Raw genomic sequence first — 461373 nt, forward strand, 5'->3', positions numbered from 1 at the left:
TGCAGACTTCGTTGTCGTGGATGCATCAGCAGAATGATTTCGTTCAGGGTGCTGCCGAACAGATAGACCGGGAGAGCGTGCGTAACGACAGTATCGTTGCCAAGCTGGACTGGGATCCTGAAAGCGAACTCATAGACTTCAAGTCTTCGCTGTGGCTGAACGACAATATGACGCACGAGTTGCGGTCGGCGCGCAAAGGATATGCTGTTGAAACGAACCTTGATATGGGCCTGCGCAGTTTCGGCGGCAGTATCGAAAACACCAGTCGCCTCGATACGAAGGTGGGCGCGCTCAGCCTGAACTACGGCGCGGAAGCTTTCAGGGACATTTCCTCATCGGTTGCCACGAGCTCTGCCATTGCGAACAATCCCGCCTTTGCCAGCAGCTACACCGCTTTCAGCCCGCCCGGGCGGCGTGATGTGGCGAGCCTGTTTTTGAACGGTGAACTTGAGCCTGCGAACTGGATAGTGATAAGCGGCGGCGTACGGTACGACTGGTCGCGTCTGAAGGGCAAGTCGACATATTACGATGAAATTTCGTATTTGCGGACGATCACCGTTGCATGTGATCCGATTGGAAACAATTACACAGCATCTCAATATTATTACGCTGTTTTCCTTCCGCAGAATCCCGGCACCAATATTACCGAGGCGAGGTTTCTTAGCCGGGTCTGGAGCACCGTTTCTTCCACCTGTATGCCGGGAACCGGGCCATCGGCTACGCGATACGATCCCGTCGTCGAGAATCCCGCCTATGAGATGGATATCGACCGTACCTACAGTGCGTGGCTGCCCTCCGCCACGATAGAACTCAAGCCGTTCGACTGGTTCCGCCCCTATGTGAGCTATTCCCAGAGCCTGCGTCCGCCAACAACTCTTGAGGCTTTTTTCGCCGGTGCGCGTCCAGGGGATTCCGTTGGCTACGAGTATGCGCCGAACCAATTTCTGAGAGCCGAAAAAGCCACAACCTATGAAATCGGCGCGAATATGAGTTTCGACGGTGTGCTACTGGACCACGATTCCGTGCGCATCAAAATGGCCGCCTTTCGCCGTGAGGTTAAGGACTATATCGCTCTCGGTTATCTCGTCACGGATCAGGTGGCGAACCGTACCTATACCAGCTTCGTCAATCTCGACGGCACGACCTACATGCGTGGGCTCGAATTCGAGGGCAATTATGATGCGCGGAGCTTCTGGCTCGGCGGTTCGGCGACGCTGCTCAAGACCGACTGGCCGGACAAAACGCAGGTTTTTTCCAACGGCACCACCACGACAAGCGGCGAGATCGTCGCATGGCCAGGCGATGTTGCGCCCAAGGTGAAGCTGACACTCGATGGCGGCATGCGTTTCTTCGAGGAAAAATTCTCTTTGGGCGCACGGCTGAACCACGTCACGCCGACCCAGTCCCGTTCGCTCGATACGGAGGGTAATCTGCGGGAGGTAACCGATCCCTACACGACGGTCGACCTATACGGCTCCTATGCCCTCAACGAAAAGGCGACGCTTCGTTTCGCGGTCAACAACCTGACCGACCGCAAATACATCCCGGCAGCCAGTGCCTATACCGCACCGGGCCGCACTTTTATCGCGACGATGAACGTGAAGTTTTGATGCGCGGAAGAAATTCTCCGGGCTGGGGTTGCAGCCCTTCCCGGAGATGAAACGCCTTCGTCACATGACCAAGGTATCCCTATTGGCCAGCAAAGGAGTACACCTATGGCTACCACAATTCAACTGACGCAGTCTTCCTCCGACCTGATCGGTTACCTCAACGGTTGGACGAGCGGTTTCGGTTCGACCTATGGTGCGTTCTACGACGCTCAGACCAGCTCTCTCGCCACCACCACTATCGATCCGAACACGACCTATGAGGCGTGGGGCGATGGCAGCAACGGTGGCAAGGGCATCGTCATGAGCGGTGCCCTGCAATACTCCCAGGGCAACCTGACGGGTTCGGTCGACAGCATCGTTCTCGGCACCGGCTACAGCCAGTCCACCAGCGGCATCGCCGTCAGCCAGCAGGAACTGCTGATCGATCCTGATAGCTCCTATTCGCTTGCAGGTGCGCGCGATCTGCTTGACCTCGCCGTTTACCAGCTTGCGCGCTTCGGCTCGCTGGCCGGTTTCTATGACTACTTCGCTGCCACTGGCACTGTGATCGAGGATACTGCCTCCTCGAACACGCTGACCGGTTTTGGCGGCGCTGATACTTTTGTCTTCTCGGGCGGTAACGATATCGTAACCGCAGGACCAACCGGCACCTATGGTTATCAGGATGGTACTGATAAGCTTGACGTATCTGGTTGGGGTTCGACCTCGGTCGCTGACCTGTTCTGGTATAACCTCAACGGCAATGCGGTGGTAGAATCGGACTCCAGCGCGTCAGTTTCGATCACACTCGTCGGCGTCGATGCAAGCGTACTAGACGCATCGGACTTCATTTTCGCCAGCGCATCGGCGCTTGCCGCTTAAAGGAAAATCAGGCTGTGGGCTTTCAAAACCACCAGCAGACACCGCCGCAGTCCCTCACTGCGGCGGTTGTTTCGCCCCTTAAAAGCACGTTTTTCGGTGTGGCGCTCGTCAGCGGTGTGGTCAACATCCTGGCGCTGACGTCGCCCCTGTTCATGCTTCAGGTTTACGACCGGGTGCTGGCCAGCGGCAGTCTGCCGACACTGGTCGGGATCGCCATTCTTGCGCTCGGCCTCTACGGCTTCCAATGCCTGCTCGACATCATCCGCGCCCGGGTCCTGATCCGTATCGGCGAGGACTTCGACATGCGCTATTCCGGCAAGGTGCATGATGCGGTGGTGCGCCTGCCGCTCGTCAACCGTATGCCGGGGGACGGCCTGCAGCCGCTGCGTGATCTCGACAATGTGCGCGGTTTTCTGTCCGGCACGGGGCCGACCGCCTTTTTCGATCTGCCTTGGATGCCGCTCTATCTCGGCATATGTTTTCTGTTTCATTTCTGGATCGGCGTGACGGCTCTTGCCGGTGCCGTTCTGCTCATATCCCTCACCATCTTGACCAATATGTTCTCGCAGAAGCCGATCCGCGACACCATGGTCGAAAACATGGCGCGCAACCGGCAGCTGGAAGCCTCGCGCCGCAACGCCGAAGTCGTGCAGGCCATGGGGCTCGGCGGCCGGCTTGGAAAACGCTGGCAAATCTCCAACGAGGCTTATCTCGCCGCCAATCGCAAGGCGGGCGACGTGGCCGGCGGCCTAGGCAATATCGCAAAATCCCTGCGGATCGTGCTGCAATCGGCCATTTTGGCGGTCGGCGCATGGCTGGTCATTCAGCAGGAGGCCTCAGGCGGCGTGATGATCGCCAGTTCGATCATGATGGGCCGGGCTTTGGCGCCGGTCGATCTCGCCATATCCAACTGGAAGTCCTTCGTTGCCGCCCGCCAGAGCGGGGCGCGGCTGAGGGAGCTTTTTGCGCAGATGCCGGTAACGGCGACCGCAATGGCACTGCCGAAGCCTGAGAAAGAATTGAAAGTCGAAAACGCCACCATCATTCCACCGGGAGAGAGAAAACCGACCGTCGTGGGCCTTGGTTTCGTTATGACCGCCGGGAACGCGCTCGGTGTCATCGGCCCGTCCGGCTCGGGAAAATCCACTCTTGCGCGCATTCTCACCGGAGCCTGGATGCCCGCCGCCGGCAAGGTGCGGCTTGATGGTGCGAGCTTCGATCAATGGGATCGCGAAGCCCTCGGCCGCCATATCGGTTATCTGCCGCAGGGCGTGGAGCTTTTCGACGGCACGATCGGCGAAAACATTTCCCGTTTCGAGGACAACCCCGATCCCGACGCAATCATTGCCGCTGCGAGAGCCGCCGGTGCGCACGAACTGATCCTGCGCTTCGAAAAGGGTTATGACAGCGATATCGGCGAGGCCGGTTCCGCGCTTTCGGCAGGACAACGCCAGCGTATAGGTCTCGCGCGTGCGCTTTATGGCGATCCCTTCATCGTCGTGCTGGACGAGCCGAATGCCAATCTCGATGCAGAGGGCGAGGCCGCCGTCGTCAGGGCGATCGCGTCGGTCAAGGCGCGCAACGGTATCGCTATCGTCGTCGCGCATCGGCCCAGCGCGATCGGTGCCGTTGATTTCATTCTGATGATGGAGGAAGGGCGGATGAAAGCCTTCGGTCCGCGCGACGAGGTTCTCTCGAAAGTGCTGCGCACTCCGAATGCTCAAGCAGCGAAAGGTTTCACTGCATCCGCGCACACGGTTTCACCATTGCGTGTCGTCGCTAATACCCAACCTAAGACGGTGGCGCTGGAAGAGAGTGCCGAAGCGAACAGGCAGGAAGGAGATACGGATGTCAAAAATTGACCAGCGCACGCAGGTGTCCCGCTCCATCCGCAAACATCTTCTTGCCGGTCTTGCCGCAAGCGTCGCACTGCTGGCCGGCGTCGGCGGATGGGCAGCGACGACAAATCTTGCTGGCGCGGTCGTCGCGTCCGGTCATCTTGTGGTCGATTCCTATACCAAGAAGGTACAGCACCCCAAAGGTGGCGTCGTCGGTGAAATTCTGGTGAGCGAAGGTGGCAGGGTAAAGGCCGGCGACGTCGTCATGCGTCTCGACGCCACCCAGACCCGCGCTAATCTCGCCATAGTGACCAAGCGGCTGGATGAGCTGACCGCGCGCATGGCAAGGCTGGAGGCCGAGCGGGACGATCTGCCGGAACTCGTTTTTCCACAGGCTCTGGTGGCGCGCAAGGACGATCCCGATGTCGCTTCCGCCATGCGCAGCGAAACCAGGCTGTTCGAATTCCGCAAATCCTATCGCGAGGGGCGCAAAGCACAGCTTGTGGAGCGTATCACCCAGTTCGAACATGAAATCGAAGGGTTGAGGGCACAGGAGGTCGCCTACGACAACGGGCTTGCGGTTTTGCAGGCTGAGATCACCTCGCAGAAATCCTTGCGGGAGCAGGGCATCGTGTCCGTGCAGCGGCTGAACAGTCTGCAGACCCAGGCCGCGACATTTGGCGGTGAGCGCGGCGAAAAAATCGCCTATCAGGCGCAGACGGCGGGCCGGATCACCGAAACGAAACTGCAAATCCTGCAGATCGATCAGGAACTGCGCACCGAAGTGGGCCGGGAACTACGCGAGATACAGGCGCAGACGGGCGAATATGTCGAGCGGAAGGTAGCTGCCGAGGACGAGCTGAAGCGTATCGATATCATCGCGCCGCAATCCGGCATGGTGCATGAAATGGCGGTGCATACAGTGGGCGGCGTGGTGACGCCGGCCGACCCGATCATGCTCATCGTGCCTGATGGGGACGAACTGGCGCTAGAGGTGCAGATCGTGCCGAAGGATATAGACCAGTTGCAGGTAGGGCAAAAAGCGATGCTGCGGATGACCGCGTTCAACCAACGCGTCACGCCGGAACTGGAAGGCCATGTCAGTCGCATCGCCGCCGATATCACCACCGACCAGAGGACCGGCCTCTCCTATTATCTGGCGCGGATTTCCATACCGGTTGCCGAGCGGGAAAAGCTGAACAATGCGCCGCTGATGCCAGGCATGCCTGCCGAGGCCTTCATCCAGACCAGCGAGCGCACCGCGCTGTCCTATATCGCCAAGCCGCTGACGGACCAGATCAACCGCGCCTTCCGGGAGGAATAGGTTTGGGACAGGGAGCGGGCTTTTCTGATCGGCAGTCACGACTTGAGATCAAAGCCAGCCCAGCGCTTTCGCTGCGCGGATCGCTTCCGCGCGTCGTTTGCAATCCAGCTTGCGGAACAGGTTTCCGAGATGGAATTTTACCGTCACTTCCGAGATGTTGAGGGTCTGCGCGATCTTCTTGTTCGACATGCCGCTGGCCAGCAATTGCAGCATCTGTGCTTCCCGCTGTGAAAGCCCGCCATGCAGAGCGCGTGCCTGCGGCGAGTTGACCGAGGCGGCGAAAATCGACAGCGCGGTCCGGACATCGGAAGAGGTTTCGATGAAACCGCGGATACGGCGATTGTTCAGAAGCGGCGACAGGAATATGCGCTCCTCCGACAGGACGCCGTTGCAGCCAAGGCGCGTCGCCGATTCAAGTGCGTTGAGGATATGGGCGCGGGCGCCGGCACTGTCGCGACGCTGGTGCGCGGCATAGCTCTGCCATATTCTGAGTGCGACTTTTTCGCGGTTGGTGACCTTGGGGTTGGCGATCATTGCATCCATCTGCCGGGAGAGATAGGCGCGCGGCGTGAAAAGATGTACCGCGTCGCGGAGCCAGGCCATCACATAGGCGATTTCGTCGCGCCGCGTGAGCCGGGCAAGGTCCTCATTCGCGCTCTCCACCCAGTTGCGACCCATCGGCATGCGGATTGCCGATAGCGTCGCTGCCGCATCCGCCCAGCGGTTGGCGTTCTGGTAGGCGATGGCCGTTCTGATCTCCATCATCGCATGGAATTGCAGCCCTTCCGAAAGGTGAATCCACAGGCCGTCGAGAAAGCCCGGACGAACGGTCATCGGAAAATGATCGATCAGCACCTGCGAGGCATAATGCAGGGCAAACTGCATCAGGCTCGGCCATATCTCGGCGGCGGCGAAGTGGTCGAATTCATGCTCGACGAAGTGCAACAGGTCGCGCGGTTTTCCCGCCTCATAGGCAAGGCAGGCTTCCGCCAGCCGCAGCATTCGGAACTCCTGCGCGGCGTCGTGTGGCACCTGTTCCAACCTCGTGCGCGCATCCTGTGCCGCGCGACGGGCCAAGAGCACATCACCGCTCATCAGTCGCAGGACGATCTGGTGCAGATGGATGAAGAATTCGAGCAGCGGCTGCCCGCCCATCTTGCGCAGATAGATAAGCGCGCGGGCGGCGGCGGCCTCGGCCTCGCGAAAATTACGGCGGCGGATTTCGAATTCCAGCAGCGCATTGTAATAGGCCGCCCATTTGCCGTGATCGTCCATGGGGTAATCGGCCATGAATTCCCCGAGGCGCGTTATCACAGCGTCATTGGGGGTCAGGTCCTCGGCAATCATCAGGTTCAGCCGGAAGGTGCGGGCGGCAAAGGAAAAACGCGAACCGCGGGCAAGCACCTTGAGTGGATCGAGATAATCCGAACCGAGGCTCTTGCCAAGCAGATGGCGCACGCGTTGCAATTCGCCCTGTTTCAGCAATGCGCGGGTGACGGCGAAGAGGACTGTTTCATTCGCCGCGATCATGTCCTGCGAAAACCGCATGATGATCTCGCGAAACCTGTCGACGCTGCTTCGGTAGATCAGTTCGCGCCCATGGGCGCGTTCTAGGATTTGCGCGGCGTGGGTCTCATAACTGCGGTCAAGCAACATGGCCATTGCCGCAAGCGCCCGCCCTTCCTTCTCGAATGAGGAAGCGACCTCTACCACTGCCCTGCCAGCCTGTAATATGGCGAGACGTTCTCCCGCTGCCACGGTCAGAAGCCTTATCAGTGTGTCGTGTTTTTCCGGGTTTGCGATCAGGAAGGGCGGCAGAAGTTCTGCCCATTCAGCGTCGGGTTCTGCCGAGGGATTTTCGAGCCAGAGCGAAAGCGCGACCGTCTGGGCCGGTGACAGATGCGGCAGATAATTTTCCCGCAGATAGTCGACGCATAGTTTTTCGTCGGCGAGGCGAGCGAGAGACAGAAAGGCCGGCCACCCCGCATAATCATCGAGCGCCAGACGCTTCTGTTCTGTTGGAAGGCCCGCGGTCTCATCTTGGCCAAAGGCCAGTTCATGCGCTCCTATCGTCACCGAACCACGATGCAATATTTGCCGCGCCAGCCCGCTGATACGTTGATCCGGACGGCAGGCGATGACCACGAAACGCACGGTTTCCAGAATAGGGGCGGGCATGCGGACCGCGCGTGCGAAGACCGGCACATCCCAAAGCAGATAGCCTTTTGCCGCCTCATCACTTCTGGGCTGGTGCGTCCGGCATACCTCGGTCCCCAGCTCTTGTGCCAGCAAGTCCATGAGAACGCTTTTCCCGGCGCCCGCCGGCGCGCGCAGAAAGATCACGCCTGCGGTTTCGCTGGCGATACGGCGGCAGAGTGTGGTGCGCGGCAGAAGCGTCATTCAGACAGGGATAGGAGATCTGAATTCAAAAACCTATACTCATTTATCAAAAAACTATACCTTTCTGCGATTGTTCAAAAGGACATGTGGTGAAAACTTGTGCTCAGGAAACTGATGCACAAGGAACGGTCCACCGATGCAGCAACATCCGCTGGTCGCGATTTTGAACAGGCTAGGCGCTTTCGTGCTGGTCATGATCGCCCTGTCCATCATGATTTTTGCTCTAGCCCGTGTGGTGCCGGGTGATCCCGCCCGCATGGCGCTCGGCCCTGCGGCAACACAGGAACAAGTTGATGCGCTGCGCGGCGAGATGGGTCTCGATAAGCCGCTCGCCGCCCAATACCTCGACTATATCGGCAACGCCCTGCACGGTGACCTGGGCTTCTCGCTGGTTTCCCAGCGCCCCGTCACCACCGATCTGGCCCAGACCGTTCCTGCGACCGTCGAACTGGTTCTGGTCTCAGTCATCTTCATGTTTGCCGTCGCCATCCCGCTCGGCGTCATCACCGCGCATTACCGCGACCGTCCGCTCGACCATATCGGCCGTATCCTCTCGCTCACCGGCGTGACGATCCCGAGCTTTCTGTTTGCCATCACGCTGCAATTGCTGGCCGCTCGCTTTCTCTCCGGCTGGCCGATCATCGGTAGGATCGATCACTCACTTGGCTGGCAGGGTGGCCCGACGGGCTTCATCCTGATCGACGGTACGCTTGCCGGACGGTTCGATGTGGTGCTGGATGCGCTGAAGCACCTTGCGCTGCCGGCCTTTGCGCTCTCCATGGCCGGTATCGGCCAGATCACCCGCATCACGCGTTCCTCGATGATCGAGAACCAGCGCAAGGATCACGTGCTCACCCTGCAAAGCTTCGGCGTGCCGGAGCGGGTCATCATCTTCCGTTATCTGCTGAAGCTTTCCTCCATCGCCCCGCTGACGATCATGGGGCTCGAATTCGCCTCGCTGATCGGCAATGCCTTCGTGATCGAAATGGTCTTCGCCTGGGGCGGATTCGCATCCTACGGGCTGAACGCCATCCTTCAGAAAGACCTCAATGCCGTGACTGCCGTGGTGCTGGTGGCCGGCCTGTTCTTCATCGTTGCGAACCTGATCGTTGATGTCCTGATCTCGATCATCGACCCGCGCCTGCGCCGCAAGGAGGCTCGCTGATGGCTGATATGAAAATGCTCGAACCCACCGATCGGGGCTTAAGCGCCGGTTACATGATGTGGTACCGCTTCAGCCGCAATCCGGCAGCGGTCATCGGTTCGCTGATCCTGTTGTCGGTGCTGGTTCTGGCGATCTTTGCGCCCTGGCTTACACCCTATCCCAAACATATCGGCGCTGTCGTCGATTTCCGTGCCCGCCACATGCCGCCGGATCTGGAGCACTGGTTCGGCACCGACAAGGCCGGACGCGACATCTTTTCCCGCACTGTCTTCGGGCTCAGGGTCTCGCTTCTTCTCGTCATCGGCGTGCTCGGCATCTCGGTCCCGGTCGGCACCGTGCTTGGCCTGGTCGCCGGTTATTTCGGCGGCTGGACTGAAAAAATCATCAGCGGCCTGACGAATGTGATGCTGGCCATGCCGCCGCTCGTCATGGCGCTGGCGGTCTCCAACCTGCTGGAACCCACCTTGATGAACGCCATGATCGCGATCACGCTTCTATGGTGGACCTGGCATGCGCGGCTGATCTATTCGGTGTCGAAATCCATCGCATCCGAGGACTATATCGAAGCGGCACGTCTTGCAGGTGCGGGTCCGCTGCACATTCTCTTTCGCGAAATTCTGCCCAATTGCGTCTCGGTCATATCAGTCAAGACGACGCTGGATGCGGCTTTCGTCATCCTCTTCGGCGCGACGCTCAGTTTCCTCGGTTTCGGCGTCAAGCCGCCAACCCCCGATCTCGGCTCGATGGTTGCCGACGGGCGCCAGTTCATGCCGGATTTCTGGTGGGAAGTCCTCTGCCCCGGCGCGGCCGTGCTTTACGTGACGCTGGGTTTCAATCTGCTGGGCGACGGTCTGCGTGACATGTTCGACGTGGAAAGCTAAAGCCATGACTGAACCGCTTCTCAAAGTCGAAAACCTCAACGTCACCTTCACCAATTACGGTCGCACGCGCCAAGTGCTGCGCGATGTCGCCTTCACAGTCTCAGCCGGCGAGCGGGTGGCGCTGATCGGCGAAACCGGATCGGGTAAATCGGTCACCGCCAAGGCGATCATCGGCACTTTGCCGAAGAATGCCACTATTGCCTCCGGCGCCATTGTCATCGACGGGCGGGATGTGCTCGCCATGCCGCGAAGGGAACGCGAGGCGCTTAAGGGAACGGCGTTTTCGCTGATCATGCAGGACCCGCTGTCTTCCTTCAATCCGGTCTTCAAGATCGGCACGCATCTCGATGATGTCATGCGCTTTGCCGACAAGCGCAACGGCATCAACTCGTCCAAGGCAGAGCGCCGCACCCGTATCGCAGCGGTTCTGCGCCGCGTGCAGCTTGGCGATACCGAGCGGGTGACGAATGCCTATCCGTCCGAGCTTTCGGGCGGCATGCGCCAGCGCGTGTTGATCGGGCTTGCGTTGCTGCATCAGCCGAAGCTCCTCATCGCGGATGAGCCCGGCACCGCGCTCGACGTCACCACGCAGGACGAAATTCTCAATCTCATCAACCAGTTGGTTGCCGAAGAAAATATGGCGCTGCTGATGATCACCCATAATCTCGGTGTCGTACGTAAGGTGGCGGATCGGGTCGTGGTTATGCACCATGGCGATATCGTCGAGACCGGTCCCTGCACGCAAATCCTGCACGCTCCCGCTGCGGATTACACGCGGTCGCTGCTGGATGCGGTGCCGCCGCTCTACGGTCCGCGTGTCGCCGATCTTGCGCAGAGCACACGCTCGCCGATCGTTACCATCGAGGGACTGAACAAGATTTACGGCAGACGCAACGGTTACCACGCCGTGCGCGATGTGAACCTGACGCTGAAGGACGGCGAAATTTTCGGTCTTGCCGGCGAATCCGGTTCTGGAAAAACCTCGGTCGCCCGCATGATCATGGGACTTTCGCGCCCGACCTCCGGCAATCTTGTCATCGACGCCCCATCTCCCGGGCGTGGCAAGCGGCTGACGCAGATCGTCTATCAAAATCCGGGCACTTCCCTTAATCCGAAGCGCACGGTCAGGCAGACGCTTACCCTACCGTTGAAATCCATCGGTATGGACGGTGAGGCGCGCGAACGCCGGATGCAGGAACTGATGGGGCTAGTGCGATTGCCGCAATCCTATCTCGGTAAATACCCGCATGAACTTTCCGGCGGACAGAAGCAGCGTGTCGCCATTGCCCGGGCACTCGCGGCTGAACCGAAGATCCTCATCCTCGACGAGCCGACGGCGGCGCTCGATGTCTCCGTGCAGAAGACCGTTATCGACCTTCTGCTGCAGCTGCGGGAAGAGCTTGGCCTGACCTATCTGATGATCTCGCACGACCTGTCGCTGATGCGCAATTTCTGTTCGCGCATCGCCATCATGCTGCGTGGCGAGATCGTCGAGGAAGGGGTGACGTCTGCGGTTTTCGCTGAGCCGGAGCATCCCTATACCCGCGCCCTTATCGCGGCGATCCCCGTCGTCACCGACGAGGAAGAGCGCCTGAAACCCACCGTGACAGAGGAAGAGCGCATGCGCTTCCTCGTAAAAACGACCGATTGATAAAAGAGGAGCCTGACGTGTATCGCGTTGGAATTGACGTCGGCGGCACGAATACCGATGCCGTTGTGTTACAGGAAAAGACCGTTCTGGCAGGGGTGAAAGCCTCCACCACCGGAGATGTGACGTCCGGTGTCATCGAAGCCCTTGAAAAGGTGATCGAGGCGTCGGGCATCGACAGGGCACGCATCGGCGCCGTGATGATCGGCACCACGCATTTCACTAATGCGGTGATCGAGCGGCGGCATATGGACGAGGTCGCAGCCATCCGGATCGGCCTGCCGTCCGGCGCTGGCCTGCCGCCGATGGTCGACTGGCCGGACGACCTCCGGGAAATCGTTGGTAACCACGGCTACCAGGTCCGCGGTGGATATGAATTCGACGGTCGCGAAATCTCAGCCCTCGATGAGGACGAGATTGTCCGCATCGCCGCCGATATCCGCGCAAAGGGCCTGAAGGCCGCGGCCGTCACCTGCGTCTTCAGCGGCATCAATGATGCGATGGAAGTGCGGGCTAAGGAGATCCTTCAGGAGCGCTGCCCCGGCCTGCCGGTGGTTATGTCCAAGGATATCGGACGGCATGGTCTGCTTGCCCGCGAAAGTGCTGCGATCATGAACGCCAGCCTTCTTTCGCTTGCCGACCGCACCGTTGCCGCTTTCGGCGAGGCGCTGAAGGCAGCGGGCATAACCTGCCCGTTCTACATCACCCAGAACGACGGCACGCTGATGGCGGCGGATGTGGTGCGTGGCTTCCCTGTGCTCACCTTCGCCTCCGGCCCGACGAATTCCATGCGCGGCGCGGCCTTTCTCACCGGCCTTAAGGATGCCGTGGTCGTGGATGTCGGCGGCACCACCTCCGATGTCGGCTCGCTGTCGCACGGCTTTCCGCGCCAGGCGTCCACGACGGTGGATATTGGTGGTGTGCGCACCAATTTCCGCATGCCGGATGTGTTCTCGATCGGTCTCGGTGGCGGCTCGCTGGTGGTCAACGGCGAACATGGCCTCATCGTTGGCCCGAAATCCGTCGGTTACCGCGTCCGCCGCGAGGCGCTCTGCTTCGGCGGCACGACCCTGACTGCAACCGATATTGCTGTCGCCTCCGGCAAGGCGGACGTGGGCGAGAAGGCTCTGGTTTCCACTCTGGACAAGCGGCTGGTGGATGCCGCAGTCAAAAAGATCAACGACATGCTCGAGTCCTGTGTGGAACGCAGCCGCATCTCGTCATCGCCGGTTCCGGTGATCGCCGTTGGCGGCGGCTCCATTCTCATGCCTGACCGTATCGGCGATCTGGAGGTCATCCGCCCCGAGAATTTCGCGGTGGCGAATGCCGTGGGTGCAGCGATCGCGCAGATCAGCGGCGAGACGGACCGCGTCTTCTCGCTGATCGAGGGGCGCACGCGTGAAAGCGCGCTTGCCGAGGCGGAGGCCGAGGCGCGCGAAAAGGCGATTGCGGCAGGCGCAGTGGCGGAAACGCTGGAAGTGATCGAGCGTGAGGATATGCCGCTTGCCTATCTGCCCGGCAATGCCACCCGCATTCATGTGAAAGTCGTTGGAGAAATGGGAGCCAATCATGGCTGAGATGCGCAAGCTGAAATATGACGAAGCGGCATTGCGTACGCTGACGAGGGAAGATCTCGACGCGCTGGAAATCGGTGCGGGCATTCTCGGCACGGGCGGCGGCGGCAACCCCTATCTGGGAAAGCTGCTTGCACTCGAGGCCATGAAGGCCGGTTACGAGATGAAGATCCTTGCGACCGACGCCATCGAGCCGGACGCACTATGCATGTCCATCGGCGGCATTGGCGCCCCCGTTGTCGGCGTGGAACGCATCCGCGAGGGCCGTGAGGGTCTGCGTTGCCTGCGCGCCATGGAAGAGCTGATCCGCACGCCGGTAGACGCCATCGTCTGCGAGGAAATCGGCGGCTCGAACTCCATGAACCCGCTGGTGACGGCGGCGCTTGGTGGGCTGCCGATCCTCGATTGCGACGGCATGGGCCGGGCTTTTCCCGAGATGCAGATGACGACCTTCTCCATCTATGGCCACAGTTCGACGCCATCGGTGATGTGCGACCTGCACGGCAATGCCGTGATCTTCAGCCACGCCGTTTCCGAAGTCTGGCACGAGCGCATGGCCCGCGCCTGCGTCGTTTCTCAGGGCGGCGGCGCGATGCTGGCGACCGCGCCGATGCAGGCCCACTACGTGCACCAGTATGGTATTCCGAAAACCTACACCAAGGCGATCGCGCTCGGCGAGGCGGTGATCCGTGCCCGCAAGCAACAGGAAGACCCGATTGCGGCAGTCTGCGCGCTTGAAGGTGGAAGGCGCATCTTCAACGGCAAGATCACCGATCTGAAACGCCATCTGCGCGGCGGTTTCGCCGTGGGCGATGTCGAGCTTTCCGGCTTCGACGATTGCTCGGGCCAGACGGCGAGCGTGGCGATCCAGAACGAATTCCTGCTGTTCCGCCGTGACGGCAAGGTGGAAGTTACCGTTCCTGATCTGATCGTCTTGCTCGATGTCGATACCGGTTACCCGATCACCACCGAAGTCCTGCGTTACGGCCAGCGCGTGGCCGTTGTCGCGATCCCCTGCCACGATCTGCTGCGCAGCGCCCGCGCGCTCGAAGTCGTTGGACCGGCGGCTTTCGGTTACCCGGACATTCCTTTCTCACCGCTGCCCGTCCCGGTCGGCAAGGCTGCCTAACCATAAGCGGGGCAAATGACCCGCAATAAAGAGGAGAACGACAATGAAAATGCCAGGACTTCCTTCCCGCCTTGCCGTGCTTGCGCTCGGCACGGCAATCGCGTTGCCGCTTGTTTCTTCCGCTGCTTTTGCGGAGGACAAGGTTTCGGTCGCGGTCAACACCATGCAGATATTCAGCTCGCTCGACCCGGCGAAAGTGACTGACTATACCGGCTACATGGCTATCGTGAACATGTATGACGGCCTGACCACGGTGAACGCCAAGGGCGAAATCGTGCCGCATCTGGCAAAGTCCTGGGATATTTCTGAAGACGGCCTGACCTATACCTTCCATCTGCGCGACGATGCGAAGTTCCAGGATGGCACGGCGGTGAAGGCTGCCGATCTCGTCTGGTCGGTGCAGCGCCTGCTCGGCATCAACAAGGGGCCGTCGAACCTCATCGTCGGCGTGCTGAAGCCCGAAAACGTCAGCGCGCCTGATGATGCGACGCTCGTCATGAAGATCGAGCGTCAGTTTTCGCCCTTCATGGCCTCCACGCCCCTGATGATGGCGCTGAACAAGACGTTGATCGAAGCCAATGCCAAGCCCGAAGACAAGTGGGGCGAGGCCTATGTGGGCGAACATTCCGCCGGTTCCGGCCCATACAAGCTCGTCAGCTACAACCGTTCTGCCGATATGGTCATTGCCCGCAATGCGGACTATTTCCTTGGCTGGACCAAGGGCAAGCCGATCGACGAAGTACGCTTCGTCCAGACGAGCGACGACGCCACCGTCAAGGCGCTGGCTGAAAAGGGCGAACTTGGCCTTTCCTCGCACGGCCTTGGCAACGACACCTATGAATCTATCGGCCGCATGAAGGGTTACAAGCTGATCCAGACCCGCACCGCCGGCGGTTTCGTCATCAAGCTCAACACCAAGGTTTACCCGACCGACGACGTTCATGTTCGTCGCGCCATTGCCTATGCGACTGATTACAAGACGATCCAGGAAGTGATCTATCCCGGTTTCGACATGCAGGGGCCGCTATCCGACGCTTTCAAAGAGGCGCATAACGGCGATATTCAGCCCGGCGTGTACGATCTGGAAAAGGCGAAGGAAGAACTGGCGAAGTCGAAATATGCCGGCCAGAAGATCACGCTCGTCAACAGCTATGTCGCTTCGCTGGCCTTCGAGGCGGAAGTGGCGCTGCTTTTGCAATCCAGCCTCGAGCAGATCGGCATCACGCTCGATATCAAGCCCGAGCCATGGAACCGTATCGTCGAGCTTTCCTCCAAGCCTGAAACGACGCCTGCGTCGACGCAGGTGAATATCTCGCCGACCTATCCGTCTCCAGATGCGATGTTCTACAACCAGTACCACTCCAAGGCATCAGGCACATGGATGTCGATGGAATGGCTGCAGAACGCGGAAATCGACGGGCTGATCGACAAGGTCCGTGCCACGACCGATACCAGCGAACAGAACGCCACCTACAAGGACCTTCAGACCAAGATCGCCGATCTTCAACCGGATGTCTGGGCGGTTGCACCTAACCGCCGCTATGCCGCGAACAAGTGCCTTCAGGGTTACGAGTTCATTCCCATGCAGAGTTGGGACCTGAACTTCTCCAACTTCCATTGGGACTGCAAGGCGGAGTGATCTCCGTCCCATGAAAAGCGGTCCCGCCGCAGGGCGGGGCCGATGAGACTTGGAACGATAAAGGGAAGGAGCATCGCTTGCGCCGGAACGGCTGCGGCATGCCCGAGGATGACGCATGATCCAGGAATTTTCCGAAGACGATATCGAACCTCTCGCCACCGGCGCCTGGATTCTGGGAACGGGCGGTGGAGGCAATCCCTATATCTCGACGCTCAATCTGCGCCGTCTTTATGCCGAAGGCAGACGGGTGAAGGTCATGGACCCCATGGCGCTTGCCGATGATGACATGGTTGCGGTCGTCTCCAAGATGGGCGCACCGCTTGTTGGTCAGGAACGGCTGGGAGACCCCGTTCATCTTGCCCGCGCGGTCGAGGTCATGGAGGATTATCTCGGCAAGCCGTTTCGGGCGATCATGAGCGTGGAAATCGGTGGCTCGAACGCGTTATCGTCCTTCCTCGCCGCCGCCATGCTCGACCGTCCCGTCGTCAATTCCGATGCCATGGGACGTGCTTATCCCGAAGCGCAGATGACCTCATTCGCCATCGGCAACCTGCCGATGTTTCCGCTGTCGCTGGTCGATGTACGCGACAATGAGGTGATCGTGACGCGCGCTGCATCGTGGAAATGGATGGAGCGCATCTCGCGCAAGGTCTGCACCGAAGTCGGTTCCACCGCCGCCACCTGCAAGGCGCCGCGCACCGGCAAGGAAGTGAAGGAATGGGGCATTCATTATACCGTCACCAAGGCGACCGAACTCGGGCGCGCGGTGATGGAGGCGCGTGCACGCCATGATGACCCGGTTCAGGCGGTTCTCAACCATGAGGGTGGCAAACAGCTGTTCCGCGGCAAGGTGGTGGATGTCGCCCGCGAGACCACCGGTGGTTTTCTGCGCGGCAGTACGACCATTGAAGGCATCGACGCCGATCGCGGCTCACGCATGGAACTTGCCTTCCAGAACGAGTGGGCGGTCGCCTTCCGCGACGGCCAGCCGGTCGCCATGACGCCGGATCTGATTTGCCTTCTCGACACTGTTTCGGGCAGCGCCATCGGCACGGAATCGGTGCGTTATGGCCAGCGTGTCACGGTTATCGCCCTGCCGGCGCCGGAACTCTTGACGACGCCTGCCGGTATTGCTGCCGTTGGCCCGCGCGCCTTCGGTTATGACATTGACTTCAGATCGGTATTCCCATGAAACGCATCGGTATTGACGTTGGCGGCACCAATACGGATGCCGTTCTGATCGATGGAGACGCCATTGTAGCCTCGATCAAGGTTCCGACCACGCAGGATGTCCTGTCCGGCGTGAAGGCGGCCCTCGCTCACGTGTCTGGCCATGTCGGCGCGGCAGATCGCCCGATCGATGCGGTCATGATCGGCACCACCCATTTCACCAATGCTGTCGTGGAGCGCGCCCGGCTGGAGCGGGTTGCGGCCATCCGCATCGCGCTGCCGACCGGCTCTTCGCTGCCGCCCATGTGCGACTGGCCGAAGGATCTCTACGAGGCCGTCGATCCGCTGATCTTCATGGTTCATGGTGGCCATGAATATGATGGCAGTCCGCTGGTGCCGATGAACCCGGATGAAATCCGTGAAGCGGCGATGAAAATCCGCGATGCAGGCATTACCTCGATCGCCATTTCGGCAACCTTTTCGCCGCTGACCACGGAGTGCGAGGTGAGGGCGGCGGAGATTGTTCGTTCGGTGATCCCCGATGCACGCATCACGCTTTCCCATACGCTGGGTCGTATCGGGCTTCTGGAGCGCGAAAACGTCGCACTTCTGAATGCCGCCTTGCAGACACTTGGCAGGACCACGGTACAGGCATTTTCGGATGCGCTGCGCGAAGCGGGTGTAAAGGCGCCGTTCTATCTTACACAGAACGACGGCACCGTGGCGCTTGCGGATGTGGCTGCCGCAAACCCCGTGCACAGCTTCGCTTCCGGCCCGACCAATTCGATGCGTGGTGCCGCTTTCCTCACCGGGCTTTCCGATGCCATGGTGGTGGATGTCGGCGGCACCACCTCCGATATTGGTTGCCTTGTCGGTGGTTTTCCGCGTGAGGCAAATAATATTGTCCATATTGGCGGGGTCCGCACCCTGTTCCGCATGCCCGATCTTCTACCTGTAGCACTTGGCGGCGGCACCATTGTCGACCCGCAGACAGGCAAGATCGGCCCGCGCTCGGTGGGGTATCGCATCCTGACCGAAGCCCGCGTTTTCGGCGGCGAGACACTGACGACATCGGATATCGCCGTTGCGGCAGGGCTGATCGAGATGGGCGACAGGGATCGTGTGAAGGGCCTCGATCCGGCATTCGTTCAGGCTACACTCGGCCGTATCCGCGACATGGTGGCCGACAGTTTCGACCAGATGAAGACATCAGCCGAAGACGTGCCGTTGGTTGCGGTCGGCGGCGGCGCATTCCTGATACCGGAGCGGGTGCCGGGCGCATCTGAGGTGCTGCGTGTGGAAAATGCAGGCGTTGCCAATGCGCTCGGCGCAGCGATGGCGCAGGTGTCCGGTGAGGTGGATCAGGTCTTTTCCGGGTTGAGCCGCGACGAGGCCCTTGCGAAAGCCGAGACCGAAGCGCAGAACGCGGCGGTCGCTTCGGGAGCGGAGCGCGCGAGCCTCAAGACGCTTGAGGTGGAGGATATTCCCATCGCCTATCTGCCTGGTGGCGCTCGCAGGGTCCGCGTGCGTGTTATCGGCGATATCGCCTTTCATTGATGGTAAGAGGCCCTGCCTGCGGCGGGGCAACAGTGGAGTGAGGATATGACGAAGATCGCACTGGCCATTCACGGTGGTTGCGGGGTTATGCCGGAAGACAGCATGACTCCGGAGGAATGGGAAGCGGCGCGCCAGGATCTGGCAGCGGCACTGCGCGCCGGTTATGGTGTGCTCAAGGCTGGCGGAACTGCGCTGGAAGCGGTTGAGGCGGCGGTCGTCGTCATGGAGGACAGCCCGCATTTCAACGCAGGCCATGGGGCGGCGCTCAACGAGAATGGCATTCACGAACTCGACGCGTCGATCATGGATGGCAAGACCCTTGCGGCAGGTGCAATCAGCGCCTCCCGCGCCATCCGCAACCCGGTGAAGGCGGCCCGGGCGCTCATGGAGGATGAACGCGCAGTCTATCTCACCGGTGAAGCGGCTGACCGGTTTGCGCAGGAGAAAGGGCTTGCCACGGAGCCTCAATCCTATTTCACCACGCTAAAGCGTGTCGAGGCGCTGGCGGCCATGAAGGCCCATGCCACCGCAGGTACGGAAGCGACGGAAAACGAAAAACACGGAACCGTCGGTGCCGTGGCACTCGATGCGGCTGGGCATCTCGCAGCCGCGACATCCACCGGCGGCTACACCAACAAGCCTGACGGCCGGGTGGGTGACAGCCCTGTGATCGGGGCGGGCACCTATGCACGCGACGGCGCCTGCGCCGTTTCCGGCACCGGCAAGGGTGAATTTTTCATCCGTTATGTCGTCGGCCATGAGATCGCGTCCCGTGTCGCCTATCTCGGGCAGGATCTGGAAACCGCCGCCGGCAACCTCGTCCACAAGGATCTGGCGCCCTACGATATCGGTGCGGGTCTTGTCGCCATCGATGCCGAAGGTGGCATTGCCGCACCCTATAATACGCCCGGCATGTTCCGGGGCTGGGTGACTCCATCAGGAGAGGCTCGTGTTGCCACCCACGACAGGGTCTATGAGGTGGAATTGTAACCGGCGACCGACCGGGCCGCATGACAATGCTAAAAAAACCGGTGACATGAAGGCCTATCGGCGGCAAAAGGTCTGAACCGAAACCGGCTCGTCTTTTCATCCATGGTGCTGGCCTCATGAATATCAAGCAGCTCGAAGTCCTTCGCACGCTTCTTTCCACCGGCTCGACCATCGCCACCGCCAAGGCCATGGGGCTCAGCCAGTCCGGTATCAGCCGGCTTCTGGCTCAGCTCGAGGCGGACCTGTCGCTGACGCTGTTTGCCCGTGACAAGGGGCGGCTGATCCCGACGCCGGAGGCAGCGCTTCTCGCGCGTGACGCGGAAAATGTGCTGCTTGCCGTCGACCGCATGTCCGGCCACGCCGAAGATCTGCGCAATGGTGCGGCCGGCCCGGAAATCGTCCGCATCGGCCTGCCGAGCAGCATGTGGGAGAACTTCGCGCCCGCCATGCTGATCGACTATGTCAGGGATTTCCCCGGTGTGCGCATCGAGACTTTTTTCGAGACGACCACCGCCATCAACAGGCTGGTTGGCGAGCGGGTGATCGACCTCGGTTTCCTGCGCATGGAAGGTGAGATCGGACCGGGCATTGATGTCGAGCGTGTCGCCACCGGCAAAAGCGTCTGCGTGGTCCGTCAGGATCACCCTTTAGCCGAGCTTACCGAGATAACGGTGAAGGACCTGCGCAACATTCCGCTCATTCTGATCGGCCGGCAGCGGCCGAACCGCATGGCGCTCGAGCAGGTCTTCAAGAAGGCGGGCGTCAAGCCCATGGTGAAGATCGAGACCCACACCAACAGTTCCGCATGTGCCTATGTCGCGCATGGTCTGGGCGTTACGATCATCAGCAGTTTTTATGCTAACCTCTACAGGCACCTTCCCGTCGTGGCGCTGCCCTTCATTCCGCAATCAACGCAGGAGTTCGGTCTTGCCCGGGCCTCGGGCGCACCGCTGTCCATCGCCGCGCAGGCACTCAGCGACGCCTTGAAGCAACAAATCCAGCTTTCGCAAAAAATCGACTGAAAACAGGGTTTTTCGCGAGAAATCTCATTGTTCCTGTCAGGATGAAACGTGCCACCATTCTGCATAGACATATGACATTTATGCATAATATTGCGCGTTATTTATCAATCCGTCATAGTCATTCGCAACGAAACCGATAGAGGCGGGAGCACGTTCCCGGCCATCAATCGTGGGGAACCGATGATAAGATTCATACTGAGCCGTCTTTTGATGGCGCTGCCGACGATCGCCTTTGTGTCGATCACGGTCTTTGCGCTCATCCGTTTCATTCCGGGTGATCCGGCCGCCCTGATGCTGGGCGACATGGCGCAACCGGAACAGATCGAGGCGATGAGAACAGAGCTTGGTCTCGATAAGTCCATGCCGCAACAGTTCTTTATATGGGCGGGCAATGTGGTGCAGGGCGATTTCGGCCGGTCCATCGTCAACGACGAGGCAGTATTGCCGCTGGTCGTGTCGCGGTTCCTCGTCAGTGCTGAGATCGTCGTCGTCGCCGTTCTTCTCGCCAGCCTGATTGCGGTTCCGGCGGGTGTGATCGCCGCCTGGAAACAGAACAGCCTGACCGATCTTGCACTGGTTGGAACGGCAACCCTGCTTTTGTCCATACCGACATTCTGGCTTGGGCTTCTGCTTCTGTTGTTCTTCGGCCTCAAGCTCGGCTGGCTGCCGGTGCTGGGATACGTGTCGATCAGCGACAATCTCGTTGGCGGCATGCTCTATCTCGTCCTGCCTGTCATGACGCTGGTGATCCACGAAATGGGTGTTCTGATCCGCATGGCCCGCGCCTCCACGCTTGAAGTGCTGCGGTTGGATTACATTACCCATGCCCGCGCCAAGGGACTTTCGGAGAGCGCCGTCCTCTGGCGGCACGCCTTCAAGAATGCCTTTGGTCCGACATGGACGATGATCGGCCTCATCCTCGGCAATCTTCTCGGCGGCATCGCCGTCATCGAGACGGTCTTTACCATTCCGGGGCTCGGGCGGCTGATGGTCGACAGTATCTTTGCGCGTGACTACCCCGTCATACAGGGCTGCCTGCTGTTCGTTTCCCTGTCCTACGTGCTGGTCAATCTCTTCGTCGACCTTCTTTATCCCCTCTTCGATCCGCGTGTGGTTGCCGAATGAAAAAGTTCACACTCAACGGGCTTATCGGCGGCGTTCTCATCGGCCTCCTGCTCATCACTGCCATTACCGGGCCTGTTCTGGACGCCCTATGATCCGATGAAGCTCGGTTTCGCCTCGCGGCTGGCCGCGCCCGGTCCCAGCCATCTTCTCGGCACCGACGAATTCGGGCGCGATGTTCTCAGTCGCCTGATGGTCGGCGCGCGTGCCAGCGTCTGGATCGGCTTCCTGACGGTCAGCTTCGCAACGATCTGCGGCACTCTGATCGGTCTTGTCAGCGGTTATGCGCGCGGCTGGGTTGATGGCGTCATCATGGCCATCAACAATGCGCTTCTCGCTTTTCCAGGCATTCTCCTGGCGCTTGGCCTTCTCGCGGTCTTTGGTGCCAACCAGTACGGCATAATCTTTGCGCTCGGCATCGCCTACACGCCGTCCATGGCCCGCGTGGTGCGTGGCGCCGTATTGTCGCTGCGTGAGCGCGAGTTCATCGAGGCATCGCTGGTGATGGGCAATGGCGAGATCTACACCATGTTCCGCCATATCCTGCCCAATTGCATCGCGCCGATCACGGTGCTTGCCACGTCCATGTTCGGCTGGGCAATCCTCTCGGAAAGCGCACTGTCCTTCCTCGGCCTTGGTGTGCCACCGCCGGCCCCCACCTGGGGCAACATGCTGGCCGCCGGCCGACCCTTTATTCAGCAAGCCGTCTGGCTCGGGCTTTTCCCCGGTCTCTGCATCGCGCTGACACTGCTCGGCATCAATCTTCTGGGCGATGCCCTTCGCGACAGGCTTGACCCGCGCATGAGAGGTCTCAAATGACGGACAATACTCTTCTTACCGTGCGTGGCCTTTCGCTGGAGGTCGCAGGAAGCGGCCACCGGGTCGTCAAGGATGTTTCCTTCGATATTGCGCCTGGCGAAATCTTCGGCATCGTCGGCGAAAGCGGATCGGGAAAGACGCTGGCCACCCGCGCGCTCATCTCGCTTCTGCCCCCGGCAATTGCCGTCACCGGCGGATCGGTCATCTACAAGGGAAGGGACGTGATGTCCCTGCCGGCAAGGGAACTTCGCCGCCTGCGCGGCGCGGAAATCGGCGTCGTTTTCCAGGAGCCGATGACCTCTCTCAATCCGTCGATGACGATTGGCCGGCAGCTTGAAGAAGGCCTGATCCTTCACACCAAGTTATCGCCGGAAGAGCGCCGCGAGAAAATTCTCGAGATGCTGAGACGGGTCGGCATCCGCGATCCCGAAGGGGCGCTTGCTGCCTATCCGCATGAGTTTTCCGGCGGCATGCGCCAGCGCATCATGCTGGCCTCGGTCATGCTCCTGAAACCGGCGCTGCTGATCGCCGACGAGCCGACGACGGCGCTCGATGCCGTCATCCAGCGCGACGTCATGGAACTGATGGTCGAACTGACACGGGCGGAGGGAACAGCCGTCCTTCTCATCAGCCATGACCTGCCGATGGTGGCCCGCTATACGAGCCGTATCGTGGTTATGGAGAAGGGCGTGATCGTCGAACAGGGTCGCACCGAAGACCTGCTAGATGCGCCGCAGCATCCCTATACGAAAAAGCTGCTTTCCTCTTTGCCCTTCCGGGGCGAGCCGCGTGTCGTCGACAGCAGCAAGGCGCCGATGATTTCAGCCCGAAACATCGTTGTCGATTATGCCGGACGCAAGTCACTGCTGAAGAAAGCCAAGCCGAAGCGGGCGCTGCATGGGGTCAGCATCGATATTCACGAAGGTGAGGTCGTGGCGCTGGTCGGTGGCTCCGGCTCCGGCAAGACCACGCTTGGCCGCACCATTGCCGGTCTCGTAAAGGAAAGCGAAGGGCAGATCCAGTTTCAGGGGCGGGAACGCAACGAGGACTGGAACGACTATCGCCTGAATTGCCAGATGGTGTTTCAGGATCCCTATTCATCACTCGATCCGCGCATGACCATTCAGGCGCTGGTGGAGGAGGCGTTGCGTCTCGTCCCCGGTCTCGATCAGGCCGCCAAGCGCAAGCGGGCGCTGGAAACGCTGGAAGAGGTGGGGCTTGGCGCAGACTATGCCAGCCGTTATCCGCACGAGCTTTCCGGCGGCCAACGCCAGCGCGTGGCGATTGCCCGCGCCATTGCCCGCCGTCCGCGGTTCCTGATCGCCGACGAACCGGTTTCCGCCCTTGACGTGACGGTGCGGGCGCAGGTGCTCGCTCTCTTTTCCGATCTGCAGAAACGCTACGGCTTTTCCTGCCTGTTCATCAGCCACGATCTCGGCGTGGTCGAACAGGTGGCCGACCGTGTCGTCGTCATGCAGGACGGCCGTATCATCGAAGAGGGCGACCGCGACACGATTTTCGACAGCCCGAGAGAGGCCTACACACGCCGGCTCCTCTCGGCCATTCCCGCCCTCGACCAGAATGAAAAGGGCGGTGTGACACTCAAATGGCGTCTGGAAGAAGAAGTTTAACAGGAAGATGACAATGACTGTGGCTGCCCAACTGAATGCTATCTGTGATGCACAGCCTTTTGTGACGCGCTTCATGGTGCGCAATCTCCTGACCGGCGAAGAGATCGGACGGGGAGAAAACGAGGAGACCCCATCGGGCAGCACCCGCAAGACGTCGATCATGATGGCCGTGCTCAAGGCCGCCAGCGAAGGGCGGCTCGATCTCGACCAGCCCGTCACCTATGAGAAGAGGCTGGCGGAAGAGGTGGCCAGCGGCATGTTCCGCTATCTGACACCGGGTATCGTTATTTCCCTGCGCGATGCGCTCGCCGGCATGATGGTGCTGAGCGACAATGTCTGCACCAAGATGGTGCTGGAGCGGCTGACGCTTGAGGAAGTGGACAGCTATTGCAAGACGCTCGGTATGACCAATACCCACCACCGTTTCCTCATTCCGCCGTTGGCGCTGGCGGCCGATCATCCGCTGAAGACCGTCACGACCACCTCGGCGGCGGACCAGGTGCTGCTGCTTCAGACCATTCTTGATGCCCAGTCCTCGCCAGAGGCGCAGGCAAAGCTCGGCTGCAGCCCGCAATTGTGCGGCTGGGCAATGCAGACGCTGAAAAAACAGATATTGCGTTATGGAATCCGCTCCCGCCTGCCTTTCGAAGCGATGGTGGCCAGCAAAAGCGGACGCGGCAAGCGCGGACGCATGGATGCCGGCATCGTCTACAGGAACGGCGCGCCGTCTTTCATCATCACCGCCTATACCGATGAAGTGCCGCAGACCCTGCCGGACGGTACGCCGGGATACACCATCGCGCTCGAAACGATCGGCCGGCTGGCACAGGCCTGCTGGGATGGATTTCAACAATGATAATCAACGACAACAAAGAGGGTAGAACAGTGAAAAAACTTCTTCTCGCAGGCGCGGCCCTGCTCGTAACAGCCAATATCGCGGCGGCTCGCGACATCACCATCGCGCAGAGCTCAGATCTGCGCAGCAGTAATCCCGGCGTCAATCGTGACGGCAATACGGACGGGGTGATCCTGCACATCGTCGAAGGCCTCGTCGGTTACAACAATGGCGGCGAAGTAAAGCCGCTGCTTGCCGAGAGCTTCGAGGTTTCGCCAGATGGTCTCACCTATACGTTCAAGCTGCGCGCGGATGTAAAATTCCATAACGGCAAGCCGCTCACCGCAGAGGATGTCGTCTGGAACTGGACGCGCTATCTGAAGCCCGAAACCAAATGGGCCTGCCTGAATGATTTCGTGGAAGGCGGTGCCGCGCATGTCACCGGCGTCAAGGCCACGGACGCCTCCACGGTTCAGATCACGCTTGAAAAGCCGTCAGCCGTTTTCCTCGGCCTGATGTCGCGGCCCGAATGCGGTTACACCGGCATGATCTCGCCGGAATCCGTTGCCGCTGACGGCAGCTTCGTCAAGCCCATCGGCACCGGTCCGTTCCAGTGGAACGAATGGAAAAAGGGTGAATATATCCGCCTCGCCAAATTCGCGGATTATGTTTCGCCTGTAAATGACGGCAAGCCGGATGGCATGGTCGGCTCCAAGCGGCCGCTGGCCGACGGCATCAAGTTCATGGTTATTCCGGACGCCTCGACCGTGAAGGCGGGCCTCGAATCCGGCGTGCTCGACACCGCCGAGATTTCTCCCGATCTCATTCCGGAGTTCAAGACGAATGAGAAGATGCAGCTCATTGTTGCCCGCAACAACGGCAAGAACCTTTTCTATATTCAGACCCGCGACAAGGTGCTGAGCAATCCCGGCGTGCGCCGCGCCATGGCGATGGCGCTTGATCTCGATGAACTGGTCGCCGCCGCGTCGAACGGTACGGGCGAAGCCAACGGCTCGATGGTTTCACAGGACTCGGTCTATTTCGATGGGACCCAGAAGAAGCGTCCGGCCTATGACATTGAGGCAGCCAAGAAGGAACTGGAGGCAGCCGGTTACAAGGGCGAGCCGATCTCTATCATCGCCAACAAGCGCGGCAATGTGCCGAGTTTTCCGGCAGCCGTCATGGCGCAGGCCATGATGCAGCAGGCGGGTCTGAACGTACAGATCGAGGTGCTGGACTATGCCACGCAGGTGGATCGTCGCCGTTCCGGCAATTATCAGGTGATCTCGCAGTCTGTCGCGCCGCGTCTCGATCCGGCCCTGATGTATGCATTCTACGTCGGTAACAAGGACAAGAACGCCTCCCTGATGTGGGATGATCCGAAGGCGATCGAGCTGATGAAGGCCGCCTACGTCGAGGCCGACCAGGCGAAGCGCCAGAAGATTTTCGACGAGTTCCACGAACTGATGCTGAAGGAAATGCCCGGCATCTTCCTTTACGACATGGTCGATGTCTGGGGCGCGACCAAGAAGCTCAAGGGTCAGCCGGTCTGGCAGTCGAACGCCCGCCTCTGGGAAGTCTCGGTCGACAACTGATCCAATATTACCCGCGCCGGAAGCAAAGCCCGGCGCGGGCATTTTCCATCATGACCGTAATGATTTGGCGGCCCCCCGCCGAAGCGTTTGCGTGCGCCCTTAAAGGGCAGGAATGCGAGGACAAGCCATGAACCGTGAAGCCGTGATGTCGATTGCCGCCGAAATCGAGTCAATGAAGCCACATTTCACCACTTTGAGCGACAGCATCTGGGATTTTGCCGAACTCAAATTCGAGGAAAGGCAATCCTCCGGGGTTCTGGCAAACGCGCTTGAGGAAAACGGCTTTGCAGTCCGCCGCGGCGTAGCCGGCATGGACACGGCCTTCATCGGTGAATTCGGTCACGGCAGGCCGGTTATTGCCTTCCTAGGCGAATTTGACGCGCTTGCCGGCATGAGCCAGATGGCCGGCGTGGCTGAGGCAAAACCGCTTGAATCCGATGCCACCGGCCATGGCTGCGGCCACAACCTGCTCGGCGTCGGCTCGCTGATGGCCGCCATCGCACTTGCCCGGCATCTGAAAGCCAACAACCTGCCCGGCACGGTGCGTTATTATGGCTGCCCCGGCGAAGAGGGCGGTTCCGGCAAGACTTTCATGGTGCGTGCCGGTCTGTTTGACGATGTCGATGCGGCTTTGACGTGGCATCCCGCGCCCTTCAACGGCGTGCGCTCCACCAACAATCTCGCGGTGCTGGAATATTTTTACCGCTTCAAAGGTGTTGCTTCCCATGCCTCCAACGCCGCCCATCTTGGTCGCTCGGCGCTCGATGCCGTTGAACTGATGAATGTCGGCGTCAATTTCCTGCGCGAACACATGCCGCAGGATTGCCGGGTGCATTATGCGATCACCGATGCCGGCGGCAAAGCGGCAAATGTGGTGCAGGCAAAGGCCGAAGTGCTCTATCTGATCCGCGCACCTGAAATGCGCCAGGCGCTCGATCTCGCAGCCCGTGTGGACAAGGTCGCGCTTGGTGCGGCCATGATGACCGAAACAGAGGTGGAGATCGTCTTCGATACCGCCTCCACCAATCTCCTGCCCAACATCACGCTCGAAACGGCGATGCATGAAAACATGGTGGCGCTTGGACCCATAGCCTTCGACGAGGCCGATCAGGGCTTCGCCAAGGTCATTCAGGACACGTTCACGGAAGAGGCAATCAAGAGCAGTATCCGGCTCTACCAGATCAAGGGCGACGTCTTTTCCAACGGGAAGATCGACGGGTCGACGCCGCTGCATCTCGGCCTGCGCGATTTCGAGGGGCAGTCGCATTTTCGTGCCGGATCGACCGATGTCGGTGATGTCAGCTGGGTGACGCCGACAGCGCAATGCTGGACGCCCGCATGGGCAATCGGGACCAATCCGCATACATGGCAGGTGGTGGCGCAGGGCAAAAGCCCGGCCGCCCACAAAGCCATGGCACACGCCGCCAAGACGCTCGCATCGACAGGTCTTTCGCTGATGACCTCGCCCGAGCTGCTTGAAAGTGTCAAAAAAGAATGGCTGGAGAAAACCGAGGGCAGTGATTATGTCTGCCCCATTCCGGCGGATGTGATGCCCGGTTTTCACGATTAAGACGTGGCGCGTCTTTCGCGCCCGTCCCACTCTTCCGTTTGTCCGTGACGTTTTATCACAGGCAACCCAGCGACTTCCGTGAAAGTGCTCAGCAAGCGCATGAGCCCCCTCCGCCCACGCTAGGGCGGAGGGGGCTATACCCGTTTTCTCTGAAAACTCCTGGTCATCACCGCCTTGTGTGCCGTCTCGCTCCACGGCCACGAAGAAAGCATTGACGTTCGAACCAAAAATGGAATAAATATATCGAACAACAGAAATTCGGTTTCATTATTCCGTTTTCTGGATGTGAGGAGTTAGCGACGGGCTCTCGGGTCCGTTTCCGGCTGGGAGAGGTGGCGCTGGACACCGAGGAGGAGAAAACAATGAAAAAGCTTATTATCAGTGCGGCTATGTCTGTGCTTTTGGGCACGGCGGCACATGCCGAGACCGTCGGTGTTTCGATGGCCCTGTTCGACGACAACTTCCTGACGGTGCTGCGCAACGGCATGCAGGATTATTCCAAGGAGCTGAAGGGCGTCACCCTGCAAGTTGAGGACGCGCAGAACGACGTTGCCAAGCAGCAGAGCCAGATCCAGAATTTCATCGCCTCCAAGGTCGATGCGATCATCGTCAATCCGGTTGATACGGATGCGACGGCGGCCATGTCGAAACTTGCTGCTGAAGCCAAGATTCCGCTGGTTTACGTCAACCGCCAGCCGGTGAACGTGGATGCCCTGCCGGACGGCCAGGCCTTCGTGGCATCGGAAGAAACCGTGGCCGGCACGCTTGAAACCAAGGAAGTCTGCCGCCTTCTCGGTGGCAAGGGCAAGGCCGTGATCATGATGGGCGAGTTGTCCAATCAGGGCGCGCGCATGCGCACGCAGGCCGTTCACGATGTTCTGAAAACCGATGAATGCAAGGGCATTTCCGTGGTTGAAGAGCAGACGGCCAATTGGCAGCGCACGCAGGGTTCCGACCTCGTCACCAACTGGCTATCCAGCGGTATCGAGTTCAATGCCGTCATCGCCAATAACGATGAAATGGCGATCGGCGCTGTCCAGGCGCTGAAGGCCGCGGGCAAGGACATGAAGGAATATGTCGTTGCCGGTGTGGACGCCACGCAAGACGCTCTTGCCGCCATGCAGGCAGGCGATCTCGATGTGACGGTCTTCCAGGATGCGGCTGGCCAGGGCAAGGGTGCTCTCGATGCCGCACTGAAGCTCGTCAAGGGCGACAAGGTGGATAAGAAGGTCTACATTCCCTTCCAGCTCGTTACCCCGGAAAACGTCAAGGACTACGTAGCCAAGAACTGACGACCCTTTACCGGCATTTGCGACCGTTTCAAGCAATATCGGAAGCAAATGCCGGTTCTGGACGGCAGTCGGCGTCTCAGACGCCGAGCGAAGCAGCCTAGAATAGAATTTCAGTGAATTCAAAGTGTTGCAGCGCTTTTGTGTGTCTTGACCGGCACGGCGCTGTAAGCCTCCCCGGAGGATGGGCGCCTTTTGGCGAAACCTCTTCCCCCGGTCATTTTTGTCTATCGTGGAGGATAAGATGGTCGTCAGCCCATCGACAATGGCCGCCGTGCGCGCCAGCGGCGCCGTGCCCAATGCAGAATATCTTCTCGCAGCGGACGGCATACGCAAGGAATTTCCCGGCGTTGTTGCGCTGGATGACGTTTCGTTCCACCTCAAGCGCGGCACTGTGCATGCGCTGATGGGTGAGAATGGCGCCGGTAAATCGACGCTGATGAAGATTCTGGCAGGTATCTACCAGCCGGATGTCGGAGAAATTCGCCTGAAGGGCGCTGCGATACGCCTCGATTCACCGCTTGATGCGCTCGAAAACGGCATTGCGATGATCCATCAGGAACTTAACCTGATGGCTTATATGACGGTGGCGGAAAATATATGGATTCGCCGCGAGCCGAAAAACCGGCTGGGCTTTATCGACCATGGCGAAATGTATCGCCGCACCCAGACATTGCTCGAAAGGCTCGGTATCGATCTCGATCCGGAAATGCGTGTCGGCGAACTATCGGTTGCAAGCCGGCAGATGGTCGAAATCGCCAAGGCGGTTTCCTACGATTCCGATGTTCTCATCATGGACGAACCGACGTCAGCGTTGACGGAGCGTGAGGTGGAACATCTGTTCCGTATCATCCGCGATCTCAGGGAACGCGGTATCGGCATCGTCTACATCACCCACAAGATGAATGAGCTTTTCGAGATCGCCGATGAGTTTTCCGTCTTTCGCGACGGCAAATATATCGGCACCCACGCGTCCACCGATGTGACGCGTGACGACATCATCCGCATGATGGTGGGGCGCGAAATTACCCAGATGTTTCCGAAGGAAGAGGTTCCGATCGGCGATGTGGTGCTGTCGGTCAAGAATCTGACACTGAACGGCGTCTTCCATGACGTGTCATTTGATGTTCGCGCCGGGGAAATTCTAGGTGTCGCCGGCCTTGTCGGTTCTGGCCGCTCGAACGTTGCGGAAACGGTGTTCGGCGTTACGCAGGCGTCTTCGGGCACTGTGGAAATCAACGGCAAGCCTGTGTCGATCGCAAGTCCGACAGAGGCGATCCGTCACCGCATGGCGTTCCTGACGGAAGACCGCAAGGATACCGGCTGCCTGCTGATCCTCAATATTCTTGAGAATATGCAGATCGCGGTTCTTCAGGACAAATATGTCGCCAACGGCTTCGTGCAGGAAAAGACGCTTTCGGAAGCCTGCGACGACATGTGCCGCAAGCTCAGGGTCAAGACGCCCAATCTTTACGAGCGCATCGAAAACCTGTCGGGCGGCAATCAGCAGAAGGTGCTGATCGGGCGATGGATGCTGACACAGCCACGCATCCTCATTCTGGATGAGCCGACGCGCGGGATCGATGTCGGGGCAAAAGCCGAAATCCACAAGCTGGTTGGCGAGATGGCGCGCAATGGCGTCGCCGTCATCATGATTTCCTCCGAAATGCCGGAGGTTCTGGGCATGAGCGACCGTATCATGGTCATGCATGAAGGTCGCGTGACGGGCTTCCTTGACAGAAGTGAAGCCACACAGGTGAAAGTGATGGATCTCGCATCGCGGTGAGGCGCGCCGGGATTTCTCGAGGAGGAATGACTATGAATACGAACGCCGCCGCCAACGCAGAGTTGGATGCAAAATCCGGGCGCAAGCCGCACAGGCGCATACCGCCGGAAGCAAATATATTTTTCGTGCTGATTGGCATCGCGCTTGTTTATGAAATTCTTGGCTGGATTTTCATCGGCCAGAGCTTTCTGATGAACCAGCAGCGCCTGACGATCATGATCCTGCAGGTGTCGGTCATCGGCATCATCGCCGTCGGCGTCACGCAGGTCATCATCACCGGCGGCATCGATCTTTCCTCCGGTTCGGTCGTCGGTCTGACGGCGATGTTGTCTGCCAGCGTGGGGCAGGCCTCCACATGGCCGCGGGCGCTTTACCCGGGTCTGACCGATCTCCCTTTCTTCATGCCGCTGGCTGTCGGCATTCTGGCTGGCGCTTTGGCCGGTTTCATCAACGGGCAGCTTATAGCGCGCACGAAAATCCCGCCCTTCATCGCAACCCTCGGCATGATGGTGACGGCGCGCGGCCTTTCCAAATGGTACACCAAGGGCCAACCGATTTCCGGTCTGACCGACGGTTTCACCTTCATCGGTACAGGTGTCTGGCCGGTCGTGGTTTTCCTCGTCGTCGCGGTTATTTTCCACGTTGCGTTGCGTTACACCCGTTACGGCAAGTTCACCTATGCCATCGGCGCCAACCAGCAGGCCGCCCGTGTTTCCGGTATCAATATCGAGGCGCATCTGATCAAGGTCTATGCCATTGCCGGCATGCTGGCCGGTCTTGCAGGCGTCGTCACCGCCGCCCGTGCGCAGACGGCGCAGGCCGGCATGGGTGTGATGTATGAACTCGACGCCATCGCCGCGGCCGTTATCGGCGGCACTTCGCTCGCCGGCGGTGCCGGCCGTATTACCGGAACAGTGATCGGCACCATCATTCTCGGTGTCATGACATCCGGTTTCACGTTCCTCAGGGTCGATGCCTATTACCAGGAGATCGTTAAGGGACTGATCATCGTGGCTGCCGTCGTCGCGGACGTCTACCGCCAGAAGAAACGCGCAAAACGCTAAGCACTCCTCCTCCCGGACCTGGGGCAGGCCTTCAAGCTTGCCCCTTTTTTTGTCCTATCGACAAGGGCCTGAGTGGCCTTGGAGGGGAGGGGTCGGTTTCAGGCCTTGCTGTTCCGGTACTCGTGAACTGCCTTGCCGAAAGCTTCGAACAAAGCGCGCGAGGGTGCGTCCGTCTCGGCCCAATATTCCGGATGCCATTGCACACCAACGGCAAAGCCCTTGGCATCGATGACGGAAACGGCCTCGATCGTGCCGTCTGCCGCCGTCGCCTCCACCTGCAGGCGTGGCGCGGTCTCGGCAATTGCCTGCCGGTGCAGCGAATTGATCTGGATTTCTCCCGAGACGCCAAGATGCTGCGCAATGCAGGAGCCTTCGCGCACATGCACCGGCTGGCGGATGGCGAAGGCCACGTCGCGGTCTTCATGTTCCGGCTTGCGGTGGTCCCAGATTCCGGGCTGTTCCTGAATTTCGGAAGCAAGCGTGCCGCCCAGCGCGACATTCAGCTCCTGAATGCCGCGACAGATGGCAAGCATCGGAATGCCGCGTTCCAACGCCCGGCGGATCAGCGGCAGGCTGGTGGCGTCGCGGGCTGGATCGAACGGGCCGTCACTCTCCTGTGCCTCTTTTCCGTAAAGAGAAGGGTGAACATTGGTGGCCGAGCCGGAGACGAGCAAGCCATCGACCCGGTCGAGGATGGCATCGACCTCATTGCCGTCTTCAAAGGCCGGAACGATGAAGGACATGACATCAGCCACCTTCAGCGCTGCGGAAAGATACTGGTTCTGCGCGGCGTGCCAGTCGGCTCCGGTGAAATGCCGGATGTCGGCGGGGACGGCGATAATCGGTTTTGGCATGGTGGCTCCGGGGCGAATCTTCGAAAATTTGTGCGACTGCCAGCGGGCCAAGTCAAGCATGTGTTTCGTCCTCGGAGCGCGATATATGCGGCTAAAGTATAAGGCGGCGTCGCGATATTTCAGTTGCAAATAAAATAGCGAAGAGACCGCTCGAAAATTCCCGATAAGGCTGGTTTTCCGGCAATTAATTCTTGGCGCGGGTGCTTGTCAGCTGGGCTGTAACCGTGCTTACTTTGCTGCGATGCCTGAACAGCACGAGGGGAATTCAAGCTGCGGGCAGCGTTGATATCTGGGAGGATATAGATGGATCGCCGTTCCTTTATGAAAAAAGGTGCGCTGGCGGGGGCTGCTGCGACAGCCTTGGCTGCGCCCGCAATTGCACAACAGAATACCAAGATAACCTGGCGACTGACGTCGTCGTTTCCGAAGTCGCTCGATACGATCTATGGTGGCGCCGAGGATATTGCCAAACACGTGGCGGCCGCTACCGACGGCAATTTCACCATCCAGCCGTTTGCGGCTGGCGAAATCGTGCCCGGCCTGCAGGCGGCCGATGCCGTATCATCGGGTACGGTGGAAATGTGCCATACCTGCTCCTATTATTACGTCGGCAAGGATCCGACCTTCGCCATCGGCACGGCGATACCGTTCGGTCTTAATGCCCGCCTGACCAATTCCTGGTTCTACGAAGGCAACGGCAACAAGCTGCTCAACGAGTTTTACGCCAAGCACAATCTCTACGGCATGATATCAGGCAATACCGGCGCCCAGATGGGCGGCTGGTTCCGCAAGGAAATCAACACCGTCGACGATTTCAAGGGCGTGAAGATGCGCATTGCCGGTCTTGCCGGCAAGGTGGTGGAAAAGCTCGGCGTGGTGCCGCAGCAGATCGCCGGCGGCGACATCTATCCGGCGCTGGAAAAAGGCACAATCGACGCTGCGGAATGGGTTGGTCCGTATGACGACCACAAGCTCGGTTTCCAGAAGGTGGCGAAATACTATTATTACCCGGCCTTCTGGGAAGGCGGCCCGGTCATCCATTCTTTCGTCAATCTGGACAAGTGGAACAGCCTGCCGAAGAACTACCAGACGGTCCTGCAGGATGCCTGTGCCTTCGCAAATACCAGCATGATGGCGAAATACGACGCGAAAAACCCCATCGCCATCAAGCAGCTGGTTTCGGAAGGTGCCGTGCTGCGGCCCTTCAGCCAGGAAATCCTCGAGGCCTGCTATAAGGCGGCGTTGGAAGTCTATGCCAATATTTCAGCAACCAATCCGGATTTCAAGAAGATCTACGAGGATCAGGTCGCCTTCAAGCGTGAGGGTTACCTGTGGATGCAGCTTGCGGAATATACTTTCGATACTTTCATGATGATCCAGCAGCGTAACGGCAAGCTCTGATTATTCGGTGCGGCGGACCGGACAAAAGCCTCGGGGACTTCGGTCTCCGGGGTTTTTGTTGTGCCGTCGCGCCTGCATGCGCCCGACAGGAAAGGGCGATTGACGATCAGGGCTGTCGGAAGCAAAAGCAGCGGGCTCAGTGACTGGCTGCAGTGTCGGCAAGGATTGGCCACGCCGACCTCGGAAAAACCGGACAGGCTGGTCGATGACTGTCAGGTTCAATTTCCATACAGAGTAAATGGAAGGCAGGGTGCAACCCTGTCTTCCACTCAGCAACGATAAGTTCTCCGAAAAATCCTTAAAAGACGCCGGTTAAGGCCCGATCTTCGGTGGTTCACCGAGGTTAGGCATGCCTGGCAACCCACCCGGCTGGCCTCCTGGCAGGCCGAAATTGGGCATGGTGTTGCCGCCCTGATTGCCGAAGGCAGGCACTTCGATCTTGATGGAGTTGAGGTCCACCTGGGGTGCTTTGTCCAACCAGTAGGTGACGGATTCCGGCCAGAAGATCACGATGGCGACGAGGATGAGCTGCATGCCGAGCCAGGGAATGGCACCCATGTAGATATCCGAGGTCTTGACCGTGCGCGGCGCGATTGAGCGCAGGTAGAACAGCGCGAAACCGAAGGGCGGGTGCATGAAGCTGGTCTGCATGTTGATGCAGATCAGCACGCCGAACCAGATCAGGTCGATGCCGAGTGCCTGCGCGATGGGTGCGAGCATCGGGATGACGATGAAGGCGATCTCGAAGAAATCGAGGAAGAAGGCGAGGAAGAAGATGAAGATGTTGACGAAGATCAGGAAGCCAATCGGGCCGCCAGGAATGCCCGACAACATGTGCTCGATCCACAGAGAACCGTCCATGCCCTGAAAGACGAGGGAAAAGCAGGTGGCGCCTACCAGGATGAACACCACCATGGACGTGATGTGCATGGTGGAATGCATGCCCTGCTTGACGAGATCCCAGGTGAGGCGGCGGTGGGCTGCGGCCAGCGCCATGGCGCCGACGACGCCGAGCGCGCCGGCTTCCGTTGGTGTTGCAAGGCCGAGGAAGATGGTGCCGAGCACGAGGAAGATCAGCACGATGGAGGGCACCATGCCCGCCAGCACGCGAAATACCAGTGCACGGTTGAGTTCGCCCCGCGCTTCCGGCGGCAAAGCAGGCAAATCCTTCGGCCGCACGATCGACATGAACAGGATGAAGAGCATGAAGATGGCGACTTGCAGGATCGACGGGCCGATCGCGCCGAGATACATGTCGCCGACGGATTTACCGAGCTGGTCGGCAAGAACGATCAGCACGAGCGAAGGTGGAATGACCTGCGTGATGGTTCCCGACGCGGCGATGACGCCGGTTGCAAGCCGCGGATTGTAACCGTATTTTAGCATGATCGGCAGCGAGATGACGCCCATGGTGATGACGGAGGCCGCAACCGTGCCGGTGATCGCGCCAAGGATTGCGCCGACGATGATGACGGCATAGGCGAGGCCGCCCGGAATGGCGCCGAACAGCTTGCCCGTGCCTTCAAGCAAATCTTCGGCAAGCCCGCATCGCTCCAGGATCGCGCCCATGAAGGTGAAGAAGGGAATGGCGAGCAGCAGGTCGTTCGAGACGATGCCGAAGATGCGCAGCGGCAAGGCCTGAAGGAAGGCCGGCGAAAAATGCTCGGTGAAGATGCCGATGACGCCGAAAACCAGACCGACGGTGGCAAGAGAGAAAGCGACCGGAAATCCGTAGAGCATGAAGATGATCATGCCGAGGAACATCAGTGGCGGAAGAATACCATATTCGAACATGGGAAATATCCTGAAGGTTCAGATCGCGGCGATCATTGCAGGGGTTTTTCGTACTTCGTATCGAGCGCATAAAGCCCGTTGAGGGCGCCGATGCGCTTGATGAGTTCGGAAAATCCCTGAAGAACCAGAAGGGCGAATCCGGCGAAGATGATGAGTTTCACCGGCCAGCGGATGAGCCCGCCGGCATTGGAGGACATTTCGTTCTGATGCCAGGAAAGCATGAACATCGGCCAGGAAAGCCAGGCCAGATAAAAGCAGGCGGGCATAAGAAAAAGTACGATGCCGATGATGTCCACCCACAGGCGCGTGCGAGACGAGATAGCCCCGTAGATGATGTCCACCCGCACATGTTCGTTCATGCGCAGCGTGTAGGAGGCACCCACCAGCACGATGAAGGCAAACATGTACCACTGGATTTCGAGCCAGCCGTTTGAACTATAATTGAAGGTATAACGCACCATGGCGTTTCCGGCGCTGACGAGGCAGCAGACAAGCACCAGATAACCGGCGACCTTGCCCAGAGCTTCGCTGACAAGGTCGATCAGCGCACTTAATTTCAAAAGCGGTTTCATGACTTTCCCCTCTTCCCTTGCCGGGCCCTTTGCGGGTTATGGTGGCAAGCAAGCCGGTCGGCCATCGTGACGGGCACGCCTCCACGCGTATCCGCACAGCCAAATTCCGGCGTTCCTCCCCACAGAATCCCGTGTATGGGCAGGTTGTCCGAAAAGCAACCGAAACCACTGTTAAACCGGCCGCATGGCCGCCGTTTTCAACCGTTTACAAAAGAATGTTGCACGACGGCACGCTTTGCACGGCATACCGTTTGCCCCGCTTGCCATCGATGTTCTTTCGTGTGGAACGCATTGCACTTTTCGTCGACTTCATGTTACCTCTGGCTCCGGAGAATCCGGCATGGGCCCGTTATCGTCCGCGGGGCAAATTGTCTTGTGCGGCGGGTATGGCGGATGGAGCAGAAGGGGAAGCGGAATGAGCGAACACCACACAGGTCCGGTCGAAGTTGGCGCCGAGATGAACTACGCCGAGCATGAAAAGACCTATAACGCTTTTCTTGCCATGACGAAGTACGGCACGATGCTGGTCTGTGTGCTGATGCTGGCCATGGTCGCGGGTTTCTTTACGTCCGTGGGTTTCCTTGGCGGCCTTATCGTTTTCCTCGTGCTTTCGGCTGCGGGTTTCATTCTGCTGCGCTGAGCGACGCTGTTCGCAAGCGTTTCGCGGCGCAGGACGTTGCGATGCCGGGCAACCGGCAGGCCCAAACCCGGAAAGGCGAAGCAATGAAACGCCTGTTTTCCTGGCTGTTATTACTGGCGGTGATGTCGCATCCCGCTTTGTCGCGCGATCTTTTGCCGTCCGAGCAGGACAAGCTGCGAACACAGATAGAGCGGTTCAGCGCCGCCTTGAATGCGCAGGATTTTGATTTTGTCGGCCGGACGGTGCCGCCGAAAATCTTTGAATTCATTGCAAACGACGCGGGTGTTTCCGTCGGGCAGTTGCGTAGCGCTCTGACCACGCAGATGCAAATGGCGCTTGCGGCAGTCAAGATCACCGAATTCACCATGGACACGGCGGCGATCAGTGTGCAGCAGACGCCTGATGGAACGCCCTATGCACTCGTTCCGACGAAAACGGTGATGGAAACCGGCGGCCAGACGATCGAAGCGAAATCCCATACGCTGGCGCTTATCGACGGTACGCAATGGTATTTGCTGCGTGTGAGCGATCAGCAGCAGGTGACGATCCTGCGAAAGGTCTATCCGTCCTTCGCCCCGGTGGAGTTTCCGGAAGATTCCGTACAGCAGGTGAAATAGCGCACAGACGTCCGCTTAAACTGTAAAAACTCTAACCAGCTTGAAACCGGATTCCCGCATTTTCAGGAAAAACGCCCCGGACGGAACGGATCGACCGATATTGCGGTCTCCTCACCGTTTGCCAGTTGCGTCACGAGGCGGGCGGTAGCTGCCGATTGTGTCAGCCCCAGATGACCATGGCCGAAGGCATAGATGACGGAAGGTGTGGTGCGCGCGGTGCCGATGACGGGAAGACAGTCCGGCATCGAAGGGCGGAACCCCATCCATTGCTGGCCGCCTTCAACCTTAAGACCGGGCAGGAAACGCCCGGCTTTCTTGAGCATGGCCTCGGATCGCTTGAAATTCGGCTTCAATTCCAGACCGCCCAACTCGACTGCGCCGCCAACGCGGATACCAGAAGATAGCGGGGTGACGACAAAACCGTGGTCGTTGAAATAAAGCTGGCGCGTGAGGTTGAAGGCGCCGGCGGGCAGGGTGGTGTTATAGCCGCGTTCGGTTTCCAGCGGCACGATGTTGCCAAGTGTTGCGGCAAGCGGCTTGGACCACGCGCCGCAGGCGATCACCACCTTGTCGGCGTCGATCTTGTCGCCGTTTTCCAGGGTCACGATCGTACTTTCGCCGACGGCGTCGATGCGTTCTGCCTCGCCCTTGCGCAGCTTTCCGCCACGGGCGATCACCAGATCGAAAATGGCACGGGTGAAGTCGTAGGGATCGGAGACCTGCAAGCCATCAGGCGAGAACATGGCGTGGCGGAATTGCGGGGCAAGACCCGGCTGCAACTCGTCTATCTCGTTGCGGCCGACACGCTTGGAAGAGAAGCCTGCCTGTTCCTTTTCATCCCAGTCTTTGCGGGCAGCGTTGAGGCTGGCTTCGCTGTCGTAAAGATCGAGCGTGCCGGTTTTCGCGACAAAGTGCGAGAGCTCCGGCATGGCGGCGACATGGGCCATTTCGGTGGCAGACAGCCGGTTGATCTCGCTGAGCGCTCTCAGGCCGTGGCGAAAGTTGCGCTCAGCGCTGGCGCGCCAGAAACGCCACAGCCACGGCGCGATCTTCGGCGCATAGGCAGGCGGCACGCTGAGCGGGCCGAGCGGATCGAAAAGCCAGCGCGGTGCTTTTCTCATGATGCCGGGGGCGGGAATGGGGATGATTTCGGGAAAGGCCAGGATGCCGGCATTACCGGAGCTCGCGCCCCGGGCAACTTCACCGCGCTCCAGAAGAAAGACCTCACGCCCGGCATTTTGCAGGTAAAGCGCCGCCATCGAACCGATAATGCCGGTGCCGATCACCAGCACGTCGCATTTCAGGGTTTTGGTCATCGGCGCTCCTGCAACACAAATCTTTCAAGCCCGCCATAACAATGAATGCCGTACCGATGAAAGCCCGTATCGCTCTGCTGCGGCAGAAATATCAGCACTGTGGCAAATAAGCGGTTCTCATCCGGTGCGGACGGGTTGGTAAAGGGAGCGGGGTCTGAAGTATTCTTGCCAACAGTTTCGGCCATTGGACCAATAGTTATGGGTCATCATTAATTGCTATTTAACGGTGTCCGGCTAGGTTTCGCGTGCACGCAGACCGATCCGTTATTTTCATCTCTTTGGCATCGAGGAGGAAAGGTCCGCATACAGGTTATTGTTGGGAGTTCAAAGACATGTCTCAATTTTTCAAACTCGGTACGGACGCATCTGCGGTACTTGATGCCCTAAGCCGCTCGCAAGCCATCATCGAGTTCGATCTGACTGGAAAAATTCTGAAGGCGAACGACAATTTCTGCAAGGCGGTCGGCTATCAGCAATCAGAAATCATCGGACGCCCTCACAGCATGTTCCTGTCTCCCGAAGATGTAGCGTCACCCGAATACAAGGCCTTCTGGGCGAAACTCTCACGCGGCGAATACGATCAGGGCCAATATCGGCGGCGGTCGAAAACCGGCGACGACATCTGGATTGAAGCCTCCTACAATCCGGTTTTTCGTTTCGGCAAACCTTACAAGGTGGTCAAGATCGCTTCCGATATCACGGCGACGAAGCGCCGAAGCACCGAGGATAACGGCAAGCTGGCGGCGCTTTCGCGGGCGCAGGCGATGATCGAGTTCACGCCCGAGGGGAAAATTCTCTCCGCAAATGAAAACTTCCTGACAGCACTCGGCTACACAGCGGAAGAGATCATCGGCAACCATCATTCGATGTTTTGTGAGCGTGGCTACGTGCAGTCCGAAGAGTACCGGAATTTCTGGAAGGATCTTAGTAAGGGCGAGTTCTCGACCGGTCAGTTCATGCGGCTTGGCAAGAACGAAAAACGCGTCTTCATCCAGGCGTCCTACAACCCGATCATCGACGAGCGGGGAAAAGTCGTCAAGGTGGTGAAATTCGCCTTCGATATAACGGACCGCGTCCATGCGGTGGAAGAACTGGGCGCTGCGCTTGAGCGTCTTTCCCAGTGCAACATCCGCGTCACGCTCGACAAGCCTTTCGTGGGTGAGTTCGAGGGGCTGAGACGGGATTTCAACAAGTCCATCGCCGAATTCCAGAAAACCCTGGAAAATGTTCTTGGGCAGACCGATGACCTGACCAGAAGCAGCCAGGAAGTCAGCGAAGCCTCTGTTCATCTCGCCGAAAGATCGCGTGAGCAGGCCGTGGCGCTGGAGGAAACCTCGGCGGCGCTGGAAGAAATCACCGCGACCGTACGGGCATCGACGGAAAACACCAAGGAGACCCGAAAACTCGTTCAGAGTGCGCGGACGTCAACGGCGGCTTCCACGGAAGTCGTTGGGCGTACCGTCAACGCCATGCAGCGCATCGAGACGGCATCGCGGGAAATCAGCCAGATTATCGGCGTTATCGACGAAATCGCCTTCCAGACCAACCTTCTTGCCCTAAATGCGGGCGTCGAAGCCGCGCGCGCGGGCGACGCGGGCAAGGGTTTTGCGGTCGTGGCACAGGAGGTGCGCGAACTTGCGCAACGCTCCGCCAGTGCCGCCAAGGAAATCAAGGCGCTCATCAACAATTCCGGCACCGAGGTTCTGGAAGGCGTGCGGCTTGTCGGCGAGACAGGTGAGGCGCTGAAGCAGATCGATGCGCTGGTGAAGCACATTGACGGCAATGTCGATATGATCGCCAAGGCCGCCGATGAACAGGCCTTAGGCATCAGCGAAATCAACCGTGCAGTCAACCAGCTCGACCGGATGACGCAGGAAAACGCGGCGATGAGCGCGCGCACGACCGCCATTAGCGCTACCCTTGCCCAGGGTGCGGATGTGCTGGCGCAACTGGTCAGCCTGTTCAAACTGAACCGCCGCGCGACCCAGCGCGACGACGGGGCATCCATTTCATCCAACTCGTCGCGGACGAGCCACAGTGTGAAACTGTCGGGAAGGAAAGCGGCCTGACGGATCGGCGACAGCCTGCTTCCACGTAAGCCTCTTGTCATGCGGATGCCCGTCGCCGGGCATCCGTTTTTTATGCCTGCAGGGCAGGCCTGTTGATGCCGAGATGGTCGCGCAGCGTCGAGCCTTCGTATTCTTTGCGGAACAGGCCACGTTCCTGCAAGAGCGGTACAACTTCGCGGTTGAATTCGTCCAGCCCACCGGGGAAGAAGGGCGGCATGACGTTGAAGCCGTCTGCGGCGCCGTTCTCGAACCACTCCTGCATGCGATCCGCAACGTCCTTGGCCGTGCCCATGACGATATGGTGGCCACGACCAGCTGCAACGCGCAGCGCCAGTTCCCTGATCGTCAACTTTTCGCGGCGCGCCAGTTCGGTCAAAAGTTCGGCGCGGCTGCGCAACTGGTCGGAAATAGGCAGGTCCGGCAGCGGGCCGTCGAGATCGTACTCGGTAAGGCTATGGCCGATGCGTTCCTCAAGCAACGGCATGGCGCTCTTGATGTCGGTCCAGCGGTTCAGCTCCTTCAGCTTTTCGCCGGCCTCTTCGAAGCTCTTGCCTATGATGGGCATGAAACCGGGCATTACGGCGACGCTTGAGGGATCGCGGCCGAATTTCTCCACTCGCGCCTTTAGGCTGGTGTAGAAGGCCTGCGCCTCGGAAATGGCCTGCTGGGCGGTGAAGACGATATCGGCGGTGCGGGCGGCGAGATCCTGTCCCGGGCCGGAGGAGCCGGCCTGAATGAGAACCGGGTGACCCTGTGGCGAACGCGGAATGTTCAGCGGACCCTTCACCGTGAAATATTTGCCTTCGTGATCGAGAATATGGACCTTCTGCGGATCGACGTAACGGCCGCCTTCCTTGTCCTTGACGAAGGCGTCGTCGTCCCAGCTGTCCCACAGGCCACGCACGACGTTCACATATTCTTCCGCAACGGCGTAACGCTCGTCATGCTCGGGATGGCTCTTGGAGAAGTTCGCCGCCGTGCGGGCATAGGAGGTGGTAACGATGTTCCACGCCGCACGCCCGTGGCTGAGATGGTCGATGGAGGCGAAGGCGCGTGCTGTGTGATAGGGCTCACCATAGGTGGTGGAGGCGGTGGCGGCCAGTCCGATCTTGTTTGTCACCATGGCAAGCGCCGCAAGCAGGGTAAGCGGCTCGAAACGGGCGATCATCGAGGGATGGGCGTCGACGCCGCTGGTGAGGCCATCGGCCAGAAAGACCATGTCGAACTTGGCCTCTTCGGCCATTTTCGTGACGCGGGTCAACAGGTCGAAATTCTCGCTGCCGGCCTCCGCATCCGGGTGACGCCAGCCGGAAACGTGGTGGCCGGCTCCTTGCAGGAACAGGCCAAGATGCATCTGTCTTTTGCGGGTAGTGGTGGTCATGGTGATCATGCCTTTATTTCGGTCGTGTTATATTTGCGTTGCCAGAAGCGCTTCTAGCTTCTTGAGGTCGGCTGAGGTTTTCATGGTCCGCACCAGTGCCGGAATTCCGGCGAATTTTTCATTGCCGCCGGTGGCGTCGGCAAATTTTTCCGTGGGGTCATCAATGCCGGGAAGACCGTCAATACGGCGCGACAGCACCGTGCCATCCTTCTTCGTCACGTCGATGACCACGAAACGGGTGGTAGGATCCGGCGAGAGGCGGCGGGCGGTCTCATCGTGCCGGCGCGAGACTTTTGCGGAAAGTGCAAGCAGGTCGGCGCGCGCAGGGCGTTCGTCGAAATGGGTGATGCCGAGTGCGCCATCCGCTAGTGCGGCTGCGAAGACATATTCGGCGCTGAAACGCGCATCGATGCCCGTGGCGGGTGTGGCCGAACCCACAAGAGCGGCATCGCCGCCCGGGGGAAAGGTGATGACTACCGTTTCGATTTCATCTGGTGCCAGATCATTGGCGCTGCGCAGTGCAAGCGCACCGACGGCAACAGGGTGGCTGGCGGTGCAGCAGGGAAATGCCTTGAGCGTCAATCCGGGAGAGACGATCTGCCAGGGTGTGCCCCAGCCGGACAGGAGCCGTTTCGGCTGTTCCGCGCCAAAGGCGAAGGCGGAATAAAAGCCGATAGGGTTTTCCAGAAAATCCGGCGCGCCCTGAAAACCTGATCTTGCCAGCTGCGCGGCGGTGAGGCCAGCGCGTGTCGCAAGCCCGGCATGCAGGGGCTTCGCATCATAACCGAATTGCAGGCGAAGTCCGGCAGATTGCGTGGCGGCAAGGCCGAGTGCGATAGCGGCCGTCTGCGGGGTGAATTTCAGAAGATGGGCGATGGCCGCTGCCGCACCGATGGGGCCGAGGGTCGCGGTGGCGTGGAAGCCATTTTCGTAATGCTTGGTGCCGAGCGACAGGCCAAGCCGCGCCATGGTTTCCAGCCCGACAATATAGGCGGCGATAAATGCGTCCGCCGTAGAGCCTTCCTCGACCGCAACAGCCAATAGAGCGGGAACTATGGCGACGGTGGGGTGGCCGCGTACGCTGCCGTGGACGTCGTCATAATCCAGCACGTGCCCCGCATGACCATTGATGAGGGCGGCGGTGAAAGCATCCGTGCGCAGATCATGGCCGACAATGCCCGCCGTGCCGGATGTGCCTGACGTAAAGCTGTCGATGAGGATTTTCGTGCTTCGGTCGGAAGCGCCACCCAGCATACAGGCAAAAAAGTCGATCAGCGCCGTACGGGCGATCGTCACAGCCTCTTCGTCGCGGAGCGGATCAGAGGCGGCGATGGCTTCTGCCAGATGAAGGGTGAGTTTTTCGTCGGCGGTCATGGCGTCAGATCCCTTCGCCGTCGGCGACCCGTGCCACCTGTCCGCCGAGGCCCTTTACGAAGGCGTTGATACGCGGATTGGTAGACTTGTAGAAGATATGCTCCGGCGTGCCCTGATCGACGATTAGGCCGTTTTCCGTGAAGACGATATTGTCGCTGATTTCCTCGGCGAAGCGCATTTCGTGGGTCACGAGAATGCTGGTCATGCCGTCATTGACGAGATCGCGGATGACGGCGAGCACTTCGCCCACGGTTTCCGGATCGAGTGCGGAGGTAACCTCGTCGAACAGCACCAGTTCAGGCCGCATGGCAAGCGCGCGGGCAATGGCCACACGCTGCTGCTGGCCGCCGGACAGCTGACCGGGATAGGCATCCACTTTCTGCGACAGGCGGACTTTTTCCAGCAATTCGCGGGCATGATGCTCGGCTTCCGCCTTCGGCGTGCCGAGGATTTTGATCGGCGCGATGGTGATGTTTTCCATCACCGTCAGATGCGGGAAGAGGTTGAACTGCTGGAAGACAATGCCGATACGCTTGCGCAGCGTTATGCGCTCAGCTTCCGTTTTCAGCTGATCGACGCGGGTGCCGCCCACGGTGATCTTGCCAGATTGCGGAATGAGCAGGCCGTTGATGCAGCGCAGGATCGTGGATTTGCCCGAGCCGGAAGGGCCGATGATGGAGACGGCGTCGCCCTTGTTGACGGTGAGATCAATGCCTTTGAGCACTTGATTGTCGCCGAAGGACAGGTGCACGCCTTCCAGTTCAACCAGAGCTTTGGCGGCGGTTTGGGGGGCGGATGCGGACATGGTGTATTCCAATCAGCGGGAAGCGAAGCGCCGTTCAAGGCGCTGCGTGAAACGGGACACTGGATAGCAGAACAGGAAGAACGCCATCAGGACGGTGAGATAGACCACGACGGTGAAATCGTTGCGCTGCACGGCGGTGCTGGCATCGGTTGCGGCGTGGAGAAGCTCATGCACGCCGACCAGCGAGGCAAGCGCCGTGCCCATGGTGATGGAGGCGTAAAGGTTCATCCACGGCGGCAGCGAGCGCTTCACGCATTGCGGCAGGATGATCCAGCGCAGCGTCTGGTTGCGCGAAAACCCGAGGCCCTGCGCTGCTTCCCATTGTGCGGTGGGAATGGACTGGATGGCGCCACGGGTGATTTCGGCGATGTGGGCGCTGGCCGGAATCGCAAGGCCGACGACGGCCTTGATCCAGTCTGGAAACGGAATGTAGTTGCCGAAGGCGACGATCTCGAAGGGGAAGATGTAGGTCGCGGCGAAAATCAGCACCAGATGCGGGGCGTTGCGGAAGATTTGCACGTAGGTGAGCGCCGGCGCGCGCACGAGGCGATAGGGCGCAAGCTCCATGATGCCAAGCACGACGCCGATGATGGTGCCGATGGCAATCGCCAGGATGCTGATCAGCACATTCATGGCAAAACCCTTGCCGAGATAGGGCAGCCATTCCAGCAGCACCTGTCCGAGCGAGGGATCGAGAACCAGCCACAGCACGACGGCAACCAGCACGCCGCACAGAAGAATGGTGCCGAAAGGCAGCTTCTTCGCCGCCTGTGTTGGAGAGACCACCGCGCTCATTGACCGAACCCCGGAACCGCAAGACGCCGCTCAAGCCACAGGCCCGCCCTTGCGACGATGAAATTGATGACACTGAAAAAGATGAGGATCACCAGCATCAGTTCGACCACATTGTCGCGCTGCGTCCAGATCAGGATCGAGGCATAGGTGATTTCACCGACCGCAATCGCCGAGCCGACGGTGGTGAGCTTCACCAGATTGATGAGATTGTTGATGATGGAAGGAAGTGCCGTGCGGATTGCCAGCGGAAATTCCACGTAACGTAAAATCTCGAAAGAGCTGAAACCGATGGCGCGTGCCGCCTCGATGGTGGTAGCCGGCACCGCCTCGATACCGCCGCGCAAGGCTTCCGCATGGAAGGCGGCAACGTGCAGGCCGGTGATGGCGACCACCCAGAAGAACGGGGTGAGCGGATTGTTCTGCGCGCCGCCGAGCGCGTTTGAAATCAACATGTTGAGCACAAGGAAACCACACATCAGCTGCACCAGCGTCGGCGTGTTGCGCGTCAATTCCACATAGGCGCGCACCGGACCGGCGAGCCAGCCTTTGCCTGACGTGAGCATGGCGGCGAAAATGAAGCCGAAAACGAGGCTGAGCGGCAGGGTGACGGCGACGAGGATGAGCGTCATCTTCATGCCGTCGAGCCATATCTGAACCTCGTAGCCGCTGTTCAGAAAGTCATAGTTGAGGCCTATATGCGCGGCCAACTCTATGAAACGCGCTGTAAATCCATCCTGCATCGGATATCCATGCTGTTGTCGCGGCTGCCGCCCGGCAGGCGGTGCCAGAATGACCTGTCTTGCTATAAAGCAGAAAAGAACGGCGGGCGAAACCGGCCGTTCTCAGTGGTGAGGGGAAATCTCCGTGATGGCAGATGCCCCTACGACATGCCGGTCCCCCGGACCAGGTCCGGGGTGACGGAGCAAGCGGGAGTGCCCAGCCTTTACTGCGCCGCGGAGAGCTTCGTCTTCTGCTCTTCCATGAAGCCGATGCTCGGCAGGCGGTTGGCCTTGGCGAATTCGATCATTTTGCCGGAAGCGTGCAGCTCCTTGACGATCTTGTCGAGTGCAGCCTGCGTGTCGGCCTCGCCCTTGCGCAGCCAGATGACGGAGTCAGAAGGGATAAGGTCGGTGGGGATCAGGATGCCGTAATCCTTCCACTCATCGGCGCGGTCCTGAAGCATCAGGCTCAGCGTGCCGTTGACGTGCACGGAGACATCGCAATTGCCGCCCTTCAGCGCGAGCAGCGATTCCGGCTGGCTCGGCAACGCCTTTACCTGCGCGCCATATTGCTCGATCAGCGGCTGGGTGTAGTTGGAGCCCTGCGATACGCAGGCAATCTTGCCCTTCAGGTCCGGCCAGTCCTTGATGCCCGAGTCCTTTCGACCGATGGCTGCGCCGCCCTGGCGGTCATAGGGGGTGGGCACGTAATCGAGCGTTTTGGCGCGCTCTTCCGTGTACTGCATGTTGGCGATCAGAATATCGACCTTGCCCTGCTGCAGGAACTGCACGCGGTTGGGCGGGGTCACGGTTTCGGTCACCAACTCCACACCGAGACCGGCGGCCAGCGCCTTGGCGACGTCGATGTTGAGGCCCTTCTGCTCCTGCGTCTTCGGATCGATGAAACCGAAAGGCGCGCCGGACAGGATGACGCCGACGGTGAGCTTGCCGCGACCCTTGATACGGTCGAGCGTCGCATCCGCGTGAGCGGCGGTGGCCATCGAAGCGATGACGACGGTTCCGGCGATGAGTTTTGCGGCAAATCTGGAGAAGGAGAGGGCCATGGGTATTTCCTTTTGGTTGTGGGTGGAAACTACATGAGGCGTCCGTCGAGAGCGAGAATTGGCGTTGCGCAAAAAATCGTATAAATAAAATCGTGTTCCAATAAGTTCTCTGGTGAGAAAAAATAACCTAATAATTTGAAATCGTAGAATCTTGTTCTTACGGCGGCGGGGTTCGGCGCTTTGGCATATCCTCACCACAGGGCGAGGATATGCTGGCTATGCTTGGGCATTTTGAGCGCCCTTCTCCCGAAGAGCGCTCCCACATCGTTACCGACCGGCGTTATAAGCCGCGATCGCCGCCATATTGACGATGTCGCTGTCCTTGGCACCCATCGAGGTGATCTGCACCGATTTGTCGAGGCCGACGAGAAGCGGGCCGATGACGGTCGCGCCGCCCAGTTCCTGTAGCATCTTGGTGGAGATCGAGGCGGAATGGATGGCGGGCATGACCAGCACGTTGGCCGCGCCGGAAAGGCGGGCAAAGGGATACTGGCTCTGCATGCGATGATGGTTCAGCGCCACATCGGCCGACATTTCCCCGTCGACCTCAAAATTGACGTTGCGCTTGTCGAGGATTTTCACCGCTTCGCGCACCTTGTCGGAGCGTTCGCCAACCGGCTGGCCGAAGGTGGAATAGGCGAGCATCGCTACACGCGGTTCGTAGCCGAAACGGCGGGCGAGACCGGCTGCTTCTTCGGCGATATCGGCAAGGTCTTCGGCAGACGGCATGTCGTGCACGGCGGTATCTGCCACGAAGACCGTTCGGTTGCGCGACACGACCAGCGAAACGCCGATGACACGGTGGCCGGGTTTGGTGTTGATGCAGCGGCGGATATCCTCGAGCGCCGTGGAATAGTTGCGGGTAACGCCAGTCACCACGGCGTCCGCATCGCCCATCGCCACCATGCAGGCGGCGAAATGGTTACGGTCGTTGTGGATCAGGCGCTGCACGTCGCGCAGCAGGAAGCCACCGCGCTGCAACCGCGCATAGAGATAATCGACATAGGCATCGACACGGCTGGAAAGGCGGGCATTGGTGATCTCGATATTGGCGCGGTCGAGATCGATGCCGGCACGCTCCGCATTGGCCTTGATGATGTCGTCACGGCCGAGCAGGATGGCGGTGCCAAGCCCCTGCGCGGTAAACGAGATCGCTGCGCGCATCACCTGTTCTTCTTCCGCTTCGGCGAAAACGACCCGCTTCGGAGAGCGGCGCACACGCTCGTAAAGGCGCTGCGTGGTCGACGCCATGGGGTCTCGGCGGGCGGAAAGCTCGCGGGCATATGCATCGAGATCGGGCAATTCGCGGCGAGCGACGCCGGTTTCGATGGCGGCCTTGGCCACGGCCACCGGAATGGCCGAGATCAGTCGCGGATCGAAGGGAACGGGAATGATATATTGCGATCCGAAGCGCGGGCGGTTGCCCTGATAGGCGGCGGCCACATCATCCGGCACATCCTCGCGGGCAAGATCGGCCAGCGCCTGTGCGGCGGCAATCTTCATCGCGTCGTTGATCTGGCTTGCGCGGACATCGAGCGCGCCGCGGAAGATATAGGGAAAGCCGAGGACGTTGTTGACCTGGTTCGGATAATCCGAACGCCCGGTCGCCATGATGGCGTCATCGCGGATGCGGGCGACTTCTTCCGGGGTGATTTCCGGGTCAGGGTTGGCCATCGCGAAAATGATCGGCTTCGGCGCCATGGAGCGGATCATCTCTTCGGTGAAGGCACCCTTCTGCGACAGGCCGAAGACGACATCTGCGCCCTTCATCGCCTCAGTCAGCGTGCGGTTGTTAGTCTTTACCGCATGGGCGGATTTCCACTGGTTCATGCCTTCGGTGCGGCCCTGGTAGATCACGCCCTTGGTGTCGCAAAGCGTGATGTTTTCGGGGTTGAAACCCATGGCCTTGATGAGGTCCATGCAGGCGATGGCAGCAGCACCTGCGCCGTTGCAGACGAGCTTCGTCGTCTTGAAGTCTCGGCCGGTCAGTTCGATGGCGTTGATGAGACCGGCGGCGGCGATGATGGCGGTTCCGTGCTGGTCGTCATGGAAAACGGGAATGTCCATCAGCTCGCGCAGGCGGCTTTCGATGATGAAACATTCCGGCGCCTTGATGTCTTCCAGATTGATGCCGCCGAAGGAGGGGCCAAGGTAACGCACGCAATTGATGAATTCGTCGGCATCTTCGGTATCAACCTCGAGATCGATGGAATCCACATCCGCAAAGCGTTTGAACAGAACGGACTTGCCTTCCATGACAGGCTTGGAGGCGAGCGCGCCGAGATTGCCGAGACCGAGGATCGCCGTGCCGTTGGAGATCACTGCCACCATGTTACCGCGTGTCGTATAATCGTAAGCCGTCGCCGGATTTTCGGCGATGGCTTTCACCGGCACGGCCACTCCCGGCGAATAGGCAAGCGACAGATCCCGCTGAGTCGCCATCGGCTTGGTCGGGGTGATTTCCAGTTTCCCCGGTCTGCCTTGCGCGTGGAAATCCAGTGCTTCCTGATCCGTAACCGATGTTCTGGGGCTGGCGGGCTTCGTCGTGTCGGACATGGGCTGAGTGTGCTTTCGTGTCGATAACAGTGTAAAAATATCCGTCGTTGTTATTGTATTTTTCGCGCGCGTGCCAAGCGTTGAATGTTGTTCAGTGCAGCAAATTTAGCCGTGGCGAAATTTGTGGCCGATTCAATCGATTAAGTGCGTATTGTCGGCGTTATAGGTGGGGCTGGTAAGCCTGCCGTACCATATTCACGAAGGCCTCCACATGGAGGGCAAGCGGACCGCGCCTGACGACCAGCACGCTATCTGACCAGGCATCGGCGCTTTCGAGCGGTACACCCGTGATGCCCCTTGTGGAGCGCACGGTGCTTTCCGGCAGAATGGAAATTCCCGCGCCAGCTTCCACGAGGGCAAGGATGGTGCTGACGTTGGCGATGCGCATGCCGATTTCCGGCTCACAGCCTGCATCCTCGAAAAGGGAAAGCGCGCTGCTGCTGAGCCCCAGGCCGATCTCGTCCACCGGCAGCAGCAGTTTTTCCCGCACGATATCGCCAACCGAAACCCTGGGACGGGAGGTGAGCGGATGGCGCTCCGGCAGGGCGACGCACAGTTTGGAGCGGTCGAAGGGCATGGCCCGCAAGCTCTGCGGCAATTGGGGCAGGGGTGCGCGAATGAAAGCGACGTCTGTCTTGCGCGTCGCCACCTGCTCGATCAACTGTTCCATCGTCATGCCGGGCAGGAGTTCCAGCGTGACCTCCCTGTGGTCGTTGCCATAGCGGGTGATCAGCGCCGGCAATTTGCGTTCCGCCATCACGCTGGTGCCGAAGCCGATTCGCAGCGTGCCGAGCTGGCCGCGCCTGATCTGATGTGCCTTTTCCAGCGCGCCCTTGGTGCGGGCAAGAATTTCCTCCGCATCGAGCAGCATCGACTGCCCAGCCGGCGTAAGTTCCACACCGCGGTTGACACGGAGGAAAAGCTTGAAGCCCAGATTTTCTTCCAGTTGCCGGATACGCTGGGTTACGGCCGGTTGGGCGATGCCCAGTTGCAAAGCGGCCGCGCGGAAATTTTTGGCCCTTGCGGCTTCCACAAAAATGGCGAGCTGGCGAATATCCATCGGCGGAGAGGTCTTTGTGTTGTAGGTGTTGATATGGTATAAGCGCAGCTTATCAAAAATGCCCGTCTTGCGCATTGTCATCTTGTCGCAGGCGACGTTATACCGCACCGAGGTTTCGGTCGCCCAGTGCCTGCATGCGGGCCTCTGCGATACGAACTTGGGAGGATTTGTTCGAGCACATTGTCCGCCGTCCATTGGGGCCGGCGATAAACTGCAGTGAATGGGTCAAAATGACAGTCACCACGGAAGTCTCCCGCACCATTGTTCCCCATTTCGCCTCGTCGCCTTCAGCGCATCTTCGCCCAGCCGTAAGTGCAGCGGACTGTCTGGCCTGGGCCGGGCATTGAAAGATCATCGGGCGTCAGCCTTCGCGGCGGCTCTCCTAACCGGATATCTAATTTCATGAGTAAACCAGCAACCTCAACGTCGCTTGTAGCCAGATTATGGCTCTTCGTGCTCGGCGCTGTCATCGTCGCTGCGGGACTGTTCTTCGCCATTGGCGGCGGGCAGCTCGCAACACTCGGCGGTAGCCTCTATTTCGTCTTGGCGGGTATCGCACTGATCGTCTCCGGCTTGCTTATTCTCCTGCGCAAGCCCGCCGGCGCGCTCCTGTTCGGCCTTGTCTTCATCGTCAGCGGTGTTTGGGCAGTGTGGGAAGCCGGACTGCACTTCTGGCCGCTCATCTCCCGCCTGCTGGCGTTGGGCGTGGGCGCCACGGTGGTTGCGCTCTCCTATCCGCTGCTGCGGCGCGCGGCTGGCAAGACGCCCGCTTACGGCGCTTCCTTTGCCCTGGCTGGCGTTCTGGCCATCGCGTCCGCTGCCGGTTTTGCCGGCATGTTCGTGCCGCATCCGACCGTCGCCTTCAAGGGTGAGGTTGCTGCAATGACGCCGGTAACGCCGGAAAAAGAGCAGAAGAACTGGGAACATTACGGCAATACGGCGGGCGGCAGCCGCTTCGTTGCGCTTGATGAAATCAACCGCGATAACGTCAAGAACCTTGAGGTGGCATGGACCTACCGGACCGGCGACACGCCGATCAGCCCCGGCGCGAACGGTGCGGAAGATCAGGAAACGCCGCTTCAGGTCGGCGACACCGTGTTTGTGTGCACACCGCACAACAATGTCATCGCGCTCGACGCCGATACCGGCGCACAGAAGTGGAAGACCGAAATCAACGCCAAATCCACCGTCTGGATGCGTTGCCGTGGTCTTGCCTATTTCGATGCCAAGGCGCCGCTGAAGCAGCCGACCGCTCCGGGCGCAACGCCTGTCACCCCGGCGATCGTAGCCGACGGCGCGCTTTGCCAGCGCCGCATTCTCATGAACACCATCAACGCGGAACTCATCGCGCTCGACGCCGACACCGGCGCGTTTTGCCCGGATTTCGGCACCAATGGCCGCGTCGATCTGAAGATCGGTCTTGGTGATGCGCCGGACCCACAATATGTGCTGACATCGGCCCCCACACTGGCCGGCACCACCGTCGTGGTCGGCGGACGTATCGCTGACAACGTACAGGTGGATATGCCTGGCGGCGTGATGCGCGGTTTCGACGTGGTGACGGGTGAGCTTCGCTGGGCTTTCGATCCCGGCAACCCTGAAATCACCAAACTACCGCCTGAGGGCCAGACCTATACCCGTTCCACGCCGAACGTATGGGCATCCATGTCCTACGATCCGGAGCTGAACACGGTCTTCATGCCTGTGGGCAGCCCCTCGGTCGATCTTTATGGCGCGACGCGCACACCGCTCGATCATAAATACGGCGCTTCCATGCTGGCGCTCGATGCCACGACCGGCCGCGAAAAGTGGGTCTACCAGACGGTTCATAACGATCTCTGGGACTTCGACGTGCCGATGCAGCCGAGCTTCATCGATTTCCCGAAGGCTGACGGAACGACCGTTCCGGCTCTGGTCTTCGGTACCAAGGCCGGTCAGATCTATGTGCTGGACCGGGCGACTGGCCAGCCGCTGACCAAGGTGGAAGACGTTCCGGTCAAGGCCGGCAACATTCCGAACGAGCCATATGCACCAACGCAGCCGCGTTCGGTGGGCATGCCGCAAATCGGTGCGCAGACGCTGACGGAAGCCGATATGTGGGGTGCCACCCCTTTCGATCAGCTTTTGTGCCGTATCGCTTTCAAGGGCATGCGTTATGAAGGCCTCTATACGGCGCCGGGCACGGACCTCTCCCTCGCCTTCCCGGGTTCGCTTGGCGGCATGAACTGGGGCGGCATCTCGACTGACCCGACGACCAACACAATCTTCATCAACGACATGCGCCTCGGCCTGTGGATTGAGATGAAGGAAGCGGCTCCCACCAAGGCAACGGCAAGCGGCGGCGAAAGCGTCAATACCGGCATGGGCGTTGTTCCCATGAAGGGCACGCCCTATGCGGTGAACAAGAACCGTTTCCTGTCTGCTCTCGGCATTCCCTGCCAGGCTCCGCCCTATGGCTCGATGACTGCGATCGACATGAAGACGCAGCAGATCAAGTGGCAGGTTCCTGTCGGCACCGTTGAGGATACCGGTCCGCTTGGCATTAAGATGGGTCTGCCGATCCCGATCGGCATGCCCACGCTCGGCGGAACGCTTGCCACCCAGGGCGGTCTCGTCTTCATCGCCGGAACCCAGGATTATTATCTGCGCGCCTTCGATACGGCGACCGGAAAGGAAGTCTGGAAGGCGCGCCTTCCGGTCGGCAGCCAGGGCGGCCCGATGAGCTACAAGTCTCCGAAGACAGGCAAGCAATATGTCGTCATCTCGGCCGGCGGTGCACGTCAGTCTCCTGACCGTGGCGACTACGTGATCGCTTACGCGCTGCCGAACTGATCCTGACAGGTCATCGCTCTGAAAACGGAAACCCGGGCCATTCGCCCGGGTTTTTCTTTGCGGCCTGTCAAAGCGACTGATCGCCCTTTGCGCGGAACCTCACCCTGTGCGTTGCGTTAGCAAACGGGTCCGACATTCACCAAGCTTTCACAAGGCGAACTTATGAGCTTGCGCTTATCCGCCCGTGAATCGATGATGGCAGCATTGGTAAATATGTATATTGTCCGGCCCGCCGGAAATTTTTTAAAGTTGGAAAGGTTTTTATTGTGACGGAACAATCTCGAAAGATCACGCCGGTTCTTCTTGCTGGTGGGGCGGGATCACGGCTTTGGCCGGTATCGCGCGATCAGTTGCCCAAGCAATTTCAGCCGCTGGTCGGCAATCTTTCGACCTATCAGCAGACACTGACGCGCGTGGCCGACAAGGCGCTTTATGCCGAGCCGCTGGTGATCACCAACGAGGATTTCCGCTTCTTCGCCCGCCGTCAGGCTGAGGAGATCGATCTTCCGGCTACGGTGGTTCTCGAACCCGCCCGCCGCGACAGTGCCGCCGCCATGGCCGCTGCCGCCGTGCTGGCAGAGCGCCGGGAGCCGGGATGCCTGGTGCTGGCGCTTGCCGCCGACCATGTGGTGCTGGATGCCGACAAATTCTCAGAGTCCGTGAGGCTTGGCGCCAGGGCGGCCGATCAGGGCAATATCGTCGTTTTCGGTCTGGTGCCAACCGAACCGCGCACCTCCTACGGCTACATCAAGCCTGGTGAAGCGATTGATGGTGAAGCTGACCTGAGCATCGTCGAGGCATTCGTGGAAAAGCCGGATGTGAAGACGGCAATCTCCTATCTGGAGAAGGGTTATCTCTGGAACTCCGGCAACTTCCTGTTCCGTTCCGACGTGATGATTGCCGAACTCAAGGCATTCGCGCCCGAAATTCTTGCGGCAGTAACGCAGTCGGTCGAACAATATGAAAGCGACCTTGGCTTCGTGCGCCTGCATCAGGCGAGCTTCGAAGCCTCGCCGAAAAACTCCATCGACTATGCGGTGATCGAAAAGACCAAGCGCATGGCGGTGGTGCATGGCCATTTCCGCTGGTCGGATATCGGCAGCTGGGACGCGATCTGGGAAATCGCCGACAAGCATGGCAACGACAATGCGCTTGAAGGCGACGGCGTCTTCATCGATTCCGAGGGCTGCCTGATCCATTCCACGCAATTGCTGACGACGGTGGTGGGCGCGAAGGATCTAGTGGTGGTGGCCACCAAGGATGCGGTTCTGGTGGTGCCGAAAAACCGGGTGCAGGATGTGAAAAGCCTGGTGGAAACACTGAAGGATGGCGAACACGCGCCGCGGACGCAAGCGCACAGGCGGGTCTATCGTCCGTGGGGTTACATCGAACATATGTATGTGGACGAGCGCTACCGCGTGGGCCACATCACGGTTGATCCTGGCCACCGCATCTCGTTCCAGAAACACTATCACCGCTCGGAGCACTGGATCATCGTCAAGGGCACGGCAACCGTAACGATTGGCGACGAAACCCGGCTGCTGACGGAAAACCAGTCCGTCTATATCCCGATTGGCCAACCGCACCGACTTGCCAATGAGGGGCAGATTCCGCTTGAGTTGGTCGAAATCCAGACCGGCGCCTATCTTGGCGAAGACGACGTTATCCGCATCGAGGATGATTATAAGAGGCAGTAGGACTACTGCCCGCACCGAAGCGGCATTTTATCCCGGCCGGCGGGGCCAGGATGATAAATCCCTAGCTTTTCTGTCGGTTCGACGGATCAGGCGACAGTTGCATTCAGACAATGGGCGAAGGCGTGCGAAAGCATCGCTGCTTCCAGCCCGCGACGCCAGAACAGCCACCCGAACATCAGTCCGGGGATAAAATTGCCGAGCAGGACACTGACAATCAGCAATGGTTGCGGATGAACGGCAATGGCAAACAGAAAGGGCAGGTGGCCCACGGCAAAAAGGGCCGCTGCGATGACAATGGCAGTCCACAGCATGACCGGCTGGACTTGCCCCTTGCCCACTATTCGCCAGAGCACCCATGCGAAGAATGCCATCAGGCCCCATCGGGTCAGAAGCTCCTCCGTTATGCCGCCATAGAGAAGCCGGGTGACGAGTGGGACTTCAAACGCCGCCATTTTTTCCATGGTTGCCGTATCGGTTATGGCAGGCAGGATCACAGACGAATAAGCGATCATCAACAGGCCGACGAGAAGACCCGTCAGCAAAGCTGATGGGGCTTGCCTGCGCAAGACTGGCCCGAACCCGGTTCCTTTCAGCCATGCATCGATCAGCGGAGTGCCCAGCCCGAGTTTGCCGGCGAGCGCTTGACCCGTCGCCACGGCAGCAATGATAAGGACTGCCGGCTGGACGAGCATAACAACCCGTATCGTGAAGGAAAGATCCTGTCCCGACGCCAGCCGTTCGAACGGTGCGAGCAAAAGCGATAACACGCCCGCCAGACCGATCATCAAAAGAATGTTCCAACGTTTCACGATCGCTCACCTTATGTTTGCCCGTCCATGCGGGCTTGGCACTCTGTGCGCGGGAACCGACGCCAAAGTCGGAAGACTATGAAGATACTACGTTGCCTGCAGATTACCGGTGCGCGATCCTTGTCGAACTATTCGGCATCCTTCCAATTTCTCAATCTTCTTTCTCAACAAAATCTAGCCGTTCGGCGCGTTTTGTATCGGCTCGAAACAGCGCGGCGAGCCGCGGCGAGATTCATTTTTTAGGCGGTTGCCTAATCAAAAATCTTCGCTTACGTTCCAACTGCAACGTTTCAGTGAGGGAGGAGACTCATGCGAATGCGCTTTATTTCTGCGGCCTTTTTGGCCAGTGTTATGATTCCGGCGGGTGTCGCTGGGGCTACCGATCTTGAAGTTACCCATTGGTGGACATCGGGCGGTGAAGCCGCTGCCGTTGCCGAACTTGCCAAGGCTTTTGATGCCACCGGCAACAAGTGGGTGGACGGCGCTATTGCCGGTTCGGGCGGCACCGCCCGTCCGATCATGATCAGCCGTATCACCGGCGGCGACCCGATGGCTGCCACCCAGTTCAACCACGGCAGACAGGCGGAAGAGCTGGTGCAGGCCGGCCTGATGCGCGACCTGACCGACGTTGCCGAAAAGGGCAAGTGGAAGGACTTCATAAAACCGGCAAGCCTGCTCGACAGCTGCACCATCGACGGCAAGATCTATTGCGCGCCGGTCAACATCCATTCCTGGCAATGGTTGTGGCTTTCCAACGAAGCGTTCAAGAAAGCGGGCGTCGAAGTTCCCAAGAACTGGACTGAATTTGCTGCCGCAGCACCAGCACTGAAAAAAGCCGGCATCCAGCCGCTCGCGCTCGGCGGTCAGGCATGGCAGGCCAATGGCCTGTTCGACACGCTGACGCTTTCGATCGGCGGCAAGGATCTTTATCAGAAGGTCTATGGCGACAAGGATGCCGAAGCAGCGGCCGGTCCCGACATGGCCAAGATTTTTGCGGCCGCCGTCGAGGCCCGCGACATGGCCAAGGGCACCAATGTTCAGGACTGGAACCAGGCCACCAACATGGTGATAACGGGCAAGGCTGGCGGCCAGATCATGGGCGACTGGGCGCAGGGCGAGTTCCAGCTTGCCAACCAGAAGGCGGGTACGGACTACACTTGCCTGCCGGGTCTCGGCCTTAACGACTATCTCACCACCGGCGGCGACGCCTTTTACTTCCCGCTGCTGAAGGATGAAGCAAAATCCAAGGCGCAGGACGTTCTGGCCGCAACCATCGTCGATCCTAAAACGCAGGTGGCTTTCAACCTTAAGAAAGGCTCGCTGCCGATCCGTGGCGACGTCGACCTCAATGCGGCCAATGACTGCATGAAGAAGGGTCTGGAAATTCTGGCCAAGGGCAATGCGCTGACCAGCACAGACCAGCTGATTTCTGCTGATACGCAGAAGCAGAAAGAAGACCTGATGGCGGAGTTTTTTGCCAGCGCGATGACTGCAGAAGATGCACAAAAGCGCTTCGCCGGCATCATCGGTTCCGCTGACTAACCGCAACCTCTTGTGCGGCGGGTGGCATCCATCCGCCGCAAGCTCCAGCGGGATGCGTAAACACGCAAGCCCGGAGGATTGGGGCGAGGTCTTTGCGACTTTGCCTGGCTATCAACGGCAACGTTACAGGAGGGTCATCCATGGCGGGTCTAGCGCGCTCCGGCCGCCCCAACCAGCTTTTCCGCAATCTCAATTCGAAGATTGCTTCCATTCCCATGATATTGACCGCCGTCGTGATTTTTCTCGGCGGAACGGTCTGGACGGTGATTTACTCATTCACCAATTCCAAGCTTCTGCCACGTGCAAGCTTCATCGGTTTCGACCAGTATGAGCGGTTGTGGGCCGCGCCGCGCTGGATCATTTCCATCCAGAATCTGGCGATCTACGGAATTCTCTCGCTGATCTTCAGTCTGGTGATCGGCTTCGTGCTGGCGGCGCTGATGGATCAAAAGATCCGTTTCGAGAACACCTTCCGCACCATCTTCCTTTATCCCTTTGCTCTGTCGTTCATCGTTACCGGCCTTGTCTGGCAATGGCTGTTGAACCCGGAATTCGGCATTCAGTCCGTGGTCCGCTCGATGGGGTGGGAAAGCTTCACCTTCGATCCGCTTTATAATTCCGAGATCGTTATCTACGGCATCCTGATCGCGGCGCTCTGGCAGGGCACGGGGCTCGTCATGTGCCTCATGCTGGCCGGTCTTCGCGGCATAGACGAGGATATCTGGAAGGCGACGCGCGTCGACGGCATTCCGATGTGGAAGACTTATATCCTCATCATCATTCCCATGATGCGGCCGGTCTTCATCACCACGCTCGTCATTATCGCGAGCGGCATCGTAAAGGTTTACGATCTGGTGGTGGCGCAGACCAGTGGCGGACCGGGCATCGCATCCGAAGTGCCGGCGAAATATGTCTATGACTACATGTTCCAGGCGCAGAACCTGGGGCAGGGCTTCGCCGCATCCACCATGATGCTTCTGACCGTCGCCATCATCGTCGTTCCATGGGCGTACCTCGAATTCGGAGGCAAGAAGCGTGGCTAATATCAGCACATTGAACACGGTCGCCGCCGCAACCGATGCGGTTGCCACCGACCTTTCCGGTCCCCGCGGCAAGAAGCCGAAAAAAACGTTTTCCCGCCGTAACATCATTCTCTATGGCACTCTGTTTGTCGCTGCCGCCTATTACCTGCTGCCGCTTTACGTGATGGTCGTCACCTCTCTGAAGGGCATGCCGGAAATACGGCTCGGCAACATTTTCGCGCCGCCGGTGGAAATCACCTTCGAACCCTGGGTGAAAGCCTGGGCGAATGCCTGCACCGGGCTGAACTGCGACGGGCTTTCACGCGGCTTCTGGAACTCGGTACGCATCCTCATACCGTCGGTCGTTATCTCGATCATCGTGGCTTCCGTCAGCGGTTACGCCATCGCGAACTGGAAGTTCAGGGGTTCGGAACTGTTCTTCTCGATCCTCATCATCGGTGCCTTCATCCCCTATCAGGTGATGATCTACCCGATCGTCATCGTGCTGCGCGAATTGGGCATTTATGGCACGCTGACCGGCCTCGTGATCGTGCACACGATTTTCGGCATGCCGATCCTGACACTACTCTTCCGCAACTATTTTGCGTCGCTGCCGGAGGAATTGTTCAAGGCGGCACGTATTGATGGCGCCAATTTCTGGCAGATCTATTTTCGCATCATGCTGCCCATGTCGCTGCCGATCTTCGTCGTGGCGATGATCCTGCAGGTCACCGGCATCTGGAACGACTTCCTGTTCGGCGTCGTGTTCACGCGGCCGGAATATTACCCGATGACGGTGCAGCTCAATAATATCGTCAACTCCGTGCAGGGCGTGAAGGAATACAACGTCAACATGGCCGCAACCCTTCTCACCGGGGCCGTGCCGTTGATCGTTTATTTCGTGTCCGGCAGGCTTTTCGTCCGTGGCATCGCCGCAGGCGCAGTAAAAGGTTGAGTTATATGAACAAAAGCGTTTCCATTCGCGATCTTTCCCTGTCCTTCGGTGCCGTTACCGTCCTGAAAGACCTCAATCTCGATATTTACGACGGCGAGTTCCTCGTGCTGCTCGGCTCTTCCGGCTGCGGCAAGTCGACACTTCTCAATTGCATTGCGGGTCTTCTGGAGCCAACCGACGGGCAAATCTTCATCAAGGACCGCAACGTTACCTGGGAGGAGCCGAAGGATCGTGGCATCGGCATGGTGTTCCAGTCCTATGCGCTCTATCCGCAGATGACGGTGGAGAAGAATCTCTCCTTCGGCCTTCAGGTCGCCAAGGTTCCGAAAGAGGAAATCGACCGGCGCGTCAAACGGGCGGCGGGCATATTGCAGATCGAACCACTCCTGAAGCGCAAACCCGCCGAGCTTTCCGGCGGCCAGCGCCAGCGCGTGGCGATCGGCCGGGCGCTGGTGCGCGATGTGGATGTGTTCCTGTTCGATGAACCGCTTTCCAACCTTGACGCCAAGCTGCGCTCGGAACTGCGCGTCGAGATCAAGCGGCTGCACCAGGCGCTGAAAAACACCATGATCTACGTGACGCACGACCAGATCGAGGCGCTGACGCTGGCGGATCGTATCGCCATCATGAAAAGCGGCGTCATCCAGCAGCTGGCCGATCCCGTCACCATCTACAACAAGCCAAGGAACCTCTTCGTCGCGGGCTTCATCGGTTCGCCCTCGATGAATTTCCTGCGTGGTGAATTGATCGAGAAGGACGGCAAGGTGGTCTTCACCACCAACAGCGTCACCTTTTCGCTGGACGGTTATCAGCCGGAGACGCCGCTTGTCGCCGGTCGTGCCGTGGTTCTCGGTGTGCGTCCCGAACATGTGCGCGTCGATGCCGACATCGTCAGCGGCGAGGTGCATGAGGCGATCGTTGATATCGAGGAGCCGATGGGCGCCGACAATCTGATCTGGCTCAAACATGCCGGTCATACCCTGTCCGTGCGCGTTGGCGGCCACAGGCGGTTTGCGCCGGGCACCCGGGTTCGCCTCGGCCTGGACCTCACCATGGCCTCGCTGTTCGACGCGCAGAGCGAAGAGCGGCTTTAGGAAGGGCCCCGATTTTACCCCCAACACAATCCCAAGCACCCACATCTCTATGGAGGAGATAATGACAGAACTCGGTTTCCAGCTTTACAGCGCCCGCAATTTCCAGCCGTTTTCCAATATTTTGAAGAAGCTTTCGGCGGCCGGTTACAAACAGGTCGAAGGTTACGGCGCCATGTATGCCTCGCTTGATGACGCCGGGTTGAACAGCCTGCGCTCCGAACTCGATGCCAATGGTCTCGCCATGCCGACCGGCCATTTCGGCCTCGACCTTCTTGAGGGTGATCCGAAAAAGGCCCTGAACATCGCCAAGGTTCTGGGCGTGGAGGCGATTTATTGCCCTTACCTGATGCCCGACCAGCGCCCGGCGGACGCGGCTGGATGGTTCGCCTTCGGCAAGCGCCTGCAGGAAGCGGGTAAACCATTCGTGGATGCCGGGCTGACCTTCGGCTGGCACAACCACGATTTCGAGTTCAAGGTACTCCCGGACGGCTCCACCCCGCAGGAGCAGATTTTTGCCGGCGGACCGGACCTGAAATGGGAGGCGGATATCGCCTGGATTATCAGAGGCAATGCCGATCCGCTCGCCTGGATCGAAAGCTACGGCAAGCGCATCACCGCCGTGCACGTGAAGGACATCGCACCATCAGGCGAAAATACGGATGAGGACGGCTGGGCGGATGTCGGCCACGGCACAGTGGACTGGAAGGCCCTCGTGGCAGCACTGAAGGCAAAATCCGCCACGAAACATTTCGTGGTCGAACACGACAATCCCAAGGACATCGATCGGCTGATCACTCGCTCCATCGCATCCTTCAAAACCTATTGAGCATCAATCCGGAGTTTCATCATGCAAAGGGAACTGGGCGTCGGCATCATCGGGTGCGGCAACATCTCGTCTGCTTACTTTTCGCTGGCACCGCTCTTCAAGGGCATCAAGGTGCTGGCCTGCGCCGACCTTAACCGCAATGCGGCGGAATTGAGGGCAGAAGAATTTGGTGTCACGGCGCAGTCGATCGAGGAACTGCTCGCCAACAAGGACATCGACGTGGTGGTGAACCTCACCATTCCCGCCGCGCATTTTCCCGTGTCGAAAGCGGCACTCGAGGCGGGTAAACACGTCTATTCGGAAAAGCCGCTGGTGCTTTCGCTGGAGGAAGGCGAGGAGTTGCGGCGCATCGCCCGCGAGAAGAACCTTTCCGTCGGCTGCGCGCCTGATACTTTCCTTGGCGGCGCGCACCAGCTTGCCCGGCAATATATCGACGAGGGCAAGGTCGGGCGCATCACCTCCGGCACCTGCCATGTGATGAGCCCCGGCATGGAGATGTGGCACCCCAATCCGGGCTTCTTCTTCCTGAAGGGGGGCGGGCCGATCCTCGATCTTGGCCCCTATTATGTGGCGAACCTCATCAACCTCATCGGCCCGGTCAAGCGCGTTGGCGCACTGACATCAATGGCCAACCCCACCCGAACGGTGACCAGCCAGCCGCTGAACGGCGAGATCATCCCGGTAGAAACGCCTACCAACATCCATGCGCTTCTGGAATTCGTGAACGGAGCAACGATCACACTTTCGGCCAGCTGGGATGTGTGGTCGCATCGCCACGCCAATATGGAACTTTACGGCACGGAAGGATCGATCTACGTGCCGGACCCGAACTTCTTCGGCGGTGTGGTGGAGGCGAGCGGACGCGACAAGAATATCCAGCCGCTGGAAGACTGGGCGCATCCCTTCGGCATTGCCAACCAGGAAAGCCCGAATGGCCCGCGCGCCAATTATCGCACGGCAGGCCTGGCCGATATGGCGATTGCTATCCTTGAAGGCCGCGATGCACGCTGCTCGCTGGATCGCTCCCTGCATGGCATCGACGTGATGACCTCCATCCTCAAATCCGGAGAAGAAGGCCGCTTCATCGAGATGACGACGACCTGTACGCAGCCGGCCGCACTCGGCATCGAGGAGGCGCAGGCGCTGCTGCGCTGAGCCCGGTCTATCGAAAAAAAAGAGCCCGGCGCACTGCCGTTTTGCCGGGCTCTTTCCGCTCCGCCGCATCATGGCGAGCTTCGTGTCTCAAAAGGCGATGAAAAAACCAAGCCAGCGTGCGACGGTCGTAACCATCCAGATCAGGAAAACGAACGGGGCGATCGCTATCGTGGCGACGAGCGTCGCCGAGGCCACGAAAAGTAAGACTGCAAGATTGCGCCTGAGCCCTGGGCGCCTGTTGCCGAGTGCCTTATCCATGACGCACGGTGGCCATCAGCCCACGAATGGTAAGGGTGACATAAAGCGTGCCTGCCAACGCCATCAAAATGCCGGAGCCGATGGAGCTGAGATCGCTTAGCGAAAAGAGGAACATAGAACCGGCCGCCATCGGCAATACCCTTCAAGAACTGCAACGTTCGATCCGTTCTAGATCAAGCCGGTTTCCCGCTTATGTCGCGATTGTTTCGTCTTGTTGCTGCGGCGGGGCAATTTCGTGGATTGCGCGGAATTTCCGCTATTTCCGCAAAGCCCTTCACAATCGCTTCGCTTTGGTTTAAAGCCGCCCCCGTAATCCGGTCGCAGCCCACCCGGTCAAAACAAGGGATCCCAACGTATGAAAACCATCGTCATCTGCTCCGGCGGATTGGACTCCGTTTCGCTTGCGCACAAAATCGCGGCGGAACATGAACTTCTCGCTCTCGTCTCCTTCGATTACGGCCAGCGCCACAAGAAGGAGCTGGATTTCGCAGCCGACTGCGCAAAACGTCTCGGCGTGCCGCATCATCTCATCGACATCACAACCATCGGCGCGCATCTCACCGGTTCCGCGCTGACGGACGATATCGACGTGCCGGACGGACATTATGCGGAAGAGACCATGCGCTCCACGGTGGTGCCGAACCGCAACGCCATTATGCTCACCATCGCCTTCGGCCTTGCCGCCGCCCAGCAGGCGGATGCGGTGGCGATCGCGGTGCATGGCGGCGACCATTTCATCTATCCCGATTGCCGGCCGGGCTTCATCGACAGCTTTAATGCCATGCAGGCGCATGCGCTGGAAGGCTACGCCGACGTCACCTTGTTTGCGCCTTATGTCACCGTCTCCAAAGCGGCGATTGTGACTGACGCGGTGAAATACGGCACTCCATTTGGCGAAACCTGGTCCTGTTACAAGGGCGGTTCTCGCCATTGTGGCCGTTGCGGCACCTGCGTGGAGCGGCGCGAGGCCTTCCATCTGGCAGGTGTTACCGATCCGACGGACTATGAGGACCCCGATTTCTGGGTGGCGGCCACCCATGCCTATGCGGCACAGGAGGTGCGTTGATGTTTCGCATCACCAAGGAGTTCCATTTCTCCGCTTCTCACCAGCTGAAAAGCCTGCCCGACGACCATCAGTGCGCCCGCCTGCACGGGCATAATTACATCGTTGAGGTCGAACTATCAGGCGAAGAGCTGAACGAGCACGGTTTCGTGCGTGATTACCACGAACTCGCGCCGCTGAAGCGCTACATCGACGATCATTTCGATCATCGCCACCTGAACGACGTTCTCGGCCATGACCGGGTGACAGCAGAATATCTGGCGAAGCACTTTTACGATTGGTGCAAAACGAGCCTGCCGGAAACCAGCGCCGTGCGAGTGAGCGAAACCGCCAAGACCTGGGCGGAATACCGGCCATGACGGCGGCTGCACAGAAAGTTGCAGCGAAGGAAACAGCGATCCGCATCAGCGAAATCTTCGGCCCGACCATTCAGGGCGAGGGTTTGCTGATTGGTCTGCCTACCGTTTTCGTTCGCACTGGTGGCTGCGATTACCGCTGCTCCTGGTGCGATACGCTGCATGCCGTCGACAGCGAGTATCGCGACACATGGAAACCAATGTCCGTCGAGGCGATCTGGCAGGAGGTGCGACGGCTTTCCGGCGGTGTGCCGCTGACGGTGTCGCTTTCGGGCGGCAATCCCGCCATCCAGCCCCTTGGGCAACTAATCGCGAAGGGGCAGGGCGAGGGCTATAGGTTCGCGCTGGAAACGCAGGGCAGCATCGCAAAAGACTGGTTTGGCGATCTCGATCATCTGGTGCTGAGCCCAAAGCCACCATCGAGCGGCATGGAAACCGACTGGCAGGCCTTTGAAGACTGTCTTGCCGCCGCCGGCAATCGACCGCAGGTGGCGCTGAAGATCGTGGTGTTTGACGATGCGGACTATGCTTATGCCAAGGCTGCATCAGCCCGTTTCCCGCATTTGCCGATTTACCTCCAGCCAGGCAACCACACGCCGCCGCCGCCTGATGACGACGACGCGCGTGTGGATATCGATGGGATCATGGATCGCATGTTGTGGCTGGTAGACAAGGTCAGCGAAGACCGTTGGTTTTCCGCCCGCGTGCTGCCGCAGTTGCATGTGCTCTTGTGGGGGAATAGGCGAGGCGTTTGAGGTAGTACCTCCGTCATGCCGGGCTAGGTTCGGGATGACGGAAGATAACAGTACACGCTGCAGTATTGGAAGCGGCGGCTTACGCCGCCGCGCCCTTGCAATTCAAGCCGAGACAGCCAGTTCCCGCCGTTCGCGGTCGGCGATGATCGAGAGATCAAGCACCTTCTGCAAATTCGCGGCGTGGCGGAAGTCCGGGTCAGCAATGCCGCCTTCCATGACGGCCTTGGCGAATTTTTCGTAATTCGTCGCCACTGGCTCCACATCGATTGTCTTCCAGATCGCCTTCTCCACATCGTCGCCGATGCAGGCCCGCAGGCTGGAATAGTCAGGCGTGTGGATCACCTCCAGCGCGCCCTTGTCGCCATGAATGCGCAGGCGCAGTTCGTTGAGATGGCCCGTTGCCCAGCGGCTGGCGTGAATGACGCCCATGGCGCCGTTTTCCAACTCGGCGGTCATGGTGAAGCTGTCATTGGCGTCGAGATCGTAGGCGCCGATCTTGTTGCCTTCATATTTGTCGAAGGTCTTCAGGCGCGTGAAGATGCGCTCCACATCGCTGCCCGCGCCATAGGAGGCGAAGTCCAGAATGTGGATGCCGACATCACCCAGAACACCGTTTGAGCCGTGCTTGGTGGAAAGCCGCCACAGCCACTTGCTCTCCGTCATCCAGTCGCCCCAGGCCTTGGAAACGAGCCAGCTCTGGAGATAGGAGGCTTCCAGATGGCGCACCTTGCCGATCTTGCCGGCAAGCACCATTTCGCGTGCCGCCTGCAAGGGGGCGACATTGCGATAGGTGAGGTTGACCATGGCCACGAGGCCCGCTTTTTCTGCGGCATCGGCCATTTCGGCGGCCTTGGCGTAGTTTTCCGCCAGCGGCTTTTCGCAAAAAACATGTTTGCCCGCCGCCAGAAGCTTGAGGCTGGTCGGGTGGTGGATGGCATCCGGCGTGACGTTTGCCGCCGCGTCGAACTCGCCCCAGGCAATCGCGTCATCCAGCGAGGTAAAGGAGAGCGGAATGTTGTGGCGAAGCGCAAAGCCCCGCACCACCACATCGTCCACATCCACCGCAGCCACCAGTTCGACGCCGGGGATTTGCGAGAAATATGTGGCATGGTTGTTGGCCATGCCGCCGGTTCCGAGAATGAGAAGTCTCATGGCTGTTTACCTGTAACCTGCTTCGCCTGCCTTGTGCAGCTTGGGGCCGCGTTCTTCGATCGGCTCCAGCGCCTTGTCGACGGGAACGTTGGGGGCGTCATGAATGCTTTTCAGTGCGCCGACCGGATTATAGGCCCATTTCACCGAATTGCTGATGACCTTCTGTACATTGGCGTCGTGATAGGTCGGATAAGTCTCGTGGCCGGGGCGGAAATAGAAGATGTTGCCAGCGCCGCGGCGCCAGGTGAGGCCTGAACGGAAGACTTCGCCGCCCTGGAACCAGGAGATGAAGACGGTTTCCAGCGGCTCCGGCACGGAGAACTGCTCGCCATACATCTCTTCGTTTTCCAGCTCGAAATGCTCGGGCAGGCCGGCTGCGATCGGGTGGCGCGGATTGATCGTCCACAGGCGTTCGCGTTCGCCCGCCTCACGCCATTTCAGCGCGCAGGGCGTGCCCATCAGTCGCTTGAAAGGCTTGGAGAAGTGGCCGGAATGCAGGACGATGAGGCCCATGCCTTCCCAGACACGCTTGGCAACGCGCTCGACGATCTCATCCTGAACCGCACCGTGGTCCTTGTGGCCCCACCAGACCAGAACGTCGGTCTTGTCCAGACGCTTCTGCGAAAGGCCGTGTTCGGGTTCCTGAAGCGTGGCGGTGGTGGCGCTGATCTCGGGGTTGGTATTCAGCGCATCGGCAATGGTGTTGTGCATGCCATCAGGGTAGAGCGAACGCACCGTTTCGTTGATGTGTTCGTGGATATTTTCGCCCCATACAACGGTGTTGATGGTCATTTTCTTGCTCCTTGGTGAAAGCCGGAAGCTTGGGTGATCCGGCGAAAGTTAACTGTTCAGGCGGCGCCGCGCACGGGATTGCGGGCAAGGGCCTGGCCCTGCGCGTCGAAGCGGTGGATCTGTGCCGCATCCGGCACGAGAACGATTTTTTCTCCCGGCTTGCGGTCGGTCACGCCTTCCTCACGAACGACGATGGGTTCGCCAGCACCAATCTCGACATAGATGTAGCTGTCCGATCCCAGCATTTCCGAATGGATGATTTCGCCGTTCCAGCCGGTCTCACCGGCACCGATCGCAAGGTGTTCGGGGCGGATGCCGATGGTCGCGGCACCTTCGACTTCCGCATATTTGCCGGCGAGGAAGTTCATCTTCGGCGAGCCGATGAAGCCGGCAACGAAGGTGTTGACCGGGCTTTCGTAAAGCTCGAGCGGCGTGCCAATCTGTTCGACGCGGCCATCGCGCAGAACGCAGATGCGGTCGGCAAGCGTCATGGCTTCCACCTGGTCGTGGGTGACGTAGATCATCGTCGTGTCATGCATCTCCCGGTGCAGCTTGGCGATTTCGAGACGGGTTGCGACGCGAAGCGCCGCATCGAGGTTGGAGAGCGGTTCGTCGAACAGGAACACCTTCGGATCACGCACGATGGCACGGCCGATGGCGACACGCTGGCGCTGGCCGCCGGAAAGCTGCTTCGGCAGGCGTTCCAGATAGGGCGTGAGCTGCAGCATTTCCGCTGCCGCCTCTACACGCTTGCGGCGCTGTTCCTTGTCGGCGCCAGAGAGTTTCATGCCGAAGGCCATGTTTTCGAATACGGTCATATGCGGATAAAGCGCATAGGACTGGAAGACCATGGCGACGCCACGCTTGGCGGGTGGCAGACGGTTGACGGCCTCTCCGTCAAAGGAGAGCGTGCCGCCGGTGATTTCCTCCAGCCCGCAGATGAGGCGTAGCAGCGTGGACTTGCCGCAGCCGGAAGGGCCGACGAAAACCATGAACTCGCCGGAGCGGATGTCCATGTCGATGCCCTTGATGACATCGAAGGCGCCGAAGGATTTGCGAAGATTGCGCAGTTGAATGGTGGTCATAAGTTTTCTCCTAGCCTTTGACGCCGCCGGCGGTGAGGCCGGAAATGATGCGTCGCTGGAAGATAAGAACGAGGACGACGAGCGGGGCGGTGACGATGACGGAGGCCGCCATGATCGTTCCCCAGGGGATTTCAAACTGCGAACCGCCCGAAAGAAGTGCGATGGCGACCGGAACCGTGCGCTGTTCGTTCGATGAGGTGAAGGTGAGCGCGAAGAGGAACTCGTTCCAAGCCGCAATGAAGGCGAGAAGCCCTGTGGTGACGAGCGCCGGCCACATCAGCGGCATGAAAACCTGGGTGATGATGACCCATGGCGTTGCGCCATCGACGATTGCCGCTTCCTCGATTTCGATCGGCAGGTCGCGCATGAATGTCGTCAGCACCCAGACAGTGAAGGGCAGGGTAAAGATCATGTAGGAAAAGATCAGCGCGAGCGGCGTGTTGAAGATGCCAGCCCAGCGGATAAGTTCGAACAGGCCCGGCCAGAACGGCGATCTGCGGAAACATCGAAACCGAGAGGATGGTGAGCAGAAGCAGCGAGCGGCCCCGGAAACGGACACGGGCCAGCGCATAGGACGCCGTTACCGCAAGGAACAGCGACAGTACGACGACTGAAGATGCAACGAACAGCGAATTGCCGAGATTGCGCAGGAACGTGCCGTTGCCGATGACGAAGTTGTAATTGGTCAACGAGAATTCACGCGGCCAGTAGTTCACCTGGAACAGCGCCGAGCCGGATTTCAGGCTGGTCAGTATCGCGTAATAGAACGGGAATACCGAAATCACCATGATGACGGCGACCAGCGCATAAAAGGCGGTGGTTTTCAGGATGCTTGGCAGGGTCATCGCGAAGCTCCATCTGTGTTGACGCGCCCGAGCCACATATAAACGACTGTTATCGAGGCGATGATGAGGAACAGCATGGTGGAAGCGGCTGCGCCATAGGCGAACTTGTCGAAATCGAACAGGTTCTCACGCGCCAGCACCGACATCGTGCGGGTCTGGGCGTTATTCGGCGTCAGAATATAGATGAGGTCGAAGACGCGCATCGCATCCAGCATGCGGAAGATGACGGCAACCATGAGCGCTGGCCGGATCATCGGCAGGGTGACGCGGAAGAATACCTTGACGGGGTGGATGCCGTCCACCTTCGCCGCCTCGTACATGTCCTTCGGCACCATTTGCAGGCCGGCGAGAATGAGCAGCGCCATGAAGGGCGTCGTCTTCCAGATATCGACAATCAGCACGGCGACCATTGCAGTGTCCGGATTGGCTGTCCATGCGATCTTGTGGGAGATCAGCCCGAGATTGAGGAACAGGTCGTTCAAGATACCGAACTGGTCGTTCAGCATCCACGCCCACATCTGCGCCGAGACGATGGTGGGAATGGCCCATGGAACGAGGATGGCGGCGCGCACGAGGCCGCGTCCCTTGAATTCCGCGTTCAGCACCAGCGCAACGATAAGGCCGAGAACGGTTTCGAAGCTGACCGAAAGAATGGTGAATTTCAGCGTGTTCAGAACCGCGCCCCACCAGGCGGGATCCGCCAGCAGGCCGCGATAGATGGTGCGGCCGCTGCTGAGCGTGATCCAGGTGAGGTAGTTCTTGAAGCCGACGAATTGTGCGCCGTCGAGATTGGTCAGCGACGCGTCGGTGAGGCTGAACCAGACGGTGCGCACCAGCGGCCAGCCGGCCACCGTCGCAAGCACCAGAAACGTGGGGGCAAGGAACAGCCATGCGGATTTCAGGCGTTCCGACTGAAGATCGGAGCCGGTGCCGGATGCCGCGACCGGTCTTTGAAGGGCGGTATCGTTCATGGGGATATCTCGCAGTTGGGGTGTGGGAAACGCTCAGGCGAGACCGTTTCCCACACAAGCCGGATTACCAGCCGTTGCCTTTGAGATCGGTGAGTTCGACTTCAAGGAGCTCAAGGTTTTCCGCCGCCGTGCCGTTGCCGGAGAGCGTGTTGTGCACGGCACCCCAGAATTTGGCCGAAACCTCGTTGTATTTCACCTTTGCCGAGGCGGAGGGGCGTGGAACGGCGGTCTGGAAAATCGGCTTCCATGTCGGCATGAAAGGCTGTGCGTCCGCGACATCCTTGTCGTCGTAAAGCGAGGCAATCGTAGGCATGTTGGAAAGCTGGATCGCACGCATCTTCTGGGTATCCTTCGATGCGAGGAACTTCACGAGCTGGATGGCAGCTTCCTGATCGTCGGAATATTTCGAAACGGCGAGGTTCCAGCCGCCGAGCGTTGAGGCGGGTGCCGCACCCTCTTCACCGGCCGGCAGCGGCGTGACGCCGAATTTGCCCTTGATGGCGCTGTCGGCACCGTTTCCAAGCGCATAGGCATAGGGCCAGTTGCGCATGAAGACGGAATTGCCGGTCTGCCAGACGCCGCGTGCTTCCTCTTCCTTATAGGCAAGCACGCCCTGCGGCGCGATGGTGCCGACCCAGCCCTTGGCGGCTTCAATCGCGGCTGCGGCTTTCTCGTTGTTGATGGAGATGTCGCCGTTGGTCTCAACGATATGGCCGCCACCGGCAGACGCAATCCATTCCAGAGCGTTGCAGGTCAGGCCCTCATAGGCGCTGCCCTGGAAGACAAAGCCCCACAGGTCTTTCTGCCCGGCTGTGCGCTCCTTGTCCTGAATTTCCTTGGCGGTCTCGCCCAGTTCCTTCCAGGTTTTGGGCGGCTGTTTGCCGTATTTTTCAAGAAGGTCCTTGCGGTAGAATAGTGCGGGCGCGTCGGTGAACATCGGCATGGCGACAAGCTTGCCGTCCACGGTCTGCGACGCCACGATGGAGGGGAAATGATCGCCGATGACATCCTTCGTCGCTTCGGTCAGGTCCACGAATTGGTCGGAGAGCTGCGGTGCCCAGATCACGTCCGTCTGGTAGACGTCGACATCCTTGTTACCCGCGGCAAGCCATAGCCGGTACTGGCTGAACTGCTCACTGGACGATGACGGCATGGTGACGAGATTGACCTTGTGGCCGGTCTCTTTTTCGAAGGCGGCGATCCGCTCCTTGAAAAATGCAATGTTCTTGCCGGTCGAGTTGGCGGCGATGGAAAGTTCGGCCGCCTGCGCGGAAACTGCCGCAGACAGCACGCTGCCACACAGCAACAAAGTCTTCATGGAAATATTCATTGTCAAACTCCTCCGTTGACGCTTCCAATCATCCTCAAAATTGAAAGCGCTTTTGACTGGTGTGAAGTTCGCAAAAGCCGACAAATCTGTCAATACTCTTTCTTATGGCGTGGAAATTAGGCATCTTCGGATGTTGTTACGTAGGGTTTGCCTTTCGAAATGGCGAACTGTAAGGTTTCAGGTGGGAATAAATTGAAAGCGATTTCAATTTTTGTCCGCTTGAAAAATCTGCGGCGGCAACGCATGCAGGAGCAAATTGGCAGAAAACATGAAGCTCAAGGAATTCGCAGAAAAGGTCGGGCTGTCGCCCACAACCGTCAGCCGCGCGCTTGGCGGCTATCCCGAGGTGCGTGAAGAAACGCGCCAGCGGGTGATGGATGCTGCGCTGAAATACGGCTATCGGCCCAATGCCAACGCGGTCAGGCTGGCAACAGGCAGGGCCGGCGCGATCGGTGTCGTGATGGGCCGTTCGGGCGGCGGGCATTTCTTTTCGGAATTCATGGGCGGCATGGCGACGCGGCTTGAAGGCGAAGAGACCGATATTCTCGTCAGCGTCACCGTCGACAATAACATTGAGGAAGAGCTGGCGATTTTCAGCCGGCTGGCCTCGAGCGGACGGGTGGATGGCATAATCGTGCATTCGCCGCGTCCGGAGGACGAGCGCATCGCGCTGCTCAATCGCCTGGGCGTGCCTTTTATCGTGCATGGCCGCTCGAAGACGGCGTTCGAGCACGCCTGGCTCGATATCGACAATCATGATGTGACGTATCGTCCGACAATCCATTTTCTGGAACGTGGCCACCGTCGCATCGCGATGATCAACGGCCCGACAGGCCGTACATTCGTGCAGGACCGCGAACAGGGTTTTCGCGATGCGCTGGCGACCCATGGCATCACGCCTGATCCGCGCCTCATGATGAGCGAGCATTTCAGCGAAGATGCCGCCTTCCGTTTCGCCCGCTCGCTGCTGGAGCAGACGCCGCGCCCGACCGCCTTCGTCGCCGGCGCGATGATGACGGCGCAGGGCGTCTATCGCGCGGCAACCCAGCTGGGATTGGTGATCGGCAAGGACGTATCCGTCATCGCCCATGACGACGTGTTTCCTTACCTCACTCCGGAAAGCATGATGCCGCCGCTTTCCACCACCCGCTCGCCCATGCGCATGGCTGGCATGCGGGTTACGGACCTGCTTCTGCAGATCGTCGGCGGCCGTCCCGTCCGCGAGGTTCAGGAATTGTGGCCGGTCGAACTGATCTTGCGGGAATCGGTCGGTCCAGCCTGAGCTCGTCGCCATAGCTCACTGATTCCATTCCATTTTGTGAACGTCAATTGATTGCCGTTCGTCTTTCATCGCCTATACGGCAGCATCATCTCGTGTATAATCGAAGCTGCACAGGCCTTTTGGAACAGGACCTGGGCCAGCGCGTTGAGGGGACGTGTTGAAGGAGGTGACCGATGTTTGAATTTTTAAAGCCGCAACAACAGACTGTGATCGATGACGTGGAGGCAACCGGTACCTATGCCGATGCGCTGCTCAACGTACCCAGCCCGGAACTGACCCGTTCCACCGCTCGCGAACACGGACATGAGGCCCACTCCCGCGACTATTGCGAAAACCGCGATATTTCCCGCAGCTCGCTCGGTTTCGCCTGAGCCCTCGCAAAAGCTTCCCAAAAAAACGGAACTGACCGGCGTTTTCCTGCGTTTGCCCTGTACAATCCGCAGGGCGGCGCAATGAAACCGAAGGGACCTGACCGGCATTTGACCGATGGGCGAATTGGGTGTTGCGCCGCCTGACGAGGGGCGGCGCTCTCGCGTTGTCCCAGCAAATGAAAACGCATTTCGATTCCGCATTGGACGAAGCGTTTATATCAGGAGTTGCAATGCCAACTGTTCCCGTTGAACCCTATCCAGACCCGCCAATGCCGGTGCCGCCACAGCCGGATATACCGCCGGTCAAAGAGCCAGAGCCCGACAGGCTGCCGGACGAGGCGCCAACCCCCAATCCAGATGAAAACGACGGACCGCCGAAGGTCTTGTAGGTTTCAGGCCTGTTCGAATTTCTTGCTGAGGAAGGCCGAGCCTTCAAGCCCGAAGCGCCACGGATAATCCTGCGCGCGGCTTATGCCGATGCGTCTGCCGCTGGTAACGGCAGCGGCCTCCTTTGGCAGACGGAGGAAAAACGGCGGGCGATCCAGCGGTTCTCCGTCCATTTCTCCGGTGATGGCCAAGGCCTGACAAAGCCTGCCGGGGCCGGAACATAACAGTTTTAGTTTGTCAGTTCCTCGCCGCAGTTTCATCATGTCTATGCCGGTAAGGGGTTCGATGGCGCGCAGAAGCACGGCGGAGCCCGGAGCGCATACGAAATTTGCGCACCAGTGAATGCCATAGGACCGGTAGACATAGAGATGGCCGGCCGGGCCGAACATCGCCTTGGTGCGTGGGGTCTGCCCATTGAAACTATGGGATGCCGGATCATCAGGATGATAGGCTTCGGTTTCCACGATGATGCCGCCGGTATTGCCGACGCGGAATTCCACGCCGATGAGGGCGCGGGCAACGTCAACGGGATCGCGCTGAAAGAAGCGCTCCTGCATTTCCGGGCCCAAGGCCTGATCCATCTGGAACCCCTTCTGCTCTGCCATCGTTGTGAATTCAGGTTTCAGTGTGTTGTCGCATCGGATTACGCCGATGCTTTTTCAAATCGGAGGGCATGTCATGCAACTTTCTACGACCTATGTAAAACGGGATAACGGAGTGATTTCCGTGGAATTTGTCGGCAGCGACGGCGATCAGGTCTCGGTCCGCCTTGCCGACGGTCTTGATGGCGTCGACGATGCGGAGGCCATCAAACGCGCGAGCGCGGTGATGGTTCAGCTGACGGCATTCGGAACGCGTCAAGGTGCCGATGCGCCGTCGCAGTTTTCCGCTCTCGGCACCGCGCAGGATGAAGCCCCGCACGGTCAGGCGAGCGCCCGCACATCGAAGGATCGTGACATTCTTGAAGAGGAACTGGAAGAGGGGCTGGAAGACAGTTTTCCGGCGAGCGACCCCGTCTCGGCAACGGTCACCTCGATCGCGTCGAGAAAAGGAGGGCTGTGACATTGGCCAATGGTAAAGTCGCCCTCGTCACCGGCGCTGGCTCCGGCATCGGCCGGGCTGCTGCCCTTCATCTGGCTGCGGAAGGCTTTTCCGTAGGCCTTCTCGGCCGTACCGAATCTGAACTGCAGGCGGTGGAAAATGAGATATCCGCCTTAGCCGGCGCTTCTAAGGTCCTCGTCGCCGATGTGGCGGAAGAGGCAGCGATGCGACACTCAGTTGCAGAGCTTGCGGATGCTTTCGGCCGTCTGGATGTCGTGGTGGCCAATGCGGGCGTCAACGGCGTCTGGGCGCCGATTGACGAGCTGACGCCTTCGGAGTGGGACGATACGATCCGCATCAACCTGCGAGGCACCTATCTCACTATCCATGCCAGTGTGCCGCATCTGAAGGCGGCGGGTGGCGGCTCCATCGTTATCGTCTCTTCCATCAACGGCACACGCACTTTCAACTCGCCGGGCGCTACTGCCTATTCGGTGACGAAGGCCGGGCAGCTTGCCATGGCCCAGCAACTGGCGCTGGAGCTCGGGCGTCATCGCATCCGTGTCAACGCGGTGTGTCCGGGCGAAATTGAAACGGCGATTGACGAAAATACCGACATACGCGGGCGCGACAGGACCGAAGTGCCAGTCCGTTTTCCGGCGGGTGACATTCCTGTCACCGGCGGGGTTGCAGGGACGAGCGAGGATGTTGCTGCGTTGATCGGTTTTCTGGCATCCGACCAGTCGCGCCATATCACCGGAACGCCGGTATGGATCGATGGCGGGCAGGGGCTTCTTCGGTAGCGGCAGTTCCATCACAGGCTTGTGTGCGTATGATTAACGAATGGGTAACGTCTGTTCACGAGACTTTGTCCTTGCGGGAGGTTGCCGCCATATGGCCACCTTCGCTAGTTAAGCCTCTGCCGCAAAGGCGGGCAAATCGGGCGGGCAGAACGATCCATGGGTATGAATGCATTGCTGAACTTCGCAAGTGCGAGGCTGCTGCGCAAGGTAAAAGCGGGAATGAGAATAGCTGCGGTCGTCGCGATCGGCGGCGGTCTCGCCGCGTGCACCTCCATGGGTCTCGACAGCGTCAAAAAGGACCCGCCGAAGCTGTCATCCAAGATGATGGCGCAGATGTCTGCCAAGAGCATGCGCCCGGAAAGCCCGGTTCTCGTTCGCATTTTCAAGCAGGAAAGCGAGCTTGAGGTCTGGAAGATCGACAAGACCGGTAACTATGCGCTGCTCAAGACCTATCCCATGTGCCGCTGGTCCGGAAAACTTGGCCCGAAGATGAAGACGGGCGACCGGCAGGCGCCGGAAGGATTTTATCATGTCTCTGCAGGCATGCTGAACCCCAATTCGCAATATTACGTCTCCTTCAATCTTGGCTATCCCAACCGGCTGGAATCGGCGCTTGGTTACACCGGCGAAGCGTTGATGGTGCATGGCGCCTGTTCTTCGTCAGGCTGTTACGCGATGACCGATCAACAGGTCGGCGAGATTTATGCGGTGGTGGCGCGCGCTTTGCAGGGCGGGCAGGACCGCTTTCAGGTTCAGGCCTATCCCTTCCGCATGAGCGCGCGGAACATGGTAGCGAATCGGGACGATCCCAATATGCCCTTCTGGAAGACGCTCAAGGAAGGCTATGACTATTTCGAGGTGACGCGCCGCCAGCCAAAGGTTTCCGTTTGCGGCCGGCGATACGTTTTTAACAGCGAATTTGCCGGCGGTGAGCCTGCCGATCCGCTGGCGGTCTGCCCACCTGCGATAAACCAGCCGGATCCGCTGGTGGCGTCGAAACTGGCCGAAGAGCAACAGAAATTTGCCGCCGCGATGAACGAGGGAACTTCTGCCCCGGTCAGCGCGTATGTAGACGGCGGCATGCACCCGAGCTTCCGTGCCATCCTGAAATCCAGTGGCGCAAAGGCCATGGCATCGCAGGTCTCCGGCACGAAGTACCCTATAAGCCGCCCCGAGGCGGCGCTGGCAGATCCCTTTGCCAGCGTAAGATGACGCAAATGAGGTTTTTCAATTGAACGACACGACAACGACCCGGCGAGGTTTCCTGCTTGGAGCGGGCGGATTGGCGCTTGCTGGCCTTGCGGGCTGCAACACCACCGCGCGTGAGGCTACACGGCCAACCGCCCCCGCCGACGACCCGATGTATGCCCTGATGTACGGTCCGAAGCCCGACGAGCAGTTTCCGTTGCCGGAAATTCCCTACAAGCGCATCCCGCGCCAGTTCCTGCGGCAAATGGTGGAAAACCCCACCGGTGAGCGTCCCGGCATCATCGTGGTCGATACCGCCAACCATTTCCTTTATCTCACCTACGAGAACAACCAGGCCATGCGTTACGGCGTCGGTCTCGGCCGCGCGGGCTTCGAATGGGCCGGACGCGGCGTCATCCAGTACAAGCGTCAATGGCCGCGCTGGACCCCTCCCGACGAGATGATTGCCCGCCAGCCTGAGCTGGAACCCTATAGCGGCCGCAACGGCGGCATGGAGCCGGGCCTCAAGAACCCGCTCGGTGCGCGTGCACTTTATATCTTCAAGGACGGCAAGGACACGATCTACCGTCTGCACGGCTCGCCGGAATGGTGGACGATCGGCAAGTCGGTTTCCTCCGGCTGCGTGCGTCTGCTGAACCAGGATATTGTCGACCTCTATAACCGTGTGCCCGATGGTACGCCGATTGTGGTCACGGCGCTCGGGCCGGCACAGCAGGGTGTTCCTATCGGGCAGGCGGGCGTGCCCGTGGCGCAGTATGGCGGCGGCGTGGTCGGCGACGGCCTGTCGCAGCCAATGCAGACCTATTGATAGACAAAATTTCCAGCCGCCTGATAAGGCGGCTGGAAATGGCTGGTGAATGAAGGCGCAATCACAGCGCTTCGATAACTGCTGCTGCCGGCTCGATTTACGGCAGCGACCTCAGGCCACGCGACGGGTAACGTCGCGGCTACCGGCACTCTCCATCTCCAGACGGAACCGCGATACAAGCGAGCGCAGCTTTGCCGTTTCGGCGGCGAGCATTGCAGAAGCCGCAGTGGACTGCTCCACCATGGCCGCATTTTGCTGGGTGGCGTGATCCATGGAGTTTACCGCCGCGTTGATTTCGGCAAGACCGGTCGATTGTTCGGTCGCCGATGTGGCGATGGCGTTCATATGGCGATCGATGCCGGCGATACGCTCGCCGATATCCTTCAGCGCCGTGCCGGTGTCGAGAACCAGTTTCACGCCGCTTTCCACTTCCGCCGAGGATTGCCGGATATGATCGCGGATTTCGCTTGCGGCCTTTGCTGCGCGCTGGGCGAGATCGCGCACTTCCTGCGCGACTACGGCAAATCCCTTGCCGGCTTCACCGGCGCGCGCTGCTTCCACGCCTGCATTCAACGCCAGAAGATTTGTCTGGAAGGCGATCTCGTCTATGGCGCCGACGATGCCGGTGATCTGCCGGGACGAGGTTTCGATACGGCGCATCGCCTCTTCCGCATGGCTGACAACCTCCACAGATTTCAAGGCGCTGTGGTTGGCATCGGTGGCGGCGAGCCGCGCTTCGGCGGCACGCTTGTTGGCGTTTGAAACATTGACCGTGATTTCATCGAGCGCTGCTGCGGTCTGTTCCAGGGACGCTGCCTGATTTTCCGTGCGGCGGGAAAGATCGCCGGCACCTGCGGCGATTTCCCGGCTGCTGCCGTCAATCGTGCTGATGCCATCGGAAATGGCGAACAGCGTTTCGCCGAGTTGACGCACTGAGCTGTTGAAATCGTGACGCAAGGCCTCGAATTGAGGGGCAAAGGCCTGATCGAGCTGAAACGCCAGATCGCCCGATGCCAGCCGCTTCAGTCCTGTCGCAAGACCGGAAGTGGCGATGCGCAGCCGCTCAGACGCATCGTCCTCCGCTTGCTGCCGCGCGGCCGCCTGATCGGCTTCTGCCTGCAGTCTGGCTGCTGCGGCCTGTTCTTCGAGCGCCCGATTGGCAATCGCCGCCTGCCGGAATATTTCGACCGCGCCGGACATGGAGCCGATCTCGTCCTTCCGGTCGATGCCTGAAGGTGGCTGTGACGTGTCGCCGCTGGCAAGGATTTCCATCGTCTTCGACAGGCGCAGGATTGGACCCGTTACCGTTTTGCGGGTGAGGATAAAGAGGCCTACGCAGAAGAGTGTCGCCAGAACCAGCAGCCCTTTTAATACGAGCTCGATTACCGCTTTCGTCTCCTGGCTTTCCGCGACAGTTGCTTCGGAAAGCGCGTCGATCTGTTCGCTCGCCGTTTCCATCGCGGTTTCGAGAGTGGTGAACTGGCGCATGAAGTCCGGAATCATTTTTGTCGCTGCGCCCGGATCGGAGTTGACGAGGCCAACCACCGTCTTGGCGCTTTCAAGATAGGACTGAAGCGGCTTTTCAACGCTATCGATGACGGCCTTGGCGTTCGTGCCTTCGGTAAGCGCCTTGTTTAGCTTCATTGCTTCAAGGAAAGTGGCTTCATGTTCGGCAAGGTCGGCCTTTACCGCGTCGAACGACAGGCCCATCGTATCATTCGTGGAAAGAATGGCTGCCAGCACGTCTGAGCGCAGCGCATCGTGCATCATGTCGGCACGCATATGATTGTGAAGTATCTCCGCGGACCGCGATACATCCGTACTATTGCGATTGAGCGTATTCGTCGCCCAGATACCGACCCCCGCCGCGCTTCCGGTGATGGAAAATATTGCAATGCTTGCCAATATAATCTTTTTCTGAATCGACGCCATGAGGCCATTCCCGCTCGGTTGGTTATACTGCGGGAATTTAATAGAATATGCTTAAGAAATGATCTATTTTTGTTGCGGCCTTGATAAATGCAAAAAGGCTGCAATAGAAATTGCAGCCTTTTATTTATTAGCGATTTATACTTTTAATCCGCTCTTTTCAGCGCGTCGCCCAAGATCGATACGATATCGTCGAAATGGGATTTTTCGGCGATAAGCGGCGGCGAAAGGGCGATGATATCGCCGGTGACGCGAATGAGCAGACCGCGCTCGAAGCAATCCACGAAAACGTCATAGGCGCGCGCGCCGATAGCTCCATCACGCGATTGCAGCTCGATGCCGGCGATGAAGCCGATGGTGCGGATGTCGATGACATTGGGCAGGCCCTTCAGCGAATGGATCGCGTCGTGCCAGACATCCTGCATTTCTGCCGCACGGGTAAAGAGCCCTTCGTCGCGGTAGATGTCGAGCGTGGCGATGCCGGCGGCGCAGGCAACCGGATGTCCGGAATAGGTATAGCCGTGGAACAGCTCGATTTGGTTGTCCGGTCCATGCATCAACGCATCGTGCACCTTGCGGCTGGTGAAAACCGCACCCATCGGGATTGCGCCGTTGGTCAGCCCCTTGGCGGTGGTGACGATGTCAGGCGTCACGCCGAAGTAGTTGCTGGCAAAGGACGAGCCCATACGGCCGAAACCGGTGATGACCTCATCGAAGATCAACAGAATGCCGTGCTTGTCGCAGATGGCCCGCAGGCGCTCCAGATAACCCTTCGGCGGCACCAGCACGCCGGTGGAGCCGGCTACCGGTTCAACGATACAGGCCGCGATGGTTTCGGCCCCATGCAGGGCAACCAGCCGTTCCAGATCGTCTGCCAGTTCAGCACCATGCTCGGGCTGGCCCTTTACGAAGCTGTTTTTCGCCAGATCGTGGGTGTGACGCAGGTGGTCGGCCGAGATTTGCGGGAAAACACGGCGGTTGTTGACAAGGCCACCAACGGAGATGCCGCCGAAACCGACGCCGTGATAACCGCGCTCACGGCCGATCAGGCGGCTGCGGGTGCCCTGACCGATGGCGCGCTGATAGGCGATGGCAATCTTCAGCGCCGTATCGACTGATTCAGAACCCGAGCCGGTGTAGAAAACGCGGTCGAGCTTCGCGCCTTCCGGGCCGGGCGCGATTTCCGCCAGCCGCTCGGCGAATTCGAAGGCGACGGGATGGCCCATCTGAAACGAGGGCGCATAATCCATGGTCGAAAGCTGGTGTTTGACGGCGGATGCAATCTGGTGTCGGCCATGGCCGACATTGACGCACCACAGGCCAGCTGTGCCGTCGAGAACCTGACGACCGTCATTGCTGGTGTAATACATGCCCTCCGCGCTCGTCAGCAGGCGGGGATTGGCCTTGAACTGCCGGTTGGCGGTAAATGGCATCCAGTAGCTGTCGAGTGAGGTGGAGTTGGATCGGTTGGGGTTGTCCATAACGGTTCTCCTGTTCGGTGCCGGTGATTGAAAGCTATTTTCCGGGCTGAACAAGCCCTTTTCTCGCTGTGGCCAAGCCATTGAAAATGTTATAGGCGGGAAAGGTAGTTTTCGATATTTCGAACAACGGCAACGGGGGATCACGCATGTCGGTGGATATAGGCGGGCGTTTGCGCCATTTGCGGCTGCGTCACAATATTTCCCAGCGTGAACTGGCAAGACGCGCCGGCGTTACCAATTCGACGATTTCCCTGATCGAATCCAACACCTCCAACCCGTCCGTCGGCGCGCTGAAGCGCATTCTCGACGGTATACCGATCGGCCTTGCCGAATTTTTCGCCTACGAGCCGGAGACCAGCCGCAAGGCATTTTACCGCGCGGATGAACTGGTCGAAATCGGCAAGGGGCCGATATCCTTCCGGCAGGTGGGCGAAAATGTTTTTGGTCGCAGCCTGCAAATCCTGAAGGAATGTTACCAGCCGGGTGCCGATACCGGCAAGGTGCCACTGGTCCACGATGGAGAAGAGGGGGGTATCATCCTCTCCGGGCGTCTGGAGGTGACGGTCGACGAGGAGCGGCGGGTGCTCGGTCCGGGGGATGCCTATTATTTCGAAAGCCGCAGGCCGCACCGCTTCCGCTGCGTTGGTCCAGTGCCGTGCGAGGTCATCAGTGCCTGCACGCCACCCACCTTCTGATTCCATGGCTTTTCGCGTAAAGTCACGCTGGAATGGTGGTGGGACCGTTGTGGCCGGAGATAATATGGTCCAGCCGGAGAGATTTTCTACGATCCGACCTAACTTTGATACGGGTTCCTGCCATTATTTTGCCGCTTTTGCGCCGCTTTTGCAATTTTTCCATCGCTTTTTCTTGGCGAAGTCGGCGTGCCGGCAAAAAAATCCCGGCTAATATGTCAAATTTTATATGCATTGCCACAATCTTGCTGCGCTGCAAAAAAATTTAATATTCTTCCCGACGCATGGCTGTTCTTGGCGTTCCTGTCTCACCTGATTAAGTCACAAGAAACATATAAGAAAAGACTATCTGTTGTCGAAAACGCAATACATGCGGGAGCGGCACCCATGCTCTCAACACATGGCCGCCGGCACATTTGTTGCTTTTTTATGCAACCGTTAATATTGCCCTGACGTTGATCGGCCGCTCTCGCAAGAAATCGCATAGACGGTCAGGGGCAATGTGCCTTACAAAAAATCCATTAGCATCAAATTCAGAACACAGACTTGTTATCTCTTTTAGACGGAAAGACACGCCTCCGGGCACCGACCAATCGCAAAACATAAATGGAGTTCTCTCTATGAAGTCCGCGACCCAATCGGCTGAACAGACACTCAGCAGTTCCGAAGACTTCGATGTCAGTTTCCCTATCGGGGGCATCGCAAAACGCAGCTTCGATATGACATCGGCCGTGCTTGCGCTGCTCATCTTCAGCCCGATTTTTCTGTTGATCGCCGCACTGGTGAAATTGTCCGATCCCGGCCCGATCTTTTATGGGCATCGGCGTGTGGGACATAATGGCCGCTATTTCCATTGCCTGAAATTCAGGACGATGGCGATGAACGGTGATGAAATGTTGCGGCAATATCTTGCCGCCAATCCGGAAGCCGCCGAGGAATGGCGTGCGACCCGCAAACTCAAGAATGATCCGCGCGTAACCGCAGTTGGTGCCGTGCTGCGCAAGCTCAGCCTTGATGAGCTGCCGCAGCTTCTCAACATCATCCGCGGCGAAATGAGCGTCGTTGGCCCGCGCCCCGTTGTCGACGAGGAGCTGAGCTACTACGAAAGCGATGCCGCCTATTACCTCAGCACCCGTCCGGGCCTGACCGGCCTTTGGCAGATCAGCGGCCGCAATGACGTAAGCTACAAGACCCGCGTGGCTTTCGACACGCAATATGTGCAGAACTGGTCGATGCGACAGGACGTCTTCATCATCGTCAAGACCATTCCCGCCGTGTGCCTTTCACGCGGAAGCTACTGAAAACCGATATTGAGTTTGGCTTTATCGATCTTTGTTTTGCCACGCACCCTGACCGGGATCCCAAGTCCGGTCTTTGGGTGCGTCATTGGTGCAAATCATAATGGCCGCTTTTTGCGGCGCTGTGCAGCCGGCACCGTCCGGCTGCTCTATCGCCTGATCGCCCGCGCGGCGATCCGCAAACAGGGAGTTTCCCGATGAACGGTCCTATTGCCGTCGCCAGCCGTCCGCTTGTAAAAAGAACCGCCGGACGCACTTTCTCCGCCCTTCTGCTTGTCGCATCCGTCGCATTCGGAGCGCCGCTTTCCGCAATGGCTGCGGAAGGCGCTCAATACAAGCTCGGCACCGCCGACAAGCTGCGCATCCGCGTTGCCGAATGGCAGCCGGCCGATGGCAGCATCCGCAACTGGGATGTCATCAACGGCGATTATTCTGTCGGCCCATCCGGCGCGCTGTCGCTGCCCTTCATCGGCCAGCTGGATGTGGCGGGGAAGACGTCCGCGGAAGTCGGTGAGGCGATTGGAGCCCAGCTTCAGAGCAAGTTCGCCCTTCGCAACCTGCCGTCGGCTTCTGTCGAAATCGCCCAGTTCCGGCCGATCTTCCTCAGCGGAGATGTACAGACGCCCGGGGAATATCCCTATGCTGCCAATCTCACGGTGTTGAAGGCCGTAAGCCTTGCCGGTGGGTTGCGGCGCTCCGATGCCGGGCAGCGTTTTGCCCGCGACTTCATCAACGCCCGCGGCGACGCAGCCGTTTACGACAACCAGCGCGCAAGGCTGCTTGCCCGTCAGGCGCGGTTGATCGCCGAGGTCAAGGGTGACACAGTCATCGCCAAGACGCCGGAGATGGAAAAGATTGCCGAGATCGACGCGCTTCTCGCCAGCGAAAGCGCGCTGATGAAATCGCGCACCGAGCGTTACACTTTGCAGCTTAAGGCGTTGACGGATCTGCATGCGCTCCTGGAAAGCGAAGTTGAATCGCTGAAGAAGAAATCGGAAACGCAAAACCGCCAGCTCGAGCTTGCCAATGAGGACCGAGACCGCGTCAACCGGCTGAACGAGCAGGGCCTTGCGCTATCGCAACGGCGTATTTCCGCGGAAGAACGGGCAGCAGAGGTGGAAGCCGCACTGCTCGATATCGACACGCAGTCATTGCGGGCCAAGCAGGATATCAACAAGGCGACCCAGGATGAAATCAACCTGCGCAACGACTGGGTGGCACAGCGCTCCAAGGAATTGCAGGACACGGAAGCGGAACTCGACAAGCTCAATCTGCAACTGGGTACCAGCCGGGAATTGATGTCGGAGGCGCTTGCGCAATCGGCTGAGGCGATCCGTTTCGATCCGTCGGGAAAATCCGCGACAATCAGCTACGTCGTGGTGCGTGAGGAAAACGGCAAGCCGAAGGAAGTGAAGGTGGATGAAAACGCCATGCTCCAGCCAGGCGACGTCATAAAGGTCTCGTCCGAAATCCTGATGCAGTGAGGTTTTCATGCGGATCGCCAAATCGGCACTGATCGATCCCGAACGCAATGAAGTCTACGGAATGGCGGCGATTGCGCTGTCATTCTTCGTTTTCGCCTATTCGTCGCGTTTCGGGCAAATCTCGGTTCTGGCCTATTATGGCATGTGGCTGCCCCTTGTAGTGGTCAATTACCGGCGCGTGCTGGGTAACTATCCGCGCTATCTGTGGATATTCGCCTTCGGCATCCTGACCGTGCTGTCGAGCTTCTGGTCGGAGGCAGCATCGGTCACCATGCGCGCATCGATCCAGTATATGACGCATATCGTCTGTGCACTTATCGCCATGCGGGTGGTCTCCATCCGCACGCTGACGCGTGGGGCGTTGATCGGTATCACCGTCATTCTGCTCTATTCGCTGCTGTTCGGTGTCCACCTTTTCGATGCGCTTGATGGAACCTACAGTTTCGTCGGGGCTTTCTCATCGAAGAACCAGCTTGGCTTTTACGCCTCGCTCGGCGTCATTTTTGCCGTCTCATCCGTGCTGATCCTCAAGCAAAGGGGTATCTGGCTGCCGGTCGCGGGCGTCACCGGGCTCTTATCGGCCTATAGCCTAATTGCTTCGCAATCGGCCACATCCACCATTACCACGGCGGCGGTGGTCGCCCTCATCATCGGTTTCATCCCGATTGGCATGCTTTCACCGGCCAACCGCAAGATGACCTTTTTCGCACTTGGCGGTCTTGGCATATTGCTGGTGGTTGCGTCCCTGCAGTTCGGCTTGCTTGATGCCATTCTCGGCCTTTTCGGCAAGGATTCGACACTGACAGGACGCACCTATCTCTGGCAGCAGGGCATCGAAGCGGCAAAGCAGACACCGATCCTCGGCGTTGGTTACCAGGGGTTCTGGGTGGTGGGTTTTGCCGATGCCGAGCGCCTGTGGAACGACTTCTTCATCACCGGACGCAGCGGCTTCCATTTTCACAACACCTATATCGAGACGGTGGTGGAGAATGGCATCGTCGGCATGGTTCTGCTCGGCATGGTGCTTTACGGAACGCTGCTCGGCCATCTGCGCTCGGTCCTGATGCGCCAGAGCGATCCGCAGGGCGTCATTCTCTTTGCCATCTGCGCGCTGTTCGTCGTCCGCTCCTTCGTGGAGATCGATATCATCTTCCCATTCCAGATCGGTTCGTTCCTGCTGTATTTCGCCGCCGGAAAACTGTGCCTTCCGGCGAAAGCCATGCAGAATAGCGAAACTCATCCCGCGATTGGCGTGCGGTTACAGACGCGAGCCTGAGCGTTCGCTCTGCCCGATCCTAGAGGTAGTCCGATGAGACGTGCGGGCTGGCGTGGATGAAACTCCACATGTCCTTGCTGACGGAGACGATGTCGGCGATGGATTTCTCGAGGTGTTCGATTTCTTTCTCGTCCATGCGTTCTACCTTGCCGTAACGGACCTGGGTTTCGTCCTCCACCAGTCGCATGAGCTGGGTGCTGGCGATTTCGCCCTTCTCGTCGAAGGAGTAGATGCAATGATTGTATTTGTTGCGCGTCTTCGATTCTTTCTTGAGCCGCGCCATGATGGAGAGAATGGTCTTGCGATCCGGCGCTGGCGTTGAGGGAAGCTTTGCCAGACGCTCGATGAGATCCATGCGCGCGCGTGTGGTGTTGAGCGTCAGAAACACAACGATGGCCGCTTCCTTCTCCACTTTCAGGAGATGGACGATCAGATAGATCATCAGGCTTTCGGTGTTGGTCCACACGTAATTCAGCCTGCCGACCATCAGCAATATATCCGACATTGCCGCCATGCTGTTCTCCCGCCCCACCAGACATATACTGGCATTCTATGCCGATCTGGACGGGATTGACAGTGTAGGTCCATTCTGCGTACGGCATTTTCCAGACGCAAAACTGCCGTCCAACCTTGCTGGAAAAGCGGTATTTCTTCATCTTTCCTTGAATGCTCGGGACATGCTGTCGGAGATAGGCTTGGTAAGATATTCGAAGAAGGTTCGCTCCGAAGTCTGGATCAAGACATCCGCCGGCATGCCGGGAACGGGATGGAAATTATGGACCTTCGCGATCTCCTCGTCTGAAACCTGCACGCGCACGATATAGACGTCCTTAACCTGCAGGCCTGCATTCTCCTCAATGCTGTCAGCGGAGACGTAAAAGACCTTGCCGTTCAGAACCGGCGTGGTGCGGCGGTTCAGCGCCGAAAGGCGGATCGCTGCCGTCTGGCCCTCATGCAACTGGTCGATGGACGTTCTGAGAACCTGCGCCTCAAGGATCAGGGGAACGTGGGCGGGCAGGATTTCCATGATCGGCTTGCCGGTGGTGATGACGCCGCCTGCCGTGTGGTAATAGGCGCGCACCACGGTACCGTTGACGGGGGAGCGGATGACGGTGCGTTCCAGCACTTCGGCGGCACCGCGCACCTGCTCGCGCACGCTGTCCAGATCGGCTTCGGCGGTTTCGAGTGCGTCGAGAGCAGCCTGCTTGTTGGCGTTGATGGCAATGACCGCTTCCTGCTTGAACTTAGCGATTTCAGCCTCGCTCTGGTTCATCTCGCCGGTCAGACGGGCGATATCGCCCATGGCATCGGCAATCGCGCGCTCCAGCGCCAGCATGTCGGTCTTGCGGATGACACCGTCCTTGGCAAGCCTTTCCTTGGAATCACGCTCCTGGGTCAAAAGTGCCAGTTGACGGTCGAAGGACTGCTTCTGCCCCTCATAGCCTGTATAACGAAACTCCAGCGACTTGATATTCTTTTCGATGAGATTCAGCTGCTCGTCGAGCTTCACGATCTTGCTGTGGAACACGATGTTCTGGCTCTGGATGATGGATTTGATATCAGGATCGCTGGCTTCCTTCATGACGATGTCAGGCACCTTGAAGCTTTTTTGGCCCTGCGCCTCGGCGCGCAGGCGCGTGACGATGGTTTCGAGGCGAAGGCGTCTCAGCTGGAACATGCGCTCGTTGGCGAGCGCCGTCGTCTTGTCGAGCGTCAGAAGCACGTCGCCTTCCTTGACGGTGTCGCCTTCGCTGACCATCATTTCCTTGATGATGCCGCCTTCCAGATGCTGCACGACCTTGTTGTTGCCGGTGGCTACAAAGCTACCCTGGGCAATGATGGCGGCGGAGAGCGGGGCAGTGCCGGCCCAGTACCCGAAGCCGCCAAAGGAAGCGAGCAGCACGGCAAGACCGATTGAACTGTGGAGGCGAATGGAACGTGGCACTTCGCTGTACCACTCAAGCTGGCCCTGGGGTTTTACCTCTGCGACGGCAACGGCGGTTTTTTTCTTGAACATGACGATCCTCAACCCTCGATCTGCGGAGACTGGCTACTTTGCCGGCCATTGCCGGAAATAGCCTTCAGTACGTCCATCCGTTCGCCGAACATGGCGACCGATCCGTCCTTCAGCACCATTATCTTGTCGACGCACTGAAGAAGTGCGGGTCGCTGGGTGATGGTGACGGTGGTGATGCCCTGTTTCTTGGCGTGCAGAATGGCTTTTGCCAGCGCCTGTTCGCCCTGCGTATCGAGGTTGGAGTTTGGTTCGTCCAGAACCACGAATTTGGGATCACCGAAGAAGGCGCGGGCAAGCGCGATGCGCTGCTTCTGGCCGCCCGAAAGCGGTGCACCATCGGCGGCAACCACGGTTTCGTAACCCTGCGGGAAACCGGCGATCAGTTCGTGCACGTCGGCGAGCACAGCCGCCTCGTAGATCTGCCGGTCTTCGACATCGTCACGCATGCGACAGATATTGGCCTTGATGGTGCCGGGGAACAGCTGCACGTCCTGCGGCAAATAACCGATGCTTTCACCGAATTGCCGCTGGTCCCAGTTGCGCAGGTCCATGAGGTCAAGACGGACATTGCCGGAAGTGGGAAGGATGGAGCCGACCAGCATCTTGCCAAGCGTCGTCTTGCCGGAACCGGAATTGCCGATGATGGCGAGGGATTCACCTTTCTTCAGCGAAAAGGAAATGCCGTTCAAGATCACCTTCTTCTGCGGCGGCGGCACGAAAAGGATACGTTCCACATCCAGACGCCCTTCCGGATTGGGCAGGCGCAGACGCGGGAAATTGAGCGGTGAGGTGATGAGAAGCTGCTTGATACGGCTATAGGAGGCTGCAGATTTGTTGAACTGATGCCAGCCCTCGATCGCTCCTTCGATGGGCGCCAGCGCGCGGCCGGAAATGATGGATGCTGCGATCACCATGCCGCCGGTCAGTTCGCCTGCGAGAGACAGATGCGCGCCCCAACCCAGGAGTGCGACCTGTGTAATCATGCGGGCTGCTTTGGAAACACCTGAGAACATGATGTTACGATCCTGCGCCGCCACATGCGACTTCAGCGATCCGGCTGTTTCACGACCCCACATCTTCACGGCCTCTGGGATCATCGCCATGGCATTGATGATCTGCGAGTTGCGCGACATGGAATCGAGATGGAAATTGGCGCGGCTCAGATAACCCGAGGCTTCGGCGAACTGTCTGGCGGTGAAGCGCTGGTTCAGCCACGCTATGATGAACAGCACCGCGCAGCAGACCATGATGATGATGCCGAGATGCGGATGAACAAGATAGACCACGACAATGAAGAGCGGCATCAACGGCGCATCGAGAAAGGCGATGAGGGTGCCGGAGGTAATGAAGGAACGCAGCTGCTGCAGGTCCTGCAGGATCTGGTAGTCCTTGCCGTTGCCATGCAGGGAGGCGCGGGCCGCTGCCGACAGGATCGGCGCGCCAAGCTGCACTTCAAGCTCGACAGCGGTGCGCATCAGGATGAAGCGCCGGATGGCGTCCAGGAAGGCTTGCAGTAGAACCGCGCCGAGAACGGCGACCGTGAGCATGACGAGCGTATCCATGGACCGGCTTGTCAGGACCCGGTCCGAGATTTGAAACAGATAGAGCGGGATGGCAAGCAGCAGAACGTTGATGGCGACGGTGAACAACATCACGATCACCATGTTGCGCCGCATCGCAGCGATGCCCTTGGCAAGGCTGGCGGCGAAATTGACGGGTTCACTGCGCTTGTGGAAGCCGCTCTGGCTTCCGCCGCCGCCGCCGCCACCACCGCCATTCTCTGTCGGCTCCTTGCCGTTGCCGCCGCCGCCCGTCACCGGACGGCGCTCGTTTTCACGGATAGGCCCGTCATTATTGTCGATGGTCTTGACGAAGGGCAGGTCGGGTGCGCTTTTCAGCTCGGTATTGTCCACCTTTGCTTCCGGCTCCGGCGGCGAGGCGGGGCGGCGGTCTTGCTGCGGCGGCACTGGCCTTTCCTGCGGAACGTCACGCATTTGCGGTTTTTCGGCGTATGGGGAAGGTTGCGGAAGGGGCCGGGGCAGTGTGATCTCAGCGGAGGGCGGGGCTGCTTTCGCCGTCGGTTCCGCGCCGGACAGGTGGCGCAGGTTTTCGACGGCCTCGTTTATGGCCGAAATGCAGGCATCAGTCAGCTTGCTGTCTTCCGCATCCTGATCCAGCGGCAAGTCCAGCGAGCGCCCGACGGCAATGGTTTTTCTTGAAATATGATCCATTTTTTTATTAATCCCCTCGGTGATCTCGCGGTTTTTGCGGCTTTGGCGGCTGGCGTCTCTCCCCGCCTGTCAAAACCTATGCAGTGACCGCCTGCATGACGTCGGATGAATGCGCGCTCGACCACGACATGTCGTGACCGGCGTTGATGACGCCATCGGATTCATTCTGAATGGTGGCGGGATCGTCGTGCAGAAAAGCGATCACTTCGTTTGCCAGCTGCTGGCCTTGGTGACCCGGTTGCGACGCATCGTTTTCGATGATGCCGCCCTGTATCAGGATAGCATCCGAATAAAGCCCGCCTGCGACGTAGGTGGTGGAACCGAAGCTGTCGTAATCGATAATCTGCGCGAGATTGATGACGGCGTTGCTGCCGGTATCGATATGGATCGTGACGTTCTCGTTGTTTTCGAGAATCTTTGCTGCTGCCTGCGTCACATAGTCGGAATCGCCCAGCACGCTCACCTGTTTGATGATGCTGACGTCATAAAGATTGCCAGTGATGTAAAGGACGTTAATCCCCTGATAGCCCGCAAAATTGACATCGTGGGCAAGCGCGTCCGGCATATTCGGATCACGCTCGTTAATCGCTTTCACCGTCTGCGCCATGTAGTCCGGCATGGTTTCGAAACGGTCGTTGCTGCCGACATTGTGTATGCTGGCGTCGTTCCACAACAGGTTGTTGCCGGACTGAACGGTGGCGCCCTCAGGCGCGTCGGGGTTGGCGCGGATCCAGTCATTGTCGTAAAGCACGGCGATCTGGCTGATGAGGTTCATGTCCAGCACATTGCCACCGACGATGACCAGATCGTACTGCATGCCGATGCCGAGGAAATTGGCGATGTTGAGGGCAGCGTTGCCACCGCTCAGCAAGCTGACGCTGGCACCCGAAGAGGTAACCGTCAGTGTGTCGTTGTCGCTGATGAACTGGTACTGCTCGATCCAGTGGACGAAGGACACGTCTCCCTCGAGGACGCTGACACGCCAGGCGGTGGGAAATATTGGCGTTTCACCACTATCGTGGCTGCTGTCGGCGCTTTCCGCGCCCGGATAGACACTGCGTGAGAAGGTCGCAATATTGTAGGCGGCGGTTGCGGCATGGTCTTCGAACTGCGTGAAAACGGAATCGACCTCATCGCGGTCGCTATAGACATAGGCCTGGGTGATTGCGTCGATCTGGTGATAATCGCCCATGACGGTGGTGACGGAGGCCATGACGGCAGTATTGACCAGCGTTGCTATGTTGGCGACGACATTTGCGCCGGCAGCCACATCGAGGCTGTTTCCGGCGGGGCTATCCTCATGCAGCGAAACATCGCTCTTTTCCGGCTCTTCAGCGGGCTTGGCAATGCCACGATCCGGCATGAAGTCGTCGAGCGTTGGCTTTTCACTTGCCATGGAGCCATTGATGTAGAGGCCGTTGATGTCATTGCCGGCGAGAACGAAATCCTGTTCCGCGCCGGTTCCAAGGGACGTCACGTCATTTTCGCGCGCATGGTCGATATAATCATGTGCTGATTTGGCGAGCGCTTGCAACGCGTCGTAGCTGTCGGTGCGCTGGAAAACGGAAAAGGGCGTGAAGACGGCTGCTTCGTTATGGAACTCGACGGTGCGCTGGGTCACGAAACTGGTGTCGCGCGCCACATTGGGGCCGTCCGTCATGTTCAGATAGTCGTCGTCCTGAAGAATATTGACCTGCGTGACATGGGCGATAACCGAGCCGGGGCCGGTGTGCACCACCAGTTCGCGTTCTTGCTCAAAGGAGACACTGCCCGGAAAACGGAAATGCGCGGCTGACATATCGACCGGTATCGCATTTGCAAGCTGCTGCATGTCGTGTTCGACCATGCGGGCGAAATGCGGTTGCAGATAGTCGAGGTCGTAATAGCCGGCGCGATATTTAACGCCGGGATCGTAATCCTGAAGCTGCAAGTCGTAGTTCTTGTCGAGCAGTCTTGCCGCGTCATCATCCGACAACCGGTCTTGGTTCGCGTGTGCCGTGCCTTCGGCATAGTTGCTTCTTAGACGCGCTTCCTCGATCACCGTGTCGAACAGGCCGATGAAATGCGCAATCATGTCTGAAATTCTGTCGATTTGCATTGCAGGTTCCTCCCTGATCATCGCGGCAGAGCCTGGGGCGGCGGGCGGCACACGTCCAAGAGGCGGTGCTTCGTCTTCACGCAAACCCGGTCCTTCAACCGCAAACTGCACCGGCGAATGCCGGTGCAGCTTTTTTCATAGAGAGGTACTCGTCAGGAGCCGCTGTCCTCGCCTGTATCAGAAACATGCGAGTTACCGCCTGTGACCGAGACATCAACGGCATTGGAGAGCATGTTGGCACCCTGCACCAGTTCCAGATGGAAGCCGGAGTTTGCAAGGATAGCCGATGCATCGGCAGTGCTGGTACCCGCAGCGTCGTCGCCGGCCTTGAGGTCCCATCCCTTGCCGTCCATGCCTTCTGCGCCAAAGGCGTCGCCGGCATTCGCGCTCAGGTGGTTCTGGGCACCACCATTGTCCATTCTGACATCCCAGGCCTGATCCTGATCCGCCAGGTGGTTGGCCTGCACAAGGCTGAAGCCCGTGTCGTTGCCTTCGCCGTTGAGCGAGCTGTTGAGGATATTGTCGACATCAAGTGTGAAGGAGAAGTCGTCACCGAGGTTAAAGGTGAGGTCTCCGCCAGCGATGCCTAGATTGCCGACATCCTTGACGCCGGCGATGTTGCCGAAGTCGTCATCCGACTTGTAGAAACTGTCAGCGGAGTTGAAGCTGTCGGAAGTCGTCGTTGTTGTTGTTGTCGTGTCGTCGTCGGAGTAGGAGAAGGTCTTGGTGTCCGTGTCCGTGACCGTCTTCACGTTGGTGTCGTTGTCGCTGTAAGACTTGCTTTCATAGCTCCAGTCGTAATCGGTCTTGATTTCGGTGCTGGTTTCGGTGCTCGTCTTTACGGTCGTATCGTTGTCGCTGTAAGACTTGCTGTCATAGCTCCAGTCATAGTCGTTGTCGCGATTGTCGCCGTTGCCCACTGCAACGTCGATTTTGGCGTCAACATCCACATTGGTGCTGTTGTCGCTGTTGTCGTTGTTGCGGTTTTCACCGTTTGCGGTGCCGACGTTGCTGTCGTCCACCTCTGCGTCATTGGTCGAGGTGTTGGCGAAACCCTCCGAAAGCGCGCCAATCTTGGTGATGTCGTCGCCCGCAGGCTGTGAATTGTAACCCATGTCGATTTCCTCCGAAAAAGCTCGGAGCAGCTTTCGAAATCCCTCTCATCTAAAACGGGATTTTTTCGCGCTTGCTCCGCGTTGCACAAAGATTGATGTTCTGCAGATGCAATCGGTACGTCTCATCTGCGGCTTGGCATCGGCCCGTAACCGGGCTCTTCTCGTTCAGCCCTTGTGCGCTACTCGGTATTAAGGCGCACAAATCCGTTCCTCGCTCCGTTGGGAGCGCGGTGGCTTCGTCTTTTTGCTTTCGTTATGTCTTGAAAAGGAACCGGCGTTTGCAAACACACGTCAAAGCCAGGGTTGTCTTTCCATCGGTCACTGTTTGCAGCGACGGTCAGACTGTGCAGCAGAAAAATCGCGCTTCCTAGCTATCAATTCGGGCTAAACATATCGGCACCCTTACCTCAAATATATATGTTGGAGGGCGGTTGCATGGAGATTTGCCACCGGTTCAGACGCAAATAATTGCGTTCAGGCCGGGAAAAGCTGCTTTTTCGAAAAATATTGTCAATGGCGGTGGAAAGGGTCCCTATCCCGAAATGGCACATTCCGGAAGCTCGTTTGCCGGGCAGGTATGTAAAGGGATATCAACCAAAAGTTATATTTTCCCGGATTGCAAAACCGCAGCGAAAGCTTTTCCGATGTGTTTGTTTTTGCAATGGTTCCGGGTTGAACGATTCATTACGGGCGTAACCAATTTTGTACGTCAATTGCAAGAAATAACCCATTTGGGCCATTTCTTTGCACAGCTTTTCGTATTAGCCTCCTTAATTAACGGGTAATTAATGATAGTTGACATGGCGTGAAGCGGGAGTTGCCCCATTTGTTTCTAGGGGTGTCCCGGCGAATGACAGAGCACACAACCAAAAAGAACGTAATGCGTAGCGCTTTAGGGGAGACGTCGATGTTCATGGGAACTTCAGATTATGCGGCAAAACAAAGTGGAGCCGTTGCGCCTATAAATGGAACTTTATTGATCATCGCGGATCCGGACCTGTTTTCCGAGTGCCTCGTGGAGGCGCTGGGCAAAAAGTTCCCTACATTCGCTGTGATGAGCGTTATGTCATCGGCAACGATTGACGATGACTATGGTGCCGATGTCCGGCTGGTCCTGCCGTACCGCATGTCGGGCGAGCGGCTTCATACCGTTCTTTCGGCAGTCCGCGAAAAGCATCCGGACGCCCCGATCGCACTTGTCGTCGAAAGCATCGACAAGTTTGAGGAGCCGCTGAAGCAACTGGTGGGGATGCGTATCATCGATGGCGTGCTGCCGCTTAATCTGCGGCTCGACGTTTTCATGGCGGCGGTTGATCTCCTCATGAAGGGCGGGGAGCATTTTCCCGCTGCCCTTCTCGGCAAGCTCACCCCCTATTCCCAGGCCGTGAACGGCAAAAGCGTTCAAAGCAACGCCGTGATCGCCAACCGCGCCGATGCTCTTGCCGTCAGCAAGAGTGAAATGGCGGCGCTGACGACGCGCGAAGTGCAGATCCTCGACCTGCTTTGCAAGGGAACGCAAAACAAGATCATTGCCGACCGGCTTCACCTGTCCGAGAATACCGTGAAGGTGCACGTTCGCAACATCTACAAGAAGATGAATGTGCGCAACCGAACGGAGGCAGCGTCGCGCTTCTTTCACAAGGACGACGACGCGGCTATCTCCGGCTGGAGAAACTGAGCATCTGGCGGCCTGATGCCGCAAGGACGCCAGTTTCAAGCAGAGGTTATGCCTGAGGCTCAGGGCCTCAGGAAACAGCGGGACTTCTGACCAAATCCGCTCGGTGAGCAGATATAGGGAGAAGAACCGGAATAGGAATGCCGCGGCGATATCGTCGGTGTGTCGTAAGTATCGGCAACAAGCGTGACGGCTGCGTTGCCTGTCTTGTCATAGCCGTAGGACGCCTTGGCTGGAGCAACCCGGCTCTTGATCGTCGCCGTATTAGCAGATGCGGTCTTGATCAGAACGGCATCTTCAACGACGGAGCACGAGGCCGTTGCGAAAGTGAACGTCGCAAGTGCGGCGGCAACAAGTGCAAAACGACAGCGGCGGGCCGCTTTGCTGTTATGGGAATAAGGCATTTCATTCATGATGTATGTCCCCTGAAATCGACTAGCTGTCGCATCTCGCCGGGTGGTTTTGCCCCGGTGGACCGAGCCTTACAAAACCAGAATAGTCCCGACTGGTTGAGCGAAGCTTGCGCTAATGCTCAATAAGAAAGGCATAATGGAGGCGTAGTTAAAAAGTATTAAATCGAGTGATTAATACGAGTAATTCGGGGTAATCAATTGTAATATTTCGATAAAATAAAGTTGACCTGTTTTATGACGCGCCTATCATAAAAGTTGAAATATACCGAATCCAAATATTAAAACCTCCAGAAGAAATAAAAACCGGAGGTGACATTCGAAATATCCTGCAATCTGGAGTTTGATCTAGTTCAAGTCGAATCAGCCGGGCTGGTTCCTCATTGGGAGGAGTGTGTAATGCGTAATTTCGTTCCCAACGACCATGACAACGGCGCTACAATCTATTCCGAGTGGCGGCCAGGCCAGCGCGTTCTGGTCAACGGCGGGGCTGGTTTCCTTGGCTCCCATCTTTGCGAACGTCTGTTGGCTTGCGGTCATGAGGTGATCTGTCTCGACGATCTTTCGACTGGACGGACCGTGAATGTTGAGCATTTGCAAGCCAACAAGCGGTTTTTGATGGTCGAGCATGATGTCCGCAAGCCCTATGACATCGACGTCTCGCTGATCTTCAACTTCGCGTCGCCGGCCTCGCCGCCGGACTACCAGCGTGATCCAGTCGGCACCCTGCTTACCAATGTGCTCGGCGCGGTCAACGTTCTCGAAGTCGCTCGCAGATGCGGTGCAACCGTGGTGCAATCCTCGACATCGGAAGTCTATGGCGACCCGCTTGTCAATCCGCAGCCGGAAAGCTATTTCGGCAACGTAAATACAATCGGGCCGCGAGCCTGCTACGATGAGGGCAAGCGCAGCGCCGAAACGCTTTTTTTCGATTATCACCGCTTTTATGGCGTCGATATCAAGGTTGGGCGCATCTTCAACACCTATGGGCCGCGCATGCGCCCCGATGATGGGCGGGTGGTTTCCAACTTCATCGTCCAGGCGCTGAAGGGTTCGGACATCACCATTTATGGTGATGGCAGCCAGACGCGCTCCTTCTGCTACGTCGATGATCTGATCGACGGGTTCCTGCGCTTTTCAGCCAAGCCGAAGGATTGCATCGGACCGATCAATCTCGGCAACCCGACTGAAATTCCGGTGCGGCAACTGGCCGATATCGTCATCCGCATGACGAATTCCCGCTCGCGCATCGTTCATCTGCCCGCTGCAATCGATGATCCGCAGCAGCGCCGTCCCGATATTTCGCGTGCCAAGGAAATGCTCAGATGGCAACCGCGCGTACCGCTCGAAACCGGTCTGGAGAAAACCATCGTCTATTTCGATGCGCTGCTGGCCGGCAAGAAGGTTGCGGAGGCCGTATGAGATGTCCCGTACAATCCTCGTCACGGGCGGGGCCGGATTCATAGGCAGCCACATCTGCAAGGCGTTGGCGCATTCCGGCTTCAAGCCCATTGCTTACGATAATCTCTCCACGGGTCACGCGGATTCGGTTCGTTGGGGTCCCCTCATCGAGGGCGACATTCTCGATCGTGGTCTCTTGAAGGCCACGCTCAAGGAGTTCTCGCCAGCCTTCGTCATCCATTGCGCCGCCAATGCCTATGTCGGCGAATCCGTCGAGGATCCGCGCAAATATTACCGCAACAATGTCGGCGGTAGTCTGGCGCTTCTGGATGCCTGTCTCGACCAGAATATCGGCGGGCTGGTATTTTCCTCCAGCTGCGCCACCTATGGCGTGCCGCCGCAATTACCGATCCGTGAGGAAACGGCGCAGATGCCGGTCAATCCCTACGGTCGCACGAAGCTGATTTTTGAAATGGCGCTCGATGATTACGCTGCCGCCTATGGCCTGCGTTTCGTCGCGCTGCGCTACTTCAATGCGGCGGGTGCCGACCCGGATGGCGAACTTTACGAACGCCACGAGCCGGAAACCCATCTGATCCCCCGGGCACTGATGGCTGCCGCCTCGCGGCTGCCGCAACTTGATGTCTTCGGCCAGGATTACGACACCAGCGACGGCACCTGTATCCGCGACTACATCCATGTCAGCGATCTGGCTGATGCCCATGTGGCCGCCGTCAACTATCTTTCCGATGGCGGCGAGACCCTGCGTGTCAATCTCGGCTCCGGCCACGGCACATCGGTCGGGGATATCATCCGCGCGATCCATCGCGTCACGGGACAGGAAGTGCCGGTGCATTTCGGCGCAAGGCGCGCCGGTGATCCGCCCGCCCTGTTCGCCGACATAGAAAGAGCGAGGGCGACCCTCGGCTTTGCGCCGAAGCGCTCCGATATAGACACCATCATCCGCACGGCTGGTCCCGGCTTCGGGCTGGAGGTGCTGTCATGAAAGCTCGCTCTACCCCTTCCGTACCATCATCGCGTCCCGTCGCGGGCCAATTGCGAATGCTGCCCGTCTTCACCGGCTGGAACCGCATGGCCTATCGTCTCGGCATTGGCGGTTGGCTGGTGACGCTTGCCTATTTCTGGATCTGGTGGCTGGACCGGGATCGGGTCATCGACTGGCCGTATTTTACGATCGTTACGGTAACGCTCGCGTGGATCACGCTTCTGCCGTCCTATTTCATCTTCATCTTCCTGAACGCCAGGGTCGTCGACCGGCGCTCGCCTCTGCCGCAGGGTAGGGTGGCGATGGTTGTAACCAAGGCGCCGTCTGAACCTTTTACCGTAGTACAAAAGACGCTGCAGGCCATGCTGGAGCAGAAGGGCCTGGAATTCGATGTGTGGCTTGCGGATGAGGACCCGGATGCGCAAACGCTGAAATGGTGCGGCGCGCACGGCGTTTTCGTTTCGACCCGGAAGGGTGTCGTCGATTATCACCGCAAGACATGGCCTCGCCGCACCCGTTGCAAGGAAGGCAATCTCGCTTATTTTTACGATCATTACGGGTATGAGCGTTATGATTTCGTCGCGCAATTCGACGCCGATCACGTTCCGGAACCGGACTATCTGAGCGAAATCATCCGTCCTTTCGCCGATCCGGCGGTTGGATATGTCTCCGCACCAAGCATCTGCGATGCCAATGCAAAGGAGAGCTGGGCTGCGCGCGGCAGGCTTTATGCCGAAGCAAGCCTGCACGGCGCCCTGCAGCTGGGTTACAACAACAGCTGGGCGCCGCTTTGCATCGGCTCACACTATGCCGTGCGCACCAAAGCCCTGCGTGAGGTGGGCGGTCTGGGACCCGAGCTTGCCGAGGACCATTCCACCACGCTTTTGATGAACGCTGGCGGCTGGCGCGGCGTCCACGCCGTCAACGCAGTCGCGCATGGCGACGGGCCGGTGACTTTTACCGATCTCGTGGTGCAGGAATTCCAGTGGTCACGCAGTCTGATGACCATCCTCTTGCAATATTCGCGGCATTACGTGCCGAAGCTTCCCTTGCGGTTGAAATTCCAGTTCCTGTTTTCACAGCTCTGGTATCCCCTGTTTTCCGGCTTCATGGCACTGATGTTCGTGCTTCCCGCTTTTGCACTGTTGAGCGGCCAGGTACTCGTCAATGCCTCCTATCCGGTGTTTCTGGCGCATTTCCTGCCGATTTCACTCATCATGATCGTGTTCGCCTTTTTCTGGCGGGCCACGGGGGCCTTTCGCCCGCATGATGCGAAACTCTTCGGGTGGGAAGCCATCGTGTTTCTGTTCCTGCGCTGGCCCTGGTCGTTGATGGGTGTGCTTGCGGCGATACGCGATACGATCCGTGGCGATTTCGTCGACTTTCGCATTACACCTAAGGGCACGCAGGCAAAACCGCCGCTGCCGCTGCGCGTAATCGCGCCGTACATGGTTCTGGCGGCACTAAGCCTTCTCGCAATGGTGCTGGCGCCGCGTGAAAACGCTGCGGAAGGTTTCTTCGTCTTCGCCGCGATCAACGTGGCGATCTACGCGGGCCTTTCGGTTTTTCTTCTCGTCCGACACACCATGGAAAACGGCTTGCCACGGCTGCCGGCATTGCGCGGAGGGGCGACGGTCGCCGCCTGTTCGTTGCTGCTTGTGGCAGGTAGTGCCGCGGAACTCAGCTCCCATGCGATTGGTGGGCTGGAGGCCCTGTCGCACGGGCAACCCTATGTCAGCTTCACCGAGACGCGGTTCACCGTGGCCGGTGCTGGCGTGGAGGGAGCGAGATCGGTGCGTCTGAAACTGCGCATCGTACTGCCGGGAATGCCCGGAATTCGAAACATGCAGGCGGAGCCCATGGTGCCGCCACCGGTCATGACAACCGGAGAAATCATGCTGGCCGACAATAGGGTCGGACAATAGAAGGAGGAGGCTGTGATGAGAACAACAATAAGCAAATGCGGGTTCTCCGCTTTCGTACTCTGCCTTGCGGTGATCGCGCCAAGTGCCGTCCACGCCGCGGGCGGCACGAAGACGCCGAAACCGCTCCGGACCAGCGAAGTCGTAGATATGTATTACGACAAGACCTGGAAATGGGAGACTGGCGGCGGACGCTTCATCGCCGATGGCCGCAAGTTCATCGCCCTGACTGAAGAGAAAGGCAAGAAGGCCGTCGGTGAAGGCCGTTGGACCGTCGATGCCAAAGGTACGCTGTGCATGCGCGCTACCTGGAAAACCGATGCCGGAAACGGCAAGGCCGATACGTGTTTCGACCACGGTCGCATCGGTCAGGTGCTTTACCAGCGCAAGCAGGGCGGCCCCTGGTACGTCTTCCGGCATAATCCGCCACGGCCCGGAGATGAATTCCTGAAACTTGTCCGCAAGGACGACGTCACCCCGCAAATCGCCGCCTACGGCAAGGCGATGACTGCGACGAGGTAGGAGGAAAGTGTCATGCAAATAACAAGAAGAAGACTGCTCTTTGCAAGCGGGGCTGCTGTTGCTGCTTCAGCCAGCATGTACCCCATATTCAAACTCGATGCCCAGGGGGTCGCGCCCATGGGCTCCACGGGCATGAAGACGCTTGCCGACAAACGTCCGACATTGCACACGGATGGTATACGCTTCGGCGCCTACGATCCGCACGGCGATTTCACCGGCCAGACCGGGGTGGCGACGGAACATCTGTTCCTGCCCTGGGAGGACGTGGATCTCGACAGCCTCGCGCTCGCAGACGCCTATGCTCTGGAGCGCAAGCGTAATGTGCTGATCACGGTCGAACCCTGGTCATGGGACGTCAACTGGCGGCTCACCTCCGACGAGTTGCGCCGCAAGGTGATGGGAGGCGACTACGACAAGAACATGCAGGCGATCGCCGCACGCATGTCCGCAATGAAGAGCCCGCTGATCCTGCGTTGGGGACAGGAAATGGAAGACACATCCGGCCGCTTCTCGTGGTCGGGCTGGAACCCGCAGGACTATATCACGGCCTACAAACGCATGGTGGACATGACCCGCAAGGCGGTCCCCGGCGTCAAGGTGATGTGGTCGCCGAAAGGTCTCGACGGTCTGCGCGCTTACTATCCTGGTGACAATTACGCGGATCTGGTCGGTCTCTCGGTCTTCGGTCTCGAGGACTATGACAAGATCGAATATGGCGGGCCGCAGAAGTTCACCGATCTCCTGCGCAAGGGCTATGGGCTTGTCGAAACCTTCAATAAACCGGTCTGGGTTGCCGAACTGGGTTATGAAGGCGGCGATTCCTACGTCCGTCCATGGATGAACGACGTGACGCTGAAACAGGCGGATTTCCCCAAGCTGGAAGAGGTCGTCTATTTCAACGACAAGGACGTGCACCCATGGCCGCACAATCTCGGCAAGCCCGACTGGCGCGTTGTGCGCCCGGCGCGGCTTAACTGAGGCTGGAGCGGGTAGAGCGGACGCCCGGCCCGCTCGCCCGCCCGGACTTTTAATAGCTGGAGGCGAGTACGGCCTCAGCCTCATAGATGGCACAGACGATATGGTAGAAAGTGCTTGCCGGTGCCGGTTCGTCCAGCATCGGCTTGTCAGCCGGCCACTTGTCGAACCAAAGCCCTTTGACCGGTGTGTCGAGGAAAGGCTGCAGCGCGCCGATGGCCCTAAGGCCCGAGGCAAGATAACGCTGTCTTTCCTCACCGGTGGTCACGCTGGCAAGGCGCACGGCTGCCTTCAGCCATTCCGTCTGCGGCCAGAGCCGCGCCAGCCCGTCATGTACCGAAAAATCATCATAAAGGCTCATGATCGCGACCTTGCGGCGCGGGCAGATGCCATGCGCTTCGCCGATCTCGAACATGCGCTTGGCCTTGGCGATTGCCTCGCCATTGTTGCGCAGGCTGCCCCAGCGCACCAGAAGCCAGGCCCATTCGAACTGGTGGCCGGGCTCCATGATGCGGCCCTTCTCGCCTTCAAACGGCATCCAGTCATGGCCGAAGAATTCGCGTAGCCCGCCATTGCTGCCATCGATGAAGCGGGTGAGTGCAAGGCCGGCGATCTCGTCGGCCAGCGCGGTCCATGGACCTTCGGGGTCCTGTACCTCCCAGGCAAGCATCGCCTCGAAGAGATGCATATGCGGATTGGAGCAGAGCGGCGTGCGCGGCGGGTTCGCTTCCTCAAAGCCGGCGACGGAGTGTTTGTAGTCGCGATTGAGGATGGCGAGGATATCGAGCGCCCGGCCACGCATCTCGTCCTTGCGGTCGGGAAGGGCTGCGGCCGTCTGTGCTGCGGCGAAAAGCGCAAAAGCCTGATTGTAGAGATCGAAGGACGGATCGATCAGCTTGCCGGTCTGGTCGGCGAGGTTGCCGTAAAGGCCGTTATCGAGGCGATAGACCTTTTCGAACCAGCTCAGCCCATGCTGCAACGCATCCTTCCACGGACCCTGCCAGCCGTTCTGGCCGGCGGCAGCGAAACAATAGGCCTGACGGGGCTGCACGCGGGCGCGGCGGTCATCAGAAAAAACCGGTTTCGCATCCTGGCCGAGGCGCTCGTAAAAACCGCCGTCCGGACGGGCGGAGCCCACCTCCCACCACAGCGGTAGCGCGTCCTCTTCAAGCCATTTCCGTAAGGTTCCGATCTCTTCGGCAAGCGCCTGCGCGATACTCGGAAATTGCACAGTCATGCGTCAACTCTCTGTTTTTACAGTTGAATGGAAAAAGTGATCAATAAAAATACGTCATTATAGACACAAGTAGACCATGGGACATATTGCGCTGCAACCGTAAAAATATCGACCTCACGCCGAGCGAACCCGCACCAGCGCGATTTGGTTCCGTCGTCTCGTAAAGGGTAACGCCCTGCGAGTGATTCGAACGTCACAAATTTCAGAAACCACAACGTAAGTTTGATACTTCTTAAATTTGATATTGCTTATTCGCCTGCCTCCCGTATTTCGTAACAATGGTCTGGTCATTAGTGATTCGGTCTCCTTTTAACCTGTTAGGGCTTGGGGAAATAAAGGGGCACGGGGCAGTGAAATTTTCTGCCTTTACTTCATTGCTATTCTCTATTGCAGTTCTTTCGGGCTGCAATACTCCCTCGGGCGTCAGGTCGTTCGGGGGCGCAAAGATGTTGTCTGCATCCGAAGCGCTGGTTTTCCCACCGCCCGGCGGTCCGGAAATCGTCACCGTCGTCAACCGCACCTATTCCAATGCCGTGGCACAGCAGGTCGTATTGCGCGCCGAAGCCGCTACGCCCGGACAAAACTACATCAAGGCCGAGTTCTTCGGTCCGCAGCAGGCCGGCGACACCGATCGCGATGCTTTGACTTTCTCCGGCTTTAAGGCATCCTCCGTCGCGCGGGAAATCCGCTCGGAGTTTCCGGGTGAGAACATCGTCATGTCGGCGAACTATCTGCAGAACGGTTACGGCGCCTTTTCTTATGCGGCCGGCAAGGGCCGAGGCAGCGATACCTGCCTTTATGGCTGGCAGGACATCCGCTCGCCCGAAAGCATGCGGCAGGATTTCCGCAACCTGGGGCGTATCAAGGTGCGGCTCCGCCTCTGCCAGTCGGGGGCAAGCGTCGAGCAGCTTCTGACGGTCATGTATAATTACACGATCACCGGCACCTATGCCTCGCAAAGCTGGAACCCCTATGGCACGCCGCAGGCGGTGGATCAGAACCTTGGGCGGCCGGGCCATCCGGTCTATCCCATGAAGACCAATGATGTGCCGATGCGGCCCGGCAGTGAAGTGACCGCAAGCATACCATTGCAACCCGTGCGCCGTGCTGCCGTATCCGTCACGCCTGTTCAGCCAACGGCGCAGCCGCTACCGCCGGTGGCGGCAGTCAGTATTCCGTCACCCACATCAGTTGGCGCACCCGCCCAGCCCGCAAGGCCTGCTGTAGTCGGCAGGCGCGCGGCCAGCGTGCAGGTGGAGAGCCAGCAGCCGACGCAGGTTCCGCAGGTGGCCATTCCGTCGCCCACATGTCTGTCCGGTTCGGCAGTGCCTACGGGATGCAGGTGATGGCTGGAGCAGCAGCAGAAGAGGGCATTGTAAAATATCCCGGTAAAAATTCTGGGCGGGGAAGAGAGCGGAAAGTTTCGGGATGAACAAGGCCATCACAATCATTGTCTGGTTTCTTGTGTCGCTTTGCGTTCTGGCCATCGTCACGATGCCGGTCAGCCTGCAGACGCACCTGGTCGCTACGGCGATCTCGCTTGTACTTCTCGCAACAATAAAGAGTTTCAACGGGCAGGGAGCCTGGCGGCTCGTGGCGCTTGGTTTCGGCACGGCCATCGTCCTTCGTTATGTCTATTGGCGCACCACGAGCACGCTGCCGCCCGTCAACCAGCTCGAAAACTTCATTCCCGGCTTTCTGCTTTATCTCGCGGAAATGTACAGCGTCGTGATGCTGGGTCTCAGCCTCGTCATCGTGTCGATGCCGCTGCCTTCCCGCAAGACCCGGCCTGGCTCGCCCGATTACCGGCCGACGGTCGATGTTTTCGTGCCGAGTTACAACGAGGACGCGGAGCTTCTCGCCAATACGCTTGCGGCGGCCAAGAACATGGATTACCAGGCCGACAAGTTCACCGTCTGGCTGTTGGATGACGGCGGCTCGGTGCAGAAGCGCAATGCCAGCAATATCGTCGAGGCGCAGGCGGCACAGCGCCGCCATGAGGAGTTGAAGAAGCTTTGCGAGGACCTCGACGTGCGTTATCTGACGCGCGAGCGCAACGTCCACGCCAAGGCCGGAAATCTCAATAACGGCCTCGCCCACTCGACCGGCGAACTGGTGACGGTGTTTGACGCCGACCATGCGCCGGCGCGCGATTTCCTTCTGGAAACGGTGGGCTATTTCGAGGAAGACCCCCGGCTCTTCCTGGTGCAGACGCCGCACTTCTTCGTCAATCCTGATCCGATCGAGCGCAATCTGCGCACCTTCGAGACGATGCCGAGCGAAAACGAGATGTTTTACGGCATCATCCAGCGCGGTCTCGACAAGTGGAACGGCGCGTTCTTCTGTGGTTCCGCCGCCGTGCTGCGGCGCGAGGCACTGCTGGATACGGAAGGGTTCAGCGGCGTCAGCATCACCGAGGACTGCGAAACGGCGCTGGCGCTGCATTCGCGCGGCTGGAACAGCGTCTATGTCGACAAGCCCCTGATCGCCGGGCTGCAACCGGCCACCTTCGCAAGCTTCATCGGCCAGCGCAGCCGCTGGGCGCAGGGCATGATGCAGATCCTGATCTTTCGCCAGCCTCTGTTCCGCCGTGGTCTCTCCTTCACGCAGCGTCTTTGCTACATGTCGTCGACGCTGTTCTGGCTTTTCCCGTTCCCGCGCACGATCTTCCTGTTTGCGCCGTTGTTCTACCTGTTCTTCGATCTTCAGATTTTCGTGGCCTCCGGCGGCGAGTTTTTGGCTTATACGGCCGCGTATATGCTCGTGAACCTGATGATGCAGAACTATCTCTACGGCAGCTTCCGCTGGCCGTGGATTTCTGAACTCTACGAATATGTGCAGACGGTCCACCTTCTGCCAGCCGTCGTGTCGGTGATCTTCAATCCGGGCAAGCCGACCTTCAAGGTGACGGCGAAGGACGAATCCATCGCCGAGGCGCGGCTTTCGGAAATCAGCCGCCCGTTCTTCGTCATTTTCGCGCTTTTGCTGGTTGCGATGGCCTTTGCCATCTGGCGCATCTATGCCGAGCCATACAAGGCGGACGTCACACTCGTCGTCGGCGGCTGGAACCTGCTCAACCTCATTTTCGCGGGCTGTGCGCTTGGCGTCGTCTCCGAGCGTGGCGAAAAATCGGCGTCGCGGCGCATCACCGTCAAGCGGCGCTGCGAGGTCAAGCTTGAGGGTAGCGACGCATGGGTGCCGGCCTCCATCGACAACGTGTCGGTGCATGGCCTGCTGATCAATCTTTTCGACAGCACCACCGCAATCGAAAAGAACACGACAGCGATCATTAGGGTGAAGCCGCATAGCGAGGGCGTGCCGGAAACCATGACCATCAATGTGGTCCGCACGGTCCGTAGCGACGGTTTCATTTCCATAGGCTGCACATTCTCGCCGCAGCGCGCCATCGATCATCGCCTGATCGCCGACCTGATATTCGCCAATTCCGAACAATGGAGCGAGTTCCAGCGCGTGCGCCGCAAGAACCCCGGCCTCATCAGAGGCACGGCGATCTTTCTCGCGATATCGCTGTTCCAGACGCAGCGCGGCCTGTTTTATCTGGCCAAGGCGCTCCGGCCCGCCTCCAAAACCGTCAAACCTGCCGGAGTTATAAAATGACCGGCGGTAAAACGATCAGGAGTTCACTGACAGCGCTGATGTTGGGTGTAGTCGCAACCGGTGCGATGGCGCAGTCCTCACCCTTCGATATGTCGCCGGAGAAGCCTGCACAGACAGCCCCGGCACCCGTGCCGCCGCCGCTTCCCCCAGCTGTACCGCGCCAGCCGCAGCCAGCCCAGCAATCGACCCAGCCTCCAGTGGGCCAGCCTCCTGTGGTAATGCAGCCCGCACCTGCGCCGCTGCGGCCGCTGACGCCACCCGTATCCATGCCGCCGCAGGGTCAGGCGAGACCCGCACCCGTTCAGGCACCGTCACCCGCGGCGGATAGCCGCCGCCGGTATATCTTGCCGTACGAAAAGCTCAGCCTTTCCGGCGAAATGGATCGGCGGCAGTGGAGCATTTATCTGACGCCCGAACAGGTGAATGCCGCCGTTTCGCTGAATATCGGTTATCAGAACGCCATCGTGGTCGCGCCGGAAGACTCGAATTTCCAGGTCAGCCTCAACAATGTTCCGCTGGATACGGCGCGCATTGAGGCGCCCGACGGCGAGGGCAATGTTTCCTTGAAAATTCCACCCGGTGTCCTGCAGGTGGGCGCGAATGTCGTGACGCTTGGCGTGCAGCAGCGCCACAGAACCGATTGCACGATCCAGTCCACTTATGATCTGTGGACCGATGTTAATCCGGCGAACACCTATATCGGTTTTAACGCCGATGTCGCGGGCAACTTCACCAATATCGACGACATCCAGGCAACCGGTCCGGACGCTAAGGCGGCAACGTCGATCGAGATCGTTGCACCTGCGCTCGGCAATCCGGCATTTGCAGATTCGCTGCTGCGCCTTTCGCAGGCTCTGGCGCTCCGAACCCAGATGCCGAACCAGACGATCCGTTTCGTGGCAGCACCCTCCGCTGAACGCAAGGCGGGAACGCTGGTGGTTCTTGTCGGCACCGCACGCGAGATTGCCGGCTTCACCGGCGCGGTGCCGCCCGAGGCGTCGGCGGGTGCTTTTGCCGGCTTCGATACCACTGCACCGGGTGGCCTCTCGCCGCTCTTCGTCAGCGGTCCCACCCCGCAGGCGGTCCAGGCGGCGATTGAGACGCTGTTTTCCTCGATCTCGCGCACGCCCGGTGCCCAGAGAACGACCTTTTCCACCCGCAGCTGGCATGCGCCGGATGTGCCGCTCGTCATGTCGGACCGTCGCATCGCGCTTTCCGAGCTTGGGCTTGAGAGCAGCGAATTTGGCGGACGACGTTTCCGCAACGAATTCTACGTCGGCATGCCCGCCGATTTTTATGCGTCGGCCTATGGCGAGGCGGCCATGCTGCTCGATGCCGCCTATTCCTCACAGGTGCTGCCCGGTAGCCATATAGACATCTACGTCAATGACGAGATCGCCTCGACCGTGCCGATCTCCAACAATGGTGGCGGCATTTTCCGGCATCTGCCCATCAATGTGACGATGCGCCACTTCAAGCCTGGCCCGAACAAGATCACCATCGAGGCCGTGTTGATGACGGCGCAGGATCAGGTCTGTGCGCCGGGAGCGCCGGCCAGCACGACCCCGCGTTTTGCCCTGTTCGACACATCGGAAATCCATATTCCTGATTACGCGCAGATCGGTCGCAAGCCCGATCTCGCCGCGATGTCCGGTGCCGGGCAGCCCTACAGGTTTGCCGCAAATCCCGTCGCATTGTCGCTTGATCGTTTCGATACCGACACCATGTCGGCGGCGGCGACATTGGTCAGCCGGCTGGCAAGCGCCGCGGGATATCCGATCAATGTCGAGACCGTCGCCTCTCCTCTGGTGATCGGCGACCGTGACGCCCTGTTCGTCGGGACGATTTCGCAATTCCCGCAATCGCTGATCAGCCAGTTCAATCTTGTCCCTTCCAGCCAGATATCCTGGAAAATGGGAACGGGCGTTCAGCCGCCTGCGCAGAACAGCGAAACCCTCTTTAATGACTGGCGGGAGCGGGTGGATGGCGGCATCTGGCAGGGGCAGGTGTCCTCCTTTGAAGAGTGGATGAAGCGGAATTTCGATCTGAGTTCCGATACGCTGCGTTTCCTGCCGGCGGCCGAGCAGCCCTATGCGCCACCCGGCAATGTCTCCTTCATGCTGGTGCAGGGTCTCAGCCCTTCCGGCGAAGGGGTCTGGACGCTGGCTACCGCCCCGACGTCGGCGGAGCTTCGTGATGGCATGTCTTCGATGGTGCGTGAAAACCATTGGCGCGACGTCACCGGGAGGGTCGCAGCTTACGATGCCGGTGCAGAAAAGATCGAAACGGTCGAGGTGGGGCAGCCGTATTTCTATGTCACGCGGGCGTTTTCCCTCTCGAACTGGAGGCTGATCGCTGCTAACTGGCTGTCTTCCAATGTTCTTTCCTATTCGCTGGCATTCATCGGGTTCGTGTCGCTCCTGGGCTTTGCCACCTTCGCGATGCTGCGTATGATGGGGCGACACCGATGAGGCCTGGGATTTTAAGACTTGCCGGCATTTTCTGCTTGTCGCTGATGGCGCTGATCTCAAGCATCTCGATTGCCCGCGCCGCATCTGTCTCGCCTGAGGCATGGTCGGCCTATAAAAGTGCGTTTCTCGATCCCGGCGGGCGCATCATCGATACCGGTAACGGCAATATCAGCCACAGCGAAGGCCAGGGTTACGGCATGTGGCTTGCCGTTCTTTCAGAGAACATTGCCGACTTCGAGCTGATATGGAGTTTTACCCGCACGGAACTCCTGGTGCGCGACGACGGTCTCTCCGCGTGGAAATGGGATCCGCGCACCAGACCACATGTGACTGACATCAACAATGCCACGGATGGCGATATTCTGATTGCCTACGCGCTGGCGCTGGCTGCCGGGCAGTGGAACCGGCAGGACTATGCCGAGGCATCGGCGGCCATCGCATCAGCCGTCCTCAAGAAGACTGTCGTTCAGCGCGGCGGGCGAACGCTGCTTTTGCCCGCCGCCAGCGGCTTTGGCGAGGTTGACCGGGGCGACGGCCCGGTGGTCAATCCTTCCTATCTGATTTTCGAAGCATTTCCGGTCCTCAATCTCGTCGCACCATCACCACTCTGGAAGGCGCTTACCGACGACGGCGTGGCGCAGATCGGTACGTTTGCTTTCAGCGACAGGAAACTGCCCGCCGACTGGGTGTCGATGAAGACGAAACCGCAACCGGCATCGGCGTTTCCACCCGAGTTTGGTTACAATGCGGTGCGGATTCCGCTTTATCTTGCAAGGGCGAAAATGGGCTCGCCGGAGCTGCTTGACCGCCTGAAAAACGGCATGACGCTGGAAAGCGGTGCTGCGGGAACCTTCGATCTCAAGAGCGGCGCGGTCAAGGACGTTCTGTCGGATCCCGGTTATCGCATCATTCCGGCGCTCGCAGCCTGCGCTGGCGGCGGCCCGACTGTGCCTGCCGAACTGAAAGGCTTTCAGCCAACGCTCTATTATCCTTCTACATTGCATCTTCTGGCATTGTCGTTTCTGGCAAGGAATAACGGGGAGTGCCGATGAACAAACCTCTTTCTACCTCGGCTCTCATCCTGCTTCTGATTGCGCTCGCCGCCTTCCACTGGCGCGACACCATTCTCGGACGTGTATCGGACATGCATACTTCGGCGGTTGGCGACAACCGTGCGGCGCAGCGCGTTTCTCCAGCGGCAGCCAATCCGGCCCAGATCAACGCGTTCCTTAAAGATCGCGAGATGGCGCAGCTAACCCAACCCGTGACGCCAGCGGTAACGGTGCCGGCGACTGATCCGCAACCGCCGGTTACGCAGACACAGACGGGTGGACAGATATCGCAGCCCCAAATGGCGCAGGCGCCCGTACCCCGCGAGACCCAGCCGGCGCCATCAGACATGCCCGAGGTCGATCTCAGCGCGCTGCGCTATTTCGCGACCAAGGGCGATACCCAGCGGCTTCAGGCCGAAATCGCGAGGCTGCGCACGCTCTATCCGAACTGGACACCGCCTGCCGATCCGCTCGCTATTCCCGTGAACGGGGATCCCCGGCTCGATGCCATGTGGCAGCTTTATAGCGACGGCCGTTACGCCGAGGTCAGAAAGGCGATCGCCGACCGCCAGCAGGCGGAACCCGGCTGGCAGCCTCCCGACAATCTGACCGGCATGCTTTCCCTCGCCGAGGCCCGCCAGCGGCTCGTCAACGCTTCCGATCTCAAGCAATATTCGACAGTGGTGGACGCGGCCGCCAGCAATCCCGGCCTGCTGACCTGTAGCGAGGTGGATGTCCTGTGGCGGGTTGCCGATGCGTTTGCCAATACCGACCGGATGGGACGGGCGCGCGACGCCTATCTCTACATTCTCAACAATTGCACGACGCCAAGCGACCGGCTCGCCACGGTGCAGAAGGCATCCGCGCTTTTGCCGGCGGAGATGATCGGCGATTTGCTTGCCAAGGAAAAGCCCAACGCCGACGGTCAGCTGGAATTCGAACCGGTCAAGAACGATCTCGCCCGCCAGTTTGTGGCGAAAGCAGGGGAGAAGGAGGGAATTTCCGTTCCTTCCGCCTATCTGATGCGGCTTGAAAGGCTAGCCGAGACCGACAAGCTTGCAAGCGATGCCCTGCTGCTCGGCTGGTACAATATCCGCCAGAAGAACATGGCGGAGGCGGAAAAGTGGTTTCGCAAGGCGCGGGAAGAGGAAGACAGCGCGTCTGCATCGCAGGGGTTGGCGCTGGCGCTTATCGACCGCAACGAGCCGCGTGAAGCCGAGGACGTCATGTATAAGTGGCGCACCGCTTCGGACGACGGGCTTGCGACCTATCTTGCCGCGACAGCCAATCTTCTGGCGCTTGAGCCGCCTGTGGTCCTGCCGCCGGATGTGCTGCAGCGCATCGCCGCTGAAACAATAACCCGGAAGGATGCAGCAACCGCGCAGCAGTTCGGCTGGTATTCGCTTGCTTTCCGGCAGACGCCGCTCGCCTTGCAATGGTTCAGCACTGCGCTTGGCTGGAAAGCCGATGACGAACCATCGGCCTATGGCATGGCAGTCAGCTATCACGATCTGCGCAATCTCGCCGGTCTGCGCGGCATACAGCAGCAATGGGCAAGCCGCTCGCAACGCATCGCTGATGTGGGAACGGCACGCATGGTGGACCAGTCCGCGCAGCAGATAGCGCCGGTCACCGCACCGCCTGTCGCCACAGCTTCCCAGACAACGGCACCCGCGCCCTATGCGCCGCAGCCTGAGACAGTGGTGGCTTATAGCCAGCCGTCTGTCCAGCAGCCGGCTCCGGAGCCTTCGCGCAAGCAGGCGCGTCTGCCAGCGCAGACGCAGAGGACCGTAAGTGCCTCGTCGCGTCCACGCTCCTGCGCGGTCTATCCCGATCCGCAGCGCCTGCCCGCACAGCAGGCGCTTGATCTCGGCTGGTGCCTGATGGAGACCAACCGGCCGGCGGAAGCCCTGAAGGCTTTCGAATCCGCCATTGCCGGCGGCCAGTCGACTGTTAAAAGCGATGCGGCCTATGGCCAGAGCCTTGCCTATCTGCGCATGGGGCTGACGGACCATGCCGCTGTCTCGGCGACGAAATCGCGCATGGACCGCCCGCGCGCGACCGAGTTGCAGGTTTCAATCCTGGCGGACAGGGCGGTTTCCGCCTTCCAGTCGAAACGTTATGCGGAAACGCTTCTGCTGCTTGATCAGCGGGCGCGGCTTGCCGATGAGCGCACCGATCTCATGGTATTGCGCGGTTATTCCTATCTTGCCATGAACCGCTACGCCGATGCTGCGCAGATTTTTGAAAGTCTGACGTCCATTGGCGATAAGGAGGGCATCAGGGGACTGGCAGCGGTCCGTGCCGCCCGGCCGAGCAGAGGGCCCCAAGGCGGCTGATGGCGTTGGGCGGCAATGGGCTGCCGTTGCTTACCCCGCGTCGGTGAGGTTGCGGATGATGCGCATGAAGATGCGTGCGCCGATATCGATCAGCCCATCCGGAAAGTCGTAGTCGGGATTGTGCAGGTTGGGATAGTCCTTGCCTGCGCCCAAAAAGAACATGGCCGATGACGAGACGGCGCGGAACCGTCCGAAATCCTCGGAGGCCCGCATGGGCAAACCTTCCGACCCGTGGGAAATTTTCTCCTCAGTCAGCGCCCGCAGGATATGGTCGACGGCTTCCGGCGCGTTTTCGCAATGCAGGAAAATATCGTCATAGGCGATATCGAGTGTCAATTTCTGTTCTTCCGCCACCTTTTTTGCCAGCGATTCCGCATCCGCGCAGAGTTTTTCCATTCGGTCGTCTGTCAGCGTCCGGAGCGTCGCCCAGATTTCCGCGTCTGCCGGAGAAATGCCGAAGGCCGCTTCACCCATCACGGCATGGGTGATTGTCACCATCGAAAAATCGGGTTGTGGTGGAAAACCGGAGCCGAGATCGGTCAAAGCCGGCATCAACTCAGATATCGCCCGCATCGGCGAGACGCCATGCTCCGGGGAGGAGGCGTGCGCGGTCTTGCCGGAGAAGCGGATTTTGATGCCGCGTGATGCGCAGTTGACCGGCCCTTCCACCACGCTGACATGGCCGAAAGGCAGGCCTGGAAGATTGTGAAGAGAAAAGGAATAATCCGGCTTCATCTCGCCAAAGCGCGGATCGGCGATGACGGCGGCCGCGCCCGCACCTGTCTCTTCCGCCGGTTGGTAGAGCAGTACGACGCTGCCGGTTTCCGGGCGCTTTCTGGAAAGTCCGAGTGCAAGCGCCGTCAGAATGGTGGAATGACCGTCATGGCCGCAAAGATGGCCCTTACCATCTGTGCCGGAGCGGTATTCGGCGTCGGTTTTTTCCTGAATGGGCAGAGCGTCGAGTTCCGAGCGGATGAGGACTACCGGACCGCTTTTGCCGCTGTCGTAGACCGCTGCCACGCCATGACCACCAAGATCGGTGAACATCCGATCCGGTTTTGCCTGCTTGAGGAAATCGCGAATACGCCGCGCTGTTTCCTTCTCCTCGCCGGAAATTTCCGGATGGCGGTGCAGATCATGGCGCAGCTCGATGAGGTCGAGCATATCCTTGTTGGTCAGAAACATAAAAAACCCTTGCAAGTCGTCCGGCCGATTTTGTCTGCCGCAACTTACAGGTCATTACGTTCAATGCAAAACCTTTGGCGGACGCCAGCGCTTGCCCGTCGATTTTGGCCTGGCGCTCAGCGTGATGACATCGGCAGGCAGCGGAATCCTGGCCTTTCCCAGTTCCAGCCGGGCAAGGGCTGCGCGCGCCTTTTCGGCATATTCCAGATGCGCCGCGTCGTCAGAATGGTAATGCTGCAATCTGTCGAGGATTTCGGCGCCTTCCATCGTTCTTTCGGCGGCAATCAGCGCCACGGCGCATTTGTAGAGCGCCTCGCGGTGGAAGGGTGCGCGATTGGTCACCTGACGGAATGCTTCGGACGCCTCGTGATATTGCCGTTGTGCCAACCGCGCTTCGCCTATGCGCATCCAAAGCAGAACTGGGTCCTGACCGCTGCCGAGGAGACCGAGGAAAGCGATTTCCGCTTCGCGGAATTCGCCGCGGTCGAAGGTCAGATTGGCCAGCCCGAATTGTGCGCCAAGGTGATCGGGCGCGGCTGCCAGCACCTGGGAAAAGGCGATGTTGGCGGCCGCCTTCTTGCCCGTCTTGTAAAGTTTGAGACCCTCTTCGTAGACGAAGCGTATGCTGCGCGGGTGGAGCTTGCCGCCGAGATTGTCGCCCGAGCGGGTGCGGAACAGCGTGCAACTGAGCTTGTGCTCCTCCGGGCCGAAGAAATATTTGTACGGCTCGTTGCCTCGCAGGAAATCATAAGTCTTGAAACCCTGTTCGATCGCCCTGCGGATGCAGTGTCCGTGCAGCACGAGGCCGGGTGAGGGGGTCTTCCAGTTCTCGTCACGACCGGTAATGTAGAACAATACCGACTTTTTCTGCCGGTCGATGATATTGGCAAGCGCGCCGAGCGGCTGGTCGCCGAACCATAGGACCGGCACTTCCAGATCGCCGCGGATATAGACATCCATCAGCATTTGCCGTGTTGCGCCGATCAACAGTTCGGTGCGCTCCTTGCCCTTGTGGGGCGCCCAGCGGATGCGCCAGAAATCGAACAGGATGCCCATGTCCCGCTTGATTGTTTCTCTCGTTGCGAAGGTGATACGGTATTCGTCACCGCCTTCCACCTTCCTCATGAAGCGCCGGAGCTTTTGCCGGGACTGGCTGCTCATATGGCTGTCGAGATAGGAGTCGAACGTGTCCGGCAGGGCCACGACCGGGCAGATGCAATTGTTGATGTTGTAGGGGTTGGTCGGCATGTTGTCGCGGAACATGACGAGCGGCCCCTGAAGCGCGCGGATCATCGCGTCGCGCCGCTCCGGCGGGCCGGAAAGATAGTCGAGCTTGAGTTCGGTCCAGTTCTGCTGCCGAATATAGGAACAGAAACCGGCAACCGCGTTATTTTCATACTCCGGCAGGGTAATGAAGCCGGTGTAATCCGCCGCGGCATTGCCAGCCATGACGATGCTGTCGTGGAAGCGGCCGGTTTTCTTGTCCGGTTCGGTGACGATGCGTAGCGGAAAAAATGCCACATAGGGCGAGCCTTCGGGACGTTCCCTGAGCGCCAGGATGAACCAGCGCTTGCGGCGCGGCATGTAATCCCGCAGCCAGCCCCAGGACAGGAAGTGTCGGGAATGGGGATCGGCCATGAACACCGCTTCCCAGTTTTGCCGGATCGCCTCGAAGCCGGCGTCGGTGTCGATGATGTCGATACGCATTCGTCCCCCTCCCAATACGGATCACAGATTCGGGAGATTGCATTTTATGAGCAAATGGCCGGCTTCAAATATTCCCTTCGGGTGAAAGGCCTATATCAAATGGGATTAGCCCGTGACGCGGCTCCCATTCGTGCACCGCGACAAAATAGCCCTTGTCAGCGGGTCGCAGCACTCTAACATGCGGGCTGAATGCGCGGCCGGCTCAACGGTTCGCATGGCAAAGGAGTTCTCTCATGGCTGTTCCTTTTATGCTTTTGACTGGTGCGAGCCGCGGAATAGGGCATGCCACCGTCAAGCTGTTTCAGGAAAAAGGCTGGAGAATCCTGACCGTATCGCGACAACCCTTTTCGGAGGAATGCCGCTGGCCATCTGCGCGCGAAAGCCATATCCAGGCCGATCTGGAGGACCTGTCCCGCATCGACCATCTGGCCGACGAAGTGCGCTCGCGCCTGCCGGAAGGAAAGCTGGCCGCACTCGTCAACAATGCCGGAATCTCGCCGAAGGGCGAAGGCGGTAGCCGCCTTGGCGTTGCTGACACAACGGCGGAGATCTGGACGCGGGTGCTCAACGTCAATCTCGTCTCGACGGCGCTTCTTGCCCGTGCGCTTCTGCCGGAACTGGAGGCGGCAAAAGGCTGCATCGTCAACGTTACCTCCATTGTCGGCTCGCGGGTGCACCCTTTCGCGGGCGTCGCCTATGCGGCATCGAAGGCGGGACTTGCGGCGCTGACACGGGAGCTGGCGCATGAATTCGGCCCGCGCGGCGTGCGCGCCAATGCCATTGCGCCCGGCGAAATCAACACCGCCATCCTTTCACCCGGAACCGCTGAACTCGTGGAGGCGCAGGTCCCGCTCGGGCGGCTCGGCACCACGGCAGAGGTGGCGCAGACCATCTACTTCCTCTGCTCGGAGCAGTCGAGCTACATCAACGGCGCAGAAATTCTCATCAATGGCGGCCAGCACGTCTGACGCTTCAGCCCATCCAACCGAAACGGAGCCTTTATCCCATGACCATTCTGCCGAATTCCGTCGAGGCACGCGATATCGCCTACCAGATGCATCCGAACGTCAATCTGCGTAAATTCGAAAAGACCGGTGGTCTGGTCATCGAAAGTGGTGAAGGCATCTATGTGACCGACAGCAGCGGCAAGCGTTATATCGAGGCGATGGCGGGGCTTTGGTCTGTGGCGCTTGGCTTCGGTGAACAGCGACTGGTGGACGCTGCGACGAAGCAGATGCAGAAGCTGCCCTATTACCACACCTTCTCCTACAAGACGCACGGCCCATCGGTCGATCTTGCCGAGTTGCTGATCGAGCTTGCGCCAGTGCCGATGTCGAAGGTCCATTTCACGTCTTCGGGATCGGAGGCGAACGATCTTGTCGCCAAGATGGTGTGGTATCGCTCCAATGCGCTGGGCAAAAAGGACAAGAAGAAGATCATCGGCCGCATCAAGGGTTATCATGGCGTGACGATTGCCTCGGCCTCGATCACCGGCCTGCCGCGCAACCATGAAAGCTTCGACCTGCCGCTGGACCGCATGCTGCATACGGCCTGCCCCTCCTATGTGCACTTCGGCAAGCAAGGTGAAAGCGAGGCGGATTTTACCGCGCGTATTCTGAAGGAACTCGAAGATCTGATCCTCAGCGAAGGCCCGGAAACCGTCGCCGCCTTCTGGGGTGAGCCGGTGATGGGTGCCGGCGGGGTTCTTCTGCCGCCTGACGGTTATTGGGAAGGTGTGCAGGCGATCCTGAAGAAATACGACATTCTGCTTGTCGTGGACGAGGTCATCTGCGGGTTCGGCCGCACAGGCAGGATGTTCGCCTGCGAGACCTACGGCATCAAGCCGGATGTGCTTGTTGTTTCCAAGCAGATATCCTCATCCTACATGCCGCTTTCGGCGATCATCATGAATGACGGTTTCTACCAGCCGATCGCCGACGAATCCGACAGGATCGGCTCCTTCGGCCATGGTTATACCGCCTCCGGCCACCCGGTCGCGACGGCCGTAGGTCTCGAAAATCTGAAGATCATTCAGGAACGCGATCTGGTCGGCAATGTCGCGAGGCTGGAAGGCAAGTTCCTCGATCATCTGAAAGCGCTTTCCGAGCATCCGCTGGTGCATTCCTCGCGCGGCGTCGGTCTTCTTGGCGCGCTGGAGATAAAGCCGTGGGAAGGTACGAAGCCGGGTGATGCGACGCTCGCCATTGCCGCCGCCATTGAGGATGAGGGCGTGATCACTCGCCCGATCGGCGAATCCATCTGCTTCTGCCCACCGCTGATCATCACGGCCGAGCAGCTTGATGAGCTGTTCGCCGGCGTTAAGCGCGGACTGGACAAGGTTGCGGTCGCACGCGCCTGATGACTTTGCGAATGTTCCGGCCGGTTCGTCCGGCCGGGCACCGCTGTTAGCTCGCCTTATCCCCGGTATGCCACAAGCACCGCGCCGCAGGCGATTAGCACCACACCCAGCCAGTTGGGCAGCGACAGCCGTTCCCCCAGAAACAGAACCGCGAAGACGGCGACGAACACGACACTGAGCTTGTCGATGGGGGCGACGCGGGCGGCATCGCCGATTTTCAGCGCCCGGAAGTAACATATCCAAGATGCGCCGGTCGCCAGCCCCGAAAGCACGAGAAAGGTCCAGGTCCGCGCCGAAATGGTGGAGGGCTGCTGCCAGTTGCCGGTAACATAAACCATTAGGCCAGCGGCGGCGAGAATGACGATGGTTCGTATGAAGGTGGCGAAATCGGAATTGACGTTTTCGATGCCGATTTTCGCAAAAATCGCGGTCAATGCCGCAAAGGCCGCCGATAGCAGTGCCCAGAATTGCCAGGCCAGAAACAGGTTCTTCATAAGGGCCTACTCCGCTTTTCGCATTCGTTCTTGCTCGATCTGGCCTATAACATCCGCACGGCGATAAAAACCGTTTTCGACGGTTGGGAGGGCTTCAAACGATGAAAGGCCGGAGCATCGATCTGATGCGCCGGCCTTCATGCGAGAGCCTGCCCGGACAAACCGGGACAGGCTGGACCTTGGGAGGTCGTGTTACTCGGCGGGTTGAACCGCACCCGGAAGCGAATCCACATCCGCGATGCCGGTGAATTCTTCCTTGCCGCTGAGAACGCGGGCGAGCTGCTCCTGATCCAGTTCACCTTCCCAGCGGGCAACAACGATGGTGGCGACCGCATTGCCGACGAAGTTGGTGAGTGCGCGGCATTCCGACATGAAGCGGTCGATGCCGAGGATGAGCGCCATGCCGGCAACCGGAACCGACGGCACGACGGAGAGCGTTGCGGCCAACGTGATGAAGCCAGCGCCTGTGATGCCGGCAGCACCCTTGGAGGAGAGCATGGCCACGAGCAGCAGCAGGATCTGTTCGCCGAAGGAGAGGTGGATGCCGGTCGCCTGGGCAATGAACAGGGCAGCCAGCGTCATGTAGATGTTGGTGCCGTCGAGGTTGAAGGAGTAACCGGTGGGGATGACGAGACCGACGACGGAGCGCTTGCAGCCCGCCTTTTCCATCTTGCTCATCAGGCCTGGAAGGGCGGCTTCCGAAGACGAGGTGCCGAGAACCAGCAGCAGTTCTTCCTTGATGTAGCGGATAAGCGCGACGATCGAGAAGCCGTTATAGCGGCAGACAGCGCCGAGGACCACGAACACGAACAGTGCTGATGTGACGTAGAATGTGCCGATCAGCATCGCGAGGTTGGTGACGGACGAGATGCCGTATTTCCCGATGGTGAATGCCATGGCGCCGAAGGCACCGATGGGGGCGGCCTTCATCAGGATCGCGACCAGCTTGAAGATCGGATACATCATGGCATGCATGAAATCGGTGACGGGCTTGCCCTTTTCACCGACGATGCCAAGCGCGATGCCGAACAGCACGGAGAAGAACAGCACCTGCAGAATATCACCGCTGGCGAATGCGCCGACGATGGTGGTCGGGATGATGTTCATCAGGAAGCCGGTGATGGTCTGCTCATGGGCCTTGTCGGCGTAGGTCGCGACGGCCTTGGCATCCAGCGTGGCCGGATCGATATTCATGCCGGCGCCCGGCTGCACAGTGTTGGCGACGATGAGGCCGACAATGAGCGCGAGGGTGGAGAACACGAGGAAGTAGATCATGGCCTTGCCGGCCACGCGTCCAACCTTCTTCATATCGTTCATGCCGGCGATGCCGGTTGCGACAGTGAGGAAGATGACGGGAGCGATGATCATCTTGACGAGACGGATAAAGCCGTCGCCGAGCGGCTTCAGCTGTTCGCCGAAGGCCGGATAGAAATGGCCAAGCGCGATACCGGCGATAATGGCGACCAGAACCTGGAAATACAGGTGCTTGTAGAATGGCTGCTTGGCGTGGCCTGCCGCCACGGTTGTTGTATCGATCATGTTTTTTCCTCCTCGGCCTCACCCTGCCTTAATTGGCCTCCCGGGATCGCCGTGTCGTTGACGGCTTCGCGCCGATTGAGGAGTCATGTGCAATACGCATGCCAGACTTGCTTATTTGGTGTAACTGGCTGATTTAAAAAGTACTTTTTATTGACGCCGTATCAGCTCGCCGGCGTATGTGCGGATATCCGGACAAAACCTCTTGCGGTCTGTGTGTAAATCCGCACAATTGTTGCATGACCCAAGAAGATCAGGCCTCTCATTCCCAGGCACGACGGCGCGCTCAATGGCTGGCGTTGGCGGGCTTGTGGGTGCTCGTCAGCCTGGGAGTTCTATTGGTTGCCGATGAGTTTGCGCGAAACCAGGCAATACGCACCGCCGCGTCCGAGGCCTCCACCGATGCCGAACTCAAGATCGCGCTTCTGAATGTCGCTCTGGAGCGGCCACGCGCCATTCCGCTGGTTCTGTCCGGCGATCCCGACCTTGCGACTGCGCTGGATGGCGGTGGCGCGCCTGCCATTGACCGGCTGAACCGCAAGCTGGAGGGGCTGATCGAAGGCACGCAGTCCTCTGTCATCTATGTGACCGGACCGACCGGCTTGACAATTGCCTCCAGTAACTGGCGGCAGGCCGACAGCTTCGTCGGCTCCAATTATGCCTTCCGCGAATATTTTCAGGCGGCGATGAATACCGGCATGTCCGAACATTATGCGCTTGGCAATGTCAGCCGACGGCCGGGCCTTTATATCTCGCGCCGCATCGATGCCGCAGATGGTCGGCCGCTGGGCGTCGTCATCGCCAAGGTGGAGTTCAACCGTCTGGAGGCGGATTGGAACATCGGCGGTAAACCGGTCTATGTGGTTGACAGGAACGGCGTCGTGCTGATGACGAGCGTGCCGGATTGGCGCTTCAAGACCGTAGCGCCGATTGACGAGGCGCGACGCAAAGCCATCTCCGAAAGCCTGCAATTCGGTAACGAGGCGCTGACAACGCTGCCGTTCCGGATGGCGCGACTCTCGAGCGACGGCGTTCCGCTCATCCGTGTCGATGAACCGGCAAGTGAGCGCGGCGATTATCTGCGGTTGGAAACCCCGGTGCCGACGACCTCATGGACCCTGCATTATCTGCAACCGGTGGCACCGGCGCTGAACGCCGCCATTCGCGAGGGCAGGGTGGTGGCGCTGGCGACGCTGATGCCGCTTATGGCTCTTTCGGCTCTGTGGCTGTGGCGCAGGCACAAGGCGCTGAGGGAAAAGGAAGAGGAGCAGCGCGCCCGCACCGAGCTGGAAATGAAGGTGCAGGAGCGCACCCGTGACCTGACAAGGACCCGCGACCATCTTCAGGCGGAAATTACCCTGCACGAAAAGACGACAGGTGAATTGCGCAACGTGCAGCACGAGCTGGTGCAGGCCAACCGTCTCTCCATTCTGGGGCAGGTGGCGGCCGGCGTTGCCCACGAAATCAACCAGCCGGTAGCGACGATCCGCGCCTTTGCTGACAATGCCCGCACCCTGCTGAAACGCGACCGCATGGCGGAGGCCAACGAAAATCTCCAAAACATCGCGGCATTGACCGATCGCATCGGCACGATTACCGGCGACCTGAAGATATTGGCGCGCAAGGGCCGCACCGCTGCCGAACCGGTCAGTCTGAAACTGGTCATCGAAGGCGCGGTGATGCTGTTGCGAAGCCGTTTTTCCGGACAGATGGATGCGCTTGATATCGTGTTGCCGGATCAGGACCTGAAGGTGCTTGGCAGCCGCATCCGGCTCGAGCAAATTCTCATCAACCTTCTGCAAAACGCACTGGAAGCCACTGAAGCGATTGATGCGGCGCGTGTCGAGGTGCGGGTGCGCGAGGAAGGCGACATGGTCTTGCTTTCGGTCAGCGACAATGGGACCGGCATTCCCGAAGCGATCCGCGCGCAGCTTTTTTCGCCCTTTAATACATCCAAGGAAAGCGGCCTCGGCCTTGGTCTCGTTATCTCCAACGATATCGCCTCCGACTATGGCGGGCGTATTGAGGTAACGAGCAGCGAGGCAGGCACGTCTTTTTCCGTATATCTGAAGCGAGCATGACATGATGGCAGTTGGAACCATATTTCTGGTGGATGACGACTCCCAGCTGCGCAAGGCGATGGTGCAGACGTTGGAACTCGACGGATTGCCCGTCACCTCCTTTTCCCGCGCCGAACAGGCACTTGCGGCGCTCAACGAGGATTTCGACGGCGTCGTCATCACCGATGTGCGCATGCCCGGCATGACCGGGCTTGAGTTCTTCGACCATGTCCGCAGGATCGATGTCGATCTGCCTGTTATCCTCATCACCGGCCACGGTGATGTGCCGATGGCGGTCGATGCCCTTCACAACGGCGCGTATGATTTCATCGCCAAACCATTCCCCGCCGAACGCATGGTTGAGAGCGCCCGCCGCGCGCTGGAAAAGCGCCGCCTCGTGCTGGAAAACCGCGCGCTTCGCCGGGCGAGTGCTCAAGCCGAGGATGATTTGCCGCTGATTGGCCAGACGCCCGCCATGGAACGCCTGCGCACCACGCTCCGGCACATTGCTGATACGGACGTGGACGTGCTGGTGGCAGGTGAGACGGGCAGCGGCAAGGAAGTGGTGGCAACGGCGCTGCATCGCTGGAGCAAGAAGCGATCCAGGGGCAATTTTGTGGCGCTGAATTGTGGTGCGCTGCCGGAAACGGTGATCGAAAGCGAGCTTTTCGGCCATGAGCCGGGTGCTTTCACCGGTGCGCAGAAAAAACGCGTTGGTCGCATCGAACATTCAAGCGGCGGCACGCTGTTTCTCGACGAGATCGAAAGCATGCCGCTTGCCGTGCAGGTGAAGATGTTGCGCGTTCTGGAAATGCGCGAGGTCTCGCCACTCGGTTCGAATGAGGAGCGACCGGTCGATATTCGCGTGGTGGCGGCGGCGAAGGTGGATCTCGGCGACCCGGCCGAGCGTGGCACGTTTCGCGAGGATCTCTATTACCGGCTGAATGTGGTGACGCTGTCGATACCGCCGCTGCGCGAACGCAAGGCGGATATTCCGCTGCTGTTTTCGCACTTCGTCACCAAGGCCGCCAACCGGTTCAACATGCCGGTGCCGCAGATCAGCGCCGGCGTTTCCCGCCGCCTTAACGACCACGACTGGCCGGGCAATGTGCGCGAACTCGGGCATTTCGCTGAAAGGGTAGTATTGGGGCTGGAGATGGAAGCGGCCACCACGACTGTTTCGCAATCGACCATCCCCGCTTCCGGCACCCTGCCGGAGCGAATGGATGAAATAGAAGCGCAGATCATTCGCGAAACGCTTGTGCAATCGAATGGCGACGTGGCCGAAACCATTGCGACACTCGGCATTGCCCGCAAGACCTTTTACGACAAGCTGCAACGTCACGGCATCAACCGGGCGGATTATGTGAAGAACGGCGCTGCTTGAGGTGCCGCAGGATCTGGGGTGACGCTTAATGAAAAGCCGCGGACGTTTCCGTCCGCGGCCTGATTATTAACAGCGATAACTGCGCAGACGTTGTCCCCGATCAACCCGCTACGCAGAAATGACGCTGGCCGTCATTGCCGACATAGGTGCCGGAGCGGCCGTTGAAGCTGCGATAACGTTGCGAGCAATAATCGTACCAGGCATTCGTCCACGGCTCGATGGTGCGGTAGGTACGGCGTTGCTGGTAGTAGCCGGAATTATTGTCATAGACCGGTTGGGCACGGTAAACCGGTGCCGGACGATAGACCGGAGCGGGTCGATAAACGGGCTGCGGCTGCGGCTGATAATAGCGGTAGTCCGGCTCTTCGTAGACATAGCTCGGTTCATAGCGACGCGGCGGATCGATATAGACGCGCTCGTCGTCTACCGGTGCCGGGCGGGAAAGGGCTGAGCCAACGGCGACACCGGCGGCAAGGCCAAGCACGCCACCCAGAATGGCGGCATCGCGACGGTCGCGGCGGCCCCAGTCATCGGCGGATGCGCTGTTGAAGGGCACGATGGTGGCGGCGGCGACGGCGATAGCCAGAACGGTTTTAGCTGCAAAGGACGACATGATCTTCTTCCATCCGGATGGCAGGGCGCTGCCAGTTGCAAATTCGATGGTTAAAGAAATATAGCGCGCCTGCTGAACGGGCGCTGAATGAATTGTGGCGGCTGGCGACAGCTCGCAATTCCTGTTTGCGCAAGCCGCGCTTCGCGCTAGAACTCAAGTTCAAACAGGACAATTCCATGAGCCTTGCCCATATAACCGTCAATTCCGATTCATCCCACGAAGACCGTGCCCAGGCTATTCGAGATACGTTGCGCGACGCGATTGTTGACCGACGGCTTGCCCCGGGAACGAAGCTGTCGGAATCGGAAGTGGGAACGCTGTTCGATGTCAGCCGCACGGTGGTGCGGGCGGCTCTTCAGATGCTGGCTTACGAAGGGCTGGTCAAGGCCGAGCGCAACCGCGGCGCTTTCGTCTCCAACCCCACACCGGACGAAGCGCGGCAGGTTTTTGCTTCGCGCCGGTTGATCGAGCCCGGCGTTCTGGACGCCGCAATCGAAAAGATCACGCCTGCGGCGGTGAAGCAGCTGAGAGAGCATCTGGTTCAGGAAAGCCGCCACCAGCATGAGCGCGGCCCGCACGCCAGGCGCGCGGAAATCAAGGCATCAGGCGATTTCCACCTGATGCTGGCCTCGCTTGCCGGCAATGCCATCCTCGAAAAATTCATGGACGAACTGGTCGCCCGCTCGTCGCTGGTTATCGCGCTCTACGGGCGCTCGGGTGTTTCAAGCTGCGGCCACAACGATCATGCCGACCTGCTCGATGCGCTGGAGGCGAAGGATGCGGCAAAGGCCCGTGCCTTGATGCTGCAGCACCTCGATCACATCGAGGCCGATCTCGACCTTCGCATGAAGGAAGGATTGGCGCTGAAGGATGCACTGGCACTTTGAGCGGCCACCATCCCCGCCTTCAGACGGGGATAAGCGCCCTGTCGCACTTCAGGCTGCGTAACGGCTGAGTGCCAGATCGTGCGTGTCTATCTCGGGCTTGTTCCCGCTGATGAGATCGGCAAGCACACGGGCCGAGCCGCAGGACATGGTCCAGCCAAGCGTACCGTGGCCGGTGTTGAGATAAAGATTGCTGTAGCGGGTGGCGCCGATGACAGGCGTGCCATCCGGCGTCATCGGGCGCAGGCCGCACCAGAATTTCGCCTGGCTCTGGTCACCTGCGCCGCCGAACAGGTCTTCCACCGAATGGGCCAGAGTTTCCTGTCTTGCTGCGGGCAGATCCTTGCTGAAACCGGCGATTTCCGCCATGCCACCGGCGCGGATGCGCGAGCCGAGCCGGGTGATCGCCACCTTGAACGTTTCGTCCATCACGGTCGAAACAGGCGCGCGTTCCTCCTTCACGATCGGAACCGTGATGGAGTAGCCCTTGACCGGATAAACCGGCAGGGTAAGGCCGAGCTGGCGGACGAATTGCGGGGAATAGCTGCCCAGTGCGGCGACGAAAATATCGGCTTCCACCAGCCCCTTGGTGGTCTCCACGGCCTTGATACGGCCTGCCTCGACGATGGGGCGCATGATGCCGGTATCGTAGATGAAGGTGACTCCAGCCTGTTCAGCCATGCGCGCAAGTTCGGTGGTGAACATGAAGCAGTCGCCGGTTTCATCACCGGGCAGGCGCAGGCCGCCGACGATCTTTTCCCTGGAAGGAGAAAGGCCGGGCTCGATGGCGGCGCAGCCGTCGCGGTCGAGAATTTCGAAAGGCACGCCACCTGCCGTCAGCACGTCCACATCCTTGCCGATGGCGTCGAACTGCTTCTGGGTGCGGAAAACCTCCAGTGTGCCCTGCATACGCTGGTCGTATTCTATCCCGGTTTCGTCGCGCAGCGCCATCAGGCAATCGCGGCTATATTCGGCAACACGCACCATGCGGCTCTTGTTGATGGCATAACGCGCCGATGTGCAGTTGCGCAGCATCTGGCTCATCCAGCGCCACGCCGCCGGATCGGCAGTCGGGCGGATGATGAGCGGGGCATGTTTCATGAACAGCCACTTCATGGCCTTCATCGGAATGCCGGGCGCGGCCCATGGCGAGGAATAACCGGGGGAAACCTCGCCGGCATTGGCAAAGCTGGTTTCAAGCGCTGCGGCCGGCTGGCGGTCGATCACCGTCACCTTGTGTCCGGCTTTGGCCAGATACCAGGCGGAGGTCACGCCGACGACGCCGGCTCCGAGGATAGTGACGTTCATGATCGTCTCACTTATGGCTGACGGATGTTGAAGCGACGGCCGGGGTTTCGCCCGGCTGAATATAATTGCGGCGGTAACGGCGTCCGAGGCCGGTCAGGATTTCATAGGCGATCGTGCCCGCATCCTCGGCAATGTCTTCCAGCGTCTGGTCAGGCCCGATCATCTGCACGAAGCTCCCTTGCGTCAATGTTCCCAAGGGCAGGGCGGATATGTCGAGAATGATGCTGTCCATTGAAACGCGACCAGCAATGGGCAGGCGAACGCCATTGTACCATGCTGCGCCGCGATTGCTGAGCGATCGCGGCAGGCCATCGGCATAACCAGCCGCGATCGTCGCAAGGCGCGTCGGCCCGGCCGCTTCGAAAGAGCCGCCGTAACCAACCAGCGATCCGGCGGGAACGTCGCGGGTCTGAATGACGGCGACATCAAGCCGGACGACCGGTTTCATCGGATTGGGACGGGTAACGGAGGGCGCGCCGCCATAAAGCGCGATGCCGGGGCGTAGCAGGGAGTTATGATAGTCGTTGCCCAGAAAGATGCCGCCGGAATTGGAAAAACAGACGGATACATCAGGAAAAGCGACAGCGGCTTTTCGCATCACAGAGAGTTGGGCGGCATTGGAGAGGTGATCCGGCTCGTCGGCGCAGGCGAGGTGGCTCATCACGAAGGCGATGTCGATACCATCAAGCAGTTGCGGCCGGGAGACGAGGACTTCAAGCTCCTCGGGAGAGAGGCCGAGACGGCACATGCCGGTATCGATCTGCACTGCGGCGGGTAACGTCTTGCCAAGATTTTTGGCGTGGGCTGCCCATTGGGCGATCTGCTCGAGCGAATTCAGAACCGGTGTGACGGCCATGGCGGCGCAGGAGGTTTCGTTACCGGGCTGAAGCCCGTTGAGGACGAAAATCCGCGCTTCCGCTGAAAGACGCAGCCGGAGCGCCAGCGCTTCATCGATATGGGCGACGAAGAAATTCCGGCAGCCCGCTTCAAACAGCACCTGCGAGACGATATCCGCGCCTAGGCCGTATGCGTCAGCCTTGACGACCGCTGCCGTCTGCGATGTGGGCGCCATTGCCGCAAGCGCGAGATAATTATCGCGTAATGCGCCAAGATCGATGGTCAGATGGCCGCTTGCACCACCCGCTGCCTGCTGGCGGCTGATCTGCATGTCCATAGTCGTTCACCCTCATTTTTATCATATGAGAGTATTGCAACGATTATCGAATTTCTTGGCTATTGTTCGAATAAGATGCGATAAAAATCCAATCTACGCAACTTTCATTGTCATATTGGAATTTTCTATGTCGTCACTCGACGCGACCGACCGCCATATCATCCGCCTGCTCCGGCTCAATGCCCGCATCAGCAATGCGAAACTTGCCGCGGAAGTCGGCCTTTCGGCCTCCGCCTGTCTTCGCCGGGTCGATATTCTGGAACGGGAGGGTATCATCCGAGGCTATACGGCGCTCACCAGCGGCCTTGCCGGCGGCGAGGTGATCTCTGTGATCGTGCAGATCACGCTCGACCGCCAGACGGAGGATTTTCTCAACAGGTTTGAGAACGCGGTGCGGCGTTATCCAGAAATCCGCGAATGTTACCTGATGACGGGCGGGTCGGATTATTTCCTGCGATGTGAGGCGGAAAGTGCGGGCGATTTCGAGCGCATCCATAAGGAGATTCTGTCGAAGCTGCCGGGTGTTTCGCGGATTCATTCGAGTTTTGCGATCAGGAATGTGCTGGCGACGCCGAAGGCGCGGTGATGTAGCCTGTAGCGAACTCTAGCTCACGGCGGAATGTACGGCCACCCCCTTCTGTCCTGCCGGGCATCTCCCCCACAAGGGGAGATCGACAAGCGGCTTACTCACCATCCTGTCAGCGAGTGTCTTTCATTGAGAGGATTGAGTGGGACTGAGGCAGAAGCCCCAGCCAATCTCCCTCCTTGTGGGGGAGGTGTCCAGCAGGACAGAGGGGGTAAGCCCCTTGCTCAGCGCATCGACCTCACCCCCACCAGCGATAAAAATGATGCACCGGCCCGCGACCCTGCCCAATGGCAAGCCCCCGACCAGCGCCAAGCGCCCCATTCAGATACTCCTTCGCAAGCCCCACTGCCTCCGCCAGGTCATGCCCCATGGCCAGATGCGCGGTGATCGCCGCCGCCAGCGTGCAGCCGGTGCCGTGGTCGTTTTTTGTGTCCACCCGCGGTGCGGAAAGCGCCTGCATGGTGCCGTTTGCGAAAAGATAGTCCGTGCTTTCGGGCCCGTCGCCATGGCCGCCTTTGATGAGCACTGCTTTTGCACCCGCCGTCAGGATCATGTCTGCCTGGCGGGTGATGTCCGTCTCCGTGGCTGCAATAGGCAAGCCGGTGAGAAGCGCTGCTTCAGGCAGGTTCGGCGTGACGATGGTGGCGAGCGGCAGCAGGTCGCGCCGCAATGTCTCGATCGCATCCGTATGCAACAGACGGTCGCCGGAGGTCGCAACCATCACGGGGTCGAGCACCACCGGCTGGGGCTGCTGCCGAAGCCTTGCGGCGATGGCCGCGATGGTTTCGATCCGCGATACCATGCCGATCTTCACCGCATTGACGGCAAGATCGGAAAAAACCGCATCCATCTGCGCGACGATGGTGGCGACGGAAATATCCTCCACTGCTGTCACACCTTTGGTGTTCTGTGCGGTAATGGCGGTGATGACGCTGGCGGCATAAGCGCCAAGCGCCGAGAAAGTCTTGATGTCGGCCTGAATGCCCGCGCCGCCGCCGCTGTCTGAGCCGGCAATGGTCAATGCGATTGCTGTCATGGCTGTCTCGCTTTCAGCGCTGCATCGACTGCCGCGCGGAAGTCCCTGGTTGCGCTGGCAATATCGCCTGCGCGGAAGATTGCAGAAATGACGGCGACACCATCCGCACCGGCGGCGATGACGTTCGGCACGCGGGCAAGATCGATACCGGCGATGGCGCCTACCGGCATGCCCGGCCGCAATTCGCGGAGCAGAGTGCGGAGCGTCGTAAAGCCGTCGAGGCCGACAGGCTTGTCTGGATTGACCTTGGAAACCGTTTCGAACACGCCACCAATGCAGGCGTAATCGGCTGGCATGGAGGCCGCCCGCTCGGCATCGGCGCGGTTCTTGACGGTGAGGCCGATGATCGCCTTATCTCCAAGGATGCGTCTGGCGGTTTTGGCATCCATATCATCGGCGCCGAGATGCACCCCGTCCGCGCCAGAGGCGAGCGCCACATCCACCCGGTCGTTGATGACCAGCGGCACGCCGGTGCCGGCAATGGCTTCGCGAATGGCGAGGGCGTTTTCGATCATCTCTCGCGTGGAGGCGTGTTTGTCGCGATATTGCAGGATGGTCGCGCCGTTGAGTGCGGCCGCCAGAGCAAGCTCGCCCAACGGCGCAACATCGCCGAGGCTCGCATCGACCAGCGCGTTGAGACGGTAATCAACCTTGTTCATGCTCAATCCTCGCATGGTTTATTATGTCTTCGCCGGAAATTTCTGAAAGCACATCCAGAAATGCCGGCTCGAATGTGCCGGGACCTTTGGCGTTTTTCGCTGCCAGTTCGGCTGCGACACCCGTGATGGCGAGGGCGGCGGCGGCGGCCGTCAGTGCGTCTTTTTCCACCGCCATGAAGGCGGCGATGACGCCACCCGATAGGCAACCCGTGCCTGTCACCTTCGCCATCCACGGGTGACCGTTGACGATTCTGACGCTGCGTGTGGCATCGCGCAGGTTATCGACAGGTCCGGTCTCTATCCTGATGGCGTTCGGAACAGCACCGATCAGGCTCATCTCAGCGCTGTTGCCGCGCACGATGGTGGGTCCAAGCGAGATCAGGTCACGCGCGAACGCCAGTCGCGATGGCGAATAGTCGCAATGCACGGGGTCCAGAATCCACGGCTTGCTAGCCGCGCGGGCAATCTCGACGGCAAATCGAATGACTTTGCGCCGGTCGGCGTCGAGCGTGCCGAGATTGATCGCCACCGCATCGGCTTTCGTGACGAAAGCACCGATTTCTTCGAGTGAGGTTGTCATCGAGGGGATGCCGCCGACAACGGTAATGCCGTCCGCGGTGAATTTCTGCACCACGGTGTTCATCAGGCAATGCACGCGCGGGCGCGTCTGCCTTACCCTTTCGAGGATCTCCGCGGCCTTCGCCGCAGTCGGAAAACTGTTTGCCATGGTTATTGCAGCTCCACGGCAATGTCTTCCGCCGCCGGCGCCTGCTTGATCAGTTGCATGTCCTGCATGAAGGTGCCGAAGCGCGTGTATCGGGTGCGATCGAGTGCGCCTGGACGTTTGGCAAAACGCGGCAGCGTATCGAAAAACGCCTGTTTGTTCAGCGCGTCGTCAAGGTTCGGATAGGCCTTGATGAAAAGCTGCCAGGATTCTTGCGGGTGGTTGGTGATGAAAATCGCGGCCTGCTCAACGGCCGAGAGAAAACGCGGCAGGCGGCTGTCTTTCACGAGATCACGATGGGTGACGAAGATCAGTTCGTCATAGGCGGGCACGCCATGTTCCTCGGGGAAGAACGAGCGGCCGTCGTGGCCCTCAAGCTTCATCTGCGTCAGTTCGAAATTACGGAAGCCGCCAAGCGTGGCATCGACCTTGCCGGCGATCAGGGACGGCGAGAGTGAGAAATTGACGTTGACCAGTTCCACATCGTCTTTCGTCAGTCCCTCCTTCTCCAGCATGCGCTTCAGCATAGCATCCTCGAAACCGGAAACCGAGAAGCCGACCTTCTTGCCCTTCAGGTCCTTCAGGCTCTTGATCGGACCATCGGCCAGAACGGTGACGGTGTTCAGCGGGGTTTCCACCAGCGTGCCGAAACGGACAAGCGGCAGCCCTGCATCGTGGTCGAGATAGAGGTTCGGCTGGTAGTGTACACCGATATCGGCCTGCTTTGCCGAGACGAGACGCGGTACGGCGGATGGGTCTGCGGGCGGGATCAACTCGACCTCCAGCCCTGCATCGGCGAAAAGGCCGCGTTCCTTGGCAATCACCATCGGTGCATGGTCCGGGTTCACGAACCATTCCAGCAATACGGTAAGCTTGTCTGCCGCCTGCGATTGCACGGGCGAAAGCACGCTTGCTGCCGCAACGATGAGGGAAAGAAGAGTTCGTTTCATGATGCCGAAAGTCTCCGCAAATGTTTGAAAGGAATGACGTGGTCTGTTTCTTTGGCCCAGGGGGCGAGGTTGGCCGTTGCCCGGTCGACGACAAGCCGCAGCAGCACCGCCATGACGGCGAGAATGGTCATGGCGGCGAACATTGTGTCGGTCTGCATGCGGGCATTGGACTGGATCATGACAAAACCGAGCCCGGCGGAGGCGCCCACCCATTCGCCAATGACCGCGCCGAGCGGGGCGAGCGGAGCTGCGACCCTCAGCCCGGAAATGAGTGAGGGAAGCGCCAGCGGCACACGCAACCGGATTAGGATCTGCCAGTGGCTCGCCTCCGTCAGCGAGGCGGCATCGAGGATCGTCCGATCCGTGCGATTGAGGCCATCGGTGAAGGCTGAAGCGACGGGGAAAAAGATGATGATCGCCGTCATGACCACTTTCGAAGCCATGCCGAAACCGAACCAGAGTACGAGAATGGGGGCCAGCACGAAGACCGGAAATGCCTGCAACACGAGAACCATGGGCCAGACGAGGCGGCCAAAACGCGGGACGGCGGCAATCGCAAAGGCAACGAGAATGCCGGCGGCAATGCCAGCCGCAAGCCCGGCGGCCATTTCACCTGATGTCACCATGGCCTGTCCGAACAGGAAGGCAGGCTGGCGCAGGAGTGCTGCGGCAACATCGGCGGGCGAGGGCAGGATATAGCGGGGCGGTGCAAACAGCCAGATGCCCAGCTGCCAGACAATCAGAATGAGAACGACGCCCTTAAGCGCATGGGAGGCACGCATCGGCCGGGCCTCAGACGCAGCCGTACCGTATACGAAGGGAAGGATGTTTCATCATCATCGTTCGGTCTCCAGCTGTGGCGATCACGGAGATCCGGGCAAAGCGGAGAAGAGAAAGGGCAGTACCGCAAATGCGCTACAGTTTCCGTTCCTACGCCGGCATGACCCGGATCAGGTTCAAGGGTCCGGCTCATCGCCATCTCAGCACCGTCAGGTGCTCCCCTCGGAAGAGACTGATTTGCTAGGAGGGTTTTGAAGTAATGTCAACGTTGAAAGTTAACGAGAATATTGGCGAATTTGCCGCGAACACATTAGTTATTGATTATATTAAGTTTATCAAAAATTAGTTATTTATTGAAACCGCTTTTCAATTCCGCTGTATTAGCTTCAGCTCCCAGAATGGTTGGGGGCGAACTTGAAAAACTTCTGGCAAGAGAAATCTGGAAATTTTGGCATTCTGACCGCGCTGCTCATGGTGCCTCTGTGCGGGGCTGCCGGTGTGGCGCTCGATATTACGCGCGGCATGTCGGTCAAAGCCGATCTGCAGCAGGCGGCGGATTCTGCGGCTCTGGCGGCAGTCGCCGATATGTCCGCAAGTGTTCAGGCGGCAAAGAAGATGTCGGGGGACGGTGTCATTCCCGTCGGCAATGACGAAGCCCGGGCATTCTTCGATGGCAATCAGCGCGGCGACGCGGACTACACCATTACCTCTGTCGATGTTTCGGTGATCAAGCACGGCAATGTGGTCGAGTCGTCCGTCAGCTTCAAGGCGTCGGTCAGCACGACGCTCTCAGGGCTTCTGGGGAAAGATTTCGTTTCGGTTGGCGGCACGGCCACGGCCAAATACGAAACGGAAACCTTCAGCGATTTCTATCTTCTGCTTGATAATACGCCCTCCATGGGAGTGGGCGCCACACCCACGGATGTTGCCACCCTGGTTGCGAATACTGGCGATAAATGCGCTTTTGCCTGTCACATCGTGAAGGACGGCGTGGCAGATCCGAACAGCTATTACTTCAAGGCCAAGAAACTCGGGGTTACGACGCGTATCGACGTGGTTGCCAAGGCAACCGCCAGCCTGATGGACACGGCAAAGTCCACGCGCAAAAGCAGCAATCAATATCGCATGGCCGTCTATACCTTCGGGGAACGGGCGGAAGATACCAAGCTGCTTGAGGTCGTTTCGCTAACCTCGGATCTGGACGCAGCAAAGAAAAAAGCTGGTGAAATCAACCTGATGTCGATCCCCTATCAGGGATACAACAACGACCAGCAAACCGATTTCGACCGGGCACTGGTCCAGATTGGAGATAAGGTCGGCAGTTCGGGCACGGGCGCAAGCTCGGCAAACCCGGATAAGGTTATTTTCTTTGTTTCAGACGGGGTGGGCGACAGTTACAAGCCGTCCTCCTGTACGAAAAAACTGACAGGAGGCCGCTGTCAGGAGCCGATCGACATCAAAGACTGTACGAAATTGAAGGAAAAGGGTTTTCGTATCGCGGTGCTTTATACCACCTATCTGCCGCTGCCGACGAATGACTGGTATAATAGCTGGATCAAGCCCTTTCAGGCGGAAATCGGCTCACGCATGCAGAGCTGCGCTTCCCCGGGCCTGTATTTCGAAGTCAGCCCGTCCCAGGGCATCAGCGACGCGATGACGGTGCTGTTCAAGAAAGCCATTACATCACCGCGCCTGACGGGCTGATTGTCGTTTAGCGAGGCCTTTTAGAGCATCGGTTGAACGCCGCAATATTTGCGGCGTTTTTTGGAAATGGCCGGAAGGTGATGCTTCAAGCGATATTCCGAAGCTGTTCAAATAACGCAGTAAAGGGCGTTTCAGCGCGGTAGAACACAGCCGGCTGGCCTATCGGAGCCTCCACGGTGATCTCGTGCCCGCCAAAATACCGCGCGCCGCTCCAAAGATGCACCCATTCACCATCGCCCGGAAGGTAAAGCGTGCGCTGCGTCTCCCCCGCCTTCCACACGGGTGCGACCAGTATGTCGGCTCCGTAGAGATAGCTGTCCTGAATGGCATAGGTCTGCCGGTCGTTCTCGTGATGCAGGAAAAGCGGGCGCTGTACCGGCAGGCCGGTTTTGGCCGCTTCAGTGGAAAGCGATTTCAGATAGGGGGCGAGTGCAACGTAGATCGCCGTCATGCGGGCAAAATGGCCAAGAACCGTCTCGTCCTGATCGATCTGGAGATTGTCGCGCGGGCGATTTCCCTCATGGGTGCGCATGACAGGGGTAAAGGCTGCCATCTCCGTCCAGCGCATAATGAGTTCCGGGGTTCTGACATTGCCGAACAGGCTGGTATAACCGCCAATATCGGAGTGGTGATAGGCGTTGCCAAGAAGACCGGAAGACAATGCGCCACATATGACAGTGACGAGACCGTCATGGCGGGAGAAATCGACGGACTGATCACCGCCCCACAGCAGCGGGCAATGGGCTTGCACACCGGTAAAGCCCGCCCGCATGAAGAACAGCGCTTCGCCGGTTTTGCCGCGGCTTTCAACGGCCTTGGCGTTGACCTCTGCCCAGAGCGTCGGCCAGGCATTGTGCATCAGTTTGGCGTCGATGCCGTTCGACAGCGTGATGTCGATCGGTAGATATTCGCCGAAATCGGCCATCCAGCCGGAAAGGCCGAAATCCAGCATGTTCTTGCCGATGATCTCTTCGGCAAACCACTCGGCTGCGGCCGGATTGGTGAAATCGACCACGCCACAATCGAACTCGCCGAAATCCACGAGCGCCGTCTTGCCGTCCGCACCGGTGGCGAAATAACCGGCCGCCTCCGCCTCCGGAAAAAGCGGGCCGTCGACGCAGAGATAGGGGTTCACGTATCCCAGAAAACGAATGCCCTGATCGGCAAGCTCGGCGATCTTCTGACGCAGATGCGGATAACGCGCCTCATTGGCCTGCCAGTCCCAGAAGAGCCGGGCGCCAAAGGATGTCTGGCGAAGCCCCACCCAGTCCTCGCACCACAGGCCGGAGACCTTGGTTCCGGCAGCGCGGATTTTTTCCAGCCGGGCAAAGGAGTTGGCGCCATCCTTTAACCCGATGATCGCGCCGCTATAGACCCACTCCGGCAGTTCCGGCTGGCGTCCGAACCGCAGCGAGAGGGCGGAAACGATATCAGTGAAACGATCGCCGGTGAAAAACTCGATCCTCTCGGGGATTGCCCAGATCTCGACTTCGTGGAAATCTTCGTTGCGGAAATCGAAGACCGAATAGGCGCTGGTTTCCACATGCAGCGCATATTTGCGCGACGACAGATAGGTCGGCTGCGGGTAATTGGTGTTGTAATAATCGCCACCCGCCTTGCCGCTGACGTCAGCCTTGAAGGTGATTTCAGCGGTCTTGTCGCGGCCGACACCGGGTTCGGAGGTCCAGAGCGGAAAGCGGCGGCCGCGCATGTCGAAATAGGACATCTGTTCGCCACCGCCCCAGACATGTTCGTCCTCATCTGCGACGATCCGCAGCCACAGCCGATTGATGGTTTCATCCAGCGCCGTGACCCTGATGGCATTTCCATCCAGCGCCAGATGAAGGCGCGCGGCCTGCCCGGGTGCGGAAGACAGCGTAGCGCTGTCGCCACTGACTTCGGCGTGGCGGAGCGCAGTTCGTTCGATGACATAGTCCTCGATATCGAAATTGCCGCGATACATATCCATCCGCTCCTTGCCGAAACCGGCGAAGAAAGCCGGGTTCTCAGGCGAATGAGAAAGAATGGTGCGGCCGCCAATCGCAAGCGTGAAGCCGTCTCTGGTCTTTTCGAATTGCATGACTGTACCTGTTTAACCCTTGAGACCGCCGGCGGTGAGACCGGAGACGACGCGTTCCTGAAAGATGACGATCAGGATCGCGACCGGGACGATGCCGACCACTAGCGCCGCCGAGATGACGGGCCAGGGGAAAGCGAACTCACCCTGGTAAAGCTGGATGCCGACCGGCAGCGTGCGCAGTGCTGGATTGGAATTGAAGGAAAGCGCCAGCAGGAATTCGTCCCAGGCGTTCACGAAAGCGAGAATACCGGCGGTGAAGACGCCCGGCGCGCAGAGTGGCACGACAACCTTGAACAGCGCGCCGATGCGGGTGCAGCCATCAATCATGGCGGCGTTTTCCAGATCGCGCGGGATGCTTTCGAAGAAGGACACCAGCATCAGCGTGCAGACCGGCAGGGAGAGCACGGTGTAAGGCAGGATAAGAGCAGTCCAGCTATTGAGCAGGTTGAGCGCACGCATGATTTCGAACAGAGGCACCAGCAGCGTTACCAGCGGGAATGTGGAAACGGCGATGATGAGCGAGAGGATCAGCGCCCGGTATTTGAGATCGAGCCGCGCCAGCGCATAGGCTGCCAGCACCGAAATCAGAATTGTGAGTGCCGTGGAAAGCAGCGCAACCATGAAGCTGTTGAACAGGAAGAGGTGCAACGGCTGGTCGGAAAAGGCCTGCATGTAATTGGCAAGCGTCGGCGCATGCGGAAACCATGTGATCGGTTTCACCGTCAGTTCCGCTTCGGTTTTCAGCGAGGTGAACAGGATCCATATTGCCGGAAACAGGCCGTTGACCAGCAATATGGAGGCCGCGATGAAGCGCAGCGGCTTGCCGGAGAAGAAGGAGGACAGACCGGAGGAGGTTGCAACGGTGCTCATGGGATCAGTCCTTCGTCCTGATAATGCGGAGATAAACGGCGGTGACGCACATGGAGAGCGCAAACATCATGACCGCCAGTGCCGAACCGTAACCGAGATCAAGGAAGGAAACGGTGTTCTGGTGAATGTACATGGCGAGCGTCGTGGTTGATGTGCCGGGTCCGCCGCCGGTCATCATGTATGGAATATCAAAGGTCTGCAGCGCCGTAATCGTGCGGAAGATGAGAGCAACGACGATCGAGGGCTTGAGGAGAGGCAGCGTGATCTCGAAGAACTGCCTGAGCTTGCCGGCGCCATCCACATCTGCGGCTTCATAAAGCGAGCGCGGAATGGTTTGCAGCCCTGCAAGGATCATCAGTGCCATGAAGGAGGAGGTCTTCCAGATGATGGTCAGGCAGATGGCCGCAAAGGCCCAGTTCGGGGAGTTGAACCAGATGATGCCTTCAAAGCCCAGCCGGTTCAGCACATCGTTGACCACGCCGTATTCGTAGTGGAAAAACCACGCGAAGATGAGGCCGGCGAACGACAGCGGCAGCGCCCAGGGGATGAGCAGCGACAGGCGCATCGGCCATTGCATGGAAAACGGCAGGTTGGCGAGGAGCGCAAGGCCCAGGCCCATGAACAGCGCTCCCGGCACAGTTATCAGCGTTATCAGCACCGTATTCCAGGTCGTTTCCCAGAAAATCGGGTCATCGAGCATCGCCGTGTAGTTTTCAAGGCCGATGAATTCCGCCGGCAGGCCTGATGTCAGCGAAAGGCTGAAAAACGAGGTGTAGACGAGACGCGCCACCGGATAGACGATGATGAGCGAAAGAAGAATGGCTGCAGGCGCCAGCAAAAGCACGGCAAGCGACCGGTCACCGAGATCGAGCCACCGCGTCCAGCGCGGCTGCGGTTTCTCGTCCACCCTGACCATTGTTCTCTCCGGCATCGTCACGTCTGCCACTCCCGCAACTGAATTCACGTCATCGTCTCCCGATCAGACCGGTTAAGTTCCGGCCCGTTTATCGCGCCGTTCAGGCGATTTTAACTGGTTCGGCCAAACAGGCCGGCAACGGCATGTCTTGCATGCCGCCCCCGGCCACAAGGCTTAGCGCAACACGCGACGCAGACGGCTTTCCATCTGCTTTGCGCCGTCTTCCGGCGACATCACGCCCGCAAGCACGCCATTGACGGTGGTGCGGATCGTTTCGCTGACCTCGTTGTAACGCGGTGTGACCGGACGGGCCTTTGCCGTTTCAACAACCGGAAGCGCATCCGCAAACCAAGGGATGGACTTGGTCACATCAGCATCCTTGTAGAGCGAGGCATAGGTGGGCAGCAGCGCGGCGTTGATGGCCATGAACTTCGAAACATCCTGGCTGGACAGATATTCCACCAGTTTCTTGGCTTCGTCCTGCTGCTTGGAATAGGCGGAAACGCCGAATTCCCAGCCGCCGAGGCACGTCGTCTGCTCCCCGCCCTTGACAGCCGGCAGACGGGCGACACCAACCTTGTCGTTCACCTGCGATTCCTTGCCCTGAAAATGGGTCCAGGCGTAGGACCAGTTGACGGCGAAGAGAACCTTGCCCGCCTGGAATTCCTTGCGCGTGTCGTCGGTCGCCACTTCGGAAATGTTCTTCTTGGAAACGCCTTCGTCGACGAAGCTCTTCCAGAGCTTCAGCGAATCCACGGCCGCCTGATTGTCGAAATTCAGCTTGCCGTTTTGAACCAGCGACTTGCCTTCGCTCCAGTAGGGCAGCAGGAACGTGCACACCGCACCTTCGATGGCCTTGCCCTGGAAGGAAAGGCCCTGAAGCTCGGGGTTCTTTTCGCCCTCCATAACCTTCTTGGACGCTTCCTTCAGCTCGTCCCAGGTGGTCGGCGGCTGGATGCCGTATTTGTCCAGCAAGTCCTTGCGATAGTAGAGGAACATGGAATCGGCGAACGCCGGCAGCGCCACGATCTTGCCGTTCACGGTGTTTGCCTCGGCATAGGTCGGCAGGTAGGCGGACAAGTCCTTGCCGGAGAAATCGCTGGTCCAGCCAGCGGTTGCGAACTGTGCGGGACGGATGACATCGAGCATCAGCACGTCAAGGCTCGAATCCTTGGCAGACATGACGGTGTTGAGATATTGCGCCTGCATTTCGGAGGTGTTGCCGCCGGTCTCGATCACGACTTTCACGCCGGGCGTCTTCGCCTCATATTGATCGAGCGCCTTGCGCCATACATCGGGTTGATGCTGGCTGGAAACGAAGATTTTTAGTTCGGCGTCGGCAAAGGCCTGTCCCGAAAGGCTGAGCATCGTCGCGCAGAGCGCTGCTCCCGTAAGGGCTTTGAATTTCATGTTTTCCTCCCGTTATTGAAATCTTGAAGCCGGGCCTGCGGCGGCCCGATCCTGTCACTGAATGGAGCGTTCCGTTGTCACGTCGAACAGGTGCACCTTCGATGGGTCGAGGCCGATCTTCAGTTCCTCATTCGGCGCCGGTTTCATTTCTGGCGGCATTCTCGCCGTCAGCGCCGCATCACCGAGGGTGAAATGCACCAGCGTATCCGACCCCAGAGGCTCCACCACCTGCACTTTGACGGAAAGCTGTGTGTCAAATCCCCCGGCAGGACCGAAATGTTCAGGGCGAATGCCGACGATGACCTCCCGTCCATCGAGCGCCGTTTCACGGGACGGCCTGACTGCTGCCAATGGAAGAGAATTGCCGTCCGCAAATGTCAGCCTGTCGCCGGTCACTCTGGCGCGAGCGAAATTCATGGCAGGCGCACCGACGAAACCGCCGACGAACACGCTTTCCGGACGGTTATAGACCTCGTCCGGCGTGCCGACCTGCTCGATATCGCCGCCGCGCAGAATGACGATGCGGTCAGCCAGCGTCATCGCCTCCACCTGATCATGCGTCACGTAGATGATGGTGGTGCCGAGCTGCTGGTGCAGGCGCTTGATTTCCGTGCGAACCTGTCCGCGCAGTTTTGCGTCGAGGTTGGAAAGCGGCTCATCGAACAGGAACACCTGCGGGCGGCGCACGATGGCGCGGCCCATGGCCACGCGCTGGCGCTGGCCGCCGGAAAGCTGGCCCGGACGACGGTCCAGCAGATGGCTGATGCCTAGCATATTCGCTGCCTCATCAATGCTGGCATTGGCCTGCGAGGCGCTGACACCACGTACCTTCAGGCTGAAACCCATGTTTTCACGTACCGTCTTGTGCGGGTAAAGCGCGTAATCCTGAAACACCATGGCGATGTCGCGCTCGCGCGGCGGCAGTTTGTTGACAACACGGTCGCCGATCATCACCTCACCGCCGCTGATGCTTTCCAGCCCGGCGACCATGCGCAGCGTCGTGGATTTTCCGCAGCCGGAGGGGCCGACGAAAACCACGAATTCACCATCGTTGATTTCAAGGTCGATACCCTTGACGATGCGCAGGGCACCGTAACTCTTGTCCAGCTTGCGCAGGCTGACTGAAGCCATCTTTTCCTCCTCACGTCCGGGGCGTCCAAAATCGGATGAACGCAAACCCGGCATCAACCTTCAAATCCACGCATCGCTTTTCGAAAAAATCATCCCGATCGTCCGGCGATATCGTGGGACGGCAAAACGCCTGTCTCCCTAGGTCCGTGATATTACCTTTCGTCAAAAGGAAATCAATAGTGTATCAATTTTATTTCTGACAGAAATCAAAAACCGGCAAAGCTTTGATTTGTAGAAATATTTCAACGAAAACCCCTGCGTGGCAGGTCGCGGCTTCCTTGCCTGCGGTCAATTTTCTCTGTTCATGTGGATCACGCGAATTTCGTGCGTTTTCAACGTATGCGTGAAACGTACCGCGCGACAGTGTGGTCGAACCATGTCCATGAGACTTCAGCCACGGCGCCGTCCTGACCCTGGCTCAGGCGAAGGACACGCGGCACCGACGCGCCGGATTTCTGGCCGAATTGTGCAGGCGCCCACTCTGGCACTTCCCCGAGGTCGATGCGGTCTTCGGCCTTCGATATCCAGAGATTGAGGCGGGTGCGGTAATAGAGATAGAGCGATTCCGACAGGTTCTCGATGGTAATCGTGTCGACATAGGAGCCGTCGAGCCAGATCTCCTCGATCGCCGCCGGTTTCCCTGCGATACGCCTCAGGCGGCGGATGCGGTGGCCTTCCGGCGATGTGCCAAAGGCGGGCAGGGTGGAGGGCTTGGCAAGGCGGGCAACATCCAGCACCTCCGCCGTCGGGAGGCCACCGCCCTCGATCATCTCAAGCCGGAAGAAGGCATAAACGCTTTGCGGATCGCTGACTGCCCGGATGTAATTACCGGAACCCTGCACGCGCTCCAGCAGTCCACGCTCCTGCAACTCCGCAAGCGCCTTGCGAAGCGTGCCGACAGCAATGCCGAGATCGGCTGCCATATCCCGTTCGGGAGCAAGCTTTTCACCATCTGTCAGACGGCCCGCAGCGACTTCGCGCACCAGCATTTCGGCGATCTGCAAATACATAGGCAGGCTGCCGCCCGTGTGTTTCATGATGCCATCCCCTCCGCAAAACAAAAATTGATACATCATTGATTTACATATTTCTTGATGTTATGCAAGAAAAACGAGAGCGGCCTTGAGGAGGAATTGCATGACCGTCGTACCCGTTACATCCGCTGATCTCAATGCTGCCGAGGTCTCCTGGTTTTCTGCCCTTTGTTCCGATGATTACGCCTATCTGGGCGTGCCGGATGGCAGCCTGCGCTCCAGCTTCGAACATTGCTCCGACATCGTCAAAAAGGCCGAGGAACTCGGTTTTCGTAACATTCTCTGCCCCTCTTCCTATCAGGTCGGCCAGGACACGTTGAGCTTCGTAGCGGGTTGCGCTCCGATCAGCGACCGCATCAATTTCCTTGCTGCAATCCGTTGCGGCGAAATGCAGCCGATCATGCTGGCGCGTACGGTGGCGACGCTCGATCACATGCTGAAGGGCCGCCTGACGCTCAACGTCATCAGCTCCGATTTTCCCGGCGAGGTGGCTGACAGCGCGTTTCGCTACAAACGCAGCCATGAAGTCGTGCAGATTTTGCGCCAGGCTTGGACCCGTGACACGATTGACCATGACGGCGAGATCTACCAGTTCAAGGGTGTCTCCACCGAGCCTGCACGTCCGTACCAGCAGAATGGCGGTCCGCTGCTCTATTTCGGCGGTTATTCGCCGGATGCGCTGGAGCTGTGCGGCGCGCAATGCGACGTGTATCTGATGTGGCCCGAAACGAAAGACCAGCTCGCAGATCGCATGCGCGCTGCCCATGAGCGTGCCGCAGCCCATGGCCGCACGCTGGATTACGGCCTGCGCGTCCATATGGTCGTGCGCGATACCGAACAGGAAGCGCGCGAATATGCCGAGCATCTTGTTTCGAAGCTCAATGACGAGTACGGCCAGCTGATCCGCAACCGCGCCCACGACAGCGGCTCACTCGGTGTATCGCATCAGGCGCGTGCCCGGGAACTGGCCGACAAGTTCGGTTATGTCGAACCCAACCTGTGGACCGGCATCGGCCGGGCGCGCTCCGGCTGTGGTGCAGCGCTCGTCGGCTCCACCGACAAGGTTCTTTCGGCGCTGGAGGAATACCAGAAGATGGGTATTCGCGCCTTCATCCTCTCGGGTTACCCGCATCTCGACGAGGCTGGACACTTCGGAACCAAGGTCCTGCCGCAAATGAAAACCTGCTCCCTGCCGCATGCCTACGGCCGGGTGCCTTCTGAAACACCTGCCACGCCGCTCGGCAACGGGGAACGCCACTGATGGAACGTATCGCTCTTTCTGAAAACCTGGAACTTAGCCGCATCGTTTACGGCATGTGGCGCATCGGCGACGATGCTGATACTTCGCCTTTCCATGTACAGGCAAAGATCGAAGCCTGCCTGGCGCAGGGCATCACCACCATGGATCAGGCCGATATATATGGTGGATACACGGCGGAAGCCATTCTGGGTGCCGGCCTCAAGGCAACTCCATCCCTTCGCGACAAGATCGAGATCGTGACGAAATGCGGCATCGTGGCGCCGACCGGGCGTCACTCAGCCGCCCGCGTCAAGCACTACGATACCACGGCTGGCCATATCAACGCTTCGGTTGAGGCCTCCTTGCGTGACATGGGCACGGATCATGTCGATCTGCTGCTGATCCACCGGCCCGATCCGCTGATCGATCCCGAAGAAACCGGCAAGGCGCTCGATGCACTGGTAGCGTCCGGCAAGGTCAAGGCCGTGGGCGTTTCCAATTTCCGCCCGTGGGATTTCGCCCTGCTGCAATCGGCTATGAGCAATCGGCTGGTTACGAACCAGATCGAAATGAGCCTGCTTGCTACCGATAGCTTCACCAATGGCGATCTGGCCTTCCTGCAGGAAAAACGCGTTTCACCGATGGCATGGTCGCCGCTTGGCGGCGGTTCGCTGTTTTCAGGTGCGCATGGTGGAACCATGGCCGCCCTGCAGCGCATCGGCAACGAGCAGGGCGTCGATGCCACTGCCGTTGCCATCGCCTGGCTGCTGCGGCATCCGGCAAAGATCGTGCCCGTGCTCGGCACCAACAATATTCAGCGCATAAAAACGGCGGCCGATGCCCTGCGCGTCACCATCGACCGCCAGACATGGTTTGAGCTTTACACACTTGCAATTGGAAGCGAGGTGCCGTGATGACAGTCGCAGAAGCGATCAAAATGCCCAATGAACATGTATTTGTTCCCGGCGGCGAAAACAGCCGCAGCTTTCGCAACGCGCTCGGCGCTTTCACCACCGGCGTAACGGTGGTGACGGCAACGACGCCCGAAGGGCCGATCGGCATGACGGTCAACAGCTTCGCGTCGGTATCGCTCGATCCGCCGCTGGTGCTGTGGTCGCCCGCTAAAAATTCGTCACGCTATCCGGCCTTCAGCGGCGCAACGCATTTCGCCATCCATGTGCTGAGCGCAGATCAGGACGTGCTGAGCGCCCGCTTCACCCGCAACGGCCGCGCATTCGACGATCTTGACTGGGAAATCAACGACGAGGGCGTTCCGGTCATTCCGGGCACGCTCGCCCGTTTCGAATGCCGGCAGGCGGCAGCTCACGATGCGGGTGATCACACCATCATCGTCGGCGAAGTGCTGCGCGCCGCCCACCGCGATGGCGATCCCCTGTGCTTTTCAGGCGGAGCCTTCGGGCGGTTTTCAAAGCAGTAGGCAGAACGGGATTTTGCCGTTCGATCTCGGTAGAGATTTACTCCAGCCATTTGTTGCTTATTTAACGGAGCACGCCTGTCGTGCTCCGTTTTTGTTTCGTCTGTCAGTAAAAACCACGCTTTGCGCTGTTCATACTGGAAATCATCTTTCAAACTGGCGTAGTTGATCTCATTCACAAAATGATTCGCTCGATCAAAGGAAGACCGCACGTCGCGCGGGTTAGGGAGACTGAATGTCCGCTTGTTTCTGCCATGTTTCGGAAGGGGAAACCTGTCCGACAGCGGAAATGCGTGCCTTGACGCCAAGCAGGCTTTTCGTCTGCGGGACGGCGGGTCTTTTCTTCTTTATATTTTCGCTTGCCGCTGCATCAGAGGCTATCGCCGAAACGTTGCTCTGGACGGGATCCGATGGGGGGGACTGGTTTAACGACGCGGACTGGGGGCCGTCGCGCCGCGTGCCTGATGCCCGCGATGATGTGATGATCGATACCTACGGCCCGGTCATTACGATAGGCACGAGCGCTGAAGCCCGTCAATTGTTGATAGGCACCGCGCCAGGGGCCGGCACGCTGGTGGTGCAGGGCGGCTTGCAGACAGATTCGGTTCTTCTCGGCGCTGTCAGTGGCGCGTCCGGCACCGCAAATTTCATCGGTGCGAACTGGAAGAATGGTGGTGACGTCTCCATCGGAGACAGCGGCGTGGGTAACCTTTCCCTTTTGCACGGCACGACGGCATCGTCGAAGAACGTCCTTATTGGCGGAAGCGGGACCGGAAATGGCTCCCTCAAGCTCGACAATTCATCCACTCTCACGACTTCCGACACCGTTTTTGTGAGTGGGTCGTCTTCCGGAGCTGGCGGCGGTGGAAATCTGGAGGTGCTCGGCGCCAGCGCGCTTTACAGCGCGAGAGGCGTTCTGGCCGAAGACCTCGGCACGACGGGAACCGCGCTGGTTTCCGGTGAAGACAGCCACTGGACCATGTCCGGGGATATGGTCGTTGGCGAAGCAGGCGTTGGTAAGCTCACCGTAACCGGTGGCGGTACGGTTATCAGTCAGACAACGACGGTGATTGCCAATCTGGCTTCTGCGGACGGAAGTTCTGTGACGGTAAGCCGTCTGGGCTCCTCGCTGCAAAGCGGGGGATCGCTCGTCGTCGGAAATTCGGGAGCTGCAACGCTTCTCGTAGAGGCCGCAGGAACCGTAACCAGTGGCGAGGCCATTATCGGCCGCCATTCGGCAAGTGAGGCGACTGTCACCGGCGACGGCTCGAACTGGAAGACCGGCGACCTGCAGGTCGGTGGCGATGTCGCCGATCCGGGCGGTGCCGCCGGCAATGGTAAGCTCAACGTTATGGCGGGTGGCTCCGTTGATAGTACGGCGGCGCGGCTTGGCGTTGTGGCGGGTGCGACGGGCGCTGCCGCCGTGGATGGGCAGGGCTCGGTCTGGGCAGTCAACCGCGGCGACCTCGAGGTGGGGGTGAATGGCACGGGTTCGCTGGCGGTCACGGGCGGCGGCCTTGTCGATGCAGCGAATATCATCATCGGAACAAATGCCGGTGGTACTGGTTCCGCCCGCGTATCCGGCGTCGGCAGCAAATTGCAAAGCCGCGGCGATCTCAATGTCGGCCTTGACGGCAACGGTTCCATGACCGTCGAGGCCGGTGGCACGGTGGAAAGCCGCGACGGCTATGTTGCGGCCCATGGCGGTTCCACTTCCACCGTAACGGTGGCGGGCGACGGATCGAGCTGGGCGATGACTGGAACGTTTTTTGTCGGATACGGAGGCGGGGCTACAGGAAATGTGTCGGTCAGCGCCGGCGGCGGTATCAAAGCTGCCAAGGTGATGCTCGGTGATCTTGCCGGTTCCTCCGGCACGATGACGATCACAGGAGCGGGTTCGAACGTCACCGCTTATATCGACAACGGCGTTGTGAACTCCGGCTCCGTCGATGTGGGTTTTGAAGGTTCCGGAAGCTTGGCCGTTACCAACGGCGGATCGCTTGCTGCCTATGATCTCTATGCGGGCAGTGCGGCGGGATCAAATGGAAACGTTCTGGTCAGCGGTGTGGGATCGCGTGTTGCGGTTGGCAATCTCATGGTCGTCGGCGATGCAGGAAACGGTTCCGTGGAGATAACCGGCGGAGCCTCGCTTGCTGCGCCCACTATTCTCATTGCCGCGTCGGCGGGTTCCACAGGCGTGCTCAACATCGGAGCTGCCGCGGGCCAAACCGCCCGCTCAGCCGGTGCGTTGGAAGCGCGCACGATTGCTTTCGGTGCCGGCAATGGGAGCATCGTCTTCAACCATTCCGAGACCGGCTATATACTCTCAGCCGATATTTCAGGTGCGGGCAAAGTCGTTGCCGAAGCTGGCGTCACAACGCTTGGCGGCAATAACAGCTATTCCGGCGGCACCACGATTTCTTCCGGCACGCTGAAGGGCACCGCAAAAAGTTTCGGCTCGGGCGGCATCGCCAATGATGCGCAACTCGTTGTCGATGGTGCCGGCACGCTTTCCAATGCCATCAGCGGTACTGGTACCTTTGAAAAGACCGGCGATGGTAATCTGGTCTTGACCGGAAATAGTACCTATACGGGCACCACTGCGGTTTCCTCTGGAAAGCTCAGCGTCAATGGCTCGCTTGCAAGCGCTGTTTCGGTCGGTACCGGCGCGACACTTGGCGGCTCCGGCACCATCGGCGGCCTGACCGTCGGCTCGGGTGGCACGCTCGCGCCCGGCAATTCGATCGGCACGCTGGCTTCCACGGGCAGCGCAACATTTGCCAATGGCTCTCGCTATGAGGTTGAAATCGACGCCGCCGGCAATTCCGACAGGCTTGCCGTGACCGGAACCATCACCATCGACAATGATGTCAGTCTTGTCGTTACGTCGCTGGCGAACCAAACCGCCTATAGCCTCGGCACCCGCTACACGATCCTGACGGCAACGGGCGGAATTACCGGCACGTTTTCAACTGTCGGCGAAAATTTCGCCTATCTGACCGCAAGGGTAGCCCAGAGTGTTGACGACCGCACCACCTATCTTTCCTTCGCCCGGGCATCACCGGATGCCGGCTTTCTGGCCGCTGAAACATCGACGGCCAATGCGCGCGGGGCCGCCAACGCCATAGAGGCGCTTGGGGAAAGCTCGCAGCTCTACGAGGCGGCCGTGTTTCTGCAGCAGGGCGAAACCCAATCCGCCTTCGCGCAGCTTGCCGGGGAAATTCATCCCTCGCTTGCCATGGCTTTGATCAACCGCAGCCAACTCACCCGCGATGTCATTCTCAACCGGCTGCGTAGTGCTTTCGAAGGTGTCGATGCGCGCCCGATCCTTCCGGTCGCCTATGCTGAAGGCGGGTCAAACCCGTTTGACATTGACGAGGGTTCCCTCACGTTCTGGTCCAGTGGTTTCGGCTCCCGCGGTCGCATCGATGACGATGGCAACGGCGTATCGGCCGACATGAAGGGCGGTGGCGTCCTCTTTGGTGTTGAGGGAGATTTGGCTGATGGCTGGCGTGCCGGGGTGGCAGCCGGTTACGGCCGAGATGTGATCAGCCAGAGTTCTCCTGCTGCATTTGCTGACGTGGACAGCTACTATGTGGCGGGTTATGCGGGTAAAACAATTGGCCCTGCATCCCTGCGTCTTGGTGCAACCCATGCCTTTCAGGATGTCGAAACCCGCCGGGCGGTTTCTTTTTCAACATTGAAGGAAGACCTCACCGCCGGTTACGACGCTTCCACCACGCAGGTCTTTGCCGAAGCCGCCTGGCGGTTCGATTTCGATCTCACCCATATCGAGCCTTACGCCAATATCGCTTACGTGAATACGCGGACGGATCCTTTCCGGGAGATGGGCGGTATCGCCGCCGTGTCTTCGGGTGCCACCAGCCACGACGAGTTTTATTCGACGCTCGGAGCGCGCATCAGCCGTGACATTGCGCTGGAGGGGATGCTTGGACGCGCGATGCTCGATATCGGGTGGCGTCATGTCTATGGCGATCCGATGATGGAGAGCGCATTGTTCTACGAGGGCGGCAGTGCGTTTTCTGTGACAAGTGCTGCCATGGCGCGCGACGTGGCATTGATCAATCTGGGGCTTAGCTACAATCTCAACCCATCCGCCACGTTGACATTCCGTTACGGCGCGGTTTTTGGCGCGGGTCTGCTGGATCAATCTGCTTCAGCCCAACTTGGAGTTCGTTTCTGATGAAGCGCAGTCAAAACACGCTTTGGAAAACGGCTCTCACGGTGTTCCTGTCCGCCGGTTTGGTGGCAGGCGGTGCTCTCGCGCAAGATGCAGAAAAAAAGGCGGACGCGCCGTTGCGTGAGGTTCACGGGAGTTGGCAGCTTGCTTGCGTCGCGCCTGCGAAAAAAGATGATAATGACGCCAGTACGCCGGTGGCGGAGACGGCAAAACCGCTCTGCGCCATCGCTCAGGTCCAGCTTGAGGAGAAGACACGCAAACTGGTCGTCTCCGTCGAGTTCCGGCTGGACGATGTCGGGACGCCGGGTAAGCTTTCCGGCACCATGGTCATGCCTTTCGGTCTTGCCGTCACAAAGCTGTTTTCGGTAAAATCCGGAAATGTGCGGTTGCAGGAAGTTCAGGTCAGCACGTGTCTGCCCGTGGGCTGCATCGTTTCCTTCACGCCGTTCGTCGAACTTGTAACCGCGCTGAAGGCCGGACAAACCCTGACGATAGAGGCCCCCGATCTGCAGGGCCGAACGGTTTCGTTCCAGTTGCAGGGACAGGGATTTTCCGAGGCACTGGAGCGCCTCGGAAGCTTGCATTAGCGTATTTCCGGTAGAAACCGCATCGCGGTTTGTGTCCGGAAATGCGTATCTACGATCTATGCCGCGACGGAGTCGGGTTCTATGGCACCCTCCGGCTTTTGCGGTTCCGCGTGTTTTTCGGCCGATTTCTTGCGCGAAAACAGCCCGGTGAGATAGGTACCCAACCTGTCCATTTCCACGAAGATGACCGGGGTGATGAATAGCGTCAGCAATTGCGAGACGATGAGACCACCGACCACGGCAACACCAAGTGGCTGGCGCAGTTCCGAGCTGGCGCCTGAGCCGAGGGCAATAGGCAGGGCGCCCAGCAGCGCGCAGAAGGTCGTCATCATGATCGGCCGGAAACGGCGCACGCAGGCTTCGTGGATGGCACGGGTGGGCAGTTCGGCCTTTTCGCGGATCAGTTCCACCGCCACGTCGATCATCATGATCGCGTTTTTCTTGACGATGCCAATCAGCATCAACAGCCCGATCAGCGCGATGATCGAGAAATCCATGCCCATCACCTTCAGCGCCACCAACGCGCCAAAAGCCGCCGCCGGCAGACCGGAAAGGATGGTCAGCGGGTGGATGAAGCTTTCGTAAAGCACACCCAGCACCACATAGATGGTCAACACCGCCGCAAGAATGAGGATGCCGGTATTGCCCTGGCTCTGCTGGAATATCGCCGCCGTGCCGCCATAGCTGGTGAACACGTCCTGCGGCAGGCCTATGGTAGTTTTGATCTGGTCAATGCGGCTCGTCGCATCCGAAAGCGCCACGCCATCCGGCAGGTTGAAGGAGACCGTGGTGGAAACGAGCTGGCCCGTCTGGTTGATGGTCACCGGCGCCTGTGTGCGGGTGAGGGCGGCGAAGTTGGAAAGCGGAACCAGAACACCCGATTTTGCCGAGAGAATGTTGATGTCGCTAAGGAAATCGTCATTCCACTGTTTCGAGCTGTCGAATTCCACGATCACATCATAGCTATCACCGGTCGACTGGATTTGCGCCGCCGTATAACCGCCGAACGACATTTCAAGCGTCTTGCGCAATTGGTCGTTGGTAATGCCGAAGGCGGCTGCCTTTTCCGGGTCGACCGAAATCGTCGCCGCGATTGCACCGTTCTGAGCGTCGGAATTGACGGCGGCGAATGTGCGGTCGCGGCGCATCGCCTCCATCAGCTTGTTCGACCATTCATTGGTCGCGTCGGCATTCAGGCCCTGAATGACGAGCTGGTATTGGCTGGCGGAGCTGCGCCCGCCCAAACGCAAGCTTTGCTGGGGATTGATATAGGTGCGGATGCCCGCCACCTTCGATGTCGCCTGCCCCAGTTCCGCCAATACCTGGCTTAGCGGTGCACGCTCTTCCTTCGGTTTCAGCTCCACGAACATCGAGCCGTTATTCAGCGGGTTGCGGGAGTTGCCGCCGACTGTAGAGGTGACATGCACCACGGCCGGGTTCTTGCGGATCTGATCGGCCACCTGCGCCTGAAGATCACGCATCGCGGTATAGGAAATGTCCTCACGCGCCTGCGTCGACACGGAAAGGCGACCGATATCCTCCTGCGGGAAGAAGCTGGAGGGCAAAGTCTCGAACAGATAAAGCGATGCTGCAACTGATGCCAGGAATGCGCCCAGAACCACGCGGCGATGGGAAAGGCACCAGCCGACGGCCTTGCCATAGAGGCGAAGCGTGCGTTCGAAGCCGGCGTCGAACCAACGGATGATGGCCGGCGGTCTGGAGGAATGACCCGAAAGCCGTGAGGCGAGCATGGGCGTGACAGTCAGCGAAACCAGCGCCGACGCCATGATTGCCAGCGTGACCACCATGCCGAATTCGTTAAACAGCCTGCCGATCACTCCGCCCATCAGCAGAATGGGAATGAACACTGCGACCAGTGAGATGGACATGGACAGAATGGTGCCGCTGACTTCCGCGGCGCCCTGAAGGGCCGCCTCGCGCATCGTCAGGCCTTTTTCCTCGTGCAGTCGCAGGATGTTTTCCAGCATGACGATCGCATCGTCCACCACAAGTCCGACCGACAATGTCAGTCCGAGTAGCGAGATATTGTCGATACTGTATCCCAGAACATACATGGCACCGAAGGCGGTGATCAGTGATAGCGGCACGGCAAGGCCCGGAATAATGGTCGCCGTCAGATGCCCGGTGAAGAGATAGATAACCGCAACCACCAGCCCTATGGTGAGGAGCAGCGTGAACTGCACGTCGGCAATCGCGTCCTTGATCGCGGTCGAGGCGTCATTCATGACGTTGATATTGACCGAGGGCGGCAATTGCTGGCGCAGCGCCGGTAACTTGGCCCGGATGGCATCCACCACATCAACGGTGTTGGCGTCCGGCTGGCGCTGCACGGCAAGAACGATCGCCTGTTCGCCATCGAACCAACTGCCGGCATTGGGGTTGTCGATACTGTCGGTGACATTGGCGATATCGCCGAGATGGATGGACGCACCGTTGCCCGTCGCCACCACCAGCGAGCGGAAGGCCGCCGCATCGGTGCGCTGGGTGTCTGCCTCTATCGTCAGGCGCTGGTTGTCATTCTGCAACGCGCCCACGGGCACCTGATTGTTCGCCTGCGCGATGGCGGTTGTGACGGTATCGACGCCAAGCCCTCTTGCCTGAAGCTGCGAGGGATCGAGGCCAATGCGCACGGCATAGGTCTGCGCGCCGTAGATACTCACCTGCGCGACGCCGGAAATGGTTGAAAGCAGCGGCGAGATGATATTCTCGGCGATTTCGTCCACCTTGCTGGTCGGCATCTCCTTGCTGTTGATGGCAAGCAGCAGTACCGGCGCATCGGCCGGGTTGGTCTTGCGGTAACTCGGCGTTGTCGTCATGTTGCTTGGCAACTGCCGCTGTGCGCGCGAAATCGCCGCCTGAACATCGGCTGCCGCTGCGTCTATGTCACGGTTGAGATCGAATTGCAGCACGATGGAGCTGTTGCCCAGCGTGTTGGTGGCGCTGATTTCGCTGACACCCGGAATGGTCTCGAACTGCTTCACCAGCGGCGTGGTGACTGAGGTGGCCATGGTTTGCGGTGAGGCGCCCGACAGCGACGACGAAACGCTGATCGTCGGAAAATCGACTTTCGGCAGCGCAGCGACGGGCAACAGGCGGAAACCGGCAAGCCCGGCGAGCACGAGGCCGATGGCGAGAAGGGTGGTTGCGACGGGTCGGTTGATGCAGAAATTCGGGATCATGGGTTACCCACCTGTTCCTGCTGCGGAATATTGGCGGCCAGATTGGCGGCCGCGCCGCCCTTGTCCGAGAATTGCTCGACCACCTGTTGACCGTCGGCAAGTCCCGACTGGCCTTCGATGATCACATGCTCGCCGCCGGTGAGGCCGCTTGCAATGGCGGTGAGATCTCCGTTCGAGCGGGCAACTTCCACGGTCGTCATATGAACACGGTGGTTGTCATCGACGGTGTAGACGAAATTGCCCTTCGGCCCCGGCCGCACGGCAACCGTCGGCACGACGATCATCTCCGCGTCGGAGACGAAATGAGCCGTGACGTTGACGGACTGGCCGGGCCACAACAGCCCACGATCGTTCTTGAATTCCGCTTTGGCAAGTACGGTACCGGACGTTTGGTCTACGACGTTGTCGTAAAAACGCAGCATGCCGCTCATGGGCTCGCCGCCGGTTGCCGCCGGGTCTACATCGACCGCCGTGTCCTTCTGAACGCCTTCGCGCAATTGCGGCAGGTAGCGCTGCGACAGGCGAAAACTGACAGAGATGGGATCGTATTTCGTGATCGTCACAATATTGATGCCAGCGCTGAGATAGGCACCGGGGCTGACGGTAACATCGCCAAGTCGCCCATCGAAGGGCGCACGGATCTCCATATGTTCGAGCGTCACCTGGTCGGAAGCGAGCGCCGCCTCGTCGGCATCGATCTTGGCGGCGGCGCTGTCCCGGGCTGCCCGTGCCTGATCCAGTACCTGCTGGGACTCTGCGCTCTGCTTGACCAGATTGGCGGCGCGCTGGAAGGCGGCTTCCGTCTGTTCCAGCGTCGCCTGATCGGCAGCGATATTGGCCTTGTCCTTGTCGACGGCTGCGCGGGCGATACGGTCATCCATCTTGAGGATCAGATCACCCGCCTTGATATGCTGGCCGTCCTTCGCGGAGATTTCCGTGACGAGACCGGCCTGAAGCGGCGCTATATTGGTGATGTCGGCCGCAACCGCCCATCCAGTCGCCGTTGCATCCATTGGCAACGTCGCCTTGTTGACGGCGATGGTGCTGACGGTAGGCGGCCCGCCATTGCGCCGCCCGCCACCTTGCCTCTGGCCTGTCTGCTGGCCGGCTTGACCGTTCTGCGACGTCTGGCCCTTCTTGCCGGCAGATCCATCGGCCGTTGCCGTTTCTGCATGTGGCGAAACGCTGGCGAATTGTTTGAGGTAGCGAATTTGATCAAGGGGCAGGCGATCTTTAAAATACCACGCGCCGGCGGCTGCGATGGCGAGAACGCTGAGGGCGGTCCAGAAACGTTTCATCTGACGGTTCCGCAAAATGAGAGCAATACATGTTTCCCGAACATGTTCGGCAAGCCCTGGGAGCAGCTTTAGCTCCCACAAGACACCCAATGCGCTGCAAAATCACCTTAAACTTTTGTAATGGCGGCGACGATGTCTGCCGTCATGTTGCCTTGCGAAACAAGGGTTGTGGCGGTTTTGGGCATATGCCAGTCGCCGGGTTCGATGCACGACAGTTGACCCCACTCGTGGCCAAAAGAAAAAGCCGCCTCGTTTCCGGGGCGGCTTTGAACAGGAGCGGCGAGTTGCCGAGGATCAGAACGCCCGGATGGCGTTGCGCGTCGCAAGCACATCCTCGGAGACGTTGCCGGCCGTTGCGGGAACGGAGCCGACGAGATCCAGGAACTTGTAGAGTTCGGTCGCCTGCGAGTTGGTGACGTAGATGATATCGCGATCCTGCATCGGGAATTTCGTGGTGGCAAAGAAGGTTGAGGGATCGCGCAGGTTGGCGCGGAAGATTACCGGAACTTCCTGTCCCGGGAACTTGGACATGTCGATGCCAAGCTTCACGAGAAGATCGCGTTTGACGGTACGATAGACATAGACCTGCGCAGGGTCGGCACGGGAATCGAGCAATCCGCCCGCCTTGCCCAGTGCATCCGAGAGCTTGAGCGCGGCGTCCTCAAATTCGAAACGACCATTGAGGCCGGAAGCGCCGAAAGCGAGATAGGTGCGGCGTTCACGCTCCACCATGACCGTGTCGCCCGGAACCACATAGATGTTCTCGGAAGGCGTGCTGACAAGGTGATTGTAGTTGACGCGCGCGGTCTTGCCGCGACGGATCAGCGTGACATAGGATTCGATATTCGGGGCGCTGAGGCCTTTTGCATAGGAGATGACGTCGAGAACGCGGTCACCCGCTTCTGAAAGCTGGACCTTCGTCGGCTCCTTGACGTCGCCAAGCACGGATGCCTGTGCGGAGCGGCTGGAAATCTTGGTGATGAGGACCTGCGGTTCGATCGCCCGGTTGGCCAGACGCTCCTCGATCTCGCTCTGCACATCCTCGACATTGCGGCCGGTTGCGCGGATCTTGCCGGCATAGGGAACGCTGATATTGCCTTCCCGGTCTACCGTCTGGTTCGGCAGGCTGATGAAGTTGCCGGGACGGCTGCCCGCATCGTTTGGAATGAAAAGCCCGCCCGCCTGGCTTTCGAAGATTGCGACCTGCACCACGTCACCAACGCCCATCGGCAACGCCGGAACACCACCCTTGCCACCGCCGAAACTGCCGAGCAGGGTAGCGGTGGTGGTATCGCCGACATAGTTCAGGACGGAACTGTTGATATCGATGAGGGCGTAGTCAACGCCCGCGGTTTTCTTTTTGTCCTTGGAACTGAATTTCACCGAAGCGTTGGATTCGATTGTTGCCGCATCGGGGCCTGATGCCGCGGTGACGGTGCACCCCGCAAGTGCTGCGGAGGCAAGCAGAATCGAAACATTCAATAAACGCATTTGGTCCTCAAAATAAATTTCGTCCGAAAAAAGAAACAAACCGGACATCGTATAGTTTTATAAAAATCGGCACTTCATATTTTTTACACCGGTAAATCAAATCTCTACCGGGCATTACATCCGTTTAGCAGAATCGTGTCACGAAATGTCTACGCTTGCATCAGGCTTATTGCCTAAGTTCAGGCGATGCTTCAAGTTAAGTCGTCGCTCGATTGCGCCGGAAAATCCGTAGCGTGCACAATATTCACGAACCCGAATGGTGTCAGTATCGTCGTTCTTCAATATTCAATCGGACGCCATAATCACTGCGATTACCGCATAGCGCTAGTGCAGTTTTGTCACGCTTGTCCAGTTTCTTGCAGGTTTGACTTAAAAACACGATAATTGGTTGTTTTACATGATGTTTTCCCTGCGTCAGCGGCCGATCCTCAGTCTCCCCGGCTTGTCTGCGGTGCTGGTTTCACGCTTACGGTGGGCGGAGGCTGGCAGCGCCAGCCACTCTTGAATCCCTAAGCGGATAGCGGCCATCTGTACGATGGCCGGTATGGCAACGCCGATAACGGTCGTGATCGCCAGCAAGCTCGCCATATCCGTTACGTGGAAAAGCTTCACCGCGACAGCTCGGCCAAAGCCGATAGCGATGATGTGCATGACATAAACGCCGACGGATAACTGGCCGAGTGTCTTAAACATCAACGAAATCGCGCTTTCGCGAATAACGAGCGCCTGCGAAATTGCGATAATCAGGAATATGCCGAGGATTGCGGATGGGAAAGGAAGCCGTTCAGGAATTTCGGTTTGCCACGAGAAATAGGTGGAAATCGCAAAGGCGACGAGAAGCGCGAGAAATGAGCGTACCGTGTATCGCCTCTGCCGAAAACCATATTTCTTGGCAACAATGCCAAGTGTGAAATAGACGAGCCCATATGCGATATCCAAAGGAACAGACTGGCTGTACAGATAAAAAAGCGTGAAGAGGGCAAGCGCAAATGCCATGCGGACAAGCGAAGGCACCTGAACGAAAACATATGATGCAAGTTGGCAGAAAAACAATGCGTAGAGAAACCAGAAGGGGCTGATCGGGTTCCACAGGATTTCGAGGACACGGGTGAAATCTATGGTCGTGTTAGTGAGACCAAAACGCCCCATAGCCACCATCAGACTGCCATGCAGAATTGACCAAAACAGATAGGGGTAAGCGATATTCTTTCCGAGCTTGGCAAGAAAATCCTTCGGGGCGACATTTTTTTCGGAGAAAAAAAGTCCAGACACGAAGAAAAAAAACGGCATATGGAAGGTGTAAATCGTGTAGTCAATAAAGCCCATAAGGCTGAAGTGCGTCGGCATACCGGAAACACTCAAACCTCTTTCCGTGTGACCAAAGACAACCATAATTATGCCGAGACCCTTGGCTATATCATAGCTGTGATCACGCAACGCCTTATATTCCATAAAAACACCTGATGTAAATTTTAAAATTATTTATAATTTAGTGAGCTATTTAGTTGAGATGGATACGAAATTTATTATGAAATACTAATCATATCTCGGAAGTATTGAATTAGATTGAAAATATGTCTATTATGGCATCTGTATAAATATGCTGACTACTAAAACCTTGAAGATTCGTATTTGCCGAGGCCCAATCCCGCTGTTGTTATACGCTCCCTGAAGCGTAGCAGAAGTACGGGTAAAATTGCCTCTACCATCTGGACGTCGCGAATGTCCGATATGGTTTTGGCCAGTTCGTTATAAATAAGCGCGGCCTCCGTTATTGTAGACCGTGTAGGCGACTTTTGGCTGCACTCCGTGAAGATCGTCTCGACCCGGTCGCTGATTTTTTGCAGCAGGGCAACGTCGTAGGCAAGAGTAGGTGCCGCTGGCGCCGTGTCAAACATGTCGCCCATACCGGCCACGAGCCAACTTATATTTATGCCGAACCGCTCACGATAAAGGGCCAAAACGCCAGCGTCGGGAATACGGTCGCCCCGTTCATAGTAACCAAGCATTGCAACTGTCAGGCCTAGTGCCTCAGCAAATGGCTCACGCTCGTCAAATTTCAGTGCTTCGCGGACCTCGGTCAGCCGTTTTCCCAACGGCGTCTTTGGCTCAACGCGTTTCCTGCTCATAATTCCGCACAAATATCACGATTTGGTATTTACTAGATACCAATTTGTGATATTCCTCTGTTTGTACAAAGACCAAATCACTCATGAGGTAGGCCGGTCAGGGCCGTCTCGCTCACAACGAGGAATCATTATGCACGGCGACTGCATTGCGGACAAGGCGACGGCGAAGCGGCGCTGGATAAGAGAGGGCTCGTCACGCGACTTGTGAGCCTTTCTGTCGACGTCAACAGGTAATATCCAATATGGATATATTCGACCTTGAAAATTGCTTGTCAGGCCCGCTCGGCCAGCGCGAAATTCACGGTATCGGCAAATTCTCGCAGGAAGCGTTCACTTGAAAAGCGGGCGGCGTTGTCGACACAGGCGTTCTTGTCGAAGCTGTCGGAGTTATCGACAAACTCCTGCACCGCAGCGCAGATGGCTTCAGGCGTTTGCTCGCGGAAATAAAGCCCGGTTGGCTGATTGGAAGCGCCGAGAGGAACAACGGTCTCTAGTACGCCGCCTTTTCCATAGGCGATGACGGGTGTTCCTAGCGCTTGCGATTCAACCGGGACGATGCCGAAATCGTCTTCGGCGGCAAAGACGAATGCCTTGGCTTCCGCCATGTATTTGTGAAGCTCGTCATTGCCGACGAAGCCGAGAATCTCGACATTGGGAGTGGCGATTTCCTTGATGCGTTTCATGTCCGGGCCGTCGCCGATGACGACCAGTCGTCTGTCAGGCATTTTTGCAAAGGCTTCCACGATGAGGTGGACCTTCTTGTAAGGCACCAGCCGCGAAGCCGTGACGAAATAATCGCCTTTCAGGTCGGAAGGGGAGAGATGGGAAGTATCCACGGGCGGATAAATAACCGTAGAGTCGCGTCCGTAGCATTTGCGAACCCGGCTGCGAATGAATTTGGAATTGACCGTCATGAGATCGACGCCGTTGGCGGTGCGGATGTCCCACATGCGAATATAGTGAAGAACGGCACGGGCGATCCACGAGGCGAAACCGCGACTAAGCTTCGATTCTTTCAGGTACTGGTGCTGGAGATCCCAGGCGTAACGGATGGGGCTGTGAATATAGGAGACGTGAAACTGGCCGGGTCCGGTGATGACGCCCTTGGCGACGGCGTAGCTTGAGGAAATCACCAGATCGTAGCCGCTGAGATCAAATTGTTCGACGGCCAGCGGCATCAGCGGCAGATAGGAGCGATATTTTTTCCGAGCGAAAGGCAGTTTCTGGATGAAGGAGGTGTTGACCGGCCTGCCGCCGAGAAAGCCCCGGTCTCGATCGCTCATGAAATCGACAAGGCAATAGAGATCCGCGTGAGGATAGATCTCAAGAAGGTTGTGAAGCACTTTTTCGGCCCCACCTCTGTCGGTGAGCCAGTCATGCACGATTGCCGTCTTCATGATTTCCTCAATAATTTCAACGTAATAAAAATTTATAACCCGCCTTGGAATAAAGCTCGGCGGTTTAGAATATCTGGTCTGTCTGCAGCCCTTAAAAACACGGCTGGGGAAGGCGAATAACGTAACGATTAATAAGAATGCGAGATTATGTCTGTCGTAATCTAGTCTTGGTCTGATCCTCAATAGCACTTTGTTCGCAAATGCGAAATATCAAAGCCTCTTAATTCCTCCTCTTCGTTTTCCCGTCGAAAGCCAGCCGTAGTTTCCGCAGTTCCGGCTGGCAGCAGCGGTGTTTGCCGCGCGTCGTGTTTCGGGCGAAATAGCCTGTTTTCCATCGACTTATGTTCCGTTTCCGCCTCTTGCAAAGGCCCGTCTTCCATTTCGCCTGTCTTGGAAACCCTTCCTCGCGCCGCATTGTCATTGACAAGACGCCTTATCGAGTTATTCTGTTATAAAGATTGATATAACATAATAATGGAACTTATAAGGTCGGAACCAAGAGCTGGGAGCTTAACAATGAGACGTAAACTTGCATTTCTCGCCACTGCCGCTTTGATGCTTGCGCCGGGGGTGATGATGGCTGCGGAAAAGGGCGGTGTGATCAATGTCGCCACGATCGGCGAACCGCCGACACTCGATCCCATGGCCTCAACGGCCGATCTCGTCGGCATTGTCACGCAACATATTTTCGAAACGCTCTACACCTTCGACAAGGGGTGGAAGGTGACGCCGCTTCTGGCGGAAAGCCTGCCTGACATCAGTGCGGATGGCAAAGCCTACACGATCAAGCTGCGGAAGGGCATCAAGTTCCATGACGGCAGCGATATGACCTCGGAAGATGTCGTCGCCTCGCTTGGCCGCTGGATGAAGATCGCATCACGCGGAAAACAGGTCGCCGGTTTCATCAACAATATATCCGCGCCTGATGCCGATACGGTGACAATCACCCTCAAGCAGCCCTATGCGCCGCTGACCTCGCTGCTTGCTTTCAACAACTCCGCAGCCATCATTCTGCCCGCTGAAAAGCAGGCTGAGCCGATGACAGAATTTGTCGGCACCGGCCCGTATATGTTGAAGGAACGCAAGGCGGACCAATATATCCAGCTCGTCCGTTTCGACGGCTACAAGTCTCGTGACGGTGAAAGTGACGGATATGGCGGTGCGCGCCATCAGTATCTCGATGAAATCCGTTTCGTTCCGGTTCCCGATCCGAATACCCGTGTCGAGGCCGCCGTTTCCGGCCAGTATGACTACGTCGATTCCATTCCGGTGGAATCCTTCGCCAAGGTGAAGTCCTCCTCGGCCTCGCAGCCGTTGATGCTGAAGCCCTTCGGTTATCCGGTCTTCGTATTCAACACCAAGGAAGGTTTGTCTTCCAAGCTGGAGGTCCGCAAGGCGGTGACCGAAGCGTTGAACATGGAGGACATGCTGGCGGCGGCGTTCGGCAGCACGGATTTCTATGCGCTTGATGGCGCCTATTATCCGTCCAATTTCTCCTGGCATTCGGAAGAGGGCGTCGAAGGCAATTATAATGTCGGCAACCCGGAGGCCGCAGCCGAAAAGCTGAAGGCCGCCGGTTATAATGGCGAGCCGCTGCGCATCCTCACCAGCCGTCAGTATGAGTTCCACTACAAAATGGCGCAGGTGGCAGCGGAGTATCTGAAGCTTGCCGGTTTCAAGGTGGATATGCAGGTGGTGGACTGGGCGACGCTGACGCAGCGTCGTGCCGACCCGAAGCTCTGGGATATCTACATCAGCCACAGCCCCTTCCTGCCGGAGCCGGCGCTGATTGGCGCGCTTTCCACAGGTTCGCCGGGCTGGTGGGATACGCCGACGCGCAAGGCGGCGGTTGACGCTTTCACCTCGGAAGCTGATCCGGAGAAGCGCATTGCTCTCTGGGCCAAGGTGCAGAAGACGATCTATGACGAGCTGCCGCTCATCAAGATCGGCGACTTCAACGCCGTGGCGGCAAAGTCCAACAAGCTTGATGGCGTCGATCCGGCTCCCTGGCCCTATTTCTGGAATGCTTCGGTTACGAAGTAAGACCGCTCCGCACTCCGTGACCCCGGACTGAATCAGGGGGCCAGCGCGATCAAGTCTTTGACCGCAAGAGGACGCCTTCACCACGCAGATGCGCGGTGGCTGGATGCCGGATCAGATCCGGCATGACGGAGGCGGGAGTTTTCCAGCCATGAGCGCCGGGTTTACCGGCACTCGTCGACAACTCTGTTCAACTGTCGCCTGAGAGCGGCCCATCACGCGCTTCGGAGCATTCATACGTGATACGGTATATTTTCCAGAGACTTGCCGGAATGATCGTGGTGATGTTTCTCGTCGTCACCATCGTCTTCATCATCCTGCGCGTCACGCCCGGTGATCCGGCGGCGGTGATGCTCGGGCCGGATGCCTCGGCGCAGGACATTGCGGAATTGCGCACCCGGCTCGGGCTCGATCAGTCACTTGGCGTGCAGTATGTCTACTATATCGGGCAATTGCTGCGCGGTGATCTCGGCCAGTCAATCTTCCTCAACATGCCGGTTGGATCGGCGCTTCTGGATCGGGCGGAACCGACCTTCTTCCTGACGATCTTTTCGCTGTTGATCGCCAGTGCCATCGCGCTTCCCATCGGCATCTATGCCGCTTACCGGCGCGGTTCCTTCGTAGATCAGGCAGCGACAACCATTGCGATGCTGGCGGCGAGTATTCCGAGCTTCTGGCTTGGCCTGATCCTCATGCAGTTCTTCGCAGTCCGGCTCGATATGTTCCCGGTGTCGGGATATGGCGGTCCGGGCGCAAGCTTCCTCGAGCGCATGTATCACCTGACCTTGCCGGCCATCGCACTCGGCCTCGTTTCTTCCGCCCTCATTCTGCGCTTTACCCGCGCCTCGATGCTGGATGTTCTCGGCGACGACTACGTCCGCACCGCCAGAGCCAAGGGCGTCAAAGAACGCCGGGTTGTGATGAAACACGCGCTGAAGAACGCACTCATCCCCATCCTCACCGTGCTTGGTCTCACCGCCGCCGTGCTGATTTCCGGCGCGGTCGTTACGGAAACCGTGTTTGGCCTGCCGGGCGTCGGCAATCTCGTCGTGTCGGCCGTCTTGAGGCGCGATTATCCGGTCATTCAGGGCGCGCTTCTCGTCATCGCCGGGCTTTACGTGCTCATCAATTTTGCCATTGACATGCTGTATCTGCTGGTCGATCCGAGGGTTCGTTACTGATGGCCGATATCACCTCCACCGCCCAGCCGGCGCGCAACCCGACCGTCCTGTTCATTCGGCGTCTGTTGAAGCGCAAGACGGTCGCAGCCGGTTTGATCGTGCTGCTCGTCTTCGTGCTGCTCGCCGTTTTCGCGCCGATGATCGCGCCTTATTCGCCATCGAAACTGTCGATCGTCAACCGTCTGAAACCGCCGAGCGAACTCTACTGGTTCGGCACCGACGAGTTCGGCCGCGACGTTTTTTCCCGTACCATCTTTGCGGGAAGGCTGTCGCTTCTGGTGGGGGCCGCCGTGGTGGCGCTCTCGGCGTTGATCGGCATCACGCTCGGCCTGCTTGCCGGTTTCTTCCAGAAACTGGATACGCCGATCGCGCGACTGATCGATGCCATGATGGCGTTTCCGGATATTTTGCTGGCCATCGCGCTAGTGGCCGCACTCGGGCCGTCGCTGACGACGGTAATCATTGCGCTTGCCGTCGTTTATTCGCCGCGCCTTGCCCGCATCGTGCGCGCCTCGACGCTGGTGATCCGGGAATTGCCCTATGTGGAGGCGGCCAAGGCGCTTGGCATCTCCACCTTCCACATCATGACGCGGCATGTGCTGCGCAATCTGATCTCGCCGATCCTCGTGCAATGCACCTTCCTTTTCGCCAGCGCCATGTTGGCCGAGGCCGGCCTTTCATTTCTGGGGCTGGGTGTCAGCCCCGAAATTCCGACCTGGGGAACCATGATCTCTGCCGGCCGCCAATATATCGGCCAGGCGGACTGGATGACCTATTTCCCCGGCTTTGCCATCATTCTTTCCGTGCTCTCGCTGCAAATGGTCGGCGACGGGCTGCGGGACATGCTCGACCCAAGACTGCGAAGGGATTTGTAATATGACGTCCGGTGAACAGGCAAAAACGCCTTTTCAAGCTCCCATTCTTCTCTCCAATGTGAAACCCGTCGGCTTCGAAAAGGGCGCGCCACAGGCCCAGACCGATATCCTGATCGGCGGCGATGGCAAGGTCGCGGCGGTTGGGCCTGCCCTTCAAGTGCCGGCGGATGCGCAGCGCATCGACGCAAAGGGCGCATTCGTCTCGCCCGGCTGGGTGGATCTGCACGTGCATATCTGGCATGGCGGCACCGATATCTCCATCCGTCCCTCAGAATGCGGAGCGGAGCGCGGCGTGACGACGCTGGTGGATGCCGGTTCGGCGGGGGAAGCAAATTTCCACGGTTTCCGGGAATATATCATTGAACCCTCGAAGGAACGCATCAAGGCCTTCCTCAATCTCGGCTCCATCGGACTTGTCGCCTGCAACCGGGTGCCGGAACTGCGCGATATCAAGGATATCGACCTCGACCGCATCCTTGAATGTTATGCCGAGAACAGCGAGCATATCGTCGGCCTCAAGGTGCGGGCGAGCCATGTCATTACGGGCTCCTGGGGTGTTACGCCGGTCAAACTCGGCAAGAAGATAGCCAAGATCCTGAAAGTGCCGATGATGGTGCATGTGGGTGAACCGCCTGCGCTCTACGATGAGGTGCTGGAAATTCTCGGTCCCGGCGATGTCGTGACCCATTGCTTCAACGGCAAGTCCGGCTCCAGCATCATGGAAGATGAGGACCTGTTCAACCTCGCGGAACGCTGCGCGGGCGAAGGCATCCGGCTGGATATCGGCCACGGCGGTGCATCCTTCTCCTTCAAGGTGGCGGAAGCGGCGATCGCGCGCGGCCTTTTGCCCTTCTCGATCTCCACGGATTTGCATGGCCATTCGATGAATTTCCCCGTCTGGGATCTGGCGACGACCATGTCGAAGCTGCTTTCGGTCGATATGCCCTTCGAAAATGTCGTCGAGGCCGTCACCCGCAATCCGGCCTCCATCATCCGCCTCGACATGGAAAACCGCCTCGATGTTGGCCAGCGCGCGGATTTCACGGTTTTCGATCTTGTCGATGCCGATCTGGAGGCGACCGATTCCAATGGCGATGTTTCGTGTCTCAAGCAGCTTTTCGAGCCGCGCTACGCGGTCATCGGTGCGGAGGCCATTGCCGCCAGCCGTTATGTCCCAAGAGCGCGCAAGCTCGTGCGCCACAGCCATGGCTATTCCTGGCGCTGAACCGACTGGAGCGGCGGGGAGGAATGCTCTCCGCCTTCCGCAGAGAATATGGGATACCCGTCCCGGTATTATGAGGAATTCGCGTGAAACAGTCTTCGCTTGAGGCAGATGGGCGTCATTCGCCCTACGACCGGCTTGCCGCGCTCGGCATCTCGCTGCCGCCACCACCGCCGCCGATCGCCAATTTCGTCACGCATGTGGTGGAAGGCAACATGCTCTATCTTTCGGGGCAGGGCCCGAGGGAGGAGAACGGACACTTGTACGCCGGCAAGGTCGGGGCCGAGATCGGGCTTGACGAGGCGTACCAGCATGCGCGTTTAACCGGCATCAATCTTCTTGCCGTCATGCATGAGGCGCTTGGGGATCTGTCGCGGGTGAAGAAGGTGGTCAAGCTGCTGGGCATGGTCAATGCCGTCAGCGATTTCCGCGATCATCCAAGCGTCATCAACGGTTGTTCGGATCTCTTCATCGATGTATTCGGCGATGCGGGGCAGCACGCCCGCTCCGCCGTGGGGTTCGGTTCGCTGCCGGGCAACATCACCGTCGAGATAGAAGCCATCATCGCCCTTAGGGATTGAGGCCGTTCAATGGTTGCGCCAGCCCATCAGCTTCTCGATCCTTTCGGCCGAAACCCTGACCTGTTCGGTATAGTGGTTTTCGTCCGCCAGCACCTTCTGTTCCGGCAGCACGATGGAGATCGTCGCCACGCATTCTCCATTGGTGTCGCAGATCGGCGAGGCGATGCAGGCAACAGCGTAGTCGGATTCCGCAACCTGTATCGACAGCCGGTCACGGAACGCCGTGCCTGCCGATTGAGAAAGCGCTTCCGGGTTGATTTCCGCACGGCCGGTGGGCGACGTGCGGGCGCAGCGTTTGAAAAGCTCGACGCGCTCCTCTTCCGGCAGATGGCCAACGAGCAGGCGGCCGGATGCCGTCCAGTTCAAGGGAACACGGGTGCCGACGCGCGAGGCAACCTGGAAATGGCTGGGGCCATCCGCCATGGCGAGCACCAGCATATGGTCACCGTCGCGACCGCAAAGCTGCACCGTCTCACCCGCATGGCGGCACAGATCATGCATTTCGTGGGTGGCGACACCCATGAAATCCAGCGAGCGGGCATAGGCAAGGCCGTAGTGATAAAGCCGTGCGCCGAGCCATATGTTACCTTCGGCGCTGCGCGCCAGCATGTTCTTTTCGACCAGATCGTCAACGATCACATAGACGGTGGAAAGTGGCGCCTTGATCGCCTTGGCAATGGCGTAAGCGCCAGCTGGCGATCCGGTTTCGTAAAGGTAATCAATCACCTGAAGAGCGCGATCAATGCCGCTGACACGCGAGCGCTTGGCCACCTTCGCGTCCGGGTTTTCCTCGGTCGGGGACAGGGCGGGTGAAGACAATTCGTCCAGTCTATGGGCGTCCAATTTCGGGCTCCTCATGAATTTTGAGAAGCTATTACATTATTATGGCATATATGTCGATGCCTATCGCATCGCAAAGACAGGAGAAAGACATGACCGAGGATATCAGAAGCAGGATCGGCCTTCGCCCGGTCATCAACGTCTCGGGCACCATGACGTCGCTCGGTGCTTCCATCGTCGTTCCAGAGGCGGTTGAGGCCATGGCGGCGATCCTGCCGCAATTCGTAGAGATCAACGATCTGCAGCGCAAGGCAAGCGCGATCATCGCGAGACTGACGGGCGGCGAGGCTGGTTTCGTCACTGCTTCCTGCTCTTCCGGCATCAGCCTTGCTGTTGCTGGCGCCATCACCGGCAACAATCTCCTGGCCATCGAAAAGCTGCCTGATATCGCACCGGAAAAGAACGAAGTGCTGGTGCAGATGGGGCATGTGGTGAGCTACGGCGCGCCGGTGGATCAGGCGATCCGGCTTGGCGGCGGCAAGGTGGTGCTGGTCGGGCAGGCCACATCAACCCATCGCTTCCACATGGAAAACGCCATCACCGAAAAGACGGCGGCGGCGGTCTATGTCATCTCGCACCATGTCGTGAATTACGGCCTGCTGCATCTTTCCGAATTCGTAGAGATCGCCCATGCCAAGGGTGTTCCGGTTATCGTGGATGCGGCGTCTGAATATGATCTGAAGCTGTTTCTGGCCACCGGCGCAGATATTGTCCTCTATTCCGGCCACAAGTTTCTCGGCGGCCCCACCTCCGGCATCGTGGCCGGAAGTAAGGAACTGGTGCGCAACGCCTTCCTGCAGAATATGGGTATCGGCCGTGGCATGAAGGTCGGCAAGGAAAGCATCTATGGCGTTATGGCGGCACTGGAAGCTTGGGAAAAGCGCGACCATGCCGGCATCCGTGAGCGCGAAACGGGCTATCTCAATCTCTGGAAGGAAACGCTGGATGGCCGCCCGGGCGTGACCGCGCTGATCGAGCCGGATCCGACCAATAACCCGCTCGACAGGCTGCGCGTCATCATCGATGCCGAGGAAACGCATATCACTGCCTGGGACCTGACGACGGCGTTGGCCAGGGGCAATCCTCCCATCATCACCCGCGACCACGAGGTGGAGCATCGCTATTTCTATCTCGACCCATGCAACCTGCATCCCGGACAGGAAACCATCGTTGCTTCCCGGCTGGCGGATGAGCTGGACAAGGCGCGCGCCTCCAACGAGGTGATTGCAACACCTTTCGAAGACCGCAGCCGCCACCGCTTCGACGGCATGCTGCGCTGGCCGGACTAGGCTTGACCGCTTGCGCCGCCAAAACCTAACGACAAGAAGGGAACGACCATGACCATGCCGCAGGAAGCACCCGTTGGTGCCGAAGATGCCGTGCTTTCCGTCCGCAATCTCACCACATCCTTTCACGTGGATGGCGGCTGGAAACCCGTGGTTCGTGATATTTCCTTCGATGTCGGGCCGGGTGAGACGGTCGCGATCGTCGGTGAAAGCGGTTCGGGCAAAAGCGTCACCTCGCTCTCCATCATGCGGCTGCTGGATCGTGAAAGCAGCAGGGTGGAGGGTGAAATCCTGCTTGGCGGGCGCAACGTACTGTCCCTCTCCGAAGATGCCATGCGGCGGGTGCGGGGAAATGAGGTCGCCATGATCTTTCAGGAGCCGATGACCAGCCTCAACCCGCTGTTCACCATCGGTGACCAGATTTCCGAGGCCTTGTTATGCCACCAGCCGATGTCGAAAACAGAGGCAAAAGCGGAGACGGTTCGTCTGCTCGAAAAGGTCCGTATTCCTTCAGCCGCATCGCGTTTCGATGAATATCCGCATCGCTTTTCCGGCGGCATGCGCCAGCGCGTGATGATCGCCATGGCGCTTGCATCCCGGCCGAAGCTGCTGATCGCCGACGAGCCGACGACCGCACTCGATGTGACCATTCAGGGCCAGATCCTTGACCTCATCAAGACGCTTCAGGAGGAGGAAGGCACGTCGGTTCTGTTCATCACCCATGATATGGGCGTGGTGGCGGAGATCGCCGACCGTACCGTTGTCATGTATCGCGGCGAGCAGGTGGAAGTTGGCGCTACTGCCGATATTTTCCATCGCGGCAAGCATCCCTACACCCGCGCGCTTTTGTCCGCCGTTCCGGTTCTGGGTTCTATGACGGGTGAGGAAAGACCGCTCAGATTTCCCATCGTCAACACCACCACAGGCGAAACGCAGCAGCCAGCGCGGCCGGGCGATACCGTTGACGCGAGTGCCCAGCCGGTGCTCAAGGTAGAAGGGCTGACCAAGCGCTTCGATATTCACTCCGGCCTTTTGGGACGGCTCAGCGGCCGCGTGCATGCGGTGGAGAATGTGTCCTTTGATCTCAGGGCCGGCGAGACATTGTCGTTGGTCGGCGAAAGCGGTTGCGGCAAATCGACCACCGGGCGTGCCATCATGCGACTGATCGAGCCGGATGCCGGCTCAGTGGTGGTCAATGGCGAGAATATTCTCGCCCTCGACAAATCAGGCATGCGCGAGATGCGCAAAACGGTGCAGATGATCTTTCAGGACCCCTATGCCTCGCTCAATCCGCGCATGACGGTAGGTGCGGCGATTGCCGAACCGTTTCTGGAACACCGCATGGGAAGCGCCCGCGAGGCGAAGGATGTTGTGGCCGATATGCTGGCGAAGGTCGGTCTTTCGCCCGATATGGCGGCGCGCTACCCTCATGAATTTTCCGGAGGTCAGCGTCAGCGTATCTGTATCGCCCGCGCGCTTGCGCTCCAGCCGAAGGTGATTGTCGCCGATGAGAGCGTTTCGGCGCTTGATGTTTCGATCAAGGCGCAGGTCATCAACCTGATGCTGGATCTGCAGCAAAGCCTCGATCTCGCCTTCCTGTTCATCAGCCATGACATGGCGGTGGTGGAGCGCGTCAGCCACCGGGTAGCGGTGATGTATCTCGGCGAGATCGTTGAAATCGGCCCACGTGCGGCGGTGTTTGACAATCCGCAGCATGATTACACCCGCAAGCTGATGGCCGCCGTGCCGGTGCCTGACCCGGACCGCAGAAACACTCGGCGAAATGCCGCGAATGACGAGCTGAAAAGCCCGATCCGCGCGATCGATTACGTGGTGAAACCGCGTGAGTACCGTGAGGTCTCGCCCGGCCACCTTGTCGCCTGCTAAGGCGGGTTAAAGACCCGGTACATCGGATGTCGCGAAAGGCACGCGGTAACCGCGCCCGAATGTTTCGCGCTGTCCGAGCTGACGATACCATCGCTGTACCGCCGCATAATTGTCGAGTTCGATTTTATGGCGCGCGAAACGCGAGACCCATGGCCAGATGGCGATATCGGCTATGGAAAAATCACCGGCGATGAATTCCCGGCCCGTCAGTCGCTCGTTGAGTGTGCGGTAGAGGCGCTCCGTATCCGAGGCGAAACGCGCCTCCGCAAAGGGTGCCTGTCCGGCATTATAGGTCAGGAAATAATGGGCATAACCGAGTGTCGGGCCAAAATTGGCGGCCTGCCACATCAGCCATTCGGTGACTGCCAGCCGCGCAGCGGGGGAGGCAGGCAGAAGACGCCCGGCCTTTTCGGCGAGATAGATCAGAATCGCATTCGATTCCGTTAGAACTGTGCCGTTATCGCGATCGATGATTGCCGGGATTTTCGAACCGGGATTGATGCGGGTATAGTCGGCTGAGAATTGTTCGCCTTTTTCGATGTCGATGGCGTGGCTGACATAGGGCAGGCCGAGTTCCTCCAGCGCAATCGAGATTTTCAGGCCGTTCGGGGTGATCCAGGTGTAGAGGTCGATCATGCTAATCGAACATCGCCTCATCTAGTGGCAAAGCCCGCCTGCCTTTCTTGCCGGTCACATCAGAAAGATCAGTATAAAGACCGCGCAATGTCTGAACGAGCTGGATGATGCGCGGATCGGTGACGCGATAAATCACCTGTTTGCCTTCCCGCGAGCCTTCGATCACACCGGCATCGCGCAATTCGGCAAGCTGCTGGGAAAGTGTCGGTTGCTGAATGCCGAGTTCATATTCCAGTGCGGAAACGGAAGCCTCCGTTTCCATGAGATAACAGACGATGGCCAGGCGATTGGCGTTGGCGACAAGCTTTAAAAGCTCGCTCGCCTCCACCACGCTGCGGCAGATGAGATTGGAAACCGGTTTCGTCACGACTACAGGTCCATTTTTCAAACTATAAAAAAGTAAATTGTATTGCGATAAATTTCAATGGTTTGATTAGATCGAGTTTGACCACATCAGGATTTTTTAAAATCTACAGGATTGGTAGATTTCTCTTTCGCTTTCCCGCAGAGGATCGCCAAAACGTTCCTCGAAAACATTCTATAAAAAAGTAGATTGATTGAGAAATGAGGTGTCGACATGAAAATCGGGGTCCATCCCAACAATCTGCATTTAAGGCTCGCCCGGCTCTGGCCCGGCGCGTTTGATGAATTCGATCCGGAATTCGTGCCCTACCGCGAGGGGCGCGATACCGCAGCGCTTTTGGAAAAAGGCGAAATTCATTTCGGCGGCACGGGCTCGACGCCGCCAATCGAGGCGGATGCGCGCGGGCTTTCCGCAGCTTATATCGCCGCCTCGTCACCACGCCCCGCAAACGGCGCGATCCTCGTGCGTCGCGACAGCCCCATCCGCTCTGCGGCCGACCTTTCGGGAAAACGCATATCGCTGATTGACGGGTCTTTTCATACCTATCTTCTTGCGCGTAGCCTGGAAGGGGCGGGGCTTGGTCTTGCGGATGTAATACGCATCGAGAGCGGTGACAGCGATAGCCTGCGCGATCTCGTGGAAGGCCGCGTCGATGCCTGGGTGACGATGTCGCCACGGCTCGAAAAAGCCCTGACCCATGAAGGGATCAGTCTTCTGGTCCGTTGCGGCTCCACCATTCCCAACCGTTCGCTGTTCTGGACGCTTGCGCGGCACACTGTGGCGCTGGAACAACGCGAGGCGATTGCCGCCGAACTGGACCGCGTTGGCCGCGCCGTCATGGCGGATATAGACAGAGCCGCGGCCCTTCTTGCCGCCGAGCCGGGCAGCGAAGGCGATGCGCAGTCCTGGGCAAAGGTGCTGCGCTCACGCGATCTTTCGGTGGTGCCCGCCGCCGAAAATATCCTTGCCGAACAGCAGGAGGAGGCCGATACGCTTTACAGGCACGGCCATTTCTCTTTACCGGTTCTGACCGGGCAGAGCCCGGCCCCACAATCAGCCAGCGCGGGAGGCGACAGATGAACGTTTTCTGGTACATGTGCGCGCCCGACGGCGCCTATCCCTGGCAACCGGAAGGATCCCGCAAGGTCGATCTCGGCTATTACAAGCAGCTTGCGCTTGCTTATGATCAGCTTGGTTACACAGGCGCCCTGTTTGCCACCGGCGCGCATGATGTCTGGGTTCTGGCTGGCGCGCTGCTTTCCTATACCGAGCGGCTGAAGTTTCTGGTCGCCATTCATCCGGGCCTTGTCGCGCCAACGCTGCTCGCCAAGATGGCGGCGACGCTTCAGGAATTTTCGCGCGGACGCCTGCTGATCAACGTAGTCTCTGGCGATGCAAAGATGCTCGGTGCATATGGCATGACCATGCCGCATGACGAGCGCTACGATATGGCGGATGAATATCTGCAGATCTGGCATCGTCTTTTTGCCGGTGAGACGGTCGATTTCAAGGGCCGCCATTTCCAGACCGAAGGCGCAAAGTTGGCACTGCCGGTGGGGCAAGGCATAGAGCCACCACCGCTATGGTTCGGCGGCTCTTCGGACAAGGCGATCGACGTTGCCGCCAAACATGTCGAGACCTATCTTTCCTGGGGTGAAACACCTGATCAGATCGGCGCGAAGGTCAATCTCGTCAAGGCGCGTGCGGAGAAACTCGGCCGCGAGCTGGAATACGGCATTCGCCTGTATGTGATTGTCCGCGATACGGATGAAGAGGCATGGACCGCCGCCGCCGATCTTTACGGGCGCATGGACGAGCGTTCCATTGCCGCCAACCAGCGTTTCGTCGGCAAGACGGATTCCGTCGGCCAGCAGCGCATGACGGCGATGCATGGCGGGCAGAAGCCTGAGAACCTGCGTGATCTCGAAATTGCCCCCAATCTCTGGGCCGGCATCGGTCTTGTCCGGCCGGGACCGGGCACCGCAATTGTCGGGTCGCCCGATACGGTCATCCGCACGCTGGAGGCCTATAAAAAGGCGGGCGTGAATACCTTTATTCTGTCCGGCATGCCATTGCTGGAAGAGGCCTTCCGTTTCGGGGAAAAGGTTCTTCCGCGTCTTGATATATCGCGGGAAGTCTCATCAGCCAAACAATTCACCTGGTCGACTTTGTTCGACCGCGACCTCTCGGCAAAGGCATCGTAAGCATGGTCTTCCGGGAGTGGAGAAAAAAGACATGACGGCTGGTCCGGCAACAACGATTGCACAACGGCGCATCGGTCCGCAGCGTGCGGCGGAACGGGCGCTTGCCGTTCTGGACAAGGGGCTCGGCGCGGTCGCCGCCGCAATCCTTGCGACTCTTCTCGTGGTGGTGCTGGTCAATGTCACCCTGCGTTATCTGTTTCACACTGGCTTCATCGGTGCGGAAGACCTTGGCATCTGGCTGCACGTGGCGATGATCGCGGTCGGCGCGCCGCTCAGTCTCAAAAGCGCGCTTGCCATGCGGCTCGATGTTTTCGTGCGGTTTTTGCCTGAGCGGTTCCATGCCGCAAGCGAAGTTCTGGCGGATGCCTTCTCCTTCATCGCAGCATTGATCCTAGCCTTCGGTGGCGTTGAAATCGCGGCGATGCTGGGTGGTACGTCTCCGACGCTCGGTCTGCCGGAATGGGTGCGTTTCGGCTTTCTGGGTGCAGGCGGCGCGTTGATCCTTCTTTACCTGGCGCTTCAGCGTGTCAGTGAGGGCAAGACATTTGCCGTTCTAGCGTCTCTCACCATTGCAATTGTGGCCTATGTCGGCCTGCCGGAAGTCTTCGTTGATACGAGCCTGCCGCCCAGCCTGTTTCTGGCGCTGACGGCGGCGGTGGGGCTGGTGCTGGCAGCACCTCTCGCCCATGCCTTTCTCGCCGCAGCCTATGTAGCGATCGCCTTCGGCAGTACCTTGCCGGAGCCGGCCATCGTTTCCTCAACGGTGACAGGCATGTCGAAATTCCTGCTGCTCGCCATCCCCTTCTTCCTGCTGGCCGGAAGCCTGCTGACGGAATCGGGCGTTGCCAACCAGCTGGTTCGGTTCGCCGCCTCCATGGTTGGACACCGCCGGGCAGGGCTGGCACAGACGACGCTGTTGACCAGCGTGCTGTTTTCCGGCGCATCCGGTTCCTCTGTCGCCAACGCCGCCTTCGGCGCTTCAACCTTCCAGCCGGAACTGGTGAAACACGGCTATCCGCCGGCGCAGGCGGGCGCGATCATTGCTGCCACGTCGGTGCTCGACAATGTCATCCCGCCCTCCATCGCCTTTCTCATCCTCGCAACGGCTACCAACCTGTCGGTGGGCTCGTTGCTGGTCGGCGGCTTTTTTGCCGGCGGGCTGATGGCGATCTGCCTTGCGGTGGCTATCCATTGGAGCGTGCGCAGCGTCGATACCCTGCCGCGCGCCACGGGCACGGAGCGCTGGCGCTCGGCTATCGCCGCCATACCCGCCTTCGGTCTCGGCGTCATCGTGGTGGTCGGCATCCGCATTGGCGTCGTCACCACCACGGAGGCGGCCGCACTTGCCGCACTCTACACCCTGCTTCTCGGCTTCGGGTACCGGCTCGGCGCGGGGCGTATCTTCGCAACTTTCCGGCAATCAGCCGGTGAGGCGGCGGCCATAGGTCTCCTTATCGGCACGGCAGGCCCCTTCGCCTTTCTTCTGGCGGTCGATAATGTTTCCGGCCTCGTCACGGATTTCGTGACATTGCTTGGCGGCAGCAAGATCGCGGTGCTTCTGCTTTCCAACCTCATCCTGCTCGTGGTGGGGCTGGTGCTGGATATCGGTGCGGCCATCCTGCTGTTTGGACCGATCCTGTTGCCCGCGGCCGTTGCGGCCGGCATCGATCCCATCCATTTCGGCGTCATTCTCGTGGTCAACCTGATGATCCATGGCCTCACACCACCGCTCGGCATGCTGATCTTCGTCGTCAGCGGTGTCACCCGCATTCCAGCGACGGCGCTATTCCAGGCCGTCGTTCCCTATCTCCTATCCCTTCTCGTTTCCCTCGCCATTCTGTGCGCCTGGGCCATTGTCTTCTAAATCCGGGGTTTTATTCATGACTATTATCGATCGTCGCAATCTCCTGAAACTCTCCGCTGCGGGTGTGGCAGCACTTGCCACGCCCGCCTTCGTCCGCAACGCAAATGCCAGGACCCGTAACATCACGGTCGCTTCCCTGTTCGCGGACGACAAGCCGGAGACGAAAATCTGGGTGAAGATCAGCGAGCTGGTGGAGGCAAAGCTGCCCGGCCGTTTCCGCTTCAACATCGTCAAGAGCGGTGCGCTGGGCGGCGAAAAGGAAGTGGCGGAAAATATCCGTCTCGGATCGGTTCAGGCGAGCCTTTCCACGGTCTCTTCGCTCTCCGGCTGGGTGCCGGAACTGCAAATCCTCGATCTGCCCTTCCTGTTCCGCGATGCAGACCATGTGCGCAAGGTGGTGACGGGCGAGACCGGCAGCGAGCTGAAGACCAAGCTTGGCGCGCAGCAATTCGTCGCCGTAGACTTCATCAACTACGGTGCGCGCCATCTCCTGACCAAGGAGCCGGTAACCCGACCAGAGCAGCTCAAAGGCAAGAAGATCCGCGTCATCCAGAGCCCGCTGCACACCAAGCTGTGGAGCGCCTTCGGCACCACGCCGGTCGGCATTCCCATCACCGAGACCTATAATGCGCTGTCAACCGGCGTAGCCGACGCCATGGATCTGACGAAGTCCGCCTATGCCGGGTTCAAGCTTTACGAGGTTGTGCCGTACATGACGGAGACCGGCCATATCTGGGCATCGGGCGTGGTTTATTATGGTGCGGCTTTCTGGAACCAGCTCGATGACGAAGAAAAGAAGATTCTTGCCGAGGCTTCCAGCGAAGGCGCGCTCTATTTCAACCAGCTGATCGTTGAGGATGAGGCGAAATCGGTGGAGCTCGCCGTTTCGAAGGGCGGCAAGGTGTTGCAGCCGGAAGCATTGGATGAGTGGCGCAAGGGTGCGCAGGGCGTCTGGCAGGATTTCGCCGGCACTGTCGGCGGCATCGAGAAAATACAGGCGATCCAGTCGGCCTGATACCGATGCACTATTGTAAATGGGGAGGGCGCAGGAGCGCCCTCCCCATTTTTTTGATCAGCGGATATCCTGCGGCAGAACGTCCGAAGGAATATTCTGGTAGGAAACCGGGCGCGTGAAGCGGCGGATCGACATGGTGCCGACCGAGGTCGCACCGAAGTTCGTGGAAGCCGGGTAGGGGCCGCCGTGAACCATGGCTTCGGAGACTTCAACGCCGGTCGGGAAGCCATTGGCGAGAACGCGGCCGGCCTTGCGCTCGAGGATCGGCAGCAGCTTGCGGCCGAGTTCGGCGTCACCTGCGTCAAGATGCATGGTCGCTGTCAGCTGACCTTCGAAGCTCTTTGCCACTTCGATCATTTCTTCAGCGTTGTCGACCGTCACGATGAGGCCGAGCGGTCCGAAGACTTCTTCGGCGAGCGCGTGGTTGGCAACCCAATCCTTGCCCGAAACGCGGAACAGGTAAGGCGTTGCGTTACGCAGGTCGCAGGTGGTGGTCAAAACGTCGCGCACGCCGTTGCCGGCTGCGATGCGGTCGCGACCGTCACGATAGGCAGCGGCGATACCGTCGGTCAGCATGACCTGCGGGCCGACTTCGGAAAGGGCCGCGCGTGCGGTTTCCGACACGGCATCCGCCTGCGAGGCAAGCACCACGGCAATGCCGGGATTGGTGCAGAACTGGCCAGCACCCATGGTGAGCGAACCTGCCCAGCCCTTGGCGATGGCTTCACCGCGCGCGGAAACGGCTTCCGGCAGCAGGAACATCGGGTTGACAGAACCGAGTTCGCCGAAGAACGGGATCGGTTCCGGACGCTGGGCGCAGAGATCGAACAGTGCGCGGCCACCGGCGAGCGAGCCGGTGAAGCCGACTGCCTTGATGCGCGGATGCTGGACGAGCGCGGAACCGACATCGCGGCGGCCGCCCTGGATCAGCGAGAAGACGCCGGGATGCAGATTGTGCTTCTTGACGGCGGCGAGAACGGCCTCGGCAATAATTTCACCGGTGCCGGGATGGGCGGAATGGCCCTTGACCACAACCGGGCAGCCGGCTGCGAGAGCGGCGGCGGTATCACCACCGGCGGTCGAGAAGGCGAGCGGGAAGTTGGAAGCACCGAAGACCGCAACGGGGCCGATCGGACGCTGCATCAGACGGATATCCGGGCGCGGCAGCGGCTGGCGGTCCGGAAGCGCTTCGTCGTGGCGGCGGTCAAGATAGTCACCCTTGCGGATATGCGATGCGAAAAGGCGAAGCTGTCCGGTAGTGCGGCCGCGTTCACCCTGCAGGCGTCCTGCGGGCAGGCCGGTCTCGGACATGCCGATTTCAGTGATGGCGTCGGCGCGGGCCTCGATCTCATCGGCGATGGTGTCGAGGAATGCGGCGCGCTCTTCGCGGGTCGTGTAGCCGTAGCTCCAGAAAGCCTCTTCGGCTGCTTCTGCGGCCGCATTCACCAGATCGACGGTGCCGACCGAAAAATCGAAAGCTTCGCCATGTGCAGGCTCGCTGCGGAATTTCGCTTCCGTGGCGACCCATTCTCCTGCAACCAGATGTTTGCCGTGCGGCTTGAAACTCATTGTGCTCTTCCCTGAAAATCTGATCCTGTGTGGAAAATCCACCCGATACCGTAAAACCGGACCGAAGGGCGACAGCCTGAAAGGCCATCAGCCGCGATCCTTGTCCGGTTGCCCTCTGCCTTAGCCCGAGTAGGGCTTCAGCGAAAGCCGGTTTGTGCAGTATCTGTCCAAAAAGTGTGATTTATTGGGCGGTGGAAGAAAAAGACGATCTTCCGTTTATGCACGCGGCGCTCTATTGTGACGCCATGATGACAAATAGACTTCCGAAATACATCGCCTGGTCGGTTCTGCTGCTGATCGTGATCGTTACAGTTTGCCCGATCGGGCTTCGGCCCCATACGCTGACGACCGTCGGCATCGACCGCGCTGCCGCCTTTGCCTTCTGTTCGGCTGCCTTCGTGCTGGCCTATCCGCGTTACTGGCTTGCCATCATTGTCGCGGGTGTCGTGGCGGCTTTCGGCATCGAGGCGCTGCAATTTCTGTCGCCCACACGGCATCCGCATATGACAGATGCAGTTGTGAAAGCCGTTGGCGCCATTGCCGGTGGGCTTGCCGCTTTTTCGTATCTTCAATTCAGGACGCGATTGACCGCAAGCTAAGAGGCTGCCGGCGGCCAATCGTGTCGGCTCAATTCGCCTGCTTCGCCAATCCGAAACGGCCATGCGACAGCGTGCGCTCGATGCCGCGCAGCTCTGCCAGCCCCTTCAATCGGCCTATGGCGGGATATCCCGGCTGCGCCCCGCGCGTCAGGTCATCAAGGATTTCCTGGCCATGGTCGGGCCGCATCGGAATGGTGTGGTCTGCACGGCCCTCCGCACGACGGCGGGATTCTTCCGTCAGAAGTGATGCGATAACGGCGACCATATCCGTTCCACCTTCCAGATGCTCGTCCTCGAAGAAGGAGCAGGGCACGGTGTCGGTGTCGCGCGTGACGTTGCGCAGATGCACGAAATGGATGCGGTCTGCAAAACGGCTGGCGATGAAAGGCAGGTCGTTATCCGCCCGCGCGCCGAGCGAGCCGGTGCAGAGCGTGACGCCATTGGCGCGGCTGTCGACTTGCGAGAGCATATGGGCGTAGTCGGACTCCGTTGAAAGAATACGCGGCAGGCCGAGCAGCGGCCATGGGGGATCGTCGCCGTGGGCGCAGATGTTGATGCCGACTTCTTCCGCGACCGGCGTCACTTCCGACAGAAAATCAATCAGGTTCTGCTGCAGTTTTTCGCGGTTTATACCGTGATAGGAGCGCAGCTTTTCGAGAAGCTGGCTGAGGGTGTACCCATCCGCCGAACCCGGCAGGCCCGCGCCGATATTACGCCCGAGTGCGGCGATCTTCGTATCCGGCATGTCGGCGAAACGTTTTGCCGCTTCCTCGATCAGCCACTCCGGATAATCGGCCTTCGCGTCGGGGCGTTTGAGAATGTGAATGTCGAAGGCGGCGAAATCGGAAAGGTCAAAACGCATGGCTTTTGCGCCGTGCTTCGTTTCCCAGCGCAGATCGGTGCGGGTCCAGTCCAGCACCGGCATGAAATTGTAGCAGACGGTGCGGATGCCCGTGGCGGAGAGGCGGCGCAGCGTCTCCTGCCAGTTGGCGATATGGTTTTTCCAGTCGCCCGTCTGGGTTTTGATCTCCTCGGAGACCGGCACGCTTTCCACCACGTCCCAATAGAGTCCACCGGCCTTGATCGCCTCATGCCGTTTGGCGATTTCATCCACCGGCCAGACATCGCCGGTGGCGATGTGGTGCAGCGCGCTTACGATGCCTTCCGCCCCTGCCTGAGCCGCATCCTGAACCGTGACCTTGTCCACCGGGCCGAACCAGCGCCATGTATGTCTCATTTTTTATCCTCAAATATCATTCTGCGGAAAATGTCAGCTGCACCTTGCAGGCGGCGGAGCGGTCTCCAGCCTGCTCGAATGCGAATTTCGCCTCTTCAAGCGGGAAGCTGTGGGAAATGATCGGCCGCACATCGATCCCGCGCGTGGAGATCAGGCCGGCGGCAATGGCGAATTCGTCGTGGAAACGCTGCGAGCCGCGCCAGAGGATTTCCTTGCCCACCAGCGCATTGAGCGGAATGGTTATGTCACCGGTGACGCCCACCTGCACGACAGTACCGCGCGGACGTACACAGGCGAAGGCGGCGCGAAGCGCAGGTGCCGCGGCGGAGCAATCGAAAATGACGTCGAAATACCCCTTATTGTCATGATAGGGTAAAAGTGCTTCTGCGTCTTTCGCGACATTGATGGTGCGGTCCGCCCCCATGGCGGGCGCGCGTTCCAGCGCCGCATCGGTCAGGTCGGTGGCGAGAATGATGCCGGCACCGGCATGGCGGGCGGCGGCAATCGTCAAGAGGCCGATCGGCCCGGCGCCCGTTACCAGCACCTTGGCGCCGGTCAGATCGCCCGCTTGTGCGACGGCATGCAGGCAGACCGCAAGCGGTTCGGTGCAGGCGGCTTCAGCGGGCGAAGTGGTGTCTGAAAATGTCGCGCATTGTTTTGCGGGAACCACGAGCCGATCACGGAACATGCCCTGTTCGTGCGGCAGGCGCATGGCGCTGCCCATGAAGCGCATATCGAGGCAATGGATCGGTTGGCCCTTCAGGCAGAAATGGCAATGGCCGCAAGGCTGCGAGGGATTGACGGCGACGAGCTGGCCGAGTGCGAGCCCACTGACGCCTTCGCCCAGCGCCTGCACTCGCCCCGATGCCTCATGGCCGCAGATGATCGGCTCGCGAACCCGCACAGGCCCGAAGCCGCCGTCCTGATAATAATGTAGATCGGAGCCGCAAATGCCGCCCGCCGCCATGGTCAGCAGCACTTCACCGGGGCCCGGCGCCTGCATGTCCTGCGTTTCGACGCGGATATCTTCACGGCCGTATAAACGTGCCACGCGTGTCTGCATCAAGGTGCCTCTCATCGTATGTGTATTGGATGAATCAAACCCGCGCGGCGAACCGCGCGGGCAGGGGATGTGCTGGTCAGCGGATCAGACCCATTTCCGTCGGCAGCCATAGCGTGATCGCCGGAATGAAGGTGATCAGCAACAACGCCACGAACAGCGGCACCAGCCACGGCAGAATGGCGACGGTCGTGCGCTCGACGGAGAGTTTCGCCACGCGTGAGAGCACGAACAACACCATGCCGAGCGGTGGATGCAGAAGTCCTATCATCAGGTTGAGCGTGACGATGAGGCCGAAATGCACCGGGTCGATATTAAACTGCAGCACCAGCGGCAACAGGATCGGCACGAGGATGGTGATTGCCGCAATCGTGTCTAGGAAGCAGCCGACGAACAGCATCAGCAGGTTGACCAGCAGGAGGAAAATCCACTTGCTGTCGGTGATCGTCAGGATCGCCGCCGATAGCAGCTGTGCGGCCTGGCTGACCGTCAGAAGCCATGCGAAGATTGATGCCGCCGCCACGATGAAGAGAACAGATGCCGTGGTCTCTATCGTGTCGAAGGTCGATTTCGCCAGCGACTTGAACGTCATCGTCCGGTAACGGACAAGCCCGAGGAACAGAGACCACAACACGGGCCGCGACAGCCGCCTCCGTCGGCGTGAACCAGCCCATCGTCATGCCGCCGATCAGGATCACCGGCGTCATCAGGGCCATCACGGCAGAAAAGTCGAAATACCAGTCGCACGCGAGCAAGACCACCAGCACGATCAGGATCGACAGGTTGAGCGAAAGGCCAAACAGCGTCAGGAGATAGATGCCGAGCGGCACCATCATGACGACGAGCACTTCAAGCGAAGCGCCGAAGATGGTTCTGAGGTTGAACGGCGTATCGGAACCCCAGCCCTTGACGTAGGCGAAAACGGCAACGGTGATCATCATCAGAAGCGTCATGACGACGCCCGGAACGATGCCGGCCATGAACAGTGCGCCGATCGAGACGTTTGCCATCATGCCGTAGATGACGAAGGGCAACGATGGCGGAAAGATCGGCCCGAGCGTTGCGGAGGCGGCGGTGACGCCGACGGCCGCTTCGACCGGATAACCATGATCCTTCATGGCCTTGATTTCGATGGTGCCGATACCGGCGGCGTCGGCGAGGGCCGTGCCGGACATGCCGGAAAAGATCACCGAGCCGATGATGTTGACCTGTGCCAGACCACCTTTCATCCACCCGACCAGCGCCACGGCGAAGGAATAGATGCGTCCCGTCACCCCCGCCGTGTTCATGAGATTGCCGGCAAGGATGAAGAAGGGAACGGCGAGAAGCGGGAAGCTTTCCACGCCCGCAATCAGACGCTGCGCCGCGATGATATCAGGCGCGACATTGTACGAGACGATGTAGAGAAGCGATGCCGTGGCCATTGAAATGGCGACCGGCAGGCCGATCAGCATCAACAGAAGAAACGAGCCGATAAGAATAAGCATATGTTCAATCCCCCGCGCTCTGGAATTCTTCCGGCCGTTCCAGAACGGAATAGCCACGCTGCATATTGGCGATGAAGACCTGCACCGAACGGAAGAACATCAGGACGAAAGCGGCCAGAACCGTATAGAAAACGATGTTGCGCGGCAGGGCGACGGTGACCATTTCCTCGTCCGCGACGATTTCCAGATACCGCCACATCAGCCACGAGGTGTAGGCGAAGAACAGGATGCGCAGCACGTCGACAAGGATCGACATGACGCGGGCAACCTGCGGCGGAACGTAGTGATAAAGCACATCCACCTGGATGTGGCGTGACATGCGCACGCACATGACCGAACCTAGAAACACCACGCCAATCAGGCAGTTGACGGCGATTTCTTCCGTCCAGGCATAGCTGTCGTTAAGCACGTAACGGGTGAAGAATTGAAGGAACACGCAACCTGTCATCAGCCAGAAAAGGCCAAGCGTAACCCAGTCCTCGAAGGCGTAGACCTTCAGGTCGACTTCGGGCGGCGCCTCGTCAAACGTATGGGCGAGTTCTTCAGGCGTGACCTGAGTATGAATTTCCTGCGACATTGAGATATCCCGTCTGGAGAGAAAGGGCGGTGCGGCAACGGAGGCCGCACCGGATCTTGGCTCACTTGACGGCGCGAATGGCTTCCCAGTCGGCCTTGTCGTAACCGAAGTCCTCGAACTTCACCTTCTCCACGACGTTCTTCTCGAAGTCCGCCTTGTCCACCTCTGCGACGTTCAGGCCACGCTTCTTGAACTCGTCCACGAGGCTTTTTTCGCGTCCTTCGATGGTCTTCGTGGTCCGCACGGCGGCTTCCTGCATGACGTCCGTGAAGATTTTCTTGTCTTCATCGGAAAGCTTGGACCACAGGTTCTTCGAGATCACCGTGTTGAGGTGGTCGACGATGTGGCCTGTCAGCACGATGTTCTTCTGAACTTCGAAGAACTTCTTTGCCTCGATGGTCGTCAGCGGGTTTTCCTGTGCATCGACGGTGCCGTTCTGAAGTGCCAAATAGACTTCTGCGAATGCGATTGGCGTCGTGTTGGCACCGCAGGCGCGTGGCATGGCGAGATAGGCCGGAACGTCGGGAACACGCATCTTCAGCCCCGCCATGTCGGCGCAGTTGGCAATCGGCTTGTTCGACGTGGTGTGGCGCGTGCCGTAATAGCTGACGGCGGCGATGTGGTTGCCGGTCTTGTCCTCGTAACCCTTGGCAAGACGCTTGAAGATATCACTCTTGGTATAGGCGATCAGATGGCTCGGATCGCGGAAGATATAGGGGAAATAGGTAACGCCGATCGGCTTGAAGTCACGTGCGGCAAAACTGGAGCCGGAGATGATGATATCCACCGTGCCGATCTTCAGGCCCTGGTTGATATCCGCTTCCTTGCCGAGCTGCGAGGCGGGGAATACATCCACCTTGTAGCGGCCGTCGGTGCGCTTGGCGATTTCTTCCGCAGCCCAGACCGAATCCGTGTGGAACGGTTCGGAGGTCTCGTAGACATGCGCCCATTTCAGCGTTGTTTGCGCCTGTGCCGCCAAAGCCGAAAGCAAAATGGCAGCGGTTGCACCCATCAAAGTCGACAATCTGATTTTCATTCTTAACTCCTCCCGAATTAAAGCCAGATTTCTGTTTTTCCCATCGCCGGTAGCGGCGCGGTCACTCTTCTCCGATCGTTTCCTCCCCGAAACTTTCGGAAAATCTCTTTTGCGACAGCGTCAGATGCTGCCGCATCGCCTCGCGTGCGCCTTCCGGGTCGTTCGCCGCGATTGCGTCGCGGATCACCCGGTGTTCCTGAACGGCGAGAATCCATGTGTGAGGACCCTCGAAATAGCTGGCGAGCTTCTCGAAATACGGCGAAAGGCTGCGCTCGTCATAGATCAGGCCGGTAAAGCGGTTCAGCGCTGAGTTGCCGATGATGTCGGCAATGGCGGTGTGGAAGGCGCGGTCGAGGTTGAGGGCCTGCGGCGAATTGTCGAGCGCCCCGGCCATGCGTTCGATGATGTCGTCCAGCCTGGCGATGCATTCGGACGTGGCAAGCCTCGCGGCCTCCTCTGCGATAGCGCTTTCAATGATGCAGCGCGCCTGCAGGATTTCGAATGGGCCGTGTGCGTCCGGCACGGGCGACTTTGCCTTGTTAGCCGTGCGGGACGTGTTCACATAGACGCCCGAACCCATGCGGATATGGATATGGCCTTCCACTTCCAGAACGATCAGTGCTTCCCGCACCGTCGGGCGGGAAACGCCAAAACGTTCCGCCAGATCGCGCTCCGCCGGCAGGCGCTGACCGTCCGTCAGTTCCCCACTCTCGATAAGCAAGCGAATTTGTTCCGCGACCAGCCTGTAGAGGCGGCGCGGCTCCAGAGCCACAAACATGATGTCCTCCCAGCGCGAAAGTCTCCCCCCTTCGCGCAAGCGGTAAGATGGTCTTACCAATTTTATTAGGTAGGATTTATGCGGTGCTGTCAATTGGCCGCTAGAGGAAAAGTGCACGGCGAAAGACTGGAGACCGGTGCGGCGGGCTCGGCAGTCGCTTTGATTGGCTGTTTTTTTGCCATTTCCATCATTTCGGCCTGGAGGCGGAATCTAGTCCACCCAAGCCATTGGTCGAAAGTGATGACAAAGTCCGAACACGTCTCCTCCGTCATGCTCGGGCCTATCCTGAGCATCCGCAACGGACTGATTTTACGAAACGTGATTGATCCTCGGGACAGACCCGAGGATGACACCGCATGTTTGGGTTGGCTTTTCAGCCCTTGTTACTTGTGAGCTTCAAGCCGCCGTCGTCGCCGATGGTGACGTCCAGCTCACCGTATCCACCGATGGAAAGGTGCGGCGTTTCGATGGGATGCGAATGAGTGGCGTTAATGACCACGACCGTGGCGCCCATGCTTTCCCCCGCCAAAATGCCGGCGGGCGCATCTTCGAAGACGACGCAGTCTTCAGGTGCGACGCCGAGCTTCGCAGCAGCCTTTCTGTAACCCTCCGGGTCAGGCTTGCCGTTCACAACGTCCTCGGCGCATATCATCACTGGAGGCGGTGTGAGGCCTGCCGCAGCCAAGCGGAGTTCGGCAAGGGCGCGGGCGGCGGAGGTGACGATGGCCCATTTTCCGGCCGGCAATTTCTCAAGAAATGCAGCTGCCTGCGGAATCTGGAGGATGCCGTCAACGTCGTCCATTTCCTTTTGCAAAAGCATATCCGCCTGTTCCTGGATATCGAGACCGGGAACTGCCTCGCGACGCACAACCTCGGATGCGCGCATGCCATGGATGCGCTGCAGGAACGCCTCCGGCTCTATGCCGTTGTCTACGGCCCATTCGCGCCAGACCCGCTCCACCACCGCAATGGAATTCAGCAGCGTTCCATCCATGTCGAACAGGAAGGCGCCATATTCGCGCGAGGAGATCTGGGCGGTCGCCGGGACTTTGCTGTGCATCGCATTCTTCCGTTGGATGTGTCGGGTTGGCCTCGTGTCTATAGCATCGGCAGGCATAACGGAATCGTTTTTCCGCTCCTCAAGCAAATGGCGACCCATCCGCCAGTGGCGGACATCGTGCCGGAATCGGACAGTTTGCACGGGCTGCGACTCGGGACATGGTCAGGTAGGGGAGGCGCCGTCCGCATACGGTCATGCGGGCGTCAGGTTGCAGCAAGGATCAACTGCTATTGTGAGTTTTCGAAAGCAATCAAAGTTCGCAAAATCAAAAGCTAAACGGAGCTTATGAATGTTGTGCATGAGATTTTTCGCAGCGGAATTCTCTTAACGAAACCGTCGTTTAAGGGGTGTTGTTAACCATTTGTTAACCATATTCGAGGTACCTAATTGTCAACGATTTGTTTACCAAGATGACCAAAGTGCTAACAGACCAGCGTTCGATCCGTATCAAAGGCCGCTCCTTCCTCGCGGTCGTTCTGTCCCCTGAAGCTCCGCTCGATCAATGGCTGGAACGGCTGGATGATCTTGCTGCACGTTCGGCCGGGTTCTTCCTGTCGCGTCCGGTGGTTCTGGATGCGTCTGAGCTGTCGCTGGACAAGGCAGGGCTGAAGGCTCTGCTGGCAGCGCTGACGGAACGTAATGTCGGCATCATGGGGATCGAAGGTGTTCGCCCCTCGATGATCGAGCCGGGCATGCCGCCGTCACTGAAGGGCGGAAAGCCCGCTTCAGATGTCGAGGTCGAGCCCGTCGCCATCGCCGCCGAATTGCCGGAAGAAAAGCCGCGTGCTTCGGGCGAGGTCCGGGCCGTGGTGCAGTCGCTGGTCATCAACGAGCCGGTGCGCTCCGGCCAGTCGATCATGTTCCCTGAAGGCGATGTGACCGTCATCGGTTCGGTCGCCTCGGGTGCGGAAATCATCGCGGGCGGGTCGGTGCATATTTACGGGGCGTTGCGCGGTCGCGCCATGGCCGGTTCGCTTGGCAATGTCTCGGCGCGCATCTTCTGCCGCAAGCTGGAGGCGGAGCTACTGGCAATCGACGGCGTCTACAAGGTTGCCGAGGACATTGACGACAAGCTGCGCGGCCAGCCCGTTCAGCTGTGGCTGGAAAACGATACGATAAAGGCCGAAAAACTTGGCTGACGACATAGAGAAAACAACACAGGAACAGGAGAGCCGTATGGGGAAGGTAGTCGTTGTTACTTCCGGCAAGGGCGGGGTTGGCAAGACCACCTCGACCGCAGCGCTTGGCGCCGCACTGGCGCAGAACAAGCAGAAGGTCGTGGTTGTCGATTTTGACGTCGGCTTGCGTAACCTCGATCTCGTCATGGGTGCTGAACGCCGGGTGGTTTACGATCTCGTCAACGTCATCCAGGGCGATGCCAAGCTGACGCAGGCGCTGATCCGCGACAAGCGCCTCGAGACGCTATTCCTGCTGCCCGCCTCGCAGACACGTGACAAGGACAATCTGACGCCGGAAGGCGTGGAATGGGTCATCGCCGAGTTGAAGAAACATTTCGACTGGGTCATCTGCGACAGCCCGGCCGGTATCGAACGCGGCGCGACACTGGCCATGCGCCATGCGGATGTGGCCGTCGTGGTCACCAATCCGGAAGTCTCCTCGGTGCGTGACAGTGACCGCATCATCGGCCTGCTCGATTCCAAGACGCTGAAGGCCGAACGCGGCGAGCGCATGGAAAAGCACCTGCTTCTGACGCGCTACGATTCGGCCCGTGCCGAGCGCGGCGACATGCTGAAGGTCGACGACGTTCTGGAAATCCTCTCCATTCCGCTGCTCGGTATCATTCCCGAAAGCACGGATGTGCTGCGCGCTTCCAACGTCGGTGCACCGGTTACGCTCGCGGATGCCCGTTGCGCACCTGCCATGGCTTACTTCGACGCTGCCCGCCGCCTGTCAGGCGAGGACATTCCGGTGGTCATTCCGGGCGAAAAGCGGGGTATCTTCTCCAAGATCTTTGCTAGGAGGGCTGCATGAGCATTTTCGGCCTGTTCCGTAAACAAAAGTCGGCACCGCTTGCGCGCGAGCGACTGCAGGTGCTGCTTGCCCACGAAAGGGCGTCGTCGGGAACCGATCTCGTCGCCGTCCTCCGGGAAGAAATTCTCGCCGTCATCGCCAAGCATGTGCAGATCGATAACGATCGGGTGCATGTGAAGATGGATCGTGACGAGCACGTCTCCATACTGGAGATCGATGTCGAGATACCGTTGAGCGCCGACCTGCGCGCCGCGTGATGTTTTCTCCGAATACCGCCGCCCCTTGCAGGGCGGCGTTTTTCTTTACTCGGCCGTCGTATCAACCGGCATTCTAAATGCCTCGGCCAGATCGTCGGGAAGCGGGCGCTTGAGGTTTATGCCGTTCGGCGGGATCGGCGCGTTGAACCACTTGTCGTAGATCGCGTTGATTTCGCCGCTCGCATAAATTTTCCCCAGGGCTTCGTTGACGGCGTTCTTGAAGGCGGTGTCGCCCCGTCGGAGCATCAGGCCATATGGCTGTGGTGGGGCGAGATATTCGTTCGAGATGGAATAGTCTTCGGGCTTGCCCGTTTCAGCCACAAAGGACCTCAGAAGAATATCGTCCATGACGAAGGCAGAGGCTCGATCTTCCGTCACCATGTCGAAACTGCCTTCGGTACTGTCATTTTGCAGGACGGCGATGTTCAGTCCCAGTTTGCGGTTAAGCACATTCAGCTGACTGATATTGATCGTTCCCGTCGTCACGACCACGGTTCGACCGGCAAGATCGCTGACGCTTGTCATGTTGCTTGATTTCAGCGCGACATAACGCGTGCCGGTGATGAAGTGGCTGTAGGAAAACCACACGGCCTTGCGTCTTTCCTCCGTATTCGTGCTCGCCACGCATTCCATGTCGATTGTGCCGTCATTGAGAAGCGTGATGCGGTTGCTGGGGGTGCGCTTGACGAAATCGATTTTCAATTCCGGCAGGCCCAACTTCTTCTTGATGGAATCCGCCACCTTCAGGCACAGTTCGATGCTGTAACCGATCGGCTCTGGACCAATTCCCATATAGGAAAAGGGAAGATTTCTGTCGGCAAAGCCGAGCCGGATGGTGCCGGTTCTGGCAATGGTTTCGAGTGTAGGCGGTTGGGTGTCGTCGGCGGCTGCAATGGTGGGTAAAAGACTAAAAACCCCAAGCATGAGCCACAATGTCGATCTCTGCATCGCGCATCTCCAGCCAAAATTATCTGTCAAAACATTTTCATAAAATAGAGGTGGGGTTTTTACACCCTCAGTCCCGGTATTCGCTCGGATTGTCATAGGCTTGTTTCAAGGAGGCGGTCATCGGCAGGTTCAGGTTCATGCCATTGGGCGGAATGGGTTTGGTGAACCATTTTTCGTAAAGGCCGTGAATGGTGGGACCGGTGAATATCTGCCGCAGGCTTTCGTTGACCGCGGCCTTAAAGGCGGGGTCGTTGCGCCGAAACACCAGGCCGTAAGGTTCGGGTGCGCTCAGCGTTTCGTCCGAGAGCGCGTAGAGGTCGGGATTCTCCGATGTTGCCGCCAGCGCCGCCAGCAATATGCCATCCATGACGAAAGCAGAGGCCTTGCCGGCAACGACGAGTTCGAAGGCTTCCTCATTGGTTTTTGTGGGCATCACCGAGATATTGAGGTTCTTTTCGCGGTTCACCGCATTCAGCTGCTCGATGTTGACCGTGCCGGAGGCGGATGTGACGGAGCGTCCGGCCAGATCGGCAAGGCTCTTCAGATTGTCCTGTTTACGGGAGAGAAATTGCGTCGCGGTCATGAAATTCGGATAGGAGAAATCCACCATTTTCCGGCGTTCGCTGTTGTTGGTCGTCGCCGCGCATTCAATATCGATCTTGCCGCTACGGACGAGAATGAACCGGGTTGCGGGCGTGGCCTTTACATATTCAATGTCGAGTTTGTCCAGCTTCAGCTGCGTGCGGATGTCCTCGCTGATCGCGCGGCAAAGATCAGTCGAGAAGCCGGTCACTTCTCCATCCGGCAGCTGATAGGAAAACGGCGGTTCGGCCTCACGATAACCGATGCGGATTTTCGCGGTCTTGGCAATCTGCCGAAGCGTATCGCCTTCGCCGGCGGCCTGCACCGGAGTTATGGGGATAAAGCATGTGAGGAAAAGGCAAAATACTGAAATGCGCATTTTATGTCCTTTTGGCTGTCAGCCGCGTTCTCAAATCGCTTTTTGTGGCGGGTAATAGGTTTCCTGCATCGGTCGCCCGACGTCGCTATATTCGTCGTTTCCGGTTTGGGCGATGACGGCACGGTTCTTGAGTATCCGGGCAAGCGGCGCCGGCTCGGCAAAATAATAGCCCTGCGCCTCGTCGCATCCGGAAAGCTTGAGGGCCTCGACCTGTTTCTTGTCTTCCACGCCCTCGGCTGTGACTTTCAGGCCGATCTGTTCTGCCATGTCGATGATGGTGTTGACGATGGCCGAGCACATTGGATTTTCCGGCAGGCCGGAAACGAATTCGCGGTCGATCTTGATCTTGTCGAAGGCAACATGCGTCAGCGTGCTCAACCCGGCATAACCGGTGCCGAAATCATCAAGCACAAGGCGGACGCCCATTTCCTTCAGCAGCTTTAAAGCCCTGGCGCTGTTGTCGCGCTCCAGCATTGCCGTTTCCGTCACTTCAAGCTCGAGCCGCTCGGCCGGGAAGCCGGAGGCTTTCAGCGCGCTGTCGACGATCGGGACAATATCGTCATTGCAAAGCTGCACGGCGGAAAGATTGACGGCAAGCCGGATATCCCTGGGCCAGGTCATGGCGTCCATGCAGGCCTGCGCCAGAACCCATTCGCCCAGAGGTTTGATGAAATTGTTTTCTTCGGCAAGCGTGATGAAGCGATCCGGCGTGATGATGCCAAGCTTGCTGTGCCGCCATCTGGCAAGGGCCTCGTAGGCGACAATGCGGCCGCTCTCCAGATTGACCACGGGCTGGTAATACAGCTCGAATTCGTGGTTTTCGAGCGCGGATTTCATGTCTATTTCGAGCGCGTGCTTGTGCTGCGCCGCCATGTCCATGCCGGGCTCGTAAAAGACGAAGAAGCCGCATCCCATGGATTTCGCCCGGTAGAGACCAAGGTCCGCATGTTGCAGAAGCTGGGTGGCGGAGTTGCCGTGATCGGGCGCGCAGGCGATGCCGATGCTGGTATCGACGCTTATATGGCTGCCTTCGAGGCTGAAGCTGCGCGAGACCGCGTGCACCACGCGCTTTGCCAGCGCGCCCGCATCCTCGCGACAATTATCGGTCACCGCTTGTATGATCGCAAATTCGTCGCCGCCGAGCCTGCTCACCATGTCGTTTTCACCGAGCACGGAGGAAATCCGCGAGGCCACGGCTACCAGCAGGGCGTCGCCGGCCGCGTGTCCCAACGTATCGTTAACGGCCTTGAAGCGGTCTAGATCGAGCAGCATGACGTTGAACGGCTGGCCGGATGTAGAAAGATGTTCGAGACGGTTCTCCAGCGTCTTCATCAAGAGCACGCGGTTGGGAAGCCCCGTCAGGGCATCATGATGGGCCATATGTTCCAGTTGCTGCGCCATGTCGCGTATTTGCCTGAGCCGTCCACGTTCCAGAACGGCCTCCCGCAGGGTTTCGATGGCGGTGGCCATGTCGCCGATCTCGTCCCGTCGATCCTGAAACGGCGTTACGACATCGGTTTCCTCACGGGCGATCCTGAGTGTCGCCTGCACCAGCGCCGGAACGGGTTTCAGAAAATGCCTGGCAATCAGCGTCACGAGAACGCCGGTGACGGTCAGAACCACGATCAGGGCGACGAGCGAATTGTAGATGAGCTTGCGCTGCGCGCCATAAAGCGCGTCCGAACCGCCGATGCTGACGGCGACCGCGCCAATCGGTTTTTTCGTTTCCGTGCTGATGATCGGCAACAGGCCGATATAATGGCTGGAATCGCCAATCGTCGCAAAGCCGGTGGCAAAACGCGCGGCGACCGCATCTCTGGAGAAGATGGGATCGGTGGCAATCGGTTTTTCGTCGTCGTCGGTGGCGTTGTCGAACGCCGCCGCGATTTGACGGAATCCGGAATCGGCCTCATCGTAGCGGAAAAGCCAGACGGCATTCTTGGTCTGCGCGCCGATGAGGGCGAGAACGTCGCTGGGATTAAAGCCGGTAACGAGAATGGATGCGTCGTCGCCAATCGGCTTGTCGGTCAAGATGCCGTTCACCTGTCCGTCCGTGTCGGCGGTGACGCTGACATAGGTATAGATGCTGCGCAGGGTGGCGCTGGCAATCTGCGAATTGACGCGGGCCTGGTTGAGCCATTGCTCGCTGGCGGCGGCAACGAACATGTACCAGCCGACGAGCGCCCCGATGCTGTAGGAAAAGATCACGCCGCCGAGAAATATCAGGGTTATCTTGCTGGCGAGCGAACGCCGCCGCGAAAAGCGGCCCGGTACCGGCTGCGTCGTTGAGCGAAGCGTGTCACCGGTTTCAGTCTGTCTATCTATCCCCCGATAGGCAGTCTCTTCCATTCGCGATATTCCCCCGCGATGTCGCGTTATGATTGTTTTATGGAATTTTTATAGGGCATGTATTTCAATGGTGTCTGCTAAATAATTCAACAAAGTTTAGATGCGATTAAGAATTAATCCGTCTTTTTATAGTCGCCGCTTATATAAGGCGCCGAAAATATGTACCTCAGGTTGAAATATTCGATGGCTTGCGATGGGACATCGACGCCGAATACGCCGATGCATTGGGGCCTCTTTTCACGCTCATCAACCGGGCTTTATGGTTGTAAGGGTACCACGATTGACCTTGCCAAGCGGCCGATAAACGGCATGTTGTGCGTAACATGCCGGTTTCAGGGAACATATCATGGCTCACAAAGGCAAAAACATCGCGCAGCTTTCCATTCTCATCCAGGGCGGCCATCTTGATCCGCGCGCCTTGGCGGAAGAGACGCTTGATGCAATCGGGAAATCGGAAGACCGGGCGATCTTTGTCGGCTTGACGGCGGAGCGGGCCATGGCGGAGGCGGAAGGCGCCCTAAAACGCATTCGCGAGGGTCGCTCCTGCGGCGTGCTCGACGGCATTCCAGTGGCCTGGAAGGACCTTTTCGATCTCGAATCCACTGTGACCACGGCTGGCTCGACGGTGCTTTCGAACGATGCGCCTGCGTCACGTGACGCGGATGTGGTGAGCGCGCTGAAGGAGGCCGGGATGGTCTGCATCGGCCGTACCAATATGAGTGAGTTCGCGTTTTCCGGCCTTGGCATCAACCCGCATTACGGAACGCCGCGCAATCCCGCCTCCACGGATGGCCACCGGCTGCCGGGCGGCTCTTCTTCCGGCGCGGGTGTCGCGGTTGCGGCCGGTCTGGTGCCGGTGGCAATCGGTACGGATACCGGCGGATCGGTGCGCATTCCCGCCGCCTTCAACGGTGTGGTGGGGTACAAGGCGAGCCGCGGCCGTTACTCGATGCGCGGCGTCTATCCGCTGGCTAAAAGTCTCGATTCGCTCGGCCCGCTCACTCGCACTGTGCAGGACGCTGTGTGGGTAGATGCCGCCATGCGTGGCAAAGCGGCTGTTGATGCGGCGCGCACGCCTCTGTCATGCTTGTCGCTCGTCGTGCCGGAAACAGTGTTTTTCGATGGCATCGAGGAGGGCGTCGCGGTCGCTTTCGAGCAGGCGGTGCAACGGCTTTCCCGCGCTGGCGCGTCTGTACGGCGGCAGGCATTCCCGGTCTTTTCGCAATTATTCGATCTTATCAAGGAAAAAGGTGCGCTGGTAACGGCGGAAGCCTTCGCCCTGCACAAGGCGCGGCTGGAAGGTGCTGACGCGGCGCGCATGGACCCACGCGTGGTTGCGCGAGCAAGACTGGGCGCGAATATCTCCATGCCGGATTACATCGCCATTATCGAGGCGCGCGAACGCATGACGGCGGCTTTTTCGGGCATGATTGGCAAGAATGAGTTGCTGATATCGCCGACATTGCCTCATGTCGCGGCCGAGGTCGCACCGCTTGTGGAGAATGATGAGACCTTCTTTGCCATGAATGCCAAGACCCTGCGCAACACCCAGATCGGCAACTTCTTCGATCTCTGTGGCGTTTCCATTCCCTGCGGCACGGGTGAGGCGGGCATGCCCGTTGGCCTGCTGCTATCAGGCCTGCACGGCGCGGACGACCACGTTCTGGGTGTGGCGATGGCTGCGGAAGAAATTATTCGGGGTTGATAAAAGGAAAAGGCGGCCTTGTTTGGCCGCCTCTCAATGCACGCTTCAACGTGCCGCCCAGTTGGCACCGCGGCGGAACATGGTTTTCATCTGCGGCACGGAAAACTCCTTGGCCTGATGGCCGAGCGCCGAATAGAAGACGCGGCCTTTGCCGTATTTGCGTTTCCAGACCACCGGCATCACTACACCGTCGATCCACCAGGCATGGTCGCCGGTGAATTTTGTCGTCGCCAGCACCTCGTTGGAGGGATCGACATGCATGTAGTATTGCTCCGATGTGTAGGGGAAATCGGAAATCCCCTCCATCAACGGGTCGTCGGGGCGGGTGATGTTGACGTGATAGTCGATGATATTGCCGGGATGGGCGACCCATTGGCCGCCGATCATGAACTGGTACTCGACGCAGTCGCGGAAACTGTCGCCCGCACCACCGTGAAAGCCGGCGATGCCGACGCCGTTTTCCACAGCAGCCGTCAGGTTCTTGATCTCTTCCTTTTCGATCTTCGACATTGTCACGATCGGCACGACAAGGCTCAGATCATGCACGGAAGGATCTGCAAAAGCCTCCGTACTGTGCTCGACATAGACCTTGAAACCATCCTCTTCCAGAATATCCTTGACGATGGTGGCGCATTCCTGCGGCTCGTGGCCGCTCCAGCCGCCCCAGACGATGAGTGCTTCGCGCATTTATTTCCTCCTCGGGATTATTTGCCGAGCTGGCCGTCGACCAGCGAAGTTTCAAGTGGAGCAGGGCGCTCCACCTCGGTGGTGATGGAAACGGTGGTGCCGCTGTCCGATGCCGTCTGGAAGGCCTCCATGACCTCCAGTACGTGCAGGGCAAGATCGCCATTGGCGCGGTGCGGGCGGTTTTCGCGGATCGCATGGGCCATGTCGGCCACGCCGATCGAGCGGTAGTTGCCGTCAGCATAGGGCGACGACAGTGCCTGCGGCTCGAACTGGCCGCCCTTTTTCAGCAATTGCACCTCGCCGCCGAAATGATTGGGGTCGGGCACGATCAATGTGCCTTCCGTTCCGTAGATTTCCAGCGGTACATGTTTGTGGCCCGCCACATCGAAGCTCATGCCCACCTGCACCACCGCGCCGTTCTTGAATGCCAGCACGCCGGAAACATGGGTGGCGACATGGACTGGGATTTTCTCGCCATTCTTAGGTTCGCTGGTGATGAGGCGTTCGTTGCGCGGCGCGATGGCGAAACCTGCCACTTTGGCGACCGGGCCGAACAGGTTGACGAGATCGGTGATGTAATAGGGTCCCATATCCAGCATCGGCCCGCCGCCGACTTCGTAATAAAAGGCGGGGTTGGGATGCCAGCGCTCATGGCCGGGGCACATGAAGGTAGCCGTTCCGCCAACCGGCTGGCCGAGCACACCTTCGTCTATCAGGCGGCGCGCGGTCTGGTGCCCGCCGCCGAGGAACGTGTCCGGCGCCGAGCCGATGCGCAGGCCCTTTGCCTTTGCAGCGTCCGCAAGCCGTTTACCCTCCGCGAAATTGATGCCGAGCGGCTTTTCCGAATAGGCATGTTTTCCCGCCTCAACTGCGCGCAGGCCCACCTCCACATGCGCCTTGGGAATCGTCAGGTTGACGATGATTTCCACGGAGGGGTCAGACAGAAGTTCGTCGATACTTCTTGCCTGAAGGCCGAACTCGTCTGCCCGCGCTTTTGCTGCCTCCTCGTTCATATCCGCCAGTCCGCGAATGTCGAGAATGGGAAACGACGCCATCGCCTTGAGATAGGCGCTGGAGATGTTGCCGCAGCCGATGATGCCGATACCGACCTTGTTCATGTGATTTCCTCCCGTAAATCAGAAATGCTTAAGCCACTCTCAACCTTGCCGGCTAGAGCGCCGGCCCTGTCGTGTTCCATGGCGATTCGTAAAGCTCGTAAAGTGCGACGGCTGCCGCCCCCTGTGCCCACAGTTCGTCGCTCGCAACGTCGAAAACCAGCTCTGCGACGCCTGCCAGCGATGGCGGCACGGCGGCGTTGTAACTGTCGCGGATGCTGGTAATGAAGGGCTCGCCGAGCTCGAGACTGGAGCCGGTGATGATGACCCGTGGCGGCGCAAACAGCGTGACGATATTGGCAAGCGTCAGGCCAAGTGCTGCACCGGCGCGCAAGGCTGCCGCAATAAGATCGTTGTCTTCCGCCGCAATCAGCGCATGGGCATGCTGCATGCCGCGACCAAGCCGGATAGCTTCTGCAAAACGCCCGTCCACCGGGCGGGAACCGAGAATGGCGTTCTCGCCCGCCTGGCTCGCCAGCCGCACGGTTCCTTCACTGGCAAGGCCGATCACGAGGTCGCCGAGATTGTGGCTGAGGCCGCCTGCACCACGAAACAGCTGGTTCTGATGCATCACGCCAAGCCCGAGTGTCTGCTCGAGCGAGATCAGCACCATGTCCTCAAGGTCGCGCGCATGGCCGAACCAGTGATGGGCAAGCGTGATGGCGTGGGCGTCGCTTTCGATGATGGTGGGGGAATTCAGCCGTGAGGTCATTTCCTCAGCAAAATCGACGTTTACTTCCCGCAGGATAGGGCTGCTGCGGATCCTGCCGGTGCGATGTTCGATGACGCCTGGCAGGCCAAGGCAGACCATGTCCACATCTTCCAGCGACAGTCCGGCATCGACCACGCAACGCCGCACCCCGTCTTCCACCAGATCGGCAATGACGCCGATCGGCTGGCGGTCTACACGGATCGGCAGGGCGAGGGTGGACAGCACGTTGCCGCAAAAATCGGTGACGACGAAGACCATGCGGCTTGCCGCAATCTTGGCGCCCACCACGCGGGCCGCATCCGGGTTCAGCTCCAGCATGACCCGCGGCCTGCCGCGTGCGCCCTCCGTGCGGATATCGCCGATATGGCGGGTCAGGATAAGCCCGTCATCGAGCAGCGATGCGGTGATCGCCGATACGGTGGTGGTGGAAAGCTGCGTTCTTTCGCTGATTTCCACCCGGGAGATCGGTCCATGGCGGCGGATGCTGTCCAGCACGCTTAGCCGGTTGATCGCGCGCATCAGTTCTGGGTCTGCGGTCTTCATGGGGTCCTGCTGCGATCAATGCCGGTTCGAAAACCAATTTATGTCGGATTGCGGATTAAATAACGGTGTCAGGGAGGGGTGTGTCAAGCCGTTCGCTCAAAAAATCGGCATGGCGCCTTGACAATGAGCGAGTGCTAAGGTGAATTAATCCGCATTGGGGAATAAATGAGGAAATCCCCGAGGGAGGATCACGATCATGACGATTAGGCACGCAGGCGCAAGCCTGAGCGGCAGGCTGATAGGCTTTGCCACAACGACAAGCATTGCTCTCATGCTCGGCGCCGCAAGCGCCTCGGCCGCAACGGTTGTTAAATGGATGCATGTGGAACTGGACCCCAAAGCCGTGGCCGTCTGGGAGGAGATTGCCAAGGACTATGAGGCCAAACATCCAGACGTGGATGTGCAACTGCAGTTTCTGGAAAACGAGGCCTTCAAGGCCAAATTGCCGACGTTGCTGCAATCCAACGACGTTCCCGATTTCTTTTACAGCTGGGGCGGCGGCGTCCTTGAGGAACAGTCAAAAACCGGCGCACTCAAGGATTTGAGCGAGGTTTTCGATGCCGATGGCGGCAAGCTGCGGCAGGCCTATAATGCGGCGGCAATCGACGGCCTCTCCTTTGACGGCAAGGTCTGGGCAGTGCCCTACAAGGTCAGCCTCGTCAGTTTCTTTTATAACAAGGAGCTGTTTGCCAAGGCGGGCGTGAAGGCGGAAGACATCAAGACCTGGGACGATCTCGGCGCCACCGTCAAGAAAATCAAGGCAGCCGGTATCGTTCCGATTGCCGGTGGCGGCGGTGAAAAATGGCCGATCCATTTCTACTGGAGCTATCTCGTCATGCGCAATGGCGGGCAGACCGTGTTCGACGCCGCCCGCAAGGGCGAGGGTGAAGGCTTCATGGATCCTTCCATCATCAAGGCGGGCGAGCAACTGGCCGAGTTCGGCAAGCTCGAACCCTTCCAGCCCGGCTATCTCGGCTCCACCTGGCCGCAGGCGCTCGGCGTCTTCGGTGACGGCAAGGCCGCGATGATCCTCGGCTTTGACAATACTGAAGCCAACCAGCGCAAGAATGCCGGTGACGGCAAAGGCCTTGCGGCAGACAATATCGGTCGCTTCGCCTTTCCCGCCGTCGAAGGTGGTGCTGGCAAAGCCACCGACACGCTGGGCGGTCTGAATGGTTGGGCAGTCACGAAAAACGCTTCCAAGGAAGCGATCGATTTCGCGACCTTCCTGACCAGCAAGGAAAGTGAAGAGAAGATGGCGGCTGCGGGCATGATCCTGCCGGTTGCGACGGGTGCGGATGGAGCGGTCAAGAACCCGCTGCTGGCGGATTCGGCCAAGCAGCTTGCAAGCTCTACCTGGCACCAGAACTTCTTCGACCAGACACTGGGCGCTGCCGTTGGCCGCGTGGTCAACGATGTCTCCGTCGAAATCGTTTCCGGCCAGATGAGCGCCGAAGAGGGTGCCAAGCAAATTCAGGATGCTTTCGAGCTTCGCTGATTTCGGTTCCATGACGGCGCCGCGCGGGACGCGGCGCCGCAGTATCTGCCTGAATGAAAGCGGATAGAGATGACGGATATTTCCATGACTTCTGCGTCCATACCGGCGCGCGGCGCGTCGAAGACGAAGCGCAAGCAAAGCTCGGTCGCGCATGACCGTGCGCTGACCCTGCTGGTCTTCCTGCCGCCCGCATTGCTGCTCTTTACCCTGTTCGTCATCCTGCCCATGGGCGAGGCGGCGTGGTACAGCCTTTACCGCTGGAACGGTTACGGCACGCCGACCGATTTCGTGGGTTTGAAGAATTTCCAGGTCCTGTTCGGCAATGCCGCCTTTTCGCAGGCTCTGCTCAATAACGGCCTCATCATCCTGATTTCCGTGCTGATCCAGATCCCGCTGGCGATCTGGCTTGCCATGATGCTGGCGCACCGCCTTCCGGGCGTCGTTGCCTTTCGGCTGGTTTTCTTCCTGCCCTATGTCCTTGCGGATGTAGCGGCCGGCCTGATCTGGCGCTTCGTTTATGATGGCGATTACGGCCTTTTCGCTGCAATATCCAATTTCTTCGGCTTCGCCAATCCTTACGTATTGGCCGACAAGGACGTGGCGATCTACGCCGTGCTTGGCGTCATCGTCTGGAAGTATTTCGGTTTCCACATGATGTTGTTCATCGCCGGCCTTCAGTCCGTTGACAAGAACGTGCTGGAAGCTGCCGAAATCGACGGCGCCTCCGGCTGGCAGAAGTTTCGATACGTCACCTTGCCAATGCTCGGCTCGACGGTGCGCCTGTCCGTCTTTTTCGCGGTGATCGGCTCGCTACAGCTGTTCGACATGATCATGCCGCTCACCGGCGGCGGTCCGTCCAACTCCACGCAAACCATGGTCACCTTTCTCTACACCTACGGCGTCATGCGCATGCAGGTGGGGCTTGGCAGCGCGGTGGGTGTCGTTCTCTTCGTCATCTGCGTGACGCTCGCCTTCGGTTACAAAAGGATTTTCATGCGCCATGACTGAACCATCCACTTCCGTCCGCATGCCGCTGCAAACAAAGCTCTATCTTTATATATCGCTGAGCCTGATCGCGGCCATCGTGCTCATCCCGCTTCTGACGACGGCGCTTGGCGGCTTCAAGACGCTGGGGGATTTGCGCGTCAACCCGTTCGGCGTGCCCGCCGAGTGGCAATGGGCCAATTACGGCGATATCCTCTTTGGCAAGCGCTACTGGCTGCAGATATTCAATTCGCTGGTGATTGCGCTGTTGACGGTCTTTTTGACGCTGACCGTCTCGGCTATGGCCGCCTTCACCTTTGCGCATGTGAAGTTCTTTGGCTCGTCTTTCCTGCTGAATTATTTCCTGCTGGGACTGATGTTCCCGGCGGCGACCGCCATCCTGCCGCTGTTCATCCGCATCCGCGATCTCGGTCTGCTCGATACCTATTGGGGCGTGGTTCTGCCGCAGGTGGCTTTCGGGCTCGGCATGAGCATCCTTCTGTTTCGCAATTACTTCCGCAATCTGCCGGAGGAATTGTTTCAGGCCGCCTTCGTGGATGGTTGCGGCTATCTGCGCTTCTTCTGGCACATTTCGATGCCGCTTTCGCGACCCATCGTGGCGACGGTTGGGATCGTTTCCTTCGTCGGCAGCTGGAACAGCTACATCCTGCCGCTGATCATGCTGAACTCGGAATCGAAATATCCCTGGCCGCTCGGCATCATGGTCTATCGCGGCGAATTCGGCACGGAATGGCAGCTCGTGCTCGCCTTCATCACGCTGACGATCCTGCCGACCGTCATCGTCTTCTTCCTCGCACAGAAACACATCATCGCGGGCCTGACGGCCGGTGCCGTCAAATCGTGACTTGAAAGGAGCAAAACATGGCTTCCGTCGAACTTAGGGATATCCGCAAGTCCTATGCCTCGCTCGATGTCATTCACGGCATCTCGCTCGATATAACCGATGGCGAATTCATTGCGCTGGTCGGGCCTTCGGGCTGCGGCAAGTCTACCCTGCTGCGCATGATCGCCGGGCTGGAGGAAATCACCGATGGGGATATCCTCATTGGCGGCACCGTCGTCAATTCGATGACGCCGCGCGAGCGCAATATCGCCATGGTATTCCAGTCCTATGCGCTTTATCCGCATATGACGGTCGCCGAAAACATGGGCTTCAACCTGAAGCTTGCCGGGCAGCCGAAAAACGTCATGGATGAGCGCGTGGCGGAAGCCGCCCGCATGCTCGATCTCGGCAAGCTTCTGGACCGCAAGCCCTCGCAGCTTTCCGGTGGCCAGCGCCAGCGCGTCGCCATGGGCCGCGCCGTGGTGCGCAACCCGGCCGTCTTCCTGTTTGATGAGCCGCTGTCCAATCTGGATGCCAAGCTGCGCGTGCAGATGCGTAGCGAAATCAAGGCTCTGCATCAGAAAGTCGGTACGACCTCCATCTACGTCACCCATGATCAGATCGAGGCAATGACGCTGGCCGACCGGGTGGTGGTGCTCAATCACGGCCGTATCGAGCAGCAGGGCACGCCGCTCGAACTTTACAAGACACCTGCCAATCTCTTCGTTGCCGCCTTCATCGGCTCGCCGGCCATGAACCTCATCGAAGGCGTGGTCGACGGTGAGGGCGATCAACCTGCCGCCCGGCTGAAGGACGGGACGGCGATCCGCATTGCCGCCTCAAGAAATGTCAAGCGCGGCCAGCCGGTGACGATTGGGTTGAGACCGGAACATATCGGTTCGACCGTCGGCGGCGATATTTCGCTGTCCGGCAGGACGGTGTTGGTCGAGCCGACAGGCGCGCAGACGCATGTGGTCTTCGAACTGGCGGGCGATCAGGTTACGGCGGTGGTGGATGGCGAGCAACTGGTCAAGGTCAACACCCCCTTTGCCGCCACCGTGCATCACGAGCGTGTGCATCTGTTCGACAGGGCAAGCGGTCTGGCGCTTTAGACGTGTTTCGTTTTTTAGTGAAATAGCGAAATTCTCTCGCTCCCCGGCATTTGGGGCTTGTCTGAAAATTATGAGCGGTTAGCTTGGCAAATTGGGAGCCAAAGCGGTTTTACCGCTGAACTGTATCGATACAGGAGGAGATTTTTATGAAAACGATCAAGGGACCGGGTCTTTTCCTCGGTCAGTTTGCCGGTGATGCTGCGCCTTTCAATACATGGGACGGCATTACCAAATGGGCCGCAGAAAAGGGTTATGCCGGCGTGCAGGTTCCCACCTGGGCCGGGCAGTTGATCGATCTGAAAAAGGCCGCCGAATCCAAGGATTATTGCGACGAATTTGCGGGTGTCGCCCGCCAGAACGGCGTCGAGGTAACCGAGCTTTCCACCCATTTGCAGGGCCAGCTGGTTGCCGTTCACCCCGCCTATGACGAGGCCTTCGATGGTTTTGCAGCACCTGAAGTGCGCGGCAATCCGAAGGCTCGCCAGCAATGGGCGGTGGAGCAGGTGAAGCTTGCCCTGAAGGCTTCGAGAAATCTCGGCATCAACGCACATGCCACCTTTTCGGGCGCTCTTGCCTGGCCCTTCATCTATCCGTGGCCGCAGCGCCCGGCCGGTCTCGTGGAAACCGCCTTTGACGAGCTGGCAAGACGCTGGACGCCGATCCTTGATTACGCCGATGAGCAGGGCGTGGATGTCTGCTACGAAATCCATCCCGGCGAAGATCTGCATGATGGCGTGACTTTCGAGATGTTCCTGGAGCGTGTGAAGAACCACAAGCGCGCCAACATGCTCTACGACCCGTCGCATTATGTGCTGCAATGCCTTGATTATCTTGACAATATCGACATCTACAAAGACCGCATCAAGATGTTCCACGTCAAGGACGCTGAGTTCAATCCGACCGGCCGCCAGGGCGTGTATGGCGGTTATCAGGGTTGGGTCAACCGTGCGGGCCGCTTCCGCTCGCTGGGTGACGGGCAGGTGGATTTCGGTGCGGTCTTCTCGAAAATGGCTGCCAATGATTTCGACGGATGGGCAGTGGTTGAATGGGAATGCGCGCTGAAACATCCTGAAGACGGTGCCCGGGAAGGGGCCGAGTTCGTCAAGCACCATATCATCCGCGTCACGGAAAAAGCCTTTGATGATTTTGCATCTGCTGGCACCGACGATGCGGCCAACCGGCGCATGCTTGGGCTTTAAAAGCATTTCCAGGAAAAGTGTGAAGCCGTTTTCCGTGTGGGAATGCGCTTAGAAAATGCCGAGGAGACATTATGGCTATTGAAGGAAAGACAACCGACAAGGCGAACACGCGGATTCGCCTGGGCATGGTCGGTGGCGGTTCAGGTGCATTTATCGGCGGCGTTCACCGCATGGCCGCGCGGCTCGACAACCGCTTCGATCTCGTGGCCGGGGCCTTGTCCTCGACACCGGAAAAATCCCTCGCCTCCGGTCGCGAACTCGGGCTTGATCCAGAACGTTGCTATGGGTCATTCGAAGAAATGGCCGAGAAGGAAGCGCTTCGCGAGGATGGTATCGAGGCGGTGGCGATCGTTACGCCCAACCACGTACATTATCCTGCGGCGAAGGCGTTTCTGGAACGCGGCATCCATGTCATCTGCGACAAGCCGCTGACCTCCAATCTGGAGGATGCCAAAAAGCTGAAGGACGTGGCGGACAAGGCGGACGCGCTGTTCATCCTCACCCATAATTACACCGGTTATCCGATGGTGCGGCATGCGCGTGAACTGGTGGAAACCGGTGCGCTCGGGAACATCCGTCTGGTGCAGATGGAATATCCGCAGGATTGGCTGGCTGAGCCGTTGGAGCAGACCGGTGCGAAACAGGCCGTCTGGCGCACCGATCCGGCGCAATCCGGTGTAGGCGGCTCCACAGGGGATATCGGCACCCATGCCTATAATCTCGGCTGCTTCATTTCTGGTCTGGAAGCCGATGAACTGGCAGCGGATGTACATACCTTCGTGGAGGGTCGCCGTCTGGACGACAATGCGCATGTGATGCTGCGCTTCAAGCCAAAGGACGGCAAGCAACCAGCCAAGGGCCTGCTTTGGTGCAGCCAGGTGGCTGTCGGGCATGAAAACGGGCTGAAGGTCCGCGTTTACGGCGACAAGGCAGGCATCGAGTGGACGCAGGCTGATCCGAACTATCTCTGGTTCACAAAGCTTGGCGAGCCGAAACAGCTCATCACCCGCGGCGGTGCTGGCGCCGGTGCTGCGGCCGCGCGCGTCACGCGAATTCCCTCGGGCCATCCGGAAGGATATCTCGAAGCCTTCGCGACCATCTATACCGAAGCGGCCCAGGCCATCGAAGCCCGCCGCACCGGTTCGGAGCTAGACAAGGCGGTCACCTATCCGACCGTCGATGACGGTGTCAAAGGCGTCGCTTTTGTCACCGCGTGCATCGAATCCGGTAAGAAGAATGGCGGCTGGGTGAAGCTGTAAGATCGACATGGCGTCGCGGCGTATTTCTTCTCCCCGCGGGGGGGGGGGAGAAGGGCCGGATGAGGGGGCAAGCTCTCGGCTTATCTCTGCCCGCTTTCCCCTCATGACCCATCTGAAGACGTGATCAATTTACGCGTGTCATCTGCTGCTGCATCCGTTCTGTCACGGGGCAACCGTCCTGTATTCTCGTCCAGGACGAGACGTTGAGTTTCATTTCGCAGCGCGCGAGATAGGAGCCGCCATCGACCCTCAGGCAGGATGTCTGGCCGAGTTCGAACATGACACCGCGATTTCGGCATTTGCAATTGTGGGCATCCGCCAAGGTGGGGATCAGCGCCACGGCTAGACCAATTACGAGCACTCCAAAACGCATGGCTGAGGCTCCGAAAGACAGGCCACCAGAATATACCTGTCCGACGGTATAGTCAAAACAGCCACCTTCAACGATGCGCACCGGACGGCCATAACAGGCTCGAGCTCTCCCGCTTTCACCCGATCAAAATCGCCCTGATATCATTCACATTCGTCAGCGTCGGACCGGTCACGACAAGGTCGCCAACCGCCTTGAAGGCGGTGTAGCTGTCGTGTCCCACCAGCGACTGGCGCGGATCGGCACCGGCATTGCGCATACGCGCAAGCGTATCCGGCGTCACCAGTGCGCCTGCCGCATCCTCAACGCCGTCTATGCCGTCGCTATCGCCGGCGATGGCCCAGATACCGCCTGCGCCCTTCAGCGTCAGCGCAAGGCTCAGCAGAAATTCCGTGTTGCGCCCGCCCTTGCCGGCCAACCCTTTACCGATCGTCACCGTGGTTTCACCGCCGGAAAGCAGCACGGCCGGGCCTTTGACTGGCAGGCCCTTGCGGCTGGCGGAGAGGGCGATACCCGCCATCACCGCGCCGACATCCTTTGACTCGCCCTCCAGCGAATCCCCGAGGATGAGCGGCGTAAGGCCAAGCTTCACCGCCTCGTCCGCCGCCGCCTGTAGGGCGAGCGAGGGTGTCGCGATCAGCCTGATATCCTCTTCTATATCGCCTGCCTTCGGCGTTTCTTCCCCCTTTTCCAGCACTTTGCGCACATTCTCGGGAAGATCGAGCGTATAACGGGAGACGATTTCCCGCACATTGTTGATATCGCTCGGATCGGCAACCGTGGGGCCGGAAGCGATTTCGGAGGGATCGTCGCCCGGTACGTCTGAAATCAATAGCGAAACCACTCTGGCCGGTTTGGCGGCCAGCGCCAGTCGCCCGCCCTTGATGCGGGAGAGGTGCTTGCGCACGGCGTTCATTTCGGAAATCGTCGCGCCGCTGGCGAGAAGCGCGCGGTTGACGGCCATCTTGTCCGCAAGCGTCATGCCTTGGGCGGGTGCGACCATCAGTGCCGAACCGCCGCCGGAAATCAGCGCGATCACCATGTCGTCTGCGGTCAGCCCTTCAACGGCGGCAAGAATGCGTCTTGCCGCTTCAGCACTCATGTCGTCGGGCACGGGATGGGAGGCCTCGATGATTTCGATGCGCCCGGCCGGAACGGCATGACCGTAACGGGTTACGACGATACCGGAGAGGTTCACATCCACCCAGGCCTTATCAAGCGCTGCGGCCATGGTAGCCGAGGCCTTGCCCGCGCCGACCACCACGCACCTGCCCTTGGGCGGGGAAGGAAGATGATGTTGCAGCACCTTCGCGGGATCGGCACTCGCCACTGCCGCCATAAATATGCGGTTGAGGGCGTCTTTTGCGCGGAGATCGTTCCATGCGGTCATAGGTTCATACTCCGATCCAGAGGAAGCCGAGCGCAAACAATGCCGGCAAAGCCTGAATGAACAGGATTTTCATATTGGCGGTAATGGCACCGAAAATGCCGGCTACCAGGACGCAGGTGAGGAAGAAGACCTTGAAACTCAGTCCTTCATCGCCCTGCGTGAGCCCATAGATCAATCCGGCTGCCAGAAAACCATTGTAAAGCCCCTGATTGGCGGCAAGCACCTTCGTCTGTCGCGCAAAATCCGCAGAGAGGCCGAAGGCCTTGCGGCCGGCCGGCGTTTCCCACAGCAGCATTTCCAGAATGGTGATGTAAACATGGATGGCCGCAACCACGGAAATCAGAATGCTGGCGATCATCGGCGGTTTCCTCCAAACCCTGATGTCCGGCGCGTCAATTATCCGCAAAAAGAGAGAGGCCGACCGGATAATCCGTTTTAACGGTGGTACACATGGCCGCAAGGCCATAATCCCTCTCTTCCCGCGCAAACCTGTTGAAGAGCCGCACGGCATTGCTTGACTCTTTGCTGAAATAAGAACAAAACAGGAACAATAAAACTGAAAAACCGGAATTGAAACCTGTCATGCCATGCAAAAGCGCGCGGAACAGTTGCTCGTTGTCGAAGAGCTGCGTGAAAGGCTGGAAAGGATCGGTGGCGGTCCTCACCGCCTGCACGAGGCCTTGCCTTTCGGCGTGGATGCCATCGATCACCATTTGCCTGGAGGCGGGCTGAAGCTCGGTTGCCTGCATGAGCTGAGCGGCGGCGGCAATGGCGCCGCCGATGGTGCGGCAGCGGCGCTTTTTGCGGCCGGTGTGGCAGCAAGGCTGTCCGGCAAGGTCTTATGGTGTGTCACCCGCAGGGATCTGTTCATGCCGGGATTGACGCAGGCGGGCCTGTCGCAGAACCGGGTCATCATCGTCGAATGCCGCGATGAGAAAGGCGTGCTCGACTGTTTCGAGGAAGGCTTGCGCTGCAACGGTTTTGGCGCCGTGATGGGCGAGCTTGCGAAGTTGCCGATGAATGCCTCGCGGCGGTTGCAACTGGCGGCGGAAACCTCTGGTGTCACCGGCATTGCCATTCGCCGCTTCCGGCGCCCGGCCGATGCGGCGTTGTTTGGCGAGCCGACGGCCGCTGTCACCCGCTGGCGTGTCTCTGTCCGACCATCTTCGCCCCTGCCGGTGCCGGGGGTGGGCAGGCCACGCTGGTTTCTGGAACTTTTGCGATGCCGCGGCGGCGAAAGCGCTGCATTTGAAGTGGAAGCCTGTGATGCAAAGGGTCGTCTCGCTTTACCTGCCGACATGGCCGACGGATCGCTACCGGCGTCTTTCGGGGCAGAACGCGCCGCCGGTTGAAAAGCCGCTGGTCATGATCGGCCGTCAGGGCAGCCGCCGCCTGGTGCTGGCGCTGGACAAGGAAGCAAAGGCGGCGGGCATCCGGCCCGGCACACCCGTCAGCAAGGCGCAGGCTTTGGTGCCGGGTCTCGTTGTCGAGGATATGGATGCGGCGGCGGATGCCCGCGCCCTGCAACAACTCGCTTTTCATTTCCTGCGTATCTATGCCCCGATCGTCGCCGCAGATCCGCCTGATGGGCTGGTGCTGGATACGGCAGGTGCGGACCATCTGCACGGCAATGAGACGCTGATGTTGAGCGGCATGGTGAACCGCCTGCATGCCGCAGGCTTCGCCGCCCGCGCTGCCATTGCCGATAGCTGGGGGGCGGCCCATGCGCTTGCCCGGTTTGGCCGTGAGGAGATCAGCATCGTATCGCCGGGCGGACAGCGGGCGGCGATCAGCGGGCTGCCGCTGGCGGCGCTCAGGCTGGAGGAGCGTATCGTTTCCGGATTGAAGGTGCTCGGTTTTCGCACCATAGGCGAACTTGCCGAGGCCCCGCGGGCGCCGCTGACCCTGCGTTTCGGCCCGGAAGTGGTCAGGCGGCTCGCCCAGGCTTTCGGCGAGACTGGCGAACCTATCGAGCCGGTGCGCATTGCCGAACTGGTGGAGGTGCGCCGCGCCTTTCCCGAGCCGATCGCGGCGGCGGAGACGATTGCCCGCTATGTGCAAAAGCTGGTTGCTGAGCTTTGCGTCTCGCTGGAAAAGCGCGGCCTTGGCGCACGCCGCGTCGATCTGGTGCTGCACCGGGTGGATAGCGGCTTGCAGGCCGTGCGGGCCGGCACCTCCAGACCGGTGCGTGATGTCAAACAGCTTGTCCGGCTTCTGACCGACCGTATCGACACCATCGATCCCGGCTTCGGCATTGAGATGATGGTGCTGACCGCCACCCATGCCGAGCCGCTTGTCGCCGCGCAGGCCCGGTCCTCGCTTCTTGAGGAAGGGCGTGCGGAAATCGCCGATACGGTCGATGTCATCCTCAATCGTGGCCACAGGGTCTATCGTTATGCGGCGGTGGCAAGCGACGTGCCGGAACGTTCTCTTGCCAGCGTTGCGGCGCTGGCACCTGAGGATACCCTCGGCTGGCCTTGCCACTGGCCGCGCCCGGTCAGGCTTTTTGCAAGGCCGGAACCCATCGAAACTCTGGCGCTGCTTCCGGATCATCCGCCGCGTTATTTCATCTGGAAAGGCGTGCGCCATAATGTGCGGCGCGCTGATGGGCCGGAACGGGTGTTTGGCGAATGGTGGAAACGCGACCGCGAAAAGGCCGCCGTGCGCGATTATTTCACAGTGGAAAACGAAATCGGCGAGCGTTTCTGGATTTTCCGCTCCGGTGATGGCGAACATACCGAGACGGGCTCGCAGGGCTGGTTCATCCATGGGGTCTTCGCATGAGCACGCCGCGCTATGCCGAGCTTCAGGTGACCACGCATTTCTCCTTCCTGCGCGGCGCAAGTTCCTGTGATGAACTGTTCGAACAGGCAAAAAATCTCGGTATCGAGGCACTCGGCATCGTCGATCGCAATAGCCTTGCGGCCATTCCCCGCGCTTATGAAGCGGCCGATAATCATGGCATCCGGCTCGTCATCGGCTGCCGGCTCGATCTGGATGACGATCTTTCCGTGCTTGTCTATCCCATGGATCGCCCGGCTTACGGGCGGCTTTGCAGGCTGCTTTCCGTCGGCAAGAAGAGGGGTGGCAAGGGTAAGTGTCGGCTCACATGGGACGATCTCGTAGCTTATGGCGAAGGCCTTATCGTGGTGTTGCTCGCCGATCTGGCTGACGATCTCTGCGCGCTTCGCCTGCGCCGGTTGAAAGCCGCTTTTGCTGACCGGGCCTATATGGCGCTGAGCCTGCGAAGACGACCCAACGACCAGATGCGGCTTTTCGAATTGTCGAATATGGCTGCAGCCGCTGATGTGCCGACCGTTGTTACCAATGACGTGCTGTTTCATGTGCCCGAGCGGCGCATGCTGCAGGATGTCGTTACCTGCATCCGGCACAATTGCACCATTGACGAGGCGGGCTTCCGGCGCGAGCGGCATGCCGACCGTTATATGAAGCCGCCTCAGGAAATGCACCGGCTGTTTGCCCGCTACCCGGAAGCACTGGCCCGCAGCCTCGAAATCGCGAAGCGCTGCAAATTTTCGTTGAAGGAGCTGGTCTATCAATATCCCGAGGAGCGCAGCCTGCCGGGGCTGACGGCGCAACAGGCGTTGGAAAAGCTCGTCTGGGAAGCGGTGCCGGGACGTTACCCGCATGGTTTGCCGGAGAAGGTCGAAAAGGCGCTGCATCATGAGTTGGATGTTGTCGGCAGATTGCAATATGCGCCCTATTTCCTGACCGTGAGTGCTATCGTGCGACAGGCTCGCAAAATGGATATCTTGTGCCAAGGACGCGGTTCGGCGGCAAACTCGGTTATCTGTTTTGTACTTGGTATCACTGCCATTGATCCTGCTCGTTTCAGCAATCTCGTCTTTGAACGTTTTGTTTCCGAAAACCGGGGTGAACCGCCTGACATCGACGTGGATTTCGAGCATCAGCGTCGTGAGGAGATTATTCAATGGGTCTACAAAAACTATGGCCACGATAAAGCGGCGCTTTGTTCAGTCGTCACCCGCTACCGTGGTCGAGGGGCATTGCGAGATGTTGGTAAAGTACTAGGTCTGCCGGAGGATTTGACCAAACTTCTGTCTTCGCAAGTCTGGCGCTGGAGCGAAGGAGTTGGCGAAAAAGAGGTGAAGGAACTGAACCTCAATATGGAGGATCGTCGCCTTAAACTGGCTTTCGAGCTTGCCAACCAGCTTGTTGGCACACCGCGCCATCACAGCCAGCATCCGGGCGGCTTCGTACTTTCCCATGATAGGCTGGATGAGCTAGTGCCAATTGAACCAGCCGCCATGGACGGTCGACAGATCATTGAATGGGATAAGGACGATATCGATATCGTGCGGTTCATGAAAATGGATTGCCTGGCGCTTGGAATGCTTTCCTGCATGAAGCGTGGCTTCGACCTGCTGGAGGCTCGTACAGGAGAAAAATACGATCTTGCCGCGATGCCACCGAATGATCCTGCAACGTTTGCAATGATCCAAAAAGCCGACACGTTAGGCACTTTCCAGATCGAAAGCCGGGCGCAGATGTCGATGTTGCCCCGTTTGAAGCCCGTCGAATTTTACGATCTTGTAATTCAGGTCGCTATCGTTCGTCCCGGCCCCATTCAGGGAGATATGGTCCATCCATATTTGCGGCGCCGTCAGGGCAAAGAGCCCGTTCGATATGAAAAACCAGAGCTTAAAAATATTCTCGAAAAGACGCTGGGTGTCCCGCTATTCCAAGAGCAGGCCATGAAGATTGCCATCGACTGCGCCGGTTTTTCTCCCGGCAAGGCGGACCAGTTGCGCCGCGCGATGGCGACTTTCAAGAATGTCGGCACGATCTCCAAGTTCCAGCAGGATTTGATCGATGGCATGGTGGAACGCGGTTATGACGAGGACTTCGCCAAACGCATCTTCAAACAGCTCGAAGGGTTCGGCAGTTATGGTTTCCCGGAAAGCCACGCGGCGTCCTTCGCGCTGATTGCCTATGCTTCCGCATGGCTGAAGTGCCATCATCCGGATATTTTCTGTGCCTCGCTTCTGAATTCGCAGCCAATGGGCTTTTACGCCCCGGCGCAGATCGTGCGTGATGCGCGCGATCATGGTGTGGAAGTGCGCCCGGTCTGCGTCAACAATAGCCGCTTCGATTGCACGCTGGAGCCCACGGGCAAGAAGAATGCTCATGGTAAGGAGCGTTACGCCGTGCGGCTCGGCCTGCGCATGGTGAAGGGTCTCTCCAACGATCACGCAGCCGATATTGTCGCGGCCCGTCAGGATCGGGCATTTGCCTCGGTGGACGATCTCTGGCGAAGGGCAGGTGTTCCGGCTGCTGCCCTCGTCTGTCTCGCCGAAGCCGACGCCTTTCTGCCGTCGCTCTCGCTTTCCAGACGCGAGGCGCTGTGGGCCATCAAGGCTTTGAGGGATGAGCCGCTGCCGCTTTTTGCTGCCGCTGCCAGCCGGGAAAACGCCGTTGTGGATGAGCTTTCCGAACCCTCCGTCGCGCTGCGGCCCATGACTGACGGCGGCGAGGTGGTGCAGGATTATGGCCATGTGGGGCTGACCCTGCGCGAACACCCCATGTCCTTCCTGCGGCGCGATCTTTCCCGTCGGCGCATCGTCAGCTGCGCGGATGCGGTGCGCGTCCGTGATGGCACGTGGCTGGAAACGGCGGGGCTGGTTCTGGTGCGCCAGCGCCCAGGCTCGGCAAAGGGAGTGATCTTCATGACTCTGGAGGATGAGACGGGTATTGCCAATGCGGTTCTGTGGGTGAAGACCTTCGAAAAATACCGGCGCGTGGTGCTTTCCGCCGGCATGGTCGGTATTTACGGCAAGATCCAACGGGAAGGCGAGGTGGTGCATCTGGTCGCACACCGGCTGACCGATCTGTCAGAGGCGCTGGCAAGCGTGGGTGAGCGCAACCACCCCTTTCCTCTACCGCATGGGCGCGGCGACGAGTTCCACCACGGTATTCCGCCGGACGATCATCGCAATATCAGGAAACGTCCACCGCCTGCGACCCAGGATGGAGATGAGGTGGAGAGGATAAAGGTCATTTCCCGCAATTTCCATTAGAGCATTTCCAGTAAAAGTGCGTAGCGGTTTTACGTCCAGAAAATGCGTAAAAACAAAGAGATGGAGCGCGTCAAAAGTTTCTGTTTAAACCGGACGTGCTCTAAGATGCGCCCTATGCCGCATCTTCCAGACCAGAGGTGTCCTTCCTGCGGAACTGGCTGGGCGGCGCGCCGATCACGCGTTTGAAGGCGCGGCTGAAGGATGCCTCGGAATCGTAGCCGAGCTTTTCCGCCGCCAGCGTTACACGCATACCCTCGCGCAGCCACAGTCGCGCCTGATGCATGCGTATGCGAACGACATAACGGGCTGGGCTTTCACCCACCACACGGGTGAAGCGTTCTGCAAAACTCGAGCGGGATGCACCCATCAGGGAGGCAAGCTCTTCCACGCTCCAGTCTTTCTCGGGGGTAAGGTGGATCGCTGCAAGCACCCGTCCGAGTTCGGGATTGCGCACGGCGGCAAGCCAGCCGCTGGAATCGCCGCAACCATATTCTACCCATGTGCGGATCAGTGTTGCCGTCAACACATCGGCAAGCCGCGCCAGAATGCCACCGGCACCAACGCGGTTCAGTTCCACTTCGCGCGCCATGGCTTCCAGGAGATGCGGAATGGCCGGATCGCTTTTGGCGAGATCGCTGGTCAGCATCACATCCGGCATCAGTTGCAAAAGCGGATGCAGATTATCCATGTTGAAACGCATCGAGGCGGTAAAGGCTACCGTGTCGCCGCCGGCACCAGCACATTCCATGTCGAAAATGCCCTGACACACTTCCTTTTTACCGAACCGGTCGAAGAGGGCAGGTGTTACATCCTCGCCGCTGCCCAGCACATGGGCGTGGCCACGGGGCAGAAGCACTGCATCGCCGCACGTAAGCGTCAGCCATTCTCCGGAAGGTTTGCGTAATTTTGCCTGGCCCACGCCGATGAAATGAAACCGCGCCGCCTCCTGCTCGGGAAAGGCCGTCGCCCAGGGCGTTGCCATGCGGCAGCGGCCATATTCCACGCCGTCAAGCCGCAGACCACGCAGCATTTCCGTCAATGCATCATTCATGGCAACTCACAAATTCGGACGTTTGGTTAAGGAATGCGGATTTTTTAGCATGGAAACGCCGAGCTGTCACGCGTAGCTTACGACCATCGATTTGTGAGGCGACGCACCCGGGCTCCCACCGGCTTCATCGTTTTGCCATTCCGTTTCAGGGCGCGTTCCCAGAATGCGCATCAGGAGATTTTCATGAATAACCGAACAATCAACGAACTTGAATATGCGCCACACAGACAAGAGCCGGATGCGAAGTGGGCGGCGGTGGTTTCGCTTTCGCTCGGCGTCTTCGGGCTGGTAACGGCGGAATTCCTGCCGGTCAGCCTTCTGACGCCACTGTCGACCGATCTTTCCATCAGCTCCGGCATTGCCGGCCAATCCATCACCGTCACGGCACTGGTCGCAGCGGTTGCCGGTCCCGGCGTCGTCATCGGCACGCGCAGCATTGATCGCCGCTGGACCCTGCTTGGCCTCACGACGTTGCTGATCATTTCCAGCACATTGGCCGCTTTTGCCAACGGTCTTTTCATGCTGTTTACATCGCGCGTTTTGCTCGGCATCGGCCTTGGCGGCTTCTGGGCCATGTCGGCGGCGCTGGCGCTAAGGCTTGTTCCGCTGGATAAGATGCCGCGCGCCATGGCCATCATCCTAACCGGCGTTTCGGTTGCCACCGTTTGCGCAGCCCCTGTCGGGGCGTGGATCGGCGCGACGCTTGGCTGGCGTGCGGCCTTTGTCGTCGCCGGCGTGCTGGGTGTCGTCGCACTTGTCGTGCAGTTGCTCACCGTTCCCTCGCTGCCGCCGGCCGGTGCGCCCGGCCTGTCCACCATGTTCCGGCTGTTGCAGCGCCCGCAGGTCAGGATCGGCCTTCTGACGACGCTATTCATCGTCGCGGGTCACTTCGCCGGCTTCACCTATGTTCGCCCCTTCCTCGAAGATGTGCCGCAGCTTGGCGTCGAAGCAATCTCGCTCGTTCTTCTGGCTTACGGCGTGGGCGGTTTTTTCGGTAATCTCTTCGGCGGCTACCTCGCTGAGAAGAACACCGCATGGGCCGTGACGTTTGCCGCCACCCTGATTGCCGCATCCGCTTCCGTGCTGGTGATTGCCGGTGCATCTCCCGTTGTCGCTGGCTTTGCCATTGCCTCCTGGGGTTTCGCCTTCGGCGCGCTTCCGGTCAGCGTGCAGAGCTTCATCACCCGCGTCGCCTCTGACGAGGCCGAAAGTGCAGGCGCGTTGCTGCTCACCACCTTCCAGATCGCCATTTCCAGCGGCGCTGTTCTGGGCGGACTGCTGATCGACCTTCAGGGTGCGACCATGGTCTTCGTTTTCGTCAGCATTGCAGCACTCCTCGGCGCATCGCTCATGGCATCGCGCCGTGGCGTGGTGCCGCATATTGAAGCGTCGCAGGGGTAAGATACTTGCCGGAAGAAAAAGGGCCTGCATCCGTGCAGGCCCGAATTTTATGATGAAAAAGCCAACCCCGGCTCCGTCATGCTGGCATCAGGCCCGGGGTGACAGAAGGGATGTCGATAGGCTTTTCGCCTTCAAGGCGTCTTGATTGCCTTTCGCGTCCGGTCCTTGCCGACCTCGATTACATGGCGCATGGCTTTCACGGCGGCGTCCGCATCACGGGCGGCGATGGCGTGCACGATGCGCAGATGGTTTGCAGCGATCTCGGCGATGGTTCCGGGCGACGAGGCCGGGGATGAAAGCTGGAATGAGATCGCAAGGGCGGCTTCGATCAGCCCGCTTGCCGAACGCATGAAGGGATTGCCGGACATGTGCGCCACGGCGAGGTGGAATTCGAGATCGACCTTGGCGATGGTTTCCGGCGTATGCTGCGGATTGTCGAATTTGGCGGCAATCACATAAAGGGAAACGATATCGTCATTCGATGCCTGAAGCGCGGCAGCTGCCGCCGCCGCCGGCTCGAGCGCGAGGCGGATTTCCGCCAGATGTGTCACGAATTCCTGGTCTATTCCGGCTTCGCAGCGCCAGCCCAGCACATCCGGGTCAAAGAAGTTCCAGCTCGAACGGTCGAGAACGCGGGTGCCGACCTTTGCCTTGGGTTCGACCAGCCGCTTGGCCGCCAGCGTCTTCATCGTCTCGCGCAACACGGTGCGCGAGACCCCGAAACGGAGGGACAGTTCGGCATCGTTAGGCAGGAGGGATCCTTCCGCAATCCTGCCCGAGACGATGGCGCTGCCGAGTTCGGAGACCACATGCGCGTGGCTGTTCCGGCGTTTTCGCCCGCTTATCGTCGTTTCGAGCAGCCCCAATAAAGCCTCCGTGTTGGTTATGCCGGATGTGGTCCGGCCAGTCTCCTGTTTGAATACCAGATGATTGCGCGCTGCAACACGATGAAGACAAAAAGCAGCACGCCAATAACGATTTTGGTCCACCAGGATGACAGGGTTCCGTCAAAAACGATGTAGGTCTGGATCAACCCCTGGATCAGCAGTCCGACGAAGGTTCCCGCCACCAGCCCCATTCCACCCGTCAGAAGCGTTCCGCCAATGACAACAGCTGCAATAGCGTCCAGCTCCACGCCCACCGTCGCCAACGAATAACCCGATGAGGTGTAGAGTGTGTAGACGATGCCGGCGAGGCCGGACAGGAACCCGGAAAGTGCGTAGATGCCGATTGTCGTTGTACCGATCGGCACTCCCATCAGTTCGGCCGATTGCGGGTTACCGCCAAGTGCGTAGACATTGGCGCCGAAGCGGGTGCGGCTGGCAATCAGCATGCCGGCGGCAAAGACGAGAAGCATGACAATAGCAAGCGCTGTCAGCCTGCCGCCGCCGGGAAAGCGGAAATAAAATCCCTGCATCGCATCGATGAAGGGATGCGAGATCGGTACGGATTGCGTCGAGATCAGATAGGCCGCGCCACGCGCCAGGAACATGCCCGCCAACGTCACCACGAATGGCGGGATCGACAGGAAGCGTATCATCGCCCCCATCAGGCAGCCGAACAGCGTTGAGATCACGAGCACGATGGCGAAGGCCAGCAGCGGGTGAATATTATAGGTGCCGACCATGACAGCCACGAAAACGCTAGTGAACGCGATGACGGAGCCGATGGAAAGATCGATGCCACCCGACAGGATCACGAAAGTCATGCCAACGGCAGCGATGCCGAGAAAGGCATTGTCGGTCAATAGATTACCGATCACCCGCGTCGACAGGATCGCTGGATATTGCAGCACGCACAGAAGATAGGCGATAAGGAAGATCGTCAGTGTGGTGAGAAACGGAAGATTGCGGCTGTGGATCATCGCGCGGTACCTTCCTTGGTCACTACGTTGGCGGTGGCCGGTTTTGCGTGTGGCTTTGGCGTTTTGACAAAGCCCAGAACCGCCATGATTGCCGGCGATTGCAGTGTCAGTACCACCATGATGATGCCAGCCTTGATGATGAGGTTGAATTCCGGCGGGAAACCGGAGACCAGAATGCCGGTATTGATGGTCTGGATGATGAGCGCGCCGATCAGCGATGCGGTGATGGAGAAGCGGCCGCCATTCAGCGATGTACCACCGATCACCACCGCCAATATGGCGTCCAGTTCCAGCCACAGCCCGGCATTGTTGGCATCCGCACCGCGAATATCGGCGGTCACGATCATGCCGGCGATGGCCGCGCAGAGACCGGAAACGGCGTAGACGAAAAACAGCAGGAAGCGTGCCCGCACACCGGCAAGTGCCGCCGCGCGGCGATTGATGCCGGTTGCCTCAATCAGAAAGCCGAGCGCGCTCTTGCGCACCAGAAGGCCGATTATCAGCGCCGCCGCCACCCAGATGATGACGGGCAGGGGAATGCCCGCGAAGGAGCCGGAGCCGATGGCGGAAAAGCTGTCGTCGTTGAAGGTGAGAATGACACCTTCGGTGATGAGCTGGGCGATGCCGCGCCCCGCCACCATCAGGATCAGCGTGGCGATGATCGGCTGGATGTCGAGAAGGGCGACCAGCACCCCGTTCCACAGGCCGCAGGCGATGCCGACAGCAAGCGAGATGGCGATGACGGTTGGGATGGAATGGCCGTTGCTGATGAGCGTTGCCGCCACCGCTCCACAAATGGCGATAACAGCACCGATCGACAGATCAATGCCCTTGGTGGCGATCACCAGCGTCATGCCAATGGTCAGGAGCGCCACGGGTGCGGCACGCACGAGAATATCCATCAGACTGCCGTAAAGCCTGCCGTTCTGGAACGAAACATGCAGGAAGCCCGGCGAAACGATTGTAATCGCTGCCAGAATGACGAAGAGGGCGATCAGTTGGGGAGCAAGCCTTTTCAGGCGCCTTGTCACAGTCACCATCATGCCGCCTCCGTTCTGGCCGCATCCGCAATTGCCCGCATGATGTTGTCGGCCGTCACCTCGCCGCCCTTCAATTCGCTGACATGCCGGCGGTCGGACAGCACGACGACCCGGTGGGCAACGGCGGTCAGTTCTTCCAGTTCGGACGAGATGACGACGAGCGACATGCCCTCGGTGCAGAGTTTTTCGATCATTTTGAGGATTTCCGCATGGGCGCCGATATCGATACCACGGGTCGGCTCATCGAGGATCAGAAGCCGGGGATGGGTTGCAAGCCAGCGCGCCAGAATGGCTTTCTGCTGGTTGCCGCCGGACAGGAATTTTATCGGCCGGTCAGGATCGGCCGGGCGGATGTCGAGGGATTTGATGAAGCTTTCGGCCAGTTCCACCTTCTGCCGGCGCGAAAGCGGCCGCGCCCAACCCTGGCGGGCCTGGAGAGCCAGAGCAATGTTGTCGGTCACGGAAAAGTCGCCGATGATACCATCAGTCTTGCGCTCCTCCGGGCAGAAACCGAACCCGGCCGTGATTGCGGCTTCAGGCGAAGAAAGAGCGATGGTCTTTCCGTCTATCGTGGCCTTGCCGGTATCGGGCTTGTCGATGCCGAACAGCAGGAAAGCCGTTTCCGTTCGTCCCGACCCCAAAAGACCGGCGACGCCGACGATCTCTCCCGGCCGAATGCCGAGGTCGAAGGGGGCGATGCTGCCGCGTTTGCCGTAGCCCTCGAAACGGATCGGCGGTTCGCCCTCGGCAACCGTGTCGTCAGTGGCCTGATGCTCGTGGGTGATGTGCTGAAGCTCGCGACCAAGCATCATCGCAATGAGTTCGGACCTCGGCAGGTTGCCGATGTCGCGCGTGCCGACGAGGCGGCCGTTGCGCAAAACCGTGACACGGTCGGCGATATCGTAGACCTGGTTTAGGAAGTGGGTGATGATGACGATGCCGATACCGCGCGCACGCAAGTTCCGCAGCACACCGAACAGCATCTCGACCTCGTGGGCATCGAGGCTGGCGGTCGGCTCGTCCAGCACCAGCACCTTGCCGGAAAGATCGACGGCGCGGGCAATGGCGATGATCTGGCGGATAGCGACGGAATAGCTGGAAAGCAGAGCGTTGACGTCGATCGAAAGCCCGTATTGGGACAGCAGCGCCTGCGATTGTCTCTGCATCGAGGCTCTGTCAATGAACCCGAAGCGATGCGGTTGGCGGCCGAGAAAGAGGTTTTCGGCAACAGTCAGGTTTTCGAGAAGGTTTACTTCCTGATAGACGGTGCCGATACCGAGTGCCTGCGCTTCGCCGACATTGGTGGGCGATATCTCGCTACCTTCCAGAAAGATGGAGCCGCTGTCACGGTGATAAACGCCGGTCAGTATCTTGATGAGTGTTGATTTCCCCGCGCCGTTTTCGCCGAGAAGCGCGTGAATTTCACCGCGCCCGAGCGAAAAATCGACGCCGTCCAGCGCCGTTATCCCGAGAAAGGATTTACCGATGGCGCGTGCTTCCAGAAGTGGTGCCGTTTCGGACATTGCGCAGGCCCTGCATGAAAGAAGCTGTGACGGAGCGGCACGCATGACGCGCCGCTCCTTCCGAAGATAAGGGGTCTATTAGTAACCCAGACCCTTCTTCGCCTCGTAGACCTTCATCGGGTCGTCAGACGCCGTGTAGAGCTTGGATTCCGTCTGAATCCACTTCGCCGGTGCCTTTTTGTCTTTCAGATAGGCTTCGAGAGCGTCGAAGGCAGGACCGGCCATGTCAGGCGTCAGTTCCACCGTCGCATTGGCTTCACCGGCGGCCATGGCCTTGAAGATGTCAGGTACGGCATCGATGGACACGACCTTGATGTCAGATCCCGGCTTCAGGCCGGCTTCCTTGATCGCCTGGATCGCGCCGACGGCCATGTCGTCATTGTGAGCGTACACGGCACAGATATCCTTGCCGCCGCCTTCGGCCTTGATGAAGCTTTCCATCACTTCCTTGCCCTTGGTACGGGTGAAGTCACCCGTCTGCGAGCGCACGATCTTGATGTTCTTGTGCGAAGCGATGGCTTCTTCGAAGCCCTTCTTACGGTTGATGGCGGGCGAAGAGCCGGTCGTGCCCTGCAATTCGACAACCTTGCAGTCCTTCGCGCCGACATCCTTGACGAGCCAGTCGCCGGCAACCTTGCCTTCGTGAACCTGATCCGAGGTGACCGCGGTCAGATAAAGATCATCCGGCGCTTCGATCTGGCGATCGAGCAGGATGACGGGGATTTTTTCTTCCTTGGCTTCCTTCAGCACGGCGTCCCAGCCGGTTGCGACGACAGGTGCGATCAGGATCGCATCGACGCCCTGCGCGATGAAGCCGCGAACGGCCTTGATCTGGTTTTCCTGCTTCTGCTGTGCGTCGGCGAATTTCAGCGTAACGCCGCGCTTCTCGGCCTGCTGCTTGGTGACAGTGGTTTCAGCGGCGCGCCATCCGGATTCGGAGCCGATCTGCGAGAAGCCGACGGTCAGCGATTGTGCGGAAACACTGGATGCAAGGCATGCGGAAACGGCGACAGTGATTGCCGCAAGAGCTTTTCTCATCTTATCCTCCCAGAAATGATGTCAGCGTGACGACGTCACTATGAGCATATAGTAATACTCTTGAAAAGGGGTTTTTTAGCGGATTTCCAATTCACGTCATGCCGATTTTATGGAAACATGGTCTTAAACTATAATAAATCAATGGCTTATTGTGTGTATTCCAATTTCTTCGGCGCGCAAAACTCGCCCGCAATATACTCTGGTCCGGCTTGACAGGCTGCGCCGCTATCTAATAGTAATACAAATAAGCAAGTCAGGTCGTGACGGAATGTGGGGCCTTGGGGTCAGTTACAATCCGGCAAGGCAGGGAGGGAAGAGGCCATTGCGCAACGTCGGTATGGTCGTAAACACCGAAAAATATTCGGCTAAAGCTGAAGAACGGCTCCAGGTCACTCGTCTGGCGCTCGTCTGTCGGTTATGCGTGCTTCCGAGAAGCTGATTCCATTTTCCTTGCGCACAACATAAGCTTGTCGCATTTCGTAATATTTTACCGTTGGCCACTTCCGGCTGGAGACCGCATCATGACCAAATCCGACAATCTGCCCGCAACCCAAGGCAAGCTTCGTTCGCGCGCGTGGTTCGATAACCCCGCAAACGCTGATATGACCGCGCTCTATCTCGAGCGTTACATGAACTTCGGTCTCAGCCAGGCCGAGCTTCAGTCCGATCGCCCGATCATCGGCATCGCGCAGACCGGCTCGGACCTTTCGCCCTGCAATCGCCACCATCTGGAGCTGGCGCATCGCCTGCGCGAAGGCATTCGTGAAGCGGGCGGCATTGCCATTGAATTTCCGGTGCATCCGATCCAGGAAACCGGCAAGCGCCCGACGGCGGGTCTCGATCGCAATCTCGCCTATCTCGGCCTCGTGGAAGTGCTTTACGGCTATCCGCTCGACGGCGTTGTTTTGACCATCGGCTGCGACAAGACCACGCCTGCCTGTCTCATGGCGGCGGCCACCGTCAACATTCCGGCCATCGCCCTTTCCGTCGGCCCCATGCTGAACGGCTGGTTCCGTGGCGAGCGCACCGGTTCCGGCACCATCGTCTGGAAAGCGCGTGAACTGCTGGCCAAGGGCGAGATCGATTATCAAGGCTTCGTCAAGCTCGTCGCTTCTTCCGCACCTTCCACCGGCTATTGCAACACCATGGGCACGGCGACGACGATGAACTCGCTTGCCGAAGCACTCGGCATGCAGCTGCCCGGCTCGGCCGCCATTCCGGCGCCTTACCGCGACCGTCAGGAAATCTCCTATCTCACCGGCCTTCGCATCGTCGAAATGGTCAAGGAAGACCTTAAGCCTTCCGACATCATGACCAAGGATGCCTTCATTAACGCCATCCGCGTCAACTCGGCCATCGGTGGCTCCACCAACGCGCCGATCCATCTGAACGGCCTTGCACGCCATGTCGGCGTTGAACTGACGGTGGATGACTGGCAGACCTACGGTGAAGACGTGCCGCTGCTCGTCAACCTGCAGCCGGCCGGTGAATATCTCGGCGAGGATTATTACCATGCCGGCGGCGTTCCGGCTGTCGTCAACCAGCTGATGACCCAGGGGCTCATCATGGAAGACGCCATGACCGTGAATGGCAAAACCATCGGCGACAATTGCCGTGGTGCCATCATCGAAGACGAAAAGGTCATCCGTCCCTATGACCAGCCGCTCAAGGAGCGCGCCGGTTTCCGTGTTCTGCGCGGCAACCTGTTCTCCTCTGCCATCATGAAGACGAGCGTGATCTCGGAAGAATTCCGCAACCGTTATCTCTCCAACCCGAACGACCCGGAAGCCTTCGAAGGCCGTGCCGTGGTGTTCGACGGTCCGGAAGATTACCATCACCGCATCGACGATCCGTCGCTGAAGATCGACGCCAACACCGTTCTCTTCATGCGCGGTGCCGGTCCGATCGGTTATCCGGGTGCGGCAGAAGTGGTGAACATGCGTGCGCCGGACTATCTCTTGAAGGAAGGCGTCAATTCGCTGCCCTGCATCGGTGACGGCCGCCAGTCCGGCACGTCTGGCAGCCCGTCCATCCTCAACGCTTCTCCGGAAGCAGCGGCAGGCGGTGGTCTGGCCATCTTGCAGACGGGTGACCGCGTTCGTATCGATGTGGGTCGTGGCAAGGCCGACATCCTGATTTCCGGCGAGGAACTGGCCAAGCGTTACGAAACGCTCTCCGCCGAGGGCGGCTTCAAGTACCCCGATCACCAGACGCCATGGCAGGAAATCCAGCGCGGCATCGTCAGCCAGATGGAAACCGGCGCGGTTCTGGAACCGGCCGTGAAGTATCAGCGCATTGCACAGACCAAGGGTCTGCCGCGCGACAACCACTAAGGCGGGCCGTCTGCGGCTCTTTGATGGAAAGGGCTTTGCCCTTTCCATCGTCATGCCCGGGCTTTGTCCAGAGCATCTGCAAATATTTGATTTTTCGAGATTTTGTAAATCCTCGGGTCAAGCCCGAGGATGACGTCGCATATGTTTTAAGTGTTCTTCGCGGATCGACTGTTTCACCGTGTTTGAGGCTACGCTGAACACATTTGGGCTCAAGACCGCAGGACGGGAAAACGACGTTTCAACCGCCCCCGTCAGCCTGCGCTTAAAAACTTAAATCACAGGATAAAGCGACCAGAAGAACAGTTCGTATTCCTGATCACGGTCGTCATCGTTGGACTGGTCGTCCGGTCTGCGTGGCGTCCTGTCCTGCAAATCCTTCTCGACCCGCTCGTTTATGGCGGGCGTTCTTCGGCCGATGCCAAAGAGGTCAAAGGAGAGCATGTTGAACCCTGCTACCATGGCCATTTCCCTTCTTCACGCGAGTTAACAGTGCGTTAAGTTTCGCGCGTTGCCATGATTTCGTCAAGATTGGCCAAGGAATTTGTCTACCATTTTTAACAACAATGGCGTGACTGACGTTCCGCCAGCATCCGATTTCGCGCAACGAACGTTTATCGGCGCTGTCAGAGACCCTTCGAGGAGGTGCCGGAATAGCTTTTTTCGGCCGCTTCCAGCGCGGAATCGGTATCTGCGGCATGGCCGAGGCTTCTCAGGGCGCTTGAAACAGCGGTGATATTGGCTTGCACCGAATCCGGATTGGCGCGCCGGCCGGTGTGATTGAGCCTTATCAGCCGTTCCGCACCGGGACCGACACCGCCCGAGACATCCGCACCTTGCTCCCTGGATGCCGCCGCCAGAAATGCGCCGGTATCCATCGTGTCCGGCAAGATCGCTGTCGAAACCAGAGCAGACGCATCAGTCTCCTCCACCCAGGTCGATATACCAAGTGCCTTGATACCGTTACGAGTGGCTGTCGCCGCTCGTTCGTGGCGTTCATTGGCGGATGCCAGACCCTCTGCCTCTATCCGGTCGAGTGCCGCCTCCAGCGCATAGAATTCCAACGGCGCAGGTGTTCCCGGCAGCGCGCCGCGGCCGGTATCGAGCCAGAGTTTCTTCTGGTCGAGAAGTGAAAGCATGGAGTTCTCAGGTGCATTGCCATGTGAAAGAAGTTTCCAGGCACTTTCGCTGACGGAGATGGCGGATAAGCCCGCCGGGCCTGCCAGCGCCTTTTGCGGGCCGATGACCGCGATATCTATGCCGAGCCGGTCAACCTCGAAGGCATGGCCGCCGATGGAAGCGACGGCATCGACGACCGTGACGATGCCTCTGTCTTTGGCGAGCGCGGCAATGGCGGACAGGGGGTTGAGAATGCCGCTTGCGGATTCCGCGTGCACGATAGCGAGAAGATCAAAACCTGGCCCTTCGTCCAGCGCTCTCTCGACCTCGTGAAGTGATATCGGCTTTGCCGGAGCGGTGGTCAGGTTGCGAACCGTTGCGCCGCCACGCTCCAGCCAGCCCCCGAACCACGCGCCATAGGGACTAGTGACGATATTGAGCGCTCTCAGACCAGGCCGCGCGAGGCTGGTGGCCGCAGCTTCAAGCGCAAGCACTGCTTCCGCCTGTACCAGAAGCACATCGTTATTCGTGCCCATCAGCGCCGCCAGCCGGTCGGCGAGAGCGGCGTAACGGTCTGCTGGAAAGGCGGGCGGGTCGAGCAGCAATGCGTAATCCGGGGCGGGCATGTCTTATCCTTGCGTGGTGATGGTCAGGCGCGGCGCAGCCTCGATCAGGGTTCTGGCGGTCGAGGATTGCGGCGTGGAAACGATGTTTGCTGTCCTGCCGATCTCGACGATCCGACCCGCCTCCATGATGGCGACGCGGTGGCAGACGGCGCGGATGACCGCGAGGTCGTGGGAAACGAAAATACAGGCGACGGCCGTCTCTCGCTGTATTTCGACCAGCAGTTCGAGAATTTGCCTGCGTACGGAGACATCGAGCGCTGAAACGGCCTCGTCCAGAATGAGAAGGGATGGTCTGAGTGCGATGGCTCTGGCAATTGCCACGCGCTGCCGCTGGCCGCCGGAAAGCGCGAACACCGAGCGGCCGGCATAGCTGGCGGGCAGCCCGACACGCTCGAGAAGGCGGCGGATTTCCGCAGGGCGCTCTCGTCGTTCGACGATGCGATGGATACGCAGCGGTTCGCCTATGGCATCCTCGACGCTGGCGCGCGGGTTGAACGCGCCATGCGTATCCTGAAACACCATCTGCATATGCCGCCGCGCCGCGCGTAGTTCGCCGCCATCATGCGCCAGCCAGTCGCGATTTTCAAAACGGACCGTGCCTTCGTCGACCGGGATCAGACGCATCAGGATGCGTGCCAGTGTCGATTTTCCGCAGCCGGAGGGGCCGGCAAGCCCAAGCGTCTCGCCGGGCTGAAGCGAAAAGGATATATCGGACAGTGCTTCCACCGTGCGTGCGCCGGTCCGGTAGGTTTTCGAGAGGTTCTCGACGCTCAGAAGGGCTTCGTTCATGACGCGGCCTCATCGATCAGAGGCGGTGTCGAAAGGTCGAGATAGTCGGAGAGCAGTGCGCGCGTATAGTCGTGCGCAGGCGCGGATAACACCCGCCTGGTGGTGCCGTGCTCCACCAGCCGTCCGGCATGCAGAACGGCGATCTCGTCGGCAAGGCAGGAAGCAAGACCAATATCATGGGTGATGAAGACCAGCGTTCTTTCTTCTTCACGCACCAGCCCATCCAGCAGTGCGGCGATTGCGGCCTGGCTTACCGTGTCGAGCGCGCTCGTCGCCTCGTCGGCGATCAGGATTGCGGGGTGCGCGGCAATGGCGGCAGCAATCGCCACACGCTGTCTTTGCCCGCCGGAAAGCTGGTGCGGATAGGCGCCGAGGAGATGCGTGGGATGCGGCAACCGCACCCGTTCCAGAAGATCGCGGGCAAGATCTCGTGCCTGCTTCCATGAAAGGCCCAGATGCCGAACAGCGCCTTCTGCCACCTGTTCACCGATGGTGAGAACCGGGTTCAGCGTCGCACCGGTATCCTGAAAAATATAGCCGATATCGCGGCCCGGCTGCGGCCTGTCCGTGAAAAGACCGCTGTCGCGGCTCCAGGAAATATCGCCGGAAACCCGTGCGCTCACAGGCAGAAGCCCGGCAATTGCCTTGGCGAGCGTCGATTTGCCAGAACCGCTTTCGCCGATGATCGCCAGCCTTTGTCCCTGCCGGATCGTCAGCGAAATATCCTGAAGCGCCGGTCCGTCGCCGGCCGCATAGCGGACGCTGAGATCGTCGATCCTGCAGAGTGCATTGCCGCTCATGGCGTTTCTTTCCCTGTCGCCATCGCTTTGTTGATCCCCTCCGCGAGAAGATAGACGCCGAGAACCGTGACCAGAAGACCGATGCCGGGGATGACTGAGAGAAACGCCGCCGAGCGCAGCACGTTGCGTCCTTCCGCGATCATCGAACCCCAGGTAACGATATTCGGATCGCCAAGGCCGAGGAAGGACAATGCCGCCTCGGTGAGGATAGCGGCGGCGACGATGATGGCGGCGAGCGCCAGAACCGGCGGCAGGGCGTTGGGCAGAATTTGCCGAAACGCGATCTCCAGCGGATGCATGCCGATGGCGCGGGCGGACTGCACATAATCCCGCTCGCGAATACTCAACACCTGCGCCCGCATCAGCCGCGCCGGATCCGCCCAGGCGCCAAGCGCAATCGCAAGGATGACGATGGGCATGGATGGACCGATGGTGCTGACGAAGGCGAGCGCCAGAAGGAAATTGGGCACGATCTGGAAGGCGTCGGTAACACGCATCAGCGCGTCATCCACGAGGCCACCGGCAAATCCGGCAATGGTGCCGACGACGGTGCCGATCATGAGGGCGGCAGCGGCAGCGCCGATGCCGACGAGCAGGGATGCCTGCGCACCGTGGGCAAGTCCCGCCAGTACATCGCGGCCCAACCGGTCGGTGCCGAGGGGGGAGGCGGCGTCGGAGAAGGGCGCGATGAGCGGCTCACCGACGATCGACAGCGGGTCACCTGGAAACAGGAGGGGAGCGGCGAGCGCCGTTACTGCAAGCAGCATTAGAATGATGGCACCTGCCGCACCTTCGAAACTGCGCAGGAGCCGGAGAGTGAAACTCATGTCTGTTGCTCCCCGCTGCCGATGCGCGGATCGAACACGGCATAGAGAATATCAACGACGAGATTGATCAGGACAACGAAAACGGCGCTTGTCAGAATAATGCCCATCAAGAGCGGTGTGTCGCGACCGCTGACGGCTTCCTGCGCAAGCCGGCCAAAACCGGGAATGGCAAAAACGCTCTCGATCACCACGCTGCCGCCGAGCATGGTTGCCGCTTGCAGGCCAAGCACGGTGACGAGGGGCAGGGCGGCGTTTCGTGCGACATGGCGCAGCACGATCCGCCGTCTCGAAAGCCCCTTGGCCTTGGCGAACAGCACGAAATCCAGCGGCCAGACCGCCGCCATGGCAGTACGCATGACGCGCAGGAAAAGCGCCAGATAGATCAGCCCGAGACTGGCGACCGGCAGGACAAGATGGCGGGCAATATCGAGCGCCCTTGCAAATCCCTGTTTTCCGGATGCGATGGTTTCGATGCCGGATGTTGGCAGCCACCTCAGTTGCACGGCAAAGACGATGGCGAGCACAAGGCCGAGCCAGAAGCCCGGCGTGGCGTAAAGCGCCAGCGACAGGGCCGAGAGTACCTGGTCTGTCAACCCGCCTGGACGGGCGCCCGCCAGGATGCCGAGCGCGGTGCCGGTGATGAACGCAAGCGCGGTGGCACTGCCCATCAGGAGCAGCGTGTTCGGCAGCCGTTCGAGGATCAGCCCCAGCACCGGTCGGTCAAACGCAAGCGACCAGCCGAAATCAAGTCGCAGCACCGAGCTGGCGTAAAGCCAGAAGCGGGCCAACACCGAACCGTTCAGACCATATTGCTCGCGCAGGGCATCCCGCAGTCCGGCGTCGCCGCCGCCGATGGAGACGAGATAAGCGTCAACCGCGTCACCGGATGCGTTTTCAAGCAGCACGAAGGTAAAGACAAGAACGATCAGTAGCACTGGAATGGCGCTGATCACCCTTCGCCGTAGCAATGTCGCCGCGCGCCTCACGGCGCTTCCTCAGGTGCCGACCACCGTATCCGCCCAGTTGGAAACGGCCCAGCGTGGATTGCTGGCGACGTGTTTGACCGTATCGCGCGCAACCGTGATGAAACCCCATTCGGCGACATTGATCAGCGGCAGATCGGCGGCGACCTGCTTCTGGAAATCCTTGTAGAGCACCGTGCGGGCTGCCGTATCCACGGTTTCCGCCGCCTTGTCGATCAGTGCATCGAGCGCCTTGTTCTCATAGCCGCCCTGATTGGAGAAGCCGACGCCGGCTGGAATGCCGGAGCGCACGAGAATGGTGGTGGAGATCGCCGGATCGCCACGGAAGACCGGCGGCGCGATGGCGAGATCGAAGGCATGGTCGGTATAGACGGCCTTCTGGTGCGCGGCGGCATCATTGTTGACCAGTTCGGCATCGATGCCGATTTCCTGTAGCGCCTGGCGAAGATAGGAACCGAATTGCTTGGTTTCATTGAAGTAAGGCGCTGGCAGAAGCTTCAGTGAAAACCGCGTTCCGTTCGCTCCGCGTGCATAACCCGCCTCGTCCAGCAGGGCGTTCGCCTTGGCGACGTCGAAATCGTATGTCTCGACGTCTCTTGTGTAAAACTGAGGTGCATTTTTCGGTACGGAGCCGGTCGATGCCGTGGCGTAACCGAGGAAGACCTTGTCGATAACGAATTTCTTGTCGATGGCGTGGGCGATCGCCTTCCTGACCTTGAGGTCGGCCAGCTCCTTGCGGCGGTGGTTGATTTCCACGACGAGCTGATAGGTGAGGGCTTCGTAACCTTCCGGGATGACCTTGATGCCCGGCTCCTTCGCGATGCGGGCAAGATCGGCAAGCGGCACGGCGGAAAAGGCCGCAAGGTGGATTTCTTCGGCTTCAAGCGCGGAGGCGGCGCCCGCCCGGTCGGGCAGAACGCGATAGATGATCTCATCGAGCTGCGGCTGGTTCTTGCCCCAGTAATTGGGATTGCGGGTCAGGCGGTAATATTCGCCGGGCTTATATTCCGCAAAAACGAAAGGTCCGGTGCCGACCGGTTTCGTATTGGCCGGATTGGTGGCGATATCGCTGCCTTCATAAAGATGTTTCGGCACGACGCTGGTGACAACCGGCAAAGCGTTGCGGATGAGCTGGAAGGGTGTCGGCTTGGAGAAGTGGAAGATGGCCGTGTGGTCATCTGGCGTATCCACTTTTTCAAGATTGGCAAAGACCAGCCGCCCAAGGTTTTGCAGCGGCTTCCACACCGAAAGTGCGGAAAAAGCCACATCCGCGGAGGTGAAGGGTTTGCCGTCATGCCAGGTCACGCCTTCGCGTAGCTTGAACGTGGCGCTCAAACCGTCATCCGATCCATGCCATTCCGTCGCAAGCCTTGGTTCCAGCCCGTCCCTGCCATTGAAGGAGGCCTCGGCCAGCGGCTCAACGATCTTGCTCGCGATATAGAACACGCCGTTGGAGGCAACGATGGCCGGGTTGAGGTTCTTCGGCTCCGAATCCGCCGCAACGATCAACCGCCCACCGGGCTTTGACTGCTGCGCGGCGGCAATGCCTGCAAGTCCGGTGGTTGCGGCAAGAAGGAGCGAGGTCTTGAGAAGCGAGCGGCGGGACAGGTGGACAGGCGACATGAGGTTCACTCCGGAATGAGGGCGGGCGGGCCTTTCCGCTGGGCCGCGGCCTGCCCGATCTTAAGACTGCAACCGCAGCAGTGTCCACGTTAATTCACGGGCTTTACAGCAATGATTTTACGTTGCGCGACCGCTTGCGGAAACAATATGCTTCAAGGCGCCACTCCCCTTTTCTTAAGCCGTGCCGGTTGCCGTAAAACGGCGATGAAAAACTGATTTAACGCAATAAATATAGAGGCTTGGAGTGCCGATTCCCTGCTGGTGTATGTCGCGTCCCATCTGTGGCTAAAGCGAAATTCTGCCTGCGTGACCCGGTTTGGAAAGGGGTAATTAACCTTTATTTTCTATTTCAGAGAGACCGAAATATGTACGTTTATGATGAGTGTGCACGCTGCCATGAGCTTCTCCCGATCCAGATTCCAGAATTCGTCCAATAGCGTAGGGGAGGGGAGCGATAAGGCTCGTCATGCCGGCGGCAAGGCCGTTGCCGGTCAGGAGCAGGCCGCGGCAATGAAGGCGGGTGTTGCGCCCCGGCCGAATGCCGATGTCAGCGCTGCCGACGCCATCGAGGGTCGCGCCGAAATGCCGGGCTGGCAGAATGCTTTCGTGCTTGGCCCGAATGTGCGTTTCACCCGCACGCCGGAAAGCGCCTTTAGCCGACGCATGCCGGTCGAGACGCCGCATCTTGCGGAAGAGGAAGCTCCCGCCGACATCCGGTCCGAAGCTGCCGAGCCTGAGATGGTCGTGCAGCCGGAGATTACTGTGCAGGAGCCTGCACTTCCAACGGTCGTAAAGTCGCCGGAGCCGCGCATTCAACCGCCACGCATGCCGTTTCTGCCGCAGCCGCCGGACGCGCGGGGCGCAAGGGCGCTGACCTACAAATTGCGACTGGAGCTTGCGCGCAAACAAGCGGAAGAAGCCGCTGCAGCGGCCCTGATGCCGCCTCAGCCGGTTGACACACCCACGGTCTTCGAAGCGCCGGTGCCGGGAACTGATTCACCCGTTCAGCCGCTGCCCGCCGCGTCGGTTGCATCTTTCGAACAGGTCGCAACGCACCAGGCATCCATTCCCGCCTTTGCCGCCCATCTGCCGGATGAGCTTTTCTGGGAAGTGATGACGCTCGATCTGCCTGTTGACGCCGGAGAAGGCCTTCCCGCATCTGCGCGCACAATTCTCGCAAACCCGTTGCTGACAGCGCCTGCGATTGCCCCGACGTTGGCATCCGCATCTCCTGCCGCTCCGGCAATCCGGCTTTCGGCCGTACCGCCCGTCGTCAGGATTCCAGGTGGTTCAGCGATCAGGCTTTACCGCGAAATCGGCGTGCATCATCCTGCAATTCCAGCCCCAACTCAGGTCGTTGAACCAGAGATCACTCCGCAGCCGGTCGTGGAGACGGTCGTGGTTGCTGAGCCGCAGAGGCCTGTTGAGCAGGTTCAGCCGACAGAAAGAATCGTTGCCGAGCCGCGTTTCACGCCCCGCGCGCCCATCCAGGCCTCGCAGCCGATGTTCCGGGAAGCGCCGGTCTTTGCAGACGGCGAATATGAATACCCCTCCATCGATCTTCTGCAGCAGGCACGCGTCCAGCAGACCACGACCATGACGCCAGAGGCGCTTGAGCAAAGCGCTGGCTTGCTGGAAAGCGTGCTGGAGGATTTCGGCATCAAGGGCGAGATCATCGATGTGCGCCCCGGCCCGGTTGTGACGCTTTACGAATTCGAGCCCGCCCCCGGCGTGAAGTCCTCGCGCGTTATCGGCCTGTCGGACGATATCGCCCGCTCGATGTCGGCGCTCTCGGCGCGTGTCGCCGTTGTGCCCGGCCGCAATGTCATCGGTATCGAGCTTCCTAATCCGGTGCGCGAGACGGTCTATCTGCGCGAGCTTATCGAAGCGACCGATTACAGCGAGACCCGCCAGAAGCTAGCCCTTTGCCTTGGCAAGACCATTGGCGGCGAACCTGTCATCGCCGAACTGGCGAAGATGCCGCATCTGCTCGTTGCCGGTACCACCGGCTCGGGCAAGTCGGTCGCCATCAACACCATGATCCTTTCTCTGCTCTACCGGTTGAAGCCGGAGGAATGCCGCCTGATCATGGTCGATCCCAAGATGCTTGAGCTTTCGGTCTATGACGGCATTCCGCATCTTCTGACCCCTGTCGTCACCGATCCGAAGAAGGCGGTCATGGCACTGAAATGGGCCGTGCGCGAAATGGAAGACCGCTATCGCAAGATGTCGCGTCTCGGTGTGCGCAATATCGACGGTTACAACGCAAGGGCCGCTGCCGCCCGCGCCAAAGGGGAGACGGTGTTCTGCAACGTGCAGACCGGCTTCGACCGCGCAACCGGCGAAGCTGTCTACGAGCAGGAGGAAATGGACCTCACCGCCATGCCCTATATCGTCGTCATCGTCGACGAGATGGCCGACCTGATGATGGTCGCGGGCAAGGAGATCGAAGGCGCGATCCAGCGTCTCGCGCAGATGGCGCGCGCTGCCGGTATCCATCTCATCATGGCCACCCAGCGCCCCTCGGTCGATGTCATCACCGGCACGATCAAGGCCAACTTCCCGACCCGCATTTCCTTCCAGGTGACCTCGAAGATCGACAGCCGCACCATCCTTGGCGAACAGGGTGCCGAACATCTGCTCGGCCAGGGCGACATGCTGCACATGATGGGTGGCGGCCGTATCTCCCGTGTCCACGGTCCGTTCGTGTCGGACGAGGAAGTGGAAAAGGTCGTGGCGCATCTGAAGACCCAAGGTCGGCCTGAATATCTCGGCACCGTTACGGAAGACGCCGACGAGGCTGACGACGAGGCGGAAGAGGAAACGGCGGTCTTCGACAAGACATCGATGGGCGACGACGATAGCGACGATCTCTATGAAAAGGCCGTCAAGGTCGTGATGCGCGACAAGAAATGCTCCACCTCCTATATCCAGCGCCGCCTGTCGGTCGGATACAATCGTGCCGCCTCCCTGGTCGAGCGCATGGAGCAGGAAGGCATTGTCGGTCCCGCCAACCATGTCGGCAAGCGCGCCATCATCGCCGGTGAGCGCGACACTTACGAGGCGATTGGCGGCGACGACTGATTGATCTATTCGGGGCGCGATATTCGATTGCAAAAACGCGCCCCGTGACTAGCTTGTGCGGCATGGATTCTGGAATCGGGAGGTTCCCCTGATGTCGCACAGCAATGAAAATGTCACCGTCCTCGCAAGGCTGGATGAACTGGAGCGGTTTTGCCGTTCCGTTTTCCTGGCTGTCGGCACCGATGATGAAACGGCCGATGCGGCGACCCGCGCCATGATGCATGGCACGCGACTGGGCGTAGACAGCCACGGCGTTCGGCTTCTTGCTCACTACGTCGCAGGACTTGACGGCGGGCGACTCAATCCCCGGCCGCAGATCAGCCGCGTGTCCGGCTTCGGCGCAGTGGAGACGATCGACGCCGACCATGCCCATGGCGCCCGCGCTACCTATGCGGCCATGGACAGCGCTATGGCGCTTGCGGGCAAATTCGGCATCGGTGCCGTTGCGATCAGGAATTCCTCGCATTTCGGCCCGGCCGGCGCTTACGTGCTGGAGGCGGCGCGGCAGGGGTATATCGGCATCGCCTTTTGCAACTCCGACAGTTTCGTGCGCCTGCATGACGGCGCGATGCGTTTCCACGGCACCAACCCCATTGCAGTCGGCGTGCCGGCAGCCGATGACATGCCCTGGCTTCTGGACATGGCCACCAGCGCCGTGCCCTATAACCGGGTTTTGCTTTACCGCAGCCTGGAACAGCAATTGCCGGAAGGAGTTGCGTCTGATGGCGACGGTATCGACACGCAGAACCCCAATGCCGTTGAAATGCTGGCTCCGCTGGGCGGTGCCTTCGGTTTCAAGGGAGCGGCGCTTGCGGGAATGGTGGAAATCTTCAGCGCCGTTCTCAGCGGCATGAAGCTCAGTTTCGATATCGCCCCAATGTCGGGGCCTGATTTTTCCAAGCCGCGCGGGCTTGGGGCCTTCGTCCTTGCGTTGAAGCCGGAAGCCTTCCTTGAGCGCGAAGTGTTCGACGAGGGCATGAAACGCTATCTCGAGGTACTGCGGGGATCGCCAGCGCGTGAGGACTGCAAGGTCATGGCGCCGGGCGATCGGGAATGGGCGGTAGCGGCAAAGCGGGAGAGGGAAGGCGCACCTGTCGATCCCGTCACGCGGGCTGCGTTTTCGGAACTTGCGGCAAAATTCTCGATCATTCCGCCCGCATATCACTAAGACGGGGCCTGTCGGTGACGGCGGCTTTTCGCCGCCATCGCATCGTCAGGCGGGGCGCTGTAGCATTTTGGGCTGCGGGTAGGGGGTAGTCGCCACGTTCAGCCTTTCGGCGACGACCGGGCGTCCGATATAATAACCCTGCGCATAATCGATCTCGAGCTGGCGCACGAGCCTCAGCTGCTCTTCCGTCTCCACGCCTTCGATCAGGATCTTGTGGCCGCGATTGCGAATGAGACGGATCATATCCTGCAACATCGCCCGGCCGCGGGGTGTCTTGCTGTCATGCAGGAAGGAGCGGTCAATCTTGACGGTATCGAAATCCGTCATCCGCAGCCAGGAAAGGCCCGCAAATCCGGTTCCGAAATCATCCAGCCATATATTGATGCCGAGCGTCTTCAGATCGTTCAGGCAGCGCAATACATCCGAATGCATCTCCATATCCAGGCCCTCGGTGATCTCGAAGGCCAGCCTGCCGCCGGCAATCCCCGCCTCAACGAGGATCGCTGCGACCGAGGTGGCAAAACCAGGGTTCTTCAGCTGCATCGGCGATACGTTGACGCTGACCACCGATACCTTGTCATCGGCCAGTATCTGCCGGCAGGCGGTCTTTATGGTCCAGAGACCCAGCTCCATGATCGTGCCGGTGCGTTCGGCAATCGGGATGAAGATGCCGGGCGAAACGGAGCCACCGTCGAGCAGGCGAAGCCGCATCAACGCTTCGGCTCCCGCCGTCTCGTTGGTCGATATGTTGAGGATCGGCTGATAGACGAGAGAAACGAGGTTTTCCGCGACAGCGATTTTCAGAAGTGCGGCGATATTTTCGGTTTCGTCGCTGGTCTGCGGATCGTCCGGATCGAACAGCTTCATGCAATTGCGGCCATTGGCCTTGGCGATGTAAAGCGCCCGGTCCGCCTCGTTGATGATCTTTTCGAGCTTGCCGTCCGGATTGGGGCGGGTGAAAGACGCGCCGATACTGACGGTGACGATGAAGGTGCCGTCCCGGCGCTGATCGTGCGAAAGCGACAGGTCTTCGACGGTGTGGCGGATGGTTTCGGCAAGCTCACCAACCTGCTGTCTGGACTTGAACGGAGCGAGTACGATGAACTCCTCACCGCCATAACGGCCGATGGAGGCGCCATGGTCGATGATCGCGTCCTGCAGGGCGTTGCCCACCGTAACGAGACACTTGTCGCCTTCCTGGTGGCCGTAGCGATCGTTGTATTTCTTGAAGAAATCCACGTCGATCAGAAAGACGGCGAAACCTTCCCCCTTCTTGCTCCAATTGTCCCACAACAGGCGCAGATGCTGGTCGATGGCGCGGCGGTTCTGCAGGCCTGTCAGGGAATCGGTATTTGAAAGCCGCAACAGCGCCTGCCCGCGCTCGTCCGCCGCTTTCTGCTGGGCCTTGGCCTCCAGTGCGTTGAGAAAGACGTGGTAGCGTTCCCGGTTCAGGTTCCAGTTCACGTAAGAGGTGAAGACGAAGCAGGATATATAGAAGGTGCCGAAAGCGAGCTTGTAGAACGCATCTTCGGGAAACTGCGTCGCCGCCAGAAAATAGGTGACGAGAATGATGCCCGATGACACGAGCGAAAGATGGAAGCGGAAGGTGAAAAACAGATTGGCGCCCATCATGAAGATCGCCCCGAAAACCATATAATAGGACATGTTTTCGAGATTGTCGGTCAAGAGCGAGGGCACGAGCCAGCCAATATAGCCCATGACCAGCGCAGTGGCGCAGGTGAGGTCAAGTGCGGCGGTGCTCGCGCCCATGCGCAATTGAATTTCGAGCGTCAGCAGGGACGTCAGGACGACGATAAGTCGCGCGATGATGGTGTAAAAGGCGACGTCGGGCACCAGAATGATGTCCGTAATGGCAAATAGCAGATAGATGAAAACAGCCGTCCACAGGCCCCGCCTGATCGAACCCCGGCGGCTACGCTCACCTTCCTGCTGGTAAAGGGCAAGAAGTTCATCAGAAAACCGGGCGTCCGGCCGCCGATATTCTTGCTGTCCACTCACCTCGCCTAACGTGTGCTTCATGCACTTTCCCATAGTGTTGCGTATACTTTATCAAGTAACTGCTTATTCGACCTTTGCGTGTACTTTCACGCTAAGCGCGATTTCCTGCCGATTTCTCTCCATGCGGGCGGAAACATGAAAAGCAAGAGCGCATCATACGCTCGCAACATTAAGTTTCACTAAATCGCGTATCCGCTTTCTCCTCCGGTCCACGAGTGTGACCAAAAAAATACGCTAATAAACTAATGTATCCCTACACTGCTCAAAAATCGAAAGCGAGTGGCCTTCCGGCTCCCAGAAACGTATAGTTAACAATGTGTTAATACTGGAGGCTGAAGTGAGGCAGGTAAAGAAAAGAAATCTGGACGGGGCAAGTCTGATCACTCCTGATACTGTCGCAAAAGAGATTTTTGCACGGAAAACGGAAGCGTTCGATGAGCATTTCGCAGTTGCGAAAGCAGAGATCGCGATCATTCTTGAATTGGCACAACAGCAGTTCGAAAATGGTGTTTCAGCACATGAGATAATACATAGAACGGCAGGCGCACTGCATGGCCTGCGCGAAAAGCTCCACTCAAGCGTGTGGGCTGAACTGATTCCTCTGGTGCAGAATCACTCCGTGTCGGACTATTTTCTGGAAGATCCCTTCACGCGCTGGTCGTTCGAAAAGCCGCGGGGCTATTCGGGCGATGCGCAGCTTCTCGACTTCATCTACGGTCACGACAGCGTTGCCGATAAGGTGAAGGACGCAACGCCGCTTGGCGCGGCTCTCTACGATTATACGAAGGACGCCAGTTCATCGGTCGCTGTCCGCGAGCGGCGGGATTTGCTGACCCGGTTTGTTGACGAGGCCGCGGCCCGGCATGGAAGCGAAACGGAAATCCTCACCATTGCATCCGGACATCTGCGCGAGGCGGATGCATCCGTGGCCTTGAAAGAGGGTAAGATCCGGCGCTGGGTGGCACTCGATCAGGATCCCCTGAGTGTCGGTTCCGTTGCCCGCGATTTCAACGGCAGCTGCATCGAGGCGATTGACGGTTCGGTGCGTGACATCGTCCTGCGTTCGCATGAGCTCGGCAAATTCGATCTGGTATATGCCGCCGGTCTCTACGATTACCTGAACGACAAGGTGGCGATCAAGCTTACGCGGCGCTGCATGGAGATGCTGAAGCCCGGCGGAATGTTCCTCTTCGCCAACTTCTCCGAAGACATCGTGGTCGACGGCTACATGGAGACCTTCATGAACTGGGCGCTGCTGTTGCGCTCGAAGGCGGATATGTGGCGGATCGTCAACGCCAGCGCCGATCCCGCAAGTATCGAGGCGGAGGTATTTTTCGGCGAAAACCACAACATCGTCTATGCCACGATGCGCAAAAAGGCCTGAGCCCAACTGCGTTTCGCATGTCCGCGCGAAATAGGCCGCCCGCATTTTACCGTGCGGGCGGCAAGGCCTGTGTACGCCAATAATTATTTGATTAAACGTCGCTACAGGCCTAAGAATTCGCGCGAAATGCGTTGCAGAATGGAATGGCTGAAATGAAGAAATATTATTCGGATATGGGCGGTCTGCCGGGTCAGACGGAACTGCTGTCGAGCAAGGCTGTTTTCAAGACTGCCTATGCGGTCATCCCCAAAACCGTCATGTCCGATATCGTGACGAGCGTGCTCCCGCACTGGACCGGGACACGGGCCTGGATCATCGCCCGGCCGATGACCGGTTTTTCTGAGACTTTTGCGCAATATATCGTTGAAGTGCAGCCCGGCGGCGGCAGCGAGCGGCCGGAGCCAGACGCAAGGGCGCAAGCGGCGATCTTTGTCGTTGATGGTGAAATGACCGTGGAGTTCGAGGGCGTGCAGCATGCATTGCGGACCGGTTCCTTCGCCTTCCTGCCCGCCGGCTCGCGCTGGCAGCTGCGCAATTCCGGCACGGCACCAGTCAAGTTCCACTGGGTCCGCAAGGCGTTTCAGGCGGTGGACGGCCTTGAGCCGCCGCCGGCGATCTTCACGCATGAAGATGAGCACGCTCTGTCGGCGATGCCGGATACGGACGGCAAATGGGCGACCACCCGGTTTATCGATCCCGACGACGTGCGTTACGACATGCACCTCAACATCGTCAGCCTGGAGCCGGGCGCTACCATTCCTTTCATGGAAACCCATGTCATGGAGCACGGTCTTTACGTGCTGGAAGGCAAGGCGGTTTACCGGCTGAACGAGGATTGGGTGGAAGTGCAGGCGGGTGATTTCATGTGGCTGCGCGCTTTTTGCCCGCAGGCTTGCTATGCAGGCGGGCCGGGCCGTTTCCGCTACCTGCTCTACAAGGATGTGAACCGCCACGTGAAGCTCTGGTAACGGGCGGAATCTTGGCGAAACCGAGATTTATCGCGCAATCCGGTGGCTTGCGCGATAAAGGCTTGCGTTGGATCGAATATCCCTAATAAATCCAGATATGCGGTCAGTCATCGCTGTCTCGCACGATTTCGGCATTCGGCATCCGCCCTTATTATCCTGAAGAAGACTGCCCGTATGATTGAAACGATCGATACCAATATCTTCAATCTTGCCCCTGTGGCGATGTGGATCGAGGATTTCAGCGAGGTGAAAAGCCAGTTCGATATCTGGCGGGCGCAGGGCGTCGAGGATATCCGGGCGTTTCTGCTGGAAGATCTGTCGCGGGTGGCAGCGTGCTCGCAGAAAATCCGCGTAGTTCAGGTTAATGCCAAGACGCTGGAACTGTTCGAAGCGCGGGACAAGGCGCATCTGATCGATAATCTGCACCGGATTTTCCGCGATGACATGCTTGAAAGCCATGTGAACGAGCTTTCCGAGCTTTGGGCTGGAAAAACCGAATTCATCAGCAACGCCGTCAATTACTCGATTGGCGGAAAGCGGCTGGATATCCAGCTGCGCGGTGCGGTGATACCCGGCTACGAACAGACGCTCGGGCGGTTGCTGCTGACCACAGAGGATGTGACCGAACGTGAGGAGGCTCGCCGCAAGGAGCTTTTCAACCGCCGTTATGCTGAAGGCATGTTCCAACATTCGCCGGTTTCCCTGTGGGTGGAGGATTTCAGCCGGGTTCGGCGTCTGATCGAGGAGGTCAGGGAACGCGGCATCGTCGACTTCCGGGTGTTCATGGATGTGCATCCCGAATTCGTGCGCCAATGCATGAGCGAAATCCGCGTGATCGATGTCAACCGGGCAACACTGGACCTGTTTTGTGCACCGGACCGTCAGGTTCTCTTGCAGCGGCTTGGCGATATTTTCCGTGGTGAAATGGAAAAGCCCTTCCGCGAACAGCTGATGGAGCTGTGGAACGGCAATCTCAACCACCATCGCGAAGTGGTGAACTACGCGCTGGATGGTTCAGAGCGGCATGTGCTGCTGCATTTCTCCGTTTTCCCCGGCCACGAACGCGACTGGTCGCTGGTGCAGGTGGCACTGACTGATATTACGGCGCGGAAAAAGGCGGAGGCCTATCTCGAATATCTCGGCAAGCACGATGTGCTGACCAAGCTGCACAATCGCGCCTTCTATTCGGACGAAATGAACAGGCTGGAACGCAGCACGATCCGGCCCGTTTCGGCCATCGTCATCGATCTCAATGGCCTCAAGGACGCCAATGACAAGCTCGGGCACGACGCAGGCGACGCGCTGTTGCGGCGCCTTGGCGAAGTCCTGAACGGTGTCGTTACTGCGCCGAACCATGCTGCGCGCATTGGCGGTGATGAATTCGCCATCCTTTTGCCCGGCGCAGACAAGCAGATCGCCGCGGCGATGGTGGATACCATTTACGAACTGCTGAAGATCAACAACCAGTTCTACTCCAATGCGCCGCTTAGTCTTTCGCTGGGCGTGGCAACCAGCGAGGCCGGCGAGACAATGGAGTCGCTGGTGCGCCGTGCCGACATGCATATGTACGAGCAAAAAAACGCCTATTACGCCGCGATGCGCAACAGGTCTGCCGACAACAGCGATACAACGAAGGCCTCCCCGCAACCGGAAGCCAGTTCCCTGAAGCGCCTTCTCTAACCACAGGCATCTCGTGGGTGCATTGCCTCACTGAGGATTTCCAACGCTCTGCCGGACCATGGCCGCCTATTTTTGGGCCTTCAGGCGCCATCGTCCTGGTCAAATTTGAGTGTATTCTAAAAGACCAGCGAAATTTGCTTTACGTACCTCAAAACGGACGTTAGCTTCTTCCCAAGAGCTTTGGGAGGAGTTCGTGCATGATGATTTCAAGTAAAATCGAGGGGCAAGCTCCGTTCATTCGCACCGGGTACCGGTGACGACACATGGCTTTTGCTGAGGAATCTCCAGATCAGGCCCTTATACGGACTATCGGGTTGTCCAAATCTTTCGGTCCCGTCCAGGTTCTGAAGGATATAGAGATTTGCGTGCGCGCCGGCGAAGTTCACGCCATCATTGGCGAGAACGGCGCCGGCAAATCGACGTTGATGAAACTGCTTGCGGGCAATGAGAAGCCTTCGAGCGGGGAAATCAGGATCGATGGCGAGGCAGTTACGCTGAGCGGACCTGTCGACGCTGAACATCGCGGCATCGTTCTCGTGCATCAGGAAATATTGCTGGCCCCGGATCTGACGGTGGCTCAGAACATCTATCTGGGCCGCGAATTGTGCAAAGGCCCGATGATGGACGATCGCGCCATGCGTGCCGGCGCCCTGAGGGCTATCGCCGATCTCGGCGGTACGATCGATCCCGATGCCGTCGTCGGCAGCCTGTCGATTGCCCAGCGCCAGCTGGTGCAGATAGCCCGCGTTCTGCTCGTGCCGCATCGCGTCGTCATTTTCGACGAGCCGACCGCAAGCCTCACGCCCATTGAAACCGATGCGCTGTTGAACGTTATCAGGGACATAAGGGCAAAGGGCGTGGCCGTGCTCTATATTTCGCACCGCCTGCCGGAGGTGAAGGAGATTGCCGACCGTGTGACCGTTCTGCGCGATGGCAGGTTGGTCGGCTCCCACCCAATATCGGCGCTTGAGCCCGCCGATATGGCGCGGTTGATGGTGGGACGCGATGTCGCCAAGCTCTATCCGGACAGGAACGCCGGCGGCGAGCACGAGCCTGTCTTACAGGTGGAGCATTTCACCGTTCCCGGTTATGCGCAGGATGCCGGTTTCAGCCTGCGAAAGGGCGAAATCCTAGGTTTTGCGGGTCTGGTCGGCGCGGGCAGAACGGAGCTTATGGAGGGCGTGCTTGGCCTGCGTCCAGGGCGGGGGACGATCCGCCATCTCGGAAAGCCTGTGCATTTTGCAAAGGCGGAAGACAGTCTGAAGGCCGGCATCGTTTATCTGAGCGAGGACCGCAAGGGCAAGGGATTGCTGCTGACGAAGGATTTGCGGGTCAATCTCACACTCGCCTCGCTGAGGAAATTCAGCCGCCTGTTCCAGATCGATATCCGTCGGGAGAAGGCAGCGCTCGATGATGCGGTGCGTGATTTCGATATTCGCACGGGAAGTAAGGACTTGCTCGCGGGCCAGCTGTCCGGCGGTAACCAGCAAAAGCTGCTGCTCGCCAAGATGATGCTGCTCGATCCATCGATCGTCATCATCGACGAGCCGACGCGCGGCATCGATATCGGCACCAAGGAACAGATCTACCGTTTCATAGCAAAGCTTGCAGACGAGGGCAGGTCGATCATCGTCGTGTCCTCGGAGATGCCGGAACTGATCGGCATCTGCGACCGCGTCCTTGTAATGCGCTCCGGCAGGATCGTCGGCGAGGTGACGGGGGAACGCATGACCGAAAACGATATCGTGGCGCTTGCGACTGGCGTGCACACGCAGGAATTCGCCTGAGGGCTAATGTCCCGGCAGATTGGCCTGAAGAAAAGACAATTGAGGGGAAATATGACTGAGGCCGCACTTGATAACGGCAAAACGCCGAAGACCTCGAAAGACTGGGACCTGCGCGCCGTTGCGCCCTTTGTGGCGCTGGCTTTGCTGCTGGTTCTCGGCGCCGTCGCCAATCCGAATTTCATCGGCATCGACAATCTGCTGAACGTGGTTACCCGCAGCGCCTTCATCGCCATCATTGCGCTCGGCGCCACCTATGTCATCACATCCGGCGGACTTGATCTCTCCGTCGGCGCGATGGTGGCTTTCGTTGCCAGCCTGATGATCCTGTTCATGAACAGCGGCGTTATTGCCAATCCGCTGGTGATGCTGCTGGCCGCCATGGCGCTGGCTATCGCCATCGGCGCCGCTTGTGGGCTTGCAAACGGCCTCATCACCACCATCGGCCGCATCGAGCCCTTCATCGCCACGCTTGGCACCATGGGCATTTATCGCGGTCTCACCACCTGGCTGTCGCAAGGGGGCGCGATCACGCTGCGCAACCCGGAAATCCAGACGCTTTATCGCCCGGTCTATTTCGGCAATGTTATCGGTGTGCCGGTGCCGGTCATTGTCATCTTCGTCACGGCCGCCATCGCCGCTTTCGTGCTTTACCGTACCCGTTACGGCAGGCATCTGACGGCGGTAGGTTCCAGTGAGGATGTGGCGCGTTATTCCGGTATTTCGGTCGTTCGCGTCCGCACGATTGCCTATGTGGTTCAGGGGCTTTGCGTCGCCGTTGCCGTCCTGCTTTACGTGCCGCGTCTTGCCTCCACTTCTGCCACTACAGGCATGTTGTGGGAGTTGCAGGCCATCACCGCCGTCGTCGTCGGTGGCACCGCGCTACGGGGCGGGGTGGGGCGCATCTGGGGCACGATTTGCGGCGCCTTCATTCTGGAAATCGTTGGCAACATCATGATCCTGTCGAACTTCGTCAGCGAATATCTGATCGGTGCCATTCAGGGCGCGATCATCATCATCGCCATGCTGGTGCAGCGTTCGCTCAGCCGCAGATAGCCGGACATCGATGAGACATCTGGCCGCGCAATCTGGGGCATGCGCGGTTACAACAGGAGGAACGCCCCGGTCTTGGGAGGAAAGAGACTATGCGTAGAAAATTCATCGGCGTGGCATTTGTCGCGCTGGCTGCCGTTCTTGCGGGTTCTGCCCATGCGCAGGAGAAGAAGGTAACGATCGGCGTATCCATTCCGGCGGCCGACCACGGCTGGACGGCGGGCGTCGTTTACCATGCCGAACGGGTGGCAAAGCTTCTGATGAAGGAGCATCCGGGTCTGAACGTCATCGTCAAGACCTCGCCGGATGCCGCCAATCAGGCAAACGCGCTTCAGGATCTCGCCGTGCAGGGGCTGGACGCACTGGTCGTGCTGCCGTCTGATCCCGATCCGCTCGTCAACGCCATCAAGGAGATCAAGGACAAGGGCACCTTTGTCGCGCTCGTCGACCGCGCGCCGAGCGTCAACGACAATTCGATCCGCGATCTATACGTTGCGGGTAACAATCCGGCACTGGGACAGGTGGCAGGCGAATACATCAAGAAAACCACGCCTGATGCGGAAGTGGTGGTCATTCGCGGTCTGCCGATCCCGATCGACCAGCAGCGCCAGGATGGTTTCGACAAGGGTATTGCCGGCTCCAGCGTCAAGGTTCTCGACCGCCAGTACGGCAACTGGAACCGCGACGACGCCTTCCGCGTGATGCAGGACTACCTGACCAAATACAAGAAGATCGACGTGGTCTGGTGTCAGGACGACGACATGGCGGTTGGCGTGCTGGAGGCAATCCAGCAGGCGAAACGCACCGATATCAAGTATATTGTTGCTGGCGCCGGCTCCAAGGACATGATCAAGCGCGTGATGGACGGCGACAAGCTGGTTCCGGTCGACGTGCTCTATCCGCCGGCGATGGTGGCGACCGCCATGCAGCTGACGGCTGGTCATTTTTACGATCAGGTGCCGGTTGCCGGCGAGTATATTCTCGACGCGACGCTGATCACCAAGGAAAATGCCAAGCAGTTCCACTTCCCGGATTCGCCGTTCTGATAAGCGGTTTCCGGCAATGCAACGCCCGCTGAAAGGCAGGCGTTGCATCCGCACTCCGGCACCCCGGACCAGATTCGGGGTGCAGCGCGATCAAGTCGTTGATCGCGATAGAGTCATTCATGGCGCGGGCGCGCCGCGGCTCGATGCCGGATTAAATACGGCATGACGAGGGGAAGGTCGGCGGAAACTATACCGCTCCCCCGCTCTTCATCCATTTTTCCTGAACCACGCCGAGAGATAATCCACGAAGCTGCGCACTTTGGCGGGAAGGTAACGGCGGTGGGGGTAGACGGCATATATGCCGCGGTCCTTGGAAATATAGTCGTCGAACAGGGTCACAAGCTCGCCGGACTGGATGAAGGGTCTTGCAATAAAGTCCGGCACCATGGCGATGCCAAGCCCTGCGCGGGCGGCGCGGAGTGTCGCCTGCGGGCTGTTCACCTCGATCGGCCCACTGATGGTAACGGAGTTCGAGCCGCCATCCGCTTCAAGATAACGCACGGTGTTGTGGAAGCGGGTGTTAGTGTCGATGATGAAGGGCACTCGGGAAAAGTCCTGCGGACCATTGAGCGGGCCGTGTCTGGCGACAAAATCCGCCGTCGCCACTGCATAGACCCGGAAATCGGAGATCTTGCGGGCGATGAGGCCTGAATCTTCCAGCCGCGTTATGCGAATCGCAAGGTCGAACCCTTCCTCGATCAGATCGACGAATCGGTCATCGGCGACGATTTCCAGCGACAGTTCCGGATTTTCCTTGGCGAAATCGATGAGGCTCTGGCCAACATCGGCGTCGATGAAGGTGCGCGGAACGGATATTCTGAGCTTACCCTTCAGATCGGCATTCTTTTCGCGCACCAGATCGGCGAGGTTGTCGATCTCCTTCAAAATGTCGGAGGCGGTGCGGTAATAGGTATGGCCGGCCTCCGTCAGCGAGAATTGCCGGGTGGTGCGGTTGAGAAGCAGTGCACCGAGATCATCTTCCAGTTCCCGGACATATTTGGACAAAAGCGCCTTGGAACGCCCGGTCTTGCGGGCAGCGGCGGAAAAACCCTCCGCTTCGACAACGTCGATAAAGGCGCGGATGCGGGTGAGCGTGTCCATGAAAATCCTCCGGTTCGTTCCATATAATTGAACGCTGAGGCGTGACTGTTCAACCCGTAAAATGGTTGCCGAAAAAATCCGCTATATGGTGAAAAAATCCTCTTGATTATGACGGCGAATATTCTTATCTCCCGTGCTGCCCAAAGTCGCACGTGCCCATGTGTGTCCGCCGAGTCCTCGATGTGGTGAGGAGTTCGGTAAGGTACCTGGAACTAACCCCTCCAGTCGCTATTCCGGCCAACCGGGAAATGCGAGGACATATGAAGCAACGACGGTGCGGGCCTTTCTGGTTCTCTGCCGGCTTTCCATCAGCCGGGGTACTGAAGAGGCACACCATCATTGCCTGAAGTGCGGTCGGGTCATTCCCTCCAATCGATGGCAGACAAAGCCGAATGATGCTCTGGCAGGGCGTCATTCATATTTGCGCCTTGAGCGTATGCTATCGATTCTGCGCCTCCACCGGCTGATTCGTATGCATATCTCGAGCGTCCTTTGTCCTCCGGATTTTCCGGAGCCGGTTTTATAGGGAATATATCGATGACGACTGCACGCATTCTCGATTTCATCAAGACCCGACGTCCCGAAGGCCCTTGCCTCGTGGTCGACCTCGACGTCGTGCGCGACAATTTCAACGCGTTCCGGCATTCGCTGCCGAACAGCGCGATCTATTATGCGGTCAAGGCAAACCCGGCTCCCGAAATCCTGAAGCTGCTTGCTTCACTCGGCTCCAACTTCGATTGCGCCTCCGTGGCTGAAATCCAGATGGCGCTTGATGCAGGTGCAACGTCCGACCGGATCTCGTTCGGCAACACCATCAAGAAGGAACGCGATGTCGCCCGCGCTTACGCGCTCGGCATCGATCTCTTCGCCGTCGACAGCCATGAGGAAGTCGAGAAGGTTGCCCGTGCCGCTCCTGGCGCGCGCGTCTTCTGCCGCGTGCTGACGGACGGTGAAGGTGCCGAATGGCCGCTGTCGCGCAAGTTCGGCTGCGTACCGCAGATGGCTGTTGATGTTCTGGTCTACGCACATCAGCTGGGCCTCGAATCCTACGGCGTATCCTTCCATGTCGGTTCGCAGATGATGAATCTCGACGCATGGGATGCAGCGCTGGGCGATGCCAAGCGCGTTTTCGCTTCGCTGTCCAAGCAGGGCATTCACCTGCAGATGGTCAATATGGGCGGTGGTTTCCCGACCAAGTACCTGCGCGACGTTCCTGCTGCCGAAGAATACGGCCAGGCTATCGACACGGCGCTGCGCAAGCACTTCGGCAATCAGATCCCGAAGACGATCATCGAGCCGGGCCGTGGCATGGTGGGTAACGCTGGCGTCATCAAGGCGGAAGTTGTTCTCGTGTCGCGCAAGTCCGACAACGACAACCATCGCTGGGTGTTCCTCGACATCGGCAAGTTCGGCGGTCTCGCCGAGACGATGGACGAGGCTATCCGCTACCCGATCCGCACCGAGCGCGATCAGGACGAGATGGAGCCTTGCGTTCTTGCCGGTCCGACCTGCGACAGCGCCGACGTGCTGTACGAAAAGAACATGTACCCGTTGCCGGTCTCTCTGACCATCGGTGACGAGGTTCTGATCGAGGGCGCAGGTGCCTATACGACGACCTATTCGGCGGTTGCCTTCAACGGTTTTGAGCCGCTAAAAGCCTACGTCATCTGATCCGAACGCCGCCCGCTGAGTAAGGCGGCGTCTCGAACAAGCTTCCGTTCCGGCTTTGCCGATTGTGCTGTTGCGCAAATCCCTGCTTGCTGCTCCTCTTCCAGCCGAGGAAAGCGTGTCGGCGGGCCGGAACGGCTCCACCATTTTTTGATCAAGGGCCGCGTGTGGGCGGTTGTGTGATGGAGGGCCGAGAGATGGCCGCTCTTCTGAATTCGGTACGTGCATTTTTCACCCCGCAGACATTTCATGTCGATCAGGAAAATCCGGGCGATGTCGTTGCTCGTGAAAACCTGCTTGACCGCGCCATGGGCGCTGGCCGCCGCCGCAAGTCTTCCGAAAAGCTGCGCGCCGGCCGCGTGCCGGCGGAAGGTCTGGCGCTCGTCGCCCGTGACGAGGACGGCCATGTCATCGGCACGGTGCGCCTGTGGAATGTCGAGGCCGGCATTTCGCGCGAAGGCCGCGCTGTTGAAGCGCTGCTGCTTGGCCCGCTTGCGGTTGACGCTGCCCATGAGGGCAAGGGCATCGGTTCGGCGCTGATGCGTGCAGCAATCTCCGAGGCAACCAAACGCGGCCATGGTGGCATTCTTCTGGTCGGCGACGCCGCCTATTATGAGCGTTTCGGCTTTTTTGCCGATAAGGCCCAGCACCTGATCATGCCCGGCCCGTTCGAGCGCAGTCGTTTTCTGGCGCTTGAACTCAAGGCCGGCTGGCTGGAAGGTGCGGCTGGTATGCTGGTCGCAAGCGGCCGCAGGCTCTCTGCCTGAGACGAGCCCTGTCACTGATATGAAACCCCGGCTTATTGCCGGGGTTTTTCTTTCTACCCTGTGCCTTGCGGACGGCCTTTGATTGCCGATAATTTCCGAACATCTCTTGCGCAGGAGAATTTGCGGGTATATACCCGAGACAAATGCCAAACGATAGTTGTCACTGCATCCTGCTGCGCAAAGCATCCCGTAAGGTCTCGTCCTATTACGATGAGGCGCTGGCGCCGCTTGGCGTCAATATCGGCCAGTTCAGCCTGTTGCGGAACATCAACCGCATGGCGCCGGTGTCGCTCTCCGATCTCGCCGCTCGGGTGGAACTGGACCGCTCGACTGTTGGCCGCAATACCAAGGTGCTGGCCCGCATGGGGCTGGTGGCCATCGGCCATGGCGAGGATCAGCGCGAAGCGATGCTGACCGTGACGGAGCAGGGGCAGGAGATCCTGAAAACAGGCGCGCCCCTCTGGGACGGAGTTCAGGACGAAATCGAGGCCCGGCTTGGCCCTGAAAAGACCGCTCAATTGCAGGAACTACTCGCAGCCCTGTAATTTTTTTGATGATAAAACGGGTATCTGCCCGCAATATAGGGTATATACCCGTAAAATTTCGGCCGCTGGCCGCTGGAAAGGGATTTTGAACATGCTCTCCACACGCCTTGCCAGCTGGATGGCCGACAGAAACATACATTATGGGTGGCTTGTTGCTGCAACCACCTTTTTGACGATGCTGGCAACCGCCGGCGCGATGGGATCGGCCGGGGTGATGATCCAGCCGCTGCATCAGGAGTTCGGCTGGGATATTGCCGATATTTCATCTGCCATGGCGGTCAGGCTGGTGCTCTTCGGCCTGCTCGGGCCGTTTGCCGCTGCCTTCATGAACCATTTCGGTATTCGCCAGGTCGTGTCGACGGCCCTTGCGCTGATCATGGGCGGCATCGTCGCCTCGTTCTTCATGACTGAGGTGTGGCAGCTTTTGCTGCTATGGGGCGTGGTGATCGGTGTTGGCACCGGCATGACGGCACTGGTGCTGGGCGCGACCGTGGCATCGCGCTGGTTTTCAAAGCGCCGGGGACTGGTGATCGGCCTGATGACGGCCAGTAACGCCACCGGCCAGCTGGTTTTTCTGCCTTTGCTAGCGGCACTGACGGAAGCCTATGGCTGGCGCACCGCGCTGACGCTATCCGTTGCGGTGATTGCGATCGCCATGATTCTCGTGCTGCTCTTGATGCGTGACCATCCCGCCGATGTCGGCCTGCCAGCCTATGGCGAGACGGTGGTGGTAAAACCGCCGAAGCAGGACCACAAGTTTCTTGCAACACTGGCATCCCCTATACTGACGTTGAAGAGCGTGTCCGGAAACCCGGTTTTCTGGGTGCTTTTCGGCACGTTCTTCGTCTGTGGACTTTCCACCAACGGCCTTATCCAGACGCACTGGATTTCCATCTGCGGTGATTTCGGCATGGCGGCGGTCACGGCGGCCGGCACACTGGCGGTGATCGGCATTTTCGATTTCTTCGGCACCATCTTCGCCGGCTGGCTTTCTGACCGTTTCGACAACCGCTTCCTGCTCTTCTGGTTTTACGGTCTGCGCGGGCTGTCCCTGATCTATCTCTCCTTCTCGGGCTTCAGCTTCGTGGAACTTTCGGTCTTCGCCGTATTTTACGGGCTGGACTGGGTGGCAACCGTGCCGCCAACGGTGAAGCTTGCCGCTGAGAGTTTCGGCCGCGAAAAGGCGGGCCTGGTTTTCGGCTGGGTGTTTGCGGGGCATCAGTTGGGGGCCGCCACCGCTGCCTTTGGCGCAGGTTTCTTCAAGAGCGACTTCGACACATACATGCCCGCGTTGCAGATTGCCGGTGTGATGTGCATGATCGCTGCTGTCTCGGTGCTGCTTCTCAAAAAGCCGGGTTCCGCGACTTTGGCACCGCAGGCCGCCTGAGATTACAAAGGAGAAGGCTTGTGAAAGCAGGCCGACTTCCGACTGCCGGGCCCGCTATTTTGACCGTTGTCATGGCTGTCTGTTGCGTAATTGTCACAACATGCGCCGGCTAGCTGCGCTGGCTTATCGTTCGCCTTTCGGTTTGATCCATCTCAATCCGCTCAACTCTCCCTTGGCGATAGTGGCCGTAGCGGCTGCGGCAAGCGAGGATTCGCGAAGGCCCGCCGCCATCAGCCGGTTTCCCGGGCTTGCCCGGCTGCGGCGCGCGATAGGAGAGATGGAATGACGAACAGGAACAAAAAAACCGCCTTGCTTGCCAGTGTTACGGTGAGCGTCGCGGCGATGCTGATGTCGGCCAACGCGATGGCGGCAGATCTGGCCCCGCCGGCACCAGCCCCCACCGCTGAAGAGGCGATTGCGGCGGCGAGCCCATGGATGCTGCGCGTGCGTGGTCTCGGGGTCATCACCCATGACAGCGGCAGCGTTGACGGTGTGCCGGGTGCGGGTCTCTCATATTCGGATACGGTCATTCCTGAACTCGACATCAGCTATTTCTTCACCCCGAATATCGCTGCTGAACTCATCCTTGGCACCACATACGCCAAGATCAACGGCGAGGGTGTGCTGGCCGGCACGCCGGTGGGCAAGACATGGCTACTGCCGCCGACACTGACCCTGCAATATCACTTTACCGATTTCGGCGCCTTCAAGCCCTATATCGGCGCGGGCGTGAACTATTCGATGTTCTACAACCAGTCCGAAAAACCCGGCTTCAGCAATCTTGATGTCAAGAACAAGTTCGGCGCGGCCGTGCAGGTGGGTTTCGACTACATGCTGGACGAGCATTGGGGCGTGAACTTCGACGTGAAGAAGATTTTCCTGAAGACCGACTGGACCGCAGAACTTGGCGGCACGCCAATCAGCGGCAAGGCGAAACTCGATCCCTGGTTGATCGGTGCGGGTATCACCTATCGCTTCTGACCTTGGCCTAGGTGCCGGCGCCGCCTTTGACGGGCGGCGCTTTCTGAGCTATATGGACGGCCACGGGCAGAAGAGCCCCGGCCGTCCGCAGGCGTTTGCGCCCCTGGTGAAGCTCTTTTTGGAATAACGGTCATCCCCATGTTTTGCATGTCGTCGATGGCAACGCGGACCCCTTCGGAAAAATACGGCATGCGCATGTTGGAGAACCGTTATGAACGTGTCCAAACCGCTTCCCGCGCTTGAGGGACTGAAAGAGCAGGCAAAACGGCTGCGCGCCGCCCTTGAAGTGCAGGGGCAAACAATCACCCATTCAAAGGCGCTGGAACTCATCGCCGCGCAATATGGCTTCCGCGACTGGAACACCCTGCATGCCACGGCGGGAAACCGTCCCGCATTCAATCCCTATCTTCTTGGTTCGCGGGTGGAAGGCCTCTATCTAGGCCAGCCCTTCGTAGCCTCCGTTCTGGGCGTGCAAACGCTAGGCGGCGACCCGGAACGCTACCGGCTGACCCTGCATCTCGACGATCCCGTGGATGTGGTGACCTTCGAAAGCTTCTCGGCTTTCAGGCAGCGTATCCACTGCAATATCGATACGTCCGGACGTACGGTGGAGAAAACCTCCAACGGTCGGCCACAGGTTGAGCTGGTCTGGTAGTCCGAGCACCCGCCGAGAGGCGGGTGTCTCCTTGGCTGTCGTAAGATCCTAAATCCGCTTCCCCGCTGCATCAAACAGATGGAAGTCCTTCGTCTGGGCGGCAATCCGCAGGTTTTCGCCGATGCCAAGCTGCGAACGGCCGGGAACGCGGAAGACGATGGTGGTGCCGTCTGTGAAGGAGCCATGCACGTAGCTTTCCGCGCCCACCAGTTCCACGGCGTCCACGCGCACGGTGCCGGTGAAGGCGGCATCGGAAGCTCCTGCTTCCGCGAGCGTGATGTCTTCCGGGCGGATGCCAAGTGTGGCAGCGGTTTGCGGCAGCGCACCTGATCCATTCACCGACCATCCGGATGCGCCGTTAGCCGATGGGGTGCCGTAGGGCAGGAGGTTCATGGAGGGCGAACCGATGAAGGTGGCAACGAAGGTGGTGGCCGGTTTTTCGTAAAGCTCGATAGGTGTGCCGATCTGCTCGATGCGGCCGGCATTCAGCACCACGAGGCGGTCGGCCAGCGTCATGGCTTCCATCTGATCATGGGTTACGTAGACGCTGGTGGTGGCTAGCGAGCGTTGCAGGCGGCGGATTTCGACGCGCATCTGCACGCGCAGCTTGGCATCGAGGTTGGACAGCGGCTCATCGAACAGGAATGCGGCGGGCTTGCGCACGATGGCACGGCCCATTGCCACGCGCTGGCGCTGGCCACCCGAGAGCTGGCGCGGCCTGCGCTCCAGATATTGTTCGATTTCCAGTGCTTTGGCCGCCTCGGTGATACGCCGGTCGATCTCGTCCTTCGGCGTGTTGCGGTTCTTGAGGCCATAGGCGAGGTTCTGCCGCACCGTCATATGCGGGTAAAGCGCGTAGTTCTGGAACACCATGGCAATATCACGGTCTGACGGTTCGAGATCGTTGACGACTCGGTCGCCGATGACGATCTCACCGCCCGATATGCTTTCCAGCCCGGCGATCATGCGCAGCAATGTTGATTTTCCGCAGCCGGAGGGGCCGACCAATACGATCATCTCGCCATCGGCTATATCCATCGATACGCCCTTGATGGCGTCGACATTGCCGCCGTAAACCTTGCGGACGTCTTTCAGCGCAATTTTTGCCATTACTTCTCGGTCTCCACCAAACCTTTGACGAACCAGCGCTGCATCAGCACCACAACGATAATCGGGGGGATGATGGCGAGGATCGCCGTCACCATCACATAATTCCAGGGCGTCGAAGCGTCGGTGAAATCCACCATGCGCTTGAGGCCGATGATGATCGTGTTCATCTTGGCGTCGTTGGTCACGAGCAGCGGCCAGAGATACTGGGTCCAGCCATAGATGAACAGGATCACGAAGAGAGCGGCGATATTGGTTTTCGACAGCGGCAGCAGAATATCGCGCATGAAGCGGAACGGCCCTGCATTGTCGATACGCGCCGCCTCGACCATTTCACCGGGAATGGTCAGGAAAAACTGCCGGAACAGGAACGTCGCCGTCGCGGATGCCATCAGCGGCAAGGTCAGTCCCGCATAGGTATCGATAAGCCCCAGGTCGACGATGACCTTGTAGGTGGGCAGGATGCGCACCTCCACCGGCAGCATGAGCGTGATGAAGATCATCCAGAAGAAACCCATGCGGAAGGGAAAACGGAAAAACACGATTGCGAAAGCTGACAGGAACGAAATGACGATCTTGCCGATGGCAATGGCGAGCGCCACCACAAAGCTGTTGAACAGCAGCCGTTCAAGGCTGACGCCAACCACTCTTTCGACGCCTCCGACCATGGCGTCTGTATAGTTTTCACCAAGATGGTCGCCGGGCAGCAGCGACATCGGTGGGCGGATGATGTCATTCGACGTCATGGATGACGCGATGAAGGTGTAGTAGATCGGGAAAGCCACGATGATGATGCCGAGAACCAGCATCAGATGGGCGATCACGCGGGCGACCGGGCGATTTTCAATCATCAGGAAATCCTCAGCCGTAATGCACGCGCTTCTCGACGAAGCGGAACTGGAAGGCGGTCAGCGCAATGACGATCACCATCAGGATGACGGATTGCGCGGCGGAAGAGCCAAGGTTCAGGTTTACGAAGCCATCATTGTAGACCTTGTAGACCAGTGTTTCCGTCGCCTTGGCAGGGCCGCCGCCGGTAACTGCGTGGATGATGCCGAACGTATCGAAGAAGGCATAGACCGTGTTGACGACCAGCAGGAAGAAGGTCGTCGGCGCCAGCAGCGGGAAAACGATGGTCCAGAAGCGCCGCGAGCCGCGTGCGCCGTCAATGGAGGCCGCCTCCAGCAATGATTTCGGAATTGCCTGCAAGCCTGCGACAAAAAACAGGAAATTATAGCTGATCTGCTTCCATGCGGCGGCTGCGACCACGAGCAGCATGGCCTGATTGCCGTTGAGCAGCGGGTCCCACATAATGCCGTTGCGGCGCAGGATATAGGAGAAGGTTCCCATGGCCGGATTGAACATGAACAGCCACAGCATGCCAGCCACGGCGGGTGCCACAGCATAGGGCATGATCATCATGGTGCGGTAAAAGCCCTTGCCGCGCACCACGCGGTCTGCCGCCGTTGCCAGAAGCAATGCCAGTCCCATCGAGACCAGTGCGGTCAGGACGCTGAAAATGACCGTGACGTGCAGCGCGTTCAGATAGCTTTCATCCGAAAGTACGGCGGAAAAATTGGCCAGCCCGACGAAATTGCTGTTCAGCCCGAAGGCATCCTCGCGCATGGTCGACTGGTAGAGCGCCTGGCTTGCGGGCCAGAAGAAAAAGATCACCGTCAGGATGATCTGTGGCGCGACCAGCAGATAGGGCAGGATCTTGTTGGGGAATACGACGCTTTGCACGGCGATCTCCTGATGAAATGGGAATACCGCCCGCACCGGGTAAGGATGCGGGCGGGGGCAGGGATCGTTTAGTTGCCGGTGGCCTGCTTGATGGCCGCATCACCGCGCGTGACAATCTTGTCGAGTGCGGATTTCGCGTCCTGCTTGCCGGCCAGCATCGCCTCGAACTCTTCGTTCATGATGTCGCGCACCTGCGGCAGGTTCACGAGGCGCACGCCCTTGGAGTTTTCTGTCGGTGGCTTGCCCATCATCTGCAGAAGCGGCGTTTCGCGGCCGGGATTCTTGTCATAGAAGCCGGATTTCTTGGTTTCCTCATAGGCCGCGATTGTTACCGGCATGTATCCAGAGACCTGATGCAGACGAGACTGGATCTTGGTCTGGGAAAGGAAATGGAAGAACTCGGCCACACCTTTATATTCGGCATCGCTCTTGCCGCCGAAGACCCAGAGGCTCGCGCCGCCGGGAATGGTGTTCTGCGGACCATGACCCTCGTAATAGGGAAGCTGGCCGATACCGTAATTCATGCCGGTCTTGATGATATCGCCAAGGCCGCCGGAGGATTCGGTAAGGATGCCGCATTCACCGGACATGAACAGCTGCTTGGCTTCCGAAGTGCGCCCGCCGTAACGGAAGGTGCCGTCTTTCGCAAGGTCGGCAATGGCCTGGAAGTGTTCGACGAAGAGCGGCGCGTTGACGGCAAGCTTCACATCGGTGCCGCCCAGCCCGTTTTCATTGCTGCCATAGGAAACGTTGTTCCATGCGGCAAAGTTTTCGGTTTGGATCCAGGTCAACCATGTTGAGGTGAAGCCGCATTGGGCAGCGCCGCTTGTCTTGATCTTCTTGGCGGCTTCGAAAACCTCCGGCCAGGTCTTCGGCGGATTTGCCGGGTCAAGGCCTGCCTTCTGGAAGGTATCCTTGTTGTAATAGAGGATCGGCGAGGACGAATTATAGGGGAAGGACAGCATGGTGCCGTCAGGCTTGGAATAATAGGCGACGATGCCGGCCAGATATTCCTCCTTGTTGAAGGTGTAGCCGCCTTCCTTCAATACTTCCGCCACCGGTTTGATTGCGCCGGCAGCACCCATCATCACGCCGGAACCGGCGTCGAAGACCTGAATGATCGCCGGCGGCTGCTTGGCGCGGAAGGCGGCAATGCCGGCATTCAGGGTTTCCGGATAGGTGCCCTTGAAGACGGGCATGATCTTGTAGTTTGTCTGGCTTTCGTTGAACTCTTTCGCGAGCGCGTCCACGACCTCGTTATTGGCGCCGGTCATGGCATGCCACCACTGGATTTCCGTCGCGGCGAATGCGTTCGATGTGACAAAAAACGAAAGCGCAGATGCCGCAGCAAGACGGTAGCTGAGTTTTTTCAAGGCGATTCCTCCCATTTTAAAAACAGTAAAAGATACAGCCCCTTATTGCAGCCTATCCTCCTCGATATGGCTGCGGGCGAGCTTTTCTGTATTAGCGGCCTGATTTAAAGCGAACTCTAATGAAAATGCAATAGACGGTGGAACGAAAAAAACGAAAGTGAACGAAACGGTTTTATTATTCCATTTTGGGTCCGCTTTGGTTTTTTCGTGTGCTTGCGGGCATGGCTCGCGACGGGATACCGGAAGCGGTCTGCCGAGGCCATATTCACGAGGAATTTCTAACAAGGAGTATTGATATGTTATTACATTACGTATTAAGTCTCTCCAAGATTGGCTGCTTGAAGGTGCGGATGTGTTCGGAATGAAGCGGAAGAAGGCGGTTGCACCAGAAGACGTCTCGTCCGTCACCCCATCCAGCGGAACGGTGCCTGTCACACTGCTTACCGGCTTTCTGGGCGCGGGCAAGACCACGCTTCTGAACGAGCTTCTGAGCGAACCGGAAATGCGTGGTGCCGCCGTCATCGTCAACGAATTCGGTTCGGTGCCCATCGATCACGGCCTGGTCCGCACCGGTTCGGAGCGTTATTTCAGGACCACGACCGGCTGCATCTGTTGCACCGCCACCAGCGATATCCGCACCTCGCTTTACGAGTTGCATCAGGCCTTTCTGGAAGGGGTGGTGCCGGAAATATCGCGTGTCGTCATCGAAACCACCGGCCTTGCCGATCCTGCGCCGATCATCAACAGCCTGATTTCCGGCGGTACGCCTGCCGCCGGCCTGCGCGACCATATCGTCGCCCGCCACTTTCATCTCTCCGGCGTCGTTACTGCTTTCGACATTACCTCCGGCCAGGCGATGCTCGACAGTTTCATCGAGGGCTGGAAACAGCTTGCCTTTGCCGATCACATTGTTTTGACCAAAACCGATCTCACTGACGGGGCGGCGATGGGCTGTGAGAGCCTCTCCGATCTCAATCCTGCCGCGCGCCTGCATGACCGCAATGCGCGCGACTTCAATCTGATGTCGCTGTTTGCGCCAGCGGATTATTCGTTGCGTAACAAGCCGGAAGACGTGACGGGCTGGCTTGCCGCCGACAGGCTGAGCCTGCATGCCGCGCACGGGCACGATATCAACCGTCATGGTGCCGGGGTAGAGGCGTTCGATTTGACGTTCGATGGCGCTTTCGATCCGCAGGCGATCGTTACCTTTCTCGAACTCGTCACCAGCAACGTGCATTCCGGTCTGCTGCGGCTCAAGGGAGTTTTCGGTGCGACGGATGATCTGAACCGTCCAGTGGTCGCCCATGCCGTGCAGCACCGGCTTTATCCGCTGAGCCGTCTGGAAAGCTGGCCGGATGGCAACCGTGCAACCCGTGTTGTCCTCATTGGCATGGATATGCCGCAGCAGCCGATCCGCGATCTTTTCGAGGCATTGGCCTCGCAGGCAGCAAGAAAGGTTTCCCGATGACGGCAAGAGCAAATCCGCTTGCACGCAGCGGCTCTGCGATAGTCTCTCAGGCCCGTCTTCTGAAACACTGGACGCGGGAGCTGCTTGCCCTCCGCGAGGACGAGATCGTTTCCGTCAACGAGATTGCCTGCGTGCAGCCGGATTGCCCACCGAAGGAAACGGTAATCCTCGTTTTGTCCGCATCCGGCAAAACCCGGCAATTCTCAATTCACCAGGCGCTGCTGGATATAGAGCGTGATGATATCGTCAGAGCCGTCGCCGCCAATCCGCCGTAAGGCCATCTGTATCGAACGCCATGGCGCTTGACGACAGGTGTCGTCATCCGGCACTTCAGGAGCAGCGGGATTCGCTAAATCTGAAGGGTACGGAATGGCCGATCTGGCGGTATATGCGGGTTTGTTTCTGACGGCTTTTGTCGCGGCAACCATCCTGCCCATGCAGTCGGAGGCCGCACTTGCCGGCCTGATCCTTTTGAAGTCCCAGCCGGTCTGGCTGCTGGTTACTGTTGCCAGCGCCGGCAATGTCGCCGGATCCCTCGCCAACTGGCTGCTCGGCCGTGGCATCGAACGCTTCCGGCATCGGCGGTGGTTTCCTGTGGGGGAAGCCGCGCTGCAACGTGCCCAGAACTGGTACAGGCGTTACGGCAAGTGGTCGCTGCTGCTCAGCTGGGCGCCGCTGATCGGCGATCCGCTGACGGTTGCGGCCGGCATCATGAAGGAGCCGCTGCCGGTTTTTCTTCTGCTTGTTACCATTGCCAAGGTTGGGCGTTATCTTGTGCTGACGCTGGTGACGCTGAATTTTCTTTGAATTGCGTTGCCGAGACCTTCTCCCCGGTGGGGAGAAGGCGAAAGAGGCATCCGCTCGTCTAAAATGCCGGAGTTGAGAACCAATCAAGCCGCCTTCCGGTCCCAGTTGGCGAAGGGGTCGGGCAGGTGTCGCCATGCGTCCGGGGTGAAGGCATCTGTGTCGATCAGACACGCATCGAGCTGCGCTCGGATGCGCGCTTCGCTCATGGGATCGGAACCGATGAAGACGATTTCCTGCCGGCGGTCGCCAAAGACCGGGTCGAGATAGGGCTTCATCATGTCGAGGAACTGCTGCTCGCGCGGCCATTGCTCGCTCGGCACGGCGGACCACCAAAGGCCCATTTTGCCGGTGCGCACCAGTGCGCCAGCCTGGCTTATCTCCCCGACATAAGCCGGCCGCGTGGCCAGCCAGAAGAAGCCTTTGGCACGCACCACACCCGGCCAGGCGCGGTCGATAAAACGTTGGAACAGCACGGGATCGAACGGCTTCTTGGCGCGGTAGACGAAGGAGCGGATGCCATATTCCTCGGTCTCGGGAATGTGGTCCTTGAAACCGTGCAACTCCTTGAACCACAGCGGGTGTTCTTCGGCCTTGGCGAAATCGAAGCGGCCGGTGCCCAGCACCTCCTTCAGTTCCACCTTGCCGAAATCGGCTTCGATGAGTTTTGCATCCGGGTTCAGCCCGACGATGATTTTGCGGGCGGCGTCACGCTCATCCGGCGTGGCAGTGCCGATCTTGTTGAGGACAACGACATCGGCAAATTCGATCTGCTCGACCAGAAGGTCGACGATAGTGCGGTTGTCCCCTTCACCCGCCGTCTCACCACGGTCGGCAAGAAAGTCGGAGGAACCGTAGTCGTTTAGAAGATTGGCGGCATCCACCACCGTCACCATCGTGTCCAGATGCGCGACATCGGAAAGGCTGCGACCGTTTTCATCGCGAAAATCGAAAGTGGCGGCCACCGGCAGCGGCTCGGCGATGCCGGTGGATTCGATCAGCAGATAATCGAACCGGCCCTGCTCGGCGAGCGCGCGTACCTCATTCAGAAGGTCGTCGCGCAGCGTGCAACAGATGCAGCCGTTGGTCATTTCCACAAGCTGTTCCTCGGTGCGCGAAAGATTGGCGCCGCCATCTCGCACAAGTGCCGCATCGATATTGATCTCGCTCATGTCGTTGACGATCAACGCGACCCGCAGACCGTCACGGTTGGCGAGAATATGGTTGAGAAGCGTCGTCTTTCCGGCACCAAGAAAGCCGGAGAGGACAGTGACGGGAAGTTTTTTCGACATGCGAGCCTCGTTTTATTAGCGGTGGTAGCGTGGGAGTCATCGTCGTCACGACTTGCGGTAGAGAACGACGGGGCTAGTGGCCACATCACTTGTTGTTTGTAACGTAATAACATTACATGAGCGCGGCGTGTCAACTGGCTTTAGAAAAATTGCTTGCCGGGGGCTCCTCTGGTTTGTCCCGGGAATTCGGAATCCGGCATGATCACAACCCCGAGGCGATCATGAGGTTGTCGTCCAATGTGAGATGGAACCTATCTTTCCGATAGTTAATGTTATTTCATTACGTATTCGTTTGACGAATGTAATAACATTACATATGAGGGGTCATCAAATGACATCATGCCCCGGAGGGATCGATGAACGATCCGTGCCTTGCCTTTAAAAATCTGACACTCGGATATGCCGGCCGCGCGGCGGTGCATCATCTGGATGGCGATATTGCCAAAGGGTCGCTCACGGCGGTGGTCGGTGCCAATGGGTCGGGAAAATCGACGCTGATGAAGGGCATAGCCGGCATTCTGCAGCCGCTTGGCGGTGAATGCCGGGTTACTCCGGGCGTTTCCGTCGCCTATCTGCCGCAGCAGTCTGAACTCGACCGTTCCTTTCCGGCACAGGTGCGCGATCTGGTCGCGCTTGGTCTCTGGCCCAAACGCGGCCTGCTCGCTCGCCATCGCCAGTCGGACCGGGCGGCCATGGCCCATGTGTTGGAAGCGGTCGGACTTTCCGGCTTTGAAAAACGCAATATCGATTCACTCTCCGGCGGCCAGATGCAGCGCGCCCTTTTTGCCCGCGCCATGTTGCAGGATGCGCAGCTGATTTTGCTCGATGAGCCCTTCAACGCTGTCGATGAGCGCACCGTCGCCGACCTCATGGTGCTGATCAAAGCATGGGTTGCCGAGGGGCGCACGGTTCTGGCCGTTCTTCATGACTACGAGTTGGTGCGTCAGCATTTTCCGCAAACTCTTCTGCTTGCCAGACGGTTGGTGGGCTTTGGCCCGACACGGGAGGTTCTGAGGCCCGAAATGATGCAGCAGGCACGACGGTTTCACGAGGCATGGGACGGCGACGCCCCCTGGTGCGAACCCGCTGCAGCGGCGGTGAACGCCGACCCGGCGGAAAAGCCGCAGGATTTCCACAAACACTCGCAGGCGCGTTCGCATATCCATGTCTGATTTCTTCATCGAGCCATTCATCCAGTATGTCTTCATGCAGCGTGCGCTTGCCGGTGCCTTGATCCTGGCTGTCAGTTGCGGGCCGGTCGGGGTGTTTCTGATGCTGCGCCGCATGAGCCTGACGGGCGATGCCATGTCGCACGCCATTTTGCCGGGCGCGGCGGTGGGCTTTCTCTTTTACGGGTTGGAGATTTTGCCGATGACCATCGGCGGGCTGGTCGTCGGTCTTCTGGTGGCACTGGGTGCCGGTGCCGTTTCGCGCTTCACCATCCAGAAGGAGGATGCCTCGCTTGCAGCCTTCTACCTCATTTCGCTGGCGCTCGGCGTGCTGCTCGTCTCCTGGCGCGGCTCCAGTGTCGATCTCATGCATGTGCTTTTTGGCACGGTGCTGGCACTGAACAATGAAGCGCTCGGCCTGATCGGCGGTATCTGCGTCATCACGCTGACGGTGATGATGGTTTTCTGGCGCGCGCTGCTGGCGGAATGCCTCGATCCCCTGTTTCTGCGCTCGGTCAGCAACTGGGGGAGCCCCGTGCACTTCCTCTTCCTCGCCATCGTCGTCCTCAATCTGGTCGGCGGGTTTCAGGCGCTCGGAACCCTGCTTTCGGTTGGCCTGATGATGCTGCCCGCTGCCGCCAGCCGCTTCTGGTCCAACCGCGTCGCGCCAATGTGCTTCATCTCGATCGGCATCGGCATGGTCTCGTGTTTTGCAGGCCTGCTTCTGTCCTATCACGCGTCGCTGCCATCAGGTCCGGCGATCATCCTTTCCGCAGGCGTCGTCTATGTCCTGTCCATCGTCGTCGGCACACGCGGTGTGCTTCGCGATCTTCTCGGTTCCGGTCGTCACAGAACGGCCTGAAAACAGCGTTTGAAAAAAGGAGAACCCTTCATGTTCCAAACCCTACGTCTTGCTACCTGCGTTAGCCTTCTCTCCCTTTCCCCGGTCCTGATGGCGCAGGCTTCTGCGGCTGAACTCAAGGTCGTGGCCAGCTTCTCGATCATTGCCGACTTCGCGAAGAATGTCGGCGGCAACCGCGTCGAAATCACCACGATCGTCGGACCGGACGGCGACGCGCATGTCTACGAGCCGCGCCCGGCCGATGCCGTTGCCGTCAGCAAGGCGGATGTTGTGCTGGTGAACGGCCTTGCATTCGAAGGCTTCCTGAAGCGGCTGATCGATACCAGCGGCACCAAGGCGCCGGTGGTGGAGCTGACCAAAGGCGTGAAACCCCTCAGGATTTCCGACGAGCCAGCCGGTCACGCACATCCGGAAGCCGAGGAAGAGGCGGGGCACGACCACAAGGCGGAGGAAGCGCATGACCATGAGGGACACAATCACGGTGAATTCGATCCGCATGCCTGGCAGTCAATCAAGAACGCGGAAATATACGTGAAGAACATCGCCGGCGCATTTTGCGAGGTCGACAAGGCCGGTTGCGCAACTTACACCGCCAATTCACAGGCCTATATCGCCAAGCTCGCGGATTTGAACGAGAAGGTGAAGACCGAGATCGCCGCCATTCCGCCGGAAAAACGCAACATCATCACCTCACATGATGCCTTCGGTTATTTCGAGCATGCCTATGGTCTCGAATTCCTGGCGCCGGAAGGCATTTCGACGGATTCCGAAGCGTCTGCCGCCGACGTCGCCAAGCTGGTGGATCAGATCAAGCACGACAAGGCCTCGGCGATCTTCGTTGAAAACATCACCGACAAGCGGTTGATGGACCAGATTGCCAAGGAAACCGGCCTGAAAGTCGGCGGAACGCTTTATTCCGATGCGCTCTCTACAGCCGACGGCCCGGCCGCAACCTATATCGATATGGTCAACCACAACATCGATACCATCAAGGCGGCCGTGCTTAGTCAGTAAGAAGACGAAAAGGGCGAGGGTGGCACCAGCCACCCTCAGACACCTGACTAACGTATCCCCACACTCGACGTCATCCTCGGGCCCGTTCCGAGGATCCAGTCACGTATCGTAAAATCAATAGCTGGCAGGTGCTCGGGACAGGCCCGAGCACGACGGAGGAGAAGTTTTTCCTTCTGTCCTAGGCCCCAAGGTCATTGAGCCGTCTCGCAAATTTTGCCCAGCCGGTAAGCCTTCCACAGCGTTACAAGTGCTCAAATCTCTAAATTCCTTCTATTTTCCCCGAATACGCGGTTCAACAGGGATGGTGATCTTCCCGTTGAGGCTACTTGCGTTCCCCGTTGACAATCGATCGACCGTTTGAAATGGTAAGATGTCAGACCAATTCAAAGGGTAAGTCTTGGACAGATCCAGCCGCGAACTGATGCAGCCTATTCCACCCAGCGACCGTGTGCGCCAGGTCGAGGCGGCACTTTCCGATTACGTCGAGAGGGCAGGACTGAAGGCTGGAGACCGGTTGCCGGCCGAGCGGGAGCTGATGGTGGCCCTGGGTGTCGGCCGTTCCACTATTCGCGAGGTCATCCGTAAGTTTCAGGCGCTGGGCGTTATCGACAGCCGCAAGGGCAGCGGCAATTATCTGCTTAAGCCGATTTCCGCCGCAACCGTGCATATGCCTATCTCCATTGATGCCGAAAGCCTGCGCGATGCGTTGTTGATGACGCTGGAAGTCCGGCGTGGCATCGAGGTTGAGGCCTCGATGGCTGCGGCGCGCCGGCGCACGGCTGAGGATATCGCCACGATGGAAGCGCGGCTCGATGAGATGGAACGGGTGCATCTGGCTGAGGGAACATCCGGCAAGGCCGACCTCGCTTTCCATCTTTCGATTTACGACGCCACTCACAACACGCTTTTCAAGCAGCTTCTGGAGCAGATGCGCGAAGGTTTCGAGCGCTTCTGGTCGAAGCCGTTCGACCGCCCGGATTTCGCCGGCCGCTCCTTTCCCTTTCACCGCACGCTATTCAACGCAATCGCCGCCGGCGATGCGGAGACCGCCCGTGAAGAAACACTGAAAATCCTCGCCGTCGTCGAGGAGGATATCAAGGACATGTCGAAATGAACCAAGGCAACGATCTCTTCGATCCCGCCTCCCTGATTGTAGCGCATGACGAGACCCACGCTTTCGAAGCTGTGGTCCCGCCGCTTGTGCAGACCTCACTTTTCACCTTCTCAAGCTATGATGAAATGGTTTCCACCTATCGCGGCGAGAAAGTGAGGCCGGTCTATACGCGCGGACTGAACCCGACCGTCAGGATGTTTGAGGAAATGCTGGCAAAGCTTGAGGGCGCGGAAGATGCGCTTGGCTTCGCCAGCGGCATGTCGGCTATTTCCTCCACCGTTCTCTCCTTCGTTTCGCCGGGCGACCGCATCGTCGCGGTGCGCCATGTCTATCCCGATGCGTTCCGCCTGTTTGGTACCTTCATGAAGCGCATGAATGTCGAGGTGGTCTATGTCGACGGCCGGGATGAGGCGGCGGTTGAAAAGGCTATGCCGGGCGCGAAGCTCTTCTACATGGAAAGCCCGACCAGTTGGGTGATGGAGGCCCATGATGTCGGTGCACTCGCCGCGATCGGCAAGCGCCATGGCGCCGTCACCGTCATCGATAATTCCTGGGCAAGCCCTGTCTTCCAGCAGCCGATCTCGCTCGGTGTCGATCTTGTCGTGCATTCGGCGTCGAAATATCTCGGCGGGCACAGCGATGTGGTCTCCGGCGTGGTTGCCGGTTCAAAGGCAATGATCGACCGCATTCGGGCAGAGACCTATCCCTATCTCGGTGGCAAGATGTCGCCCTTCGATGCGTGGTTGCTCATCCGCGGCTTGCGCACCCTGCCGCTGCGCATGAAGGCGCATCAGGCATCGGCGTTGGATATTGCCAGCCGCCTGCAGGCGCTCGATGTGGTGGAAAAGGTCTGCCATCCGGGATTGGCGAACCGCCTGCCGCCTGGCCTCAACGGTACGTCTGGCCTGTTTTCCTTCATTTTCAAGGAAGGGGTGGATGTGCGCGCTTTTGCCGACCGCCTCAAGCTTTTCAAACTGGGTGTTTCCTGGGGTGGGCATGAAAGCCTGATCGTCCCGGGTGAAGTGGTGCTTGAACAGAAGGCGCAGCCAAACTCCGCCCACACGTTCGGCATCAGCGCGCGTTCCGTGCGCCTGCATGTCGGACTGGAGGGCACGGAAGCGCTCTGGAACGATCTCGAACCCGCGATCAAGGCGGCCTCGGCCGTCTGACGCGTTTTAAAACTGACGACAAAAAGGGGAGAACGACATGAAAAAACTGGTAGCAGCAGCAATCTTTACCGCCCTGATGACCGGAACGGCGCTGGCGGATACGACCTTGAAACTGGTCGAGGTCATTACAAGTCCCGAACGGACGGAAACGCTGAAGGGCATCGTCTCGAAGTTCGAAACCGCCAATCCCGGCACCAAGGTGGAGATCATCTCGCTGCCCTGGAGCGAGGCCTTCCAGAAATTCGCCACGATGGTCTCCGCCGGCGATGTGCCTGATGTCATGGAAATGCCCGACACCTGGCTTTCGCTTTATGCCAATAACGGCATGCTCGAAAGTCTCGAGCCTTATCTCGCCAAGTGGGAGTACACCAAGGGTCTGAGCGAGCGCACTCTGGAACTCGGCCGTGATGTGAAGAACACGGCCTATATGCTTCCCTACGGCTTTTATCTCCGGGCCATGTTCTACAACAAGAAACTGCTGGAACAGGCTGGCGTGAAGGAGCTGCCGAAGACGCTCGACGAATTCGCCGATGCCTCCAAGAAGGTTGCAGCACTTCCCGGCAAATACGGTTATTGCCTGCGTGGCGGGCCGGGCGGACTTAACGGCTGGGTCATGTTCGGCGCGTCGATGGCGGGATCGAACGAGTTCTTCACCAAGGACGGCACATCCACCTTCGACAGCCCTGGCTGGGTGAAGGGCCTGACCTATGTGATCGATCTCTACAAGAACGGGTTGGCGCCGAAAGACAGTGTCAACTGGGGCTTCAACGAGATCGTCGCGGGCTTTTATTCCGGTACCTGCGCCTTCCTCGATCAGGATCCGGACGCCCTTATCGCCATTGCCCAGCGCATGAAGCCGGAAGATTTCGGCGTCATGACCATGCCGAAGGGGCCTGACGGCAAGACCTTCCCGACCATCGGTTTCGCCGGCTGGTCGATCATGTCGGCATCCGCCAACAAGGACCTCTCCTGGAAACTGGTCGAGACGCTGGAAGGGCCGGAAGGCAATATCGAGTGGAACAAGAAGACGGGTGCGCTGCCGGTGCACAAGTCGGCGGAGAAGGACCCCTTCTATGCCAGCGAGCAGTTCAAGGGCTGGTTCGACGAGTTGGCGGACAAGAACGCTGTGCCGACGAAGATGCCGACCTATCTTGAGGAATTCGCCTTCTTCAAGGATTCGCTGGTTATCAAGACATCGCAGGAAGCGCTTCTTGGCGATATCTCACCGGAAGACCTCGCCAAGCAATGGGCTGACTATATGACGAAGGCGCAGCAGAAGTTCCTCGCCTCCAAATAAACCACACGGTTGGCCGCGCGAGGTTTGAACCCGCGCGGCCGTTCTTGCGGGCTGTCCCAAACGGCAGGCCCCATTTCAAAACGTGCGGACCGGCTGGCCAGAAGCGTTAGAAAAACTTGTCCGCCTCCCGCCGTCCGATCAGGAGCGATCAATCATGTCCTATGCCCATGGCGCCGGACCCGTGGCCGCGCGCAACCGCGTCGGCAAGCCGGCAATGCAGCGTTTTGCCGACTGGGCCGAACCCTGGCTCTACAGTGCGCCGGTTCTCGTGCTCATCGTTGCCGTCATGCTGGTGCCGCTGGTGCTCGGCCTGTCCTATGCTTTTCGCGACGTGCAGCTGCTCAATCCTTTTTCCGGCGGTTTCGTTGGCTTGAAACATCTGGAGGCACTGTCGCAGGATGCGGCCTTTTACCGGGCGCTGAAAAATACGCTGTGGTGGACGGGGGCTTCGGTATTCCTGCAGTTTTTCTTCGGCCTCATTCTGGCGCTGCTGCTGGACAAGCCGTTCGCGGGCAGGGGGCTGGCCCAGGCGCTGGTGTTTCTTCCATGGGCCGTGCCAACCTTTCTTGCCGGTCTCAACTGGGCGTGGCTGTTCAATCCGGTCATAGGACCGCTGCCGCACTGGATGGTCTCGCTCGGGCTTCTCTCCGCGCCCAACAATATTCTTGCCGATCCGCAGCTTGCCATGTGGGGGCCGATCATCGCCAATGTCTGGTGGGGCATTCCTTTCTTCGCCATCACATTGCTTGCCGCACTTCAGGCGATCCCGCGTGATCTTTACGAGGCCGCTTCCATTGACGGGGCAAACCCGTTGCAGCGCTTCACCTCCATCACCCTCCCATTTCTCGCACCCACCATCGCCATCACCGTTTTGCTGCGCACCGTCTGGATCGCCAATTTTGCCGATCTCATCATCGTTATGACCAATGGCGGACCGGCAGACCGCACCCAGATCGTTGCGAGCTACATCTTCACGCAGGCCTTCCGGCGGCTTGATTTCGGTTATGCCTCGGCCATCGCGCTGGTACTTCTGGTGCTGCTTCTGGCCTATTCCATGCTCATCGTGCTCCTGCGCCAACGCCTTATCGAGAAGGACTGACCGATGACATCAAGGATATTCCTCACCCTTGCCCATCGCCTGGCGATCCTCGCCTATATCGTATTTGCGCTGTTTCCGCTGTTCTGGCTGCTCAAGGTCTCGGTCACGCCGAATGACCTCCTTTATAGCGAAGGCGTGCGAATGTGGCCGTCGCACGCGACGCTCGATCATTATCGATATGTCATAGAAAACAGTGCCTTCCCGACATTTTTTAAGAACAGCGTCATCGTTGCCGGCTCCACGGCACTTGCCGTTACGGTACTCTCGTCACTGTCAGGTTATGCGCTGTCGCGGTTCCGCTTCAAGGGCAAATACTGGATCGTGGCACTGATGCTGATTACCCAGATGTTTCCCCTGGTCATGCTGGTCGCGCCGATCTTCAAGATGCTGTCGCCGCTCGGCCTCACCAACAGCCTGACGGGTCTCGTCGTCGTCTACACCGCCTTCAACGTGCCGTTTGCCACTTTCCTCATGCAGTCATTCTTCGACGGTATTCCGAAGGATCTGGAAGAGGCGGCGATGATCGACGGGGCAAGCCGCTTCACGGCATTCCGCCAGATCATCCTGCCGCTGACATTGCCGGGCATCGCTGCGACGCTGGGCTTCGTCTTCACCGCAGCGTGGAGCGAGTTGCTGTTTGCGCTGATGCTGATTTCGGGCAACCAGAGCGCCACGTTCCCGGTCGGGCTGTTGACCTTCGTTTCAAAATTTTCCGTCGATTTCGGGCAGATGATGGCGGCGGGTGTTCTGGCGCTCATTCCGGCCTGTCTCTTCTTCCTGCTCATTCAACGTTATCTCGTGCAGGGCCTGACGGCCGGCGCGGTGAAAGGATAATCCCATGGCTTCCATCGAGCTGAAGAATGTCGGCAAGACCTATGGCGACCTCGCGGTCCTGCACGGGGTCGATCTCAAGATCGAGGACGGCGAATTCATCGTCCTCGTCGGCCCATCCGGCTGCGGAAAATCGACACTGCTGCGAATGATCGCCGGTCTGGAGGAGATTTCAGCGGGTGAATTGACCATCGACGGTGAGCGCGTCAACGACCGCAAGCCGAAGGACCGGGATATCGCCATGGTGTTCCAGTCCTATGCGCTTTATCCGCATATGAGCGTCGCCGACAATATGAGCTACAGCCTGCGCCTGCGCCGCAGCACCAAGGAGACAATCGCGGCGGCCGTGGCCGGTGCTTCGGCGAAACTCGGTCTCGATCCCTATCTGGCACGCCGTCCGAAGGCGCTTTCCGGCGGCCAGCGCCAGCGCGTCGCCATGGGCCGGGCCATCGTGCGCCAGCCTAAGGCCTTTCTGTTCGATGAGCCACTCTCCAACCTCGATGCACGGCTTCGCGAGCAGATGCGGGCCGAAATCAAGCGCATGCATGCTGATCTCGGCGCTACCTCGGTTTATGTCACCCATGACCAGATCGAGGCGATGACGCTTGCATCCCGTATCGTCGCGATGAATGCCGGCCATGTGCAGCAGATCGGCGCACCGCTCGATCTCTACGATCGCCCAGCCAATCTGTTCGTCGCTGGTTTTATCGGTTCGCCTGGCATGAATTTTCTGGAAGGACGGCTCGGGCGGGAAAATGGCGGTAGTTTCGTCGTGCTCGGCGATGGCACACGCCTCGAACTCGGCCGCGACGTGAAGCTTGCCGATGGTGAGCGGGTCACACTCGGTATCCGGCCGGAACATGTCACCGTCTCGCCTGCGGATGGTGCTGTCGAGGCGACCGTCGATCTCGTCGAGCCGACGGGTCTCGGCATCATCCTGCACCTGACCGTGCATGGATTGCCCTTCAAGCTGTTTTCGTCTGATCGGGCGCTGTTGCAGCCGGGCAAGTCCATGCGGGTCGGTTTCCCGCAGGAACGGCTTCATGTTTTTGACCGAAACGGTGTCAGGATCGACGAGGCCTGAACTTAAGGCGTCATATCGCGATGCCCTTGTCATCGAACCTGTGGATTTTGGCATCATCTGGTGTGATGAAGACGGTATCGCCGTGTTTGCATTCGAATTCACCGTCGGTTCTGGCGGTGATGGGGCCGATGCCGGGGACGTCGAGGTGGAGGAAGGTGTCGGAGCCGAGATGCTCGGCGACCGTGACCTTGCCCTGCCACAGGCCGGTTTCTTTCGACAGCGTCAGGTGCTCGGGCCGCACGCCGGCGGTGGTCGCACCCTTTTGCCGGGCGTAATCGCCGGTCACCAGGTTCATGCGCGGCGAGCCGATGAAGCCGGCGACGAAGAGGTTGGCGGGCGAGCGGTAAAGCTCCATCGGCGAGCCGACCTGCTCGATATTGCCGCGGTTGAGGACGACAATCTTGTCGGCCATGGTCATGGCTTCCACCTGGTCGTGGGTGACGTAGATCATCGTCGTCTTCAGCGTGTTGTGCAGCTCGGAGATTTCCAGCCGCATGGTGCCGCGCAGCGCCGCATCGAGGTTGGAGAGCGGCTCGTCGAACAGGAACGCCTTCGGTTCGCGCACGATGGCGCGGCCGATGGCGACGCGCTGGCGCTGGCCGCCGGACAGTTGCGAGGGCCGGCGTTCGAGATAATCGGTAAGGTTGAGGATGCGGGCGGCATCGTCGACCTTCTTGTCGATGACGGCCTTGTCGAGCTTGGCCATCTTCAGCGGGAAGGCGATGTTGTTGCGCACACTCATATGCGGATAAAGCGCATAGGACTGGAACACCATGGCAAGGCCGCGCTCGGCCGGGGCCTTTTCGGTGGCGTCGTTGCCGTCGATGACTATTCTGCCGCCGGAGACGTCTTCCAGCCCGGCAATCAGGCGCAGCAGCGTTGACTTGCCGCAGCCGGACGGGCCGACGAAGACGACGAACTCGCCGTCATGGATATCGAGATCGATCGACGGGATGACTTTTGCCTCGCCGAAGAGCTTGGACACGTTCTGAAGGGAAATGCTGCCCATTATTGTCGTTCCTTATTTCACGGCGCCAAAGGTGAGGCCACGCACGAGTTGTTTCTGCGAGAACCAGCCGATGACGAGAATGGGGGCGATCGCCATCATCGAGGCGGCCGAGAGCTTGGCCCAGAACAGCCCCTGCGGTGAGGAGAAGGAGGCGATGAAGGCCGTCAGCGGTGCCGCATTGGTGGTCGTCAGCCGGATGGTCCAGAAGGATTCGTTCCAGGCGAGAATGACGTTCAGGAGCAGCGTCGAGGCAATGCCCGGAACCGCCATTGGGGTCAGTACATGCACGATCTCGTTCCAGAGCGAGGCACCATCCATGCGGGCGGCCTCGAGGATCTCGCCGGGGATTTCGCGGAAGTAGGTATAAAGCATCCACACCACGATCGGCAGGTTGATGAAGGTGAGCATGACGGTCAGCCCAATGCGGGTATCGAGCAGGCCGGCATTGCGGAAGATCAGGTAGATCGGCACCAGCACCGCCACCCCCGGCATCATCTTGGTGGAGAGCATCCACATCAAAATGTCCTTGGTGCGTTTGGTCGGCGAGAACGCCATGGCCCAGGCTGCGGGAATGGCGATCATGAGCGCGATGATCGTCGAGCCGAGCGACAGCACGACCGAGTTCATGAACGGCTTGAAGTAATCGCGCTGGGTCTGCACGGTGATGTAGTTTTCGAGCGTGCCCGAGGGAATGAGGCTGAAGCCTGCGATCGCCTCCGGCTCGGTCTTGATCGAGGTGAGGAAGGCGTAAAGGATCGGGAAGAACAGCAAAAGCGCCACGGCCCATGCCGCGATGGTGAAGCCGATCTTTGCGCGTGTCGTTGTCTTGCGGGCCATGATCGCTTCTCCTTAACGGTCGAGGTTCTTGCCGACGGCGCGCATCAGGAAGATGGCGACGATATTGGCGAGCACGACGGCGATGATGCCACCGGCCGATGCGCCGCCGACGTCGTAGCCCAGAAGCGCCGTGCGATAGATGAGGAAGGCAAGGTTGGTCGAGGCGTAACCCGGGCCGCCATTGGTGGTGACGAGGATTTCCGCGTAAACGCCGAGCAGGAAGATCGTCTGGATGAGGATGACGACGGTGATGGCGCGGGCAAGATGCGGCAGCGTCAGGTAGATGAAGCGGTTGATGAAGTTGGCGCCATCCATCTCGGCCGCTTCCTTCTGCTCGCCATCGAGCGACTGGAGGGCGGTGAGCAGGATCAGCGTTGCAAAGGGCAGCCATTGCCAGGCGACGATGATGATGATGGAGAGCAGCGGAAACTGCGCGAACCAGTCGACCGGCTGCAGGCCGAAGAAGCGCGACAGATCGGCAAGCACGCCGTAACCGGGATGCATGATCATGTTCTTCCACACCAGCGCCGCGACAGGCGGCATGACGAAGAAGGGCGAGATGATCATGATGCGCACGATGCCCTGACCGAAGATGTCCTGGTCAAGCAGAAGCGCAATCGCAATACCGCCGATGACGGTGATCAAAAGCACGCCGCCGACGATGGCAAGTGTGTTGAAGATCGACTGGAAGAAGGCCGGATCGGTATAGAAATACTGGTAATTGAACAGGCCTGCAAAGCTGACATTGGCAGGGTTGAGCAGATTGTAGTTCTGGAATGAGAACCACAGCGTCATCGCCAGGGGCACGATCATCCACACCAGCAAAAGCAGCACCGAAGGCGCAAGCATAACCCGCGCCAGACCGCTCGTGTTTCGTGTTGCCATTGGTAGTCCCCTCCATGACCGATACCCGCAACGTCTCCGCCGGGGCATCCGAATTTAACTTGACGATTGTCTTAGCAGCGACCTTCGCCCGTCGCCGCATGGTAGGTTGCTAGCACCTGATCCACCGCGGCGATCAGAACCTCCTCCATATCCTTGCCTGCAACCGTGGCGAGCGGCAGCTCGCCGAGGTATTGGCGCAGCAGGGTTTCGGGAATTGTCTTCCCGTCAAGCGCCTTATGCAAGGCGGAAACGGCTGCGAGTGCCTCGGGCCTTGTCCAGTAATAGCGAATGCGGTCGCTGTAGCTGTAGTGACGCTGCAATCTGAGCGTGATGTCATCACCATGGTAATGACCCTGCCAGTCGCCGGGCGCGCCGAGCATCAGCTGTTCCATGGTCCGCGCCAGCGGCCGGTCGCCATAGTCGCCGACCATCTCGGATGCGATCATATCGAGAGCGTAGAGTGCTTCGCGGTAAGCGAAGGTCAGCCCCGGACCTACTTTCAGGATCGGATATCCATCGCGCACCAGGGCGGCAAGCGCTGCTCTCGTTTGATAATCCGTCGAGTGTGCCTCGAAGACCAGTTGCGGTTCGCCGTCCAGCACGGCGCTGAGCGCCGTGGCCGCATCCGGATTGTAAGCGACGACATTGTCGCTGCCGAATTCCACTCCGGGCTGCACGACAAAGGCGATGACCCGTTCGAACGCATCGGAAAGACCGTGCTGCGCGAATATCTCACGGTGCAGGTCAATGGTCGTGCGCGCCGCCTGCGGCTCGGTGGGCGCCACCATGTCGAGCACGTGATCGGCGCCGCCCGGCACCGGCACTTCGGTGCCGAGAATGTAAAGCGGTTTTGGCAGCCCCGCCTCGGCGGCTGCCTTTTCGGCGACAGCCGCGAGTTTTGCCGCGCGATTGGCAATGGTCACGTCATCCAGTGCGGCCGGCTCACCGGCGCAGCCCATCGACGCATCCAGATGAATCTTGCGAAAACCGGCTGTGACATAGGCTTCGACCATGGTGGCTGCTTTTGTCAGCGCGTCCTCGGCTTCCTCCCTGCGCCAGGGATTGGGGCCGAGATGATCGCCGCCGAAAATCAGGAGCTCGCCGGGCAGTCCTTCTTCCTGCGCAATGCTGTTGACGAAGGTAACGAAGTCGCGCGGCGTCATGCCGGTATAACCGCCGAGATGATTGACCTGGTTGCAGGTGGCCTCGATCAGCACGGCTGTTTGACCGGCAGCGGCGCGGCGGATTGCGGCGCGCAGGACAACGGGGTGGGCAGAGCAGACCGAAGTGATGCCTGCCGGCTTGCCGGCACGGCGCGCGGCGGCGAGATTTTCCAGAATTGCGGTCATAGGACTTCCTCCGACAATAGCGCGGTCATGAAGGCGTCAAGTTCGGCAAGGCTGGCAGCGCCCTCCATGGGGCCGCGCTTTATGACGTTGTGCGCGCCTGATGCATTGGCATAGGCGAGCGCTCTTTCGGGATGCATGCCGAGGCGGCGGCAGGTGAGGTAAGTTGCGCCGAAACAGTCGCCGGCGCCGGTCGGATCGATTTCCGAGACCGTCAGTCCGGGGGCGTCGATGCGGCCATAGGCGCGGCTGAAGTGGCTGGCGCCTTGCGCGCCGCGCTTAAGCACGATCTCGCCGATACCTGAGGCGAGGAGCTTTTCTATCGCTGCGTCCTCGTCATCCAGACCGGAGGCAGCTTGAAGTTCTTCGCCGGAAGGCAGCAGAAGGTCGGTTACACCAAGGAGATCGTCGATCAGCTTGCGGCCCTCGTTACCCTGCACCAGTTCCTTGCGGATGTTCGGATCGAAAGACACCGAGCCGCCGCGCGCCTTGACGCTTTTGATCGCCTCCAGAATGATCTCGCCGATACCGGCAATCGCAAACGCCGATCCCATGACGTGCACATGGCCCGCCTGTTCGATGAGAGCCTGCGCCTTATCAGTCATGTGCGTTTCGCGCGCTGCGGAATGGGCGATGTTGAAAACGAAATCCCGTGCACCGTTTTCCCTGTAGCGGACAAAAGCGCTGCCGGTCGGCCGGTCCGCAATGGTGGCGATGGCCGATATGTCCACGCCGTCACGGCGTAGCCGCTCGATGTTGAGGCGGCCGAAATCGTCATCGCCCACAGCCGCGATAATGCCGGCGCTGCCGCCGCAACGCGCGACCTGGTCGATGAAGATGGCGGGCGCGCCGCTTGGAAAGGGGCCGATCAGCGTTTGCGGCTCGAGAAAGCCGTCGCCCACTGTCGTCGCCATGATTTCCACGAGGATTTCACCCGCCGTAATGGTCGGGCCTTTCGCGTGCGGCGCCAGTGCGGATACCTGCCTCATCGTCTCCTCCATATGTATTCGGCTCCCACCTTTCCGGTGGGTGAAAATCCCCGGCGTCCCGGCTCTGTTATTTTCCGGATATCAGTTAAAATTTACGCGCGTCAAGATATTTTTTGATGAAATTTTTGTTGCGATGCAGCAAGTATAGCGGGTCATGCAATTATTTTTGATGACGTTATCGGCTTTAAAACAGCGAGTTATAGCAATATATCCAAGATTGCTCACGTCACCGTTTGTTTTTGGATGTTGACAAATGGCGCGATTTTGCGAGATAAAAATTTACGCATGTATTGTTGTGCGTGGACATCCGTAAAGGAGGAGCGGGTCTCATGAGCAAATTCATTGGAATTCTGTCGTCGTCTGTGGTTGGAGCGGGCCTTTTGGCCGGACTTGCGCAGGCGGAAGAAATCAACATCGCCACTGTCAACAATGGCGACATGATCATCATGCAGAAGCTTTCCAGCGCCTGGGAGAAGGAAACAGGAAACAAGATCAACTGGATCGTGCTGGAAGAGAATGTTCTGCGCGAACGCGTCACCACTGATATCGCCACCAATGGCGGCCAGTTCGACATCATGACCATCGGCGGTTACGAAGCGCCGATCTGGGGCAAGCAGGGTTGGCTGGCCCCGGTCGATGATCTCGGCGACGATTACGATTACGCCGATCTGCTCGATCCGATCAAAAAGGGCCTGACGGTGGACGGCAAGCTTTACGCGGTGCCGTTTTATACCGAAAGCTCGTTCACCCTTTACCGCAAGGACCTGTTCGACGCGGCCGGCCTGAAAATGCCTGATAATCCGAGCTACGACCAGATCAAGGACTTTGCGGCCAAGCTGACGGACAAGTCGAAACAGCAATATGGCATTTGCCTGCGCGGCAAGCCGGGCTGGGGCGAGAACATGGCTTTCCTCGGTACCATGATCAATACCTATGGTGGACGCTGGTTCGACATGGACTGGAAGCCGCAGCTGACGAGCGAGCCGTGGAAAAAGGCGATCTCGGATTATGTTGCGCTGATGACCTCCTACGGCCCGCCCGGTGCGGCCACCAACGGATTTAACGAGAACCAGACGCTGTTCGCATCCGGCCATTGCGCCATGTGGATCGACGCCACCTCGGCTGCGGGACGTATCTACGATCCCAAACAGAGCCAGGTTGCCGACAAGACCGCTTTCACGCGTGCTCCGGTAGAGGCAACGCCGAACGGATCGAGCTGGTCGTGGTCATGGAACCTTGCAATTCCGAACACCACGAAGAAGCTCGAAACCGCCAAGTCATTCGTTAAATGGGCGACCTCGAAGAACTATGTTAAGACGGTCGGCGAAAGCGAAGGCTGGGTCGCCGTGCCGCCCGGTACGCGCAAATCCACCTATGAGCTGCCGGAATACAAGAAGGCCGCACCCTTTGCGGATACGGTGCTGAAAGCCATCATGTCCGCCGATCCGTCGAAGCCGACAAAGGATCCGGTCCCCTATACCGGCGTGCAGTTCGTCGCCATACCGGAATTCCAGTCGATCGGCACGGTTGTCGGCCAGCAGATTGCGGCAGCACTTTCCGGCCAGCACACCGTCGATACGGCGCTCGAGGGCGCCCAGAAACAGGTCGAGCGTGACATGACCCGCGCGGGCTACATCAAGTAGCCGCGTCCTCCCGGCGTGCCGCCCGTTCGCCTCTTGGTGGCGGGCGGCATGGGTGGGGCTGTCACATCCATCTCCTGATTCCTGTGACAAGCACAGCAATGAGGGGAGGGAGGAAAACATCTAACAACAAACGGGCATGGCCAATTTACTCGTCATGCATCACGGAGATCGACATGAGATTGAAGAACAAGGTCGCGCTGATTACCGGCGCCGCCCGCGGCATCGGCCTTGGTTTTGCACGGGCTTTCGCCGATGAGGGTGCAAAGGTCATCATCGCCGATATCGATATTGCCAGGGCAACCGCTTCTGCAGCCGCTATCGGCCCATCCGCCAAGGCCATCCGGCTGGACGTGACTGACCTTGGTCAGATCGATGCGGTTGTAAAGGCGGTCGATGAGGAATTCGGCGGCATCGATATTCTCGTCAACAATGCCGCGATCTTCGATATGGCGCCGATCAACGGCATTACCGAAGAGAGCTATGAGCGGGTTTTCGACATCAATCTCAAGGGGCCGCTTTTCATGATGAAGGCCGTCTCCAATGTCATGATCGCGCGTGCGCGCGGCGGCAAGATCATCAATATGGCGAGCCAGGCCGGTCGGCGGGGCGAGGCGCTCGTCACGCTTTATTGCGCTTCCAAAGCGGCGATCATTTCCGCCACGCAGTCGGCGGCGCTGGCGCTCGTCAAACACGGCATCAACGTCAATGCGATTGCGCCTGGTGTCGTGGATGGCGAGCATTGGGAAGTGGTCGATGCGCATTTCGCTAAATGGGAAGGCTTGAAGCCGGGTGAGAAGAAGGCGGCGGTAGCCAAATCCGTGCCGATCGGCCGTTTCGCCACGCCGGATGACATCAAGGGCCTTGCAGTTTTCCTCGCCTCTTCCGACAGCGACTATATTCTCGCCCAGACATATAATGTCGACGGCGGCAACTGGATGAGCTGAAAAGCCGGAGATGACCATGCATGCGATTCAATTCGTCGAGAAGGGACGTGCCGTGCTTACTGACGTGCCCGTCGCCGATCTGCCGCCGGGGCATGCCCTTGTCCGGGTAAAGGCTTCGGGGCTGTGCCATACCGATATCGACGTGCTGCATGCGCGTTACGGTGACGGTGCCTTTCCCGTCATTCCCGGCCATGAATATGCCGGCGAAGTTGCGGCGGTGGCGGCAGATGTCACGGGCATCAAGGTCGGCGACAGGGTTGTCGTCGATCCCAATCTGCCCTGCGGCACCTGCCCCAGTTGCAGGAAAGGGCTTACCAATCTTTGCAGCACGCTGAAGGCCTATGGCGTTTCCCACAATGGCGGTTTTGCGGAATTCAGCGTGGTGCGCGCCGACCAACTGCATGGCATAGATTCGATGCCCTATCACGTGGCAGCACTTGCCGAACCGCTCGCCTGCGTCGTCAACGGCATGCAGAGCGCGGGCATTGGCGAGAGTGGGTCGGTGCCGGGCAATGCGCTTGTTTTTGGCGCCGGCCCCATCGGCCTGCTGCTCGCCTTGTCGCTGAAATCACGCGGCATCGCGACGGTGACGATTGCGGACATCAACGAAAGCAGGCTGGACTTCGCTGAAAGTCTTGGACTTCAGCCGGCGGTTTCCGGGTCTGAGGCGCTGCTGCGGCAACAGAAGTCGTTCGATTTCGTGGCGGATGCGACCGGCATCGCAGCTGTTGCGGAAGCAATGATCCCGCTGATCGCGGATGGCGGCACGGCGCTGTTTTTCGGTGTCTGCGCGCCGGATGCCCGTATCTCGGTTGCGCCTTTCGAAATCTTCCGGCGGCAGCTGAAGCTTGTCGGCTCACATTCGCTGAACCGCAACATACCGCAGGCGCTTGCCATTCTGGAAACGGATGGCGATGTTGTGGCGCGGCTGGTGTCGCACCGGCTGCCGCTTTCGGATATGCTGCCGTTCTTTATGAAAAAGCCGTCCGATCCGGCGACGATGAAAGTGCAATTTGCAGCCGAATGATCGTTTGGCCGTTGATAACCGTATTCGACCGGCTTTTCGTGCGAAGGCCGGTCGATATAGAGTACCACATGTAATATTTCATGGGGGCAAGCACTTTGGCCAAATCTATCAGGACGATGGAAGAGTTCTCGGAATTCGTCGGCCTTTCCCGCCCGACTGTTTCGAAATACTTCAATGATCCGGCCTCGGTCCGCAAGAAGACGCGGGATGCCATCGAGGATGCGCTGAAGAAATCGGGCTTCCGACCGAATATCTTCGCCGTCAACCTCAACCGCCGCCGCTCCAATATCATCGGCATCATCATTCCCAACTCGACCGACCCGTTCTACATGGCGCTGACGAGCCGTATCGAACTCATCGCCAACGAGGCGGGGTTCCTTGCCTTCGTGCTGTCGTCCGACGGCAAGGCGGAAATCGAGGATCGGGCTATCCGCACCTTCAAGTCGATGAATGTCGCGGGCGCCATCATCGCTCCGCTCGGCGTCAAATCCCATCGCGCCACGCTAGAGCAGCTGGCGGCCAGCATACCGATAGTTTATGTCGATTCGCCACTCGACGAGACCTCGGCCTTTGTCGGCACCGACAACCGCCAGAGCGTCGGGCTGATGGTGGATTATCTCTGCCGTTCGGGCGAGCCGCCCTGTTTCTTCGACATGCCGCAGGTCAATACCAACGCCGCAACGCGCCGCACGGCCTATGAGGAGGCGATGCAGCGTCTTGGTTTCGAGCCGCATGTCATCGGTGTTCCCGGCACCGTCACTTGGGATTTCGAGCGTTTCGCCTTTGATGAAGCGACCCGGTTGCTGGATGGGGCAGGGCATTTGCCCTCGCGCACTATTTTATGCGCCAATGACCGTATCGCCTTCGGCGTCATCGCCGCCGCTTTCCAGAAGGGCATCAGGGTCGGCCATGGCACGGATTACGATCTCAGGGTCGCCGGCCATGACGATCATCCGCTTTCGCGTTATGCCTGCCCGCCGATTACCACGGTTGCGCAGAATTATAACGAAATCGGCAGGCTATCGATCGAACTTCTGCTGCAGAAGCTGAATGAGGAGGCGGATGACACGACACGGATGCGCGAGCGCATTCTCCTCAGTGCCGATCTGATGCTGCGCAAATCGGCCTGATAGTTTGTTAGAAAAATTAAAAGAAAAATCTGTTTTTCTAAATAGAACTAATATTTGAACGCTCCTACTCTGTTCCCAGGGTTGCTTTGGGAGGCGACCGCGGGAGCCGGCGCAAGTGTGTGCCGGGATCCGGGAGGAACGCAGAAAAGTCATGTCTTCGGTGCCGCGAGGGTCAACCCTTCGCAGCCTCGGTATCGCATGGCCTTCGCCGGGCTGACTGGGCACTCTCGCCAGCAATTTCCCCAGCGAAGGATGTCAAAACATGAATCTCTATTCTCTTCTGTCGCAGCGCGCAGCCGGTGGCAAGCCCGTCAGGGTCGGTCTCATCGGTGCCGGCAAGTTCGGTTCCATGGTTCTGGCGCAGGCGCAGCGCATCGCCGGTTTCCACATGGTCGCCGTCGCCGATCTCAATGTCGGCAAGGCGCGGGAATCGTTTGAACGCGTCGGCTGGCCGAAGGAGCGTTATGACGCGACGAGCTGCGCCGATGCGCTGAAGAGCGGCAAGACCTATGTGACCGACGATGTGAACGAACTGTTCGCCTGTGGCGAGATTGAATGCGTGATCGAGGCGACCGGCCATCCGCTGGCTGGCGCGCGCCATGCGCTCGGAGCCATCGACCACAACAAACATGTCGTCATGGTCAATGTGGAAGCCGATGTGATGGTCGGGCCGATCCTGGCCGAAAAGGCGAGGGCCAAGGGTCTTATCTACTCCATGGCTTACGGTGACCAGCCGGCCCTGATCTGCGAATTGGTCGATTGGGCACGCGCCACCGGCTTCGAGGTCGTTTCCGCCGGCAAGGGCATGAATTTCGAGCCGCGTTACCGGTATTCGACGCCTGATACGGTCTGGAGCTACTTTGGCTGGACTGACGAGGAAGTGGCCAAGGGCGACTTCAATCCGAAAATGTACAATTCATTTACCGACGGCACCAAGGCGGCCATCGAGATGGCGGCGGTCGCAAACGGCACGGGGCTGGATTGCCCGGATGACGGTCTGGCCTTCCCGCCCGCCGGCCTGCACGATCTGGCCCGCGTCTTCCGCCCTGCTGCGGATGGTGGCCGCATGTCGCGCTCCGGTCTCGTGGATATTGCCGCAAGCCAGGAGCCGGATGGTCGCGAGGTGTTTAATAACATCCGTTACGGCGTTTTCGTCACCTTCAAGGCGCATAATGAATATGCCCGCGCCTGCTTCAAGCAATATGGACTGCTGACCGATCCTTCGGGCTGGTACGCCTCCATGTGGCGTCCGTTTCACATCATCGGTCTCGAAACTTCGATCAGCGTGCTTTCGGCCGTACTGCGCAATGAGGCCACCGGTTGCTCGAAGGAGTTCCGCGGCGATGCGGTTGCGACGGCCAAGAAGGACATGCAGCCCGGCGAAATGCTTGATGGCGAGGGCGGTTACGCGGTTTGGGCCAATGCCATCCCGGCCACCCGCAGCCTGGACATCAAGGCGCTGCCGATCGGCCTTGCCCATAATGTCAAGCTGAAGCGCGCCATCAGGAAGGACCAGATCGTCAGCTTCGACGATGTGGAACTGGTGAGCGACCTGGATGTGGTGAAGCTTCGCCAGGACATGGAAAACCAGTTCCGTCCGCAAAAAGATGCTGCGGCGTGATGGACGGAGAACGGGACATGCCGAATGGAGCTTTCGTGGTAATCGCGGAATTCCGGGTCAAGCCTGACGCGATGGATGCCTTTCTGAACGCAGCGCAAGATGATGCCATCCATTCGGTTCAGGATGAACCGGGTTGCCGGCAATTCGATGTGGTGCGGCCGGAATCCGGAAACAACGTGGTGTTCTACGAGGTCTATGACAGCCGCGAAGCTTTCGACGACCATCTGAAAACACCCCATCTCGACCGGTTTCGCGAGGCGTTTCCCGCCCTCATCGAAGAAGAGTTGCCGGTGCGTTTCCTCAACCGGCAATGGCTTTGAAGGATGGAGAAAATGCAGGACATCCGCGACATTGCCGTCATCGGAACGGGCATCATGGGCGCACCCATGGCGGCGCGTCTGGCTGAGGCCGGTTTCCCGGTCAGGGCCTGGAACCGCAGCGCTGAAAAAGCCTCCATTCTGGTGGAAAAAGGCGTTGAGCCGGTGGCGACAGCTGGCGCGGCGGTGGCGCAGGCGGATGTCGTGCTTTGCATGCTGAGTTCAGGCCCGGTCTGCGACGAGGTTTTGCACGGGGCGTCGGGTGTCATTTCAGCGATGAAACCTGGCGCGGTCCTTCTTGTAATGAGTTCCATTCCCGTCGACAGCGCACGGCAACAGGCGGAGGCGGCAAAGGCTCATGGCGTCGCTTATGTCGACGCACCGGTTTCCGGCGGTGAAAAAGGGGCGATCGAAGGAACGCTTGCGATCATGGCCGGTGGTGAACAGCGGGACGTGGATGCGCTGCGGCCACTATTCGATTGCCTTGGCCGCGTCACCCATGTCGGTCCGGTGGGTTGCGGCTCGTTGGCCAAGCTCGCCAACCAGCTGATCGTGGCTTCAACGATCTGCGCCGTCGCGGAGGCCCTCACCCTTGTCGAAGAGGGCGGAGCCGACCCGGCGAAGGTGCGGCAGGCTTTGCTTGGTGGCTTTGCCGATTCCACCGTCTTCCGCCAGCACGGAAAACGCATGGTTGAGGGCGATTTTCGCCCCGGCGGACCAGCGAAATATCAGCTGAAGGATACGTCCACGGCACTGGCCTTTGCCCGGGGGCGGGGCCTGAAATTACCGGTCAGCGAGGAGGTTGACCGGCTGTTCCGTTCCATGGTCGAGCATGGCGCGGGCGAACTTGATCACAGCGGTGTGATCCTTGAAATTAAGCGCATGAATGCGTTCGGAGGAACGCTCGAAACTGTTTAGACACAACAAAGGGAGGAACACATGAAAATTTCAAAACTTTACGGGCTGGCTCTTGCCGCCACCATGCTTGTTGCATCGATCGCGCAGGCGGAAACGCTCACGCTTTCGACGCCGGATTCCGATACGTCGGAAATCACGCTCGCGGCCAACAAGTTCGCCGAGATTGTTTCGAAGAAGACCGACGGCAAGCTCAAGATCAAGGTGTTTCCGAACGGCACGCTTTATGGCGGCGATCCTTCGGCGGGCGTCAAGCAGCTGGCCGGCGGTTCGCTCGACATGCTCTTGAACTCGACATCGCTTTACGCGACGTTCAATCCGAAATTCACGGCCATCGCCATTCCCTATCAGTTCCGCGATATCGACCAGTTGCGCGTCTATCTCGACAGCGATCTTGGCAAGGAGCTTTCCGGCGATCTGAGCAAGATCGGCATTCTTGGGCTCGATCTCTGGTCTCGGCCGCTGCGCCAGATCACCAACTCCAAGGCGCCGATCAAATCGCCTGCCGATCTCAAGGGCATGAAGCTGCGTGTGCCGAACAATCCGCTCTGGGTCGAATTCTTCGGCGCCATGGGTGCTGCCCCGACGCCGATGGCCTTTGCGGAAGTCTATAACGCGCTCCAGCTGAAAGTCGTCGACGGGCAGGAAAATCCGGTCAACGTGCCGGTCAGCGCCAAGCTTTATGAAGTGCAGAAATACCTGACGATCAGCAACCACATCGCTGACGCCTGGGTGCTGGGCATGAACCCGGCCCGTTTCGAAGGCCTCGACGAGGGCTTCAAGACAGCGTTGAGGGACGCGGCCACGGAAACCGAGCTGTGGAAAGCCGAGAACGATGCTGCCGATATCGACAAGTCGCTCGCAACGCTGAAGAAGAACGGCATGGAGGTCAACACGCTGACCGATGACGAGCGCAAGGCTTTCGTGGCTGTCGCGACTGGTCTTTCGGCAAAGTTCTCCGCCCTCGTGAAAGATCAGGCGTTTTTCGACAAGACGCAGGCTTTCCTCAAGACGAACTGACGCCGCCAGTGAAAGGAGGGCCGGGGTTGCACCGATTAGCAACCCGGCCGCTCCCAGCGTCAGCAAGGGTTGCCTTGCCGCAACGGCAGGGTGGCATTCGTTTTACCGGATATCCGGTTTCAGCAGTGGAAGGGTATTGTCATGCGCGATACGAAACCGTCGGTGCTCGGCACCATCGTCAAGGTCATCGCTGATGTCGCCGCCGGGGCGGCCTGTTTCGGTATTCTTGTCGTCGTTCTTCTCCAGGTCATTGGCCGCCTCATCGGCAGCCCTCTTCCCTGGACCGAGGAGGCGACACGCTTTCTCTTCATCTGGATGGTGTTCCTCGGCCTCGCCGCAGGTTTCCGCACCGTTGAAAGCGCCCGGGTCGTGCTATTTCTAGTGCTTTTCCACCGCCTGTTCAGGCGGTTGGCGGTGCCGATCTATGTCGGTTCTTCGGTGTTCTTCTTCGGCATGATGGGCTGGACGGGCTTCACCCTGGTGCGCCAGCAGATCATGATGAACGAGACCGCCGCGACTTTGCCCATCCCCATGTGGACCGTCGGCATGGTTCTGCCTGTCTCGGCCGTCATCGCCGTGCTGGCCATCATCGAATCGCTGCGCAGCAGGCGGGACCTGATCGCGCTCCCCGAGATCGGTATCCCCGCGGACGAGATCGCGCACGCCGATATCTCCATTTCAGCAGGACATTGAGCCATGTCGGTCTTTCTTCTCGTCGCCTTTTTCGGTCTCAGTATGCTGGGTGTGCCGCTCGCCATCGCTTTGGCGCTCGCCAGTGTCGGCACGCTGTGGCTCTTCACCTCCATGCCCATGGACCTTCTGTCGCAGACTATGTTCTCGTCGATGAACTCTTTCCTTCTCGTCGCCGTGCCACTCTTTATTCTGGTCGGTACGGTGATGGAGCGCGGGCGTGTGGCGGAGCGCATCTTCGATTTCGCCGAGGCCATGGTCGGCTGGCTTCCCGGTGGGCTTGGCCACGTCAACGTCATTTCGTCGGTCATCTTTTCCGGCGTCTCCGGCTCCTCTGTCGCCGATATCGCCTCTGTGGGCGCAATCGAAATCAAGGCCATGGAGCGACACGGATTTCCAAAGGGTTATGCCGTCGGCATGACGCTCTGCACCTCCACGCTCTCCTCCATCATCCCGCCTTCGATCCTGATCGTGATTGCCGGTTCCATTGCCAACGTGTCGATCGGCACGCTGCTCATTGCGGGTCTGGTGCCCGGCCTCTTCATCGCCTTCGCTTTTCTTGTGTTTAACCATTTCTATTCGGTGCATTACGGCTACAATCCGCCGACGCCCTTCAATTTCCGTCTGGTTATCGTCACCGGCCTTCGCGCCATCCTGCCGATGCTCACGCCGCTGATCCTCATCATCGGTATCGCCAGTGGCCTGTTCACGCCGACGGAAGCCGCAGCCATCGCGGTCGTTTATGTGGCCGTATTGGGTGTGCTGGTCTATCGCACGCTGCCGGTTCGCGAATTGCCGGAAATACTGATCTCCACGGCGCGCATTTCCGGCACCATCCTGTTCATCGCCGCCACCTCGCAGCTTGCCGCCTGGGTCTTCACCTTCGACGGCCTGCCGGAACAGGTGGCCGAGCTTTTGAAGGCGATGAACCTTGGGCCAATGTCGGGCATGCTGGTGATCTTCGTTTTCCTGCTGATCATCGGCATCTTCATGGAGGCTATCCCTGCCATGTTCATCCTCATTCCGGTGCTGATGCCGCCGGTGGAGGCGCTTGGCATCGATCCGATCCACTTCCTGATCGTGACTGTCATGACGCTGACACTCGGCCTTGTGACGCCGCCGGTCGGGGTCTGCCTGTTCGCGGCAGCACAGGTGGCGAACATGAAGATCGAGGATGTCATTCGTGGTTCGCTGGCGCCGATGACGGTGCTGACGCTCGCCATATTCGCACTCGTGCTTTTCCCGGTGCTGACGCTCGGGCCGATACGGTTGATGGGTCTTTATTGAGACTGAAGCAGGAAGCCTGAAGCATCAGACAACGCGACGGGCACGCCACTCGTCGCGTTGTTTTCGCATCCACTCCAGAAACAGCGTCACTTTTCTCTGGCGCAGGTGGGAATGCGGGCAAACGATCCATTGCGTGACGAGCTTGATGCGGGGTGCATCGGCCACGGCCGGGATCAGCATTCCGCGTTGCAGTTCCCGCTCCATCATCAACGTGCTTTCCAGCGCCACGCCGATGCCTAGAACGGCGGCGTCGATGGCCATGTGGCTGCGATCGAACAGAACGCGGCGCCAGCGCTTTTCAGCCGTCACGCCGGAGAGCGGGAACCAGTGGTTCCATTGCGCCTGCGCCTTGACCGAGTGGATAAGCCGCTGGTTCTGCAAATCTTCGGGCAGGAATGTGCCGGCACCGGGCATGTCCGGTGAACAGACCGGCAGGAACTCTTCCTCCACGAGCCCTTCCACAAACAGGCCCGGCCAGCGGCCATCGCCATGGCGCAGCTCTATGTCGACAAGCTCCTGCGAAAAATCGGTCGGCTCGTTGGTGCCGTCGAGGCGCACTTCCAGTTCGGGATGCTCCTCCAGAAAGGAGCCGAGACGCGGCAGCAGCCATTTGTTGGAAATGGTCGGGGTTGCCCTGATTGTCAGTGTCGTCACCGAGCGGAAGCCGCGAATACTGTCGGTGGCATCGGTGATCTGCTCGATCTGTGCGGTGATCATCGAAAAGTACCGCTCGCCCGCCTCCGTCAGCGTCACCTTGCGGCCGGTCCGCGCCATCAGCGTCGTGCCAAGCTGGCCTTCCAGCAACTGGATCTGCTGGGAAACGGCTGAAGGCGTAACGCTCAGCTCTTCCGCCGCCCGCGAAATGCTGCCCGCCCTTGCCGCAGCATGAAAGACGAGGATCGATTTTATCGGTATCTGCATGTGGCTGGTCTTCGCTCAACGAATTACGGCAGTCACCGTGATTATCACAGGTGACTGCCGTCACGAAACGCTTGAGAGCGAAGGGTCTTTACCGGTGGCTCGGCAACTTTGGCAAAAGCACGGTCAACAGGCCGAGCAGCGGCAGGTAGGAGCAGATGCGATAGACGAACTCGATGCCTTCCTTATCCGCATAGATCCCGAGAACCGCGGCCCCGATGCCACCGAAGCCAAAGGCAAAACCGAAGAACATGCCGGCGATGAGACCAACGCGCCCGGGTACCAGTTCCTGCGCGAACACGACGATTGCCGAGAAGGCGGAGGAGAAGACGAAGCCGATGACGACGACGAGAACGGTCGTCCAGAACAGGTTCGCATAGGGCAGCATCAGCGCGAAAGGAATGACGCCGAGGATCGAGAACCAGATGACGACGCGCGAGCCGAAGCGGTCGCCGATCGGGCCACCGAAGAAAACGCCCGCCGCAGAAGCGCCAAGGAAGAGGAACAGCAGAACCTGCGCATCCTGCACGCCCAGCCCGAACTTCTCGATGGTGTAGAAGGTGAAATAGCTGGAAAGGCTGGCGAGATAGGCGTTCTTGGTGGCGGTCAAAACCACCAGCACGGCAAGCGTCATCATCACGGTGCCGCGTGCCAGCGGAAGTGCGCGGCTGGCCGGAGCCTTGCCGACGTTCGCGCGGCGGTGGCGGGTATACCAGACGCCGACCCAGGACAAGACGGCAAAGCCCATCAGCGCGATCAGTGAGAACCAGCTGAGGCTGGATTGACCGAACGGGATGACGATGAAGGCGGCCAGCAGCGGGCCGATGGCCGTGCCTGTATTGCCACCAACCTGGAAGAAGGACTGTGCCAGACCGTGGCGACCACCGGATGCCAGACGGGCAACGCGGGACGCCTCCGGATGGAAGATCGCCGAGCCGACACCGATCAGGCAGGCGCCGATCACGAGCACCTCGAAGCTGTGAGCGAATGCGAGCGTGATGAGGCCGGCACAGGTGGACAGCATGGCGACTGGCAGGGAGAAAGGCATGGGCCAGCGATCGGTCACCATGCCGACGACCGGCTGCAACAGCGATGCCGTGACCTGAAAGGCGAAGGTGAGCAGCCCGATCTGCATGAAGTCGAGCGCGTAATTGGCCTTCAGCAGCGGATAAAGCGACGTCAGCAGCGATTGCATGATGTCGTTGAGCATGTGGCAGAAGCTGGCTGCTGCAATGATTGAAAACGCCGTGCGTTGCGGGCTGAACCCGGTGCTGGTGACGGTGGCCATGATGTATCCTCTCCAGATTTCCCGCGAGAGACGGGAAACGTGTCTTTATTTCTTCCCGCTTTTATTCATATTGTTTCTGGCCTGCTTTCGTGTTCTGGACGAGTTTCTTTGTGAATGGGCCAAATGGCAAAAATCAAATCGCTACAACCCGCCCGTCTGGCGGATGACGACCATGAGCGCAGCCTGAAATTGATCGACGGCACCAACGAGCCGGTGCTGGCGCTTCACCGTGCTTATCCCACAGGACACCGTACGCCGATCCACAGCCATGGACGGGTGCAGATATGGTGCGCACGCCAGGGCGTCGTGCTGGTCAGCACCGCCGCCGGGCGCTGGATGATACCGCCCGGTCACGGGCTTATCATTCCAGCCGGGCTGAAACACGAGGCCGAGATCATCTCAACGGTGGAGATGCATTCGATTTACGTTCACCCCGATCTGTTTCAAGCCGAGGCCCCAAGGGTGGTGGAAATTACCGCCCTTGCCTCCAGCCTGATTTCGGAATTGCTGGGCGAGGAGTTGCAACCCGCCGCTTTTCATCGGCAGGGACTGGTGCGGGCGCTTCTGCTTGATGAGGTCAACCGTCTGCCGGAACGCCCGCTGGGATTACCTTTTCCCGATAATCAGCGTCTTGCCGGTCTTTGCCGCGAGTTCCTGAAAAAGCCTGTCGCCAGAGTGGAAATCGATGACTGGGCCGCCGCCATGGGCATGAGCCGGCGCTCCTTTACGCGGTTATTTCGCAAAGAGTTGGGGCTGAGTTTCGTCACCTGGCGCCAGCAGGCCTGCATTTTTGCGTCTTTGCCAAGGCTTGCCGCGGGCGAGGCAGTGACCAATGTGGCGCTGGATGCCGGTTATGAGAATATTCCGGCTTTCACCACCATGTTCCGGCGAATGCTCGGCAATTCGCCCCGCGCCTATCGCAAGGCGGCAGGTCAGCGCAGTGCCGGCTACTCCGATTTTGAAGAGGCGGAAAATTAAGCCGCCGTCGCGCGCATGTCGCGGCGGAAATCGGAAGGCGACATGCCGGCGATCTGACGGAACGCCTTGTTGAAGGCACTGACGGAGCCGAAGCCGCTTTCCATGGCAATCTGCAGAATATTGTCCTTGCCGTTCATCAGCATCGCCTGCGCGCGGGAAAGCCTGAGCAAGGTGAGGTATTTGATCAGCGTCATGCCGGTAGATTTGCGAAACAGGTTCATCGCATATTTCGGATGAAGCGAGGCGGCGTGGGCAATTTCGGTCGCGTCGATGTCGTCTAGAAAATTGGCGGCAATGAAATCGCACATGCGCACCACGCCGATGGAGGGCGCCATGCTCTCGTCATTTTCTTCCCGCTTGCCGCTGACGGCGGAGGATATGACGGTATAGGGCTCGAGGAACATGCGCTCCACCCGCAGCAGCAATTCCTCCACCGCGTGCTGCGCCTTGGCCGGATCACCCGACGTGACGTAACGGAACCAGCGGCCGAAATTTTCCTCGTCGGCCCGGTCCGTCTGCGCACTTACCATCGTCGCGCCGCCCATCAGCAGGCTGGAAACCGCAGCCGGCAGCCGCATGCGGAAAAAATGGACGAGCGGCAGATGCGCGCCCGCATAAATCGAATCATCGGAGGAACGGTCCATCTGGTGCGGCTGGCCACCCCAGAAAATGCACATCTGGCCGGCATCGAGCGAAAGGTCGTGGTCGCCCATCCGGTAATGTACGGATCCCGACATCACATAGTTCACCTCCACCTGCGCATGCCAGTGCGGCCTGAGCATGATGGGCGGGTGGTTGTAAAAAAGCTGGAGCGTGGTCGGCATGCCTTCGATGCTGCTTGCACCCGGCTGGTAGAAGGCTCTTTCGGCAATCTTACTTTCCGCCAAATCGATGTTCCCTTTGTACGAGACAGATTTCCTGCCGCCGGTAATGTGCCCATGTTCGCTAAAGAACGGCAATTGAAAAAAGGGAGGTTTTCAATGTGCTTTAAATTTCTTGGCGCGTCGACGGCTCTGGTGCTCCTCGCAGCACCGGTAATGGCGCAATCCGAGACCGTAACCATCTGGAGCTGGAATGTCGCCGCATCGGCGCTTAAATCCACTGTCGAAGGGTTCAACAAGCAAAATCCTGACATCAAGATTGTTGTTGAAGACCTTGGAAACAATCAGGTTTTCGACAAGACGCTGGCGGCTTGCGCAGCGGGTGGCGACGGCCTCCCAGATATTGTAACGGTCGAAAATTTCGAGGCGGAACTGTTCTGGAGCCGGTTTCCGGATTGTTTCACGGATTTGACTGCAGTTGGCTATACGCCTGAAAAACAGGCGCTTTTTCCTGACTTCAAGCGCACGGAGCTGGAGGTTGATGGCGTAGCTTATGCGGTGCCTTGGGATTCTGGTCCGGTGGCCGTTTTTTACCGGCGCGATTTCTACGAAAAGGCTGCTGTCGATCCGGCCACCATCAAGAGCTGGGATGATTTCATCGCAGCTGGCAAGAAGGTCATGGCCGCCAATCCCGGCACCGTGATGGCGCAGGCCGACTTCAACGGCGACAGCGAGTGGTTCCGCATGATCGCCAACGAGCAGGGATGCGGTTACTTTTCGACCGACGGCCAGAACATCACCATCAACAAACCTGCCTGTGTCGCGACGCTTGAAAAGATCAAGCAGATGAAGGATGCTGGCATCATCACGGCCGCGATCTGGGATGAGAAGATCCAGGCCAATACGGCCGGCAAGGCCGCGAGCCAGATGTATGGCGCCTGGTATGAAGGCACGGTTCGCTCCGGTTCTCCCGATCTTTCGGGCAAGTGGGGTGTCTATATGATGCCGAGCCTTACGCCCGACGGTCCGCATGCCGCCAATCTCGGTGGCTCTTCGCTGGCGATAAGTTCGGCGTCCAAGCACAAGGAAGCCGCCTGGAAGTACATCGATTACGCGCTGACCACCAATGAGGGGCAGGTGACGATGCTGAAGTCATTCGGCCTCGTTCCCTCGCTTCTCTCTGCCATCGATGATCCTTTCGTCAAGGAAAAGCAGCCCTATTGGGGTGGGCAGGCGGTCTGGACCGATATTCTGGCGACCCTGCCGAAAATCGTGCCCAGCCGTGGTACCGCGTTCCAGTCGGATGCAGATGCGATCTACAAGGCGACACAGACCAAATATTTCGCAGGTGGTTATCCCGATGCGAAAGCAGCTCTCGACGATGCCGCAAAGCAGATCGAAACGGCCACGGGGCTGCCGGTCGCGGAATGAAGCTCTCGAATGGCCGGCCTTGCGGTTTTAGCAGGACCGGCCTCTCCAAGCTTTCCAACCATCGCATCTGGAGGTCGTCATGCCGTCAAGGAACAGGATCGCTTATGCGTTCCTTGCGCCCTATCTTCTGATTTTCGCGACGTTCTGGGTCTGGCCGATCGTCAGCTCGTTCATGCTGTCGTTCCAGAATACCCGCATCAATCCCTGGCGGTTTGCGCCCTCCATGAACTGGGGGAGGCTGGTCTCCGATCCGGCGTTTTATAACGCGCTCTACAATACGCTGATCATTCTGGTCATTCAGGTGCCTGTCATGATCGCGCTTGCGACCGTCATGGCGGTACTTCTGAACTCGCCACTGTTGAAGGTACGCCCGCTTTACCGTTTTGCCTTCTTCGCACCCGTCGTCGTCGGAGAAGTCGCTTATGCGGCAGTCTTCCGGCTGATGTTCAGTGCCGATTTCGGCATCATCAACAAGCTCATCACTTCCGTTGGCCTTTCGCCCATCTCGTGGTTCGACAATGCCAATGCGGCCATGGCGCTGGTCATCATCGCCGTCACATGGCGCTGGGCGGGGTATAACGCCATCATCATTCTGGCCGGCCTGCAATCCATCCCCGGCGATGTCTATGAGGCGGCGACACTGGACAAGGTGAACAAGCGGCAGCAGTTCTTCCACATCACACTGCCGCTGTTGAAACCCATCATCCTTTTCTGCGTGGTCCTGTCCGTCATCGGCACCATGCAGCTTTTTGCCGAGCCTTTCCTCATCACCAACAGGGGTGGGCCGGGCGGCGGTACGGAAACGCTGGGGTTGTTCCTTTACCGGCAGGGCTTCACTTCGCTCAATTTCGGTTACGCCTCGGCCATCGCCTACACCATGGCGGCGCTCGCCATCGCCATTTCGCTTCTTAATCTCTGGGTCGGGAGGGAGCCGAAATGAGATCGAAATCCAGATCGCTTCTCTGGCAAAAGATCGCGCTGCATGCGACGCTGACGCCGCTTGCCATCATCTGGCTATTTCCGCTGTGGATGATGTTCGTGTTCTCTACAATGCCTGATTTTGGCATTTTCAGCCCCGACATCGTGCTCGTCCCGTCCACCAATTTCATCGAGAACTTCAACAACCTTCAGGCGGACACCAATTTCCTGCGGGCGATGTTCATATCGATCACCGTTGCGGTCATCTATACGGTTCTCTCGGTGTTTCTGACCTCCATGGCGGGCTGGGCGCTGGCGCGCTATCGTTTTGCGGGACGCTCGGTGGTGATCGCCATCATTCTCGGCACCATCACCTTGCCTTTTGCAGTCGTCGTCATTCCTCAATTCATCATGGTGGCGCGCGAATTCAAGCTCGCCAACACCTGGGTGGCACTCATCGTGCCGCCGCTGTTCAACTCGCTCGGCGTGCTCTTCATGCGGCAATCCTTTTCCATGATGCCAACGGAGCTTTTCGATGCAGCAAGGGTCGAGGGCGTCAAGGAATGGCAGATATTCCTGCGCATTGCCCTGCCATTGGCGCGCCCCACCATGGCGGCGCTGTCGATCATCCTCTTCCTCGCTTCGTGGAATAATTATCTTTGGCCGCTGCTGATCAACTCCCGCCCGGAAATGATGACCGCACCCGTGGCACTTGGCACCCTCATCGGGCTCACCAAAGTGTCATGGGGCGGCATCATGGCGGGTGCAGTTCTGCTCACCGCACCCATTCTCATCGTTTTCGTGGCTTTGCAGCGCCACTTCATCGCCGGCATTTCCGCCGGGGCAGTCAAGTAAGGGGAGAGACCGCATGGCGGAACTTTCGCTCAAGAATGTCGTCAAGCGCTACGGTGCGCTGAAAGTCATCCATGGTGCAGATCTCGATATTGCCGATGGCGAGTTCGTGGTCTTCGTCGGCCCGTCCGGCTGTGGCAAATCAACGCTTCTGCGTATGATCGCGGGGCTGGAGGATATATCGGACGGCGATATCAGTATCGGCGGCAGAACGGTCAACGATGCCGATCCGGCCGATCGCGGCATCGCCATGGTGTTTCAATCCTATGCGCTCTATCCGCACATGACGGTTGCCGAAAACCTGTCCTTCGGCCTGAGGATGAACGGTAATCCCAGGGCCGACACGGAAAAGCGTGTCAGCCGCGCTGCCGAAATCCTGCAGATCAACGAGTTGATGGAACGTCGGCCAAAGCAGCTTTCCGGCGGGCAGCGGCAGCGTGTCGCCATCGGCCGCGCCATCGTGCGCGAACCGCAGGTCTTTCTGTTCGACGAGCCCTTGTCGAACCTCGATGCGGAACTTCGGGTGCAGATGCGGGTGGAAATCTCGCGGCTGCACAAGCAGCTTGGCACCACGATGATCTATGTCACCCACGACCAGACCGAGGCGATGACGCTGGCCGACAAGATCGTGGTTTTGAGGGCGGGCAATATCGAACAGGTCGGTGCCCCGCTCGATCTTTATGACGACCCCGCCAACCGTTTCGTTGCCGGTTTCGTCGGTTCGCCGAAGATGAATTTTCTGGAGGCGACCGTCATCGGTACAGGTGGACAAAACGTTACGCTGTCGCTCGACAGCGATCCTGCCGTGCGGCTGACCCTGCCGATCAAGGACCGGCTCGATGAGGGAAGCAAGGTTTCGCTCGGTATCCGGCCCGAACATTTTGCCGATGTAGGGCAGGGCGATGCCGATCTCACCGTCCACGTCGATGTCGCCGAGCACCTCGGCAATACCAGCTATGTCTATGCCCGTACGGAAGGCGGTGAGCAACTCGTCATCGAGCGGCCGGAATCGCGAGACGTCGCCAATCGTGATCGGCTGACGGTCGGTCTTTCCGCCCGCAAGGCATTTCTTTTCGACAGTCAGGGCAATCGCCTGCGCTGAACCCTTTCCCAAGCACGCAAGTCAAGACGAGGATTTCATGACGACCGACCAACCGATCCGCTGGGGCATTATCGGCCCGGGCACCATCGCCAAGACCTTTGCGGACGGCATTGCCCATTCCCGCACGGGCAAGCTCGAGGCTATCGCCACCCGCAATCCGGACAAGCCCGGCCTTGCTGACGCCTTTCCCGGCGCGCGCATCATCCATGGTTACGATGCGCTGCTTTCCGATCCCCATATCGACGCCGTCTATATCGCCACGCCCCATACCGGCCATGCGGAATGGGCGATCAAGGCGATCCGTGCGGGCAAAAACGTGCTGGTGGAAAAGCCCATCGCGCTTTCCGCCTATGATGCCGACGCCATTTTCCACGAAGCGAAAAAGGCTGATGTCTTTGCGGGCGAGGCCTATATGTACCGCCTGCATCCGCAGACGGCAAAACTGGTGGAGTTGATCAGGAACCGCGCCGTTGGCGATGTCCGCATCATCCGCTCCAGTTTCGGTTTCAACATGGGGTCTTTCCGTGCCGATCATCGCCTGTTTTCCAATGAGACGGCAGGCGGCGGCATTCTCGATGTCGGCGGTTATCCCGTATCCATGGTGCGGCTGATTGCCGGTGCAGTCGAAGGAAAACCCTTCGTCGAACCGGAAAAGATTGTAGGTGCGGCCCATCTCGGCCAGTCGGGCGTCGATGAATGGGCTTCGGCCGTTCTGAAATTTTCGAACGGCATCATTGCCGAAGTCTCCTGCTCGATCATGGCAGGGCAGGACAATGTGCTGCGCATCATCGGTTCGGAAGGCCATATCGAAGTCAAGGATTTCTGGTTCGCCGCCGGCCACAAGGGTGGCACCGGCCGGATCGATATTTTCAGGGGCGACAAGGTCGAAACCATCGAATTGCCGGAAGACCGCTGGCTCTATTCCTTCGAAGTCGATGCAGCAGGTGAGGCGATAAGGCAGGGCAAGCAGGAATTCGGCGCGCCCGGCATGGGCTGGGCCGACAGTCTCGGCAATCTACGTGTCATGGACCAGTGGCGTGCCGCCGTTGGCCTGGAATACAGCGTCGAAAAAGCAACCTCTCGCATCACGAATATTGCCGGTGGCAAGGTCGTGGCAGGCAATACGGTTCCGAAGCGGCAGATACCCGGCCTCACCAAAACTGCTTCGGTGGTTGCACTCGGTTTCGAGTTCTTCCCCAATTTCGCCTCCGCGTCCCTGACGCTCGATGCCTTTTATGAGGCGGGCGGCAATCTGTTCGATACGGCTTATGTCTATGGCGGCGGCAAGACGGAAGCCATATTCGGCGACTGGCACACCAGCCGCAACGTGCCGCGCGAAGAAATCGTGCTGATCGGCAAAGGTGCGCATTCGCCGCTCTGCTATCCGGACATGATCGCCAAGCAGCTCAACCAGTCGCTGGAGCGTCTGAAGACGGATTATGTCGATGTCTATTTCATGCATCGTGACAATCCCGACGTGCCGGTCGGCGAATTTGTCGATGCGATGGATGCCGAAGTCCGGCGTGGTCGCATTCGGGGCATTTTTGGCGGATCGAACTGGACGCGCGAGCGTATGGACGAGGCCACCGCCTATGCGCAAAAGAACGGCAAACAGGCGCCGGGCGCACTTTCCAATAATTTCTCGCTTGCCGAAATGCTCGATCCCATCTGGGCGGGGTGTGTGGCGGCATCGGATGATGAGTGGAAGGCATGGCTCCAATCCCGCCAGATCCCGAATTTCGCCTGGTCGAGCCAGGGGCGCGGCTTCTTCACCGACCGTGCGGGGCGGGACAAGCGCGATGACGAGGAAATCGTCCGCGTCTGGTATTCCGACCGCAACTTCCACCGCCGCGACCGGGCGATCGAGCTCGCCCGGAAACTCGGCCGCCATCCGATCCACATCGCGCTCGCTTATGTCATCGCCCAGCCTTTCCCGGTCATTCCGCTGATCGGGCCGCGCACCATTGCCGAACTAGAGGACAGCCTTTCGGCGCTGGATATCAAGCTGACGGCTGAGCAGGTTAAGTGGCTGGAGGCGTGACGCGACCCGAGGCGGCGGGTTTTCCGCGGACTCCGGATGGATGATAAAGGCGGCTACCTCTCCTCCGTCATGCCGGTTTGACCCGGCATCCAGCCACGGTGTGTCAGCGCCGTGGCTGGAGCCTTTTGCGATCAAGGACTTGACCGTGCTGGACCCCGGACCTCGTCCGGGTGACGGAATGCGGATGCTATGGTGGGCTAAAAGCACTGTTTTATAGGAGGACTATCCCCAACCTCCTACCTTATCTTGTTTTCCTGCTTCTTTCTCTCAGCAGCCGCTGATAAATCGGAATCTTGATAAAATCGCGCCCGTCTGAAAACACGGCGGGTGAAACAATCTACCGGGGTTCTTATGGGCGATATCGATCGAGGCCGTGCGCAGCAGTTGATGGGTGAGGCGGGCATGGATGCGCTGGTGCTTTTCCAGCCGGAAGCCTTCCGTTATGCGGTTGGAGCACATGCCGGTGTTGCGACGATGTGGGGCAGGGCGGGGTCGGCGATTGTGTTGGTGCCAGCTGATGCTGCGTCCGGGCTTGCCGCCGTCGTCAGCGATCACGCCGCACCTCTTGTCGAGAAGGCCGCGCCGGATGTCGATCTCCGCCGGCATCGCATCTGGATCGATATGGTCGATATGTCGGGTGTCGAAAACGTCTCGCAGGTAGACGGTGCCTATCGCCGAAACAATTCCGGCGGACAGAGGCCGGAGACATTCGATCGCGCCGCCTGCTTTGTTTTGCTGGCCGACCTTCTGCGGGAACGCGGGCTGTCTGCGGCGCGCATAGGTGCCGATCTCGAATTCATGCCCGCGGCCGATTTTTTGGCTCTTCGTGAGGCGACGCCCGCTGTGACCTGGGTTGATGGTTCGACAGTGCTGAAACGTCTGCGTGCGGTGAAATCCGGGCGCGAGATCGAACTTCTCAGGCGGGCCGCAGCGGCAGCTGAGGCAGGGCTGGCCGAGATGGCGGCGGCCGTGCGGCCGGGCGTGGCGCTCGGCCAGCTTTCCAACGCCTGGAAAGCCGGCGCTCAGTCGCATGCCTTGAAGTCGGGTTTTTCGCTGAGCGGCCATTGGGACTATATATCTGTCGGTCCGGCCCTGTCGGATATGACGGCGGTCGTCACGCCCGGTGCCCTGATCAAGGCCGATGTTGGCACGCTGGTCGATGGTTATTCGTCGGATGGCGCGCGGACGTTTTCATGGGGTCCGGTCTCTCCGCTCGCGGCCAATATTTTCAAGGCGCTGGAGGCAGCTTTTGCCAGCGGGCTGGAAGCGATTCGTCCCGGCAATACATTCGGTGCGGTGCACGCCGCCATGCTGGATTCGATGCGTAAAGACGGATTCAGCGAATATTATCGCGGTCATTTCGGCCATTCCGTCGGCGGGGGCGTGGGCATAGAGGAGTGGCCGTTCTTTTCCCATGACAATGAGGAGGTCATTCTTCCCGGCATGGTGGTGGCACTTGAAGCGCCGTTTTACGGCGAAGGTCTGGGCGCGCTGATGATCGAGGACCAGTTTCTCGTTACTACAGCAGGGGCAGAGTGCATGAACAGCCTGCCACGCACCCTGCGGGATTTGTCCCGGGCCTGAGGCCGGCCAGATTCAGAGAAAGTCGTCGCGGCGCGGGGTGAAGCAGTCGATGAGCTCGCCTTCTTCCAGGCAGAGGCAGCCGTGCTCGACATGGCCGGGAATGATGAGGCTGTCGCCTTTCTGCAGGTCGTAGGCTTCGCCATCGCGGTAAAAGCGGAAGCTGCCGCTGGCGACATAGGTGGATTGCACATGCGGATGGTTGTGCAGCTTGCCTTCGGCGCCGGTCTTGAAGCGGAACGAAACCACCATCAGCTCCGGCGCTTCGGAAAGCACGGTGCGTTCAACACCGTCGTCGGGTGAAACGGTGGGGAATGTCGGAAGCTGCTGCATGTCGTTCTCCTCGGTCATGCGATGTCGTTCAAGCTTGGAATTCAGCGCGGCGCGCGCAGCATGGCGCGGTAACGCGTCTGGCTGCTTTTCAGGTGGTGGCGCATAGCGCTTCTTGCCGCCTCTTCGTCGCCGTCCTGTATCGCAATCAGGATTGCTTCGTGCTCACCGACAAGCCGGTTGAGGTCAGCGGGCGAAAGCACGGTTTCCTTGCCGTTTTCGGCAACGGCGCGGCGCGGAATGAGCGTGGGGCCAAGCACCTGTAGAAACTCGCTGAAGCGCGGATTGTTGGTTGCGTCGGCAACAGCCAGGTGAAAAGCGAAGTCGGCCTCTGCTGTCGGAATGCCCTTGGCGGCGCTGGCGCGGAAGGCATCGAAGGCTTCGATGATTTTCTCCTCCTGTGCCGGGGAGCGGCGAACGGCCGCAAGACCGGCGGCATCACCTTCCACAGCGGTGCGCAGTTCGAGCATTTCGATCAGGGACGAGACACGGGCAAGATCGACATTATGGAACGGCCGTCGCTCGACAGGCGCTGGCTCCAGCACGAAGACGCCCGCACCCTGACGCGGCTCGACCAGCCCGTCGGACCTCAGTGAGGCGATGGCCTCGCGCACCACGGTGCGGCTTACGCCGAATTCCTGCGTCATCTGCGCTTCGGAAGGCAGGCGCTCGCCTGTCTTGTAACGGCCCTTGGCGATCTGGCTGCGGAGCTCCTCGGAAACCTTCACCACAAGCGTCTTGGCTTGCGGAGCTGCCGGTTCGGAGGTTATCGCTTTTGTCATTGTCATCGCCGTTCTAAAAAAGGGTGCAGGTTAGCGTCCGGTATTCCTCGATACGTCATTCGCGGTCCGGCTTGCAATCCCGCTGCTCGCGCAGGAAAGACCGGTTGTCATGCCTGTCGGTCCCATATGGCATTTCACGTCGCCTTGAAGATCGGATTGTCGATGAAAACGCCGCCCTGAAAACGCGCCACCGCATCTTTAGGGTCTGGTTGCGGTGTTGTCTCGGCAATGTGCTGCCGGAAAGTCTCGGCGTTGTCCTTCGGTTTCCAGCCAAGCCAGCCGAGGTGGGAATTGTCCCACCAGCCCGCATCATTGGCCGAGGCGCCCCAGACGACCGGGCAGCCGAGCACCGGCGCGCGGAAAACCGCCTCGATCAGCGATACGAAATCATCCTGCGAAAACCAGGTCGACAACATGCGGTGATTTTGCGGTTCCGGCGTGCAGGAGCCGATACGGACCAGCGCCGTCTCCTGGCCGAATTTTTCGAAATACATGCGGGCGAGGCTTTCGCCGAAACATTTGGACACGCCGTAAAGACCGTCCGGCCGGAAGGGAACGTCGGGGCCAAGCCGCTCTGTCTGGGAATAATAACCGATCGTGTGATTGGAGCTGGCGAAGATGATTCGCGGTTGGCCATGGGCGCGGGCCGCTTCATAGAGGTTGTAAAGCCCGATGATATTGCCCTGAAGGATCTGCTCGAAAGGCCGCTCCACCGATATGCCGCCAAGATGGACGATGCCGTCACAATCGGCGACCATCGCATCGACGGCGCTGGCGTCGGCCAGATCGCATTGCACGCATTCCTCGTTCGGCCCGGCAGGATCAAGCGGCGAAAGATCGGCAAGACGCAATATCTCGGCCATCGGTGCGAGGCGCTTGCGCATGACGCGGCCGAGCTGGCCAGCCGCACCGGTAACAAGAAGCCGTTTCATTGCAATTCTCCCTAAACGAATGGACTGCGGATCATCGAGGCTGCGGGAAACCCCCATTCAACGTCTCCGGCATGGTCGAGATATCCAGGTCCCTCTTGACCTTGTCATACAGATCGTACAAAAAGCGGATAACATATATTATGTCCTATACGCAACAATCATGAAGGATGAGTTTGATGCTGACCGTCGAAACAAGGCAGGCCGTCAACCCGGAATATGCAAAAACGCTCGATACCGATGGGCTTCGCAAGCATTTCCTCGCCAACGACATGTTCCGTTCCGGCGAAATCAGGCTTATCTATACCCATTATGATCGTTTCGTCATGGGCGGCGCGGTGCCTGATGGTGCCCCGCTGATGCTGGGCAAGGTCGAGGAAACCAAGACGCCGTCGTTCCTTGATCGGCGCGAGATGGGTATCGTCAATATCGGCGACACCGGCACCGTCAACGCTGGTGGCGAGACGTACACGCTCAATCGTGGCGACGTTCTGTATCTCGGTGCGGGCAGCGGTGCGGTGACCTTCGATGGCGCGGGCCGGTTCTACATCACTTCATGCCCGGCGCATCGCAACCTGCCGGCAAAGCTCGTCAGCCTTGCCGACAGCAAGGAGGTCAAGCTCGGTGCGACCGAGACCTCCAACAAGCGCACAATCAACCAGTTCATCCACCCGCTCGTCATGGAAAGCTGCCAGCTGGTGCTCGGCTATACGACGCTAGAGGACGGCTCCGTCTGGAACACCATTCCGTCGCATATTCATGATCGCCGCATGGAGGCCTATCTCTATTTCGGCATGGATGAAAAGTCGCGCGTTCTGCACCTGATGGGTGAGCCGCAGGAAACGCGGCATCTCTTCATTTCCAACGAAGAGGGCGCCATTTCGCCGCCCTGGTCGATCCATTCCGGCGCTGGCATCGGTTCGTACACCTTCATCTGGGCCATGGCTGGTGACAATGTCGATTATACCGATATGGACTTCATTCAGCCGGGGGATCTGAAATGAAAAATCCCTTTTCGCTTCAAGGGCGTAAGGCGCTGGTGACGGGTGCTAATACGGGGCTTGGTCAAGCAATCGCCGTCGGCCTCGCCGCGGCCGGCGCGGAAGTCGTCTGCGCTGCCCGCCGCGCGCCGGACGAGACGCTGGACATGATCGCGAAGAACGGCGGCAAGGCCGCCGCATTGTCGATTGATTTTGCCGATCCACTCGCCGCCAGGGACAGCTTTGCCGACGCCGATTTCGATATTCTCGTCAACAATGCCGGCATCATTCGCCGCGCCGATTCCGTGGAGTTTTCAGAGCTCGACTGGGATGAGGTGATGGACGTCAATCTCAAGGCGCTGTTTTTCACCACGCAGGCCTTCGCCAAGGAATTGCTGGCGAAAGGTCGTCCGGGCAAGGTGGTCAATATCGCCTCGCTACTGTCGTTTCAGGGCGGCATACGCGTACCGTCCTATACGGCGGCGAAACATGGCGTTGCTGGTCTGACCAAGCTTCTGGCAAATGAGTGGGCCGCGAAGGGCATCAACGTCAATGCCATTGCGCCTGGTTACATCGAAACCAACAATACCGAGGCGTTGCGGGCGGATGCTGCCCGCAACAAGGCCATTCTGGAGCGCATCCCGGCAGGCCGCTGGGGGCATTCTGAAGACATCGCTGGGGCGGCGGTTTTCCTCGCCTCGCCGGCGGCCGACTATGTGCATGGCGCCATCCTCAATGTCGATGGCGGCTGGCTGGCGCGCTAATGAGCGCCGGTTTTCAAAATTCATCATATAACTTGTATGATGACTTGTTGACAAATATGCGGCAAGCGGTTTAGGTGGCTTCCAGTCAGTGAACTTGCAGAGGAATACGGATTATGAACCCTGAACAAATCAAGGCGGCGCTTGGCTCCGGCCTGCTCTCCTTCCCGGTAACGCATTTTGATTCCGAGGGTCGTTTTGCGGCCGATAGCTACAGGGCGCATGTCGAATGGCTTGCCGGTTACAAGGCGCCGGTGCTGTTTGCCGCCGGCGGTACGGGCGAGTTCTTCTCGCTGAAGCCGGATGAAATCCCTACTATCGTTTCGGCTGCCAAGGAAGTGGCCGGTGAAACGGCAATCGTTTCCGGCTGCGGCTACGGCACCGAGGTTGCGGTTGATATCGCACGCTCGGTCGAAAAGGTCGGTGCTGATGGCATCCTGCTTCTGCCGCATTACCTCATCGATGCGCCGCAGGAAGGCCTTTACGCGCACATCAAGAAAATATGCCAGTCGGTCGGCATCGGCGTCATGGTTTATAACCGCGACAATTCGGTGCTTCAGGCGGATACGCTGGCGCGTCTCTGCGATGAGTGCCCGAACCTCGTCGGCTTCAAGGACGGCACCGGTGATATCGGTCTCGTTCGCCAGATCACCGCCAAGATGGGTGACCGCCTGATGTATCTCGGCGGCATGCCGACGGCGGAACTGTTTGCCGAAGCCTATCTCGGCGCCGGTTTCACCACCTATTCCTCGGCCGTCTTCAATTTCGTGCCGGGCCTTGCGAACGAGTTCTATGCGGCGCTGCGGGCCGGCGAGCGCGCCACCTGCGAACGCATCCTGACGGAATTCTTCTATCCGTTCATGGCGATCCGCAATCGCGCCAAGGGTTACGCCGTTTCCGCCATCAAGGCTGGCGTTCGCCTGCAGGGCTTCGATGCGGGTCCGGTGCGCGCGCCGCTGAAGGATCTGACGAATGAGGAAATCGGCATGCTCGATGCCCTGATCGGCACGCACAAGCGCAAGGTGTGATCAAGGTATAACGGGAGGGGAGCGATGAAGATCACAGCGGTGCGGACGCATCTGCTCGAACATCGGCTGGGCACGCCGTTTGAAAGCGCATCCATGCGCTTTGACCGACGTGCCCATGTTCTGGTCGAAATCGAATGCGATGACGGGACCGTCGGCTGGGGCGAATGCCTCGGTCCGGCGCGACCGAACGCCGCCGTGGTTCAGGCCTATTCCGGTTGGCTTATTGGCCAGGATCCCCGCCAGACCGAAAAGATCTGGGCCGTGCTTTACAATGCCCTGCGCGACCAGGGCCAGCGCGGCCTCAGCATTACCGCCCTGTCCGGTATCGATATCGCGCTGTGGGATATCAAGGGAAAGCATTACGGAACCTCCATCTCCATGCTGCTCGGCGGGCGCTGGCGCGAAAGCGTGCGCGCCTATGCCACCGGCAGCTTCAAGCGTGATGGGGTCGACCGCATCTCCGACAATGCCAATGAGATGGCGGAGCGCCGTGCAGAGGGTTTTCACGCCTGCAAGATCAAGATCGGTTTCGGCATCGAGGAGGATCTTGCGGTCATTGCCGCCGTGCGCGAAGCGATCGGGCCGGATATGCGGCTGATGATCGACGCCAATCACGGCTATACCGTTACCGAAGCCATCGCGCTCGGCAACCGTGCGGCTGAATACGGCATCGACTGGTTCGAGGAGCCGGTGGTTCCGGAGCAGCTCGATGCCTATGCCCGCGTGCGGGCGGGCCAACCAATCCCGGTTGCGGGAGGTGAGACCTGGCACGGGCGTTACGGCATGTGGCAGGCGCTTTCCGCCGGTGCCGTGGATATTCTCCAGCCAGACCTCTGCGGCTGCGGTGGCTTTTCCGAAACGCAGAAGATTGCCACGCTTGCCACGCTGCACGGCGTGCGCATCGTGCCGCATGTGTGGGGCACGGGCGTGCAGATTGCCGCCGCCCTGCAGTTCATGGCCGCGATGGTGCCCGATCCGGTGCGGGTAAACCCCATCGAGCCGATCATGGAATTCGATCGGACGCATAATCCGTTCCGTCAGGCCGTGCTGCAACAGCCGATAGAGGCGGTGAACGGTGTCGTCGCCATTCCCGATGGTCCCGGTCTCGGCATCGAGATCAACCGCGACGCACTCGTTGAATTCAGGATGCCACAGTCATGAGCGAACTTGTCAGAAAACTAAGCGGGACACCGCCGCAGCCAGCGTTCCCGAAAGGGGCGGTCGATACTCAGATGCATATGTATCTGCCCGGTTATCCAGCCTTGCCGGGTGGGCCGGGCCTGCCGCCGGGTGCGCTGCCGGGGCCTGAGGATTATCGCCAGCTCATGCAATGGCTCGGCATCGACCGCGTCATCATCACCCAGGGCAACGCCCAACAGCGAGATAACGGCAACACGCTGGCCTGCGTGGCAGAAATGGGCGAGGCAGCCCGCGCGGTGGTGATCATCGATGAGAGCACGACTGAAAAGGACATGGAAAGACTTGCCGTTGCCGGTGCCGTGGGCGCCCGTATCATGGATTTGCCTGGCGGCGCGGTGAACCTATCGGAACTGGAAGCGGTGGATCAGCGCGCCCATGCGGCCGACTGGATGGTGGCGGTTCAGTTCGACGGCAATGGGCTTCTCGATCATTTGCCGCGCCTTGAAAAAATCCGTTCGCGCTGGGTGTTCGACCACCATGGAAAATTCTTCAGGGGTATCGACACGGATGGCCCGGAGATGGCGGCACTTTTGAAGCTCATCGATCGCGGCAATCTCTGGTTCAAGTTTGCCGGTGTTTATGAAAGTTCGCGCGACGCCTGGCCCTATGAAGATGTTGCAGCCTTTTCGCGCCGTATCGCTGCCCATGCGCCGGAGCGGATCGTCTGGGGAACGAACTGGCCGCACAATTCGGTCCGTGAGACGGATGCCTATCCGGATGATGCCTGCCTTGCGGAGCTTACACTCGGCTGGCTGCCGAATGATGCGGCCCGTCATCGAGCGCTGGTGGAAAATCCAGAAGCCCTGTTCAAGCTGCCGCCATTCAAGGCGGCGTAATTTCAATTCGGGATGGTTGGGGAAAGGGAGGTCCCCATCATCCTTTGCAGATGAAAGGTCTTTGCATGCCGGCCCGGATGGGCATGAAAAATTCGGTCCGTTAGCCTTGGAGGGGTGGGGCCGTTGTTACAACGGAGGAGGAAGAAATGAAAAAGATTGCAAGCATGATGTGCATCGCGATGGGGATCGCGCTGTCAGGCGTTTCCGCCAAGGCGCAGGAAATCACCCTGCGCTCGGCCGATATTCATCCCGACGGTTATCCGACGGTTGAAGCCGTGAAATATATGGGCGAACTTCTGTCGGAACGCTCCAATGGCCGCATCAAGGTGCAGGTCATGAACAATTCGGTTCTCGGCGGTGAGAAGGATACCATCGAGCAGACCCGCTTTGGCGTCATCGACATGAACCGCGTCAACGCTGCGCCTTTCAACAATCTCGTCAAGGAAACCACCGTTCTCGGCCTGCCTTTCCTGTTCCGTTCGACGGAACACATGCACAATACCGTAGACGGCCCGATCGGCGATGAGGTTCTGGCAGCATTCGAACCGCACGGCCTAATCGGTCTTGCCTTTTACGATTCCGGTGCGCGTTCCTTCTACACAACCAAGAAGCCCATCGAAAAACTGGCGGACCTGAAGGGCCTCAAAATCCGCGTGCAGCAATCGGATCTGTGGATTTCGATGATGCAGGCGTTTGGCGCCAACCCTACGCCGATGCCGATGGGCGAGGTTTACTCCTCGCTTGAAACAGGTGTTGTCGATGGTGCGGAAAACAACTGGCCGTCCTACGAATCCGCCCGTCACTATGAAGTGGCGAAGAACTATTCGCTGACGGAACATTCCCTCAATCCGGAAATTCTCGTCATCTCCAAGATTTCCTATGACAAGCTGTCGCCGGAAGATCAGAAGCTGCTGCGTCAGGCAGCCAAGGATTCCGTTGGCAAGATGCGTGAATTGTGGAGTGCGCGCGAAAAGGCCTCGGAAGAAAAGGTACGCGCCGGTGGCGTCAACGTCATCAAGGTCAACAAGGAGGAGTTCGCCGCCGCGATGGGGCCGGTCTACGACAAGTTCGTCACCGATCCGAAAATGAAAGACCTTCTTGAGCGGGTAAAAGCCGTCAAGTGACATAGGGAAAACCGGCTCTGGTAACAGGGCCGGTTTTCTTTTGTCGTCATTGGTCTGAGGTTGGAGGAGGAAGGCAAATGCGAAACTTCATGCGGGCGATCCGCCCATTTCTCGGCGCGCTCAGCCGTGCGTCACTTTACATCGCCGGCGTCGGCATGGTCGCCATGACGCTTATCGTCGGCTGGCAGGTGTTTGCCCGTTATATCCTGAATGATTCACCAAGTTGGTCCGAGCCGCTTTCGCTTCACCTCATGTCATGGTTCATCATGCTGGGGGCGGCGGTGGGCGTGCGTGAAAGCGTGCATCTGGGGTTGGATATTCTGCGCTATATGATGCCGCCGCGCATACAGGCGGCGATGGACCTGACCAGTCTGGCACTGATCTTCTTCTTCGGGGTTGGCATGTGCTGGTACGGAACCGTGCTCTCTGCCGGAACATGGACGGCGACGATCCCTGTTCTTGGATGGCCGGGCGGCATGGATTTCTTCCCGCTGATCGGTGGCGGTTTTCTGATCGCGCTGTTTGCAGCCGAACGCTTTATCGATCTCGTCATCGGCGAGGAAATCGCGGCGGATGTGTTTGTGCAGGAGGCCGCGTAAATGGCTTACACGATCCTCTTCGGTGTCTTCACCCTTCTGATGCTGATCGGTACGCCGATTGCGTTCTGCCTCGGCATTGCCTCCTTCGCCACCGTTCTTTATCTCGGCCTGCCGCCCGTCGTGGTCTTCCAGCAGATGAACTCCGGCATGAACGTGTTTGCGATGATGGCGATCCCGTTCTTCATCTTCGCGGGTGACCTCATGGTACGCGGCGGTATAGCCCATCGTCTCATCCGTTTTGCGGCCGGTCTTGTCGGTCATCTGCGCGGCGGTCTGGGGCAGGTCAACATCGTCGCTTCGACATTGTTCGGCGGCATTTCCGGCTCGGCTGTCGCCGACGCCTCGGCCGTTGGTGGCCTGATGATCCCGCAAATGGCCAAGCGCGGTTATGACCGGGATTACGCCGTCAATGTCACTGTCAACGCCGCCATCATCGCGTTGATGATCCCGCCTTCGCACAATATGATCCTTTATTCGATCGCGGCGGGTGGCAATGTTTCGGTGGCCGATCTCTTCACCGCCGGCATCATTCCAGGCCTGCTGCTTGCTGCGGCCCTGATGGTCACCGCCTATATCGTCGCGCGGCGCAAGGGTTACCCGTCCGAGCCGTTTCCCGGCTTTTCGAAGCTGATGTATTATCTTCTGGCGTCCTTTCCCGGCATTCTGTTGATCGGCATCATATTCGGCGGCGTTCGTTCGGGTATCTTCACCGCGACGGAGAGCTCCTGCATTGCCGTTCTCTACGCCTTCCTTGTCGCCATGCTGGTCTATCGTGAGCTGGACTGGAGCGGTTTCGTGGAAGCGGTGATGGGGGCGGTTCGCACGACAGCGATGGTTCTGCTCGTCATCGGCACGGCTGCGTCGTTCGGCTGGTTGATGGCGTTCCTGCAGGTGCAGACACTGATGATCGCGACAATCAGTGCAATTTCGGACAATCCGATTATCGTGCTTCTGGTCATCAACGTCATTCTGCTCTTGCTCGGCACTTTCATGGATATGGCACCGATGGTCATCATTTCCACGCCGGTGCTTCTGCCTGTCGTGAAGGCCTTCGGCATCGATCCCGTGCATTTCGGTGTCGTGATGATCCTGAACGCCGGTATCGGTCTCAATACGCCGCCGGTCGGAACGGTGCTCTTCGTGGGATGTGCGGTTGGCGGCATAACGATACGGGAAGCAATGCGAACGATCTGGCCGTTCTTCGGCGCCAGCATAGCCGTGCTGCTCGCCGTCACCTATATTCCGTCGCTTTCACTCTGGCTGCCGTCACTTTTCCGGTAGTTCCAAAGCTTTATCGCAATAAGGCCCCGCTATGCCGGGGCCTTTTCCATTTCGGCGGCAAGCAGCTTCTGCTGTTCGTGCTCGTCAAACGCCATCAGATTGCCGTGCCGGCTGCGTCGTATCCTGTTCATGTGGTCGCGGGGGCTCAACCCCAATGTGCGCTTGAACATCCGTGAAAAATAATAGGGATCGCCATAACCCACTTCTGCCGCCGCCGCCGCAACTGAAAGCCCGGCTTCGAGAAAATGCATGGCACGTTCCATGCGTTTGAATTCCTGGTATTTCCTAGGCGTGCGCCCCACCCGTTTCTGGAACTCCCGCAGGAAATAGTCACGATTATAGGGGGCTGCGTCGGTTGCCCTTGCGGCAATATCAGGGTCGAGCGGATTGGCGGAAATCATCGTGATCGCTTTCATGACAGCCAGATCCAGGGCTTCCGCACCTTCCGGCTGGAAACTCGGACGGTCGACCCATCCGAGAAATGCATCATCGATAAATGCGATCAGCAACACCATGAACAGGTGATGCTGGCCAAGCGTGACAGAGGAGGGCGGAGCGCTCTGCCGATAGTGGCGCACCAGCGGCTCCAGCAGCGGCCAGCGGCTCAGCGAAAGTTTCGGCTTGAGGTCCATCTGCGCGACAAGGTTGTGTCGACCGTAAATATCCAGTGTGAAATGCTGTGCCACTCCCCGATAGGTGACGGCCTGTTCATTCCAGCCGATAAAATGCTGCCCCCTGAAAATCAGCATGGCGTCGCCAGGCTCCAGCACCCGTGCCTCACCGTCCACGAGATAATGCCCGCGACCCTCCAGGCAGATGATGAGATCGTCCACCTGATTGGATTTGTCGATCTGCCAGGTGCGGGAGTGCTCCATCTTGATCGTGGCGCGCGTGAGATTAAGCGTGAGCGCCGCAGGCGGAACCGACGAGAGAATGCCACCTTCGATTTCGTCCATCTTTTTCCTCGTCTTTGTTAATTCACCTTGGCTCGGAAATTTGGTTTTGTCACCTCACAAACTGCTTATACGCGCCGTATCAATGAGGGAGGAGATCGGCTGCGGCGAGAAATCGCGCCATCATGCGCCCGCCGTTAGCCGTTCCGGGAGAATAACTTGCACGAAATTGTATTCTGTTATCCGCGCCTTTCCGGGGTGGGGGAGGAGCGTCATGAAATCTAATCGCTTCCTCGGGCTGGGATATCTGACGCCCTACATCATCGGACTTCTGGTTTTCACGGCGATCCCGTTTCTGGGTTCCCTGTATCTCAGCTTCACCCGCTACGACCTGATGAGTGACCCGACATGGGCGGGACTGGCCAATTACGAGCGGCTCTTCACCCGTGATCGCACGTTCATGAAATCCCTGAACGTCACCCTGTTTTATGTGTTTCTGACGGTGCCGCTGAAGCTTGCCTTCGCGCTGTTCATCGCGGCGATACTCAATTACAAGCTGCAATTCATCAATTTTTTCCGCACCGCCTTTTACGTTCCGTCCATCCTTGGTGGCTCGATCGCGATTGCGGTGCTGTGGCGCTACATCTTCGCCAGCGAAGGGCTGGCCAACATGGCGCTGGCGGCAATCGGCCTGTCGCCGGTGGACTGGTTCGGCGATCCCGCCAATGCGCTTTTCACAATCACGCTGCTGCGCTGCTGGCAGTTCGGTTCGGCCATGGTGATCTTTCTCGCCGCGCTGCAATCCATCGACAAGTCGCTTTATGAGGCAGCGGCAATCGACGGCGCAGGCAAGGTAAAGACGTTCTTCTTCATCACCCTGCCGCTTCTGACGCCGGTCATCTTTTTCAACCTGATCATGCAGATGGTGCAGGCATTCCAGGAGTTTAACGGGCCTTACATCATCACCCAGGGCGGGCCGTTGAAGTCTACCTATCTGCTGCCTCTTTATATTTACGATGAGGCTTTCAAGAAGTTCAACATGGGCTATGCCTCCGCCATCGCCTGGGTTCTTTTCACCATCATCACCGTGCTGACCCTCGTGGCCTTCTGGTCCTCGAAAAAGTGGGTCTATTACGCCGGCGACAAGCGGAATTGATGCCATGACCGATATCGCAACCTTAAACGACATGCAGGCCGCCCGCCGGGCAAGGCTCCGGCTGTTATCGACCTCTGTCCGGTACACGCTGCTGTTCGCGGTCGGCTTCATCATGCTCTATCCGCTGATCTGGCTGGTCGGCGCAAGCTTCAAGACCAATTCCGAGATCTTTTCCGGTGCAGGTTTCATTCCTGAGACGCCAACGCTGGACGGTTACATCCGCGGCTGGCAGACCTCCACGCCCTATACGTTCGGCCGGTTTTTCTGGAATTCGTTCCTGATCATCCTGCCGAAGGTCATCGGAACGGCGATTTCCTGCACCATGGCGGCCTATGCCTTCGCGCGCTTCGATTTTCCGCTGAAGAAAATCCTGTTTGGCTCGGTCATCGCCATCCTGCTTTTGCCCAATGTCGTAACCCGCATTCCGCAATATATCCTGTTCCGTGACCTCGGCTGGCTGGATAGTTTCCTCCCGCTATGGGTTCCCTCGGCACTAGCCGGTGATGCCTTCTTTGTCTTCATGCTTGTGCAGTTCCTGCGCTCGCTGCCCTCGGATATGGAGGAAGCCGCCCGTGTGGATGGCGCCAACAGTCTGCAGACGCTGGTCTACATCGTCGTGCCGATGCTGGCGCCGGCGCTGATCTCGGTCTGCCTCTTCCAGTTCATGTGGACGATGAACGACTTTCTGGGACCGCTGATCTACCTGTCCTCGGTCGATAAATATCCGGTGAGCCTGGCGCTCAAACTCTCCATCGACACCACCGAAGCCTTCGAATGGAACCGCATCCTGGCGATGTCGGTGTTGACGATCGCGCCTGCGCTCGTCGTGTTTTTCGCGGCGCAACGGTATTTCATTGAAGGGATCTCGTCTGGCGGGGTCAAGGGCTGAAAATGGCAAGCGTTCAACTTAAAAATCTCGAAAAAGTCTATGGCGGCAGCTTCAAGGCCGTGCACGGCATCAATCTCGAAATCGAGGACGGCGAGTTCATGGTCTTCGTCGGCCCGTCCGGCTGCGCCAAATCCACCACGCTGCGCATGGTGGCGGGGCTGGAGGAAATCACCGGCGGTGAAATCCTCATCGGAGACCAGCGCGTCAACGACCTGCCGCCCGGCAAGCGCTCCATCGCCATGGTGTTCCAGAACTATGCGCTTTATCCGCATATGAAGGTGCGCGGCAATCTTGCTTTCGGCCTCAAGATTGCCGGTGTTGCCAAGCCCGAGATCGAGAAGGCAATCGACAATGTCGCGCGCATTCTCGAAATCGAGCCCTTGCTTGATCGCCTGCCGAAACAGCTTTCCGGCGGGCAGGCGCAACGTGTGGCTCTGGGCCGTGCCCTTATCAAGAAGCCGGGCGTGTTCCTGTTCGATGAGCCCCTTTCGAATCTCGATGCGAAGCTGCGCGCCTCCATGCGTGTGCGCATTACCGATCTGCATCGCCAGCTGAAGGCGGAAGGCCTGTCTTCGACCGTCGTCTACGTGACGCACGATCAGACGGAGGCCATGACCATGGGCGACCGTATCTGCGTCATGCAGGCCGGGCGCATCATGCAGGTCGCCACGCCGAAGGAACTCTACAACCGGCCCGCCAATCTGTTCGTCGCCGGTTTCATTGGCATGCCGGAAATGAACCTTGTGGATGTGGCGATCGACGGGGCGGAGTTCGTCATCGGTGGGCAACGTCTTCCGATAGGCGACCATCTGGAAAAGCGGCTTTCAGCCAGACCGGCGGACGCCGTCATCGGCATCCGTCCGCAGCATCTTTCGCTCGCCGGTGAGGCCAATGGGCCGGCGCTGCAGGCGAAACTGACCAACGCCGAATTCATGGGGCACGAGGTCTATCTGCATGCCGATCTCGGCGGACAGAAGCTCGTGAGCGTGGTGGGAGCAGCCGAATTCGAGGCGCTTGGGCGCGGCGGCATTTTGCGACTGAAGCCGGACCCCGAGAAGCTGCATATTTTCGACAAGGCCGATGGCCGCAATGTCTCGCTGTGAGGAGGGGACGAGCGTGCCTGATTTTTTGAGGAGGAGAAGAACAATGAAGATGACGACGATGACTAGAACAATGGCGATGCTGGCTGGTGCCGCCTATCTGGCCACGGTGGCTGCGCCTGCGGCGGGTGCCGCGGAACTGCGTATGTCGTGGTGGGGCGGCGAAAGCCGTCATGTCGCCACCCAGAAGGCGATTGCCGCCTGCGGAGAAAAATACGGCCACACGGTCAAAGGTGAGTTTACCGGCTTCGATGGATATCTGGAAAAACTGACCACGCAGATGGCAGGCAAGACGGAGGCTGATATCGTTCAGGTGAACTGGCCATGGCTGCCGCTGTTTTCCAAGAATGGTGAAGGTTTTGCCGATCTGCGTCAGTTGAAACCGCTCGATCTTTCGCAATGGGCCGAGACGGATCTGGAAGCGGGTTCTATGAACGGGGTGCTTCAGGGCCTTTCAGTCTCCACCACCGGCCGCGTGTTTTTCTTCAACGCCACCACCTTCGAGAAGGCTGGTGTTGAAATCCCCAAGACATGGGATGAATTCTTCGCGGCAACAAAAACCATCAAGGAAAAGCTCGGCAAGGATCATTACACCTTCAATGCCGTAAAGGAGACTGCCCAGCTTCTCGTGACACTCGCCGTGGTGCAGAAAACCGGCAAGGATCTGGTCGACCCCAAGACCAACCGTGTCGCCTGGACGCCGGAGGAACTGGCGGAAGGCATCTCGTTCGTCGGCAAGCTGGTGGAAACCGGCTCCATCCGCTCCCAGAAAGAGGAAGCGGCCGATGGCAACGTCAATCTTTATGAAAAGCCGTCCTGGTCCGAAGGCCGTATCGCTGGTTCCTATGAATGGGATTCCACCTATTCGAAATATGCCGATCCCCTGAAGGATGGGCAGGTGCTGAAACCCGTGCCGATGCTGAAGCTCGCCGATGCCGTGACGGAAGGCGTTTATCGCAAGCCTTCCATGGTCTTTTCGATCTCGAAAAACTCGAAGAACCCAGAAGCGGCAGCGCAAATCCTGAACTGCCTGCTGAACGAGCCTGAGGGTATCGATGCGCTTGGCACGTCTCGCGGCCTGCCTGCTTCCAAGGCTGCTGCGCAGCGTCTGGGCGACAAGGGTGAGCCGGAAGTGCGCGCCGCCAATGCCATCGTCATGGCGGCATCGGGACCGGTAGTTTCGCCCTTCAACGAACATCCGGAAATCCGCTCCGGCTTCATCGATACGCTGGAGGAATATGCCTATGGCCAGCTGACGGCGGAAGAGGCGGCCGAGCAGATCATCGATACCACCAACGACGTTCTGGCCAAATTCGATTGACGACAATGGCCCGCCGCCCCTGCGGCGGCGGGCTCTTTATCCGGTTGCCGGGTGACATGGGCATTCCCGCCGATTGTTTTGGCGGGGCATGCACGAACAACGAGAAACGAGCATGAACGAACCCTCTATCATCGCGCTTTCGGCGCGAACGGCGGCGCTTTGCCTTGCCGTACCCGGTGCGCGATATCACCTGCCGCAGACGGCATGGCGGCTGACTTCGCAAGATGGTGATTTACGAACCGGAAAAACCGCCACCGTGGTGACGCTGCTGCATGATCTGCGTCCGGATACGCGGTATGTGTTCGAAGCAGATGGGTTCGCAAGCCTGGAGTTCAGGACAGCGCCCTGCGCGGGGCTTGTCGAGCCGACGGCATTTTCGCTGACGCCGGATATTGCACTTGATGACAAAGCCGGCGCACGCGCCAACGCCAGCGCTCTGGAAGAGGCAGTTGCCGCCGTGCCTGCGGGCGGCACGTTGCGCCTTGCTGCCGGCCTCTGGACGGCCTTTCCCGTGCGGTTGAAAAGCGACATGACGTTTCATCTTGCGGAAGGGGCCGTGCTGCGCGCACCCTCCACCCGCAATGGTTGGCCGATCCTGCCTGCCCGCGATGAGGCGGGCCGCATGCTCGGCAGTTGGGAAGGGCTACCGGATGCCTGTTTCGCCGCTCCGGTCCATGCCATCGGCGCAGACAATCTCGTCATCGAGGGTGGGGGCGTTCTTGATGGTTCCGGCGACAGAGGCGACTGGTGGAGCTGGCCGAAAGAAACCCGCAACGGCGCGCGCCGGCCGCGCGGCCTGCATCTCGTCTCCTGCCGCAATGTCGGGCTTTTCGGTTTTACCATTCGCGATGCACCGTCCTGGACGGTCCATCCACAGGGGTGCGAGGCCCTGACAGCGGCGGGTCTCACAATCAGCGCCCCGCATAACAGCCCCAATACCGATGGTTTCAACCCGGAAAGCTGCCGCAACGTGACGATATCAGGCGTGCGTTTTTCAGTCGGCGACGATTGCATTGCTGTGAAGGCGGGCAAACGCGGGCCGAACGGCGAGGACGACCATCTGGCGGAAACACGCGGCGTCAGCGTGCGGCATTGCCTAATGGAGCGCGGCCATGGCGGGCTGGTGATCGGCTCGGAAATGTCGGGTGGCGTGCATGACGTGACGGTAGAGGATTGTGACATGGTTGGCACGGATCGCGGCCTGCGCCTCAAGACGCGGCGGGGCCGTGGCGGTTCAGTCAGCAATATCACCATGCGCCGGGTGTTGCTGGATGGCGTGCATACCGCGCTTTCCGCCAATGCCCATTACCATTGCGATGCCGATGGGCATGACGGCTGGGTGCAGTCGCGAGATCCTGCACCCGTCGACGACGGGACCCCGTTTATCGACGGAATTACTGTCGAAGATGTGGAAATCCGCCATCTGGCCCATGCCGCCGGCGTCTTTCTCGGTTTACCGGAGGCCCCAATCCGCAATATCGCCATTCGCAATCTCACCATCGTCTCGCGCGATCCTGCAGCCGTGGCCACACCGCCGATCATGGCCGATGGGGTGCGCCCCATGCTGCATGAGGGGATCGTTTTCGAACAGGCCGAAATCATTTGCGACGATCCTGCGCTGCTGAGCGCCTCTACCGTTTCCCACTCACAGATTTCAATCGAGAAAACCCATGAAAGCCACTGATTATTTTGATCAATTCGCCAGCCGCTATAGGCACTACAAGGACGGGAGCTGGTGTTATGAGGATGGCTGTGTCTATCGGGGTTTGCAGCACCTGTTCGAGGCGACCGGCGACCGGCGCTGGAACGAACATCTGCATCGTCTGGCTGACACCCAGATAGCGGCAGACGGAGTGCTAGCCGGTTACGATCCGCAGGAATACAATATCGATCACATCCTTGCCGGTCGCATTCTGTTTCCTCTGGCAGCGGAAACGGGCGATCCGCGTTATCTCGCTGCGGCGGAACATCTTGCGGGTCAACTCCGCAGCCATCCGCGTACGGGCTCCGGTAATTACTGGCACAAGAAGCGTTATCCGCATCAGGTCTGGCTGGACGGCCTTTATATGGGACTTCCTTTCCAGATCGAATATGCGCAGGCGACTGGCAATGCCGAACTGATCGACGATGCGCTACAGCAATTCTCAACAGCACTCACGCTGACGGCGGATGCCGGTGGGCTCTATGTCCATGGTTATGACGAAAGCCGCAACCAGCGCTGGGCCGATCCCGTGAGCGGCCAATCCCCGGCCGTATGGGCCCGCGCCGTCGGCTGGCTCGCCATGGCGCTGGTCGATGCGTTGGTGATGTTGCCGGCTGATGGCGCAACGATCGAACTTCGGGAACGCGCAGGCCTGCTTCTGGCCGGTATTGTTGCCCGGCAGACTAAAACCGGTCTGTGGATGCAGGTGCTGGACAAACCGGGCCTTGCCGGTAACTACGAGGAAACCTCCGCTTCGGCAATGTTCGCCTATGCCTTACTGCGGGCTGCGCGGCTGGGGCTTTTGCGGGGCGAGGAGGCAAATGCGGCTCTTTCGGCGGGCCGGTCCGCGCTTGAGGCCCTGCTTGAGAGACAGCTCAAGGTGGACGAAGAGGGTATCGTCCGTCTCACCGGCATCGTGCATGTCGCGGGCCTCGGCGGTTTCGAGGGCAATTATCGCGATGGGTCTCCGAAGTATTATCTGACGGAACCAGTCGTTTCCGACGACGCAAAGGGCGTCGGGCCGCTGATGATGGCCTATGCGGAAGGCCTGTTTTTGGCATGACGGCGCGGTCATCTTAACGGGCATAGGTGTTTTGTGGCATGAGATCATGCCACTTTTGCCAAAATCACCGTCTGGATCAGGCCCTGTTTTTTGTGGTTCGCGATCGTGATCGTGCCACCGAAGCGCTCGATGATTTCCTTGGCGATGGCAAGACCCAACCCCACACCAGGGATCGATTTGCGCCGCCCGAGATCGACCCTGAAGAAGGGCTCGAAAACCCGGCCGATCAGTTCTTGCGGAATGCCCGGGCCTTCATCGCGGATCGTCACGACGACCTCGCTCTCGTCCTCGGTTAGATCGATCCGTGCCGTTTTGCCATGGGTGACGGCATTGAGGATGAGGTTGCGCAAGGCTCTTTTAAGCGCAAGTGGAGCGGCCTTGATCATCATGGCGGCTTCCGGTTTCATAAAGTCGAGGGCATCGGCGTGACCGAGATCAGAAAGTTCGCTGACGATTTCGCCGAGAAGCGCGCCGATATCGGTCATCTTGACGGTATCCTTGCTCACTTCCTCGCGCACAAGCAGAATGGCGCTGTCGGCGATGGCGTTCAGTTCCTCGAGGTCCGCCAGCCATTTGCCCCGTTCTTCGTCGTTTTCGATGAATTCTGCCCGCAGGCGCATGCGGGTCATAGGGGTTCTCAAGTCATGGCCGGCGGCTGCGACGAGGCGCATTCGGCTTTCCATTGCCGCCTTCAGGCGGCGGGCGAGTTCGTTCAAGGCCCGCGCCGTCGCGCGGATTTCACCCGGCCCAGTTTCCGAAAGATGCGGCAGCGAACCGTCTGGTCCAATGCTGGCAGCGGCGTTTTCCAGCATGTCGAGGGGGCGGGTGATCTTTCTGGCGGCAAAGATGGAAACAGCAGCACTGCCAAGAATGATCAGCCCGATCCACATGCCGAAAATCTTCCAGCCGCCCGGGGGAGGACCCATATGCGGAATTTCCGCGACCAGCCATCCGGTTTTTTCCAGCGCGATAGCCGCCACCGGGGCATTATTTCCGGGCGCGCGGATCACAATTGCGGTGCGTGGCTCGCCAACCTGTGCAAGGGCCTTTTCCAGAAACTCCGAAAGCATTCCGTCGAGATCACCTTCGGGCGGCTTCTGTTCGATGCGGAAATAGCCGGGTTGTTGCAGCGAGGGGTCGCGTTCGGCCATGGTCACGGCAAAGGCAAGGCTGCGGGCAACGGGCTCGATGGTGGCATCTGGCGGCGGCGGCTGCAATGTCTGATCGGCCACCACAGTTGCAAGCGCGATGACCGCGATGATGGAGACGATCAACAGTGCGGCGATACGGTTTCTGAGCGAGCTCATCGATGCACCGGCAGGGTTCTGACCTGAACCGTCATCTGGTAACCGCCATTGCGAACGGTCTTGAAGATCGGAGCCCGGGCATCGGTTTCGAGCTTCTTGCGCAACCGGCTCATCAATACGTCGACGGAGCGGTCGAACGGTCCACGGTCCTTGCCCTGCGTAAGATCGAGAAGCTGATCGCGCGAAAGAAGCCGGCCGGGCCTGTCGAGGAAGACTTTCAGCAGATCGAACTCCGCCCCCGTCAGCTCGATCCTCTCACCGCCGGCGTGGATGACGGAGCGCTGTTCCGGATCGGCGGTGAAGTCCGCAAAACCATAGGCGGTGGATGAGCCGCGAGGTGCTTCCTGAGGTGCTGCGCGGCGCAGCACGGCCTTGATCCTCGCCGTCAGTTCTCGCGGATTGAAGGGTTTGCCGAGATAGTCGTCGGCACCGATTTCCAGCCCGACGATCCGGTCGACATCCTCCTTGAGCGCTGTCAGGAGAATAACGGGCGTGCGCGGCCGGCGGCCTTGCAGATCGCGGCAGATATCGAGGCCGGAACCATCCGGCAGCATCACGTCGAGCACGATGAGATCCGGATCGGAGCAGGCGAACTGTTCTTCGAACTCTCGCCTGTCGGCTGCCATCGAAACGCGAAACCCCTGCGAGCCGAGATATTTCGCGAGCAATGTGCGTATCTCCGGATCGTCATCCACGATCAAAATATGTGTCACCGAAACTGTCGCCATATCGTCCAACCTTTTGATGCCACTATACATAAGCGGCGCAAAGAAACGGCGGATTTTTGCAACGAAAGCTTGCTGCGGCCGCTCTGGCAACATTCGGTTACAAATAGGCCTTGCGTGCAACAAGACCGGCAACATTCGGACCAAGGCCGGAAACGCTTAGCTCCTATCGTCTTCTCAGGTTGGAAAACGAAAAGGAAGGTAAGATGAGAAACGCTCTAATCGCCACCGCCGTCGTCGTGACAACTGTTCTTGGCGCTTCGGCCACCTCCCGGGCTGCGGAGCAGGGTGAACCGGCGCCGCAGGCATCGGAACAGGCCGTGCCGCTCCTCGCCAGTCCTGACTTCGGTTCGAATAGTGCTCCGGAGCAAAGGCTGCCGCATGGCCGCGAGATTGTCGGGCCTGAGATGCTCCGCCCGGATATGATGGGGCCGGATATATTGGGCCCGGATTTATTGGGGTTGGCGACGAAACTTTCGGCAGCGGAAATCTATCTCGGCGTCACACCTGAACAGCTTGGTCCGTGGCGCGCCTATGCCACTGCGCTGATCGATCTTGTTTTGCCGACTTCGGAACGCAAGCCATTGCCGCCGAAGGGATCGGGTGCGGCGGGGCTGGAGCCGCGTCTCGCCGGTGAGGAGCTGGCCGGCCTTATAATGAACAAGGCAGAACAGGCTAAAGCACTTCAGGACGCAGCAGCTACGCTGAAACCGAAACTTTCGCCGCAGCAGGTGCAGAAGCTTGCTGAACTCGAACGCGCATTGATGCCGCCTCCGCCTCCCGGCCCGCATCATGGCCGTGCACGAGACGGTCGTGTCGAGCCTCCGCATGGCGACGGGATGCCGCCGCTGCCTCAGGCAGAGCGGGGCTGACGCCACTCTTCAAAGTTTCCTCCTTTAATAGCCCCCCAGCAAAGGAGGAAATCAGCCGGAAACGGCTGAAGCCGGGGGATCGCTCGCCTGCGATCCCCCGCGTGATTTTCAAGCGGGAAGATGATGATGAGATATTTCTACCTGATGCTGGCGACGGTTTTTGGTTTGAGCTTTGTCTGGTCGGTCGCTGCGGCCGGTGACAGGCCGGTGCGAGATCCGGCGAAATCCCGGCAGGAAGAACAGCGGCACCAACCCGTCTGTGCGAAGGATCGGCGCGAAAATGCACATGGCAAGCGTCGTGGCGACACCTGCCGCAAGGCATCCGCCAGAAAGTCCGCTGCCGCCTATGAATGGATCGAAGCAGACAATGGCTTCATCCTTGTGAAACACGACATGAGGTCGGTTTCTTCTTTTGAGTAGACCGGCCGGACAGGACAGGACGATGAAAATGGCTCGCAAAGCAGGTGTGGCGCTGACGGTTGTCGCGCTCGCCCTGGGTGGCTACTGGTTTTCGTCACAATATACGCGGGCCGCAACGCCCGGTTATATCACCTCGTCTGTGAAGCGGGGTGATATCGAGCAGACGGTTCTGGCGACCGGCACGCTCAAACCCGTTCGTCTGGTGGCCGTCGGCGCGCAGGCCTCCGGTCGCATCACCGCCGTCAAGGTCGCACTTGGAGATACGGTCAAGGCGGGCGATCTCATTGCCGAGATCGATTCCGTTACCCAGAATAACAGCCTGCGCACGGCGCTGGCAGCGCTTGCCAATGTGAAGGCGCAGCGGGTGGAAAAGCAGGCGACACTTGTTCTCAACCGCCAGAGCCTTGTCCGCCAACAGGAAATGGTGTCGAAAAATGCCGCCTCCCGTGCGGATTTCGAAAGTGCCACTGCAGCGCTCGCAGTCACCCAGGCGCAAATCGAAGCGATCGACGCCCAGATCGAGGAGGCACAGGTCGCTGTCGAAACGGCAAAGGCCAATCTCGGCTATACGAGGATCACCGCGCCCATCGAAGGCACTGTTCTGTCTATCGTCAGTCAGGAAGGGCAGACCGTCAACGCCACGCAGTCCGCGCCGACAATCGTGATCCTAGGCCAGCTCGACCGGATGACGGTGCGCACGGAAATTTCCGAAGCAGATGTGACGCGCGTAAAAGCCGGCCTGCCAGTTTACTTCACGGTGCTGGGTGAGCCGCAGCAGCGTTACGACGCGACGCTTACGTCCATTGAACCGGCGCCTGAATCAGTGCGCAGCGATTCCAGCTTCAGCTCCTCGACGTCTTCCTCGACCACATCGTCGTCTTCCAGCACCTCGTCGTCGGAGGCTATCTATTATAATGGCGTGTTCGAAGTGCCGAACCCGGACGGCAAGTTGCGCACCTATATGACGGCGGAGGTCCATATTGTTCTCGGTGAAGCGAAGGACGTGCTAACCGTTCCGGCGGCGGCCCTTGGTAGCAAGGGCGCCAACGATGACTATGCCGTGCGTGTGGTAGACACCGATGGCAGAATTTCCGAACGCAGGGTCCAAATCGGTCTGAACGACAAGGTCACGGCGGAAGTGCGTTCCGGCCTTGCCGAGAACGAGCGCGTGGTGACCGGCGAACTTTCCATCGACACCACCAAAAACGCCATGCCGGGGCCTGGTGGCCCGCCGATGGGATTTTGAACCATGGCTGATCCTCTGATTTGCCTTAAATCCGTGCGGCGGGATTATCCGTCCGGTGAAGGTACGATTACCGTACTCAAGAATATCGACCTCATCATCGAGGCCGGCGAGATGGTGGCGATCGTCGGCGCTTCCGGATCGGGCAAGTCGACGCTGATGAATATTCTCGGTTGCCTCGACCGGCCGACGTCAGGGAGCTACAGCATCAGGGGCCGGGAGACGGGCAATCTCGATGCGGACCAGCTTTCGGAATTGCGGCGAGAAAATCTCGGTTTTATCTTCCAGCGTTACCATCTGCTTGCCGAACTGACAGCGCTCGGCAATGTCGAAATTCCGGCGATCTACGCCGGAAAGTCACAAGGCGATCGCAGGAGCGATGCCGCCAGGTTGCTCGGCCGCCTTGGCATGGCGGACCGCCTCGATCACCGTCCGGGCCAGCTTTCCGGCGGCCAGCAGCAACGCGTTTCCATCGCCCGCGCCCTGATGAACGATGCCGAAATCATTCTTGCCGACGAGCCGACCGGTGCGCTCGACAGCGCGAGCGGCGACGAGGTGTTGCGCATCCTCGACGAGCTGCATGCCGAAGGGCGCACTGTCATTATCGTTACGCATGATATGTCAATTGCGCGACGTGCCGGACGGATCATCGAAATCAGCGACGGCGCCATCATTTCCGACCGCAGGGCGGATCCCGCGCCGGTTCGGCAGGATGACGCCAAACCCTCTATCGTTTCCGGCGGGTCCTCCAGTCTCGCCGGTATCGCGTCCTCGCTGCGGGAGGCATTGCGCATGGCGCTCCTGTCGATGCGGGCGCACAAGCTGCGCAGCTTTCTCACCATGCTCGGTATCATCATCGGCATCGCCTCGGTCATCAGCGTCGTGGCGCTGGGGCAGGGGTCACAGCAGCGCGTGCTGCAGAATATCTCAAGCCTCGGCACCAACACGCTGGAAATCTTCGCGGGCAAGGATTTTGGCGACATAAGATCGGGCAAGATCACCACGCTGGTTGTCTCCGATGCCGAGGCACTTGCCCAACAATCCTATGTCGCTGCTGTGACGCCCACGGTCTCGACCTCCAGTACGGTGCGTTTCGGCGCGAAGGAGGCGAGTGCGCTCGTGAATGGTGTCAGCGAGCGGTATTTCGTCGCCAAGGGCACGAAGCTGTCACAAGGGCGCTTTTTCGATGCCGCAAGCGTCGCGCAGAAAGCCCAGGAGGTGGTGATTGACGAGAACACCCGCAAATCATTGTTTGCGGATTTCGACGGCAGCCCCATCGGTCAGGTCATTCTCATCGGCAAGGTGCCGGCCCGCATCGTCGGCATCACGCAGGCGCAGCAGGGCGGTTTCGGTTCAAGCCAGAACCTTTCACTTTATCTGCCCTATACTGCCGTCCAGTCACGGTTTCTCGGCAGCTTGTCGCTGCGCAGCATCACGGTGCAGGTGAGTGACGATATTGACGCCGCAATTGCCGAACAGGCGGTGACGGTTCTTCTGACCCAGCGACATGGAACGCGGGATTTCTACATTCTCAACACTGACGATATTCGCCAGACCATCACCAGTACAACGCAGACCATGACGCTGCTGGTTGCGGCGATCGCGGTGATTTCGCTTCTGGTCGGCGGCATTGGGGTGATGAACATCATGCTCGTTTCCGTTTCCGAACGTGTATCGGAAATCGGCGTGCGCATGGCAGTCGGCGCACGGCGCAGTGACATACTGCGCCAGTTCCTGATCGAGGCAGTGCTCGTCTGCATCATCGGCGGAACGCTGGGAATTTTGGGCAGCTTCGGCTTTGGGGCACTTTTCTCCGCCTTCAGCAGCAATTTCGCCATGGTCTATTCCACGGTGTCGATCATTGCTGCCTTCGTCTGCTCGACACTGATAGGTGTCGTTTTCGGCTATCTGCCGGCCCGCAACGCCTCGAACCTCGATCCTGTTGCGGCCCTGTCGGCGGGTTGATATCCGCCGCCGCCGGTCAAGCCTTGTTTTTTTCGATGAAGCGAATGGCGTCGCCAACGGTCAGGATTGTGCTTGCGGCGGAATCGGGGATTTCCACTCCGAATTCTTCCTCGATTTCCATGACAACCTGAACCACTTCGAGGGAATCGGCACCGAGATCGTCGACAAAATTAGCGTCATCGACAACCGTGCCGGGATCTGCGCCAAGCTGGTCAACGATGATTTTTTTAATACGGTCGGCGATGGTGGACATGGTGGGACTCCGCGAAAGTTGTTTGCCGCCGAACAACCCGTTTGAATTTGCGTCCAGGGCACTTGCTAAAATCGAAACCGGTTTTTGCGAGGCGTGGTACACAGAGTCAGAAGGTCAAAGTGTCGATGACATCCGGACGTAGCATGCCTTTGACGGCTGCGAAAGAGCGTGGCTCATGGGGAAGTGCCCATAAGATTTCGGGGTATGTTTGACGTTGAACAGTTTTTTGACTGGATGCGATGAACCGCTGCGCTGTAAACCTCGTTTTCGTGAAGTAATTATAATCTAGTCCTGTCGAGCATCAACGCCCATGGTCCAGTCGTCCCCGGAACGCTTCATATTGCTCGATGGCATAAGGGGCGTAGCTGCGCTCTTCATCGTGCATCGCCATGCCGAACAGTTTTTCGGGAGAGACGACGCTTCGAGCTATCTCGCCGTCGATTTGTTCTTCGCCTTGAGCGGTTTTGTACTGGCGCATGCCTACAGCATGAAACTGCGCGAAGGGGCGATTACGCCAGGCTTCTTCATGAAGGCGCGCCTTGCGCGACTTTATCCACTGTATGGGCTGGGGCTGGCGCTGATGGCGTCCTATTTCATCTGCCTCTACCTGTTGGGCCTGCCGACGCCGATCGATGATCTTCATCGCCACATCAATCCCGGCGAGCTGGCGATCGCGTTGTTGACCGGGCTTCTTTTCGTTCCGGCACCCTTCACGCTCACATTGAACGGCGCATTGTTTCTGGTGAGCCCGGCATGGTCGCTTTTCAACGAGCTGGTGGTGAACGCGGTTTACAGCCGTTGGGGTGTGCGGGCGACTACGAAACAGACAATCGTGGTTCTGGCTGTCAGCGCCTGCGTCCTTGTCGTGGCGGCCGCTGAGTTTGGGAAGTTGCATGCGGGGTTTCGCTGGCACGAAATGTATGCCGGCATGGGAAGGGTGTTTTTCTCGTTTTTCGCAGGCGTACTGGTTTACCGCTTCCGCAATCGCGTAACCGAGCTGAAGCCCGTCCATGCGGCCCTCTGTCTTCTGCTGGTCTGCGTCATCCTCGCCGTGCCGATTTCGCGTGAGCTTCGGCCATTCTTCGATCTCGCGGTGGTTCTGCTCGTCTGGCCGACGGTATTGTTCGTAGCCAGCAGGATAGTACCGGGTCGCAGGGTGGGAATGTTGTCGACGTTTCTCGGCACAGCTTCCTACGCCGTCTATGTGCTGCATATTCCGCTGCTGGCCTGGACGGATTTTCTGATACCTGCCGTTGATAGGGAAAACATCGCTTTGCCGGCCGGTGTCGCTTTCCTGATAGGGACGACGTGCCTGTCATGGTACCTGACGGTCCATTTTGATCAGCCAGTGCAGACATGGCTCAAAGGTCGCCTGAGAAAGCGGGCAGGGGTCGGGCAACCGGTGTGATCGCGTCTTGTCGCTGCGTGGCTTCAGTAATGCGCGAAGATTGGAGCCGTGAGAACAAAGGCCGCGACGAGGCTGATGATCGTCAGTTTCGCGGCACGCATGCGGCGCATTCTGCGGCCGCTCCAGTCATACGTCATACTCACCCTCCACGCAGACGCAAACTCTCGGACTTGATGTCCGACTAAATCAGTTTCTCCTGATATATCTCATTTGCCAAGTCATTATTGTTACCAGTGATTTTGGCGGACACCGTCCGCTTCGGGAGGCGCTTCAGGGAAAAAGCCGGATGAGTTGATTGTCTTTGAGTTTAAGGCGGCTTGCCTCATCGGAAGAAATGCAATGCTCTATGTTCTTTCGCAAGTCGTCGGGAACTATCGGCCCGCCGGCTTTCAAAAGCTTTTCGGTCATCGAAAAAAGAATGCCGAATTGGGTCTCGCATTCGGCCGATGTCAGCAGCAGCGGTAGCGACGGAACGGTGTTCGCCGTAAAAACGCTATCCGCCGTATCGTACATGGTGACGAGGTACCAGGTCAGAAATAGCCCCAGCCACAGGCCGGTGCTGACCATGATATATTCGCGCATCTGCTCTCTCCCCTCAATGGCGGTGGTAAAGCAGTGGCAGGCCCTGGATTGCATATCGGGGGAGTGGCTTCCACGGCTTGATGCGGTCGTGTTTCTGCACGCCGAACAGGAAGCGCATTTCGTCGGTGAGGTCTGCCGGATCGGTCAAACCATCCTGATATAATTCAATAACCTTGCGGGCAGCTCTGTTGTGGAGCTTTTTGTCATCATCGTCGGAAAGGTGATTAAAACCGATGCTCTCGAGGACCAATTGAAGCATTTCGAGATCTTGAGAGGAGATCAGGCAGTTACGGGGCGCAGAAGACATGATGGCCTCTTTTCTTACTGGTTCAGAAAGCCGAAGCCTCGCGCGCGCCCTTAAAAGGCTGCACGGGACGCTCCAACGCTTTGAAACGATTCGCCGGTGCGGTCGATGACCGTTGCCGGTTTTCGGGGGGCATGTGCCTCAACGCGCCCTGGGAAATTCCGCACGGGGCGCTATAGACGGGAGGCATGTGCAAATGGGGCTTGAGACGGCAAGGATGCCTGACGGCGGTAACGCCCTTTAAGTACCGATGGGGAAGGGTGCGCTCTTTGCGCGCAATAGGCAAGTTAATTCCATAGCCCTTGACGAGTATGTGACCGGCGCGGCGACATTCATTATCTCACCAGGGCAGATAACAAAAAAGGCCGGGGCAATATTGCACCGACCTTCCTCATATCGCTATTAACACCAGTGCCAGTACATCCGTGGTCAAAAGTCTAAAGCGACGAAAACAACTGCGAACGACATATTTTGCGCTCACCAGCAGTTGCTGTATGGACTTTCTAGAGGAGCAATGTGGCCAAAACAAGTCCGCATTTCCAGTAGTTGTTTTATTTGTCGCGACCCTATGCGTATCGGGTCGCGGTTTGGCAATTCGTGCCGGGGCGTCGCGCTATTATGAGCGGGCTGTCCGGAACAATCCTACTTCTTCTTGCCATCCGCAGTTGTGGAGTTTGCGAACTTGACCTGCGTGCCGGCAGCTGGTGCCGCAGCCGGAGCTTTCGTCTTGTCCTTCTTCGGTTTGCGGACTTCTTTGTTGCTGCGTACTTGACCCTTGGCCATGGTGTCCTCCTGGTATTGAACTGATGTTGGATGTGGTTTGGTCCGGGGCATGATCGCGCGCCGCAGGCAGGCTGCGGGGCGGTTTCATCGTCAGGGGAAAGGCAGTCCGTTAAGCGGAAGTTTCCCGAAGGGAAGGGTTGGTTTGGAGAGGCGGATACGCCCTGCGTAGAAGGTTCTCCGCACCATGTCGGGCTGCAGGCCAAAATCAGGAAACGCCGCAAAGCCGGAGGATGCGCCGCGATCCTGATCTAGGCGCATGGCTGTTTCTTCGGCGGCACTGAGAAGCAGGCGAAGCGATGCGTTTTCCCGGTAACCCAAACCGCCGGTGCGGACGAGGTTCCGTGAAAGGCTTGATGAATAAAAGTCGGAAGACATCTCGTCCTCCTTTCGTTTGGGGGCGAGGACACTCTGCCCTCAAACACCAGCACTCTTCAGCGGACTGCTGACAGGCGAAGCGTGCGCCTGTTGCGTATCAGGTTCAAGAAGTTTTTCGGAAAGGTGACGTCAAAAAGTGCAACCGGGTTATTTCTTGCCGGATGACTTTTTGGTGCGGGTGGGTGGAGGGGCGGCGATTGCCGCCTCCTGAGCTTCGCGAAGTTGGCGAAGCCGTTCCGTCTTCTTGGCGCGCTGGTCGGATTCGGCGGTTATGATCTGTTTCGCCGCCTTGTCCGTTATGGATGCCTTGTCCTGCGAGGACAGCTTTCCGGGTTTGAAAACAGCCTCTTTTGTCGCGGTCATGGCATTCTCCTTTGCGGAGCGAATTGACAGTTATCGGGCGCGGGCAACCTTTTTGGGAGCAGGAAGCAATCCCTCGCGCTGCAATTTTTTCTTCGCCATCTTGCGGTGGCGGCGCACAGCTTCGGCTTCTTCGCGGATACGCTTTTCCGACGGCTTTTCGTAAGATTCCCGTGCGCGCATCTCACGGAAGATACCCTCGCGCTGCATCCTCTTTTTCAAGACGCGGAGGGCTTGCTCTACATTGTTATCCCTGACGAGTACCTGCAACTTATCTCCTTAACGCAGCCATCGCTGCTATTTTTTGATTCTGATCGTATTCGAATTGATCCAGCTCGATCCCGCAACGCGCGAAGACGAGCCTTCGATTTCCACGGGCCGCGATGAAGACGCAGCCACATCGATTTCATCGAGCGCTATATTACGTTCGAAGTTCTCGTGCTGGAAACGCACCCTGTAGCGAACCGCACCTTGTTGTGTCTCTGGCAGAGCCGTTACGACCCGGCCTGGACCTTTGGGCTGGTTGGCCCCAAGTACGCCCGCCTTCAGAAAGATAGCATCGCCGGAACGATAAGGATTTTTGCGCATGAGAGCCTCCCCATGGCCAAAAAAACAAAAGGCCGGGATTTAACCCGACCTCTCACAATCACTCAGCGCCACTGCTGGTACATGCGTAGCCAGCGGGGCCGATGACAAATCAAGCTGCGCGAAGGTTGTCGGCGGAGCTCTTGCCGGACTTGCGGTCCTGCACGATGTCGTAGGTGATCTTCTGGCCGTCGTTCAGCGAACGCAGACCTGCGCGCTCAACAGCCGAAATGTGAACGAAAACGTCCGTGCCGCCGTTGTCAGGCTGAATGAAGCCGAAGCCCTTGGTGGCGTTGAACCACTTTACAGTACCAGTGTTCATAACGATTTCCTTTCGTAGTAATCGTTGTTGGTTTCCGCGATACCTTGCGGAATTAGATCGATTATTTGAGAGGAAATCCGACGGGAACGTAGAGTCCCAGGAGCGACGTCACAAGCAATTGTCGATTTGCCGAATATAGCCTCAATTTTTGATTTTGCAATGGGCCGATGCGGAAAAATGCGCCATCTGGCGATTGCACTTGTCGGTTCCGGTGTCTCTTCCTGCGTCAGCGGCGCGATTTCGGTTTTTTCTCTTCCCTGTTCATATCACGCCCCACCCATTTGAAAAAAAGGATCAGGCTGGTGCCGATGATGATGAGCGGAATGAAGGATTCGAAACTGGACATGATTCACTCTTTCTTCCCCCGATCATCGTTTTACCGGTATGGAGGAAGCGCGTAATCTGCAGAATGTTATCCGTTCTTTTTTGGCAATTGCGGCCTGCGGACCGCCGTTGAAAGCACCGCAGGCCGAAAATATCTAGATGGGCAGGGATTTCACCGCCGCTGCACCACCCTCGCGGGCGCTTTTCAATGCGGCTACGCCGCAGAGTACGGACATGGCGCCGGCGCGCGAACCCGCCCGCTGCCGCAGCCGGTCGTTCGAACCGGGCTTGAAGATCATGTCTCGCATGCGATTGTCGCCGCCATAATGGCCGCCCGGCTCATGCGGCACCCAGATACGCTCGACACCACCACCGAAACTTTTCACCAGCAGGATTTCGTCGGCTGGGGGCTCAGTCCACGGCTGCTTTTCATATTGGCGCATCTCGATGCGGCCTTTATGGCCGTTAAACGCGATGTGGTGTCCCTCGATTGGCATATAGGTATTGAGCGAATAGGAGACCTGCACACCGTTCGCATAGCGAATCGAGGCACTCATCGTGTCGGGAATGTCGATCTCCTCGCGAAAGACGCAGGCGTCACGCATATAGCCGTCGATAGTCGACGGGTCCTCGTAAAGCGCGTCCAGGAACGGATCGGCCGCGAGATCCATGAAATAATCGCACTCGCCCTTGTGCGGACAGGTACGACAGCGCGTTCCCCGGAACGGTCCGTTCTTGCCATAATGCAGCAATTGCCCAAAGCCCTTCACTTCCACCGGGTCGGAATCGAGATACCAATTCAGAAGATCGAAGTGGTGCGTGGCCTTGTGGACGAACAGGCTGCCTGAATGTTCGGTGAAAGCGTGCCACCGGCGGAAATAATCCGCACCGTGCTGGTTATCGAGATACCAGTGGAAATCTACCGAGGTAACGGTGCCGATCGCGCCGTCGTCGATCAGCTCCTTGATGCGCGCCGCCGTCGGTGAAAAGCGATAATTGAAGGAAACGTCGACGCGGCGGCCGCTTTTGGCCTCCGCCGCGCGGATGCGGTCAATCTTTTCCGGGGTGGTGGTCATAGGTTTTTCGCTGATGACATCGGCACCGCCCTCGAGCGCGCGGATAATGATGTCGTCATGAGTATCATCGGGCGTGCAGACGATTACCAGTTCCGGGCGTTGCTCGGCCATCATCCGGTCGAAGTCGTCGTAAAGCGGAGCGGCCGACCCCATCATGGCGCGGGCCCGTTCTGCGCGCATCAGGTTCAGGTCGCAAATGCCGACCAGTTCGACATAGTCGCTCCACCCGGCCAGAAGTTCGCGCCCCCACATGGTGGTGCCACGATTGCCGGTGCCGACCAGTGCATAACGTTTGCGTTTCACCCTTTCAGGCATTTCCTTACTCCCGAACCCAATCAACAAACGGTTTTAAAACGCTCGACGACGGTGGACAGAACCTCGTCCACCGGGCGTGCCTGCCAACGATGCGAAAAAATCTCGACTTCCTGCGGACCGGAAAAGCCGGCGGCCTCGATCATGGCGCGAAATGCCTTGAGGTCAATCACGCCGTCGCCCATCATGCCGCGATCGTTGAGCGGATCGGTGGTCGGCACCAGCCAGTCGCAGATATGGTGTGCCAGTATCTGCCCGTTTCGCCCGGCGCGCGCCACCTGTTCCTCCAGCTCCGGGTCCCACCAGACGTGATAGACGTCGATGGCCACACCGGTTCCGGCACCCAGCCGGTCGCAGAGGTCGAGCGACTGTTTCAGAGTGTTGAAGCAGGCGCGGTCGGCGGCATAAAAGGGGTGCAACGGTTCAATGGCGAGCGGCACGCCGGCTGCCCTCGCATAGGGAAGAAGTTCGGCCATGCCGTCCTCCACCATCTGCCGTGCACCCTTCAAGTCTCGAGAACCGGCGGGCAGGCCGCCCACGACAAGCACTAGGCAATCTGCCTTCATGGCGGCGGCTTCGTCCACGGCGCGTTTATTGTCCTCGATGGCGCGGCTGCGGCCTTCTGCATCGGGGGCGGGGAAAAAGCCGCCCCGGCAATGGCCGCTGAGACGAAGGCTGTTCTGCTCGACAATGCGTGCTGCTTCAGCAAGGCCTGCAGCGTGAACCTGCTCGCGCCAAGGAGAGATGGTGGTGATGCCATGCGCAAGGCATGCATCCACGATTGCCCCGAAGGAACGTCCCTGCCGCACGGTGGCAAAATTTATTGAAAGGCCCTCAACGCCCATAACGGTACTCCTCCCTTTTGCGAAGGCCTCCAGCCACCTTCGCTCTCGCGCTTAACCAATGCCTCTGACAGCCAGAAACTGCTTCATGCGATGCGTCGCCACATCCGGTTCGGCAAGCACATTGGCCTTGTCCGCCAGCCGGAAAAGCTCGGCGAAATGCCGCGTGGAGCGGGCGCTTTCCTGCCCGCCAACCATGGTGAAATGGTCCTGCGAGCCGTTGAGATAGGCGAGAAAAACCACGCCGGTTTTGTAAAAGCGGGTCGGCGCCTTGAAGATATGGCGCGAAAGCGCAACCGTTGGCTCCAGAATGTCGAAGAATTCATTATCCGCACCGCGCTTCAGGCTGGCGAGCGCCTTGGATGCCGCCGGAGCAATGGCATCGAAAATGCCGAGCAACGCGTCCGAATGACCTTTTTCGTCACCGGCGATCAGTTCGGCATAATTGAAGTCGTCGCCGGTATACATGCGAACACTAGCGGGCAGGCGGCGGCGCATGACGATTTCCTTTTCCTTGGATAGAAGCGAAATCTTGATGCCGTCGATCTTGTCTGCATTCTCCTCGATCATGGCAAGGCAGGTGTCCATCGCCGCCATATGGTCGCGGGCACCCCAGTAGCCCTCAAGCGCAGGATCGAACATTTCTCCCAGCCAGTGGATAACCACCTTGTTCTCGGCACGGGAAAGAACCCTGGCATAGGCCTTGAGATAGTCGTCCGGGGAGCGGGCGGCAGCGGTGAGCGCCCGGCTTGCCATCAGGATCACGCGTCCGCCTTCTCCCTGAACAAAATCAAGCTGTTCCAGGTAGGAGTCGATAATCTGGTTCAGGTCATATCCGCCGCCGTCAAGATGATCCGTGCCGACGCCGCAGGCGATCAGCGCATCCTTGCGGGTGGCCGCTTCCTTCAGCGAACGGGAGATCAGTTCCTGCGCCTGCGGCCACGCCAGTCCCATGCCGCGCTGGGCCGTATCCATGGCCTCCGCAACACCCAGGCCCAGATCCCAAAGACGGTGACGGAAGCGCAAGGTAGCGTCCCAGTCGATGGCGGGCGTCAACCATGGATCGTTGTCGGCGAGGGGATCGGCCACCACATGGGCGGCGGCGAAGGCGACTCGATTGAAATCCGCCGCACTTCGTTTCTCAATGGCGACCGGCGCGCCTGATAGCCTGTAGACCTCGATGCTGCGGTCGTCCTTTGGAAGCTTGAGTTCGCTCACTGTCGCCTCCTCAGGAAAGTGCGGGAACGTCGAGCCAGCGGCGTTCCTTCCATGATCTCAGCCCCAGTTCGGCCAATTGCACGCCTTTCACGCCCTCCATCAGCCCATAGGGCCATGGGTCGTTGTCGACGAGGTGACGCACGAACATTTCCCACTGCGCCTTGAAACCGTTGTCATAAGTGACGTTGTCAGGCACTTCCTGCCAGGTCTTGTAGAAATCGATGGTCTGGGGCTGGTCAGGGTTCCACACCGGTTTCGGGGTATTGGTGCGGTGCTGGGTCCAGCATTTGGTGAGACCCGCCACGGCCGAACCATGCGTGCCATCAACCTGAAACGTCACGAGATCGTCGCGGCGCACACGCACCGCCCAGGAAGAGTTGATATGGGCGATGGCGCCGCCTTCCAGCTCGAAGGTGGCGTAGGCGGCATCGTCGGCGTCGGCCGCATAGGCGTGGCCCTGTTCATCGAAACGCTCGGGGATATGGGTGGCGCCGAGGCAACTTACGGATTTCACCGGTCCGAACAGATTATCGAGCACATAACGCCAGTGGCACAGCATATCGAGGATGATGCCGCCGCCATCCTTCAGGCGGTAATTCCACGAGGGACGCTGCGCCGGCTGCCAATCGCCCTCGAAAACCCAATAGCCGAACTCGCCGCGCACCGAGAGGATCTTGCCGAAAAAGCCGCTGTCACGCAGCATCGCCAGCTTGCGAAGGCCGGGCAGGAACAGCTTGTCCTGCACCACGCCGTGTTTGATCCCGGCGCTTTCGGCCAGTCTGGCAATTGCCAGCGCCTCTGCCACGCTGTCGGAAATCGGCTTTTCGCAATAGACGTTCTTGCCCGCCTTGATGGCTTTTTCGAGCAGGCTACCACGCATCTGCGTCGTGCCGGCGTCGAAGAAAAGCGTGTCATCCGGGTTCGCAAGGGCGGCGTCGATGTCGGTCGTCCAGCGCGCGACATTGTGCTTTTTAGCGATTTCCTCGATTTTCGCACCGTTTCTGCCGACCAGAATGGGGTCGAGCATGACCTTTTCGCCGCTCTTCAAAACCACGCCGCCCTGATCGCGAATGGCGAGAACGGAGCGCACGAGGTGCTGGTTGTAACCCATGCGGCCGGTGATGCCGTGCATGATGACGCCGATACGTTTCATGAATTTCCTCCCAAGGCGGCCTTTTCCCGAAAGCCGCTTCCGTCAAACATGGCAATTTGTAACCATTTGGTTATTTGTGGTCGTGAAGGATGCGATCTGTCAAGGTGTTTTTGGCAGGAAAATCACATGCTCTTGCGGCGGTAGGAATTACGGTTTTGTGCCGCGCCGCAAAAGGAAACGACGCGCTTCGCGGATGCGAATGGCGCGTCGTCGCTGTTGTTAAAGGGAAATTCGGTTTTTACGGCTCAGACCGGCCGCACCGCAGCAAGCAGGGTATCGACGATATGCTGGCCCCAGCGTTCGAGTTCGGCGGGGTCGGTCAGGTCGCGCTGGAAGATCGTCGACAGCGTGAATCGGTTCGACAGATAAAAGGCGCCGAGCGAGGCGATCGTCAGATAGACGTCGATCGGATCGAGACCGTCACGGAATTCGCCAGTGTCGCGGCCGCGCCGCAGCACGTCCTCAAGCTCGGAAATGAAGTTCGAATGCATCGCCGCAATCGTAGCAGATTGCCTGAGATATCGGGCTTTATTGAGGTTTTCTGTTGCGAGAATGCTCAGAAATTCCGGGTGATCCAGAAAATAATGCCAAGTGAAAAGCGCAAGTTCCCGCAAGCCTTCCGAAGGCGCCTTGCGGGTCAGGTCCAGCCGCCGTTCGGTGTGGCGGATGTGGCGATAGGCGTCCTCCAGAACGGCGAGATAAAGCGCATCCTTGTCGCCAAAGTAATGATAGATCATCCGCTTGTTGGTGCCGGCACGCCGCGCCACGACATCGATTCTCGCACCCGCCAGGCCCTTCGCGGCCACCTCGCGGCGGGCGGCTTCAAGAATGGCGGCGCGTGTTCTCTCCGGGTTTCGCACCTGTGCCGCCCCGCGTTTGCGCTTGGGGGCAGGCGTTTCCTCGACGGCCGGATCGGGCAGCTGGTTTTTCGTCGTTTCGTCCATCTTAGCACCCGCTTGACAATATTGGCGATCGGTGTTCCCATGTAACCAATTAGTTATAAAACGGCAATAGTCGTTTACCCCCATCATCAATTTGGCAGTCAATTAGGGAGGAGTTGCCAATGCCCGTGATGCTTCACAGGAGAAGTGTGCTTTCAGCAGGGCTTGCGGCCCTTTCACTCGCAACATTGGGAGGTGGTTCGGCGCAGGCTCAGGCCGCGCGGCTGCGTATGTTGTGGTGGGGATCGCAGGAGCGTGCGGATCGCACCAACAAGGCGATCGCCGCATATAAGCAAATCAAGCCGGATCTCGATATTGCCGGGGAATTTGCCGGCTGGAGCGACTACTGGCCGCGCCTTGCCACGCAGGTGGCAGGCCGCAACGCGCCTGATCTGATCCAGATGGATTATCGCTACATCTTCGAATATGGCCGGCGCGGCGCCCTTGCTCCCCTTGATGACTATATTGGCAAGGGCCTGAAGATAGAAGATTTCGGCAAGATGAACATCGACTCCGGTCGGGTCGACGGCAAGCTTTACGGGGTTAATCTTGGCGTGAATTCCAGCGCTGTCTTCTTCGACAAGGCGGCCTGGGAAAAATCGGGCGCGACCCCGCCATCGATCGGGCAGACCTGGGAAGAGTTTGCCGAAAACGCCGCCAAGCTCAGCAAGAACAAGCCCAAACCCGGCTACTACGCCACGGCCGATGCCAGCGGCGTCGAGCCGAGCTTCGAAAACTGGCTGCGTCAGAACGGCAAATCACTCTACACGCAGGATGGCGGTATCGGTTTTGATCCGACCGACGCGACCAAATGGTTCACCATGTGGGCGGATTTGCGCAAGAGCGGTGCATGCGTGCCGGCCGATATTCAGGCGCTCGACCAGTTGAATATTGAAACCAACGCGCTGACGACGGGCAAAGCGGCAACGGCATTTGCCCATTCCAACCAGTTTGTCGGTTATCAGGCACTCAACAAAGCCAAGCTGGCGATAACCTCCTATCCGAAAAGCAAGAAGGATGGCCCTTCCGGTCACTACCTGAAACCATCCATGCTCATCAGCGTCGCCAATGGCAGTGCCGGCATCGAGCAGGCGGTCGGTTTCATCAACTTCCTCGTTGCCGAACCACAGGGCGTTGATGTTCTGGGTGTGGAGCGCGGCGTTCCGGCATCGGAATCGATGCGTAACGCGCTGACCGCCAAGCTCGATGCCGTCAGCAAGAGCATGGTGGAATATATTGCCGAGATTACCCCCGGCGTTGGCGATCTGCCGCCGGCACCGCCTCCGGGTGCAGGCGAATTCGCCTTCGTCCTGAAACGTACAGCGGAAGAGATCGGCTTCGGCAAGATTTCGGCGGCTGAGGGTGGTGACCGGCTCGTCAAGGAATCCGAAACCGTCATTAAACGGAAGTGATGGCATATGGCCTTTCGATCTGAAACTCTCGTGGAGGAGAGCCGTGGCGCGGCTCTCCCGAAGCGGGCAGGCGTGAAGCGGCTTTTGGACCGCAACGTTCACGCCTACCTGTTTCTCCTGCCGTGGCTGATCGGTTTCTTCGGTCTCACCCTCGGGCCTGCGCTGGTGTCGCTTTATCTGTCCTTCACCAATTATGACCTGCTTCAATCCCCGGACTGGGTGGGGGCGGCCAATTATGTGCGCATCGCCACTGCCGACCCTAAATTCGCCGCCGCCATGCAGGTCACCTTTACCTATGTGCTGCTTTCGGTACCGTTGAAGCTGATCTTTGCACTGCTGGTGGCGCTCGCCTTCAATCGCGGCATAAAGGGGCTCACGCTTTACCGGGCGATCTTCTATCTGCCGTCGCTGCTCGGTTCCAGCGTGGCGATCGCTGTTCTCTGGCGGCAGCTTTTCGCGTCCGATGGCCTCGTCAACATGGTTCTGTGGCAGGTTTTCGGTTATGAGGGGCCAAGCTGGATTTCTAATCCGGACTACTCGCTCTACACGCTGGTGATCCTGTCCGTCTGGCAGTTCGGCTCGCCAATGATCATCTTTCTCGCAGGGCTCCGGCAAATCCCGCAGGATATGTACGAGGCCGCCGATATCGACGGCGCGAGCAAGATGCGGCAGTTCTTCCGCATTACGCTGCCGCTGTTGACGCCGGTTATCTTCTTCAACGCCGTGATCCAGACGATCGATGCCTTCAAGGCCTTCACGCCCGCCTTCATCATTTCCGAAGGCACGGGCGGGCCGATCAACTCGACGCTGTTCTACACGCTCTATCTCTATCAGGAAGCCTTCGGTTTCTTCCGCATGGGATATGCCTCGGCGCTTGCCTGGATTCTCGTGATCATCATCGCGCTGTTCACGGCCTTCTCGTTCCTCAGCGCGAAATACTGGGTGCATTACGATGACTGACGCTGTTACCGCTCCCCGGCCGGGACAAGGCCCGCAACGCTCACCGCTAATGTCGGTTTTGCTGCATGCGGCGCTGATCCTTGCCTCCTTTGCGATGCTTTATCCGATCCTGTGGATGATTTCGGGTTCGTTCCGCCCGCAGGACGAGCTGTTCGGTTCCTCCTCGCTCATTCCTTCATCGGTTGATTTCGGCGGCTATATTCGCGGCTGGACCGGGCTTCAGGTCAGTTTCGGGCAATTCTTCTGGAACTCGTTCTTCATCTCGGTGCTCGCCACCATCGGCAACGTCGTTGGCTGCTCACTTGCCGCCTTCGCTTTCGCCCGCCTGCGGTTCGGTGGGCGCAATTTCTGGTTCGCGCTGATGCTCGGCACCTTGATGCTGCCCTATCACGTTGTGCTCATCCCGCAATATATCCTGTTTCTGGAAATGGGTTGGGTGAATACGTCGCTGCCGCTGATCGTGCCGAAATATCTGGCAACCGACGCCTTCTTCATCTTCCTGATGGTGCAGTTCTTCCGGGGTATTCCGCGTGAGCTGGATGAGGCAGCGGTGATGGACGGTTGCTCGCCCTTCCGCATCTACTGGAAGATCATGCTGCCTCTCTCTCTGCCGGTTCTGGCAACGGCTGCGATCTTTTCCTTCATCTGGACCTGGGACGATTTCTTCGGTCCGTTGATCTATCTGAACGACATCAACACCTACACCGTGCAGCTCGGCCTCAGATCCTTCGTGGATTCCACCGGCAGCTCGGATTGGACGTCGCTTTTCGCCATGTCCAACCTGTCGCTGGTACCGGTCTTCCTGTTCTTCCTGTTCTTCCAGCGGCTGCTGATTGAAGGCATCGCTACCACTGGAATGAAACGCTGAACGGACGAAACGGGACCGAAAACGAATTGCAGAACATCAACACCGTCGCGGCTGCCTTGTCTGCAGCGCGACGGTCGGGAGAAACAGCATGGCAAGCAGCATTACTCTGGAAAAAATCGTCAAGCGGTTCGGCGCTTTTCCGGTTGTCCACGGCATCGATCTCAAGATCGAGCCGGGCGAGTTCACCGTTTTCGTCGGCCCCTCGGGCTGTGGCAAATCCACACTTCTGCGCATGATCGCCGGTCTGGAGGAAATCTCCGAGGGTGATCTTCGCATCGATGGCGAAAGGGTCAACGAAACAGCCGCTTCCAAGCGCGGTATCGCCATGGTGTTCCAGTCCTATGCGCTTTATCCGCATATGAGCGTTTACAAGAACCTCGCTTTTGGGCTGGAGACGGCGGGTTACAAGAAACCGGAAGTCGAGGCGCGGGTGCAGAAAGCTGCCGATATCCTGCAGATCGGTCCGTTGTTACAGCGCAAGCCGAAGGCGCTTTCTGGCGGCCAGCGCCAGCGTGTCGCCATCGGTCGGGCGATCGTCCGCGAGCCGAAAATCTTCCTGTTCGATGAACCCCTGTCCAACCTCGATGCGGAACTGCGCGTGCAGATGCGTGTCGAGATTGCCAAGCTGCACCAGACGCTCGGCAGCACCATGATCTATGTGACACATGACCAGGTGGAGGCCATGACCATGGCCGACAAGATCGTGGTCCTGCGTGACGGCCGCATCATGCAGGTCGGCCGCCCGCTTGATCTCTACAACAATCCCGCCAATCAGTTCGTGGCGGGTTTCATCGGCTCGCCAAAGATGAACTTCCTTTCCGCGAAAGTGGCTTCAGGCGACAGCTCCAACCGTACCATCGAAGTCGCCGGCCAGCGCATTATGCTGGAAAAGCCGGTCGCGGCTGAGGACGGCGAGCCACTCACCTTCGGCATTCGTCCCGAACACGTAAACCCGCAGGCGCAATCGGCCTCGCTTGGCGATGCGTCCATCCAGCTCGTTGAACATCTCGGCGGCTCGACGGTGGTTTACACCAGTACCCCAGATGGCCAGCCCGCCACCCTGCTGCTGGACGGCCAGCGCCATATCCGCATCGGCGAGACCATTCCCTTTGCGTTTGATCTGGCGAAGACGCATCTGTTCGGGGCGGATGGGCGGCGGATATAAGATGAAAACCCGGGTGGGGAGCAACAGACCCTCCCTTATTCCTGTGCTTGTCATAGGAATCCAGCCGACGCGGCTCTCGCGCGGCGAAGGAAATCATTTCAGCCCAAAGACTTGGGCTGGCTGGATCCCTGTGGGAGGTACAGGGATGAGGGCAGTGGGCGGTTGTGATGGATAGCGAATTTTAGTTCGCCTCGTCGGTTTTCGATAAAAAACAAGCGGTTCTAAGAACCGGCGAGAATCTCGCTCAGCACCGCCGCATCTTCCGAGAACTGGCCAACATTGTCACCTTTGACGAATTCCAGCATCGCATAAGCTGGTTTAGCCCAGTCGCTTGCTGGCAAGGCATCAACGCAAGCCCGCCAATAGTCCGCGCGCTCGCCGAGCGGCAGGCGGCTGGCATCGGTGAGCCACGCGAAGACGTGCAGGTGGCAGATGCGTGAGCCGAGCGCGGATATTTCCGCAAAGGCGTCATCCAGCGGTAGACCTGGGGCTGGCTGCCAGTAAAAGAAGAGGTTGGGCATCGGCAAATCCTGCATGAGCTGCAAGGCCGAGGGCAGCGTGTCGGTCAGCGAATTGGGGTGATATTCGAGGCCGATTGTCATTCCGTAGTCGTCTGCCCGCCGGGCAAGTGCCGCCAACGCGTCGGTCGCCGCACAGCGTTCCTCTGGTGAATAATTCACGGATGGGCGTTTGCGGCTGCCGGGCCAGATGCGGATATGGCTGGTGCCGAGCGCTTTCGCGGTTTCCAGAACTGAGGTCACATCCTCCGGCGCAAAATCCGGTGCGAAAATGTAGGATCCGTAGGAAGAGACGGTAAGACCGGCTTTCACCGTACGCGCCGCCACATCCCTTGCATTTTCGAGGTCGCCAGGTGGCACATGGATATCGGCACCCCATTCTATCGCCTTGATGCCATTTGCGACGGCAAGGTCAATCACGGCCTGCGGCGTCATGGACCTGAAGGTGACGGAGCAGAGGCCCGGCTCGAAAATTCTCATGCGATCAGTTCCAGATGTTCCGGACGTACCTGTTGTTGCAATGGTTCTGCACGGCAGAAGCGTTCGATCTCGGCAATCGCCATGTCGCCGAGCCGGGCGCGTTCGAGGCCGACGGCGCCAGCGATATGCGGCGTCAGGAACACGTTCGGAAGGCTGTAAAAGGGTGACCCCGGTGGCGGCACTTCCGGATCGGTCACGTCGATGACGGCTTCTATGCGTCCGGTTTTCAGTTCCGTCAGCAGGGCGTCTTCGTCCACCAGCGCGCCGCGGGCCGTGTTGATCAAGGTCGCTCCGTCCTTCATCAGGGCAAGCGCATCGGCGCCGATCATGTGCCGGGTTTGCGGCAGGGATGGCGCGTGCAGGGAAATGACGTCGCTTACCGCCATAAGCTCACGGAGCGATACGAGACGCACACCGAGCTTTTGTGCCTCCACCGCGCTTAAAAACGGGTCGAAAAGGATGAGATCGAGATCGAAGGGCTGCAGCAGATTGATGACCCGACGCCCGATGCGTGACGCCCCGACAATGCCGACGGTCAGGCCGAGATTGCCGATGACCTGCGACTGCAGGCGGTCGACGTTTCGCCGCGCGCGATCCTCTCCGTAGATGCGCCGGAAACCGAAGGTACGCTTTCCGGAAAGCAGGATCATTGCCAGCGTAAACTCCGCGACCGGCTGCGCATTCGCCTCGGCCGCGCTGCACACCGTGACGTTTCGTTCGAAAACCGCCTGGGACAGGAAGTATTTCACCGTCCCGGCGGCATGCGAAATCAATCGAAGGTTCGGCATCATTGCCAGTTCCCGCATGTCGATCTCGGGGCAACCCCAGCCAGTCAAAAGAATATCTGTCCTCTCCAACTGGGCTGTCACAGCTGGGTCGTGAAAATCGCAGATCGGGCGCGTGTCGAGGATGTCGACGCTCTGCGACAGCTTTTCAAGCGCCTGTGGCGTCAGCACATGCTGCGTCCGCTCCGGGTCCATGGCAAGGCTGAGACGCGGAAGCGGGCTCATCATTGCGGTTCTCCCGCCGCTGCCATGCTGCTTACTGGAACACCGCACTCAACAAACAGGCGGTCAAGTGCCTCCATGTCCGGAAGTGCGGGAACTGTTGTCAAAGCTGTCTCGCTTTCAGGTCCCGCCAGTCCCACAAAGACGGCGCAGGAAAGCAGGGTTTTGCCCGCTGGAATGTCGCCCCGCAATTGCGGCACCGTGGTTTTGGCATTGATGAGGTTGGTATTGGGCAGCGCCTTCAGCGCCACGCCCTGGCGGGATGTGCTGGAGCCGAGATCGATGATGGCGGATATGTCGGTGCCGCAATCGACCGTTGCCCGGCCGCTGTCTTCGGTCACTGCATCGCGGTCGCCATCGTTGCGGTTTATCGCAAAGCCGCCTTCGACGACCGAAAGTGGCCGGGCAGATGTAATCCGGTGCAACCGGATATGCCACTCTCCGGCGGCAACCAGCGTCGTTTCGACCTCGACATCGGGGAATGGGTTCCAAGTCGCTCGAAGATTGGTGCCAGCCAAGAGCACGGTGCGGTTGGTTTCTCGTACCCGGTAGTGGCGACCATCTTCGGAAAAGGCCAGCATATTGTCGAAACCATTGGTCTTGAAACCGCGCTCGTCCACTTCCACGCCGAAAGCGTAACGCGAGGAATAGGCGAATTTGGCATATTTCTCCGGCCCGCCGCGCATGGAAAGGTTTTCCTGCCCACTCGTCAGCGCCGTGACGTTGCCCCTACTGCGCATCATCACCATGCCGGGATGAACGAGCGGCCGTGGTTTTGTGGATGTGTCTGGCAGCTTTTCCTCCGCCTGCCAGAAGGGGTGGCTTTCCGGCAAGGCGAGCGGCAGGAAGGCCTTGAAGGCCCAATAGGGCGAACCCGCCGAATTATAGCTTTCCGACATGGTCAGCTGCGGATAGGCGTAACCGATGGAAAGCACGCCGTCGCGGTCGGCAATCGGCTTTCCCGCCCACCAGCGCAGATGTTTCAGATAAAGCCCCTTGATCTCGCCCCAGGGCATCGCTTCCTCATCCGCGAAGGCGAGGGCACCCCAGAAGCCGCCGCAGGCGAAACGGTAGGTCATGGAGCGGCCAAAGGCCAGCGCGCCACCATCCTCATCGAACCAGCTTGCGAAATCCCCGGCAAACAGGCGGGCACGTTCCCGGTAACGTTCGGCATATGCATCATCCGGTTTGCTGATTTTCGCGTAGATCAGCCCGTAAAAATGCATGGCGAAGGCGATGTAGTGGTCGATGCGGCGATAGTTGCCGTCGCGATACCAGCCGTCGGCGATGTAAAATCCGTCCAGCTCTTTCAGATATGTTTCGGTGAGGCTCCGGTCGAATTCGATACCGAGATGATCGAGCGCCGCATCGACCATCACCCGGAAAAACTTCCAGTTATTGTCGGCATAGATGCGCTCGCGCGCCGCCAGAAGATAATGGCGCACATTCGCCTTTTGCGCTTCGGACAAGGGTTCCCACAGATGTTGCGGCGCAAGCCGAAGCGCAAAGCCGAGGGCGGCCAGTTCCACCAGCCGCTGATCCTTCTGCCGCACATCGCCCCAGTAATCGGCATGGGCGGGATCGGTGCCATTGGCGATGCCTCTGGCCAGAAGCGGCCAATGGGCGAAGGCATCGCCGCTGAGCGCAAGCGGCGCGATGCCCCAGAGTGGTCGCGCAAATCCTTCCAGATCGGCCGCTGCCCGGTCGAAATGCGCGGCGGTGCCGCTTAGCGTCACTCTTGCGCCGCTCTCTGAGAAATAGGGAAGCAGCGGTGCGAAACTGTCGTCCAATGCCCGCCTGACGTCGGCGCGGGTCTTGAGTGGATTGCCGTAAAGCGGATTGAAGCGGGTCATTGGATCATGGTTTGCTGGATCATGCATCGCGCACCGCCTTTCCCTTCTTTTTTGCCTGACCGGCGGTCTGTCCTTCCACAAGCTGTACACCCAGCTGAACCTGCCGGGCATTGGCCGATGGTTCGGACAGCCGGCGGCGCATCAGCTCCACTGCCTCGCGGGCAATCTCGCGGCGGTCTACCCGGATCGTGCTAAGCCGGGGAGTGGAAAGTTCGGCGAAGGGCAGGTCGTCGAAGCCGATTATGGAAAGATCGTCCGGTACACCGAGGCCAAGCTCTTGTGCTGCTCCCAGCGCGCCGAGCGCGATCGCATCGTTCATGCAGAAAATGCCAGTCAGATCGGGGTTTCTGGCCAGCAGCTGACGAACCGCATCACCGGCCTGCCCGAAGCCGCTATCCGCCGTCGAAAGCAGAAACTCCTCATAGGTGGCACCCTCTTCCTCGATGATAACCTGCCGAAAGCCCCGCATGCGTTCTCTTATTGTGTGACGGTGTTGCGGACCGATATAGGCGACCTTGCGGTGTCCAAGTTCCAGCAGCCGCCGCGCCGCCATCGCCCCGCCGTAAAAATTGGAGGGTGAGACACAATCCAGCATCATCGAGGGGTCGGCGCTATTGACGAGAACCGGTTGCAGCACACCCTGCGTGATGCGGTGGATGATCTCCTCTTCGGGGTCAAGACCAATGGCGAGAAGGCCATCGACCTCGCAGACCCGCTGTGTAAGGGCGTCGTCGATCTGCCTCTGGTGCAGCAGCCGGATATCGAGTTCGAAACCCTCTGTCTGGGCAAGGCTGCGCAGCATGTCGAAAATATCGTGATAAAAGGCGCCGATATCGCCGGTCGCTCGTTCGGCGGACATAAGGGCGAGGATTTTCTTGCCCTCCAGCGAGATGCCGCCGGTCTGGCTCGTGACTGGCCGCAGCGGATAACCAAGTTCCGCCGCCACGCCTAGAACCTTGGTCTGGATCGATGCGCTGATGCCTTTTTCCCCGGCGAGAACCCGGGAGACGGTGCTGATGGAAACCCCTGCACGCTGGGCGATATCCGACTGGCGCGGGCGGCTGATGTCGGGCGTATCGTTCATGTCGTCTCCTGCGCTTGCAAAAAATTCTATTATGATGCAAATATTGCAAATAATGAAAATTTGCAAGAATTTAAGTGATGAATGAGAAATTTGCAAAACGCGGGAGGAGCAGATGCAAACTATCGATAGACGTGGATTTTTGGTGACGGCGGCACTGGCAGGTCTTGGCGCGGCGGCGGGCGGTTTCCGCGCGATGGCGGCCGAAACCCGGCTTCGTTGCGTATGGTGGGGTTCGGCTGACCGCAACAAGCGCACCAATGATGTGATCGCCCTCTACCAGAAGGCCGATCCACAAACGGTAATCAGCGGCGAGATGATCGCCGGTTCCGACTATTGGACCAAGCTTGCGACATCCATGGCGGGACGTAACGTCGCCGATATCTTTCAGCTCGAGCCTTCCACCATTGCCGATTATTCCGGCCGTGGCGCCTGCATGGAACTTGACCAGTTTGTCGGCTCGTCGCTTGATCTTTCCAATTTCGGCAAAAGTGAAGTCGATCTTTGCCGCATCGACGGCAAGCTTTACGGCGTCGGTCTCGGGCTGAATTCGTTCTGCATGATGTATGATGCAGAGACGCTGAAGGAGGCCGGCGTCTCTGTGCCGAAGGAGCAGATCACCTGGAAGGCGCTGGCGGAACTGGCGCGCGATTTTAAGAAGAACGCTCCGGCGCGCCGCAATTATTGGGCGGTGCCCTATGGCGCCCGTTATCACTACGTCTTCGATGTCTGGCTGCGCCAGCGCGGCAAGCTCCTGTTCCAGGACGGCACCATCGGTTTCAACAAGGAAGATGCCAAGGAATGGTTCGCCTATTGGGAGGATCTGCGCGAGAACAAGCTTTGCGTTTCTGCCGATATCCAGACGCGCGATGACAATACCATCGAATCCAACGCGCTGACCCTTGGCAATTCCGCAATCGGCTTTGCCTATTCCAACCAGCTTGTCGGTTACCAGGCGCTCAACAAGAAGACGCTGTCGATCGGCATGCTTCCGGGCGAGGGGGCGGGAAAACCGACCGGGCATTATTACCGGCCGGGGCTTATCTGGTGCATTTCGTCCACCTCCACCACTCCGGAAGCAGCGGCGAAGTTCATCAACTTCTTCGTCAACGATCTGGAAGCGGGCAAGGTTCTCGGCGTCGAACGCGGCGTGCCGCCGGCGAAGAAAGTGCGCGAAGCTGTGTTGCCAAGCCTCAACGAGACCGAACGCAAGACGGTGGACTACATCGAGAGCCTATCCGGCAAGCTCGATACCTATCCGGAGCCTGCCCCCATCGGCGCCAATGAGTTCGACCGTGGGGTGATGCGTCCTATTGCCGACTCACTCGCCTTTGGCCGCGCCACTGTGGATGAGGCAGCGCAGAATCTTGTCGATACCGGCACCCGCACGTTGCGCAAGCGCGGGTAAGGAAAAAGAGGTAGCGCATGCGGTATCGAAACCGCCTGCGCTGCCTCCATTCGCAATCATTCCTTGCGTGTCTGACTTTGAATATATCGACACGACAAACAATGCTGGACAGCATAAAATATTTAAGCCAGAAATTCTGATCTAGATCGCTAAATCTGAAGATTAGAAAATGGCTCCCAATTTCCTACTTATTGACGCTGAAAAAGAATTCGATGTTTTGAAGGCGGCGGCGTCGCTGATTCGTGTGCAGATATTGAAGCTGCTGCACGAGGCCAACGGTCTCAATGTCAACGAGATCGCGCAGAGGCTGGACCTTCCCCAGTCCACCGTGTCGGCCGGTGTGACCGTTCTTGAAGAGGCGGGGCTGCTGCGAACCGAAACGCGCAAGGCGCGCAAAGGCAGCCAGAAAATCTGTTTTGCGACCTGCGACGAGCTCATCGTTTCGTTTCGAAGCCCCGAGACGCCAGCTGTATCCAACTACATTGCCGTCGCCATGCCGCTCGGCCTCTATACGCAGAGTTCGGTGACCGCGCCTTGCGGCATCTGTTCGCCGGAGGGCATTATCGGACTTCTGGATGTCCCTGATACCTTCATGGATCCGGACCGCATGAAGACTGCACTTTTGTGGTTCACATCGGGTCATGTCGAGTATCAATTCCCCAATAATGCCAAGATTCAGGGCCGAAACGTCGAGGAAGTCGAGTTTTCGATGGAGGTCAGTTCTGAGGTGCCGGGAACGCACAGCAACTGGCCGTCCGACATTACCCTCTCCGTCAACGGCAAGGAAATCGGGGTCTGGACCTCGCCCGGCGATTTCGGCGATAAGCGGGGTACGTTTACGCCCGACTGGTGGAAACTGTCCGGCTCGCAGTATGGAATGCTCAAAACCTGGCGCATTACCGCCCAGGGAACCTATGTCGACGGTACGCGCATATCCGATGTGACGCTTGCGGATATAGATCTGTCCAGCCACCGCTCAATCCGTCTGCGGATCGAGGTAAAGGCGGATGCAAAGCATCCGGGCGGGCTCAACATCTTCGGCCGGGGTTTTGGGAACTACGATCAGGACATCGTATTGCGTCTGCGTACCGCAGACTGATCGGGCCAATTTCATAAAGTATGATTTTTTCGGTTGACAGGCGCGGCTTCCCTTGGCAACTATATTATGAAATATGGTTTATATCATATTTTAAGATATAAATGCGCATGGGAGGAGAGCCTATGAAAGCGCGGGTTTCAGTCCACCGGGACTTCCGGATTGGGCGTATCGACGATCGCCTATATTCCGCCTTCATCGAACATATGGGGCGGGCGATCTATGGCGGGATTTACGAGCCCGGCCATCCGCAGGCGGATGAAAACGGCTTTCGCAAGGATGTGCTGAAATTCGTGCAGGATCTGAAAATCCCGGCGATCCGTTATCCCGGGGGCAACTTCGTTTCGGCCTATCGTTGGGAAGACGGCATCGGCCCCCGCGATAAGCGACCCGTGCGGCTTGATCTTGCGTGGCGCTCCAAGGAAACCAACCAGATCGGCGTCAACGAGTTTGCAGACTGGGCGTCGATGGCCGGCATCGAGATGATGCTCGCCGTCAATCTCGGTTCCCGTGGTCTGGATGATGCCCGCAACTTTCTCGAATACGTGAATTTCCCCGGCGGGACCGAGCTTAGCGATCTTCGCCGCAGCCACGGCGCCGAAAAACCGCATGGCGTGAAGATGTGGTGCCTCGGCAACGAGATGGACGGCCCCTGGCAGATTGGCCACAAGACGGCGGTGGAGTATGGCCGGCTGGCAAACGAGACCGCGAAAGCCTTCAAGGGTTTCGACCCTACCATCGAGGCAATCGTCTGCGGAAGTTCCAACGACGGCATGCCGACCTATCCCGAATGGGAGCGCGAGGTGCTGGAAGAATGCTACGAGAATGTGGACCACATCTCGCTGCATAAATATTTCGGCAATAACAGCCGCGACACGCTGAATTACTTCGGCAAGATCGAAGAAACCGGGCGTTACATTCAGACTATCGCCGGTGTCATCGATTACGTGAAAGCCAAGAAGCGCGCCAAGAACGATGTCTCCATCTGCTTCGACGAGTGGAATGTCTGGTACCATATCCGCGAAGACGACGGTAAACGCATCAAGAGCTGGGACTGGCCGGAAGCGCCTGCACTTCTGGAAGAGACCTACAATTTCGAGGATGCTCTCTTCGTGGCCGGGTTGCTCAACGAGTTCATCCGTCGCTCGGACAGGGTGCGCATCGCCTGCATTGCCCAGCTCGTCAATGTCATCGCCCCCATCCGCGCTGAAAAGAACGGACCGGCATGGCGCCAGACCATCTATTATCCCTATCAGTTCGCCTCGCTTTATGGTCGCGGCGTTGCACTGAACATTGCCGTCGATTGCCCGACCTACGACTGCAACGCGGCCGATGACGTCAAATATCTCGATGTCGCCGGCGTGTTCGATGAGGACGAGGGCGTGGTGACGCTGTTTGTCCTCAATCGTCATCTGACTGAAGCAGCAGAGCTCAATGTCGGTCTCACCGGCTTTTCGCCTGTGTCACTCAGCCTGCATCTTTCCATGGCGGGATATGATCTGAGGATCGGCAACGGTCCGGATCAACCTGACCGCGTCGTGCCGGTGCCGGGCAGCGGCATTGGTGTCGAGGATGGGGCGCTCAAAGGCTCCGTGCCGGCGCTGTCCTATCATGTTCTGCGCGTGAAGGTTCAGTGAGGCGGTGATGGGTGTCCGTCTCAGCAATATCGCCAAGTCCTTCGGCTCCTTTGCAGCCATCCGGGACGTTTCGATGGAGATTCCGACGGGCAGCTTCGCGGTTTTCGTGGGGCCATCCGGTTGCGGAAAATCCACCCTGTTGCGCATGATCGCCGGTCTTGAGGAAACCAGCGGCGGTCACATCGCGATCGACGAGCGCGACGTCACCGCTGTCGAGCCGGCGGATCGCGGCGTTGCCATGGTCTTCCAGAATTATGCGCTTTACCCGCATCTGACGGTGTTCGAGAACATGGCTTTCAGCTTGCGTCTCGCCCGCCGGCCGAAAGCGGAGGTGAATGAGAGGGTGGGGGAAGCTGCCCGCATCCTCCAGCTCGAGGACAATCTGCACAAAAAGCCATCGCAGCTTTCCGGCGGCCAGAGGCAGCGCGTTGCCATCGGCCGCGCGATCGTGCGACAGCCGAAGGTGTTTCTCTTCGATGAACCCCTGTCGAACCTGGATGCGGAACTGCGCGTGCAGATGCGGCTGGAACTGACCCGGCTTCACCGCAAGCTCGGCGCCACGATGATTTACGTCACGCATGACCAGGTGGAGGCCATGACGCTTGCGGACAAGATTTTCGTGCTGAAGGGCGGCATCGTGCAACAGGCCGGCGCACCGCTCACCCTTTACGACGATCCGGACAATCGTTTCGTCGCTGGCTTCATCGGATCGCCCGCGATGAATTTCCTTGCCGCCGACATCGTCGGGCAGCGGGACGGTATCGTGACGCTTACGCCTGAAGGTGGTGAAAAGCACCTCGAAGCCCGGCTTTCGCATCCGGTTTCCTCCGGTCAGCGGGTCGAAATCGGCATAAGGCCCGAGCATCTGGTGATCACGCAAGAGGGTGCTTTGCCGGTTAATGTCGAGGTAGCGGAGGAGCTTGGCGACCTTTCCTATCTCTATACCCGAACGCGTGCCGGGAAAGAACTTGTCGTGCAGCGGCAGGGCTCGCGCGAGCGGCTGGATGGCCGGTCCGTCTCACTGAGCGCTTCGCCCGATCATATCATGGTTTTCGGCAGCGACGGCAAAAGGTTGCGATAGGCGCGAGGAGGCGCCTTTCGATGCAGCAGCAGACCGCCCCTTGAACGGGGTGTTTCCAACAAACGGGAGGAGTGAACGATGCGACTGATCAAGACATTGCTTGTTGGTACGGTTCTGGGCCTGAGCGCCCTGCCGGCACTGGCGAAGCAGGATATCGTCTGGTGGGACTTCCTGTCGGGCGGCGACGGCGTGCGTATGAAAGCGCTGATTGCTGCCTTCAACAAGGAACATCCTGACATTCAGATCAAGGGAACGACGCTCGAATGGGGCGTTCCGTTCTATACCAAGGTGCGCACGGCGTCCGCCGTGGGTGAGGGACCCGATGTCATGACCTATCACCTGTCGCGCGCGCCGCTCGGCCTTGATGAAAAAGTATTGAGCGAAATTACCACAAAAGACCTTGATGATGCCGGGTTGAAGACCAGCGACTTCTTCAGCGCACCCGTCGAGGCAGCAACCCATGACGGCAAGCTTTATGCGGTGCCGTTCGATATCCATGCCCTCATTCTGTATTACAATGCCGACCTTCTGAAAGGGTCTCCCTATCTCGATGCCGAGGGTAAGTTGACCGGTATCAAGACGATGGAGGATTTCGAAAAGGCGCTGGCCTGGGCGAAGGACAAGGGCGTTCAGACGCCGGTCACCTATCAGTCGGGTGGCGAAGCCGGTGTCTGGCGCGTCTTTTATACACTGTTCTCGCAACAGGGCGGCGAGCTGGTTAGCAATAACGAGGTGCTTGCCGGCGACAATGCCGAAAAGGCTGCCAAAGCGATCGATACTATGTCGAAATGGCGGGAAAACGGATGGGCGCCCGAGCAGGCGGAATATCCGGCGTCCGTTGCTCTCTTCTCAGCTGGCAAATCCGCCTTCCAGCTTAATGGCGTCTGGGAAGTGCCGACCTACAAGGATCTGGAAAAGAACGGCAAGCTCGGCTTCAAATGGAGCGCTGTGGAAGTTCCGCCTTTCATGGGCAAGCGCGCCACCTGGGCGGATTCGCACGCCTTTGCCATCCCCAACCAGGGTGACAAGACTGTTTCCGGCGAGAAACGCGCCGCTGTCATGACGGTTATTGGCTGGATGGAAAAACACGCCATCAGCTGGGCCGATGCGGGGCATATTCCGGCCTATAAATCGATCACCGACAGCAGCGAATACAAGGCGATGCAGCCGAATGCCACATATGCCTCGCTGGCTGAGGCGGCAGTGTTCGATCCGAAGACCACGATTACTGGAGTTGCCTCACCCGCTTACGATGCGGCGCTTAATATCATCGCTCCGGCCATCCAGGGCTACATGAGCGGCGCGGATGCGGTCGAGCAGATCAAGTCCGAGCTTCAGGGCAAGCTCAAGTAATCCGTGACTGCCCTCTGGCTGTCAGCCGGAGGGCAGCGTGCAATGCGGGAGGTCCCGGAGGCATTCCATGGCTATGATTGAAAACCGGCGCAAGAAGTCGCTGATCGCACTGTCGATGGTGACGCCATTCATCGTGGTCTTCGCCACGTTCTTTCTTTACCCCCTGATCGAGATGATACGCATCAGCTTCACGGATGCGCCGCTGATCGGCGACGGCAACTGGGTCGGCCTGCAGAACTACATAAAATTGTTGAGCGACCGCCTGTTCGTCACCTCGCTCAAGAATAACGGCTATTTCGTGCTGCTGACGGTGGTGCCAACAACGGTCATCGCCCTGTTGATTGCGCTTGCGGTCAGCCGATTGTCCGGCATCAAGCAGACAATCGCCATGAGCCTGTTTTTCCTGCCTTATGTCCTGCCGGTTTCGGTCGTCACCGAAATCTGGGCTTGGATGCTCGATCTGCAGTTCGGCATTCTCCAACCGGTCATTTCGTTGCTGGCGGGCAAACCCGTCGCGGTTTTCAAGAACCCCAATTGGGTCATGCCGATGGTCGCCGTCGTCACCATCTGGTGGACGAACGGTTTTAACGTGCTGCTCTTCATTGCCGGGTTGCGAAACATTCCGACCGAGCTTTATGAGGCCGCAGCTCTTGATGGCGCAACGACATGGCAAAAGTTCCGGCGCGTCACATGGCCGCTTCTGTGGCCGGTGACCGCGCTGATCCTGACGCTGCAATTGATCCTGCAACTGAAGATATTCGACCAGATCTACCTCTTGAGCGGCGGCGGACCCTTCAATTCCAGTTTCGTGCTTCTCCTCAAGGTCTACCGGGAAGCCTTCCAGATGAACAATGGCGGTTATGCATCGGCCGTGGCGACCGTGCTCTTCCTGTTGATCGTCATCGTATCCGTTCTCCAGTTCCAGTTGCTGCGCATCCGGAGGAATTCATGAGCCTGACCAAAAGACTAGAGAACGTCGTCCTGACCCTGCTGACATTTTCGGCAGCACTGGTATGGATTTTCCCGCTTTACTGGGGGTTCGTGACGTCGTTGCGCTCGGACGAGAATGTTGCGGGCAACACGTCGCTACTGCCGGATGAGTTCCAGCTTGGTGCCTATGTAAACGCCATCTTCAATACGCGGCTGTTGACCTGGTATGTGAACTCCATCGGCACCGCCGCGATCGTCACGGTCTCTGTGCTCATCATTTCGATGTTATGCGCCTATGCGCTGTCGCAGATACGCTTTCCGGGACGGCGACTGCTCTATGGCATCGTGCTCGCGAGTTTCATGGTGCCGGCGCAGACGCTTGTCGTGACACAGTTCATCCTGATGAAGAACCTCAACCTCATCAATACTTGGGCGGGCATCATCCTGCCGCAGCTGATCACGCCAATCGTCATCATCGTCTACAAGCAGTTCTTCGACAGCGTGCCCAAGGAGATGCGGGAGGCGGTGGTTCTGGATGGCGGCGGCGAATACACGATCCTGTTCAAGTTGTTTCTGCCGCTGAACTGGGGCATTACGACCGCCATGGCGATCGTGACTTTCATTACGGTGTGGAACGCCTTCTTCTGGCCTTTCCTCGTGATCACGTCCGAAAACATGATGACGATCCCCGTCGGCATCACGCAGGTCAACGACACCTTCGGCATCGTTTATGCACGCCTGATGGCGATTGCCATGCTGGCGGCGCTGCCGGTCATCGTCGCCTACGTCATCTTCCAGCGGCGTGTGACAGAAGCCATCATGATTTCGTCCGGCGTGAAGGGGTGAGGGCGGCGAAAGATGCCGGTGCCGGTCAGATGACGTGGGCGTTGTGCAGGGCAGTCAGCACCTCGTTCTTGAGGGTGGCGAGTTGCGGCGACCTTCTGTCGCGCGGGCGCGGCTCGTCCACTTCTATCCGCTGCTGGATACGGCCGTCATGGGCACCCATCATGTAAATGCGGTCACCGAGATAAAGCGCCTCGTCAATATCGTGGGTGACGAGCAGGAAGGAAATGCCGCGCTGTTCGACGAGTTTCAGGACAAGGTCCTGCAATTTCATCCGCGTGAAAGCATCGACCGCGCTGAAGGGTTCGTCGAGCAGCAAGATGCGCGGCCGGGTATAGAGCGCTCTTGCTATGGCGACACGCTGCGCCATGCCGCCTGAAAGGGCTTTCGGTAACGCGCTGCCATGCCCGCTCAAGCCCACATCGTTGATCAGTCCTTCTACCCGCTCGATATCATATTTCTTGCCGGCCGCATAACCGATGTTTTCGGCAACCGTCAGCCATGGCATCAGGCGGGGTTCCTGAAAGACAAAGGCAATGGGCGGTGAGTCCGATGCCTGAACTTCCTTTGCCTGCTGAACCTTCACAGCGCCTGAGAAATGCCGGTCGAGGCCGGCGGCGATGCGCAGCAAGGTGCTTTTCCCGCACCCACTTGGGCCGAGAAGAACCGCCGCTTCACCATCGCCGAGCGTCAGGTGAATATCCTGAAGGACAACCGTGTCTCCGAAAGCTTTTTCGCGAACATCGACATTGAGCAAACTCATCGCAGGCGCCCTCCTTGCTGAAGGGGATAAGTGTCGCGCCATCTCAGGCAACGTTCCTCGACTATCTTGAAGAGGCTGTCGGAAATCTTGCCGAGGACCGCAAGGCAGATAATCGCTATCATCACCAGATCGGGTCGGGAGAGTTCCCGCCCATCGGAAAGCATGTAGCCGATGCCCTCGGAAGCCGCCAGAAGTTCGGCTGCCACGACGCTCAGCCAGGCCAGCGACAGGCCGTAACGCAGACCGGTGAACAGATGTGGCAAAGAAGCGGGAATGAAAATCCGCCACACCAGCACCGGCAGCGGCTGGCGATACATCTCGCCCACTTCCACCAGCTTGCGGTCGACATTCCTGATGCCGGAGAAGAGGTTGAGATAAACAGGGAAAAACGCGCTTTTGGCGATCAGCACGATTTTCGAGGTTTCGCCAATACCGAACCAGATCATCAGCAGCGGCACCCAGGCGAGGCTCGGAACCGCGCGTAGCGCCTGAAACGTCGGCTCAAGATAACGCTCGGCGGCAACGACCAGCCCGACCAGCGAACCGACGACGATTGCAAGAAGGGAGCCAATGACGAAGCCGACGAAGACGCGGGCGGTACTGGCCGCTACATTCGTCCACAAAGGACCCTCGGCGAGCCTTAAAAACGTGTCATAAAGCTCGGAGGGCGGCGGCAGCACATAGGGGCTTACCCAGCCCACGCGCACAAAGAATTCCAGCAGCAACAATGAGCCGACCGGCACGATCGCGCCGCGCAGGTCGAACCGCCCAAGGAAACTCCCCACTCTTTGCACGAACGGCAATCGGGAAGGGAGTTGTTTCGCAGTCTGTTTCACGCGCTGAAATTCGCGCGGATGGGAATTCATGCTCCCAGCGCCTTTTTCGCCGGTGCCGGATCGATCAGCGACGAAAGGACGTTGTCGACATTGACACCAGGACGCAGCACATCGTCGCCGAGCAACGGGGTCACGATACGGATCGAGTTCAGCAGTTCCTCGCCCGGAACAGGATCCTTCCAGTCGCGCTTTTCTATCGTCAGCTTGGTGATCTGGGGATCGTTGCCGGTTACCTTCGTGACGAAATCGATGAATTCGCCGTTGTTTTCACGGATCCATCTTTGTGTCTCGACCCAGACACCGAGGAGGCGTTCGACCGCTTTCGGGTATTTCGCCAGAAACTCCTCGGAAACGCTGAAGACGCTGCCGTCGCGCCAGCTACGCTCATCGAAAATCGCCCTGTCACCGGCAAGTTCTGCCTGAGAGGTATGCGGATCGATGCCGACCCACGCATCAACCTGTCCCTGCTGAAGCGCATTGAAGCCTTCCGGATGCTGGAGATTCACGACCTTGAGGTCATCGATCGACAGCTTGTTTAGGGCAAGGGCGCGCAGGAGGGTGAAATAGGGCGCGGTACCCTTGGTGACCGCAATGGTTTTGCCCTTGAGATCGACGACGGTCTTAACCGGCGAATCCGGGCGAACCTGTATGATGGAAGAACCACCCCAGCTTGCCACATAGATCACCTTCAGCGGCACACCGTTGGCGCGGGCCAGAAACGCGGAAAGTGCTGCCGAACCGGCAAAATCCGTCGAGCCGACCTTCAGGAATTCGAGCGAATTGTTGCTTCCACGGGATTGTACCCAGGTGATCTTGGTGCCGACATCCTTGAACGCTTCCTCAAGCCAGCCCTTGTTCTTTATCAGCAGCGTGTGTGAGGAGTAAAATCCCCAATCCAGCTTCAGCTCAGCAGGAAACTCCTGTGAGCTCTGGGCCAGCGCGCTGCCCGTGGCAAAGGGTGCTGCGAGAGCCCCGGCAATGCTGAGTTTCAGGATCTGGCGGCGAGAATGTTCAGCCTTCATAATAGTGCACCTAATTTATGTAATTTGTGTATTTGAAGGGTATGGGCCAGCGTTTATGAGGTCAATCCAGCCTTCTGGAACCTCATGCCAAACTTCCGGGCGGGCGTGGAAAATCTCCCTACCGCTGGCCGGATCGGCGCGACGGCGCGTTATTCAGGGAAAAACCGATTGGCCGGACGTCGCAAGCCGAGATGATCGCGCAATGTCGTTCCCTCATAGTCCTTTCGGAACAGGCCGCGTCTTTGCAGTTCCGGCACAAGCAGGGTGGTGAAATCGTCAAGTCCGGCAGGCAGGAACGGGAAGGTGACGTTGAAGCCATCCGACCCCCCTTCGTATAGCCATCGTTCCATCTCGTCGGCGATGGTTTTTGCCGTGCCGACAAATGCGAGGCCCCCATAGCCACCCAGCCGCTGCGCCAGCTGGCGCACCGTCAGCCCCTCGCTCCTTGCAAGTTCGATCACCCTCTCGCGGCTGGATTTGCTTGCATTGGTTTCGGGAATGTCAGGCAAGGGGCCATCGGGATCGAAACTCGAAGCATCGTGGCCGAGCGCAATCGAAAGCGAAGCTATCGCGCTTTCATAATGGACGAGGCTGTCGAGCCTGGCGCGTTTGGCCTTGGCTTCTTCCACGCTATCGCCGACCAGAACGAAAGCGCCCGGCAGGATGACAATGCCGTCGCGGGAACGGCCTGCCGCAACGGTCCTGTCCTTGACGTCCTTGTAGAACGCTTTTCCCGCCGCAAGTGTGGGTGTTGCCGCAAAAACGACCTCGGCAGTTTCGGCTGCAAGCTGGCGCCCCGGCTCTGAAGCCCCGGCCTGAACGATGACGGGCCAGCCCTGCACCGGACGCGCTATATTGAGCGGACCGCGCACGGAAAATTCCGGTCCCTTGTGATTGAGCACATGCATTTTTTCAGGGTCGAAGAACAACCCGCTATCGACATCCCGGAGAAAGGCACCATCGGAAAAGGAATCCCACAGCCCGGTGACGACGTCGTAAAATTCCCGCGCTCTTCCATAACGCTCCGTATGGTCAGGCTGTTCGTCCCGGCCGAAATTAAGCGCCGCATCCGGATTTGCCGTGGTGACGATGTTCCAGCCGGCGCGACCATTGCTGAGGTGATCGAGTGAGGCGAAACGCCGGGCTACGTGGTAGGGCTCATCGAATGTGGTGGAGGCGGTGGCAACCAGCCCGATGCGGGAGGTGACGGCGGCGAGCGCCGAAAGCAGGGTGAAGGGTTCGAAAGACGTGACGGTATGGCTGCGGCGCAGAGCTTCCGTCGGCATGTTCAGCACCGCCAGATGATCGGCCATGAAAAATGCATCGAATTTCGCGGCTTCAAGCTGTTGCGCAAATCGCGCCAGATGGCCGAAATTGAAGTTCGCGTCCGGGAAGGATCCGGGATAACGCCACGCACCCGTGTGAAGACTGACGGGCCGCATGAAGGCGCCGAGATGCAGTTTGCGATCGTTTGCCATTGGGCTTCACTCTTTCGTTGAAGTTTTGACCCGGGCGTTTTGTCTGTCGGCCGCCAAGGATCGAAGACCGGCTCGGTCCTCATCGCGACGATAGCCTTGCTGGCGGTTCGGTGCGGCAAAGACTATTGCGATTATGATTTCCAAACCGAAAGATTTTTCCTGAAATCAGTCATTTCGCAAGATCGCTTTGCCTGCAACGGGTTTGCCTCATCGTGTTGACCGTAATATCCGGCAGGCGATGTGCTTCACGTGGTGATCGCCAAGCGAATTTCGACGTATTTTCCGCATCGGTTCCAATGCAATAAAATGGCGTAAATTCAAAATATTGTCAGATAAAGATAATGTATTGGATTGTTTCGAAATCGTAGTTCGAGGCCGAAAAACGTCGCTTCGAGATCCGGCGTGGTTGGGATATCCCCAAACCGCGCCGGACTGATCCGTGCTCAAACGTCCGCCATCAAACTGCCAGCAGCTTTTCGTTGCCGATGCGGGTTGTCTCGATGGCACCCTCCGTTTCGATGCGCTTGCCGGTGGCCGGATCGAAAAAGTGAAGGTGGGCGGGGGGCAGTTCGAAGTGGATACGCTGACCGGGTTTGACCAACAGATCTTCGCCGATGGCTGCGGAGAAAGTTTCGCCGGCGATTTCCGCATGTACGATGCGGCCGGAGCCCAGCTCTTCTACAAAGTCCACGGTTGCGGGCACGCCCGCACCCTCGGTGCTGACCAGGCATTGTTCAGGGCGAATGCCGACTGTCACGTCGCGCCCGCGCAGCTCCAGCGCGGTTTCGGGGAAGAGTTTCACCGGCTGACCGCCCAGCATGACGGATGGAGATTCGACTTCCACCCGCGTGTTGAACAGGTTCATCGCCGGTGAGCCGATGAAGGAGGCTACGAAGGTGCTCGCGGGGCGGTGATAGATATCGAGCGGATGACCGACCTGCTCCACATTGCCCTTGTTCATCACCACCAGCCGGTCGGCCAGCGTCATGGCTTCCACCTGATCATGGGTGACGAAGACGGAGGTGGCCGACAGGCGCTGGTGCAGTTTACGGATTTCGGCGCGCATCGTTACACGCAGCTTTGCATCGAGGTTGGACAGCGGTTCATCGAACAGGAATACCTGCGGTTCGCGGATGATTGCGCGAGCCATGGCCACGCGCTGGCGCTGGCCACCGGAAAGGGCGGCCGGCTTGCGTTCGAGATAGTCCGAAAGGCCAACGATCTTTGCCGTTTCCTCGATGCGGCGCAGGCGCTCAGCCTTGGGAACGCCTGCGACCTTCAGCGCATAACCTATATTGCCAGATACCGTCATATGCGGATAAAGCGCGTAGTTCTGGAACACCATGGCGCAACCGCGCTCGCGCGGCTCCAGCGTGTTGACGACGCGCCCGCCAATGGCGATTTCACCTGACGTGATATCCTCCAGCCCGGCGATCATTCGCAGAAGTGTGGACTTGCCGCAGCCCGAGGGGCCGAGGATGACGACGAATTCGCCGGTTTCGAAAGTGAGATCCACGCCGTGCAGGGTCGGGGTCTTGCCATAGGATTTGCGGACCTGCCGAATATCGATCTGAGCCATGATATTAAGAACCTTGTTGTTGAGAGCCACGCGTCGCGTCGTCACTTGTCGGATGACACGAGACCGCGCACGAACCAGCGTTGCAGGAACGCCACGACGAGAAGCGGCGGCATGATGATGATGAGGGAACCGGCAAGCGTGACGTTCCAGTCCGGCGTGCCGTCCTCGGAGGGCAAAAGCGCACGCAACGACATCATCACCGTCTTGTAGGAGGGGTCGGTGACCATTAGCAACGGCCACAGATACTGGTTCCACGAGGAGACGAAGAGAATGGTGGTGAGGGCCAGCATGTTGGTGCGCGAGAGCGGCAGCAGCACGTCGAAAAAGAAACGCACGGGGCCGGAGCCATCCATGCGCGCCGCCTCCGCAAGTTCATCAGGCAGGGTCATGAAAAACTGCCGGTAGAGAAAGGTGCCGGTGGCCGTGGCGACAAGCGGCAGCGACAGGCCCGCATAGGAATTCAGCAGGTTCCATTCGATGTTGACTTCAACACCGCTCACCAGCGCTATGAGGTAACGGAACGGCTGGAACACATCCGCCGCCACGGCATAGGTCGGAACGGCGCGAATTTCGAGCGGCAGCATCAGCGTGATGAAGACGGACCAGAAAAACAGGTGTTTCAGCGGCGAGCGGAAAAACACGATGGCGAAGGCGGTCAGAGCGGAAAGGGCTACCTTGCCCGCAGTGACGAGCGAGGCCATCACCAGGCTGTTGAACATGGCGTTGCCCAGATTGGCGCGGTTCCAGGCGGTGCTGAGATTTTTGAAAAGCTCGCCCTGCGGCATGAAGCTGAAGGGCGTGTGGTTCACCTGCTGCACCGTCTGGCTGGCGCCTGCCAGTACCACAATGAAGGGGCCGATAAGAAGCAGAAGTCCCGCGACCATGACCACGTAGGTAAAGGCGTCGGCATAGGGCGTGCGCTGTATCATCTCTCAGGCCTCACTTGTAATGGACGCGCCGCTCGATGAAGCGGAACTGGATGAAGGTGAAGACCATGATGAGGCCGATGAGGACGATGGTTTGTGCCGAGGCGCCGGAATAGTTCAGCCCTTCGAAGGCCTCGGTGACAATGCGGTAAACCATCACATCGGTGGCGCGGTTGGGGCCGCCTGCCGTCAGCGAATGCACGATGCCGAACGTGTCCTGGCCGACGAAACCCTCGGTCATCATCGTCACCATCAGGAAGAACAGCGTGGGTGCGAGCAACGGCACCTGAATGTCTATGGCGCGGCGGATCGGGCCAGAGCCATCCATCGCCGCAGCTTCTGTCAGCGAACGGGGCACGGATTGCAGGCCGGCAAACAGGAAGATGAAGGTGTAGCCCGCCCATTTCCAGATAAAGATGGCGATGACGAGCGCCAGTGCATGTTCGCCATATTTCGCCGGGTTCCAGATATCTGGCCAGGCGGCGTTGAGTGAAGCGGCCAGCCCGCGTTCCGGCGACAGGATGAAGCGGAAGGCCATGCCAGCGGCGGGACCTGCGATGGCGAAGGGCAGGATATACAGAACCCGGAAAAATCCGGAGCCGGGAAGCTGGCGGTCGACGGAGAGCGCCAGGGTGAGGCCGATGAGGATGGCGACGAAGGGGCCGACGGTCGCGAAGATCAGGCTGACGGTAACGGAATGCCAGTAGAATGGATCAGAGAAGACTTCCTGGAAATTGGCGAAACCAACGAATTCCGCCGCGCCGCCGAAGGGCGGCTGGAGGGTGAAGGCCCAGTTGATCACCGCCGCCACGGGCCAGTAGAAGAACAGGAGGATCAGTGCCAGCTGCGGCAATGCGAACAGCAGCGGCAACCATGTGCTTTTGAAAACGGCGCGCTTTTCCATGAAATATCCGAAACAGAAAATGGCATTAAGGGTTTGCCCGCGCGGAGACGGGCAAACCCAGGCGAAAAGGACCGCTTAGTTCAGCTTGGCGCCGGCATAGGTCTTTTCGAAGCGGCGCAGGCCGGCATTCGAGCGCTCGACAGCCTTGTCGAGTTCGGTCTGAATATCGGCGTTCTGCATGAAGATGGCTTCGAGCGAGGTCGAGACTTCCTTGCGGATCTGCGTGAAGCCGCCGAGGCGGATGCCGCGGGTATATTCGGAAGGCGGCGTAAACGTCAGGCTTTCGATTGCCTTTTCACGGCCCTTGTAGGGCGCCTTGTCGTAGAAGCCGTTGGCCTTCATGGCGTCGAAGCCGGTCTTGGTGACCGGGATGTAGCCGGTAACGGTCGACCACCACTCAACCATATCAGGCTGCGCGATGAAGTTCAGGAATGCGGCCGCACCCTTGTATTCAGCCTCCGGACGCCCAGCCATTACCCAGAGCGAAGCACCGCCAACCAGCGAGTTGTGGCGCTCGGTGCCCTTCCAGATCGGCAGCATGGCGACGTCCCACTTCACGCCATCAGGCATGGTCTTGCCGACGGTGCCGTGGCCGGCAATCGAGGACATGAACATCTGGCAGGTCTGCGAGGTGAAAGCGGGCAGGATGTCCATGCCGAGCTGCTTGGTCTTGACGACGAACAGCTTCTCGTCCTGCATCTTCTTGAAGAATTTGACCTGATCAACGAACTTCGTCTTGTTGATCGTCAGTTCGGCGTCGAGGCCCTGATAACCGTTGCCCTTGGTGGCGATTGGCTGGTTGTGGATGGCAGAGAACTGTTCCATCAGCATCCAGGTGTCGAAATTAAAGGCCAGCGGGCATTCGAAACCGGCCGTCTTCAGCTTCCGGGCGGCTTCTTCAACCTGTTCCCATGTGTCGGGCTTGAAGGTGATGCCGGCTTTTTCGAAAGCGGTGACATTGTAATAGAAGACCGCGGTGGAGGAATTATAGGGGAAGGAATTCAACTCGCCGTCAGCCGTTGCATAATAATTGGCAATGCCGGGGAAATAGTTGTTCCAGTCGATCTTGTAGCCGTTGTCGGCCATCAGCTTCTTGGCGGGAACGAAAGCCTTGGACAACATCATGTCCAGCGTGCCGGCATCGTAGATCTGGGTGATGGCGGGCTGCTTCTTGGCGCGGTAGGCGGCAATGGTGTTCTGCAGCGTGGCGTCGTAGTCGTTCTGCGACGTGCAGACGATTTCGAATTCAGCCTGGGAGTCGTTGAACTTCTTGCAGGTTTCCTGAACGCGGTCGCCGAGATCGCCGGAAAGGCCGTGCCAGAATTCGAACTTTGTCTTTTCTGCGTGGGCAGCCGTGGCGCCGAAGGCGGCGGCAATGGCAACGCCTGCCACGAAAGAGGTCAGAGCGGAAGATTTCATAAGTTGAGCCCCGTTGATGGAGTAATGGCATGACCGGCGAGGACGTCACGTCCCCAACACGAAGCCACGGGCTCTGCTAGCAGCCGTCTTTGACGGATCGCTTACACTTTGTTGAACGTTTTGTGATGAGTGAAGGTACAGGCACGCATATGCGTCCAGGGAAAATCAGATAAATGGGTTTTATCTGATTTTCCGTTGTTTTTCAGTTCTTTACTTGAAATGTCTTTCTTCGCTACTTGTCGCTGAATGACTTGTTGGCATCAACCCCGACGTGCCGCCTCGATGGTGGCGACGTCGATTTTCTTCATATCCATCATTGCCGCGAAGGCACGTTTGGCCTCGGCGCCGCCGGCGGACATTGCTTCCATCAGCACCCGCGGGGTGATCTGCCAGGAGATGCCCCATCGGTCCTTGCACCAGCCGCAGGCACTTTCTTCTCCGCCGTTGCCGACGATGGCATTCCAGTATCGGTCCGTCTCTTCCTGATCCTCAGTCGAAATCTGGAACGAGAAAGCCTCGGTGTGCTTGAATGTCGGCCCACCGTTGAGGCCGATACAGGAGACGCCTGCCACCGTGAATTCCACCATCAGCACGTCCCCCTCCTTGCCGGAGGGGTAATCGCCCGGCGCCCTATACACGGAATTGACGGTGCTGTCGGGAAAGGTATCGGCATAAAATCTGGCTGCGGCCTCGGCATCCCTATCGTACCAGATGCAGATCATGTTCTTCTTCACGGCGTGTTCCTCCCAAAAGAAAGCCCAATTCGGTAAACAATGTAGCCATGCGCCGATCGTTCCGAAAAGAGGCGGGAAGGCAGCGATATTTGTGAATCACGCCGTTCTGAAGAATAAATATGAAACAATGTCTCTTTGTAACTTGAAGCGCGTGCTTGATCTAATATGCAGATTTTTGCGGCAGGAAGACACGTATTGCCCAAATTTCGCCCGTACAATTAAATCGCGTGATCAACGTCAATATTATCCTTAAATATTATTTAATAATGTAATCATATTGTTGGTGAACGATTTTCAGTAGAAACCGTCCAGCTGCCATCGGAGGATCGCGCGTGAGTTTTCTTGATCGTGGTGCCAATGCTTTCGCGGTTCTTGCCGCGCTCTCCAAATCTCAAGCCATCATCGAATTTGATATGGCCGGAAAGATTCTCGCCGCCAACGAGAATTTCTGTCGTGCGCTCGGTTACGAGCTGGCGGAAATAGTCGGCAGACATCACAGCATGTTCGTTGAACCCGAAGTCGTGTCATCGCAGGACTACAAGGCCTTCTGGTCAAAGCTTTCGGCCGGCCAGTTCGATCAGCGGCAGTACAAGCGCATTGGCAAGGGTGGCAGGGAAGTCTGGATCGAGGCCTCCTATAATCCGGTGTATCGTCGTGGCAAGCCGGTGAAAGTGGTGAAGATCGCCACGGATATTACCGAGCGCAAGCTGAAGGCGGCGGAAGATGCGGGCAAGATCGACGCCCTGTCGCGAGCGCAGGCCATCATCGAGTTCTCTCCGAACGGCGAGGTCCTGACGGCCAACGAGAATTTTCTGGCGGCGCTCGGCTATTCGCTCACCGAGGTGCAGGGCAGGCATCATTCGATGTTCTGCGAACCCGCCTACACGCAGTCCCCGCAATATGCGCAATTCTGGAAAAGGCTTGCCGGCGGCGATCTGGTGGCGGATGAATTCATGCGGCTTGGCAAGGGCGGTCGCAAGGTTTTCATTCAGGCCTCCTATAATCCGATCTTCGATTTAAACGGCAAGGTGTTCAAGGTCGTCAAATTTGCCACCGACGTGACCGGACGTGTTGAAAACGTCGAAAAGCTCGCGCAGTCCCTGACCAATCTGGCTGACGGTGATCTTTCGCAGAGCATTGACAAACCCTTTATCCCCTCGCTTGAAAGATTGCGGTCCGACTTCAACGCAGCCTCGAAAAAGCTCAAGAAGGCCATGACGCTGGTCTCTGAAAATGCCGGCGCCATTTCTTCGGGGTCGAATGAAATAAGGTCTGCGGCCGACGATCTCGCCAGACGTACGGAACAGCAGGCCGCCTCTATCGAGGAGACGGCAGCAGCCCTCGAAGAAATCACCACCACCGTCAATGATTCAAGCCGCCGGGCGGAAGAGGCTGGAAAAATCGTTGGCCGTGCCCGTGACCATGCCGAACATTCAGGTCAGGTTGTGCGCGATGCGATAAGTGCCATGGACCAGATCGAAAAATCGTCGCGTGAGATTTCGAATATCATCGGCGTTATCGACGAGATTGCCTTTCAGACCAATCTTCTTGCGCTGAATGCAGGCGTGGAAGCTGCCCGCGCAGGCGAAGCGGGCAAGGGTTTTGCCGTGGTCGCGCAGGAAGTTCGCGAACTTGCGCAACGCTCGGCGACGGCCGCAAAGGAAATCAAGAGCCTGATCAACGCGTCTGGCACGCAGGTTGAAAACGGCGTTGGCCTTGTCACCAAAGCGGGGTCTGCCTTGCAGGAAATCGCGGAACAGGTGCGCGACATCAACACAAATGTCGTAGCGATCGTCGATGCCGCGCGCGAACAGTCCACGGCGCTCGCCGAGATAAATCAGGCGGTCAACACCGTTGACCAGGGAACGCAGCAGAATGCCGCGATGGTTGAGGAGCAGACGGCTGCCAGCCACAGCCTTGCAAGGGAAGCGGCAGCGTTGTTTGAGCTTCTGGGGCAATTCCGGTTCGATGACGCATCGCACTCGACATCGTCGTCGCGGAGCGGCTTCGAGCAGCAGGCTACCTTTGCCACTCCGCGCCGCCCGGCATCCCGCCCGCTTGCGGTGCGCGGTTCCGCTGCAGTTGCCGTCGAACATGAGGATTGGCAGGACTTCTAAGCAAACAAGATGGCCTTGCCGGCGCGGAAATGCGACCTTTATTCTGGACGCATGGAAGCCCCGGCAAGTCCAAACCGAAGCTTCCATTGAAGATGAGCCATAGGTCTGGGCATATCTTGCAGAATGTCTGATAATCGGCGCATCGGGCGTGGGATTTGCGGGGAATTTTGCTTGGCGGGGATATCAACACGCTGCGTGGGTCTTACTCTGTGGTTGCTGGCGCTTGCCAGTGGCACGGCCGGGGCCGAGGAGAAGGCCGATGGCAAAGTGTCCTGCGCCTACACCCATGATGTCGCGCCGGAATTGTGCATCCGTGTCGAAAGCTACAATAACGACCTGTGTAACGCCATCGAGGTTCTGGCCGGGCGCCACGCCGTGCCACCGGATTATTTCGCCCGGCTCATCTGGCGGGAAAGCCTGTTCCGGGCCAATGCGGTCAGCCCGAAGGGCGCGGAAGGCATAGCCCAGTTCATGCCTGGAACCGCAAAGCTGCGTGGTCTCAAAGACAGCTTCAACATCATCGCCGCACTCGAGGCCTCTTCCCGGTATCTGTCCGAGCTGAATACGCAGTTTGGCAATTTCGGTCTCGCCGCCGCAGCTTATAATGCGGGCGAGGCGGGATTGCGGAATTTTATCGCAACCGGTCGGCTGCCGACGGAAACCCGGGATTATGTGTTTGCGATAACGGGATATCCGGTTGAGAAATGGAAGGACAATCCGCCGGAAAAGGCGGCCCCGGCATTGGATGAGACCCGAACCTTCATCGATGCCTGCCAGCGTCTGGCCGATACGCGAACGATGAACGATCCCGTCCTCATCTCGTCGGCCGACTGGGCGCCCTGGGGCGTGCAGCTTGCCGCGCATTATAATCCGGCGGTGGCGAACCGGCTTTTTACCCGCGCCATTGGCCAACTATCCGGGCCGCTTAACGCCGAACGGGCTTTGATCGTGCGGCAGCGAGGCGGCAATTTTGGTTCGCGCCCGCGTTATGCCGCCCGCATCGGCCGCGATACACGCGGCCAGGCCAACGAGCTTTGCGGCGAAATCCGCCAGGCCGGCATTCCCTGCACCGTGTTCCGCAACAGATGAGAACACCTGTATGACCCTGTCGATCATAACAAGTTGATCAGCATCTCGGTCGCACCTCCTTTAAGAGCAAAATTATCGAGCCTAGATTGCACCGTTGACGACGGAACGTGTTGGCTGATGGTATTCTGTGAGGGAAGAAAACTGAAAATGAGATGGCTTGAAACGGGGTGTCTGGTCAGCGTGCTGGCTGCTATTTCGGGGTGCGCCACGACCGGGCAGACGGACGCATCGCGAACTGTGGCGAGCCTCGTGGGCCAACCCCTGGATGCGGCTATCGCCAGACTTGGCCGTCCTAACAGGGTGATCATCGAAAAGGGCGCGACGGAATCCTATTGGCTGAAGGTGGATGTTGAGACCTATGCCGGCCTCTCCAACAAGCGGGAAATCCGCACCGTGGACGGGCAGATGCGGATATCGGAAACGGAAGGCATGAAGATCAAGGAGCATCGCCGCGACTGCATCATCAAGATCACCGCGGATCCCGCTTCCACCATCAAGACCAGCGAAATCATCGGCAATCCGGCCAATTGCGAGAACATTATCAATCGGCCAAACACCTGAGACGGTCGCATTCGCGACTGTTGCATCGCTTCGAACGACTGAGCCACCGTAAGAGGTGGATTGTGGGCGATCTCCTAATATGCGACCATCCGTGCCGGAGGATGCGTGCATGGTGTCGACGCTGTCGCATATACGTGAGATCGAACGTGTCGGCATGGGCGCGGTCAGCCCGCGTGATACGCCGGTCATACAGTCCTGGCTGCGCTGCCTCAATGACTACAAGCTCGATCCAACGATTGCACAGGAAGCCTATATCGTGCCCGAGCTGAAGCTTCGGGAGCATCGCGAGCAGGCCGAGGAGCTGATCCGTATCGGCCGCTCCGGTCTCGAAGCTCTGTTCAACCAGATTGCCGAGCAGAATTACGTCCTGCTGCTGTCGGATGCGCGCGGCGTTACCGTCGATTTCATGGGCGACCCGACCTTCGACAACCAGTTGCGGAGGGCGGGGCTTTACCTTGGCTCGGAATGGTCGGAAAACCGGGCCGGTACCTGCGCTGTTGGCGCCTGCCTCGTTTCCGGCGAGCCGGTGATCATCCATCAGGATGACCATTTCGATACCAGCCATATTGGGCTCACCTGCACTGCTGCGCCCGTCTTCGATACGCTCGGCGATCTCACCGCTGTGCTCGACATTTCCCAGCTGCGCTCGCCGACGGCCAAGGCCAGCCAGCAACTGGCGCTGCATCTCGTTGCCTCCACCGCGCGGCGCATCGAGCTTGCCAATCTCATGACCCGCACCCGCAATGACTGGGTGTTGCGTCTTGCCCGCTCACCTGAGTTCCTTGACGTCGATCCCGATGCGGCGATCGCCCTTGATGGCAGCGGACGTATCACCGGCATGACCCATGGTGGCTTCGGGGCGCTGGCGCGCTCCATGAACATGCACGGCCTTGCCACCCGCGATTTTCTCGGCCAGCCGATTTCCTCGGTCTTCGATATCGATGTGGACGACCTGCCGCGCTTCATGCGCGGGCGGCCGAATGGCGAGCGTCTTTTGCGCGCCCGCAACGGTCTGGTGCTTTTTGCCAGCGCGATCGCGCCCGCCGTCAGCATTCGCGCCCCTATCACGCCTGAGCCACGCCTGCCACGAGCGCTGAGGGACATGAGCAACGGCGATCCGGCGATGGAAAAGGTGCAGGCGCGGGCAGCAAAGCTTGCCGCCCGCGATATTCCCATCCTCATTCAGGGTGAGACGGGCAGCGGCAAGGAATATCTGGCGCGGGCGATCCATGACAGCTGCAACAGCGGCGGTAATTTCGTCGCCGTCAATTGTGCGGCAATCCCGGAGCATCTGATCGAATCCGAATTGTTCGGCTACACGCCCGGTGCCTTCACCGGCGCCAGCCAGAAAGGCAAGCGCGGTCTCATCGAGGAGGCAAGTGGCGGCACTTTGTTCCTGGATGAAATTGGCGACATGCCGTTTTCCCTTCAAAGCCGCCTGCTGCGCGTGCTTTCGGAAAACGAGGTGCAGCCGGTTGGTGCATTGAAGGCCAAGCCAGTGCGTCTGAGAGTACTGTCCGCATCGCACCGCGATCTTGCCGAGCTGGTGAAGGAAGGCCGTTTCCGGCAGGACCTCTATTATCGCCTGAACGCCGCAACGGTGACGCTGCCGGCGCTGCGGGAGCGCGAGGATCTCGGCTGGCTGATCGATCAGTTTCTCCGCCGCATCGAGAAGGAAAACGGCGAGACCTATCTGATCGACAGGGCGGCACGGGCAATTCTGCTTGACCATGACTGGCCGGGCAATCTGCGCGAACTCTTCAATGCACTGCGGGTTGCAGCCGCCCTTTCCGATGGCGGCAAGATCGATCCGGGTTGCCTGCCTGAACACCTCTTTGCCGAAGTCGCCACCGATGATGCATCGCGCGATGACGACGATCTGCGCCGGGCGCTGAAGGACTGCGGCAACAACGTCTCGGCGCTGGCGCGAAGCCTCGGCGTCAACCGCTCCACCATCCACCGCCGTCTCAAACGGCTGAATTGACTGCGTCCGAACCGGTGCGACCATTGCAACACCTGTTGCACGGAACCTGTTGCATTCTGCCGGCGAGCCTCAGTGCTGCATTTGTAACCAATTGAAAATACTTCAAGATATGGCGCAAGCCATTCTGGCATGCCGCTTGCTGATCCTTCTGTGCAAGAACTACAGGAGGAAATGCAATGAAAGCACTGCGCTTTCACGCCGCCAAGGACCTACGCATCGAGGATGTGGATATGCCGCCTGAGCCCGGTCCGGGTGAGGTGCTCGTCGAAAACAAGTTCTGCGGCATCTGCGGCACGGATCTGCACGAATATGCCTATGGCCCGATCTTCGTGCCGAAGGAGCCGCATCCTTTCACCGGCGCGCACGGGCCGCAAATTCTCGGTCATGAATTCGGCGGTGTCGTCAAGGCCGTGGGCGAGGGCGTTAGCCATGTAAAGCCCGGCGAACGGGTATCGATCCAGCCGCTCATCATGCCGCGCCATGGCGACTATTATGCTGATCGCGGTCTTTATCACCTGAGCACAAATCTCGCTCTCGCCGGTCTGTCCTGGCATTCCGGCGGCATGGCGCAGGCCGCTCTTCTGAACGACTATAACGTCCAGCCGATACCCGATGCACTTTCCGATCAGGAAGCGGCCCTCATCGAGCCGACGGCAGTCGCGGTTTATGCCTGCGACCGTGGCGGTGTTACGGCCGGCAGCAGCGTGCTTGTGACCGGTGCCGGGCCGATAGGCATTCTCGTCGCCATGGCGGCGCGTGCTGCCGGTGCCTCGCAGATATTCCTTTCCGATCTCAACGACACGCGTCTGGCACTGGCGCGGGAGGCGCTTGGCGAGGTGCGCACGATCAATCCCAAGACGGAAAAGGTCGGCGATGTCATCCGCGCCGAGACCGAAGGCAATGTCGGCTGCGATGTCGCCATCGAATGCGTCGGCAATGAATATGCGCTGAAGAACTGCGCCGATGCCGTGCGCAAGCAGGGCGTTGTGGTGCAGACCGGCCTCCACCCCGGCGAAAACCCGCTGAACTGGTTCGACGTGACCTTCAAGGACATCGATATCCGCGGCTCCTGGGCCTATCCGACTCACTACTGGCCGCGTGTTGCCCGGCTGATCGCCAGCGGCCAGATCCCGGCGAGCCGGATCGTTACCAAAAACGTCTCACTCAGCGAGGCGGTCACGGAAGGGTTCGATCAGCTGCTCGACCCGGCCGGCAAGCATCTGAAAATCCTGATCGACCTGTCGCGATAGGCCGATTTGAAGTGCGGGGCGGTTGAGGAGCCGTCCCGTTTCCACATTGAGCAGGAGGAGGAATACATGCTCGACAAGACCCCCACCACCCGCCTTCAGGCGCTTCTCGATACGTTCGGGGCAGCACTCGAAGCTGGCCGCATCGATGATGCCGTTAATCTGTTTGCCGAGGATTGCTACTGGCGCGACCTCGTTGCCTTTACCTGGAACATCAAGACCGTTGAAGGTCGCGATCAGGTGCGCGACATGCTGCAGGCGCAGCTTTCGACGGCCAGACCCACAAACTGGCGCATCGCTACCGGCGAGGAGGCGACGGAGGCGGATGGTGTGCTTGAAAGCTGGATCACCTTCGAGACGGCGACAGGGCGTGGCTACGGCCTCGTGCGCTTCAAGAACGGGCAGATATGGACGCTGCTGACGGCGCTTTCCGAACTGAAGGGCCATGAGGAAAAATCGGGCTTCACCCGCCCGCTCGGCGCAAGACATGGCCAAAACCTTGGTGCCAAAACCTGGAAGGAGGAGCGCGAGGAGGAAGCGCGCACGCTCGGTTATGACAAGCAGCCCTATACCGTCATCATCGGCGGTGGACAGGGCGGTATCGCGCTCGGCGCCCGGTTGCGCCAGCTCGGCGTGCCGACGATCATACTCGAAAAGAACGAGCGGCCGGGTGACAGCTGGCGCAAGCGCTACAAGTCGCTCTGCCTGCACGACCCGGTCTGGTACGACCATCTGCCTTACATCGATTTTCCGAAGAACTGGCCGGTCTTTGCCCCCAAGGACAAGATCGGTGACTGGCTCGAATTCTACACCAAGGTGATGGAACTGAACTACTGGACCCGCTCCACTGCCAAATCCGCCAAGTGGGACGAGGCGGCGAAGGAATGGTCGATCGTCGTCGATCGCGACGGCGAGGAAGTCGTGCTCCGGCCAAAGCAACTGGTCTTTGCCACCGGCATGTCCGGCAAGGCCAATATTCCGGATTTCAAGGGGCGCGAGCGCTTCAACGGCGATCAGCACCATTCCTCGCAGCATCCGGGGCCTGATGGGTACAAGGGCAGGAAGGTCGCGGTGATCGGTTCCAACAATTCGGCCCATGATATCTGCGCCGCACTGCACGAAGCGGGCGTCGATGTGACCATGATCCAGCGCTCGACGACCCATATCGTCAAATCCGATACGCTGATGGATATAGGGCTCGGTGCGCTCTATTCCGAACAGGCCCTGGCGAATGGAGTGACGACGGCGAAGGCCGATCTCATCTTCGCGTCGCTGCCTTACCGGATCATGCACGAGTTCCAGATCCCGCTTTATGACAGGATGCGGGAGCGCGACGCCGATTTTTACGCCGCACTGGAAAAAGCCGGGTTCCAGCTAGACTGGGGTGCGGATGGCTCGGGCCTCTTCATGAAATATCTGCGGCGCGGCTCCGGTTATTATATCGATATCGGCGCCTCTCAGCTGATCATCGATGGCAAGGTGAAGCTTGCCGCCGGTCAGGTGGACGAGATCACCGAAAACTCGATCAAACTCGCTGACGGCAAGGAGATCCCTGCTGACGTCATTGTCTATGCGACGGGCTATGGTTCGATGAATGGCTGGGTCGCCGATCTTATCGATCAGGAAACGGCAGACAGGGTCGGCAAGGTCTGGGGTCTCGGTTCCGACACGCCGAAAGACCCGGGGCCGTGGGAAGGCGAGCAGCGCAACATGTGGAAGCCGACGCAGCAGGAGGCGCTGTGGTTCCACGGCGGCAACCTGCACCAGTCGCGGCATTATTCTCAATATCTCGCCTTGCAGCTGAAGGCGCGCATGGAGGGGCTTCCTACACCTGTCTATGCATTGCAACCCGTTCACCACACACGCTGACCACGGGTATTTCGATCGATGACGGTAATGCAGAAAGGGGGAGGAACATTCCGCCCCCTTTCTGAATCCGATGCGGGCAATGCCAAACGGACGGCAGCCCGGTTTCTGTGGATGAGAGAAACCGGAGTTGTTAGTGTCAGCCTCTGCGCATATGTTGGAGTACTTATTCTCGATTTCCGGCCAAGGCGGACAGGAGTGGAATGACCTCCCAGTTGGATTTTTTCGCTTCCGCGACGGCGCGGCTTCCTCAGGCTGAGCGCGGGCGAAAAGCGGGTGGTCGCGAAACGACGCTGAAATCGGTTCCTGACGATGAGGCTCTGGCCGCACATCTCGAATCCACCGGCAATTACCGTATCCTGCGCAAGTTGCAGCCGCACGCGGTCAGCGAACAGCCCAGACCGGGATTTCCACGGCAGGGCGTGATCCTCGACACCGAGACGACGGGCCTCAACCACCGAACTGACGAGATCATCGAAATCGGCGTCATTACCTTCACATTCGACGATCAGGGTACGATCGGCGATATCACCGGGGTCTATGGCGGTCTGCGACAGCCGGTCACTTCCATTCCGGAAGAAATCACGCGCCTGACAGGTATCACCGATGAAATGGTTGCCGGACAGACGATAGACATCGACCGGCTGACCTCGCTTGTTGCCGGTGCTGATCTGATCATTGCCCACAATGCCGGCTTCGACCGTCCGTTTTGCGAGGCCTTCTCGCCGATTTTCCGCAATAAGGCCTGGGCCTGCTCCGTTTCTGAGATTGACTGGAGTGGTCGGGGTTTTGAGGGCAGCAAGCTCGCCTACCTGATCGGGCAATCCGGCTATTTCCATGACGGCCATCGAGCAGTCGACGATTGTTTCGCTCTGTTGGAGGTGCTGGAACAGGTGCGCCCCGGCCAAAGCGGGACGCCCTTCATGGAACTCCATGAAGCCAGCCAGCACTCCCGGGTTCGCATCTATGCGGAGAACAGCCCTTTCGACATGAAGGACCATCTGAAAAAGCGGGGCTATCGCTGGTCTGATGGTTCCGATGGCCGGCCGAAATCTTGGTGGGTGGAACTGGCGGAGGAAAAGCTCGAAGAAGAGCTGCATTTCCTCCGAACCGAAATTTACCGCTGGGACGCCGATCCCACGGTCAAGCATCTAACGGCATTCGACCGGTTCAAAGCCGGTTAGAAAGAAACCGCGACGGCCAGACCGTCAAGTTTTCACAGCTCTGCGTTTTTTTTGATGTTTGTCGATTTTCTTGCTCAAAATTTGAGCGAGTAGGCGTGAGCTTTTTCGCGGCATTTTGATTTTAAAACAATAATTGGTTCTGGCACGGGCCTTGCTTTCAGTCTTGTATGCAAGATTTACATACCAAGCAGGACCGTCAGACAAACATCGAAGAAGCCATCATTTCCGGCATTCTCTCGGCGCGCATCCGGCCGGGCACGCGGCTCAGCGAAAATCAGCTGGCTGGACTTTTCTCTGTTTCACGTACGCGGGTACGGGAGGCGATGATGCGGCTGGAAACACGTGGCATCGTCCATGTCAGCGCGCGGCGAGGGTGGTTCGTCGTCGAGCCTTCCGCCGAGGAGGCGATGACCATCTACGAGGCGCGGCGGATTATCGAATCCGGATTGCTTCGCAGCATGCGGGTGCTGTCAGATGAGGGACGCAAGGTCCTCGTCGCGCATCTTGAGGAAGAGAAAGTCGCAATAGCCGCAGGTGACCGCCAGCGCCTTACCTGCCTTATGGGCGATTTTCATATCCGCATCGCCGAGCTTTGTGGCAATGCCGTGCTCATCGAGCTGCTACGCGATCTCACCGCCCGGACAATTCTGATCTCCATGCTCTACCAGTCGGAGTTTCATGCCCTCCAGTCCCATGAGGGGCATTGCCGTATCTTCGACGCGATGGCTGCGGGCGATTTCGTGAGGGCGGCGGAGCTTTCCATCGAGCATCTGGACGAGGTGGAAACCGGCCTCGACCTCACACGACGCCCCGATCCTCTCGCCGGCCTTCGCCGGTCGCTCGCCCTGCCGGAAATGAATGGCGGCGATCCGGATAAAATTCACATGCAACACAATCAACACAAGGAGAATGACATATGATCTTCAGACGGACCCTCATCGCCGCCGCCGCCATGGCTGCCGCCTTCGGTCTTTCCGCGCCCGCCAAGGCGGATGCCCTTGCCGACATCACCGCACGCGGCACTCTGCGTGTGGCCGTACCGCAGGATTTCCCGCCCTTCGGCAGCGTTGCTGCTGATATGACCCCGCAGGGCTATGACATCGACATGGCCAAGATGATCGCCGACAAGCTTGGCGTGAAGGTGGAACTCGTCCCGGTCACCAGTGCCAACCGCGTTCCCTATCTCCAGACCAACAAGGTCGATCTCGTGATCTCCAGCCTCGGCAAGAATGCAGATCGCGAAAAAGTTATCGATTTCTCAGACGCTTACGCGCCTTTCTTCAATGGTGTTTTCGGCCCGGCCGACGTCGCGATCTCCAAGGCCGAAGACCTGAAGGGCAAGACCATCGCCGTCACGCGCGGTGCCGTCGAGGACCTCGAGCTGACGAAGGTCGCGCCTTCGGACGCCACCATCAAGCGTTACGAGGACAATAACGGCACCATCTCGGCCTTCCTTTCGGGCCAGGTGGAAGTTGTCGCGACCGGCAACGTGGTTGCAGCCGCCATCCTCGCCAAGAACCCCCCGAAGCGTCCGGAATTGAAGTTCCTCATCAAGAACTCTCCTTGCTACATCGGCCTCAACAAGAACGAGCCGGCCCTGCTGGAAAAGGTCAACGCCACCGTAGCCGCGGCCAAGGCCGACGGCTCGCTGAATGCGATCGCCACCAAGTGGCTTGGCCAGGATCTGCCGAAAGACCTTTGATCATCTTTTGCCATGGTCATCCCGGATCCGCCGGGATGACGCCTTTCTCCACCGGCGCAAGGGGACTGTTTCTTGAGCTATCAATTTGATTTCCTGTGGCTTGGCGAATATTGGCCACAAATTGCCAAAGGCATAGCCATTACGAGCCAACTCACGCTGGTCGGCGGCGTGGTCGGCGTTTCACTCGGCATCGCCTGCGCCTGGGCCCGGGCGCTCGGACCTTCATGGTTGAAGCCCATCGTCGGCACTTATGTGGAGCTCATCCGCAATACGCCTTTTCTGATCCAGTTGTTTTTCATCTTCTTTGGCCTGCCATCGCTTGGTTTCAAGCTTACAGAGCTGACCGCGGCCAATCTGGCGATGATCGTCAATCTGGGCGCCTATAGTTGCGAGATCATCCGCGCCGGTATTCAGGCGACGCCGAGGGGCCAGTTCGAGGCGGGCGCGAGCCTTGCCATGACGCGTTTCGAAACGTTTCGCCATGTGGTGCTCACACCCTCGCTGCAACGCATCTGGCCGGCGCTTTCCTCGCAAGTGGTGATCGTCATGCTCGGCTCGGCCGTCGTTTCGCAGATTGCGGTGGAAGACCTGACCTTTGCGGCGAACTTCATCCAATCGCGCACGTTCCGTGCCTTCGAAGCCTACATCCTGTCAACCGTCATCTACCTGCTGCTCGCCATTCTGTTGCGGCAGGGCATGCTGGCGCTCGGCAGCTTTCTTTTCCCGAGGAGGGCGGCACGATGACTGAATTCACCTTTTGGGACATTCTGCGCAACCTGCTGCTCTCCACCCGCTGGACGCTGTTGCTCTCGCTCGTCTCCTTCATTGGCGGCGGCATGGTGGGGATCGTGCTTCTGTGGTTGCGCATCAGCCCGCGCCAGGCTTTGAACCGTGCTGCCCGCATCTATATCGAAGTCTTTCAGGGCACCCCGCTGCTGATGCAGCTTTTCATCGCTTTTTTCGGCCTCGGTCTCCTCGGGGTCGATGTCCCGGCTTGGCTTGCCGCTGGTGTGGCGCTGATCCTCTGGACCGCTGCCTTCCTTGCGGAAATCTGGCGCGGCTGCGTTGAGGCGATTGCGAAGGGCCAGTGGGAGGCGTCCGCCAGCCTTGCCATGGGCCGCCTGCAACAGATGCGTTACGTCATTCTGCCGCAGGCGCTGAAGATCGCCATTCCGCCAACGGTCGGTTTCTCTGTGCAGGTCGTCAAGGGCACAGCACTCACCTCCATCATCGGTTTCGTTGAACTGTCCAAGGCCGGCACGATCGTCACCAATGCCACCTTCCAGCCCTTCACCGTATATGGGCTGGTTGCTCTCATCTATTTCGCCCTCTGCTGGCCGCTGTCGAAATCCAGCCAGTTCTTAGAAAGGAAGCTCAATGTCGCTCATCGAAATCACTGAAGTCCACAAGAGCTTTGGCGACAATGAGGTGCTGAAGGGCATAAATCTGGATGTCGAACCCGGCGAGGTGATCGCCATCATCGGCAAAAGCGGCTCTGGCAAATCTACGCTGCTTCGCTGCATCAACGGACTGGAGACGATCAGCGCCGGCTCGATCCAGGTGGCAGGTGCGCAGTTGCTGGACGATGAGCTGCATCTGAAGGCATTGCGGCTGAAGGTCGGCATGATCTTCCAGCAATTCAACCTCTTTCCGCATCTGACGGCCGGCGGCAATGTCATGCTTTCGCAGATGGTGGTGAAAAAGGTCACCAAGCCGGAGGCCGAGGTGACGGCGCGCAAGATGCTGGAGCGTGTCGGGCTGGCGCACAAGTTCGATGCCTATCCGGATGAACTGTCCGGCGGCCAGCAGCAGCGCGTGGCGATTGCCCGCGCCCTTGCCATGCAGCCCATCGCCCTTCTCTGCGACGAGATTACCTCGGCGCTCGACCCCGAACTCGTGTCTGAGGTGCTGGCCGTCGTGCGCGAACTGGCAAAGGAAGGCATGACGCTGTTGATGGTGACGCATGAAATGAAGTTTGCCCGCGACGTCTGCTCGCGCGTTGTCTTCATGCATCAGGGCCGCGTGCACGAGATCGGCCCGCCGGAAGAGGTTTTTGCCAATCCCCAGACGCCGGAACTCAAGCAGTTCCTTGGTATGATCTAAGCACAGTACCGACGCACGCGACCGGAGCGGTGTGTGCGTCGGCAGTAGCCTTTACGTTGTGTTTGCCGGGAAAATGACCGCTATTCCAGTGGTGTCAACCAGTTCGGTTCCATGGCACTCTTTTCCCGATTTCATGTTTCCCTGTCGGGCGCTCAGATCGCATACAATTTCCGCACCAAATCGAAAACAATCGATGTAATTTTGAGCAGGCCGGTGGCGGGACCGGCGGACACATCGAAATTCCCGTTTTATATCAATGACAAAGCCGATTGGCACGGCTCCTGCATGACAAAGACGTCGCAGGAGAGTGTTCATGAGCAAAGCCGCAGCAATCGACATCGCTTCCGTTTCCAAGATTTATGGCAACACCACCGCGGTGCATGCCATAAGCCTCAAGATACCGGCAGGAAGTTACTGCTGCCTGCTTGGTCCTTCGGGCTGCGGCAAGACCTCGACACTGCGAATGATCGCCGGCCACGAAAGCATTTCAAGCGGCGATGTCAGGCTTGGTAATGTGGTCGTCACCGATCTGCCGCCCGCCAAACGCGGCACGGCAATGATGTTCCAGTCCTATGCGCTGTTTCCGCATCTCGATCTCGTCGACAACGTTGCCTTCAGCCTCAAGATGAAGGGGGTGGACAAGGAAGCGCGCCGCGCCAAGGCACTGGAGATGCTGCGGCTGATGCAGCTCGAACCCTATGCCACCCGGCGCCCGGCCCAGCTTTCCGGCGGGCAGCAGCAGCGCGTGGCGTTGGCTCGCGCGCTTATCACCGACCCCGAGGCGTTGCTGCTGGATGAGCCGCTTTCGGCACTCGATCCTTTCCTCAAGATCCGTATGCGGGCCGAGCTGAAGAAGCTGCAAACCTCGCTCGGCATCACCTTTGTTCACGTCACACACAGTCAGGAAGAGGCAATGGCGCTGGCCGACGTCATCGTCGTCATGAATGATGGCCGCATCGAGCAGGCAGCGACGCCGCGCGAGCTGTTTGAGCGCCCGGCCACCGCTTTCGTCGCCCGCTTCATGGGCGATCACAATGTCATTTCCGGCCGGTTCAAGGAAAAGAACGGCGATCTCGTCACGCTGGAGGTTGCAGGCGGCGGCACCTTCACGGCAAGCGGCATTGCCCCGGATGACGGCGCGGTCGATATCGCCGTTCGTACCGACCGTGTGCGCGTCGGCGAGGCGGATCAACCTGGCTTCGGTTTTACCGGCATCGTCTCGAATGTCGAATATCGCGGTGCAAGCGTGAAGATCGCCGTGACCGGCGCGGGCATTGAGGATTTCAACGCCATCCTCAGTGACGTCGCCTTCTTCGAAAAGCCGGTAAAGACCGGCGACGCCATACCGCTTTCATGGAATGCGGCCGATGCCATCGTGCTCGGCCGGGTAGAGAAGTGACCCCAAAAATAACCAGAGGAGAACTTTGAAATGACCGACAACTCCAACAGCAACAAGGGCCTGTCCCGCCGCGGCCTCTTAAAAGCAGGTGCCGCCGCAACAGGCGCGGCCATCGGCTCTGGCCTTGTCACCGGTTTCCCGACCATATGGGCGCAGAACCCGATCACGATCCGCCAGTTCGGCACGGGTGTTTCGAACCTCAATGCGATTGCCGAAAAGTGCAAGGCTGATCTCGGTATCACACTGGAGATGACGGCGACGGATTCGGATGCGGCCGCGCAGCGCGCCGTGACCCAGCCGAACTCCTACGATATCGCCGATATCGAATACTGGATCCTGAAGAAGGTCTACCCGGCGGGTGTCATTCAGCCGATGGAAATCAAGAAGCTGAAATATTACGACAAGATCGTTCCGCTGTTTAAAAACGGCAAGCTGACGCCCGATAGCGTCGTGGCCCAGGGTACCGCCCCGCACACGGTCGGTTTCGTCGAAAAGCCCGGCGACAAGAAGTTTGCGAAAAGCGAAACCGATTATTTCACCATGGTTCCGACGATCTACAATGCCGATACGCTCGGCATTCGCCCCGATCTCGTCGGCCGCGATATCACCAGCTGGGCCGATATCATGGACCCCAAGTTCAAGGGCAAGGCCTCTATCCTCAACATCCCCTCCATCGGCATCATGGATGCGGCGATGATCATGGAGGCCATGGGCAACATCAAATATGCCGACAAGGGCAACATGACGAAGGAAGAGATCGACAAGACGATCGAATTCCTCATCAAGGCGAAGAAGGACGGGCAGTTCCGCGCTTTCTGGAAGAGCTTCGATGAAAGCGTCAACCTCATGGCGTCGGGTGAAGTCGTGATCCAGTCCATGTGGTCGCCGGCAGTCGCCGCCGTTCGCTCCAAGGGCATCGCCTGCAAATACCAGCCGCTCAAGGAAGGTTATCGCTCGTGGGGCGGCGGCCTTGGCCTTGCCAAGCACCTCTCCGGTGCCAAGCTGGATGCGGCCTATGAGTATATCAACTGGTACACCTCCGGCTGGGTCGGCGCCTACCTCAACCGTCAGGGCTATTACTCCGCCGCCATGGATACGGCGAAGGAACATATGTCGGCCGACGAGTGGGGTTACTGGGTCGAAGGCAAGCCCGCGCAGGGCGATATCATCGCGCCTGATGGCAAGGTCATGGAAAAGGCCGGTGCAGTGCGCGACGGCGGTTCGTTCCAGGAGCGCATGGGCAAGGTCGCCTGCTGGAATTCCGTCATGGACGAGGACCGCTACATGGTTCGTCGCTGGAACGAGTTCATCGCGGCCTGATCTTCTCGCCTTTCGCAGACATGAGGCCGCGCCGACGCGGCCTCTCTTTCACAGGCAGCCAGCAGGAGAAAAGCCTTGGTGACAGTTAGATTCATCGGCGTGAGCGAAAAAAAGGACAAGCCGTCCCGCAGCTTCGCCCTGCCGCAGAAGCTTGTGTCCTATATTCAGGCCACACCGCTTTTCCTGATCCTCGGCTTTTTCCTGCTTTTACCGATCGTCATGATCGCCATCGTCAGTTTCTGGGATTATGATTTTGCCCAGATGTATCCGGGTTTCGTGACCTTCAACTATACCGAGACGCTCGGTTCCTGGGTCACGTGGCAAACCTATATCAACACGCTGAAATTCGCCGCCATCGTCTGGGCGATCACGCTGTTCTGCGGTTTCTGGGTCGCCTATTTCCTCGCTTTTCATATCCGCACCACCACGATGCAGATGGTTCTGTTCCTCGTCTGCACCGTGCCATTCCTGACCTCGAACATCATCCGCATGATTTCCTGGATTCCCGTTCTCGGGCGCAACGGGCTGGTCAACAGCGCGCTGGTCAGCGCCGGCATCGTACCTGCGCCAATCGAATGGCTGCTCTATTCGGATTTTGCCGTGGTGCTGGCCATGGTGCATCTTTATACGCTGTTCATGGTCACACCCATCTTCAACACGCTGATGCGCATCGACAAATCGCTGATCGAAGCGGCGCGCGATGCCGGGGCGACTGGCTGGCAGACCCTCTGGAACGTTATCATTCCGCTTGCCAAACCCGGCATGGCGATCGGCAGCATCTTTGTCGTGACGCTTGTCATGGCCGATTTCTCCACGGTTCAGGTGATGTCCGGTGGGCAGAGCGCGTCGGTGGCACTGATGATGAAGAACCAGATGTCGCTGCTGCAATATCCCGCGGCGGCCGCAAATGCCGTCATCCTGCTCATCCTCGTTCTTCTGATGGTCGCGGGCATCCTGCGCATCGTCGATATCCGCAAGGAGCTGTGACCCATGCATTCGGAAAAACGCGGCCGTGAATTCTATGTCCTCGCCTTCTTTTTTCTGCTCTTCGTGCTGTTCCTCTACGGCCCGCTGTCGGCGATCCTCATCCTTGCCTTTCAGGGGCCGAATGGCGGACTGACCTTTCCACTCAACGGCGTTTCGCTGCACTGGTTCGGCAATCTTTTCGAACAGCAGGCGGTCGGCGATTTCGGCGGCTCGTTCCGCCGTTCCTTCGGGCTTGGCGTCATGGTCATGGTCGTCACGGTGCTCGTCTCGCTTCTGGCGGGTCTTGCTTTCCGGCGCAAATTCATCGGCGCGACGCCGCTATTCTATCTTTCCGTCGCAAGCCTCGTGGTGCCATCGATCATCATATCACTCGGCATTGGCGTTCTTTTCCAACAGCTTGGGCTGGAACCTTCATGGTATACATCAGCATTTGGCGCGCACCTGACCTGGACGCTGCCATTCGGCGTGCTCATCATGCTGGCGGTTTTCAACCGCTTTTCTCCATCCTATGAAGAAGCCGCCCGCGATCTCGGAGCATCGGCCTGGCAGACCTTTGCCCATGTGGTGCTGCCAATGATTGCACCGAGCCTGATCGGCGTCGGCCTGTTCGGCTTTACGCTTTCCTATGACGAATTTGCCCGCACGCTGATGACGTCAGGCACCTACAACACCCTGCCGCTGGAAATCTACGGCATGACCACCAACGTCACGACGCCGGTGCTTTACGCGCTCGGAGCCGTCACGACCCTTTTCTCCTTCCTGGTTATTGCGGCCACGCTTGGCCTGATCGTCACTCTGAACCGTCGCCATTCGCGTTGATGAAAAAACAGAACATGCGCATCCTCGTCATTAATCCGAATACGACGCAATCCATGACGGCGACGATCGCCGACGCGGCGACGCGGGCGGCCAGTTGCGATACGGAAATCCTGGCAGTGACCTCTTCCATGGGGCCTGTCTCCATCGAAGGATATTACGATGAGGTTTTCGCGGTACCCGGCCTGCTGCTCGAGCTTGCCAAGGCGCCGACGCTTGGTGCCAGGGCAGCCGTCATCGCCTGTTTCGACGACACCGGGCTCGATGCGGCCCGCGCGCTCGCCGACATACCCGTAATTGGGATTTGCGAAGCGGCGGTTTCAGCCACGGCATTCATCGCGCAGAGGTTTACGATCGTTACGACGATGGAGCGTTCGCGGCTGCCGCTCGAACATCTCGTTCACCGTTATGGCATGTCTGCCCGCTGCAATGTGCGTGCCGCCGATATTCCCGTCCTGTCGCTGGAAGATCCGGCATCAAATGCCAGGGAGAGGCTGCGGGAAGAGATTTCACTGGCCCTGCGTCAAGATCGCGCCGAAGCGATCGTGCTTGGCTGCGCAGGTATGGCGGATCTGACCGCCGAGCTGCGCAGCGAATTCGGCGTGCCTGTTATCGATGGAGTCGCTGCGGCGGTGAAACAGGCAGAATCGCTGGTATCGATGGGGCTTTCGACCGCCAAGCGCGGCGCCTATGCCACGCCACTCGCCAAGCCCTATCGCGGATTGCTTGAAGCGTTCGGGCCGGACAGGCTTGCCGGGGTATCTGTGGACGGTTGAAACAGCCGTTCCAATGTGTTCGGGCGGTGACGCGGTCTGCCGTAAAATGCACGCGAATATTTCCAGAAATCGGCGACGGATTTTGCGCGGGTCTGCGTTAAAGTGGCAAGGTGCGGGACATCCTCACTGAAGCCGCCGTCATTCCGCATGGATTTCGCCCGTGTCCGACAGGACAGTACGGAGACAAAGCCCGATACATGGTAAGCGATCCGGATGCAGATTTGGTGACGGATGTCGCTGCAGGAGATGTCCGCGCGATGCAGGCTCTGGTGACGGCCAAACTGCCGAGGATCATGGCGCTTGCCACGCGTATGCTGGGTGATCCGGCAGAGGCGGAAGACATCGCGCAGGAGACCTTCCTGCGCATATGGAAACATGCAGGCACGTGGCGGCAGGGGCGTGCGAAATTCGACACATGGATCCACCGGGTGGCGCTGAACCTCTGTTATGACCGGTTGCGAAAGCGCCGGGAAATATCGGTCGCTGAGCCGCCCGAACAGATTGACGGCAGTGTGCTGCCCGATGCCGCCCTGCCATATGATGGTGACGAGAGCGGTGCCGTGGCGCGCGCCTTGCAGGCCATACCCGCGCGACAAAGGGAGGCAATCGTTCTGGTCTATTATCAGGAGATGTCGAACCGCGAGGCGGCTGATGTCATGCATGTCAGTGTGGACGCACTGGAAAGCCTTCTGGCGCGTGGCCGCCGGGCACTCCATGCGATTTTGAATGAGGGCGACCAATGAACGGGGCGAAGAAGACGCTCATGGATAACAAGGTTTTTTCCGATCTTGTGGCGGCCTATGGTGCCGATCCACAACGCTGGCCGGAAGACCGGCGGCCGGAGGCCATGGCTTATGCGGAGACGGCAGACGGCAGGCGCCTGATTGCGCAGGCGGCACCTCTCGATTTTACGCTGTCGGCATATCGTCTTCGCGACCCTTCGGCCATGCTCAACGCCAAGATCATGGCGCAGGCAAAGGCGCAGACCACCAGACACAGATGGATCGTCCGGTACGGGCTGGGTGCGGGCATGATCGGCATCAGCCTTGCGGGAGCGCTGACGGGAGCGGTTGCCGTCATCAACCTCACGCCACCGCCCGCCCTGACATTGGGCGATACGTTGACCGCCTTCGGAAACCTGCAAACCGAAAACGAAATGACCGAGGAGACGAAATGAGCGATCAGAATTTCCGCTGGATAGTCGTTGTCCTTCTCGTCGCGAATACGTTTCTTGTCTGCGCGCTTGCCGGTGCGGGGTTCGTTTATCTGCGGAACGACCCGGCCGCTGCCGCTGCCCGCATGCCGCTTGCGGGCGAACAATTGCCAAAAACCGAAAGGGAGGCCTTCCGGCGCAGCCTCAACGATGCACGCAGGACCATGCGGGAAACCTCCGCCGAGGCGCGCCAGGCGCGTATCGAGGCGGCGTCTCTGATGGGGGCGGAAACGCTCAATCCAGACGCATTGTCTGCAGCGCTCGAGCGTGCCCGCAAAGCGGAATATGAGGTGCGTGCCGCAACCGAGATGCAGGCCGTGGAGGTCGCCCGCACATTGTCGCTCGAGGCGCGGCGCCGGCTGGCGGAAGGCTTGCTTGCCCGCGAGGCGCCCAAGCCTGCCACGAAATAATCACATTTCATCAGCGACGGATTTTGGCCCTGGCGCCCGTTGAATGGTCGATAACGAAACGGAGTTCGTATCGGCCATGTCAAATTCCAGGGAATTGGATGCAGCACTCTGTCTGTGGCGCTTCGGCCTCGGCGCGCGTGAAGGCGATATCCAGGCGATCAAAGACGACCCGCGCGATCTGTTGCGGCTGGAAATTACCGAACGGGCCACACCAATTCCTGTCGGCGCACAGCTGCATTCCAGCGCCGATCTTCTGATATCGCTGATGGCGTATAACAAGGAGATCAAGGCCGAGCGTGAAAAACCCGCTGTCCTTGCCGTTTCGGCCACCACCGGCGCCGCGGGTGCGACCGCAGGGGCCATGAGCCCACCATCGCCGGCAATGGCAACTGCCGCAAACGCTATGGACAATGCGGGCATGGTGCCGCCTGCCAGTGCTCCACAGGACAAGAAGCCGGACGCGCCGGCCACCAAGCGCGCCTATTTTCCCCAGCAGATACTGCTTGCGGAGGCGGAAGCCCGCTTCAATGGCACGATACGTCAGCCGCTGATCGGTTTTGGCGAGCGGTTGGCAATGTTCTGGGCCAACCACTTCGCGGTTGCCACCGGCAAGGGCAGTGATGTGCACATTCTCGCCGGCGCTTTCGAGCGTGAGGCGATCCGTCCACGTGTCTTCGGCAATTTCGAGGATATGCTGGTCGCAGTCGAGACCCATCCCGCCATGCTGTATTTTCTCGACAATCAGCAATCGGTCGGACCGAATTCGCAGGCCAACAGGAACGGCAAGCGCGGGCTCAACGAAAACCTCGCGCGCGAAATCATGGAACTGCATACGCTCGGGGTGGATGGCGGCTATAGTCAGGCCGATGTTACAGCACTTGCCCGCATCATCACCGGCTGGAGCGTCTATCGCGACGAGAAGCGTCCGGGCCCGCTTGGCCGATTTTCCTTCAACGCCAACAACCATGAACCCGGCGACCATGCCGTGATGGGCATCACCTATGGTGAAGCGGGGGTAGAGCAGGGGCGGCGGGCGCTGCGAGATCTCGCGCATCATCCGGCGACGGCCAGCCATCTCGCTTACAAGCTGGTACGGCATTTCGTCAGCGACCATCCACCACCGGAACTGGTGGCGAAACTTGCTGCCGCCTACACCAAGAGCCACGGCGATCTTTCCGCCACCTATATGGCGCTTATCGAGGCTGAACAGTCGTGGAACCCGGCCCTGACCAAGCTCAGACCACCGCTCGATTTCGTGACGACCGTCATCAGGGCGAGCGGAATAGTGCCAAAACCCGAGCAGGTAATTTCCGTGCTCAACGCATTGGGTCAGCCGCTGTGGAACCCCTCCGGCCCGAACGGTTTTGCCGATGTCACCGATAGCTGGGGTTCTTCCGAGGGGCTGGCGACGCGTATCGATGCCGCCAGTCTGTTCGCCCATCAGGTTTCGAGTTCAATCGATCCGCGCGACTTCGTCGCAGACCGGCTGGGGCCGCTTTTGTCCGAGGAGACGAAAAAGGCCGTGCAGCGGGCTGAGAGCAAACCGCAGGGACTGACGATTGCATTCCTTTCCCCCGAATTCCAGAGGCGTTGACCATGCTGTGTGAACATCTTTCCCCAACCCGCCGCGCTCTTCTTGGCACAGGCGGCGCGCTTTTTGCCTGGGCCTTCATGCCGCGTTTTGCTTTTGCTGCCGGCGGGCGCGACCCACGTTTCGTCACCATCATCCTGCGCGGCGCGCTCGACGGGCTGACCGCCGTGCCGCCCGTCGGCGACCCCGACTATGAGGCGCTAAGGCAACAGATCGCCATGCGCACTGAAGGCGACAATCCAGCCCTCGCGCTGGATGGTTTCTTTGCGCTCCATCCATCCCTTCGCAATTTCCAGCGGCTGTACCGGAAGGGCGAGGCAGCAGTCGTCCACGCCAGCGCCACCGGTTATCGTGACCGTTCGCATTTTGATGGCCAGGATGTGCTGGAATCTGGTTTTCCGACCCCCGGCCATGTCGAGACGGGTTGGCTGAACCGTCTGCTCGAACAGCTGCCGGCGGGTGAAACCATCAATCCAGCTGGGGCCGGGCAGCGGGTGAGCGGCCTTGCCATTGGCGCCAGCGCTCCGCTTGTCATTCGCGGCAAGGCACCGATATTGGGATGGGCGCCATCCGTTCTCAAACCCGCCGATGGCGATCTCGCTCCGCGCCTTGCCGATCTCTACGGCCAGACGGACCCGATGCTGGCGGCATTGCTTGCCGAGGGCATCGAAACCGGCCGGATTGCCTCCGGCGTCGATATCAAGGCGCGCGGTGGTCCGGGTGATCCCGTTGGCATGGAGCAGATGGCGCGGGGTGCTGCACGGCTGATTGCGCACTCGGAAGGGCCGCGCGTTGCGGCGCTGGCTTTCGAGGGTTGGGACACCCATGCCCATGAGGTCGACCGTCTTTCAAAATTGTTGAGCGGGCTGGACAATGCGCTTGCCGCCTTCGAGCAGGAGCTGGGGCCGGTCTGGAAGGATACGGCCATATTGGTCGCCACGGAATTTGGCCGTACCGCCCGTATCAACGGTACGGAAGGAACTGACCACGGAACGGCAACAACGGCCTTTCTCGCCGGCGGCAGCATCCGTGGCGGGCGTGTCATCGCCGATTGGCCCGGCCTCAGGCTTGCGCAGTTGCGGGATGGGCGGGACCTTGCGCCCACGACGGATATTCGCGCGATCATCAAGGGTCTCGCGGTCGATCATCTTGGCGCAAGCGCTGCCATGCTCGACAAGGCGGTCTTTCCCGGTTCGGAGGCCATCCGGCCCATGAAGGGACTAATCGTCTGAGGCTCGAAAAATACGTGAAAACAAATATATGGAGCGCGTCCAACGACCCCGGCCGTTCCGGATGCGCTACCGCCTCTTCATATCCCTGTCATAATAGTGTCTGATATCGATATCGTTTTTTGATACGGATATTGTGTAGACGAACAGCCGTTGCACGCTCAGGGAGCTTTTTCGTGAAGTCGTCAACGCAAACCATCCGCACTGAAGCGGCAACCCCTCGAAGCGGCACGCCCGGCGAGGTATTTATGGCGTTCCTGAAGCTCGGGGTCACCTCCTTCGGCGGACCCATCGCCCATCTCGGTTATTTTCGCGATGAGCTGGTCGTGCGGCGTAAATGGATCGATGAGGCGGGTTATGCCGATCTCGTGGCGCTCTGCCAGTTCTTGCCAGGGCCGGCCTCCAGCCAGGTCGGTTTTGCCCTTGGGTTGCTGCGGGCAGGGCCGCTCGGTGCGCTGGCGGCCTGGACGGCCTTCACCCTGCCATCCGCTATCCTCCTGCTGCTCTTCGCCATGGTCGCCGCATCCATAGAAGGACCCGTCGGTACCGGCCTGTTGCATGGCCTCAAGATCGTGGCCGTTGCCGTTGTGGCGCAGGCTGTCTGGGGCATGGCAAAGAGCCTTGCCCCAGATAGACAGCGTGCCAGCATCGCGCTTGTCGGCATCATCTGTGTCGTGTTTGTCGCCGGAGCCTTCGGACAGATTCTGGCACTTGCAATGGGTGCCGTTGCGGGTCTCGTCTTCTGCCGCAGCGAGGCCGCGCGTGAGGCATCCCATCTCGCATTCCGGGTGCCGAAAAGTGTCGGATACATTGCGCTTGCCACTTTCGTTCTTCTTCTCGGTCTTCTGCCGGTTCTCGCCGCAATCGCCGGATCGCAGGCCCTCTCATTGTTCGATGCGTTCTATCGTGCCGGCGCCCTTGTCTTTGGTGGCGGCCATGTGGTGCTGCCGTTGCTGCAATCGGCAGTGGTTTCCACGGGCTGGGTGACGGAAGATGCGTTTATCGCCGGTTACGGCGCAACCCAGGCCGTTCCCGGCCCGCTGTTCACCTTCGCGGCCTACCTCGGCGCTGTGGTGGGGCCGCAGCCGAACGGTATTGCGGGAGCAGTCATTGCGCTTGTCGCGATCTTTCTGCCGGGCATGCTACTGCTCGTCGGTGCGCTGCCCTTCTGGGAGGGGTTTCGCAAGCACCTTCTGGCGCAGGCGGCCATGCGCGGCGCAAATGCCGCCGTCGTTGGCATTCTCGGGGCCGCGCTTTATGATCCGGTGTGGACAAGCGCCATCTTCATGCCGAAGGATTTTGCACTTGCGCTGACGGGTTTCATCCTGTTGACGGTGTGGAAGACGCCGCCATGGATCGTGGTGGTCATCTGCGCGATTGGTGGCGTTCTGCTCGCCCTGTCATAGGCCGTCTTGCGCAGGACCGATATTGGTAAACATCCAGTCAGAGAAGGCCTGCATGGCTGGTGTCGGCGGCTTTGATTGCAGCCTCGTCAGCCAGTAGCTGCCAAGCGATATGGTGACGGGAAAGGGCTGGACGATAGCCCCGGATGCCAGATGCCGTGAAAACATTGATGGCGGGGCGAGCGCCACGCCGAGCCCTTGCAATGCGGCCTCCATCATGCCGAGCGACGTATCGAAAACGATGCCGGCATTCACCTGCGCCACCGGTGTCACGCCAGCCGCTGCAAACCACGTGGCCCATTCGTCAGACCTGTAGCTGCGCAACAGCGTGGCGTCCGCGAGATCAGTGGGGGATTTCAGTGTCTCCGCCAGTTTCGGCGTACAGAGAGGCGAAAGGGGCGCCTCGAAAAGCCGGAATGCATCCGTGCCATGCCAGGAGCCCCGGCAGAATCGAATGGCGAAATCCAAGCCTTCGGCGGCCATATCCACCCGGTTGTTATTGGTGGAAACGCGCACGTCGATGAACGGGTGCCGCTTTTGAAATTCCCTCAGCCGCGGCAGCAGCCAGCCCACGGCAAAGGTTCCCACAACACCCAGAAACAGCAGTTCGCGCACCTGACCGGCTTCGATCCTGTCGAGCGTGATCGCCATCTGGTCGAAAGAACTGGTGACCGTTGGCAGCAGGGCTTCGCCTTCCGCCGTGATTTTCAGGCCTCTTGGGAGCCGTTGAAAAAGAGAAACCCCCAGTCGTTTTTCGAGCCCCTTCACCTGTTGGCTCACAGCCGCCTGCGTCACGCAGAGTTCTATGGCCGCGCGGGTGAAACTGAGGTGCCGCGCTGATGCCTCAAACGCCCTCAGGCCGTTCAGTGGAAGAAATTGCCGAACCATTCAAGACCTAGATTTTGTTATGCCTCGTCCGAGATATCATGATTTGTTCGTGCAATGTAGGGCGGTTAAACGTCTTTCGCTGGGGACGGCGCAGGTGCCGAAAATCCACTTGAGGTTTTGGAGAACGCGAAAGATGAAACTTAGTCGCAGACATATTGCATTGGCCACACTGATCTCGACGAGCCTGCTCACGCAGGCCTTTGCCGCTGATGATGCCAGGCTGAAAGCGATAACGGATGCAGCGATCAAGCCGGTGATGGAGAAGAACGGTATTCCGGGTCTGGCAGTTGGCATCAGTGTCGATGGCGAAAACCACGTCTTCACCTACGGTGTCATGTCCAAAAGCACGGGGCAGCCGGTTACCCCGCAGACGCTTTTCGAGCTGGGTTCCATCAGCAAGACATTCACGGTCACGCTCAGTACCTATGCGGAGACGCAGGGCAAACTGTCACTATCAAGCAAAGTCGAAGACTATCTTCCCTCCATGAAGGGCAAACCGTTTGGCGATGTCACGCTGATGCATCTTGGCACCCACACCGCCGGTGGCTTTCCGTTGCAGGTGCCGGACAGTGTCAAGACGGAGCCGCAGCTTTTAGCCTATCTCAAGGCCTGGAAGCCCGCATACAAGACGGGAACGCACAGAACCTACGCCAATCCCAGCATCGGAATGCTCGGATACGTCACCGCAAAGGCCATGGGCCAAAGCTATGACAGCGCTATGCAGGACGTACTATTTCCAGTGCTTGGATTGAAGAGCACCTTCACCGTGGTGCCCAACGTAAAGATGGCCGATTATGCGCAGGGTTATAAGAGAACCGGCGAACCGGCCCGCATGACGCCAGCCATTCTCTCATCGGAGGCTTACGGGGTCAGATCGACGGCGACCGACATGATCCGTTTCGTCAATGCGAATATGGGACTGGAAAAGCTGGACGGAAAACTCCAGCAGGCGATCGCCAACACCCATATGGGATATTTCAGCGTCGGCGCGATGACGCAGGATATGATCTGGGAGCAATATGCCCACCCGGCCGCGCTGAAAACACTGATCGAAACGAACTCCGGCGCCTTGCTCAAGACGGTGCCGGTATCGGAAATTTCGCCGCCGATGAAGCCGCGTGGCGATGTCTTCATCAACAAGACCGGCTCCACCAACGGTTTCGGCGCCTATGTGGCGTTCATACCGGAGCAGAAACTCGGTATCGTCATTCTGGCCAATAAAAACTATCCCAATGAGGATCGTGTTGCCGTGGCTTACGAGATTTTGAACGGATTCAAAAGCTCCGAATGATGTCAGTGCTGGCGTAAACGCGTACAGGACAAGGGTGGCATTTCGGTCGTAATTCATTTGCTCGCCGGCATTGTCATCCTTGCCTTGAAAGCATGCATTTCCTCCCCTGAAAATCGGCGTATGCCCATATTTTGAGCGCTTGTAATCAAGGCTCAAAATTGGGCTTGACGTCTGCCGAAATTTCTCACCAAATGAACCAATGCTAAATTGGTTCACGCAAATGGTGCGGCTTGGCGACAAACCCTAACGACAATTCCAACTACGCTTTGGCGAAGCTGCGCGAGTATATTCAGACGAAGAATCTCGCGAATGACGGCCGTCTGCCGACGGAGCGGGCCTTTGCCAAGACCTTCAATGTCGGTCGCCGGTCAATCCGCCGTGCTCTGGAGGTTTTGGAGGCCGAGGGTCTTATCTGGCGTCGCCAGGGGGCCGGAACCTTTGTGGGTGAAAAGCCGGACGATTGGTCCACCCAGGTGACCGAAATGGTCGCCAGCACCGATATCATGGAAATCATGGAAGTCCGCCTGCGAATCGAACCGCAACTGGCGCAGCTTGCAGCCATGCGCGCCAAGCCCGCCGAGGTGGAGCGCATGCGCGCGCTCGTCAAGAAGACCGGCGAAAGCACGGATGCTGATGCCAAGGAATTGTGGGACGGCTCGCTCCACCGCCAGATAGCCCAGAGTGCTGGCAACAAGCTGTTCCTGTCGATCTTCGATGTTGTGAACCGTATTCGCCAGGACGATGCCTGGCAGTCGATACGCGAACTTGCCCGGCGCAGTGGCACGAATGGCAAGGCGTCTCTCGAACAGCATGTCGCTATCGTCGATGCCATTGCCGATCGCGATCCGGCGCGTGCCGGAGAGGCGATGCGCCAGCACCTTCTCATGCATCAGGAACGATTGATCCGCGCCACTTCGCTCGGGTTTCAGGAGGAGAGCGCTGCGGAAGACCGTGCGGCGAAGAGCATCAGCGAAGCCGACAATCCGCTTACTCCGGCCTCATAGGCCGCGGACGAAAACCCGCCGGTCCTTCGGGGCCGGCCAATGACAAAAGTCAAAGAAAATCAGACCAGAGGATCGAACATGAAGAAAATCTACACACTGACTACGGCGCTGTTGGCAAGTGCGTTTCTGACCGCACCAGCCATGGCTTCCGAATTGCGCATCGGCCTCAACGATGATGCGGACGTGCTTGATCCCGCGCAATCGCGCACCTTCGTCGGCCGTATCGTCTACACCTCCATGTGCGACAAGCTGGTGGATATCTCGCAGGACATGAAGATCGTTCCCCAACTTGCCACCGAATGGGCCTGGTCCGAGGGTGGCAAGGTGCTGACGATGAAAATTCGCGACGGCGTGAAGTTCCACGACGGCGAGACGCTGGATGCGGCCGCCGTCGTAGCCACCATTGAGCGCAACATGACCCTTCCGGAATCCCGCCGCAAGAGCGAGTTGTCCTCGGTTGAAAAGGTTGAGGCCACCGGGCCGCTGGAAGTCAAGTTCACGCTGAAGACGCCCGATGTCACGCTGCTTGCCCAGCTTTCAGATCGCGCCGGCATGATCGTCGCGCCGAAGGCCGCCAAGGAACTGGGCGCGAATTTCGGCTCCAAGCCGGTTTGCGCCGGACCGTTCAAATTCGTCGAGCGCATCCAGCAGGACCGTATCGTCCTCGAAAAATTTGCGGATTATTGGGACAAGGACAAGATCAAGGTCGACAAGATCGTCTACCTGCCAATTCCCGATACCACTGTGAAGCTTGCAAACCTCCGCTCTGGCGATCTCGACATTGCCGAACGTATCTCGGCGTCCGATGCGGAATCCGTCAAGAATGACCCCAAATTGACCTATGCGGACGTGATCGGTCCGGGCTACATGGCCATGTATGTCAACATCAACAACGGCGCGCGTGCTGACAATCCGCTCGGCAAGGACAAGCGCCTGCGTCAGGCCTTCTCCTATGCGATTGACCGCGAAGCGATCGGCCAGATCGTGTTTGAGGGTACGTCCAAGGCTGGCAATCAGTCATTCCCGCCGACAAGCCCATGGTTCAACCAGAACCTGCCGGTGCCGCCACGCGATATCGACAAGGCCAAGCAGTTGATGAAGGAGGCTGGCTACGAGAAGCTCGATATCGAACTTCAGCACGCCAACAACACCACGCAGACGCAGATGATGCAGGTGATCCAGTCCATGGTGGCGGAGGCTGGCTTCAACGTGACGCTGAAGGCCACCGAATTTGCGACGCTTCTTTCCGAACAGACCGCCGGCAACTATCAGCTCAGCCGTTCCGACTGGTCTGGTCGTATCGATCCCGATGGCAATCTTCACCAGTTCGTCACCTGCAAGGGCGGCATCAACGATGTGAAATATTGTAATCCTGAAGTCGACAAGCTGCTGAACGAAGCACGCGCCTCGACTGAAGATGCGGTCCGCAAGGAGAAATACGACGCGGCAAGCGTCATCCTAAACGACGACATGCCGATCATCTATCTCGGCCACCAGCCCTATGCCTATGCCATTTCCAAGAAGGTCAAGGGCTGGGAGCCTTCGCCTGATGGCATGATCCGCCTTCTCGGCGTCAGCAAGGACTAAGCGTTTCAAATCCGCCGCACGGCTTGCCGTGCGGCCCTCCAGAACGTGCACGAACGGGGGCAATGCCATGCCTGTCTATATCGGCAAGCGACTGCTGGTCGCGATCCCGACGCTTTTGATCATCTCCATCTTCGTTTTCTCGCTGCAGAAACTGTTGCCGGGTGATCCGGTTCTCGCCATGGCGGGTGAGGAGCGTGATCCGGCGACGATTGAATTCCTGCGGGAGAAGTATCGCCTGAACGACCCGGTACCGCTCCAGTACATCAACTGGCTGGGCGGCGTGGTGACCGGCGATTTCGGTATTTCGCTGAGGACGAACCAGCCGGTGCTGGAACTGATCGGCCAGAAGCTGCCGGTCACCATTCAGCTGGCTGTGATGGCGATGTTCTTTGCGATGGTCATCGGTATTCCGATCGGCATTCTGGCCGCCGTCAAGAAAAACACATGGATCGACTACACCGCCAATATCGTGGCGCTTTCCGGCCTGTCGATCCCGAATTTCTGGCTCGGTATCATGCTAATCCTGCTGGTTTCAGTGAAGCTCGGCTGGCTGCCGGCATCCGGATATGAATCGATATTCGTCGACCCCGTTCGCTCCATCGAGACGATGATCATGCCCGCCTTCGTGCTCGGCAATGCGCTTGCGGCAACGTTGATGCGCCACACGCGTTCGGCAATGGTTGCGGTTTTGAGTTCAGACTATATCCGCACCGCCCGCGCCAAGGGGCTTTCGCCGCGTGAGATCATACTGTCGCACAGTTTTCGCAACGCGCTTCTGCCCGTCATCACGCTGTTGGCACTGCTTTTCGGTGAGTTGCTGGCCGGTGCGGTTCTGACGGAGCAGATATTCACCATTCCCGGCTTCGGCAAGATGACCGTCGATGCGGTCTTCACCCGCGATTACGCCGTCGTCCAGGGCATCGTGCTCTGCACCGCGGTCGGCTTCATCCTCATGAACCTGCTGGCGGACATTGCCTATGTCCTGCTTAACCCTCGCCTCAAGGCGACGATCTGAGGCCTGATATCATGACCGCTCTCGATCAAAACCTGTCCGTACCGGTGCCGCGGCAGGAAAGCCGCGCCTGGAAGAAAATGAAGCGCAACAAATCGGCGCTGGCCGGTCTGATTATCGTGCTTTTCTTCACGGTACTTGCCGTTGCAGCACCGATCCTGCCGATTTCTGACCCTATTGCGACCAGCTGGTCGGCCATCCGCAAGGCGCCGTCCGCCGCCCACTGGCTCGGCACCGACGATCTTGGCCGTGATATCCTTTCGCGCATGATTTATGGCGCGCGCGCCTCGCTGATGGCGGGTGTTGTCTCCGTCATGATCGCGGTGGTCATCGGCGTACCCTTCGGGTTGATCGCCGGTTATTTCGGTGGCTGGGTGGATATGGTCATATCGCGCATCACCGAAGCGCTGTTGGCTATGCCGTTCCTCATCATGGCAATTGCCCTTGCGGCCTTCCTCGGCCCGAGCCTTACCAACGCGATGATCGCCATCGGGCTTTCCGCCATGCCGATTTTCGTTCGGTTGACCCGTGGTCAGGTGCTGGCGGTCAAGATGGAAGATTATGTCGAGGGGGCAAGGTCGATTGGCCTCAACCACTTCGACATCATGACACGATACATCCTACCAAATGTCTTTGCTCCCATCATCGTGCAGGCGACCTTGACGGTTGCGACCGCCATCATTGCGGAAGCGAGCCTTTCCTTCCTCGGCCTTGGCCAGCAGGCACCGGCGCCGTCGTGGGGTTCCATGCTGAACACCGCGAAGAACTTTCTGAGCCAGGCGCCGTGGATGACGATGTGGCCCGGCATTGCAATTTTCCTCGTCGTCATAGGCTTCAATCTCCTGGGCGATGGCCTGCGTGATGCGCTCGATCCGCGCGAAGCATGATTTCTCATAAGGAACTGACTGAATGACCGAATTTACCACACGCCCCGAGATCCTTGGCACATTCGGCGTCGTCACCTCGACGCACTGGATCGCATCGGCCGTGGGCATGGCAATCCTCGAAAAGGGAGGTAACGCCTTCGACGCAGCGGTTGCCACCGGCTTCGTGCTGCAGATCGTCGAACCGCATCTCTGTGGCCCCGGCGGCGACATGCCTGCCGTCTTTTATTCAAAGAAGAAGGACAAGGTCGAAGTCATTTGCGCGCAGGGGCCTGCTCCGAGTGGCGCCACCATCGAGCACTATACCTCGGAGGGGCTTAAGCTGATCCCCGGCGATGGTCTGCTTGCAACCGTCATTCCCGGAGCCTTCGATGGCTGGATGCTGATGCTGCGCGACTACGGCACGATGAGCGTGCGCGAGGTGCTGGAACCGGCCATCTATTATGCCGAATACGGACATCCGACCCTGCCGCGCGTTTCCGCCACCATCAAGGGGCTGGCGGAATTCTTCGAGGGGGAATGGCCGACATCCTACGAGACCTGGCTGCCGGGTGGTGCCGCACCCGAGCCGCACGCCCTTTTCAGGAATCCTGTACTTGCGGAAACCTACAAGCGGATCGTCACTGAATCCGAAGCGCGTTCGGGTCGCGAAAACCAGATTGAAGCCGCACGCGACGCCTTCTATCGGGGTTTCGTAGCGGAAGCCATCGACACTTACGTAAAGACCGCTGAAGTCATGGATGCAAGCGGCACCAAGCACAAGGGCGTGCTGACGGCGCAGGATATGGCGGACTGGAGCGCGACCATCGAGGCGCCGCAGACGCTTGATTATCATGACTGGACGATTGCAAAGACGCCTGCCTGGGGGCAGGGACCGGTTCTGTTGCAGTCGCTCGCCCTGTTGAAAGGCTTCGATCTTGTGGCGATGGACCCGTCAGGTCCCGATTTCATCCACACCATCGTTGAGGCCATGAAGCTCGCCTTTGCCGACCGTGAGGTCTATTACGGCGATCCTGATTTCGGCCAGATTCCGACGGAATATCTTCTCTCTGAAGGCTACAATGCCGGGCGTCGTAAACTGATTGGCAGCGAGGCATCGCTTGATCTGCGTCCCGGCATCGTGCCGGGTTACGAGAAGCAGGTGGACACCACCATGGCCATGCTCGCCGAAATGAGCGGCAAGGGCACCGTCTACGAGCCCACCATGTCGCATCTTACCGAAAAACGCGGCGATACCGTGCATATCGATGTCATCGACCGCTGGGGCAACATGGTCTCAACCACGCCGTCCGGCGGCTGGCTGCAATCATCCCCCATCGTGCCGGGTCTCGGCTTTGCGCTCAATTCCCGCGCCCAGATGTTCTGGTTGAAGGAAGGCCTGCCGACCTCGCTTGCACCTGGAAAACGCCCGCGCACCACGTTGACACCCTCGCTCGCGCTGCATCAGGGACGCCCTTCCATGGTGTTCGGTACTCCGGGCGGCGATCAGCAGGATCAATGGCAGCTGCCCTTCTTCCTGCGTTATGCGCATCACGGCAAGAACCTGCAGGCGGCCATCGACATGCCGCTGTTCCATACCTCGCATTTTCCCGGCTCGTTTTATCCGCGCACCAGCTCGCCGGGCGAGATCATGGTTGAAAGCACCGTGGGTGATATCACGCTGCAGGAGCTTCGCAGCCGCGGACACAAGGTCACCGTTGCCGATGCGTGGTCGGTAGGGCGCCTAACTGCCGCACGGCGGGATGCCGATGGCCTGCTGCGGGCCGCCGCAACCCCGCGACTGATGCAGGCCTATGCTGTGGGACGATGACATCATGAATACGACACCTGTTCTCTCCGTTAGAAACCTGACCACTTCTTTTCTCGTCGATGATGCTTGGAAGAGCGTCGTCCGTAACGTCTCCTTCGATGTCGCTCCGGGCGAAACCGTCGCGATTGTCGGTGAGTCCGGTTCGGGAAAGTCCGTCACCTCGCTGTCCATCATGCGCCTGCTTAGCCCCGCTTTCAGCCGGATTGAGGGTGAAGTTCTCTTGAACGGGCGCAATCTTCTGGCGCTTTCCGAGAAGGACATGCGGGGCGTGCGGGGCAACGACGTCTCGATGATATTTCAGGAGCCTATGACGTCGCTCAATCCGATCTTCACGATCGGCCGCCAGATTTCCGAGGTCCTCATCCGGCACAAGGGCTTTTCGAAGCAGCAGGCAAGGGCGGAGACGGTCCGGCTTCTCGAAAAGGTTCGTATTCCCAACGCGGCCGGTCGCTTCGACGAGTATCCGCATCAGTTTTCCGGTGGCATGCGCCAGCGCGTGATGATCGCAATGGCGCTCGCTTCCCGGCCGAAACTGCTGATCGCCGATGAACCGACGACCGCGCTCGACGTCACCATTCAGGGCCAGATTCTCGATCTGATCAAACTGCTTCAGGAAGAGGAGGGCATGTCGGTCCTCTTCATTACTCATGATATGGGCGTCGTGGCGGAGATCGCCGACCGCACCATTGTCATGTTCCGGGGCGATGAGGTCGAGACCGGACCGACCGGGGATATATTCCAGCGCGGCAAGCATCCCTATACGCGGGCGCTGCTTTCGGCGGTGCCGAAGCTCGGCTCGATGCGCGACCGGCAGTGGCCGACGCGATTTCCGGTCCTCGACATGAAAACCGGCCTGTCGACCGAGCCGGTAGAAGTGGCCGAAACGGTTGCGAGCGGACAGACACCTGTTCTGTCGGTCAAGAACCTCGTGACGCGGTTTCCCATCCGCTCCGGCCTTTTGGCCCGGCAGACGGGTGCGGTCCACGCGGTCGAAAACGTCTCCTTCGATCTGTTTCAGGGGGAGACGCTTGCACTGGTCGGCGAGTCCGGTTGCGGAAAGTCGACGACCGGCCGCTCGATCATGCGTCTTGTCGAACCGACGGCCGGCGAGGTTTCGCTCGATGGTTACGATGTGATGCGGCTCGATACCGTCGGCCTGCGCAATATGCGTAAGTCCGTACAGATGATCTTTCAGGATCCGTTCTCGTCGCTCAATCCGCGCATGACGGTGGGTACGGCGATTTCCGAACCCTTCATCAAGCACAAACTGGGCACTACGAAGCAGGCGAAGGAAAAGACTGCCGATCTCCTCGAAAAGGTTGGTCTAACCGCCGACATGGCGAGCCGCTATCCTCACGAATTTTCCGGCGGCCAGCGCCAGCGCATCGCGATTGCCCGTGCGCTTGCCCTTGATCCGAAGGTCATTGTTGCCGACGAAAGCGTGTCGGCTCTCGATGTTTCGATCAAGGCGCAGGTCTGCAACCTGCTACTCGACCTGCAACAGAGCCTCAATCTCGCCTTCCTCTTCATCTCCCACGATATGGCGGTGGTGGAGCGTGTCAGCCATCGCGTCGCGGTGATGTATCTCGGTGAGATTGTGGAGATCGGTCCGCGCGCTGCCGTCTTCGACAATCCGCAACATGCTTACACGAAGAAACTCATGGCGGCAGTGCCGGTACCCGATCCGGCGCGACGCGGAATAAAGCGCGGCATATCCAACGATGAACTGAAAAGCCCGATACGGCCGATAGGATTTCAAACGCCGACGCGAAACTATAAAACTGTTTCCCCGGGCCACCTGGTTCAGGTGGTTTAAGGCAACTCCGGCATTCCGGATTGAAAACCGTGATGTTTCGTGCCGCTATCCGCTTTTCTGAGCGGAATATTTTTTACAGCCTTGCTCAACGCGCGTCGTCAAAGGTGGTTCCCATATGAATCGAAAATAAAACGTTCGATTCAATGCGCCGCATATTCTAGTTTGCCCGCGAATGAGGTGCATGCCGGGAATTTACAACTGTGATTAGTTTTTCGCCTTTTGCTCAGCGAAGCCTGTTTATGCTCGCTGTGGGTGTTGCAATATTGACCGGAATGGTCGCCACTTCGCTGTGGCTGGTGCAGGTGAACAACCGGTACTCGCAAGAAACAGCCGAGTTGCGCCGCGTGCGGGCAGCCGTTCTCGATATCCTGACGTCGATGCAGGACATTGAAACGGGGCAGAGGGGTTATCTGCTGACCAACAACATCGAGTATCTGAGCCCTTATCAGGAGGCCTTGAGCCTGTTGCCGCAGAGGCAGTCCAGACTTCTCGAAGTGCTGAAGGACCAGAAGCAATACGAGCAGGATCTGACGGATCTCGGTAATGCCGTCGCCAACAAGCTGGCTGAAACCCAGGAAACCATCGATCTGCAAAAAGCCGGACGCATCACCGAGGCAGTCGAAGTCGTCCGTGAGAATGACGGCAAACGATTCATGAACGAAATCAGGGCGATCTTGTCGAAGCTGCAATCGCAGACCGACGATCGGCTCCGCATCATCGTCGGAGACCAACTTGGCGCCGCCAATACATTGCAATGGGTCACGCTCGGCGGCACGCTGGCGATCCTGCTTGTTGTCGGCGGTTCAATCTTTCTGGTCTTCACATATATCCGTGCGTTGAACCGGTCTCGGGAAGATGTTGACGAGCTAAATCGCCATCTGGAGGAGCGGGTTGAGGAAAGAACCCGTGATCTTCGCAGCGCCAATCAGGAAATTCAGCGCTTCGCCTATATCGTCACGCATGATTTGCGTGCGCCGCTCGTTAATATCATGGGGTTCCTCTCCGAATTCGATACGTCCCTGAAGCCGGTCAGCGCCTATGTGCTCGCAGACGGCAAAATGCCTTCCGATGACGTGGTTCGGGATGCCAGACTGGCTGTCGAGGAGGATCTTCCCGAGGCGATCAGTTTCATCCGCTCTTCGACACGCAAGATGGACCAGTTGATCAATGCGATCTTGAAGATATCCCGTGATGGTCAGCGAAAGCTGCAACCGGAAAAGGTCGACATAGAGACATTACTGTCATCGCTCTCCGAGACGGTTCGCCACCAGATCAATGCCAATGGCGGCGAGATCAATGTCGAGACATCAAAGCTGACAGTCGTGACGGATCGCATCTCTCTCGACCAGATTCTTGGCAATCTTTTCGACAATGCGGTGAAATACCAGTTGCCGGGACGACCGCTGCGATTGACTGCCCGCGCTTATCCGTCCGGGCGAGGTGCCATCAGCATCGAAGTCAGCGACAACGGGCGCGGCATCGGCCAGCATGATCTGGAACGGGTGTTCGAACTCTTTCGCCGCGCCGGTGATCAGGATCAGCCGGGGGAAGGCATCGGCCTTGCCCATGTTCGGTCGCTAATAAGAAGTTTAGGAGGAGACATTAAGGTGAGTTCCGAACTTGGCAAAGGCAGTACATTTACGTTGCTGCTGCCGAGCGATCTCAGAAAAGTGACGAAAGAAGGCGAAAAATGAAGGCAACCGGTCAAGAGGTAACGATCATTATGATCGAGGATGACGAAGGTCATGCTCGGCTGATCGAGAAGAACGTGCGTCGCGCAGGTGTGAATAACGAGATCATGCCCTTTACGCTCGGTGCAAAGGCACTCGACTACATCCTCGGTGAAAACCGCGATGGCGTTGTCAGCAAAGATCGATATCTTCTCGTTTTGCTCGATCTTAACCTCCCTGATATGTCGGGTATCCGAATTCTCGAGGAGATCAAGAGTAACGAATATACGCGCCGTTTGCCGGTGGTCGTTTTGACGACGACGGATGACGAAACCGAGATTCAGAAATGTTATGACCTTGGTGCAAATGTCTATATAACCAAGCCGGTCGACTACGAAGGCTTTGCGAGTGCGATAAAGAACCTCGGCCTGTTCTTCTCCGTAATTCAAGTACCTTGAAGGCATGATGGCATTGCGCGTTTTGTATGTTGATGATGATCCGGCTCTGGCGCGGCTTTCCAGTCGGATCCTTGGTCGTCACGGAATGGAGGTGGTCCATGCCGCATCCGTGGCGTCCGGGCTCAAGATGTTTCAAGACGAGCAGTTCGATATCGTCGTTCTGGACCATTACTTCCAGACATCGACGGGAATGGAGTTCCTTGCCGCGATTCAGTCGTTGCCGGGGCGGGTTCCCGTTCTTTATGTAACGGGATCGAACGAAGCCCAGATCGCGATCGACGCCCTCAAGGCGGGCGCCGCCGACTACGTCATAAAGAATGTCGGCGACGACTTTTTCCCGCTGTTGCTTACGGCTATCGATCAGTCGCTGGAAAACCATCGTCTGCGTCAGACGAAGGAGGAATCCGACCGGTTGCTGGTGAAGGCCAAGGAACATGCGGAAATGATGGTGAAGGAGATGAACCATCGGGTCGCCAACAGCCTCTCGCTGGTATCCGCCATGATTCGCCTGCAGATAAACACCATCAAGTCTGAGGAAGCCGAAGTCGCCTTGCTGGAAACCCAAAGCAGGATTTCGGCGATCGCCGGCGTTCACCGCAGCCTTTACAATACCGACAATATAGGTTTGGTATCGCTCAATTCGTATCTGACGTCGATCATCGATGGGTTGTTTCAGGCGGTTCCCGGATCTTCGTCCATTACCGTCGAGACATCGCTTTGTGACATCAGCCTCAAGGCAGACCATGCCGTAGCTCTGGGTGTCATCATCACCGAGCTGCTGACCAACGCACTGAAGTACGCCTATCCAGATCAATCCGGCACGGTCCGTGTCGCACTTTCGGAAGAAAATCGGCAATTTGTTCTCGTTGTCGAAGACGATGGTGTCGGTTCAAAGCCCGACGCATCTCCGCGTGGTACTGGCCTCGGAACAAAGCTGATTATGGCGATGGCTCAGAACATTGGTGCTCGTGTCGAGCAAACGCATACGCACCCGGAACAGGCCAAGGGAACGCGTTACACGATGACCTGGAGCGAGACGTAAACGCCGATAGCTTCGGTGTTTAAAAATAATTCTAATTTAGTGATTTAATATAACTGGCGCCGCGCTTGGGCAGATGGAACGTAAGCTTGCCTGGGAGTTGACAGGCATGCAACAGCTCAAGGCCCGGCGTCTGTAAATACCGGGATGGTCAGGAAGCCGTCTGATGCGAATTGGCTTCAGGCACCTGTTCTGACGATGCCGTCAAAACCATCATCGTGCACGGGCACGCTTGGCAAGAAGAGCGGATGTCGCAGAAATGCGATCAGACTGTTCCTTTGCAAGACGTGCTTCCCGCAGCCGCAAGGTCTTGGCGTCGCGGGATTGCGTGATCGAATCAAGCTCGTCGAGCGCTTTGTCTTTTGCGAAGAACGGCGTCTGGATGTTGCTGAAGGCAACCTCGGCCTTCTGGCGCGAGATACTGTATTTTTCTGTCATGGGTGTTCCGGTGATAAGGCTCGGCATGCGAGCGGAAAACAAAAGGCCAGGCAATTTGCCTGGCCTTGATTGGTTCGGGGTGCTTCCGGCAGTGCCAGTACATCCGTGGTCAAAGGGAAGCAAAACCCGTTAGGCAGCCTGCAGATTGCAGGCCGACATTTTGCCGGACTTGTTGTCGCGTTCCAGGTCGAAGCCGATCTTCTGGCCTTCGACGAGTTCGCGCATACCAGCCCGCTCAACGGCGGAGATATGAACGAAGGCATCTGTGCCGCCGTTGTCAGGCTGAATGAAGCCGAAGCCTTTAGTGGAATTAAACCATTTAACTGTGCCAGTGGTCATGATGAACCCTTTCATAGCGATAGAGGACCCACAGCACTAAAAAGCGCTGCGAACATTGATAGCGATTTTGAAAGGAAAGGTTCGTTCAGAACGCGGTGCCAATCGCGCAACAAGCAAAGCTAAGCAAGCAAATTCGATGGTTCGTTATAGCGTGCTTGCACGGTTGCGTCAACTATTAGTTTTTTTAATTTTTGCGTCTCGACAAAAAGTTGTGCTTGGCCATCCCTTTTACTCGCTCTGCATTGTTTTTAGCGGGAAGGTCTTCACGCAGTATCGCCGTGTGGGCGGATCCCGCACAGGAGTTTTGCCAGACTTTTTTATTGGGGCTCATGCTGCGGTTCAAGGTCTCCCGCTTCTGACACGAGACGTAGGCCGATATCGATCCTGTTTCCCAACCGTGACATTGATCGCTCCTGAACAGGAAAGCTGACAGATACGGTACCGAGACAATGGCATGTTTTAGGCCCCCGCAAATAGCTGCAGGGGCCATGCAACATCAGATGAGGTCGCGTTTGTAGCGCTCATCCCACTTCCGGGTTTTGACGAGGCTGCCATTTTCGAGTGCCGAAAGTTCTCCGGTCAGGTAGAAATTCTCCCTGTCGGAGCGCATCTCGGTGCGGCTCTCGATCTTGATGCGCCACCCATCGCGGCCAATTTCATATGTCTGGGTGAGGACGTATTTCGCGGAGAGGGGATCTCCGTCGCGAATGGTCAATTCACGCCGCAGGCTATGGCTGAGTTCGGTGTCGATGTCGTCAAACCGCAACATGCCCTCGCCGAACAAGCCGCCCACGCCTTCCGTGACATAGGTGTTGATACCCGTCTCATGGTCCTGTTCGGTCCAGCGGCGGACCGTGCCGGGATCGACCTGCGTCATGGGTGTCGATGGGCCGTGGGCAGGGGCCTCGAAACGCACAGGCTTGTCGTCACCGGTGGCACGCACGGGCAGGTCAAGCGCGCTTTCTGCAACGGAAACGCTGATCGTCGCATCGTAAGGCGATGTCCATACCATCGGCCAGTAGGCCGTGGCGATGGCGAGTTGCAGCCGGTGCCCTTTGGCAAAACGATAACCGCAGTCATTGAGCTTGATTGCGACATCGTAAAATTTGCCGGGTTCCAACGCTTCCGGATTTTCGTGGCTATCGCGGTGGGTCAGGTTGAAAACCTGATAACTGACACGTGTGACACGGCCATCCGGCAAGACGTCGTTGAGGCGCAGTGAAATCTGCGCGACAGGGCAATCTGCGGCAATGCGCAGACGCGCTACCGGCGCACCGAGAATATCGAAATCCTCTTCCATCAAGGCGGTTTCGAAAACGAGCGCGCCACCGTTGTCGAGCCGCTGATCGGTTGGATGTTCGCCGGGGCATCCGGTCGCCATCCATTCCCCGCCCGCCTTGCCGTGGCTTTGCGGCGAACGAATGCTGAGAATTGCCGGTTCGCCTGCCGTATCGCGCAGTTCCTTCGCTGCACCGGGGTAAAGTGAGCGGGTTGCAATTTCAGGCGAAGGCCATGTTGTTTCGCCCACCCAGCGGCCTTGCGTCGTCGTTCGCGTGCCGGTCGGTTCGATTGTGTCGCTGACGAAGGCGCGCAGCATCGGCTCGTCCATGACGCCGGTGTCCTTGCCTTTCAGCCAATGGTCCCACCAGCGCATTGCTTCCTGCAGGAAGCCAATTGCGGGACCGGGAACACCATCTTGGGGGTAGATATGGCCCCACGGACCGATGATGCCGCGACGCGGGACCTGAAGGTTTTCGAGAAGACGTGGGACGGCATTGGTATAGCTGTCCGCCCATGCGCCGATGGCAAGGACCGGGCATTCAATGGCGCTCCAGTCTTCGCAGACCGAGCCGTGTTTCCAGTAATCGTCGTAACGTTGGTGTTCCAGCCAGAGTGCGGGAAAGAAGGGGAGCTTCTCCAGGCGGTCGATCCAGCTGTCGCGCCACGTGTCGCCGACGATCTCCGGATCGAGCGGACGGCTCTGATAAGCAAGCATGATGGTGCCCCACCACAGATTGTCGTTCAGCAGCAGGCCGCCCATGTAGTGAATGTCGTCGGTATAACGGTTGTCGGTCGAATAGGCGGTGATGACGGCTTTCAGTGCCGGCGGGCGGCGGGCGGCGACCTGCAGGCCGTTGAAGCCGCCCCAGCTCTTACCCATCATGCCGACATTGCCGCTGCACCACGGCTGGCGGGAAACCCAGTCGATCACTTCGAGTGCGTCGTCCTGTTCCTGCTTCAGATATTCGTCCGCCATGTGGCCATCGGATTCGCCTGTGCCGCGCATGTCCACGCGAATTGCGGCATATCCCTGGCTGGCAAAATAGCCGTGCATTGGCTCGTCGCGCCCGCGGGTTCCGTCTCGCTTGCGATAGGGAATATACTCGAGAATGGCGGGAACCGGCGATTGTTCCGCGCCCTCCGGCAGCCAAAGGCGAGCACCAAGGCGCACGCCATCGCTCATGGGAATCCAGATATGTTCTTCAACACGTATTGTCATTGGGGGTATTCCAGTCGGGTCATTTGAAGCGAGCATCGCTTTACCGGGAGACAACAATGAAAGAGTGAACCGCCCCGCAGATCATGCGGCGGGGAGGCCACGTTTTGCCAGCACACCATCCAGCCAGTCGCGCCGCAGTTCGGGGACCGAGGTTATGAGCTGTTCGGTATAGGGTTGGTAAGGAGGTGCAAAAACCTCCTTGGTCGTGCCGGTTTCGACAATGCGGCCATGCTGCATGACCATCGTCCTGTCGGCGAGCCGGCGAACGACGCCGAGGTCATGGGTTATGAACAGATAGGAGACGCCCAGTTCATCCTGCAACGAGCGCAACAGTCTGAGAATTTCTTCCGCCACGAGAGGATCAAGTGCCGATGTCACCTCGTCGCAGATGATAAGATCGGGTCTTGCGGCAAGTGCGCGTGCGATACACACGCGCTGCTTCTGCCCCCCGGAAAGCGCTTTTGGCAGGCGCTCTGCAAACTCCCGGGGCAGACCGATCAGGTCCAGCAACCGGTTCACCTCGGAGGCGCGCTCATCTTCATTCATTCCGAAATAGAACGACATGGGTCGGCCGATGATCTCGCCGACGGTGTGGCGTGGATTGAGCGCCACATCCGGAAGCTGGTAGACGAGCTGGATACGGCGCAGATCTTCGCGGGAACGCCTGGAGTACTTGTCCGCAAGCCGGTGTCCAGCCAGCGAAACGACACCGGAAGATTGCGGCGGCAACCCGGCGATAACCCTGGCCAAAGTGGATTTTCCCGAACCGGATTCACCCACGACTGCCAGTGTTTCGCCCTTTCGGATTTCGCAGTGAACGTTGTCCAGCACCTTCTTGCGACCGTAGTAGGCGGTGACGTCACGCGCTTCGAGCAGGATTTCACCACCCCTGTTCTGGACGGATTCGCCGGACATGCTGGCTTGGCGTTCGGAAACAAGACGGCGCGTATAGTCTTCCTGCGGGTGCTCGAGAATATCCTCGGCAGAACCGGCCTCCACCTTTTTGCCATGGCGCAAGACCATGATGCTGTCTGCAATTTGCGCGACGACGGCAAGGTCATGCGTGATGTAGAGGGCGGCGGTATCGTAGCGCTGGATGAGACTGCGGAGCAGGGCCAGAACCTCTATCTGCGTGGTGACATCGAGTGCCGTGGTAGGTTCGTCCAGCACGAGTATGTCAGGGCGGCATGACATCGCCATGGCCACCATCGCGCGCTGTAACTGCCCACCGGAGACCTGATGCGGGTAACGGTCGCCGAAATTCTGATAATCGGGAAGTTGCAGCGCCTGCAGCAGTTCCAGCATCCAGGCTTCAGCTTCCCGCCGGTTCATGACGCCGTGGTAAAGCGGTCCCTCGATAATCTGTTCGCCAATCTTCATGGCAGGGTTGAACGCCGCAGCTGCACTTTGCGCCACATAGGCGATGCGCGCACCGCGCGCCGCCTCACGACCGGCGCGATCGACCGTCATCAGCGAAACGCCGTTCACGACGATTTCTCCACCAACGATGCGGCAACCGTTTCGGCCATATCCCATGGCGGCAAGCCCGATGGTGGATTTACCGGCGCCGGATTCACCGATCAGCCCTTTGACCTCACCGCGCTTGAGATCCAGATCGATACCATCAACCAGAATGGCTCCATTCGGTGCGGCAACTTTCAGGCCGCGAATTTGCAGGACCTCATTGTTACTCATCGGTCTGCTCCCTGAATTGCGCTGCGGCCGGCCAGCAGCCAGTCTACGACGAGATTGACGCCGATGGTGAGAACGGCGATGGCAGCGGCCGGATAAAGCGGTGCGTAGAGGCCGTAAAGAATGGCCTGCTGGTTGTCCTTCACCATGCCGCCCCAGTCTGCGAAAGGCGGCTGAACGCCAAGCCCGAGAAAGGACAGACCGGCCACGAACAGAAAGGTGAAGCAGAAACGCAGGCCGAATTCCGCAATGAGCGGCGGCAGCGCATTGGGCAGTATCTCCCTGAACACCAGCCAGATCAGGCCTTCTCCGCGCAGGCGCGCGGTCTCGGCATATTCCAGCACATTCACGCCCTGGGCGACAATGCGCGCCAGACGGAAGACGCGGGTGGAATCCAGAAGCGCAATGGTCACTATCAGCACGGGGATGGACGAGCCTAGCGCCTGCAGCACGACAAGAGCCGAGATCAGCACTGGAATACACATGACAGTGTCGACGATGCGCGAAAGAACCATATCGATCCAGCCGCCGAAGATGGCCGCGATGAAACCAAGCGTGATCCCGATTGTGAAGGAGAGCAGGGACGCCGCCAGCGAAACGCCGATGGAGATTTGCGCACCGGCCAAAAGGCGCGACAGCATATCGCGTCCGTTCTGATCAAGGCCAAACCAGTGCATTGCCGAAGGCGGATCGAAAGGCGAACCGACGATCTCCTCCTGCCCGAAAGGCGCAATATGCGGACCGGCTGCGAACAGGACGATGTTGACCGAAATGATGAAAAGACCGACCCATGCGGTTGGGGTGATGGTGCGGAGCATTTTCATCGGGGGTGCCTCAGGCGCGGGTTAAGCGCAATTGCCGACACATCGGCAATGATGTTTAGAATGACGTAGGTTGCGCCGAAAACGAGGGCTGCCGCCTGTACCAACGGAAGGTCCCGCTTCGAAACGGCATCGACCATGAAACGGCCAAGGCCGTTATAGTTGAACACGGCCTCTACCAGCACCACACCGGTGATGAGATAGGCGATGTTGAACGATACGACGTTGACGATCGGGGCCGCGGCGTTGGGAAGCGCGTGGCGGAGAACCACGCGTTTGGTCCGCAATCCCTTGAGATAGGCTGTTTCGACATAGGCCTGATCCATGACCGCAAGAACGGCGGTACGGGTCATGCGCAGCATCTGCGCCACAGTCACCAGAACCAGCGTCAGAGCAGGAAGCGTGGTGGCTTTCAGCCAATCCGCAAAGCCCATGCCCGGATAAGTGTCGGCAAGGCTCGGCAAAAGATTGTACTGCACGGACACGAAAAGGATCAGCAACAGGCCCAGAAAATATTCCGGAAGTGAAACAAAGCCCAGCGCAACGATGTTGACAGCCCGATCGAACAGGCTGCCGCGCCAGATGGCACTGAACAGACCCAGAAGCACGGCAACCGGAACGGACACGGCGGCGGCATAAAGCGCCAGCGCCATGGTGTTCCAGAACCGCGGCCATAAGAGAGCTGCAACGGGCTGGTGGTTTGCCAGCGAATTTCCAAGGTCGCCGGTCACGAAACCGCCGAGCCAGGAAAGATAACGTTGCAGAAGGGGCTGCTCCAGACCGAGATCGGCGCGCAGCACGGCGAGAGATTCAGGCGTCGCATTCTGTCCGAGTATTGCCGACGCCACATCTCCGGGAAGAAGCTGAGTGCCGGCGAAAATAAGCGCCGACACCAGCAGAAGCGTCAAAATACCCAAAGCAATGCGCTTCAGGATAAGCTTAGTCATTATGCGTCCAACCAGACCTTTTCAGCGAGACGGGCACCCATGAAGTTGAACATCGGATGCGTGGTCACGCCCTTCAGTTTCTTGGATGTCGCATCCAGATAATCTCCGAACATCGGGATCATGGCGCCGCCCTCATTGGAGATGAGCGCCTGAAGCTCGGCATAGATTTCCTTGCGCTTCGCATCGTCGAGAAGTGCACGCGCCTCGATGAGTTTCCTGTCGAAGTTTTCGTTCTTCCAGTGCGTATCATTTTGCGCCGAGGTGGACTGGTAAGCGATGGTCAGCATCTGGTCTGCCGTCGGGCGTCCGCCCCAGTATGACATGCAGAATGGAGCTTTCATCCAGACATTGTCCCAGTAGCCATCGGCGGGTTCGCGCTTGATCGAAACATCGATGCCGCCCTTGGCCGCACTCGTGCGGAAAATCGCCGCTGCATCCACAGCGCCGGAGAAGGCGGCGTCGGAAGCGGAAATCTCTACCTTGAGCGTATCGAGGCCAGCCTGCTTCAGATAGAACTTCGCCTTCTCGGGGTCGTAGGGACGCTGCGCCAGATCCGCATAAAAGCGGTCAGAGCTCGGGATCGGATGATCGTTCCCGATGCGGCCGTAGCCACGCAGCGCGGTTTTCAAAAGCTGCTCGCGGTCGATGGCGTGCTTGATGGCAAGGCGGATATTGTTGTCCTTGTATGGCGCCTGCGTGCAATCCATCAGGAATGTGAAGTGCTGGCCGCCAGCCGATTGGACGATGTTGAGGTTGGGGTTACGGCGCAGCAGGTCTACTGTCTTGAAGTCGAGCTGGTTGATCGCATGGACCTGACCCGACATCATGGCATTGGTGCGTGCGGCGATATCGTTGATGACGATGACTTCCACGGCGTCAACGTGAGCGGCATTCGGCTTCCAGTAATTCGGATTACGGGTAAAGCGCGAACGAACGCCCGGATCGTAGCTTTCGAACACGAATGGCCCGGTGCCGACAGGTTTGCTGAAATCCGTCCAGCCTTCGGGCACAACGAGGAAATGGTAGTCGGACAGGATGTAAGGAAGGTCGGCATTGCCGCTTTCGAGGACGATCTTGACCTCGGTGTCGGAAAGCTTGTCGACGCTCTTGAGCGCAGACGCGACCGAGCGTGCCGCAGAGGTGGTTTCGCCACGGTGCAGGTTGATGGAGTAGATGACGTCTTCCACCGTCAGGGTCTTGCCGTTGTGGAAGGTGACACCCTGACGCAGCTTGAAGACCCACTCCACGGCGCCGGGCTGCGCTTCCCAGCTTTCGAACAATTCAGGCACAGCGTGATTGCTGGCATCGATCTCGACAAGGCCGTTCATGATCATGAAGGCCTGATTGACCGGCACCCAGTCTTTCAGGATGCGGGGATCGAGGTTATCCGTGGTGCTGCCGCCGCCGATACCCAATTTCAAAACGCCACCCTTCTTCGGTGTGTCCGCGCCTTGCGCACTGGCGTCTGTGATGAAACCGGCAGAAAGCGCCGCGAGGCTGGCCGCGCCGGCAAGAAAATGCCGCCGGTCGAGCGAGAAGGAAAAGGGGGAGGATGTCATGTTTGGGTTCCCTGTTTTTTATCGGGGCCGGACGAGGCGCGGCTGGCAGTGGCGTATCGTACTCGACGGTTCGGCACTAGATACCGATGCGCGCAGGGGGGTATGATTTTTGCGCATGGGGTCATGAAATCTGAGCGCATCCGGTTATCTGCGAAGCGGAGTAAAGGGATGCGCCGGAGCGGGTCCGGTGTAGCAGGCGCTCGCCGGGCGGGCGTGTTTATGGAGTGGATACAAATGGGGCTAGCGGATCTTGTCGGCCTTGCAGGAGCGTTTTTTTATCTCTTCGCCTATGCCCTGTTGCAGCTACGACTTCTGACGATAGAAGACTGGCGCTACACTCTCTTAAACGTTCTGGGTGGCGTGTTTCTGATCTACTCGCTGATATGGAATTTCAACCTCGGCTCGCTGATTTCACAGGTCGCCTGGCTGCTGTTCACCATCATCGGGTACGCGCGGTTTCTCCTGGACCGGCGCCGCAAGACACCTCCTGCGCAGGCATGACGGGTTTCAGCGCGCGGTTTTATGGTTGTCTGCAATCAGCCAATCGGAAACCTCGCGCACAATTTTACGCTGGTGGCGATCTGCCGGTCGCATCAGGTAAAATTTGCCTTCCGAGCGCATGGCATGGGAATGCACAGGAACGAGCGCTCCGCTATCCAGTTGGTCGCGGATGAGCCAGGTCCACCCAAGCGTTGCACCAAGCCCCTGCGATGCCGCCGCGACGCAGAGGCCATAGTCTCCGAGTTTCCACTGGATTGCATCCTGTGGCGGCAACAGGTGTGATGAGCGCCACCAGTCGCTCCAATCCTGCCATTCCCGCATCGAATCTTCGATGGAGATCAAAACCGGTGCCCTCTGCTCCATAAGATTGGTCATGCCGCGGGCAGAAACGGGGACGACCTCCTCCTGGCCGAGTTCCGATAGCCAGACGCCAATCGGTCTTTCCTTGCGATAGAAAATAGCCAGGTCGAATTCATCCAGACGCAGATGTGCCACATCGTCAGTTACCCGCACCCGCAATTCGATGCCGGGAATATCGCGTTTCAGTTTCTGCAGGCGAGGCATGAACCATTGATCCGCAATCCCGCGAGAGCAGGCGATGGTGATTTGGCTGGCGCCGGTCCACGAGCGGACGCCGTCCGTGACACTTGCGATGTCGAGGATCAGCCGCGATATATCGATCGAGTAGTTTTCGCCGATGGTTGTCAGTCGCACGCCCGTCGGCACGCGCTCGAAAAGCTTGGAGCCAATGAACGCTTCCAGCTTGCCGATCTGCCGGCTGACGGCGCTCTGCGTCAGGCCAAGCTCGTTGCCCGCGCGGGAGAAGCTGCCCAAACGGGACGCGGCCTCAAAAACAACAAGCGCCTCCAGCGGCGGCAATCTAAAAGACGGTTGCATTCAGGTTCCTAAAAACAGAGTTTGCGATCCGATACACCGCCGCCGCAAACTCTTCAATTTTTTTGGGATTCCATGCTGCGCTCAGGCTTTGCCACTAGAGCCTGTCTGTTACCCAAGACTAGGGCTGACGGTCCGGCATTATCAGCCAGAACAGTTGCACGAGGTCGCGCCAGGTTCGAGCCAGATCCTCGGCCGTCGATGTCAGTTCCCTGTATATATAGATGCCCGCAAGCGTGAGAACGGCTGCAAGCGTTAGAACGGCCAACAGCACCCAAGGCCAGATGAGGCGTTTGCTCTTTGGCTTTGGTTCGGGCTTTGTGTCCAGATTGGGGTTCAATCACCGTCTCCTCATTCGCTTGAGGACTATGACGAAAACCGCGGGACTGCAACCGGAGGGGATACATCCCGTCCCGTCAACCCACTGGCACATAAAAGAATAACAGGTCTGCATTGACTGGGGCGGGGCAGTGAGCCACGCCGCTTTGACGCCGCTTCACCCTTTCGCAGCGATCGGAACGCGAAGTCGGCATCTGCCACAATTGTGGAGTTTTTGCCACGAAAACATCAAGATTCATTCAGCCACAGTTCACCGGCAAGGGCGCTAAATCCCTCCATCCCGGAAGGAGGGAGATGAAATGCGTAAGATGATTTTAAGCGCTGGAATAATTCTCGGTGCCCTGTTCGGCAGTGGCGCGAACGCGATGCCTGTCGGTCAACCGGCCGCACCCCTGGCATCCAACGTTCAAAGTGTGGACTATGCTTGCGGACGCGGCTTTCATCTATCGCCGCGCGGATATTGCCGGCCCAATGGACCGCCGAGATATGAGCGCGGCTGGGACAGACGTGATCGCTGGGAAGGCCGTAGGGAGTGGCGTGAACGTCAGGCCCGCAGAGAATGGCGCGAGCGCAGAGATTGGCGCGAACATCGCGAATGGCGAGACCGTCGCGACTATCGATGGTAATGAACACAGGCCCTCTCCGAACCGGGAGGGCCTTTTCCATTTCTGTGCGTCTTGAGTTTTTAGCGACGATCATCAACGCATAGATTGATCGGTTTGACCCAATTGCCGTCATCAATCATTTGGGCCGAACTCTTCCCGAATGATCCAAGGTTTTGACACGTTTGCCGGGAGTGCCACAGAACTGGTCGGTGGAAGTTCGACCTTTACTATCTTTCATCATAATGGTTGCAATGGACCAAGAGGTGCGGTCGTCCCATAGCCCTTTGTTCTAGTTTCCAGGTGCTGCGGCTGATCCTGCAAGAATGCCGCCATCGATGTTCAGTTCGGCCCCAGTCATATAAGTTGCCTCGTCCGATGCGAGCAGGACTGCGAGCGCGGCGACCTCCTCGGCCCTGCCAAAGCGTTGCATGGGCGTTTCTTTGACCAGCGCGGCTTCACGATCTTTGCGATCCGGGCCGTTTCCCAACATCGGCTCCCACATCGGTGTCATCACGGCCGCAGGGTGAATTGAGTTGCACCGGATGTTCAAGCCCTGACCGGCGCAGTAGAGGGCCACGCTCTTGGTGTGGTTGCGGACGGCGGCCTTGGATGAGGCGTAGGCCGCTGCCATTGGAATTCCGACAAGCCCTGAGCGTGAGGAAATGTTGATAATCGACCCCGCACCATTTGCTCGCATGGCGCGGATGGCATAACGGCAGCCCAGAAAGGTGCCATCCAGGTTGACCGCATGGACCTTGTGCCAATCAGCAAGTTGGGAATTTTCTGGATCATGGGCAGGCGGGCCCCCTTCGAATGGTCCTTCAAAGCCGGTTATTCCCGCATTGTTGACGACGACGTCCATCTTGGGAAACTGATTGGCAATTTCCGTCCAGTCTGCTTCGCATGCGACGTCGAGACGGACAAACCTCCCGCCGATTGAGCCTGCGGTCAACAAGCCGCCATCCACGTCTATATCGGTAACGATGACCTGTGCCCCCTCGTCAGCAAACGCTTGGGCGATAGCCGCACCAATTCCGCGCGCCGCGCCGGTCACGAGTGCGGTCTTTCCAGAAAGTCTGGGCATGAATGTTCCTTTGATGCAAATGCTGAGCTAGACAACGCGTCGTTTTGAAAAGACTGCGCTGTCATCGACGTAAGTCCGGATTATCGGCGATCTTTGTCCATGGTCATAAACTCCTCATCAGCATCCTTTATTTACCCACCACCGTCTTATTGGTCAAGAAATGCAACGTAGTAGTCCGCCTATGGCTTCAATGGACGAACGCCACCGGCGCGCATAAGCCCGTCGGCATCTGTCATGCGCAGATACTCCAGTCAGGTTTCGACAAACAGCTTTTCGATCGCAAAATCGATGAAAGCGCGCAGCCGCGGCGCCATGAAGCGGGCTGATGGCCAGACAATTGAAAACTGGCCTGGTGCGGCGAGATGTTCGTTCAGGACCGTCTCGAGCAGGCCATCCCTGATGGCGTCCGTCGCCAGGAATTCAGGCATGTAAGCGAGCCCCATCCCGTCAATCGCCGCCGCCCTTATCGCCTCCATATTACCGCAGGTGAGGGCGATACGCATGCTCGACAGGGGGTTGTCGCCGTTTTCCAGCAGCCATTCCTGAAACCTGCCGGAGGTCGGAAAGCGGAAGCGCAATGCATCATGCTCTGGCAATTGGCTGGGGTGCAGGGGCGTGCCCATTCGTTGAAAATAGTCCGGCGACGCGCATAAAATGAAGCGGAATGGACCAAGACGCCGCGCTATCAGGCTGGAATCATCAAGCTCGCCACTGCGGATTGCAGCATCAAAGCCGCCCTCGATCAGATCGATGCGCCTGTCGTTAAAGTCGAGTTCCAGGTCGATATCGGGATAACGCCGGCGAAATTCAGGCACGATCGGCAGCAGAAAGCGGTATCCGATTGTCGGAAGCGTCACGCGCAGACTGCCGCGAGGCAGGGCCAGATTGTCCGTGACTGCTTCATGTGCGTCGCGCAGATCGGTCAGGATGGACCGATACCGCTCAAACAGCATTGCCCCTTCATTGGTCAGGGAGACCTGCCGGGTGGTACGGTTGAACAGCCGTACGCCCAGAGATGCCTCCAGTCGGGCAACGCTCTTTCCGACAGCAGAAGGTGACAGCCCCAGGCTCTGCCCGGCCTTGGCAAAATTCAGCCTTTCGGCAACCCGGACGAAGGCATCGATCTCGCTCAACTTATCCATTGTCACTGATTAGAGAATTTTAATCCGCAATGAAAGGCCTGTGAGGCCGATTGTCGAATTCGTGTCGTCTGATGAGAATGGATGCCGATACGCGACCTTGGTGTCGCGATCCCATTTCACGATTGGAGTTCGCATGAACGATGCCCCTCATAGATCCTCAGCCAGCCGGAATTCGGTATTGGTGGCGGTGTGTCTTGCCGCCTTGACGCTTCCTTTGAACTTCTCCGCCGGTGCGGTTGCCACGCCGGCGATCGGGCAGGACCTCGGTGGATCGCCTGCATCCCTCACCTGGATCACCAATGCCTTCATGCTGGCTTTCGGAAGTCTTCTGATGGCGGCGGGCGCGCTGGCCGATCGATATGGCAGACGGCGGGTGTTCTTGATCGGCCTTGCGCTGTTTACCGGCTTCTCCTTTGCGCTTGGATTTGCGCCTTCGGTGTGGATCATCGATCTGCTACGTGCCGGTCAAGGCGTGGGCGCCGCCGCTGCCCTGGCCGGAGGGACGGCCGCACTTGCGCAGGAATTCGACGGCCACGCTAGAACGCGCGCCTTTGGGTTGCTTGGAACGACCTTCGGCGTCGGTCTTGCATCTGGTCCGCTGCTGACGGGATTGATGATCGAAACGGTCGGATGGCGGGCAATATTCCTTGCCGGCGGCCTGATCGGCCTCCTTGCCCTGATCCTCGGCCCGCCACGGATGCGTGAAACGAGGGATCCCAATGCGGCGGAACTCGACTGGCTGGGCGCCGCAAGCTTTACCCTCACGCTCACTCTCTTCACCGTTGCGATGATCGAGCTGCCTGTTCTCGGGTCTAACGGTATCATCGCTTTCAGCACAGGATTTGCGCTTTCGCTTGCAGCCTTCGTCTTGATCGAAATGCGGGCGGCGCGACCGATGCTGGACTTATCGCTGTTCCGTTATCCGCGGTTCGTGGGGGTGCAGCTATTGCCAATCGCCACCTGCGCCTGTTTCGTTGTTCTTCTTGTTATCATCCCGTTGCGCCTCATCGGTATCGAGCAACAAGGAGCAATCGGGGCGGGGTTCATCATGTTGGGACTGTCGGCTCCGATGCTGGTGGTGCCTATAGTTGCGACGATGTTGGCGCGTCATGTTTCGCCGGGCATGCTCTGCGGCATCGGCCTGCTGATCGCCGCCTCTGGCCTCGTCTGGCTTGCCGGCTTCACCGTAGAGGATGGAGCCATGATCGTTCTGCCCATGCTCGTCATCGGGGTGGGCGCAGGCCTGCCATGGGGCTTGATGGATGGCTTGTCCGTTGGCGTCGTGCCGGTGGAGCGTGCGGGAATGGCGACCGGCATATTCAGTACCGTGCGGGTTGCCGGTGAAGGCATCGCGCTTGCAATCGTCAGCGCCGCCCTGTCGGCGTTGACCTCGGCATCCCTCGGACAGCTGGCACCTTTGTCTGCGCCTCTCCTGAACCAGACAGGTCAGCGTCTGGCAGTGGGCGACTTGGCTGGTGCAGCGGCAATATCGTCCCACATCGGGGACGACCTGTTGCGGGATGCCTATCAGACTGCGTTTTCGACACTTTGCTGGTGGCTGGCCGCGGTAACGACGCTATGCGCCATCGCAGTCCTTCTCCTGTTGCCAAATAGTACTGCGGTCGCCGACAAGGTGACGGCTCCGTAGATTATCGGGAACGAACACGGTGTTCCGGTTGGGCGTGGAGGAGGAGAGTCCAGTGATGCGGGCCGAAGGACATTAGCGGGCATATCCTTTGATATGCTTCGCCGGCCCGCCTTCCGGGCAATCTCCTACTCATGTGCCATTGTTCAATGAACTAGGCTACGGGAGCAGGCAAGATCGCCTCTTTCACAGCCAGTTCTGCCATGGCGAGTGCGGCATCACGGGTTTGGCGGCGGCAATAAACCGGCCGTTGTGGCAGAAACTCGCGCCTTCAACGCCACAAACCGCTTCCAGATCGCCATTTGTAAGGCCAGCCCATGCCGCAGGCAGGTCTGCCCGCAGTTCAAAGCCTTCATCTGCGCGACGGATACCGGTCAGACACCAGTCCTTGTCACGCGGGTGAACGACAAACAGCAGATTGTCGGCGCCCGCCTTCACAATGGCGGGCCGAAACGGCATCCCCATCGGCAATTCCAGAATATGACCTTCACCGGCATCGACGATAGCCTGCGTTACAAGCGCCTCGGCGCGCAGTTTCGCAGCGCTTTTGGCTATTTTCGCCTCGACGAAGCTGCGGGCAATGACGAGCGCCGCGTGGAAACTGCGATCATCCGCTTCGGGGTCGGTCTCGTCAAAAACAGGTTTCAGAGTTTCCAGCAGGACAGGCAGCGTCAGTGCAACCAGCGGCCCGGCGACGGAGGGGCTGACCGTACCATTGTCGACCAGATCGACCGGCAGCACAAAGCTTCCATCGAAAGAGGCATGGATGGTTTCGACATGTTCATCGGGGATGCCGAAGGCGGCAAGATAGTCCCTGCCGAAATGCTTCCAGATCAGTCCGAACGAACTATATGGCTGACCGTCATCCCTCAGCGGCGCGCCGCGCTGATGGTGATCGAATATCCCGCTTGTCGCGTCATAAGCGCCGCCGACATCGTAGATGATGCGGTCCACGCCGGGGGTGATCCATTCCGGCGCCCTGCTGCGGACGATGCGGGCCTGCGGGAACAGCCGGGTCAGGATGACGCTGGACAGCAGTTCGTCGGCATGGAAGCCACCGGAATGGGTGACGAGAAAATCCGGGATCATGTCAGGATACGCCTTGTTGCTTGCGGGAGGTCCGCCTGGAATTGAGGCACCTGATACCCTTTGCCCGACGCCATCTCAACCCGTCATTCGCCGCTTCTGTATCATATTGCCGGTGCGGGACTGGCTCCACTCGTAGCGGAAGGTAACGCCGCTCCCCTTGTCGCCTTCCTGCACTACGTTGGTTTCCGTGTTTCGTACGTACTGGAAAACCCATAGGTATTGCAGTCGGGGAGGAGCGGCATTTGCCTCTTCGTCAGGCGGCATCCAGAGAGAGGGTCAGGTCGGCGACCAGATCGTCTGGATGTTCGATGCCGATTGACAGCCGGATCGTGGAATCAAGCACACCAATGCGCTGGCGGACATCGGCCGGAACACCCGAATGCGTCATCGTTGCAGGGTGGGAGGCGAGAGATTCCGTACCGCCAAGGCTGACCGCGAGTTTGAATATCGTGAGAGCGTTGAGGAATTTGAAAGACGCTGCCTGCCCGCCCGCAATGTCAAACGAGAAGGTCGATCCCGCACCGGTGCATTGATCTGCAAACACCTTGCCCACCGGGGACGCCGGATCGTGAAACGGCAGATAATGGATTTTCTCGACCTTGGGATGCGCCTTCAGGAACTCGGCCACCACCTTGGCATTGCTGTTTGCCCGCTCCATGCGGATTTGTAGCGTCTCAAGCGAGCGCCCGAGCATCCAGCACGAATGCGGGTCGAGCTGGGTGCCGATCGCTCCGCGTAATGCCTTCACCTGCTTCATGACATCCTTGCGACCGAGCGCTGCTCCGGCAATGAGGTCGGAGTGCCCGCCAACGTATTTTGTCAGTGAATAGAGCGAGATATCGGCACCGTGCTCGATTGGCCGCTGGAAAACCGGACCGAGGAGTGTGTTGTCGCATGCGATGATTGGCCTGTGTCCCTGCTTCTGGCCGATCACGTCGGCAACACGGCTGATCATAGCGATATCGACAATACTGTTTGTCGGGTTGGCGGGGGTCTCGATGAGGATGACGGACACTCTGCCTTTCGCCATCGCAGCCTCTGCGGCGGATATCACCGAGGCCTCGCTGACACCATCGGCGAAACCCACCGCGGAAACGCCGAAATTGTGGAAGGTCTTTGCCAGCAGCGTCTCAGTGCCGCCGTACAAAGGCTGGGAATGGAGTACGGTGTCGCCGGGTCGAACGAAGGCGAAAAGCGTCGTCGAAATGGCGGACATGCCGGACGAGAAGAGCGCACAACTCTCGGTGCGTTCGTAAACGGCAAGGCGATCCTCGACGATCTCGCTATTGGGATGGTTGAAACGCGAATAGACGAGGCCTGCACCTCTGCCTGCGGGCGGCTCCTTGCGGCCGGAGACATAGTCGAAGAAGTCGCGACCGTCTTCCGCCGACTTGAAGACGAAGGTCGAGGTCAGAAACACAGGCGGCTTCACCGCTCCTTCCGACAATTCCGGATCGTAGCCGTAATTGAGCATCTGGGTTTCAGGATGGAGAGCGTGGTTGCCGATATGGGTTTTAGACGGATGCGGTGCGGTCATTTGCGGAAGGTCCTCCTCAACAGACGTTGAACTGTCCGCAGCTTACATCCAATCAAGCCAAAATACCTTGCATTCTGAAGCGTGGATATGTCTGATGAAGCAATATATTGCGGAGAATTGTGCTTTATGTCGCAGAAAATTGCAGATCCAATCGACCGGCGGATAGTCAAGGAGCTGTCTGCCGACGCAAGGATCACCAACAACGAACTTGCCGAGCGAGTGGGCCTGTCGGCATCTGCATGTCTGCGGAGGCTGCGACGGCTGGAAGAGACGGGGGTGATCAAAGGTTATTCCGCGATCGTCGATCCGGCAATCGAGGGATGGACCATGACCGCGCTTGCATCCATCCGCCTCAGTCGCCAGCACGATGACGAAATCCGGATGTTCGAGGCGGCCGTTCTGGACTGGGACGAGGTTCTGGAATGTCACCTCGTCACGGGTTCGAGGGACTACATGCTCAAGGTCATGTGCGGTGGGCTCGAGGACTACGAGCGCTTCATCAAGGAGAAGATCGCGAAGCTGAAATGCGTCGACACCATCGAGACCAGCTTTGTCATGAACACGATCAAGGCGCGGCGTATCTAAGCTTTGCTAGAAGCTCCGCGCCCGGTGCGTTCAAGCTCCGAGAACCGGAGCTTGAACCGTTTGGGGGTGCGATCGGACGACTTACTCGGCCGTCGCCTGGATATCGACCTTGTCGAGAAGAAGCATCGGGTTTTCAGACGCTGCAACCAGATCAAAAAGACCAAGGCCATTTGGTCCAGTGGAGCGGGCGGTAACCGTAAGAGTACCGGGGTTGTTGATGAAGCGAAGCAACGCGTCCACCGCACTCTTGAGTTTGGGCTGTTCAGCTGCGATCTGCTGCAATCCCGCGCTTGCCACGAGTGTCAGAACACCGCGCACTTGATCCTCGGTCATGTCGTTTTGCAGAGCATACAGCTTGATGGCCTTGGCCATCAAACCTTCGTCCTTGATCGTCAGCTTTACCTCGCGACCCGCGAGCCCCAGGAGGGCGGCCTGAGTACGATTGGTGTCGAAGGAAAAGAACTCCTCCGTGAACCCGCTCGCCAGACCGGAAAAATTGACGCTGCCAATATCCTTGCCGCGCATGGAGACTTCCCGGATCACCAGGTTCTTGTTCGGTTCATCCCAGCCGGCGGCAAGGGCATAAGACAGGGCGAGTGCCTCGAAACCCAGTTTGCGGGCTTCGACAAAAACTTCCTCCGTCGAATCTGCCGGGATGGGAAGAGAAAGGTCATCCTGCCTGATCACGATATCTGTGGGGATGCCGTTGAAGGGCTTTGTCAGACCCATCTCGAAATTCCTGAGCGTGAACTTGATGCGCTCAGGCGTGCCTGATGTCTTTTCCTCTGTCTCGTCTTCTGTTTGTTCCGGGGCTGCGACATCAACGTTGATGCCACCGACACGGATGGTGCCCAGTTCCGGTATCAGATGATTAAACGGGAAAGTCTCGATCTGCTTGTCGTCAAGCCCGACGATTTTGGAGAGACTCTCGATTGTAGAACTCCAGTCAAAGCCCTTGAGGCTTGCCTCGGCGACTTCGATCGTGTCGACGCCATTTCCGATCGACATGCCATTCAGGCCGAAGTCGAGCTTACGGCTGTCCATCTGCATATCGATACGATCAATGCCGACCTTGACCCTTTTGCCGGCAGCTCCTTCGCTTTCATCAGGCGCGTCGGCCTTGAACCCGAGCAACTGCATGTTGCTCTTGCCAATCATATCGAGAATGGACAGGGCCTTGGCGAAAATTGCCTGGCGTTCCTGAGGTGAAAGCTCGTCGGTATTTTGGGTCGCCGCCAGTGCGTTCATCGTTTCCAGAAGCGGCTCGGCCGGCATGCGGGCGCTGAAGCCGTCGCTACGTATTTCATCGTAGGTGAAATGACCGTCTCCGTCTGAGAACGAGATTTTGCTGACGGAGAGCGGGCCATAGAGAAGCTTTGCGTCCTTATCTTCGGGACCCGCTTTTTCCGTATAGAGCCTTGCGAGGTAAGCGGCATCGAAGTCCTTCCCGGCTATGGCGCCGGTCGATACGACCAAGTGCTTCTTTTTCATCGCGCCAGTGCTGTCCGGTAGATCCATCTGGATGTCGTAGCTGGCATTGTCGATGGAATATCGGGCGACCCGGCCTTTGGCGATGTCCGAGAAGGCTACGTTCTTGTAAACAGTCTTCTGCTCGGTGGTGGCGATGGACTGCGTGAATGTCATCTCAGGCGTGGAAATACGCTCTGCTGCAAAGCGCTCTATGCGCTTGGGCAGAGAGTTGGCATTTCCGTCTCCGGATACTTCAGCCGCATCCGGTTTTGTGAACGCGGCATTCTCGACACGCGCATGCGCCATCGAGATCTTGCCGGTTGGCACGTCAACATTGATGTCGTTCAGCTCCAGTGCGCCATCCAGGAAAGGAAATTTTGGACGTCCATCGATAGCTGCAATCCGGATATTCTTGCCATCGGCAAGCGGCAAGGCCAGTTCGCGAATGTGAATCTGCCCGAGGAAATCAACCTCAACGGAACGGGCAGTTGCGCCAGTGCGAGCAACGAGTTCGCTGACCTTTGCTTCGTAGAAGGCCTTACCCCCGATGACGCCTGCAGCAGCAACAGCAATAATCGCAACCGCCGCCCATAAAGCTTTGGTCCGGCCCTTACCGGTTTGGGTATTTACCTGTTCCACGAAATTGGTCCTCTCCGACGCGATTTGAAACTGCACGCCTTTTAAGCACGCGAAAGTTGCTCCGCAAGTAGGCGCTAGCGGGACAGTTGGAGAACTTGTCCCGAAACCCAAAACGCCGGGTCCGCTCGTGACCAAATATCAAACGGGACAGCCTGGCATTTTGCAGATCATAAAGGTCATGCATGCTGGGCAGCGCCAAGGCGGTGCCGGTATCGACTGCCTCAGCTACCGCCACTCACTGGACAATATAGTAGACATAGTCCACCATATTGTTTCCGACGTATGAAGCGTCGGCCAAAGCGAACAAAGTTACAAAAAAACAAGGGGAACTTATGTCGCATCCAACCACGTCAGCCGACGTGGTGCTGTCCGTTCGCAATCTCACGGTGGATCTTCCGCCGGGAATGGAGCGCACCCACGCGGTCAAGAATATCTCTTTCGACCTCCACGCAGGTGAGATCCTGTGCATTATCGGTGAATCCGGGTCCGGCAAATCCGTCACTGCCAGCACGATCATGGGGCTGTTGTCGCCCGTGATAAAAGTCAGCTCCGGCGAAATCCATTTCAAGGGAATGGACATACTTGCGGCCAGGGAAGATAAAATCCGGCCGCTGCGTGGTCAGGCGGTCTCAATCATTTTCCAGGATCCGCTCTCCGCGCTCAATCCGTTGATGACAATCGGGGATCAGATCGCAGAAGTGCTTGAAGCGCATGGCTATGGAACGCCTGAAACCCGCAAGGCCAAGGTTCTGGATCTACTTGAAGAAGTCGGTCTTCGCGACCCGCCTCTGATGCGGCTGCAATATCCATTCCGTCTGTCTGGCGGACAACGCCAGCGGGTCATGATCGCCATGGCACTGGCACTCGATCCGGATGTCCTGATTGCCGATGAGCCAACAACCGCTCTCGACGTTACCACCCAGGCGCAGATCCTTGAGCTCATCCGCAAGATACAGAAGCGCAAGAACATGAGCGTCATGTTCATCACCCACGATTTCGGCGTCGTTGCCGAAATTGCCGATCGCGTCGTGGTGATGGAGAAGGGATATCTTGTGGAGCAGGGAAGGGCGGACCAGGTTCTGGTCAATCCTGTCCACCCCTATACCCAGCGACTTGTCGCTGCGGTTCCGCGGATGCGGAGCACTGAGCGTTCAGTCAGCGAAGAAGCTCCCGTCGTTCTCAAGGTCGAAAATCTTGAGAAGGAATATCGCAGCTCCGGCTCGTTTTTCCGCAAGGCCCGTATCGTCAAGGCGGTCAATGGTGTCAGCTTCAAGCTTCACAAGGGCCAGACCCTTGGTATCGTTGGCGAAAGCGGGTCGGGCAAGTCCTCGCTCGGGCGTGTCCTGCTGAAATTGCTGGAGGCGGATGGCGGTTCAATATGCTTCGATGGCCGTGACATAGCAGCGATGGACGAAACGACGTTTCGATCGTTGCGACCCTATATCCAGATGATTTTTCAGGATCCTTTCGCGTCGCTTAATCCCCGCCATACGATCGGCAGGATCTTGACGGTGGGCCCCGTTGCCCACGGAATGGCTGTGCATGAGGCGAGAATAAAGGCTCTCGGAATTCTGAAGCTCGTGGGGCTGGATGAACAGGCCTATGACCGTTACCCGCACGAATTCTCCGGCGGCCAACGCCAGCGCATCGGCATTGCCCGTGCACTGATGTTTGATCCGGTTGTCCTTGTGGCCGACGAAGCCGTGTCTGCTCTCGACGTTTCCATACAGGCGCAGGTTCTGGAGCTTCTGGCGCGGGTGCAGGCTGAAATGAAGGTGGCGATGATCTTCATCACCCATGACCTGAGAGTAGCAAGCCAGATTTGCGACGATGTGCTTGTCATGCACAAGGGAACGGTTGTCGAACAGGGGCCGCCGACAAAAATCTTCCGGTCGCCGGCCCACCCCTATACCCGTAAACTCGTTGCGGCGATCCCCGGTGCGGACTGGGAACCTGCGGCAACTGCCGTCGGCACATAACATCGAAGTGTGACGAGCCGGACACCTCGTCAGACTTTGCATTGCGCGACATCAAGGACCGATTGCACCGCCGGATTATCGTGGATCCGGTGGCGCGAGAGGTTTTCCTTTTAAAGGTTTGATTTAAATAATAAAAATATGATTTCAGGAATAAAAAGTAGTTGCGTTTGTCTACTAATTATCCTTTCATTCAGTCACGAAACTGACATACGACATGGCCGAAAACCTGCACTGCGGCACGCCGGGAACGCGTGTGCGCCAATGTAGATCTTTGACCATTCGAACGGAAACTCCATGTCCAAACCAACTGAAAACCCGCCGACATCGCCAACTGATATCAATCTCGACGTGCTTGAAGACACGCTGAGCTTTTACATCCGCACGATCAACCTTGCCGTATCGCGCGATCTCGATGCCCGGCTGGACGGGCTGGATGTGGCGAAGGGAACTGGAAAGATCACGACCCTGCTGCTCGTCGATGACTACCCGGGTATCCGTCCTTCAGTGATAGCTCATCTGACGATGCGGGACCGGTCTGCAATGGGCAGGATCATAGACCAGATGGTGTCGCACGATCTGATACGCCGGGAAGTGTCGCAGGAGGACAGCCGCGCCCAGGAGCTTTACATCACCGAAGCCGGAGCGGCACTCGCAACGAAAATCCGGGAGATCGTTCCGCAGCAATCGCGCGATTTCTTCAGCTTCATCCCGGAAGACGAGCAGAAGCAGGTTATCGACATTTTGCGTCGCGCCTACCGCCATATTGTGGGGCTTGCATGATGGAACGAACGACAAAACGCGTTGCTCTCATATCCGGTGCAAGCCGGGGTATAGGCGACCATATCGCCGCTACTCTTCTTGGCGAAGGCTGGTCGGTATCGCTTGGTATGCGCAGCCCTTCGCTGCCGCAATGGGCTGTAGGTCACGAGGGACAGGTCCATCTTGCCCATTATGACGCAAATGATGCGAGTGCGGAGAAGCGCTGGGCCGATGATGCGTATCAGCATTTCGGTCGTATCGATGCTGTCGTGGCCAATGCCGGCATCATGATACCGAAGACAGTGATCGAAGCAGACGACGAAGACATCGACGCCATGCTTGCGGTCAACGTCAAGGCACCGAGAAGGCTGGTTAAGGCCGCCTGGGAGGCGTTGAGCGAGAGCGGTCGTGGCCGGGTCATCATCCTCGCTTCCCTTTCCGGCAAGCGGGTGAAGTCCGCATCTGCCGGCAGCTATTCTCTCTCCAAATTCGCGGCGGTAGCGCTTGCGCATGCCATCCGACAGGCGGGCTTCGAAAGCGGCGTGCGTGCGACAGCCGTATGCCCCGGTTTCGTTGCGACCGATATGGCGACCGCCTTGTCCGAACGGCCGGCGGATCAAATGACCCAGCCCGCCGATCTTGCCCGCATCATTGCCATGCTGCTGTCCTTACCGAATGAGGCTTCCGTCGCCGAATTCGCCATCAATTGCCAGCTCGAGGAGTTTTTCTGACATGCCCGGTCCTTATGTCGTTCCCGTCCATGGCGATGCGGAGTTGCCGAAAGAAGTCGATGTCGTCGTCATTGGCGGCGGCATTATCGGCACCTCCACCGCGCTCGAACTTGTCGATCAGGGGCTGCGTGTTGCACTTTGCGAAAAGGGCGGTATCGGCCACGAGCAGTCGAGCCGCAACTGGGGCTGGGTGCGCATTTCCCGCCGCGACCCACGCGAGGTGCCCTTGATGGCAGAATCGCTGCGCATCTGGGCGGATCTCAATCGCCGCACTGGGCGAGAAACCGGTTTCAAGCGTTCCGGCATCGTCTTCACATGCGCAAACGAAAAGGAATTTTCCGAGCACGAACGCTGGAACCGCAATCTGGAAGGCTACCAGATTGAAAGCCGCATGCTGAGTGCAAAGGAATTCAAGGCGAAATATCCTCATTCCAACATGGATGTCGCCGGTGCCCTCTATACCGCCGGCGATTGCCGGGCCGAGCCGCAGCGCGCCGCGCCTGCCATTGCGGAAGCTGCCCGCGACCGCGGCGCTTTCATTCTGACCGAATGCGCCGTGCGCGGTCTGCAGCTCTCCGGCGGCAAGGTGTCGGGTGTCGTGACAGAGCGCGGTGAAATTGCCTGCAAGGCGGCGGTCATGGCGGGTGGCGCGTGGTCCAGCCTGTTTCTCGGCAACAACGGTCTCGATCTGCCGCAGCTCAAGGTCATGAATTCCGTGCTGCGCACAAAGCCGCTGGAAGGCGGCCCGGAAGAGGCAATCTGGTCGAACGGTTTTGCGATCCGCAAGCGCCTCGACGGCGGATATACGATCGCGAACGGCTTCCAGAACATCGTCGACATCGTGCCCGCATCTTTCCGTTATGCACTGAAATTCCTGCCGGCTCTGCGGCATGAGTGGCGCTCGCTCGACCTGCGCCTGACTGGCCGCTTTTACGATGAATGGCGCATTCCGCGCCGCTGGGCGCTCGATGAGGCTTCGCCCTTCGAATATAATCGCGTGCTCGATCCCGTTCCGGCGATGGACATGACGGACGGCGCCTTTGCCAAGCTGAAGAAAGCCTTCCCGGTCTTCGAAAAGGCCGAAATTTCGCAGCGCTGGGCGGGCATGATCGATGTGACGCCTGACGCTATTCCGGTCATCGACAATATCGACGCCATTCCGGGCTTTCATGTTGCAACCGGCTTTTCCGGCCATGGTTTCGGCATCGGCCCGGCGGCCGGAAAACTCATGGCTGATATCGTCACAGGCCGCAATCCGATTGTCGATCGTCGCGATTTCCGTTTCAGCCGCTTCAGCGACGGTTCGAAGATCGAACTGGTCAGCGGCTTTTGAAAGGAGAAGCCCGGCGGTCAGGTGCCGCCGATCCTTTTGACGCATGAGGCAGGCAACTGCTGATGGGAGTAGTACCGCCCAAAGAGGCGGAAGCAAAAATAATCGTCGTGTTCAACCATCGGATCAAGGGGAACTAAAAAATGTCCGACCAGAACAAGCCGCTTATCAATACCACCCGCCGCCAGGCACTCGGCCTTTTGGCGCTCGGCGCATCCGGCGTCGTCCTTTCCGGTCTTCCGGGTTTTTCCCGCGCCATGGCGCAGGACAAGGCCGCCAAAGGCCAGCTCACGGTCGGCTTCTCGCAGGAGCCTACCGTCTTCAATCCACATATGCCGCATATTGAAGTCGACGAAGGCATCCATTTCAGCATCTTCGACCCGCTGTTTTATGTCGACGAGAAAGGTGCCTTCGTCGCAGCTCTCGCCGCCGAAGTGCCGACGGTCGAAAACGGCGGCATTTCCGCCGATGGTCTCAACTGGAAGGTCAAGCTGCGTGACGACGTCAAATGGCACGACGGCAAGCCGTTCACCGCTGAAGACGTGAAGTTCACGCTTGAACTTCTGGTCGATCCCAACTTCCGTTCATGGCGCAAGACCGGGCACGAATTCGTACGTGATTTGACCGTGGTTTCGCCGACGGAAATTACCTGGAAGATGGAAAAGCCCTTCGCGCCCTATCCCTCGATCCTTGCTTCCACATTTATTACGCCGAAGCATCTCCTAGGTGCGGAAGCTGACCGCAATACCGCCGCCTATAACAACGCGCCGGTCGGAACGGGCGCTTTCAAATGGAAGGAGCGGGTTGCAGGTGACTACATTCTGCTCGACGCCAATACCGATTATTTTGGTGATGGCCCGCATATAGAGCGTCTGGTCTACAAATACGTACCCGACCTGAATGTGATGTACACCCAGTTCAAGACCGGCGACATAGACGTGGTGGGCCTGCAATGGATCACACCCGACCATTATGACGAGGCCAAGGATCTCGCCGGCAAGGTGGTCAACGTCGTGCCGGGCTCGACGATTGAATCCCTCTCGTTCAACATGGAACGTCCACAGTTCAAGGAGCCGGCGGTAAGAGAGGCGCTTTATGCGGCGATCGACAAACAATCGATCATCGAGGCACTTTATTACGGTCTGCCCACACCCACCGAAAGCTACGTTCCGCAGCAGTCGTTCTATTACAATCCAGATCTTCCCAAGCATGAATATTCCATCGAGAAAGCTAAAAAGCTGCTCGACGATGCGGGCTGGGCGCCCGGGGCGGACGGCATCCGCGCCAAGGATGGCGTGAAGCTCGCCTTCACCTGCTCCACGACAGCGGGCAATCACATCCGCGAACAGGTTCAGCAATACATGCAGCAATCTTTCAAGGATATCGGCGTGGAGATGACCATTTCGAACCTGCCGCCGGCTGTTATGTGGGGTGACTACTGGATGCTGTCGAAGTTCGATTCGGTTATCGTCGGGCTCGACTTCCTGACCGGCCCGGATCCCGATACCTCCGACTTCTTCCGCTCGACGTCGAGCGCTGCAAAAGGTGGCTCGGGCCAGAATACCTGGCAGTTCGTCAACAAGGACGTCGATGATCTTCTGGCCAAGGGCGGCAGTCTCTTCGTGCCGGAGGAGCGCAAGGCCGTCTACCTGAAGATCCAGGAGATCATGCGCAAGGAACTGCCGCTGTTGCCGCTGTTCCAGTACGCAACGGTGCGTGGTCACAAGCAGGGTGTCGAAAACGTGAAGCCAAACGTCAATAACCGTATCGATACCTGGAACGTTGCGACCTGGCGTCTGGCGTAAAGCCTGCCGCAGACAGGGCTTTATGCCCGATCCATGGAAGTGCCGGCTTTGAAGCAGCCGGCACTCTGACGGCTATTCGTGGATGGTTGCTAGCCAGTTCCACGATGCGACCTGGAGTCTCATCATGCTGACCTTTCTTCTCCATCGGATATGGCAGAGCCTCGTACTTCTGCTGCTTGTCTCGATCATCGGTTTTGCCATCCTCAACCTCGCGCCTGGCGGTCCATTGTCGCAATTTGCCCTGACGCCCGGCATGACGCGGGAGGCGCTTGATCGCATCGCCCACCAGATGGGTCTCGATCGACCCTTGCCGGTGCAATATCTTGAGTGGGCCTGGCGCCTGCTGCAAGGCGATTGGGGGAAATCCTATCGCGACCAACGTCCGGTTCTCGATATCATCTCCGGGCATTTGTTTGCGACCCTGCTGTTGATGGTCTCATCAACCGTCGTATCCATCCTTGTCGGCACCTGGATCGGTATCAAGGGGGCGACCAAACGTTATACGCTGTTCGATTACACCGCGACGGTCGGGGCCATGGTGGCGCTTTCAATTCCCACCTTCTGGTTCGGGCTGGTGGCCATCTATGTTTTCGCGCTCAGGCTGAAATGGCTGCCGGCGGGCAACATGTATACGATCGGCGATCAGTCTTTTTATGACTATGCAATTCACCTAATCATGCCGAGCCTGGTACTCGCCCTCGTCAACATCGCCGTCTGGAGCCGCTACATGCGGACTGCGACGCTTGACGTCATCAATCAGGATTTCGTCCGTACCGCCCGCGCCAAGGGGCTGACCCCGCGCCGGGTTCTGATGAAACACGTCGTCGGCAATGCACTTCTGCCAATGATTACCCTTGCCGGTCTCCAGCTCCCGACGATTCTCGGCGGCGCCCTCGTAACGGAGACGGTCTTTACCTGGCCCGGCATGGGCCGCCTGTTCCTCGATAGCCTTGGTTATCACGATTACCCCGTCGTGATGGGACTTCTGATGTTTTCCGCAATCCTCGTGCTCATCGGAAGCTTGCTCGCTGACCTCATGGTCGCTCTCGTCGATCCCCGCATCCGGCTCGGATAGGGCCGGATCGACGAAACGCCGCACTCAATCGAAGGAAAGACCATGTCCGCTGCAACCCTCCATCCCTCACAGGCCGCACCGCGGTTCCACTGGTGGCAGAACCGCACGCTGCGCCGTTTCGCCCGCCACAAGCTTGCTGTGCTCGGCCTCATCATGATCACCGTCATGATTTTCGCCTGCGTGGTCGGGCCCTATCTCTTGCCTTACGACGAATTGTTCATCGATCTGCGCGCCCGTTTTGCCCCGCCGATGACCGGTTACCATATTTTCGGCACCGATCCGCTCGGACGCGACATAGCCGCGCGCCTTTTCAATGCCGGCCGCATCTCACTGCTGGTCGGGTTTTTCGCCATGGTGCTGTCGACGCTGATCGGCACCATCATCGGTGTCGTTGCCGGTTATTATGGCGGGCGCATCGGCGCGATACTGATGCGTTTCGTCGATGCCTTTCTGTCTTTCCCGAGTATTTTCCTGCTTCTCGCTCTGGCTGCTTTCGTCAAGCCGAGCCCGTTCATGATCACGGTTATCATTGCCGTCACAAGCTGGATGGAAATTGCCCGTCTGGTTGAAGCGGAAGTGCGGTCTCTGCGCGAACGCGACTTCGTCATGGCAGCCCGTATGCTGGGCCTGCCCAATGGCTGGATCATGTTCCGGGAACTGCTGCCGAATGCTGTCGGCCCGATCATCGTTGCCGCGACCCTGACAGTCGCGCGTGCCATCCTTCTGGAAGCCTATATCAGCTTTCTCGGTTATGGCATTCAGCCGCCGCTGCCGAGCTGGGGCAATATGTTGAATGGAGCCCAGCAATATCTCGACAAGGCGCCCTGGCTCGCCATCGTGCCGGGCGTCGCCATCACGCTTGCCGTCACGAGCTTCAATTTCATCGGTGATGGGCTTCGTGATGCGCTCGATGCACGCAGCGACCTGAACTGAAGGTGTCGGTAGATGGTTTCGTTCTCACCCTTTGACGTGACGCTGTGGTATGCGACCGCAGCTTCAGCACCGCATACGGAGCCTCTTTCCGGTCGCGTGCAGGCCGATGTCTGCATCGTCGGCGCGGGTTATACCGGTCTGACGACCGCACTGGAGCTGGCGAAAACCGGCATCAATGTCGTGCTTCTGGAGCGGCAGGAAATCGGCTTCGGCGGTTCGGGCCGCAATGCCGGACATTGCACCCCGACCTTTACCCATTATAGCCTGCCCGAGCTGCGCAGGATGCTGGGTGAGCCCTGGGCGGAACGGCTGATCGAACGGCAAACGCGGGCGAATGACCGCGTCTCGAGCATGATCCGCGACTATCAGATCGACTGCGAATGGGTACAGAACGGCTATGTGATGGGCGCACCGCATAAGGGCGCCATGGATGAGATCAGGCGCAAGGTCGAGACCTATAATGCGGTGGGCGCGAAAACCCGGCTGCTCGACCGTGACGAGGTGGAAGCGGTCACCGGCAGTACCCGTTTCGACGGCGGCTGGCTGCACGAAGAGGCAGGTCACCTCAATCCGCTCGGTTACGCCCGCGGTCTCGGCCGTGCTGTCATCCAGGAGCGCGGAAAGATATTTACCGGCTCAGCAGTGACGGGTTGCGAACGCGACATAACCGGAGGCTGGAAGGTCAAGACCGATCGCGGAGAAGTGGTCGCGTCGAAAGTGATCTTTACCACTGGCGCCTATACGGTTGGTGGTTGGCCCAAGCTGGATCGGACCTTCAAGATTCAACGAGTGTTCGTTGCCGCCACGCAAATTTTGTCCGAAGAGACACGCCGGACCGTCCTGCCGCAGAACACGACCATCCATGATGGTCGCGGCGATATCTACGTCTACAAATACAATGCCGAAGGCCGGATCGTCGCATCGATGTTTCCCATGGGACGCCGCGGCCGCGACATGGCCTATACGAGACAGGTCATGAGCGAACGGCTCAAATGGCTTCATCCAAAGCTTCGGGAAGAGATCCGCTGGGAGTATTTCTGGTTCGGCGAACTCGATATGCAATATCGCACCGTGCCGCGGTTTTACGGTCTCGCGCCGGGCGTTGTGGCTTTGACCGGTCTTTCGGGCCGTGGTGTGCCGACCGGCTCGATGCTCGGTTCCATTCTTTCGGAATGGGCGCTTGGCAAGCCGGAGAACGAGCTTTCCCTGAAGCTGGAACCACTGAAGGCAGCTCCCTTCTTTATGGGTTTCGCACCCGCAATGGCGCTACGTTACTACCGGCTGCGCGACAACATATCCACGAAACTAGCTGGGGCGGAACTGCCACCCCATGCCTGAACCGGCACGGCCCCAAGGTCCGTGCCAACATTGACAAAGCAAGGAGAATTCCCGTGACCATGCCGATTTTCAACATTTTCGATGACGTGGATCTTGTTCCGGCCATGCCCGCCGAAGGCCGTGAAGGCGGTTCGTATCGTCGCCAGATATGGCAGGACCAAATCGAAAATGGCACAATCGTCGCAGTCTGGAAGGCCGAGCCCGGCATCTACAACTATCCGGGTCGTGACCTCGAGGAAACTTTTGTCGTTGTTGAGGGTGAGGCAATGTATTCGCAGGCCGAAGCCGTCCCGGTGAAGATCGGTCCCGGATCGATTATCAGCATCGCCAAGGGCGTACCAAGCCGCCTTGAAATCCTGTCGCCGTTCCGCAAGCTCGCAACTGTCATCCCGAAGCCGTGAGGTTTGGGGGAGGGGTGCCTGCAGATTTAAGGCAGGCTGTGTCCTGTATGCGGGGCACGAAGATTTAGGTCACGCCGATCTGTCTTTCGTCACAGCGATCCGGTGCAACGCTGATGGCCCGACAATCAAAGATTTAAAGAAACAGGGCTCCGAGGAGACGCAGAGCCCTGTTTGCGTTCAATGGTTTGGGAAGCAGCCGGTGCAAAACAGGCCACTCATTTGAAACATCCTTGTGACCGTCATCCCTTTTCCCAGCGCCAGCCGGTGCGAAAAAGCGGTGCCAGGGCCAGGGCGTTGATCCCTTGCTTATGGGGGCGTGCATCGGACATACTTGCACTCGAACCACAAAGGGCCAAGGGCAAGACGAGCCAGCGACGTTAGTGCCGGCTCGCGGAGCCATGCGGGAAGATTTTACCTCATGAATACGCGATTTCTCGAAACTTTCCTCTGGGCTGCACGACTGAACAGCTTTTCGGCGGCCGCGGAACGTTTGAACACCACCCAGGCGTCGGTGTCCAACCGAATTGCCGCCCTCGAAAGGGAGCTTGGCGTCGTGCTTTTCACGCGCGATGTGCGCTGCGTCAACTTGACACCTGCTGGTCGTCTGGCGCTGCAGCATGCCGAAAAGATCGTCAATCTGACCGGTGAGTTCCGACAGATCGTGAGTAGCCGGGAGGCGCTGAGAGGCACCGTGCGCATCGGTGCTGCCGACACGATCGTCTATGCCTGGTTACCGCTACTCATTCGCCGCATGAACGAACGTTACCCCGGCGTCAGCCTGGATCTGACCATCGACACCAGCCTGAAACTATCCCAGCGCATTCAAAACGGTGAGGTGGATGTCGGTTTCATCATGGGGCCGATCATGGCTGCAAATATCTACAATTCACCGCTCTGTACGTTCGAGTCCTGTTGGGTTGGCGCGGTCGAATTGCCGCTGCCGGAAACGGGCGTCACACTCGAAGATATCGCGCATTTTCCGTTACTTACCTTCTCGACAGGCTCGCAGCCACATCAGGCGTTGCGCGCGTTGCTCGATACTCACGGGTTGTCCGACAGCCGCATCTATAATTCCAATTCGCTGTCGATCATGACCCGCCTTGTGGCCGCGGCCGTTGGGGTGGGCGCTTTGCCGCGTGTGCTGGTGGACGGCATCATCAAATCCGGTGAGGCGCGTATTCTCGACATTAGTCCGTCAGTACCGCCCCTCACATTTCACACCGTTTATCAGGAGCGTGGCGACAACGCGATTGCCCGGGCCATTGCCGATATGGCGACGGAAATCGTCAGTGAAACCACCACGCAATGGATGACGGCTGCCGCCTAAATTTTGCGCTGCAGCGCAAAATGATTAATCTATAAGCTTACCTTATGGGTTTCGATAGAGTTTTTCCGTTTGTAATGAAAACAGTTCCCGTTCTTAATTCTCCTCGCAACATGAGAGGAGAGCAACGTGAAAGTCTCACTTGTTCAAATGAATACCCAGAATGACAAGGCAGAAAACCTTAAGGTTGCTGCCGATCTTATTGAGAAGGCAGTCAAGGCGGATAATCCTGACCTTGTTGTTCTTCCAGAATACTTTGCATTTCTTGGAGATAATCCCCAGGAGATGCATGAGAGCGGGGAGGAATTCCCTGACGGCGAGATTTACACGCTGCTCTCGGGGCTGGCCAAGAAGCACGCGATCACGCTGCATGCCGGCTCCATCGTCGAGAAGGAAGGCAATCGCTTTTATAATTCGACGCTCGTTTTCGGGCCGGATGGCAGCCAGATCGCCCGCTACCGCAAGATGCACCTGTTCGATGTCGATACGCCAAACGGCATCAGCTACCGCGAATCCGATTCCGTTGCCCGTGGCGAAGAAGTCGTGACCTACAAGGTTGGCGACAAGACGGTCGGTTGTGGCATCTGCTACGATATTCGCTTCCCTGAACTGTTTCGCGCCCTGCGGGACAAGGGTGCAGACGTCATCGTTCTGCCAGCGGCCTTCACCCTGATGACAGGCAAGGACCATTGGGAAGTTCTGGCGCGCGCCCGTGCCGTCGAAACCCAGACCTACTTTCTGGCCGTCGGCCAGATCGGCACCCATGCGGGTGGCAAGAAGGCATGCTGGGGGCATTCCATGGTCATCGATCCGTGGGGCCACATCGTCGCCCAATGCTCCGACAGCGTGGGAACGGCCGGTGCCGTCCTTGACTTCGACTATTCGGCCAAGGTGCGCGCCAACGTACCGGTGGCGAACCACCACGTTCTCTGATCGGAGAAAGACTCAATGTTTATCGTCAACCCCATGCCCGAACAGATCGGTGCCGACATCATCGAGCTTCTTGAGAAGGTCGAAGTCGCAACGATCGGTCACGTGCTTCACTCCGGCTTCGTCGATCCTGAAATCCGCGCCGTCCTTCCGGGCAAACGTGTGGCCGGCACTGCCGTCACGCTGCGCATCCCCAATGCGGATTCGACCATGCTCCACTATCTGTCGCAGTTCGTGCGTCCCGGGGATATCGTCCTCATCGACCGTTGCGGCGATACCCGCCACGCCTGCTGGGGCGGTGTCATCACCAACACCATGAAGATGGCCGGCGTTAAGGCCGGTGTCGTTGATGGCCCGGCGACCGACTTCTCGGAGTTCGCCAAGGTCGACATGCCGATGTGGTGCCGTGGTCCTTCGCCCATCACCACCAAGATCCTCGGCCTCGAAGGCGCGATCAACGTTCCGATCAGCGTCGGCGGCCAGGTGATCAATCCGGGCGATGCGATCCTGTGCGATGAAAGCGGTGTTGTCGCTCTTCATCCAAGCCAGGCTCGAGCCATGGCTGAACGCGCCATCGGCATGCAGGAAGCCGAACTCGTGCTTCTGGAGCGCCTGCGCAACGGTGAGAAATTGCCGGACATTTCTGGCGCCAACAAGCTCGTCCAGGCCAAGCTGAGCGCCTGACATCGTCTCACGGGTGGCGGACCGGTCCGCCACCCCCAATAATAATAGAGGAGAACAGGACAATGAAGAAAACTATACTTCTGAGTGGGATTCTCATGCTCGGCACTGCCGCTCTGCCGGCGCACGCCCAGCAGACCGTGACGTTTCTCGGTTATAGCGGCCTTTTCCAGGAGCGTTACACCAAGGCCGTCATCGAACCTTTCATGGCGGCTAACCCTGATATCAAGATCGAATATTTCCCGCAGCAGGGCTCTGCTGCAATGCTCGGCTCGCTGCGCGCCCAGAAGGCTGCGCCGCAGTCCGATATCGCTCTGATGGACGTCTCCGTCGCCAAAACAGGTACGGACGAAGGTCTGTTCGACAAGATCGACGAAAGCGTAACCAAGAATGTCGCCGACCTCTATCCTAATGCCCGCTTCGAAGGCGTGGCCGGGGTTGGCGTAACGTTCGACAATCTCGTGCTCATCTACAATACCGATGCCATCAAGACGGCTCCCGACAGCTGGAACGCTCTGAAGGATAGCGCCCTCAAGGGTAAAGTCGCCATGCTGAGCGCGCCTGATATCGTCGGTATCGGTACCACCATCATCATGGACCATATGAATGGCGGCACTGATTTCATCAAGAACATCGATGCCGGCATCAATGCGATGGCTGAAGTTGCTCCGAATGTGCAGACCTGGGAGCCGAAGCCGGAAGTCTATCCGAACGTTGTCAACGGCCAGGTTTCGTTGGGCGTGGGCTGGAACGCCCGCAGCCAGGTAAATGCTGACGGCTCCAAAGGCAAGATGAAGGTGGTTCTTCCGAAGGAAGGGACGATCCTCCAGATCAACACGCTCAACCTCGTCAAGGGTGGTCCGTCGTCCGAGGCTGCGCGCAAGTTCGTTGATTATGCGCTGAGCCCGGAAGCCCAGGCTGCCTTTACCGCCGCCATGTATTATGCGCCGACCAATTCCAAGTCCTCTGTCTCTGCCGATGTGAGTGAGCGCACGGTCGTCAAGGCGATGGACAAGGTCATCCCGGTGGATTGGATTGGCCTCTCGAAGGTCCGCGACCAGATTACGCAGGACTGGCGTCGCAAGGTCATTCCCCTCAGCCGTTGAGACTTTTGCGCCGAGCGCAAAAAAATGAAAGGACTTCCGCGGCTCCCATGGCAGTCGCGGAAGCAGCATACCAAAACCCTCGGAGCATCTCCTCTGTCGGCGCTGGGGCGGAAGAGGTGGCAGCCGACGCGGACATGCATTCCGAGCAGGCCCTAAGGCCTGCACCAGGGGAGGCACCGCGAAACGGCGTAGCGAATTTTCGCCGCGCTTGCGTAGATCAAGGGCCAAGGCATTTCCGATTCCCTGCGGGTCGGAGATGTTCTGGAGAAAGGCAAGAAGCCAGAATGGGAACTTCAGATACCATGCAGCCAGGATTCCTCTCGATTCGTTCACTGACCAAGCGCTACGAGACAATCGTCGCCGTGGATAATCTCAATCTCGAGATTCCCAAGGGCGAACTGGTTGCCTTCCTAGGTCCTTCCGGCTGCGGCAAGTCGACGTCGTTGCGCATGATTGCAGGCCTCTCTCCTGTCTCCTCGGGGTCTATCCTGATCGACGGCAAGGACGTGACGAAACTTGCGCCTTACAAGCGTGACATTGGCCTCGTTTTCCAGAGCTACGCGCTCTTCCCCCACATGACGGTCCTCAAGAATGTCATGTTCGGTCTTGAAATGCGCAAAGTGCCTGCTGCCGAGGCGGAACGCCGTGCCCGTGAGGCCATTGCCATGGTGCGTCTGGAAGGGCGTGAGGACCGCCGCCCCGCCCAGCTTTCCGGAGGCCAGCAGCAGCGCGTCGCACTGGCGCGCGCCCTCGTCATCCAGCCGTCCATTTTGTTGTTTGACGAACCTCTTTCCAATCTCGACGCAAAGCTGCGCGACGAGATGCGCGCCGAGATTCGCCGTATCCAGAAACAGCTTGGCATCACTTCCATCTTCGTCACGCATGATCAGGTCGAGGCGCTCAGCATGTGCGACAAGGTCGCTGTGCTCAATGGCGGGCACCTGGAACAGCTTGGCACGCCGCACGATCTCTATGAGCGCCCGGCGACGGCATTCGTCGCCTCCTTCGTCGGTCGCACCAACAGGCTGGTCGGCAACGCCGCCGGTGACCGCATCACGGTTGGCGATGCGGTGCTGCGAGCGCCCGGCGCGCACAGCGGTAAGATCGACCTGATGGTGCGACCGCATCGTATGGCCATGACCGTCGCTGGCGACGCCGTCCCCGATTTCGACGGAGCGCCCGTCAATCGCATCGCCGGCGAAGTCCGCGATGTCTATTATGCCGGCGACATCCTCCACTACGAGATCGCCGCTGGCGGGCAGACCCTGTCCGTGGAGCGCGCGACCTCCGGCGGTGAAACGCCGGTCGCAGCAGGCAGCGCGGTCAGTCTCGTCTGGCGCGTGGAGGATACTCTGGTCTTCGGAGCAAACCGATGACGGCGGCGGTCATGATCACGGCTCCCGGTGGCCGTACCTCTTCCATCGTGTTTCTCGCAACCCTTCTTCTTGGACCCATCATTGCGGTCAACGGTCTGGCCTTCGTGTTGCCCGTCTTCAACCTGCTGCTGCTTTCCTTCCGCGAAAGCCTCGGTGGCGGCGGTCTCGGGGAAGCCCATACACTCGACAACTGGTCGTCGACACTGACCGACGGTTTTTATATCGAGCTGATTGGTCAGAGCATCCTGACCAGCCTTATGATCACCGTTCTCACGCTGCTCGCCTCCTATCCCATCGCCCTCTACCTTCACCGGGCGCAGGGTCGCTGGAAAACGCTTTTGCTAGTGCTGGTCATTTCGCCGCTTCTCACCTCGGCGGTGGTGCGCACTTATGGCTGGATCGCGATCCTGGCCGATGACGGCCTCATCAACAACATCCTCTTCGCACTGGGCGCGGAAGGCGGGGTGCGTCTACTGTTCAACAAGATCGGCGTCGTCATCGGGCTTACCGAAATCCTGATGCCCTATATGATCCTGGCGCTCCTCGCCGGCTTCGGCAGGCTTGATCCTCGCGTCGAGGAAGCTGCGGAAACGCTCGGCGCATCGCCCTGGAAAGTGTTCTGGCGGATCATCGTGCCGCTCACCATGCCCGGCGTGGCGCTGGGTTGCCTGCTCTCCTTCGTTCTGGCCGTCAGTTCGTTCATCACTCCCAAGCTGCTCGGCGGCGGCCGCGTCTTCCTTCTGGCAACAGAAATCTATGATCAGGCCATCGTGACGCTCAACTGGCCACTCGCCGCTACGCTTTCGATGATCATCCTCGTGATCTTCGGTGCCGCCCTGGTGCTCTATTCCCGGCTTCTGCGGGCCATTCTGTAAAGGAGATCGAAGATGGAAGAACGTCCCGCTCCGCTGGCGCTGAAAATTGTCGCCTTCATCATGTTCCTTTTTCTGCTTGCGCCTGTGGTGCTCGTCGTGCCGATCTCGTTTTCGGCCGACAGCTACATGACCTTCCCGCCCTCCGGCTGGAGCCTGCGCTGGTATGTGGATCTCATGCACAATTCAAAGATGATCGGCGCCCTGGGCACCAGCACGCTCCTTGCGGTCATCGTTACCGTGCTGTCCATGCTGATTGCGCTGCCCGCCTCCTATGCCATCGTGCGGATGCGGGTGATTGGCGCGGATACATTGCTCGCCTTCTTCACCGCGCCGCTTCTTCTGCCGACTATTGTTCTTGGCCTTGCGATCCTGATCGTCTTTGCCGGTGCGGGCCTGCTCGGTACATTCACGGGTCTGGTGATCGCGCATCTAATCATCGTGTTACCCTATGCGCTGCGTGTACTCACCACGTCGCTTGCGGGCCTGCCGCTGATCTACGAGGAGGCCGCCTCCACGCTCGGGGCGTCACCTCTTACCGTCTTTCGCCGCGTCACCATGCCGATGATCGCGCCTGGCATCGTTGCAACGGCAGCGCTTTCCTTTCTCGTCTCGTTCGATGAAGCCGTGATTTCGCTGTTCCTCACCGGTCCGCGCATCACGACGCTTCCCGTTGCCATGTATCAGCATGTCGAAACCCAGGCTGATCCGCTTGTTGCCGCCATCTCCGTTCTTCTGATCGTGCTCACGCTTGCCGTCGTCCTGATCGTGGACCGCACGGTGGGCCTGACGAAGACTTTCGTGAAGTAAGGGGCCGGAAAAATGGCTTATCGACAGATCGCAGCCGGCACGACCTATCGTTTCGACGATCTGAAAACCCTGATGGCAAAGGCGACGCCGGAAAGGTCAGGTGACCAATTGGCCGGGATCGCGGCGGAAGGGCCGGTGGAGAGACTGGCGGCGCAGATGGCGCTGGCCGATCTGCCGCTTTCCACCTTTGTTGCACAGGAATTGATCGCCTCGGACGAGGACGAGATTTCGGCCCTGATCGCGCGCCAGCACGACGCACTGGCCTTCGCGCCGGTGTCTTCTCTGACGGTTGGCGAATTTCGCGAGTGGCTGCTCAATTCCAAGGTCGGGCACGCGGAACTTGAAGCGGTAAGTTGGGGTCTGACACCGGAAATGGTGGCGGCAGTCTCCAAGATCATGCGTCTGCAGGATCTCGTGACGGTATCGGCCAAACGGGAAGTCGTGACCCGTTTTCGCAACACGATTGGTCTTTCCGGCCGCCTTTCCACCCGCAACCAACCCAATCATCCGACTGACAGTTCCCGTGGCATCGCCATCTCGGCCATTGACGGGTTGCTGCTGGGGAGCGGCGATGCGGTGATCGGTGTTAACCCGGCCACCAGCGCTGTGACGGACTATATCCGCGTCGTGCAGTTGCTTGACGATCTGCGGCAATGGCTGGACATTCCAACCCAGACCTGCTGCCTTGGCCATGTGACGACGGCTATCAGGGCGATGGAGCGCGCTGCACCCGTCGATCTGGTTTTCCAGTCGATTGCGGGTTCCCAGAAGGCCAATGCGGGCTTCGGCATTGATCTTGCCGTTCTGCGAGAGGCTCATGAGGCTGGTCAGTCGCTGAAGCGCGGAACTATCGGCAGCGACCTCATGTATTTCGAGACGGGGCAGGGGGCTGCCCTGTCGGCCGATGCGCATTTTGGTGTCGATCAGCAAACGATGGAGGCGCGTGCCTATGCCGTGGCGCGCGAATTCTCGCCGCTTCTGGTGAATACCGTCGTCGGCTTCATCGGTCCGGAATATCTCTATAATGGCAAGCAGATCATTCGCGCCGGGCTTGAAGATCATTTCTGCGGAAAGCTGCTTGGCCTGCCGATGGGTGTCGACGTCTGCTACACCAACCACGCCGATGCCGACCAGGAAGACATGGACGTGCTGCTGACCATGCTGTGCGCCGCTGATGTGAACTTCGTCATTACCGTGCCAGGCTCGGACGACGTCATGCTGAACTACCAGACGCTTTCCCATCACGATTCAATCTATGCCCGCGAAACGCTGAAGCGTCGGCCTGCGCCGGAGTTTGAGGAGTGGCTGGTGAATATGGGCGTGACGGATGCCGCCGGCCATATGATCGAGAACCCTGCGCTGATGAACCGCGGGCTTCGCGAACTTGATTTTCTTGGGAGAGACGCCGCCTGATGCGCGACCGCCGGCCCTCCCTCATCTCCAGCCCGCCGGAACGTCTCAAGGCCCTGCGTGTGGCAACAGATGCACGCGTGGCGCTCGGCCGCACGGGTGCAAGCCCGCCCACGCGCGCGGTACAGACATTTTTGTTGGATCATGCGCAGGCGCGCCAGGCCGTATGGCATCCGCTGGATATTGATAAAGTGGAGCGCGACTTGCGCGCTTGGGGTGCGGATGTCTTGCATGTCGCAAGCCGCGCGCAGGACCGTGCGGATTACCTGCGCCGACCCGATCTCGGCCGTGCTCTTTCAGACGAGGGCCGTCTGGCGCTCGACGGGCAGGCCAAGGGAGCCGATGTCGCATTGGTAATCGCCGACGGGCTTTCCGCAACGGCTGTGGAGATGAATGCCGTGCCGGTGGCAACGGCGTTGCTTAATTCACTCGCAAGCAACGGATTGACGGTTGCGCCGATCACGCTTGCCACGCAGGCACGGGTTGCGCTGGCGGATGATGTGGGAGCCGCGCTCGGCGCAAAGGTGGCGGTGATCCTGATTGGCGAGCGGCCGGGCCTTTCGGCAGCCGACAGTCTTGGCGCCTATGTCACCTTCGGGCCGGAGACCGGGCTGCCGGATTCCCGACGCAACTGCATTTCCAATATTCGTGATGGTGGCGTGCCGCCCGTCGAAGCGGCGGGGAAGATCATGACCCTGATCAGCGCCATGTGCCAGCAGGAGACAAGCGGCGTGACGTTAGTTGAATCCGAAAAGCCTCTGACGGCTTTGTCCGACTAGAAACAAAGCAGATCTCTTTCATAGCCACGAACCGGCAAGGTGCATCGGCTTGATCCGTTGCGCCTGTTGATTTCGCTTTCGAACCACGAAAATAAAGGCAAGCCCATGGTCCAGAGCCTCTCCACAGCATTCGACGTTGCCGTCATCGGTGCCGGGGTGGTCGGTTGCGCGGTTGCCCGTCGTTTCGCACTGGCTGGTGCGAAGGTCGTGGTCATCGAGAAGGGGTCCGATATTCTTTCCGGGGCATCGAAGGCCAACAGCGCTATCCTCCACACCGGCTTCGATGCGCCCGAAGGCAGTCTGGAACTGGAATTGGTGAAGGCTGGTCGGGCAGAATATCTGTCCATCCACAGGCAGATGGGCCTTAGCCTCGTTGAAACCGGCGCGTTGGTCTGTGCGTGGAATCCCCACGAGGCGCAAAGCCTGGAGGAGATCGCCGAGCAGGGGCGACGCAACGGTATTGCCGAGCTCGGTCTGCTCACGGTCCGGCAGGCCCGGGAATCCATGCCCGGCTTGTCCGATCGTCTTGTCGCAGCACTCGAAGTTCCGGGTGAACATGTCATTGATCCCTGGTCCGCGCCGCTGGGCTATCTTACGCAAGCGGTGGCGCTTGGCGCGCAGCTGATGCGCAACGCCGAAGTCCTGTCCGGTGCGTTTGATGGCGCGTGGCGGATAGAGACGACGGCCGGTCCGATCCTTGCAGCGAGCGTTGTCAATGCGGCCGGTTTGTTCGGTGATATCGTCGATGCACGGCTGGGGCTTGTCCCAGACTTCACCATCAAGCCTCGCAAGGGACAATTCGTCGTCCTCGATAAGGCCGCCCGCCAGCACGTGCCGCGCATCATCCTGCCCGTTCCCACCGAAATCACCAAGGGCATCGTTGTGTGTCCAACCGCCTTCGGCAACGTTCTCATCGGCCCGACGGCGGAAGAACAGGATGACCGCGAGCGTGCGACGGTAGAAACGGCGGCACTGGAAGCGCTGCTGACGCGCGGCAGGGAGATCGTTCCGGCACTGGCCTCCATTCCCGTGACTGCTGTCTATGCCGGCTTGCGCCCGGCCTCCGAGAAGAAACATTACCGGATTTCCGCACGGCCGGACCGGCGCGCGATCACGCTTGGCGGCGTGCGATCCACCGGTCTCAGTGCGGCACTTGGTCTGGCGCAGCACGCTCTTGCGCTTCACGAAAGTTTCTGCACGCGCTTCGTGCCCCCGCCCGCAGTGCCTGATGTGACGATGCCGAACCTGAGCGAAACCTGCGAGCGGGACTGGCAGCGCGCCGATCATGGCGAAATCGTCTGCCATTGCGAGCTTGTCACCCGTCGTGAGATCGAGGCGACATTTTCCAGCCCGGTGCCGCCGGGTGATTTCGGAGGTCTGCGGCGGCGCACCCGCGCCGGCATGGGGCGCTGTCAGGGGTTTTACTGCAATGCCCGGCTGGCCGCGATGACGGGCGACCGTCTGGCTGTACCGCTTGCGGTCCGTCCGGGAGACGACCGATGAGCACCCGGAAGCCTTTTCAGCAGATGCACGAAAACGTTCCGGATATAGATGTAATCGTGGTCGGCGGCGGCCCGGCGGGCGTGGCGGCAGCGCTGGAGCTGAAAGCACGCGGCGTCGCGCGTGTGACGATCCTCGAGCGTGAGCCAGCCCTTGGCGGCGCACCCCGTCATTGCACACATTCGCCTTTCGGCATGCGCGAATTCGGACGCGTCTATTTCGGCCCGGCCTATGCGCGACGTCTGCAGCGCCAAGCGCAGGATGCGGGTGTTGATGTTCGCACCGGTCATTCCGTGGTGGAACTCGGACAGGACGGTACGCTGCTGGTTACGTCTGCGCGCGGCGTGGAGACATTGAAGGCCCGGCGCATTGTGCTGGCGACCGGCGCGCGGGAAACGCCACGCTCAGCGCGGCTCCTGCCGGGCGATCGGCCGGTGGGAGTGATCACCACCGGCACGCTGCAATCCTATGTCGCCTTTCACGGCATCATGCCCTTTCGCCGGCCGCTTATCCTTGGTTCGGAACTGGTTTCCTTTTCCGCACTTCTCACATGCCTGACGTATCGCGCGCGTCCGGTGGCGATGATCGAGCCTGAGCCGGAACCGCTGGCGCGGTCGCTTTTCCGGTGGTTTCCCCGATTGGTCGGGGTGCCCTTTCATTGCCGCGCAACACTTGTGGACATTCGTGGGCGCGGTCGTGTCGAGGAGGCCGACATCCGGCTGGCAGATGGCCGTATCCTCACCGTCAAGTGCGATGGTGTTCTCCTCACCGGGCGGTTCACGCCGGAGGCAGCGCTTCTGAACGCATCCCCTGTTGATGTGGCGGCAGGCAGCGGTGGCCCGACGATCGATCAGGACGGCCGGATGGCCAACCCGATGTTCTTCGCCACGGGGAACGTATTGCGGGCCGTGGAAACGGGTGGCTGGTCGTTTCGCGAAGGCCGCCGCGTGGGTGCTGCCGTTGCCGACGATCTCACCCGCGAACCCTGCAACGCAAAGGCAGTGCGTATCGCTTTCGCCGACCCGCTCAAACTCGCGGTACCCACCATGGTGCGATCGGGAGGACTTGACCGGCCGGCTTTTCGCGATTTTCAGCTGCGCTTCATCAGACGTGTTCAAGGCAGGCTTTCGCTTCATCTTGATGGAACGGAAGTGTGGAGCAAGTCCGGCCTGTGGCTGCCGGAACGCCGTGTGCTTGTGCCCATTCCCCGCGCTGCAGTTGAGGCGACCCAGATTGCCTTTCACTTTCAGGAGACGAATTGATGCGCATAGCGGCGATCGATCAGGGAACGACGTCGACCCGATGCCTTGTGATAAGCGACGGTGGCACGGCGGAACTCGTCTCAAGCCTGCGTCATGCACAGTTCTATCCAAACCCCGGCCATGTGGAGCATGACCCGGAAGAGCTGTTGCGCAACATCCGCGCGGTACTGGCCGCTGCCGGGCCGGTAGATGCGATCGCGATCGCCAACCAGGGCGAGAGTTGCCTGGCGTGGGATGCCGAGAGTGGGGAAGCGCTGTCGCCGGTCATCGTCTGGCAGGACGCCCGCACCGCCGAAGCCTTGGCCGATTTGCCCCAATCGGCTGCGGAACGATCGAAAGAGATTTGCGGATTGCCGCTCGATCCCTATTTTTCGGCGAGCAAACTGTCGTGGTTGCTAAGGCACAATCCGGCGGTGGCACGGGCGGGAGCCGAAGGGCGGTTGCGCCTGGGCACAACCGACGCATTCTTTCTGGATCGGCTTGCAGGCTGTTTCCGCACCGACCTTGCAACGGCCTCGCGCACGGGACTGCTTGATCTGGCAACCGGTGCCTGGAGTCCGGAACTCTGCGCTCTTCACGGGGTGCCGCTGGATTGTCTGCCCGCAATCGGTCCTATTAATGGCGGCTTCGGTTCCATCGAGGGAACGCCCATCCGCGTTTCCATCGTCGATCAGCAGGCGGCGCTTTATGGGCACGGTTGCCGCAAACCGGGCGATTGCAAGATAACCTTCGGCACGGGCGCCTTCCTGTTGGCCATCGCTGGTCACGAACGCCCGTTGGCGGGGGAGCTTCTGCCCACCATTGGCTGGCAGAAGCAAGGCGGCGCGGCCGTTTTCGCCATCGAAGGCGGGGTTTATGATGCCGGTGCCGCGCTCGAATGGGCGCGAAAGATCGGCCTTTATGCTGACAATACTGAACTTGACGGTTTTGAGGGTTCATCGGCCGTTCGTCGTGGACTGGTGTTCGTGCCTGCATTTTCGGGCCTTGCTGCGCCATATTGGGATAGACAGGCCGTGCCGCTTTTCATCGGCATGGACCACGCGACCGGGCGGAGTGACATGGTGCGCGCCCTGCTTGAGGGCATTGCCTTGCTGACGGTTCGGTTGATCGAAGCGGCGCAGTCTGTCGTTCCCATCGGTGATACGATTTCGATAGATGGCGGCTTGTCGAACAGTCGCTATTTTGCCCGTTTCCTGGCCGCTGCCAGTGGTCGGAGCATCTGCGTGCCGGCCATGCGGGAGTTGACGGCGCTTGGTCTCGCGGAACTGTGCGATGTCGATGTAACCGCCATGCGAAAAGATGCCGAGATAGTCAAACCCGATGGATCGGTCGAACAAGCGGATCACGCTCGCTTCGCACGCGCCATAGACAATGCAAGGGGCTGGCGGGGCGGTTGATGTCCCCTTGGAATAGCCGGTTAATCGGCATGAGTGGTGTGATCTATAACGGTCGCCTGCTCTTGCGGCTTGCTGGTGGCTGAGCATCCTGGTCCTGCCACCCAAAATGCCCAACGCGCGGCGCGGCTTAAATTACCAAATCTTTAGTTGTGTACCAGTTCGCCAATACCTAGCTTGATGGCGAGGCTGCATCCGGTCTGGACATAAGCAAGGAACCGGTAAGCCTGTTTCCTGTTCTCATCCCGGAAAGACCATTAGTTCAAGGTCGAGATACCCGTCATGACTGTTCAGGACTGCAGACATACCATGATGCGCACCGGACTGGATTCTGCACCGGGCGCGCCTGGCATAGAAGCGCGCTGGACGTCGAGCGCCAAAAACGGGGTCGGCACTGCGCTGTCAGAAGCATCGCCTATCTGGTTCACGCTCAGCCACGGCATTCTGAACGAGGTCTATTATCCGAGGATAGACAGTGCCTGCACCCGATATCTTGCGCTTGTCTGCGATCTGCCCTGGCGGGCCGATCGTTTTTACTTTCTTTTGGCCAAACACAGGGAATTGGGAAAACCAGGATTTCACCGTTCGCCTCGGCGAATGAAGTACATATCGCGCATTGGACAAATGGAGTGTCAGCATGCAGATCGGAATGGTTGGGCTTGGACGAATGGGCGCAAACATGGTGCGCCGTCTTCTGGAACAGGGTCATGATTGCGTGGTCTTCGACGTCAATCTCGACAATGTCGCAGCATTGGTGAAGGAAGGCGCAGTTGGCGCGAGCTCGCCAGACGACCTGGTCGCGAAGCTGTCACCGCCACGCGCCGTCTGGCTCATGCTGCCCGCGGCAATAACGCCGAAAATTGCTCGTGACTTTGCCGCCAAACTGCAGGCGGGCGATGCCATCATCGATGGCGGCAACTCCTTCTACCGCGATGCCATCGATTTGGCGGCGGAATTTGCGCCCCGTAGCATCGACTTCATCGACACCGGTACATCCGGTGGCGTCTGGGGTCTGGAGCGCGGCTATTCTCTGATGATCGGTGGCCCGTTGGGTGCCGTGCAGCGGCTCGATCCGATTTTTGCCTCCCTTGCTCCCGGTGCGGGCCAGGGCATCGCGGCCGATCCCGTCACCGGCACGGCGCCACTGGGATATCTGCATTGCGGACCGTCAGGCGCAGGGCATTTCGTCAAGATGGTTCACAATGGCATCGAATACGGTGTCATGGCCGCCTATGCGGAAGGCCTGAACATCTTGAAGGCCGCCAATGCCGGCACGCAGCACCGGGAGGCCGATGCGGAAACGGCGCCGCTCGCCCACCCTCAATATTATCAGTTCGACATCGATCTTCCTGCCGTGACGGAGGTCTGGCGGCATGGGTCTGTCATTGGCTCGTGGCTGCTCGATCTGACGGCGGAGGCGCTGAAGCAGGACCCTCATCTCGACCAGTATGGCGGGCGGGTGTCAGATTCCGGCGAAGGGCGCTGGACCCTTCAGGCGGCCGTCGAAACGGGCGTTCCGGCCCCTGTTTTGGCTTCCGCCCTGTTCGAGCGCTTCTCCTCACGCGGTGAGGCGGAGTTTGCTGGCAAGGTACTCTCGGCCATGCGCAATGCCTTTGGCGGCCATCTGGAAAAAGCAAAATGAGGGCGCCGGCCATGGATAAGCAGCGATCGGACGTGCTCGTGGTGTTCGGTGCCACGGGCGACCTTGCCTACAAAATGATCTTTCCTTCCCTCTACGCCATGGTGAAACGCGGCGCGCTTCAAACGCCAGTCATCGGTGTCGCCTTCGATGACTGGTCGCGCGATCAACTGATCGCGAGGGCGCGCGACGCGGTTGCCAGCCACGTCGACAAGATCGATGAAGCCGTCTTCGAAAAATTCGCTTCTCAACTGCATTACGTGTCCGGAGACTACCGGAACGAGGCGACATTCGAAAAGCTGCGCGCCGCACTCGGTGACCACGGGCATCCGCTTTATTATCTCGCCATTCCGCCGTCACTGTTTGAAACCGTCGTGACCGGGCTTGATAAGGCCGGGATAGCCGCCTCGGCACGATTGATGGTGGAAAAACCCTTCGGCCGCGACCTTGCCTCGGCCGAGGCGCTGAACCATGCGCTGCATGCGGTTTTCGAAGAGGATGCCATTTTTCGCATCGACCATTTTCTCGGCAAGGAGGCCATTCAGAATCTTCTTTATTTCCGGTTCGCGAATGCGTTTCTTGAGCCGGTCTGGAACCGCGACCATGTTGAAAGCGTGCAGATCACCATGGCCGAGGATTTCGGCATCAAGGGACGCGGAAAGTTCTATGACGAGGTTGGATGCATCCGGGATGTGATCCAGAACCATCTCATCAACGTGCTGTTGCTACTGGCCATGGAGCCACCGGCAACAAGCGCTTCGGATGATCTTGTCGATGAGAAAGTGCAGATCCTCAAAGCCATGCCACCGCTCAGCCGCGATGATGTGGTGCGTGGCCAGTTCGACGGTTATCTCGACGAACCCGGCGTTGCGCCCGGCTCAAGCCGCGAGACCTTTGCCGCCGTGCGGTTTCGCGTGGCGACATGGCGCTGGAACGGCGTGCCTTTCTTCATCCGCGCCGGAAAGAACCTGCCTGCCCATGCAACCGAAGTTGTGGTGCGTTTCAAGCGGCCGCCGATAGCGCTTTTCGGCGATGTTGAGACGGCGGCCGCAAATTATGTGCGCTTCCGGCTCGGGCCAGATATCGCCATCGGCATTGGCGCGCGCCGCAAGGCTGCCGGGGACAGTATGCTCGGCGAGGCGGTGGAACTGGGCGCTGTCGATGACGGCATCGGCGACATGGCGCCTTATGAACGGCTGATCGGTGACGCGATGGCTGGCGAGCGCCAGCTTTTCACCCGTCAGGATGCGGCAGAACTCGCATGGAAAATCGTTGAGCCCATTCTCGACGACCCGGCAGTGCCGCCACGCTATGCCGTGGGAAGCTGGGGTCCGGTCGAGATGGAGAATTTCGCGCCGCCCGGCGGTTGGGTCGATCCGGAGTGACGCCCATGCAGGCAAATACGACGGACGGTAGTTCAATGGCACAGGACCGGATCGTTTTAGCGATCGATATCGGCGGCAAAAGCGCGTCACTGATGTCGTGGATCGCCTGACTGCCGCCCTTGAACCGGACGAGGTAGTTATCGGCGGCGGTAATGTCGAAAAACTCGATACCCTGCCGCCCGGATGCCGCCGCGGAGACAACGCGCTTGCTTTCGAAGGCGGATTCCAGCTGTAGGAGAACCCGAACCTCATCGTCTAGCCGGTCAAATATGCTAGGTCCGCTGCTTCGTCGATAACCACGCAATCGGCGCGGCGGATCCTCTACCTAATCGGTTGGAGGCTTCTCGGCCGACACCCATTTGTTCCTGCCTGTCTGCTTGGCGCTCAAAAGCGCAGCGTCCGCCCGTTCCAGGACGCTGCTCACGGTTCCGGCGCCCGGTGAAGTTGCGATGCCGATGGATATGGTGATCGAGTCAAGCAGACGGCCCCGGTAGGTGAAAGGTGCGCGCTCGACCGCGTGCCGGAGTTTCTCCGCAACCTTGATGGCATCTTCAATGCCCCCAGCCGGCATGAGCACGGTGAATTCCTCGCCGCCGAAACGGAATAGTTCACCCAGACCCCCGACAGCTTCCGAAAGCACCTGGGCGACATATTGCATCACCGCGTCTCCGGCATCATGGCCAAACCGGTCATTGAAGCGCTTGAAATGGTCGATGTCGAGCATCAGGCATGCAAGCGAATTGGTTGGCTTTTCAATATGCCTGTTCAGCGTCTCATCAAGCGATCGACGGTTCAAAAGACCAGTCAGGGCGTCTTGCCGTGCCATGCCAACCAGCCGCTGCCGAAGCTGGAGGTTTGCAACGGCAAGGCCTATATTTTCGGCAAGGAGTTCCAGATATAGCCGCTCTAACTCCAGCGTCTCGTTACTCTGCGGAATTTCAAGATACAATAAGCCGACGGTGTCTCCCAATGCCGTGAGTGGTATGCACAGGCCGGTTCCGAAACTGCCATGGAGGTGATGGCAGACGACATCGTCTCCGCCCGGGTTGCTGGCGTGGGGACGCCCGCGACGGAGAGCCCAGCAATCATCGATCGAAAATTCCGGGGCGGAAAACGAAGGATCGGACCATTGTCCGGTCGATTGTAGAATCGAACTGTGTTCCTTGAGAACAAGCAGGCGGCCGGCAATGGCTGGGAAAATCTGAGGCATGAATTTCGAAACGACGTCGGACAATTCTTCCTGATTCTGGCAGGCCTGAATCCGATGCATCATCTGCAGGATCAGGTCCTTGATGCGTTGATTCCTGCGGTGCTCCGCGTCAAGCCGTTCCCGTTCCAGCCCGTTGCTGCGGAAGATCCTGATAGCCTGGTTCATTTCACCGATTTCGTCACGCCGGCCTTCGTCGGGCAGGTCGATACTGTAGTCCTGCCGGGCAAGGCGCGTGACGATGTTGCTCATTTTGATAAGCGGCAAGGCAACGCGTCTGCTGAGGACAAAATAGAGTACGGCCACAAACATCAGGGCGGTGAGCGCAAGCATCACCTTCGCGATCGATCCGTAGAAATCGCTTCGGTCTTTAGCCTGGTCAACCATTGCCTGCGAGCGGGCGGCAATGGCTTCTCTCAGCATCGCGACGGTTGTCAGCAGGTCCGTATGCAGTCCATAGTGCTCATCGCCGAACAGGACCTGCTGTGCATCGTTCTGGCGGCCGGATCGATAAAAACCGATTGCATCGCGCTCCATCTTGTCCAGTGCGTCGGCGCTCTTTCGTATGTCCTGAAATGAGCCTGCCTCTTGCGGCGAAACACCAAGAGCTGCGAGTTTGTCCAGGGTGTTTTCAAGGTGCTTTTCCTGATCTTCGTCGACGTAGAATTTTGCGAGATGTTGCTCGTCGCCCCGCATGACGTAAAGACGCGCCTCCTCGGTGCGCTCGTCCGCAATGATCGCCAGTTCTTCGGCGAGATCGGTCAGTTCGAGGTGATCCTGGATTGCCACCCGCTCTTGAGAAGCGCTTCTGGCCGATAGAATGAATGTGGCCGCCGATACTGTCGTGAGCACGAGGGTGACAGCATAAGCCAGGTTCGTGATGGTACTAAGTCGCATGATGGCGCCGTATGCTTGCCGCACGGCATGACAACCGGGTGCGGCGGGGTCCAATTTCAGAGTCTGCTTATGTTAGGCCATCTCGTCAAACGGGAAGTCAACACGCGGTTAACCGTCAATATGATCTGTCGCACCGCGGGCCAAGTCAGGCACCCCATGGCGATGCACCTGGACCGTCTCCACCAACGGTCACAATATCCGCTAGCGCGATTCCGGTATGTCGGCAGCGGGCCAGAAAGCCGTGTATTTAGAGGCTTTTGAAAAGCCCCGCGCAGCAACGGAATTATATTTCACGACGCATCACAAAGCCGTGAAACCTTTCGACGCATCGTTCGTTTAGCGCCCATGATCGATAATGACGCAGGACCGAAGCCGGTCGTTGGTGCCGACGAGACTGGCACCCCAACCGCATCCGAAAACGATGCTAATGAAAACGATGATCCGCTCCCGCCAGAGGAGATGGAACCTGCTTTGGGCTTGACGCCGGAGGAGGCCGAGGAGGCTCGCAGGAAATATCTGCTGAAGCGCTTCTGGATCAGCGCGCGAGGTTTCTGGAGCCGTCGCGGCGATCGGCTGGCCTGGCTGTTTTCGCTCGGGCTTCTGGCCATGATCGGCATAAATGTCGGTTTCCAATATGGCATCAATGTCTGGAATCGCGGGATTTTTGATGCGATTGAGAAACGCGACGCGTCCACGGTCTATTTTCTCGGATCCGTCTTTCCGCTGCTCGTCCTGGGAAGCGTCTTCATCGTTACCTCGCAGGTCTATGTCAGGATGCGCATTCAGCGGCGCTGGCGCTCCTGGCTGACAAAGGCGCTCGTTGGAAGATGGATTGCGAATGGCCGCTATTATCAGCTCAATTTGATCGATGGTGACCATCAAAACCCCGAGGCAAGGCTCTCGGAGGATATGCGTATTGCCACCGAGGCGCCGGTGGATTTTGTTTCCGGTGTCATAGCTGCATTCGTGTCTGCCTCTACCTTTATCGTTGTCTTGTGGACGATTGGTGGGGCTCTCACGGTCTCCATCGCGGGTGTCTGGATCACGATCCCCGGCTTTCTCGTGATTGCGGCCGTCATCTATGCAATCATCACATCCAGTTCCATCGCCTTCATTGCCCGGAACTTCGTCAAGGTTTCCGAAGTCAAGAACCAGGTTGAAGCGGAGTTCCGCTACACGCTCACGCGCGTCAGGGAGAATGGTGAGAGCATCGCCCTGCTTGGCGGTGAAGACGAGGAGCGCAGCGATCTGGACAAGCGCTTCGGCAATGTCCGGCGGCAGTGGCGTCTTATGGCACAGCAATACATGCGGACCACGGTCGTATCGAATGGATCTATGTTGATTGCCCCCGTCGTACCCGTTCTGCTGTGTGCGCCGAAGTTTCTCGATGGAAGCATGTCCCTTGGCGAGGTAATGCAGGCTGCTTCCGCTTTCACCATTGTCCAATCCGCATTTGGCTGGCTGGTCGACAACTATCCCCGTCTGGCCGACTGGAATGCCTGCGCGCGACGTGTTGCCTCCCTGATGATGTCGCTCGATGGCCTGGAGCGGGCCGAAAAGAGCGACACTCTCGGTCGCATCGTGCGCGGCGAAACGGAAGGCGCTACGATACTCAGCCTCAAGGATGTGTCCGTTTCTCTCGGTGACGGAACGGCCGTCGTCAAGGAGACGGATGTCGAAATCGGCGCGGGTGAGAGAGTGCTTGTCGCGGGGGAATCCGGCTCCGGCAAAAGCACGCTGGTTCGGGCCATTTCCGGTCTCTGGCCATGGGGTGGAGGTAGCGTCAATTTTCGCGCCGGCAGCCGATTGTTCATGCTACCGCAGCGGCCATATATTCCGGCCGGCACGCTACGTCGGGCGGTCTGCTATCCGCAACCGGCCGAGAGCTGGACGCCGGAAGAGATCGGGGCCGCTCTCGACAAGGTCGGTCTGGGTCAGCTCAAAGACAAGATCGAAGACGACGCGCCGTGGGACCAGACGTTATCAGGTGGCGAAAAACAACGGCTGACCTTCGCACGCCTGTTGCTGAACGCCCCCGACATCATCGTCATGGACGAGGCGACAGCGGCTCTGGACGAGAAAAGTCAGGACAAGATGATGCAGACGGTAATCGATGAACTACCCGATGCGACGATCGTAAGCGTGGCGCATCGTGCCGAACTGGAAGCGTTTCATAGCCGGAAGATCACATTGGAACGGCGGGAGGGGGGCGCAAAGCTTGTCAGCGATATCGATCTCATTCCTCGCAAGGCGAGAGGCTCCATGCTTCGGAGAATAGTCAAGCGGAGGTGATGGCACCGACGCTTGTGCCGACCGGCTTGAATGCGGAGGTTGGAGACTTGGTGGCCCTCATTGTCACTGCGGAGAATTCACCGACCACTTTGGCGAGAACGATCACAAATGAGGGCTTGCCGCGGATCGAAGTGCAAATCGGCACTTCTGCTTTCCCGGTACCCTGGAACAATCGTGCATTTTGTTGGTTGGTTTGCATCCCTAAAATGGCAACAAGGGGCAGCGTGTTATGAATAAATTCTTCACTCGCTTCGCAAGCGCTATAGCTTCATTTTCCGGCTCTCCAACGGCTTTCATGGTGGCTCTCGGAACTGTCCTCGTCTGGGGGATAAGCGGACCGCTGTTTGGGTTTTCGGAGGTCTGGCAACTGGTCATCAATACGGGTACGACCATTGTCACCTTCCTGATGATTTTCCTCGTGCAGAATTCACAGAACAGGGATTCCGCGGCGATGGAAGCAAAACTCGACGAGCTGCTGCGGGCGGTGGAGCAGGCGCGCGACGACTTCATCGGGATCGAGCACCTCACTGAAGAGGAAATCGAAAAGATTCGTGCCCGTCTCGAAAAGGAAAGCGGCCCGGATAGTGATAAGCCGGCACCCCATCATGCCATGGCCCGCTTGCTTTCCCGACGTTAGTGGCAATTACCTTTAGCAGGCGCGTGTCAGGCGTGCTCTATGCGCAGAGGGAATTCGCCGCGGATCAAAAGTGGCTCGAAGCCGTCACCGAAACGTCCGAGGCGGATCAGCCCTTTAGAGTATCGGTAACTGTCGTAATAGAAGACCAGATTACCCCATGGCGCGTAATAAGCGATGTCGCCAGGACGTGCGTTATCGAACGGGTCCCCGCCCTGGGACGGATATTACCTCTATTACCCCAGCCGTCGCCAGGCATCACCGGCGTTCGTCAGGGTTTTAGAGGCCCTGCGATATCGGGTTTGACGGGCGTTGGCGGTCCCCCTGTGGATGTCTGCAACCCGGAACGACCCATGTCCGACTTTCGTCTTCTCTGCGCTCGCTGCGGCTGACAAGTCCTGATCCTAGATCAGCAGATAGCTGGCTTCAGAAATGCGTTGAACAATGGCTTGCCCCGCAAGGACGATAATGTCGCCCTCCATCGGTTGATGAGACCGCAGCAAGTGTTTGTCGATCGTCAGCAGGAAATGCGATGAATGCAGTTCGCCTGGGGAAATGGAAATGTAAGACCAGCGATGCCATGCAAATGGCATGGTGGCGAGGCCCATTCCCAGCAATCCCTTGAGGCGCATCGACCATGTTGACGAGGACTTGGCGTGGCGCGCAGCATCGGTTGCAACGGCACCTTCGACAATATGCTGTTGGTTCCAGGTTGTGTGGCCATGGTTGATCTTCCATGCCTCGGGGTCATCGTTTGCCAGATCGATCTTCGATTTTACCGGCTCGGCGATCAGCGCGACGTTCGGACTGAGAAAGCGTGGAACAAAAGAAAACGGCAGGCTGCGGATTTCGCGCAGAGGGGCGTTGACGCGGATAAGCTGCGCCAGACACCGCCAGTCGAAGCCCTGATGTGACGTATGGTGCGCGGGCACCCGGTCCAGCCGGTATAAGCCTGCCCAAAAAGTCTCTTTCAGATTGCCGGATTGCCGATTGTAGCCCATGAGGGCCGAACCCCAGTTCTTGATCCATACGGCTGGACCGACTTCGACGGGTACCGTAACCAGGAAAATGCGGGGACGAACGATCGCGCAGACGTGCTCGATGACACGGACGGTGCGGTTGAGGTGGATATGTTCAAGCGTTTCCAGCGCGATGACGATGTCGGCCTCGATCGTTTCGTAAAGGCTCTCGTCGGTGGCATCGCCGACGATGAAACGGCAGTTTTCGTAGTTGCTGTAGCGATTGCGCGCGGCCTCGATGAAGATTGGATCGTAGTCGATACCGACGTAATCGACGTCGAATTTTTCCAGAATATGTCCGACCGCGGTTCCGGGGCCGCAGCCGATATCCAGTATTCGGACCTTCCGATTGCCGACGTCCTTCTGCACTGTTTCGAGGACCTCAAGCAGCTTTCGATAGCGGCCCGCGTGCAGAAAGCGCGTCAGCCAGTTGAAGTTCTGCATTTTTTCGTAAGTCGTCGCGAACGTACCCATCCAATCCGCCTCCATGAACCGTAGATGATGTCGTCTCGCGCTCCCTGTTATCGTAAAGATCGTGCGCGACCCGGCGTTGTATTTTTGAAGTCTGGCACGGCCTGCGTGACCTGCAACTCGACCAAAAGGCTTAAGTCGGAAGCAGGAATACCCACCCTGCCTCCTCTTAAAGGCAGATATCGAGGTGGTGGACGGTGAATCAGCCAGTTCTGACCGGCCGTCCTCTCCCTTTTGGTATGCTGCCGATGCGCAGGGCCTCGTTATACCTTTCAGGGAGGCGCCATCCGGGGCCGGAACCGCTGGGAGATGTGGTGGATGGTAGACAAGAGAGCCTTGATTATCGGCGTAACCGGGCAGGACGGCGCTTATCTCAGTGAATTGCTGCTTGCCAAGGGATATATCGTGCACGGCCTGAAAAGGCGGTCTTCCTCATTCAATACCGGCCGGATCGATCATCTTTATCAAGATCCCTTCGAGGAAAACCTTCGCTTTCGTCTTCACTTCGGTGACCTCACGGACGCCACGAACCTGTGCCGGGTCATTCAGGAGGTCCAGCCCGACGAGATCTATAATCTCGGCGCCCAAAGCCATGTCCAGGTCAGCTTCGAGACGCCGGAATATACGGCAAATGCGGATGCGCTTGGCACGCTGAGGCTGCTTGAAGCCATGCGCATTTTGAACCTCGGCGACCGTTGCCGGTTTTATCAGGCGTCCACATCGGAGCTGTTCGGGGGGATGGGCACTGTTGCCCAGCACGAGGGTACACCGTTCTATCCGAGAAGCCCCTATGCTGCGGCAAAACTCTACGCATACTGGATGACGGTCAATTACCGGGAAAGTTACGGCTTTCACGCATCCAACGGCATTCTCTTCAACCATGAGAGCCCGATTCGCGGGGAGACATTCGTCACGCGGAAAATCACGCGCGGCGTTGCCGCCATCGAACGCGGTCTCATGAGCAAGCTGCGTCTTGGCAATCTCGACGCAAAGAGAGACTGGGGGCATGCGCGCGATTATGTTGAAGGCATGTGGCGCATCGTGCAGCAGGAAATACCCGAGGACTATGTGCTCGCAACCGGCGAGGCACATACGGTGCGGGAATTCGTTGAGCTTGCTTTCGGCGTGGTCGGCAAGACCATCGAGTGGAACGGCGATGGCAGTGACGAAGTGGGATACGACGCCAAAACCGGCAATACGATCATCGAAATCGATCCCAGATATTTTCGTCCGGCGGAAGTGGATTTTCTTCTCGGCGACCCCAGTAAGGCGCGCAGGAAACTCCACTGGAGCCACTCGACTTCCTTTTGCGACCTCGTTCAGGAAATGGTCGAAGCGGATCTTCGCCTCGTGATGTTGGAAGAGGGAAGAAATGAATTTGTCGCATAAATCGCAAGAAATCCCGTTCAGCTTGAATGGCAAGCGCGTCTGGGTTGCCGGCCATACCGGAATGGTCGGCTCGGCACTCGTGCGACGTCTGGAGCGCGAGAATTGCGAAATTCTCAAGGTCTCTCGCAGCGAGCTTGATCTGACCCGACAGTACGAGACGGAGCAATGGATGGCGGCGGCAAGACCGGAGGTCATTTTTGTCGCTGCCGCCAAGGTCGGAGGCATCGCAGCAAATGCGGCCTATCCGGCGGACTTTCTTTACACCAACACGCTCATTTCGATGAATATCATGAAATCGGCTGCCGATATCGGTGTCGAAAAGCTTCTCTGGATGGGATCTAGCTGCATCTATCCGAAATTCGCAGCACAACCGATCACGGAAAATGCCCTTTTGACAGGTCCGCTGGAGCCGACCAACGAGGCCTACGCGATTGCGAAGATCGCGGCGCTCAAGCTTTCCCAATTCTATTCCAGTCAGTACGGCCTGAATTGCGTCTCCGTCATGCCGACCAATATTTATGGGCTGAACGACAATTTCGATTCGCAAAGCTCACACGTCATTCCTGCGATGATCAGGAGAATGCATGAAGCGAAAATCAGCGGTCAGAACAAGATTGTTCTATGGGGTACGGGCAGTCCTTTGCGTGAGTTTCTCCATGTGGACGATCTGGCGGATGCCTGTTGCTTCCTCATGAAATCATCTGCGCATTTTCCGCTGATCAACATCGGCTCGGGGCGGGAGATATCCATCCGCAATCTCGCCCATCTGATTGCGGGTATCGTCGGCTACGATGGGCAGATCGTTTTTGACACCAGCAAACCGGATGGAGCCCCCAGAAAGCTGCTCGATTGCTCGCGGCTCAATGCGCTTGGCTGGAACTCGACGGTCGAACTCAGATACGGAATTCAGGATTTGTATGAGTGGTGGCGACACCCGAAGTCGCTGCAATCGGATATGTTACGACAAGCGGCAAGATGAGATCATCAAATTCCCTGATATCATCGGTTTTGCTTGCCGCCCTTGCGCTCGCATTTTCAGGTCTCTCGTTTGCCGGGCAGCCTGCGGTGCGGGGAGGGCAAGAGCAAGGCAGCCAACCTGATCCACGGCAGTTCGGTTTCCCGATACCTGTTCCAGAACCACGATTGCCGGATGATGCGGATGCCTTCAATCCGCCGTGGATAGAGGTAGGCGGCAAGGGTCCGGCAATCGCGGAGATTTCGAGAACGGCGGGCGCTGGCGAGGTTGTCTCGATGACCGGCGTCGATCTCGATAGACGAACGGGTTTCGAAGTCTTTTCGCAACACCCCGGTGCCGCGGAGGGCGTGGTGACGCCAGTGGCGCCGCTGACGGCTGACGCGACGGCGGCGACGACGCTGCTGCCAGCCACGCTTCCTTCATGGTCCACCTACCTGATCAGGCCCCGGCGGGGCACTGTTCAAGGACGCAGCTTTGCGATCAATCGCACGGAAAGCTGGTGGATCGGGCCGGATGCCGCAGCGCCGGGAGCGATCGTCTCGGTCTATGGACGCAACCTTTCGCGGTCCAACGGGACCAGCCAATCCTATCTCTATATCAAGCCGGTCGCTGTCGCCGGCTGGTATGTTCCGGTAATTTCCGTCAACCCCTTCAAGGTCGATTTCGAGGTGCCGACTCTGCCACCGGGCAATTATGAGGTGTGGGTTCACAATACCCATGGCGGCCGCTTCGGCTGGAGCGGTCCGCTGACACTTGACGTCCTGTCGCAATCGCCATGGGCGGGGCAGGATAAAAAGCGCGTCGATGCCAGGCAGTTCGGTGCAACGGGCGATGGCATGACCGACGACACCGCAGCCATTTTGCGCGCGCTCGACGCCGCGGCCGCAACGGCGCCATCGGTTTTGTATTTCCCCGCCGGGATTTATCTCGTGACAAAGCCTTTGATTGCGCCCGCCAATGTGGCGTGGTTCGGGGAAGGGGTGAATAAAACGGAGATCAGGCTGAACCAAGGGATTGATCAGAGCATGGTTGTCGTTAATGGCGACGACACCCGGTTCGGAAACCTGACCCTCAATGCCAACCGCAACATTGCCGGTAAACCTCTTCTTGCTTTGCGCAACACCAAAAACACACGGCTGGATTCCGTACGCATCGACGCCTGGGGCGTGCCGGCGTTCGATGCCCAGGACACCGTAGGGCTTTTTGTGCATGCGTCCGAGCTGATCGAGAACGGATCCTTTTACGGCGCGAGCCGGCAGGTGTTTTTCTCCAACAACCGGTTCCGGATGACGGGTTACGGCGAATCCGTCGTCGCGCTATGGGGTGGGCGCGATTTCGCCATGACGGGCAACGAGCTGACAAATGCGGATGAAAGCCGCGACGACGGTCATGGCATCGGACGTTTTTTTGTTGCCCAGGCGCATTTCGGGAGCATGCGAAACCTCTATTTTGAGAAAAACATCTCGCGAAACGCCGCGCCCCACGACTGCACCAAGGTCGATTGCAACAAGGGCGAACAGATCTGCTTCGAGATCGTCGGGAGCAAGCTTAAAAACGATTTCGTCCGCGCTTCCTCGAACTCGGTTACCTTCAAGTCCCTGTCGGATCTGGGGGATGCCACGCCGGGCGGTTTCGATCTCGTCATCGTTGGCGGGCGAGGTGCCGGGCAACACCGTCACATCGCATCGACGGACGGTTCTGTCGTTCTGCTCGAGCAACCCTGGAATGTCGTGCCGGATCGAACGAGCCGTTTTGCTCTGGCAGCGACCGCATCGAGAGCCGTGATATACGATAATGTGTTCGATGGCAGGTCAAGCTATGCGGAGCATGATTCCGATTCCACCGGCGTTCTTCTCTACGGCAACGTCTACGACGTGGTGGTCGACAGCAACCGCATCTCTCAGATGCGACACGGCATGATGACGGTTGCGCTGGACTCGACGCGGGGACTTAGCCCGTATTTCCTGCAATATTCCAACAATAGTGTGACACGCAGCAACAGCGGCCTCTATGTCGGCACGACATTCGCGGATTCCGGGGTTGCCGGCATCTGGGGCGGTTTGGGGAATATTTATCGCAGGAACCGGTTTACGGATATCGCCTATATCGGCGTCGAATATGAAACCTGGAACCATCCCGGCGCCGACTATAATGGGACGGTCTTCGATGGAAATACCTTCGCCAACGTCCGTTACGGCTTCGTAGATGCCTACAAACTCATGTGGACGCATGACGGCAGCTTCAAGGCCGGACCGGCCCGAACGCTCAAGGCGGATCAACACGGTGCTCTACGACAATCATTTTACCCGAGGAACGCCAGGGCCCGTTCAAAGTGCGGGTTTCGTGACGATGCATCCGCAGAACAGCTGGGTAAATGTCGGCTCCACATGGAGCGGCTTTGCAACGGGAAACGGGGGCCCTGAGGCCGGCACCGTTAAATCGTCCTCCAATGCTGCAAGGCCAACACCTGATTGAACCGGAGTCGATTCCTGCGAAAATCCCGGCAAACTACCTCTAATGACGTATCTGCGGTGAATTGACGAGCTGCCGGAAAGTGGCGAATATGGCTCAATAAATCAAGGCCATGCAATACCACGGGCCATTGAAATTCTGGCTCGGCGGTTTTCATTTCAGGCGAGGGGACCGACGGATCGTTCGTTACTCCATGAGTGGCGAGCGGTCTGTGGTTCCAGTTTGACTGGGGTAATATTCCTGCAAATTTCAATCTGAACCCGTCGGCACGACAAGATTTGCGCGGCGTTGGTGATGGTTTGTGCAGAACGCAAATAGGCTCGCCCGGTTGAACGAGCGAGCCCTCCCAGTTACCAGGTAAACCCCGGTTACCAGGGACCCGCCAAAGTATCAGGGGGCGACGGGTTACTCTTACAAACCGCTTTTATCGCTTCGGTTCAATCTGGCTATAAGCGGTAGGGTCCACATCCATCCATCTGCTGTCTGTCAAATTTTCGCGCTTTGGGTAACGTAAAAGGATAAAAGCGTTAGGGTTTGAGAGACGTCACTTGGCCGGTCCGGTTTCCGTCGCCATATTGAGCCAGGCTCGGACGTCGGTCGCCGTGATCCAGATCTGTCCATCGAACGCAAACATTCCCTTCTCGATTTTGGATGTCGCTATCGTCGCAAACACATCGACGAATTGCGCCAGACGTTGCGCATCGCACTGCGGTGGGGACTGAATGTCGTTCAGGGCATCTTGAGTCACATGGACGGGCTGCAGCCCTCTTTCGCCGTTCAAGATGATGACGGCACGCTGCCTGACCATGTGATAACCAACCGGAACGATCGCAGATTCCATCTCCGTCTCCCCCGACACTTGTGCCGATTGTTTCTGTTCTCTGGAGGAAATAAGGAGCCTACCGATCGGAACGCCGGCAAGCTCTTTTGATTGGTGCGGGCCTACAAGACTGTTGGAGGGCACTATTCAGGATAGCAAATTGCGCGCTGGTGCTATAGCTCTCCAAAAGCGGTAGCTGCTTTGCAGGGCCGCTCAAGCAGGGGCATCAGAAACGCTCGTCTTTCTAGTTGACGCTTCCTGTGACGACCGCTGCCGAAACCGGATCTCTGCCGGATACCGACAGGCGGACGCGGACGACGTCCCCAGCGCGGACCTGCGTATGCTCGTCCGCAGCTGTTTCGCGATATGTGCCTGCAACCTGACGCACGATGAAGAATTTGGTCTGGATCATGTCCTCAAGGCTGGAAACCCGCCGCGCCGCCGAGCCGATCTCGGCCATGGATTGAAGGCTGAAGGCCAGCTTTTTCTTCAAACGCATGATGTCCAGGGAGGTCTCCCGCAGTTCGGTCGCGGCGTCATTGTGCCTTTTGCTCTTCAGCTCCAGAATACGCCGCTCCACTTCGCTCTTGTTTTGTTGCGCGCGCGCCAGGAACGATGTCGATTCCAGCACCTGCTGGTTCATGGACAGCAGTTCGCGCTTGCGCTCTCTCAGGGCAGATTCGGAGGCTGCACCGCGCGTGACAAGTTCCTTCGAGGCGTTGACGTCCATGTCAAGCAACTCAAGTTGCTGGGTGCGCATGACGTTGCTTTTCTGGAGCGTATCTATTTCCTGAATGAAGTTCTGTCGCTGGACCTCGAGGTTGGTCTTTTCGTCCTGCTGCGCCGAGAGGCGAAGGCGAAACAGACTTTTTTCAGATTCTACGATCTTCTCCAGTGCGGTGCGATCCCGGACAAGTCCGATTTCGTCGCCCCTATATTCGAATTCGGTGTCGTTCAGTTCCGCTTCCAGCCGGACGCGCCGGATATCCTGCGACAGGAGTTGCATCGACATATCTTCATATTCCTGCTGGGCAGCGATCAACTGTATGCCCGAGGTATCCCTCTGTGCATTCGATTCGCGCAATCCTCCGCCGAGTGCGAAGAGTTCAAGCACGATCATGCCGGGACGATATTCATATTTTCCCGGCTTCTGGACGTCGCCGACAACGAAGATCGGAGCATATTCCTTGACCGCGACGGCAACGGAGCGGTTTGCCACATGGCTTGCCAGATCGCGGCTGATCCGCGAACCGATTTCGTTCACCGTCTGGTCGACCACGTTGACGTTGCCAAGAAGCGGATAACCGATCGTTCCATCTGCACTGACTGGGAAGAGGCCGGTCAGGCCCGGGTCGCCATAGACGGAGATCGTCAAGACGTCGCCGGTAGCGACCTTGTAGTTGGTGCCATCTGCAGCGGCCGGTAATTGGCAAACGGCCAGAGACAGAAAGGTGGTGCTGGCCATCATCAGGGAAAAGCCCTTGGACCTTGTCACGAAGCGCATGTTTCACCTCTCGCTATGGACGACAGCCGGGGGGCGCAGGCCGGTCGCCCGTTTCCGCAGCTTGAAATGAGTATTCCAGTCCCGGAAAATCCTCGGCCAGACCGGGGGTTGACGCTTTCTCGGGCGTCGTATTCCGTTGAGGATAATGCCCGTGATCGGCCGGCCCGCGACCCGCAGCTTGATGACGGCATTTTTCATGCCCGTGCCATCGGCGACGTCCTGTCGGACCACAAAGGATACGGCGTCCGACAGACTGGCGATCCGCAACAGGTCGAGGTCATGGGCAACGGATGGGGCCTCGATCAATACCAGTTCGTATCGCTGTCTCGCCTCTGCAATCAGGCCGGCGAAGCGCTTGCTTCCGAGAACAAGATTTGGCGGCAGGTCGCTTTTCTCGGCGACGATGATGTCGACCCCGGAGGCCTGATCGCGTTGCATGACGTCGTCCAGGGACACCTCGCGGCTGACCGCCTGGGCAACATGCAATGTCGATCCCACATCAAATTCCCCCCCGAGAGCCGGGTTCCGCAGATTGGCATCGATCAGCAGCAGATTAACGCCGCTCATGGCAAGAGATCTGGCAAGGTTGGCAATCACGAACGTCTTGCCTTCCCCATCGGCCGAAGAGGTGAAGGCGATCACTTTCGCCTTGCTCTCGGCCAACTGTATGTGGGTCTGAAGGTCGGCAAACGCGCTGTAGAAATCCGCCGCGCCGCTGCTGAATTTCCCGGGCTTGTTCTGGAACTCTCCGAAGGAAATGCGTGGAATGCGCCCGATGACGTTCAGTCCGGTTTTCTGCTGAAGAGACGTGATGGAGCCAACGGACCGGTCCGTAAAGTTCAGGATAAAAGCTGCCGCCAAGCCGGTGCTGCAACCGAGAAGAAGCGCAACCAGACCCCACAGACGCTCGTCAGGACTGGTCGGTTTACGGGACGGCATGGCGCTCGATATGATCCGCGCCTCGGCAGTTGCGATACCGTCCTGTTCGATGGTCTGCTTGTAGCGTGCGAGGTATGTCTCGTAGATCGAGCGGTTCGCTGCTGCTTCCCGGTCAAGTTGCCCGGATTGAACCATTGCCATATCCGTCGTGGAAATGGCGCGTTGCACATCATTGAGGCTGGCCTCGACTTCTTGCCGCTGTTTTTCGTTGACCTCGATCTCGTTTCGCAAGGCAGCGATGATCTGCGCGATCTCTGAATCGATCTGCTTGTTGAGTGAACTGAGCTGGGAGGATAACTGCGGACGCTCCGGACTCATGACGGCGCCGCTTTCATCGATCTGGGCAATGGCTCTGATGACCCTTGCCTGCTCGGCCCTTAAAAGCTGGATCGATGGTGAGGACAGAACTTCGGTGATCCCGAGCCCATCGCCGTTTTTCTGCAGTTCGAGCGCTGTGGCCAGGCGCGCCCTTGACCCCGCCAGTTTGGCCTGTAGCGTCGTCAGCTCGACATTAAGACTTGAAAGACGCTGCGACTGCAGCGGAAGACCACCAGTGTCTATCAATCCGGATTTTTCGCGAAATTGCGACGCCTGGCGTTCGGACTCCTCGAGTTCCGTCCGCAGACTGACCAGCCGCTCCCCGAGCCACGCGCTCACACGCCGGGTTGCTGTTGTCTGGAGGTCGATCTGGTAGTCGATATAGGCTTCCCCGAAGGCATTGGCGACTTTTGCGGCAAGCGCCGGATCGCCGGCATAATAGGAGATGTAAATCGTGTACGACCGGCCATCATTCATCACACGAACATTGGTCATGAGGTCATCGATCATTTTCGATGTCTCGGCGTCATTGCCAAGCACGATCGCGTCGGTGGTCGCCCGGTCGGCTTTGGTTTGCCGCCCTTCGAGCAGGCGATCTTTTTGCAGGATGACGAGAACCCGTTCGGCCATGGACCTCGACCCGATGATATCGAGTTCGGTTCGAAGCACCGGGCTTTCCTGAGGCAGCGGAGACACCACGGATTCGGTGGGGAGCGCCTGAAGCTTGCGGACATCAAGTGCAAGGGTCGCCTCGGCCTTGTAACGGATCGGAGTTCGCGCATAGCCGATTGCCGCGATTGTGAAACTGGCGAGAAAGCAGATGAAGACGGCTCTGCGCCGCTCCCGCAGGATGGATATGAAGCGGGAAATACCTTCCTGCTCACCCGGAGATGATGACGACTGGATCATGACGGTTCCTGCTGTAAGCGGGGCATTCGGTAGCGGTCGGTGACTGGCGTGTGCTTAGCGCTCGTACGCCATGTCGCCGATCTTGCAGGCAACTTCCGTGCGGTTGGTTGCCCCAAGCTTCTTCATGATATTGCGGATATGCACCTTGATGGTGCTTTCGCAGAGGTTCAGTTCCAGAGCGATATCCTTGTTCGCCTTTCCGCACCGCAGGGCCTCCGCGATAGCCGATTGACGGCTTGTAAATTTCATCGGCGGTATGGCCGCGTGTGCCGTCAGGCCGAACAGACTTTTCATGTTCATGACGCTGCTGGCCGGTATGAAACGGCCGCCCGCGATTGCAAGACTGATCGCCTGGACGCAGACATCGACGCTGACGGAGCTCGATATATACCCGCGCACGCCAAGAGCGATCGTATCAAGGATGGTATTGATATCCTGATCGTCGGAGAGCACGACGACGGCGGCCGGCGAAACCGCAGCGACAATCTCCGCAAGCTCGCGGTTCGTCTCTGCCGACGGACCAGGCCAGGCACTGACCAGAACTGCCGCAGGCATGCCGATTTCCGCGCGTGCCTGTTGCCATTCGCCGAGATTGGAGAAGGTCAGGATGCGCCTGTCCGCATATTGATAGTTGAGACTATGGGCGAGGCATTCCCGCTCGAGCATGCGACGATCTATGATGCCGATATAGCCAGCCGCACTTGATGCGGCCTGCGGATGCGGTGCGCCTTCCGGCGGGTTCTCGGAGATGTGGTTATGGATCATGACGAAAATGCCCCCTGTATTGTTTTTGGTTTCTTTTAATTTCCGAAAAACGTCGATTTCGTACCGTCAACAGGCTTTCGCCTGTTTCAGGCGAACGTCAGCTTTCTAACGGTAAAGGCTTCCGCAAAACGTGTAGGCGCACGGCACTCCATCCCCCGCAGCCGCGCCAGGCCGCGAAATGTATCCGCATCGAACCAGTCCTTGGATCTCTGTGTTCCAAAATGCTGCAAGAGAAGCTCCACCTTCATGTTCATCGCGTCTTCGCTCAACGGCACGTAGGCGTTTCGTCTGCCGAAATCGCCATCCCATTTTGGGATTTCGTATTCCATGATCAGGTGATTTCTGAAGATGTTGGATGTGAGCCTGTTGATTTCGCGGTGATCCTGATGCGCGTCCTCGCGGCTATGCGTGAATATGACGTCGGGGCTGACTTTGTCGCGCAATGTCAGCAGCCATGACTTGATCTCGCGGCTCTGCGAGGGAAAGTAGCTGTCCTGAAACGATGCCAGCTCAATTGAGTAGGATGCTGCTTTTGCAAGAAAAGCTTCGGCGGAACTGCGTGCCTCCAGGGCCCGCTCGTTGCCGGCACTGAGGACACACCAATAGACATCAAGCAATACGCCCTTTGAAAGCAGACTGAGGACCGTGCCTCCGACGCCGATCTCAATGTCGTCGGAGTGAGCTCCTAGACAAAGGATCGACAGGCGATCACCGGCGGAGGCGAGGGACATGTTTTTCATGGCAGCAGCTTCGTGTTTGACGACTTGCGTGCAATTGACCCATCGTCTCCAATCCATGGCATGTCACCACGCTCGACCATCGCCTCCAACGTCTGCCAGTCGCGCAGCGTATCCATTGACCGCCAGAAACCCTCGTGTTTGTAGGCCATCAATTTGTCTTCGGAAATCAACCTCGAGAACGGTTCCAGGACGAGTTCTTCACCCTCGCGCATGTAGTCGAAAATTTCCGGCCGCATCAGGAAGTAGCCGCCGTTGATCCACATATCGGATGTTTCCGACGACCGAAATTCCCGGACCCTTCCGCTCTCGTCGATTTCCGCCAGGTGGTAGGTGAGGGGCGGTCTGACAGCCAGAAAACAGGCGAGCTTGTCGCTCTTTTCGAATTGGGCAATCATGTCGTCGAGATCGACGTCGGTCAGGCCGTCGCTATAATTGGCAAGGAACATCTTCTCGCCCTTGAGATGATGACGTACGGCCCAGAGACGTTCGCCTATATTGCGCCATATCCCCGTATCGATCAGGGATACCCGCCAGTCCCTCGGCAGTTCCTCGAGCAACTCCACGCGTCCGGGGCTCGAGATGACGCAGTCGGCATAGCTTTCCGGCCGGCTGTTCAGGAAGAATTCTTTTATGACATGCGCCTTGTAGCCAAGGCAGAGGATGAAGTCCTCATGCCCGAAACGGGCGTAATATTGCATGACATGCCGCATGATCGGTTGAGACCCGAGCGGGATCAGCGGTTTCGGTACGCTTTCGGAATATTCCCTGATGCGGGTACCCCTGCCACCGCAGAACAAGACGACCTTCATTGTACCAACTCCTTCGGATCAATGATGGATATGTCGGGAATTGGAACGATGAATTTCCCGCCCCAATTTCTGATGTCGTTCATTTGTGCAACGATCTCAGTCTTCAGGTTCCAGGGGAGAATGAGAACGTAGTCCGGTTTTATGCGCTGGATTTCGCTGACGGGGCGGATCGGGATATGCATTCCCGGCGTGAGGCGACCATGTTTGTAAGGGTTGCGATCGACTGCAAAATCGATGAAATCGGTGCCGATACCGCAATAATTCAGCAGAGTGTTGCCCTTTCCCGGTGCGCCATAGGCGCAGATCGATTTGCGCATCTCCTTGAGGCGGATGAGGAAAGACAGCAGGTTTCGCTTTGTCTGGCGCACGGCTTCGGAGAAGGCCGTATAGGTCTCTATTCTGTCGAGCCCGGCATTCAGCTCCCGTTCCAGGAGGCTATCCACGCGGGCTTCACGCGGAAAATTGCTGTCCTCGTGCGAGAAAAAGACCCGCAGCGAACCGCCATGTGTGGGGATCTCTTCGACATCGAAAACCTTGAGCCCATGACGGCGCGCCATTTTTTCTATGGTCAGCAATGAGAAGTAGGAAAAGTGCTCGTGATAGATGGTGTCAAACTGGTTCTCTTCGATGAGCTTTTCGATATGCGGGAACTCAAGGGTGATGACGCCTTCAGGCTTGAGCAGGGCTTTCATGCCGGCAACGAAATCGTTGATATCAGGCACCTGTGCGAGGACATTGTTGCCGATGATGAGATCGGCTTTTTGTCCCCTGGCCGCCATATCGGTTGCCAGAGCCTCGTTGAAAAATTCCGTGAGTGTCGGAATACCTTTGCCGATCGCCACCTTTGCGACGTTCACCGCCGGTTCAATTCCGAGCATCGGGATGTTGCTGGTCAGGAAATGCTGCAGCAGGTAACCGTCGTTGCTGGCAAGCTCGACAACGAAACTGGATTCGCCAAGCGCGAAGCGCTCGATGACCATGTCGCAGTACCGCTTTGCGTGAGCGACCCAACTGTCCGAGAACGAGGAGAAATACGCGTACTCCGTGAAAATATTCTCGGGCGCTACATATTCCTGAAGCTGGACAAGGAAGCATTCGTCGCAAACGAATGCGTGGAGCGGATAAAACGGCTCGACGTCGTTGGCTGCGTCAGCTGCGACGAAGCTTTCGCAGGGCGGAGACATTCCAAGATCGACGAAGGTATGCACCAATGGCGAGCTGCAAAGACGGCAAAGCCCGACGTGATGCGTCGAGCTCAGTCTTGCAGAAAAAACTGCCTCATTATTCATCTGACGCCCCCCTGATTTCATCGCATTGTCTTCGAGTGAATTTCAGAAAATTCTTTTATTAACTGGAAAAAATACTATGGATCAGGGTGGGTGACGATACTGCATTCGGCTCGAAAACGTCATCCATAAGCCGTAGGGTTATATTGGAATTCGCTAAAATTCGCTTCCGGCGGCTGGTTTCCGCAACCGAAAGGGTGACTTATTTGCCAGCCCGCCTTCAAGGTATGGTGCTGCCTATGGGTGTATTCCGGAGCCGCTGAAATGGCGGAGAATTCTTCTTGAATACGGGGTTGCATCAGGAGCGCCGAATGCTGTTTGAGAAGACGAAAATCGAGGGGCTCTGGGTCGTCAGTACGGTGCCTGTGCGGGACAGTCGCGGCTCTTTTGCCAGGACGTTCTGCAAGCGCGAATTTGAGAGCAACGCGCTGGTATCGGACTTCAGTCAGCACAGCCTTTCTCTATCAAAGCTTAAACACACCGTTCGAGGGCTGCATTTCCAGCGACCGCCGCATCAGGAGACAAAGCTGGTTTCCTGCGTCAAAGGATCTATCTGGGATGTCGCCGTCGATCTGCGCCGCGGCTCGCCGACCTATCTGCAATGGGTTGGCACGGTGCTGTCGGCCGACAATGGCGCGCAGTTCTACATTCCCGAGGGTTTTGCACACGGCTTCCAGTCGCTCAGCGACGACGTTGCTGTGTCCTATCTGATTTCGGTGCCCTATGCCGAGGCAAGTGCGGCAGGGATCCGTTATGACGAGCCCGCGATAGGTGTAGAATGGCCGGCGCCACCCTCGGTCATATCGGAAAAGGACCTCGGTTGGCCCGCTTTGCAATGAAGGTCTAGCGCGTCAGGAAACCGAGGTTCGAGACAAGGCCCGCCTCGAGCAGCCTGCCGGCAGCGCTCGCAATATCGACAAACGGCATTTTAGACCTTTCGGCGATATCCAGTAGCGAGTTGGTTCCATCGGCGAGGTTGAGTATCCATAGATAGGCCATGGTACGGTCGTCATTCGTCTTATGGCCGCCTATCGCAGGAAAAAGCCCGTATTTCCCCAGCTGTGGCTCACCCTTGGGCCGAAGGTTCAACGGCGTCCAGTTTTCTTCGAGAGCATCGATCATGTCCATGATCATCCAAAAGGATGAGTCGAGATGTTTGGGCTCGATGAAGTCGAGATTGTCGGCCGAGGTGTGGTATTCCGGAAAGGTTCCGAAAGCGCTTCTCTGCAGCAGTCCGACCGGCAGGTTGAAGCCCGGCGAACAGAATTGGCGCTCGTCATAGCCGTAGGGAATGAAGTCGGCGATTGCCAGATGTTTGCGATCCTCTCCGCAGCGGGTGCAGGCGGCGATCCGGTCGACCAGTGCATCTCCCCTGCGGCTGCGCTTGTAGTTCGGCCCGCCCCCGTCACCAATGCACGAAACCACAAGACCATGCGCAATGTTCGATATCCCGTCTTCGTTCTGCGCAAGCCATGACAGGGAGCCGATCGTTCCGGGTGCGAAGACGAACCTGTAGCTGTAATATGTGGACCTGCTTTTCAGGCCTGCAGCAAGACACGTCAGCAATGCAAGGCCGGAACAATTGTCGTTTGCGAGCGACGGGTGACAGATATGCGCGAAGAGAAGCACCTCTTTG

Annotated in this window: 396 protein-coding genes, 9 pseudogenes and 1 riboswitch (2 of these 406 cut by a window edge); of the genes and pseudogenes, 243 read left to right on the plus strand and 162 right to left on the minus strand. The window is 58.9% G+C overall.

The annotated features are described in order from the left end of the window. The 4 genes from CRO62_RS10345 to CRO62_RS10360 form a co-directional block, all read left to right on the plus strand. Nucleotides 1-1610, plus strand: the 3' portion of a protein-coding gene (locus tag CRO62_RS10345; RefSeq protein ID WP_097100093.1) for a TonB-dependent receptor. The gene continues 1168 nt to the left of window position 1, outside the view; the window shows 1610 of its 2778 coding nt (coding positions 1169-2778); the start codon falls outside the window, past its left edge; the stop codon is at nt 1608-1610. A 105-nt stretch (nt 1611-1715) separates the two neighbouring features. Next, nucleotides 1716-2471 carry a hypothetical protein gene (locus CRO62_RS10350; protein WP_097100094.1) on the plus strand — a complete coding sequence of 252 codons (756 nt, stop codon included), beginning with the start codon at nt 1716-1718 and terminating at the stop codon, nt 2469-2471. Between the two features lie 14 nt (nt 2472-2485). Continuing rightward, nucleotides 2486-4333, plus strand: a complete 1848-nt coding sequence (locus tag CRO62_RS10355; protein ID WP_097100095.1) for a type I secretion system permease/ATPase — start codon at nt 2486-2488, stop codon at nt 4331-4333. Beyond that, a complete protein-coding gene (locus CRO62_RS10360) occupies nt 4320-5633 on the plus strand; it encodes an HlyD family type I secretion periplasmic adaptor subunit (RefSeq protein WP_097100096.1) in 1314 nt (437 codons plus the stop codon). The genes CRO62_RS10355 and CRO62_RS10360 overlap by 14 nt, the downstream gene beginning before the upstream one ends. A 48-nt stretch (nt 5634-5681) precedes the next feature. Here CRO62_RS10360 and CRO62_RS10365 read toward each other — a convergent pair whose 3' ends face one another. Next, on the minus strand, nt 5682-8033 hold the full coding sequence (locus tag CRO62_RS10365) for a helix-turn-helix transcriptional regulator (protein WP_179784489.1): 2352 nt from the start codon (nt 8031-8033) through the stop codon (nt 5682-5684). 136 nt (nt 8034-8169) lie between these two features. On the opposite strand from CRO62_RS10365, the gene CRO62_RS10370 reads away from it, so the two are divergent. The 19 genes and pseudogenes from CRO62_RS10370 (at nt 8170) to CRO62_RS10465 (ending at nt 32519) form a co-directional block, all read left to right on the plus strand. Further along, a complete protein-coding gene (locus CRO62_RS10370; protein WP_003511023.1) occupies nt 8170-9198 on the plus strand; it encodes an ABC transporter permease in 1029 nt (342 codons plus the stop codon). Then, complete coding sequence (locus CRO62_RS10375) at nt 9198-10079, plus strand: ABC transporter permease (RefSeq protein ID WP_019564714.1); 882 nt, start codon at nt 9198-9200, stop codon at nt 10077-10079. Before CRO62_RS10370 ends, CRO62_RS10375 begins: the two co-directional genes overlap by 1 nt. Nucleotides 10080-10083: 4 nt before the next feature. Next, nucleotides 10084-11730 carry an ATP-binding cassette domain-containing protein gene (locus CRO62_RS10380; RefSeq protein WP_097100097.1) on the plus strand — a complete coding sequence of 549 codons (1647 nt, stop codon included), beginning with the start codon at nt 10084-10086 and terminating at the stop codon, nt 11728-11730. 17 nt (nt 11731-11747) lie between these two features. Further along, nucleotides 11748-13304: a hydantoinase/oxoprolinase N-terminal domain-containing protein gene (locus CRO62_RS10385; RefSeq protein ID WP_097100462.1), complete on the plus strand. Its 1557-nt coding sequence runs from the start codon at nt 11748-11750 to the stop codon at nt 13302-13304. After that, the gene (locus CRO62_RS10390) at nt 13297-14430 is read left to right on the plus strand and encodes a DUF917 domain-containing protein (protein ID WP_097100098.1); all 1134 of its coding nucleotides are present in this window, start codon (nt 13297-13299) and stop codon (nt 14428-14430) included. Before CRO62_RS10385 ends, CRO62_RS10390 begins: the two co-directional genes overlap by 8 nt. Nucleotides 14431-14473: 43 nt before the next feature. Then, the gene (locus tag CRO62_RS10395) at nt 14474-16069 is read left to right on the plus strand and encodes an ABC transporter substrate-binding protein (protein ID WP_179784490.1); all 1596 of its coding nucleotides are present in this window, start codon (nt 14474-14476) and stop codon (nt 16067-16069) included. A 115-nt stretch (nt 16070-16184) separates the two neighbouring features. Continuing rightward, complete coding sequence (locus CRO62_RS10400) at nt 16185-17261, plus strand: DUF917 domain-containing protein (RefSeq protein WP_097100100.1); 1077 nt, start codon at nt 16185-16187, stop codon at nt 17259-17261. Beyond that, nucleotides 17258-18796, plus strand: coding sequence for a hydantoinase/oxoprolinase N-terminal domain-containing protein (locus tag CRO62_RS10405; RefSeq protein ID WP_097100101.1), 1539 nt, complete (start codon nt 17258-17260; stop codon nt 18794-18796). The genes CRO62_RS10400 and CRO62_RS10405 overlap by 4 nt, the downstream gene beginning before the upstream one ends. A 45-nt stretch (nt 18797-18841) precedes the next feature. Continuing rightward, entirely contained in the window at nt 18842-19786 is a 945-nt protein-coding gene (locus CRO62_RS10410; RefSeq protein ID WP_097100102.1) for an isoaspartyl peptidase/L-asparaginase family protein, read from the plus strand. Between the two features lie 116 nt (nt 19787-19902). After that, nucleotides 19903-20808 (plus strand): LysR family transcriptional regulator, encoded by a 906-nt coding sequence (locus tag CRO62_RS10415; protein ID WP_003511007.1) that lies wholly within the window; start codon nt 19903-19905, stop codon nt 20806-20808. 180 nt (nt 20809-20988) lie between these two features. Continuing rightward, a complete protein-coding gene (locus CRO62_RS10420) occupies nt 20989-21933 on the plus strand; it encodes an ABC transporter permease (protein ID WP_097100103.1) in 945 nt (314 codons plus the stop codon). Further along, a pseudogene (locus tag CRO62_RS10425) lies at nt 21930-22749 on the plus strand (ABC transporter permease). Before CRO62_RS10420 ends, CRO62_RS10425 begins: the two are co-directional and overlap by 4 nt. Further along, nucleotides 22746-24380, plus strand: coding sequence for an ABC transporter ATP-binding protein (locus CRO62_RS10430; RefSeq protein WP_097100104.1), 1635 nt, complete (start codon nt 22746-22748; stop codon nt 24378-24380). The pseudogene CRO62_RS10425 and the gene CRO62_RS10430 overlap by 4 nt, the downstream one beginning before the upstream one ends. A gap of 13 nt (nt 24381-24393) precedes the next feature. Continuing rightward, nucleotides 24394-25236, plus strand: a complete 843-nt coding sequence (locus CRO62_RS10435; protein ID WP_179784491.1) for a serine hydrolase — start codon at nt 24394-24396, stop codon at nt 25234-25236. Between the two features lie 29 nt (nt 25237-25265). Continuing rightward, nucleotides 25266-26810 (plus strand): ABC transporter substrate-binding protein, encoded by a 1545-nt coding sequence (locus CRO62_RS10440; RefSeq protein ID WP_179784492.1) that lies wholly within the window; start codon nt 25266-25268, stop codon nt 26808-26810. Between the two features lie 127 nt (nt 26811-26937). Continuing rightward, the gene (locus CRO62_RS10445; protein WP_097100107.1) at nt 26938-28380 is read left to right on the plus strand and encodes a M20 family metallopeptidase; all 1443 of its coding nucleotides are present in this window, start codon (nt 26938-26940) and stop codon (nt 28378-28380) included. A 362-nt stretch (nt 28381-28742) separates the two neighbouring features. Then, nucleotides 28743-29672, plus strand: coding sequence for a sugar ABC transporter substrate-binding protein (locus CRO62_RS10455; protein ID WP_097100108.1), 930 nt, complete (start codon nt 28743-28745; stop codon nt 29670-29672). A 241-nt stretch (nt 29673-29913) separates the two neighbouring features. Beyond that, the gene (locus CRO62_RS10460) at nt 29914-31455 is read left to right on the plus strand and encodes a sugar ABC transporter ATP-binding protein (protein ID WP_097100109.1); all 1542 of its coding nucleotides are present in this window, start codon (nt 29914-29916) and stop codon (nt 31453-31455) included. 32 nt (nt 31456-31487) lie between these two features. Further along, entirely contained in the window at nt 31488-32519 is a 1032-nt protein-coding gene (locus CRO62_RS10465; RefSeq protein WP_025595623.1) for an ABC transporter permease, read from the plus strand. Between the two features lie 98 nt (nt 32520-32617). On the opposite strand, the gene CRO62_RS10470 is transcribed toward CRO62_RS10465, so the two are convergent. Beyond that, the gene (locus CRO62_RS10470) at nt 32618-33373 is read right to left on the minus strand and encodes a gamma-glutamyl-gamma-aminobutyrate hydrolase family protein (RefSeq protein WP_097100463.1); all 756 of its coding nucleotides are present in this window, start codon (nt 33371-33373) and stop codon (nt 32618-32620) included. Between the two features lie 303 nt (nt 33374-33676). Here CRO62_RS10470 and CRO62_RS10475 point away from each other — a divergent pair, with 303 nt between their 5' ends. Beyond that, nucleotides 33677-34774 carry a TRAP transporter substrate-binding protein gene (locus CRO62_RS10475; RefSeq protein ID WP_003510986.1) on the plus strand — a complete coding sequence of 366 codons (1098 nt, stop codon included), beginning with the start codon at nt 33677-33679 and terminating at the stop codon, nt 34772-34774. Between the two features lie 312 nt (nt 34775-35086). Here CRO62_RS10475 and CRO62_RS10480 read toward each other — a convergent pair whose 3' ends face one another. Both CRO62_RS10480 and CRO62_RS10485 read right to left on the minus strand, forming a co-directional pair. Further along, nucleotides 35087-36568: a TRAP transporter large permease gene (locus CRO62_RS10480; RefSeq protein WP_003510985.1), complete on the minus strand. Its 1482-nt coding sequence runs from the start codon at nt 36566-36568 to the stop codon at nt 35087-35089. Nucleotides 36569-36600: 32 nt separating this feature from the next. Continuing rightward, nucleotides 36601-37140, minus strand: coding sequence for a TRAP transporter small permease subunit (locus CRO62_RS10485; protein WP_003510982.1), 540 nt, complete (start codon nt 37138-37140; stop codon nt 36601-36603). A gap of 415 nt (nt 37141-37555) precedes the next feature. Between CRO62_RS10485 and CRO62_RS10495 the strand changes: the two genes are divergently transcribed. Further along, nucleotides 37556-37780, plus strand: coding sequence for an aa3-type cytochrome c oxidase subunit IV (locus CRO62_RS10495; RefSeq protein WP_003510978.1), 225 nt, complete (start codon nt 37556-37558; stop codon nt 37778-37780). An 83-nt stretch (nt 37781-37863) separates the two neighbouring features. Continuing rightward, nucleotides 37864-38397 (plus strand): hypothetical protein, encoded by a 534-nt coding sequence (locus tag CRO62_RS10500; RefSeq protein ID WP_097100464.1) that lies wholly within the window; start codon nt 37864-37866, stop codon nt 38395-38397. A gap of 62 nt (nt 38398-38459) precedes the next feature. Here CRO62_RS10500 and CRO62_RS10505 read toward each other — a convergent pair whose 3' ends face one another. Then, the gene (locus CRO62_RS10505) at nt 38460-39713 is read right to left on the minus strand and encodes an NAD(P)/FAD-dependent oxidoreductase (RefSeq protein ID WP_097100111.1); all 1254 of its coding nucleotides are present in this window, start codon (nt 39711-39713) and stop codon (nt 38460-38462) included. 332 nt (nt 39714-40045) lie between these two features. On the opposite strand from CRO62_RS10505, the gene CRO62_RS10510 reads away from it, so the two are divergent. Then, the gene (locus tag CRO62_RS10510) at nt 40046-41782 is read left to right on the plus strand and encodes a methyl-accepting chemotaxis protein (RefSeq protein WP_097100112.1); all 1737 of its coding nucleotides are present in this window, start codon (nt 40046-40048) and stop codon (nt 41780-41782) included. Nucleotides 41783-41852: 70 nt separating this feature from the next. On the opposite strand, the gene CRO62_RS10515 is transcribed toward CRO62_RS10510, so the two are convergent. From CRO62_RS10515 to CRO62_RS10550, 8 genes are all read right to left on the minus strand, one after another. Next, nucleotides 41853-43172 (minus strand): LLM class flavin-dependent oxidoreductase, encoded by a 1320-nt coding sequence (locus CRO62_RS10515; RefSeq protein ID WP_179784493.1) that lies wholly within the window; start codon nt 43170-43172, stop codon nt 41853-41855. A gap of 18 nt (nt 43173-43190) precedes the next feature. Then, nucleotides 43191-44537, minus strand: coding sequence for an MmgE/PrpD family protein (locus CRO62_RS10520; RefSeq protein WP_097100113.1), 1347 nt, complete (start codon nt 44535-44537; stop codon nt 43191-43193). Between the two features lie 4 nt (nt 44538-44541). Beyond that, nucleotides 44542-45342 (minus strand): amino acid ABC transporter ATP-binding protein, encoded by an 801-nt coding sequence (locus CRO62_RS10525; RefSeq protein WP_097100114.1) that lies wholly within the window; start codon nt 45340-45342, stop codon nt 44542-44544. Between the two features lie 12 nt (nt 45343-45354). Beyond that, entirely contained in the window at nt 45355-46137 is a 783-nt protein-coding gene (locus CRO62_RS10530) for an amino acid ABC transporter permease (protein ID WP_013761604.1), read from the minus strand. Next, on the minus strand, nt 46134-46877 hold the full coding sequence (locus tag CRO62_RS10535; RefSeq protein WP_003510965.1) for an amino acid ABC transporter permease: 744 nt from the start codon (nt 46875-46877) through the stop codon (nt 46134-46136). Before CRO62_RS10535 ends, CRO62_RS10530 begins: the two co-directional genes overlap by 4 nt. Before the next feature lie 203 nt (nt 46878-47080). Continuing rightward, nucleotides 47081-47920: a transporter substrate-binding domain-containing protein gene (locus tag CRO62_RS10540; protein WP_003510963.1), complete on the minus strand. Its 840-nt coding sequence runs from the start codon at nt 47918-47920 to the stop codon at nt 47081-47083. 267 nt (nt 47921-48187) lie between these two features. Continuing rightward, on the minus strand, nt 48188-50476 hold the full coding sequence (locus CRO62_RS10545; RefSeq protein WP_097100115.1) for an NADP-dependent malic enzyme: 2289 nt from the start codon (nt 50474-50476) through the stop codon (nt 48188-48190). A 160-nt stretch (nt 50477-50636) separates the two neighbouring features. Continuing rightward, a complete protein-coding gene (locus CRO62_RS10550) occupies nt 50637-51611 on the minus strand; it encodes a LysR family transcriptional regulator (RefSeq protein ID WP_179784494.1) in 975 nt (324 codons plus the stop codon). 327 nt (nt 51612-51938) lie between these two features. Here CRO62_RS10550 and CRO62_RS10560 point away from each other — a divergent pair, with 327 nt between their 5' ends. Together CRO62_RS10560 and CRO62_RS10565 are read left to right on the plus strand one after the other, a co-directional pair. Beyond that, complete coding sequence (locus tag CRO62_RS10560; RefSeq protein WP_097100117.1) at nt 51939-54368, plus strand: glucose/quinate/shikimate family membrane-bound PQQ-dependent dehydrogenase; 2430 nt, start codon at nt 51939-51941, stop codon at nt 54366-54368. 266 nt (nt 54369-54634) lie between these two features. Beyond that, entirely contained in the window at nt 54635-56065 is a 1431-nt protein-coding gene (locus tag CRO62_RS10565; RefSeq protein ID WP_097100118.1) for a mannose-1-phosphate guanylyltransferase/mannose-6-phosphate isomerase, read from the plus strand. An 86-nt stretch (nt 56066-56151) separates the two neighbouring features. On the opposite strand, the gene CRO62_RS10570 is transcribed toward CRO62_RS10565, so the two are convergent. Further along, nucleotides 56152-56874 (minus strand): CPBP family intramembrane glutamic endopeptidase, encoded by a 723-nt coding sequence (locus tag CRO62_RS10570; protein ID WP_097100119.1) that lies wholly within the window; start codon nt 56872-56874, stop codon nt 56152-56154. 309 nt (nt 56875-57183) lie between these two features. Between CRO62_RS10570 and CRO62_RS10575 the strand changes: the two genes are divergently transcribed. From CRO62_RS10575 to CRO62_RS10600, 6 genes are all read left to right on the plus strand, one after another. Beyond that, nucleotides 57184-58416, plus strand: a complete 1233-nt coding sequence (locus CRO62_RS10575) for an ABC transporter substrate-binding protein (protein WP_097100120.1) — start codon at nt 57184-57186, stop codon at nt 58414-58416. 140 nt (nt 58417-58556) lie between these two features. Then, nucleotides 58557-59459 carry a carbohydrate ABC transporter permease gene (locus CRO62_RS10580; RefSeq protein ID WP_097100121.1) on the plus strand — a complete coding sequence of 301 codons (903 nt, stop codon included), beginning with the start codon at nt 58557-58559 and terminating at the stop codon, nt 59457-59459. Then, entirely contained in the window at nt 59452-60393 is a 942-nt protein-coding gene (locus CRO62_RS10585; protein WP_097100122.1) for a carbohydrate ABC transporter permease, read from the plus strand. Before CRO62_RS10580 ends, CRO62_RS10585 begins: the two co-directional genes overlap by 8 nt. Before the next feature lie 5 nt (nt 60394-60398). Then, the gene (locus CRO62_RS10590) at nt 60399-61487 is read left to right on the plus strand and encodes an ABC transporter ATP-binding protein (RefSeq protein ID WP_097100123.1); all 1089 of its coding nucleotides are present in this window, start codon (nt 60399-60401) and stop codon (nt 61485-61487) included. A gap of 61 nt (nt 61488-61548) precedes the next feature. After that, on the plus strand, nt 61549-62313 hold the full coding sequence (locus CRO62_RS10595) for a sugar phosphate isomerase/epimerase family protein (protein WP_097100124.1): 765 nt from the start codon (nt 61549-61551) through the stop codon (nt 62311-62313). 21 nt (nt 62314-62334) lie between these two features. After that, nucleotides 62335-63468: a Gfo/Idh/MocA family protein gene (locus CRO62_RS10600; RefSeq protein ID WP_003510945.1), complete on the plus strand. Its 1134-nt coding sequence runs from the start codon at nt 62335-62337 to the stop codon at nt 63466-63468. Between the two features lie 250 nt (nt 63469-63718). Here the strand turns inward: CRO62_RS10600 and CRO62_RS27190 are convergent, their stop codons facing one another. Further along, nucleotides 63719-63856 (minus strand): hypothetical protein, encoded by a 138-nt coding sequence (locus CRO62_RS27190; protein ID WP_003510942.1) that lies wholly within the window; start codon nt 63854-63856, stop codon nt 63719-63721. Between the two features lie 225 nt (nt 63857-64081). Here CRO62_RS27190 and queC point away from each other — a divergent pair, with 225 nt between their 5' ends. From queC to queE, 3 genes are read left to right on the plus strand one after another with little or no spacing between them, the layout of a single operon-like run. Continuing rightward, nucleotides 64082-64792 (plus strand): 7-cyano-7-deazaguanine synthase QueC, encoded by a 711-nt coding sequence (gene queC, locus CRO62_RS10605; RefSeq protein ID WP_003510940.1) that lies wholly within the window; start codon nt 64082-64084, stop codon nt 64790-64792. After that, nucleotides 64792-65148, plus strand: coding sequence for a 6-carboxytetrahydropterin synthase QueD (gene queD / locus CRO62_RS10610; protein WP_097100125.1), 357 nt, complete (start codon nt 64792-64794; stop codon nt 65146-65148). Before queC ends, queD begins: the two co-directional genes overlap by 1 nt. After that, entirely contained in the window at nt 65145-65900 is a 756-nt protein-coding gene (gene queE / locus CRO62_RS10615; protein WP_097100126.1) for a 7-carboxy-7-deazaguanine synthase QueE, read from the plus strand. The genes queD and queE overlap by 4 nt, the downstream gene beginning before the upstream one ends. A 102-nt stretch (nt 65901-66002) precedes the next feature. Here queE and CRO62_RS10620 read toward each other — a convergent pair whose 3' ends face one another. The 6 genes and pseudogenes from CRO62_RS10620 to CRO62_RS10645 form a co-directional block, all read right to left on the minus strand. Further along, on the minus strand, nt 66003-67052 hold the full coding sequence (locus CRO62_RS10620; protein ID WP_097100127.1) for a Gfo/Idh/MocA family protein: 1050 nt from the start codon (nt 67050-67052) through the stop codon (nt 66003-66005). 6 nt (nt 67053-67058) lie between these two features. Next, nucleotides 67059-67844, minus strand: coding sequence for a ThuA domain-containing protein (locus CRO62_RS10625; protein WP_097100128.1), 786 nt, complete (start codon nt 67842-67844; stop codon nt 67059-67061). 56 nt (nt 67845-67900) lie between these two features. Next, nucleotides 67901-68929: an ABC transporter ATP-binding protein gene (locus CRO62_RS10630; protein ID WP_013761592.1), complete on the minus strand. Its 1029-nt coding sequence runs from the start codon at nt 68927-68929 to the stop codon at nt 67901-67903. A gap of 10 nt (nt 68930-68939) precedes the next feature. Then, nucleotides 68940-69774, minus strand: a pseudogene (locus CRO62_RS10635) (carbohydrate ABC transporter permease). After that, on the minus strand, nt 69771-70745 hold the full coding sequence (locus CRO62_RS10640; protein ID WP_097100129.1) for a carbohydrate ABC transporter permease: 975 nt from the start codon (nt 70743-70745) through the stop codon (nt 69771-69773). Before CRO62_RS10640 ends, CRO62_RS10635 begins: the two are co-directional and overlap by 4 nt. A 64-nt stretch (nt 70746-70809) precedes the next feature. Next, nucleotides 70810-72075, minus strand: coding sequence for an ABC transporter substrate-binding protein (locus tag CRO62_RS10645; RefSeq protein ID WP_003510925.1), 1266 nt, complete (start codon nt 72073-72075; stop codon nt 70810-70812). Between the two features lie 268 nt (nt 72076-72343). Between CRO62_RS10645 and CRO62_RS10650 the strand changes: the two genes are divergently transcribed. Together CRO62_RS10650 and CRO62_RS10655 are read left to right on the plus strand one after the other, a co-directional pair. Then, a complete protein-coding gene (locus tag CRO62_RS10650; protein WP_003510924.1) occupies nt 72344-73357 on the plus strand; it encodes a substrate-binding domain-containing protein in 1014 nt (337 codons plus the stop codon). 173 nt (nt 73358-73530) lie between these two features. Further along, a complete protein-coding gene (locus tag CRO62_RS10655) occupies nt 73531-73728 on the plus strand; it encodes a hypothetical protein (protein ID WP_003510923.1) in 198 nt (65 codons plus the stop codon). A 392-nt stretch (nt 73729-74120) separates the two neighbouring features. Here CRO62_RS10655 and CRO62_RS10665 read toward each other — a convergent pair whose 3' ends face one another. Then, nucleotides 74121-74696: a DNA-3-methyladenine glycosylase gene (locus CRO62_RS10665; protein ID WP_097100467.1), complete on the minus strand. Its 576-nt coding sequence runs from the start codon at nt 74694-74696 to the stop codon at nt 74121-74123. A gap of 97 nt (nt 74697-74793) precedes the next feature. Between CRO62_RS10665 and CRO62_RS27195 the strand changes: the two genes are divergently transcribed. The 4 genes from CRO62_RS27195 (at nt 74794) to CRO62_RS10685 (ending at nt 77976) form a co-directional block, all read left to right on the plus strand. Then, nucleotides 74794-75177, plus strand: coding sequence for a hypothetical protein (locus CRO62_RS27195; protein ID WP_179784495.1), 384 nt, complete (start codon nt 74794-74796; stop codon nt 75175-75177). Further along, nucleotides 75174-75959, plus strand: a complete 786-nt coding sequence (locus CRO62_RS10675; RefSeq protein WP_097100130.1) for an SDR family oxidoreductase — start codon at nt 75174-75176, stop codon at nt 75957-75959. Before CRO62_RS27195 ends, CRO62_RS10675 begins: the two co-directional genes overlap by 4 nt. Before the next feature lie 156 nt (nt 75960-76115). Further along, a complete protein-coding gene (locus CRO62_RS10680; RefSeq protein WP_179784496.1) occupies nt 76116-77171 on the plus strand; it encodes a L,D-transpeptidase family protein in 1056 nt (351 codons plus the stop codon). A gap of 19 nt (nt 77172-77190) precedes the next feature. After that, nucleotides 77191-77976, plus strand: coding sequence for a L,D-transpeptidase (locus tag CRO62_RS10685; RefSeq protein WP_035251547.1), 786 nt, complete (start codon nt 77191-77193; stop codon nt 77974-77976). Nucleotides 77977-78087: 111 nt separating this feature from the next. On the opposite strand, the gene CRO62_RS10690 is transcribed toward CRO62_RS10685, so the two are convergent. Both CRO62_RS10690 and CRO62_RS10695 read right to left on the minus strand, forming a co-directional pair. Further along, nucleotides 78088-79908, minus strand: a complete 1821-nt coding sequence (locus CRO62_RS10690) for a methyl-accepting chemotaxis protein (RefSeq protein ID WP_097100131.1) — start codon at nt 79906-79908, stop codon at nt 78088-78090. Nucleotides 79909-80051: 143 nt separating this feature from the next. After that, on the minus strand, nt 80052-81386 hold the full coding sequence (locus tag CRO62_RS10695; protein WP_097100132.1) for an aspartate aminotransferase family protein: 1335 nt from the start codon (nt 81384-81386) through the stop codon (nt 80052-80054). Between the two features lie 146 nt (nt 81387-81532). Here CRO62_RS10695 and CRO62_RS10700 point away from each other — a divergent pair, with 146 nt between their 5' ends. From CRO62_RS10700 to CRO62_RS10715, 4 genes are all read left to right on the plus strand, one after another. Beyond that, nucleotides 81533-82081, plus strand: coding sequence for a cupin domain-containing protein (locus CRO62_RS10700; protein ID WP_003510910.1), 549 nt, complete (start codon nt 81533-81535; stop codon nt 82079-82081). Between the two features lie 617 nt (nt 82082-82698). Then, nucleotides 82699-83379, plus strand: coding sequence for a sugar transferase (locus CRO62_RS10705; RefSeq protein ID WP_097100133.1), 681 nt, complete (start codon nt 82699-82701; stop codon nt 83377-83379). A 194-nt stretch (nt 83380-83573) separates the two neighbouring features. Continuing rightward, nucleotides 83574-84860: a polysaccharide biosynthesis/export family protein gene (locus CRO62_RS10710; protein ID WP_179784497.1), complete on the plus strand. Its 1287-nt coding sequence runs from the start codon at nt 83574-83576 to the stop codon at nt 84858-84860. Between the two features lie 7 nt (nt 84861-84867). After that, complete coding sequence (locus CRO62_RS10715; protein WP_097100134.1) at nt 84868-86136, plus strand: O-antigen ligase family protein; 1269 nt, start codon at nt 84868-84870, stop codon at nt 86134-86136. 19 nt (nt 86137-86155) lie between these two features. Here the strand turns inward: CRO62_RS10715 and CRO62_RS10720 are convergent, their stop codons facing one another. The 5 genes from CRO62_RS10720 to CRO62_RS10740 all read right to left on the minus strand — a co-directional run bounded on the left by CRO62_RS10720 (nt 86156) and on the right by CRO62_RS10740 (nt 93597). Further along, nucleotides 86156-86650 carry a hypothetical protein gene (locus CRO62_RS10720; RefSeq protein WP_013761578.1) on the minus strand — a complete coding sequence of 165 codons (495 nt, stop codon included), beginning with the start codon at nt 86648-86650 and terminating at the stop codon, nt 86156-86158. A 138-nt stretch (nt 86651-86788) separates the two neighbouring features. Then, a complete protein-coding gene (locus CRO62_RS10725) occupies nt 86789-88153 on the minus strand; it encodes an HlyD family type I secretion periplasmic adaptor subunit (protein ID WP_038494081.1) in 1365 nt (454 codons plus the stop codon). Nucleotides 88154-88161: 8 nt separating this feature from the next. Next, nucleotides 88162-90384 (minus strand): type I secretion system permease/ATPase, encoded by a 2223-nt coding sequence (locus tag CRO62_RS10730; protein WP_097100135.1) that lies wholly within the window; start codon nt 90382-90384, stop codon nt 88162-88164. 76 nt (nt 90385-90460) lie between these two features. Further along, nucleotides 90461-92482, minus strand: coding sequence for a hypothetical protein (locus CRO62_RS10735; RefSeq protein ID WP_097100136.1), 2022 nt, complete (start codon nt 92480-92482; stop codon nt 90461-90463). 152 nt (nt 92483-92634) lie between these two features. Continuing rightward, a complete protein-coding gene (locus CRO62_RS10740) occupies nt 92635-93597 on the minus strand; it encodes a fibrinogen-binding protein (protein ID WP_097100137.1) in 963 nt (320 codons plus the stop codon). Between the two features lie 431 nt (nt 93598-94028). On the opposite strand from CRO62_RS10740, the gene CRO62_RS27040 reads away from it, so the two are divergent. Then, a complete protein-coding gene (locus tag CRO62_RS27040; RefSeq protein ID WP_143539385.1) occupies nt 94029-94382 on the plus strand; it encodes a hypothetical protein in 354 nt (117 codons plus the stop codon). A 122-nt stretch (nt 94383-94504) separates the two neighbouring features. Further along, on the plus strand, nt 94505-95275 hold the full coding sequence (locus CRO62_RS10745; RefSeq protein ID WP_097100138.1) for a helix-turn-helix domain-containing protein: 771 nt from the start codon (nt 94505-94507) through the stop codon (nt 95273-95275). Nucleotides 95276-95334: 59 nt separating this feature from the next. On the opposite strand, the gene CRO62_RS10750 is transcribed toward CRO62_RS10745, so the two are convergent. Further along, the gene (locus tag CRO62_RS10750) at nt 95335-95685 is read right to left on the minus strand and encodes a hypothetical protein (RefSeq protein ID WP_013761572.1); all 351 of its coding nucleotides are present in this window, start codon (nt 95683-95685) and stop codon (nt 95335-95337) included. 396 nt (nt 95686-96081) lie between these two features. On the opposite strand from CRO62_RS10750, the gene CRO62_RS10755 reads away from it, so the two are divergent. The 5 genes from CRO62_RS10755 to CRO62_RS10775 are packed head-to-tail and all read left to right on the plus strand — an operon-like array spanning nt 96082 to nt 101511. After that, nucleotides 96082-97104, plus strand: coding sequence for a UDP-glucuronic acid decarboxylase family protein (locus CRO62_RS10755; RefSeq protein ID WP_097100139.1), 1023 nt, complete (start codon nt 96082-96084; stop codon nt 97102-97104). 1 nt (nt 97105) lies between these two features. Then, complete coding sequence (gene galE, locus CRO62_RS10760; RefSeq protein WP_097100140.1) at nt 97106-98089, plus strand: UDP-glucose 4-epimerase GalE; 984 nt, start codon at nt 97106-97108, stop codon at nt 98087-98089. Then, nucleotides 98086-100014 carry a glycosyltransferase family 2 protein gene (locus CRO62_RS10765; RefSeq protein WP_097100141.1) on the plus strand — a complete coding sequence of 643 codons (1929 nt, stop codon included), beginning with the start codon at nt 98086-98088 and terminating at the stop codon, nt 100012-100014. Before galE ends, CRO62_RS10765 begins: the two co-directional genes overlap by 4 nt. Nucleotides 100015-100029: 15 nt before the next feature. After that, nucleotides 100030-100533 carry a DUF995 domain-containing protein gene (locus CRO62_RS10770; RefSeq protein WP_003510879.1) on the plus strand — a complete coding sequence of 168 codons (504 nt, stop codon included), beginning with the start codon at nt 100030-100032 and terminating at the stop codon, nt 100531-100533. Between the two features lie 12 nt (nt 100534-100545). Continuing rightward, complete coding sequence (locus CRO62_RS10775; protein ID WP_097100142.1) at nt 100546-101511, plus strand: glycoside hydrolase family 26 protein; 966 nt, start codon at nt 100546-100548, stop codon at nt 101509-101511. Between the two features lie 49 nt (nt 101512-101560). On the opposite strand, the gene CRO62_RS10780 is transcribed toward CRO62_RS10775, so the two are convergent. Then, nucleotides 101561-102745 carry an AGE family epimerase/isomerase gene (locus CRO62_RS10780; protein ID WP_097100143.1) on the minus strand — a complete coding sequence of 395 codons (1185 nt, stop codon included), beginning with the start codon at nt 102743-102745 and terminating at the stop codon, nt 101561-101563. A 446-nt stretch (nt 102746-103191) separates the two neighbouring features. Between CRO62_RS10780 and bcsN the strand changes: the two genes are divergently transcribed. The 5 genes from bcsN to CRO62_RS10805 all read left to right on the plus strand — a co-directional run bounded on the left by bcsN (nt 103192) and on the right by CRO62_RS10805 (nt 112225). After that, a complete protein-coding gene (bcsN, locus tag CRO62_RS10785; RefSeq protein ID WP_097100144.1) occupies nt 103192-104091 on the plus strand; it encodes a cellulose biosynthesis protein BcsN in 900 nt (299 codons plus the stop codon). Between the two features lie 82 nt (nt 104092-104173). Beyond that, nucleotides 104174-106363: a UDP-forming cellulose synthase catalytic subunit gene (bcsA, locus tag CRO62_RS10790; protein WP_097100145.1), complete on the plus strand. Its 2190-nt coding sequence runs from the start codon at nt 104174-104176 to the stop codon at nt 106361-106363. Beyond that, nucleotides 106360-108834 (plus strand): cellulose biosynthesis cyclic di-GMP-binding regulatory protein BcsB, encoded by a 2475-nt coding sequence (locus CRO62_RS10795; RefSeq protein ID WP_097100146.1) that lies wholly within the window; start codon nt 106360-106362, stop codon nt 108832-108834. The genes bcsA and CRO62_RS10795 overlap by 4 nt, the downstream gene beginning before the upstream one ends. Further along, on the plus strand, nt 108831-109886 hold the full coding sequence (locus CRO62_RS10800; protein ID WP_097100147.1) for a glycosyl hydrolase family 8: 1056 nt from the start codon (nt 108831-108833) through the stop codon (nt 109884-109886). The genes CRO62_RS10795 and CRO62_RS10800 overlap by 4 nt, the downstream gene beginning before the upstream one ends. After that, nucleotides 109883-112225, plus strand: a complete 2343-nt coding sequence (locus CRO62_RS10805) for a cellulose synthase (RefSeq protein ID WP_179784498.1) — start codon at nt 109883-109885, stop codon at nt 112223-112225. Before CRO62_RS10800 ends, CRO62_RS10805 begins: the two co-directional genes overlap by 4 nt. A 30-nt stretch (nt 112226-112255) precedes the next feature. Here CRO62_RS10805 and CRO62_RS10810 read toward each other — a convergent pair whose 3' ends face one another. Together CRO62_RS10810 and CRO62_RS10815 are read right to left on the minus strand one after the other, a co-directional pair. Continuing rightward, on the minus strand, nt 112256-113410 hold the full coding sequence (locus CRO62_RS10810) for an amidohydrolase (protein WP_097100148.1): 1155 nt from the start codon (nt 113408-113410) through the stop codon (nt 112256-112258). A gap of 60 nt (nt 113411-113470) precedes the next feature. Continuing rightward, nucleotides 113471-115117, minus strand: a complete 1647-nt coding sequence (locus tag CRO62_RS10815; protein ID WP_097100149.1) for a GNAT family N-acetyltransferase — start codon at nt 115115-115117, stop codon at nt 113471-113473. A gap of 233 nt (nt 115118-115350) precedes the next feature. Between CRO62_RS10815 and CRO62_RS10820 the strand changes: the two genes are divergently transcribed. After that, entirely contained in the window at nt 115351-116085 is a 735-nt protein-coding gene (locus CRO62_RS10820; RefSeq protein ID WP_179784499.1) for an SDR family NAD(P)-dependent oxidoreductase, read from the plus strand. Between the two features lie 38 nt (nt 116086-116123). Further along, nucleotides 116124-117476, plus strand: a complete 1353-nt coding sequence (locus CRO62_RS10825) for an aspartate aminotransferase family protein (protein ID WP_097100150.1) — start codon at nt 116124-116126, stop codon at nt 117474-117476. A gap of 56 nt (nt 117477-117532) precedes the next feature. Here CRO62_RS10825 and CRO62_RS10830 read toward each other — a convergent pair whose 3' ends face one another. Together CRO62_RS10830 and CRO62_RS10835 are read right to left on the minus strand one after the other, a co-directional pair. Continuing rightward, nucleotides 117533-117970: an EamA family transporter gene (locus CRO62_RS10830; protein WP_019564660.1), complete on the minus strand. Its 438-nt coding sequence runs from the start codon at nt 117968-117970 to the stop codon at nt 117533-117535. A gap of 192 nt (nt 117971-118162) precedes the next feature. Further along, nucleotides 118163-119509: a dicarboxylate/amino acid:cation symporter gene (locus tag CRO62_RS10835; RefSeq protein ID WP_013761559.1), complete on the minus strand. Its 1347-nt coding sequence runs from the start codon at nt 119507-119509 to the stop codon at nt 118163-118165. 236 nt (nt 119510-119745) lie between these two features. On the opposite strand from CRO62_RS10835, the gene CRO62_RS10840 reads away from it, so the two are divergent. Next, nucleotides 119746-121587 carry a sensor histidine kinase gene (locus CRO62_RS10840; protein WP_097100151.1) on the plus strand — a complete coding sequence of 614 codons (1842 nt, stop codon included), beginning with the start codon at nt 119746-119748 and terminating at the stop codon, nt 121585-121587. A 1-nt stretch (nt 121588) separates the two neighbouring features. Beyond that, nucleotides 121589-122953 (plus strand): sigma-54-dependent transcriptional regulator, encoded by a 1365-nt coding sequence (locus CRO62_RS10845; protein WP_097100152.1) that lies wholly within the window; start codon nt 121589-121591, stop codon nt 122951-122953. Between the two features lie 100 nt (nt 122954-123053). Here the strand turns inward: CRO62_RS10845 and CRO62_RS10850 are convergent, their stop codons facing one another. Beyond that, complete coding sequence (locus CRO62_RS10850; RefSeq protein ID WP_003510838.1) at nt 123054-123566, minus strand: BA14K family protein; 513 nt, start codon at nt 123564-123566, stop codon at nt 123054-123056. Between the two features lie 176 nt (nt 123567-123742). On the opposite strand from CRO62_RS10850, the gene CRO62_RS10855 reads away from it, so the two are divergent. Further along, a complete protein-coding gene (locus tag CRO62_RS10855; protein ID WP_025595694.1) occupies nt 123743-124453 on the plus strand; it encodes a GntR family transcriptional regulator in 711 nt (236 codons plus the stop codon). Nucleotides 124454-124501: 48 nt separating this feature from the next. On the opposite strand, the gene CRO62_RS10860 is transcribed toward CRO62_RS10855, so the two are convergent. After that, nucleotides 124502-125758, minus strand: a complete 1257-nt coding sequence (locus CRO62_RS10860; protein WP_097100153.1) for a D-amino acid dehydrogenase — start codon at nt 125756-125758, stop codon at nt 124502-124504. A 7-nt stretch (nt 125759-125765) separates the two neighbouring features. After that, nucleotides 125766-126932, minus strand: coding sequence for an alanine racemase (gene alr / locus CRO62_RS10865; RefSeq protein WP_097100154.1), 1167 nt, complete (start codon nt 126930-126932; stop codon nt 125766-125768). 127 nt (nt 126933-127059) lie between these two features. Between alr and CRO62_RS10870 the strand changes: the two genes are divergently transcribed. Next, on the plus strand, nt 127060-127518 hold the full coding sequence (locus CRO62_RS10870; protein ID WP_003500727.1) for an Lrp/AsnC family transcriptional regulator: 459 nt from the start codon (nt 127060-127062) through the stop codon (nt 127516-127518). A gap of 238 nt (nt 127519-127756) precedes the next feature. Here the strand turns inward: CRO62_RS10870 and thiD are convergent, their stop codons facing one another. From thiD to CRO62_RS10895, 5 genes are read right to left on the minus strand one after another with little or no spacing between them, the layout of a single operon-like run. Beyond that, entirely contained in the window at nt 127757-128554 is a 798-nt protein-coding gene (gene thiD / locus CRO62_RS10875) for a bifunctional hydroxymethylpyrimidine kinase/phosphomethylpyrimidine kinase (RefSeq protein WP_097100155.1), read from the minus strand. Further along, nucleotides 128551-129213 (minus strand): thiamine phosphate synthase, encoded by a 663-nt coding sequence (gene thiE, locus CRO62_RS10880; protein ID WP_097100156.1) that lies wholly within the window; start codon nt 129211-129213, stop codon nt 128551-128553. Before thiE ends, thiD begins: the two co-directional genes overlap by 4 nt. Then, nucleotides 129200-129940 carry a hydroxyethylthiazole kinase gene (locus CRO62_RS10885; RefSeq protein WP_097100157.1) on the minus strand — a complete coding sequence of 247 codons (741 nt, stop codon included), beginning with the start codon at nt 129938-129940 and terminating at the stop codon, nt 129200-129202. The genes thiE and CRO62_RS10885 overlap by 14 nt, the downstream gene beginning before the upstream one ends. Before the next feature lie 2 nt (nt 129941-129942). Further along, entirely contained in the window at nt 129943-130887 is a 945-nt protein-coding gene (locus CRO62_RS10890; RefSeq protein WP_179783942.1) for an ABC transporter substrate-binding protein, read from the minus strand. Next, complete coding sequence (locus CRO62_RS10895) at nt 130884-131669, minus strand: ABC transporter permease (protein ID WP_097100158.1); 786 nt, start codon at nt 131667-131669, stop codon at nt 130884-130886. The genes CRO62_RS10890 and CRO62_RS10895 overlap by 4 nt, the downstream gene beginning before the upstream one ends. A gap of 128 nt (nt 131670-131797) precedes the next feature. Further along, nucleotides 131798-131900: riboswitch (TPP riboswitch) on the minus strand. 181 nt (nt 131901-132081) lie between these two features. Here CRO62_RS10895 and CRO62_RS10900 point away from each other — a divergent pair. Next, on the plus strand, nt 132082-133371 hold the full coding sequence (locus CRO62_RS10900; protein ID WP_097100159.1) for a TadE/TadG family type IV pilus assembly protein: 1290 nt from the start codon (nt 132082-132084) through the stop codon (nt 133369-133371). 85 nt (nt 133372-133456) lie between these two features. On the opposite strand, the gene CRO62_RS10905 is transcribed toward CRO62_RS10900, so the two are convergent. The 6 genes from CRO62_RS10905 to CRO62_RS10930 form a co-directional block, all read right to left on the minus strand. Next, nucleotides 133457-135451 carry an alpha-glucosidase gene (locus tag CRO62_RS10905; protein ID WP_097100160.1) on the minus strand — a complete coding sequence of 665 codons (1995 nt, stop codon included), beginning with the start codon at nt 135449-135451 and terminating at the stop codon, nt 133457-133459. A gap of 12 nt (nt 135452-135463) precedes the next feature. After that, nucleotides 135464-136321 (minus strand): carbohydrate ABC transporter permease, encoded by an 858-nt coding sequence (locus CRO62_RS10910; protein ID WP_003500737.1) that lies wholly within the window; start codon nt 136319-136321, stop codon nt 135464-135466. 4 nt (nt 136322-136325) lie between these two features. After that, complete coding sequence (locus tag CRO62_RS10915; protein WP_179784511.1) at nt 136326-137237, minus strand: carbohydrate ABC transporter permease; 912 nt, start codon at nt 137235-137237, stop codon at nt 136326-136328. A gap of 174 nt (nt 137238-137411) precedes the next feature. Then, nucleotides 137412-138647: an ABC transporter substrate-binding protein gene (locus CRO62_RS10920; protein WP_097100162.1), complete on the minus strand. Its 1236-nt coding sequence runs from the start codon at nt 138645-138647 to the stop codon at nt 137412-137414. 54 nt (nt 138648-138701) lie between these two features. Beyond that, nucleotides 138702-139778 (minus strand): ABC transporter ATP-binding protein, encoded by a 1077-nt coding sequence (locus tag CRO62_RS10925; protein WP_097100473.1) that lies wholly within the window; start codon nt 139776-139778, stop codon nt 138702-138704. Nucleotides 139779-140110: 332 nt separating this feature from the next. Next, nucleotides 140111-140815 (minus strand): GntR family transcriptional regulator, encoded by a 705-nt coding sequence (locus tag CRO62_RS10930; protein WP_065661628.1) that lies wholly within the window; start codon nt 140813-140815, stop codon nt 140111-140113. A 100-nt stretch (nt 140816-140915) separates the two neighbouring features. Between CRO62_RS10930 and CRO62_RS10935 the strand changes: the two genes are divergently transcribed. From CRO62_RS10935 to CRO62_RS10955, 5 genes are all read left to right on the plus strand, one after another. Continuing rightward, nucleotides 140916-142073: an LLM class flavin-dependent oxidoreductase gene (locus CRO62_RS10935; protein WP_097100163.1), complete on the plus strand. Its 1158-nt coding sequence runs from the start codon at nt 140916-140918 to the stop codon at nt 142071-142073. Beyond that, nucleotides 142073-142966: an aldo/keto reductase gene (locus tag CRO62_RS10940; protein ID WP_097100164.1), complete on the plus strand. Its 894-nt coding sequence runs from the start codon at nt 142073-142075 to the stop codon at nt 142964-142966. The genes CRO62_RS10935 and CRO62_RS10940 overlap by 1 nt, the downstream gene beginning before the upstream one ends. After that, nucleotides 142966-143490, plus strand: coding sequence for a flavin reductase family protein (locus CRO62_RS10945; protein ID WP_013761544.1), 525 nt, complete (start codon nt 142966-142968; stop codon nt 143488-143490). The genes CRO62_RS10940 and CRO62_RS10945 overlap by 1 nt, the downstream gene beginning before the upstream one ends. Before the next feature lie 232 nt (nt 143491-143722). Then, complete coding sequence (locus CRO62_RS10950) at nt 143723-147691, plus strand: autotransporter domain-containing protein (protein ID WP_097100165.1); 3969 nt, start codon at nt 143723-143725, stop codon at nt 147689-147691. Further along, a complete protein-coding gene (locus tag CRO62_RS10955; RefSeq protein WP_097100166.1) occupies nt 147691-148275 on the plus strand; it encodes an invasion associated locus B family protein in 585 nt (194 codons plus the stop codon). Before CRO62_RS10950 ends, CRO62_RS10955 begins: the two co-directional genes overlap by 1 nt. Before the next feature lie 56 nt (nt 148276-148331). Here CRO62_RS10955 and CRO62_RS10960 read toward each other — a convergent pair whose 3' ends face one another. From CRO62_RS10960 to CRO62_RS10985, 6 genes are all read right to left on the minus strand, one after another. Next, nucleotides 148332-151475, minus strand: a complete 3144-nt coding sequence (locus tag CRO62_RS10960; RefSeq protein ID WP_097100167.1) for an efflux RND transporter permease subunit — start codon at nt 151473-151475, stop codon at nt 148332-148334. After that, entirely contained in the window at nt 151472-152773 is a 1302-nt protein-coding gene (locus CRO62_RS10965) for an efflux RND transporter periplasmic adaptor subunit (RefSeq protein WP_097100168.1), read from the minus strand. The genes CRO62_RS10960 and CRO62_RS10965 overlap by 4 nt, the downstream gene beginning before the upstream one ends. Before the next feature lie 294 nt (nt 152774-153067). Next, complete coding sequence (locus CRO62_RS10970) at nt 153068-154264, minus strand: polysaccharide biosynthesis/export family protein (RefSeq protein ID WP_013761539.1); 1197 nt, start codon at nt 154262-154264, stop codon at nt 153068-153070. Between the two features lie 414 nt (nt 154265-154678). Beyond that, nucleotides 154679-155716 (minus strand): acyltransferase family protein, encoded by a 1038-nt coding sequence (locus CRO62_RS10975; RefSeq protein ID WP_097100169.1) that lies wholly within the window; start codon nt 155714-155716, stop codon nt 154679-154681. A gap of 158 nt (nt 155717-155874) precedes the next feature. After that, nucleotides 155875-156393, minus strand: coding sequence for a helix-turn-helix domain-containing protein (locus tag CRO62_RS10980; protein ID WP_097100170.1), 519 nt, complete (start codon nt 156391-156393; stop codon nt 155875-155877). Between the two features lie 272 nt (nt 156394-156665). Continuing rightward, entirely contained in the window at nt 156666-157790 is a 1125-nt protein-coding gene (locus CRO62_RS10985) for a glycosyltransferase family 4 protein (protein WP_097100171.1), read from the minus strand. Nucleotides 157791-158306: 516 nt separating this feature from the next. Here CRO62_RS10985 and CRO62_RS10990 point away from each other — a divergent pair. From CRO62_RS10990 to CRO62_RS11010, 5 genes are all read left to right on the plus strand, one after another. After that, entirely contained in the window at nt 158307-159833 is a 1527-nt protein-coding gene (locus tag CRO62_RS10990; RefSeq protein ID WP_097100172.1) for an ABC transporter substrate-binding protein, read from the plus strand. Between the two features lie 236 nt (nt 159834-160069). Beyond that, nucleotides 160070-161011 carry an ABC transporter permease gene (locus CRO62_RS10995; protein WP_003510794.1) on the plus strand — a complete coding sequence of 314 codons (942 nt, stop codon included), beginning with the start codon at nt 160070-160072 and terminating at the stop codon, nt 161009-161011. Next, nucleotides 161011-161886, plus strand: a complete 876-nt coding sequence (locus CRO62_RS11000) for an ABC transporter permease (protein WP_003500772.1) — start codon at nt 161011-161013, stop codon at nt 161884-161886. Before CRO62_RS10995 ends, CRO62_RS11000 begins: the two co-directional genes overlap by 1 nt. A 1-nt stretch (nt 161887) precedes the next feature. Continuing rightward, nucleotides 161888-163111: an amidohydrolase/deacetylase family metallohydrolase gene (locus tag CRO62_RS11005; protein WP_097100173.1), complete on the plus strand. Its 1224-nt coding sequence runs from the start codon at nt 161888-161890 to the stop codon at nt 163109-163111. 83 nt (nt 163112-163194) lie between these two features. Continuing rightward, nucleotides 163195-163689, plus strand: a complete 495-nt coding sequence (locus CRO62_RS11010) for a RidA family protein (RefSeq protein ID WP_019564632.1) — start codon at nt 163195-163197, stop codon at nt 163687-163689. 6 nt (nt 163690-163695) lie between these two features. Here CRO62_RS11010 and CRO62_RS11015 read toward each other — a convergent pair whose 3' ends face one another. Next, nucleotides 163696-164532, minus strand: coding sequence for an IclR family transcriptional regulator (locus CRO62_RS11015; protein WP_179784500.1), 837 nt, complete (start codon nt 164530-164532; stop codon nt 163696-163698). An 89-nt stretch (nt 164533-164621) separates the two neighbouring features. Between CRO62_RS11015 and CRO62_RS11020 the strand changes: the two genes are divergently transcribed. Further along, nucleotides 164622-165818: an aminotransferase class V-fold PLP-dependent enzyme gene (locus CRO62_RS11020; RefSeq protein WP_097100474.1), complete on the plus strand. Its 1197-nt coding sequence runs from the start codon at nt 164622-164624 to the stop codon at nt 165816-165818. Between the two features lie 48 nt (nt 165819-165866). After that, on the plus strand, nt 165867-167702 hold the full coding sequence (locus CRO62_RS11025; protein ID WP_097100175.1) for an ABC transporter ATP-binding protein: 1836 nt from the start codon (nt 165867-165869) through the stop codon (nt 167700-167702). Nucleotides 167703-167708: 6 nt separating this feature from the next. Here the strand turns inward: CRO62_RS11025 and CRO62_RS11030 are convergent, their stop codons facing one another. Then, nucleotides 167709-168338, minus strand: coding sequence for a glutathione S-transferase family protein (locus CRO62_RS11030; RefSeq protein ID WP_097100176.1), 630 nt, complete (start codon nt 168336-168338; stop codon nt 167709-167711). A 1-nt stretch (nt 168339) separates the two neighbouring features. After that, nucleotides 168340-168705, minus strand: coding sequence for an ArsR/SmtB family transcription factor (locus tag CRO62_RS11035; RefSeq protein ID WP_097100177.1), 366 nt, complete (start codon nt 168703-168705; stop codon nt 168340-168342). Between the two features lie 210 nt (nt 168706-168915). On the opposite strand from CRO62_RS11035, the gene CRO62_RS11040 reads away from it, so the two are divergent. From CRO62_RS11040 to CRO62_RS11055, 4 genes are read left to right on the plus strand one after another with little or no spacing between them, the layout of a single operon-like run. Further along, complete coding sequence (locus CRO62_RS11040; protein ID WP_097100178.1) at nt 168916-169782, plus strand: ABC transporter substrate-binding protein; 867 nt, start codon at nt 168916-168918, stop codon at nt 169780-169782. Next, nucleotides 169779-170906 carry an LLM class flavin-dependent oxidoreductase gene (locus CRO62_RS11045; RefSeq protein ID WP_097100179.1) on the plus strand — a complete coding sequence of 376 codons (1128 nt, stop codon included), beginning with the start codon at nt 169779-169781 and terminating at the stop codon, nt 170904-170906. Before CRO62_RS11040 ends, CRO62_RS11045 begins: the two co-directional genes overlap by 4 nt. A gap of 31 nt (nt 170907-170937) precedes the next feature. Continuing rightward, nucleotides 170938-172770, plus strand: coding sequence for a TRAP transporter large permease subunit (locus CRO62_RS11050; RefSeq protein ID WP_097100180.1), 1833 nt, complete (start codon nt 170938-170940; stop codon nt 172768-172770). Nucleotides 172771-172786: 16 nt separating this feature from the next. Next, nucleotides 172787-173785 (plus strand): TRAP transporter substrate-binding protein, encoded by a 999-nt coding sequence (locus tag CRO62_RS11055; protein WP_097100181.1) that lies wholly within the window; start codon nt 172787-172789, stop codon nt 173783-173785. Between the two features lie 57 nt (nt 173786-173842). Here the strand turns inward: CRO62_RS11055 and CRO62_RS11060 are convergent, their stop codons facing one another. Next, nucleotides 173843-175354 (minus strand): aldehyde dehydrogenase (NADP(+)), encoded by a 1512-nt coding sequence (locus CRO62_RS11060; protein ID WP_097100182.1) that lies wholly within the window; start codon nt 175352-175354, stop codon nt 173843-173845. 245 nt (nt 175355-175599) lie between these two features. Between CRO62_RS11060 and CRO62_RS11065 the strand changes: the two genes are divergently transcribed. Further along, nucleotides 175600-175953 carry an antibiotic resistance protein VanZ gene (locus CRO62_RS11065; RefSeq protein WP_034501960.1) on the plus strand — a complete coding sequence of 118 codons (354 nt, stop codon included), beginning with the start codon at nt 175600-175602 and terminating at the stop codon, nt 175951-175953. A 28-nt stretch (nt 175954-175981) separates the two neighbouring features. On the opposite strand, the gene uxuA is transcribed toward CRO62_RS11065, so the two are convergent. From uxuA to CRO62_RS11105, 7 genes and pseudogenes are all read right to left on the minus strand, one after another. After that, nucleotides 175982-177190, minus strand: coding sequence for a mannonate dehydratase (gene uxuA / locus CRO62_RS11070; protein WP_097100184.1), 1209 nt, complete (start codon nt 177188-177190; stop codon nt 175982-175984). 16 nt (nt 177191-177206) lie between these two features. Further along, nucleotides 177207-178253 carry an L-idonate 5-dehydrogenase gene (locus CRO62_RS11075; protein ID WP_097100185.1) on the minus strand — a complete coding sequence of 349 codons (1047 nt, stop codon included), beginning with the start codon at nt 178251-178253 and terminating at the stop codon, nt 177207-177209. A gap of 76 nt (nt 178254-178329) precedes the next feature. After that, nucleotides 178330-179737, minus strand: a pseudogene (locus tag CRO62_RS11080) (TRAP transporter large permease). A gap of 4 nt (nt 179738-179741) precedes the next feature. After that, nucleotides 179742-180314, minus strand: coding sequence for a TRAP transporter small permease (locus CRO62_RS11085; RefSeq protein ID WP_097100186.1), 573 nt, complete (start codon nt 180312-180314; stop codon nt 179742-179744). Nucleotides 180315-180375: 61 nt separating this feature from the next. After that, a complete protein-coding gene (locus tag CRO62_RS11090; RefSeq protein ID WP_097100187.1) occupies nt 180376-181350 on the minus strand; it encodes a sialic acid TRAP transporter substrate-binding protein SiaP in 975 nt (324 codons plus the stop codon). 61 nt (nt 181351-181411) lie between these two features. Next, nucleotides 181412-182128 (minus strand): FadR/GntR family transcriptional regulator, encoded by a 717-nt coding sequence (locus CRO62_RS11095; protein WP_013761517.1) that lies wholly within the window; start codon nt 182126-182128, stop codon nt 181412-181414. A gap of 373 nt (nt 182129-182501) precedes the next feature. Continuing rightward, a complete protein-coding gene (locus CRO62_RS11105; protein ID WP_019564617.1) occupies nt 182502-183188 on the minus strand; it encodes an HAD family hydrolase in 687 nt (228 codons plus the stop codon). A 410-nt stretch (nt 183189-183598) separates the two neighbouring features. On the opposite strand from CRO62_RS11105, the gene minC reads away from it, so the two are divergent. The 3 genes from minC to minE are packed head-to-tail and all read left to right on the plus strand — an operon-like array spanning nt 183599 to nt 185437. After that, nucleotides 183599-184327 carry a septum site-determining protein MinC gene (gene minC / locus CRO62_RS11110; protein ID WP_003510754.1) on the plus strand — a complete coding sequence of 243 codons (729 nt, stop codon included), beginning with the start codon at nt 183599-183601 and terminating at the stop codon, nt 184325-184327. Nucleotides 184328-184364: 37 nt separating this feature from the next. After that, on the plus strand, nt 184365-185180 hold the full coding sequence (gene minD / locus CRO62_RS11115; RefSeq protein WP_003510752.1) for a septum site-determining protein MinD: 816 nt from the start codon (nt 184365-184367) through the stop codon (nt 185178-185180). Continuing rightward, the gene (gene minE / locus CRO62_RS11120; RefSeq protein WP_003510750.1) at nt 185177-185437 is read left to right on the plus strand and encodes a cell division topological specificity factor MinE; all 261 of its coding nucleotides are present in this window, start codon (nt 185177-185179) and stop codon (nt 185435-185437) included. The genes minD and minE overlap by 4 nt, the downstream gene beginning before the upstream one ends. A 45-nt stretch (nt 185438-185482) precedes the next feature. Here minE and CRO62_RS11125 read toward each other — a convergent pair whose 3' ends face one another. The 3 genes from CRO62_RS11125 to CRO62_RS11135 form a co-directional block, all read right to left on the minus strand. Then, nucleotides 185483-186385 (minus strand): amino acid ABC transporter substrate-binding protein, encoded by a 903-nt coding sequence (locus tag CRO62_RS11125; RefSeq protein WP_097100189.1) that lies wholly within the window; start codon nt 186383-186385, stop codon nt 185483-185485. A gap of 67 nt (nt 186386-186452) precedes the next feature. Beyond that, nucleotides 186453-187346, minus strand: coding sequence for an amino acid ABC transporter substrate-binding protein (locus CRO62_RS11130; RefSeq protein ID WP_097100190.1), 894 nt, complete (start codon nt 187344-187346; stop codon nt 186453-186455). A 30-nt stretch (nt 187347-187376) separates the two neighbouring features. Then, on the minus strand, nt 187377-189695 hold the full coding sequence (locus CRO62_RS11135; RefSeq protein ID WP_097100191.1) for an EAL domain-containing protein: 2319 nt from the start codon (nt 189693-189695) through the stop codon (nt 187377-187379). 346 nt (nt 189696-190041) lie between these two features. Here CRO62_RS11135 and CRO62_RS11140 point away from each other — a divergent pair, with 346 nt between their 5' ends. Continuing rightward, nucleotides 190042-191400, plus strand: a complete 1359-nt coding sequence (locus tag CRO62_RS11140) for an amidase (protein WP_097100192.1) — start codon at nt 190042-190044, stop codon at nt 191398-191400. A gap of 45 nt (nt 191401-191445) precedes the next feature. On the opposite strand, the gene CRO62_RS11145 is transcribed toward CRO62_RS11140, so the two are convergent. From CRO62_RS11145 to CRO62_RS11155, 3 genes are read right to left on the minus strand one after another with little or no spacing between them, the layout of a single operon-like run. Further along, the gene (locus CRO62_RS11145) at nt 191446-192087 is read right to left on the minus strand and encodes a ThuA domain-containing protein (RefSeq protein WP_003510737.1); all 642 of its coding nucleotides are present in this window, start codon (nt 192085-192087) and stop codon (nt 191446-191448) included. Nucleotides 192088-192104: 17 nt separating this feature from the next. Then, nucleotides 192105-193205, minus strand: coding sequence for a Gfo/Idh/MocA family protein (locus CRO62_RS11150; RefSeq protein WP_097100193.1), 1101 nt, complete (start codon nt 193203-193205; stop codon nt 192105-192107). Nucleotides 193206-193257: 52 nt separating this feature from the next. After that, nucleotides 193258-194457 (minus strand): ROK family transcriptional regulator, encoded by a 1200-nt coding sequence (locus CRO62_RS11155; protein ID WP_003510733.1) that lies wholly within the window; start codon nt 194455-194457, stop codon nt 193258-193260. A 196-nt stretch (nt 194458-194653) separates the two neighbouring features. Between CRO62_RS11155 and CRO62_RS11160 the strand changes: the two genes are divergently transcribed. The 6 genes from CRO62_RS11160 to CRO62_RS11185 all read left to right on the plus strand — a co-directional run bounded on the left by CRO62_RS11160 (nt 194654) and on the right by CRO62_RS11185 (nt 201353). After that, nucleotides 194654-195955, plus strand: coding sequence for an ABC transporter substrate-binding protein (locus CRO62_RS11160; RefSeq protein ID WP_097100194.1), 1302 nt, complete (start codon nt 194654-194656; stop codon nt 195953-195955). Between the two features lie 69 nt (nt 195956-196024). Then, nucleotides 196025-196963, plus strand: a complete 939-nt coding sequence (locus CRO62_RS11165) for a carbohydrate ABC transporter permease (protein ID WP_003510729.1) — start codon at nt 196025-196027, stop codon at nt 196961-196963. Then, complete coding sequence (locus CRO62_RS11170) at nt 196956-197804, plus strand: carbohydrate ABC transporter permease (protein ID WP_097100195.1); 849 nt, start codon at nt 196956-196958, stop codon at nt 197802-197804. Before CRO62_RS11165 ends, CRO62_RS11170 begins: the two co-directional genes overlap by 8 nt. Before the next feature lie 17 nt (nt 197805-197821). Continuing rightward, entirely contained in the window at nt 197822-198895 is a 1074-nt protein-coding gene (locus CRO62_RS11175) for an ABC transporter ATP-binding protein (protein WP_097100196.1), read from the plus strand. Nucleotides 198896-199041: 146 nt separating this feature from the next. Next, nucleotides 199042-200094, plus strand: coding sequence for a sugar phosphate isomerase/epimerase family protein (locus tag CRO62_RS11180; protein WP_003510723.1), 1053 nt, complete (start codon nt 199042-199044; stop codon nt 200092-200094). A 71-nt stretch (nt 200095-200165) separates the two neighbouring features. Continuing rightward, a complete protein-coding gene (locus CRO62_RS11185; protein ID WP_097100197.1) occupies nt 200166-201353 on the plus strand; it encodes a Gfo/Idh/MocA family protein in 1188 nt (395 codons plus the stop codon). A gap of 124 nt (nt 201354-201477) precedes the next feature. On the opposite strand, the gene CRO62_RS11190 is transcribed toward CRO62_RS11185, so the two are convergent. The 3 genes from CRO62_RS11190 to CRO62_RS11200 all read right to left on the minus strand — a co-directional run bounded on the left by CRO62_RS11190 (nt 201478) and on the right by CRO62_RS11200 (nt 203471). Beyond that, on the minus strand, nt 201478-201726 hold the full coding sequence (locus CRO62_RS11190; protein WP_097100475.1) for a hypothetical protein: 249 nt from the start codon (nt 201724-201726) through the stop codon (nt 201478-201480). Between the two features lie 115 nt (nt 201727-201841). Beyond that, complete coding sequence (locus CRO62_RS11195) at nt 201842-203113, minus strand: glycerate kinase (RefSeq protein ID WP_097100198.1); 1272 nt, start codon at nt 203111-203113, stop codon at nt 201842-201844. A gap of 4 nt (nt 203114-203117) precedes the next feature. Beyond that, nucleotides 203118-203471: a DUF1304 domain-containing protein gene (locus tag CRO62_RS11200; protein ID WP_097100199.1), complete on the minus strand. Its 354-nt coding sequence runs from the start codon at nt 203469-203471 to the stop codon at nt 203118-203120. Between CRO62_RS11200 and CRO62_RS27200 the strand changes: the two genes are divergently transcribed. From CRO62_RS27200 to CRO62_RS11220, 4 genes are all read left to right on the plus strand, one after another. Beyond that, nucleotides 203458-203631 (plus strand): hypothetical protein, encoded by a 174-nt coding sequence (locus tag CRO62_RS27200; protein ID WP_154962722.1) that lies wholly within the window; start codon nt 203458-203460, stop codon nt 203629-203631. The genes CRO62_RS11200 and CRO62_RS27200 overlap by 14 nt on opposite strands. 69 nt (nt 203632-203700) lie before the next feature. Next, the gene (locus CRO62_RS11210) at nt 203701-204465 is read left to right on the plus strand and encodes an ImuA family protein (RefSeq protein WP_097100200.1); all 765 of its coding nucleotides are present in this window, start codon (nt 203701-203703) and stop codon (nt 204463-204465) included. Beyond that, nucleotides 204380-205897: a Y-family DNA polymerase gene (locus tag CRO62_RS11215; RefSeq protein WP_179784501.1), complete on the plus strand. Its 1518-nt coding sequence runs from the start codon at nt 204380-204382 to the stop codon at nt 205895-205897. Before CRO62_RS11210 ends, CRO62_RS11215 begins: the two co-directional genes overlap by 86 nt. Beyond that, nucleotides 205894-209172, plus strand: a complete 3279-nt coding sequence (locus tag CRO62_RS11220; protein WP_097100201.1) for an error-prone DNA polymerase — start codon at nt 205894-205896, stop codon at nt 209170-209172. Before CRO62_RS11215 ends, CRO62_RS11220 begins: the two co-directional genes overlap by 4 nt. A gap of 112 nt (nt 209173-209284) precedes the next feature. On the opposite strand, the gene CRO62_RS11225 is transcribed toward CRO62_RS11220, so the two are convergent. After that, nucleotides 209285-210223 carry an AraC family transcriptional regulator gene (locus CRO62_RS11225; RefSeq protein WP_013761499.1) on the minus strand — a complete coding sequence of 313 codons (939 nt, stop codon included), beginning with the start codon at nt 210221-210223 and terminating at the stop codon, nt 209285-209287. A 183-nt stretch (nt 210224-210406) separates the two neighbouring features. On the opposite strand from CRO62_RS11225, the gene CRO62_RS11230 reads away from it, so the two are divergent. After that, nucleotides 210407-211624 (plus strand): MFS transporter, encoded by a 1218-nt coding sequence (locus tag CRO62_RS11230; RefSeq protein ID WP_097100202.1) that lies wholly within the window; start codon nt 210407-210409, stop codon nt 211622-211624. 131 nt (nt 211625-211755) lie between these two features. On the opposite strand, the gene CRO62_RS11235 is transcribed toward CRO62_RS11230, so the two are convergent. The 5 genes from CRO62_RS11235 to ytfQ all read right to left on the minus strand — a co-directional run bounded on the left by CRO62_RS11235 (nt 211756) and on the right by ytfQ (nt 217089). Further along, the gene (locus CRO62_RS11235) at nt 211756-212490 is read right to left on the minus strand and encodes a FadR/GntR family transcriptional regulator (protein WP_013761497.1); all 735 of its coding nucleotides are present in this window, start codon (nt 212488-212490) and stop codon (nt 211756-211758) included. A gap of 17 nt (nt 212491-212507) precedes the next feature. Further along, nucleotides 212508-213488: a galactofuranose ABC transporter, permease protein YjfF gene (yjfF, locus tag CRO62_RS11240; protein WP_097100203.1), complete on the minus strand. Its 981-nt coding sequence runs from the start codon at nt 213486-213488 to the stop codon at nt 212508-212510. Beyond that, nucleotides 213485-214531, minus strand: a complete 1047-nt coding sequence (locus CRO62_RS11245; RefSeq protein ID WP_097100204.1) for an ABC transporter permease — start codon at nt 214529-214531, stop codon at nt 213485-213487. The genes yjfF and CRO62_RS11245 overlap by 4 nt, the downstream gene beginning before the upstream one ends. Then, nucleotides 214528-216051: a sugar ABC transporter ATP-binding protein gene (locus CRO62_RS11250; RefSeq protein WP_097100205.1), complete on the minus strand. Its 1524-nt coding sequence runs from the start codon at nt 216049-216051 to the stop codon at nt 214528-214530. Before CRO62_RS11250 ends, CRO62_RS11245 begins: the two co-directional genes overlap by 4 nt. Nucleotides 216052-216129: 78 nt before the next feature. Beyond that, nucleotides 216130-217089, minus strand: coding sequence for a galactofuranose ABC transporter, galactofuranose-binding protein YtfQ (gene ytfQ, locus CRO62_RS11255; protein WP_003510698.1), 960 nt, complete (start codon nt 217087-217089; stop codon nt 216130-216132). Nucleotides 217090-217610: 521 nt separating this feature from the next. Between ytfQ and CRO62_RS11260 the strand changes: the two genes are divergently transcribed. Continuing rightward, nucleotides 217611-219422 carry an IlvD/Edd family dehydratase gene (locus CRO62_RS11260; protein WP_097100206.1) on the plus strand — a complete coding sequence of 604 codons (1812 nt, stop codon included), beginning with the start codon at nt 217611-217613 and terminating at the stop codon, nt 219420-219422. A gap of 270 nt (nt 219423-219692) precedes the next feature. On the opposite strand, the gene CRO62_RS11265 is transcribed toward CRO62_RS11260, so the two are convergent. The 7 genes from CRO62_RS11265 to CRO62_RS11295 form a co-directional block, all read right to left on the minus strand. Next, nucleotides 219693-219887: a hypothetical protein gene (locus CRO62_RS11265; protein WP_013761494.1), complete on the minus strand. Its 195-nt coding sequence runs from the start codon at nt 219885-219887 to the stop codon at nt 219693-219695. A gap of 158 nt (nt 219888-220045) precedes the next feature. Continuing rightward, entirely contained in the window at nt 220046-221164 is a 1119-nt protein-coding gene (locus CRO62_RS11270; RefSeq protein ID WP_097100207.1) for a pyridoxal-phosphate-dependent aminotransferase family protein, read from the minus strand. Between the two features lie 3 nt (nt 221165-221167). Then, complete coding sequence (locus CRO62_RS11275; protein ID WP_097100208.1) at nt 221168-221953, minus strand: ABC transporter ATP-binding protein; 786 nt, start codon at nt 221951-221953, stop codon at nt 221168-221170. Further along, nucleotides 221950-222753, minus strand: a complete 804-nt coding sequence (locus CRO62_RS11280; protein ID WP_097100209.1) for an ABC transporter ATP-binding protein — start codon at nt 222751-222753, stop codon at nt 221950-221952. The genes CRO62_RS11275 and CRO62_RS11280 overlap by 4 nt, the downstream gene beginning before the upstream one ends. Further along, nucleotides 222750-223580 (minus strand): ABC transporter permease, encoded by an 831-nt coding sequence (locus CRO62_RS11285; protein WP_097100210.1) that lies wholly within the window; start codon nt 223578-223580, stop codon nt 222750-222752. Before CRO62_RS11285 ends, CRO62_RS11280 begins: the two co-directional genes overlap by 4 nt. Then, on the minus strand, nt 223577-224566 hold the full coding sequence (locus CRO62_RS11290) for an ABC transporter permease (RefSeq protein WP_097100211.1): 990 nt from the start codon (nt 224564-224566) through the stop codon (nt 223577-223579). Before CRO62_RS11290 ends, CRO62_RS11285 begins: the two co-directional genes overlap by 4 nt. A 9-nt stretch (nt 224567-224575) precedes the next feature. After that, nucleotides 224576-226186 carry an ABC transporter substrate-binding protein gene (locus tag CRO62_RS11295; protein WP_097100212.1) on the minus strand — a complete coding sequence of 537 codons (1611 nt, stop codon included), beginning with the start codon at nt 226184-226186 and terminating at the stop codon, nt 224576-224578. A gap of 375 nt (nt 226187-226561) precedes the next feature. Between CRO62_RS11295 and CRO62_RS11300 the strand changes: the two genes are divergently transcribed. Next, nucleotides 226562-229270, plus strand: coding sequence for a DNA translocase FtsK (locus CRO62_RS11300; RefSeq protein WP_097100213.1), 2709 nt, complete (start codon nt 226562-226564; stop codon nt 229268-229270). 91 nt (nt 229271-229361) lie between these two features. Further along, nucleotides 229362-230438 carry an Ldh family oxidoreductase gene (locus CRO62_RS11305; protein WP_097100214.1) on the plus strand — a complete coding sequence of 359 codons (1077 nt, stop codon included), beginning with the start codon at nt 229362-229364 and terminating at the stop codon, nt 230436-230438. Between the two features lie 45 nt (nt 230439-230483). Here CRO62_RS11305 and CRO62_RS11310 read toward each other — a convergent pair whose 3' ends face one another. Next, nucleotides 230484-232478: a putative bifunctional diguanylate cyclase/phosphodiesterase gene (locus CRO62_RS11310; protein WP_097100215.1), complete on the minus strand. Its 1995-nt coding sequence runs from the start codon at nt 232476-232478 to the stop codon at nt 230484-230486. A gap of 316 nt (nt 232479-232794) precedes the next feature. Here CRO62_RS11310 and CRO62_RS11315 point away from each other — a divergent pair, with 316 nt between their 5' ends. From CRO62_RS11315 to CRO62_RS11340, 6 genes are all read left to right on the plus strand, one after another. Beyond that, nucleotides 232795-233841, plus strand: coding sequence for a class I SAM-dependent methyltransferase (locus tag CRO62_RS11315; RefSeq protein WP_097100216.1), 1047 nt, complete (start codon nt 232795-232797; stop codon nt 233839-233841). 143 nt (nt 233842-233984) lie between these two features. Beyond that, on the plus strand, nt 233985-234809 hold the full coding sequence (locus CRO62_RS11320; protein ID WP_019564590.1) for a bifunctional allantoicase/(S)-ureidoglycine aminohydrolase: 825 nt from the start codon (nt 233985-233987) through the stop codon (nt 234807-234809). A 174-nt stretch (nt 234810-234983) separates the two neighbouring features. After that, a complete protein-coding gene (locus tag CRO62_RS11325) occupies nt 234984-236489 on the plus strand; it encodes a sensor domain-containing diguanylate cyclase (protein WP_097100217.1) in 1506 nt (501 codons plus the stop codon). Nucleotides 236490-236752: 263 nt separating this feature from the next. Further along, nucleotides 236753-238276: a sugar ABC transporter ATP-binding protein gene (locus CRO62_RS11330; protein WP_097100218.1), complete on the plus strand. Its 1524-nt coding sequence runs from the start codon at nt 236753-236755 to the stop codon at nt 238274-238276. A 51-nt stretch (nt 238277-238327) separates the two neighbouring features. Next, nucleotides 238328-239329: an ABC transporter permease gene (locus tag CRO62_RS11335; RefSeq protein ID WP_025595778.1), complete on the plus strand. Its 1002-nt coding sequence runs from the start codon at nt 238328-238330 to the stop codon at nt 239327-239329. An 89-nt stretch (nt 239330-239418) separates the two neighbouring features. Further along, nucleotides 239419-240372, plus strand: a complete 954-nt coding sequence (locus CRO62_RS11340; protein WP_097100219.1) for a substrate-binding domain-containing protein — start codon at nt 239419-239421, stop codon at nt 240370-240372. 207 nt (nt 240373-240579) lie between these two features. On the opposite strand, the gene CRO62_RS11345 is transcribed toward CRO62_RS11340, so the two are convergent. Continuing rightward, nucleotides 240580-241473: a LysR family transcriptional regulator gene (locus CRO62_RS11345; protein ID WP_003510664.1), complete on the minus strand. Its 894-nt coding sequence runs from the start codon at nt 241471-241473 to the stop codon at nt 240580-240582. Between the two features lie 537 nt (nt 241474-242010). On the opposite strand from CRO62_RS11345, the gene odc2 reads away from it, so the two are divergent. The 6 genes from odc2 (at nt 242011) to CRO62_RS11375 (ending at nt 247476) form a co-directional block, all read left to right on the plus strand. Further along, on the plus strand, nt 242011-243144 hold the full coding sequence (gene odc2 / locus CRO62_RS11350; RefSeq protein ID WP_003510663.1) for an ornithine/lysine decarboxylase: 1134 nt from the start codon (nt 242011-242013) through the stop codon (nt 243142-243144). Between the two features lie 194 nt (nt 243145-243338). Continuing rightward, on the plus strand, nt 243339-243908 hold the full coding sequence (locus CRO62_RS11355) for a GNAT family N-acetyltransferase (protein ID WP_013761478.1): 570 nt from the start codon (nt 243339-243341) through the stop codon (nt 243906-243908). A gap of 143 nt (nt 243909-244051) precedes the next feature. Beyond that, a complete protein-coding gene (locus tag CRO62_RS11360; RefSeq protein WP_097100220.1) occupies nt 244052-244453 on the plus strand; it encodes a MarR family winged helix-turn-helix transcriptional regulator in 402 nt (133 codons plus the stop codon). Nucleotides 244454-244544: 91 nt separating this feature from the next. After that, on the plus strand, nt 244545-245840 hold the full coding sequence (locus tag CRO62_RS11365) for an MFS transporter (protein WP_013761455.1): 1296 nt from the start codon (nt 244545-244547) through the stop codon (nt 245838-245840). Nucleotides 245841-246122: 282 nt separating this feature from the next. Further along, complete coding sequence (locus CRO62_RS11370; protein WP_003510654.1) at nt 246123-246821, plus strand: OmpW/AlkL family protein; 699 nt, start codon at nt 246123-246125, stop codon at nt 246819-246821. Between the two features lie 211 nt (nt 246822-247032). Next, nucleotides 247033-247476: a glyoxalase superfamily protein gene (locus CRO62_RS11375; protein WP_097100221.1), complete on the plus strand. Its 444-nt coding sequence runs from the start codon at nt 247033-247035 to the stop codon at nt 247474-247476. Nucleotides 247477-247524: 48 nt separating this feature from the next. On the opposite strand, the gene CRO62_RS11380 is transcribed toward CRO62_RS11375, so the two are convergent. The 4 genes from CRO62_RS11380 to ugpB all read right to left on the minus strand — a co-directional run bounded on the left by CRO62_RS11380 (nt 247525) and on the right by ugpB (nt 251705). After that, the gene (locus tag CRO62_RS11380; RefSeq protein WP_097100222.1) at nt 247525-248586 is read right to left on the minus strand and encodes a sn-glycerol-3-phosphate import ATP-binding protein UgpC; all 1062 of its coding nucleotides are present in this window, start codon (nt 248584-248586) and stop codon (nt 247525-247527) included. Then, nucleotides 248586-249434, minus strand: a complete 849-nt coding sequence (gene ugpE, locus CRO62_RS11385) for a sn-glycerol-3-phosphate ABC transporter permease UgpE (RefSeq protein ID WP_003510648.1) — start codon at nt 249432-249434, stop codon at nt 248586-248588. The genes CRO62_RS11380 and ugpE overlap by 1 nt, the downstream gene beginning before the upstream one ends. Nucleotides 249435-249444: 10 nt before the next feature. After that, nucleotides 249445-250326 carry a sn-glycerol-3-phosphate ABC transporter permease UgpA gene (gene ugpA / locus CRO62_RS11390; protein ID WP_003510646.1) on the minus strand — a complete coding sequence of 294 codons (882 nt, stop codon included), beginning with the start codon at nt 250324-250326 and terminating at the stop codon, nt 249445-249447. Between the two features lie 68 nt (nt 250327-250394). Beyond that, entirely contained in the window at nt 250395-251705 is a 1311-nt protein-coding gene (gene ugpB / locus CRO62_RS11395; RefSeq protein ID WP_179784513.1) for a sn-glycerol-3-phosphate ABC transporter substrate-binding protein UgpB, read from the minus strand. A gap of 355 nt (nt 251706-252060) precedes the next feature. On the opposite strand from ugpB, the gene CRO62_RS11400 reads away from it, so the two are divergent. The 3 genes from CRO62_RS11400 to CRO62_RS11410 all read left to right on the plus strand — a co-directional run bounded on the left by CRO62_RS11400 (nt 252061) and on the right by CRO62_RS11410 (nt 253974). Beyond that, nucleotides 252061-253167, plus strand: a complete 1107-nt coding sequence (locus CRO62_RS11400) for a CobW family GTP-binding protein (protein ID WP_179784502.1) — start codon at nt 252061-252063, stop codon at nt 253165-253167. Continuing rightward, nucleotides 253164-253442 carry a hypothetical protein gene (locus CRO62_RS11405; RefSeq protein ID WP_065659474.1) on the plus strand — a complete coding sequence of 93 codons (279 nt, stop codon included), beginning with the start codon at nt 253164-253166 and terminating at the stop codon, nt 253440-253442. Before CRO62_RS11400 ends, CRO62_RS11405 begins: the two co-directional genes overlap by 4 nt. 94 nt (nt 253443-253536) lie before the next feature. Further along, on the plus strand, nt 253537-253974 hold the full coding sequence (locus tag CRO62_RS11410; RefSeq protein WP_003510639.1) for a YqaA family protein: 438 nt from the start codon (nt 253537-253539) through the stop codon (nt 253972-253974). A gap of 83 nt (nt 253975-254057) precedes the next feature. Here the strand turns inward: CRO62_RS11410 and zigA are convergent, their stop codons facing one another. Further along, nucleotides 254058-255263, minus strand: a complete 1206-nt coding sequence (gene zigA, locus CRO62_RS11415) for a zinc metallochaperone GTPase ZigA (RefSeq protein WP_097100224.1) — start codon at nt 255261-255263, stop codon at nt 254058-254060. A 356-nt stretch (nt 255264-255619) separates the two neighbouring features. On the opposite strand from zigA, the gene aztA reads away from it, so the two are divergent. The 9 genes from aztA to CRO62_RS11460 all read left to right on the plus strand — a co-directional run bounded on the left by aztA (nt 255620) and on the right by CRO62_RS11460 (nt 264902). Then, nucleotides 255620-256435, plus strand: a complete 816-nt coding sequence (gene aztA, locus CRO62_RS11420; protein ID WP_097100225.1) for a zinc ABC transporter ATP-binding protein AztA — start codon at nt 255620-255622, stop codon at nt 256433-256435. After that, entirely contained in the window at nt 256428-257294 is an 867-nt protein-coding gene (gene aztB / locus CRO62_RS11425; protein ID WP_097100226.1) for a zinc ABC transporter permease AztB, read from the plus strand. The genes aztA and aztB overlap by 8 nt, the downstream gene beginning before the upstream one ends. A gap of 30 nt (nt 257295-257324) precedes the next feature. Beyond that, nucleotides 257325-258308 (plus strand): zinc ABC transporter substrate-binding protein AztC, encoded by a 984-nt coding sequence (aztC, locus tag CRO62_RS11430; RefSeq protein WP_097100227.1) that lies wholly within the window; start codon nt 257325-257327, stop codon nt 258306-258308. A 421-nt stretch (nt 258309-258729) separates the two neighbouring features. Beyond that, nucleotides 258730-259422: a FadR/GntR family transcriptional regulator gene (locus tag CRO62_RS11435; RefSeq protein ID WP_003499983.1), complete on the plus strand. Its 693-nt coding sequence runs from the start codon at nt 258730-258732 to the stop codon at nt 259420-259422. Further along, on the plus strand, nt 259419-260591 hold the full coding sequence (locus tag CRO62_RS11440) for a PLP-dependent transferase (RefSeq protein WP_025595912.1): 1173 nt from the start codon (nt 259419-259421) through the stop codon (nt 260589-260591). Before CRO62_RS11435 ends, CRO62_RS11440 begins: the two co-directional genes overlap by 4 nt. 37 nt (nt 260592-260628) lie before the next feature. Next, on the plus strand, nt 260629-261888 hold the full coding sequence (locus CRO62_RS11445; RefSeq protein WP_097100228.1) for an ABC transporter substrate-binding protein: 1260 nt from the start codon (nt 260629-260631) through the stop codon (nt 261886-261888). 154 nt (nt 261889-262042) lie between these two features. Then, on the plus strand, nt 262043-262987 hold the full coding sequence (locus CRO62_RS11450; RefSeq protein ID WP_097100229.1) for a carbohydrate ABC transporter permease: 945 nt from the start codon (nt 262043-262045) through the stop codon (nt 262985-262987). A 3-nt stretch (nt 262988-262990) separates the two neighbouring features. Then, nucleotides 262991-263821, plus strand: coding sequence for a carbohydrate ABC transporter permease (locus tag CRO62_RS11455; protein ID WP_097100230.1), 831 nt, complete (start codon nt 262991-262993; stop codon nt 263819-263821). Nucleotides 263822-263825: 4 nt separating this feature from the next. Beyond that, a complete protein-coding gene (locus CRO62_RS11460; protein WP_097100231.1) occupies nt 263826-264902 on the plus strand; it encodes an ABC transporter ATP-binding protein in 1077 nt (358 codons plus the stop codon). 10 nt (nt 264903-264912) lie between these two features. Here CRO62_RS11460 and CRO62_RS11465 read toward each other — a convergent pair whose 3' ends face one another. The 5 genes from CRO62_RS11465 to CRO62_RS11485 form a co-directional block, all read right to left on the minus strand. Beyond that, nucleotides 264913-265911 (minus strand): ABC transporter ATP-binding protein, encoded by a 999-nt coding sequence (locus CRO62_RS11465; RefSeq protein ID WP_013761442.1) that lies wholly within the window; start codon nt 265909-265911, stop codon nt 264913-264915. A 12-nt stretch (nt 265912-265923) separates the two neighbouring features. Next, the gene (locus tag CRO62_RS11470; RefSeq protein WP_003510506.1) at nt 265924-266748 is read right to left on the minus strand and encodes a carbohydrate ABC transporter permease; all 825 of its coding nucleotides are present in this window, start codon (nt 266746-266748) and stop codon (nt 265924-265926) included. Between the two features lie 12 nt (nt 266749-266760). Continuing rightward, entirely contained in the window at nt 266761-267633 is an 873-nt protein-coding gene (locus CRO62_RS11475; RefSeq protein ID WP_013761441.1) for a carbohydrate ABC transporter permease, read from the minus strand. 71 nt (nt 267634-267704) lie between these two features. Then, nucleotides 267705-268982 carry a D-tagatose-bisphosphate aldolase, class II, non-catalytic subunit gene (locus CRO62_RS11480; RefSeq protein WP_097100232.1) on the minus strand — a complete coding sequence of 426 codons (1278 nt, stop codon included), beginning with the start codon at nt 268980-268982 and terminating at the stop codon, nt 267705-267707. After that, on the minus strand, nt 268979-269968 hold the full coding sequence (locus tag CRO62_RS11485) for a sugar kinase (RefSeq protein WP_097100478.1): 990 nt from the start codon (nt 269966-269968) through the stop codon (nt 268979-268981). Before CRO62_RS11485 ends, CRO62_RS11480 begins: the two co-directional genes overlap by 4 nt. A 329-nt stretch (nt 269969-270297) precedes the next feature. On the opposite strand from CRO62_RS11485, the gene CRO62_RS11490 reads away from it, so the two are divergent. From CRO62_RS11490 to CRO62_RS11535, 10 genes are all read left to right on the plus strand, one after another. Continuing rightward, nucleotides 270298-271611: an ABC transporter substrate-binding protein gene (locus CRO62_RS11490; RefSeq protein ID WP_025595920.1), complete on the plus strand. Its 1314-nt coding sequence runs from the start codon at nt 270298-270300 to the stop codon at nt 271609-271611. Nucleotides 271612-271784: 173 nt separating this feature from the next. Then, nucleotides 271785-272555 carry a galactitol 2-dehydrogenase gene (locus CRO62_RS11495; RefSeq protein ID WP_097100233.1) on the plus strand — a complete coding sequence of 257 codons (771 nt, stop codon included), beginning with the start codon at nt 271785-271787 and terminating at the stop codon, nt 272553-272555. 16 nt (nt 272556-272571) lie between these two features. Further along, complete coding sequence (locus tag CRO62_RS11500) at nt 272572-273582, plus strand: D-altritol 5-dehydrogenase (RefSeq protein ID WP_097100479.1); 1011 nt, start codon at nt 272572-272574, stop codon at nt 273580-273582. Between the two features lie 116 nt (nt 273583-273698). Further along, complete coding sequence (locus CRO62_RS11505) at nt 273699-274712, plus strand: LacI family DNA-binding transcriptional regulator (RefSeq protein WP_019566487.1); 1014 nt, start codon at nt 273699-273701, stop codon at nt 274710-274712. Nucleotides 274713-274974: 262 nt separating this feature from the next. Next, nucleotides 274975-276333 (plus strand): NAD(P)H-dependent oxidoreductase, encoded by a 1359-nt coding sequence (locus tag CRO62_RS11510; protein ID WP_097100234.1) that lies wholly within the window; start codon nt 274975-274977, stop codon nt 276331-276333. Between the two features lie 17 nt (nt 276334-276350). Beyond that, nucleotides 276351-276653, plus strand: coding sequence for a putative quinol monooxygenase (locus tag CRO62_RS11515; protein WP_097100480.1), 303 nt, complete (start codon nt 276351-276353; stop codon nt 276651-276653). A 12-nt stretch (nt 276654-276665) separates the two neighbouring features. Further along, the gene (locus CRO62_RS11520) at nt 276666-277568 is read left to right on the plus strand and encodes an NAD(P)-dependent oxidoreductase (protein ID WP_097100235.1); all 903 of its coding nucleotides are present in this window, start codon (nt 276666-276668) and stop codon (nt 277566-277568) included. A 21-nt stretch (nt 277569-277589) separates the two neighbouring features. Next, nucleotides 277590-278585: a DctP family TRAP transporter solute-binding subunit gene (locus tag CRO62_RS11525; RefSeq protein WP_060642674.1), complete on the plus strand. Its 996-nt coding sequence runs from the start codon at nt 277590-277592 to the stop codon at nt 278583-278585. A 141-nt stretch (nt 278586-278726) separates the two neighbouring features. Further along, nucleotides 278727-279278 (plus strand): TRAP transporter small permease, encoded by a 552-nt coding sequence (locus tag CRO62_RS11530; protein WP_097100236.1) that lies wholly within the window; start codon nt 278727-278729, stop codon nt 279276-279278. A 3-nt stretch (nt 279279-279281) separates the two neighbouring features. Then, the gene (locus tag CRO62_RS11535; protein ID WP_097100237.1) at nt 279282-280562 is read left to right on the plus strand and encodes a TRAP transporter large permease; all 1281 of its coding nucleotides are present in this window, start codon (nt 279282-279284) and stop codon (nt 280560-280562) included. 24 nt (nt 280563-280586) lie between these two features. On the opposite strand, the gene CRO62_RS11540 is transcribed toward CRO62_RS11535, so the two are convergent. Beyond that, nucleotides 280587-281483 (minus strand): LysR substrate-binding domain-containing protein, encoded by an 897-nt coding sequence (locus tag CRO62_RS11540; protein WP_003517949.1) that lies wholly within the window; start codon nt 281481-281483, stop codon nt 280587-280589. Between the two features lie 88 nt (nt 281484-281571). Then, a complete protein-coding gene (locus CRO62_RS11545; protein ID WP_097100238.1) occupies nt 281572-282768 on the minus strand; it encodes an MFS transporter in 1197 nt (398 codons plus the stop codon). Between the two features lie 123 nt (nt 282769-282891). Between CRO62_RS11545 and CRO62_RS11550 the strand changes: the two genes are divergently transcribed. Continuing rightward, nucleotides 282892-283746: an AraC family transcriptional regulator gene (locus CRO62_RS11550; RefSeq protein WP_097100239.1), complete on the plus strand. Its 855-nt coding sequence runs from the start codon at nt 282892-282894 to the stop codon at nt 283744-283746. Here the strand turns inward: CRO62_RS11550 and CRO62_RS11555 are convergent. Then, nucleotides 283743-284633, minus strand: coding sequence for a helix-turn-helix domain-containing protein (locus tag CRO62_RS11555; protein WP_097100240.1), 891 nt, complete (start codon nt 284631-284633; stop codon nt 283743-283745). The two genes, CRO62_RS11550 and CRO62_RS11555, sit on opposite strands and share 4 nt — an antisense overlap. A 93-nt stretch (nt 284634-284726) precedes the next feature. Here CRO62_RS11555 and CRO62_RS11560 point away from each other — a divergent pair, with 93 nt between their 5' ends. The 6 genes from CRO62_RS11560 to CRO62_RS11585 all read left to right on the plus strand — a co-directional run bounded on the left by CRO62_RS11560 (nt 284727) and on the right by CRO62_RS11585 (nt 292495). Then, nucleotides 284727-285998 (plus strand): ABC transporter substrate-binding protein, encoded by a 1272-nt coding sequence (locus tag CRO62_RS11560; RefSeq protein ID WP_097100241.1) that lies wholly within the window; start codon nt 284727-284729, stop codon nt 285996-285998. Between the two features lie 79 nt (nt 285999-286077). Beyond that, nucleotides 286078-286938, plus strand: a complete 861-nt coding sequence (locus CRO62_RS11565; RefSeq protein WP_013761426.1) for a carbohydrate ABC transporter permease — start codon at nt 286078-286080, stop codon at nt 286936-286938. Further along, the gene (locus tag CRO62_RS11570) at nt 286935-287771 is read left to right on the plus strand and encodes a carbohydrate ABC transporter permease (protein ID WP_097100242.1); all 837 of its coding nucleotides are present in this window, start codon (nt 286935-286937) and stop codon (nt 287769-287771) included. The genes CRO62_RS11565 and CRO62_RS11570 overlap by 4 nt, the downstream gene beginning before the upstream one ends. Nucleotides 287772-287784: 13 nt before the next feature. Then, a complete protein-coding gene (locus tag CRO62_RS11575; protein WP_097100243.1) occupies nt 287785-288870 on the plus strand; it encodes an ABC transporter ATP-binding protein in 1086 nt (361 codons plus the stop codon). A gap of 37 nt (nt 288871-288907) precedes the next feature. Beyond that, nucleotides 288908-290911 (plus strand): aldo/keto reductase, encoded by a 2004-nt coding sequence (locus CRO62_RS11580; protein WP_097100244.1) that lies wholly within the window; start codon nt 288908-288910, stop codon nt 290909-290911. A 351-nt stretch (nt 290912-291262) separates the two neighbouring features. Next, nucleotides 291263-292495 (plus strand): M24 family metallopeptidase, encoded by a 1233-nt coding sequence (locus CRO62_RS11585; protein WP_097100245.1) that lies wholly within the window; start codon nt 291263-291265, stop codon nt 292493-292495. 12 nt (nt 292496-292507) lie between these two features. On the opposite strand, the gene CRO62_RS11590 is transcribed toward CRO62_RS11585, so the two are convergent. The 3 genes from CRO62_RS11590 to CRO62_RS11600 form a co-directional block, all read right to left on the minus strand. After that, nucleotides 292508-292825 carry a cupin domain-containing protein gene (locus CRO62_RS11590; protein WP_003517929.1) on the minus strand — a complete coding sequence of 106 codons (318 nt, stop codon included), beginning with the start codon at nt 292823-292825 and terminating at the stop codon, nt 292508-292510. A gap of 41 nt (nt 292826-292866) precedes the next feature. Beyond that, a complete protein-coding gene (locus CRO62_RS11595; RefSeq protein ID WP_003517927.1) occupies nt 292867-293604 on the minus strand; it encodes a FadR/GntR family transcriptional regulator in 738 nt (245 codons plus the stop codon). Nucleotides 293605-293738: 134 nt separating this feature from the next. Beyond that, entirely contained in the window at nt 293739-294536 is a 798-nt protein-coding gene (locus tag CRO62_RS11600) for an NAD-dependent epimerase/dehydratase family protein (protein ID WP_097100246.1), read from the minus strand. A 176-nt stretch (nt 294537-294712) separates the two neighbouring features. Here CRO62_RS11600 and kduI point away from each other — a divergent pair, with 176 nt between their 5' ends. From kduI to CRO62_RS11640, 8 genes are all read left to right on the plus strand, one after another. Next, nucleotides 294713-295537, plus strand: coding sequence for a 5-dehydro-4-deoxy-D-glucuronate isomerase (kduI, locus tag CRO62_RS11605; protein WP_097100247.1), 825 nt, complete (start codon nt 294713-294715; stop codon nt 295535-295537). Next, nucleotides 295534-296277 carry a 2-dehydro-3-deoxy-D-gluconate 5-dehydrogenase KduD gene (kduD, locus tag CRO62_RS11610; protein WP_097100248.1) on the plus strand — a complete coding sequence of 248 codons (744 nt, stop codon included), beginning with the start codon at nt 295534-295536 and terminating at the stop codon, nt 296275-296277. The genes kduI and kduD overlap by 4 nt, the downstream gene beginning before the upstream one ends. 113 nt (nt 296278-296390) lie before the next feature. Beyond that, complete coding sequence (gene kdgD, locus CRO62_RS11615; protein ID WP_097100249.1) at nt 296391-297302, plus strand: 5-dehydro-4-deoxyglucarate dehydratase; 912 nt, start codon at nt 296391-296393, stop codon at nt 297300-297302. A 24-nt stretch (nt 297303-297326) separates the two neighbouring features. Then, nucleotides 297327-298463 carry a D-galactarolactone cycloisomerase gene (locus CRO62_RS11620; protein WP_097100250.1) on the plus strand — a complete coding sequence of 379 codons (1137 nt, stop codon included), beginning with the start codon at nt 297327-297329 and terminating at the stop codon, nt 298461-298463. Next, on the plus strand, nt 298460-299338 hold the full coding sequence (locus tag CRO62_RS11625) for an amidohydrolase family protein (RefSeq protein WP_097100251.1): 879 nt from the start codon (nt 298460-298462) through the stop codon (nt 299336-299338). The genes CRO62_RS11620 and CRO62_RS11625 overlap by 4 nt, the downstream gene beginning before the upstream one ends. A gap of 146 nt (nt 299339-299484) precedes the next feature. Then, on the plus strand, nt 299485-300462 hold the full coding sequence (locus CRO62_RS11630; protein WP_065660050.1) for a TRAP transporter substrate-binding protein: 978 nt from the start codon (nt 299485-299487) through the stop codon (nt 300460-300462). A gap of 77 nt (nt 300463-300539) precedes the next feature. Continuing rightward, a complete protein-coding gene (locus CRO62_RS11635) occupies nt 300540-301061 on the plus strand; it encodes a TRAP transporter small permease (protein ID WP_013761414.1) in 522 nt (173 codons plus the stop codon). Further along, entirely contained in the window at nt 301062-302342 is a 1281-nt protein-coding gene (locus CRO62_RS11640) for a TRAP transporter large permease (protein ID WP_097100252.1), read from the plus strand. It begins immediately after the preceding gene. Between the two features lie 29 nt (nt 302343-302371). Here CRO62_RS11640 and CRO62_RS11645 read toward each other — a convergent pair whose 3' ends face one another. After that, nucleotides 302372-303298 carry an AraC family transcriptional regulator gene (locus tag CRO62_RS11645; protein WP_097100253.1) on the minus strand — a complete coding sequence of 309 codons (927 nt, stop codon included), beginning with the start codon at nt 303296-303298 and terminating at the stop codon, nt 302372-302374. Between the two features lie 211 nt (nt 303299-303509). Between CRO62_RS11645 and CRO62_RS11650 the strand changes: the two genes are divergently transcribed. The 6 genes from CRO62_RS11650 to CRO62_RS11675 all read left to right on the plus strand — a co-directional run bounded on the left by CRO62_RS11650 (nt 303510) and on the right by CRO62_RS11675 (nt 310466). Then, nucleotides 303510-304391, plus strand: coding sequence for a carbohydrate ABC transporter permease (locus CRO62_RS11650; protein ID WP_003517909.1), 882 nt, complete (start codon nt 303510-303512; stop codon nt 304389-304391). Between the two features lie 4 nt (nt 304392-304395). Beyond that, nucleotides 304396-305280 (plus strand): carbohydrate ABC transporter permease, encoded by an 885-nt coding sequence (locus CRO62_RS11655; RefSeq protein ID WP_097100254.1) that lies wholly within the window; start codon nt 304396-304398, stop codon nt 305278-305280. 2 nt (nt 305281-305282) lie between these two features. Further along, a complete protein-coding gene (locus CRO62_RS11660) occupies nt 305283-306383 on the plus strand; it encodes an ABC transporter ATP-binding protein (protein WP_097100255.1) in 1101 nt (366 codons plus the stop codon). Nucleotides 306384-306432: 49 nt separating this feature from the next. After that, nucleotides 306433-307701, plus strand: a complete 1269-nt coding sequence (locus CRO62_RS11665) for an ABC transporter substrate-binding protein (protein WP_065663160.1) — start codon at nt 306433-306435, stop codon at nt 307699-307701. Nucleotides 307702-307813: 112 nt separating this feature from the next. After that, nucleotides 307814-309385 (plus strand): glycoside hydrolase family 28 protein, encoded by a 1572-nt coding sequence (locus CRO62_RS11670; protein WP_097100256.1) that lies wholly within the window; start codon nt 307814-307816, stop codon nt 309383-309385. Then, nucleotides 309372-310466: a glycoside hydrolase family 105 protein gene (locus tag CRO62_RS11675; protein ID WP_097100257.1), complete on the plus strand. Its 1095-nt coding sequence runs from the start codon at nt 309372-309374 to the stop codon at nt 310464-310466. The genes CRO62_RS11670 and CRO62_RS11675 overlap by 14 nt, the downstream gene beginning before the upstream one ends. A 44-nt stretch (nt 310467-310510) precedes the next feature. Here CRO62_RS11675 and CRO62_RS11680 read toward each other — a convergent pair whose 3' ends face one another. Further along, nucleotides 310511-311773, minus strand: coding sequence for an ATP-binding protein (locus tag CRO62_RS11680; RefSeq protein ID WP_097100258.1), 1263 nt, complete (start codon nt 311771-311773; stop codon nt 310511-310513). Continuing rightward, on the minus strand, nt 311770-312501 hold the full coding sequence (locus CRO62_RS11685) for a response regulator (RefSeq protein ID WP_210200295.1): 732 nt from the start codon (nt 312499-312501) through the stop codon (nt 311770-311772). The genes CRO62_RS11680 and CRO62_RS11685 overlap by 4 nt, the downstream gene beginning before the upstream one ends. A 203-nt stretch (nt 312502-312704) precedes the next feature. Between CRO62_RS11685 and CRO62_RS11690 the strand changes: the two genes are divergently transcribed. The 4 genes from CRO62_RS11690 (at nt 312705) to CRO62_RS11705 (ending at nt 316998) form a co-directional block, all read left to right on the plus strand. Further along, the gene (locus CRO62_RS11690; protein WP_097100482.1) at nt 312705-313370 is read left to right on the plus strand and encodes a hypothetical protein; all 666 of its coding nucleotides are present in this window, start codon (nt 312705-312707) and stop codon (nt 313368-313370) included. A 126-nt stretch (nt 313371-313496) separates the two neighbouring features. Further along, a complete protein-coding gene (locus CRO62_RS11695) occupies nt 313497-313790 on the plus strand; it encodes a hypothetical protein (RefSeq protein WP_097100259.1) in 294 nt (97 codons plus the stop codon). Between the two features lie 22 nt (nt 313791-313812). Continuing rightward, nucleotides 313813-315036, plus strand: a complete 1224-nt coding sequence (locus tag CRO62_RS11700; RefSeq protein WP_097100260.1) for an efflux RND transporter periplasmic adaptor subunit — start codon at nt 313813-313815, stop codon at nt 315034-315036. A 3-nt stretch (nt 315037-315039) separates the two neighbouring features. Beyond that, entirely contained in the window at nt 315040-316998 is a 1959-nt protein-coding gene (locus CRO62_RS11705; protein ID WP_097100261.1) for a MacB family efflux pump subunit, read from the plus strand. 16 nt (nt 316999-317014) lie between these two features. Here the strand turns inward: CRO62_RS11705 and CRO62_RS11710 are convergent, their stop codons facing one another. After that, the gene (locus tag CRO62_RS11710; RefSeq protein WP_003517889.1) at nt 317015-317251 is read right to left on the minus strand and encodes an acyl carrier protein; all 237 of its coding nucleotides are present in this window, start codon (nt 317249-317251) and stop codon (nt 317015-317017) included. A gap of 310 nt (nt 317252-317561) precedes the next feature. Between CRO62_RS11710 and CRO62_RS11715 the strand changes: the two genes are divergently transcribed. Beyond that, nucleotides 317562-318659 (plus strand): acyltransferase family protein, encoded by a 1098-nt coding sequence (locus tag CRO62_RS11715; protein WP_097100262.1) that lies wholly within the window; start codon nt 317562-317564, stop codon nt 318657-318659. 270 nt (nt 318660-318929) lie between these two features. Here the strand turns inward: CRO62_RS11715 and CRO62_RS11720 are convergent, their stop codons facing one another. The 13 genes from CRO62_RS11720 to CRO62_RS11780 form a co-directional block, all read right to left on the minus strand. After that, nucleotides 318930-319241 carry a hypothetical protein gene (locus CRO62_RS11720; RefSeq protein ID WP_003517885.1) on the minus strand — a complete coding sequence of 104 codons (312 nt, stop codon included), beginning with the start codon at nt 319239-319241 and terminating at the stop codon, nt 318930-318932. Between the two features lie 13 nt (nt 319242-319254). Then, a complete protein-coding gene (locus CRO62_RS11725; RefSeq protein WP_013761399.1) occupies nt 319255-319548 on the minus strand; it encodes a hypothetical protein in 294 nt (97 codons plus the stop codon). A gap of 639 nt (nt 319549-320187) precedes the next feature. Continuing rightward, a complete protein-coding gene (locus CRO62_RS27205; protein WP_003517881.1) occupies nt 320188-320328 on the minus strand; it encodes a hypothetical protein in 141 nt (46 codons plus the stop codon). A gap of 90 nt (nt 320329-320418) precedes the next feature. Then, nucleotides 320419-320703, minus strand: a complete 285-nt coding sequence (locus CRO62_RS11730) for a hypothetical protein (RefSeq protein ID WP_003517879.1) — start codon at nt 320701-320703, stop codon at nt 320419-320421. A 147-nt stretch (nt 320704-320850) separates the two neighbouring features. Beyond that, nucleotides 320851-321066, minus strand: coding sequence for a hypothetical protein (locus CRO62_RS11735; protein WP_003517878.1), 216 nt, complete (start codon nt 321064-321066; stop codon nt 320851-320853). Nucleotides 321067-321096: 30 nt separating this feature from the next. After that, nucleotides 321097-321333: a 30S ribosomal protein S21 gene (gene rpsU, locus CRO62_RS11740; protein ID WP_003517876.1), complete on the minus strand. Its 237-nt coding sequence runs from the start codon at nt 321331-321333 to the stop codon at nt 321097-321099. A 27-nt stretch (nt 321334-321360) separates the two neighbouring features. After that, complete coding sequence (locus CRO62_RS11745; protein WP_003517874.1) at nt 321361-321651, minus strand: hypothetical protein; 291 nt, start codon at nt 321649-321651, stop codon at nt 321361-321363. 109 nt (nt 321652-321760) lie between these two features. Then, a complete protein-coding gene (locus CRO62_RS11750; RefSeq protein ID WP_003517872.1) occupies nt 321761-321970 on the minus strand; it encodes a cold-shock protein in 210 nt (69 codons plus the stop codon). Between the two features lie 479 nt (nt 321971-322449). Further along, nucleotides 322450-323685: a Gfo/Idh/MocA family protein gene (locus CRO62_RS11760; RefSeq protein WP_097100263.1), complete on the minus strand. Its 1236-nt coding sequence runs from the start codon at nt 323683-323685 to the stop codon at nt 322450-322452. Nucleotides 323686-323705: 20 nt separating this feature from the next. Continuing rightward, a complete protein-coding gene (locus CRO62_RS11765) occupies nt 323706-324527 on the minus strand; it encodes a sugar phosphate isomerase/epimerase family protein (protein WP_097100264.1) in 822 nt (273 codons plus the stop codon). A gap of 51 nt (nt 324528-324578) precedes the next feature. Beyond that, on the minus strand, nt 324579-325742 hold the full coding sequence (locus CRO62_RS11770; RefSeq protein ID WP_097100265.1) for a dihydrodipicolinate synthase family protein: 1164 nt from the start codon (nt 325740-325742) through the stop codon (nt 324579-324581). Between the two features lie 10 nt (nt 325743-325752). After that, complete coding sequence (locus CRO62_RS11775; protein ID WP_003517858.1) at nt 325753-326895, minus strand: Gfo/Idh/MocA family protein; 1143 nt, start codon at nt 326893-326895, stop codon at nt 325753-325755. A gap of 245 nt (nt 326896-327140) precedes the next feature. Continuing rightward, nucleotides 327141-327839: a TetR/AcrR family transcriptional regulator gene (locus CRO62_RS11780; RefSeq protein WP_003517856.1), complete on the minus strand. Its 699-nt coding sequence runs from the start codon at nt 327837-327839 to the stop codon at nt 327141-327143. A gap of 119 nt (nt 327840-327958) precedes the next feature. Between CRO62_RS11780 and CRO62_RS11785 the strand changes: the two genes are divergently transcribed. The 4 genes from CRO62_RS11785 to CRO62_RS11800 all read left to right on the plus strand — a co-directional run bounded on the left by CRO62_RS11785 (nt 327959) and on the right by CRO62_RS11800 (nt 332241). Next, nucleotides 327959-329248 (plus strand): ABC transporter substrate-binding protein, encoded by a 1290-nt coding sequence (locus tag CRO62_RS11785; protein ID WP_097100266.1) that lies wholly within the window; start codon nt 327959-327961, stop codon nt 329246-329248. A 6-nt stretch (nt 329249-329254) separates the two neighbouring features. Further along, on the plus strand, nt 329255-330208 hold the full coding sequence (locus CRO62_RS11790; RefSeq protein ID WP_003517854.1) for a carbohydrate ABC transporter permease: 954 nt from the start codon (nt 329255-329257) through the stop codon (nt 330206-330208). Further along, nucleotides 330201-331076: a carbohydrate ABC transporter permease gene (locus tag CRO62_RS11795; RefSeq protein WP_013761392.1), complete on the plus strand. Its 876-nt coding sequence runs from the start codon at nt 330201-330203 to the stop codon at nt 331074-331076. Before CRO62_RS11790 ends, CRO62_RS11795 begins: the two co-directional genes overlap by 8 nt. A gap of 88 nt (nt 331077-331164) precedes the next feature. Then, complete coding sequence (locus CRO62_RS11800) at nt 331165-332241, plus strand: ABC transporter ATP-binding protein (RefSeq protein WP_097100267.1); 1077 nt, start codon at nt 331165-331167, stop codon at nt 332239-332241. 221 nt (nt 332242-332462) lie between these two features. Here CRO62_RS11800 and CRO62_RS11805 read toward each other — a convergent pair whose 3' ends face one another. From CRO62_RS11805 to CRO62_RS11820, 4 genes are read right to left on the minus strand one after another with little or no spacing between them, the layout of a single operon-like run. After that, nucleotides 332463-333239: a sugar phosphate isomerase/epimerase family protein gene (locus tag CRO62_RS11805; protein WP_097100268.1), complete on the minus strand. Its 777-nt coding sequence runs from the start codon at nt 333237-333239 to the stop codon at nt 332463-332465. Beyond that, nucleotides 333236-334252 (minus strand): hydroxyacid dehydrogenase, encoded by a 1017-nt coding sequence (locus CRO62_RS11810; RefSeq protein WP_097100269.1) that lies wholly within the window; start codon nt 334250-334252, stop codon nt 333236-333238. The genes CRO62_RS11805 and CRO62_RS11810 overlap by 4 nt, the downstream gene beginning before the upstream one ends. Further along, nucleotides 334249-336126: a DUF2264 domain-containing protein gene (locus CRO62_RS11815; protein ID WP_097100270.1), complete on the minus strand. Its 1878-nt coding sequence runs from the start codon at nt 336124-336126 to the stop codon at nt 334249-334251. Before CRO62_RS11815 ends, CRO62_RS11810 begins: the two co-directional genes overlap by 4 nt. Beyond that, entirely contained in the window at nt 336119-337183 is a 1065-nt protein-coding gene (locus CRO62_RS11820; protein WP_097100271.1) for a LacI family DNA-binding transcriptional regulator, read from the minus strand. The genes CRO62_RS11815 and CRO62_RS11820 overlap by 8 nt, the downstream gene beginning before the upstream one ends. Before the next feature lie 112 nt (nt 337184-337295). Here CRO62_RS11820 and CRO62_RS11825 point away from each other — a divergent pair, with 112 nt between their 5' ends. From CRO62_RS11825 to CRO62_RS11855, 7 genes are all read left to right on the plus strand, one after another. Next, on the plus strand, nt 337296-338588 hold the full coding sequence (locus tag CRO62_RS11825; RefSeq protein ID WP_080850077.1) for an ABC transporter substrate-binding protein: 1293 nt from the start codon (nt 337296-337298) through the stop codon (nt 338586-338588). 169 nt (nt 338589-338757) lie between these two features. Then, nucleotides 338758-339687 carry an ArsR/SmtB family transcription factor gene (locus CRO62_RS11830; protein ID WP_019566450.1) on the plus strand — a complete coding sequence of 310 codons (930 nt, stop codon included), beginning with the start codon at nt 338758-338760 and terminating at the stop codon, nt 339685-339687. Nucleotides 339688-339809: 122 nt separating this feature from the next. Further along, complete coding sequence (locus CRO62_RS11835; RefSeq protein ID WP_013761387.1) at nt 339810-341321, plus strand: alpha-N-arabinofuranosidase; 1512 nt, start codon at nt 339810-339812, stop codon at nt 341319-341321. Between the two features lie 7 nt (nt 341322-341328). After that, nucleotides 341329-342402, plus strand: coding sequence for an ABC transporter ATP-binding protein (locus tag CRO62_RS11840; protein ID WP_097100272.1), 1074 nt, complete (start codon nt 341329-341331; stop codon nt 342400-342402). Between the two features lie 78 nt (nt 342403-342480). Beyond that, nucleotides 342481-343755 carry an extracellular solute-binding protein gene (locus tag CRO62_RS11845; RefSeq protein WP_097100273.1) on the plus strand — a complete coding sequence of 425 codons (1275 nt, stop codon included), beginning with the start codon at nt 342481-342483 and terminating at the stop codon, nt 343753-343755. Nucleotides 343756-343822: 67 nt separating this feature from the next. Continuing rightward, entirely contained in the window at nt 343823-344707 is an 885-nt protein-coding gene (locus CRO62_RS11850) for a carbohydrate ABC transporter permease (protein ID WP_003517835.1), read from the plus strand. Continuing rightward, nucleotides 344704-345531, plus strand: a complete 828-nt coding sequence (locus CRO62_RS11855; protein ID WP_097100274.1) for a carbohydrate ABC transporter permease — start codon at nt 344704-344706, stop codon at nt 345529-345531. The genes CRO62_RS11850 and CRO62_RS11855 overlap by 4 nt, the downstream gene beginning before the upstream one ends. A gap of 25 nt (nt 345532-345556) precedes the next feature. Here the strand turns inward: CRO62_RS11855 and CRO62_RS11860 are convergent, their stop codons facing one another. The 9 genes from CRO62_RS11860 to CRO62_RS11900 form a co-directional block, all read right to left on the minus strand. Next, nucleotides 345557-346291, minus strand: a complete 735-nt coding sequence (locus CRO62_RS11860) for an ABC transporter ATP-binding protein (RefSeq protein ID WP_097100275.1) — start codon at nt 346289-346291, stop codon at nt 345557-345559. Next, a complete protein-coding gene (locus tag CRO62_RS11865; protein ID WP_097100276.1) occupies nt 346288-347157 on the minus strand; it encodes an ABC transporter permease in 870 nt (289 codons plus the stop codon). The genes CRO62_RS11860 and CRO62_RS11865 overlap by 4 nt, the downstream gene beginning before the upstream one ends. Further along, nucleotides 347154-348149, minus strand: coding sequence for an aliphatic sulfonate ABC transporter substrate-binding protein (locus CRO62_RS11870; protein ID WP_097100277.1), 996 nt, complete (start codon nt 348147-348149; stop codon nt 347154-347156). The genes CRO62_RS11865 and CRO62_RS11870 overlap by 4 nt, the downstream gene beginning before the upstream one ends. A 149-nt stretch (nt 348150-348298) precedes the next feature. Further along, complete coding sequence (locus CRO62_RS11875) at nt 348299-349627, minus strand: LLM class flavin-dependent oxidoreductase (RefSeq protein ID WP_097100278.1); 1329 nt, start codon at nt 349625-349627, stop codon at nt 348299-348301. 457 nt (nt 349628-350084) lie between these two features. After that, the gene (locus CRO62_RS11880) at nt 350085-351206 is read right to left on the minus strand and encodes a sn-glycerol-3-phosphate import ATP-binding protein UgpC (protein ID WP_097100483.1); all 1122 of its coding nucleotides are present in this window, start codon (nt 351204-351206) and stop codon (nt 350085-350087) included. Nucleotides 351207-351247: 41 nt separating this feature from the next. Further along, the gene (locus CRO62_RS11885) at nt 351248-352135 is read right to left on the minus strand and encodes an ABC transporter permease subunit (protein ID WP_003517820.1); all 888 of its coding nucleotides are present in this window, start codon (nt 352133-352135) and stop codon (nt 351248-351250) included. A gap of 10 nt (nt 352136-352145) precedes the next feature. Continuing rightward, a complete protein-coding gene (locus CRO62_RS11890) occupies nt 352146-353036 on the minus strand; it encodes a carbohydrate ABC transporter permease (RefSeq protein ID WP_003517818.1) in 891 nt (296 codons plus the stop codon). A gap of 75 nt (nt 353037-353111) precedes the next feature. After that, nucleotides 353112-354455: an extracellular solute-binding protein gene (locus tag CRO62_RS11895; protein ID WP_097100279.1), complete on the minus strand. Its 1344-nt coding sequence runs from the start codon at nt 354453-354455 to the stop codon at nt 353112-353114. Between the two features lie 260 nt (nt 354456-354715). Beyond that, nucleotides 354716-355189 (minus strand): VOC family protein, encoded by a 474-nt coding sequence (locus CRO62_RS11900; RefSeq protein WP_097100280.1) that lies wholly within the window; start codon nt 355187-355189, stop codon nt 354716-354718. 332 nt (nt 355190-355521) lie between these two features. On the opposite strand from CRO62_RS11900, the gene CRO62_RS11905 reads away from it, so the two are divergent. From CRO62_RS11905 to chrA, 23 genes are all read left to right on the plus strand, one after another. Then, nucleotides 355522-357306, plus strand: coding sequence for a methyl-accepting chemotaxis protein (locus CRO62_RS11905; RefSeq protein ID WP_097100281.1), 1785 nt, complete (start codon nt 355522-355524; stop codon nt 357304-357306). A gap of 213 nt (nt 357307-357519) precedes the next feature. Then, entirely contained in the window at nt 357520-358395 is an 876-nt protein-coding gene (locus CRO62_RS11910) for a transglycosylase SLT domain-containing protein (protein WP_414896252.1), read from the plus strand. 147 nt (nt 358396-358542) lie between these two features. Continuing rightward, nucleotides 358543-358956, plus strand: coding sequence for a hypothetical protein (locus CRO62_RS11915; protein WP_097100283.1), 414 nt, complete (start codon nt 358543-358545; stop codon nt 358954-358956). A gap of 109 nt (nt 358957-359065) precedes the next feature. Beyond that, nucleotides 359066-360940: a sigma-54-dependent Fis family transcriptional regulator gene (locus tag CRO62_RS11920; RefSeq protein ID WP_097100284.1), complete on the plus strand. Its 1875-nt coding sequence runs from the start codon at nt 359066-359068 to the stop codon at nt 360938-360940. A gap of 176 nt (nt 360941-361116) precedes the next feature. Next, nucleotides 361117-362190 carry a 2,3-butanediol dehydrogenase gene (locus CRO62_RS11925; protein ID WP_097100285.1) on the plus strand — a complete coding sequence of 358 codons (1074 nt, stop codon included), beginning with the start codon at nt 361117-361119 and terminating at the stop codon, nt 362188-362190. A 66-nt stretch (nt 362191-362256) separates the two neighbouring features. Beyond that, the gene (locus CRO62_RS11930; RefSeq protein ID WP_097100286.1) at nt 362257-364056 is read left to right on the plus strand and encodes an NAD(P)/FAD-dependent oxidoreductase; all 1800 of its coding nucleotides are present in this window, start codon (nt 362257-362259) and stop codon (nt 364054-364056) included. 200 nt (nt 364057-364256) lie between these two features. After that, nucleotides 364257-365237, plus strand: coding sequence for a 3'-5' exonuclease (locus CRO62_RS11935; RefSeq protein WP_097100287.1), 981 nt, complete (start codon nt 364257-364259; stop codon nt 365235-365237). A gap of 167 nt (nt 365238-365404) precedes the next feature. Further along, nucleotides 365405-366157 carry a GntR family transcriptional regulator gene (locus tag CRO62_RS11940; protein ID WP_097100288.1) on the plus strand — a complete coding sequence of 251 codons (753 nt, stop codon included), beginning with the start codon at nt 365405-365407 and terminating at the stop codon, nt 366155-366157. Continuing rightward, nucleotides 366154-366939 carry a transporter substrate-binding domain-containing protein gene (locus CRO62_RS11945; protein WP_060642688.1) on the plus strand — a complete coding sequence of 262 codons (786 nt, stop codon included), beginning with the start codon at nt 366154-366156 and terminating at the stop codon, nt 366937-366939. The genes CRO62_RS11940 and CRO62_RS11945 overlap by 4 nt, the downstream gene beginning before the upstream one ends. Nucleotides 366940-367011: 72 nt before the next feature. Beyond that, nucleotides 367012-367683, plus strand: a complete 672-nt coding sequence (locus CRO62_RS11950; RefSeq protein ID WP_097100289.1) for an amino acid ABC transporter permease — start codon at nt 367012-367014, stop codon at nt 367681-367683. Further along, nucleotides 367680-368339: an amino acid ABC transporter permease gene (locus CRO62_RS11955; protein ID WP_097100290.1), complete on the plus strand. Its 660-nt coding sequence runs from the start codon at nt 367680-367682 to the stop codon at nt 368337-368339. The genes CRO62_RS11950 and CRO62_RS11955 overlap by 4 nt, the downstream gene beginning before the upstream one ends. Further along, nucleotides 368317-369042 (plus strand): amino acid ABC transporter ATP-binding protein, encoded by a 726-nt coding sequence (locus CRO62_RS11960; protein ID WP_097100291.1) that lies wholly within the window; start codon nt 368317-368319, stop codon nt 369040-369042. The genes CRO62_RS11955 and CRO62_RS11960 overlap by 23 nt, the downstream gene beginning before the upstream one ends. 313 nt (nt 369043-369355) lie before the next feature. After that, complete coding sequence (locus CRO62_RS11965; protein WP_097100292.1) at nt 369356-370441, plus strand: ABC transporter ATP-binding protein; 1086 nt, start codon at nt 369356-369358, stop codon at nt 370439-370441. A 30-nt stretch (nt 370442-370471) separates the two neighbouring features. Continuing rightward, on the plus strand, nt 370472-371761 hold the full coding sequence (locus CRO62_RS11970) for an ABC transporter substrate-binding protein (RefSeq protein WP_097100293.1): 1290 nt from the start codon (nt 370472-370474) through the stop codon (nt 371759-371761). Nucleotides 371762-371836: 75 nt separating this feature from the next. After that, complete coding sequence (locus CRO62_RS11975; RefSeq protein WP_097100294.1) at nt 371837-372748, plus strand: ABC transporter permease; 912 nt, start codon at nt 371837-371839, stop codon at nt 372746-372748. 3 nt (nt 372749-372751) lie between these two features. After that, complete coding sequence (locus tag CRO62_RS11980) at nt 372752-373567, plus strand: ABC transporter permease (protein ID WP_003517782.1); 816 nt, start codon at nt 372752-372754, stop codon at nt 373565-373567. A gap of 14 nt (nt 373568-373581) precedes the next feature. Beyond that, entirely contained in the window at nt 373582-374340 is a 759-nt protein-coding gene (locus tag CRO62_RS11985) for an aspartate/glutamate racemase family protein (RefSeq protein WP_038493729.1), read from the plus strand. 197 nt (nt 374341-374537) lie between these two features. After that, on the plus strand, nt 374538-375083 hold the full coding sequence (locus CRO62_RS11990; RefSeq protein ID WP_035199299.1) for an RNA polymerase sigma factor: 546 nt from the start codon (nt 374538-374540) through the stop codon (nt 375081-375083). A gap of 20 nt (nt 375084-375103) precedes the next feature. After that, on the plus strand, nt 375104-375517 hold the full coding sequence (locus CRO62_RS11995; RefSeq protein ID WP_236765618.1) for a hypothetical protein: 414 nt from the start codon (nt 375104-375106) through the stop codon (nt 375515-375517). Further along, a complete protein-coding gene (locus CRO62_RS12000) occupies nt 375514-375963 on the plus strand; it encodes a periplasmic heavy metal sensor (RefSeq protein ID WP_097100296.1) in 450 nt (149 codons plus the stop codon). The genes CRO62_RS11995 and CRO62_RS12000 overlap by 4 nt, the downstream gene beginning before the upstream one ends. Nucleotides 375964-376039: 76 nt before the next feature. Further along, nucleotides 376040-377557 carry a DUF1800 family protein gene (locus CRO62_RS12005; protein ID WP_323455485.1) on the plus strand — a complete coding sequence of 506 codons (1518 nt, stop codon included), beginning with the start codon at nt 376040-376042 and terminating at the stop codon, nt 377555-377557. 2 nt (nt 377558-377559) lie between these two features. Next, nucleotides 377560-378786 (plus strand): DUF1501 domain-containing protein, encoded by a 1227-nt coding sequence (locus tag CRO62_RS12010; protein ID WP_097100298.1) that lies wholly within the window; start codon nt 377560-377562, stop codon nt 378784-378786. A 173-nt stretch (nt 378787-378959) separates the two neighbouring features. Continuing rightward, nucleotides 378960-380189, plus strand: a complete 1230-nt coding sequence (gene chrA, locus CRO62_RS12015; protein ID WP_179784503.1) for a chromate efflux transporter — start codon at nt 378960-378962, stop codon at nt 380187-380189. On the opposite strand, the gene CRO62_RS12020 is transcribed toward chrA, so the two are convergent. After that, nucleotides 380184-381074, minus strand: coding sequence for a LysR substrate-binding domain-containing protein (locus tag CRO62_RS12020; protein ID WP_097100300.1), 891 nt, complete (start codon nt 381072-381074; stop codon nt 380184-380186). The genes chrA and CRO62_RS12020 overlap by 6 nt on opposite strands. Before the next feature lie 133 nt (nt 381075-381207). Here CRO62_RS12020 and ampC point away from each other — a divergent pair, with 133 nt between their 5' ends. The 10 genes from ampC to CRO62_RS12070 all read left to right on the plus strand — a co-directional run bounded on the left by ampC (nt 381208) and on the right by CRO62_RS12070 (nt 393648). Continuing rightward, nucleotides 381208-382365, plus strand: a complete 1158-nt coding sequence (ampC, locus tag CRO62_RS12025; RefSeq protein ID WP_097100301.1) for a class C beta-lactamase — start codon at nt 381208-381210, stop codon at nt 382363-382365. A 206-nt stretch (nt 382366-382571) separates the two neighbouring features. Then, entirely contained in the window at nt 382572-383369 is a 798-nt protein-coding gene (locus CRO62_RS12030) for a FadR/GntR family transcriptional regulator (RefSeq protein WP_097100302.1), read from the plus strand. Between the two features lie 78 nt (nt 383370-383447). Further along, entirely contained in the window at nt 383448-384956 is a 1509-nt protein-coding gene (locus CRO62_RS12035; RefSeq protein ID WP_097100484.1) for an ABC transporter substrate-binding protein, read from the plus strand. 67 nt (nt 384957-385023) lie between these two features. Beyond that, nucleotides 385024-385971 (plus strand): ABC transporter permease, encoded by a 948-nt coding sequence (locus tag CRO62_RS12040; RefSeq protein WP_003517753.1) that lies wholly within the window; start codon nt 385024-385026, stop codon nt 385969-385971. An 11-nt stretch (nt 385972-385982) separates the two neighbouring features. After that, on the plus strand, nt 385983-386855 hold the full coding sequence (locus CRO62_RS12045; protein ID WP_162648903.1) for an ABC transporter permease: 873 nt from the start codon (nt 385983-385985) through the stop codon (nt 386853-386855). A 22-nt stretch (nt 386856-386877) separates the two neighbouring features. After that, nucleotides 386878-388662, plus strand: a complete 1785-nt coding sequence (locus CRO62_RS12050; protein WP_097100303.1) for a gamma-glutamyltransferase family protein — start codon at nt 386878-386880, stop codon at nt 388660-388662. 4 nt (nt 388663-388666) lie between these two features. Further along, nucleotides 388667-390478: an ABC transporter ATP-binding protein gene (locus CRO62_RS12055; RefSeq protein ID WP_097100486.1), complete on the plus strand. Its 1812-nt coding sequence runs from the start codon at nt 388667-388669 to the stop codon at nt 390476-390478. A 239-nt stretch (nt 390479-390717) separates the two neighbouring features. Beyond that, complete coding sequence (locus CRO62_RS12060; RefSeq protein WP_097100304.1) at nt 390718-392172, plus strand: sensor histidine kinase; 1455 nt, start codon at nt 390718-390720, stop codon at nt 392170-392172. Further along, complete coding sequence (locus CRO62_RS12065) at nt 392169-392606, plus strand: response regulator (RefSeq protein WP_003517744.1); 438 nt, start codon at nt 392169-392171, stop codon at nt 392604-392606. The genes CRO62_RS12060 and CRO62_RS12065 overlap by 4 nt, the downstream gene beginning before the upstream one ends. A 4-nt stretch (nt 392607-392610) precedes the next feature. Further along, nucleotides 392611-393648, plus strand: a complete 1038-nt coding sequence (locus CRO62_RS12070) for a sensor histidine kinase (RefSeq protein WP_097100305.1) — start codon at nt 392611-392613, stop codon at nt 393646-393648. A 210-nt stretch (nt 393649-393858) separates the two neighbouring features. Here CRO62_RS12070 and CRO62_RS12075 read toward each other — a convergent pair whose 3' ends face one another. Next, nucleotides 393859-394083, minus strand: a complete 225-nt coding sequence (locus CRO62_RS12075; protein ID WP_003517740.1) for a hypothetical protein — start codon at nt 394081-394083, stop codon at nt 393859-393861. 129 nt (nt 394084-394212) lie between these two features. Continuing rightward, complete coding sequence (locus CRO62_RS12080; protein WP_003517737.1) at nt 394213-394422, minus strand: cold-shock protein; 210 nt, start codon at nt 394420-394422, stop codon at nt 394213-394215. 224 nt (nt 394423-394646) lie between these two features. Here CRO62_RS12080 and CRO62_RS27625 point away from each other — a divergent pair. Further along, nucleotides 394647-394852: pseudogene (locus CRO62_RS27625) on the plus strand (type II toxin-antitoxin system VapC family toxin); the annotation flags it as partial. Nucleotides 394853-394918: 66 nt separating this feature from the next. Here CRO62_RS27625 and CRO62_RS12090 read toward each other — a convergent pair. From CRO62_RS12090 to CRO62_RS12110, 5 genes are all read right to left on the minus strand, one after another. Next, the gene (locus tag CRO62_RS12090) at nt 394919-396922 is read right to left on the minus strand and encodes a CocE/NonD family hydrolase (protein ID WP_097100307.1); all 2004 of its coding nucleotides are present in this window, start codon (nt 396920-396922) and stop codon (nt 394919-394921) included. A gap of 81 nt (nt 396923-397003) precedes the next feature. Further along, on the minus strand, nt 397004-398617 hold the full coding sequence (locus CRO62_RS12095) for an ABC transporter ATP-binding protein (RefSeq protein ID WP_097100308.1): 1614 nt from the start codon (nt 398615-398617) through the stop codon (nt 397004-397006). Beyond that, nucleotides 398614-399438, minus strand: coding sequence for an ABC transporter permease (locus CRO62_RS12100; protein ID WP_097100309.1), 825 nt, complete (start codon nt 399436-399438; stop codon nt 398614-398616). Before CRO62_RS12100 ends, CRO62_RS12095 begins: the two co-directional genes overlap by 4 nt. After that, the gene (locus CRO62_RS12105) at nt 399435-400382 is read right to left on the minus strand and encodes an ABC transporter permease (RefSeq protein WP_097100310.1); all 948 of its coding nucleotides are present in this window, start codon (nt 400380-400382) and stop codon (nt 399435-399437) included. The genes CRO62_RS12100 and CRO62_RS12105 overlap by 4 nt, the downstream gene beginning before the upstream one ends. Continuing rightward, on the minus strand, nt 400382-401941 hold the full coding sequence (locus CRO62_RS12110) for an ABC transporter substrate-binding protein (RefSeq protein WP_097100311.1): 1560 nt from the start codon (nt 401939-401941) through the stop codon (nt 400382-400384). The genes CRO62_RS12105 and CRO62_RS12110 overlap by 1 nt, the downstream gene beginning before the upstream one ends. A 234-nt stretch (nt 401942-402175) precedes the next feature. Here CRO62_RS12110 and CRO62_RS12115 point away from each other — a divergent pair, with 234 nt between their 5' ends. Next, nucleotides 402176-402442 carry a CBU_0592 family membrane protein gene (locus CRO62_RS12115; RefSeq protein ID WP_003517727.1) on the plus strand — a complete coding sequence of 89 codons (267 nt, stop codon included), beginning with the start codon at nt 402176-402178 and terminating at the stop codon, nt 402440-402442. A gap of 6 nt (nt 402443-402448) precedes the next feature. Here the strand turns inward: CRO62_RS12115 and CRO62_RS12120 are convergent, their stop codons facing one another. Then, complete coding sequence (locus CRO62_RS12120; RefSeq protein WP_013761341.1) at nt 402449-403339, minus strand: LysR substrate-binding domain-containing protein; 891 nt, start codon at nt 403337-403339, stop codon at nt 402449-402451. A gap of 118 nt (nt 403340-403457) precedes the next feature. Then, the gene (locus CRO62_RS12125; RefSeq protein ID WP_003517716.1) at nt 403458-403676 is read right to left on the minus strand and encodes a hypothetical protein; all 219 of its coding nucleotides are present in this window, start codon (nt 403674-403676) and stop codon (nt 403458-403460) included. 298 nt (nt 403677-403974) lie between these two features. On the opposite strand from CRO62_RS12125, the gene CRO62_RS27630 reads away from it, so the two are divergent. After that, complete coding sequence (locus CRO62_RS27630) at nt 403975-404301, plus strand: GCG_CRPN prefix-to-repeats domain-containing protein (protein ID WP_097100312.1); 327 nt, start codon at nt 403975-403977, stop codon at nt 404299-404301. 268 nt (nt 404302-404569) lie between these two features. Here CRO62_RS27630 and CRO62_RS12135 read toward each other — a convergent pair whose 3' ends face one another. Together CRO62_RS12135 and CRO62_RS12140 are read right to left on the minus strand one after the other, a co-directional pair. Further along, complete coding sequence (locus tag CRO62_RS12135; protein ID WP_097100313.1) at nt 404570-405364, minus strand: SDR family oxidoreductase; 795 nt, start codon at nt 405362-405364, stop codon at nt 404570-404572. Between the two features lie 251 nt (nt 405365-405615). Beyond that, nucleotides 405616-406506, minus strand: coding sequence for a LysR substrate-binding domain-containing protein (locus CRO62_RS12140; RefSeq protein WP_097100314.1), 891 nt, complete (start codon nt 406504-406506; stop codon nt 405616-405618). 133 nt (nt 406507-406639) lie between these two features. Between CRO62_RS12140 and CRO62_RS12145 the strand changes: the two genes are divergently transcribed. Beyond that, nucleotides 406640-408154, plus strand: coding sequence for an MFS transporter (locus CRO62_RS12145; RefSeq protein ID WP_323455486.1), 1515 nt, complete (start codon nt 406640-406642; stop codon nt 408152-408154). A gap of 151 nt (nt 408155-408305) precedes the next feature. Here CRO62_RS12145 and CRO62_RS12150 read toward each other — a convergent pair. Both CRO62_RS12150 and CRO62_RS12160 read right to left on the minus strand, forming a co-directional pair. Beyond that, a pseudogene (locus tag CRO62_RS12150) lies at nt 408306-409240 on the minus strand (MYG1 family protein). Between the two features lie 253 nt (nt 409241-409493). Beyond that, entirely contained in the window at nt 409494-410777 is a 1284-nt protein-coding gene (locus tag CRO62_RS12160; RefSeq protein WP_065663082.1) for a cystathionine gamma-synthase family protein, read from the minus strand. Nucleotides 410778-410903: 126 nt separating this feature from the next. Between CRO62_RS12160 and CRO62_RS12165 the strand changes: the two genes are divergently transcribed. Continuing rightward, nucleotides 410904-411362, plus strand: a complete 459-nt coding sequence (locus CRO62_RS12165) for an Lrp/AsnC family transcriptional regulator (RefSeq protein ID WP_097100317.1) — start codon at nt 410904-410906, stop codon at nt 411360-411362. An 81-nt stretch (nt 411363-411443) separates the two neighbouring features. Here CRO62_RS12165 and CRO62_RS12170 read toward each other — a convergent pair whose 3' ends face one another. Beyond that, nucleotides 411444-413471, minus strand: a complete 2028-nt coding sequence (locus CRO62_RS12170; protein WP_097100318.1) for a hypothetical protein — start codon at nt 413469-413471, stop codon at nt 411444-411446. Between the two features lie 332 nt (nt 413472-413803). Between CRO62_RS12170 and CRO62_RS12175 the strand changes: the two genes are divergently transcribed. The 25 genes and pseudogenes from CRO62_RS12175 to CRO62_RS27635 form a co-directional block, all read left to right on the plus strand. Further along, nucleotides 413804-415450: an ABC transporter ATP-binding protein gene (locus tag CRO62_RS12175; protein WP_097100319.1), complete on the plus strand. Its 1647-nt coding sequence runs from the start codon at nt 413804-413806 to the stop codon at nt 415448-415450. A 294-nt stretch (nt 415451-415744) separates the two neighbouring features. Next, nucleotides 415745-416230, plus strand: a complete 486-nt coding sequence (locus CRO62_RS12180; protein WP_026330963.1) for a MarR family winged helix-turn-helix transcriptional regulator — start codon at nt 415745-415747, stop codon at nt 416228-416230. Then, nucleotides 416230-416940 carry an SDR family NAD(P)-dependent oxidoreductase gene (locus CRO62_RS12185; RefSeq protein WP_162694200.1) on the plus strand — a complete coding sequence of 237 codons (711 nt, stop codon included), beginning with the start codon at nt 416230-416232 and terminating at the stop codon, nt 416938-416940. Before CRO62_RS12180 ends, CRO62_RS12185 begins: the two co-directional genes overlap by 1 nt. A gap of 1 nt (nt 416941) precedes the next feature. Then, nucleotides 416942-418273: an NAD(P)/FAD-dependent oxidoreductase gene (locus CRO62_RS12190; RefSeq protein WP_035199278.1), complete on the plus strand. Its 1332-nt coding sequence runs from the start codon at nt 416942-416944 to the stop codon at nt 418271-418273. Between the two features lie 140 nt (nt 418274-418413). Beyond that, nucleotides 418414-420075 (plus strand): peptide ABC transporter substrate-binding protein, encoded by a 1662-nt coding sequence (locus CRO62_RS12195; RefSeq protein ID WP_025596018.1) that lies wholly within the window; start codon nt 418414-418416, stop codon nt 420073-420075. 124 nt (nt 420076-420199) lie between these two features. Next, nucleotides 420200-421150, plus strand: a complete 951-nt coding sequence (locus CRO62_RS12200) for an ABC transporter permease (RefSeq protein WP_013761327.1) — start codon at nt 420200-420202, stop codon at nt 421148-421150. A gap of 42 nt (nt 421151-421192) precedes the next feature. Beyond that, a complete protein-coding gene (locus CRO62_RS12205; protein WP_003517690.1) occupies nt 421193-422083 on the plus strand; it encodes an ABC transporter permease in 891 nt (296 codons plus the stop codon). Nucleotides 422084-422095: 12 nt separating this feature from the next. Continuing rightward, nucleotides 422096-423421 (plus strand): NAD(P)/FAD-dependent oxidoreductase, encoded by a 1326-nt coding sequence (locus CRO62_RS12210; protein WP_097100321.1) that lies wholly within the window; start codon nt 422096-422098, stop codon nt 423419-423421. A gap of 59 nt (nt 423422-423480) precedes the next feature. Beyond that, nucleotides 423481-423822: a cupin domain-containing protein gene (locus tag CRO62_RS12215; protein WP_323455495.1), complete on the plus strand. Its 342-nt coding sequence runs from the start codon at nt 423481-423483 to the stop codon at nt 423820-423822. Nucleotides 423823-424240: 418 nt separating this feature from the next. Further along, nucleotides 424241-425149, plus strand: a complete 909-nt coding sequence (locus CRO62_RS12220; RefSeq protein ID WP_097100323.1) for a LysR family transcriptional regulator — start codon at nt 424241-424243, stop codon at nt 425147-425149. 147 nt (nt 425150-425296) lie between these two features. Continuing rightward, complete coding sequence (locus CRO62_RS12225) at nt 425297-426079, plus strand: carbon-nitrogen hydrolase family protein (protein ID WP_236775894.1); 783 nt, start codon at nt 425297-425299, stop codon at nt 426077-426079. Between the two features lie 15 nt (nt 426080-426094). After that, nucleotides 426095-426760 carry an RraA family protein gene (locus CRO62_RS12230; protein WP_097100325.1) on the plus strand — a complete coding sequence of 222 codons (666 nt, stop codon included), beginning with the start codon at nt 426095-426097 and terminating at the stop codon, nt 426758-426760. A 62-nt stretch (nt 426761-426822) separates the two neighbouring features. Further along, nucleotides 426823-427863, plus strand: a complete 1041-nt coding sequence (locus CRO62_RS12235; RefSeq protein ID WP_097100326.1) for an ABC transporter substrate-binding protein — start codon at nt 426823-426825, stop codon at nt 427861-427863. A gap of 302 nt (nt 427864-428165) precedes the next feature. Continuing rightward, complete coding sequence (locus CRO62_RS12240; protein ID WP_019566397.1) at nt 428166-429239, plus strand: ABC transporter ATP-binding protein; 1074 nt, start codon at nt 428166-428168, stop codon at nt 429237-429239. Next, nucleotides 429236-430114: an ABC transporter permease gene (locus CRO62_RS12245; RefSeq protein ID WP_097100327.1), complete on the plus strand. Its 879-nt coding sequence runs from the start codon at nt 429236-429238 to the stop codon at nt 430112-430114. The genes CRO62_RS12240 and CRO62_RS12245 overlap by 4 nt, the downstream gene beginning before the upstream one ends. A gap of 12 nt (nt 430115-430126) precedes the next feature. Beyond that, complete coding sequence (locus CRO62_RS12250; RefSeq protein ID WP_013761321.1) at nt 430127-430921, plus strand: ABC transporter permease; 795 nt, start codon at nt 430127-430129, stop codon at nt 430919-430921. A 12-nt stretch (nt 430922-430933) separates the two neighbouring features. After that, complete coding sequence (locus CRO62_RS12255; protein WP_065705387.1) at nt 430934-432334, plus strand: ethanolamine ammonia-lyase subunit EutB; 1401 nt, start codon at nt 430934-430936, stop codon at nt 432332-432334. Continuing rightward, nucleotides 432334-433110, plus strand: a complete 777-nt coding sequence (gene eutC / locus CRO62_RS12260) for an ethanolamine ammonia-lyase subunit EutC (RefSeq protein ID WP_097100328.1) — start codon at nt 432334-432336, stop codon at nt 433108-433110. The genes CRO62_RS12255 and eutC overlap by 1 nt, the downstream gene beginning before the upstream one ends. A gap of 105 nt (nt 433111-433215) precedes the next feature. Continuing rightward, on the plus strand, nt 433216-434613 hold the full coding sequence (locus CRO62_RS12265; protein ID WP_097100487.1) for an NAD(P)/FAD-dependent oxidoreductase: 1398 nt from the start codon (nt 433216-433218) through the stop codon (nt 434611-434613). Further along, nucleotides 434610-435872: an NAD(P)/FAD-dependent oxidoreductase gene (locus CRO62_RS12270; RefSeq protein WP_097100329.1), complete on the plus strand. Its 1263-nt coding sequence runs from the start codon at nt 434610-434612 to the stop codon at nt 435870-435872. The genes CRO62_RS12265 and CRO62_RS12270 overlap by 4 nt, the downstream gene beginning before the upstream one ends. Further along, nucleotides 435872-437269: an FGGY family carbohydrate kinase gene (locus CRO62_RS12275; protein WP_097100330.1), complete on the plus strand. Its 1398-nt coding sequence runs from the start codon at nt 435872-435874 to the stop codon at nt 437267-437269. The genes CRO62_RS12270 and CRO62_RS12275 overlap by 1 nt, the downstream gene beginning before the upstream one ends. 306 nt (nt 437270-437575) lie before the next feature. Next, nucleotides 437576-437770, plus strand: a pseudogene (locus CRO62_RS12280) (hypothetical protein); the annotation flags it as partial. A gap of 133 nt (nt 437771-437903) precedes the next feature. Further along, nucleotides 437904-438908, plus strand: coding sequence for a phosphogluconate dehydrogenase (NAD(+)-dependent, decarboxylating) (gene gnd / locus CRO62_RS12285; protein WP_097100331.1), 1005 nt, complete (start codon nt 437904-437906; stop codon nt 438906-438908). 11 nt (nt 438909-438919) lie between these two features. Continuing rightward, nucleotides 438920-440290 (plus strand): glucose-6-phosphate dehydrogenase, encoded by a 1371-nt coding sequence (gene zwf, locus CRO62_RS12290; RefSeq protein ID WP_179783935.1) that lies wholly within the window; start codon nt 438920-438922, stop codon nt 440288-440290. A 76-nt stretch (nt 440291-440366) separates the two neighbouring features. Beyond that, nucleotides 440367-440525, plus strand: a pseudogene (locus CRO62_RS27635) (ROK family protein); the annotation flags it as partial. A 90-nt stretch (nt 440526-440615) separates the two neighbouring features. On the opposite strand, the gene CRO62_RS12300 reads toward CRO62_RS27635, so the two are convergent. Beyond that, complete coding sequence (locus CRO62_RS12300; protein WP_097100488.1) at nt 440616-442394, minus strand: diguanylate cyclase; 1779 nt, start codon at nt 442392-442394, stop codon at nt 440616-440618. A 345-nt stretch (nt 442395-442739) separates the two neighbouring features. Between CRO62_RS12300 and CRO62_RS12305 the strand changes: the two genes are divergently transcribed. Together CRO62_RS12305 and CRO62_RS12310 are read left to right on the plus strand one after the other, a co-directional pair. Further along, nucleotides 442740-444686 carry an ABC transporter ATP-binding protein/permease gene (locus tag CRO62_RS12305; protein WP_097100333.1) on the plus strand — a complete coding sequence of 649 codons (1947 nt, stop codon included), beginning with the start codon at nt 442740-442742 and terminating at the stop codon, nt 444684-444686. Between the two features lie 229 nt (nt 444687-444915). Continuing rightward, complete coding sequence (locus CRO62_RS12310) at nt 444916-445323, plus strand: low affinity iron permease family protein (RefSeq protein ID WP_097100334.1); 408 nt, start codon at nt 444916-444918, stop codon at nt 445321-445323. Nucleotides 445324-445349: 26 nt separating this feature from the next. On the opposite strand, the pseudogene CRO62_RS12315 reads toward CRO62_RS12310, so the two are convergent. Further along, nucleotides 445350-445526, minus strand: a pseudogene (locus CRO62_RS12315) (cyclophilin-like fold protein); the annotation flags it as partial. Here CRO62_RS12315 and CRO62_RS27640 point away from each other — a divergent pair. Next, nucleotides 445510-445626, plus strand: a pseudogene (locus tag CRO62_RS27640) (LysR family transcriptional regulator); the annotation flags it as partial. The pseudogenes CRO62_RS12315 and CRO62_RS27640 sit on opposite strands and share 17 nt — an antisense overlap. A gap of 98 nt (nt 445627-445724) precedes the next feature. On the opposite strand, the gene CRO62_RS12325 reads toward CRO62_RS27640, so the two are convergent. Then, nucleotides 445725-446813, minus strand: coding sequence for a class I SAM-dependent methyltransferase (locus CRO62_RS12325; RefSeq protein WP_097100335.1), 1089 nt, complete (start codon nt 446811-446813; stop codon nt 445725-445727). A gap of 315 nt (nt 446814-447128) precedes the next feature. On the opposite strand from CRO62_RS12325, the gene gmd reads away from it, so the two are divergent. The 3 genes from gmd (at nt 447129) to CRO62_RS12340 (ending at nt 451598) form a co-directional block, all read left to right on the plus strand. After that, nucleotides 447129-448199: a GDP-mannose 4,6-dehydratase gene (gmd, locus tag CRO62_RS12330; protein WP_097100336.1), complete on the plus strand. Its 1071-nt coding sequence runs from the start codon at nt 447129-447131 to the stop codon at nt 448197-448199. Continuing rightward, complete coding sequence (locus CRO62_RS12335; protein WP_179783931.1) at nt 448183-449178, plus strand: GDP-L-fucose synthase family protein; 996 nt, start codon at nt 448183-448185, stop codon at nt 449176-449178. The genes gmd and CRO62_RS12335 overlap by 17 nt, the downstream gene beginning before the upstream one ends. Before the next feature lie 164 nt (nt 449179-449342). Then, complete coding sequence (locus CRO62_RS12340; RefSeq protein ID WP_323455487.1) at nt 449343-451598, plus strand: glycoside hydrolase family 28 protein; 2256 nt, start codon at nt 449343-449345, stop codon at nt 451596-451598. A gap of 593 nt (nt 451599-452191) precedes the next feature. Here the strand turns inward: CRO62_RS12340 and CRO62_RS12345 are convergent. The 7 genes from CRO62_RS12345 to CRO62_RS12375 all read right to left on the minus strand — a co-directional run bounded on the left by CRO62_RS12345 (nt 452192) and on the right by CRO62_RS12375 (nt 459740). Next, nucleotides 452192-452488 (minus strand): hypothetical protein, encoded by a 297-nt coding sequence (locus CRO62_RS12345; protein ID WP_003517645.1) that lies wholly within the window; start codon nt 452486-452488, stop codon nt 452192-452194. 223 nt (nt 452489-452711) lie between these two features. Then, nucleotides 452712-453971, minus strand: coding sequence for a polysaccharide biosynthesis/export family protein (locus CRO62_RS12350; RefSeq protein ID WP_097100337.1), 1260 nt, complete (start codon nt 453969-453971; stop codon nt 452712-452714). A 3-nt stretch (nt 453972-453974) separates the two neighbouring features. Next, nucleotides 453975-456137 (minus strand): GumC family protein, encoded by a 2163-nt coding sequence (locus CRO62_RS12355; protein ID WP_097100338.1) that lies wholly within the window; start codon nt 456135-456137, stop codon nt 453975-453977. A gap of 54 nt (nt 456138-456191) precedes the next feature. Then, complete coding sequence (locus CRO62_RS12360) at nt 456192-456902, minus strand: helix-turn-helix transcriptional regulator (RefSeq protein ID WP_003517638.1); 711 nt, start codon at nt 456900-456902, stop codon at nt 456192-456194. A gap of 86 nt (nt 456903-456988) precedes the next feature. Next, a complete protein-coding gene (locus CRO62_RS12365) occupies nt 456989-457642 on the minus strand; it encodes a PIG-L deacetylase family protein (protein WP_026330955.1) in 654 nt (217 codons plus the stop codon). Then, a complete protein-coding gene (locus tag CRO62_RS12370; RefSeq protein WP_097100339.1) occupies nt 457639-458451 on the minus strand; it encodes a glucose-1-phosphate cytidylyltransferase in 813 nt (270 codons plus the stop codon). The genes CRO62_RS12365 and CRO62_RS12370 overlap by 4 nt, the downstream gene beginning before the upstream one ends. Continuing rightward, complete coding sequence (locus CRO62_RS12375; RefSeq protein ID WP_097100340.1) at nt 458448-459740, minus strand: class I SAM-dependent methyltransferase; 1293 nt, start codon at nt 459738-459740, stop codon at nt 458448-458450. The genes CRO62_RS12370 and CRO62_RS12375 overlap by 4 nt, the downstream gene beginning before the upstream one ends. 308 nt (nt 459741-460048) lie before the next feature. On the opposite strand from CRO62_RS12375, the gene rfbC reads away from it, so the two are divergent. Next, complete coding sequence (rfbC, locus tag CRO62_RS12380) at nt 460049-460576, plus strand: dTDP-4-dehydrorhamnose 3,5-epimerase (RefSeq protein ID WP_097100341.1); 528 nt, start codon at nt 460049-460051, stop codon at nt 460574-460576. 4 nt (nt 460577-460580) lie between these two features. Here rfbC and CRO62_RS12385 read toward each other — a convergent pair whose 3' ends face one another. Further along, nucleotides 460581-461373 carry the 3' portion of a DUF4910 domain-containing protein gene (locus tag CRO62_RS12385; protein ID WP_097100342.1) on the minus strand. Its footprint extends 551 nt past the window's final position, so the window shows 793 of its 1344 coding nt (coding positions 552-1344); the start codon falls outside the window, past its right edge — the gene reads right to left on this strand; its stop codon occupies nt 460581-460583.

It is taken from the genome of Rhizobium sp. AN6A (assembly GCF_900215635.1).
GTDB classification, from domain to species: Bacteria; Pseudomonadota; Alphaproteobacteria; order Rhizobiales; family Rhizobiaceae; genus Agrobacterium; species Agrobacterium tumefaciens.

What these genes read in the sequence shown, in the direction of transcription:
- CRO62_RS11375 (WP_097100221.1), top strand. Translation starts at nt 247,033, where the DNA reads ATGAACGTGTCCAAACCGCTTCCCGCGCTTGAGGGACTGAAAGAGCAG.
- CRO62_RS10485 (WP_003510982.1), bottom strand. Translation starts at nt 37,140, where the DNA reads ATGAAACCGCTTTTGAAATTAAGTGCGCTGATCGACCTTGTCAGCGAA.
- CRO62_RS11980 (WP_003517782.1), top strand. Translation starts at nt 372,752, where the DNA reads ATGCATTCGGAAAAACGCGGCCGTGAATTCTATGTCCTCGCCTTCTTT.
- CRO62_RS11495 (WP_097100233.1), top strand. Translation starts at nt 271,785, where the DNA reads ATGAGATTGAAGAACAAGGTCGCGCTGATTACCGGCGCCGCCCGCGGC.
- CRO62_RS10625 (WP_097100128.1), bottom strand. Translation starts at nt 67,844, where the DNA reads ATGACCATCAACACCGTTGTATGGGGCGAAAATATCCACGAACACATC.
- CRO62_RS12305 (WP_097100333.1), top strand. Translation starts at nt 442,740, where the DNA reads ATGATCGATAATGACGCAGGACCGAAGCCGGTCGTTGGTGCCGACGAG.
- CRO62_RS10400 (WP_097100100.1), top strand. Translation starts at nt 16,185, where the DNA reads ATGATCCAGGAATTTTCCGAAGACGATATCGAACCTCTCGCCACCGGC.
- CRO62_RS11545 (WP_097100238.1), bottom strand. Translation starts at nt 282,768, where the DNA reads ATGGCCACCGTCACCAGCACCGGGTTCAGCCCGCAACGCACGGCGTTT.
- CRO62_RS12100 (WP_097100309.1), bottom strand. Translation starts at nt 399,438, where the DNA reads ATGAAAATGCTCCGCACCATCACCCCAACCGCATGGGTCGGTCTTTTC.
- CRO62_RS10815 (WP_097100149.1), bottom strand. Translation starts at nt 115,117, where the DNA reads ATGCGTATCGACATCATCGACACCGACGCCGGCTTCGAGGCGATCCGG.
- CRO62_RS11510 (WP_097100234.1), top strand. Translation starts at nt 274,975, where the DNA reads ATGAATCTCTATTCTCTTCTGTCGCAGCGCGCAGCCGGTGGCAAGCCC.
- CRO62_RS12350 (WP_097100337.1), bottom strand. Translation starts at nt 453,971, where the DNA reads ATGCGCTTCGTGACAAGGTCCAAGGGCTTTTCCCTGATGATGGCCAGC.
- CRO62_RS11210 (WP_097100200.1), top strand. Translation starts at nt 203,701, where the DNA reads ATGCAAAAGCGCGCGGAACAGTTGCTCGTTGTCGAAGAGCTGCGTGAA.
- CRO62_RS12245 (WP_097100327.1), top strand. Translation starts at nt 429,236, where the DNA reads ATGACGGCGGCGGTCATGATCACGGCTCCCGGTGGCCGTACCTCTTCC.
- CRO62_RS27630 (WP_097100312.1), top strand. Translation starts at nt 403,975, where the DNA reads ATGCGTAAGATGATTTTAAGCGCTGGAATAATTCTCGGTGCCCTGTTC.
- CRO62_RS11280 (WP_097100209.1), bottom strand. Translation starts at nt 222,753, where the DNA reads ATGAGCGGCAATGCACTCTGCAGGATCGACGATCTCAGCGTCCGCTAT.
- CRO62_RS12005 (WP_323455485.1), top strand. Translation starts at nt 376,040, where the DNA reads ATGTCAAATTCCAGGGAATTGGATGCAGCACTCTGTCTGTGGCGCTTC.
- CRO62_RS10840 (WP_097100151.1), top strand. Translation starts at nt 119,746, where the DNA reads ATGACCCAAGAAGATCAGGCCTCTCATTCCCAGGCACGACGGCGCGCT.
- CRO62_RS12225 (WP_236775894.1), top strand. Translation starts at nt 425,297, where the DNA reads ATGAATACCCAGAATGACAAGGCAGAAAACCTTAAGGTTGCTGCCGAT.
- CRO62_RS11380 (WP_097100222.1), bottom strand. Translation starts at nt 248,586, where the DNA reads ATGGCAAAAATTGCGCTGAAAGACGTCCGCAAGGTTTACGGCGGCAAT.
- CRO62_RS11985 (WP_038493729.1), top strand. Translation starts at nt 373,582, where the DNA reads ATGCGCATCCTCGTCATTAATCCGAATACGACGCAATCCATGACGGCG.
- CRO62_RS10775 (WP_097100142.1), top strand. Translation starts at nt 100,546, where the DNA reads ATGCAAATAACAAGAAGAAGACTGCTCTTTGCAAGCGGGGCTGCTGTT.
- CRO62_RS10745 (WP_097100138.1), top strand. Translation starts at nt 94,505, where the DNA reads ATGTTCATGGGAACTTCAGATTATGCGGCAAAACAAAGTGGAGCCGTT.
- CRO62_RS11895 (WP_097100279.1), bottom strand. Translation starts at nt 354,455, where the DNA reads ATGAAATCTTCCGCTCTGACCTCTTTCGTGGCAGGCGTTGCCATTGCC.
- rfbC (WP_097100341.1), top strand. Translation starts at nt 460,049, where the DNA reads ATGCTGTTTGAGAAGACGAAAATCGAGGGGCTCTGGGTCGTCAGTACG.
- CRO62_RS11850 (WP_003517835.1), top strand. Translation starts at nt 343,823, where the DNA reads ATGGCTATGATTGAAAACCGGCGCAAGAAGTCGCTGATCGCACTGTCG.
- CRO62_RS12035 (WP_097100484.1), top strand. Translation starts at nt 383,448, where the DNA reads ATGAAGAAAATCTACACACTGACTACGGCGCTGTTGGCAAGTGCGTTT.
- queE (WP_097100126.1), top strand. Translation starts at nt 65,145, where the DNA reads ATGACGGCGGCTGCACAGAAAGTTGCAGCGAAGGAAACAGCGATCCGC.
- CRO62_RS12325 (WP_097100335.1), bottom strand. Translation starts at nt 446,813, where the DNA reads ATGGGTACGTTCGCGACGACTTACGAAAAAATGCAGAACTTCAACTGG.
- CRO62_RS12120 (WP_013761341.1), bottom strand. Translation starts at nt 403,339, where the DNA reads ATGCAACCGTCTTTTAGATTGCCGCCGCTGGAGGCGCTTGTTGTTTTT.
- CRO62_RS10765 (WP_097100141.1), top strand. Translation starts at nt 98,086, where the DNA reads ATGAAAGCTCGCTCTACCCCTTCCGTACCATCATCGCGTCCCGTCGCG.
- CRO62_RS10460 (WP_097100109.1), top strand. Translation starts at nt 29,914, where the DNA reads ATGGTCGTCAGCCCATCGACAATGGCCGCCGTGCGCGCCAGCGGCGCC.
- CRO62_RS11330 (WP_097100218.1), top strand. Translation starts at nt 236,753, where the DNA reads ATGGCTTTTGCTGAGGAATCTCCAGATCAGGCCCTTATACGGACTATC.
- yjfF (WP_097100203.1), bottom strand. Translation starts at nt 213,488, where the DNA reads ATGATCCACAGCCGCAATCTTCCGTTTCTCACCACACTGACGATCTTC.
- CRO62_RS11445 (WP_097100228.1), top strand. Translation starts at nt 260,629, where the DNA reads ATGAAAAAACTGGTAGCAGCAGCAATCTTTACCGCCCTGATGACCGGA.
- CRO62_RS11470 (WP_003510506.1), bottom strand. Translation starts at nt 266,748, where the DNA reads ATGGCCCGCAAGACAACGACACGCGCAAAGATCGGCTTCACCATCGCG.
- CRO62_RS12215 (WP_323455495.1), top strand. Translation starts at nt 423,481, where the DNA reads ATGCCGATTTTCAACATTTTCGATGACGTGGATCTTGTTCCGGCCATG.
- CRO62_RS11675 (WP_097100257.1), top strand. Translation starts at nt 309,372, where the DNA reads ATGAAAGCCACTGATTATTTTGATCAATTCGCCAGCCGCTATAGGCAC.
- aztB (WP_097100226.1), top strand. Translation starts at nt 256,428, where the DNA reads ATGTCTGATTTCTTCATCGAGCCATTCATCCAGTATGTCTTCATGCAG.
- CRO62_RS11940 (WP_097100288.1), top strand. Translation starts at nt 365,405, where the DNA reads ATGCAAGATTTACATACCAAGCAGGACCGTCAGACAAACATCGAAGAA.
- zwf (WP_179783935.1), top strand. Translation starts at nt 438,920, where the DNA reads ATGGATAAGCAGCGATCGGACGTGCTCGTGGTGTTCGGTGCCACGGGC.
- CRO62_RS12010 (WP_097100298.1), top strand. Translation starts at nt 377,560, where the DNA reads ATGCTGTGTGAACATCTTTCCCCAACCCGCCGCGCTCTTCTTGGCACA.
- CRO62_RS12195 (WP_025596018.1), top strand. Translation starts at nt 418,414, where the DNA reads ATGTCCGACCAGAACAAGCCGCTTATCAATACCACCCGCCGCCAGGCA.
- CRO62_RS11050 (WP_097100180.1), top strand. Translation starts at nt 170,938, where the DNA reads ATGACGGCTGGTCCGGCAACAACGATTGCACAACGGCGCATCGGTCCG.
- CRO62_RS11020 (WP_097100474.1), top strand. Translation starts at nt 164,622, where the DNA reads ATGACCGAGGATATCAGAAGCAGGATCGGCCTTCGCCCGGTCATCAAC.
- CRO62_RS11660 (WP_097100255.1), top strand. Translation starts at nt 305,283, where the DNA reads ATGGCAAGCGTTCAACTTAAAAATCTCGAAAAAGTCTATGGCGGCAGC.
- CRO62_RS11800 (WP_097100267.1), top strand. Translation starts at nt 331,165, where the DNA reads ATGGCAAGCAGCATTACTCTGGAAAAAATCGTCAAGCGGTTCGGCGCT.
- CRO62_RS11450 (WP_097100229.1), top strand. Translation starts at nt 262,043, where the DNA reads ATGTCCTATGCCCATGGCGCCGGACCCGTGGCCGCGCGCAACCGCGTC.
- CRO62_RS11000 (WP_003500772.1), top strand. Translation starts at nt 161,011, where the DNA reads ATGGCCGATATCACCTCCACCGCCCAGCCGGCGCGCAACCCGACCGTC.
- CRO62_RS11490 (WP_025595920.1), top strand. Translation starts at nt 270,298, where the DNA reads ATGAGCAAATTCATTGGAATTCTGTCGTCGTCTGTGGTTGGAGCGGGC.
- CRO62_RS12140 (WP_097100314.1), bottom strand. Translation starts at nt 406,506, where the DNA reads ATGGATAAGTTGAGCGAGATCGATGCCTTCGTCCGGGTTGCCGAAAGG.
- CRO62_RS10795 (WP_097100146.1), top strand. Translation starts at nt 106,360, where the DNA reads ATGACCGGCGGTAAAACGATCAGGAGTTCACTGACAGCGCTGATGTTG.
- CRO62_RS11695 (WP_097100259.1), top strand. Translation starts at nt 313,497, where the DNA reads ATGAGATATTTCTACCTGATGCTGGCGACGGTTTTTGGTTTGAGCTTT.
- CRO62_RS10975 (WP_097100169.1), bottom strand. Translation starts at nt 155,716, where the DNA reads ATGGAATATAAGGCGTTGCGTGATCACAGCTATGATATAGCCAAGGGT.
- CRO62_RS10530 (WP_013761604.1), bottom strand. Translation starts at nt 46,137, where the DNA reads ATGAGCGCGGTGGTCTCTCCAACACAGGCGGCGAAGAAGCTGCCTTTC.
- CRO62_RS10375 (WP_019564714.1), top strand. Translation starts at nt 9,198, where the DNA reads ATGGCTGATATGAAAATGCTCGAACCCACCGATCGGGGCTTAAGCGCC.
- CRO62_RS11320 (WP_019564590.1), top strand. Translation starts at nt 233,985, where the DNA reads ATGGCTGAAATGAAGAAATATTATTCGGATATGGGCGGTCTGCCGGGT.
- CRO62_RS11715 (WP_097100262.1), top strand. Translation starts at nt 317,562, where the DNA reads ATGGTCCAGTCGTCCCCGGAACGCTTCATATTGCTCGATGGCATAAGG.
- CRO62_RS11365 (WP_013761455.1), top strand. Translation starts at nt 244,545, where the DNA reads ATGCTCTCCACACGCCTTGCCAGCTGGATGGCCGACAGAAACATACAT.
- CRO62_RS11620 (WP_097100250.1), top strand. Translation starts at nt 297,327, where the DNA reads ATGAAGATCACAGCGGTGCGGACGCATCTGCTCGAACATCGGCTGGGC.
- CRO62_RS12265 (WP_097100487.1), top strand. Translation starts at nt 433,216, where the DNA reads ATGGTCCAGAGCCTCTCCACAGCATTCGACGTTGCCGTCATCGGTGCC.
- CRO62_RS10885 (WP_097100157.1), bottom strand. Translation starts at nt 129,940, where the DNA reads ATGGCAAACAGTTTTCCGACTGCGGCGAAGGCCGCGGAGATCCTCGAA.
- CRO62_RS11890 (WP_003517818.1), bottom strand. Translation starts at nt 353,036, where the DNA reads ATGGAAAAGCGCGCCGTTTTCAAAAGCACATGGTTGCCGCTGCTGTTC.
- CRO62_RS11925 (WP_097100285.1), top strand. Translation starts at nt 361,117, where the DNA reads ATGAAAGCACTGCGCTTTCACGCCGCCAAGGACCTACGCATCGAGGAT.
- CRO62_RS12090 (WP_097100307.1), bottom strand. Translation starts at nt 396,922, where the DNA reads ATGACAATACGTGTTGAAGAACATATCTGGATTCCCATGAGCGATGGC.
- CRO62_RS12335 (WP_179783931.1), top strand. Translation starts at nt 448,183, where the DNA reads ATGAATTTGTCGCATAAATCGCAAGAAATCCCGTTCAGCTTGAATGGC.
- CRO62_RS11285 (WP_097100210.1), bottom strand. Translation starts at nt 223,580, where the DNA reads ATGAGTTTCACTCTCCGGCTCCTGCGCAGTTTCGAAGGTGCGGCAGGT.
- CRO62_RS10905 (WP_097100160.1), bottom strand. Translation starts at nt 135,451, where the DNA reads ATGCAATTCGAAAAGACCAGAGACGGCTTCACGCTTGCGATTGGCGGC.
- CRO62_RS12000 (WP_097100296.1), top strand. Translation starts at nt 375,514, where the DNA reads ATGAGCGATCAGAATTTCCGCTGGATAGTCGTTGTCCTTCTCGTCGCG.
- CRO62_RS11965 (WP_097100292.1), top strand. Translation starts at nt 369,356, where the DNA reads ATGAGCAAAGCCGCAGCAATCGACATCGCTTCCGTTTCCAAGATTTAT.
- CRO62_RS11690 (WP_097100482.1), top strand. Translation starts at nt 312,705, where the DNA reads ATGAGAAACGCTCTAATCGCCACCGCCGTCGTCGTGACAACTGTTCTT.
- CRO62_RS11815 (WP_097100270.1), bottom strand. Translation starts at nt 336,126, where the DNA reads ATGCATGATCCAGCAAACCATGATCCAATGACCCGCTTCAATCCGCTT.
- CRO62_RS11535 (WP_097100237.1), top strand. Translation starts at nt 279,282, where the DNA reads ATGTCGGTCTTTCTTCTCGTCGCCTTTTTCGGTCTCAGTATGCTGGGT.
- CRO62_RS11220 (WP_097100201.1), top strand. Translation starts at nt 205,894, where the DNA reads ATGAGCACGCCGCGCTATGCCGAGCTTCAGGTGACCACGCATTTCTCC.
- CRO62_RS10640 (WP_097100129.1), bottom strand. Translation starts at nt 70,745, where the DNA reads ATGAACGATACCGCCCTTCAAAGACCGGTCGCGGCATCCGGCACCGGC.
- CRO62_RS10650 (WP_003510924.1), top strand. Translation starts at nt 72,344, where the DNA reads ATGAAGCTCAAGGAATTCGCAGAAAAGGTCGGGCTGTCGCCCACAACC.
- CRO62_RS10920 (WP_097100162.1), bottom strand. Translation starts at nt 138,647, where the DNA reads ATGAAATTCAAAGCCCTTACGGGAGCAGCGCTCTGCGCGACGATGCTC.
- CRO62_RS11855 (WP_097100274.1), top strand. Translation starts at nt 344,704, where the DNA reads ATGAGCCTGACCAAAAGACTAGAGAACGTCGTCCTGACCCTGCTGACA.
- CRO62_RS11990 (WP_035199299.1), top strand. Translation starts at nt 374,538, where the DNA reads ATGGTAAGCGATCCGGATGCAGATTTGGTGACGGATGTCGCTGCAGGA.
- minE (WP_003510750.1), top strand. Translation starts at nt 185,177, where the DNA reads ATGAGCATTTTCGGCCTGTTCCGTAAACAAAAGTCGGCACCGCTTGCG.
- CRO62_RS11130 (WP_097100190.1), bottom strand. Translation starts at nt 187,346, where the DNA reads ATGCGCATTTCAGTATTTTGCCTTTTCCTCACATGCTTTATCCCCATA.
- CRO62_RS11870 (WP_097100277.1), bottom strand. Translation starts at nt 348,149, where the DNA reads ATGAAGGCTGAACATTCTCGCCGCCAGATCCTGAAACTCAGCATTGCC.
- CRO62_RS12200 (WP_013761327.1), top strand. Translation starts at nt 420,200, where the DNA reads ATGCTGACCTTTCTTCTCCATCGGATATGGCAGAGCCTCGTACTTCTG.
- CRO62_RS11310 (WP_097100215.1), bottom strand. Translation starts at nt 232,478, where the DNA reads ATGAAGCACACGTTAGGCGAGGTGAGTGGACAGCAAGAATATCGGCGG.
- minC (WP_003510754.1), top strand. Translation starts at nt 183,599, where the DNA reads ATGACCAAAGTGCTAACAGACCAGCGTTCGATCCGTATCAAAGGCCGC.
- CRO62_RS12105 (WP_097100310.1), bottom strand. Translation starts at nt 400,382, where the DNA reads ATGACTAAGCTTATCCTGAAGCGCATTGCTTTGGGTATTTTGACGCTT.
- CRO62_RS10780 (WP_097100143.1), bottom strand. Translation starts at nt 102,745, where the DNA reads ATGACTGTGCAATTTCCGAGTATCGCGCAGGCGCTTGCCGAAGAGATC.
- CRO62_RS12310 (WP_097100334.1), top strand. Translation starts at nt 444,916, where the DNA reads ATGAATAAATTCTTCACTCGCTTCGCAAGCGCTATAGCTTCATTTTCC.
- CRO62_RS10720 (WP_013761578.1), bottom strand. Translation starts at nt 86,650, where the DNA reads ATGGCGGCAATGTCGGATATATTGCTGATGGTCGGCAGGCTGAATTAC.
- CRO62_RS11830 (WP_019566450.1), top strand. Translation starts at nt 338,758, where the DNA reads ATGGCTCCCAATTTCCTACTTATTGACGCTGAAAAAGAATTCGATGTT.
- CRO62_RS10630 (WP_013761592.1), bottom strand. Translation starts at nt 68,929, where the DNA reads ATGACCACCATTCAACTGCGCAATCTTCGCAAATCCTTCGGCGCCTTC.
- CRO62_RS11860 (WP_097100275.1), bottom strand. Translation starts at nt 346,291, where the DNA reads ATGAGTTTGCTCAATGTCGATGTTCGCGAAAAAGCTTTCGGAGACACG.
- CRO62_RS10965 (WP_097100168.1), bottom strand. Translation starts at nt 152,773, where the DNA reads ATGAAACGTTTCTGGACCGCCCTCAGCGTTCTCGCCATCGCAGCCGCC.
- CRO62_RS11055 (WP_097100181.1), top strand. Translation starts at nt 172,787, where the DNA reads ATGACTATTATCGATCGTCGCAATCTCCTGAAACTCTCCGCTGCGGGT.
- CRO62_RS11465 (WP_013761442.1), bottom strand. Translation starts at nt 265,911, where the DNA reads ATGGGCAGCATTTCCCTTCAGAACGTGTCCAAGCTCTTCGGCGAGGCA.
- CRO62_RS11435 (WP_003499983.1), top strand. Translation starts at nt 258,730, where the DNA reads ATGCAGCCTATTCCACCCAGCGACCGTGTGCGCCAGGTCGAGGCGGCA.
- CRO62_RS27200 (WP_154962722.1), top strand. Translation starts at nt 203,458, where the DNA reads ATGCTGGCGATCATCGGCGGTTTCCTCCAAACCCTGATGTCCGGCGCG.
- CRO62_RS11885 (WP_003517820.1), bottom strand. Translation starts at nt 352,135, where the DNA reads ATGATACAGCGCACGCCCTATGCCGACGCCTTTACCTACGTGGTCATG.
- CRO62_RS10950 (WP_097100165.1), top strand. Translation starts at nt 143,723, where the DNA reads ATGTCCGCTTGTTTCTGCCATGTTTCGGAAGGGGAAACCTGTCCGACA.
- CRO62_RS12040 (WP_003517753.1), top strand. Translation starts at nt 385,024, where the DNA reads ATGCCTGTCTATATCGGCAAGCGACTGCTGGTCGCGATCCCGACGCTT.
- CRO62_RS10465 (WP_025595623.1), top strand. Translation starts at nt 31,488, where the DNA reads ATGAATACGAACGCCGCCGCCAACGCAGAGTTGGATGCAAAATCCGGG.
- CRO62_RS11720 (WP_003517885.1), bottom strand. Translation starts at nt 319,241, where the DNA reads ATGCGCGAATATATCATGGTCAGCACCGGCCTGTGGCTGGGGCTATTT.
- CRO62_RS10740 (WP_097100137.1), bottom strand. Translation starts at nt 93,597, where the DNA reads ATGGGTTACAATTCACAGCCTGCGGGCGACGACATCACCAAGATTGGC.
- CRO62_RS11500 (WP_097100479.1), top strand. Translation starts at nt 272,572, where the DNA reads ATGCATGCGATTCAATTCGTCGAGAAGGGACGTGCCGTGCTTACTGAC.
- CRO62_RS11875 (WP_097100278.1), bottom strand. Translation starts at nt 349,627, where the DNA reads ATGGCAAACGATCGCAAACTGCATCTCGGCGCCTTCATGCGGCCCGTC.
- CRO62_RS12220 (WP_097100323.1), top strand. Translation starts at nt 424,241, where the DNA reads ATGAATACGCGATTTCTCGAAACTTTCCTCTGGGCTGCACGACTGAAC.
- CRO62_RS10930 (WP_065661628.1), bottom strand. Translation starts at nt 140,815, where the DNA reads ATGAAACACACGGGCGGCAGCCTGCCTATGTATTTGCAGATCGCCGAA.
- CRO62_RS12230 (WP_097100325.1), top strand. Translation starts at nt 426,095, where the DNA reads ATGTTTATCGTCAACCCCATGCCCGAACAGATCGGTGCCGACATCATC.
- CRO62_RS11370 (WP_003510654.1), top strand. Translation starts at nt 246,123, where the DNA reads ATGACGAACAGGAACAAAAAAACCGCCTTGCTTGCCAGTGTTACGGTG.
- CRO62_RS11410 (WP_003510639.1), top strand. Translation starts at nt 253,537, where the DNA reads ATGGCCGATCTGGCGGTATATGCGGGTTTGTTTCTGACGGCTTTTGTC.
- CRO62_RS11745 (WP_003517874.1), bottom strand. Translation starts at nt 321,651, where the DNA reads ATGCGCAAAAATCCTTATCGTTCCGGCGATGCTATCTTTCTGAAGGCG.
- CRO62_RS10835 (WP_013761559.1), bottom strand. Translation starts at nt 119,509, where the DNA reads ATGATCGATACAACAACCGTGGCGGCAGGCCACGCCAAGCAGCCATTC.
- bcsA (WP_097100145.1), top strand. Translation starts at nt 104,174, where the DNA reads ATGAACAAGGCCATCACAATCATTGTCTGGTTTCTTGTGTCGCTTTGC.
- CRO62_RS10590 (WP_097100123.1), top strand. Translation starts at nt 60,399, where the DNA reads ATGAACAAAAGCGTTTCCATTCGCGATCTTTCCCTGTCCTTCGGTGCC.
- CRO62_RS11645 (WP_097100253.1), bottom strand. Translation starts at nt 303,298, where the DNA reads ATGGACGAAATCGAAGGTGGCATTCTCTCGTCGGTTCCGCCTGCGGCG.
- CRO62_RS10690 (WP_097100131.1), bottom strand. Translation starts at nt 79,908, where the DNA reads ATGGCGTCGATTCAGAAAAAGATTATATTGGCAAGCATTGCAATATTT.
- CRO62_RS11160 (WP_097100194.1), top strand. Translation starts at nt 194,654, where the DNA reads ATGACGATTAGGCACGCAGGCGCAAGCCTGAGCGGCAGGCTGATAGGC.
- CRO62_RS10970 (WP_013761539.1), bottom strand. Translation starts at nt 154,264, where the DNA reads ATGCGTTTATTGAATGTTTCGATTCTGCTTGCCTCCGCAGCACTTGCG.
- CRO62_RS10890 (WP_179783942.1), bottom strand. Translation starts at nt 130,887, where the DNA reads ATGAAACGAACTCTTCTTTCCCTCATCGTTGCGGCAGCAAGCGTGCTT.
- CRO62_RS11760 (WP_097100263.1), bottom strand. Translation starts at nt 323,685, where the DNA reads ATGCCTGAAAGGGTGAAACGCAAACGTTATGCACTGGTCGGCACCGGC.
- CRO62_RS11970 (WP_097100293.1), top strand. Translation starts at nt 370,472, where the DNA reads ATGACCGACAACTCCAACAGCAACAAGGGCCTGTCCCGCCGCGGCCTC.
- thiE (WP_097100156.1), bottom strand. Translation starts at nt 129,213, where the DNA reads ATGAACAAGGTTGATTACCGTCTCAACGCGCTGGTCGATGCGAGCCTC.
- CRO62_RS10620 (WP_097100127.1), bottom strand. Translation starts at nt 67,052, where the DNA reads ATGAGACTTCTCATTCTCGGAACCGGCGGCATGGCCAACAACCATGCC.
- CRO62_RS11335 (WP_025595778.1), top strand. Translation starts at nt 238,328, where the DNA reads ATGACTGAGGCCGCACTTGATAACGGCAAAACGCCGAAGACCTCGAAA.
- CRO62_RS27195 (WP_179784495.1), top strand. Translation starts at nt 74,794, where the DNA reads ATGCAACTTTCTACGACCTATGTAAAACGGGATAACGGAGTGATTTCC.
- CRO62_RS10710 (WP_179784497.1), top strand. Translation starts at nt 83,574, where the DNA reads ATGAACGGTCCTATTGCCGTCGCCAGCCGTCCGCTTGTAAAAAGAACC.
- CRO62_RS10830 (WP_019564660.1), bottom strand. Translation starts at nt 117,970, where the DNA reads ATGAAGAACCTGTTTCTGGCCTGGCAATTCTGGGCACTGCTATCGGCG.
- CRO62_RS10990 (WP_097100172.1), top strand. Translation starts at nt 158,307, where the DNA reads ATGAGACGTAAACTTGCATTTCTCGCCACTGCCGCTTTGATGCTTGCG.
- CRO62_RS11735 (WP_003517878.1), bottom strand. Translation starts at nt 321,066, where the DNA reads ATGACCGCGACAAAAGAGGCTGTTTTCAAACCCGGAAAGCTGTCCTCG.
- CRO62_RS10405 (WP_097100101.1), top strand. Translation starts at nt 17,258, where the DNA reads ATGAAACGCATCGGTATTGACGTTGGCGGCACCAATACGGATGCCGTT.
- CRO62_RS11155 (WP_003510733.1), bottom strand. Translation starts at nt 194,457, where the DNA reads ATGAAGACCGCAGACCCAGAACTGATGCGCGCGATCAACCGGCTAAGC.
- CRO62_RS12355 (WP_097100338.1), bottom strand. Translation starts at nt 456,137, where the DNA reads ATGATCCAGTCGTCATCATCTCCGGGTGAGCAGGAAGGTATTTCCCGC.
- CRO62_RS10415 (WP_003511007.1), top strand. Translation starts at nt 19,903, where the DNA reads ATGAATATCAAGCAGCTCGAAGTCCTTCGCACGCTTCTTTCCACCGGC.
- CRO62_RS11560 (WP_097100241.1), top strand. Translation starts at nt 284,727, where the DNA reads ATGTGCTTTAAATTTCTTGGCGCGTCGACGGCTCTGGTGCTCCTCGCA.
- CRO62_RS11765 (WP_097100264.1), bottom strand. Translation starts at nt 324,527, where the DNA reads ATGGGCGTTGAGGGCCTTTCAATAAATTTTGCCACCGTGCGGCAGGGA.
- queD (WP_097100125.1), top strand. Translation starts at nt 64,792, where the DNA reads ATGTTTCGCATCACCAAGGAGTTCCATTTCTCCGCTTCTCACCAGCTG.
- CRO62_RS12275 (WP_097100330.1), top strand. Translation starts at nt 435,872, where the DNA reads ATGCGCATAGCGGCGATCGATCAGGGAACGACGTCGACCCGATGCCTT.
- CRO62_RS12345 (WP_003517645.1), bottom strand. Translation starts at nt 452,488, where the DNA reads ATGGAATCTGCGATCGTTCCGGTTGGTTATCACATGGTCAGGCAGCGT.
- CRO62_RS11835 (WP_013761387.1), top strand. Translation starts at nt 339,810, where the DNA reads ATGAAAGCGCGGGTTTCAGTCCACCGGGACTTCCGGATTGGGCGTATC.
- gmd (WP_097100336.1), top strand. Translation starts at nt 447,129, where the DNA reads ATGGTAGACAAGAGAGCCTTGATTATCGGCGTAACCGGGCAGGACGGC.
- CRO62_RS12080 (WP_003517737.1), bottom strand. Translation starts at nt 394,422, where the DNA reads ATGACCACTGGCACAGTTAAATGGTTTAATTCCACTAAAGGCTTCGGC.
- CRO62_RS11185 (WP_097100197.1), top strand. Translation starts at nt 200,166, where the DNA reads ATGGCTATTGAAGGAAAGACAACCGACAAGGCGAACACGCGGATTCGC.
- CRO62_RS11140 (WP_097100192.1), top strand. Translation starts at nt 190,042, where the DNA reads ATGGCTCACAAAGGCAAAAACATCGCGCAGCTTTCCATTCTCATCCAG.
- CRO62_RS10820 (WP_179784499.1), top strand. Translation starts at nt 115,351, where the DNA reads ATGGCTGTTCCTTTTATGCTTTTGACTGGTGCGAGCCGCGGAATAGGG.
- CRO62_RS10855 (WP_025595694.1), top strand. Translation starts at nt 123,743, where the DNA reads ATGAGCCTTGCCCATATAACCGTCAATTCCGATTCATCCCACGAAGAC.
- CRO62_RS12110 (WP_097100311.1), bottom strand. Translation starts at nt 401,941, where the DNA reads ATGACATCCTCCCCCTTTTCCTTCTCGCTCGACCGGCGGCATTTTCTT.
- CRO62_RS10410 (WP_097100102.1), top strand. Translation starts at nt 18,842, where the DNA reads ATGACGAAGATCGCACTGGCCATTCACGGTGGTTGCGGGGTTATGCCG.
- eutC (WP_097100328.1), top strand. Translation starts at nt 432,334, where the DNA reads ATGCGCGACCGCCGGCCCTCCCTCATCTCCAGCCCGCCGGAACGTCTC.
- CRO62_RS12045 (WP_162648903.1), top strand. Translation starts at nt 385,983, where the DNA reads ATGACCGCTCTCGATCAAAACCTGTCCGTACCGGTGCCGCGGCAGGAA.
- ytfQ (WP_003510698.1), bottom strand. Translation starts at nt 217,089, where the DNA reads ATGAGAAAAGCTCTTGCGGCAATCACTGTCGCCGTTTCCGCATGCCTT.
- CRO62_RS11750 (WP_003517872.1), bottom strand. Translation starts at nt 321,970, where the DNA reads ATGAACACTGGTACTGTAAAGTGGTTCAACGCCACCAAGGGCTTCGGC.
- CRO62_RS11525 (WP_060642674.1), top strand. Translation starts at nt 277,590, where the DNA reads ATGAAAATTTCAAAACTTTACGGGCTGGCTCTTGCCGCCACCATGCTT.
- CRO62_RS10550 (WP_179784494.1), bottom strand. Translation starts at nt 51,611, where the DNA reads ATGCGCAAGACGGGCATTTTTGATAAGCTGCGCTTATACCATATCAAC.
- CRO62_RS10580 (WP_097100121.1), top strand. Translation starts at nt 58,557, where the DNA reads ATGGCGGGTCTAGCGCGCTCCGGCCGCCCCAACCAGCTTTTCCGCAAT.
- CRO62_RS10390 (WP_097100098.1), top strand. Translation starts at nt 13,297, where the DNA reads ATGGCTGAGATGCGCAAGCTGAAATATGACGAAGCGGCATTGCGTACG.
- kduD (WP_097100248.1), top strand. Translation starts at nt 295,534, where the DNA reads ATGAAAAATCCCTTTTCGCTTCAAGGGCGTAAGGCGCTGGTGACGGGT.
- CRO62_RS11065 (WP_034501960.1), top strand. Translation starts at nt 175,600, where the DNA reads ATGATGACAAATAGACTTCCGAAATACATCGCCTGGTCGGTTCTGCTG.
- aztA (WP_097100225.1), top strand. Translation starts at nt 255,620, where the DNA reads ATGAACGATCCGTGCCTTGCCTTTAAAAATCTGACACTCGGATATGCC.
- CRO62_RS12210 (WP_097100321.1), top strand. Translation starts at nt 422,096, where the DNA reads ATGGTTTCGTTCTCACCCTTTGACGTGACGCTGTGGTATGCGACCGCA.
- CRO62_RS11580 (WP_097100244.1), top strand. Translation starts at nt 288,908, where the DNA reads ATGACGACCGACCAACCGATCCGCTGGGGCATTATCGGCCCGGGCACC.
- CRO62_RS27205 (WP_003517881.1), bottom strand. Translation starts at nt 320,328, where the DNA reads ATGGCCAAGGGTCAAGTACGCAGCAACAAAGAAGTCCGCAAACCGAAG.
- CRO62_RS12185 (WP_162694200.1), top strand. Translation starts at nt 416,230, where the DNA reads ATGGAACGAACGACAAAACGCGTTGCTCTCATATCCGGTGCAAGCCGG.
- CRO62_RS11355 (WP_013761478.1), top strand. Translation starts at nt 243,339, where the DNA reads ATGGCCGCTCTTCTGAATTCGGTACGTGCATTTTTCACCCCGCAGACA.
- CRO62_RS11930 (WP_097100286.1), top strand. Translation starts at nt 362,257, where the DNA reads ATGCTCGACAAGACCCCCACCACCCGCCTTCAGGCGCTTCTCGATACG.
- CRO62_RS10445 (WP_097100107.1), top strand. Translation starts at nt 26,938, where the DNA reads ATGAACCGTGAAGCCGTGATGTCGATTGCCGCCGAAATCGAGTCAATG.
- galE (WP_097100140.1), top strand. Translation starts at nt 97,106, where the DNA reads ATGTCCCGTACAATCCTCGTCACGGGCGGGGCCGGATTCATAGGCAGC.
- CRO62_RS10705 (WP_097100133.1), top strand. Translation starts at nt 82,699, where the DNA reads ATGAAGTCCGCGACCCAATCGGCTGAACAGACACTCAGCAGTTCCGAA.
- CRO62_RS10715 (WP_097100134.1), top strand. Translation starts at nt 84,868, where the DNA reads ATGCGGATCGCCAAATCGGCACTGATCGATCCCGAACGCAATGAAGTC.
- thiD (WP_097100155.1), bottom strand. Translation starts at nt 128,554, where the DNA reads ATGACAGCAATCGCATTGACCATTGCCGGCTCAGACAGCGGCGGCGGC.
- CRO62_RS11265 (WP_013761494.1), bottom strand. Translation starts at nt 219,887, where the DNA reads ATGGCCATGGTAGCAGGGTTCAACATGCTCTCCTTTGACCTCTTTGGC.
- CRO62_RS11625 (WP_097100251.1), top strand. Translation starts at nt 298,460, where the DNA reads ATGAGCGAACTTGTCAGAAAACTAAGCGGGACACCGCCGCAGCCAGCG.
- CRO62_RS10420 (WP_097100103.1), top strand. Translation starts at nt 20,989, where the DNA reads ATGATAAGATTCATACTGAGCCGTCTTTTGATGGCGCTGCCGACGATC.
- CRO62_RS11725 (WP_013761399.1), bottom strand. Translation starts at nt 319,548, where the DNA reads ATGTCTTCTGCGCCCCGTAACTGCCTGATCTCCTCTCAAGATCTCGAA.
- CRO62_RS11005 (WP_097100173.1), top strand. Translation starts at nt 161,888, where the DNA reads ATGACGTCCGGTGAACAGGCAAAAACGCCTTTTCAAGCTCCCATTCTT.
- CRO62_RS11775 (WP_003517858.1), bottom strand. Translation starts at nt 326,895, where the DNA reads ATGAAACGTATCGGCGTCATCATGCACGGCATCACCGGCCGCATGGGT.
- zigA (WP_097100224.1), bottom strand. Translation starts at nt 255,263, where the DNA reads ATGTCGAAAAAACTTCCCGTCACTGTCCTCTCCGGCTTTCTTGGTGCC.
- CRO62_RS11190 (WP_097100475.1), bottom strand. Translation starts at nt 201,726, where the DNA reads ATGCGTTTTGGAGTGCTCGTAATTGGTCTAGCCGTGGCGCTGATCCCC.
- CRO62_RS10495 (WP_003510978.1), top strand. Translation starts at nt 37,556, where the DNA reads ATGAGCGAACACCACACAGGTCCGGTCGAAGTTGGCGCCGAGATGAAC.
- CRO62_RS10955 (WP_097100166.1), top strand. Translation starts at nt 147,691, where the DNA reads ATGAAGCGCAGTCAAAACACGCTTTGGAAAACGGCTCTCACGGTGTTC.
- CRO62_RS10480 (WP_003510985.1), bottom strand. Translation starts at nt 36,568, where the DNA reads ATGTTCGAATATGGTATTCTTCCGCCACTGATGTTCCTCGGCATGATC.
- CRO62_RS10350 (WP_097100094.1), top strand. Translation starts at nt 1,716, where the DNA reads ATGGCTACCACAATTCAACTGACGCAGTCTTCCTCCGACCTGATCGGT.
- CRO62_RS10665 (WP_097100467.1), bottom strand. Translation starts at nt 74,696, where the DNA reads ATGGATCAGGCCTTGGGCCCGGAAATGCAGGAGCGCTTCTTTCAGCGC.
- CRO62_RS11485 (WP_097100478.1), bottom strand. Translation starts at nt 269,968, where the DNA reads ATGAGGCAGGTATCCGCACTGGCGCCGCACGCGAAAGGCCCGACCATT.
- CRO62_RS11550 (WP_097100239.1), top strand. Translation starts at nt 282,892, where the DNA reads ATGGCAAAAATCAAATCGCTACAACCCGCCCGTCTGGCGGATGACGAC.
- CRO62_RS11165 (WP_003510729.1), top strand. Translation starts at nt 196,025, where the DNA reads ATGACGGATATTTCCATGACTTCTGCGTCCATACCGGCGCGCGGCGCG.
- CRO62_RS11805 (WP_097100268.1), bottom strand. Translation starts at nt 333,239, where the DNA reads ATGAGAATTTTCGAGCCGGGCCTCTGCTCCGTCACCTTCAGGTCCATG.
- CRO62_RS12235 (WP_097100326.1), top strand. Translation starts at nt 426,823, where the DNA reads ATGAAGAAAACTATACTTCTGAGTGGGATTCTCATGCTCGGCACTGCC.
- CRO62_RS11040 (WP_097100178.1), top strand. Translation starts at nt 168,916, where the DNA reads ATGAAAATCGGGGTCCATCCCAACAATCTGCATTTAAGGCTCGCCCGG.
- CRO62_RS12070 (WP_097100305.1), top strand. Translation starts at nt 392,611, where the DNA reads ATGATGGCATTGCGCGTTTTGTATGTTGATGATGATCCGGCTCTGGCG.
- CRO62_RS11225 (WP_013761499.1), bottom strand. Translation starts at nt 210,223, where the DNA reads ATGAATGATGCATTGACGGAAATGCTGCGTGGTCTGCGGCTTGACGGC.
- kduI (WP_097100247.1), top strand. Translation starts at nt 294,713, where the DNA reads ATGCTGACCGTCGAAACAAGGCAGGCCGTCAACCCGGAATATGCAAAA.
- CRO62_RS11270 (WP_097100207.1), bottom strand. Translation starts at nt 221,164, where the DNA reads ATGCCCGCCCCGGATTACGCATTGCTGCTCGACCCGCCCGCCTTTCCA.
- CRO62_RS11670 (WP_097100256.1), top strand. Translation starts at nt 307,814, where the DNA reads ATGAACGAACCCTCTATCATCGCGCTTTCGGCGCGAACGGCGGCGCTT.
- CRO62_RS11180 (WP_003510723.1), top strand. Translation starts at nt 199,042, where the DNA reads ATGAAAACGATCAAGGGACCGGGTCTTTTCCTCGGTCAGTTTGCCGGT.
- uxuA (WP_097100184.1), bottom strand. Translation starts at nt 177,190, where the DNA reads ATGAGACATACATGGCGCTGGTTCGGCCCGGTGGACAAGGTCACGGTT.
- CRO62_RS10520 (WP_097100113.1), bottom strand. Translation starts at nt 44,537, where the DNA reads ATGACCGCCGACGAAAAACTCACCCTTCATCTGGCAGAAGCCATCGCC.
- CRO62_RS10500 (WP_097100464.1), top strand. Translation starts at nt 37,864, where the DNA reads ATGAAACGCCTGTTTTCCTGGCTGTTATTACTGGCGGTGATGTCGCAT.
- CRO62_RS11785 (WP_097100266.1), top strand. Translation starts at nt 327,959, where the DNA reads ATGCCCGTGATGCTTCACAGGAGAAGTGTGCTTTCAGCAGGGCTTGCG.
- CRO62_RS10645 (WP_003510925.1), bottom strand. Translation starts at nt 72,075, where the DNA reads ATGAATATTTCCATGAAGACTTTGTTGCTGTGTGGCAGCGTGCTGTCT.
- CRO62_RS12205 (WP_003517690.1), top strand. Translation starts at nt 421,193, where the DNA reads ATGTCCGCTGCAACCCTCCATCCCTCACAGGCCGCACCGCGGTTCCAC.
- CRO62_RS11480 (WP_097100232.1), bottom strand. Translation starts at nt 268,982, where the DNA reads ATGACCGCAATTCTGGAAAATCTCGCCGCCGCGCGCCGTGCCGGCAAG.
- CRO62_RS11945 (WP_060642688.1), top strand. Translation starts at nt 366,154, where the DNA reads ATGATCTTCAGACGGACCCTCATCGCCGCCGCCGCCATGGCTGCCGCC.
- CRO62_RS10365 (WP_179784489.1), bottom strand. Translation starts at nt 8,033, where the DNA reads ATGACGCTTCTGCCGCGCACCACACTCTGCCGCCGTATCGCCAGCGAA.
- CRO62_RS10540 (WP_003510963.1), bottom strand. Translation starts at nt 47,920, where the DNA reads ATGGCCCTCTCCTTCTCCAGATTTGCCGCAAAACTCATCGCCGGAACC.
- CRO62_RS11245 (WP_097100204.1), bottom strand. Translation starts at nt 214,531, where the DNA reads ATGATGGTGACTGTGACAAGGCGCCTGAAAAGGCTTGCTCCCCAACTG.
- CRO62_RS11960 (WP_097100291.1), top strand. Translation starts at nt 368,317, where the DNA reads ATGTCGCTCATCGAAATCACTGAAGTCCACAAGAGCTTTGGCGACAAT.
- CRO62_RS11840 (WP_097100272.1), top strand. Translation starts at nt 341,329, where the DNA reads ATGGGTGTCCGTCTCAGCAATATCGCCAAGTCCTTCGGCTCCTTTGCA.
- CRO62_RS11135 (WP_097100191.1), bottom strand. Translation starts at nt 189,695, where the DNA reads ATGGAAGAGACTGCCTATCGGGGGATAGATAGACAGACTGAAACCGGT.
- CRO62_RS10735 (WP_097100136.1), bottom strand. Translation starts at nt 92,482, where the DNA reads ATGCAAATCGACAGAATTTCAGACATGATTGCGCATTTCATCGGCCTG.
- CRO62_RS11150 (WP_097100193.1), bottom strand. Translation starts at nt 193,205, where the DNA reads ATGAACAAGGTCGGTATCGGCATCATCGGCTGCGGCAACATCTCCAGC.
- CRO62_RS11565 (WP_013761426.1), top strand. Translation starts at nt 286,078, where the DNA reads ATGCCGTCAAGGAACAGGATCGCTTATGCGTTCCTTGCGCCCTATCTT.
- CRO62_RS12370 (WP_097100339.1), bottom strand. Translation starts at nt 458,451, where the DNA reads ATGAAGGTCGTCTTGTTCTGCGGTGGCAGGGGTACCCGCATCAGGGAA.
- CRO62_RS11915 (WP_097100283.1), top strand. Translation starts at nt 358,543, where the DNA reads ATGAGATGGCTTGAAACGGGGTGTCTGGTCAGCGTGCTGGCTGCTATT.
- CRO62_RS11650 (WP_003517909.1), top strand. Translation starts at nt 303,510, where the DNA reads ATGAAATCTAATCGCTTCCTCGGGCTGGGATATCTGACGCCCTACATC.
- CRO62_RS11810 (WP_097100269.1), bottom strand. Translation starts at nt 334,252, where the DNA reads ATGATGAGCCCGCTTCCGCGTCTCAGCCTTGCCATGGACCCGGAGCGG.
- CRO62_RS10380 (WP_097100097.1), top strand. Translation starts at nt 10,084, where the DNA reads ATGACTGAACCGCTTCTCAAAGTCGAAAACCTCAACGTCACCTTCACC.
- CRO62_RS11685 (WP_210200295.1), bottom strand. Translation starts at nt 312,501, where the DNA reads ATGGCGACAGTTTCGGTGACACATATTTTGATCGTGGATGACGATCCG.
- CRO62_RS10395 (WP_179784490.1), top strand. Translation starts at nt 14,474, where the DNA reads ATGAAAATGCCAGGACTTCCTTCCCGCCTTGCCGTGCTTGCGCTCGGC.
- CRO62_RS11820 (WP_097100271.1), bottom strand. Translation starts at nt 337,183, where the DNA reads ATGAACGATACGCCCGACATCAGCCGCCCGCGCCAGTCGGATATCGCC.
- CRO62_RS10575 (WP_097100120.1), top strand. Translation starts at nt 57,184, where the DNA reads ATGCGAATGCGCTTTATTTCTGCGGCCTTTTTGGCCAGTGTTATGATT.
- CRO62_RS10940 (WP_097100164.1), top strand. Translation starts at nt 142,073, where the DNA reads ATGGAACGTATCGCTCTTTCTGAAAACCTGGAACTTAGCCGCATCGTT.
- CRO62_RS10430 (WP_097100104.1), top strand. Translation starts at nt 22,746, where the DNA reads ATGACGGACAATACTCTTCTTACCGTGCGTGGCCTTTCGCTGGAGGTC.
- CRO62_RS10800 (WP_097100147.1), top strand. Translation starts at nt 108,831, where the DNA reads ATGAGGCCTGGGATTTTAAGACTTGCCGGCATTTTCTGCTTGTCGCTG.
- CRO62_RS10985 (WP_097100171.1), bottom strand. Translation starts at nt 157,790, where the DNA reads ATGAAGACGGCAATCGTGCATGACTGGCTCACCGACAGAGGTGGGGCC.
- CRO62_RS11600 (WP_097100246.1), bottom strand. Translation starts at nt 294,536, where the DNA reads ATGAAACGGCTTCTTGTTACCGGTGCGGCTGGCCAGCTCGGCCGCGTC.
- minD (WP_003510752.1), top strand. Translation starts at nt 184,365, where the DNA reads ATGGGGAAGGTAGTCGTTGTTACTTCCGGCAAGGGCGGGGTTGGCAAG.
- CRO62_RS11475 (WP_013761441.1), bottom strand. Translation starts at nt 267,633, where the DNA reads ATGGCAACACGAAACACGAGCGGTCTGGCGCGGGTTATGCTTGCGCCT.
- CRO62_RS11585 (WP_097100245.1), top strand. Translation starts at nt 291,263, where the DNA reads ATGGGCGATATCGATCGAGGCCGTGCGCAGCAGTTGATGGGTGAGGCG.
- CRO62_RS10730 (WP_097100135.1), bottom strand. Translation starts at nt 90,384, where the DNA reads ATGGATCATATTTCAAGAAAAACCATTGCCGTCGGGCGCTCGCTGGAC.
- CRO62_RS11175 (WP_097100196.1), top strand. Translation starts at nt 197,822, where the DNA reads ATGGCTTCCGTCGAACTTAGGGATATCCGCAAGTCCTATGCCTCGCTC.
- CRO62_RS11085 (WP_097100186.1), bottom strand. Translation starts at nt 180,314, where the DNA reads ATGTCGCAGGAAATTCATACTCAGGTCACGCCTGAAGAACTCGCCCAT.
- CRO62_RS12175 (WP_097100319.1), top strand. Translation starts at nt 413,804, where the DNA reads ATGTCGCATCCAACCACGTCAGCCGACGTGGTGCTGTCCGTTCGCAAT.
- CRO62_RS10810 (WP_097100148.1), bottom strand. Translation starts at nt 113,410, where the DNA reads ATGTTTCTGACCAACAAGGATATGCTCGACCTCATCGAGCTGCGCCAT.
- CRO62_RS10455 (WP_097100108.1), top strand. Translation starts at nt 28,743, where the DNA reads ATGAAAAAGCTTATTATCAGTGCGGCTATGTCTGTGCTTTTGGGCACG.
- CRO62_RS11060 (WP_097100182.1), bottom strand. Translation starts at nt 175,354, where the DNA reads ATGAGTTTCAAGCCGCACGGCAAACATCTGGTTGCAGGAGAATGGGTC.
- CRO62_RS11260 (WP_097100206.1), top strand. Translation starts at nt 217,611, where the DNA reads ATGACCAAATCCGACAATCTGCCCGCAACCCAAGGCAAGCTTCGTTCG.
- CRO62_RS12365 (WP_026330955.1), bottom strand. Translation starts at nt 457,642, where the DNA reads ATGAAAAACATGTCCCTCGCCTCCGCCGGTGATCGCCTGTCGATCCTT.
- CRO62_RS11635 (WP_013761414.1), top strand. Translation starts at nt 300,540, where the DNA reads ATGCGAAACTTCATGCGGGCGATCCGCCCATTTCTCGGCGCGCTCAGC.
- CRO62_RS11665 (WP_065663160.1), top strand. Translation starts at nt 306,433, where the DNA reads ATGACGACGATGACTAGAACAATGGCGATGCTGGCTGGTGCCGCCTAT.
- CRO62_RS11360 (WP_097100220.1), top strand. Translation starts at nt 244,052, where the DNA reads ATGCCAAACGATAGTTGTCACTGCATCCTGCTGCGCAAAGCATCCCGT.
- CRO62_RS11730 (WP_003517879.1), bottom strand. Translation starts at nt 320,703, where the DNA reads ATGTCTTCCGACTTTTATTCATCAAGCCTTTCACGGAACCTCGTCCGC.
- CRO62_RS10725 (WP_038494081.1), bottom strand. Translation starts at nt 88,153, where the DNA reads ATGTTCAAGAAAAAAACCGCCGTTGCCGTCGCAGAGGTAAAACCCCAG.
- CRO62_RS10915 (WP_179784511.1), bottom strand. Translation starts at nt 137,237, where the DNA reads ATGGTCAGGGTGGACGAGAAACCGCAGCCGCGCTGGACGCGGTGGCTC.
- CRO62_RS11045 (WP_097100179.1), top strand. Translation starts at nt 169,779, where the DNA reads ATGAACGTTTTCTGGTACATGTGCGCGCCCGACGGCGCCTATCCCTGG.
- CRO62_RS11920 (WP_097100284.1), top strand. Translation starts at nt 359,066, where the DNA reads ATGGTGTCGACGCTGTCGCATATACGTGAGATCGAACGTGTCGGCATG.
- queC (WP_003510940.1), top strand. Translation starts at nt 64,082, where the DNA reads ATGAAAACCATCGTCATCTGCTCCGGCGGATTGGACTCCGTTTCGCTT.
- CRO62_RS11090 (WP_097100187.1), bottom strand. Translation starts at nt 181,350, where the DNA reads ATGAAAATCAGATTGTCGACTTTGATGGGTGCAACCGCTGCCATTTTG.
- CRO62_RS11215 (WP_179784501.1), top strand. Translation starts at nt 204,380, where the DNA reads ATGCAAAGGGTCGTCTCGCTTTACCTGCCGACATGGCCGACGGATCGC.
- CRO62_RS11460 (WP_097100231.1), top strand. Translation starts at nt 263,826, where the DNA reads ATGGCTTCCATCGAGCTGAAGAATGTCGGCAAGACCTATGGCGACCTC.
- CRO62_RS11345 (WP_003510664.1), bottom strand. Translation starts at nt 241,473, where the DNA reads ATGGACACGCTCACCCGCATCCGCGCCTTTATCGACGTTGTCGAAGCG.
- CRO62_RS10980 (WP_097100170.1), bottom strand. Translation starts at nt 156,393, where the DNA reads ATGAGCAGGAAACGCGTTGAGCCAAAGACGCCGTTGGGAAAACGGCTG.
- CRO62_RS11845 (WP_097100273.1), top strand. Translation starts at nt 342,481, where the DNA reads ATGCGACTGATCAAGACATTGCTTGTTGGTACGGTTCTGGGCCTGAGC.
- CRO62_RS12165 (WP_097100317.1), top strand. Translation starts at nt 410,904, where the DNA reads ATGTCGCAGAAAATTGCAGATCCAATCGACCGGCGGATAGTCAAGGAG.
- CRO62_RS10435 (WP_179784491.1), top strand. Translation starts at nt 24,394, where the DNA reads ATGACTGTGGCTGCCCAACTGAATGCTATCTGTGATGCACAGCCTTTT.
- CRO62_RS10960 (WP_097100167.1), bottom strand. Translation starts at nt 151,475, where the DNA reads ATGATCCCGAATTTCTGCATCAACCGACCCGTCGCAACCACCCTTCTC.
- ugpE (WP_003510648.1), bottom strand. Translation starts at nt 249,434, where the DNA reads ATGATTGAAAATCGCCCGGTCGCCCGCGTGATCGCCCATCTGATGCTG.
- CRO62_RS11780 (WP_003517856.1), bottom strand. Translation starts at nt 327,839, where the DNA reads ATGGACGAAACGACGAAAAACCAGCTGCCCGATCCGGCCGTCGAGGAA.
- CRO62_RS10510 (WP_097100112.1), top strand. Translation starts at nt 40,046, where the DNA reads ATGTCTCAATTTTTCAAACTCGGTACGGACGCATCTGCGGTACTTGAT.
- CRO62_RS11530 (WP_097100236.1), top strand. Translation starts at nt 278,727, where the DNA reads ATGCGCGATACGAAACCGTCGGTGCTCGGCACCATCGTCAAGGTCATC.
- CRO62_RS11700 (WP_097100260.1), top strand. Translation starts at nt 313,813, where the DNA reads ATGAAAATGGCTCGCAAAGCAGGTGTGGCGCTGACGGTTGTCGCGCTC.
- CRO62_RS12095 (WP_097100308.1), bottom strand. Translation starts at nt 398,617, where the DNA reads ATGAGTAACAATGAGGTCCTGCAAATTCGCGGCCTGAAAGTTGCCGCA.
- CRO62_RS12050 (WP_097100303.1), top strand. Translation starts at nt 386,878, where the DNA reads ATGACCGAATTTACCACACGCCCCGAGATCCTTGGCACATTCGGCGTC.
- CRO62_RS11710 (WP_003517889.1), bottom strand. Translation starts at nt 317,251, where the DNA reads ATGTCCACCATCGCCGACCGTATTAAAAAAATCATCGTTGACCAGCTT.
- CRO62_RS10680 (WP_179784496.1), top strand. Translation starts at nt 76,116, where the DNA reads ATGGGTATGAATGCATTGCTGAACTTCGCAAGTGCGAGGCTGCTGCGC.
- CRO62_RS10505 (WP_097100111.1), bottom strand. Translation starts at nt 39,713, where the DNA reads ATGACCAAAACCCTGAAATGCGACGTGCTGGTGATCGGCACCGGCATT.
- CRO62_RS12060 (WP_097100304.1), top strand. Translation starts at nt 390,718, where the DNA reads ATGCTCGCTGTGGGTGTTGCAATATTGACCGGAATGGTCGCCACTTCG.
- CRO62_RS11025 (WP_097100175.1), top strand. Translation starts at nt 165,867, where the DNA reads ATGACCATGCCGCAGGAAGCACCCGTTGGTGCCGAAGATGCCGTGCTT.
- CRO62_RS10360 (WP_097100096.1), top strand. Translation starts at nt 4,320, where the DNA reads ATGTCAAAAATTGACCAGCGCACGCAGGTGTCCCGCTCCATCCGCAAA.
- CRO62_RS11230 (WP_097100202.1), top strand. Translation starts at nt 210,407, where the DNA reads ATGAATAACCGAACAATCAACGAACTTGAATATGCGCCACACAGACAA.
- bcsN (WP_097100144.1), top strand. Translation starts at nt 103,192, where the DNA reads ATGTTGTCTGCATCCGAAGCGCTGGTTTTCCCACCGCCCGGCGGTCCG.
- CRO62_RS10910 (WP_003500737.1), bottom strand. Translation starts at nt 136,321, where the DNA reads ATGAGCACCGTTGCAACCTCCTCCGGTCTGTCCTCCTTCTTCTCCGGC.
- CRO62_RS12375 (WP_097100340.1), bottom strand. Translation starts at nt 459,740, where the DNA reads ATGAATAATGAGGCAGTTTTTTCTGCAAGACTGAGCTCGACGCATCAC.
- CRO62_RS12135 (WP_097100313.1), bottom strand. Translation starts at nt 405,364, where the DNA reads ATGCCCAGACTTTCTGGAAAGACCGCACTCGTGACCGGCGCGGCGCGC.
- CRO62_RS11305 (WP_097100214.1), top strand. Translation starts at nt 229,362, where the DNA reads ATGTCGCACAGCAATGAAAATGTCACCGTCCTCGCAAGGCTGGATGAA.
- CRO62_RS10525 (WP_097100114.1), bottom strand. Translation starts at nt 45,342, where the DNA reads ATGTCCGCATCCGCCCCCCAAACCGCCGCCAAAGCTCTGGTTGAACTG.
- CRO62_RS11295 (WP_097100212.1), bottom strand. Translation starts at nt 226,186, where the DNA reads ATGTCGCCTGTCCACCTGTCCCGCCGCTCGCTTCTCAAGACCTCGCTC.
- CRO62_RS11995 (WP_236765618.1), top strand. Translation starts at nt 375,104, where the DNA reads ATGGATAACAAGGTTTTTTCCGATCTTGTGGCGGCCTATGGTGCCGAT.
- CRO62_RS11865 (WP_097100276.1), bottom strand. Translation starts at nt 347,157, where the DNA reads ATGAATTCCCATCCGCGCGAATTTCAGCGCGTGAAACAGACTGCGAAA.
- CRO62_RS11325 (WP_097100217.1), top strand. Translation starts at nt 234,984, where the DNA reads ATGATTGAAACGATCGATACCAATATCTTCAATCTTGCCCCTGTGGCG.
- CRO62_RS11030 (WP_097100176.1), bottom strand. Translation starts at nt 168,338, where the DNA reads ATGATCGACCTCTACACCTGGATCACCCCGAACGGCCTGAAAATCTCG.
- CRO62_RS11275 (WP_097100208.1), bottom strand. Translation starts at nt 221,953, where the DNA reads ATGAACGAAGCCCTTCTGAGCGTCGAGAACCTCTCGAAAACCTACCGG.
- CRO62_RS10860 (WP_097100153.1), bottom strand. Translation starts at nt 125,758, where the DNA reads ATGAACGTCACTATCCTCGGAGCCGGCGTCGTCGGCGTGACCTCCGCC.
- CRO62_RS11125 (WP_097100189.1), bottom strand. Translation starts at nt 186,385, where the DNA reads ATGCAGAGATCGACATTGTGGCTCATGCTTGGGGTTTTTAGTCTTTTA.
- CRO62_RS11400 (WP_179784502.1), top strand. Translation starts at nt 252,061, where the DNA reads ATGAAGCGGAAGAAGGCGGTTGCACCAGAAGACGTCTCGTCCGTCACC.
- CRO62_RS11540 (WP_003517949.1), bottom strand. Translation starts at nt 281,483, where the DNA reads ATGCAGATACCGATAAAATCGATCCTCGTCTTTCATGCTGCGGCAAGG.
- CRO62_RS10700 (WP_003510910.1), top strand. Translation starts at nt 81,533, where the DNA reads ATGTCGGTGGATATAGGCGGGCGTTTGCGCCATTTGCGGCTGCGTCAC.
- CRO62_RS11575 (WP_097100243.1), top strand. Translation starts at nt 287,785, where the DNA reads ATGGCGGAACTTTCGCTCAAGAATGTCGTCAAGCGCTACGGTGCGCTG.
- CRO62_RS11145 (WP_003510737.1), bottom strand. Translation starts at nt 192,087, where the DNA reads ATGCGCGAAGCACTCATCGTCTGGGGCGGCTGGAGCGGCCACGAGCCG.
- odc2 (WP_003510663.1), top strand. Translation starts at nt 242,011, where the DNA reads ATGACGACTGCACGCATTCTCGATTTCATCAAGACCCGACGTCCCGAA.
- CRO62_RS11075 (WP_097100185.1), bottom strand. Translation starts at nt 178,253, where the DNA reads ATGCAGACACGCGTGGCACGTTTATACGGCCGTGAAGATATCCGCGTC.
- CRO62_RS10695 (WP_097100132.1), bottom strand. Translation starts at nt 81,386, where the DNA reads ATGGACAACCCCAACCGATCCAACTCCACCTCACTCGACAGCTACTGG.
- CRO62_RS12240 (WP_019566397.1), top strand. Translation starts at nt 428,166, where the DNA reads ATGCAGCCAGGATTCCTCTCGATTCGTTCACTGACCAAGCGCTACGAG.
- CRO62_RS12145 (WP_323455486.1), top strand. Translation starts at nt 406,640, where the DNA reads ATGAACGATGCCCCTCATAGATCCTCAGCCAGCCGGAATTCGGTATTG.
- CRO62_RS10845 (WP_097100152.1), top strand. Translation starts at nt 121,589, where the DNA reads ATGATGGCAGTTGGAACCATATTTCTGGTGGATGACGACTCCCAGCTG.
- CRO62_RS11630 (WP_065660050.1), top strand. Translation starts at nt 299,485, where the DNA reads ATGAAAAAGATTGCAAGCATGATGTGCATCGCGATGGGGATCGCGCTG.
- CRO62_RS12115 (WP_003517727.1), top strand. Translation starts at nt 402,176, where the DNA reads ATGGGGCTAGCGGATCTTGTCGGCCTTGCAGGAGCGTTTTTTTATCTC.
- ampC (WP_097100301.1), top strand. Translation starts at nt 381,208, where the DNA reads ATGAAACTTAGTCGCAGACATATTGCATTGGCCACACTGATCTCGACG.
- gnd (WP_097100331.1), top strand. Translation starts at nt 437,904, where the DNA reads ATGCAGATCGGAATGGTTGGGCTTGGACGAATGGGCGCAAACATGGTG.
- CRO62_RS11640 (WP_097100252.1), top strand. Translation starts at nt 301,062, where the DNA reads ATGGCTTACACGATCCTCTTCGGTGTCTTCACCCTTCTGATGCTGATC.
- CRO62_RS10895 (WP_097100158.1), bottom strand. Translation starts at nt 131,669, where the DNA reads ATGCGTGCCTCCCATGCGCTTAAGGGCGTCGTTCTCATTCTGATTGTC.
- CRO62_RS12360 (WP_003517638.1), bottom strand. Translation starts at nt 456,902, where the DNA reads ATGATCCATAACCACATCTCCGAGAACCCGCCGGAAGGCGCACCGCAT.
- CRO62_RS10945 (WP_013761544.1), top strand. Translation starts at nt 142,966, where the DNA reads ATGACAGTCGCAGAAGCGATCAAAATGCCCAATGAACATGTATTTGTT.
- CRO62_RS10750 (WP_013761572.1), bottom strand. Translation starts at nt 95,685, where the DNA reads ATGAATGAAATGCCTTATTCCCATAACAGCAAAGCGGCCCGCCGCTGT.
- CRO62_RS10595 (WP_097100124.1), top strand. Translation starts at nt 61,549, where the DNA reads ATGACAGAACTCGGTTTCCAGCTTTACAGCGCCCGCAATTTCCAGCCG.
- CRO62_RS11655 (WP_097100254.1), top strand. Translation starts at nt 304,396, where the DNA reads ATGACCGATATCGCAACCTTAAACGACATGCAGGCCGCCCGCCGGGCA.
- aztC (WP_097100227.1), top strand. Translation starts at nt 257,325, where the DNA reads ATGTTCCAAACCCTACGTCTTGCTACCTGCGTTAGCCTTCTCTCCCTT.
- CRO62_RS10770 (WP_003510879.1), top strand. Translation starts at nt 100,030, where the DNA reads ATGAGAACAACAATAAGCAAATGCGGGTTCTCCGCTTTCGTACTCTGC.
- kdgD (WP_097100249.1), top strand. Translation starts at nt 296,391, where the DNA reads ATGAACCCTGAACAAATCAAGGCGGCGCTTGGCTCCGGCCTGCTCTCC.
- CRO62_RS11200 (WP_097100199.1), bottom strand. Translation starts at nt 203,471, where the DNA reads ATGATCGCCAGCATTCTGATTTCCGTGGTTGCGGCCATCCATGTTTAC.
- CRO62_RS11455 (WP_097100230.1), top strand. Translation starts at nt 262,991, where the DNA reads ATGACATCAAGGATATTCCTCACCCTTGCCCATCGCCTGGCGATCCTC.
- CRO62_RS10600 (WP_003510945.1), top strand. Translation starts at nt 62,335, where the DNA reads ATGCAAAGGGAACTGGGCGTCGGCATCATCGGGTGCGGCAACATCTCG.
- CRO62_RS12020 (WP_097100300.1), bottom strand. Translation starts at nt 381,074, where the DNA reads ATGGTTCGGCAATTTCTTCCACTGAACGGCCTGAGGGCGTTTGAGGCA.
- CRO62_RS11595 (WP_003517927.1), bottom strand. Translation starts at nt 293,604, where the DNA reads ATGACAAAAGCGATAACCTCCGAACCGGCAGCTCCGCAAGCCAAGACG.
- CRO62_RS10535 (WP_003510965.1), bottom strand. Translation starts at nt 46,877, where the DNA reads ATGCAGGATGGATTTACAGCGCGTTTCATAGAGTTGGCCGCGCATATA.
- CRO62_RS11405 (WP_065659474.1), top strand. Translation starts at nt 253,164, where the DNA reads ATGACGGCAAGAGCAAATCCGCTTGCACGCAGCGGCTCTGCGATAGTC.
- CRO62_RS11935 (WP_097100287.1), top strand. Translation starts at nt 364,257, where the DNA reads ATGACCTCCCAGTTGGATTTTTTCGCTTCCGCGACGGCGCGGCTTCCT.
- CRO62_RS11680 (WP_097100258.1), bottom strand. Translation starts at nt 311,773, where the DNA reads ATGAGCTCGCTCAGAAACCGTATCGCCGCACTGTTGATCGTCTCCATC.
- CRO62_RS11505 (WP_019566487.1), top strand. Translation starts at nt 273,699, where the DNA reads ATGGAAGAGTTCTCGGAATTCGTCGGCCTTTCCCGCCCGACTGTTTCG.
- CRO62_RS11705 (WP_097100261.1), top strand. Translation starts at nt 315,040, where the DNA reads ATGGCTGATCCTCTGATTTGCCTTAAATCCGTGCGGCGGGATTATCCG.
- CRO62_RS10370 (WP_003511023.1), top strand. Translation starts at nt 8,170, where the DNA reads ATGCAGCAACATCCGCTGGTCGCGATTTTGAACAGGCTAGGCGCTTTC.
- CRO62_RS11170 (WP_097100195.1), top strand. Translation starts at nt 196,956, where the DNA reads ATGACTGAACCATCCACTTCCGTCCGCATGCCGCTGCAAACAAAGCTC.
- CRO62_RS11955 (WP_097100290.1), top strand. Translation starts at nt 367,680, where the DNA reads ATGACTGAATTCACCTTTTGGGACATTCTGCGCAACCTGCTGCTCTCC.
- CRO62_RS11095 (WP_013761517.1), bottom strand. Translation starts at nt 182,128, where the DNA reads ATGTTTGTGGCTCTGGAGCCGCGCCGCCTCTACAGGCTGGTCGCGGAA.
- CRO62_RS11250 (WP_097100205.1), bottom strand. Translation starts at nt 216,051, where the DNA reads ATGTCCGAAACGGCACCACTTCTGGAAGCACGCGCCATCGGTAAATCC.
- CRO62_RS10515 (WP_179784493.1), bottom strand. Translation starts at nt 43,172, where the DNA reads ATGATCACCATGACCACCACTACCCGCAAAAGACAGATGCATCTTGGC.
- CRO62_RS11515 (WP_097100480.1), top strand. Translation starts at nt 276,351, where the DNA reads ATGCCGAATGGAGCTTTCGTGGTAATCGCGGAATTCCGGGTCAAGCCT.
- CRO62_RS10805 (WP_179784498.1), top strand. Translation starts at nt 109,883, where the DNA reads ATGAACAAACCTCTTTCTACCTCGGCTCTCATCCTGCTTCTGATTGCG.
- CRO62_RS10475 (WP_003510986.1), top strand. Translation starts at nt 33,677, where the DNA reads ATGGATCGCCGTTCCTTTATGAAAAAAGGTGCGCTGGCGGGGGCTGCT.
- CRO62_RS11825 (WP_080850077.1), top strand. Translation starts at nt 337,296, where the DNA reads ATGCAAACTATCGATAGACGTGGATTTTTGGTGACGGCGGCACTGGCA.
- CRO62_RS10825 (WP_097100150.1), top strand. Translation starts at nt 116,124, where the DNA reads ATGACCATTCTGCCGAATTCCGTCGAGGCACGCGATATCGCCTACCAG.
- CRO62_RS12065 (WP_003517744.1), top strand. Translation starts at nt 392,169, where the DNA reads ATGAAGGCAACCGGTCAAGAGGTAACGATCATTATGATCGAGGATGAC.
- CRO62_RS11570 (WP_097100242.1), top strand. Translation starts at nt 286,935, where the DNA reads ATGAGATCGAAATCCAGATCGCTTCTCTGGCAAAAGATCGCGCTGCAT.
- CRO62_RS12300 (WP_097100488.1), bottom strand. Translation starts at nt 442,394, where the DNA reads ATGCGACTTAGTACCATCACGAACCTGGCTTATGCTGTCACCCTCGTG.
- CRO62_RS10755 (WP_097100139.1), top strand. Translation starts at nt 96,082, where the DNA reads ATGCGTAATTTCGTTCCCAACGACCATGACAACGGCGCTACAATCTAT.
- CRO62_RS10850 (WP_003510838.1), bottom strand. Translation starts at nt 123,566, where the DNA reads ATGTCGTCCTTTGCAGCTAAAACCGTTCTGGCTATCGCCGTCGCCGCC.
- CRO62_RS10655 (WP_003510923.1), top strand. Translation starts at nt 73,531, where the DNA reads ATGTTTGAATTTTTAAAGCCGCAACAACAGACTGTGATCGATGACGTG.
- CRO62_RS11440 (WP_025595912.1), top strand. Translation starts at nt 259,419, where the DNA reads ATGAACCAAGGCAACGATCTCTTCGATCCCGCCTCCCTGATTGTAGCG.
- CRO62_RS11300 (WP_097100213.1), top strand. Translation starts at nt 226,562, where the DNA reads ATGATGAGTGTGCACGCTGCCATGAGCTTCTCCCGATCCAGATTCCAG.
- CRO62_RS12190 (WP_035199278.1), top strand. Translation starts at nt 416,942, where the DNA reads ATGCCCGGTCCTTATGTCGTTCCCGTCCATGGCGATGCGGAGTTGCCG.
- CRO62_RS27190 (WP_003510942.1), bottom strand. Translation starts at nt 63,856, where the DNA reads ATGGCGGCCGGTTCTATGTTCCTCTTTTCGCTAAGCGATCTCAGCTCC.
- CRO62_RS12270 (WP_097100329.1), top strand. Translation starts at nt 434,610, where the DNA reads ATGAGCACCCGGAAGCCTTTTCAGCAGATGCACGAAAACGTTCCGGAT.
- CRO62_RS12075 (WP_003517740.1), bottom strand. Translation starts at nt 394,083, where the DNA reads ATGACAGAAAAATACAGTATCTCGCGCCAGAAGGCCGAGGTTGCCTTC.
- CRO62_RS10470 (WP_097100463.1), bottom strand. Translation starts at nt 33,373, where the DNA reads ATGCCAAAACCGATTATCGCCGTCCCCGCCGACATCCGGCATTTCACC.
- CRO62_RS11590 (WP_003517929.1), bottom strand. Translation starts at nt 292,825, where the DNA reads ATGCAGCAGCTTCCGACATTCCCCACCGTTTCACCCGACGACGGTGTT.
- CRO62_RS12250 (WP_013761321.1), top strand. Translation starts at nt 430,127, where the DNA reads ATGGAAGAACGTCCCGCTCCGCTGGCGCTGAAAATTGTCGCCTTCATC.
- CRO62_RS12160 (WP_065663082.1), bottom strand. Translation starts at nt 410,777, where the DNA reads ATGACCGCACCGCATCCGTCTAAAACCCATATCGGCAACCACGCTCTC.
- CRO62_RS11880 (WP_097100483.1), bottom strand. Translation starts at nt 351,206, where the DNA reads ATGGCTCAGATCGATATTCGGCAGGTCCGCAAATCCTATGGCAAGACC.
- CRO62_RS11195 (WP_097100198.1), bottom strand. Translation starts at nt 203,113, where the DNA reads ATGACCGCATGGAACGATCTCCGCGCAAAAGACGCCCTCAACCGCATA.
- CRO62_RS10935 (WP_097100163.1), top strand. Translation starts at nt 140,916, where the DNA reads ATGACCGTCGTACCCGTTACATCCGCTGATCTCAATGCTGCCGAGGTC.
- CRO62_RS12055 (WP_097100486.1), top strand. Translation starts at nt 388,667, where the DNA reads ATGAATACGACACCTGTTCTCTCCGTTAGAAACCTGACCACTTCTTTT.
- CRO62_RS11340 (WP_097100219.1), top strand. Translation starts at nt 239,419, where the DNA reads ATGCGTAGAAAATTCATCGGCGTGGCATTTGTCGCGCTGGCTGCCGTT.
- CRO62_RS10560 (WP_097100117.1), top strand. Translation starts at nt 51,939, where the DNA reads ATGAGTAAACCAGCAACCTCAACGTCGCTTGTAGCCAGATTATGGCTC.
- CRO62_RS10545 (WP_097100115.1), bottom strand. Translation starts at nt 50,476, where the DNA reads ATGTCCGACACGACGAAGCCCGCCAGCCCCAGAACATCGGTTACGGAT.
- CRO62_RS10925 (WP_097100473.1), bottom strand. Translation starts at nt 139,778, where the DNA reads ATGGCTTCAGTCAGCCTGCGCAAGCTGGACAAGAGTTACGGTGCCCTG.
- CRO62_RS10870 (WP_003500727.1), top strand. Translation starts at nt 127,060, where the DNA reads ATGTCGTCACTCGACGCGACCGACCGCCATATCATCCGCCTGCTCCGG.
- CRO62_RS11520 (WP_097100235.1), top strand. Translation starts at nt 276,666, where the DNA reads ATGCAGGACATCCGCGACATTGCCGTCATCGGAACGGGCATCATGGGC.
- alr (WP_097100154.1), bottom strand. Translation starts at nt 126,932, where the DNA reads ATGGACATGCAGATCAGCCGCCAGCAGGCAGCGGGTGGTGCAAGCGGC.
- CRO62_RS11795 (WP_013761392.1), top strand. Translation starts at nt 330,201, where the DNA reads ATGACTGACGCTGTTACCGCTCCCCGGCCGGGACAAGGCCCGCAACGC.
- CRO62_RS11105 (WP_019564617.1), bottom strand. Translation starts at nt 183,188, where the DNA reads ATGCACAGCAAAGTCCCGGCGACCGCCCAGATCTCCTCGCGCGAATAT.
- CRO62_RS12180 (WP_026330963.1), top strand. Translation starts at nt 415,745, where the DNA reads ATGTCCAAACCAACTGAAAACCCGCCGACATCGCCAACTGATATCAAT.
- CRO62_RS11790 (WP_003517854.1), top strand. Translation starts at nt 329,255, where the DNA reads ATGGCCTTTCGATCTGAAACTCTCGTGGAGGAGAGCCGTGGCGCGGCT.
- CRO62_RS12255 (WP_065705387.1), top strand. Translation starts at nt 430,934, where the DNA reads ATGGCTTATCGACAGATCGCAGCCGGCACGACCTATCGTTTCGACGAT.